The sequence below is a fragment of the Streptomyces sp. NPDC020489 genome (assembly GCF_044386545.1).
GTDB lineage: Bacteria > Actinomycetota > Actinomycetes > Streptomycetales > Streptomycetaceae > Streptomyces.
In genome coordinates, this window is the sequence record NZ_JBIRUZ010000004.1 from 340,196 (window position 1) to 735,364 (window position 395,169).

Annotated in this window: 384 protein-coding genes, 1 tRNA gene, 12 pseudogenes and 1 riboswitch (1 of these 398 running past the window's edge); of the genes and pseudogenes, 202 read left to right on the plus strand and 195 right to left on the minus strand. The window is 71.5% G+C overall.

Annotated features, from left to right (window positions below):
- From ACH41F_RS12055 to ACH41F_RS12065, 3 genes and pseudogenes are all read left to right on the plus strand, one after another.
- Positions 1–505: pseudogene (locus ACH41F_RS12055) on the plus strand (DUF317 domain-containing protein) (it extends 367 nt beyond the left edge of the window).
- 31 nt (positions 506–536) lie between these two features.
- Complete coding sequence (locus ACH41F_RS12060) at positions 537–1,019, plus strand: hypothetical protein (RefSeq protein WP_398834726.1); 483 nt, start codon at positions 537–539, stop codon at positions 1,017–1,019.
- 89 nt (positions 1,020–1,108) lie between these two features.
- Entirely contained in the window at positions 1,109–2,128 is a 1,020-nt protein-coding gene (locus tag ACH41F_RS12065) for a SpaA isopeptide-forming pilin-related protein (protein WP_398834729.1), read from the plus strand.
- 110 nt (positions 2,129–2,238) lie between these two features.
- Here the strand turns inward: ACH41F_RS12065 and ACH41F_RS12070 are convergent, their stop codons facing one another.
- The 7 genes from ACH41F_RS12070 to ACH41F_RS12100 form a co-directional block, all read right to left on the minus strand.
- On the minus strand, positions 2,239–2,601 hold the full coding sequence (locus ACH41F_RS12070) for a DUF6233 domain-containing protein (protein ID WP_398834731.1): 363 nt from the start codon (positions 2,599–2,601) through the stop codon (positions 2,239–2,241).
- A gap of 141 nt (positions 2,602–2,742) precedes the next feature.
- Positions 2,743–2,973, minus strand: coding sequence for a hypothetical protein (locus ACH41F_RS12075; protein WP_398834734.1), 231 nt, complete (start codon positions 2,971–2,973; stop codon positions 2,743–2,745).
- A gap of 123 nt (positions 2,974–3,096) precedes the next feature.
- On the minus strand, positions 3,097–4,623 hold the full coding sequence (locus ACH41F_RS12080) for a gamma-glutamyltransferase (RefSeq protein ID WP_398834737.1): 1,527 nt from the start codon (positions 4,621–4,623) through the stop codon (positions 3,097–3,099).
- Positions 4,624–5,056: 433 nt separating this feature from the next.
- A complete protein-coding gene (locus ACH41F_RS12085) occupies positions 5,057–7,081 on the minus strand; it encodes a DNA recombination protein RecN (RefSeq protein WP_398834740.1) in 2,025 nt (674 codons plus the stop codon).
- Positions 7,078–7,629, minus strand: coding sequence for an ABC-three component system middle component 2 (locus ACH41F_RS12090; RefSeq protein ID WP_398834743.1), 552 nt, complete (start codon positions 7,627–7,629; stop codon positions 7,078–7,080). Before ACH41F_RS12090 ends, ACH41F_RS12085 begins: the two co-directional genes overlap by 4 nt.
- Positions 7,630–7,700: 71 nt before the next feature.
- Positions 7,701–8,675 (minus strand): serine/threonine protein kinase, encoded by a 975-nt coding sequence (locus ACH41F_RS12095; RefSeq protein WP_398834746.1) that lies wholly within the window; start codon positions 8,673–8,675, stop codon positions 7,701–7,703.
- A 103-nt stretch (positions 8,676–8,778) separates the two neighbouring features.
- Complete coding sequence (locus tag ACH41F_RS12100; protein ID WP_398834748.1) at positions 8,779–9,066, minus strand: XdhC family protein; 288 nt, start codon at positions 9,064–9,066, stop codon at positions 8,779–8,781.
- Positions 9,067–9,383: 317 nt separating this feature from the next.
- Between ACH41F_RS12100 and ACH41F_RS12105 the strand changes: the two genes are divergently transcribed.
- The 3 genes from ACH41F_RS12105 (at position 9,384) to ACH41F_RS12115 (ending at position 10,967) form a co-directional block, all read left to right on the plus strand.
- Positions 9,384–9,737 (plus strand): DUF317 domain-containing protein, encoded by a 354-nt coding sequence (locus ACH41F_RS12105; protein ID WP_398834751.1) that lies wholly within the window; start codon positions 9,384–9,386, stop codon positions 9,735–9,737.
- A 102-nt stretch (positions 9,738–9,839) separates the two neighbouring features.
- Entirely contained in the window at positions 9,840–10,130 is a 291-nt protein-coding gene (locus ACH41F_RS12110) for a hypothetical protein (protein ID WP_358282823.1), read from the plus strand.
- Positions 10,131–10,145: 15 nt separating this feature from the next.
- Positions 10,146–10,967, plus strand: coding sequence for a DUF317 domain-containing protein (locus ACH41F_RS12115; protein ID WP_398834753.1), 822 nt, complete (start codon positions 10,146–10,148; stop codon positions 10,965–10,967).
- A gap of 688 nt (positions 10,968–11,655) precedes the next feature.
- Here the strand turns inward: ACH41F_RS12115 and ACH41F_RS12120 are convergent.
- The 10 genes from ACH41F_RS12120 to ACH41F_RS12165 all read right to left on the minus strand — a co-directional run bounded on the left by ACH41F_RS12120 (position 11,656) and on the right by ACH41F_RS12165 (position 20,189).
- Complete coding sequence (locus ACH41F_RS12120; RefSeq protein WP_398834756.1) at positions 11,656–12,351, minus strand: hypothetical protein; 696 nt, start codon at positions 12,349–12,351, stop codon at positions 11,656–11,658.
- 79 nt (positions 12,352–12,430) lie between these two features.
- Positions 12,431–12,874, minus strand: a complete 444-nt coding sequence (locus ACH41F_RS12125; protein WP_398834759.1) for a hypothetical protein — start codon at positions 12,872–12,874, stop codon at positions 12,431–12,433.
- Between the two features lie 431 nt (positions 12,875–13,305).
- Positions 13,306–15,048, minus strand: a complete 1,743-nt coding sequence (locus tag ACH41F_RS12130) for a relaxase/mobilization nuclease domain-containing protein (protein WP_398834762.1) — start codon at positions 15,046–15,048, stop codon at positions 13,306–13,308.
- Positions 15,045–15,671 carry a hypothetical protein gene (locus tag ACH41F_RS12135; RefSeq protein ID WP_358714617.1) on the minus strand — a complete coding sequence of 209 codons (627 nt, stop codon included), beginning with the start codon at positions 15,669–15,671 and terminating at the stop codon, positions 15,045–15,047. The genes ACH41F_RS12130 and ACH41F_RS12135 overlap by 4 nt, the downstream gene beginning before the upstream one ends.
- Positions 15,668–15,904, minus strand: coding sequence for a hypothetical protein (locus tag ACH41F_RS12140; RefSeq protein ID WP_358714616.1), 237 nt, complete (start codon positions 15,902–15,904; stop codon positions 15,668–15,670). The genes ACH41F_RS12135 and ACH41F_RS12140 overlap by 4 nt, the downstream gene beginning before the upstream one ends.
- A gap of 87 nt (positions 15,905–15,991) precedes the next feature.
- Positions 15,992–16,183, minus strand: a complete 192-nt coding sequence (locus ACH41F_RS12145; RefSeq protein WP_398834766.1) for a hypothetical protein — start codon at positions 16,181–16,183, stop codon at positions 15,992–15,994.
- On the minus strand, positions 16,180–17,766 hold the full coding sequence (locus tag ACH41F_RS12150) for a hypothetical protein (RefSeq protein WP_398834768.1): 1,587 nt from the start codon (positions 17,764–17,766) through the stop codon (positions 16,180–16,182). The genes ACH41F_RS12145 and ACH41F_RS12150 overlap by 4 nt, the downstream gene beginning before the upstream one ends.
- A complete protein-coding gene (locus ACH41F_RS12155) occupies positions 17,763–18,404 on the minus strand; it encodes a WhiB family transcriptional regulator (protein ID WP_358282808.1) in 642 nt (213 codons plus the stop codon). Before ACH41F_RS12155 ends, ACH41F_RS12150 begins: the two co-directional genes overlap by 4 nt.
- A gap of 161 nt (positions 18,405–18,565) precedes the next feature.
- Positions 18,566–19,282: a hypothetical protein gene (locus tag ACH41F_RS12160; RefSeq protein ID WP_398834770.1), complete on the minus strand. Its 717-nt coding sequence runs from the start codon at positions 19,280–19,282 to the stop codon at positions 18,566–18,568.
- 7 nt (positions 19,283–19,289) lie between these two features.
- The gene (locus tag ACH41F_RS12165; protein WP_398834773.1) at positions 19,290–20,189 is read right to left on the minus strand and encodes a helix-turn-helix domain-containing protein; all 900 of its coding nucleotides are present in this window, start codon (positions 20,187–20,189) and stop codon (positions 19,290–19,292) included.
- Positions 20,190–21,071: 882 nt separating this feature from the next.
- Here ACH41F_RS12165 and ACH41F_RS12170 point away from each other — a divergent pair.
- From ACH41F_RS12170 to ACH41F_RS12185, 4 genes are read left to right on the plus strand one after another with little or no spacing between them, the layout of a single operon-like run.
- On the plus strand, positions 21,072–21,512 hold the full coding sequence (locus ACH41F_RS12170) for an XRE family transcriptional regulator (RefSeq protein WP_329439300.1): 441 nt from the start codon (positions 21,072–21,074) through the stop codon (positions 21,510–21,512).
- Positions 21,513–21,548: 36 nt separating this feature from the next.
- A complete protein-coding gene (locus ACH41F_RS12175) occupies positions 21,549–22,061 on the plus strand; it encodes a hypothetical protein (RefSeq protein WP_304381289.1) in 513 nt (170 codons plus the stop codon).
- The gene (locus ACH41F_RS12180; RefSeq protein WP_398834776.1) at positions 22,058–23,266 is read left to right on the plus strand and encodes an MAB_1171c family putative transporter; all 1,209 of its coding nucleotides are present in this window, start codon (positions 22,058–22,060) and stop codon (positions 23,264–23,266) included. Before ACH41F_RS12175 ends, ACH41F_RS12180 begins: the two co-directional genes overlap by 4 nt.
- Positions 23,263–24,699, plus strand: coding sequence for an amidase family protein (locus ACH41F_RS12185; protein ID WP_398834779.1), 1,437 nt, complete (start codon positions 23,263–23,265; stop codon positions 24,697–24,699). The genes ACH41F_RS12180 and ACH41F_RS12185 overlap by 4 nt, the downstream gene beginning before the upstream one ends.
- Positions 24,700–24,953: 254 nt before the next feature.
- On the opposite strand, the gene trxA (ACH41F_RS12190) is transcribed toward ACH41F_RS12185, so the two are convergent.
- The 3 genes and pseudogenes from trxA (ACH41F_RS12190) to ACH41F_RS12200 all read right to left on the minus strand — a co-directional run bounded on the left by trxA (ACH41F_RS12190) (position 24,954) and on the right by ACH41F_RS12200 (position 26,763).
- Positions 24,954–25,340, minus strand: a complete 387-nt coding sequence (gene trxA, locus ACH41F_RS12190; RefSeq protein WP_398834781.1) for a thioredoxin — start codon at positions 25,338–25,340, stop codon at positions 24,954–24,956.
- 33 nt (positions 25,341–25,373) lie between these two features.
- Positions 25,374–26,353 (minus strand): annotated as a pseudogene (trxB, locus tag ACH41F_RS12195) (thioredoxin-disulfide reductase).
- A complete protein-coding gene (locus ACH41F_RS12200) occupies positions 26,350–26,763 on the minus strand; it encodes an arsenate reductase ArsC (RefSeq protein WP_220648960.1) in 414 nt (137 codons plus the stop codon). Before ACH41F_RS12200 ends, trxB begins: the two are co-directional and overlap by 4 nt.
- 92 nt (positions 26,764–26,855) lie before the next feature.
- Here ACH41F_RS12200 and ACH41F_RS12205 point away from each other — a divergent pair, with 92 nt between their 5' ends.
- From ACH41F_RS12205 to ACH41F_RS12220, 4 genes are read left to right on the plus strand one after another with little or no spacing between them, the layout of a single operon-like run.
- A complete protein-coding gene (locus ACH41F_RS12205; protein ID WP_220648961.1) occupies positions 26,856–27,164 on the plus strand; it encodes a helix-turn-helix transcriptional regulator in 309 nt (102 codons plus the stop codon).
- Positions 27,161–28,270 carry an ACR3 family arsenite efflux transporter gene (arsB, locus tag ACH41F_RS12210; protein WP_398834785.1) on the plus strand — a complete coding sequence of 370 codons (1,110 nt, stop codon included), beginning with the start codon at positions 27,161–27,163 and terminating at the stop codon, positions 28,268–28,270. Before ACH41F_RS12205 ends, arsB begins: the two co-directional genes overlap by 4 nt.
- Positions 28,270–28,521, plus strand: a complete 252-nt coding sequence (locus ACH41F_RS12215; RefSeq protein ID WP_398834788.1) for a DUF2180 family protein — start codon at positions 28,270–28,272, stop codon at positions 28,519–28,521. Before arsB ends, ACH41F_RS12215 begins: the two co-directional genes overlap by 1 nt.
- Positions 28,482–29,579, plus strand: a complete 1,098-nt coding sequence (locus ACH41F_RS12220) for an ArsO family NAD(P)H-dependent flavin-containing monooxygenase (protein ID WP_398834791.1) — start codon at positions 28,482–28,484, stop codon at positions 29,577–29,579. The genes ACH41F_RS12215 and ACH41F_RS12220 overlap by 40 nt, the downstream gene beginning before the upstream one ends.
- Before the next feature lie 137 nt (positions 29,580–29,716).
- On the opposite strand, the gene ACH41F_RS12225 is transcribed toward ACH41F_RS12220, so the two are convergent.
- Positions 29,717–30,094, minus strand: coding sequence for an ArsR/SmtB family transcription factor (locus ACH41F_RS12225; RefSeq protein WP_398834794.1), 378 nt, complete (start codon positions 30,092–30,094; stop codon positions 29,717–29,719).
- A gap of 49 nt (positions 30,095–30,143) precedes the next feature.
- Positions 30,144–31,199, minus strand: coding sequence for a flavin-containing monooxygenase (locus tag ACH41F_RS12230; protein WP_398835372.1), 1,056 nt, complete (start codon positions 31,197–31,199; stop codon positions 30,144–30,146).
- Between the two features lie 108 nt (positions 31,200–31,307).
- Here ACH41F_RS12230 and ACH41F_RS12235 point away from each other — a divergent pair, with 108 nt between their 5' ends.
- Genes ACH41F_RS12235 through ACH41F_RS12245 form a run of 3 tightly spaced genes read left to right on the plus strand, consistent with a single transcriptional unit; the run spans position 31,308 to position 34,414 of the window.
- Positions 31,308–32,675: an FAD-dependent oxidoreductase gene (locus ACH41F_RS12235; protein WP_398834797.1), complete on the plus strand. Its 1,368-nt coding sequence runs from the start codon at positions 31,308–31,310 to the stop codon at positions 32,673–32,675.
- 28 nt (positions 32,676–32,703) lie between these two features.
- Positions 32,704–33,168 (plus strand): ArsI/CadI family heavy metal resistance metalloenzyme, encoded by a 465-nt coding sequence (locus ACH41F_RS12240; protein WP_398834800.1) that lies wholly within the window; start codon positions 32,704–32,706, stop codon positions 33,166–33,168.
- 7 nt (positions 33,169–33,175) lie between these two features.
- Positions 33,176–34,414, plus strand: coding sequence for an MFS transporter (locus tag ACH41F_RS12245; protein ID WP_398834803.1), 1,239 nt, complete (start codon positions 33,176–33,178; stop codon positions 34,412–34,414).
- 171 nt (positions 34,415–34,585) lie between these two features.
- Here ACH41F_RS12245 and ACH41F_RS12250 read toward each other — a convergent pair whose 3' ends face one another.
- The 18 genes from ACH41F_RS12250 to ACH41F_RS12335 form a co-directional block, all read right to left on the minus strand.
- Complete coding sequence (locus ACH41F_RS12250; RefSeq protein ID WP_398834805.1) at positions 34,586–35,389, minus strand: 3-deoxy-manno-octulosonate cytidylyltransferase; 804 nt, start codon at positions 35,387–35,389, stop codon at positions 34,586–34,588.
- A 34-nt stretch (positions 35,390–35,423) separates the two neighbouring features.
- Positions 35,424–35,975 (minus strand): NUDIX domain-containing protein, encoded by a 552-nt coding sequence (locus ACH41F_RS12255; RefSeq protein ID WP_358714605.1) that lies wholly within the window; start codon positions 35,973–35,975, stop codon positions 35,424–35,426.
- A 5-nt stretch (positions 35,976–35,980) separates the two neighbouring features.
- Positions 35,981–37,102: an adenosylhomocysteinase gene (locus ACH41F_RS12260; RefSeq protein WP_358714604.1), complete on the minus strand. Its 1,122-nt coding sequence runs from the start codon at positions 37,100–37,102 to the stop codon at positions 35,981–35,983.
- 38 nt (positions 37,103–37,140) lie between these two features.
- Complete coding sequence (locus ACH41F_RS12265; RefSeq protein WP_398834809.1) at positions 37,141–38,139, minus strand: NAD-dependent epimerase/dehydratase family protein; 999 nt, start codon at positions 38,137–38,139, stop codon at positions 37,141–37,143.
- Positions 38,140–38,173: 34 nt separating this feature from the next.
- Positions 38,174–39,010 (minus strand): aminoglycoside phosphotransferase, encoded by an 837-nt coding sequence (locus ACH41F_RS12270; RefSeq protein WP_398834812.1) that lies wholly within the window; start codon positions 39,008–39,010, stop codon positions 38,174–38,176.
- Positions 39,007–39,663 (minus strand): histidine phosphatase family protein, encoded by a 657-nt coding sequence (locus tag ACH41F_RS12275; protein WP_398834815.1) that lies wholly within the window; start codon positions 39,661–39,663, stop codon positions 39,007–39,009. Before ACH41F_RS12275 ends, ACH41F_RS12270 begins: the two co-directional genes overlap by 4 nt.
- Complete coding sequence (locus tag ACH41F_RS12280) at positions 39,660–40,415, minus strand: phosphotransferase (RefSeq protein WP_398834817.1); 756 nt, start codon at positions 40,413–40,415, stop codon at positions 39,660–39,662. The genes ACH41F_RS12275 and ACH41F_RS12280 overlap by 4 nt, the downstream gene beginning before the upstream one ends.
- Positions 40,412–41,257, minus strand: a complete 846-nt coding sequence (locus tag ACH41F_RS12285; protein WP_398834820.1) for a class I SAM-dependent methyltransferase — start codon at positions 41,255–41,257, stop codon at positions 40,412–40,414. Before ACH41F_RS12285 ends, ACH41F_RS12280 begins: the two co-directional genes overlap by 4 nt.
- A 31-nt stretch (positions 41,258–41,288) precedes the next feature.
- Complete coding sequence (locus tag ACH41F_RS12290) at positions 41,289–41,801, minus strand: topology modulation protein (protein ID WP_398834823.1); 513 nt, start codon at positions 41,799–41,801, stop codon at positions 41,289–41,291.
- A gap of 96 nt (positions 41,802–41,897) precedes the next feature.
- Positions 41,898–42,950 (minus strand): hypothetical protein, encoded by a 1,053-nt coding sequence (locus tag ACH41F_RS12295; RefSeq protein ID WP_398834826.1) that lies wholly within the window; start codon positions 42,948–42,950, stop codon positions 41,898–41,900.
- Entirely contained in the window at positions 42,947–44,665 is a 1,719-nt protein-coding gene (locus tag ACH41F_RS12300) for a carbamoyltransferase (protein WP_398834828.1), read from the minus strand. The genes ACH41F_RS12295 and ACH41F_RS12300 overlap by 4 nt, the downstream gene beginning before the upstream one ends.
- Positions 44,666–44,673: 8 nt before the next feature.
- The gene (locus ACH41F_RS12305; protein ID WP_398834831.1) at positions 44,674–45,624 is read right to left on the minus strand and encodes a thymidylate synthase; all 951 of its coding nucleotides are present in this window, start codon (positions 45,622–45,624) and stop codon (positions 44,674–44,676) included.
- Complete coding sequence (locus ACH41F_RS12310; protein WP_398834835.1) at positions 45,621–47,444, minus strand: hypothetical protein; 1,824 nt, start codon at positions 47,442–47,444, stop codon at positions 45,621–45,623. The genes ACH41F_RS12305 and ACH41F_RS12310 overlap by 4 nt, the downstream gene beginning before the upstream one ends.
- Positions 47,445–47,470: 26 nt before the next feature.
- On the minus strand, positions 47,471–48,193 hold the full coding sequence (locus ACH41F_RS12315) for an HAD family hydrolase (protein ID WP_398834837.1): 723 nt from the start codon (positions 48,191–48,193) through the stop codon (positions 47,471–47,473).
- Between the two features lie 389 nt (positions 48,194–48,582).
- Entirely contained in the window at positions 48,583–49,188 is a 606-nt protein-coding gene (locus ACH41F_RS12320; RefSeq protein ID WP_398834840.1) for a class I SAM-dependent methyltransferase, read from the minus strand.
- Positions 49,185–49,439, minus strand: coding sequence for a hypothetical protein (locus tag ACH41F_RS12325; protein ID WP_358714592.1), 255 nt, complete (start codon positions 49,437–49,439; stop codon positions 49,185–49,187). Before ACH41F_RS12325 ends, ACH41F_RS12320 begins: the two co-directional genes overlap by 4 nt.
- A 130-nt stretch (positions 49,440–49,569) precedes the next feature.
- On the minus strand, positions 49,570–50,190 hold the full coding sequence (locus ACH41F_RS12330; protein WP_398834843.1) for a hypothetical protein: 621 nt from the start codon (positions 50,188–50,190) through the stop codon (positions 49,570–49,572).
- Positions 50,148–50,666: an ATP-binding protein gene (locus tag ACH41F_RS12335; RefSeq protein ID WP_398834846.1), complete on the minus strand. Its 519-nt coding sequence runs from the start codon at positions 50,664–50,666 to the stop codon at positions 50,148–50,150. The genes ACH41F_RS12330 and ACH41F_RS12335 overlap by 43 nt, the downstream gene beginning before the upstream one ends.
- Positions 50,667–50,794: 128 nt before the next feature.
- Here ACH41F_RS12335 and ACH41F_RS12340 point away from each other — a divergent pair, with 128 nt between their 5' ends.
- Positions 50,795–52,039, plus strand: a complete 1,245-nt coding sequence (locus ACH41F_RS12340; RefSeq protein ID WP_304381345.1) for a helix-turn-helix domain-containing protein — start codon at positions 50,795–50,797, stop codon at positions 52,037–52,039.
- Positions 52,040–52,088: 49 nt separating this feature from the next.
- Here ACH41F_RS12340 and cutA read toward each other — a convergent pair whose 3' ends face one another.
- On the minus strand, positions 52,089–52,415 hold the full coding sequence (gene cutA / locus ACH41F_RS12345) for a divalent-cation tolerance protein CutA (protein ID WP_053748156.1): 327 nt from the start codon (positions 52,413–52,415) through the stop codon (positions 52,089–52,091).
- A gap of 1,227 nt (positions 52,416–53,642) precedes the next feature.
- Between cutA and ACH41F_RS12350 the strand changes: the two genes are divergently transcribed.
- The 4 genes from ACH41F_RS12350 (at position 53,643) to ACH41F_RS12365 (ending at position 55,955) form a co-directional block, all read left to right on the plus strand.
- Positions 53,643–53,975, plus strand: a complete 333-nt coding sequence (locus ACH41F_RS12350) for a hypothetical protein (protein WP_398834851.1) — start codon at positions 53,643–53,645, stop codon at positions 53,973–53,975.
- A gap of 1 nt (position 53,976) precedes the next feature.
- On the plus strand, positions 53,977–54,963 hold the full coding sequence (locus ACH41F_RS12355) for a tyrosinase family protein (RefSeq protein WP_398834854.1): 987 nt from the start codon (positions 53,977–53,979) through the stop codon (positions 54,961–54,963).
- Positions 54,964–55,206: 243 nt separating this feature from the next.
- The gene (locus ACH41F_RS12360) at positions 55,207–55,788 is read left to right on the plus strand and encodes a class I SAM-dependent methyltransferase (RefSeq protein ID WP_398834857.1); all 582 of its coding nucleotides are present in this window, start codon (positions 55,207–55,209) and stop codon (positions 55,786–55,788) included.
- Between the two features lie 35 nt (positions 55,789–55,823).
- Positions 55,824–55,955, plus strand: coding sequence for a hypothetical protein (locus tag ACH41F_RS12365; protein WP_398834860.1), 132 nt, complete (start codon positions 55,824–55,826; stop codon positions 55,953–55,955).
- Between the two features lie 91 nt (positions 55,956–56,046).
- Here the strand turns inward: ACH41F_RS12365 and ACH41F_RS12370 are convergent, their stop codons facing one another.
- The 10 genes from ACH41F_RS12370 to ACH41F_RS12415 all read right to left on the minus strand — a co-directional run bounded on the left by ACH41F_RS12370 (position 56,047) and on the right by ACH41F_RS12415 (position 65,426).
- Positions 56,047–57,453: an NADH-quinone oxidoreductase subunit N gene (locus ACH41F_RS12370; protein WP_398834863.1), complete on the minus strand. Its 1,407-nt coding sequence runs from the start codon at positions 57,451–57,453 to the stop codon at positions 56,047–56,049.
- On the minus strand, positions 57,450–58,955 hold the full coding sequence (locus ACH41F_RS12375; RefSeq protein ID WP_398834865.1) for a NuoM family protein: 1,506 nt from the start codon (positions 58,953–58,955) through the stop codon (positions 57,450–57,452). The genes ACH41F_RS12370 and ACH41F_RS12375 overlap by 4 nt, the downstream gene beginning before the upstream one ends.
- A gap of 5 nt (positions 58,956–58,960) precedes the next feature.
- On the minus strand, positions 58,961–60,793 hold the full coding sequence (locus ACH41F_RS12380) for an NADH-quinone oxidoreductase subunit L (protein ID WP_398834868.1): 1,833 nt from the start codon (positions 60,791–60,793) through the stop codon (positions 58,961–58,963).
- Positions 60,790–61,095, minus strand: a complete 306-nt coding sequence (locus ACH41F_RS12385; protein WP_398834871.1) for an NADH-quinone oxidoreductase subunit NuoK — start codon at positions 61,093–61,095, stop codon at positions 60,790–60,792. Before ACH41F_RS12385 ends, ACH41F_RS12380 begins: the two co-directional genes overlap by 4 nt.
- Positions 61,092–61,652, minus strand: a complete 561-nt coding sequence (locus tag ACH41F_RS12390; protein WP_398834873.1) for an NADH-quinone oxidoreductase subunit J — start codon at positions 61,650–61,652, stop codon at positions 61,092–61,094. Before ACH41F_RS12390 ends, ACH41F_RS12385 begins: the two co-directional genes overlap by 4 nt.
- Positions 61,653–61,684: 32 nt before the next feature.
- Complete coding sequence (locus tag ACH41F_RS12395; RefSeq protein ID WP_398834876.1) at positions 61,685–62,629, minus strand: complex I subunit 1 family protein; 945 nt, start codon at positions 62,627–62,629, stop codon at positions 61,685–61,687.
- Entirely contained in the window at positions 62,622–63,839 is a 1,218-nt protein-coding gene (locus ACH41F_RS12400; RefSeq protein WP_398834879.1) for a hypothetical protein, read from the minus strand. Before ACH41F_RS12400 ends, ACH41F_RS12395 begins: the two co-directional genes overlap by 8 nt.
- Before the next feature lie 119 nt (positions 63,840–63,958).
- Entirely contained in the window at positions 63,959–64,315 is a 357-nt protein-coding gene (locus tag ACH41F_RS12405; RefSeq protein ID WP_398834882.1) for an NADH-quinone oxidoreductase subunit A, read from the minus strand.
- A gap of 174 nt (positions 64,316–64,489) precedes the next feature.
- The gene (locus ACH41F_RS12410; RefSeq protein ID WP_398834885.1) at positions 64,490–65,026 is read right to left on the minus strand and encodes a DUF4396 domain-containing protein; all 537 of its coding nucleotides are present in this window, start codon (positions 65,024–65,026) and stop codon (positions 64,490–64,492) included.
- Between the two features lie 196 nt (positions 65,027–65,222).
- Positions 65,223–65,426 (minus strand): hypothetical protein, encoded by a 204-nt coding sequence (locus ACH41F_RS12415; protein ID WP_398834888.1) that lies wholly within the window; start codon positions 65,424–65,426, stop codon positions 65,223–65,225.
- 185 nt (positions 65,427–65,611) lie between these two features.
- Between ACH41F_RS12415 and ACH41F_RS12420 the strand changes: the two genes are divergently transcribed.
- The gene (locus ACH41F_RS12420; RefSeq protein ID WP_398834890.1) at positions 65,612–65,929 is read left to right on the plus strand and encodes a metal-sensitive transcriptional regulator; all 318 of its coding nucleotides are present in this window, start codon (positions 65,612–65,614) and stop codon (positions 65,927–65,929) included.
- Positions 65,930–66,003: 74 nt separating this feature from the next.
- Here the strand turns inward: ACH41F_RS12420 and ACH41F_RS12425 are convergent, their stop codons facing one another.
- The 4 genes from ACH41F_RS12425 to ACH41F_RS12440 form a co-directional block, all read right to left on the minus strand.
- Complete coding sequence (locus tag ACH41F_RS12425; RefSeq protein ID WP_398834893.1) at positions 66,004–68,292, minus strand: heavy metal translocating P-type ATPase; 2,289 nt, start codon at positions 68,290–68,292, stop codon at positions 66,004–66,006.
- A 111-nt stretch (positions 68,293–68,403) separates the two neighbouring features.
- Entirely contained in the window at positions 68,404–68,697 is a 294-nt protein-coding gene (locus ACH41F_RS12430) for a heavy-metal-associated domain-containing protein (RefSeq protein WP_398834896.1), read from the minus strand.
- Positions 68,698–68,912: 215 nt separating this feature from the next.
- A riboswitch (cobalamin riboswitch) is annotated at positions 68,913–68,978 on the plus strand.
- A gap of 141 nt (positions 68,979–69,119) precedes the next feature.
- The gene (locus tag ACH41F_RS12435) at positions 69,120–69,536 is read right to left on the minus strand and encodes a cupredoxin domain-containing protein (RefSeq protein WP_358714570.1); all 417 of its coding nucleotides are present in this window, start codon (positions 69,534–69,536) and stop codon (positions 69,120–69,122) included.
- Between the two features lie 170 nt (positions 69,537–69,706).
- Positions 69,707–70,567: a DUF5134 domain-containing protein gene (locus tag ACH41F_RS12440; RefSeq protein ID WP_398834898.1), complete on the minus strand. Its 861-nt coding sequence runs from the start codon at positions 70,565–70,567 to the stop codon at positions 69,707–69,709.
- Positions 70,568–70,857: 290 nt separating this feature from the next.
- On the opposite strand from ACH41F_RS12440, the pseudogene ACH41F_RS12445 reads away from it, so the two are divergent.
- The 3 genes and pseudogenes from ACH41F_RS12445 to ACH41F_RS12455 form a co-directional block, all read left to right on the plus strand.
- A pseudogene (locus tag ACH41F_RS12445) lies at positions 70,858–71,253 on the plus strand (hypothetical protein); the annotation flags it as partial.
- A gap of 497 nt (positions 71,254–71,750) precedes the next feature.
- The gene (locus ACH41F_RS12450; protein ID WP_398834900.1) at positions 71,751–72,182 is read left to right on the plus strand and encodes a DUF6153 family protein; all 432 of its coding nucleotides are present in this window, start codon (positions 71,751–71,753) and stop codon (positions 72,180–72,182) included.
- 84 nt (positions 72,183–72,266) lie between these two features.
- Entirely contained in the window at positions 72,267–73,886 is a 1,620-nt protein-coding gene (locus ACH41F_RS12455; protein ID WP_398834902.1) for a multicopper oxidase family protein, read from the plus strand.
- 47 nt (positions 73,887–73,933) lie between these two features.
- Here ACH41F_RS12455 and ACH41F_RS12460 read toward each other — a convergent pair whose 3' ends face one another.
- The 3 genes from ACH41F_RS12460 to ACH41F_RS12470 all read right to left on the minus strand — a co-directional run bounded on the left by ACH41F_RS12460 (position 73,934) and on the right by ACH41F_RS12470 (position 75,637).
- The gene (locus ACH41F_RS12460) at positions 73,934–74,191 is read right to left on the minus strand and encodes a hypothetical protein (protein ID WP_398834905.1); all 258 of its coding nucleotides are present in this window, start codon (positions 74,189–74,191) and stop codon (positions 73,934–73,936) included.
- Positions 74,192–74,291: 100 nt separating this feature from the next.
- Positions 74,292–75,023, minus strand: a complete 732-nt coding sequence (locus ACH41F_RS12465; protein WP_398834907.1) for a hypothetical protein — start codon at positions 75,021–75,023, stop codon at positions 74,292–74,294.
- Between the two features lie 200 nt (positions 75,024–75,223).
- Positions 75,224–75,637, minus strand: coding sequence for a hypothetical protein (locus tag ACH41F_RS12470; protein ID WP_398834910.1), 414 nt, complete (start codon positions 75,635–75,637; stop codon positions 75,224–75,226).
- 217 nt (positions 75,638–75,854) lie between these two features.
- Here ACH41F_RS12470 and ACH41F_RS12475 point away from each other — a divergent pair, with 217 nt between their 5' ends.
- Positions 75,855–76,484 (plus strand): class I SAM-dependent methyltransferase, encoded by a 630-nt coding sequence (locus ACH41F_RS12475; RefSeq protein WP_398834913.1) that lies wholly within the window; start codon positions 75,855–75,857, stop codon positions 76,482–76,484.
- Between the two features lie 27 nt (positions 76,485–76,511).
- Entirely contained in the window at positions 76,512–77,141 is a 630-nt protein-coding gene (locus ACH41F_RS12480) for a DUF2218 domain-containing protein (RefSeq protein ID WP_398834915.1), read from the plus strand.
- Positions 77,142–77,202: 61 nt separating this feature from the next.
- Here ACH41F_RS12480 and ACH41F_RS12485 read toward each other — a convergent pair whose 3' ends face one another.
- From ACH41F_RS12485 to ACH41F_RS12495, 3 genes are all read right to left on the minus strand, one after another.
- Positions 77,203–78,015, minus strand: coding sequence for an aminoglycoside adenylyltransferase domain-containing protein (locus ACH41F_RS12485; protein ID WP_398834918.1), 813 nt, complete (start codon positions 78,013–78,015; stop codon positions 77,203–77,205).
- 51 nt (positions 78,016–78,066) lie between these two features.
- Positions 78,067–79,194 carry a HoxN/HupN/NixA family nickel/cobalt transporter gene (locus tag ACH41F_RS12490; RefSeq protein ID WP_398834921.1) on the minus strand — a complete coding sequence of 376 codons (1,128 nt, stop codon included), beginning with the start codon at positions 79,192–79,194 and terminating at the stop codon, positions 78,067–78,069.
- 140 nt (positions 79,195–79,334) lie between these two features.
- The gene (locus tag ACH41F_RS12495; RefSeq protein ID WP_398834924.1) at positions 79,335–79,985 is read right to left on the minus strand and encodes a TetR/AcrR family transcriptional regulator; all 651 of its coding nucleotides are present in this window, start codon (positions 79,983–79,985) and stop codon (positions 79,335–79,337) included.
- A 117-nt stretch (positions 79,986–80,102) separates the two neighbouring features.
- Here ACH41F_RS12495 and ACH41F_RS12500 point away from each other — a divergent pair, with 117 nt between their 5' ends.
- Positions 80,103–80,270 (plus strand): hypothetical protein, encoded by a 168-nt coding sequence (locus ACH41F_RS12500; protein WP_398834927.1) that lies wholly within the window; start codon positions 80,103–80,105, stop codon positions 80,268–80,270.
- Between the two features lie 484 nt (positions 80,271–80,754).
- Here the strand turns inward: ACH41F_RS12500 and ACH41F_RS12505 are convergent, their stop codons facing one another.
- The 4 genes from ACH41F_RS12505 to ACH41F_RS12520 all read right to left on the minus strand — a co-directional run bounded on the left by ACH41F_RS12505 (position 80,755) and on the right by ACH41F_RS12520 (position 84,177).
- On the minus strand, positions 80,755–81,681 hold the full coding sequence (locus tag ACH41F_RS12505) for a F510_1955 family glycosylhydrolase (RefSeq protein WP_398834929.1): 927 nt from the start codon (positions 81,679–81,681) through the stop codon (positions 80,755–80,757).
- A 32-nt stretch (positions 81,682–81,713) separates the two neighbouring features.
- On the minus strand, positions 81,714–82,739 hold the full coding sequence (locus ACH41F_RS12510; RefSeq protein ID WP_398834932.1) for an NlpC/P60 family protein: 1,026 nt from the start codon (positions 82,737–82,739) through the stop codon (positions 81,714–81,716).
- Between the two features lie 161 nt (positions 82,740–82,900).
- Positions 82,901–83,812 (minus strand): M56 family metallopeptidase, encoded by a 912-nt coding sequence (locus ACH41F_RS12515; protein ID WP_358714551.1) that lies wholly within the window; start codon positions 83,810–83,812, stop codon positions 82,901–82,903.
- Positions 83,809–84,177 (minus strand): BlaI/MecI/CopY family transcriptional regulator, encoded by a 369-nt coding sequence (locus ACH41F_RS12520; RefSeq protein WP_358714550.1) that lies wholly within the window; start codon positions 84,175–84,177, stop codon positions 83,809–83,811. The genes ACH41F_RS12515 and ACH41F_RS12520 overlap by 4 nt, the downstream gene beginning before the upstream one ends.
- 179 nt (positions 84,178–84,356) lie before the next feature.
- On the opposite strand from ACH41F_RS12520, the gene ACH41F_RS12525 reads away from it, so the two are divergent.
- From ACH41F_RS12525 to ACH41F_RS12550, 6 genes and pseudogenes are all read left to right on the plus strand, one after another.
- Positions 84,357–84,779 (plus strand): DUF6153 family protein, encoded by a 423-nt coding sequence (locus ACH41F_RS12525; protein ID WP_358714549.1) that lies wholly within the window; start codon positions 84,357–84,359, stop codon positions 84,777–84,779.
- An 87-nt stretch (positions 84,780–84,866) separates the two neighbouring features.
- A pseudogene (locus ACH41F_RS12530) lies at positions 84,867–85,502 on the plus strand (DUF305 domain-containing protein).
- Between the two features lie 224 nt (positions 85,503–85,726).
- Entirely contained in the window at positions 85,727–86,206 is a 480-nt protein-coding gene (locus tag ACH41F_RS12535) for a hypothetical protein (RefSeq protein WP_398834934.1), read from the plus strand.
- A 226-nt stretch (positions 86,207–86,432) separates the two neighbouring features.
- Entirely contained in the window at positions 86,433–86,783 is a 351-nt protein-coding gene (locus ACH41F_RS12540; RefSeq protein ID WP_398834937.1) for a hypothetical protein, read from the plus strand.
- A gap of 106 nt (positions 86,784–86,889) precedes the next feature.
- Positions 86,890–88,002, plus strand: coding sequence for a PLP-dependent cysteine synthase family protein (locus tag ACH41F_RS12545; RefSeq protein WP_398834940.1), 1,113 nt, complete (start codon positions 86,890–86,892; stop codon positions 88,000–88,002).
- The gene (locus tag ACH41F_RS12550; protein WP_398834943.1) at positions 87,999–89,297 is read left to right on the plus strand and encodes an MDR family MFS transporter; all 1,299 of its coding nucleotides are present in this window, start codon (positions 87,999–88,001) and stop codon (positions 89,295–89,297) included. Before ACH41F_RS12545 ends, ACH41F_RS12550 begins: the two co-directional genes overlap by 4 nt.
- Positions 89,298–89,617: 320 nt before the next feature.
- Here the strand turns inward: ACH41F_RS12550 and ACH41F_RS12555 are convergent.
- The 3 genes and pseudogenes from ACH41F_RS12555 to ACH41F_RS12565 form a co-directional block, all read right to left on the minus strand.
- Positions 89,618–90,400: pseudogene (locus ACH41F_RS12555) on the minus strand (sulfite exporter TauE/SafE family protein).
- A gap of 178 nt (positions 90,401–90,578) precedes the next feature.
- Positions 90,579–90,845 (minus strand): heavy-metal-associated domain-containing protein, encoded by a 267-nt coding sequence (locus ACH41F_RS12560; RefSeq protein WP_398834945.1) that lies wholly within the window; start codon positions 90,843–90,845, stop codon positions 90,579–90,581.
- A gap of 1 nt (position 90,846) precedes the next feature.
- Positions 90,847–92,001, minus strand: coding sequence for a sulfite exporter TauE/SafE family protein (locus ACH41F_RS12565; protein ID WP_398834947.1), 1,155 nt, complete (start codon positions 91,999–92,001; stop codon positions 90,847–90,849).
- Positions 92,002–92,635: 634 nt separating this feature from the next.
- Here ACH41F_RS12565 and ACH41F_RS12570 point away from each other — a divergent pair.
- The 9 genes and pseudogenes from ACH41F_RS12570 to ACH41F_RS12610 all read left to right on the plus strand — a co-directional run.
- Complete coding sequence (locus ACH41F_RS12570) at positions 92,636–92,773, plus strand: hypothetical protein (protein WP_398834950.1); 138 nt, start codon at positions 92,636–92,638, stop codon at positions 92,771–92,773.
- On the plus strand, positions 92,770–93,003 hold the full coding sequence (locus ACH41F_RS12575; protein ID WP_398834953.1) for a hypothetical protein: 234 nt from the start codon (positions 92,770–92,772) through the stop codon (positions 93,001–93,003). Before ACH41F_RS12570 ends, ACH41F_RS12575 begins: the two co-directional genes overlap by 4 nt.
- Positions 93,000–94,925 (plus strand): copper resistance CopC/CopD family protein, encoded by a 1,926-nt coding sequence (locus ACH41F_RS12580; protein WP_398834955.1) that lies wholly within the window; start codon positions 93,000–93,002, stop codon positions 94,923–94,925. The genes ACH41F_RS12575 and ACH41F_RS12580 overlap by 4 nt, the downstream gene beginning before the upstream one ends.
- Positions 94,926–94,979: 54 nt before the next feature.
- Positions 94,980–95,411 (plus strand): hypothetical protein, encoded by a 432-nt coding sequence (locus tag ACH41F_RS12585; RefSeq protein WP_398834958.1) that lies wholly within the window; start codon positions 94,980–94,982, stop codon positions 95,409–95,411.
- Positions 95,412–95,525: 114 nt separating this feature from the next.
- Entirely contained in the window at positions 95,526–96,179 is a 654-nt protein-coding gene (locus ACH41F_RS12590) for a DUF3105 domain-containing protein (protein WP_398834961.1), read from the plus strand.
- Positions 96,180–96,196: 17 nt separating this feature from the next.
- Positions 96,197–96,877, plus strand: coding sequence for a DUF305 domain-containing protein (locus ACH41F_RS12595; RefSeq protein ID WP_398835375.1), 681 nt, complete (start codon positions 96,197–96,199; stop codon positions 96,875–96,877).
- Between the two features lie 406 nt (positions 96,878–97,283).
- Complete coding sequence (locus ACH41F_RS12600) at positions 97,284–97,820, plus strand: DUF2182 domain-containing protein (protein WP_398834964.1); 537 nt, start codon at positions 97,284–97,286, stop codon at positions 97,818–97,820.
- Between the two features lie 325 nt (positions 97,821–98,145).
- Positions 98,146–98,458: pseudogene (locus ACH41F_RS12605) on the plus strand (transposase); the annotation flags it as partial.
- Between the two features lie 833 nt (positions 98,459–99,291).
- Positions 99,292–99,384: pseudogene (locus tag ACH41F_RS12610) on the plus strand (IS5/IS1182 family transposase); the annotation flags it as partial.
- A gap of 21 nt (positions 99,385–99,405) precedes the next feature.
- On the opposite strand, the gene ACH41F_RS12615 reads toward ACH41F_RS12610, so the two are convergent.
- A protein-coding gene (locus ACH41F_RS12615) for an IS5 family transposase (protein WP_398835377.1) occupies positions 99,406–100,334 on the minus strand; the annotation gives its coding sequence in 2 pieces (ribosomal slippage) (positions 99,406–99,903 and positions 99,906–100,334; 927 coding nt in all).
- A 113-nt stretch (positions 100,335–100,447) separates the two neighbouring features.
- Here ACH41F_RS12615 and ACH41F_RS12620 point away from each other — a divergent pair.
- Together ACH41F_RS12620 and ACH41F_RS12625 are read left to right on the plus strand one after the other, a co-directional pair.
- A complete protein-coding gene (locus tag ACH41F_RS12620; protein ID WP_398683590.1) occupies positions 100,448–101,113 on the plus strand; it encodes a nitroreductase in 666 nt (221 codons plus the stop codon).
- 64 nt (positions 101,114–101,177) lie between these two features.
- Positions 101,178–101,400: pseudogene (locus ACH41F_RS12625) on the plus strand (IS5/IS1182 family transposase); the annotation flags it as partial.
- Between the two features lie 527 nt (positions 101,401–101,927).
- Here ACH41F_RS12625 and ACH41F_RS12630 read toward each other — a convergent pair.
- The gene (locus ACH41F_RS12630; protein ID WP_398834967.1) at positions 101,928–102,587 is read right to left on the minus strand and encodes a TetR family transcriptional regulator; all 660 of its coding nucleotides are present in this window, start codon (positions 102,585–102,587) and stop codon (positions 101,928–101,930) included.
- Positions 102,588–102,645: 58 nt separating this feature from the next.
- Between ACH41F_RS12630 and ACH41F_RS12635 the strand changes: the two genes are divergently transcribed.
- The 5 genes from ACH41F_RS12635 (at position 102,646) to ACH41F_RS12655 (ending at position 106,960) form a co-directional block, all read left to right on the plus strand.
- The gene (locus ACH41F_RS12635) at positions 102,646–103,353 is read left to right on the plus strand and encodes a class II aldolase/adducin family protein (protein WP_391235075.1); all 708 of its coding nucleotides are present in this window, start codon (positions 102,646–102,648) and stop codon (positions 103,351–103,353) included.
- Positions 103,350–104,279, plus strand: coding sequence for a carbohydrate kinase family protein (locus ACH41F_RS12640; RefSeq protein ID WP_398834969.1), 930 nt, complete (start codon positions 103,350–103,352; stop codon positions 104,277–104,279). Before ACH41F_RS12635 ends, ACH41F_RS12640 begins: the two co-directional genes overlap by 4 nt.
- A 67-nt stretch (positions 104,280–104,346) precedes the next feature.
- Positions 104,347–105,030, plus strand: coding sequence for an NUDIX domain-containing protein (locus ACH41F_RS12645; RefSeq protein ID WP_398834971.1), 684 nt, complete (start codon positions 104,347–104,349; stop codon positions 105,028–105,030).
- A gap of 70 nt (positions 105,031–105,100) precedes the next feature.
- On the plus strand, positions 105,101–106,084 hold the full coding sequence (locus tag ACH41F_RS12650) for an aldo/keto reductase (RefSeq protein WP_391235069.1): 984 nt from the start codon (positions 105,101–105,103) through the stop codon (positions 106,082–106,084).
- Between the two features lie 72 nt (positions 106,085–106,156).
- On the plus strand, positions 106,157–106,960 hold the full coding sequence (locus ACH41F_RS12655) for a DUF427 domain-containing protein (RefSeq protein ID WP_391235067.1): 804 nt from the start codon (positions 106,157–106,159) through the stop codon (positions 106,958–106,960).
- Here the strand turns inward: ACH41F_RS12655 and ACH41F_RS12660 are convergent.
- Positions 106,950–107,735 carry a GntR family transcriptional regulator gene (locus ACH41F_RS12660; RefSeq protein WP_398834975.1) on the minus strand — a complete coding sequence of 262 codons (786 nt, stop codon included), beginning with the start codon at positions 107,733–107,735 and terminating at the stop codon, positions 106,950–106,952. The genes ACH41F_RS12655 and ACH41F_RS12660 overlap by 11 nt on opposite strands.
- Positions 107,736–107,781: 46 nt before the next feature.
- Entirely contained in the window at positions 107,782–108,015 is a 234-nt protein-coding gene (locus tag ACH41F_RS12665; protein WP_398834978.1) for a hypothetical protein, read from the minus strand.
- A gap of 273 nt (positions 108,016–108,288) precedes the next feature.
- Here ACH41F_RS12665 and ACH41F_RS12670 point away from each other — a divergent pair, with 273 nt between their 5' ends.
- From ACH41F_RS12670 to ACH41F_RS12690, 5 genes are read left to right on the plus strand one after another with little or no spacing between them, the layout of a single operon-like run.
- The gene (locus tag ACH41F_RS12670; RefSeq protein ID WP_391235063.1) at positions 108,289–109,308 is read left to right on the plus strand and encodes a substrate-binding domain-containing protein; all 1,020 of its coding nucleotides are present in this window, start codon (positions 108,289–108,291) and stop codon (positions 109,306–109,308) included.
- Positions 109,308–110,384: an ABC transporter permease gene (locus ACH41F_RS12675; RefSeq protein ID WP_391235061.1), complete on the plus strand. Its 1,077-nt coding sequence runs from the start codon at positions 109,308–109,310 to the stop codon at positions 110,382–110,384. The genes ACH41F_RS12670 and ACH41F_RS12675 overlap by 1 nt, the downstream gene beginning before the upstream one ends.
- Before the next feature lie 5 nt (positions 110,385–110,389).
- Positions 110,390–111,304, plus strand: coding sequence for an ATP-binding cassette domain-containing protein (locus ACH41F_RS12680; protein ID WP_398834981.1), 915 nt, complete (start codon positions 110,390–110,392; stop codon positions 111,302–111,304).
- On the plus strand, positions 111,301–112,200 hold the full coding sequence (locus tag ACH41F_RS12685; RefSeq protein WP_398834984.1) for a sugar phosphate isomerase/epimerase family protein: 900 nt from the start codon (positions 111,301–111,303) through the stop codon (positions 112,198–112,200). The genes ACH41F_RS12680 and ACH41F_RS12685 overlap by 4 nt, the downstream gene beginning before the upstream one ends.
- Positions 112,201–112,210: 10 nt before the next feature.
- A complete protein-coding gene (locus tag ACH41F_RS12690) occupies positions 112,211–113,227 on the plus strand; it encodes a Gfo/Idh/MocA family protein (RefSeq protein ID WP_398834987.1) in 1,017 nt (338 codons plus the stop codon).
- 65 nt (positions 113,228–113,292) lie between these two features.
- On the opposite strand, the gene ACH41F_RS12695 is transcribed toward ACH41F_RS12690, so the two are convergent.
- The 5 genes from ACH41F_RS12695 to ACH41F_RS12715 form a co-directional block, all read right to left on the minus strand.
- Positions 113,293–113,745 carry a GNAT family N-acetyltransferase gene (locus ACH41F_RS12695; RefSeq protein WP_398834990.1) on the minus strand — a complete coding sequence of 151 codons (453 nt, stop codon included), beginning with the start codon at positions 113,743–113,745 and terminating at the stop codon, positions 113,293–113,295.
- A gap of 97 nt (positions 113,746–113,842) precedes the next feature.
- Positions 113,843–114,865: a Gfo/Idh/MocA family protein gene (locus tag ACH41F_RS12700; protein WP_398834993.1), complete on the minus strand. Its 1,023-nt coding sequence runs from the start codon at positions 114,863–114,865 to the stop codon at positions 113,843–113,845.
- Positions 114,862–115,866: a Gfo/Idh/MocA family oxidoreductase gene (locus tag ACH41F_RS12705; protein WP_398834996.1), complete on the minus strand. Its 1,005-nt coding sequence runs from the start codon at positions 115,864–115,866 to the stop codon at positions 114,862–114,864. Before ACH41F_RS12705 ends, ACH41F_RS12700 begins: the two co-directional genes overlap by 4 nt.
- 105 nt (positions 115,867–115,971) lie before the next feature.
- Positions 115,972–116,748, minus strand: coding sequence for an oxidoreductase (locus ACH41F_RS12710; protein ID WP_391235047.1), 777 nt, complete (start codon positions 116,746–116,748; stop codon positions 115,972–115,974).
- 19 nt (positions 116,749–116,767) lie between these two features.
- Positions 116,768–117,934, minus strand: coding sequence for a phytanoyl-CoA dioxygenase family protein (locus tag ACH41F_RS12715; protein WP_398835000.1), 1,167 nt, complete (start codon positions 117,932–117,934; stop codon positions 116,768–116,770).
- A 107-nt stretch (positions 117,935–118,041) separates the two neighbouring features.
- On the opposite strand from ACH41F_RS12715, the gene ACH41F_RS12720 reads away from it, so the two are divergent.
- A complete protein-coding gene (locus tag ACH41F_RS12720; RefSeq protein WP_391235043.1) occupies positions 118,042–119,073 on the plus strand; it encodes a substrate-binding domain-containing protein in 1,032 nt (343 codons plus the stop codon).
- Here the strand turns inward: ACH41F_RS12720 and ACH41F_RS12725 are convergent.
- Together ACH41F_RS12725 and ACH41F_RS12730 are read right to left on the minus strand one after the other, a co-directional pair.
- Positions 119,063–120,214, minus strand: a complete 1,152-nt coding sequence (locus tag ACH41F_RS12725) for a Gfo/Idh/MocA family oxidoreductase (protein WP_391235041.1) — start codon at positions 120,212–120,214, stop codon at positions 119,063–119,065. The genes ACH41F_RS12720 and ACH41F_RS12725 overlap by 11 nt on opposite strands.
- Before the next feature lie 151 nt (positions 120,215–120,365).
- Positions 120,366–120,710 carry a cupin domain-containing protein gene (locus ACH41F_RS12730; protein WP_391235039.1) on the minus strand — a complete coding sequence of 115 codons (345 nt, stop codon included), beginning with the start codon at positions 120,708–120,710 and terminating at the stop codon, positions 120,366–120,368.
- 123 nt (positions 120,711–120,833) lie between these two features.
- Here ACH41F_RS12730 and ACH41F_RS12735 point away from each other — a divergent pair, with 123 nt between their 5' ends.
- The 9 genes from ACH41F_RS12735 to ACH41F_RS12775 all read left to right on the plus strand — a co-directional run bounded on the left by ACH41F_RS12735 (position 120,834) and on the right by ACH41F_RS12775 (position 129,341).
- Positions 120,834–121,346, plus strand: coding sequence for a hypothetical protein (locus ACH41F_RS12735; RefSeq protein ID WP_391235037.1), 513 nt, complete (start codon positions 120,834–120,836; stop codon positions 121,344–121,346).
- 155 nt (positions 121,347–121,501) lie between these two features.
- A complete protein-coding gene (locus ACH41F_RS12740) occupies positions 121,502–122,350 on the plus strand; it encodes a dioxygenase (protein WP_391235035.1) in 849 nt (282 codons plus the stop codon).
- Positions 122,347–123,414 (plus strand): iron-containing alcohol dehydrogenase, encoded by a 1,068-nt coding sequence (locus ACH41F_RS12745; protein WP_391235033.1) that lies wholly within the window; start codon positions 122,347–122,349, stop codon positions 123,412–123,414. The genes ACH41F_RS12740 and ACH41F_RS12745 overlap by 4 nt, the downstream gene beginning before the upstream one ends.
- A 132-nt stretch (positions 123,415–123,546) precedes the next feature.
- Positions 123,547–124,197 carry an FCD domain-containing protein gene (locus ACH41F_RS12750; RefSeq protein ID WP_391235031.1) on the plus strand — a complete coding sequence of 217 codons (651 nt, stop codon included), beginning with the start codon at positions 123,547–123,549 and terminating at the stop codon, positions 124,195–124,197.
- A 70-nt stretch (positions 124,198–124,267) separates the two neighbouring features.
- Positions 124,268–125,017 (plus strand): PIG-L family deacetylase, encoded by a 750-nt coding sequence (locus ACH41F_RS12755; protein ID WP_391235029.1) that lies wholly within the window; start codon positions 124,268–124,270, stop codon positions 125,015–125,017.
- 100 nt (positions 125,018–125,117) lie between these two features.
- Positions 125,118–125,831 carry a 4-carboxy-4-hydroxy-2-oxoadipate aldolase/oxaloacetate decarboxylase gene (locus ACH41F_RS12760; RefSeq protein WP_391235027.1) on the plus strand — a complete coding sequence of 238 codons (714 nt, stop codon included), beginning with the start codon at positions 125,118–125,120 and terminating at the stop codon, positions 125,829–125,831.
- Positions 125,832–125,854: 23 nt separating this feature from the next.
- Positions 125,855–126,913 (plus strand): 4-oxalomesaconate tautomerase, encoded by a 1,059-nt coding sequence (locus tag ACH41F_RS12765; RefSeq protein WP_391235629.1) that lies wholly within the window; start codon positions 125,855–125,857, stop codon positions 126,911–126,913.
- Positions 126,910–127,860 carry a VOC family protein gene (locus ACH41F_RS12770; protein WP_398835006.1) on the plus strand — a complete coding sequence of 317 codons (951 nt, stop codon included), beginning with the start codon at positions 126,910–126,912 and terminating at the stop codon, positions 127,858–127,860. The genes ACH41F_RS12765 and ACH41F_RS12770 overlap by 4 nt, the downstream gene beginning before the upstream one ends.
- 146 nt (positions 127,861–128,006) lie before the next feature.
- Positions 128,007–129,341, plus strand: a complete 1,335-nt coding sequence (locus ACH41F_RS12775; protein ID WP_391235023.1) for an MFS transporter — start codon at positions 128,007–128,009, stop codon at positions 129,339–129,341.
- Positions 129,342–129,416: 75 nt separating this feature from the next.
- On the opposite strand, the gene ACH41F_RS12780 is transcribed toward ACH41F_RS12775, so the two are convergent.
- Both ACH41F_RS12780 and ACH41F_RS12785 read right to left on the minus strand, forming a co-directional pair.
- Positions 129,417–130,160: an MBL fold metallo-hydrolase gene (locus tag ACH41F_RS12780; RefSeq protein ID WP_391235021.1), complete on the minus strand. Its 744-nt coding sequence runs from the start codon at positions 130,158–130,160 to the stop codon at positions 129,417–129,419.
- Positions 130,161–130,247: 87 nt separating this feature from the next.
- Positions 130,248–130,826, minus strand: a complete 579-nt coding sequence (locus ACH41F_RS12785; protein WP_391235019.1) for a TetR family transcriptional regulator — start codon at positions 130,824–130,826, stop codon at positions 130,248–130,250.
- Between the two features lie 175 nt (positions 130,827–131,001).
- On the opposite strand from ACH41F_RS12785, the pseudogene ACH41F_RS12790 reads away from it, so the two are divergent.
- From ACH41F_RS12790 to ACH41F_RS12830, 9 genes and pseudogenes are all read left to right on the plus strand, one after another.
- Positions 131,002–132,445, plus strand: a pseudogene (locus tag ACH41F_RS12790) (MFS transporter).
- 73 nt (positions 132,446–132,518) lie between these two features.
- Positions 132,519–132,592, plus strand: a tRNA-Pro gene (locus ACH41F_RS12795).
- A 344-nt stretch (positions 132,593–132,936) separates the two neighbouring features.
- A complete protein-coding gene (locus ACH41F_RS12800; protein ID WP_398835009.1) occupies positions 132,937–133,059 on the plus strand; it encodes a putative leader peptide in 123 nt (40 codons plus the stop codon).
- Between the two features lie 110 nt (positions 133,060–133,169).
- Positions 133,170–134,039 (plus strand): glutathione S-transferase C-terminal domain-containing protein, encoded by an 870-nt coding sequence (locus ACH41F_RS12805; RefSeq protein ID WP_398835012.1) that lies wholly within the window; start codon positions 133,170–133,172, stop codon positions 134,037–134,039.
- Positions 134,040–134,477: 438 nt separating this feature from the next.
- Positions 134,478–135,464, plus strand: a complete 987-nt coding sequence (locus tag ACH41F_RS12810) for an ABC transporter permease subunit (protein ID WP_391235011.1) — start codon at positions 134,478–134,480, stop codon at positions 135,462–135,464.
- On the plus strand, positions 135,461–136,246 hold the full coding sequence (locus ACH41F_RS12815; protein WP_398835015.1) for an amino acid ABC transporter ATP-binding protein: 786 nt from the start codon (positions 135,461–135,463) through the stop codon (positions 136,244–136,246). Before ACH41F_RS12810 ends, ACH41F_RS12815 begins: the two co-directional genes overlap by 4 nt.
- Before the next feature lie 63 nt (positions 136,247–136,309).
- Complete coding sequence (locus tag ACH41F_RS12820) at positions 136,310–137,332, plus strand: ABC transporter substrate-binding protein (RefSeq protein WP_398835018.1); 1,023 nt, start codon at positions 136,310–136,312, stop codon at positions 137,330–137,332.
- A gap of 83 nt (positions 137,333–137,415) precedes the next feature.
- Positions 137,416–138,663, plus strand: a complete 1,248-nt coding sequence (locus ACH41F_RS12825; RefSeq protein ID WP_391235006.1) for an LLM class flavin-dependent oxidoreductase — start codon at positions 137,416–137,418, stop codon at positions 138,661–138,663.
- Between the two features lie 25 nt (positions 138,664–138,688).
- Positions 138,689–140,065: an NtaA/DmoA family FMN-dependent monooxygenase gene (locus ACH41F_RS12830; RefSeq protein ID WP_398835020.1), complete on the plus strand. Its 1,377-nt coding sequence runs from the start codon at positions 138,689–138,691 to the stop codon at positions 140,063–140,065.
- Between the two features lie 81 nt (positions 140,066–140,146).
- Here ACH41F_RS12830 and ACH41F_RS12835 read toward each other — a convergent pair whose 3' ends face one another.
- Together ACH41F_RS12835 and ACH41F_RS12840 are read right to left on the minus strand one after the other, a co-directional pair.
- Entirely contained in the window at positions 140,147–140,395 is a 249-nt protein-coding gene (locus ACH41F_RS12835) for a hypothetical protein (RefSeq protein WP_398835023.1), read from the minus strand.
- Between the two features lie 185 nt (positions 140,396–140,580).
- Positions 140,581–141,666 carry a M12 family metallopeptidase gene (locus ACH41F_RS12840; protein ID WP_398835026.1) on the minus strand — a complete coding sequence of 362 codons (1,086 nt, stop codon included), beginning with the start codon at positions 141,664–141,666 and terminating at the stop codon, positions 140,581–140,583.
- A gap of 94 nt (positions 141,667–141,760) precedes the next feature.
- Between ACH41F_RS12840 and ACH41F_RS12845 the strand changes: the two genes are divergently transcribed.
- Positions 141,761–143,725 carry a LuxR C-terminal-related transcriptional regulator gene (locus tag ACH41F_RS12845; RefSeq protein WP_398835028.1) on the plus strand — a complete coding sequence of 655 codons (1,965 nt, stop codon included), beginning with the start codon at positions 141,761–141,763 and terminating at the stop codon, positions 143,723–143,725.
- Between the two features lie 196 nt (positions 143,726–143,921).
- Here the strand turns inward: ACH41F_RS12845 and ACH41F_RS12850 are convergent, their stop codons facing one another.
- A complete protein-coding gene (locus tag ACH41F_RS12850) occupies positions 143,922–146,486 on the minus strand; it encodes a CHAT domain-containing protein (RefSeq protein WP_391239003.1) in 2,565 nt (854 codons plus the stop codon).
- 148 nt (positions 146,487–146,634) lie between these two features.
- Here ACH41F_RS12850 and ACH41F_RS12855 point away from each other — a divergent pair, with 148 nt between their 5' ends.
- From ACH41F_RS12855 to ACH41F_RS12865, 3 genes are read left to right on the plus strand one after another with little or no spacing between them, the layout of a single operon-like run.
- Positions 146,635–148,053 carry a S8/S53 family peptidase gene (locus ACH41F_RS12855; protein ID WP_398835031.1) on the plus strand — a complete coding sequence of 473 codons (1,419 nt, stop codon included), beginning with the start codon at positions 146,635–146,637 and terminating at the stop codon, positions 148,051–148,053.
- A 59-nt stretch (positions 148,054–148,112) separates the two neighbouring features.
- Positions 148,113–148,688 (plus strand): sigma-70 family RNA polymerase sigma factor, encoded by a 576-nt coding sequence (locus ACH41F_RS12860; protein ID WP_391238969.1) that lies wholly within the window; start codon positions 148,113–148,115, stop codon positions 148,686–148,688.
- Positions 148,689–148,693: 5 nt separating this feature from the next.
- The gene (locus tag ACH41F_RS12865; protein WP_398835380.1) at positions 148,694–149,167 is read left to right on the plus strand and encodes a hypothetical protein; all 474 of its coding nucleotides are present in this window, start codon (positions 148,694–148,696) and stop codon (positions 149,165–149,167) included.
- A gap of 1 nt (position 149,168) precedes the next feature.
- Here ACH41F_RS12865 and ACH41F_RS12870 read toward each other — a convergent pair whose 3' ends face one another.
- From ACH41F_RS12870 to ACH41F_RS12895, 6 genes are all read right to left on the minus strand, one after another.
- The gene (locus ACH41F_RS12870; RefSeq protein ID WP_398835034.1) at positions 149,169–150,386 is read right to left on the minus strand and encodes a cytochrome P450; all 1,218 of its coding nucleotides are present in this window, start codon (positions 150,384–150,386) and stop codon (positions 149,169–149,171) included.
- 58 nt (positions 150,387–150,444) lie between these two features.
- Positions 150,445–151,224, minus strand: a complete 780-nt coding sequence (locus tag ACH41F_RS12875; protein ID WP_398835037.1) for an N-formylglutamate amidohydrolase — start codon at positions 151,222–151,224, stop codon at positions 150,445–150,447.
- Between the two features lie 186 nt (positions 151,225–151,410).
- Entirely contained in the window at positions 151,411–153,630 is a 2,220-nt protein-coding gene (locus tag ACH41F_RS12880; RefSeq protein ID WP_398835039.1) for an NADP-dependent isocitrate dehydrogenase, read from the minus strand.
- A 330-nt stretch (positions 153,631–153,960) separates the two neighbouring features.
- On the minus strand, positions 153,961–155,040 hold the full coding sequence (locus tag ACH41F_RS12885) for a mechanosensitive ion channel domain-containing protein (RefSeq protein WP_391239001.1): 1,080 nt from the start codon (positions 155,038–155,040) through the stop codon (positions 153,961–153,963).
- A 157-nt stretch (positions 155,041–155,197) separates the two neighbouring features.
- On the minus strand, positions 155,198–156,715 hold the full coding sequence (locus ACH41F_RS12890; protein ID WP_398835042.1) for an amino acid permease: 1,518 nt from the start codon (positions 156,713–156,715) through the stop codon (positions 155,198–155,200).
- Positions 156,716–156,741: 26 nt separating this feature from the next.
- Positions 156,742–157,719, minus strand: coding sequence for a hypothetical protein (locus tag ACH41F_RS12895; protein ID WP_398835045.1), 978 nt, complete (start codon positions 157,717–157,719; stop codon positions 156,742–156,744).
- 301 nt (positions 157,720–158,020) lie between these two features.
- Here ACH41F_RS12895 and ACH41F_RS12900 point away from each other — a divergent pair, with 301 nt between their 5' ends.
- The 3 genes and pseudogenes from ACH41F_RS12900 to ACH41F_RS12910 form a co-directional block, all read left to right on the plus strand.
- On the plus strand, positions 158,021–159,460 hold the full coding sequence (locus tag ACH41F_RS12900) for an FGGY family carbohydrate kinase (protein ID WP_398835047.1): 1,440 nt from the start codon (positions 158,021–158,023) through the stop codon (positions 159,458–159,460).
- On the plus strand, positions 159,457–160,875 hold the full coding sequence (locus ACH41F_RS12905) for an FAD-dependent oxidoreductase (protein WP_398835050.1): 1,419 nt from the start codon (positions 159,457–159,459) through the stop codon (positions 160,873–160,875). Before ACH41F_RS12900 ends, ACH41F_RS12905 begins: the two co-directional genes overlap by 4 nt.
- A 41-nt stretch (positions 160,876–160,916) precedes the next feature.
- A pseudogene (locus ACH41F_RS12910) lies at positions 160,917–161,819 on the plus strand (NAD(P)/FAD-dependent oxidoreductase); the annotation flags it as partial.
- Between the two features lie 37 nt (positions 161,820–161,856).
- Here the strand turns inward: ACH41F_RS12910 and ACH41F_RS12915 are convergent.
- Complete coding sequence (locus ACH41F_RS12915) at positions 161,857–162,774, minus strand: lysylphosphatidylglycerol synthase domain-containing protein (RefSeq protein WP_391238998.1); 918 nt, start codon at positions 162,772–162,774, stop codon at positions 161,857–161,859.
- 180 nt (positions 162,775–162,954) lie between these two features.
- Here ACH41F_RS12915 and ACH41F_RS12920 point away from each other — a divergent pair, with 180 nt between their 5' ends.
- The 5 genes from ACH41F_RS12920 (at position 162,955) to ACH41F_RS12940 (ending at position 170,202) form a co-directional block, all read left to right on the plus strand.
- Positions 162,955–164,844: an ABC transporter ATP-binding protein gene (locus ACH41F_RS12920; RefSeq protein ID WP_398835384.1), complete on the plus strand. Its 1,890-nt coding sequence runs from the start codon at positions 162,955–162,957 to the stop codon at positions 164,842–164,844.
- A 174-nt stretch (positions 164,845–165,018) separates the two neighbouring features.
- The gene (locus ACH41F_RS12925) at positions 165,019–168,882 is read left to right on the plus strand and encodes a glycoside hydrolase family 2 TIM barrel-domain containing protein (RefSeq protein WP_398835052.1); all 3,864 of its coding nucleotides are present in this window, start codon (positions 165,019–165,021) and stop codon (positions 168,880–168,882) included.
- Between the two features lie 101 nt (positions 168,883–168,983).
- Positions 168,984–169,226 carry a DUF5302 family protein gene (locus tag ACH41F_RS12930; protein WP_391238940.1) on the plus strand — a complete coding sequence of 81 codons (243 nt, stop codon included), beginning with the start codon at positions 168,984–168,986 and terminating at the stop codon, positions 169,224–169,226.
- Between the two features lie 180 nt (positions 169,227–169,406).
- The gene (gene panD / locus ACH41F_RS12935; RefSeq protein WP_398835056.1) at positions 169,407–169,826 is read left to right on the plus strand and encodes an aspartate 1-decarboxylase; all 420 of its coding nucleotides are present in this window, start codon (positions 169,407–169,409) and stop codon (positions 169,824–169,826) included.
- Between the two features lie 31 nt (positions 169,827–169,857).
- Entirely contained in the window at positions 169,858–170,202 is a 345-nt protein-coding gene (locus ACH41F_RS12940; protein ID WP_398835059.1) for a GNAT family N-acetyltransferase, read from the plus strand.
- Positions 170,203–170,580: 378 nt separating this feature from the next.
- Here the strand turns inward: ACH41F_RS12940 and gndA are convergent, their stop codons facing one another.
- The gene (gene gndA / locus ACH41F_RS12945; protein WP_391238934.1) at positions 170,581–172,020 is read right to left on the minus strand and encodes an NADP-dependent phosphogluconate dehydrogenase; all 1,440 of its coding nucleotides are present in this window, start codon (positions 172,018–172,020) and stop codon (positions 170,581–170,583) included.
- A gap of 278 nt (positions 172,021–172,298) precedes the next feature.
- Between gndA and ACH41F_RS12950 the strand changes: the two genes are divergently transcribed.
- A complete protein-coding gene (locus tag ACH41F_RS12950; RefSeq protein ID WP_391238931.1) occupies positions 172,299–173,417 on the plus strand; it encodes a transglycosylase family protein in 1,119 nt (372 codons plus the stop codon).
- A gap of 27 nt (positions 173,418–173,444) precedes the next feature.
- Here the strand turns inward: ACH41F_RS12950 and ACH41F_RS12955 are convergent, their stop codons facing one another.
- Positions 173,445–174,584 (minus strand): DMT family transporter, encoded by a 1,140-nt coding sequence (locus ACH41F_RS12955; protein ID WP_391238928.1) that lies wholly within the window; start codon positions 174,582–174,584, stop codon positions 173,445–173,447.
- 210 nt (positions 174,585–174,794) lie between these two features.
- On the opposite strand from ACH41F_RS12955, the gene ACH41F_RS12960 reads away from it, so the two are divergent.
- The 5 genes from ACH41F_RS12960 to ACH41F_RS12980 all read left to right on the plus strand — a co-directional run bounded on the left by ACH41F_RS12960 (position 174,795) and on the right by ACH41F_RS12980 (position 181,130).
- Positions 174,795–175,550: a (2Fe-2S)-binding protein gene (locus tag ACH41F_RS12960; protein WP_398835063.1), complete on the plus strand. Its 756-nt coding sequence runs from the start codon at positions 174,795–174,797 to the stop codon at positions 175,548–175,550.
- Between the two features lie 41 nt (positions 175,551–175,591).
- Positions 175,592–176,758, plus strand: a complete 1,167-nt coding sequence (glgA, locus tag ACH41F_RS12965; protein ID WP_398835385.1) for a glycogen synthase — start codon at positions 175,592–175,594, stop codon at positions 176,756–176,758.
- A gap of 74 nt (positions 176,759–176,832) precedes the next feature.
- Positions 176,833–178,053, plus strand: a complete 1,221-nt coding sequence (glgC, locus tag ACH41F_RS12970) for a glucose-1-phosphate adenylyltransferase (protein WP_398835065.1) — start codon at positions 176,833–176,835, stop codon at positions 178,051–178,053.
- Between the two features lie 148 nt (positions 178,054–178,201).
- Positions 178,202–179,521, plus strand: coding sequence for a wax ester/triacylglycerol synthase family O-acyltransferase (locus ACH41F_RS12975; protein ID WP_398835068.1), 1,320 nt, complete (start codon positions 178,202–178,204; stop codon positions 179,519–179,521).
- A gap of 103 nt (positions 179,522–179,624) precedes the next feature.
- Positions 179,625–181,130: an SDR family NAD(P)-dependent oxidoreductase gene (locus ACH41F_RS12980; protein WP_391238913.1), complete on the plus strand. Its 1,506-nt coding sequence runs from the start codon at positions 179,625–179,627 to the stop codon at positions 181,128–181,130.
- Positions 181,131–181,303: 173 nt separating this feature from the next.
- Here the strand turns inward: ACH41F_RS12980 and ACH41F_RS12985 are convergent, their stop codons facing one another.
- A complete protein-coding gene (locus ACH41F_RS12985; protein WP_391238910.1) occupies positions 181,304–182,110 on the minus strand; it encodes a glucose 1-dehydrogenase in 807 nt (268 codons plus the stop codon).
- A gap of 566 nt (positions 182,111–182,676) precedes the next feature.
- Between ACH41F_RS12985 and ACH41F_RS12990 the strand changes: the two genes are divergently transcribed.
- Positions 182,677–182,850: a hypothetical protein gene (locus tag ACH41F_RS12990; protein WP_107080540.1), complete on the plus strand. Its 174-nt coding sequence runs from the start codon at positions 182,677–182,679 to the stop codon at positions 182,848–182,850.
- A 46-nt stretch (positions 182,851–182,896) separates the two neighbouring features.
- Complete coding sequence (locus ACH41F_RS12995) at positions 182,897–183,379, plus strand: GNAT family N-acetyltransferase (RefSeq protein ID WP_391238908.1); 483 nt, start codon at positions 182,897–182,899, stop codon at positions 183,377–183,379.
- A 13-nt stretch (positions 183,380–183,392) separates the two neighbouring features.
- Here ACH41F_RS12995 and ACH41F_RS13000 read toward each other — a convergent pair whose 3' ends face one another.
- Together ACH41F_RS13000 and ACH41F_RS13005 are read right to left on the minus strand one after the other, a co-directional pair.
- The gene (locus ACH41F_RS13000) at positions 183,393–184,736 is read right to left on the minus strand and encodes an amidase family protein (protein WP_391238904.1); all 1,344 of its coding nucleotides are present in this window, start codon (positions 184,734–184,736) and stop codon (positions 183,393–183,395) included.
- A 281-nt stretch (positions 184,737–185,017) separates the two neighbouring features.
- Complete coding sequence (locus tag ACH41F_RS13005; RefSeq protein ID WP_391238902.1) at positions 185,018–185,788, minus strand: FCD domain-containing protein; 771 nt, start codon at positions 185,786–185,788, stop codon at positions 185,018–185,020.
- Between the two features lie 336 nt (positions 185,789–186,124).
- Here ACH41F_RS13005 and ACH41F_RS13010 point away from each other — a divergent pair, with 336 nt between their 5' ends.
- From ACH41F_RS13010 to ACH41F_RS13030, 5 genes are read left to right on the plus strand one after another with little or no spacing between them, the layout of a single operon-like run.
- Positions 186,125–187,465: an L-fuconate dehydratase gene (locus tag ACH41F_RS13010; RefSeq protein ID WP_398835073.1), complete on the plus strand. Its 1,341-nt coding sequence runs from the start codon at positions 186,125–186,127 to the stop codon at positions 187,463–187,465.
- Positions 187,462–188,217, plus strand: coding sequence for an SDR family NAD(P)-dependent oxidoreductase (locus ACH41F_RS13015; protein ID WP_398835076.1), 756 nt, complete (start codon positions 187,462–187,464; stop codon positions 188,215–188,217). Before ACH41F_RS13010 ends, ACH41F_RS13015 begins: the two co-directional genes overlap by 4 nt.
- A complete protein-coding gene (locus ACH41F_RS13020) occupies positions 188,214–189,155 on the plus strand; it encodes an aldo/keto reductase (RefSeq protein ID WP_398835079.1) in 942 nt (313 codons plus the stop codon). The genes ACH41F_RS13015 and ACH41F_RS13020 overlap by 4 nt, the downstream gene beginning before the upstream one ends.
- A complete protein-coding gene (locus tag ACH41F_RS13025; protein ID WP_398835082.1) occupies positions 189,152–189,466 on the plus strand; it encodes an L-rhamnose mutarotase in 315 nt (104 codons plus the stop codon). Before ACH41F_RS13020 ends, ACH41F_RS13025 begins: the two co-directional genes overlap by 4 nt.
- On the plus strand, positions 189,463–190,281 hold the full coding sequence (locus tag ACH41F_RS13030; RefSeq protein WP_398835084.1) for an amidohydrolase family protein: 819 nt from the start codon (positions 189,463–189,465) through the stop codon (positions 190,279–190,281). The genes ACH41F_RS13025 and ACH41F_RS13030 overlap by 4 nt, the downstream gene beginning before the upstream one ends.
- Here ACH41F_RS13030 and ACH41F_RS13035 read toward each other — a convergent pair.
- Entirely contained in the window at positions 190,269–191,693 is a 1,425-nt protein-coding gene (locus ACH41F_RS13035; RefSeq protein WP_398835086.1) for a lipase maturation factor family protein, read from the minus strand. The two genes, ACH41F_RS13030 and ACH41F_RS13035, sit on opposite strands and share 13 nt — an antisense overlap.
- An 81-nt stretch (positions 191,694–191,774) precedes the next feature.
- Here ACH41F_RS13035 and ACH41F_RS13040 point away from each other — a divergent pair, with 81 nt between their 5' ends.
- Genes ACH41F_RS13040 through ACH41F_RS13050 form a run of 3 tightly spaced genes read left to right on the plus strand, consistent with a single transcriptional unit; the run spans position 191,775 to position 196,060 of the window.
- Positions 191,775–193,031, plus strand: coding sequence for a DUF6777 domain-containing protein (locus tag ACH41F_RS13040; protein ID WP_398835088.1), 1,257 nt, complete (start codon positions 191,775–191,777; stop codon positions 193,029–193,031).
- Positions 193,032–193,089: 58 nt separating this feature from the next.
- Positions 193,090–195,165 carry a SpoIIE family protein phosphatase gene (locus tag ACH41F_RS13045; RefSeq protein ID WP_398835091.1) on the plus strand — a complete coding sequence of 692 codons (2,076 nt, stop codon included), beginning with the start codon at positions 193,090–193,092 and terminating at the stop codon, positions 195,163–195,165.
- Positions 195,166–195,196: 31 nt separating this feature from the next.
- The gene (locus ACH41F_RS13050) at positions 195,197–196,060 is read left to right on the plus strand and encodes an Fpg/Nei family DNA glycosylase (RefSeq protein ID WP_398835094.1); all 864 of its coding nucleotides are present in this window, start codon (positions 195,197–195,199) and stop codon (positions 196,058–196,060) included.
- On the opposite strand, the gene ACH41F_RS13055 is transcribed toward ACH41F_RS13050, so the two are convergent.
- The 4 genes from ACH41F_RS13055 to ACH41F_RS13070 form a co-directional block, all read right to left on the minus strand.
- A complete protein-coding gene (locus ACH41F_RS13055; RefSeq protein WP_391238873.1) occupies positions 196,053–196,919 on the minus strand; it encodes a hypothetical protein in 867 nt (288 codons plus the stop codon). The two genes, ACH41F_RS13050 and ACH41F_RS13055, sit on opposite strands and share 8 nt — an antisense overlap.
- Before the next feature lie 64 nt (positions 196,920–196,983).
- Positions 196,984–197,637 (minus strand): zf-HC2 domain-containing protein, encoded by a 654-nt coding sequence (locus ACH41F_RS13060; protein WP_391238870.1) that lies wholly within the window; start codon positions 197,635–197,637, stop codon positions 196,984–196,986.
- A 172-nt stretch (positions 197,638–197,809) separates the two neighbouring features.
- Complete coding sequence (locus ACH41F_RS13065; RefSeq protein WP_391238867.1) at positions 197,810–198,325, minus strand: hypothetical protein; 516 nt, start codon at positions 198,323–198,325, stop codon at positions 197,810–197,812.
- 177 nt (positions 198,326–198,502) lie between these two features.
- The gene (locus ACH41F_RS13070; protein ID WP_391238864.1) at positions 198,503–199,048 is read right to left on the minus strand and encodes a sigma-70 family RNA polymerase sigma factor; all 546 of its coding nucleotides are present in this window, start codon (positions 199,046–199,048) and stop codon (positions 198,503–198,505) included.
- A 203-nt stretch (positions 199,049–199,251) separates the two neighbouring features.
- Here ACH41F_RS13070 and ACH41F_RS13075 point away from each other — a divergent pair, with 203 nt between their 5' ends.
- Positions 199,252–200,409, plus strand: coding sequence for a CapA family protein (locus ACH41F_RS13075; RefSeq protein WP_398835098.1), 1,158 nt, complete (start codon positions 199,252–199,254; stop codon positions 200,407–200,409).
- A 75-nt stretch (positions 200,410–200,484) separates the two neighbouring features.
- Here the strand turns inward: ACH41F_RS13075 and ACH41F_RS13080 are convergent, their stop codons facing one another.
- Positions 200,485–200,958, minus strand: a complete 474-nt coding sequence (locus tag ACH41F_RS13080) for a MarR family transcriptional regulator (protein ID WP_391238858.1) — start codon at positions 200,956–200,958, stop codon at positions 200,485–200,487.
- 72 nt (positions 200,959–201,030) lie between these two features.
- On the opposite strand from ACH41F_RS13080, the gene ACH41F_RS13085 reads away from it, so the two are divergent.
- The gene (locus ACH41F_RS13085) at positions 201,031–201,849 is read left to right on the plus strand and encodes an alpha/beta fold hydrolase (protein ID WP_391238855.1); all 819 of its coding nucleotides are present in this window, start codon (positions 201,031–201,033) and stop codon (positions 201,847–201,849) included.
- A gap of 6 nt (positions 201,850–201,855) precedes the next feature.
- On the opposite strand, the gene ACH41F_RS13090 is transcribed toward ACH41F_RS13085, so the two are convergent.
- A complete protein-coding gene (locus tag ACH41F_RS13090) occupies positions 201,856–202,317 on the minus strand; it encodes a universal stress protein (protein ID WP_391238852.1) in 462 nt (153 codons plus the stop codon).
- 89 nt (positions 202,318–202,406) lie between these two features.
- Here ACH41F_RS13090 and lysX point away from each other — a divergent pair, with 89 nt between their 5' ends.
- The gene (gene lysX, locus ACH41F_RS13095; protein WP_398835102.1) at positions 202,407–205,685 is read left to right on the plus strand and encodes a bifunctional lysylphosphatidylglycerol synthetase/lysine--tRNA ligase LysX; all 3,279 of its coding nucleotides are present in this window, start codon (positions 202,407–202,409) and stop codon (positions 205,683–205,685) included.
- 88 nt (positions 205,686–205,773) lie between these two features.
- Entirely contained in the window at positions 205,774–206,622 is an 849-nt protein-coding gene (locus ACH41F_RS13100; protein ID WP_391238845.1) for a polysaccharide deacetylase family protein, read from the plus strand.
- A 31-nt stretch (positions 206,623–206,653) separates the two neighbouring features.
- On the opposite strand, the gene ACH41F_RS13105 is transcribed toward ACH41F_RS13100, so the two are convergent.
- The gene (locus ACH41F_RS13105; RefSeq protein ID WP_391238842.1) at positions 206,654–207,322 is read right to left on the minus strand and encodes a class F sortase; all 669 of its coding nucleotides are present in this window, start codon (positions 207,320–207,322) and stop codon (positions 206,654–206,656) included.
- Positions 207,323–207,654: 332 nt separating this feature from the next.
- Between ACH41F_RS13105 and ACH41F_RS13110 the strand changes: the two genes are divergently transcribed.
- Positions 207,655–208,167 carry a hypothetical protein gene (locus tag ACH41F_RS13110; RefSeq protein WP_391238839.1) on the plus strand — a complete coding sequence of 171 codons (513 nt, stop codon included), beginning with the start codon at positions 207,655–207,657 and terminating at the stop codon, positions 208,165–208,167.
- Positions 208,168–208,300: 133 nt separating this feature from the next.
- On the opposite strand, the gene ACH41F_RS13115 is transcribed toward ACH41F_RS13110, so the two are convergent.
- Positions 208,301–208,831, minus strand: coding sequence for a hypothetical protein (locus ACH41F_RS13115; RefSeq protein ID WP_391238836.1), 531 nt, complete (start codon positions 208,829–208,831; stop codon positions 208,301–208,303).
- Positions 208,832–209,030: 199 nt separating this feature from the next.
- Positions 209,031–209,795, minus strand: coding sequence for a DUF4239 domain-containing protein (locus tag ACH41F_RS13120; protein WP_391238833.1), 765 nt, complete (start codon positions 209,793–209,795; stop codon positions 209,031–209,033).
- A 287-nt stretch (positions 209,796–210,082) separates the two neighbouring features.
- Between ACH41F_RS13120 and ACH41F_RS13125 the strand changes: the two genes are divergently transcribed.
- The 5 genes from ACH41F_RS13125 to ACH41F_RS13145 all read left to right on the plus strand — a co-directional run bounded on the left by ACH41F_RS13125 (position 210,083) and on the right by ACH41F_RS13145 (position 215,229).
- On the plus strand, positions 210,083–210,394 hold the full coding sequence (locus tag ACH41F_RS13125; RefSeq protein WP_391238830.1) for a hypothetical protein: 312 nt from the start codon (positions 210,083–210,085) through the stop codon (positions 210,392–210,394).
- A 222-nt stretch (positions 210,395–210,616) separates the two neighbouring features.
- The gene (locus tag ACH41F_RS13130; RefSeq protein ID WP_391238827.1) at positions 210,617–211,567 is read left to right on the plus strand and encodes an SCO0930 family lipoprotein; all 951 of its coding nucleotides are present in this window, start codon (positions 210,617–210,619) and stop codon (positions 211,565–211,567) included.
- Positions 211,568–211,839: 272 nt separating this feature from the next.
- On the plus strand, positions 211,840–212,661 hold the full coding sequence (locus ACH41F_RS13135) for an SAM-dependent methyltransferase (protein WP_398835107.1): 822 nt from the start codon (positions 211,840–211,842) through the stop codon (positions 212,659–212,661).
- Entirely contained in the window at positions 212,658–214,793 is a 2,136-nt protein-coding gene (locus ACH41F_RS13140; protein ID WP_398835108.1) for a putative bifunctional diguanylate cyclase/phosphodiesterase, read from the plus strand. Before ACH41F_RS13135 ends, ACH41F_RS13140 begins: the two co-directional genes overlap by 4 nt.
- A gap of 49 nt (positions 214,794–214,842) precedes the next feature.
- Positions 214,843–215,229: a DUF4440 domain-containing protein gene (locus ACH41F_RS13145; protein WP_398835111.1), complete on the plus strand. Its 387-nt coding sequence runs from the start codon at positions 214,843–214,845 to the stop codon at positions 215,227–215,229.
- A 19-nt stretch (positions 215,230–215,248) separates the two neighbouring features.
- Here ACH41F_RS13145 and ACH41F_RS13150 read toward each other — a convergent pair whose 3' ends face one another.
- Positions 215,249–216,133, minus strand: a complete 885-nt coding sequence (locus ACH41F_RS13150) for a LysR family transcriptional regulator (RefSeq protein ID WP_398835112.1) — start codon at positions 216,131–216,133, stop codon at positions 215,249–215,251.
- A gap of 120 nt (positions 216,134–216,253) precedes the next feature.
- On the opposite strand from ACH41F_RS13150, the gene ACH41F_RS13155 reads away from it, so the two are divergent.
- From ACH41F_RS13155 to ACH41F_RS13180, 6 genes are all read left to right on the plus strand, one after another.
- The gene (locus ACH41F_RS13155; protein WP_391238991.1) at positions 216,254–216,925 is read left to right on the plus strand and encodes a succinate dehydrogenase; all 672 of its coding nucleotides are present in this window, start codon (positions 216,254–216,256) and stop codon (positions 216,923–216,925) included.
- Between the two features lie 2 nt (positions 216,926–216,927).
- A complete protein-coding gene (locus ACH41F_RS13160) occupies positions 216,928–218,877 on the plus strand; it encodes a fumarate reductase/succinate dehydrogenase flavoprotein subunit (protein ID WP_398835115.1) in 1,950 nt (649 codons plus the stop codon).
- A complete protein-coding gene (locus ACH41F_RS13165; protein WP_391238809.1) occupies positions 218,874–219,620 on the plus strand; it encodes a succinate dehydrogenase/fumarate reductase iron-sulfur subunit in 747 nt (248 codons plus the stop codon). The genes ACH41F_RS13160 and ACH41F_RS13165 overlap by 4 nt, the downstream gene beginning before the upstream one ends.
- A gap of 200 nt (positions 219,621–219,820) precedes the next feature.
- Positions 219,821–220,588 carry a GNAT family N-acyltransferase gene (locus tag ACH41F_RS13170; protein WP_391238806.1) on the plus strand — a complete coding sequence of 256 codons (768 nt, stop codon included), beginning with the start codon at positions 219,821–219,823 and terminating at the stop codon, positions 220,586–220,588.
- Complete coding sequence (locus tag ACH41F_RS13175; RefSeq protein ID WP_391238803.1) at positions 220,588–221,394, plus strand: 1-acyl-sn-glycerol-3-phosphate acyltransferase; 807 nt, start codon at positions 220,588–220,590, stop codon at positions 221,392–221,394. Before ACH41F_RS13170 ends, ACH41F_RS13175 begins: the two co-directional genes overlap by 1 nt.
- 223 nt (positions 221,395–221,617) lie before the next feature.
- On the plus strand, positions 221,618–222,166 hold the full coding sequence (locus ACH41F_RS13180; RefSeq protein WP_398835119.1) for a DUF1062 domain-containing protein: 549 nt from the start codon (positions 221,618–221,620) through the stop codon (positions 222,164–222,166).
- A 43-nt stretch (positions 222,167–222,209) separates the two neighbouring features.
- Here the strand turns inward: ACH41F_RS13180 and ACH41F_RS13185 are convergent, their stop codons facing one another.
- Genes ACH41F_RS13185 through rpmF form a run of 4 tightly spaced genes read right to left on the minus strand, consistent with a single transcriptional unit; the run spans position 222,210 to position 226,993 of the window.
- Positions 222,210–224,564: an ATP-binding cassette domain-containing protein gene (locus ACH41F_RS13185; protein WP_398835122.1), complete on the minus strand. Its 2,355-nt coding sequence runs from the start codon at positions 224,562–224,564 to the stop codon at positions 222,210–222,212.
- A gap of 10 nt (positions 224,565–224,574) precedes the next feature.
- Complete coding sequence (locus ACH41F_RS13190) at positions 224,575–225,573, minus strand: LLM class flavin-dependent oxidoreductase (protein WP_398835124.1); 999 nt, start codon at positions 225,571–225,573, stop codon at positions 224,575–224,577.
- Between the two features lie 49 nt (positions 225,574–225,622).
- Positions 225,623–226,816, minus strand: coding sequence for a GTP-binding protein (locus ACH41F_RS13195; RefSeq protein WP_398835125.1), 1,194 nt, complete (start codon positions 226,814–226,816; stop codon positions 225,623–225,625).
- A 6-nt stretch (positions 226,817–226,822) separates the two neighbouring features.
- Entirely contained in the window at positions 226,823–226,993 is a 171-nt protein-coding gene (gene rpmF, locus ACH41F_RS13200; protein ID WP_353691126.1) for a 50S ribosomal protein L32, read from the minus strand.
- Between the two features lie 116 nt (positions 226,994–227,109).
- On the opposite strand from rpmF, the gene ACH41F_RS13205 reads away from it, so the two are divergent.
- The gene (locus ACH41F_RS13205; RefSeq protein ID WP_398835129.1) at positions 227,110–227,601 is read left to right on the plus strand and encodes a hypothetical protein; all 492 of its coding nucleotides are present in this window, start codon (positions 227,110–227,112) and stop codon (positions 227,599–227,601) included.
- An 85-nt stretch (positions 227,602–227,686) separates the two neighbouring features.
- Here ACH41F_RS13205 and ACH41F_RS13210 read toward each other — a convergent pair whose 3' ends face one another.
- From ACH41F_RS13210 to egtA, 5 genes are read right to left on the minus strand one after another with little or no spacing between them, the layout of a single operon-like run.
- Positions 227,687–227,902, minus strand: coding sequence for a dodecin (locus ACH41F_RS13210; protein WP_391238779.1), 216 nt, complete (start codon positions 227,900–227,902; stop codon positions 227,687–227,689).
- 43 nt (positions 227,903–227,945) lie between these two features.
- Positions 227,946–228,908: an L-histidine N(alpha)-methyltransferase gene (gene egtD / locus ACH41F_RS13215; protein WP_391238776.1), complete on the minus strand. Its 963-nt coding sequence runs from the start codon at positions 228,906–228,908 to the stop codon at positions 227,946–227,948.
- Entirely contained in the window at positions 228,905–229,681 is a 777-nt protein-coding gene (gene egtC / locus ACH41F_RS13220; protein ID WP_398835132.1) for an ergothioneine biosynthesis protein EgtC, read from the minus strand. The genes egtD and egtC overlap by 4 nt, the downstream gene beginning before the upstream one ends.
- Entirely contained in the window at positions 229,681–230,991 is a 1,311-nt protein-coding gene (gene egtB, locus ACH41F_RS13225; RefSeq protein WP_391238771.1) for an ergothioneine biosynthesis protein EgtB, read from the minus strand. The genes egtC and egtB overlap by 1 nt, the downstream gene beginning before the upstream one ends.
- Entirely contained in the window at positions 230,988–232,277 is a 1,290-nt protein-coding gene (gene egtA / locus ACH41F_RS13230; protein WP_398835136.1) for an ergothioneine biosynthesis glutamate--cysteine ligase EgtA, read from the minus strand. The genes egtB and egtA overlap by 4 nt, the downstream gene beginning before the upstream one ends.
- A gap of 277 nt (positions 232,278–232,554) precedes the next feature.
- Here egtA and ACH41F_RS13235 point away from each other — a divergent pair, with 277 nt between their 5' ends.
- Positions 232,555–233,364: a TIGR02452 family protein gene (locus ACH41F_RS13235; protein WP_391238765.1), complete on the plus strand. Its 810-nt coding sequence runs from the start codon at positions 232,555–232,557 to the stop codon at positions 233,362–233,364.
- A gap of 25 nt (positions 233,365–233,389) precedes the next feature.
- Here the strand turns inward: ACH41F_RS13235 and ACH41F_RS13240 are convergent, their stop codons facing one another.
- From ACH41F_RS13240 to ACH41F_RS13255, 4 genes are all read right to left on the minus strand, one after another.
- Positions 233,390–233,836, minus strand: a complete 447-nt coding sequence (locus tag ACH41F_RS13240) for a type II toxin-antitoxin system PemK/MazF family toxin (RefSeq protein WP_391238762.1) — start codon at positions 233,834–233,836, stop codon at positions 233,390–233,392.
- 43 nt (positions 233,837–233,879) lie between these two features.
- Positions 233,880–235,361 carry an SPFH domain-containing protein gene (locus ACH41F_RS13245; protein ID WP_391238759.1) on the minus strand — a complete coding sequence of 494 codons (1,482 nt, stop codon included), beginning with the start codon at positions 235,359–235,361 and terminating at the stop codon, positions 233,880–233,882.
- 133 nt (positions 235,362–235,494) lie between these two features.
- Complete coding sequence (locus tag ACH41F_RS13250; RefSeq protein WP_391238756.1) at positions 235,495–235,713, minus strand: hypothetical protein; 219 nt, start codon at positions 235,711–235,713, stop codon at positions 235,495–235,497.
- 178 nt (positions 235,714–235,891) lie between these two features.
- The gene (locus ACH41F_RS13255; protein ID WP_398835140.1) at positions 235,892–237,319 is read right to left on the minus strand and encodes an amidase; all 1,428 of its coding nucleotides are present in this window, start codon (positions 237,317–237,319) and stop codon (positions 235,892–235,894) included.
- A gap of 290 nt (positions 237,320–237,609) precedes the next feature.
- On the opposite strand from ACH41F_RS13255, the gene ACH41F_RS13260 reads away from it, so the two are divergent.
- On the plus strand, positions 237,610–238,989 hold the full coding sequence (locus ACH41F_RS13260; RefSeq protein ID WP_391238750.1) for an AbfB domain-containing protein: 1,380 nt from the start codon (positions 237,610–237,612) through the stop codon (positions 238,987–238,989).
- Between the two features lie 10 nt (positions 238,990–238,999).
- Here ACH41F_RS13260 and ACH41F_RS13265 read toward each other — a convergent pair whose 3' ends face one another.
- The 3 genes from ACH41F_RS13265 to ACH41F_RS13275 are packed head-to-tail and all read right to left on the minus strand — an operon-like array spanning position 239,000 to position 242,449.
- A complete protein-coding gene (locus ACH41F_RS13265; protein WP_391238747.1) occupies positions 239,000–240,049 on the minus strand; it encodes a TolB family protein in 1,050 nt (349 codons plus the stop codon).
- Positions 240,049–241,569 (minus strand): MFS transporter, encoded by a 1,521-nt coding sequence (locus tag ACH41F_RS13270; RefSeq protein ID WP_398835143.1) that lies wholly within the window; start codon positions 241,567–241,569, stop codon positions 240,049–240,051. The genes ACH41F_RS13265 and ACH41F_RS13270 overlap by 1 nt, the downstream gene beginning before the upstream one ends.
- 25 nt (positions 241,570–241,594) lie before the next feature.
- Positions 241,595–242,449 (minus strand): glycosyltransferase, encoded by an 855-nt coding sequence (locus tag ACH41F_RS13275; protein ID WP_391238742.1) that lies wholly within the window; start codon positions 242,447–242,449, stop codon positions 241,595–241,597.
- A gap of 336 nt (positions 242,450–242,785) precedes the next feature.
- Between ACH41F_RS13275 and ACH41F_RS13280 the strand changes: the two genes are divergently transcribed.
- The 8 genes from ACH41F_RS13280 (at position 242,786) to ACH41F_RS13315 (ending at position 253,974) form a co-directional block, all read left to right on the plus strand.
- The gene (locus tag ACH41F_RS13280) at positions 242,786–244,135 is read left to right on the plus strand and encodes an exopolysaccharide biosynthesis polyprenyl glycosylphosphotransferase (protein WP_391238738.1); all 1,350 of its coding nucleotides are present in this window, start codon (positions 242,786–242,788) and stop codon (positions 244,133–244,135) included.
- Positions 244,136–244,158: 23 nt separating this feature from the next.
- On the plus strand, positions 244,159–245,214 hold the full coding sequence (locus ACH41F_RS13285; protein ID WP_391238736.1) for a Gfo/Idh/MocA family oxidoreductase: 1,056 nt from the start codon (positions 244,159–244,161) through the stop codon (positions 245,212–245,214).
- A 56-nt stretch (positions 245,215–245,270) separates the two neighbouring features.
- Positions 245,271–246,245: an NAD-dependent epimerase/dehydratase family protein gene (locus tag ACH41F_RS13290; RefSeq protein WP_398835146.1), complete on the plus strand. Its 975-nt coding sequence runs from the start codon at positions 245,271–245,273 to the stop codon at positions 246,243–246,245.
- The gene (locus tag ACH41F_RS13295; RefSeq protein WP_398835149.1) at positions 246,242–247,381 is read left to right on the plus strand and encodes a DegT/DnrJ/EryC1/StrS family aminotransferase; all 1,140 of its coding nucleotides are present in this window, start codon (positions 246,242–246,244) and stop codon (positions 247,379–247,381) included. Before ACH41F_RS13290 ends, ACH41F_RS13295 begins: the two co-directional genes overlap by 4 nt.
- The gene (locus ACH41F_RS13300) at positions 247,378–248,067 is read left to right on the plus strand and encodes an acetyltransferase (protein WP_398835152.1); all 690 of its coding nucleotides are present in this window, start codon (positions 247,378–247,380) and stop codon (positions 248,065–248,067) included. Before ACH41F_RS13295 ends, ACH41F_RS13300 begins: the two co-directional genes overlap by 4 nt.
- Positions 248,064–249,182 (plus strand): DegT/DnrJ/EryC1/StrS family aminotransferase, encoded by a 1,119-nt coding sequence (locus ACH41F_RS13305; RefSeq protein ID WP_398835155.1) that lies wholly within the window; start codon positions 248,064–248,066, stop codon positions 249,180–249,182. Before ACH41F_RS13300 ends, ACH41F_RS13305 begins: the two co-directional genes overlap by 4 nt.
- 68 nt (positions 249,183–249,250) lie before the next feature.
- Complete coding sequence (locus ACH41F_RS13310; RefSeq protein ID WP_398835157.1) at positions 249,251–252,853, plus strand: DUF4082 domain-containing protein; 3,603 nt, start codon at positions 249,251–249,253, stop codon at positions 252,851–252,853.
- Between the two features lie 74 nt (positions 252,854–252,927).
- Positions 252,928–253,974 carry a glycosyltransferase family 2 protein gene (locus ACH41F_RS13315; protein ID WP_398835160.1) on the plus strand — a complete coding sequence of 349 codons (1,047 nt, stop codon included), beginning with the start codon at positions 252,928–252,930 and terminating at the stop codon, positions 253,972–253,974.
- Positions 253,975–254,012: 38 nt separating this feature from the next.
- Here ACH41F_RS13315 and ACH41F_RS13320 read toward each other — a convergent pair whose 3' ends face one another.
- Positions 254,013–254,681 (minus strand): hypothetical protein, encoded by a 669-nt coding sequence (locus ACH41F_RS13320; RefSeq protein ID WP_398835163.1) that lies wholly within the window; start codon positions 254,679–254,681, stop codon positions 254,013–254,015.
- An 80-nt stretch (positions 254,682–254,761) separates the two neighbouring features.
- Between ACH41F_RS13320 and ACH41F_RS13325 the strand changes: the two genes are divergently transcribed.
- Together ACH41F_RS13325 and ACH41F_RS13330 are read left to right on the plus strand one after the other, a co-directional pair.
- The gene (locus tag ACH41F_RS13325) at positions 254,762–256,789 is read left to right on the plus strand and encodes an O-antigen ligase family protein (RefSeq protein ID WP_391238714.1); all 2,028 of its coding nucleotides are present in this window, start codon (positions 254,762–254,764) and stop codon (positions 256,787–256,789) included.
- Positions 256,786–257,685, plus strand: a complete 900-nt coding sequence (locus ACH41F_RS13330; RefSeq protein ID WP_398835166.1) for a glycosyltransferase family 2 protein — start codon at positions 256,786–256,788, stop codon at positions 257,683–257,685. The genes ACH41F_RS13325 and ACH41F_RS13330 overlap by 4 nt, the downstream gene beginning before the upstream one ends.
- Before the next feature lie 66 nt (positions 257,686–257,751).
- Here ACH41F_RS13330 and ACH41F_RS13335 read toward each other — a convergent pair whose 3' ends face one another.
- The 14 genes from ACH41F_RS13335 to ACH41F_RS13400 form a co-directional block, all read right to left on the minus strand.
- On the minus strand, positions 257,752–258,738 hold the full coding sequence (locus ACH41F_RS13335; RefSeq protein WP_398835169.1) for an SAM-dependent methyltransferase: 987 nt from the start codon (positions 258,736–258,738) through the stop codon (positions 257,752–257,754).
- Entirely contained in the window at positions 258,732–259,409 is a 678-nt protein-coding gene (locus ACH41F_RS13340) for a class I SAM-dependent methyltransferase (protein WP_391238706.1), read from the minus strand. The genes ACH41F_RS13335 and ACH41F_RS13340 overlap by 7 nt, the downstream gene beginning before the upstream one ends.
- 63 nt (positions 259,410–259,472) lie before the next feature.
- Complete coding sequence (locus ACH41F_RS13345) at positions 259,473–260,273, minus strand: glycosyltransferase family 2 protein (RefSeq protein WP_398835172.1); 801 nt, start codon at positions 260,271–260,273, stop codon at positions 259,473–259,475.
- Positions 260,270–261,364: a hypothetical protein gene (locus tag ACH41F_RS13350; protein WP_391238698.1), complete on the minus strand. Its 1,095-nt coding sequence runs from the start codon at positions 261,362–261,364 to the stop codon at positions 260,270–260,272. Before ACH41F_RS13350 ends, ACH41F_RS13345 begins: the two co-directional genes overlap by 4 nt.
- 5 nt (positions 261,365–261,369) lie before the next feature.
- Entirely contained in the window at positions 261,370–262,953 is a 1,584-nt protein-coding gene (locus ACH41F_RS13355) for an oligosaccharide flippase family protein (protein ID WP_398835175.1), read from the minus strand.
- Positions 262,916–263,785 (minus strand): chain length determinant protein, encoded by an 870-nt coding sequence (locus ACH41F_RS13360; RefSeq protein WP_391238693.1) that lies wholly within the window; start codon positions 263,783–263,785, stop codon positions 262,916–262,918. The genes ACH41F_RS13355 and ACH41F_RS13360 overlap by 38 nt, the downstream gene beginning before the upstream one ends.
- Before the next feature lie 51 nt (positions 263,786–263,836).
- A complete protein-coding gene (gene wecB, locus ACH41F_RS13365; RefSeq protein ID WP_398835178.1) occupies positions 263,837–264,970 on the minus strand; it encodes a non-hydrolyzing UDP-N-acetylglucosamine 2-epimerase in 1,134 nt (377 codons plus the stop codon).
- Between the two features lie 3 nt (positions 264,971–264,973).
- Entirely contained in the window at positions 264,974–266,233 is a 1,260-nt protein-coding gene (locus ACH41F_RS13370; protein ID WP_391238687.1) for a nucleotide sugar dehydrogenase, read from the minus strand.
- Entirely contained in the window at positions 266,233–267,003 is a 771-nt protein-coding gene (locus ACH41F_RS13375) for a WecB/TagA/CpsF family glycosyltransferase (RefSeq protein WP_391238684.1), read from the minus strand. Before ACH41F_RS13375 ends, ACH41F_RS13370 begins: the two co-directional genes overlap by 1 nt.
- Complete coding sequence (locus ACH41F_RS13380) at positions 267,000–268,172, minus strand: hypothetical protein (RefSeq protein WP_398835182.1); 1,173 nt, start codon at positions 268,170–268,172, stop codon at positions 267,000–267,002. Before ACH41F_RS13380 ends, ACH41F_RS13375 begins: the two co-directional genes overlap by 4 nt.
- A 262-nt stretch (positions 268,173–268,434) precedes the next feature.
- Positions 268,435–269,034: a DapH/DapD/GlmU-related protein gene (locus ACH41F_RS13385; protein WP_391238678.1), complete on the minus strand. Its 600-nt coding sequence runs from the start codon at positions 269,032–269,034 to the stop codon at positions 268,435–268,437.
- 116 nt (positions 269,035–269,150) lie between these two features.
- Positions 269,151–270,029, minus strand: a complete 879-nt coding sequence (locus tag ACH41F_RS13390; RefSeq protein ID WP_391238675.1) for a metal ABC transporter permease — start codon at positions 270,027–270,029, stop codon at positions 269,151–269,153.
- Complete coding sequence (locus ACH41F_RS13395; protein WP_391238673.1) at positions 270,026–270,877, minus strand: ATP-binding cassette domain-containing protein; 852 nt, start codon at positions 270,875–270,877, stop codon at positions 270,026–270,028. The genes ACH41F_RS13390 and ACH41F_RS13395 overlap by 4 nt, the downstream gene beginning before the upstream one ends.
- Positions 270,874–271,815, minus strand: a complete 942-nt coding sequence (locus tag ACH41F_RS13400) for a metal ABC transporter solute-binding protein, Zn/Mn family (protein WP_398835185.1) — start codon at positions 271,813–271,815, stop codon at positions 270,874–270,876. Before ACH41F_RS13400 ends, ACH41F_RS13395 begins: the two co-directional genes overlap by 4 nt.
- Before the next feature lie 246 nt (positions 271,816–272,061).
- Between ACH41F_RS13400 and ACH41F_RS13405 the strand changes: the two genes are divergently transcribed.
- Complete coding sequence (locus ACH41F_RS13405) at positions 272,062–273,189, plus strand: HoxN/HupN/NixA family nickel/cobalt transporter (protein WP_398835187.1); 1,128 nt, start codon at positions 272,062–272,064, stop codon at positions 273,187–273,189.
- A gap of 96 nt (positions 273,190–273,285) precedes the next feature.
- On the opposite strand, the gene ACH41F_RS13410 is transcribed toward ACH41F_RS13405, so the two are convergent.
- Positions 273,286–273,777, minus strand: coding sequence for a DUF1360 domain-containing protein (locus ACH41F_RS13410; protein WP_398835190.1), 492 nt, complete (start codon positions 273,775–273,777; stop codon positions 273,286–273,288).
- A gap of 335 nt (positions 273,778–274,112) precedes the next feature.
- Here ACH41F_RS13410 and ACH41F_RS13415 point away from each other — a divergent pair, with 335 nt between their 5' ends.
- A complete protein-coding gene (locus ACH41F_RS13415; RefSeq protein ID WP_391238662.1) occupies positions 274,113–275,003 on the plus strand; it encodes an SDR family oxidoreductase in 891 nt (296 codons plus the stop codon).
- A 94-nt stretch (positions 275,004–275,097) separates the two neighbouring features.
- On the opposite strand, the gene ACH41F_RS13420 is transcribed toward ACH41F_RS13415, so the two are convergent.
- From ACH41F_RS13420 to ctaD, 7 genes are all read right to left on the minus strand, one after another.
- Positions 275,098–275,550: a DUF6098 family protein gene (locus ACH41F_RS13420; protein ID WP_391238660.1), complete on the minus strand. Its 453-nt coding sequence runs from the start codon at positions 275,548–275,550 to the stop codon at positions 275,098–275,100.
- Positions 275,551–275,576: 26 nt separating this feature from the next.
- A complete protein-coding gene (locus ACH41F_RS13425) occupies positions 275,577–277,100 on the minus strand; it encodes an FAD-dependent oxidoreductase (RefSeq protein ID WP_391238657.1) in 1,524 nt (507 codons plus the stop codon).
- A gap of 64 nt (positions 277,101–277,164) precedes the next feature.
- On the minus strand, positions 277,165–277,734 hold the full coding sequence (locus tag ACH41F_RS13430) for a hemerythrin domain-containing protein (RefSeq protein ID WP_391238654.1): 570 nt from the start codon (positions 277,732–277,734) through the stop codon (positions 277,165–277,167).
- Position 277,735: 1 nt separating this feature from the next.
- On the minus strand, positions 277,736–278,938 hold the full coding sequence (locus ACH41F_RS13435; RefSeq protein ID WP_391238651.1) for a hypothetical protein: 1,203 nt from the start codon (positions 278,936–278,938) through the stop codon (positions 277,736–277,738).
- 335 nt (positions 278,939–279,273) lie between these two features.
- Positions 279,274–280,110 carry a cytochrome c oxidase assembly protein gene (locus tag ACH41F_RS13440; protein ID WP_398835195.1) on the minus strand — a complete coding sequence of 279 codons (837 nt, stop codon included), beginning with the start codon at positions 280,108–280,110 and terminating at the stop codon, positions 279,274–279,276.
- Entirely contained in the window at positions 280,107–280,583 is a 477-nt protein-coding gene (locus tag ACH41F_RS13445) for a DUF2243 domain-containing protein (protein WP_398835197.1), read from the minus strand. The genes ACH41F_RS13440 and ACH41F_RS13445 overlap by 4 nt, the downstream gene beginning before the upstream one ends.
- Before the next feature lie 152 nt (positions 280,584–280,735).
- Positions 280,736–282,448 carry a cytochrome c oxidase subunit I gene (ctaD, locus tag ACH41F_RS13450; RefSeq protein WP_391238642.1) on the minus strand — a complete coding sequence of 571 codons (1,713 nt, stop codon included), beginning with the start codon at positions 282,446–282,448 and terminating at the stop codon, positions 280,736–280,738.
- A 363-nt stretch (positions 282,449–282,811) separates the two neighbouring features.
- Here ctaD and ACH41F_RS13455 point away from each other — a divergent pair, with 363 nt between their 5' ends.
- Positions 282,812–283,495, plus strand: a complete 684-nt coding sequence (locus tag ACH41F_RS13455) for a HemK2/MTQ2 family protein methyltransferase (protein WP_398835200.1) — start codon at positions 282,812–282,814, stop codon at positions 283,493–283,495.
- A gap of 9 nt (positions 283,496–283,504) precedes the next feature.
- Here ACH41F_RS13455 and ACH41F_RS13460 read toward each other — a convergent pair whose 3' ends face one another.
- Both ACH41F_RS13460 and ACH41F_RS13465 read right to left on the minus strand, forming a co-directional pair.
- Entirely contained in the window at positions 283,505–284,680 is a 1,176-nt protein-coding gene (locus tag ACH41F_RS13460) for a zinc-dependent alcohol dehydrogenase (protein ID WP_398835203.1), read from the minus strand.
- Complete coding sequence (locus ACH41F_RS13465; protein WP_391238633.1) at positions 284,677–285,177, minus strand: hypothetical protein; 501 nt, start codon at positions 285,175–285,177, stop codon at positions 284,677–284,679. Before ACH41F_RS13465 ends, ACH41F_RS13460 begins: the two co-directional genes overlap by 4 nt.
- A gap of 390 nt (positions 285,178–285,567) precedes the next feature.
- Here ACH41F_RS13465 and ACH41F_RS13470 point away from each other — a divergent pair, with 390 nt between their 5' ends.
- The gene (locus ACH41F_RS13470; protein WP_391238630.1) at positions 285,568–285,870 is read left to right on the plus strand and encodes a hypothetical protein; all 303 of its coding nucleotides are present in this window, start codon (positions 285,568–285,570) and stop codon (positions 285,868–285,870) included.
- Between the two features lie 240 nt (positions 285,871–286,110).
- Here the strand turns inward: ACH41F_RS13470 and ACH41F_RS13475 are convergent, their stop codons facing one another.
- Positions 286,111–286,338: a DUF6480 family protein gene (locus ACH41F_RS13475; protein ID WP_391238627.1), complete on the minus strand. Its 228-nt coding sequence runs from the start codon at positions 286,336–286,338 to the stop codon at positions 286,111–286,113.
- A 172-nt stretch (positions 286,339–286,510) separates the two neighbouring features.
- Between ACH41F_RS13475 and ACH41F_RS13480 the strand changes: the two are divergent.
- From ACH41F_RS13480 to ACH41F_RS13490, 3 genes and pseudogenes are all read left to right on the plus strand, one after another.
- A pseudogene (locus ACH41F_RS13480) lies at positions 286,511–286,969 on the plus strand (SRPBCC family protein); the annotation flags it as partial.
- Between the two features lie 418 nt (positions 286,970–287,387).
- The gene (locus ACH41F_RS13485; protein WP_398835206.1) at positions 287,388–288,191 is read left to right on the plus strand and encodes an SGNH/GDSL hydrolase family protein; all 804 of its coding nucleotides are present in this window, start codon (positions 287,388–287,390) and stop codon (positions 288,189–288,191) included.
- Between the two features lie 18 nt (positions 288,192–288,209).
- The gene (locus tag ACH41F_RS13490; protein WP_391238621.1) at positions 288,210–288,782 is read left to right on the plus strand and encodes a helix-turn-helix transcriptional regulator; all 573 of its coding nucleotides are present in this window, start codon (positions 288,210–288,212) and stop codon (positions 288,780–288,782) included.
- Between the two features lie 59 nt (positions 288,783–288,841).
- On the opposite strand, the gene ACH41F_RS13495 is transcribed toward ACH41F_RS13490, so the two are convergent.
- A complete protein-coding gene (locus tag ACH41F_RS13495; RefSeq protein WP_391238618.1) occupies positions 288,842–290,032 on the minus strand; it encodes a CoA transferase in 1,191 nt (396 codons plus the stop codon).
- Between the two features lie 177 nt (positions 290,033–290,209).
- Here ACH41F_RS13495 and ACH41F_RS13500 point away from each other — a divergent pair, with 177 nt between their 5' ends.
- Both ACH41F_RS13500 and ACH41F_RS13505 read left to right on the plus strand, forming a co-directional pair.
- Positions 290,210–291,172, plus strand: coding sequence for a TerC/Alx family metal homeostasis membrane protein (locus ACH41F_RS13500; protein ID WP_391238615.1), 963 nt, complete (start codon positions 290,210–290,212; stop codon positions 291,170–291,172).
- A 189-nt stretch (positions 291,173–291,361) separates the two neighbouring features.
- Complete coding sequence (locus ACH41F_RS13505; RefSeq protein ID WP_391238612.1) at positions 291,362–292,243, plus strand: TIGR03560 family F420-dependent LLM class oxidoreductase; 882 nt, start codon at positions 291,362–291,364, stop codon at positions 292,241–292,243.
- Here ACH41F_RS13505 and ACH41F_RS13510 read toward each other — a convergent pair.
- Positions 292,219–292,500 carry a hypothetical protein gene (locus tag ACH41F_RS13510; RefSeq protein ID WP_391238609.1) on the minus strand — a complete coding sequence of 94 codons (282 nt, stop codon included), beginning with the start codon at positions 292,498–292,500 and terminating at the stop codon, positions 292,219–292,221. The genes ACH41F_RS13505 and ACH41F_RS13510 overlap by 25 nt on opposite strands.
- A 114-nt stretch (positions 292,501–292,614) precedes the next feature.
- Here ACH41F_RS13510 and ACH41F_RS13515 point away from each other — a divergent pair, with 114 nt between their 5' ends.
- Positions 292,615–293,520 carry a LysR substrate-binding domain-containing protein gene (locus tag ACH41F_RS13515; RefSeq protein ID WP_391238606.1) on the plus strand — a complete coding sequence of 302 codons (906 nt, stop codon included), beginning with the start codon at positions 292,615–292,617 and terminating at the stop codon, positions 293,518–293,520.
- A gap of 87 nt (positions 293,521–293,607) precedes the next feature.
- On the opposite strand, the gene ACH41F_RS13520 is transcribed toward ACH41F_RS13515, so the two are convergent.
- On the minus strand, positions 293,608–294,171 hold the full coding sequence (locus tag ACH41F_RS13520) for an NAD(P)H-dependent oxidoreductase (protein ID WP_391238603.1): 564 nt from the start codon (positions 294,169–294,171) through the stop codon (positions 293,608–293,610).
- Between the two features lie 99 nt (positions 294,172–294,270).
- Between ACH41F_RS13520 and ACH41F_RS13525 the strand changes: the two genes are divergently transcribed.
- From ACH41F_RS13525 to ACH41F_RS13535, 3 genes are read left to right on the plus strand one after another with little or no spacing between them, the layout of a single operon-like run.
- Entirely contained in the window at positions 294,271–294,951 is a 681-nt protein-coding gene (locus ACH41F_RS13525; protein WP_391238600.1) for a TetR family transcriptional regulator, read from the plus strand.
- Between the two features lie 27 nt (positions 294,952–294,978).
- Positions 294,979–296,025 (plus strand): LacI family DNA-binding transcriptional regulator, encoded by a 1,047-nt coding sequence (locus ACH41F_RS13530; RefSeq protein WP_398835210.1) that lies wholly within the window; start codon positions 294,979–294,981, stop codon positions 296,023–296,025.
- 39 nt (positions 296,026–296,064) lie between these two features.
- The gene (locus tag ACH41F_RS13535; protein WP_391238595.1) at positions 296,065–297,243 is read left to right on the plus strand and encodes a 4-hydroxybenzoate 3-monooxygenase; all 1,179 of its coding nucleotides are present in this window, start codon (positions 296,065–296,067) and stop codon (positions 297,241–297,243) included.
- A 25-nt stretch (positions 297,244–297,268) separates the two neighbouring features.
- On the opposite strand, the gene trxA (ACH41F_RS13540) is transcribed toward ACH41F_RS13535, so the two are convergent.
- Positions 297,269–297,655 (minus strand): thioredoxin, encoded by a 387-nt coding sequence (gene trxA / locus ACH41F_RS13540; protein WP_391238592.1) that lies wholly within the window; start codon positions 297,653–297,655, stop codon positions 297,269–297,271.
- A gap of 121 nt (positions 297,656–297,776) precedes the next feature.
- Between trxA (ACH41F_RS13540) and ACH41F_RS13545 the strand changes: the two genes are divergently transcribed.
- A complete protein-coding gene (locus tag ACH41F_RS13545; RefSeq protein WP_391238589.1) occupies positions 297,777–299,204 on the plus strand; it encodes an FAD-dependent oxidoreductase in 1,428 nt (475 codons plus the stop codon).
- A gap of 129 nt (positions 299,205–299,333) precedes the next feature.
- On the opposite strand, the gene ACH41F_RS13550 is transcribed toward ACH41F_RS13545, so the two are convergent.
- Positions 299,334–299,984 (minus strand): peptide deformylase, encoded by a 651-nt coding sequence (locus ACH41F_RS13550; RefSeq protein ID WP_391238586.1) that lies wholly within the window; start codon positions 299,982–299,984, stop codon positions 299,334–299,336.
- A gap of 139 nt (positions 299,985–300,123) precedes the next feature.
- Here ACH41F_RS13550 and ACH41F_RS13555 point away from each other — a divergent pair, with 139 nt between their 5' ends.
- Positions 300,124–301,521: a PepSY domain-containing protein gene (locus ACH41F_RS13555; protein WP_391238583.1), complete on the plus strand. Its 1,398-nt coding sequence runs from the start codon at positions 300,124–300,126 to the stop codon at positions 301,519–301,521.
- Between the two features lie 55 nt (positions 301,522–301,576).
- Here ACH41F_RS13555 and ACH41F_RS13560 read toward each other — a convergent pair whose 3' ends face one another.
- Genes ACH41F_RS13560 through ACH41F_RS13570 form a run of 3 tightly spaced genes read right to left on the minus strand, consistent with a single transcriptional unit; the run spans position 301,577 to position 302,951 of the window.
- The gene (locus tag ACH41F_RS13560; protein ID WP_398835214.1) at positions 301,577–301,930 is read right to left on the minus strand and encodes a tetratricopeptide repeat protein; all 354 of its coding nucleotides are present in this window, start codon (positions 301,928–301,930) and stop codon (positions 301,577–301,579) included.
- 50 nt (positions 301,931–301,980) lie between these two features.
- Complete coding sequence (locus tag ACH41F_RS13565; RefSeq protein ID WP_391238576.1) at positions 301,981–302,463, minus strand: MarR family transcriptional regulator; 483 nt, start codon at positions 302,461–302,463, stop codon at positions 301,981–301,983.
- On the minus strand, positions 302,460–302,951 hold the full coding sequence (locus ACH41F_RS13570; RefSeq protein ID WP_391238573.1) for a MarR family transcriptional regulator: 492 nt from the start codon (positions 302,949–302,951) through the stop codon (positions 302,460–302,462). The genes ACH41F_RS13565 and ACH41F_RS13570 overlap by 4 nt, the downstream gene beginning before the upstream one ends.
- A gap of 109 nt (positions 302,952–303,060) precedes the next feature.
- On the opposite strand from ACH41F_RS13570, the gene ACH41F_RS13575 reads away from it, so the two are divergent.
- The 4 genes from ACH41F_RS13575 to ACH41F_RS13590 all read left to right on the plus strand — a co-directional run bounded on the left by ACH41F_RS13575 (position 303,061) and on the right by ACH41F_RS13590 (position 306,390).
- Positions 303,061–304,026, plus strand: a complete 966-nt coding sequence (locus tag ACH41F_RS13575) for a pirin family protein (RefSeq protein ID WP_391238570.1) — start codon at positions 303,061–303,063, stop codon at positions 304,024–304,026.
- Positions 304,027–304,099: 73 nt separating this feature from the next.
- A complete protein-coding gene (locus ACH41F_RS13580; RefSeq protein ID WP_391238567.1) occupies positions 304,100–304,837 on the plus strand; it encodes a PAS domain-containing protein in 738 nt (245 codons plus the stop codon).
- Between the two features lie 75 nt (positions 304,838–304,912).
- The gene (locus ACH41F_RS13585; protein WP_391238564.1) at positions 304,913–305,890 is read left to right on the plus strand and encodes a pyridoxal-phosphate dependent enzyme; all 978 of its coding nucleotides are present in this window, start codon (positions 304,913–304,915) and stop codon (positions 305,888–305,890) included.
- A gap of 140 nt (positions 305,891–306,030) precedes the next feature.
- Positions 306,031–306,390: a cupin domain-containing protein gene (locus tag ACH41F_RS13590; RefSeq protein WP_391238561.1), complete on the plus strand. Its 360-nt coding sequence runs from the start codon at positions 306,031–306,033 to the stop codon at positions 306,388–306,390.
- 80 nt (positions 306,391–306,470) lie between these two features.
- Here the strand turns inward: ACH41F_RS13590 and ACH41F_RS13595 are convergent, their stop codons facing one another.
- Together ACH41F_RS13595 and ACH41F_RS13600 are read right to left on the minus strand one after the other, a co-directional pair.
- Positions 306,471–307,823 carry a VWA domain-containing protein gene (locus ACH41F_RS13595; RefSeq protein ID WP_391238558.1) on the minus strand — a complete coding sequence of 451 codons (1,353 nt, stop codon included), beginning with the start codon at positions 307,821–307,823 and terminating at the stop codon, positions 306,471–306,473.
- Positions 307,820–308,677, minus strand: coding sequence for an AAA family ATPase (locus tag ACH41F_RS13600; RefSeq protein WP_391238988.1), 858 nt, complete (start codon positions 308,675–308,677; stop codon positions 307,820–307,822). The genes ACH41F_RS13595 and ACH41F_RS13600 overlap by 4 nt, the downstream gene beginning before the upstream one ends.
- Positions 308,678–308,858: 181 nt before the next feature.
- On the opposite strand from ACH41F_RS13600, the gene ACH41F_RS13605 reads away from it, so the two are divergent.
- Positions 308,859–309,434, plus strand: a complete 576-nt coding sequence (locus ACH41F_RS13605; protein ID WP_391238555.1) for a dihydrofolate reductase family protein — start codon at positions 308,859–308,861, stop codon at positions 309,432–309,434.
- 85 nt (positions 309,435–309,519) lie between these two features.
- Here the strand turns inward: ACH41F_RS13605 and ACH41F_RS13610 are convergent, their stop codons facing one another.
- Positions 309,520–310,833 (minus strand): FtsX-like permease family protein, encoded by a 1,314-nt coding sequence (locus tag ACH41F_RS13610; RefSeq protein ID WP_398835221.1) that lies wholly within the window; start codon positions 310,831–310,833, stop codon positions 309,520–309,522.
- 3 nt (positions 310,834–310,836) lie between these two features.
- Complete coding sequence (locus ACH41F_RS13615) at positions 310,837–311,628, minus strand: ABC transporter ATP-binding protein (RefSeq protein ID WP_398835224.1); 792 nt, start codon at positions 311,626–311,628, stop codon at positions 310,837–310,839.
- A gap of 160 nt (positions 311,629–311,788) precedes the next feature.
- Between ACH41F_RS13615 and ACH41F_RS13620 the strand changes: the two genes are divergently transcribed.
- Genes ACH41F_RS13620 through ACH41F_RS13635 form a run of 4 tightly spaced genes read left to right on the plus strand, consistent with a single transcriptional unit; the run spans position 311,789 to position 314,700 of the window.
- Positions 311,789–312,469 (plus strand): ABC transporter permease, encoded by a 681-nt coding sequence (locus ACH41F_RS13620; protein ID WP_398835226.1) that lies wholly within the window; start codon positions 311,789–311,791, stop codon positions 312,467–312,469.
- On the plus strand, positions 312,466–313,137 hold the full coding sequence (locus tag ACH41F_RS13625) for an ABC transporter permease (RefSeq protein ID WP_398835229.1): 672 nt from the start codon (positions 312,466–312,468) through the stop codon (positions 313,135–313,137). The genes ACH41F_RS13620 and ACH41F_RS13625 overlap by 4 nt, the downstream gene beginning before the upstream one ends.
- Positions 313,134–314,069 carry a glycine betaine ABC transporter substrate-binding protein gene (locus ACH41F_RS13630; protein ID WP_391238540.1) on the plus strand — a complete coding sequence of 312 codons (936 nt, stop codon included), beginning with the start codon at positions 313,134–313,136 and terminating at the stop codon, positions 314,067–314,069. Before ACH41F_RS13625 ends, ACH41F_RS13630 begins: the two co-directional genes overlap by 4 nt.
- 37 nt (positions 314,070–314,106) lie before the next feature.
- Positions 314,107–314,700, plus strand: a complete 594-nt coding sequence (locus ACH41F_RS13635) for a hypothetical protein (RefSeq protein ID WP_391238537.1) — start codon at positions 314,107–314,109, stop codon at positions 314,698–314,700.
- A gap of 103 nt (positions 314,701–314,803) precedes the next feature.
- On the opposite strand, the gene ACH41F_RS13640 is transcribed toward ACH41F_RS13635, so the two are convergent.
- On the minus strand, positions 314,804–315,958 hold the full coding sequence (locus tag ACH41F_RS13640) for an ABC transporter ATP-binding protein (RefSeq protein WP_398835232.1): 1,155 nt from the start codon (positions 315,956–315,958) through the stop codon (positions 314,804–314,806).
- 1,342 nt (positions 315,959–317,300) lie between these two features.
- Between ACH41F_RS13640 and ACH41F_RS13645 the strand changes: the two genes are divergently transcribed.
- The 3 genes from ACH41F_RS13645 to ACH41F_RS13655 all read left to right on the plus strand — a co-directional run bounded on the left by ACH41F_RS13645 (position 317,301) and on the right by ACH41F_RS13655 (position 319,446).
- On the plus strand, positions 317,301–317,816 hold the full coding sequence (locus tag ACH41F_RS13645) for a peptidase inhibitor family I36 protein (RefSeq protein WP_391238531.1): 516 nt from the start codon (positions 317,301–317,303) through the stop codon (positions 317,814–317,816).
- Between the two features lie 437 nt (positions 317,817–318,253).
- Positions 318,254–318,841, plus strand: a complete 588-nt coding sequence (locus tag ACH41F_RS13650; protein ID WP_391238529.1) for a sigma-70 family RNA polymerase sigma factor — start codon at positions 318,254–318,256, stop codon at positions 318,839–318,841.
- A complete protein-coding gene (locus tag ACH41F_RS13655; protein ID WP_398835236.1) occupies positions 318,838–319,446 on the plus strand; it encodes a hypothetical protein in 609 nt (202 codons plus the stop codon). The genes ACH41F_RS13650 and ACH41F_RS13655 overlap by 4 nt, the downstream gene beginning before the upstream one ends.
- 36 nt (positions 319,447–319,482) lie before the next feature.
- Here the strand turns inward: ACH41F_RS13655 and ACH41F_RS13660 are convergent, their stop codons facing one another.
- The 6 genes from ACH41F_RS13660 to rhaI all read right to left on the minus strand — a co-directional run bounded on the left by ACH41F_RS13660 (position 319,483) and on the right by rhaI (position 327,257).
- Positions 319,483–320,139 (minus strand): lactate utilization protein C, encoded by a 657-nt coding sequence (locus ACH41F_RS13660; RefSeq protein ID WP_398835238.1) that lies wholly within the window; start codon positions 320,137–320,139, stop codon positions 319,483–319,485.
- A complete protein-coding gene (locus tag ACH41F_RS13665; RefSeq protein ID WP_398835240.1) occupies positions 320,136–321,614 on the minus strand; it encodes a LutB/LldF family L-lactate oxidation iron-sulfur protein in 1,479 nt (492 codons plus the stop codon). The genes ACH41F_RS13660 and ACH41F_RS13665 overlap by 4 nt, the downstream gene beginning before the upstream one ends.
- Positions 321,611–322,366 carry a heterodisulfide reductase-related iron-sulfur binding cluster gene (locus tag ACH41F_RS13670; protein ID WP_391238517.1) on the minus strand — a complete coding sequence of 252 codons (756 nt, stop codon included), beginning with the start codon at positions 322,364–322,366 and terminating at the stop codon, positions 321,611–321,613. The genes ACH41F_RS13665 and ACH41F_RS13670 overlap by 4 nt, the downstream gene beginning before the upstream one ends.
- A 105-nt stretch (positions 322,367–322,471) precedes the next feature.
- Positions 322,472–323,911, minus strand: coding sequence for a rhamnulokinase family protein (locus tag ACH41F_RS13675; protein WP_398835388.1), 1,440 nt, complete (start codon positions 323,909–323,911; stop codon positions 322,472–322,474).
- Between the two features lie 5 nt (positions 323,912–323,916).
- Positions 323,917–325,956 carry a bifunctional aldolase/short-chain dehydrogenase gene (locus tag ACH41F_RS13680; protein ID WP_391238511.1) on the minus strand — a complete coding sequence of 680 codons (2,040 nt, stop codon included), beginning with the start codon at positions 325,954–325,956 and terminating at the stop codon, positions 323,917–323,919.
- A gap of 140 nt (positions 325,957–326,096) precedes the next feature.
- A complete protein-coding gene (gene rhaI / locus ACH41F_RS13685) occupies positions 326,097–327,257 on the minus strand; it encodes an L-rhamnose isomerase (RefSeq protein WP_391238508.1) in 1,161 nt (386 codons plus the stop codon).
- Between the two features lie 295 nt (positions 327,258–327,552).
- Between rhaI and ACH41F_RS13690 the strand changes: the two genes are divergently transcribed.
- The 9 genes from ACH41F_RS13690 (at position 327,553) to ACH41F_RS13730 (ending at position 337,354) form a co-directional block, all read left to right on the plus strand.
- Positions 327,553–329,070: an ATP-binding cassette domain-containing protein gene (locus ACH41F_RS13690; RefSeq protein ID WP_391238506.1), complete on the plus strand. Its 1,518-nt coding sequence runs from the start codon at positions 327,553–327,555 to the stop codon at positions 329,068–329,070.
- On the plus strand, positions 329,067–330,107 hold the full coding sequence (locus ACH41F_RS13695; protein WP_398835245.1) for an ABC transporter permease: 1,041 nt from the start codon (positions 329,067–329,069) through the stop codon (positions 330,105–330,107). The genes ACH41F_RS13690 and ACH41F_RS13695 overlap by 4 nt, the downstream gene beginning before the upstream one ends.
- Entirely contained in the window at positions 330,100–331,074 is a 975-nt protein-coding gene (locus tag ACH41F_RS13700; RefSeq protein WP_398835248.1) for an ABC transporter permease, read from the plus strand. The genes ACH41F_RS13695 and ACH41F_RS13700 overlap by 8 nt, the downstream gene beginning before the upstream one ends.
- 99 nt (positions 331,075–331,173) lie before the next feature.
- Positions 331,174–332,253 carry a rhamnose ABC transporter substrate-binding protein gene (gene rhaS / locus ACH41F_RS13705; protein WP_398835250.1) on the plus strand — a complete coding sequence of 360 codons (1,080 nt, stop codon included), beginning with the start codon at positions 331,174–331,176 and terminating at the stop codon, positions 332,251–332,253.
- A 40-nt stretch (positions 332,254–332,293) separates the two neighbouring features.
- A complete protein-coding gene (locus tag ACH41F_RS13710) occupies positions 332,294–332,614 on the plus strand; it encodes an L-rhamnose mutarotase (protein ID WP_391238495.1) in 321 nt (106 codons plus the stop codon).
- A 31-nt stretch (positions 332,615–332,645) separates the two neighbouring features.
- Positions 332,646–334,070 carry a BNR-4 repeat-containing protein gene (locus ACH41F_RS13715; RefSeq protein ID WP_391238492.1) on the plus strand — a complete coding sequence of 475 codons (1,425 nt, stop codon included), beginning with the start codon at positions 332,646–332,648 and terminating at the stop codon, positions 334,068–334,070.
- A gap of 77 nt (positions 334,071–334,147) precedes the next feature.
- Positions 334,148–335,173 carry a substrate-binding domain-containing protein gene (locus ACH41F_RS13720; protein WP_391238489.1) on the plus strand — a complete coding sequence of 342 codons (1,026 nt, stop codon included), beginning with the start codon at positions 334,148–334,150 and terminating at the stop codon, positions 335,171–335,173.
- 103 nt (positions 335,174–335,276) lie between these two features.
- A complete protein-coding gene (locus tag ACH41F_RS13725) occupies positions 335,277–336,578 on the plus strand; it encodes an alpha/beta fold hydrolase (RefSeq protein WP_398835255.1) in 1,302 nt (433 codons plus the stop codon).
- A 32-nt stretch (positions 336,579–336,610) separates the two neighbouring features.
- The gene (locus ACH41F_RS13730; RefSeq protein WP_398835259.1) at positions 336,611–337,354 is read left to right on the plus strand and encodes a PIG-L deacetylase family protein; all 744 of its coding nucleotides are present in this window, start codon (positions 336,611–336,613) and stop codon (positions 337,352–337,354) included.
- 52 nt (positions 337,355–337,406) lie between these two features.
- Here ACH41F_RS13730 and ACH41F_RS13735 read toward each other — a convergent pair whose 3' ends face one another.
- Positions 337,407–337,607 (minus strand): DUF5999 family protein, encoded by a 201-nt coding sequence (locus ACH41F_RS13735; protein WP_391238480.1) that lies wholly within the window; start codon positions 337,605–337,607, stop codon positions 337,407–337,409.
- Positions 337,608–337,755: 148 nt separating this feature from the next.
- On the opposite strand from ACH41F_RS13735, the gene ACH41F_RS13740 reads away from it, so the two are divergent.
- Positions 337,756–338,583, plus strand: coding sequence for a pentapeptide repeat-containing protein (locus ACH41F_RS13740; RefSeq protein ID WP_398835262.1), 828 nt, complete (start codon positions 337,756–337,758; stop codon positions 338,581–338,583).
- A gap of 30 nt (positions 338,584–338,613) precedes the next feature.
- On the opposite strand, the gene ACH41F_RS13745 is transcribed toward ACH41F_RS13740, so the two are convergent.
- The gene (locus ACH41F_RS13745) at positions 338,614–340,137 is read right to left on the minus strand and encodes a cytochrome P450 (RefSeq protein ID WP_398835265.1); all 1,524 of its coding nucleotides are present in this window, start codon (positions 340,135–340,137) and stop codon (positions 338,614–338,616) included.
- Positions 340,138–340,244: 107 nt separating this feature from the next.
- Between ACH41F_RS13745 and ACH41F_RS13750 the strand changes: the two genes are divergently transcribed.
- Together ACH41F_RS13750 and ACH41F_RS13755 are read left to right on the plus strand one after the other, a co-directional pair.
- On the plus strand, positions 340,245–340,853 hold the full coding sequence (locus ACH41F_RS13750; protein WP_391238471.1) for a TetR family transcriptional regulator: 609 nt from the start codon (positions 340,245–340,247) through the stop codon (positions 340,851–340,853).
- Between the two features lie 119 nt (positions 340,854–340,972).
- Positions 340,973–341,710: a DUF2470 domain-containing protein gene (locus tag ACH41F_RS13755; RefSeq protein WP_391238469.1), complete on the plus strand. Its 738-nt coding sequence runs from the start codon at positions 340,973–340,975 to the stop codon at positions 341,708–341,710.
- Here the strand turns inward: ACH41F_RS13755 and ACH41F_RS13760 are convergent.
- Positions 341,678–342,877, minus strand: a complete 1,200-nt coding sequence (locus tag ACH41F_RS13760; RefSeq protein WP_391238466.1) for a beta-propeller fold lactonase family protein — start codon at positions 342,875–342,877, stop codon at positions 341,678–341,680. The two genes, ACH41F_RS13755 and ACH41F_RS13760, sit on opposite strands and share 33 nt — an antisense overlap.
- A gap of 107 nt (positions 342,878–342,984) precedes the next feature.
- Positions 342,985–344,223, minus strand: coding sequence for an aromatic acid exporter family protein (locus tag ACH41F_RS13765; RefSeq protein WP_398835269.1), 1,239 nt, complete (start codon positions 344,221–344,223; stop codon positions 342,985–342,987).
- Between the two features lie 118 nt (positions 344,224–344,341).
- Here ACH41F_RS13765 and ACH41F_RS13770 point away from each other — a divergent pair, with 118 nt between their 5' ends.
- Positions 344,342–344,944 (plus strand): TIGR03086 family metal-binding protein, encoded by a 603-nt coding sequence (locus ACH41F_RS13770; protein WP_398835271.1) that lies wholly within the window; start codon positions 344,342–344,344, stop codon positions 344,942–344,944.
- A gap of 179 nt (positions 344,945–345,123) precedes the next feature.
- On the opposite strand, the gene ACH41F_RS13775 is transcribed toward ACH41F_RS13770, so the two are convergent.
- A complete protein-coding gene (locus ACH41F_RS13775) occupies positions 345,124–345,618 on the minus strand; it encodes an FBP domain-containing protein (RefSeq protein ID WP_391238457.1) in 495 nt (164 codons plus the stop codon).
- A 260-nt stretch (positions 345,619–345,878) separates the two neighbouring features.
- Between ACH41F_RS13775 and ACH41F_RS13780 the strand changes: the two genes are divergently transcribed.
- From ACH41F_RS13780 to ACH41F_RS13795, 4 genes are all read left to right on the plus strand, one after another.
- Positions 345,879–346,034, plus strand: coding sequence for a hypothetical protein (locus tag ACH41F_RS13780; protein ID WP_398835274.1), 156 nt, complete (start codon positions 345,879–345,881; stop codon positions 346,032–346,034).
- Positions 346,035–346,068: 34 nt separating this feature from the next.
- A complete protein-coding gene (locus ACH41F_RS13785; RefSeq protein ID WP_398835276.1) occupies positions 346,069–347,028 on the plus strand; it encodes a phosphotransferase family protein in 960 nt (319 codons plus the stop codon).
- Between the two features lie 80 nt (positions 347,029–347,108).
- Positions 347,109–348,398, plus strand: a complete 1,290-nt coding sequence (locus ACH41F_RS13790) for an ROK family protein (protein WP_398835279.1) — start codon at positions 347,109–347,111, stop codon at positions 348,396–348,398.
- A gap of 103 nt (positions 348,399–348,501) precedes the next feature.
- Complete coding sequence (locus ACH41F_RS13795; RefSeq protein WP_391238449.1) at positions 348,502–348,771, plus strand: hypothetical protein; 270 nt, start codon at positions 348,502–348,504, stop codon at positions 348,769–348,771.
- 53 nt (positions 348,772–348,824) lie between these two features.
- Here ACH41F_RS13795 and ACH41F_RS13800 read toward each other — a convergent pair whose 3' ends face one another.
- Positions 348,825–349,838 (minus strand): SDR family oxidoreductase, encoded by a 1,014-nt coding sequence (locus tag ACH41F_RS13800; protein ID WP_398835283.1) that lies wholly within the window; start codon positions 349,836–349,838, stop codon positions 348,825–348,827.
- 107 nt (positions 349,839–349,945) lie between these two features.
- Between ACH41F_RS13800 and ACH41F_RS13805 the strand changes: the two genes are divergently transcribed.
- The 3 genes from ACH41F_RS13805 to ACH41F_RS13815 are packed head-to-tail and all read left to right on the plus strand — an operon-like array spanning position 349,946 to position 352,370.
- Positions 349,946–350,251, plus strand: coding sequence for a helix-turn-helix domain-containing protein (locus tag ACH41F_RS13805; RefSeq protein WP_398835286.1), 306 nt, complete (start codon positions 349,946–349,948; stop codon positions 350,249–350,251).
- A complete protein-coding gene (locus ACH41F_RS13810) occupies positions 350,248–351,936 on the plus strand; it encodes a helix-turn-helix domain-containing protein (RefSeq protein ID WP_398835289.1) in 1,689 nt (562 codons plus the stop codon). The genes ACH41F_RS13805 and ACH41F_RS13810 overlap by 4 nt, the downstream gene beginning before the upstream one ends.
- Positions 351,937–351,938: 2 nt before the next feature.
- Entirely contained in the window at positions 351,939–352,370 is a 432-nt protein-coding gene (locus tag ACH41F_RS13815) for a hypothetical protein (protein WP_391238438.1), read from the plus strand.
- 49 nt (positions 352,371–352,419) lie between these two features.
- On the opposite strand, the gene ACH41F_RS13820 is transcribed toward ACH41F_RS13815, so the two are convergent.
- From ACH41F_RS13820 to ACH41F_RS13830, 3 genes are all read right to left on the minus strand, one after another.
- On the minus strand, positions 352,420–353,382 hold the full coding sequence (locus tag ACH41F_RS13820) for an SDR family NAD(P)-dependent oxidoreductase (protein ID WP_398835292.1): 963 nt from the start codon (positions 353,380–353,382) through the stop codon (positions 352,420–352,422).
- A 330-nt stretch (positions 353,383–353,712) separates the two neighbouring features.
- Positions 353,713–354,387, minus strand: a complete 675-nt coding sequence (locus tag ACH41F_RS13825) for an HAD family hydrolase (RefSeq protein ID WP_398835294.1) — start codon at positions 354,385–354,387, stop codon at positions 353,713–353,715.
- Between the two features lie 47 nt (positions 354,388–354,434).
- Positions 354,435–355,475 (minus strand): PHP domain-containing protein, encoded by a 1,041-nt coding sequence (locus ACH41F_RS13830; protein WP_391238429.1) that lies wholly within the window; start codon positions 355,473–355,475, stop codon positions 354,435–354,437.
- A gap of 111 nt (positions 355,476–355,586) precedes the next feature.
- Between ACH41F_RS13830 and ACH41F_RS13835 the strand changes: the two genes are divergently transcribed.
- Together ACH41F_RS13835 and ACH41F_RS13840 are read left to right on the plus strand one after the other, a co-directional pair.
- On the plus strand, positions 355,587–355,823 hold the full coding sequence (locus ACH41F_RS13835; protein ID WP_391238426.1) for a hypothetical protein: 237 nt from the start codon (positions 355,587–355,589) through the stop codon (positions 355,821–355,823).
- Between the two features lie 68 nt (positions 355,824–355,891).
- Complete coding sequence (locus ACH41F_RS13840) at positions 355,892–356,662, plus strand: sulfite exporter TauE/SafE family protein (RefSeq protein WP_398835299.1); 771 nt, start codon at positions 355,892–355,894, stop codon at positions 356,660–356,662.
- 2 nt (positions 356,663–356,664) lie between these two features.
- Here ACH41F_RS13840 and ACH41F_RS13845 read toward each other — a convergent pair whose 3' ends face one another.
- Entirely contained in the window at positions 356,665–357,249 is a 585-nt protein-coding gene (locus ACH41F_RS13845; protein ID WP_391238421.1) for a VanZ family protein, read from the minus strand.
- 100 nt (positions 357,250–357,349) lie between these two features.
- Positions 357,350–358,012 (minus strand): DUF4230 domain-containing protein, encoded by a 663-nt coding sequence (locus ACH41F_RS13850; RefSeq protein ID WP_391238419.1) that lies wholly within the window; start codon positions 358,010–358,012, stop codon positions 357,350–357,352.
- Positions 358,013–358,155: 143 nt separating this feature from the next.
- Here ACH41F_RS13850 and ACH41F_RS13855 point away from each other — a divergent pair, with 143 nt between their 5' ends.
- Positions 358,156–359,346: a cytochrome P450 gene (locus ACH41F_RS13855; RefSeq protein WP_391238416.1), complete on the plus strand. Its 1,191-nt coding sequence runs from the start codon at positions 358,156–358,158 to the stop codon at positions 359,344–359,346.
- Positions 359,347–359,598: 252 nt separating this feature from the next.
- Positions 359,599–360,552, plus strand: coding sequence for a ribose-phosphate diphosphokinase (locus ACH41F_RS13860; RefSeq protein ID WP_391238413.1), 954 nt, complete (start codon positions 359,599–359,601; stop codon positions 360,550–360,552).
- Between the two features lie 43 nt (positions 360,553–360,595).
- Here ACH41F_RS13860 and ACH41F_RS13865 read toward each other — a convergent pair whose 3' ends face one another.
- Together ACH41F_RS13865 and ACH41F_RS13870 are read right to left on the minus strand one after the other, a co-directional pair.
- Entirely contained in the window at positions 360,596–360,976 is a 381-nt protein-coding gene (locus tag ACH41F_RS13865) for an anti-sigma factor antagonist (protein ID WP_398835304.1), read from the minus strand.
- Between the two features lie 230 nt (positions 360,977–361,206).
- Positions 361,207–361,644 (minus strand): MarR family transcriptional regulator, encoded by a 438-nt coding sequence (locus ACH41F_RS13870; RefSeq protein ID WP_391238408.1) that lies wholly within the window; start codon positions 361,642–361,644, stop codon positions 361,207–361,209.
- Positions 361,645–361,747: 103 nt separating this feature from the next.
- Between ACH41F_RS13870 and ACH41F_RS13875 the strand changes: the two genes are divergently transcribed.
- Together ACH41F_RS13875 and ACH41F_RS13880 are read left to right on the plus strand one after the other, a co-directional pair.
- On the plus strand, positions 361,748–363,202 hold the full coding sequence (locus ACH41F_RS13875) for an aldehyde dehydrogenase family protein (RefSeq protein ID WP_398835306.1): 1,455 nt from the start codon (positions 361,748–361,750) through the stop codon (positions 363,200–363,202).
- A gap of 77 nt (positions 363,203–363,279) precedes the next feature.
- Positions 363,280–364,386 (plus strand): NAD(P)-dependent alcohol dehydrogenase, encoded by a 1,107-nt coding sequence (locus ACH41F_RS13880; protein ID WP_398835307.1) that lies wholly within the window; start codon positions 363,280–363,282, stop codon positions 364,384–364,386.
- 9 nt (positions 364,387–364,395) lie between these two features.
- Here the strand turns inward: ACH41F_RS13880 and ACH41F_RS13885 are convergent, their stop codons facing one another.
- Positions 364,396–365,346 carry an NADP-dependent oxidoreductase gene (locus ACH41F_RS13885; RefSeq protein WP_398835310.1) on the minus strand — a complete coding sequence of 317 codons (951 nt, stop codon included), beginning with the start codon at positions 365,344–365,346 and terminating at the stop codon, positions 364,396–364,398.
- Between the two features lie 71 nt (positions 365,347–365,417).
- Here ACH41F_RS13885 and ACH41F_RS13890 point away from each other — a divergent pair, with 71 nt between their 5' ends.
- Positions 365,418–366,377, plus strand: a complete 960-nt coding sequence (locus ACH41F_RS13890) for a helix-turn-helix domain-containing protein (protein WP_391238399.1) — start codon at positions 365,418–365,420, stop codon at positions 366,375–366,377.
- Positions 366,378–366,718: 341 nt separating this feature from the next.
- Positions 366,719–367,579 (plus strand): hypothetical protein, encoded by an 861-nt coding sequence (locus ACH41F_RS13895; protein WP_391238396.1) that lies wholly within the window; start codon positions 366,719–366,721, stop codon positions 367,577–367,579.
- A 4-nt stretch (positions 367,580–367,583) separates the two neighbouring features.
- Here the strand turns inward: ACH41F_RS13895 and ACH41F_RS13900 are convergent, their stop codons facing one another.
- Together ACH41F_RS13900 and ACH41F_RS13905 are read right to left on the minus strand one after the other, a co-directional pair.
- Positions 367,584–368,147 (minus strand): TetR family transcriptional regulator, encoded by a 564-nt coding sequence (locus tag ACH41F_RS13900; RefSeq protein WP_391238393.1) that lies wholly within the window; start codon positions 368,145–368,147, stop codon positions 367,584–367,586.
- Entirely contained in the window at positions 368,144–368,506 is a 363-nt protein-coding gene (locus tag ACH41F_RS13905) for a DUF1304 family protein (RefSeq protein WP_391238391.1), read from the minus strand. The genes ACH41F_RS13900 and ACH41F_RS13905 overlap by 4 nt, the downstream gene beginning before the upstream one ends.
- An 88-nt stretch (positions 368,507–368,594) precedes the next feature.
- Between ACH41F_RS13905 and ACH41F_RS13910 the strand changes: the two genes are divergently transcribed.
- The 4 genes from ACH41F_RS13910 to ACH41F_RS13925 all read left to right on the plus strand — a co-directional run bounded on the left by ACH41F_RS13910 (position 368,595) and on the right by ACH41F_RS13925 (position 372,863).
- Positions 368,595–369,071, plus strand: coding sequence for a GNAT family N-acetyltransferase (locus ACH41F_RS13910; RefSeq protein WP_398835313.1), 477 nt, complete (start codon positions 368,595–368,597; stop codon positions 369,069–369,071).
- Positions 369,072–369,636: 565 nt separating this feature from the next.
- Positions 369,637–371,802 (plus strand): RNA polymerase recycling motor ATPase HelR, encoded by a 2,166-nt coding sequence (gene helR, locus ACH41F_RS13915; protein WP_398835316.1) that lies wholly within the window; start codon positions 369,637–369,639, stop codon positions 371,800–371,802.
- Positions 371,803–371,925: 123 nt separating this feature from the next.
- Complete coding sequence (locus ACH41F_RS13920; protein ID WP_398835318.1) at positions 371,926–372,390, plus strand: pyridoxamine 5'-phosphate oxidase family protein; 465 nt, start codon at positions 371,926–371,928, stop codon at positions 372,388–372,390.
- An 80-nt stretch (positions 372,391–372,470) separates the two neighbouring features.
- A complete protein-coding gene (locus ACH41F_RS13925; RefSeq protein ID WP_391238376.1) occupies positions 372,471–372,863 on the plus strand; it encodes a VOC family protein in 393 nt (130 codons plus the stop codon).
- Between the two features lie 95 nt (positions 372,864–372,958).
- Here ACH41F_RS13925 and ACH41F_RS13930 read toward each other — a convergent pair whose 3' ends face one another.
- Both ACH41F_RS13930 and ACH41F_RS13935 read right to left on the minus strand, forming a co-directional pair.
- Positions 372,959–373,261: a DUF4235 domain-containing protein gene (locus ACH41F_RS13930; protein WP_391238373.1), complete on the minus strand. Its 303-nt coding sequence runs from the start codon at positions 373,259–373,261 to the stop codon at positions 372,959–372,961.
- A gap of 20 nt (positions 373,262–373,281) precedes the next feature.
- A complete protein-coding gene (locus ACH41F_RS13935) occupies positions 373,282–374,289 on the minus strand; it encodes a glutathione S-transferase C-terminal domain-containing protein (protein WP_391238371.1) in 1,008 nt (335 codons plus the stop codon).
- 84 nt (positions 374,290–374,373) lie between these two features.
- Here ACH41F_RS13935 and ACH41F_RS13940 point away from each other — a divergent pair, with 84 nt between their 5' ends.
- Entirely contained in the window at positions 374,374–375,345 is a 972-nt protein-coding gene (locus ACH41F_RS13940) for a cation diffusion facilitator family transporter (RefSeq protein WP_391238368.1), read from the plus strand.
- A gap of 77 nt (positions 375,346–375,422) precedes the next feature.
- Here the strand turns inward: ACH41F_RS13940 and ACH41F_RS13945 are convergent, their stop codons facing one another.
- Positions 375,423–375,872, minus strand: coding sequence for a nitroreductase/quinone reductase family protein (locus ACH41F_RS13945; RefSeq protein ID WP_391238366.1), 450 nt, complete (start codon positions 375,870–375,872; stop codon positions 375,423–375,425).
- A gap of 172 nt (positions 375,873–376,044) precedes the next feature.
- Here ACH41F_RS13945 and ACH41F_RS13950 point away from each other — a divergent pair, with 172 nt between their 5' ends.
- The gene (locus tag ACH41F_RS13950) at positions 376,045–376,479 is read left to right on the plus strand and encodes a nuclear transport factor 2 family protein (protein ID WP_398835322.1); all 435 of its coding nucleotides are present in this window, start codon (positions 376,045–376,047) and stop codon (positions 376,477–376,479) included.
- Here the strand turns inward: ACH41F_RS13950 and ACH41F_RS13955 are convergent.
- The 3 genes from ACH41F_RS13955 to ACH41F_RS13965 all read right to left on the minus strand — a co-directional run bounded on the left by ACH41F_RS13955 (position 376,469) and on the right by ACH41F_RS13965 (position 378,121).
- Positions 376,469–376,615: a hypothetical protein gene (locus ACH41F_RS13955; RefSeq protein ID WP_398835325.1), complete on the minus strand. Its 147-nt coding sequence runs from the start codon at positions 376,613–376,615 to the stop codon at positions 376,469–376,471. The genes ACH41F_RS13950 and ACH41F_RS13955 overlap by 11 nt on opposite strands.
- A 63-nt stretch (positions 376,616–376,678) precedes the next feature.
- Positions 376,679–377,308, minus strand: coding sequence for a LysE family transporter (locus tag ACH41F_RS13960; protein WP_391238985.1), 630 nt, complete (start codon positions 377,306–377,308; stop codon positions 376,679–376,681).
- Positions 377,309–377,563: 255 nt separating this feature from the next.
- On the minus strand, positions 377,564–378,121 hold the full coding sequence (locus ACH41F_RS13965; protein ID WP_398835327.1) for a TetR/AcrR family transcriptional regulator: 558 nt from the start codon (positions 378,119–378,121) through the stop codon (positions 377,564–377,566).
- Between the two features lie 95 nt (positions 378,122–378,216).
- On the opposite strand from ACH41F_RS13965, the gene ACH41F_RS13970 reads away from it, so the two are divergent.
- The 3 genes from ACH41F_RS13970 to ACH41F_RS13980 all read left to right on the plus strand — a co-directional run bounded on the left by ACH41F_RS13970 (position 378,217) and on the right by ACH41F_RS13980 (position 380,267).
- Complete coding sequence (locus tag ACH41F_RS13970) at positions 378,217–378,675, plus strand: DUF1348 family protein (RefSeq protein ID WP_391238357.1); 459 nt, start codon at positions 378,217–378,219, stop codon at positions 378,673–378,675.
- A 9-nt stretch (positions 378,676–378,684) separates the two neighbouring features.
- Positions 378,685–379,197, plus strand: coding sequence for a flavoprotein (locus ACH41F_RS13975; RefSeq protein ID WP_398835331.1), 513 nt, complete (start codon positions 378,685–378,687; stop codon positions 379,195–379,197).
- Between the two features lie 101 nt (positions 379,198–379,298).
- Positions 379,299–380,267, plus strand: coding sequence for an aldo/keto reductase (locus ACH41F_RS13980; protein ID WP_391238352.1), 969 nt, complete (start codon positions 379,299–379,301; stop codon positions 380,265–380,267).
- A gap of 3 nt (positions 380,268–380,270) precedes the next feature.
- Here the strand turns inward: ACH41F_RS13980 and ACH41F_RS13985 are convergent, their stop codons facing one another.
- A complete protein-coding gene (locus tag ACH41F_RS13985; RefSeq protein WP_398835334.1) occupies positions 380,271–381,077 on the minus strand; it encodes a phytanoyl-CoA dioxygenase family protein in 807 nt (268 codons plus the stop codon).
- A gap of 63 nt (positions 381,078–381,140) precedes the next feature.
- On the opposite strand from ACH41F_RS13985, the gene ACH41F_RS13990 reads away from it, so the two are divergent.
- Complete coding sequence (locus ACH41F_RS13990) at positions 381,141–382,055, plus strand: helix-turn-helix domain-containing protein (protein WP_398835337.1); 915 nt, start codon at positions 381,141–381,143, stop codon at positions 382,053–382,055.
- A 352-nt stretch (positions 382,056–382,407) separates the two neighbouring features.
- Positions 382,408–384,207 carry an RICIN domain-containing protein gene (locus ACH41F_RS13995; protein WP_398835340.1) on the plus strand — a complete coding sequence of 600 codons (1,800 nt, stop codon included), beginning with the start codon at positions 382,408–382,410 and terminating at the stop codon, positions 384,205–384,207.
- 17 nt (positions 384,208–384,224) lie between these two features.
- Here the strand turns inward: ACH41F_RS13995 and ACH41F_RS14000 are convergent, their stop codons facing one another.
- The 3 genes from ACH41F_RS14000 to ACH41F_RS14010 all read right to left on the minus strand — a co-directional run bounded on the left by ACH41F_RS14000 (position 384,225) and on the right by ACH41F_RS14010 (position 388,737).
- On the minus strand, positions 384,225–385,481 hold the full coding sequence (locus ACH41F_RS14000; RefSeq protein ID WP_391238982.1) for an SLC13 family permease: 1,257 nt from the start codon (positions 385,479–385,481) through the stop codon (positions 384,225–384,227).
- A 75-nt stretch (positions 385,482–385,556) separates the two neighbouring features.
- On the minus strand, positions 385,557–386,198 hold the full coding sequence (locus ACH41F_RS14005) for a DUF4232 domain-containing protein (protein WP_391238341.1): 642 nt from the start codon (positions 386,196–386,198) through the stop codon (positions 385,557–385,559).
- Between the two features lie 157 nt (positions 386,199–386,355).
- Positions 386,356–388,737, minus strand: coding sequence for a SpoIIE family protein phosphatase (locus tag ACH41F_RS14010; protein WP_398835343.1), 2,382 nt, complete (start codon positions 388,735–388,737; stop codon positions 386,356–386,358).
- A gap of 382 nt (positions 388,738–389,119) precedes the next feature.
- Between ACH41F_RS14010 and ACH41F_RS14015 the strand changes: the two genes are divergently transcribed.
- The 4 genes from ACH41F_RS14015 to ACH41F_RS14030 all read left to right on the plus strand — a co-directional run bounded on the left by ACH41F_RS14015 (position 389,120) and on the right by ACH41F_RS14030 (position 394,387).
- Positions 389,120–391,363 (plus strand): glycoside hydrolase family 9 protein, encoded by a 2,244-nt coding sequence (locus ACH41F_RS14015; protein ID WP_398835345.1) that lies wholly within the window; start codon positions 389,120–389,122, stop codon positions 391,361–391,363.
- 228 nt (positions 391,364–391,591) lie between these two features.
- The gene (locus tag ACH41F_RS14020) at positions 391,592–391,837 is read left to right on the plus strand and encodes a hypothetical protein (RefSeq protein WP_391238333.1); all 246 of its coding nucleotides are present in this window, start codon (positions 391,592–391,594) and stop codon (positions 391,835–391,837) included.
- 3 nt (positions 391,838–391,840) lie between these two features.
- Positions 391,841–392,218 (plus strand): toxin Doc, encoded by a 378-nt coding sequence (locus ACH41F_RS14025; protein WP_391238331.1) that lies wholly within the window; start codon positions 391,841–391,843, stop codon positions 392,216–392,218.
- A gap of 567 nt (positions 392,219–392,785) precedes the next feature.
- A complete protein-coding gene (locus ACH41F_RS14030) occupies positions 392,786–394,387 on the plus strand; it encodes a ricin-type beta-trefoil lectin domain protein (protein WP_391238329.1) in 1,602 nt (533 codons plus the stop codon).
- Here ACH41F_RS14030 and ACH41F_RS14035 read toward each other — a convergent pair.
- Positions 394,384–395,085: pseudogene (locus ACH41F_RS14035) on the minus strand (2-hydroxyacid dehydrogenase); the annotation flags it as partial. The gene ACH41F_RS14030 and the pseudogene ACH41F_RS14035 overlap by 4 nt on opposite strands.
- Between the last annotated feature and the right edge of the window lie 84 nt (positions 395,086–395,169).

Genomic DNA, 395,169 nt, shown 5'->3' on the forward strand with positions numbered 1-395,169 from the left:
GGTCCCCGGCATCGACGAGCACGATCCCTTTCTCGCCGTCGTCCCGCTCCTGAAACAGGGCTGGGAGATCGACCGCCCGCGCTGGGGCGTGTTCGCGGTCCAGGCCCCGGACGGACTCGCCGGCATGGAGCTCACCACCGGCGACCTCGATCCGGAAGCGGAGCTGACGACGCGGGACGCCCGCTGGCAGCTGTGGGCGGGCAAGTCCATCGAACGGCCCATCTGGTACGCCACGGCCAGCACCGACACCCCGGTCGCCCTGCTCACCGCCGTCACCGAGTGCGTCGCCGATCCGGCTCCGCTGCCCCGGTGGCGCGAGGAGAGCTTCAGTTACATCAAGGGGATGGCCGAGCTCACCCCGATCCTTCCGCCAGGACCGCCGGCCCCCACCCCGCTCGACGTGCAGCGGGCCGTCGCATCCCGCCGCCCGGCCGCGCTCCCCGCTCCCAGCGTCCCGCGCTGGAGCACCACCAGCCGACCGGCCCTGCCCGGCCCACGCCGGTAAGACCAGCCCAACCCCCGACCGGAGACCCTTCTTGTCCCTGCAAGCCCCCGAGTTTTTCGCCGAGCTGTGCCTCCCCTTCCACGACCACACCGTCGTGGGCAACACCTACTTCGCCGCCCCCGTCCCCGGCGCACCGCTGCGGCTGCGAATCGATTTCACCGGCACCATCCACGCGGACACCTACGGCGGGCTGCGTGTGGCGGTCGTCCACCCGGACCGCGGCGAGATCGACGCGGTGGCGCTCAGCTTCGTAGACCACGGGACCTTCCACCGCCGGGACGAGGCCACCCGGCCGAACACCAAGCAGTACGGCACCTTCGACACGTACCGCCGCCCCGGCCGACCCCCGTGGGACGGGGCCGTCACCACCGGGCTGCGCGACTCTATCGAGCAGTACACCGCCGTCTGGTTCCCCGGCGCCTGGGCCGCGTCTGCGCCCAGGCGCACGGCTGGCCGTACACCGCGCAGCACTCCCGTCCCGCCGGCCACCCCCGTCGGGGCCCGCACCCGCTGAGCTATCCGACGTCCGCTCTGCCGCCAGCGACGCACACCGTCGGCCGCACTGGCTGACCTTCCCCTACTGATCAAGGAGTCCACTACCTCGTGCACGCACGTTTCGTCCGATCCGCCGTCGTCGCCGTCGCGGCGGCCGGCACCCTCACCTGGGCGCCAGCCGCGAGCGCCCAGCCCTCCGAAGCGACCCCCTTGGCCTCTGCCGCCCCCGCCGAGACACCGGCCCCGGACGCGGGCAGCGTCGAGATCACCGCGAAGGACACGGCCGGGGACGTGCTCCCCGGCGCTGCGTTCCTGCTGCTCGACTCCGCCGGCCAGGAAGCCGGACGCGGGAAGACCGACGCACAGGGAAAGCTGGCCTTCCCCGACCTTGAGCCGGGCGTCTACCGGCTCAAGGAGACGGCTTCCGGCAGCCCGCTCCACAAGGTCGTCGCCGACCAGGACGTCATCGTCACCCCGGGCGCGACCACACGGCTGACGATCACCGACCCGTTCAAGGCCGCCAAGGTTTTCCTGCAGGCCAAGGACGATAAGACCGGCAAGCTCCTGCCCGGCGCGACCGTGAACATCGGCACCGGTGACTCGACGCTGCTCACCCTGACCACCAGTTCCAAGGGCACGGCCTCCGGAGAACTACCGGTGTCGAGCCGGAAGACGCAGTTCTGGGTCAAGGAGATCAAGGCGCCCGCCGGCTACGACCTCTACAAGCCGTCCAAGACGTTCAGCGCAGGTCCCGGCGCCCCGGTGACCGTGACCGTCACCAACGCCAAGACCGCGACCGACCCGAAGCCCGACCCGTCGGACAAGCCCACCAGCACCCCGTCTACCCCTGCGGCCAAGCCGAGCAGCGGGACCGGCGGGGCCAGGCCGTCCGCGCCGGGCACTAGCACACCGGATGCCGACTCCTCGTCCACCGCAGCTGCGGCCCCGGCCGACGACTCCACGCCGAAGACGCCGGCGGGCTCTCTCGCCCACACCGGTGCCGACGCCACACCGTGGATCGCTGCAGGCGCGGGCCTCCTCGTCGCTGGCGGCGTCGTCACCCTGGTCGTCGCCCGCCGTCGTACGGCGGACGGATCCGAGCCCGACGACAGCGGCACGGCTAGCTAACCGAAGAGCAACCACCGCCATCAGGCCCCCGAGACGCACTCCCGGGGGCCTGTTCACGTCTTTCTACGCCGATCCGCTGGTCATACTTCGGCGTCAGCGGCGGCCCGCCGCTATCCGTGCCCCTGGCCGAGTTCGAGCGCTGGGACGAGCACGGCCGCCGCGTCGCAGTCGGTGCAGGCACGCGCCCCGTCCCGCATCAGCGCGTCCACGGCCTCCAGCGTGCCCAGTTCCGTCCCGCCGCCCGCAGCGTGACGGCACGTGGCGTCGTGCACAACGGTCCGGCCCCGGCGCTCGGGCGCGGGATGGACCACCCAACCAGGGGCCGCCCGTGGCAGGGGGCCGGGCAGACGCTGGGTAGGCACGCCGGAGAGATCCGCCTCTTCGATGGGCGTCAGCTGCCGATCGGTCACCCAGACCGTGTACTCGGCCGCCTCGACCCCGTCCGGGCGCGCGACCCAGGACGGGACGCCCACGAGGTAACGCCACGGGTGCGGACCGGGTACCTCCCGCCGCTCGTGGAGCCGGACCTGCACGGTCTGCCCGTCAGGAAGCGTCAGCGCTATCTCGGCCGGAAAGGATCTGGCTGTCCGGCGGCCACCGTGCGGGCTGGTCACCTACCTGGCCCCGGGTTCCAGCTCCCGCGCCGAGGAGCGCAGCGCTGCCCGCTGCCCGGTCCCGGCCTGCCGCCAGTAGGGGTGCCACCAGACCTGAATCGACAGCTCCAGCAGACGCCGCCGCAGGACGGTGGTCCGCTGCCGGTTGGCTGGGTCGGCAAGGCTCCAGTACGTCCGCTCCCATGCGCACTGCGCGGCAACCAGATCCTCGGGAAAAGCAGAGCAACGCATACCCACTATTGCATCATGTGTTCGATTTGTGGCGCATCCCTGCAGCTAGAGGGCGACTGCAGGAGCGGTGGGCTCCCCTCTGGCCGCGTCCTCGGCGCGGGCCGGCGGTTCCGAACAGGGCGACTAGGGGCGCGCTGGGGGCAGGTCGTAGCGGCTGACAGCCAGGTACGTCTCCGGCGTCGCCGCTTCGAGAAGCCCCTCGTCGCCCTCCAGGTCAAGTTCCGGCTCCTGGGGACGGCGCAGCAGGTCACTCCAGTCGCTCGTCGCCCCCCGCTCGTAGGCATCGCGGAGCAGGGGGCGAAGCCGTGGACGGGCTTCCTCCTGCTGCTCGCGGAAGATGCGGCGCTGGGTAAGTCGTTGTTCTTCCTGAGCTGCTTCGCTGAGATCTTGGGCGGCGGCCGGCTGGTCCTCGGCGCGCAGCCCTGGGGTACGCCGAGCGATGGCGAGATCTTCCTCGTGGAGTCGCTCGCAAGCGGCGAACAGCTTCCGGGACATGCCGAGGTGGACCTCGGTTCCGGGGATCCGGCAGGTGAGGAAGTCATCGAGGCCCATGGAGCGGATCCCGGCGCGCAGGGAGTGCTGGTCGGGGTGAGGCGCTGCTCCGCGGGCGTCGGCCCGCATGGCGAGAGTGAGGTCGGCGTCTTCCAGGGGCGTGGTCAGTCCGGAGCGCCGGTGGCGGGAAGCGCGGTCGGCGGGGACGGGCACTGTGCGCAACTGCGAGGCGGGAGCCGAGCGCAGCGCCAGGTAGGCGAGCATCTGGGCGCGGGCCGCGCCGATGAGCGCGTCGTCGCTGTCGCCTAGATGGTCTTCGAGATTGCCCGGGCCCAACGTGTCCTCGTCGTCGGCGTCGGCCCCGTCTGGAGTGAGCGGCGGCTGGCCGGGGTGCAGGTTGTGGTCGATGGTGAGGAAGAGGTCGTCTCCGGGCCGCACGGCCGCTCCGACCAGGACGGTGCGGTGCGCGTACGAGCCGAGGACCGTGCTGCCGGCTGCCAGTTGTGCCCACCCCTTGCGGAGCGTGTCGACGCCGACGTTGCCGCCCTTGGCCTCGATCAGCCAGTACCGGTCCTCCGTCTCGTGGCGCCCCCACAGGTCGGGCAGCGATTTCTTCGGGTCCTTGAAAGTTTCTCTCAGGGCGGGGATGGGGCCGCCGAGTTCGAGGTGCTTGGTCTGCCCCAGACCCAGCAGCGACCGGCAGGCCCACTCGGTCATCGTCATGCCCAGCCGGTAAGCGGCGGCGTTCTGGGCGCTGCGCTCGGTGCCGTACTCGTACACCGGGTTCAGGGTCAGGCGCCGGCCCTTGCTACCCGGTACGGGGTGTCGGGGCTCGACGGGGTGTGCGCCGAGGTAGGCGTACAGCGGAGAGACCCGGGCGACGAGTTCTCCGTGCGCGTAGCGCGGCTGGTTCTGCAGGTGCGGGGTGACGTCGCGGCCGACCTCGGTGGCTGCCTTGATGATCTCCCGCCACGTGGTGGTCGGTGCGTACCAGCCGTTAGTCGCTGGGAACCCGCCCGATCCGGCCCACGTCTCGTGCTTGGCCGTCCGCCACTGCCTCCTGGGCTTATCCGCAGGCCCGTCACGGAACAGAACCGGCACGTCGAAGCTGTCGGCATAGGTGAGCGGCGGCTCGTCGGGGACGTGTGCAGGGATCATGCGGATCACTCTGGCACGGGCCCGGATCGCTCCCAGCGCTGGGTACAGGGCGTTCAACTGATATGCGAGGGGGCGATCCGGCAGCCTGCGATGCCGCTTTCCCGGCGCTAGGGAGGCGAGAACTCGGCAGTTGTCCTTTGACAGCAAAGTTAGTCGTGTGCAGCCTGTTGACCTGGGCTGACTAGGTTCGATGTCAGCCAGTGGTGGCGTATCTGGGAGCTGACATCACTTCTCGCCTCTGCCGCCCTCTACCGCGCCATGGTCCGCCCACCCGCCCGAGCCCCGGCAGTCACTGATGCTGACCGACGCGCGGCTGTCGGGCTGACGTCAGAGTCGAGCCCGCGCTTCAACTGCTGAGTGAGTGATCCGCGACGTTGGGCCTTTGGGGGTCAGCCTGCTGCCGAGGAAAGGCCCCGTGTTTGGGAGGGGCGTTTCACGCGTCGGCTTCTGCTTCTTCGTCCGCACTGGTTTCGTCCTCGATCAGCCCGTACGGCGGACGGTCCTCGTTGCGGCTGTAGCGCACCACCACGCTGCTTTCCACCAGCGGCGGCGGGCTGTTGTCGGCGACGATGAGCTGCGCTCGGCTACCGCGCTCTGCGAGCCAGAGGGAGAGGTGGTGGTAGAAGTCGTCGATGGCGACGGCGTCCGCGATCACGGCATCAAGGGTGCCGCCGTGGCCGAGGTTTTTCTGAGGGCTGTCGATCATGAGGAATCCCGGGTGTGCGGCCCCTGCTTCGACGGCGATCTCGAAGACGGCCAGCTGCCAGGCCAGGGTCAGCAGAGTGCGGGCGCCGGAGGAGGCTTCCTGGTACGGCTCACCGCGTACGAAGGGGGTGAGGTCGGTCTTGATGAAGGGCGTACTGACCTTGGGGTAGCGCCAGGCTCGTAGGAGCTCGCCGTACCGGCCGCTGATCTTGGCAATGACCCGATCGCGGTCGTGGGAGGCGTCTCCGAGTCGTGCGAGTTCCTCGCGGAGACGGGCGATCTGGGCTTCGTGACGTTCCACGGCGTCTGCCCGTTTGGCAAGTCCTTCGCGGAGTTTGACCGCGCTCTCGGCCTGTTCGAGTTGGCGCAGGACCTGTTCGCGCCTTCGGTGGAGGTCGTCGCGGGCGGCGAGGAACGGTGAGACGGAGGGCGACGTCGCGGCGTCCAGCGCGGCGGCGGCTTCCTCTTCCCGGACGGCCGCCTCTTCCGCCCGGAGTTTGAGTGCGGCGAGCGAGGCGCCGAGCTCATCGATGTAGGTGGTGATCTCCTTGAGGCGGGCCTTGGTGGACCGGGTCTCAGCCGCGACGTCCACCCGGTTGTCCCCGGCCTGGCTGCTGGTGTCGACAGCGCCCAGGACCAACGTCCCATCCGCCGCTTGCAGTTCGTGGCGGCAGAGGCTGCAGCGTCCGTTGTCGGCGGTGGGGGGAGCCGGCAGCCGGTTCAGGCAGGCGGGGCAGGTGGTGACGCTCAGGGGGTCGAAGATCTGCTGTGCCTCGCCGAGCATGCCGAGCTTGAGGAGATCGTCGGCGTACTGTGCGCGGAGAGGCATCAGGCGTTGGAGCTGTGTTTCGCAGTCCCGCAGGACCGCTGCCGCCCGTTGCGAAGTCTGGGCCGCGTCCTTGTGCTGTTGGCGCAGCTGGGCCGCGAATTCCGTTCCCGCCTGCGCGCGGCGGTCCAACTCCGTGAGCTGGCCCGTGATGTCAGCCAGCTCCTGTTCGTGGACGGCAGGTGTGGGTTCACCGTCCAGTGCGGTGGGAGCCTGCTCCACGACAAAGGTACGGGCTGCTGCGAGTTCGGCTTTGGCGCGGTTGAGCCGGCCGCCGAGTTCCTGGATGCGCTGGCCGAGTTCGACGGCGCGGTCGTCGTGGACTCCGAAGGCGACGTCGACGACCTGCCGCAGTTTGTGCTTGCGCATGTAGTCGTTCTCGAACAGGAAGTTCTTGTCCGCGACGCGTTCGTTGGGCAGGAAGGCGAGCCACATCAAGTCGCGGAAGCTGAGCGGGTCCGTGCGGGATTCGCTGTTGGTGGGCGCTTCGCGTAGCTGGACGCCTTCCAGCTTGCAGTGACTCAGAAGAAGGGAGGACAGGCTCTCCGGTGCCCCGGGCGGGTCGATGGGCCTGCTCTCGGCCCTAGACGCGGGCCTGCTGTCGAGCGTTCCGCGGCGAACGAAGGCGACTTTCGAAGGCTCTCCGACCGACCGCTCGATCACGTGCGGCTCGCCGGAGAGCTCGACCTCCAAGAGGCATGAACGGACCCTTCGCAGCACCTCCTGGTGGCGGGGGTGCCGTTTCGCGCCGAGCCCATAGGCGATGAACTCCAGCACCGCTGTTTTGCCGGAGCTGAACGCCCCGGCGATGACGGAGAGGTTCCGTACCCGCTGTTCGGCGGTGAAATCGACATCGTAGGACCGCTCCATGCCGACCAGGCGCAGACGGCGGATCCGGATGCCGGGAAGCGGCTCCATGGTGATCATCCCTCCCAGGACGTTTCCAGCAACGGGCCTGGCCCCAGGACGCTCATGAGGGCAGCCGCAGGTCCGCCGGGTCCGTCCGGCCTGAGCCACCGTGCGGTCTGCTCGCGCAGCCTTCTGTCGCTGAGTTTGCGGAGCTGGCGGACGACGATGTCGGCAGCGGTAGCAAAGGAGGTGGCGTAGGTGGCGGTGAACTGCCCGCCGAGGTGCTGACCGACCTCTGTGATCGAGTAGGTGAGGGAGCCGTTGCGATTTCGGACCCGGCAGCACCCATAAGCCATCAGGAGCGCCAAGTCGTGCTGGATCCGTTCTCGCCGGCTCGTGAATCGCTGTGAAGAGGACGCGTAGGCAAGGACCTGCGGGTCGAATCCGGCCAGCCGGAGAAGGCTCGCGTCCCGGCCTTCGGAGGGAATCACGAGGAAGGGGTTCGCGGACAGGAAGTCGTAGTACCCGATGCGTTCCAGGGTCGCCCCGTTTGCGTCCTGCGCGGCGACGGCGTCAAGGAGCAGCAGCAGTTGAGCGAGACGGAAGGGTACCTCGTCCTCGGGCATCACAACCGGCCGGTCTGCTTGCACGGCATGCTCCTCATCTGTGGTCGAGCGGTACGGACGGATGCGAACCCTCAGTCGTCGGCATGGCCGCTCGCGATCTGCCGCCAGTGCGTGACCCACCCTGCCCGACGGTTGTCGACCAGCCGGTGGACCAGACCCCAGCTGTGCGTCACCTCCAGACGCAGCACTTTGGGCAGTTTGTCGTGCTCGCCGCGCACCTCGCGCCATACCCGGCCGTGCAGAGCGGCGAGGGTGCCCTCGGCCGAGCACTCGTTGAACTGCATCTCCCACACCCCGTGAAGGGTGGCGTCGGCAGAGCTCAGTGCGGCAACCTCAGCCGGTACGCCCTTGTGCGCGACTTCGCGCGCCACCAGGTCGGCGTTGAAGAACTGCCGTTTCGCCGAGTCCAGTTCGACGTGGCCGGCCTCGGTCATCTGGCGCACGAACAGAGCCGAGTCGAGCGCTGCCGCCTTGCCCTCCTCCACGTCCAGCACGAGGCGTATCTGCTCCTGGGAGGGGACGGCGGGCGCCGTGAAGGGTTCGTAATAGGCGCGGCGTACCTGGTCACCTTCGGGGCTCAGCAGCTTTCTCACGAGTTTGGTCTCGTCCCACAGCTCGATGACGAGGCCATGAGCCCTCTCCTGCCGCTTCTTCCAGCCGTCCCACCATTGGGCTGCCGGCCCGTCCATGCTGGAGGGGATGCACAGGATCCAGAGCGTGATGGTGTGACCGTTGGCCGCCGCGGCTTTCAGCCCGTTCGCGAGGGACTCGCGAATCTGCTGCGACTGGCTGGTTGTGGTTTTCGGCATGAAGTACTTGGACTGCCAGACAGTGATAGCGCCCCCGAGGTCACCGGCGAAAGCGTCGATTCCCCAGTCGCCTGGATTCGCGGCGATCATCCGGACGTTCGGATTGGTCGCACTGGCGAGCTGCGCGAGCATCTTCTCGAAGTCGGCCCGTGCCCCGTCCGCGCTTCCGGTCCGCAGTTCGTGCACTCCGAAATGGATGGGCGGAACACCAGCTGCCACCGGCATGGAGTTGTCCAAGCTGCACCCCCGCATCCCGCAGGCAAGCCGAACGAACCGCGTTCAGCGGGCTGTTCACCCTGCGCCACACACAGTAACGGCCGTCAGCGTACGTGTTACGGAATCATTCGATCAAGGTGCTTGCGGTCGGCAGTATCCCGGCAGTGGCACGGCGGATGGGGCCGGTATACAGAGACAGCGGCAGTCCACTCGCCCCGTTGGCGTGGGCGATGAACTCCGAGGTGACGGACACGGCCGTCACCTCGGGTGTACGTGTTCCCAGGTCGAGACCGATGGGGGAACGCAATGCGGCTAGTTGCTGTGCCTCGACATCGGTCTCCCGCAAGAGGCGCAGGCGCTCCTCATGGGTGCGGCGGGGCCGTACCGGAACCACGTCCTCGAACCTCGCCATCGCACAGTCCAACAGGGGTGGCCGCCGACGCCTGCCTGCGGCATCCACGCACGACAACTCGACGTATGGCACGGCCTCGTCCGTCCCAGCCGCTACGGCCATAAACGCCTCCAGCGTGCTCACCCCGCACGACTAGGTTCGCTGTCAAGGAAGCCGAAGCGGCTGGGTTCGCTGTCACACGACTCGATTGGATGACGAGGGACAGCAGTTCGCCGGGGGCAGACAGGAAAGATCGCGGAAAGACTGGCCAACGCGGGCGAGGGCATGTCAACGTAGACGACCTTGCAAGAAACCCCAGGTCAGAGAGGTGATTGCCCGTGACCGTAGCGCCCGGCGGCCCTGGTTTCTCCACCAACATCGAAGCCCTGCGGCTGCGCGAATGGCAGCTCGGCCCCGGCCAGCCCACGCTCGTCATGGACCAGTTCTCCGCGGAGGACTTCCACCTGATCGTGGACGACCGCGCGGACGTGCACGTCAGCTCGAAGGACGGCCGCTTCTACCTCGGCTGGTTCCCGCTCGGTCGCCCCGGCACCGACGGCGAGGGATGGACGATCGCCGTCACCGGCACGGCCAAGGTGCCCGGCTACCACCTGTCGTTCGACACCGAGACGCCGGCCGACATCGTCGCCGCCGCCGTGGCACGCGTGCTGGAGACGTCGCGTCGCGTATGACCGTGCAGAGCCCACCAGAAGCCCTCACTCGGAGGGCTGGCTTACTGCCGGCCGCGGGCCCGTTCCTTCTTTCCCGTTTCCCCTCACCCCAGGAGGCTGTTAGTGACGTCCCCGGAGATGACCGTCGGTGATCTCATCGACCTGTTGTCCGCCTGCGACCGGAGTGCTCCGGTCCGCCAGGCCATGAACCCCTTCTTTCCGATGGCACACCGCCTGGCGCAGGTCGTGCAGTCCGTGGACGAGACCGGCCGGACCGTCGTCTACCTCGCCGAAGGGCGGGACGAGGACGCACAACTCGGCCATCTGCCGCCCGAGGTCGCCGTCGACCTGACCTGGCAGGGCCCCGTCCAGGCACCCCCGCGCCGCCCCCGCCGCCGTGCCGGCGGCAACTAGACCCGCACCGAGCCCTTGGAGGCGCCCCTGTACCCCGACTTCCCGCTCGACCCGTCCACCCCGTGTGGCGGCCAGCCCGCGTTCTGGGTCGGTCCCCGGCATCTGGCCGGTGACGATGGGCGCCTCTACGACGCCATCGCCGACACGCTCTCCGGCCTCGGCTGGACGAGCCTGACGATCGTCCGCGGACGGCACGAGCCGGACGAGGCACCGGAGGACCGCCAGGTCCTGCGCAGCACCGTCCTGCACATCAGCCCCGACGCCCTCCGCTGGGCGCAGTGGAGTCTGGCGGACGAGCCGTTCCACCTGGGAGAACCGCCGATCGCCTGGCAGATCTCCGCCCGCGCGGACACGAGCAGCCCGCTCGCTCAGTGGTCGGCCTACTTCACCACCGACGTCCCCGGCGAGGCTGTGACCGACTTCCTCGTCGCGCTCGACGCCCGCGACCAGCCCGCCGTGCCGCTCGCCGGCCCCGAGCTGGTCCTCGACGCTGTCGCCGCCCACGGCTGGCTCCGCGACATCGACCAGCCCCAGGCGGCAGCAATGGACCCGACGTTCACCTCGCACATCAGCCTCGGGGAGGTGCCGCCCCTCATCCAGGACGCCGACCCGCTCGCGCTGACGACCGAGGCCGACGAGGCGGGACCGGCCGGATGGCAGGCATGGGCCGAGCCTGCGCTCGGCGCACCCTGCCTGTGGGCAGCCTCCTTCGGGGCCAGCGTCCCCCACGACCTCGTGGCAGCTTTCGCCGCCTCCCTCAGCTCGACCGCACCGGTCCTGCGTCGGGTGCTGCCCGAGGCCACCCAGGAGCGCCTCCTGCGCGCGCCAGCGATCTAACATCCCGCGCTCGGTTCCCGACGCACGCAGCCCGGCCCCTCCCAGTTGGAGGGCGCCGGGCTTTTTGCTTCCAGGGCCGTAAACGCCGGTGTGTACAACAGGCTGCGGCTCCCTGCCACTGCAGTCGGACAGTAGGCAGCGGCATGTCGGAACAGGTGGGCCGGCCCGGGGCGAGGCGTTGTCGCCGGGGGCCGGTCTTCGAGTTGCCACCCTTTGACGCGGCACGATGCAGGATGCGGCAATGCACCCCAGCCCCGGCGTCCTTGTTGCCGTCGCTCTCGTCGTCGCCGTGACGGTCGCGCTGAAGGTCGTTCACGCCGCAAGCGCACGGCTGCCCTCGCGGCCCAGTGGCAGGCATTCCAGCAGCACCGTAGTTCCGGGCAAGGACAACTTCTCCAGGTCATGCGGGTCTATCAGCACGGACGCCGTGGCTCGAAGGCCGTCGTGACCTGGTGCAACACCGGTCGGCAACAGGACGCCTGGTTCTTCCCGCAGGCGCGTACCTACTCGTCAATGCCTCCAGCGGCTATGGGCCTCACAGCCGCAACCCGGACGTGCTCTACGTGCAGCCCGGCCAGGTTCGAGCCTGGGTGCCCGGCCAAGCTCGCGCCGCTCAGCGCGTCGGTCAGTAACGCGCTGTTGCCCCCGACCACGGTGGTCGGAGGCAGCAGCATGGCGGGCGGGCAGGTCAGCTCGTTGCCGTGGCCTTGGCGAGGGCCTTGTCGAGGTGGCGGTCGACGAGGGCCGGGGAGCCGGAGACGATCAGCAGCAGGCTGCCGTCACGGATCGCGGTCTGCTTGACCACGGTGCTCCGTCCTCCGGTGGAGAACGTCAGGAGCTGGCTCCACTGCTCATCACCGAGGTCGTGGGGTGCGGGCAGCTTCTGCGAGGCCATGTCGATCGGGGTGCCGCCCGCGACGACCTGATAGGTCGGGCAGCCGGTCATGGCGTCGAAGATCCGGTCGATGCCGCCGGACAGCTTCTCCACGCTGTCGCTGTACAGCTCCTCGGAGACCTCCGAGGAGCTGCCGCCATAGGTGAAGGACGCCTTCGCCTTGTGCGGGAAGGTGAGGGTGCCGCCGGTCGCCGCGTCGCCGCCCAGCTCGCTCAGGGCCGGGCAACCGATGACGGTGACGTCGTCGTTCTGGGTGGGGCGCTCGGGCTTGCGCAGGTAGCCGCTACCGAGGTCGCTCTGGTCGAGCAGGCGCGTCTCCAGCGTGGCCGATGTGAGCGGAGCAGCCTGTTGGGTGGCGTCGGTCGGCTTCCCGGTTCGGGTGGAGGGTGCGGTGTCGGGCTTGGTGCTGGCGGCGTTGGTGGAGCAGGCGGGCACGGCGAGGAGAGCTGCGGTGATGCCGAGGGCGGTGGTGGCGACGCGAACGCGCATGACTGAACTGACCCCTTGGTGCTAGGCGACGGGTGGTCAGTGCGGGCCCGCGGGCCCGGTGGGGTCGTAGGAGTGGGGGTCAGTGCCCGAGGTGGCGCAGGCAGTCCTCGAACGTGGCGTGCGTCGCGTCCGCCGGCCCGAAGTTCCGGTTGAACCAGGCGGTGTCGAGGCGGGTCTCCTGCTGCTGGTGGCCGACCCGGCAGCGCAACCAGATCTGGTCGCGCGTGGAAAGGATGAGCCAGTCCCGGTACGCGCCACACTCGGCGCAGGCGACCATCTCACCGTCGAGGACGAGCGGCTGCTTCCACGGCATCATCTTGCCGTCGACCTGGTCGTGGCTGGGCACCCGCAGCTCCGGCGGAAGGAAGTCGTCCACCACGGTGGCCGGCTCGGTGTGCTCCGGCTCGGTCGGCGTCACCCCCAACCCGGGCGGAACCTGGTTCTGCAGCCGCGCCGACAGCTCGGCGAACTGTCGCTGCGCCTCACTGGGCTCCTTGGCGCGGCGGCGTATTCGGTGAAACACCCTGGCGTCCTCCTTCGCCTCGTCCTGCTCACTTCATGATCGTGCCCTCCACCCCTGGCGGTTTCAATTCACAAAGTCCACAGTCTCCTTCGGGCAGGTCATCAGGCAGTTCCTCGCCTCCCGAGGCCGGAGGATGGCGAGTCGGCCACGGCGCGTGTCTCCGGGCGGAAGAGTGACGTTGCCACGGTGTGCCCGAGCACATCTCGTCCTCTCCCACCGCCCAACTGTGCGGCGCCTAACGGCTCGACTCGCCGCACCTGCGCCATTCCCTTCCCTCCTGCGCGTGCTCCGGCGCTCGCACCCCACAGCGCGGGCCTGCACTCCGTCGGGGGCCGGTGTGGCGTATGGCCATGCTGTGGGTCGCGTGCGGGGCGGTGGTGGTGTCCCTGGTCTCGGTGGTGCGCTGATACCGCCCCGGCACTCGGCAGGGCTCACCGGGTCTTGCTCGATGTCTCCTCTCCGCTGTGGCGACGTCCGGGTGCGGAGGGTCTGGTCGTCGTCCTGTGTGTTGCGGACTGGACCCCAACGGAGCTGGTCTCGGGCAGGCTTGAGGCGTCGGCGGGCAGATCGGCCGTCCGCCGCATCCGCCACACCAGTACGTCGCTCACCGAGTCCGCGGTGTCGAGTTCACGACGCTCTACCGCGTCGGACAGAAGAGCGGCCGGATCGTGGCCGGCGGCTTCGGCTTCCGCGATGGTCGCCGCCAGTGCGTACCAGCCGGGCTCGGCAAGGATCTGCTCGGCCAGCCCCGGCAGCGCCTCGCGCAGCAGCACCGTCTGCCGCTGGAGTACCGGTCGGCTCAAACGTCGGCCTCGCTGGTAGAGCAGGCCGAGGGGCTGGACGGCGGCGGCCTGGTAGGCGGTGCGCAGGTGCTCGGCGGCCCGCGCGGCGGCCTCGGCCTGCTGGGCGTGCCCCTTCTTCGCGTGCCAGTGCGCGGCGGCGGTGATCAGGAAGAACAGCATGTCGATGGCCATCGCGGTGGTGGCACCGTCCTCGCCGCGGCCGAGGGCGGGACCGCCGTGGACGAGGTCGCGTGCGGCCTGCCGCAGCGCGCGATCGTGCCCGCGTACGGCGCGGACGTGGGAGCGTGAGGCCCGCTCGAAGGCCGTTGCTGCGTCGCGCAGTTCGCGGCGGGTGTGGGCGGCGGACGTCTTCGCGAGCGCGTCCAGGACCTCGCCGGCTGCGGCGATGTGGGCGGCGGCGACGGCGTCCTCGCCGTGCTGGACGACGAGCACGGCCTGCCACGCTGCCGACGCCGTCCCGCGACGGGCGGAGGCCGGAGCGCCTGGCCCCGTACGGATCGCTTCCTCCTGCCGGGCCGCCGGATCGTTCTGGGCGGCGCCGGACCAGCGCTCTCGGATGCGGGGTAGCGAGAGGTCGGGGGCGAGGCGTGCGCCGGGGTAGAACACTGGCTCGCCGTCCTTGTTCAGGTCGTCGGGCAGAGCGACCTTGTATCCGAGGAGATCTCCGGAGGGCGCGGCGCGCTTGCGGATCAGAAGGCCGGCGGCGGCAAGCCGGTCGAAGAACTCCTCGTCGTTCCTCGCACCGCTCACCGCGCGCCTTACGGTTTCGCGCAGTTCCTCGCGGGCGGTCCGCTCGCGGCCCTGGCGGTCGGCCTTGTGACGTTCGGCGCTGGTGGGCCGTTGGGCCGCTGTGCCGTCGCCGGGCGCGACCTTGCGGAGGCCGAGCTCCTTCTCGATGAGGCGGGCTTCAGCCTGGGCGCGGGCGCCGGAGCGATAGTCGTCGGGGCGGTGGCCGTCCTCGGTTACGAGGGTGGCGACGATGTGGATGTGGTCGTCCGCGTGTCGTACGGCCGCCCAGCGGCAGCCGGGCTGTCCCTCGCCGGGGTCGATGCCGGTGGCGGCGACGATACGGCGGGCTATGTCGGCCCACTCCTCGTCGGACAGGATCCGGTCTCCTGGATCGGCGCGGACAGAGGTGTGCCACACGTGCTTGGCCGGTCGGGCGTGCTCGGCGAGGGCCATCACGGGTTGGTCCAGGATCTGCTGGAGATCCTTGAGAGTGGCGTTGGGGTCGCGGCCGGGGTCGGGGGACATGCCGTCGAAGGAGGCGACGAGGTGGGGGTCGGTGTGATCCTCGTACTTGCCGGTCTCGTAGAGGTATTTAAGGAGGCCGATGGTCCGTGATCCCGACTCGTTCACGCTGGGGATCATGAGCCGTGGTGCTCGATCAGCCGGGCTGCGGCTTCGTGCGCGGTGTCGGCCGCACGCCGGACAGCGGAGATCGCCGCTTCGAGCTGGGGAGCGTCAGCACCGGAGTTGAGCGCCTTGACTGCCTGATTGAGGTTGCTGCCGGCCCAGCCGAGGCGGCGGCGGCTGTCGAACAGGGCTGTGATCACTTCGCGTTCGTCGGCGATCTCGGTGCTGGTGCGGTCGAGATCGCGGGCGGCGGCGAGCGCGGAGCGGGCGAGGAAGCCGGCGACGGACAGATTGCATCGGGCGGCGGCGGACTTGATCAGGGCGAGCTCGTCTTCGTTGAAACGTGTGGCGGGCTGGTGCAGGCGCTTCTTCTCGGGCGGTTGACGCGGGCGCTGACGGGCGCGAGGTGCGCGCTGTCGGCGTGCACGCGGTTCGGGCTGCTTCTCCTCCTGCCCCGGCTTCGATCCGCCCTCGGTCGAAGCCTCCAGGACCTGCGCCCCCCGGTGCAGGTCCTCTCCCGCCGCCTCGGGGGCGGGTTTGGCGGAAGCTATGCTTCCGCCCCAACTTGCTCGCCCCGAGATCGAGTTGGAGTTGCGAGCAGGTTCCGGGGTGGTGCCGTTTTGGGTGGGGTTCGTCATCGGATTTCGGGCCTCATGGTGCGGGTGTGGTGCTGGATGGTCGCGGCCAGCGCGACGACGTCGGCCGATCCCATGAGGACGCGGACGGGGCCGTCGGGCCGGTCCTGGACGAGCCACTGGCCGGTCGGTGCGAGGACGGCGGCGTGCAGGAGTCGCCGGCGGACCAGGACGTCCGCCCAGGCGCTGGCCTCGGCGGCAGTGGGCTCGGAAGAGCGAGGGGGACGCGAAATCACTTACGTGTCTCCTGAGCGGGGCGGTGGCCCGGCACGGAGCCGGGCCACCCGTTGCGGATAGGGGTGCTGAGCTGGGTCTTTGCCGGTTCAGCCGCACTCGGGGCAGCGCCCGACGTGGCTGTTGAGCGCCCGGGCCATCCGCTGCTTCATTGAGGCAGCCTGCTTTGCGCTGGACTTCGCCGCCGGCCTGCCTTCGTGCCGCTTGGAGTGGGCGAGCATGAAGCCGATCTCCCGCTCGTACTCCGCACGGACGGTGTCGAACTGGTGGCAGGTCTTCATCGGGCGGTGCTCCTTGTCTTCGTGGTGTCGTCGCTCCGCAGTTCCTGGAGGACGAGGCTCAGCCGGTCGTTCCGGCCGCCCTTCAGGCCCTCGCGGCGGAGGATCTCCCGCAGCTGGACCCGGGTGACGGACTCGTTGCCGTCCCGTTCGAGCAGGGCGGGGACGTGGGGGCGGACCTGCTGGACGAGCTGGTCTACCGACTGCTCCAGCTCGTGTGGCGGGCGCTGTGTCTGCGGGGTGCGGGACCGGCCGCGCTTGCCCTTGTTCTTCGTCCTGGTCTTCGTGGTCGTCTTCCGTCGGAGAGGGACCTTGTGTCCCCGGTCCCCGGTGGGTTCGGTCCCCGATTGGGTGGCGGTCGGTCCCCGGTCCCCGGTGGGTTCGGTCCCCGACTCGGTGGCGGTCGGTCCCCGATGCGAATCAGGGCCCTGAGCAGGTACTTCTCGCGCAGGAAGGTCGGTCCCCACGCTTCCGGCGTCTCCCGACGGGGCTTCCGAATCGGCGGGACCGGTCCCCGGGACCGCGTCCCTTTCTGGGGCCTCGATCCCCACGCCGGTCCCCGCGTCGTCGCCTTCGGTCCCCGCGCTTGACGACTCCGTCGAGTCCGCGATTTCGGGGACCGGTCCCCTCGGGTTGCACGGTCCCCGGTCCCCGCCCGACTCGTCGGGACCGGCTACGGGGACCGGCGCTTTCGAGGCCGGGTGCGAGGGGACCGTGGCTGCCGTGGCGGTGCTGTGCACCGGGGACCAGGGGGAGGGCAGCGGGACCGTAGCGAGCGCGAGGGCGTGCCGGCGGGCGGCGAGCTGGTCGAGCAGCTGCGCGCGCTGGCGGGCGTCGGTCCCGACCGAGGCCCTGCCGACCGCCTTCGACAGGCGCCGGGTGAGTCGACGGCCGCTCCGACTCCGCTGCTGCTCGGGTGTGCGCTCGGCGAGGCGGGCGGCGAGGGTGACCGCGCGGGCGGTGGCCCGGTCCCGGGTGATCTGCGCGGCGTCGCGGTCTCGCGCGGCGATGCCGAGTCGGGACAGGAGACGCTCGCGTGCCTCCCGGCCCAGGACGGCGATCAGTCCGTGGGAGGCGGCGCCCGGGGTGCGCAGGCGCAGCTCGATCCCCATCGCGAGGTGCCACAGCATTGCCGCCATGACCGGCCCGACGAAGGCCCGGACTGTGCCGCCGATAGGACCGCTCTCGGCGTAGGCAGGGATCACCTGCACTCCGGTGATCACCCAGACCAGGGTGCCCGGCAGACCAGGAGCACCCTGAGCGGCCAGGTTCTGACGTGCCATCAGCGCGGTCGCGAAGAGCGCGAGCTCGGCCGCGGCGAACATCCCGGCTCGTTCAGCGGTGCCGGCCATGTCGAGGTAGTCGGCGGCGAAGCGCCAGCTCGTGTCTGCGCTGTAGGCGGTGCAGCCGAGAGCGGCAAGGGCGGCGACCTTGACCGCCGGGCCGCCGAGACGTTTCTGCGGGCGGGTTCCGCGGCGCCGGAACGCCCAGGCGGTCAGCACCAGCACGAGAGCGGCGGGCAGGCCGGCGGCGAGGAGGAGAGGGAGGTCCGGAGCGGCGCTGAGGGCCAGGACGGGGTGGGTCATGCGGCCTTTCCGAGAGGGGCGGGCGCCGGAGTCGACGCTGCCGGGCGGGCCACCGGCTGCTGTGTGGCGGGTGCGGCGGGCGCGGGGCTGCCTGCTGCCGGAGTGGGCTTCTTCCGCTTCTTCTTGGGCCTCGGCACGCCGTAGGTGCGGTCGCGGTCGAACACCTTGTTGGCCGCCTGCCGGAGCAGGTCTCGGGCGTGCTTGTGGCTGATCTGCAGGGCGGCGGCGAGCCGGTCGGGCCGCCAGCCGCGCACGTAGGCGTGGTCGATGACGACCTGCCGCTCGGCCTCGGTCAGGTGCACGTCGCGTCCCCGGAAGAAGGCCGTCACGCGCCGGTAGTCGAGGCGCTGGGGCAGTCCGTCGTGCCAGGGACGCCGTTCGGCCTCGGTGAGGCCGCCCCAGATGCCCTCCTTGAGGACGTTCTCCAGGGCGTAGTCGAGGCAGTCGCGGCGTACCGGGCACCAGCCGCACAGCTCCTTCGCCTCAGCGATGGCCTCGTGGTCCCGGGGGAGGGGGAAGAAGACGGCGTCCGCGTCCTCGACATCCATGCCGTGGCACGCCCCGCGGGTGTGCCAACTGGTGTCTCCGATGCCGCGCAGGCCGGTGGCCGGCGCGTCGTGGGTGGTGATGTGGCGCAAGGCGATCTCCGGTGTGCTGCCGCGTCGGCCGGCAGGGGCGGTGCTGGGCGGATGCGGCGTCGGGTGCCAGCTGCGGCGCGGGGGCGTGCGCCGCAGCCGGGGCGGGACGGTGGTGTTGGGTGGCTGTGCACCGGATGGGATGCACGGGCCGGATGTGCCGGTCAGGCCATGGCGGGCTGCTGGACCTGCTCGGTCTGCTCGGTCTGCTGGGCGGCGGCGAGGTCGAGGCGGCCGGGATGCGGGGTGGCGCGCGGGGCAGTCCCGCGCGCTCCGCCGTCGGGGCCGATCCGGCGGCGACGACACGGCTCGCCGGGCTGGGCCAGGCACCACTCGCACCGGAAGCTCAGAGCGTCGGGCAGCCCTTGCGCGACGGCGGCCTCACGCGCTGCTCGGGCCGGCCGGTAGGGCGCGAGGGCGGCACGGGCTGCGGGCGGTATGCAGGAGCCGATCTCCCTCAGCCGGGACTCCAGCTTCGGGTCGATCCCGTCGCGACCGGTGGTGATCGCCCGAGCCTGTGCGGGCTGCGCAGTGCCGGCGGCGACGGCGCGGCGGGTGCCGACCAGCTCGGCGGTCCAGGCGGCCTGGTCGTCGGGGTCGACGGACGGTGTGGGGTCGGAGTGCCGGGCCAGGCGGTCGCGCCGGTAGCTCTCCCAGGGGCGGGCGACGTCCGCGGGCAGGATCTGGTACGGCGAGGTGCGGATGTGCTGGCGGGCGGCGACGCGGGCGTCCCAGCCGTGCGCGGTGGCCATCGGCACGTCGCCGAGCAGCTCGTGCCACTGGGCGAGCTGGTCGCGGGCCTCGCCCTGGTCGGTGCGGATGGTGCGGGGGTCGAGTCGGCCGATGTAGGCCAGCAGGGCGGCGATTTCGCGGCGGTCCACGGTGTGGCTACTCCGTTCCGGTCGGCTCGTCGAGGGCGGCGAGGAGGGCGGCGGTGTGGGCCTCGGCCCGCGTCATGCCGCCCGGCGCGGCGGGGCCCTTGCCGGGCACGGCGTAGAGGTTCGGGCGACCCGGGGCGTGCTCTCGGGTGACCCAGGAGCGCCAGTCGGCAGCCCAGGCATCCGCCGGCCTCGGCTTGAAGTCGGCACGGTGCGCACGCCACTTCGCGTCGGCTGCCTCCAGGCCCTGCTTGCCGAGGCGATCGAGGTGTCCCTGCTGGCGGGTCCAGGCGTGGGTGGCAGGGTCGACCTGCCACTCGGCAGCCGAGAGGACGGCAGCACCACCACTGCTGTACCTACGGTTCAAATCCGGTTCACTACGGTTCTGTGTGCCGGTTTCCGGTACATCGCTGTGCCGGTTTCCGGTACGTCGAGGTGCCGGTTTCCGTCGGGACCTGCCGGTTTCCGGTACTGCCGGTTTCCGGACCTGCGCGGGGGATTCCGGCACCTCACGCGGGCGGATTCCAAACCGGCGCAGAGCTGAGAGCCGGAGTTTCAGAGGGGCAGCGGGCTCGTCTGACGCCGTGTCGCTGTCCCCCTCGTCACCCTGCTGCTGCGCTCGCAGAGCCTGTGCGACCGCTACGGCGGCGAGAGGCAGGCGGTAGACCTTGCTGCGTTGAGGGCCGACGAGGTCGTCGAGCTGCTCCAGCTCACCGGCGTCGACCAGGCGGTCGATGGCCTCGCGCACCGTGGACACGGAAGCGCGCGTGCGCTTCGCCAGGCTGGACAGCGAGGCCCAGGAGACGCACTGGTCGTCGGCCACCCGGTCGGCGATCGACAGCAGGACCAGGCGCGCGGTTCCCCGGCTGGAGCTGTGCTCCCACACCCACTCGCGGGCTTCGCCGCTCATCGGCCGCTCCCGATGAGCGGGTGGGGCCGGCGGTGCGCCGGGGCCGGGATGGTGTGGTCCGGCTCGGGGCGCTGAAGTGCCGAGACTGAGGTGGCTGCCGCGCAGGCCAGGCGGAAGGGCCTTTTGTGCAGGGCAGGAGACATGCGATACTCCCCTTTGCAGTGTTGCCACGCTGGTGCGCCCCTGGAAGGACTCAGCGTGGTGATGGTGGGCAATCTCCGCCCTTGCCGGGGCGGACGTGCCACTTAGCGTTCGGCGTCCGGGAGTTACCGCTCTCGGGCGCCGTCGCTGTTTTACGGGACCTACTCGGTCCGGTCCGTGCTCGCGGGCTCCTCACGTCCGTCGTTGCGGGCGCGCTGCCCGGGGACGACGAACATACGCACGGAGCGGTGTCAAGATCCAGACTTGGTTCTTAAACTCTGTACTGATTGCAGAGAGTCACGGCGCGATCTACCGCCGGAGCCGCCTGTGGGGCTCCATGCGGGTCGCCCTCCGGCGTCGAGGAGCACCGTTGCCGCGGTTGCCCCGAACGCCGAGATGACGTCATTGTGTCCGGATTTAAGTGGGTGTCTGGTATTCCCTGCGACGGAAATGCGATGTGGACGAGGAGTTTCCACTGCCGCCTCCACGCTTTCCGGTCGAAGATCAAAATGCCTGTGCGCCAGACGTGGCGCATGCCGCTGGGCGAATGTGGCTCACGCCACGTCGCCCGGCGTGCTCCTGCCGATAAAACGGACAGGCCGACCTGAAACAGACGGGGCACGCCACGCAGAGACGTGCTGGCGAGGAAGAACTTTCCATACCCGGGATCGGCTCGTCAACTGGTGTTTATCGCGAGGTAGAGTGGCTGAAGTGACTACGGAGCCCGCCCAGGAAAGGATCATGAAAGAGCCGACCGAAGGCCAGGTGAACCCCAAGGGGCTCATGGACCGCCTAAACCGCCTGTTCGATACGGTGCACCCGCCCGATCGTGGCCCCTTCAGTAACGCTGAAGTGGCCGAACTGATGGAGAAGCGGGGCCTGGGCAAGCTGTCGGCCCAGTACCTGTGGCTGCTTCGGACGGGGCAGCGCGATAACCCGACGAAGCGTCACCTCGAAGCGCTCGCAGGGTTTTTCGGGGTGGATCCCGCTTATTGGTTCGACGATGCCGTCGCTGAAAAGACCGTGCAGGAGCTTGAGTTGCTCGCATTGCTTCGCGACGCGAAGATCAAGAACGTTCTTCTTCGCCTATCTGACGTCTCCGCGGACGGAAAAGATGCCGTCCTGGGGATCGTCGAGAGCGTCCGAAAATCCGAGGGGTTGCCGCCCTCAACTGGCGCGTAAAACGGCCTTAGTTCAGTAAGTGATCAAGGAAAAGTAATGTGGTCCGCACGTAGGCTGCGCCGGCCTGACCTTCTGGCCGAGCTGCAGCTCCCGCACGTCACCAATATCCGCGATCTCAGCGACGAGGTCTCCCGCCGTACCAGACGGAAGGTGGTCCTAGAGCCCCGCGAGCAGGCGCCCTCGGTGTGCGGGGCATGCGCCGTCACGGAGAGTGCCGTCCACGTGTTCTACGACCCGCGGACCAGCTCCCTGCACCAAGACCACATCATCGCCCACGAGTTCAGCCACCTCCTGCTCGGCCACCACGAGAACCGCCCGGCGTCCGCGCTGGCCCCGACCTTCATCACCAGCGTGGACCCGGCCACCGTGCAGATGATGCTGGGGCGCACCAAGTACGAGGAGGACGAGGAGCGGGACACCGAACTCCTCGCTTCGCTGCTCCAGCGCCGGATCATCGACCGGTGGCTGCGCAGCGACGAGTCCTCTGGAGACGAGGTGCAGGACCGGGTGACGCACACGCTGCTGCGCCGACGGGAGGCCCGGCCGTGAAGGACCTGCTCCATCCGATCAGCCTCGTCGTCGCCACGCTCGGCTTCCTCTGCCTCCTGCGGGACGTGCCGACCCGCCGCCGAGACCCCGCCTCCACCGCGCTGGCCGCCGTCTTCATGCTGTCAGGACTGTCGTTCCTGTTCTCCATCACACCGATGTGGAACTACCTCGACCGAGTCCTCGGCACCGTCAACCTCTCCGTGCCCCTCGCGCAAGGCTGCGTGGTCGCGCTCCTGGCCTGCCAGCAGGTGGTCCTCACGTACTGGGGCTCCCCGCCCGAAGTCGCCCGCCGGTGGAGTCGCCGGTGGATCGGAGCCGGCTTCGCGGTGATCGCCGGGCTGCTGGTGCTGTTCGCCCTGCTGACGCCCAGCGCGCCTCATCCGATCGACTTCACGCTCTACTACGCGCACGACGACTGGTACGCCGCGTACCTCACCCTGTACGTCTCGGCCTACACCATCGGGGAGCTGTTCCTGGCCCGCGCCTGTTGGCGCCTGGCCCGCCGCAGCACCCGCGGGTCTGTCCGTGTCGGCCTGCGCATCGTCGCCCTCGGGGCCACCGTCACCCTCGGATACAGCGCGGTCCGCATCGGCAACGTGATCGCCGGCGCCTTCGACACCTCCCTAGCAGACTGGGAGGGCTTCGCCTGGACCTGCGGCGATGTCGGCGCCATGCTCACGCTCATCGGCTGGCTCGTGCCCACCATCAGCGACCAGGCCCAGAGCGTCCAGTACCGGATCAAGCAGTACCGCAGCTACTACGGCCTGCGCCCCCTGTGGCTGGCCTTCTACAGCGAGGCACCCGAGATCGAGCTGCCGATCGACAGGGTCGACCCGGCCCAGAGGCGCCGCTTCCGCCGCATCTCGATCCGGCTCTACCGCCGAGCAGTCGAGATCCGGGACGGCCGGTTCGTGATCCGCCAGTACCTCGACGCCTCCGTCCGCGAGGCCAGCGAAGCCCGTCACCGGGCCCGAGGGCTTCACGGAAAGGATCTGTCCGCGGCTGTCACGGCGGACCAGATCCTCGCCGGAATCGCCGCCAGGGCCGCAGGCACCCGCCCGGAGCCCGACCAGCTCACCGAGTTCGCCGACTCCGGACGCCAAACCAGCCGGCCCATGGACGACATCGACGCTCTCCTCGACGTCGCTCGCCACCTGCCCCGCCAGCCCGCACGAGCCCCCCACCTTGAGCGAGTCTCCGCATGACGACCGACCTCACCCACCAGCCCGCCCACGTCCAGCTCCAGGCCCTGGACCGCCGCGAGATCTCCAGCCGCGAGCTGCTCGACCTCCACCTCGCCCGGATCGACGCCAGCCACGTCAACGCCGTTGTCACCCGCGACGACGACGCGGCCAGGAACGCCGCGCGAGCAGCAGACGAACGCCGCGCCCGCAACGAGAGCAGCGGGACCCTCGATGGCCTTCCCCTCACGATCAAGGACAGCTTCGAGACGGCCGGCCTGCGCACCACCAGCGGCGCCGAGGATCTGGCGGATCACGTCCCCGCACGCGACGCCGATGCGGTCGCCCGGCTTCGCCACCAAGGTGCCGTGATCATGGGCAAGACGAATACCCCGAAGTACTGCCAGGACCTGCACACCGACAACAGCCTGTTCGGTCGCACGCTCAACCCCCACGATCCTGAGCGCACCGTCGGCGGCTCCTCCGGCGGCCCCGCCGCCGCAGTCGCTGCCCACCTGACCCCCGCCGACCTTGGCAGCGACCTCGCCGGGTCACTGAGGCTTCCAGCTCACTACTGCGGCGTCTACGGCCTGCGCCCCACGCAAGGACTCGTCCCGGCTCGCGGCCACATCCCCCGCCCACCGGGATGGATCACGAGCAGCGACATGGTCACCCCGGGCCCCCTGGCACGCCACCCCCGCGACCTCGACCTGTTCCTCGACGCGCTGACGACACCGTCACCCGCCGAGAACAGCCCCTGGCTCGTGAGGCTGCCCACGGCGCGCTGCGCAGTCGGCCAGCTCCGCGTAGCGGTGTGGGCCGAGGACGCGAGCTGCCCCGTAGACCGTGAAACTGCCGATGCTCTCGCCGCCGTCGAGCAGGCACTGGCCTCCTCGGGCACGAACGTCCGCCGCACCACGGGACCGGTTGGCTTCGCTGGCTCTCTCCGCCTTTTCGAGCAGCTCCTCCATGCCACCGCGACGGCCGCCACCGACGACGAAGCTGGAGCGGCCGAACTCGCGGCGGCGCGTGACCTGCACGAGGATGACGCGAGCCCACGGGCCACCTTCCTCCGCCACCGAACGCAGACACACCGTGCCTGGCTCCGCGCCAGCGAGGAGCGCCTCCGGCTTCGGGAGACGTGGCACCGGTTCTTCGCCGACGCCGAACACGATGTCCTCATCACCCCCGCCGCGCCCACCGCGGCGATCCCGGCCGGCACCCGCGCTCTCAGGGTCGACGGCGTCGAGCGGAGCTTCTTCGACCAGACCGGCTGGGCCAACCTCACCAGCCACGTTGGTCTGCCCAGCCTGGTCATGCCTGTTGCGCGAAACGCGAGCGGTCTCCCGATCGGCGTGCAGCTCGTCGGTCCGGCGCACTCGGACCGGACCCTGCTCGCAATGGCCGAAGACCTGGGTTCGCTTCTCAGAGCGACTGCCGGGGGACTCGGCTTGTGATGATGCTGGCAGTCAAGGGTTTCCCTGTCACGTTGAAGTGTCTGGAATCTTTGAGTCGTGACAGCGGTACCTGGGAGGACGGGCAGCGAGTGCAGTGGGGCCTTCTGAACCGCGAACGCCGCGGCACCTGGTCCTGGTGCTCCATCATTACGACGGTCTGAACAAGGTGCGCGCGATTCTGCAGTCGTCGGTCGGAGCACTGGCGGCCCAGGCCCTCGACCGGGTGTAGCGGCACGGCACCACGGCTTCAGCCGTCATCTACCGCCGTACGCAGAGAAGGGCCGGCCCATCGAGGCGCCGGTCCCTCTTTGTGGCCACTCAGCCGAGGTAGTCGGCCAGTCACGCTCCAGCGCGGCCTTCGGCTTGGCGCCGACGATCGTCTGCACAACCTCGCCGCCCTTGTAGACGTTCATCGTCGGGATCGACATCACGCCGTACTTCACGGCGGTGTCCGGGTTCTCGTCGATGTTGAGCTTGACGATCTCGATGGCGTCGCCGTGCTCGGCCGCGATCGCCTCCAGGGAAGGGGTGAGCTGGCGGCACGGGCCGCACCAAGCCGCCCAGAAGTCGACGAGCACGGGCTTGTCGCTGCCCAGGACGTCCTGCTCGAAGGATTCGTCGGTGACGTTCTTGAGGGCCATGCGGGTCTCCTCGTAGGGGTGGGGCGGGTGCCGTCAGACGGCGGCGACGGCCGCAGCCGACTCGGGTGCGTCGGCGAGGGCGGCGAGGTACCGCTCAGCGTCCAGCGCCGCAGCGCAGCCGGAGCCGGCCGCGGTGATGGCCTGCCGGTAGGTGTGGTCGACGACGTCTCCCGCACCGAAGACGCCGGGGATGCTCGTGCGCGTCGACGGCGAGGCGACCTTCAGGTAGCCCTCGGAGTCGAGCTCCAGCTGGCCCTTGAAGAGCTCGGTGCGCGGGTCGTGGCCGATCGCGATGAACAGGCCGGTCACGTCCAGGTCGCGGGTCTTGCCGGTGAAGGCGTCGCGCAGCACGACGCCGGCGAGCTTGCCGCCCTTCTCCTTGATCTCGGCGATCTCGCTGTCGAAGGCGAAGGATATCTTGTCGTCGGCGAAGGCGCGGTTCTGCATGACCTGGGAGGCACGCAGGGTGGAGCGGCGATGGACGACGGTGACCGAGCGGGCAAAGCGGGTAAGGAAGGTGGCTTCCTCCATGGCGGTGTCGCCACCGCCGACGACCACGATGTCGCGGTCGCGGAAGAAGAAGCCGTCGCAGGTGGCGCACCAGGACACGCCCCGCCCGGACAGCTCGTCCTCCTTGGGCAGGCCGAGCTTGCGGTAGCCGGACCCGGTCGCGACGATCACGGCCTTCGCGCGGTGGACCGTGCCCGCGGTGTCCGTGACGGCCTTGATGTCCCCGGTCAGGTCGACCTCGACGATGTCGTCGTCGACCATCTCGGCGCCGAAGCGTTCGGCCTGGGCCCGCATGTTCTCCATGAGGACCGGGCCGTCGACGCCCTCGGGGAAACCGGGGAAGTTCTCGACCTCGGTGGTCGTGGTAAGGGCCCGCCGACGAAGATCGCGCCGCCGAAGACGAGCGGCTTGAGTTCGGCGCGGGCGGTGTAGAGGGCGGCGGTGTATCCGGCGGGGCCGGAGCCTATGACGATGACCTCGCGGACGTCCGTGCTCGTGCTCATGAAGTCGGCTCCGGCGCGATCTCCTTGATCAAGCCCTCGATGAGCACCTTGATCTCGTCCCGGATCGGACGCACGGCCTCGACACCCTGGCCCGCCGGGTCCTCCAGCTGCCAGTCCAGGTACCGCTTGCCCGGGAAGACCGGGCAGGTGTCGCCGCAGCCCATGGTGATGCAGACGTCAGACTCCTTCACCGCGTCCACGGTGAGCATCTTCGGCACCTCTGCGGAGATGTCGATGCCGACCTCGGCCATGGCCTCGACCGCGGCCGGGTTGACGCCGGCGCCCGGGTTAGAGCCGGCGGAACGGACCTCGACGCGGTCCCCGGCCAGGTGGGTCAGCCACGCGGCGGCCATCTGGGAACGGCCGGCGTTGTGGACACAGACGAAGAGCACGGAGGGCTTGTCGGACATCAGGAGGTCTCTCTTGTCTCACGACGGCATCAGGCGCAGATGACTTCAGCACCCGGTGGTGTCAGCCACCACTGATGTGAGAGTATCAGTCCATGATGACGTCAGTCGACACTGATCTGATGCGAGTCCTCGCCGACCCGCTCCGCCTCCAGATCGTCACCCTCCTCGCCAAGGAGACGCTCTGCTCCACGCACCTGATCGAAGAGACCGGTGCCAAGCAGACCAACGTCTCCAACCACCTGAGAGTGCTGCGCGAGGCCGGGGTGGTCGAGACAGAGCCGTGCGGCCGGTACACGTACTACCGGCTGCGCCCGGACGTCATCGCCCAGCTCGCAGGTCAGTTCGCCGACCTGGCCGAATCCGCTCGCAATGCCGCCGAGAACAAGAGGGCCTGCCCGTGACCCCCACCGAAACAGCCGCGACGACCGAGGAGTCCTCGGTCGTCGCGAAGCTGTCGACGCTCGACCGCTTTCTCGCCGTATGGATCCTGCTCGCCATGGCCCTCGGCCTCGGCCTGGGCAGGCTCATCCCCGGCTTGAACGACGCCCTCGCCAAGGTCGAGATCGGAGGCATCTCCCTGCCGATCGCCGTCGGGCTGCTGATCATGATGTATCCGGTCCTGGCCAAGGTCCGTTACGACAAGCTCGACGCCGTCACCGGCGACCGCAAGCTCATGGTCTCGTCGCTGGTCATCAACTGGATCGTCGGCCCGGCGGTGATGTTCGCACTGGCCTGGATCTTCCTGCCGGACCTGCCCGAGTACCGCACCGGCCTGATCATTGTCGGCCTCGCCCGCTGCATCGCCATGGTCATCATCTGGAATGACCTCGCCTGCGGCGACCGCGAGGCCGCGGCCGTCCTGGTCGCGCTGAACTCGGTCTTCCAGGTTCTGGCGTTCGGCCTGCTCGGCTGGTTCTACCTCGACATCCTGCCCGGCTGGCTCAACCTGGGCGACGGCGAGCACCTCGACATCTCCATGTGGAAGATCGCCCTGAACGTCGTCATCTTCCTTGGCATCCCGCTGCTGGCCGGGTTCCTCACCCGCCGCATCGGCGAGAAGAAGCTCGGCCAGGAGAAGTACGAGTCCAACTTCCTTCCGAAGATCGGCCCCTGGGCCCTGTACGGACTGCTCTTCACGATCGTCATCCTCTTCGCCCTGCAGGGGAAGACGATCACCTCGCAGCCCCTCGACGTGGCCCGCATCGCGCTGCCGCTGCTCGTGTACTTCGCGATCATGTGGTTCGGCACCTTCGCCCTCGGCAAGGTCATCGGCCTCGCCTACGACCGCACCGCCACCCTCGCCTTCACCGCGGCCGGCAACAACTTCGAGCTGGCCATCGCGGTCGCCATCGCCACCTTCGGCGTCACCTCCGGCCAGGCTCTGTCCGGCGTCGTCGGCCCGCTCGCCGAGGTCCCGGTCCTGGTAGCGCTGGTGTACGTCTCCCTGGCCTGGCGGCGGAAGTTCAGCGCCGCCCAGCAGCTCACACCGGCACGGCAGGAGGACTGATGCACTGCCTGGACTGCTACAGCGGTGGACGGCAGACGCCGGCGATAGGCGTCTGCCGCCAGTGTGGGGCAGCTGCCTGCGCCCAGCACGTCCAGATGGGGCAGCAGTCCCTGACCGGTACCAAGCCGATCAATCGCGCGGTTACCGTCGACCCGCCCGTACGACGGCTGTTGTGCCGGGCCTGTTCCGCGGCCCATCAGGCGTACGCCGATTGCTGCCCGCAGTCCGCCAACACCGCCCGGACCTCGTGACCGGCGGCGGCCGGACGCAGGTGGTGGTGATCGGCGGCGGCCAGGCCGGGCTCGCCGCCGGCTACCACCTGCGCCGCCTCGGTGTGGACTTCGTCATCCTCGACGCCCAGTCCACGCCGGGCGGTGCCTGGCGGCACGCCTGGGACTCCCTGCACCTGTTCTCCCCGGCCGCGTACTCCTCCCTGCCGGGTCGCCCGATGCCGCTACAGGCGGGGCAGACGTATCCGGACGCAGGCCACGTGGTCGACTACCTGACCGAGTACGAGCGGCGGTACGACCTTCCGGTGCACCGCCCCGTACGCGTCACCGGGGTCCACCGCGACGGCGCGTTCCTGCGGGTCGAGACGGACGTGGGCCTCTGGCGAGCCCGGGCCGTCATCAGCGCCACCGGCACCTGGTGGCGCCCCTTCCTCCCCGCCGTCCCCGGCCGGGCGGACTTCCGCGGGCGCCAGCTGCACACCGTCGACTACCGCAGCCCGCACGACTTCGCGGGACAGCGGATCGTCGTGGTCGGCGGCGGCAACTCCGGCGCGCAGATCGCCGCCGACCTGGCCTACGAGACGGAGTTGACCTGGGTGACCCAGCGTCCGCCCCGCTTCCTCGCCGACGACATCGACGGCCGAGCCCTCTTCGACGCGGCCACCGCCCGCCGCCGCGCTCTCGAAGAAGGCCGAACCGACACGGGAGGCGTTGCGTCACTGGGCGACATCGTCGCCGTGCCGCCTGTCCGGGAGGCTCGCGACGCCGGACGGCTGAAGGCGGCACCCATGTTCGTACGCCTCGACCGCGACGGAGTCGTCTGGGCCGACGGCACGCGCGCGCCGGCCGATGCGGTCATCTGGTGCACCGGCTTCCGCCCGGCACTCTCCCACCTGGCACCGCTGGGACTGCGCGGGATTCGCGGCCACATCGCCACCGAGGGGACGCGGGCCGTGGACGAGCCGCGGGTGCAGCTGCTCGGCTACGGCGACTGGACCGGCCCAGCCTCCGCCACCCTCATCGGCGTCGGGCGTCCTGCCCGCGAGGCCGCCCGCAACATCGCCGGGCTGCTCGCGTAGGACCCGACCGGCCCGAGGCCCCCCGGACCCAGCGGCAGCGGCTCGTGTGTCGGGCCGTCTGCAGGAACGGCCCCGCGTCGTCAGCGGAAGCGGACAATCACGTCGCTGGCGCTACGGGGGGCGCGGGCGTTCACGGTTCAGACCGCGGCCGGGGCGATGGTCAGCAGCTTGCCCATCGCGGCCAGCACCGACGGCTCGACCCGGTAGTAGACCCACGTGCCGCGCCGCTCGGAGGTGAGCAGCCCGGCCTCCTTGAGCTTCTTCAGGTGATGGGAAACGGTCGGCTGCGAGACGCCGACGTCGGAGATGTCGCACACGCACGCCTCACCGCCCTCGTGCGAGGCCACGGCGGAGAACAGTCGCAGTCGTACCGGGTCGCCGAGCGCCTTGAACATTCGCGCGGCAGTCTCGGCCTCCTCCGCCGTGAACGGGCGCTCGGTGAGCGGCGGGCAGCACGGCGCCGCAGCCTCGCTGGGGCCGGGGTCCAGCAGCGGCAGCAAGTTCGTATTCGACATGCATCTATGTTGACACATGTCGAACCAGTGGGGCGAGGGGCGGACGGCCTCAGGCGCGGGTCAGGTAGGCGGCGATGCGCTGCGCAGCCCGGGCGGCATCCCTGCCGACCCCGCGCAGGGAGTTCGACGACAGGCTGCGCTGCCACTCCAGCCCGACGTACGCCAACCCTGCGTGCGTCAGTGACATCCCCTCCCGGTGGCGAGGGTGCCCTGTGACATCGAGGGCGCCTAGCGGGGTGAGGTAGTTCAGGTCGGGTCGGTAGCCGGTGGCCAGCGCGATGGCGTCCACCTCCTCCGCGCTTCCGTCGGCCCAGGTGACCTTGGTGCCGTCGATCCCGGTGAACACCGGGCGCCGGTCCGGTCGTCCGGAGGTGACGGCGGCCCGGTAGCGGCCGTCGTCGATGACCAGCTGGGTCGGCGGCGCGGAAAGGAACCGGCCGGCCGGCAGAGTGTCGAGCCCGCTGTGGGCCAGCCACCAGTGCAGGTCCCGGCCCAAGATGCGCTGCCGGGCGAACCGCACCGGATGCCGCGCCGCGAGCGTCACCCGAGCTCGCTCGGCGAGCTCGGCGGCGATCTGCACCGCGGAGTTCCCGGCGCCGACGACCAAGACCCGTTGCCCGTCGAACGGCTCGGGCGCGCGGTAGTCGGCGGCGTGCAGCAAGGTTCCGGTGTAGGTATCTAGCCCCGGAAGGTCCGGCTGGTGGGGGTGGCCGAAGGTGCCGGTCGCCGCGATCACGGCGCGTGCCGCCAGCTGCCCGCCGCCCTCCAGGTCCAATGTGAACGCGCCGCCTTCGAGGCGGACTTCACGTACCCGGGTCCGGGTACGGATGTCGGCGTCCAGCTTGTCGGCGCAGCGCAGTAGATAGGCGACGACCTCGTCGCGGTGCGGGTAGCGGTCCGGGTCGCCGCCGAACGGCAGCCCGGGCAGGGAGCTGTACCGGGCCGGCGAGAAGAGGGTGAGGCTGTTGTAGTAGCGCGGCCACGAACCTGCCGCCCGCTCCGACGCCTCCAGTACCACCGGCTGAAGCCCCTGCCCGCGAAGGGCGTGCGCGGCGGCCAGCCCGGACTGGCCACCACCGATCACTGCGACATCGACCTGTTCCACGATCTCTACCCCCTGGATTTGATGAATGTCTATGTTGACGCTCATCAATACAGGTGCCATGCTGGGTCGCGCAAGCCATCGACGAATGTCGAAGCAAAGGGGAATCTTGTGAACGCGCCCACCACCGACCAGCTGCCCGTCGTGGTCGTCGGAGCCGGCCCGATCGGCCTGGCCGCCGCCGCCCGCCTCATCGAGCGCGGCCTCGAACCGCTCGTCCTGGAAGCCGGGCCGTCAGCCGGCACCTCCGTACGGGCCTGGTCGCACGTGCGGTTGTTCTCCCCCTGGGCTGAGGTCAGCGACCCGGCCGCGGAGAAGCTCCTTGCCCCGACTGGCTGGGTCCGTCCCGACGGCACCGCCTACCCCACCGGCGGCGACTGGGCCGAGCACTACTTGCAGCCGCTCGCCGACGTCCTCGGCGACAAGGTCCGCTACGGCGCCACAGTCACCGGGATCGCACGCGCGGGCCGTGACCGCATCGTCGACTCCGGCCGCGACGAGCAGCCCTTCACCGTCCACATCCAGCTCGCCGACGGCCGCGAGGAGCTTCTTGCCGCCCGCGCCGTCATCGACGCCTCCGGCACCTGGTCCACCCCCAGCCCGATGGGCGCCGACGGCCTGCCCGCCCTCGGCGAGAAGGCAGCCGCCGACCGCATCTCCTACCAGGTCCCCGACCTGGGCGACATGGCCGTACGCGCCCGGTACGCGGGCAAGCGCACCGCCGTGATCGGCTCCGGTGCCTCCGCCTTCACCGCCCTCGCCTACCTCGCCGACCTGGCCAAGGAGGAGGATGGGACCCACGCCGCGTGGATCCTGCGCCGCGGCATCGGCGCGAGCACCTACGGCGGTGGCGAGGCGGACGAGCTGCCCGCGCGCGGCGCGCTGGGCCTGCGCGCCAAGGCGGCCGTCGAGGCTGGCCACGCGAGCGCGGTTACCGGCTTCCGTACACAGGCTGTGGAACGTGACGGCGACCGGCTCGTCCTCGTCGCCGAGGACGGCCGCCGCCTTGACCCGGTCGACGAGGTCATCGTCCTGACCGGCTTCCGACCCGACCTGTCCTTCCTCTCCGAGCTCCGCCTCGGCCTCGACGAGCGTCTCCAGGCCCCCACCGCGCTGGCCCCGCTGATCGACCCGAACGTGCATTCCTGTGGCACGGTCTACCCGCACGGCGTGAACGAGCTCTCCCACCCGGAGAAGGGCGTCTACCTGGTGGGCATGAAGTCCTACGGCCGCGCGCCCACGTTCCTCGCAATGACCGGCTACGAACAGGTCCGCTCCATCACGGCGGCGATCGCCGGCGACCAGGAGGCCGCCGAGCGCGTCGAGCTGACCCTGCCGGAGACCGGTGTATGCGGCGGCGCGGGCCTGTTCGACGACCCCGACGCCGCCCAGAGCAGCGACGGCGGCGGATGCTGCGCCGCGCCCGCCACCCTCCAGATCGGCATCGGCGCCCCGGCAACCACCTCCGGCGGCTGCTGAACTCCCCACCCACCCCAGGAGGTTCGCCATGTCCCGCGTACAGCTCGCCCTCCGCGTCCCGGATCTCAACGCGTCCATCGCCTTCTACAGCAAGCTGTTCGGCACCGAACCCGCCAAACTCCGCGACGGCTACGCCAACTTCGCCATCACTGAACCCCCGCTCAAGCTCGTCCTCATCGAGGGCACCGCGGGTGAGGCGACCCGCATGGATCACCTCGGGGTGGAGGTCGAGACGACCGAGGCGGTCCACGCCGCCACCGCGCGCCTGGGCGACGCGGGCCTGGTCACCGACGTCGAGAACGACACCACCTGCTGCTACGCCCTCCAGGACAAGGTCTGGGTCCACGGCCCCGGCCAGGAGCCCTGGGAGGTGTACGTCGTCAAGGCCGACGCCGACTCCCTGGCCAAGCAGCAGGACAGCACCTGCTGCACCGGCCCGGCCGAGGCCGACACCGGCTCCAAGGAACCGGTCGCTGCGGGCGGCTGCTGCTGATCCGCCGATGACCAACCTCCACACCAGCGAGGCCGTGACCGGCGCGGGGGACCGGTCACGGCCTCGTGCCGCCCTGCCTACCCTCTGCGTCACCCAGATCACCAGCTGGGGAATCGTCTACTACGCGTTCCCCGTCCTGAACCCCGAGATCACGCAGGCGACAAACTGGCCGGCAGGAGCGACCACCGCGGCGTTCTCGCTCGGCCTGGTCATCTCCGCGCTCGCCGGTATCCGGGTGGGGAGGATGCTCGACCGGCGCGGTCCGCGAACCGTCATGACGGCAGGCTCAGCCCTTGGCGCCGCCAGCCTGCTTGTGGTGGCTACGGCCCCCAACCTGCCTATGTTCTTTGCCGGTTGGGCGCTGGCCGGAGTCGCGATGGCCGCCACGTTCTACCAGCCCGCGTTCGCCGCCCTCACTCGCTGGTGGGCCCCGGACCACGTCCGGGCCCTGACGATCGTCACCCTCGCCGGCGGTCTGGCCTCCACTGTCTTCGCACCCCTGACGGCCCTGCTCGCCGACCACCTGTCCTGGCGGCACACCTACCTCGTGCTGGCCGGGATCCTCACGGCAGTCACCATCCCCGCCCACGCCCTCGCGCTGCGAGCGCCCTGGCCGGACGCCCCGTCCAGTCCTGCGCACGCCGCCGCAGGCGCGGCCCCGGTGGTGCGCAGCCGACCGTTCCTGCTGCTTGCAGGCGTCTTCGCCCTGTCGTCCTTCGCGATGTACGCCGTCGTCGTCGCCCTCGTACCGCTCCTGCTGGAACGCGGGTACACCACCAGCCAGGCAGCATGGGCGCTCGGACTCGGTGGCGCCGGACAAACCCTCGGCCGCACCCTGTACGCCACTCTCGCCCGACGCACCGCCGTGGCCACGCGCACGACGACCCTGATCGCCGCCGGCGGCATCACCACCGTCGCCTTCGCCGCCGTACCCGGGCCATACGCCCTGCTCATTGTCGTGTCGCTCGCGGCGGGCATGGTCCGCGGCAACCTCACCCTGCTCCAAGCCACCGCCATCACCGACCGCTGGGGGGCCACTCACTACGGACGCCTCTCCGGTCTCCTCGCAGCGCCGGCAACCACCGCCGCAGCCCTGGCTCCCTTTGCCGGTGCCGTGCTCGCCGCGCCACTCGGCGGATACAGCCGCCTCTTCGTGCTCCTCGCCGTCACCTCCATGGCCACCGCAGTCACCGCGCCCTGGACTGCTCCTGCCAAAGACAACCCGTCCGGAGCGCCGCACCGCTGACAGACCCGCGCGGTGCCCGCCTGAGCCTTGCTCGTAACCCCAGGTGCCGCACCGTCCGGGCGCAGCGGGATGACGTTTCCCGGGGCGGGTTGGTCTTGGCAAGTGGAGTCCCGAAGGGTGTCCTGCGTGTGCGGCCGTCAGTTCATGCGGCGGAAGGAAGTCGTTCTCACCTCAAGGGCCGCCAGGCCGCCCCGTCGTGCCAGCGGTTAGGCATGCGTACTGGGCGAGGAGGCTCTCGGCTCGCGCTAGATCCTCAGGGGTGTCCACCGCTACGCCGTCGTCCAGGACAGGGACCATCTGCGCGGCGTGGCCGTGTTCGACGAAGCGCAGCATCTCCACTCCCTCGGCGCGCTCCAGGGGCCCTTGCGGGAGCTGTCGAAAGCGTTGGAGAGCTGGGCCGGTGAAGCCGTAGAGGCCCAGTTGGCGGAGGTACTTCGGTCGGTCGCCCTTCGGATAGGGAATGGGCTGGCGCGAGAACATCAGGGCCTCGCCTTGGGCCGAGACAACGACCTTGACGACGTTGTGGTCCAGGACGGCGCCGACGTCGACCAGTTCGGTGTACGCGTTCACGGCGAACGCGCCCGGCGGCAGGCACTCCAGGGCCTCGGAGGTGGCGTCGATGGCGGCCGGCGAGATGAACGGCTCGTCGCCCTGGACGTTGATGTACGCCTCGGCCGGCAGGCGCTCGGCGACCTCCGCGACGCGGTCGGTGCCGGTGAGGTGCTCTCCGGTACGGATGTACTCGATGCCCAGCTGGCGGCACGCCGCTTCGATGCGTTCGTCGTCGGTCGCCACGATGGCGCCGTCGAGACGTTTGGCCTCCAGGCAGCGCTGGTGGACGTGCCAGAGCAGCGGCTTGTCGCCGAGGCGAGCCAACGGTTTACCGGGAAAGCGCGAAGCGCCCCAGCGGCAGGGTATGACGGCGACGTGCCGGCGCGGTGTGGCGCCGGGATTTAGAGCTGTGGTGGCGGCCACGGCGTCCTCCTGGTGGTCGGGTAGGGGCGGGCCTTCAGGGCAGCAGGGCGAGCTTGGAGCGGACGGTGGGCGAGGCGGCGCTCGTGAACGGCCGCCATTCGTAGCCGTCGACCTCCTCTTCCTGGAGGGTCACCGCGTGCCCTGCGCCGAGAAGGAAGACCCAGCGGAAGTCCACGTGGTGGTGGGCCGGCTCGTCCTTCGAGGGGTTCGCGTCGATGGTGTGCACGTCGATGTCGAGGGGAACGTCCTCGAAGCCGGAGAGGGGAACGACGGCGCTGGGCGGGATGCCTGCCTCCTCGTGCAGTTCGCGCAGGGCGGCGTCGCGCAGGTGCCGGTCATCCGGTTCGTTGTGGCCGCCGGGCGCCAGCAGTTTCCCGGACGCCTTGTGCACGATGTGCAGCACGTGCCGGGCGCCGTTGATGACGATGGCGCTGCATGTCACGTGGGAGGGGAACGTCTTGCGGTTCGTGGGGTCATCTGCGGCGGCGAGCGCGGCGAACAGCAGGGTGAGGGAGTCGCGTTCGTCCGAGTGGCGGGCGAGGTACGCCTCGGCGACGGAGCGGATGTGGTCGACGGAGGGAGGCACTCGGGTCACCTTTCGAAGTGGTGGAGCCAGGTTCTGGCGATGGCGTCGCGGTCGGCCGCCGGCATCTCGTGCAGTCCGGGCTGGAAGCGGGTGTGGCTGAGCGCGGCAGTGGCGGCGAGTATCTCGGCCTGGACGAGATGGATGTACGCGCCGACGGCAGCGCCGTGCACGAAGTTGACGGCACCGCCGTCGGCGAGAACGTAGAAGTAGTGGCCGGTGACCTCGTATCGCGTCAGCTGAGCGCTGACTGGGGCGCGCTGGTAGAGCTCGTCGAGGCTGCCGAGTTCGAGCTCGTCCTCGGACGAGGTCACCGATCCGAGGTAGGCGCCATTGCGCAGGGCTGCGAAGTCGCCCTGCCGCAGGGCGAGGTTGCCGGTGGCGCACAGGACGAGTTCCGCGTCGCTTACGGCCTTGGCGGTGGAGGTGCTGGTGCGGAAGCCGAGGGAGTGCGCCTGAACTCGCTTGACCGGATCGCTGTCATACACGGTGACGCGCAGGTCCTGGGCGCGCAGGGTCTGGGCGATGGCGCGGCCGATCTTGCCGAAGCCGATGACGCAGGCGTTGCGGCTGGTGAGGATGTCCCCGCGGGCGCGGACGAGGGCTTCGGTGGAGAACACGATCGAGCGGCCGACGAGGTGGTCTTCGCAGTCCTTGAGCGGGGAGCGGGCCACCGAGACGACCGGGCACGGCAGTTTGTCGAGAGCGGCGTACCGCTGGTGTCCGTTCTCGGTGTCCTCGACGATGCCGAGGATGCGGCCGGAGAACTTGCCCACGAGTGTGTCGAGGCTTACCGCGAAGTAGCCGCCGATGTCCACCAGGACGACGTCCCGGCCGCCCGCTGTGTCCTCCAGGTAGTCCAGGGCCTGGGTGTTGTCGGTGAACCGTTCTCGGGTCAGGTCGTGGACGGGGAAGGTACGGCGGACGGCGTCGAGGGTCGGCTGGTGGATCGATCGGGGTTTCGGCAGCACGGAGCCGACCGTGGACACCGCGGTCATGGCCCGCAGGAACGCCGGCCGTTCGGGGAGCAGATGCGTGATGACGAGCGTCGTGATCGCGTCGCCGGCGGGGAACTGCGTCGTGATCTGCCGGAAAAAGGCGTCCAGCCGCGCTCGCTCGGGACTCTCCATTGCGTTTCCTCTCGGGCTCCGGGCTCCGGGCCGCGGGGTTACGCGGCTCGGCTGTAGTTGGGGACCTGGGCGGCCAGGGCCTGCATGTGGGCGCGCAGGCCGTTGTGGAGGTCGACTCGCGGCTGCCACCCGAGGACTTCTCGGGCACGGCTGGGGTCGGCGCGGGTTAGGAAGACGTCACCGCTGCGCGCGTGGTCCTGCTGGAGCTGGATGTCGCGGCCGGTGAGGCTGGTGGCAATGTTGATCACTTCCAGCAGCGATGCGTTCGACCCGCCGCCCACGTTGATCGCGCCCTGCGCTGTCGGCACGGTCGCGGCGGCGATCGTGGCGGCGACCACGTCATCGATGTAGGTGAAGTCGCGTCGCTGGTGACCGTCTCCGTACAGGCGAAGCGGCTGTCCGGTCAGAGCGGCCTGCAGGGCGCGGTGGGTGAACATGTCGGCGCGCTGGCGGGGGCCGTAGACGGTGAAGTACCGCAGGGCGACGACGCTGGGACCGGCGGGGCGCTCGGCGTAGGCGAGGCAGAGCTGTTCCTCGGCCAGTTTGGTCACGGCGTACGGGGAGGCCGGCTTCGGACGGTCGGCCTCGACACTCGCGCCGCCGTCGGTCGGCCCGTAGACGCTGGAGGAGGACGCAACGACCAGTCGCGGGACGCCGATGCGGGTGCAGGCTTCCAGGACCCGGTGGGTGGCCAGCACGTTAGACGCGAGGTAGTCGCTGAACTGCGGCCCCCAGGAGGGCCGTACGCCGGGAATGCCGGCGAGGTGGAAGACCGCGTCCGCGTCGATCAAGAGTGGGTCGATCGCGCAGTTGAGGAGGTCGGCGGTGATGTGGTGGTACCCCGGGATACCGCGCAGGGAGGCGAGGTTGGCGATGGCCGTGGCGTCGGCGGAGGGGTCGCGGCGGTCAACGCCGATGACGGTGGTGCCGGCTTGTACGAGGGCGTGTGCGAGGTGGGAGCCGATGAATCCGGCGGAGCCGGTCACCACAGCCCGGCGCGGGGCGGCGGTGGTCGGGTGCTGCTCGTGCTGCGGCACGGGAATCTCCAGGAAGGTGATCGAAGGGAGGAAGTCAGATGAGGCGGGACAGGACGGTTCGGCCGTGCGCGCTCAGGGCGAGGTCGTTCTCCTTGTGGCCCTTGACCAGGGCGGTGGTCGCCTCGATGGCGCCGAAGGACTCCAGAAGGCGCCACTCGGTGTCGGTCAGCGGGCGGCCGTACCCGTCGAGGAAGGCGGTTCGCAGGTGGGGCGCGGCCTGCCAGCGGCGGAATTCGAGCCGGGCGAAGTCGCGGACGCGGGCGTCGCGTCGCATGTGCTCGAAATCGCAGATGCCGAAGGCATCGCCGATCAGCCAGTTGCGCGGCTGGTAGTCGAGGTGGCAGATCGCGCTGTCCATGAGGCTGTTGCCCAGGATGGCCGCGTGGTGCTTCAGCAGGTTCCGCTCGGCCGTGTCGATGAGGCCGACGTGAGCGGCCCGGTCGATCCAGCTCTGGAGGCGTTCGGCGAGCGCGGCGCCGACGGCGTCGCCCTGGGGCATGGCGGTTGCCCGGTGGAGCTTGCCGAGGACGTGGCCGGCCTCGTGATGGGCCAGTTCCTCCTCGGGTGAGCCCGGGGCCGCGGTGTCCGCCCGATCGCCTGCGAGCGCGGTCAGCAGAAGGGTGCGGGTGGCGTCGTCACGGCCGACCAGCTTCGGCGCGTGGCCGGTCAGGTGGGTGCCCCATGTCCGGTAGGCGTGGAGTTCCCTCGCGTATCGGTCGGGCTCGGCGTGCTGTTTGGCGACGAAGTGCTGCCCGTCGTCGGCCACCACGCGCACGACCCGGGGAGGGAGCAGGGGGTCCGGTGCGATCTCGACGGCGCCGAGGAGATCGTGAGCCAGTTGGATCCGGGGGTCGTCCGATGTGGCGATCACGGGGTCGGCTCCGGTGTGAGGAGACTGAGGTGCTCGGTGTCGTTGTGCCGATCGAGCATCCAGCGGGTCTGGCCCAGGCGGTTGCGGTGGTGCTGCCAGCGAGTGATTGAGGCGTGGTTGTGCGTGAAGCCCGCCGGCGAGCCGATCGGGATGTCGAGGAGCAGGGTGTGCGCGGTGATCACCGTCTCTCCGTGGGCGGCGAACACAATGCGCTTCCCCTCGTTCTCCTCGATGAGCTGACTCAGGTTCTTGCTGGCGCGCTTCAGGTACCCGTTCCAGGTGTCGGAGCCAGCGGCCCAGGGAGTGTCGGGGTGCGCATGCGGGCCGCCGTTGGCGGCTGTCTTCACCGCATCCCAAGGTTTGCCGTCGGCATCGCCGTGCACGGGGCCGTCGAGCCGGTCGTCGAAGTGCAGCGGAATCTGGAGCGTCTGGGCGATGATCTCGCCGGTCTGGACGAGGCGAATCCGCGGGCCCGCGTAGACCATGTCGAAGGGCCTCTTCAGATGCTCGGTGGCCAAGCGGCGCGCGGCCTGTTCGGCCTGGGCGTACCCGAGGTTGGTCAGTCCGGTGCAGGTGCGCGGGCCCCCGACGAGGCCGTCGGCGTTGCACTGGGCCTGGCCGTGCCGTACGAATACGAGTTCTGTAGTGATCATGAGGTTCCTCGGAGGTGGGAGCGGAGAGGCCAGCGGTAGCCGTTGCGCCCGACGTACGGGGCGGTCAGGACGGCGTGCAGGGCCAGGAAGTCGTCGAGGCGTCCGCGGTTCGTTGCGTCGAGCCGGGAGCCGTAGCATCCGGCCGCCGTGTTGTACGCGAACAGCGCGGCGTTGACGGCTTGGCCCGTGAGTGGCCCGTACGACAGGTGGAGTGTCGCGATGAGCTTCGCGAGGTCGTATCCCATCGGGGCTAGGGACAGGTCGTCGGTGTCGACGGTGACGATGTCCCCGGCCGCGGTGATGATGAAGTTCCGGGGGTTGCTGTCCTTGTAGAAGGCGAGCGGTCCCTGCGCGGTCTCCTCCAGCAGGCCGAGCATCGCGTACAGGGCCGCCTTGTTCGGCAGGAAGCCCTGCTCGTGGCGTCGCCGGAGCGCGATCTCCCGCGGGCCGAGGTAGTCGTCGAACGGCGTTCCGTCGTTGAAGTGGTGCGGAGTGCCCAGCGATGCCGACTTCAGGTCGCTGCGCCATGCGGCACCGTGCGCGCGGCCCAGCAGTTCCGCCATGCGCGGCAGGTCGTCGGGGCGTACGGAGCGGCCCTCGACCCGCTCGAACGCCAGACTGGCCGGTCCGATCTCGTGAAGGGCCGGCTGCCGCAGCGGCTTCGCGTGCTCTTTGATCCATCGGTAGTGGCGGACAGCTCCCGCCGCGCGCTCCGGTGTCTCGTAGTGCTTGGTGAACGGTGGGAGGGTCATGCCGGCTCCTCCTTCGCCTGCGCGACGACGAAGGTGATGAGGGACCGAGTGGTCAGCGGCTGGTCCGGAAGGAATTCGTGCAAGGTCGCTGCCAGGGCCCCGGGGTTCCCGTACAGGCCGGGCGCAAGGTCGTACTTGGGGTTGGTGGCGAGGTACTGCGCGAGGTGGTCGTGGCCGTCGAAGGTGAAGGCGTGCTCCTCGTCCAGGGTGGCGATCACCTCGAGCGAGGAGGTGGCCAGGGCGGCGAGGTTGCCGCTGTGCGCGGCGGTGTAGAGGCTCTCGTGCTTCTCGGCCCGCGCATCGAGGCCGGCCGCAGCGACCAGCTGGTCCATCTCCCGGTAGCTGTCGAGTCCCTTTGTGACGAGTACGGCCAGGCCCCCGGGGGCCAGAACTTTCGCGATCTGCGCGATGACGTCGTTGGGCCGCGGCGAGTGGTAGAGGCAGAACGCGGCGACGGCGACATCGCACGACCCGGCGGGCAGCGGGAGGTCGTGGAAGTCCCCTTCGACGAATTCCGCCACGGTGTCGGGCAGTTCCTCGGAGCGTGCGCGGGCCTGGACGAGCAGGGCGGGGGCGGCATCCAGTCCGATGACGCGCCGGGGCCTCAGCTGCTCGACGATGGCCAGGGTGCTCGTGCCGCGACCGCAACCGATGTCGAGCACCATGCCGAGGCGGTCCGGATGCGCGTGGTGGGCCTGCACCAAGCTGACGATCGTCTCGGGCACGGGGCGGCCGGACGTCTTCGCGCGCATCAGGGCGCTGGTCCGTCCGGCCAGCCGGGAGGCGTGCCCGTACAGCTCCTGCCGGCGGGCGGGGTCCAGGAACGGGTTGGGCTCGTTCATGCCGCACCCCCGCTCCGGGGGCGCGGGCCGTTCAGGACTGCTCGGCGGCCACCTTCCGCAGCCAGCGGCGCGTCTGGCGCCGGTTGGCCAGCAGGACCACGTCGGCTCGGCCGGCGGCGTACTCCTCGATCTTCGCCATGACCCGGGGTCGCATCTTGCGGCGGTACGTGGCGATGTACTTGATCACGCCCCAGTGGATGCGGTTGTGTACGCCGTTGCCCTTGTGCCCTGCCCCGTGCCGGATCTGCCGGGAGAAGATCCCATACAGGGCCGCCACGGTCGACACGTCCATCAGGATCACCGTGTCGCAGGCTTCGAGCCGCACCGGCAGCGTCGAGTTGTAGTTGCCGTCGATCACCCACCGCGGCTTCGCGACCAGCTCGCGCTGCACCTCGGTGAACTTGTCCATGGGCAGCGCGTTCCACTCGTCGTCGTAGAACGCGGCGTCCAGGTGCGTCACCGGGGCGTCGAGGATCCTGCCCAGTTCGCGGGCCACGTGGGATTTGCCGCTGCCTCCGCAGCCGACGATGGCGACCTTCTTCATGGTGCTCCAGCGTAGAGAGGTTCGAGTGTGCGGCGGAGCCATCCCCCCGGACACGTTCGGATGATCCAGGCGTCAGGGCCTGTCGAGCGGACTCCATCAAGCAGCTCCCCGCTCGGTCGCCGTGGTCTGGACGAGCCCGTGCAGTGCGGATTCGAGGTTGTCGACCTGCTTGTTCAGGCCGAACAGGCGCAGGCGGTCCACGCACGCCGCGATCAAGTCGGCGTGCTGCTGGGTGCCGGCGATCTCGCGGAGGTATGACAGCCGCTCGATGACGTCTCGGCCGGAGCGCACGATCAGCTCCTCCGGTACGAACCGGTCCGCGAAGCGGACGTCCGCCGGGACTAAGGGCAGGCACCCGGCTAGCACGGCCTCGAAGATGCGCTGCGTCATCTGCCCGACGGCGGCGTACCGCTCGGGCAGCATGAGGACCGTAGCCAGAGACCGGCCATAGACGTCGGCGGCGGCTTCGAAGGGGATTCGGCCGACGAAGTGGACGTCCGGCCAGCGGTCGGTCTTCGTCCACTTCCCGGCGACCAGGTGCTCGACCCGGGCGGCGGCCGGGGCGAAGAAGCGGTCGAAGGGCTCGTCGCGGTCGTACTGGTTGCCCACGTAACCGAGCGCGAGGTCCCGCGGTCGCGCGGCGAGGGTGGCGGGGTCTGCCTGGGCGATGAAGTGGTCGGCGACGGGAAAGAGGAGGGAGCGCGCGCCCAGGGTCGGCGCGAGGGCAGCCTCGCAGACGAGGGTGTGGGCGGTACGCCGCCACACGCTCTCGGCCCGCAGGGTGCGGTCCTTGTCCCAGATCACGGTGGGCGTCCGGTGCCGCACGGTGTAGTGGTTGATGAGTTGGGCCTGGCGGTGCAGGTCGCAGGTGTGCCCCTCGGTCCCGCAGACCGTGGTGTTGCGGCCGGTGATCGCCCAGCGCCATTCCAGGAACAGGACGTCGATGCCCGGGGTGCCGTCGTCGAAGGTGTACGCGCCGCCGAGGTCGTCGCCGGCTTCGAGGCGGTCGCGGTCGGCCTGCAGGAAGACGATGTCGTGGCCGCGGGCGATGAGGGCGTCGATGAAAGGACGCCGGTGGCTGCGTCCCCCGTCCGGGGTATCGGTGACGCCGTTGCCGAGGAAGCCCCAAAGGCTGTATCCGATCCTCACTTGGTGATCCACCGCCCTTCGAGGAGCAGGGCGTCGAGTCCGGAGTTGGCCAGGCAGTCCAACGCCATCTCGGGCGTCCCGCAGATCGGCTTGCCCTTGACGTTGAGGGAGGTGTTGATCAGCACGGGCACGCCGGTACGGCGGCCGAAGGCGGTCAGGACCGCGTGCATGAACGGGTTCTGCGACCTGGTGACGGTCTGCAGACGGGAGGTGCCGTTGGCGTGCACGATGGCCGGCACGCGCTCGCGCGCCTTGTCCGTCACGCCGGAGGCCATGGACATGTACGGCGCCTGCTGGCCGAGCGTGAAGAACTCGCCGGCGCGCTCGGCCAGGACCATGGGAGCGAAGGGCCGGAAGGGTTCGCGGAATTTCACGGTGGCGTTCAGGCGTTCGACGACGCCGGGCTCCAGTGGGGAAGCGAGGATCGACCGATTGCCAAGGGCGCGCGGCCCGGCTTCGACGGCCCCCTGGAACAGGCCGACGATCGTGCCGTGGGCCAGCTGGTCGGCGAGGAACTCGGCAGTTTCGATGCCCAGGGTCTTCTGGCGAAGGCCGGGCCAGGGCGTGAGGTCGAGGGGCTGGTCCTCGTAGGAGGGGCCGAGGTAGCAACTGCGGGCGACGCCGGCCAGAGGGCGGGGGTTGCGTCCGCCGACATGTACGGCGAGGGCGGCGCCGATCGCGGTACCGGCGTCACCGGGCGCGGGTGGCACGAAGACCTCGTCGAAGATGCCGGCCTCGATGATCTTCCCGATGCTCACGCAGTTCGTGGCGACACCGCCTCCCACGCACAGGCGTCGGGAGCCGGTGAGCACGCGAGCGCGGCGGGCCAGGTGCACCATCACTTGCTCGGTCCGCTCCTGGAGGGCAGCCGCCAGGTCCCGGTGGAGGTCCGTGAGCGGCTCGCTCGGGTGCCGTTCGGGGCAGGTCTCGGCAACGAACTGCCGGGATGTCCTCGGGTATCCCGACGTGAGGGTGCGCGTGGGGAAGTAGCCGGGATTGATGCGGAAGCCCGTAGCCGTCGTGCGGACCGCCTGGGCGAACAGGTGGCGGAAGCGGGCAGGCTCCCCAAGGGCGGCCAGCGCCATGACGGTGCCTTCCTCGTCGCCCCGGCGCCAGCCCAAGTGCTCGGTGACGGCGCCGTAGACGTACCCCAGGGAGGCCGGGTCGTTGATCGCTTCCAGGGTCTGTGTGCGGGGGCGATGTGTGCCGTGGCCGCGGGCGATAGTGGTGGTCTGCCGCTCGCCGAGACTGTCGACCACCAGTACGGCGGCTTCGTCCCAGCCCGAGGCTGCGAAGGCGGTGAGCTGGTGGGCGCGGTGGTGCAGGATCGGCGCGACGCTGGCAGAGGGGAACTGCCGGCCGAGGATGCGCAGGCGCCGTTGGGTGCGCACGGCCACCTTGGCGAACCCGTGCGCTCGGGCCAGGCTTCGCTCGCGTATCGCTGGGGAGAGCGCCAGGCGCAGGGCGGCGGGCGCCTCGGCGAGGTAGCGGGCCGGCTGGAAGTTGTAGGCGACGGCGTTCACGTCGGCGGCGGTGAGTTTGGCCTGGCCGAGCAGCCACTCGATGGCCCGGGACGGGTAAAGCTTGGTGTGCTTCTGCTCGGAGAGGCGCTCCTCCTCCACGAAGCCGACCAGTTCGCCGTCCACGAGGAGGGCGGCCGACGAGTCGTGGGTGTACGAGCACAGGCCGAGGACGACCGAAGGCGTGCGCTTCATGGCGGCGGTCACCTCGCCCCGGCAGTCGCGGCGGGCTGGGTCGAGCGCCGCTTCAGTTCTCCGTACCAGGCGGTGACGGCCTGGCCGAGGGGACCGTCGATCTTGTCGGCCACCCGCCATGCCTGCTCGCGCTCACCGTCCTTCCACAGCCGGTAGCTGCGCAGCGTCTCGGCCATCGTGTCCCAGCCGGGGTGGCCGGTCACGTCGCGGGCCTCGACTTGGTCGAGTAGGGCGTCGAAGCCCGTCCACGGAGTTCGCAGCTCGGGCATGAGCGGGCTCGCCGTGAGTGAGGTCAGCAGCTCGGCCTGCTCGACGTGCTCGTCGTAGATGTGCAGCGAGCCGACATGCAGGTGGAATTGGCCCAGCTCCGCGTCGAGCCACCCGGCGACCAGCTCGTGCAGCACGGTGTAGAAGAACACGTCGTACGGCATGCCGATCCACACGTCCTGGCCGCGCATCATGGTCGCCATGTGCAGGCGGCCGTCGCGCAGGTGGAAGCGGAAGCCGAGGGTGCAGGGCACGTCCTTGTGCCCAGCGGCGTCCTGGGCCGGGTCGTAGAGCTGGATCAGGGCCCGCCGGGAGTCGGGGTCCTCCTTGAGGATCTCCACGACACGGGCCAGCTGGTCCACCTTGCCGCCCCAGTTCCGCATCCTGGGCCCGTACGCGCCGAGCAGTACGCCGTCGTCGGCGTACTGCCGCAGCCGCGCGTTGTAGTCGAAGATCCACGGGTCGTCGGAGCCGGAGAGGTGCCAGACGGTCTCGGCGACCGCGAAGGCCGGGTTCACGATCCGGGCCGGGGGAGCGTAGAGCAGGCGGGCGCGCGGCTGGGTGAGCAGCAGGTGGACGTCACGGACTTCCCGCGTGGCCATGCCCCGGGGGCTGACCTTCTCGCCGGACTTGGCCAGGGTGATGGCGCCGGAGAACAGCTCGGCCATGCTGTCGGCGGTGAGGTGTGTCATCGGGCAGAAACTCCTTCGCCCTGGGGCGACGCAGAGGTCGCGCCGAAGGCATCGTGGTGGACGTGGTCGGATGATCTGGCGCTGGCTTCGGCGCGCTGGGTGATGAGGCGAGCGACTTTGGCCGCGCTGTCGCCGCGCCACCGGCACACCGCGTCCATAGCCGTCTTCGGAACGGGCGTGCCCGGTTCACGCAGTGCGGAGAGCGCTTCGGCGACGTCAACGGCGTTGTGGCACCGGGTCGCCAGGCCGTGGCCGGATAGGTTCAGCGTGCGTTCGCCCGGCTTGCCGATTTCGAGGACCGGGACGTCGAGCAGCGCGGCCTCGATCCCGCACGTCGAGTACGCACTCGCCAGAGCGTCGGCCCCGGCAAGGCAGCCCCGCGCGCCGACCTGCGGGTCGGCCACGGCCACCAGCGGCCCTCCGTCCTGCTTCAGCAACGTGGCGAAGGCATCGGCGCCCTGCGCCGGGTGGGGAGCGATGACGAGACCCCAGTCGCCGTCCGCCGCACTCAAGCCGTCCAGGAGGAGGTCCGCCTGGGTCTTGAGGTGACCGGGGCTGAACGGCTGGCAGGCCCACACCGCGATCCGGGCAGGGGCGCGGCGGTTGCCCGGAGCCAGCACCTTCTCCAGGTACCGCCGCTGTGCCTCACGGCCGAGGGCGGCCAGCGCGTCGAAGCGAGGCTGTCCCAACACGTGCACCTCGCCCGCGGGGTGGCGGACCCACGCTCGGGCCAGGGGGAGGTCCCGTTCGCCCATGACGACGATGTCGCGGCTGTGAAGTGCCGGCCAGGCGACCGCCTCTGCCGTCCACGCTCCGTGCTGGACATGGACCGTGTTCGCGCCGTGACGCTCGGCCGCGTGCGCGGCCAATGCGCCCAGTGGGCTGGTGTCGTTGCTCAGGAGGACGGTGTGCGGCCGGGTCGCGGACAGGACACCGTCGAGCCAGCTCTCTGCCCGGAGGAGTGTCCGCCATGACGGCTGAGTGCACCCGCCGCTGGTTTCGAGGAGTACGGACAAGAGCCGTACGAGACGCGCGAGTTGGAGGCTAAAGCCCTTGACGCGGACGATGTGCTCGTCGTCGGGTAGATGCAGGCCCTCGGCAGTGCCGGAGAGGGTGAAGAGGTCGCTCGGCGCCGAGCGCAGGTCGATGCCCGACGGCGCCGGTGCGGAGCACCGCTCCGCAGGATCGGTGGCGAGATCGAGCAGCAGGTTCGTCCGTCCATCGCGCTCCAGCTCGACGAGAACCGGCATCAGGGTGGCTGCATGCCGAGATGTCCACGACAGCGCCACGACGTCTCGCTGCTGCAGGTCCACAGGGAGCGGGCTCGGTTCCGTGTTCGCCGTGCTGGAACGGGAGCGGTTGCGTAACTGGGCGGAGCGGGTCGGGTTGTGCGGAGCCGCTGCCCCGAGCAAATAGGCGATGCCAGACCACGTGACGGTGTACGCGAGGTACTCCCGCGAGCTGCTGGTACGAAGCCCGACGAGCCCCTCGTACGGGGCGAGGGCCAGGGGCCCCGGAGCCGACGCGAACGGCTCCCAGGCATCCAGGGCCAGCAGCTTGCGCAGGATCTCGGCCACGAAGCGCCGAACGGGAACGTGCTGGACGTGGAGCCAGCCAACGCCGCCCGGTGTGAAGGCGCGCGAGGATCCGTAAGGTTCCAAGGCGTCCATGACGTCCTCGACGAGGGCGCGCAGTTCCTGCCGGTCGACAGGGATGGTCTCTAGTTCCCGGGTGCGGATGTGGTCGGCCTTCGCGTGGTCCAGGGCGCCGCTGCCGACGAGAGCCCATCGGGGCTGGCCGACGAAGTCGGAGCGGGCCAAGCCCAGACCGCCGGTCGCACGGGTGCTCACACCAAACTCCCCTCGACGAACGGCGAGGCGGAAGTGAGCAGTTGCAGCAGTTCCTTCGGGGAGGCGACGATCTTGGGTGCGGGCGAGGTGGGCTGCCCGTATCCCCACCCGGCATGGACGTAGGCGACACGGGCGCGGGCCGCCGATTCCTGGTCGACCGCCATGTCCCCCACGTAGACAGCCGCGGCGGGGTCGACTCCGAGGTCGACCAACGCCAGGAGGATCGGGTCGGGGGCCGGCTTCGCCCGGCCCGGCCCAGCGGAGGTGCGGACGGTGGCGAAGGGGCATCCGAGGTGCGCGAGGAGCGGGGCGGCACGGTTGATGTGCTTCGACGTCACCACGCCCAGCCACCAGCCTGCGGCGACGAAGGCATGGAGCACGTCGACAACGCCGGTGAATTCGTGTGCGAGGTGTGCGACGGCGACGGATTCCGTCTCGTACGTCCGGCGGACTGCGTCGACGTCGGCGACGCCCAGCCGATGCATGATGTCGCCGAACTCGCGTCCCAGGTGACGCTCGTAGTCGGTGAACGGAAGGGTGATGCCGTGGGCCTCCTGCACCTTCCGCCATGCCTTCTGCATCACCGGACGGGTGTCGAGCAGGACGCCGTCGAGGTCGAGAAGAAGCGCACGCTGCGCGCGGCCAGCGTGCTGTCTCTCGCCAGCTGTGATCTCGGATGCGGCCGGAGCCGGTGTAGTAATCGGGGCGGGAACGGTCATGCTCGTTCTCCTCATCAGGGCGGCTATTGGCAGCAGGGCGGCGCGCGACTCAGAGGGCCGAGACCGGATCGAGTTCACACTCGGAGTACTGGCTGGGCCCGCCGGCCTTCTCGAACGGCGCATTGAGGCTCGTGGGTGGGTGGTGACGCGGGGCGACTCGCACTCCTCTGCCAGACCGTGTGGGCGACGGCTGCGGGCGAGGCGGGCGAGCACACGTCGGATACCGACTGGATCGAGGAAACCGCTGTTAGGCACCGTGACGGGACGATGAAATCGGTTCACTCACGGTTCACTCATCCACTCAACCGCAGCGGCTTTTCTCCCTCACTGGCTCGCCTTGAGGTAAGGAAATGCTGGGCCGACGAGTGGACGCCGGTGCCGACGAACGGTCACAAGGTCCGGTGGCGCGGGTTGGACAGGAACAGCGCGGTGTGTCTGCCGAGCCAGCAGCGGTTCTGTTCAGCCCAGCCGTTCTGGAGGTCCTGCACTTGTTCCTCGGTGAAACCGCGCTGCCAGGGCCTCTCGGCCGGTTCGCCCCCGCGCTCGGACCAGACACGAACAAGGACGTACAACTGCCCGCCAGAGCGCAACCAACGGCGAGCGTCGACCATGAAACGGGGGTGGTCGATGAACGGCAGGATGTTGCGGCAAACGATGAGGTCGAGCGAGCCGGGCTGCAGTCGAGGAGGGATTGCCCCCGCGTCGAAATCGTGCACACCGTAGTGCAGCCGACCGTTGACGCCTTGCCGATGCGCGGTCCGGATCGCGATCGGCGAGAAGTCCAGGCCCAGCACGTCGTAGCCCCAACGGGAGAGCTGTCGGCTGAAGCTGCCGATGCCGCAGCCGACGTCGAGTACGGATGCCCCGGCGTGCGGGTTGACGTGCTGGAGAAAGCGGTCGACCTCGGCGTCGGTCACGAGGCGGTCTACGGCCCGACCCTCGCTGTACCAGGCATCCCACTGGTCGGGACTGAGGCGATGCAACAGCGACTTCATGCTGCGTCCTGCGGGTCATCAGTCGAAGTCGCGGCCGCCCCGTTCCCCGAAGTCGGCAGGCGGGAGAGCCGGTGAAAGCGGGAGAGGTCGAAGCCGCCACCCTGCACCTCGCCGGCGGGGACGGCGAAGAGATCGATCCCGCCCTCGCTAGGCAGTTCCGGGGCGGCCTCCTGGATGGCGAGGAGGGCCTCGCCCTGCTCGCGGTGCGGCAGGAGCCGCGGCGCCCGGTCGGTGTGTCCTTCGAATGTCATGGTGGCCCCCTGATCAGGTGAAGTCGTAGGTGATGGCGAGCACGGCGAAGACGGCGGCGATGAGGAGGACCTGAGCGCTGATCTGTCTCCAGCCCCAGCCCTTCTCGTCCATCCAGCGCAGCGGACGCCTTCAAGTCGGCGTAGTGGGCTCCTCGGGGATCACGAGGTGTACGAACGCCTTGTACCGCTCGCCCAGATGCTTGATCACGGCGTGGTACTCGTCGTCATCGGAGCTGATGTTGTGCCGGTCGAGGACGATCACACCCTCTGCGAATCCGCCTCGGATCTGTCGCTCGACTTCCCTCCATCCAGGGCGCTGCCAGGGGGGCGTGTAGACGCTCCGGCCCGTGCGCGAGCCGGGGAAGTACGTCGTGGGCACGGGTACGGCAACATCGTGGAGCCGTGCTCCTATCGCGTAGCCGTGCTGCTCCGCCTCGGCATGGAGGGTGTTCCAGTCCTCGTCAGGGCTGGCCCCCGGACTCGGCACCAAGCTGTACGCCAGGACGCGAAGCTGTCGGTCGCTGCTTTGACGGTCGCGTTTTCCGACAGCCTCTCGATGGAAGTGCTGGCGGAGCTTACGGAGCTGCCCATTGCGCGACTGGCGCTCCAACGGGTCGGGACCACTGTGCCGCCCCCGGATCCGGCCAGCATTCGGCCAGCTGCCGGATGACTGCACCTCCAGACCCAGACCACGGTCGGCCACGGGGCTCAACACGTCGGATCCAAGGTTGGTTGCGCCGTGCGGCGACATGGGGGTGCCTCCGTAAGAGTGGGAATGACCGCATATGTAGTCCGGCCGCTGTCGGCCACGCCCCACCGATGTGACAGGTGTGCGACTAGAAGCAGCCCTCGCCCGCCCAGGTCGTTGGCACCTGCGCGTCGTCGCTTGGCAGGGGTGGTGCTTCCGTCCGTGACCTCGATCCGGAGCTGGTGGTTGCCGTACAGCACCCGCAGACCCACAGCCCCAGAGCCGTGACTGATCGCGTTGGTCACCAACTCTGAGACGACAAGCTGGGCGTCTTCTGCCGGGGCGTCCGGCAGGGCCCACTGCCTCAGCACGGCCGCCGTGGTGCCTCGTGCTTGAGCGACGTGAATACTCGCCGGCGCCATGACCATCTCGAAGGCACGGGATGCCAGTGGAGACACGGCCGGCGCGCTGCTGGCGGCGGTGGGGCCGCCGTCAGTCATCCCAGGTTGGGGAAGCGTTGCTGCCCGGTGCGTGGTCATGTGCCCATCGCACCGTGGTGTCGTGATCCGGAACAGGGGAAACCGGAGGGGGAAAACTTTGTCAAGGGGGGAAAACGAGGGGGGAGTTGGGGTCAGGATTGGATTCCCCACCGATAGAGGTCACACTCATGGCAGCAGATCCGTTCGCCGAACTACTCCGTCAGCTGCGCCGTAACGCGGACCGATCGCAGGATGAGCAGGCGGATGCGATCAACGCGGCCTCGGGCCGGGCGACGGTGACCCGCCGAGAGGTCAGTCGGTACGAGAACGGTGAGAACGTCCCTACGAACCACACACTTGGGCACATTGCTGTGGCCTGCGGCGTCCCGTTGGAGCCGCTCCTGCGGGAGGCCAAGGCCGCCCGAGCCAGGCGGAGGAAGAAGGACGACGCTGAAGGGGAGGACCTGGACGACGTGAAGCGCCGAACGCTGCTGGGAGGCGCCGTCGTCGGCGCTGCTGCCGCTGCCGAGCCTTGGGGCCGACTCGCCTACGCGCTCAGCAAGGGAGCCAGGATCGACTCCGAGTCCGCGTCTGTGCTCATCGATCACGCGGCCGAGTTGCATGTAGACGAGCTGAGTGAAAGCGCACGCAGTTTGCAGAACCGGGTCGAGTCTCACCTGGACGCGATCACCGCGGCCCTTCCCCGTGCTGGCGGCCACGAGCGAGCGCTGACTATCGCGGCAGGGGAAACCGCGGCCCTTGCCGGATGGGTCGCTTGGGACCTGGGGGAACACGACAAGGCTGCTGCCTATTACCGGGTGACCTCGGAGTGTGCGAAGGAGGCTGGGCACCCGCCCTTGCGCGCCCTGGCGCTTGGCTACGCGAGCTATGGTGCCGCTACCCCGGGTAAGGCGCTGGAGATGCTGTCACAGGCGGCTCAGGATGTGCGGGGGCATGGCAACGCGACCGCTGCGGCGTGGGCTTTGGGACGGTACGCGGAGGAAGCGGCTCAATCAGCTGACGAAGCCGGTGCTCTCCGGGCCTTGGAGCAGGCGAGATTCGCGTATGACTTCGCGGATCACACGAACGAGCAGGCGTGGGTCCGCTTCGTGACGCCGTACCGGATGGACTCACTGGCGCTTTCGGTATACGGCGAACTCAAGCGCCAAGAACTGACGGTCACAGCCGACTCCGCGGTCGAGCGCCTCGGTGAGGAACTGCCTGACTCTGGAGTGGTGGTCCTCGGTGACCTGGCGTCGGCACTTCTGCACGGCGGCGACGTAGACCGTGGGGTCTACGTCGCGCGCCAGTTCGCCGCAGCAGCGGAGTCAAAGCCGAACACCATGGGACGTCAGCGAGCGCAGAGCATCGCTGCCTGGCTCCCCGACACGGAGCGCGACCTGGCCGGCCATTTGCTGGCGTTCGCGTCGTGAGCCATCCGGCGAGCAGGCTCGGTGACGGTGAGACGCCGGGTGGCGTGCCCTACTGCGGGTGAGTCTCCTCGACCACCCAGGACAGGTACGCCTCCGATCCTCCGGTCACGGGCAGCGTGACCCACTGGGGGACGTCATACGGATGCTTCTCGTGCAGCCACGCCTCCAGTGCCGGGAGACGGTCCGTTGAAGTCATGTACGAGATCCGCCACTCCTGCGCCGTCTCGACCTTCCCCTTCCACCAGTAGAAGGCGGTGATAGGCGCATCGATGTGAACGCCCGCTGCCAGCTTGCTCTCGACCGCACCCCGAGCCAGCGCCTTCGCCTGATCCTCGTTGTCACTGGTCGTCTGCGCGATCACAATCTCGTGGGCCATGCATCTACCTCTCCAGCTCGGGTACCGCGACCCTACCCAGCCGTCCAGCGCATGCCGACGGGCGGTCGCTGCCGGGTGAGGGTGTGTGGGACTCACCCACCGACCTGGATCGCTCAGGCGGCAAGCGGCAGCCCGTCATCCCGGGCGGCGCGTCGCTTCGACACCACGGTGAAGGTCCTCTCGTCAACAGCGTCGCCGTCGGCGTAGGGGTGGTTCCAGTGAGTGCCCGGGGCACGGCAGCACGCAGCGAGTCCCCGGACGTTTCGGACGCGCCGTCGGTGTCCGCGACCGTCGGCAGCGATGTCGGATTTGAGCTGTGGGTGCAGCGTGGTTGGGAAGCCAGTGTTGGTGGCGGGGTGGCCACCGGTTGCCTTGTTGCTGTCGGTGGAACTGCTCGCGCACCGTCCCGGCCCTCGAGACGAGGGTGAGAGTGTTCGCGGTTCATCTACGCCGCCCAGCCAACGGAAGCGAGACGGTGGCGTGGCAAGGGGCCGAAACGAGATGGAGCAAGCTCGTCGAGAGAGTCGAGAGAAGGACGAGACACCGTCGGAGCGAGAGGCGGACGAGGACGGTCGAGAATCGGCAGGAGATGGCGAGGTCTTGCTGTCGGAGAGCAATCGGTCTCGGTCTGTTGGAACGACGGCGGAGGAAGTGATGTGGGAGCACTTCCAACGGCAGTTGGCCGCCGGGCGCGCTCCTACTGGTGCGGAGTTGGATCGGGTGGCGGGCACAAACAACTACGGCCGTGCGGTGCTGGCCCGCTGGCGGCGTACTGGCCGGATCCCGGGCACTGCGGACCGGACACATGTGAACGGAAGTCGCGGGCACTCGTGAGCGCGATCGCCGTTCAAGTCACCACGCTGAGCAGCCGACGGGTGGTGGGGCAACTGGGTGAGCGAAAATCCCGGTCCGTGCTTGCCATTCGGCCGCTGCGGCGCCCCCGCTGGTGGGCGGCGACGCGCGAGCTGCCCATGTCGGCGGGCGTGGGTGACCGCGCGGCCGTAATGGACACGTTCGACCAACAGCGATCCGTGGTGAACGGTCAGCCGGGTGCTACGAGGGATATGAAGACCTCCGTGTGGTGAAGGCCTGACGCCTCCACCACACGGAGGTCTCCGCTGTGATCACGTCCGGTAAGCGTTGACGACACTCGTGATCAAACACCTAGCGCGTGCGAAGGAAGGGTTCCGGAGGGATGGTGGGGAGAGGGGGAGATAGGAGACCGTCATGGGCCCTTCCTTCGACCCGGCGGAACTGACTGCCGCCGCCGAACCCGACAGGTTCGGCGGGTACCTGGCCGAGCTGCCCAAGCCACATATGCACCACGGACACGGTCCAGTGAAGAGTGTCCGGGAGACCGAGTACGAAGGGCATCGGATCGTGGTCACCACCACGTACGAGGTGACAGTTGACGGGAAACCGTTGAATGCTCAACTCGCAGTGGAGGACGACGGCACACTGTCCTGCCACGGGCTGCCCAACTATCAATTCACCTCCGCGTTGGACACCATTCGGGCGTTGATCGCGAACTACCCCGGACAGTTCGAGGGAGGTGCCTGAGATGGCCGTTGTCCGCAAGAACATCCTCAGCGACCAGGTATCGCGCGACGACTTCATCCGTGGCGTCGGTCTGTTGAAGCGGGAGGCGAGTTCTTTCAGCACCGGGCAATTCGGCATTCCCGGTCCCAGTGTCCCTGTCAGCACGTATGACCTGTTCGTGGTCTGGCACGGTCTGACGATGATGACGCCCATTCCGCCGGGCGGGGATCCACTGCGGCGGAACGCAGCCCACCGTGGGCCGATCTTCCTGCCGTGGCACCGGGTGATGCTTGCCGTCCTGGAGGCGAACCTCCAGCGGGTGCTGGGCAATCCCGGCTTCGCGCTGCCGTACTGGGATTGGGCGGCCGACGGGGACCTCGGCTCCCCGGTCAACGCGCAGATCTGGACGTACCTCGGCACGACCGGTACTCCGGTCCCCAATGGCCCGTTCCATCACGACCCGGCGGATCCGGGGAGCTTCACGGTGCGCATCGAAAGCGACCCCAGTGGGATGCTCGTCCAGACCGAGCGGGGCCTGAAGCGGGACTTCGGGCGGCCCTCCCCTGTCGGTTGGCCGATGCTGCCGACCAGCGCGGAGGTGAAGGACGCCCTCGACTTCGCGGCGGCCGGTCCCCACCCTGAGGACCGGTACGACACCGTCCCCTTCAATGTCACCTCGGAGGGCTTCCGTAACCGTGTCGAAGGCTTTCGACCGTCGGGCCAGCCCCATCTGCACAACCAGGTCCACCTGTGGGTCGGCGGCGACATGACGCCCGCCACCTCCCCCAATGACCCGGTGTTCTTCCTGAACCACTGCAACGAGGACCGCATCTGGGAGGGCTGGATGAACCGGTACGGCCGCGTCTACGCTCCCGACATGTCCTTCCCCGCGTCCATATACGAGGGCGAACGGATCGACGACCCGATCGTCTCCCCGCTCGGCTCCGGCGCTACGCCCAGGACGGTCATGGACATCTCCGCGGCGTACACGTACGACGTGTTGCCCTAGGGTCTCTCCGGCATAAGCTGCCGCGCCGACCGGAGGGACAGCCTCGACGCCGCCCTTAATCGAAGTCACGGCACGGCGTGACACGAGCGCGGTCTCCATCCTGGGGTGGACGAGGCTTGTCCACCCCAGGGCCGATCCGCCGTGTGCCACCGAACTGTTGGAATAGCCAGCGTGTCTGCTGTGACTGCGACGCTGCCCCGCATCTGGCCCAGCCCGGGTGGCAAACCCCTTCCGCCGACTGGCATGGCCGAGGTGTTCCGCGCGTTCGCCCATGATCTGGCGGCAGGCCGCCGCTCCTGGGACGTCGAGACCGCCCGCTTCATCGCCGGGCAGTTCGACGAACTGGCTTCGGAGTGGGACGCCACCCGTGCCACTGGGCGGGACGATCCGCTGCGCGACGCCCTGGACCGCGGCGGCCCCTTCCCGGGCGGCACCTGCCTCGAACTCGGCTCGGGAACAGGCCTGTTCACCCCGTTGCTCGGCACAGTCTTTCCGCGGGTGATCAGCGTGGATCTGGCGGAGCAGATGTTGCACCGGGCTGCCGGCCGTTCGCCGGTGCGGGTGCGTGCCGACGCAAGTGCGCTCCCTGCGGCCGATGCCCGGGTTGCGGTCATTGCCGCGATCGACATGCTCCTGTTCCCCGCTGAGGTCGTGCGTGTCCTCGCCCCGGACGGCGTGCTGTTGTGGATCAACCAGCTGGGCGAGGACGGGCCGCTGTATCTGCCTGCCGACGATGTCGCCGCCGCGCTACCCGGGCAGTGGCAGGCCGTCGAGGCTGACGCCGGCTGGGGCACTTGGGCCGTCCTGCGACGTCGGACGTTGTAACCGTCCGACGGCGTATACCCGCATCCCGGCCTGACATGGGTGCTGCGAACGCGCCTGGGGCGCGCACCCACATCGAAGACGACCTGACCGCCCGCCTGATCGTCGGCGGTGCGGACATGGTCCTGGGGTACCACGCCCCGCGAGACGCGCCAGGCGCCCGGATCTGAGAGCGACGGGCTGGAACTCGTTCCATAGGCAGGCGGGAGCCGTGGCTTGCGCCACTCGACTCCTGAAAACGGCCGACGGGCGATCACCGTGTCAAGGCGCGAGTGCCTCCAAGACGGGTCCACCTGCCAGGCCGAGTCCGAGTGAGATCGTCGTAGCGGCGTACGCGATGACGCGCGCCGCCCGGTCCCCGTCGACCGGCGGCGACGAGCCGCCGCGGGAGACCGCGGGCACGATCCAGCGCAGGTAGTAGAAGAGGGATGCGACAGTGTTGGCGGCGGCCAGCACGACGAGCCAGGCGTAGCCGCCGTCGAAAGCGGCGCTGAACGCTTCGAGTTTGCCGAGGAAGACGGCGGTGGGCGGGGTGCCGACCAGCCCCAGCAGGCAGATGACGAGGCTCGCGGCCAGCAGCGGGCGCTCTCTGGCGAGTCCCCGGTAGTCGTTCAGCGCGCGGGCGTGGGGGAGGGCGCAGACGATGGCGAAGGCGCCGAGGTTCGTGACGGCATACGCCGCGAGGTAGTACAGCAGCGCCTGTTGGGCAAGGTCGGATCGGCCCGCGACGGCGACCGGCATGAGCAGGTAGCCCACCTGGCTGATCGTCGAGTAGGCCAGCAGCCGCTTGACGTCCTGCTGGAAGAATGCGGCCAGATTGCCGAGCGTCATGGACGCGGCGGCGAGGACGGCGACAAGAGCCGCCCAGGGCAGTGTGCTGTCGGCGAGCACCGCGTCGCCGAGCCGGAACAGCGCGGCCAGCGCACCGATCTTCGGAATGGTGGTGAGGAGCGCGGCCACCGGTGGGCTGCTGCCCTGCACGGCGTCGGGGACCCAGAAGTGCGCGGGTACGCCGCCTGCTTTGAACAGCACACCGGCCAGCAGCCCGACTGACCCTGCTGCCACCAGTGCCTTGGGTGCGTCGCGGAACGCTTCGCCGAGCATGGGATATCCGGTGGCACGGCCGGTCGCGTACAGGACGGTGATCCCGGTCAGCATGAGTACGCCGAGCAGGGCGCCGATCACGTAGTACTTCAGGGCGGCTTCGGTGCCCGGGCCGTCCTTGCGGAAGCCCGCCAGGGTGTAGGAGGGGATGCTCGCCAGCAGGTATGCGGCGGCGAGCAGCAGCAGGTCCTGTGCCCCGGCCATCATCAGGGCGCCGACGGCGGCCAGTTGCACCAGCACGTAGAACTCGCTCTCCCGCGCGTCCCCTCGCAAGGGACGGAAGGAGACCCCGAGGACGAGGAGCGTGCCGGTGAGGACCACGATCCGGGATGTGCTCGTCACCGTGTCGACGGCGAAGGCGTCGCCGAAGACGGTCGCGGCGGGCTCGGTGGCGGCGACCGAAGCCGCGGCGATCCCGGCTACGCACGCGACGGCGGCCAGCAGCCCCACAGCCCACTGTCGGGCCCGCGGCAGCCAGGAACCGAGCAGCAGCCCGAGTACCGCGGAGGCGGCGAGCAGGACCTCGGGCAGGAGGTCGAGCGGGTTCTCGTTCATCTCGGTCATCGGGCGAGCAACTCCAGCACGGAGCGGGAGGCCGGCTCGATGACGTCGAGCAGGAAACGCGGGGCCACACCAAGGACGACGGCCAGGACGAGGAGCGGAACGACGGCCAGGCCCTCGTGCGTACGGATGTCGGGGAACACGCGTGGTGTGCCCGGGGCGTCCGGCAGTCGGAGCGGCCCCATGAGGACTTGCCTCAGCGCGCGCAGGAACAGCCCAGCGGTGAGCAGGATGCCCAGCACCGAGAGAGCCGTGGCCACCGGCCGTGGTCCGAGGCTTCCGGTGAAGATCTGGAACTCGGCGATGAAGCCGGAGAAGCCGGGCAGGCCGAGCGAGGCGAAGGCCGCGACGCCCGTCAGGGCCGCGAAGACCGGGGCCACGGCGGCGACTCCGGAGTAGGAGTCCATGTCGTAGGTCCGCCCGCGCTCGTACAGCACTCCGGCGAGGAGGAACAGCGCGCCGGTGAGCAGCCCGTGGCTGACCATCTGCGTGACCGCTCCGGTGACGGCGAGGGAGCGGGCCTGTTCGGAGGTGTCCGCCGTCGCGGCTGCGGCACCCACCGCGAGCACGATGTAGCCCATGTGGTTCACGGAGGTGTAGGCGACCATCCGCTTGAAGTCGGTCTGCGCGAGGGCGACCAGGGCACCGTGGAGGACCGAGACGACGCCGATGACCACGAGGACGAGGGCATAACGGCGCCAGGCCTCGGGGAGCATCGGCATGGCGATGCGGACGAAGCCGTACGTGCCCATCTTCAGCAGCACCCCGGCGAGGATGGCCGATCCGGCTGCGGGCGCCTCGACGTGGGCCGGTGGGAGCCACGTGTGGAACGGCACCGTCGGGGTCTTCACCGCCAGGCCGACCACCACGGCGAGCAGTACCAGACCGCCGTAGACGGAGCGTCCGGCGAGCGGGTTCTGTTCGGTCAGTTCGACCATGTCGAAGGTGTGGGGCGACGCGGCGAGGTAGAGGCCGATGAAGCCGAGCAGCAGGGCGAGTGAACCGATGAAGGTGTAGAGGAAGAACTTCAGGGCGGCGCGGGCGGCCTGCCGGTGGCCCCAGCCGGCGATGACGAAGTACATCGCCACGATGGACAGGTCGAAGAAGACGAAGAACAGGATCAGGTCCAGGGCTGCGAACAGGCCCAGGCAGGTGGTCTCCAGGAAGAGGAACAGCGCGGCGAACTCGCGGATACGGCGGTTCTCGCGCAGGGAGTACAGCGCGCAGGCGAGGAACAGCAGGCAGGTGAGGGCGAGCAGCGGCAGCGACAGCCCGTCCACGCCGACGTGGTAGCCGACACCCGCGCTGGGGATCCAACGGGCTCGCTCTTCGTACTGCATGCCGCCGTCGGTCTCGTATCCGGCCCACAGGGCGACGACGAGCACGAGTTCGGCGGCCGACACCGCCACCCAGACGGCGCGGAACACCGCCGGGGTCGTACGGCGGGGGAGGGCGAACAGCAGCAGCGCGACGGCCGTTGGCGCGAAGATGAGGGCGGTCAGCATGCGGGTCACCTCACGAGGACGAGCACGACGGCGAGGACGGTGAAGGCCGCGACGGCCTGGGCGAGATACTGGTGCAGCTGGCCGGTCTGCGGGCGGCGCGCCCAGCGGCCGAGCGCGCGGGTCCCGGCGGCGACCGACGCCACCGTGCCGTCGACGGCACGCTCCACGACGCCGTCCGTCCAGCGGGCGAACCGTACGGCGGCCGCGGCCGAACCGTCGACAGCCCGGTCCAGGACACGGTCGTCGAACGCGGCCGCAGCGCGCGCGAGCTCCATCACGGGGGTGACGAGGAGCAGATGGGCGGCGCGTTCCAGGCCCAGCCAGTCGGCGGTCATACGTTTCGTCAGAGGGCGCGTTCCCCAGGTCCAGGCGGCTGCGGCCGCGAGCAGCGCCAGAGCACCGGAGAGTGCCAACTCCCAGGTATGAGGGGTGGGCTGGCCGGGCACCGCGAGAACGCGCTCAACGCTGTCGAGCAGGGGAGGGAAGGCCAACGGGGTCAGGGCGAGACACGCCAGGGCCAGCAGAGCCAGAGGCGGTACGGCGCCGCCCGGGATGCGGCGGGCATCGGGGCGCGGCACGGCGGGCTGCCACACGTACCACAGGGCTTTGGCGCTGTAGACCGCCGACAAGACAGCAGCGGCCAGCCCTATGGCGTAGAGCCAAGGACTGGTCTCCAGGGCTCCCGCGAGCAGGACATCCTTGGCGGCCCACAGCGAGAGCGGCGGGATCCCGGCCAGGGAGAGCGCGGCCATGGTGAAGGCCACGCCGACCGGCCGACTGTGGCGGGCTGCACCGAGCAGCCCGGGAAGCTGCTGTGTACCCAGTGTCGTCAACCAGGCGCCCGCGCCGAGGAAGAGCAGACTCTTGGCCGCCGCGTGGGCGATGAGCTGCAGCGTGCCGCCAGAAGTCGCTCCGACCCCGGCGGCCAGGACCATGAAGCCGATCTGGGCGCAACTCGACGCGGCCAGCAGCTGCTTGAGGTCGGTCTGAGCCGAGGCTACGAGCCCGAGGCAGAGCGCGGTGGCGGCACCGGTCCACGCGACCAGGTCGTCGCCCCAGCCGGAGGCGTCCAGCAGCGGGCCGGTCCGCAGCAGCAGGTACGCCCCGGCGACGACCATCGTGGCCGAGTGCAGCAGCGCGGAGACCGGACTGGGGCCCTGCATGGCCTTCGACAGCCAGAAGCTGAAGGGCAGTTGGGCGGACTTGCCGAGGGCGGCGGCGATGATGCCCGCGGCGACGTACGACAGCCACGGCTCCTCCGCCTGCGCGAGGCCGTCCAGCGAGAGCGACGCGTCCTGGCCGCCCGCGAGGGCCGCGCCCGCCGCCAGATAGAGGCCGAGGTCCGCGGTACGGGTGGTGAGGAACGCGGTGTCGGCCGCGCTCGTACGGTCCGGATCCTGCCACCAGTAGCCGATCAGCGCCCACGAGGTGGCGCCCATGACCTCCCAGCCCATCAGCAGGACCGGAAGGGTCGCGGCCGTGACCGTGACGAGCATGCTCCCGGCGAACAGCAGCATCAGCCCGAAGAAGCGGGCCCGCGCCTCGCCCGCGCCGAACTCCGCGGCGCTGAAGAGGAGCACGGCGAGGGTGACAGCCGTGACCGTGACCACCAGCATCCCGGACAGGCCGTCCACGGCGAGCCGCATGGGCAGGCCGTCGAGGAGCGGAGCCTGCACGGCAGGGTGCCGAAATGCCGCCGCGACGGCGAGTCCCATAGCGGCGACAGCCACGGTGAGCGCGATACCGGGCGCCACGCGGTCGGCCTTGCGCCCGGCCGTCAGAAGCAGAAGCCCGGAGCCGAGCGGCAGGACGACCAGCGCCCACAGCAGGGCGCTCACTCCTTCAACTCCGCCGCCATGTCGGTCATGTCGACTTCCCGCGACCGGAACAGTGCGGTGACCACGGCGAACCCGATCGCCATCTCCAGGGCCATCGCCGTGACCGCGAGGACGATCAGCACCTGCCCGTCGGACGCCGCCGGCGCGATGTAGTGCCAGACCGCCGCGGCGGCCAGGATGACTCCGCCCATCATCAGTTCGAGGCCCATCATCAGCATCACGATCGACTGCTGGGTGAGCGCCCCGAACAGCCCCACGCTGAACAGGGCGGCGGCCAGCAGCAGAAACAGTTCCAGACTCACCGGCCGACACCGCCCCGTACGGGATCGTCCGCCCGCCGCGCCCGCAGGTCGTCGCCGAGCCGGTCGTACCGGCCTCGCCGGGTGGCCAGCACCACCGTGGCGACGATCGTCGCGAACAGCGCCAGGCCCAGGGTCATCATGGTCAGCATCTGCGGGCCCATGAGGGACATGCCGAGTTCCATGGTCGGATCCGCCGGCGCCTTGCCGCGCCGGTCGGACCAGGGCGCGAGCAGGATCCCGGCGGCCAGGAGCAGGAAGACGAGGCCGCAGACGGCGGCCGCGCCCTTCTTGTTGTGGATCATCGTCATCGGCATGAGCCCAGCCGGATTCATCATGTACATCACCATGAAAACGGCCATGATGGCCATCTCGATCGTCATCATCAGCACGATGACGATGCCCAGGTAGTCGAGCCCCAGCAGGACGACGAGCCCGCCCACACACAGCAGCGAGGTCAGCAGCGAGAACGTCGCCCGGGCCATGGAGTCGAAGCGGAAAACCATCACGCCGCTGACCACTGCGAGGATGGCCAGCACCCAGAACACCGCGACATCCATTTACGTACGACACCTCGCTCTCGTCATCGGATTCACCGGTTCAGGACTACGACGGCCACGACCAGCGCCTGCACGATGGCCAGCGGGGTCAACACAACCCAGGCCAGCTCCAGGTAGCGGTCCATGCGCAGAGTCGGCACCCTGCGCCGGGCCCACACCAGAAAGGCCAGGACGGCGGTCGTCTTGAGGACGGTCCACGCCCAACCCGGCAGCCACGGCCCATGCCCGCCGCCCAGGAAGAGCGGCACGCTGAACGCCGCCGCCACGACCAGCAGCAGCCACCGGCCGCCGAGGAAGAGCACGCGGTCGGCACCGGACAGTTCGGAAGCCGCGCCACCGGCGACATCGTGTCCGGCAGGCTGGTCGAACGGACCCCAGAACGCCATCGCCATCGCGCTGAGCAGATAGATCCCGAACGCCGCTGGCATCCACACCGCGAACCACAACCCGGCCTGGGCGTCGACGACTTCGCCCACGCGCAGCGACTCCGCGCCCAGCGCGGCTGTGGTGATCGCGAGCATGTGCGGCAGCTCGTACGCCAGCCCCTGCGCCAGGAACCGATACCCGCCAATGAGGGACAGCGTCGAGTTCGGTCCCCAGCCCGCCAGCCACACCGCTGCCCAGGCCAGCGCCTCCATCGCGTTGAACCAGACGATTCCGTCAGGCAGATCCGACACCGACCGGAACCCGAGCGGCAGGACTACGGCGGCCAGGACGGCTGCGACAGGAAGGAGAGCCGCTCCGATCCGGGCCAACGGCAAGTCGGACGCCCGTGTCCGCCGCGGCTGTTGCACGAGGTGACGCAGCACCTCGCGGCCAGGGCCCGTCGCGCGGACGGCCAGCTCACGCACGGATCCCGGTCGTCCGTTCCGCGCGCCGACCGAGAGCACGGCGTCGAGTCCGGCAGCGATCACGGCCACTGCCACCAGGAGAGCGGGCAGAACGAAGACCGCCCACAGGGGGGTGCGTTCAGCCATGCGCTGCCCCCGCCGCCGGAACGTGTGCGAGCTCGTCGAGGTCCGGGTCCAGGCTCGCGACGATGATCCGCGCGCACGCGAACTCGGCGCCCTCCAGCAGGCCGGGCAGAGCATCCAGCAACGCCTGCGACGGAGGCGCCGGGCCGTCGATCTGCCCGCGAGACCCGACGGCTTCCGCCCCATGCAGAAGGCCACTGTCGTCGCAGGCGGCCGCACTCCGTCCGACCGCGTCCAGCCACACGAGCATCCGGCTGTGCGCGTCCCCATCGGCGCGCAGGGCAGGGCCGGTGACCCCGAGATGCCGTGCGTGCTCGGCGGGTAGCGGTCCCAGCCCGGTGGTCATCCATCGCAGGGTGCGGGACCGTTCGGCCTTGCGGATCAAGGGACGTACAAGAGTGGACAGTTCAGTGGCGTCCGCTCTGGCCAGCGCGCGGTCCCGTACATGCCGGGCGCGGGCGGCCATGTCGGCCCACCCCGCCACCGCGAAGAACCTGCCCAAGCTGTCCAGGTGCGCCGCACACAGCCGTCGTGCCGCATCGCCGCGTGTCACGCGCTCGCCCGCGGCGGCGCGGAGCCACGGCTCGTTCCAGAAGGGCGGATGCGGTGAGGTGGGGACCAGCGGCTCGACGCCCGCCTGCTGGACGATGTCGCCCTGGAGGGTCAGCCGCAGGATCAGCCCGGCGGGCCAGTCGACGAGGCCAGGGCCGAGCGGTACGTGCAACTGGTCGAGCCTCAGCCCGTCCCTGTCATCGGCACGATCGGCCATGGGTAACCCGTGCACGACGCCGCCCATGTCGTGTCCGGCGTGACCGTGATGACCGCCGTCCATCTCGTGCCCGTTGTGTGACTCGTGGTCACCGTGGTCTGCGTGCCTTTCCGGGTTGTGGTGGTCACCATCGGCGCCATGTTGTGAGTGCCCGTGGGGCTGTTGGTGATGGTGGTGCTCACCGGTCTGAGCCGTCTTTGGTCCTCCGGCGGGTTCGCCCCTTCCCTGACCGCCGACCGGGGCGGCGACTGGACGCGGAGGTTCTCCGTGCCGGAGTTCGGCGAGCCCTCGATCGAGGGTCTCGGTGACCTGCTCGGTGGTGGTGAGCGGCACCCAGGACTTGGGGGCCGGCATGGCTTGCCACAGATTCGCGACCCAGTCGCTCTCCTCGGCGTCGCGATCGCCCACGATCACCAGCAGATCCGCTTCCGCGGGAACGGCCACGCAACGCCACCCACGCCGCGCCAACTCCGCCTCGACAGCGAGCCGTTCCCTCGTGGCACCGGGACACACCGTCAGCAGAACCGCCGGCCGGGTCATGGCCGTCCGTCTGAGCCTGCGCCTCAGCTCCATCGGAAGGCCCCCTCTCGCCAGGCGTATCCGACGCCCGCCAGCAGGATGCCCAGGAACAGGAACATCTCGACGACCGCGCTTGTGCCGACGGTCGAGACGACCTTCGTCCACGGATACATGAAGAGCATCTCCATGTCGAAGGCGAGGAAGACCATCGTGACGGGATACCAGCGCACGTGGAACCTGGAGAGGGGATGCTCCTGCGGTTCGAGCCCGCCGCTGAACGGTCCGGTGTGCAGCGGCTCGCGGACCGCCCTTACCGCGATGGCCAGGGCATGGAGCAGGGCGATGGCTGCGACGACCAGCACGAGGAGGGCCAGGACCGGTCGCCAGTCTGATGTCTGCATGCGGTCCCCTTCTTGACGCTCGCCGTCACACGGTTGCCACGCGAGGCAGCATGTCAGTCGGCCGCGCGGTTCGGAACGTACGACACCGGGGCTATTAGAGGGGGCGAGGTGAACGCGGTCTGGGCGCCCTGCTTCTTACAGGGTGCCCAGACCGCGCTCGGGTCGGGTCGGCTGTCAGTGGTACGCGTGGACGACGGCGTGGCCCTTGCCCCGGCCGATCATCCACTTGTTCACCGGCGTGGTGATCAGGAAGGCGACCGCGAACCCGCCCAGGAGGGCCGACCAGAACAATCCGTCGGAAAGGTGAGCATCCATCGCGCCCGGGGTGAGCGCGATGATGCCGTTGTCGACCAGCTCCATCACGGCGATCGAAACGGTGTCGGCGGCCAGCGCCACCTTGATCGCGGCCTTGAGGTCCAGGCCGGCCCGGCGGACCGCGAACAGCGTGAACGAGTAGCCGAACACGAACGCGAGCGTGATCGCGAGGACCATGGTCGGCGCGTTGCCCCAGCCCAGGGCGGTACCGATGACCATGCCGAGGATCTCGCCGATGGCGCACCCGGTCAGGCAGTGCAGCGTCGCCTTCGCCGCCATCACCCAGGACGCTCCCCCCTGACCGCCGTGGGACATCGCTTGGCCGGCGTGACCGTGGTGGCCCTCGTGGGTGGTGTGGTCGTGAGCGGTGCTGGTGTGGTGCGCGCTGTGGTCCATGAGTCTTCCTCCCCATACCTGTCCCTCGTGGCCATCCCCGAGCCACAGTCAGGAATGCTATACCCCCAGGGGGTATGGCGCCAGGGGTTTTTCGCCCCTACGGGTGACTGGTGGGCCGCGGTGCAGAGTGTGTCGGGCGATGGGCGGCGCAGCGGTCTGTGCTGCCGCCAGGGTCATGGGGCTGTCGGGCTCGGGCTCAGCTCCGAGCCCGGTGGTCCGCGTCGTTTTGCGCGGCGTGCGGTTCGGCGAACTCCCGGCGCAGCTCGTCCAGTCGTAGTTGGTACGCGACGGAATCGTTTCGGCGCATCGTGTGCGAGTCTCCACGCACCATGAACCACATCATCAGGCCCATGCCGAAAGGGCAGGCCAGGAGGAGCAGTGGATACAGGGGCAGAGGCACAGTGACCTTCTGGGGGTGATGGGTGGATGCGAGGCCGCGAGGGTTGAAGCCTACTAAGTAGATTAGATGGTAGAGCGTCCCGAGGGGCGCTCGTGGTGCGGGCGGTGAGCGGTGGTGTCCCCTGCCACCGTGAACGCTAGAGTCCGCCCTCCGCTCGGCCTCACCAGGTAATACCCTTGAAGGGTATGGACGAACTGGAGCAAGTCGAGGCCGAGCAGGCGGCGCCCGGGTACCACGACAACAAGGACGCCGTCCTCAAGCGGCTTCGCCGTGTCGAGGGCCAAGTGCGTGGCCTGCAGCGGCTGGTGCAGGAGGACGAGTACTGCATCGACGTACTCACCCAGGTCGCGGCCACGACCAAGGCCCTCCAGGCCGTAGCGATGCAGCTGCTTGAGGACCACCTGGCGCACTGCGTGCACGAGGCCATGGTTGCAGGAGGGGACGAGGCTCAGGACAAGGTTGCCGAGGCGATGCAGGCCATCGCCCGTTTGATGCGCACCTGACCCTGAACTGGCACAACACGGAAGGCGCCCGGCCTTCCGGCCGGGCGCCTCGTTCAACAGCGTTGTTCACGCACTCACTTGAAGGACCGCAGTCGCAGGCTGTTGGTCACCACGAACACCGACGAGAACGCCATCGCCGCGCCCGCGATCATCGGGTTGAGCATGCCGAAGGCGGCCAGCGGCAAGGCTGCGACGTTGTAGCCGAAGGCCCAGAAGAGGTTGCCCTTGATGGTGGCCAGGGTCCTGCGGGACAGGCGGATCGCGTCGGCGGCCACGCGGAGGTCGCCGCGTACGAGGGTCAGGTCGCCCGCCTCGATCGCCGCGTCCGTGCCGGTGCCCATGGCCAGGCCGAGGTCGGCGGTGGCGAGGGCGGCGGCGTCGTTGACACCGTCGCCGACCATCGCGACCGTACGGCCCTCGCCCTGGAGGCGCTTGACGACGTCGACCTTGTCCTGAGGCAGGACTTCGGCGATGACCTCGTCGATGCCGACGGCCTTCGCGACCGACTCGGCGACGAGCTGGTTGTCGCCGGTCAGCAGGACGGGCGTCAGGCCCAGCCTGCGCAGTTCGGCCACCGCTTCGGCGCTGGTCTCCTTGATGGCGTCGGCGACGGTGAGGACACCGCGCGCCTCGCCGTCCCAGGCGACGGCGACCGCCGTACGCCCCTCAGCCTCCGCGGCGGCCTTGGCCTCGGCCAGCTCCTGGGGGAGTTCGATGACCCACTCCTTGAGGAGCTTCTCCCGCCCGACGAGCACCGCGTGGCCGTCGACAACGCCCTGGACGCCGAGGCCGGCGACGTTCTCGAAGTTCTCCGGGACGGGAAGGCTTCCGGCCCGCGCGGTCGCGCCGACCGCGATGGCCTGGGCTATGGGGTGTTCGGAGGCGTGCTCCAACGCACCTGCCAGCCGCAGCAGTTCGTCCTTGTCCACGCCAGGGGCGACGTGTACGTCCTGGAGGGTCATGCGGCCGGTGGTGACCGTGCCGGTCTTGTCGAGGACGACGGTGTCGACGCGGCGGGTGGACTCCAGGACCTCGGGGCCCTTGATGAGGATGCCGAGCTGCGCCCCGCGCCCGGTGCCGACCATCAGCGCGGTCGGCGTGGCCAGGCCCAGCGCGCAGGGGCAGGCGATGATCAGGACGGCGATGGCGGCGGTGAAGGCGGACACCGTGTCGCCGGTGGCGCCGAGCCAGACTCCGAAGGTGGCCACCGCGATGAAGATGACGACCGGTACGAAGATCCCGGAGATCCGGTCGGCGAGGCGCTGCACCTCGGCCTTGCCGTTCTGTGCGTCCTCGACCAGCTTCGCCATCCGCGCGAGCTGGGTGTCCGTGCCGATGCGGGTCGCCTCGACGACGAGACGGCCGCCGGCGTTCACGGTTGCCCCTGTGACGGCGTCCCCGACGGTCACGTCCACCGGCACCGACTCGCCGGTCAGCATGGACGCGTCCACCGCCGACGCACCCTCGACGACGGTGCCGTCGGTCGCGATCTTCTCCCCGGGTCGTACGACGAAGCGGTCACCGACGGCCAACTGACCGACCGGGACGCGCACTTCCTTGCCACCGCGCAGCACCGCGACGTCCTTCGCGCCCAGTTCCATGAGTGCCCGCAGCGCCGCTCCCGACTTCCTCTTGGCGCGAGCCTCCAGATACCGGCCCGCGAGGATGAACGTCGTCACCCCGGCCGCGGCCTCCAGGTAGATGGAGGAGGAACCGTCCCCACGGGAGACGGTGAACTCGAAGCCGTGGCGCATGCCCGGCATCCCGGCGTGCCCCCAGAACAGCGCCCACACCGACCAGCCGAGCGCGGCGAGCGTGCCGATCGACACCAGCGTGTCCATGGTCGCGGCGCCGTGCCGCAGGTTCGTCCAGGCCGCCTTGTGGAACGGGAAGGCGCCCCAGACCACGACGGGAGCCGCAAGGGTCAGCGACAGCCACTGCCAGTTGTCGAACTGCAGCGCCGGAACCATCGCCATCAGTACGACGGGCACGGTGAGCACCAGCGAGATGTACAGGCGCTCGCGCAGGGACAACAGCTCGCCGTCTGCCGCCGGAGCGGCCTGCGCCTCGCCCTCCTCGGCCGCAGCGGAGGCGGGCGGGGGCGGCTCCTCGGCGGTATAGCCGGTCTTCTCGACGGTGGCGATGAGGTCGGCGACCTCGACACCTGCCGGGAACGAGACCTTCGCCTTCTCGGTGGCGTAGTTGACGGTCGCGGTGACGCCGTCCAAACGGTTGAGCTTCTTCTCGATGCGGGCGGCGCACGAGGCGCAGGTCATGCCGCCGATGGAGAGCTCGACCTCGGAGGCGGGCGCGGCCGCGGGTGCCGTGCCGGGTAGGGCCTTTTCGGGAGCCGTGCTGGTCATTGCGTATCTCCAGGGGGAGGCCGGGACGTACGGCGTCCGTATCAGCGGAGCGATACGTCCCGGCGCGGGAGGAATTCGCGTGTCCGGGCCCTGGTGGGCCCGGAGAGATCGTCAGGCGCGGCCGACGAGCTCGTAGCCGGCCTCGTCGACGGCGGCGCGGACGGCCGCCTCGTCGAGCGGGGCGGCGGAGGTGACGGTGACCTCGCCGGACGCGGCGACCGCCTTGACCGCGGTGACGCCGTCCAGCTTGGAGATCTCCTGGGAGACCGCGCCCTCGCAGTGGCCGCAGGTCATGCCGGAGACCTTGTAGACGGTGGTTACGCCGACGCCCTGGACGTCGACCGTGGCGTTGGAGCCGCAGGAACCGGAGCCGCAGCAGGAGCTGGCGTTCGTCTCTGTGGTCATGGCAACTTCCTCAGGGTGTGGATGCGTGGGTCGTTCCCCGGGAGGTGCGTGGTTCCCTGGCCCTCCCGAATACGTCAACACTATACCCCCTAGGGGTATTCCCGCCACCTGTGGTGCCGCTCACACGGCACTGCCCAGCCGGTCCAATGATCCGCTAACTTGCTTAGTAGCGTCCGACCTGCGGCGACAACTTCACATCGAGGCGACGGTGCGCAGGAACTCCGGTGAGAGTCCGGGACGGTGCCGCCACTGTGACCGAGGCTGCCCCGGGAGTCAGACACAGACCCGTCGTCCTCCTCGGGATGCGGGCGGCCCGCGCCCGGACGACGGCGAGCGTGCCCGCCGCAGCCGTGCCCGTCGACTGACGCATCGGCGGCGTGGCCTCGGCCGGTGCCCGTGCGCCGGCCGAGGTCCTCGGTGACTCAACGGACGATCAGCGTGCCCGTCATGTTCGGGTGGAGGGTGCAGTCGAAGGCGTAGCGGCCTGCCTCGGAGGGGGCGGTGAACGTCCCGGACTCTCCGCCGGCGATGTTCCCCGTGTCGAAGGCATCGCCATCGGTAGCTGTGACCGTGTGTGCGTCGGAGTCCTTGTTGACCACGGTGATCTTCTCGCCAGGTCCGACCTCGGGATTGGCCGGGCTGAACGCGAAGTTCTCCATCGTGATACGGAGCGCGCCCGCGGATTCGGGCGAGGAGGCCGGGGCGGACGAGGAAGTGGCGCTGGGAGAGGCCGGGGAAGGTTCGCTGTCCCCGTTGGAACAGGCGGTCGCGAGCAGCAGGGCGGCGACTGCTCCGAGGGCGAGGGGGACGGAACGCCGGCGGCGATGTGAAGGCGACATCGGATCGGGCCCTTCGTCCGGCGCCCGAGGGCGGCCTGGGTCGGGGACTACGAGTCCGAGCCCGCCCGGGCGCATGAATCGCTTGTGTCCATTCTCCGCCTCGGGCGTCGAGTGCCAAATGGCTTCCTGGAGGGCAGTGGCACCCTGTGCCGATCAGCGCCGGTCAGCCCTCACACGGCCATCATCAGCAGCATCGCGGACATGGTCCCGCCCATGCCGATGTGGGCCGCCAGCGCAGCCTCCGGCGCGGCCCCGAGTTTGCGGCGCCGTCCGTGGCCTGTCCGCTGTGCCGTACGGGCCCTGTCCCACACCGAGGTCGTCAGGGACGCCAGGAAGACCAAGACGGTGTCCGGCATGGCGAGCAGCCAGCGGCCCCAGCTGAACCGGGCCCCAGCGCCTCGGCCGATCTTGCGGGGGCTTCGAGCCCTGGCCCACACGGACGCCCCGATCGACAGTACGAAGTACACGGCGAGCGCCACGATCAGGAGCCGCCACATGGAGGAGGACCCGGAGGAGGCGCCGGTGTCGGCCGCGGCTTGCGTCATGCCGTGCATGTCCATCCCGTGCGCGGAGCTCATCCCCTCCATGGACTCCATGCCAGCCATTTCGTGGCTGTGCGCGGTGTTCGCCGTGCTCTCCATGCCCGGCATGTGCGCCATGGAGGAATGCCCCAGGGCGAGTACCGGGCCGGACGACGTACTCGTCATGGCGAGCGTCATGATCACCATGCCGGCGCTGCCGATGATGAGGTGCACCCAGTGACGGCCGTGCTTCCATCCGCTCTCGCGCGTGTGCTTGACCGCCATCGCCACGCCTACGAGAGAGAGGAGAGCGAACGCTCCCGACCACCACATGCCGTAGCCCGCGTACCAGGCGACCGTCGCTGGCAAGGCCATGGCGGCCATGCACATGCCCATGAGCAGGTCGCCGCCGGCCGCGAGCCGGACTGCGCCGCTGGTGGTCACCACGCGGACCGCGCTGACGGCGGCCACCAGGGCGGCGACCGCCGCGATGGCCCAACTGAGCGCCATGGTCCCCATATTCACCTTCCCGATCGTCTGAGCGCGGCCGGACTGCGATGCCGACGCAGCCTCGTTGCACAGAGCACTCGTGGGCGTCTCTTGTATTGTCAACTGCTAGTGCTCTTAGTACGTCCTGAGGTCGGGGAGCGTTCAGGAGCCGGTAAGAGTTCACGGCAGGCGATACGGACGTGCGGCGCTGTCGTTTGTCAGATCGCTGGAGCCGCCGAGACGACCTGCGGCGGAGACACACACGCCGACGCCACTGATCACGGCGGGCGACGAACCGGGGGATCACCGTCATGCGTCTGCCGTGCCCACGCCTGAGTGCCATCCGCAGGCCGCGCCTGCTGCCTCCCACCCGTGCGGGGCAGCGGCGGCTCGTGCAGACGCTGATGCTGCTGTGTGTGCTGGCGCTGCTGCCCGCGACGTGGAGGTACACGGCGTCGGACGACCGGCTGCACATGACGGCCGACGCTCCGCGCACCGAGGTCGCCGTGGTCTTCGGCGCGGGACGGATGTGAAACGCCATCGATGTTCCTGGCCAGCCGTCTCGACGCGGCGGCGAAGCTGTATCGCGAGGGTCGCGTCGAGGTGGTTCTGGTCACCGCGACAACAGCAGCCCTCGCAACGAGCCGCACGCCACTACCTCACCCATCAAGGCGCGCATCGTCAGCGACTACGCCAGCTTCGACACCTGCCTGTGTACGCGCCAACGGAACTGCACGCGGCGGCCGAGGCCGGCGCGAGCGGCTGCGCGATCCGGCGGGTGAGCCGTGGTGGGCGCTGTCCCATGAGCTCGTCTCCGTTACCTACAGTCTAAGTGTGTTCGTAGACGTCTCGTAGGCGGCCCGGGCTCCTCCCTCAAGTGATGGCTCGGACAGGGGAGGTTTCTTGTGTCAGGCTTATACGTGGCTACTAGCAAATTTCGTAGTCACGTGTCCCGGTTCGTCGCCGCCTTCTTGGCGGCGGGTGCGCTCCGGTCGTGCGCTCATGTGCGACCGGGCAAGGGGCGTGGCCGTGGGCGGTGCAACAGGAAGCAGCACGTGGTGCTGGCACCGCCCGCGGCCGCGTCTCCGGAACAGCCGCAAGATCCTCCCGGGGGTGACCTGGGCGGGTGGCATCGACCGAGGTATCGGGTACCCCTAGGGGGTAGGATGGCGACTCCGGTGATCGGTGAGGACGAGTGGAGCTCATGACGGCGCGAACGGCTCGTGGCGGCGGCATAGTCGTCCGCTGGGCATACGGGGTGTTCCTCACCCTGTGCGTCGCGCTGGCCGTGCTCGTCCACCACGAGACGTCCGCAATGGGCGTCTCATCCATGGCGAGCGCAACCCATGCCGTCAAGCCGGGCATGGCCCATGCCGCTCACGTGATGCCGGATGAGACGGCACCGTCAGTCTCGGACGGCTCCTCCCGCAGCGCCGACGACAACGGCGCGTGTGCCGCGCCCGGCATGCAGCACTGCGCCACGGCGAGCATCGACTCCGTACAGCTCGGCGTTCCCGCCCAGGTCGCGTTCGACCCGTTGGCGAACCTGAGTCAGGCCATGGCCGGACGTACACCCGGCGCCACGGTCGGCCGAGCCCCGCCAGATTTGTCCGTCCTCTCGCAACTGCGCATATAGGCCTCGCCGGACGGCGCGCGATGTGCCGTCCCTCCGCGACCACATCGGCAGTTTCGAAACATTCGAAGCAGAGGACACAAATCCATGAACAGCATCAACCGACGCTCTGTCCTGCTCGCCGGACTGGGAGTCGCCGGCGCGGGCGCGCTCGCCGCGTGCAGCGGCGGCTCCGGCTCCGGTGGCGGCAACGCACTCGTGAATCCTTCTGGCTCGGCGGTCGCCGCCGCCGAGAAGAAGCGCAAGGGCACCGGACGCCAGCAGAAGCTCACGCTGACCGCGGCGCCCGCCGTGATCGACCTGGGTGGCGGCGTCATGCCCAAGACCTGGGCGTTCGACGGCCGCACCCCCGGCAAGGAGGTCCGCCTCTCCGTCGGCGACACCCTGGTCGCCGAGCTGTCCAACCAGCTCCCGAACAAGACGACCACGTCGATCCACTGGCACGGCATCGCGCTGCGCAACGACATGGACGGCGTGCCGCCTGCCACTCAGACCGCCGTCCGGGCCGGCTCCACCTTCACCTACCGGTTCGTCGCCGACGCCCCGGGCACGTACTTCTTCCACCCGCACGTCGGCGTCCAGCTCGACCGCGGCCTGTACGCGCCGCTGATCGTCGAGGACCCGAAGGAGACCCTCGTTTACGACGACGAGTGGGTCGTCCTCCTCGACGACTGGGTCGACGGCGTCACCGGCACTCCCGACGAGGTCTTCGCCGAGCTCAAGCAGGGCATGGGCGGCATGGACATGGGGGAGAGCGCCAGCCCTAGCTCCAGCGGTATGGAGGGCCACGACATGGGGGACATGGGCGGGATGGACATGGGTGACTCCGCGTCCCCCTCGGCCTCCAGCTCGTCCGGCGGCATGTCCATGAAGTTCATGCTCATGGGCGCCGAGAGCGACCTGCTCGGCGGCGACGCCGGCGACGTGAAGTACCCGCACCACCTGATCAACGGCAGGGTGGCGGCCGACCCGGACGTCTACACCGGCAAGCCCGGCAAGAAGGTACGGCTGCGGATCATCAACGCGGGCGGGGACACCGCCTACCGAGTCGCCCTCGGCGACCACAAGCTCACCGTCACGCACGCCGACGGCTTCCCGGTCCGGCACCAGGAGGTGGACGCCCTGCTGGTCGGCATGGGTGAGCGGTACGACGTCCTCGTCACCTTGGGCGACGGGGTCTTCCCGCTCGTCGCGCTGGCCGAGGGCAAGAATGCGAACGGCCTCGCCCTTGTCCGCACGGGTTCGGGGAGCGCACCGAAGGCGACCGTCAGCCCGAAGGAACTCGACGGCATGATCATGAGTGCGTCCCAGCTGCGTGCCGCCGACGACGTACGCCTGAAGTCCGCCAAGACCGACGTCACACACCAGATCAAGCTGACCGGCGGCATGGACAAGTACAACTGGGCCATCAATGGCACGCCGTTCGACATGAACGACCCCGACGCGTACCCGATCCTCATCGAGGAGGGCCAGCGCGTCCGGCTCGACTTCGTCAACGACACCGACATGTGGCACCCGATGCACCTGCACGGGCACACGTACCAACTGGGCGACTCCGGGCCGCGCAAGGACACATCGATCGTGCTGCCCAAGAAGAAACTGTCCGTCTTCTTCGACGCCGACAACCCGGGCCAGTGGATGCTGCACTGCCACAACGCCTACCACGGCGAGGCCGGGATGATGGCGAACGTGGCCTACCGGGCCTGACGTCCGCGCGCCGTCCCCGGGCCTGTCCGGGGACGGCACGCGAGCGGTTACGGCGAGATGTCCCCCTCGCGGGAAGCGGGTTCGAAGGCTGATGCCGTCGGCTCTTCCCGCCTGCGCCGCCGTCTCTCCCGCCATGCCAGCTCCAATATCAGAGCCACGGCGAAGGCGATGGCCAGCACCGTCGCGATGAAACCGAAGGTGGAGACCCCCGACAGGAATCCGCTCTGGTCCTCCTTGGTGTCGGAGGCGACCTGAATGGCGCCGAGGGCGCTGCTCGGGGCGTAGGCGTCGGTGAATCCGGTCATATCCCCTCCGGTTCGCCCCCGTTGAAGGGGGTGCGACGCCTACGTTACCCGGCTAAAGCTAAGCTCCTTAGTAGATGGATGGTTCCGGTGTCGTTGACGGTCAGTGGCTGTGGCCGTCCTCCGCGTGACCGGATTCCTCCTCGGGGGGCACACTGGATTCCGGCGCCGAGGGCTCGGTGGCGGGTGCGGTGGACTCCTCCTCGGTGCTGTGCTCGTCCGCTTCCTCCTCCGTGCCGCCGCCGTGGCTGTGCCCGCTCTCGCCGGAGGTTTCGCCCAGTCCGTCCGCCACCGCCCGCAGGCCGAAGAAGCTGACGGCGGCCGTGAGGAGCACCGCCAGGCCCAGGGGGCCGAAGATGCGGCGCCAGGAGGACTCCGCGTCCTTGAGCACGAAGGCGATGAAGGAGACCGTTATCCCCAGGGGGACCAGCACGGCACCCCGGTCCGGGAAGTCCTCGAAGTGCTGTAGGCCGCCGCTGAGCATGCCGATGCCGAACGAGAGCATCAGCGAAGCCGCGATGATGAGGACCGCGCGTCGTAGGGCGGGGCGGTCGGTGGCGAGGAGGAACTCGTTGACCACCGTCGCGGCCAGGAAGACCAGCACCCCGACGACAGCGATCTTCGTGTACCGAGCCGGGTCCAGCGGGTGGTGCACCACGGCGCCGCTGATGAGGCCCGCGCCGACGAAGTACAGCACGTATCCGATGTAGCGGCCCGCGAGCGGTGCGGGCTTGCGGGCGCGGCGACGGCGGCCCCGACGGGTGGCCGCTCGACCGCCGCCGGGGTGCGGCTGCTGGGGTGCGGAGGAGGCGAGGTGGTCGGTGACGAGGGACAAGACAGGGCCTTTCAACGGCTCGGAGTCGAGGGAGGCGGAGCGGCAGCCGGGGCCGGGCAGGGATGCGCAACGCCGCGCGTTCGGCGTAGGCCGGAGGTGCGGTACGTGGCCGGCTTGCCGGTTCAGGGCGTACGAAGCCCTACGGGCCTGAAACAGGCACGGGCAGGCAGAGGCCCGGCAGCGAGATGAGCTCGCTCCGCCTAGATGCGCAATACGGAGGGTGCGCCGGGTGGCCTCGTGCCCGGGTCCGCCTCGACGGCGTGCATGCCGGAGCGGGGCAACAGGTGGCAGGGGTCGGTCACTTCGAGCGGCGACGTGCTGGGCGGAGGCACGTCGGGTGCCTCGCTCGGCTGGCTCGGCGCGCAATTGTGTGCCGACGTCGCGGATTCGCCGTCCTCCTGCGGGCCGTGATCGTGCCCGGCGGAAGACTCCGATTCGGCGGCGGGCAGCGACGCCGTGACGCCCGCATCGAGGTGCCCGGCGGCGCTTTCTCCGTGCAGGCCGTGGGAGAACAGCAGGCCGAACAGCAGCGCAGCGAGCCATAGAACACGGCTCACCCGTGAAGCCCGCGTGGGGGCTCCCGTCGGGGCTGCGGCCGTCCGTTCCGTGAGCACGGCGCGATCATAGTCAGTCCGGAAGAGGCGTGCGGCGCCGCCCGCTCGTGGGGTCCCGGGCCCGACGCACCCTGGCTTCGTAGTCATCGATGGATACGTGGCGCCGATATAGAGACACCATGCATTGACATAGACGGAGTGTCTCGATAAAGCTGGTGGCTGTCACGAGGATCCGGGCAACGCCCCGGACGCCAGACGCGACGGGAAGGACACCGGCATGGCCGGCTCACTCCGTTACCCCCACCCGCACCCAGGTTCCGCCGAGCCTCCAGAGCCCGACGACCTCTACGCCAGTCCACCGCCCTGGGACATAGGCCGACCGCAACGGGCGTTCCTCGCTCTCGCCTATGCGGGCGTGTTGCAGGGCCGGGTGCTGGACGTCGGCTGCGGGACCGGCGAGCACGTGCTCATGTGTGCCGGCCTAGGTCTGGACGCCACGGGCGTCGACCTCGCCTCCCGAGCCCTGCGCGCCGCCGAGGAGAAGGCGCGCGAGCGCGGCCGCTCGGCGAGGTTCCTCCGCTGGGACGCCCTGAAGCTGGCCGACCTCGAGGAGTCCTTCGACACCGTGCTCGACTGCGGGCTCTTCCACATCTTCGGTGGCGACGACCGCGCCGCCTACGTCGACAGTCTGCGGGCCGCGACGCGTCCGGGCGGCCGCTACCTCATGCTGTGCTTCAGTGACCGGCAGCCCGGCGAGTGGGGTCGTGTGCACAAGCTCACGCGGGACGAGATCGAGGTCTCGTTCGCCGACGGATGGCGTATCGACTCCATCGAACCCAGCACGATCGACATCACCACCGACCCGGACGGCATCCGGGCCTGGCTCGTCGCTCTCACCCGGATCTGACCCGGTGAGCAGCCCGAAGGGAATGCCATGCTGACCGCCGAGGCCCGCGTCGAGACCGACCGCGCGAGCCGCTACCTCGACCAACTCTGCCGCCACGCCCAGCAGATGGGGCAACGCCCCCACTATCGGCCACGCGCTCACGGCGGCGACACGCACAGGCCCCCCGAGGTGCACGATGTCGAATGGTCCGAAACCCAGGGGACCGTCCGCCTGAGCTTGGGCCAGTGGGCTCTGCGGGCCACGCCCGAGGCGCTGGTACTGCGCGTCGAGGCCGCCAACCAGGGCTACCTGCAACGGATGCAGGACCTCATCGCCGCACGCCTCGAAAAGATCGGCAGACGCGACCACCTCAGCGTGTCCTGGCAGCGATCTGAGGCAGGCGGAGTTCAGCCCGGCGAAGCCGACGAGACCGACGGATCACATCCGCAGCAGGCGCCACGGCGCGCCCGGCGCTGGCCCCTCAAGGCAGTCGGCGGCATCGTGGCACTGCTTGTAGTCGGGCATCTCGCACTGGGTGGATCCGTGCTGGCAGTCGCGCGGTGGTGGGGCTGGGGAGCCGGGGCCATCGTCCTGCTGGTCGTCGTCGTGAAGCTTTTCGGGCTGGGTGGCCTCGCCGCCCGGCACGGCCATCGGCGCAGGCGTAGGGAAAGGGTGTGAAGCGTAGGCGAGTGTGGCCGAAATTCAACATCGCGGATTACGCCGACATCCACTAATTTTCTTAGGAGTCGTGCGCGTTCTGCTGCGCGTCGCTGATGGCCATGTCGATGAACGCGAGTGCTTGGGAGCGGCGCTCGAAGGGGGTGCGGTACAGGGACTTCTCCGCGGCGCCGCACCTGACGCGCAGGCACTCCTCCACGATGCGGTGCCATTGGTCGTCGAACCGTGTGAGCGCGTACTCTCCGGCCCCTCGCTTGGACGTGATCCGGCCCGTGGTCAGGGTGTAGTGCAGGCGACTGACGCCGAGGACGCCCCAGGCAGGTCCCCAGCTGCCCAGGCATGCAAGGCCCAGCGGAGAAGGGAGCCGTGAGGCGCGTCGCCACCACGGCCGCCAGTAGTCGGCCAGGTTCCCGTGTGTCCACGTGGTGAGGTTGGAGCGGTCCGTGTGAACGGTCATGTCGCCCGGGAGCGGCCCGCGCAGGGCGAAGCCGTGGTCGGCCAGGGTGTGCCAGGTCACCGGGTGGCGGCCGCCGCGGGACGCGCGGCTGAACTTGCGCTTGTGGACGTGCGGGCCTGGCGCGGCCTGCAACGGGTCTGCGGCGAGCTGGTCCCAGGTGACGTACGAACCGTCGAAGTACGGGCGCGGATACGCGTCGGCCACGTGCGCGTGAACCCGTTCCAGGATCCTGAGCTCCCGGTCGTCCGGGGGAGCTGACGACACGGCCACGAAGTCGATGTCGCTGGCCCCGGGATGGAAGTCGTGCAATGCCACGGAGCCCACGAGATAGAGGCCTTGGATCAGCCCCGGCAGCTCTGTGTCGACGGCGTTCACATATGTCTGGACGGCCACGTAAACAGAAAGATCCAGGATCATAGGGGCAAATCCTGCACCCAAGTCGCGGTCTGCGCTACGGCGCTGAAACGATCAGTCTTCCGCGACTCGTGGCGCGAGTGCCCACTTCTGCTCGATGCGGCCGTATCGCCAGACGAGCAGCGCGGCGACCCATGTCACGACGAAGAGTCCTACGACGGCGTATCCGACGCTGTTGAGGTCGATGCCGCCGATCCAGTCCCAGAAGACGCCATGCAGGGAGAGCTTCTCCGCGGCGATCGACAGGAGTTCGACCGTGCCGATGAGGAGGGCGGCGGCAACCGAGAGACCGGTGATCGTGATGTTGTAGAAGACCTTGCGGACCGGGTTGGAGAAGGCCCAGGAGTACGCGAAGTTCATGAACGAGCCGTCGATCGTGTCGAGCAGGCTCATGCCGGCCGCGAACAGCACTGGCAGGCACAGGATCGCGTACCAGGGGATGCCGGACCCGGCCGCGCCCGCCGCGAGGAAAAGCAGCGAGACCTCGGTGGCGGTGTCGAAACCGAGGCCGAAGAGGAAGCCCAGCGGGTACATGTGCCAGGGCTTGCCCACGGCCCGGGTGGCGCGGCCCAGAACGCGGCTCATTAGCCCGCCGCCGGCGGTGAGCTGGGCCTCCAGGTCCGCCTCGGTGCGACGGCCGGAGCGCATCCGCCGGAACACCTTGAGGATGCCGATGAGAGCTACGAGGTTGAAGGCGGCGATGACGTAGAGGAAGACGCCGGAGACGGACGTGCCGACGAGGCCGAGCGTCTGATGCAGGCCTGATCCATCGTCCTGGACCGGCCCGGCGAGAGAGCGCACGCCGAGCGCGAAGAGCAGGGCGAGCAGGAAGACGACCGTCGAGTGGCCGAGGGAGAAGGAGAAGCCGACGGAGAGCGGGCGCTGCCCGTCGGAGATCAGCTTGCGGGTCGTGTTGTCGATCGCCGCGATGTGGTCCGCGTCGAAGGCGTGCCGCATACCCAGTACGTACGCCGTTACGCCGAGCCCGATGCCGAAGGCTCCCTGGCCGCCGCCGAGGTCGAAGTGCTGGGGGACGACGACGAGCAGCAGAGTGCCCCAGCCGATCACGTGCAGGGCGAGGATCGCGGCGGCCAGTCCGCCGGCCCGGGCCCATTCGCGAGGGGTGAGTGCTCCTCGTATGCGCCGGACGAGGCCGGGCTCGGGCTGGGTCGCAGCGGTCATGGTGAGGTCCTTGATTCAGGTGGTGCTTGAAGTCAGCTTCCATCCTCCATGGCATTCGATGCTCAGGTGCAAAAGGATTGCAATAACTCCAAACAGGCTGCGGCCGCGCAGGTGCTGAGCTGTGACAAGAGCCGCCGGACTCAGTGACCAGAGTGCCGTGCGCGATGGTCGTGGTGCACGTGATGACCCGTCGGCTTCCGGTCGTCCTGCGCGACGTGCGCGTCGCGCAGCCCGGACAGCGTGACCGTGACGAGGCGGTCGGCCGCCGCTTCGGACGGCAGGGCGGCAGCCGCTGTGAGGGAGTGGAGGCAGTACGTCGCGAGTTCGTCGGGTGTCACGTCGCTACGGAAGTCGCCGTTCTCCACGCCCTCGGCCAGCAGGTCCTGGACCATCCCGTGGAGCTGCTGCTGCGCTCGTACGACCCGCTCGTCCCGATGTAGGAACACCCCGAGTTCGGTGCCGTGATGCCCGCTGGACTCGCGCGAGATATGGGCGAACGCCCTCAGGACCGCCTCGAGTTGTGCGGCGGCTCCCTCGGTCTGGTCCCGGACCTCCGAGAGCAGGCCGAGGTGCTCGGTGATCTGACGGTCGTGCCAGGCGAGCAGGATCGCCTCGACGTCCGGGAAGTACTTGTACAGCGTGGCCCGCCCGATGCCGGCCTGCTCGGCGATCTGCGACATCGTCACGGACCGCACCCCGTGCTCGGCGGCCAGCTCCGCGGTGGTGTTCAGAATCGCGTCGCGCACCGCACGGCGATGCGCCTCGATCGTCTCGTTCCACAGCTTCGGCACTGGATCAGTGTACGTGGCGGCGATGTCGATACACCCTGCTTGACGTCGTAGACATCATGTCTCGTAAAATGCATGTCGCGAACAGTATGCCGACCGCTTCCAGTGAGGGACACGTACATGGCCGACTCGTCTTCTGCCGCCGACGCCGCCGATCACCGGCCCGATCCCGCGGCGCATCCCGGCATGCCGCGCTGGGCCAAGACGCTCGTGATCGGGGCCGGTGCCGCCCTCCTCGTGGCGCTCGTGCTCATGCACGCCCTCGGCGGCGGCATGGGTAACCACTGATCGCGATGGCCATGAACCCTCGTCTCCGCAAGATCGCGCTCACCGCGCACGTCACCTCGTCGGTCGGCTGGCTCGGTGCTGTCGCCGTCTTCCTCGCCCTCGCCGTCGCGGGTCTGACCAGCGAGAGTGCCCAGACCGTGCGCGGCGCCTATCTCGCGATGGAGCTGACCGGCTGGCTCGTCCTGGTCCCGTTGAGTCTCGCCTCGCTGCTCACCGGGCTCGTCCAGGCGCTGGGGACCTCGTGGGGGCTGTTCCGGCACTACTGGGTCCTGTTCAAGCTGCTGATCAACATCGTCGCCACCGTCCTGCTGCTCGTGCACATGCAGGTGATCGCCCAGGTCGCCGACGCCGCGGCCGCGTCCGACCTGTCCAGCGGTGATCACTTCGGGATGAGGGTCCAGCTGCTGGCCGATGCCGCCGCGGCTCTCCTGGTGCTGCTCGTGGCCGTGGCGCTCTCGGTGTTCAAGCCGAGGGGACTGACCCGCTACGGGTGGCGCAAGCAGCAGGAGTCGCGAGCGGGGGAGCGTTCGGAGGGACGGGACGACCAGGTGGCGAGGGGCGCGAGCTCGGTGAAGGTCCTTCCGCCGTCGACGGATTCGTACACGCCGTCCTGCGTCGCGGCGAGAACGTGCTCGGCGTCAACCGCGGTCAATGCCTGGGGCTGTCCGCCGGGCACGGTCGTGAGCTGCTTCCACGTCTTGCCGCCGTCCGCGCTGCCGCTCAGCTTCCCGGACGGGTCGATGCCGAACAGGGACTTCTCCGCGGGCCAGGACAGGAAGGCCTGAACCGGCTCGGCCCCCTTGCCGAAGGTGCGCCCGCCATCGGCGCTGGCCACAACACCGTCGGCCGTGGTGGCCAGCAGCCTGTCCCCGGCCGGGCTCACCGCGAGGTCGAGCGCCTCCAGCGTCGCCCGGTCCTCCCAGCTCTTCAGATCGCTGCTCACCCGGATGCGTCCGCCCTCGTATCCGTAGACGGTCCCCTTGGCCGAGTCCAGTGAATGGAAGTCGGCCTCCCCGGACAGCGAACGGGACGTCCATGTGCGACCCGCGTCCTTGGTCTCGATGAGGCCGACGTTCCCGGGCCGGTCGCTGCCCTCGGCGCCGTGCCCGCTGGCGACGAAGGTGTTCTCGCCGGTCACCGTGAACCCCATGAAGTCGTCTCGGCTGTCGCCGACCAGCTTCGGCTTCCCGCCCTTGGCCACGGTGTAGACGCCGGTGTGGGTGGCGACGTACACGCGTCCGTCGGCGGGATCGACGCCCAGACCGTGCACATGGGAGAGCGTCCCCGAAGAGTCCGAAGTGTCCGCCGCCGTGTCCGTGCCCGCGGAGCCGCCGCAGGCGGTGAGGGCCAGGGAAGCGAGCGAGGCGCCCACGACGGCGAGCAGCTTACGGACGGCCGGGCGTGCGGTCACTGAAGTTCCTTGAGTGATATGGGTGTTGGTGCTCAGGGCCGGGACGCGGCGAAGAACGGCATGGAGTCCAGCGGGACGATCTCGATGTTCTTGCCGGTGCGCGGCGCGTGGATGGCTTTGCCGTCGCCTACGTACATGCCGTTGTGCTGGTTGTCGTTGTACCAGTAGATGATGTCGCCCGGCTGCAGGTCCGACTTGGACACCTTGCGGCCCGCGTCGTACATCTGCTTGACGGTGCGCGGCAGGGACACGCCCGCCGAGCGCCAGGCGGCTCCCACGAGTCCTGAGCAGTCGTAGGAGTTGGGGCCGGTCGAACCCCACTCGTAGGGCTTGCCGAGCTGGGCGTACGCGAACTCGATGGCGGTCTTCGCCCGACCACTGGCCGGGCCGTTGTAGGAGGTCGGGGAGTTGCTGGCGCCCGAGGAGGCGTCGTCCTGCTCCTGGGCGGCCTCCATCCTGGCGCGTTGCTCGGCGGTCAGGCTGTTGAGGAGCTTGCGGGCCTTGGTGAGCTTGCCCTGGACCTCGTCCTTCTTCGCGGCGGCCTTGGCGCGCGTCTCCTCCAGGGACTTCAGACGCTTCTGGGCGTCCTCCCGCTCCTGGGTGAGCTCGCGCTGCTTGGCCTGCATCGCGCGCAGGGCGTCGGCCTGCCGGCTGCTTGTGCGGTCGAGCATCTCGGCATGGTCGAGGTAGTCGTCCGGGTCGCCGGACAGGAAGAGCTCCACGCTCGGGTCGATGCCGCCGCTGCGGTACTGCGCGGCCGCCAAGGGGCCTATCTTCTCCCGTAGTTCGTTGACCTCCTGCTGCTTGCGCGCCAGCCGGTCCCGCGCGGCGTCGACCTCGCCCTGCAGCTTCTTCTGCTTCTCGCTGATGGCGTTGTACTCCTCGGTGGGAGCCTCGGCCTCCTCGTAGAGCTTCTCGACCTGCTTGCGTACGTCGTCCACCGTGGGCTTGGGGGCTGCCTGGCTCTGCGTCGGCAGGAGGCTGACGGCGCCGGCGGCCATGCCGAGGGTGGCTATTCGGGCTCGGCTGGGTGGCTTCGGCCGACGGTGGGTTCCCATCGTGGGGTGAACTCCTCTGCGCGGTCTGTGTACCAGGCGACGGGCTCTGGCGGCCGTCGTACCGGCGCCAGGGCGCCGACCGGTCAAGCGCGTTAGAACTTAGTAGCTTCGTAGTTCGTATCGCAAGCGAGTCCGTGTCACAGGCGTCTCACACGAATCTGTCAGCCGAGCCCGGGCGGGCAGGCGACCAGCAGCGGCAGCAGCGGAACCGCCACGGCCAGGGCGGCGACGGAACCCCACAGGGCGGGGTGGGGTGCCTTGCGCGGGCCCAGGACTCGCTGCAGCCGGATGAGGACGGTGTGGCCACCCGCGGCGAACGCGCCCTTCGGGGTGCGGGCCGCGGCCATCTCGTACATGGCGGTGGCCAGCACCTCGTCGGAGTGACGGCGCAGGGCGCGGTCGTCCGCGATCATCTCCAGCAGCAGTGCCGTCTGCTCCCGGGCGTGGCGGGCCAGCGGGAGCCTGCGGAACACCGAGTGGAAGGCCTCCACGGCAGCCAGGACCAGGTGGTGGCGGCCCGCAATGTGAGCCTGCTCATGGTCCAATACGGCACCGAGCTGCTCCGGCGTCAGCTCGCGCACGGCCGCGTCGCTGACCACGACCCTGGGTCGGCGGCCGGGCAGGCAGTACGCGGCGGGGATGCCGTACGGCAGGACGGTGGCGCTCAGCCGGGCCGAGTGGCGGCCCACCAGGTCGAGCGTCTCCCGGTGTTCCGTTCGCGCCCGGCGGGCGCGCGTCACATGGAAGGCGAAACTGGCGGCCAGGGCGATCGCGATGGCGGCGGCCACACCGACGGCCAGCCGGTCCGCCACGCCGGGGTCGGGCCTGTCCGCACCCACATCGAGCCCGCAGGAGTGCAGCAGGCCCACCAGGCCCGCGTGCAGGTGTTCGGTCGGCATGGCGAGGTTGTACGCGGTCAGCGCGACCCCGATCGAGAACGAGACCGCGAGGGCGTGCCAGACGGCGACGGCCAGGGCGGGCGCCCGGTGCGGCCATCCCGCCCGCAGCATCACTCGCGGGGCGACGACACCCACCATGGCCGTGTAGACGACCAGGGCGGGGGCCGCGTTCACGGCTTCGCCTGTCGTCCGGCGTTCCGCAGGGCCTTGCGCAAGGCTGCCACCTCTTCCTCGGACATGTTCTCGACGAAGTGGACCAGCGCGGCCGGCCGGTCCTTGCTCTCTCCCAGGCCGTCCTCCATGAGCGCGGCGGCGTATGCCTCGCGGCTGCGGACCGGCGTGTAGAGCCAGGCGCGCTTCTGCTTGCCGCGCAGCAGCCAGCCCTTGGTGTACAGGATGTTGGTGACGGTCATCACCGTCGTGTACGCGACCGGGCGGGTCTTGTTTATGTCGTCGACGACCTCACGCACTGTGGCCGGACGGTTCCACGTCCAAAGGCGGTCCATGATCTCCGCCTCGAGATCCCCCAGCCGTCGCATGGGCCTGACTCCTTTTCCGCCACCGAATGCGCAAGCGAATACGCAAGGCCATAGTAGACGGCTGGTCTGCTCGGACTTCCTTGGCTGCGGACGCTCACCCGCCCGCCCTGCCGGCTTTGCGGCCATCTCGCGTACGCCCGAGATGCAAGAGATCAACGGCCTGTGCCTACGATGGCGCTGTGACACGCCCTGTACAGCTCGCCCCTCGACCGCAGTCGGTACTGCGGTCCTGTGGGCTGCTCGTGGGCGCACTGCTGCTGGGCCTGCTCGCCATGCACGGTCTCGGACCGGTGCCACAGGCCGCGACCGTTCACGGACACGACCGGACGGTCGCGGCCGCGGCCATGGGCATGGGCGCCACGGCGGCCAAGCCCACGACGTGCGATCACGGCGATGGCGACTGCCAGGGGCACGCGAAGCACGCGGATCCGACCTGCGCATCCGCATCGGTGACCGGGAGTCCCGGCGTGGTGCCCGCGCTGCTGCCCGACGTCGTGGCCTGCGCGGGAGCGCCGCTCACGCGCACCTCTCCGGACGGCAGCGGACCCGACGGCGGCAGGGCACCACCCTCACTCTCCGAACTCCAGCTCCTGCGGATCTAGAGCGACCCGCGTGACGCCGCATGCCCATCAGGGCGCGGCGCCGCGCATCGGCATGCCCTTCGCAGATCCGATCCCAGGAGTTCAACCATGACCGCACCCCGCAAGCTCATCCGCCGTACCGCCCTCGCCGCCACCGCGGGAGTGGCCGCCCTCGTGCTCGCCGCCTGTGGAGGCAGCGACGGCGGCCACGACATGGGCTCGATGGAGTCCGACTCCAGCCCGTCCGCATCGGCCTCGGCCAAGGCCGGCGCCCACAACGACGCCGACGTCGACTTCGCCACGGAGATGATCCAGCACCACCGTTAGGCCGTCGACATGGCCGAGCTGGCCGCCGACCGCGCCTCCTCGCAGGAAGTCAAGGACCTCGCCACGAAGATCAAGGGAGCGCAGGACCCGGAGATCAAGACGATGTCCGGCTGGCTCACCTCGTGGGGCGAGGAGGTCCCTGCCGACATGTCCGGCATGGAGGGCCACGACATGTCCTCCGGGATGCCCGGCATGATGAGCAGCGAGGACATGGACACGCTGGAGAAGGCCTCCGGCGCCGAGTTCGACAAAATGTTCCTCGAGATGATGGTCGAGCACCACGAGGGCGCCATCGAGATGGCCAAGAGCGAGAAGGCCGACGGCAAGTACGGCCCAGCGACGAAGCTCGCGGACGACGTCATCACGGCCCAGACCGCCGAGATCGAGCAGATGAACAAGATGCTCGGCAAGAGCTGACGCAGCGCCAAGAAACGGTGGGCCGTCGGGGCGAGACCCTGCCGGCCCACCGTCGTCGTGGCACCACGAGGCGCCGAGCCGACCGTTTGCAGTCGACGACAGTGCCCGTCCCTCCGGTTCGATTGGTTCCCCTGGGTGGCGGGCTCACCCGCAGATGGCTTGTTCACGCAGTGTTCCCGTCACTCGATACGCAAGGGGCTCCTGGGGCGGGTTAGGATCACGGCGTGATTACGGCCTGGTCGCTTTCCGGTGTGCAGCGGAGCCGCTCGACAGCGGCTCTGTGGCGCGTGCTGGGCCTGGGCCTGTTCCTCTTCGGTCTGCTGTATACGCACGCCGTCAGCCCCGACGCCACGGTGCGTCACCTTGCTTCCGGCGAAGGCGCCGCGGTGTCCGACGTTCATTTCGAGCCTGTCGCGGACCGCGAGAAGGTTGCGACTGCCACGTTGGCGGTGCGCGCGAGCGAGAGGCCCGACACTCCGTTGGGCGACCACCACGACGGTCACGGGCAGCACCACGCTGGTGGGGAGTGCGCCCTGGGGCAGCCTCCGCAGGGGCCCGACGTCGCCGTGCCCTGTCTGTCCGCGCTGGGCCCGGAGAGTGTTGACAACGGCGTGCCCCAGTCGGTGTGCGCCGGTCACGCCGCGGCCCGGGACATCGTGGCCCCGATAGCGCACGCGGCGGACTCCGCGGTTCTGCGTATCTAGGTCAGCGCCGTTCTGGCGTCTGACCTCCTCTGCCTGGCGTTCTTCTGTGCGGTGCGGGGATGGTCGACAACCCTTTCCACCACCCCCCCCACTGATCTCTGTCCCTGCCGTGATCCCTCCGGCCAGGGCAGCGCCGCGCGGAGGACCTGTGCCCCCCACCCCTGCAACCGTCACCATCCATGCCCCAAGGGCGCGTTCGCACCGGAAGAACCGTTTCATCCGGACCATGCTGTACGTCCTGCTGTTCGCGCTGCTGACGTGCCTCAGCGAGCAGCTCCATGCGGCGGAGCCGCCGTACGGTCACCTGGCCGCCGAGTCGAGTGACCCGTTGCCCCCGGACAGCTCCGAGGGCGAGATCCTCGACGTATCGGACACTCCCGATCGTTGCCATGACACCGGTTCCGGGCCGGTCGTGTTCTCGCAGTCCTCGGCTGGCGTCTCCTCGCCTGCGACCGCCGCTACGTCGCTGAACGACGCGGCGGACCGCGTCTCGCACGATCCCCGTGGTGCCGCGCGAAGACTCCCGCCGAGCGGGGGCCGGTCCGCTCTCACCTCCCTCTGCCAGTGGCGCATATAGGCGTCGCCCCGGCAGGTCGGCCCCGGCCGGACCGCCGCGCGCCGCGTATCCGCAGGCGCGCGAGATGAGCATCCGCACGCGTCCGCATCGAACGAGAGCGAAACTGATGCACTCTCTGACCACGAGTGGCTTCACCCCCGCCGGCTCCACCCTCCCTGGGCTGGTCGGCAACACCCCTGTTCTGCGCGTATCCCAGCCCTTCTCTTCACCCGACTGCGGCTTCTGGGCCAAGCTGGAGGGCTTCAACCCCGGCGGCATCAAGGACCGGCCCGCACTGCACATGGTTGAACGGGCCAGCGCCCGCGGTGACTTGAGCCCGGGGTGCCCGATCATCGAGTCGACCAGCGGCACCCTCGGCCTCGGGCTCGCCCTGGCCGGAATGGTCTACGGCCATCCCGTCACGCTGGTCACCGACCCGGGCCTCGAACCCTCCATGACCCGGCTGCTCACGGCCTACGGCGCCACCGTCGACGTGGTGCCCGAGCCACATCCCACGGGCGGATGGCAGCAGGCCCGCCGCGACCGAGTGGCCGAACTGCTGACGCGAACCCCCGGAGCCTGGTGCCCCGACCAGTACAGCAACCCGGACAACGTCTCCGCCTACACCCCGCTGGCCCTCGAACTCGCCTCGCAGCTGGGCCACATCGACGTCCTGGTCTGCAGCGTCGGGACAGGCGGCCACTCGGCCGGCATCTCGCGTGTCCTGCACCAGCTGTACCCCGGGATGCGACTGGTGGGCGTGGACACCGTCGGCTCGACCATCTTCGGCCAGCCCGCCCGACCCCGTCTCATGCGCGGCCTCGGCTCCAGCATCTACCCACGCAACGTCGCCTACGAGAACTTCAGCGAGGTGCACTGGGTGGCACCGGGCGAATCGGTCTGGGCCTGCAGGCGGTTGGCCGCCTCGCACTACGCCACGGGCGGCTGGAGCGTCGGTGCGGTCGCGCTCGTGGCCGGCTGGCTCGCCCGCACGACACCTGCGAGCACCCGCATCGTGGCGATCTTTCCCGACGGGCCCCAGCGGTATCTGGAGACGGTCTACGACGACGAATACTGCGCTAAGCAAGGGCTGTCGGGCGTCATTCCCGCGCCCGAACCCGAGATCGTCGGCCGTCCCGACGAGAAGGAGGTCATCCGCTGGACCCGCTGCACGAGGGTCGGTGATCCGCTCTCCCCGAGGGCCGAGGCGGCCGGTGCCGAAGGCGGGGCGGCGCGGTGAAGGCGACGCTCAGGCAGGTCCGCTCCTACGAGCGGAGCGTCCAGCTGCTCATGGTGAACCAGTTCACCATCAACCTCGGCTTCTACATGCTGATGCCGTATCTGGCCGCCCATCTGTCAGGCTCCCTCGGTCTGGCCAGCTGGCTGGTCGGACTCATCCTGGGTGTACGGAACTTCAGCCAGCAGGGCATGTTCCTCATCGGCGGCACGCTGGCGGATCGTTTCGGCTACAAGCCGCTGATCGTCGCGGGGTGCGTGCTGCGGACGGTGGGTTTCGCCACGCTCGGTCTGGTCGACTCGGTTCCCGCGCTGCTCGCCGCCTCGGCGGCCACGGGCTTCGCGGGGGCGTTGTTCAACCCGGCGGTGCGTGCCTATCTTGCGGCCGACGCGGGGGAGCGCAGGGTCGAGGCGTTCGCCCTCTTCAATGTCTTCTACCAGGCGGGCATCCTGCTTGGCCCGCTGGTGGGGATGTTGCTGACCGGCTTCGACTTCCGGATCACCTGCCTCGTCTCGGCAGCGGTCTTCGCGGTGCTGAGCGTCGTACAGATCCGCTCGTTGCCCGCTCGACGGGCGGACGACGCGTCGAACGCGAAGTCCGGCGGGCGGGAGCGTGTGCTGTCCCAGTGGGGCGGGATCCTGCGCAACCGCGCGTTCCTGCTCTTCTCGACGGCCATGATCGGCTCGTACGTCCTGTCCTTCCAGGTCTATCTGGCGCTGCCGCTGGAGGTACGACGCCTGGGCGGCGACGGCGAGTTCGGGACCGCGGCCGTCGCAGTACTGTTCGCGGCCTCGGGACTGGCCACGATCTTCGGCCAGACCCGGGTGACCGCATGGTGCAAGGAGCGGTTGGAGCCCGGACAGGCCCTGGTCTGGGGGCTGTTGAGCATGGGTGTGGCGTTCGTGCCACTGCTCGCGGCGACGGCCGTGCCCGTGCCCGACGAGGGGTTGGGGCGTCGGCTGCTCGCCGCCGTCCCGCCGACGCTGGCCGCGCTGCTGCTGGCCCTGGGCACGATGATCGCGTACCCCTTCGAGATGGACACGATCGTCCGACTGTCGGGCGACCGCCTCGTCGCCACGCACTACGGCCTCTACAACACCATCTGCGGCGTCGGCATCACCTTGGGCAACCTGCTCACTGGGGCGGCCCTCGACGCCGCGCGGTCGGCGGGCATGTCCGCGCTGCCCTGGCTGGCGCTGCTTGTGCTGGGGTTGGCATGTGCCGGATCCCTTTGCGGACTGCACCGGGCCGGCCGCCTGACGCAGGTGGCTCCTGAGCCGCAGTCGGCGACCGTCTGACCCGGAATCCGTGCTCGGGGCGAGGCGAGGGGCCTAACGCCGCTCGCCTCGCCCGCGACTGCTTTTGCGGTGCGGGCCCCTCTCGGCTCACCAGTCGTACTGCGGCGGGGCCACGATCGTCGGGTCCTTCGCCGTCTGGCGGTCGGAGGTCCGACGGATTCTCCCCGGTGGACCAGGGGCGGACATTGCCGTCGGCACCGCCGGCCCAGGGCTGGAGCGTGGCGCTCACGGTCGAGGCCGGGGCGTAGTCGTGAATGCTGTGGATGCTCGATGCCGACCACGCACAGGCCAGGCTGCCTCGGATCAGGGTCTCGCGGGGGTCAGCGCAATGACTGCACGGCGTAGAGCATGCCGAGGGCGGCGGCCAGGACGCCGAGCAGCAGGCGCAGGGCGGTCTCCGGGAGGCGGGGTTGGAGGTGTGCGCCGAGGTAGCCGCCAATGAGTCCGCCGAGCCCGCAGGACAGGCCGAGGTACTAGTCAGGGGCGATGTCGCCGGAGCCGGTGAGGGACAGCAGTGCGAAGGCTGCGGCGCCGACTACCGAGGTGGCGAAGGTGGAGGCGAGGGCGGCCGGGGCGACCTGGGCGACGGGCATGCCCCGGCCGACGAGGAGCGGGCCGAGGATCGAGCCGCCGCCGATCCCGTAGATCCCGCCGACGATCCCGACCACGAGGCTCAGCCCGGTGATGGTCCGGGCGGAGGGTTCCGCGGCCGGGGTGCGCCGGGATGGCCGGAGCGTGCGGGCGACAACCCACAGGCCCAGCGGCATCAGCAGACCGGCGACCAGGAGGCGGAAGACTGTGGCTCCGAGAACGGCGAAGACCCGCACCACGGCGCCGATGACCACGCCGGGCAGGGTGCCGGCCACCAGACGGCGGGTCAGCGGGCTGAGAAGCAGGCCCTCGCGGCGGTAGCGCAGCAGGGCGCCGGGACCGGCCACCACGTTGAACAGCAGGTTGGTGGGAGTGATCGCCGGGCTGGGCACGACGAGCACGCTCAGCTGCACGGGGAGTAGGAACACCGCACCCGAGACCCCCACGGGCGCGGTCACCACCGCTATCAGCAGGCCGACAGCCAGACCGGCCAGCCCTGTCGACCATGTCACGGTGCCATCCCCCAGATTTCGAACGTCCGCCCAGTATCGCCACCGCGCACGTGTGGCGGTCGCCACGGGTCCGGTGCCGGGCGAGGGCACGGTGTGTTGCGAGGCCGAGCGATGTGGCTTGACCTTGGAGCACGGCCTGACCGAACATGCCTGCCGGACAGCCGTCGGTGACGGTGTGTCAGTCCGCCAGACGTGCCTGGTAGTCGCCCGCCTCCTGTACTGCCTTGATCAGCAAGGCCGGGTCAACGGTCGACGCCTCCTCCAGCCGTACAACGCTGCGCCCCTTTCGTACGTCGGTGCTGGCCGAGCGCACGCCCGGGACTTCCTCCAACTCGTCGTCGATGAGCAGGCCGCAGCTGGCGCAGTGCATGCCCTCGATCAGGAGGACTATCTGCGGGCCGGTCTCCTTCTGCCGGCCCTTCTTCTCGCCGCCGAACAGCTTCATGTCACCCCTTCACGAAGTCGATGGTGCCCGTCTGCATGCCCATGGCACAGGAGAAGCGGAGTGTGCCGGGCTTGCGGGTGCCGAGGTCGATCTCGGTGTCGCCGTTGCGCTTGGCGATCTCCTGGACTCCAAGTTCGGGGATGGTGAAGGCACGGGCGCAGCCGCCGGAGTCCTTGCCGCGCAGCACGAGCGTGGTGGGTACGTCGGCCAGCGCAGTGAACTCGGTGGGGATATAGAAATCGGTGACCGTCAGAGTGACGATTTGCGTGCCGGACGCGTCCATGCGCACCGGGCCGCTGGTGACCGGCTTCTTCTTCCTGCTGTCCGGCGTCGTCTCGGCGGGATCTGTCGGCGAGCCTGCGGCGGCCGCATCCGGCGAGCGGTTCAGGTTGAAGGCCGCCCATCCACCGGCTTGGACTCCCGAGACCACCGTCCACGCGGCGACGGCGAGCACGACCACTCCGGTGAGCATCGCGAGCCGCCCGGATAGCGCCCGGCTGGTGCGGCGGAACAGGTAGCCGAGAGCGGCGAACAGCGGGGCGGTGCCGAGGACGAACCCGGCCATGACGGCGGCGCCCGCCAGCGGCGATCCGGAGGTGACCGCGATCAGTTCGACCGACAGCGTCACGCCGCACGGCACCAGCATCGTGGCCAGCCCGATGAGCGCCGGTGTGGCGGCCGACTCTGTTTTGGCGCTGCGCCGCAGCAGCCGCCCGAAGGAGGCCGGTGGGCGCGGTACCAGTCGGGCGACGGCCTTGATGCCGAACAAGTCGAGGGCGAAGAGCACCATCAGGATCCCGGCCGCGATGAGCATCACGGCCCGGGCACGGGGGCTGGGCTGAAGCGCATCGCCGAAGATGCCCAGCAGCGCGCCGAGCAGGGTGTGGGAGACGAGCTTGCCCGTGAGGAAGGCGCCGACCGGCACCAGTGCCTTCGGTTCCGCAGGCGGCTCAGTGGCCGGGGAAGGGCGACGGTCCTTGACGGCAACCCCGGAACCACGATGGGCCGTGGCTGGGGCGGGGGCCGACGCTGAGGACGGGCTGCGGCGGGTGACCGCGCCGGCCAGCAGACCGCCCTGCACGGCGGCGCAGGAGGCGCCCCCGGCGAGCAGACCGGTGCCGACGCTGGTGGCGAACAGAGCGAGAGTCGAGGCCATGCGTGAAGAACTCCGTGGTCGCGAGAGACGGCACGCGCGCATGGCGGCATGCCGAACGGAACGGGCGCGGAACCCGCCGAGCCGAGCCGAACGGTCCGGCGGTGCGCACGATCAGGTCCGGCTCACACACAGCCTGTGGAGATCGGGTCCCACACGGGATGCCGGAGAGGGCGGTGCCCGCTGGACGTCGGACAGTCCGGTGCGGTCCTGCCCGGCCGGAGATGGGGCATGCGCCGCGAACGCGGGCGGGGCACTCGACGGCCTGTGCTGGGCGGAGGGCTGGCAGTCCATGGTCATGGCGTCCATGGGGCATGAACAGTCGGCCCTCTCCTCGACGGCCGCTGTGTCGGACCGCGTCGGGGACGGCGGCGTCATCGGGGCCGTGGCGGTCATGTCCATCGGATCCATCGGAGCCGCCGTCGCGGGCTGGGCGAGCCCGGTGGTGCACAGGGCCAGGGCAAGCACGGTCAGCAGCCCGGCGAACCGCCGGGCCACGGACGGTCGCACAGGTGTCCTGGCCATGGCACGGGATGCTAGCCCGCACCGCTGCTCCGGCCCCGGCATTCCGCGGATCACAGGGCCGGCTGATACCCGGCGACCCAGGCGCGCAGCAACCCGTTCAGGCACGTGGCTCATGATGCGCCCCAAGCGCTGCGCGCAGAGTGCCCCCACCGCGGACCGCCAGGAACTGCTGCGCCTGCGCAAGGAGATCGACGCCCTGCGCAGCGAGCAGCGGCCCCAGGACTCCGCGCCGCAGGACCGTCCGTCATGACCGGCGTCTGGCTCCCGCTCGCCGCGACCGTGCTCGCCGCGGCCCTGACCTGGTGGTGCTGCGTACGCCCCATGGTCAACAACCGTGCCTGCCACGGCACCCGGGCAGACAAGAGTGACCCCGAGCTCCAGGAAGAGCTGCGGAGCGCCCGCAAGGAGCGCCAGCAGCTGCGCGAACAGACCACCCCGCCTGCCACCCCCACCAAGGCACCAGAGATCCTCGACAGGTGACCACCTCCGCACCAACGGTCCGGCGTTCCGCCGCCGCGATCGGCTCGCTCGTCGCGCTCGTCCTGGCCCTGCTGCTGGGCACCGCCGCCCCGGCCTCCGCGCACGCCACCCTGCTGTTCACCAGCCCGGCCGCGGACGCGACCGTCGCCGACTCCCCGAAAACGCTCGTCCTGGTCTTCGACCAGCCGGTCAGCCTGCGCGGAAGTTCTGTACGCCTGGAGCCCTCGGCTGACCTCGGCACTGCGGTGCTCAGCCGGGCCAACCAAGCGGTCACCGTTCCCCTCCGCACCACCCTGGCCGAGGGCGTGCACATGGTGGACTGGCAGGTCACCGCCCGTGACGGCGACATCATGACCGGCAGCTACCGCTTTGCCGTCGGTCCCCGCACCGTGGCTCTCGCCTCCGGCCAGACCACCGCGGCCAAGGAGGCCACCCCGACGACGATCCTGCGCTGGTTGCTGTTCGCGGCTCTCGCGGTCATGCTGGGCGAGCTCGCGGGCCGCCGCCTCGCCGCCCGCGCCCCCGCCCGGCGTCCTCGCTCCTGGGCCCTGCCCGTCGCACTCATCGGCACCGCCGCCGCGCTCGCCCTGGCTGCCCTGCAGCTCGGCGACGGATCGCTCTCCTCCCTCACCGGCACACGGCCCGGCGTCCTGTCCCTGATCGAGGTCGCGGGCTTCGCGCTCGCCGCGGTATCCGTGCTGGCCCGCCGCCGGGCCTGGGTGCCGCTCCCGCTCGCCGCCGTCCTGGTGGCCGAGGCGCTGCGTGCGCACCCGCAGGCGGAGCAGTCCCTGGCCGGTCCGCTGCTGACCTTCGTGCATCTCACGGCCGCCGCGCTGTGGGCCGGGACACTGCTGCACGTTCTGCGCACACTGGCAGCCTGGCGCGGCGAACACGCTCCCGTCCGTGCCCTGCTCCTCGTCTACGCCCGCCTCGCCGCCTGGCTGTTCGCCGCCGTCGCCGTCACCGGGCTGATCTCCACGCTGGTCCTCGTCCCGCTCGACGACCTCGCCACCACGACGTACGGGCAGGTCCTGCTCGTCAAGATCGCCCTGGTCGTGGTCGTCGCGGGTCTCGCCCTCGCCGCCCGCCGTCGCCTGGGCCGTGCTGGAACGGGATCGCCGCAGCGCCCGGCCCGCGCAGAGAACGGCCTACTTGCCGTTGTTCTCGCGTTCTCCGCCACGCTCACCGTGCTGTCCGTTCCGGCTGACGCCAACCGCTCCCTCCCGTTCGCGCCGCCGCTCGACGGCCCGGTGGTGCCCGCCGGCACCCGCGCCGGGGAGATCGGCATCAGTGCTCGGGCCGCGAGTGGCCGGCTCGTCATCGACCTGACCGCACCGCAGATCGGTGACGCCGAGCAGCAGTCGTACGGCCTGAAAGCCACCCTCGCCGACCCCCTCGGCAACCGCCGGGCACTGAGGCTCCGAGGCTGCGGTACCGGCTGCTTCTACACCCCGGTCTCCTGGCGCAAGGGCACCAGCCGCCTCACCCTGACCGCCTCCGCGGGCGAGGAATGGGCCGGCGGCCGGGCCGGCCTCGCCATCACCTGGCCGCCCCGCTCGGACCCCGGCCTGCTGCGCGACACCGTCGCCGCAATGGAGAAGACCCCCAGCTTCACGCTCCACGAACTGGTCACCAGCAACACCGCACTCGGCCTGGGCAACCTCAGGAAACTCCCGCTGACCGGCAAGGAGTTCCTCGCCTCGGAGCCGTACGGCAGCGGCACCGCACCCGTGATCACCCGCCTCCCGGACGAGAACGGCCACCGCCGACTCGCCCTCGCCTACCCCGCCGAGCACACTCAGCTCAACCTCACCCTCGACGAGGACGGCCGCATCCTCCACGAGGCCCTGACGGCTCCCAATCACTTGGTCACCCGCACCTTCGTCTACCCCAAGACAGGTGAGGACGGCCATGACCACTGAGGCGCCGAGCGGGGCTGGCAGCCTGACCACAGGCACCGCCTAAAATCACTGGTGATGGGGAGCCGGACACAGAACACGACCCGCGAAGCGTGGCAGACCACGCGGACCGCGGCGCTCTGGCCTGCTCTGGTGGTCCTGCTCGCCGCGCTGGTGGCGTGTCTGGGCTTCGCCGCGCACGCCGACAGCTCGCAGGCCGCCGCCTCGATGACGATGGTTTCGGCCCCAGCGATCCCGGCGGCCGCTCCGGCCGATCACCACGCGGCATCGGTCGCGCACCCAGCCGACTGCCCCGCCGGCGACGTGTGCTGCGTTCCAGCAGGCGACCGCGTACGGGCCGTGCTTGTCGCTCCGGCCCAGCCCCTGCACGCGATCCTGCCTCGCACGCCGGACCTCCCCAGCCAACCGGACACCACTGCGCGCTCCACCGAGCCGGTACTGACCGGTCGCGCTCCCGACCTGCACGTCCTCCAGGTGCAACGGACCTAGACGGATCTCACGGCGTCGCGCGCTCACCCGTACGGCCGACGACATCCGTCCATCCGCCCCTGCACCCACCGCCGCCGGACGACACCGTGCGGCGGGGACGAGGAACACACAGCCATGAGCAAGTCCAGCAAGAAGGCGGCCGCCGCATCCCGCCAGGCCCGTATCGAGGAGATGCGCCGCGCCGAGCGGGCCCGCGAGCGCCGCAACCGGATCATCACCATCACCCTCAGCACGGTCATCGTCGTCGGCCTCGTGGGCTGGGGCGCGTACTACATCAACAGCGCCAACGAGAAGGAGGAGCAGCAGGCCGCCGAGGCGAAGAAGCCCGTGAGCGGCGAGAAGACCTGGGACGCCAAGAAACTCGGCCGCAACCACGTCACCGGCACGGTCAAGTACCCGGTGAACCCGCCCGTCGGCGGCGACCACAACCAGGCCTGGATGACCTGCGACGGCACCGTCTACATCAAGGCCATAGCGAACGAGAACGCCGTTCACTCCCTGGAGCACGGCGCGGTCTGGGTCACGTACAACGACAAGGCCACCGACGCCGACATCAAGACCCTCGGCGACAAGGTGTCCAAGACGCCGTACACCTTGATGAGCCCGGACCAGGATCAGTCGGGGACGATCACGCTGTCGGCCTGGGGTCACCAGCTCAGCGTCAACAAGGCGTCCGACCCCAGGGTCGAGCAGTTCCTCACCAAGTACGTCCAGGGCGCGCAGACACCCGAGCCGGGCGCCGCCTGCACGGGCGGTCTGACCGCCTGATGACGGACACGACTGAGATGACACCGGACGTGACGGATCCCGAGAACGTGTCCACCCGCAGGCCCTTCCCGGGCGGGTGGGCCGCCATAGCCGCGGTGGCGGCCCTCGTCGCCCTCGGCCTCGTCCTGTGGTTCGTGGCCGCTCCTGGCGACGGGGACTCGTCCGATGTGCCCACCGCCGACTCCGCCGACGCCGGCTTCGCCCGCGACATGGCCGTTCACCACCAGCAGGCCGTCGAGATGTCCTTCGTCATCCGCGACAGCACCGACGACGAGGATGTACGCCGCCTTGCGTACGACATCGCGCAGACCCAGGCCAACCAGCGCGGCATGCTGCTGGGCTGGCTTGATCTGTGGGGCCTGCCCAAGACCTCTGCCGACGGCTACATGACCTGGGTGAAAGGCGGCCACAGCGGCCACTTGGGGCACCAGGCCGAGGACGGCTCCCTGATGCCGGGCATGTCCACCGACACCGAGATCGACCGACTCGGCAAGGCTGACGGCAAGGACGCCGAGATTCTCTACCTCCAACTGCTGACCGACCACCACATGGGTGGGGTCGACATGGCGCGTGCCTGCGCCCAGCAGTGCGAGGTGCCTCAGGCGCGCCAACTGGCCCAGGGCATGGTCGACGCCCAGCAGTCGGAGATGCAGCTCATGGCCGACATGCTCAAGGAGCGTAGCTCGGCACCCAGGTGACGGCACGGCCCACGAGCCTCCTTGCGCGCCGTCAGGTCCCGGTCGCCTGGTGAGGAGCGTACGGATCTGGTCCACGGACGGGACGGCGAGCCTGCAGGACAGACTCGCCGCCTCTCCAGGTCGGGCCTGTGGATCGACTCCGTTCACCAGGAGAGTGGGGGAGCCGTAAATTCCGAGACGTTCGGCGTCGTCGGCGTCGTCGGCCTCGTTCCAGGTCACCGGGGTCTCGGGGAGTTGCTTCAGGGTGCGGTCCAGCCGTCCGGGAGATGGCAGCGAGGACTGGTCGCCGCCGTGCGAGCCGCCCGCTGCCTTCCCAGTCCTCCAGTTTTGGGCCCTCCGATTCTGGACTCTGCTGGTTCTGATCACCGCTCTGGCGTGGCTGCGCCCTACCGCCCAGTCCCGTGACATGGGGATCGAGCCTGGCACGATGGGCTTGGCGCTCCCGCTGTTTCTGGCGCTGTGGGTGGTCATGCTGGCGGTGATGATGCTGCCGTCGCTCGCGCCCGTCGCCCTGACCTGGGTGCAGGCGATCAACCGCAGCACCGCGGGCCGCGTCCGCGCGCTGCGTATCACCGAGTTCGTCGGTGTCTACCTGCTTGCCTCGTCCGGGTTCGGGCTGCTCGCTTACGGGGCACTGGCCGTGACCGGACGCCTGGTCGACAGCCACCCGGGCGCGGGGCGCTGGAGCGGCGCGGGTGCGTTCCTGCTCGCGGGACTCCAGCAGTTCGGGCCCCTGAAACGGGTCTGCCTGCGACACTGCCGCAACCCGATGTTCCAGCTGCTGCGGTACGCGCGTTTCCGGCCCTGGGCGAAGGACCTACGGGTAGGCGCGCACCACGGGCTCTACTGCGTCGGCTGCTGCTGGGGCCTCGTGATCACCCTGATCCCGCTCGGCTTCGAACGTGGCCGCCAGGGCCGCGCTGGCGACGGTGATCTTCCTTGAGAAGCTGTGACGCGAGGGTTCCTGGCTCACTTGGGCGGTCGGTGTCGCTTTCATTATTCTGGCCGCACTCGCCCCGTTCCAGGACTGGCTGCTGCCCGGCCTGGAGTTGTCCGATCCGTCGGAACTCCAGATGCGGGGCCACGTGTGGTGAGCGAGGGCTGCTCGCCCAGCCACGTGGCCTCGGCAACTGAAGAATCCCGCGCTCGACACACAGGACGGCACCACGTAGTTCACCGCCACGCACGCGGCCGTGGCCCCGTCGACGTCACCCGAGACAATGAAGGAACCCTGATTGACCAGGGACAAGACCGTGCCGACGAGTAGTGCTGCTCACTCGGACACCGCCCAGCACGAGCTTCTGGCCTTCACCGCGTTTCCGAGTGAGATCTGGCGGCAGACGGTGCAACCCGCAAGAGCGGCCGAACAAGGAAATCCGCCGGCGCACCGACGTGGTCGGTATCTTCCCCGACCGCACCGCCCTGATCCGCCTGGTCGGCGCGGTGCTGGCCGAGCAGACCGACGAACGGACCGAGGCCCGCCGCTACATGGAACTCGACCTGCTGGCCAAGGCCTGCCTCCACCCGATCGAGTCAGAAACCGACGAGACCGACCTCCTGTCCACCGAACTCACCGCATAGCCTCAAGACGAGATCACCGAGTGGCCGTCAGTACACCACTCCAGCGGACGTGACCCTTGTAACACGGGATCGCCGGTTGGCCAAACCGGCGCTTCTCCTGATCATTGTCTGCGTTCGTTTAGGGATGCCCCGATCTCCTTGTCTGCGGCAGGGGCATCTTCAGCGCTTCGCTGTTGAGGTCACGTTTGCGTCATGCGGGTGCCTGGCCTGCGCGCGCAGAGGTGCGGGAGACGGTGCGGCGTCGGTCTGGGGACCAGGGTTGGGGACCAGTGCACGGTGCAGGCAGTCGTCTCGCAGCGTCGGTGGTGATGAAGCGCATGCAAGTGTGGCGGCTACCCCATACGTAGACTCAGCGATTCCCAGCTGTCCTACCACCGTGCGGCTCACCGAGTGCACGACATCAAATGGCGACTCGACAGCGAGAGCGGAATTCCTGACACCGAGACCTCCAGGGTGATCGCTCGCCTGGACGAAATGGCGACCTGGCAGCCTGCCGATCAGGAAGAGTGGTGTGCAGCAGTGATTCCTAGCAATGGCAGGAGATCATCCGCGAGCTCAGGCGGAGGTTCGCGAGATCTCACGCCGTGACCGGCTCTGTCGAACTGGCCACCTGACCCGGCGGCGGCCCTTGGACGTGCGTCACGGACGCCTCGCCGACGATGACGCGAGCCTCTCCTCTCCAACAAGGGAGAGGGTTTCGCGACGTTGACTTGGGGACCAGCTCTGGGGACCAGTGTTCGGTGCACGGATCTGCCTCGCAGCGTCGGCCGTGGTGAAGGTCAGCGAAAGAGGGGATGCACCCCAAGGTCGAAATCAGAGGGGGCGGTCAGTACCTGGTGCTGCGCGAGACAGACCCGGACTTTGTGCTGCTCGACGGGACCCTCGCCGAGCGCCTCCGGGTCGGCCACAGCAGCGCTGGCTACTCGGGCTAGGCAGTGTCCTGGCGATCACGAGCGGAGCCAGACGACGAGCGCGGCTGCGGTAACGGTTCCGAGGTAGACGTGGCCGCGCTTGTCGAACCTGGTTGCAACCGCGCGGAAGGTCTTCAGTTTGTTGATCGCCCGTTCGACGGTGTTGCGCTTCTTGTAGCGGTCCTTGTCGAAACCGGGCGGTCGGCCCCCGGAGCTGCCGTGTCGGATCCGGTTGGCTGCCTGGTCGGCTTTCTCCGGGATGACGTGCCGGATTCCGCGTCTGCGTAGGTAGCGGCGGGTTCGGCGGTTGCTGTAGCCCTTGTCGGCACTGACGCTGTCCGGCTTCGTACGTGGCCTGCCGCAGGCCAGCCGTGGCACGCAGATTCGGTCCATGACGGCCTCGAACTGGGTGCAGTCGGCGCACTGCCCAGGCGTGATGACCAGCGAGAGCACCCGGCAGCGGCCGTCCGCGCTCAGGTGGATCTTGGTGGTGAACCCGCCGCGCGACCGGCCGAGAGCCTCGCCTCCCTTACCACCTCCGCCGGCCGGTCGATCAGTTCCGCCCAAATCCGAGCGGCTCTGACCGCCTGGGCGGAGCCCCCTTTGATGGCGGGCGGCGGAGCGTGCCGGGCGCCGGCGGCGTGGTGGTGTGCACGCACGGACGTCGAGTCGACCGAGACGTCCCAGTCGATCTCGCCGGCCGCATCCGCCTCGGCCTGGATCCGCCGCAGGAGCATCTCCCACGTTCCGTCCGCCGACCAGCGGCGATGCCGCTCGTGCACCGTCTTCCAGGGCCCGTATCGCTCCGGCAGATCGCGCCAGTGCACGCCCGTGCGGATCCGGTACAGCACCCCGTTCACGACCTGGCGGTGGTCCCGCCACCTGCCACAACGCCCATTGCTGACCGGTAGGAGCGGCTCCAGCCGCTCCCATTGAGCATCCGTCAAGTCACCTCTGTCTCCCACGGTCCTATCAACGACTGGACTGATCGTCGGGACGTTTTTCAACCTCGGGCGATGCTCGGCATTGACGGCTGAATACGGTGGAGGGGCCCGGTTGAATGAGAGGACGCTAAGACGTGGATGTGTATGAGGCCGTGGACAGTCGCCGGGCCGTGCGGGCGTTCAGCGATGAGCCCGTGCCCAAGGAGGTACTCGAACGAGTGCTGACCGCAGCGACGCGGGCTCCGTCCAGCGGGAACCTCCAGCCGTGGCATCTGTACGTCGTGACCGGTGAACCCTTGGCGGAACTCAAGCGGACCGCGACAGCCAGGGCACGGGCGGGGGACCCCGGCGACGAGCGTGAGTACCCGATGTACCCGGACGGGCTGGCCTCGCCGTATCTGGACCGCTTTGCTGCTGCCGCCGCCCAGCGGTACGAATCGCTGGGGATCGAGCGCGACGACCCAGACCGGCCCAGAAAGATCGCCACCTTGAACTCGGAGGCGTTCGGGGCGCCGGCCGTCCTGTTCTGCTACCTCGACCGGACGATGGGGCCCGGACAGTGGGCTGACGCGGGGATGTACCTGCAGACGGTCATGCTGTTGTTGAGAGCCGAGGGGCTGCACAGCTGCCCCCAGGTGATGTGGACCGTGTACCGGGAGACTGTCAGCCGGGCAGTCGGAGCCGATGACGGACTCGTGCTGTTCTGCGGCGTCTCAGTGGGGTTCGAGAAGGAGGGCGTGCCGCAACTGCGCACCGGGCGGGCGGACATGACGGAAACGGTGAGCTTCATCGGAGTGTGACCGTTGGACGGCCGAGATCGACAGGACAGTTCCTAGTACCGTCGCCTCAGAGTGAACGTGCAGACCGGCTGGCACACTGCTGTGGATCTCACCTGCGCTGCCGGGACGCACTCACGTCCTGGGCCGGGCCCGTACCGATCGGGTCATCCGGATCTGCGAGCGACACAGTGCACCCGTCCCGGCCGGCGGCGCTTACCAGGGTGCCGACCAGCCCCGGGTCACCGTCGGCTTCAAACGACCTACCTGACGGCGAAGTGACTGCGCCTCAGGGCACCATCAACCGGGCAGGGAGGGCCTTTGTCAAGGGCTTGGGCAGTTTTTGGGGAAGAACGCCAGAGCGGGCTTTTCTGACATGACCCGGTGGGTGACTATCTGGGGCGTCGCCGTCCCGAAGGGGATGCCGCTTGCAGAGTCGTAGCCGATGAGTGTGCCCCAGAGCGAAGATGTTGGCCTAGGGGTAACGGTACCTGTGCGGCAGTGTCCGCGGCTGTCCAGCCGGTGGATTCTGGTCGTGGTGTCGGCACGTCTCACGGAGCGTCCGGCGGCAGAGTTATGACCGCGAGTGGGGACCAGTTGGGGACCACACGGCGTGCGCGATGGTGCACGAGGGAGCCTTCTACACACTTCCTGCGTCCTGGTTAAGTCTGCTATTTCCAGAAAATGCCGTCGACGCTCACTCCTGGGGGTCAAGGGGTCGCAGGTTCAAATCCTGTCGTCCCGACGGTGTGGACCAGCGGGTCTGTCGGAAACGGCAGGCCCGCTGGTCGTTTTGCGCCCCCGGACTCCCGGACTCCCGCCCGCCGCCCCCCTCTCGCTACCCCCTCCGATAGCGCCCCGCCACCTCCCCCAGGTACCCCCGCAGCATCACCTTCGCCTCGTCCAGCAGTGCCGCGTCCCCCGCTCGGTTCCGTCGGAATGCCTCCTGGGCCAGGGCGTCCGCGGCGAGCATCGCGGCGTGGCAGGTGCGGTCCAGGTCGTCGTCGTCCTCGGCGAGGTCGAGGGTGAGGAGGATGCGGCGGATGCCGTCGGCCATGCGGCGCTTGTGCTCGCGGTCGGCGGCGCGGGTCTGCTCGGTCAGGCCGCTGCCGAACCACAGGGCGCGGAAGCCGTGCTCGGTGCGGTAGATCGCAGCGAACGCGTCGATGAGGACGGCCACCGGGTCCGGCCAGCGCTCGGCGGCCGCCGCCCGGACCAGGTCGTCCATCGCCGCTTCCAGCTTGGCGAAGTACCCGGCCGCGAGGGCCTCGATGATGGCACCCCGGTCGGGCAGGTACTGGTACAGCGAGCCGACCGACACCCGCGCCTCGGCGGCGATCCGGGTCGTGGTGAGGGCCTCGACGCCCTCCTCGACCAGCACCCGCTCGGCGGACTCGAGGACCCGGGCGAGCCGGGCCTTGCTGCGGGCCTGCTGGGGAGTGCGGCGCAGGGAGGCGACCCCCGCCGCCCAGCCGGCGTCCGCGGTGGGCTCACCCACGTGACAACCTCCGAACGTGAACGTGACTTTGTTTCAGGTTTAGGTTACCGTCGCGCGCATGACCGACTCAAGCGCGGGCATGACCGACGCCCCTTCGGCGTGGCGCGAGGAACGGGCCGCGGTCGCCGACGCCTGCCGCCGGCTGGGCGCCGAGGGACTGCTCATCGGCACGGCCGGGAACGTGAGCGTACGCGTGGACGACCGGGTCGCGATCACCGCCACCGGCGCGGTCCTCGCCGAGCTCACCCCGGACCAGGTGACTGTCGTCGACCTCGACGGAGAGATCGTCTCCGGCACCCTGCGACCGACCTCGGAACTGGACCTGCACCTCGGTGTCTACCACCGCTACGGCACCGGCGCCGTCGTGCACACCCACGCGCCCATGGCCACCGCCCTCTCCCTCGTCCTCGACGAACTGCCCTGCATCCACTATCAGTTGCTGGCCCTCGGCGGCACCGTACGGGTAGCCCGGTACGCCACCTTCGGCACCCCCGAACTCGCCGAGTCGGTCCTGACCGCCCTGGAGGGCCGGGGCGGGGCGCTGATGGCCAACCACGGGGCCGTGACCCACGCGCCCACGCTCGACAAGGCGGTCGAACACGCCCTGCTGCTGGAGTGGGCCTGCGGGGTGTACCAGCACGCGGCGGCCCTCGGCACGCCCCGTGTCCTCGACGAGCAGCAGCAACTCGCGGTCATCGAGGCCGCCCTGGCCCGCGACTACGGCACCACGCAGTCCGTACCACCCGTTCAGGAGGGAAACAGATGAAGGTCGTCACGATGGGCGTGCACGTACTGGACGTGCTGGTGCGGCCGGTCGAGGCCATACCCGAGGGCCAGGGCGCCACCCTGGTCGAGGACATCCGCATGACCGCCGCCGGCACGGCCGCCGGCACCGCCCTCACCCTCGCCAAGCTCGGCGCGCGGGTGCGCACCGCCGGTGCGATCGGCACCGACCCGACCGGCGACCTGCTCCTGGGGTTGCTGGAGAAGGCCGGGATCGACACCGGGCTGATCGTCCGCCGCGTCGACACCTCCACCTCCGCGACCGTCCTGCCCATCCGCCCCAACGGCGACCGCCCCACCCTGCACCTCCTCGGCGCCAACATCACCTACGGCCTCGACGACGTCCCCTGGGACGCGGTCGCCGAGGCGACCCATCTCCACCTGGGCGGACCGGAGTTGATCGGTGCCGAGGTCGCCGCGCGGATCCTCGCGCACGCCAAGGAGCACGACGTCGTCACCTCCGTGGACCTCCTGGCCCCCGGCGAACTCGGCACCTTCGACCAGATCGAACCGCTGCTCCCGTACGTCGACCACCTGCTGCCCAACGACGACCAGGTCCTCGGGTTCAGCGGCGAGGCGGACCTCGTGGCCGGCGCGCAGAAGCTCGTCGCCGCCGGCGCCGGACTCGTGGCGGTCACCCGCGGCGCCGAGGGCGCGCTGCTCGTGACCGCCGAGGGCACCGAGTCGGTCCCCGCCTTCGACGTCGACGTCGTCGACACGACCGGCTGCGGCGACGCCTTCTCGGCCGGCTTCCTGCGCGGGATCAGCCTGAACCGTACGCCCCGTGAGGCGGCCGTCCTGGGGTGCGCGTCGGCGGCCCTGGTGGCGCAGGGGCTCGGCAGCGACCACGGGGACTTCGACCTCGCCGAGGCCGACGAGTTCTCCATGACCGGCAAGGTCCGCGGATGAGGTGACGGCGGTCGGGGTGATAGACAGCGGGCATGACCCACTCGCACTTCCGTCCGGCCGGCGACCGATGACCGCCGGCATCGACACCCCCGACCGCCGTGGCCGCACCGGCCTCGACCGCACCGGTCTCGACCTGACCGGCAACCCGCGCGTGAAGGTCCGCGAGGTGAGACTGCTCTCCAGCCACTGGTACGTCGAGCGCGCCACGACCTTCGACCTCCAGCGCGCCGACGGGACGTGGAGCACCCAGCAGCGCGAGACCCACGACCGCGGCAACGGCGCCACCATGCTGCTCTACGACACGGCACGCGAAACCGTCCTGCTCACCCGGCAGTTCCGCTTCCCGGTCTACGTCAACGGGCATCCCGACGGCATGCTGGTCGAGACCCCGGGCGGGCTGCTCGACGACGATGACGAGCACCCGGAGATCGCGGTGCGCCGCGAGGTGGTGGAGGAGACCGGGCACACCATCGGCGAGGTCCGGCACGTCTTCGACGTCTACATGAGCCCGGGGTCCGTGACCGAGCGGGTCAGTTTCTACGCCGCCGAGTACGGACCCTCGACCCGCACCCACGCGGGCGGCGGCCTCCACGAGGAGGGCGAGGACATCGAGATCCTCGAACTGCCCTTCCGCCGGGCCCTGGAGATGATCCGTGCCGGGGAGATCGCCGACGCCAAGACCATCATGCTGCTGCAATGGGCCGCGCTGGAGGGTCCGTTCGCGCCGCCGGGGTCAAGTCCCTTGCGTTGAAGCGCACTTCAAGAGGCAGACTCCCGTTCACGTGCCCCGAGCGTGGGCGCGTGAACGGGAGGGGACCACCATGAGGTACCGCACCATCGGCACCGATCCGGCCACCCGCCGAGAGGTCAGCGTGCTCGCCCTCGGCACGATGCTGTTCGGCTCGCGCACCGACGAGGAGACCGCCTTCGCCGTGCTCGACCGCTACGTCGAGGCGGGCGGCACCTTCCTCGACACCTCCGACAACTACGCCTTCTGGACCGACGGCGGCCAGGGCGGCCAGAGCGAGGAACTCCTCGGCCGCTGGCGGCGCAGCCGTGGCATCGGCGACGAGATCGTCATCGCCACCAAGCTCGGCGCCCGCCCGCTCGCCCCCGGGACGAGCTATGTCGACAACGCCGAGGGCCTGTCGGCGAAGGTGATCCGCGAGGCCGCCGGGCGCAGCCGGGAACGGCTCGGCGTGGAGAAGCTGGACCTGCTGTACGCGCACATCGAGGACCACGCCGTACCCCTGCGGGAGACCGTCGAGGGCTTCGCCGAACTCGTCGCCGAGGGCACGGTCGGACTGCTCGGCGTCAGCAACCACGCCGTGTGGCGCGTCGAGCGCGCCCGCGCGATCGCCGCCGCGGCCGGACTGCCGGGCTACGAGGTCCTCCAGTACGCCCACAGTCATCTGCGGCCCCGCTACGACGTCCCCGAGGACCTCTTCCCCGACGGCAGCCTCGGCCACGCCGGACCCGACCTGCTCGGCTATCTGCGCGAGGAGCCCGGCCTGACCCTGGTCGCCTACTCGCCCCTGCTCAAAGGTGCCTACACCCACCCCGACCGGCTCCCCGCCGACTTCGACCACCCGGGCACACCGGCCCGGCTGCGCGTCCTGCGCGAGGTGGCCCGGGAGACCGGCGCGACCGTCAACCAGGTGGTCCTGGCCTGGCAGATCGGTGGAGCGCTGCCGATCCTGCCGCTGGCCGGGGTGTCCTCGGTGGCGCAGCTGGAGGAGAACCTGGCCGCGGTCGACCTGGAGCTGACCGAGGAGCAGCGGGCCCGGCTGGACGCGGCGCACTGAACGCTCCCGCGGCAGAGGGGCGATGACCGATCCGTGGGCCTAGGCTCGTGAGAGAGCCGAAGGAGCCCGGCCATGACCTCACATCCGTGCGCACGCACCCTCCGTACCACCCCCGAAGGCCTCCTCTGGGAGCCCGGGGAGCGCTGGGTGCGCGGCTACAAGGGTGATGTCGCCGTCGTCGACAGCCGCCACCCCGTTCTCGTCTGGGAACCCGACGTCCCCGTGCCGGTGTACGCGTTTCCCCGGGACGAGGTCCGCACCGACCTGCTGCGCCCGGCCGGGAACCCGCGCACCGGCGCCCACACCGGCTCGCGGCTCTTCTACGACCTCGAGGTCGGCGGCGTGCTCGTGGAGAACGCGGCGTGGACCTTCCCCGCCGACGACCTCGCCGGGCACATCGCCTTCGAGTGGTTCCGGCGCTGGGACAGCGGCCTCGACCACTGGTACGAGGAGGAGGAAGAGATCTTCGTACACCCCCGTGACCCGCACAAACGGGTGGACGCCCTGCCCAGCAGCCGTCATGTGGTCGTCGAGGTCGCCGGGCGGGTCGTCGCCGACACCCGGCGTCCGGTGCTGCTCTTCGAGACCTCGCTGCCGACCCGGTACTACCTGCCCCGCGAGGACGTCCGCCTCGACCTGTTCGCGGCGACCGACCACCGCACCGGCTGCCCGTACAAGGGCACCGCCGAGTACTGGACCTGGCGCGGCGACGAGGACGTGCCCCGCGACGTGCTGTGGAGCTACCCGGAACCGCTGCCCGCGGTGGCCCCGATCCGGGGGCTCCTCGCCTTCTACAACGAGGCCGTCGACCTCACCGTGGACGGTGAGCGCCGCCCGCGGCCGGTGACGCCGTTCACCGCGGGCCTCAGGACCTGACCAGCAACTGGAAGTCGAACGCGTACCGGGACGCGCGGTAGATGTGCGTCCCGTACTCGACCGGCCGGCCGGTGTCGTCGTACGCCGTGCGTTGCATCGTCAGCAGGGCCGCGCCCGGCGGCTCGTCCAGACGCCTGGCCTCCTCGGTGGTGGCGCACCGGGCGCCTATGGTCTGGCGGGCGCTGTGCAGGGTGATGCCCGCCGAGCGCATCAGCCGGTACAGGCCCGTGGACTCCAGCCGGGCGGAGTCGAGTTCGAGCAGGGTAGCGGGCAGGTAGTTGCGGAGGATCGCCACGGGCTGGCCGTGCGTGGCGCGCAGCCGTTCCAGGACGATCACGTCGCCGCCCTCGGCGAGATGGAGGGCCGCGGCCACGTCGGCCGCGGCGGGGACGTGCTCGTGGCGCACCACCTGCGTGGTCGGCCCCTGTCCGGCCGCCTCCAGGTCGTCGTAGAGACTGCTCAGTTCCAGGCCGCGCTTGACCTGGCTGTGCACGACCTGCGTGCCGACGCCGCGCCGCCGGACGAGCAGGCCCTTGTCGACCAGGGACTGGATCGCCTGGCGGACGGTCGGCCGGGACAGGCCGAGGCGTACGGAGAGGTCGATCTCGTTGCCCAGGAGGTTTCCCGGGGCGAGCACCCCGTGCTCGATGGCCGCCTCCAGCTGCTGCGCCAGCTGGTAGTAGAGCGGCACCGGACTGCCCCGGTCCAGGGCGAAGTCCAGGGCGTCGAGCGCGGGGGCGGTTGCGGCACGTGAGGAGCCGCCGGTCTTCGCCATGGGACGTCCCTCCCTCGGATGCGGGTTCACAGGTGGCGGCGGTCGGTCACCTGACGGGTGGCGCGGGCCCTTGCGGGACCGGGGCGTGCTGGTCTCGGTCGGGCGCGGTGGCGGGGTGGCCGGGCCGGGCGGTCGCGGCCGAGACCTGGCCTGCCGAACCCTCGGGAAACTTTCCGAACTTCTGCACATCGCCCAGTGGCACGCCCGACCGGAGTGCGTAAAGATCGACTTCAATACGGCCGATCGTGAACAAGTCGAAGGGCTGGGATGAATCGGTCATAGGGACGCTCCTCGAGTCCCAGGGGGCCTGTCGCCTCCCAGGTGTAGGACCCGAGGGGTGACCCTGTCAATACTTTGTACTTACATTCGGACCTGATTGTGAAATGATGTCTTAACAAAGTATTGACACCAGGCTCGGGAAGGGATGGAATCCCGTCCCAGTACAACCGCCGTATTTGCGGCACGCGACTCGGACATGCCAAGATCCCGGGCCTCGGAATCCCCCGAGATCTCTTCTCCCTTTCCCCCGTAAGCACAGTGAGGTGCAGGAAAGATGGACCGCTCTTCTCACTCCCGTTCCCGTCGATTCGCCCCCGTGGTGGCGATCGCGGCGGCGGCAGCCCTGACCCTCGCCGGCTGTTCCAGCAGTTCCGGGGGCAAGAAGTCCGACGAGAGCGCGGACGGCGCCTCCGCGGGCAAGGCGAACACCCCGCGCATGACGGTCGCCCTGGTCACGCACCAGTCGCAGGGCGACACCTTCTGGGACATCGTCCGCAAGGGCGCCGAGGCCGCCGCCGCCAAGGACAACATCAAGCTCATCTACTCCAACGACCCGAGCGCGGGCGCCCAGGCCAACCTGGTGCAGAACGCCATCGACCAGAAGGTCGACGGCATCGCCGTCACCCTGGCCAAGCCGGACGCCATGAAGGACGTCATCGCCAAGGCGAAGGGGCAGAACATACCCGTCGTCGGCCTGAACTCCGGCGTCAGCGAGTGGCAGAAGCTCGGCCTGATGGAGTTCTTCGGGCAGGACGAGACCGTCGCCGGTGAGGCGCTCGGCAAGCGCCTGAACGAGGCCGGCGCCAAGAACGCCGTCTGTGTCATCCAGGAGCAGGGCAACATCGGCCTGACCCAGCGCTGCGACGGCGTCGACAAGACCTTCGACGGCAAGCTCCAGACCCTGAACGTCAACGGCACCGACATGCCGTCCGTGAAGTCGACGATCACCGCCAAGCTCAGCCAGGACAAGTCCATCGACTACGTCGTCACCCTCGGCGCGCCCTTCGCGCTGACCTCGGTGCAGTCGGTGGCCGACGCGGGCAGCAAGGCCAAGATCGCCACCTTCGACCTCAACAAGGACCTGACGGGTGCCATCAGCAAGGGCACCATCGAGTTCGCGGTCGACCAGCAGCCGTACCTCCAGGGCTACCTGGCGATCGACTCGCTGTGGCTGTACAAGAACAACGGCAACTACATGGGCGGCGGTGAGCAGCCGGTGCTGACCGGCCCGGCCTTCGTCGACAAGTCCAACGTCGACAAGGTGGCCGAGTTCGCCTCGAAGGGCACCCGGTGATGGGTATGACCCAGCACGCCGAGCCGGCGGTGACCACACCGCCGGCCCCCGGCCGGAAGGAGACCGACGGCCGGACCGCCCGACGCCCCCTGGCCCTGCGGCTGTTGGCCCGCCCGGAGATCGGTGTCTTCCTCGGTGCCGTGGCGGTGTGGGTGTTCTTCCTGATCTCCGCCCCGCCGGTGCGCGAGGGCAGCGCGATGGCGAACATCCTCTACCAGTCGTCCACCATCGGGATCATGGCCCTGCCGGTCGCGCTGCTGATGATCGGCGGCGAGTTCGACCTGTCGTCCGGCGTCGCGGTCATCACCTCGGCGCTCACCGCGAGCATGCTCGCCTACCAGCTCACGCTGAACGTGTGGGCGGGTGTCGTCGCCGCCCTCGTGGTGTCGCTCGCGATCGGGTTCCTCAACGGCTGGCTGGTGGTCAGGACCGGGCTGCCCAGCTTCCTGATCACCCTGGGCACCTTCCTGATCCTTCAGGGCGTGAACCTCGCGGTCACCAAGCTGGTCACCGGCAACGTCGCCACCGACGACATCAGCGACATGGACGGCTTCTCCGGCGCGAAGAAGGTCTTCGCCTCCTCCTTCGAGGTCGGCGGCGTCCAGATCAAGATCACCATCGTGTACTGGCTGGTCTTCGCGGCCCTGGCCACCTGGATGCTGCTGCGCACCAGGTACGGCAACTGGATCTTCGCCGTCGGCGGCAACAAGGACTCCGCCCGAGCCGTCGGTGTGCCCGTGACGTTCACGAAGATCTCGCTGTTCATGCTGGTCGGCCTCGGCGCCTGGTTCGTCGGCATGCACAACCTGTTCTCCTTCAACACCGTGCAGTCCGGCGAGGGCGTGGGCCAGGAGCTCATCTACATCTCCGCGGCCGTCATCGGCGGCTGCCTGCTGACCGGCGGCGCCGGCTCGGCGATCGGCCCGGTCTTCGGGGCGTTCATGTTCGGCATGGTCCAGCAGGGCATCGTCTACGCCGGCTGGAACCCGGACTGGTTCAAGGCCTTCCTCGGCGTGATGCTCCTCGGCGCCGTCATGATCAATCTGTGGGTCAGCCGCACGGCGACCCGGAGGTGACCGCAATGACTCCCACCAACGAAGCCGGCACCCACGGCGCCGTCCTCGCCGACGACGCCCCCGCCACCGACGGGGCCGTCGTCGAACTCCGCAACGCGGGCAAGGCGTACGGCAACATCCGTGCCCTGCACGGCGTGGACCTGAAGGTCTTCCCCAGCCAGGTCACCTGTGTCCTCGGCGACAACGGCGCCGGCAAGTCCACGCTGATCAAAATCATCTCCGGGCTGCACCAGCACACCGAGGGCGAGTTCCTCGTCGACGGCGCCCCGGTCCGCTTCAGCACCCCCCGCGAGGCTCTGGACAAGGGCATCGCCACCGTCTACCAGGACCTCGCCGTGGTCCCCCTGATGCCGGTCTGGCGCAACTTCTTCCTCGGCTCCGAGCTGACCAAGGGCCCCTGGCCCGTCCGCCGTCTGGACATCGAGCGGATGAAGAGGACGGCCGACGAGGAACTGCGCAACATGGGCATCGTCCTGGACGACATGGAACAGCCCATCGGCACCCTCTCCGGCGGCCAGCGCCAGTGCGTGGCCATCGCCCGTGCCGTCCACTTCGGCGCCCGTGTCCTCATCCTGGACGAACCCACCGCCGCCCTCGGCGTCAAGCAGTCCGGTGTGGTGCTCAAGTACATCGCCGCCGCCCGCGACCGCGGCCTCGGCGTCATCTTCATCACCCACAACCCGCACCACGCCTACATGGTCGGCGACCACTTCAGCGTGCTGCGCCTGGGCACCATGGAACTCAACGCCTCCCGCGAGGAGGTGAGCCTGGAGGAACTCACCAACCACATGGCCGGCGGCTCCGAACTCGCCGCCCTCAAGAACGAGTTGTCCCAGGTGCGCGGTGTCGACGTCGAGGGGCTCCCCGAGGCGCAGGACCTCAGGGCACCGGTCGCCACCACCAAGGACGACGCGTCGTGACCGCCCTGGACCGCATCCGGGTCGGCTCCGCCCCCGACTCCTGGGGCGTCTGGTTCCCCGACGACCCCCAGCAGGTCCCCTGGGAACGCTTCCTGGACGAGGTCGCCGAAGCGGGCTACTCCTGGATCGAGTTGGGCCCCTACGGCTACCTGCCCACCGACCCGGCCCGCCTCACGGACGAGGTGGACCGGCGCGGCCTGAAGGTGTCGGCCGGCACCGTCTTCACCGGGCTGCACCGCGGCCCCGCCGTGTGGGAGTCGACCTGGGAGCACGTCAGCCAGGTCGCCGCCCTCACCCAGGCCATGGGCGCCCGGCACCTCGTCGTCATCCCCTCCTTCTGGCGCGACGACAAGACCGCCGAACTCCTCGAACCGCCGGAGCTGACCCACGAGCAGTGGGCGTACCTGACCAAGGGCATGGAGCGGCTCGGCCACGAGGTGAAGGAGGCGTACGGGCTCGACATCGTCGTCCACCCGCACGCCGACACCCACATCGACACCGAGGACCACGTCGAGCGCTTCCTCGACTCGACCGACTCCGAGCTGGTCAACCTCTGCCTGGACACCGGGCACTACGCCTACTGCGGCGGCGACAGCGTCAAGCTGATCGAGACCTACGGCGAGCGCATCGGCTACCTCCACCTCAAGCAGGTCGACCCGGCGGTCCTCGCCGACGTCGTGGCGAACGAGGTGCCGTTCGGCCCGGCGGTGCAGCGCGGAGTGATGTGCGAACCGCCCTCCGGCGTACCGGAGTTGGAGCCGGTGCTGGTGGCGGCGCAGAAGCTCGGCGTGGAGCTGTTCGCCATCGTCGAGCAGGACATGTACCCGTGCGAGCCGGACAAGCCGCTGCCGATCGCCGTACGCACCCGCAGGTTCCTGAGGTCCTGCGGAGCCTGAGAGGACGGACATGGCCCAGCGTGCACCGCTCCGCGTCGCGGTCATCGGTACGGGGAAGATGGGCGCCGACCATGTGCGCCGCATCCAGGAGGTCGTCAGCGGGGCCCGGGTGAGCGCCGTCGTGGACGTCGACGCGGAGCGGGTCAAGGCCGTCGCGGCCCGCGTCGACGGCTGCACCGCGTACACCGACCCGGCGACGGCGCTGGCGGCGCGGGACGTCGACGCCGTACTCATCGCGTCGTCCGGTCCGGCCCACGAGGCGGCACTCCTCGCCGCCCTGGAGCGCGACCTGCCGGTGCTGTGCGAGAAGCCGCTCACCCCGGACCCGGCGTCGGCGCTGCGGGTCCTGGAAGCCGAGCGGGCGTTGGGGCACCGCCGTGTCCAGGTCGGCTTCATGCGGCGCTACGACGCCGAGTACAGGAAGCTCAAGTCCCTCCTGGAGACGGGCCAGTTGGGCCGCCCGCTGATGCTGCACAACCGGCATCGCAACGCGGCCAGCCCGCCCTTCTTCACCAGCGAGATGCTCGTCAGCGACTCGGTGGCGCACGAGACGGACGTGACCCGCTGGCTGCTCGGCCAGGAGATCACCGCCGTCACCGTGCTGCGGCCCCGGCCGACCGCGAGCGCGCCGGAGGGCCTCCAGGACCCGCAGTTCGTGGTGTTCGAGACGGACGGCGGCGCGGTCGTCGACGTCGAGATCTTCGTCAACTGCGGCTTCGGCTACCAGGTCCAGGCCGAGGTGGTCTGCGAACGCGGCACCGCGCGCGTCGGTGACGGCCACGCCCTGGTCACCAACATGGCGGGACGCTGGGGCGGCACCATCGCCCAGGACTTCCTCGACCGCTTCGCCGACGCCTACGACCGCGAGGTCCAGGCCTGGGTGGACGCCACCCGCCGGGGCGAGGTCACCGGGCCCAGCAGCTGGGACGGGTACGCGGCGGCCGCCGTGTGCGAGGCGGGGGTGCGGGCGCTGAACGACGGCGGTCGCGTGGAGGTGGAGCTGGTGGAACGGCCGCCGCTGTACTGACCCCGCCCCTCCGGCCGGACCGGGACCGGCGCGGACGAGCCGCGAGGGGCCGCGTGCCGGCACGCTCACGGGCTTGCGGGGAGAGCCCGGGTGAAGACGACCATCGGCTGACCCGGCCCGTGGTACGCGTCCTCGACGCGTGCGTCGAATCCGAGGCTGCGGTGGAAGGCGACCGAACCCTCGTTGGTGACCGACGTGATCGCCTTCAGACGGACCGCCCCCTGTCCGCGGGCGGCGTCGGTGAACGCGGCGTACAGATCGCGGCCGACACCGGTGCCGCGGGCGTCGGAGCGGGTGGCGATCAGATGGACGTACCCCGTGCCGTCCGGGGTGACGAAGCCGATGAGGTAGCCGCGGATGCCGTCCTCGGCACGGGCGACGGGACACGTCGAGCCGAACTCCTGGACCAGGGCGAGGAGATGGAGCGAGCGGAGGTCACGGTCGCCCCAGTAGAGCGAGTGGTCCGCCAGTACCTGGTGCAGATCGGTGACGTGGGCGGGAACGATGTGGACGGCCATGCGCCCGATCATGGCAGGCGGACGACCGGGGCGCGGCGCCGGACGTGGTGGCGGGCGGGCGACGGCACCCCCGGCCACCGCCCTGCCCTCTCTCCTCCTACCGGTTCACGACCGACCGCGGGCGGGGTTCGAACCCCGCCGCGCGGTAACTCGCGTCGATCAGCTCCATCGTCGCCACCGCGTCGTCCGCGTCCAGCGGGACCGGCGTGCCCTCACGCACCCGCGCCGCGAAGGCCTCCAGCTGGTAGGTGTACGACGACCGTGTGCCGAGCCGTTCGGTCCGCTCGCCGCCGGCCGTGCGCACCACGACCCGGTCGTCCAGGTGCGGCAGCACGAAGTTCGGCGCGCTCACCTCGCCGCGGCTGCCGGTGATCCGGATGCTCATCTCCAGGCCGTCGTACGCCATGTGACAGCGCGCGGCCCCCGTGGCACCGCCGGGAAACTCCAGCTCGGCGTCCAGCCACTCGTCGACGCCCGGCGCGCCCGCCCGCTCCCCGCCGCGCGCGGAGACCAGCCTCGGGGCGCCGCCCGCGAACGGGGCGAGCATGCGCAGCGCGTGCAGGCTGTAGCAGCCCAGGTCCATCACCGCGCCGCCGGCCAGCGGCAGCGACCAGCGCGGGTCGGTGTCCGGCGGGGCGGCGATCGCCACCAGGGCCTCCACCCGCCGCAGGTCACCGATCTCGCCGCTGCCGAGGATCTCGTGCAGGCGCCGGGTGACCGGGTGGAAGAGGTAGTGGAACGCCTCCATGAACACGGTCCCGGACTTCTCCGCCGCCGCCCGCACCTCGGCGGCCTCCTCGGCGTTGCTCGCCGACGGCTTCTCGCTCAGCACGTGCTTGCCCGCCGCGAGGGCGGCGAGGTTCCACGGCCCGTGCAGGCCGTTGGCGAGAGGGTTGTAGACGACGTCGACCTCGGGGTCGGCGAGCAGGTCCGCGTAGGAGCCCACGACCCGCTCCACGCCGTGCTCGGCCGCGAACGCCTCGGCACGGGACCTCTCGCGGGCGGCCACCGCGACCAGGCGGTGGCCGGTGGTCCGGGCCGGGGCGACGAGGGAGCTCGCGGTGATGCGCGCGGCTCCCAGTACTCCGATACGCAACTGTTCCCGGCCCGGCTCGCTCATGCCTGCCGTACCTCCTCGATGGTGACGGGGCGGTGCTCGTTGAGGGACAGTGTGCACGCCTCGGCGATCCAGCCCGCCTCCAGGGCGTCCTGGACCGTGCACGGCGAGGGCCGCCGACCCGCGACGACCTCGGTGAACGCGGTGAGTTCGGCGCGGTAGGCCTCGGTGAAGCGGTCCATGAAGAAGTCGTGCGGGGTGCCCGCGGGGAAGGTCACACCGGGCTCCACCGAGCGCAGCGGCAGCTTGTCCTCCAGACCCACCGCGATGGAGTCGGTGAAGCCGTGGATCTCCATCCGGACGTCGTAACCCCGGGCGTTGTGGCGGGAGTTGGAGATCACCGCGATGGTGCCGTCGTCCAGGGTGAGGAGCGCGCCGGTGGTGTCGGCGTCACCCGCGGCCCTGATGTAGTCGGCACCCCGGTTGCCGCCGACGGCGTACACCTCGACGACCTCGCGGCCGGTCACCCAGCGGATGATGTCGAAGTCGTGCACCGAGCAGTCCCGGAAGATGCCTCCGGAGGCGGCGACGTACGCGGCCGGCGGCGGCGCCGGGTCCAGGGTGGTGGACCGTACGGTGTGCAGCGTGCCCAGCTCCCCCGACTGCACGGCGGCCCGCGCGGCGACGAAACCGGCGTCGAAGCGGCGGTTGTAGCCGATCTGGATCGGCACGTCCTTGCCCTGGATCGCCCTGAGCACCTCGACGCCCTCGCTCATGTGCTTGGCGACGGGCTTCTCGCAGAAGACGGGGACGCCGGCCTCGACGCCGGCCAGGATCAGCGCGGGGTGCGCGTCGGTCGCGGCCGCGACGACGATGCCGTCCACGCCGGCGGCCAGCAGCGCCTCGGGCGAGTCCACGACCTCGCCCCCGAACTTCTCCGCGGCGGCCTTGGCGGCGTCCGCGAACGGGTCGGTGAGCACGAGCGACTCGACCGCGTCGAGTCCGGACAGGGTCTCGGCGTGGAAGGCGCCGATGCGGCCGAGGCCGAGGATTCCGATGCGCATGGGGGTGACTCCTTGAGACGGGGTTGCGCCCCGAAGGGGCGCGGGGAACTGCGCGACCAGCCACGGACAACCCGCAGCCGACCACCGACGAACCGTGGCAAATCCTTAGTCGAGACCCCCCAGCACGTTCTGGTCCCAGTCGATCACGGACCCCGTGACCACGCCCGACCGCTCCGACAGCAGCAGCACCACGAAGTCGGCGATCTCGTCCGGCTGGCCGAGCTTGCCCATCGGCAGCTTCGCCGCGGCCTGCTCCCGCCAGTCGTCCCCGGCGCCGTGGAACGCCTTCTGCGTGGCGTCCTCACCCTCGGTCGCCGTCCAGCCGATGTTCAGGCCGTTGATCCGCACCCGGTCCCACCGGTGGGCGTGCGCGGCGTTGCGGGTCAGGCCGATCAGACCGGCCTTCGCGGCGACATAAGGGGCGAGGAAGGGCTGCCCGCCGTGCGCCGAGGACGTGATGATGTTGACGATGGTGCCGGGCGCCTTGCGGCCCACCATGTCGGCGACCGCGGCCTGCATGGCGAAGAACGGCGCCTTGAGGTTGATCGCGATGTGCTGGTCGAACAGCTCGGGCGTGGTGTCCAGGAGCGTGCCCCGCGAGGTCAGCCCCGCCGAGTTCACCAGGCAGTCGATCCGGCCGTACGCGGCGACCACCTCGGCCACGGACGCCCTGGCCTGTCCGGCGTCCGCGAGGTCGGCGCGGACGAACATCGCCTTGCCGCCGGCGGCCGTCAGCTCGGCGACCAGCGCCTCGCCCGGTTCCGGCCGCCGCCCGGACACGGCCACCACCGCGCCCTCGCGCACCGCCGCCCGCGCGATCGCGGCGCCCACGCCCTGGCTGCCGCCATTGACGAGGACGATCCTGTCGTCGAGAAGTCCCATGGAACACAAGTCCTTTCGGCTAGCTCGTGCGCCGCTCGGCGCGCGCCCGCAGCTCGTCCCGCAGTGTCCGCGGTGTCCATCGCTCGCGCAGCGCCCTGCGGACCAGGTCCGCCTGCGAGGGCGGGGCGAGCCCGTCCACCGGCGGGTCGCTGTCGAGGTTGGTGGGGAAGGGGTAGCCCTCGGCACTGGCGGCGATCACGTTCTCCAGCCACTGCTCGTCGGCCCCCTCCGAGGCGCGCCGCAGCAGCACGGGGTAGACCGCGTTCGTCACCGTCTCCCGGTCCACGGTCTCCATCGCGCGCCCGAACGCCGAGGACACCTGGAGCAGGTTGGCCACCCGCCGTACGTCCGTGGTCCGGTTGGTCCCGGCGGCGTGCAGCACCGCCGGGTTGAAGAACGCGGCGTCGCCCTTGGCGAGCGGCAGCTGGACGTGGTTGTCCTTGAAGTACGCCGTGAACTCGGGCCGCCGCCACGCCAGATAGCCCGCCTCGAAGGTCTGCGAGTACGGCAGGTACAGCGTCGGCCCGGACTCCACCGGCATGTCGCAGTGGGCGACCGCGCCCTGGAGTGTGAGGACGGGGGAGAGGCGGTGGACGTGCGCGGGGTAGGCCGCGGCGGCGGCGTCGGAGAGGAACCCGAGGTGGTAGTCACGGTGCGCGCTCTGCGCGAGGCCGCCCGGGTTGACCACGTTGACCTGGGAGGTGACCTGGTAGCCGGGGCCGAGCCAGGCCTCGCTGACCAGGGCCAGGACCGGGTTCGCGTAGTAGTCGGCGAAGGCCGGGGGGTCGTAGAGGGCCGCCTTCTCCAGGGCGTTCCACAGGCGTTCGTTGTCGCCGGGCCGGGCGAAGTGGTCGCCGGCGGTGGCCCCCGCCGCCTTCTGCTCGCGGATCAGGGCCTCGAACACCTCGCTCGCCCGGTCCACGACACCCGGGTCGGGGAAGGCGCCCCGGAAGACCACGACCCCGGGTCCGTCGCTGAGGGCCCGTACGAGCTCCTCCTGGACCTCCCGGCGGTTCCCGGCGGCAGCGACGCGCGCGCTGTCGTACACCAGGACGTTCCGTTCCGCGGAGTCGGCGTAGGGGTAGTCGGCGGGGTCGGTGGTCCGCTCGACGAGGGTGCGCAGGACCCCGAGGTCGCAGTCCTGGTCGGACAGCCACGCACGGCGGTGTACGGAGGTGAAGGACATCGACGTCCTCTCGGTGACAGGGGCGACGCAGCGCTGTCATTCTTGTCAGTACAAACCCGTCGAACAACCGGCACGGGTCCATCAAAAACCCCTCAAGGAGCCGAGGCATGGGCCACCCCTTCCCGATCCGGGAGATCGCACGTCAGGCGGGTCTGAGCGAGGCCACCGTCGACCGCGTCCTGAACGGCAGGGGAGGGGTCCGCGAGAGCACCGCGCGAGAGGTCCGGCAGGCCATCGCCGACCTGGACCGCCAGCGCACCCAGGTCCGGCTCGTCGGCCGCACCTTCATGATCGACATCGTGATGCAGACCCCGGAGCGCTTCTCCACCGCCGTCCGAGCCGCCCTGGAGGCCGAACTGCCCGCCCTCCACCCGGCGGTCGTCCGCTCCCGCTTCCACTTCCGCGAGACCGGACCGGTCCAGGAACTGGTGAGAACCCTGGACCGGATAGCGCGGCGCGGCTCCCAGGGCGTCATCCTCAAGGCGCCGGACGTCCCCGAGGTCGCCGCCGCCGTCGGCCGTCTCGCCCAGGCCGGCATCCCCGTGGTCACCCTGGTCACCGACCTGCCCAGCACCCCGCGGCTCGCCTATGTCGGCATCGACAACCGGGCCGCCGGCGCGACCGCCGCCTACCTCATGGGCCAGTGGCTCGGCGACCGCCCCGGCAATGTGCTGACCAGCCTCAGCAGCGGCTTCTTCCGCAACGAGGAGGAGCGCGAGATGGGATTCCGCAGCGCCATGCGCGCCCGCCACCCGCACCGCGCCCTGGTGGAGATCGCGGAGGGGCAGGGCCTGGACGCCACCCAGTACGACCTCGTCCGGGCTGCCCTGGAACGCGATCCGCAGATCCGCGCGGTCTACTCGATCGGCGGCGGCAACATCGCCACCCTGCGGGCCTTCGCGGACCTCGGCCGCTCGTGCGCGGTGTTCATCGCGCACGACCTCGACCACGACAACGACCGGCTGCTGCGCGAGCGGCGGCTGTCCGCCGTCCTCCACCACGACCTGCGCCAGGACCTGCGCGAGGCCTGCCATCTCGTGATGCGCGAACACGGCGCGCTGCCGCCCGCGGGACCGACCCTGCCGTCCGCGATCCAGGTGGTCACGCCCTACAACATGCCGACGACGCTCACAGGTTGACCCAGGTGCCGCTCCGCGCCGACCGCGCCATCGCGTCGAGCACGACGGCACTGTGCACGGCGTCCGCGAGCGTCGCCCCGTACGAGGTGCCCTCCGCGATCGAGCGCAGGAAGCGATGGCACTCGATCACCTTCAGGTCGTCGTAGCCCATGGCGTTCGCGGCGCCCGGCTGGAACGCCCCGAACTCGCCGTCACCGGGGCCGACATGGACGGTGCTGACGGGCTGGTCCTGGTAGCTGGTGCCGAGGCTGACGCCCAACTCGTTCATCCTGCGGAAGTCCCAGAACACCGCGCCCTTCGTGCCGTGCACCTCGAAGCCGTAGTTGTTCTGCTCGCCGACCGAGACCCGGCATGCCTCCAGCACGCCGCGGGCGCCGGAGGCGAAGCGCAGCAGGCAGTTGACGTAGTCCTCGTTCTCGACCGGGCCCAACTCGCCGCCGGTGGCCCGGGAATGACCCGCGGTGGCCCCGGTCGGCCGGGCCCGCTCCGGCACGAAGATCGCGGAGTCTGCGGTGAGGGAGGCGATGTCGCCGAGCAGGTACCGGGCGAGGTCCGCGCCGTGCGAGGCGAGGTCGCCCAGCACTCCGCTGCCGCCCCGCTCCCTCTCGTACCGCCAGGTCAAGGCGCCCTCGGGGTGGGCCGCGTAGTCGCTGAAGAGCCGGACGCGGACATGCGTGACCGTGCCGATGGCGCCGGAGGCGATCAGCTCCCGGGCCTTCTCCACCGCGGGCGCGTTGCGGTAGTTGAAGCCGACCGCGCTGTGGACACCCGCCTTGCCCGCGGCGTCGGCGACCTCCCGCGCGTCCTCGGCGCCCAGGCCCACCGGCTTCTCGATCCAGATGTGCTTGCCGGCCTCCGCCATCGCGACACCGATCTCCCGGTGCAGGAAGTTGGGCGCGGTGATGCTGACGGCCTGGACGCGCGGATCGGCGGCCACCTCCCGCCAGTCGCGGCTCGTCGAGGCGAACCCGAACTGCGCGGCGGCCGCCTCGGCCCGGCCCGGCACCTCCTCGGCGACGGACACCAGCACGGGACGCAGGCCGAGTTGCGGATAGTGGTGCAGGACACGGGCGTACGCCTGGGTGTGCACCCGGCCCATCCAGCCGAACCCGACGACGGCCACCCCGAGCGAATCCACCATCACAGCCCCTTTTCGGACCGGTCCACGATCTGTCCAGGCCACCTTGGGCGGGGTTCCGACGGGTGTCAACCCTTTGACAGGACATACGGCCATGGAGGTCAGCGGCACCACGGCGCCTCCGGGCACGCCGGAGATCCACGGCCCTCGGCGCCTACAGGTTGATCGCGTACACCTTCCGCAGCGTCTCGTGCACCGTCCATGTCGTACGGTCGCCCTCGCGCAGGACGGCCATGTCGCCGGGCCCGACCTCCAGCGTCGGCCCGCCCTCGACCTCGACGGTCGCCGAGCCGCTGAGCACCACGAACAGCTCGTCCGCCTCGGTGTCGGTGACCACCCCGGGCGTGATCTGCCAGATCCCCCGGATCTGCTTGCCGTCCGCCGACTCCCAGACCACCTTCCCCCGCACCTCGGGTGTGCCGGAGACGATCTGCTCCGGGGCGAGGGGCTCGGGTTCGAGCTCGGCGTCGGGGACGTGGACAACGAAACTGTGGGTCATGAAAGGACCCTAACCACCGGGCGCCGGTCCTGGCCGTGGACAGGATGTGGGGTATCGGCCCAGGTGGGGGGACACTTCGTCGCGGACTGGCGAGGGGCCGGGACCCGGGTGATCGTGGAGGGCATGGCGGAGACCAGGGCTGCGGCGCCTGAGCGGCGCGGGCACGACACGCGCGAGAGTCTGGTGTTCGGCGGCGTCTACGGCGCGGTCCTGGCCTGCTCCATGGTCGCCGCGCTCACCCAGTACGGCCACACCGACCAGGAGAGCCGTCGCTACGACGCCGCGTGGCTGCTGGTCACGGCCTGCGCCTCCGCCCTCGCCCACGGCTACGCCCACTACATCGCGGAGCGCACCCCGCACCGCCGCGGCGACGCCCTGCGCACCCTCGCCGACGAGTGGCCCCTGGTCACGGCCGTCCTGCCCACGGTGTTCGTCCTGGCCGGCGCGGGGTGGGGCTGGTGGCCGGCGAAGGGCGTGGAGTACCCGGCGTTCGCCCTGAACATCACCCTGCTGTTCGCCCTGGGCGTCGGCACGGCCCGCTGGTCCCACCGCTCCTGGCCCTACGCGCTGCTGATCGGTGTCGTCGACGCGCTGCTCGGCGTGGGCGTGGTGGTGGCGAACGCGGTCATCAAGTGAGATTGGGTGGGGCCGGCGCTGCTCGGCGTGGGCGTGGTGTGGCGAACGCGGTCATCAAGTGAGACCGGGGCGGGGCCGGTGCTGCGGGCCCCTGGGCCGGAAGGTGTGCCCGGGCGTCCGGTTCGGGTGGCCGGTGGACCGGGGAAGGAGCGGACATGACCGACGTCACCGACGAGGCGATCCACAGCCTGCGCACCACCGCCGACCCCCGCCTCCGCGACCTGCTCACCTCCCTCGTCCGCCATCTGCACGCCTTCGCGCACGAGACCCGGCTGACCCGGGCCGAGTGGGAGGCCGCGGTCGACTTCCTCACCGCGACCGGGCAGACCTGCACGGACACCCGGCAGGAGTTCATCCTGCTGTCGGACGTCCTCGGACTGTCGATGCTGCTGGAGACGATCCACGGCGGGCACACGCCCGGAACCACCGAGTCGACGGTACGCGGCCCCTTCCATCTGACCGCCTCCCCGGCCCGTGCCCTCGGCGACACGATCGACCTCGTGGGCGGCGGCGAGCCGTGCGTGGTCAGCGGGCGGGTGCTGTCGGCCGACGGCACCCCGCTGCCGGGCGCGCACCTCGACGTCTGGCAGGCCGACGGCCACGGCTTCTACGACGTCCAGTGCCCGGACGTCCAGCCGCCGGGCAACGGGCGCGGTCTGTTCACGGCGGACACCGAGGGCGGATTCCGGTTCCGGACCTGTGTGCCGAGCTCGTACCCCATCCCCACGGACGGTCCCGTGGGCGACCTCCTGCGGGCCACCGGACGGCACCCCTACCGCCCCGCGCACATCCACTTCATCGCCTCGGCCGACGGACACCGGCCCGTCACCACGCACGTCTTCGTGGCCGGTGACCCCTACCTGGACTCCGACGCGGTGTTCGCCGTCAAGCAGAGCCTGGTGCGCGACTTCACCCCCGTAGACGACCCCCCGCTGGCCGAGGAGTTGGGTGTCCCGAACCCTTTCCGGCACGCGCGGATCGACCTCGTGCTGGAGCGGTCATGAAGGAGTTCGTCCACGAGTTCCCGGCCACGAGGGTCGTCCTGCGCCCCGGCGCCGCGACCACGGCGACCCCCGAGGAGGCCCGACGCCTCGGTCTGCGGCGGGTGGTGGTGGTCTGCGGCGCCCGTGGCGCGGCCACCGCGCGGACGGTCGCCGACGCCCTCGGACCGGCGTGCGCGGGACTGCACGCCGGAGCCCGGACGCACGTGCCCGTGGAGGTCGCCGAGCAGGCCGTCGCGGTGGCGCAGGACACCGGTGCCGACGGGTGCGTCGCGGTCGGCGGTGGGTCGGCCATCGGCCTCGGCAAGGCGATCGCCCTGCGCACCGGCCTGCCGCTGATCGCCGTACCCACCACGTACTCCGGCTCCGAGGCGACACCCGTCTGGGGCCTGACCGAGCAGGGCGCCAAACGCACCGGGCGCGACCCTGCGGTCCTGCCCCGCGCCGTCGTCTACGACCCCGAACTCACCCTCGCCCTGCCCGTACCGCTCTCCGTGACCAGCGGCGTCAACGCGATCGCGCACGGCGTCGAGGCGCTGTACGCCCCGGACGCCTCGCCGCTGATCGCGCTGATGGCCGAGGAGGGGGTACGGACGATGGCCCGCGCCCTGACCGACGTGGCCGCCGACCCGGCCTCCCCGGACGCCCGGGGCCGGGCGCTGTACGGCGCCTGGCTGTGCGGCTCCTGCCTCGGGGCCACCAGCATGGGCCTGCACCACAAGCTGTGCCACGTCCTCGGCGGCACCTTCGGGCTGCCCCACGCCGAGACCCACACCGTGGTGCTGCCCCACGTCCTCGCGTACAACGCGTCCGCGGCCCCGGACGCGGCGGCCACCGTGGCGCGCGCCCTGGACACGGACGACGCCCCGCGCGCCCTGTGGCGACTGGCCGCCGACCTCGGAGCGCCCCGCTCGCTCGCCGAACTCGGCCTGAAGGAGGCCGACTTGGCGGTGGCGGCCGCCGGTGCCACGGCCCAGCCCTACGCCAACCCGCGACCGGTCACGGCGGACGGAGTGCTCGCGCTGCTGCGGGCGGCGTACGAGGGCACGGCGCCTTCGCCGTCGTAGCCGGGCGGGCCGGACACGGACTGGGGCGGGCGGCCGAGTGTCTCGTCGCACCCGCAATATGGCGGACAAAATTGTTGACAATGTTGTCTGGCTAGATTTAGGTTCGACAGGCACTCACTCAGGGAGGGCGCGATGCCGAAAGAAGCCCGTCCGAGCACCGGGGAGCAGGCCAAGCAGCATGCGCTCGCGCAGCTGCGGCAGGCGATCCTGCACGGCGAGATGGCACCGGCGCAGCGGCTGGTGGAGAACGAGCTCGCCGAGCAGTTCGGTGTGACACGGGCCAGCATCCGGGCGGCACTCATCGATCTGGAGTCCCAGGGACTCGTGGAGCGGATCCGCAACCGTGGCTCACGGGTGCGGGTGGTGACCGTGGACGAAGCGGTCGCCATCACCGAGTGCCGCATGGTCCTCGAAGGGCTGTGCGCGGCGAAGGCGGCGGTCGCGGCGAGCGACGAGCAGCTGGTCCAGCTCACCGACCTCGGTACGGCCATGTCCAAGGCCGTCGCCGACGGTGAGCCGGTCACCTACTCCGAGCTCAACCACGACCTGCACGTCCGGATCCGGGAGTTCTCCGGCCAGGAGACCGCGCAGCAGCTGCTGGAGCGGCTCAACGCCCAACTGGTGCGGCACCGTTTCCAGTTGGCACTGCGACCGGGGCGCCCGCAGCAATCCCTGAACGAGCATCTGACCATGATCGAGGCGATCAGGGCCAGGGACCCGCAGGCGGCCGAGGCGGCCGTCCGTGCCCACCTCACCAGCGTGATCGAGGCGTTGCGCGACTGATCGAGACGTTGCGCGACTGATCGCGGTGGCGCGGGGCGGGCGCACACCTGTCACCGAGGAGATTTCTGCAATGACTGAGGCCAACGCGCCCGCCCGCCCACGATCGACACTCGTCGTCACCGCGCACGCCGGTGACTTCGTCTGGCGTGCGGGTGGTGCCATCGCCCTGGCCGCCTCCCGCGGCGAGAAGGTCACCATCGCCTGTCTGACCTTCGGCGAGCGCGGCGAGTCCGCCAAGGCCTGGCGCGAGGGCAGGAAACTGGAGGAGATCAAGGCGATGCGCCGGGACGAGGCCGAGCGGGCCGCCGCGACCCTCGGCGCCGACGTCCGCTTCTTCGACGCCGGCGACTACCCGCTGCTGGTCACCCCCGAACTGACGGACCGGCTCGTGGAGGTCTACCGCGACACCCAGCCCGACGTCGTGCTCACCCACCCCGCCGAGGACCCCTACAACGGCGACCATCCGGCCGCCCACCGCATGGCCCTGGAGGCCCGCGTCCTCGCGCAGGCCATCGGCTACCCCGCCCCCGGCGAGATCATCGGCGCCCCGCCGGTCTTCTACTTCGAGCCGCACCAGCCCGAGATGAGCGGCTTCAGGCCCGAGGTGCTCCTCGACATCACCGAGGTGTGGGACACCAAGCGCAAGGCCATGGAGTGCCTCGGCGCCCAGCAGCACCTGTGGGACTACTACACCGACCTCGCCGTCCGCCGTGGCGTCCAGCTCAAGCGCAACGCCGGCCCGAACCTGGGCCTCGCCCACCGGACCATGGCCGAGGCGTACATGCGCCCCTACCCACAGATCGCGAAGGAGCTGGCGTGAGCGAGACGAGGCGCAGGGGAGGCCGGGGGCCCGCGGAGCGAGACGGACGGGGCACCCGGCCGCGGCGGAGCCGCAGCGGAGCCCCGCAGAAGGAGGACGTATGAGCGGCGTGATCGTCACCGACCCGCCGAAGGCGGAGCTGAAGGACGTCGACGCGCTGGCCGGCCACGGTGTGGCGACGGTGAGCGAGGCCATGGGCCGCACCGGCTTGCTGGGGCCGGAGATCCGGCCCGTCCAGCAGGGCGTACGGGTCGCCGGCACCGCCGTCACCGTGCTCGGCTGGCCCGGCGACAACCTCATGATCCACGCCGCCGTCGAGCAGTGCGGCGAGGGCGACATCCTGGTCGTCACCACCACCTCCCCGTGCACGGACGGTCTGTTCGGCGAACTGTTCGCCACCGCGCTGAAACGGCGCGGGGTGCGCGGGGTCGTCATGAACACCGGCATCCGCGACACCCAGGAGCTGCGCGACATGGGCTTCGCCGCCTGGTCCCGCGCGGTCTCCTCACAGGGCACGGTCAAGGCCACCGGCGGCTCGGTCAACGTGCCGATCGCCATCGACGGCCAGGTGATCCGCCCCGGCGACGCGATCCTCGCCGACGACGACGGGGTCGTAATCGTCCCGCGTGAACGCGTCGCCGAGACGGTGCGCAGGTCCGAGGCGCGCGAGGCCAAGGAAGCCGCCACCCGCGCCGCCTTCCTTGACGGCCAACTCGGCCTGGACCGCTACGGGTTGCGGGACAGGCTCAAGGAACTCGGCGTCGAGTACCGGACGTTCGAGGAGTACACGGCGCACGAGGGAGAGCGGTCGTGACCGAGGAGGTGCCCTGTCTGCTGATGCGGGGCGGCACCTCCAAGGGCGCCTACTTCCTCGCCACTGATCTGCCCGCCGAACCGGCCCTGCGCGACGACCTGTTGCTGCGGATCATGGGCAGCCCGGACGAACGGCAGATCGACGGACTCGGTGGCGCGCACCCGCTCACCAGCAAGGTCGCCGTGGTGTCCCCGTCCGCCGACCCGCGGGCCGACGTCGACTACCTCTTCCTCCAAGTCGCCGTCGACAGGCCAGAGGTGAGTGACCGTCAGAACTGTGGGAACATCCTCGCCGGCGTCGGTCCGTTCGCCGTCGAGCGGGGACTGGTGCCGGCGGGGGAGGGGACGACCTCGGTGCGCATCCGCATGGTCAACACCGGCGACCACGCCACGGCGACCTTCCCCACCCCGGGCGGCCGGGTCGACTACACCGGCCACGCCGAGATCTCCGGGGTGCCGGGGACGGCCGCGCCCGTGGTGCTCGAGTTCCCGCCGGGCGCGGGGAACCTGCTGCCCACGGGGAGCGTGCGGGACGAGATCGACGGCGTGCCGGTGACCTGCGTGGACAACGGCATGCCGACCGTGCTGATCGCCGCCACCTCCCTGAAGGTCACCGGGTACGAGTCGCCCGGGGAGCTGGAGGAGGACCCGGCGCTGGCCGACCGGCTGCACCGGATCCGCCTCAGGGCCGGCCGGCTCATGGGCCTGGGCGACGTCTCCGGCACCACCGTGCCCAAGCTCACGCTCCTCGCCCCGCCCCGCGAGGGCGGCGCGGTCACCACGCGCACCTTCATCCCGGTGCGGTGCCACCCCTCGATCGGGGTGCTCGGTGCGGCCGGCGTGGCCGCCGTCCTGCGGATCGAAGGCGGCGTGGGGGCGGATCTGGCGGTGCTCACCCCTGGCAGCGACCGCGTCCGCCTGGAACATCCCACCGGTTTCCTGGACATCGAAAGCAGCCTCGGTACCACCCCCGACGGCCTCCCCCGCGCCCGCCGCACCGCCGTGGTGCGGACGGCCCGCAAGATCTTCGACGGCACCGTCTTCCCCAGGGCCGCCGCACTACCCCAAGGAGGTCACCGATGACTCCGCCGCTCGGCGACATCGCGCACATCGGTCACACCCAGCTGTTCACCCCTGACCTGGACGCCAGCGTCGCCTTCTTCACCGACTACCTGGGCCTGACGGTCAACGGCGAGGACGGCGACACCGTCTACCTGCGGACCTTCGACGACTACGAGCACCACAGCCTGGTCCTGACCGCCCGCGACCGGCCCGGCCCGGGCCGCCTCGCCCTGCGCACCTCCAGCGAGGAGGCCCTCCAACGCCGCGTCCGGGCCAACGAGGAGGCGGGCGGCACCGGGACGTGGGTCGAGGACGAACCGGGCCTGGGCAGGCTCTACGTGACCACCGACCCGGACGGCCATGAGCACGCCCTGTACTGGGAGAGCGCGCACTACCAGGCCCCCGAGGAGCTGAGACCCGCGCTGAAGAACCAGCCGCAGGCCAAGCCCAACAGGGGTGTCGGCGTACGGCGGTTGGACCACGTCAACTTCCTCGCCGCCGACGTGCTCGCCAACGCCGAGTTCCAGCAGACAGTGCTCGGCGCCCGGCCCACCGAGCAGATCCGGCTGGACGGCGGGAAGATCGCGGCGCGCTGGCTGACGTACACGAACAAGTCGTACGACGTCGTCTACACCTCCGACTGGACCGGCAGCGAAGGGCGGCTGCACCACATCGCGTTCGCGACCGACACCCGCGAGGACATCCTGCGGGCGGCCGATCTCGCCATCGACACCGGTGTGTTCATCGAGACGGGACCGCACAAGCACGCCATCCAGCAGACGTTCTTCCTGTACGTCTACGAGCCGGGCGGCAACCGGATCGAGCTGTGCAACCCGCTCACCCGGCTGGTGCTGGCGCCGGACTGGCCCCTGATCACCTGGACCGAGGAGGAGCGCCGGAAGGGGCAGGCCTGGGGCCTGAAGACCATCGAGTCGTTCCACACCCACGGGACGCCCCCGGTGGCCTGAGCCCCCTGAGCCGTGCGGGGAGCCATCCGCTGAGCCGCGGGGAGCCATCCGCCCCGCATTGTCGATGAGATTGTTGACAAAAACGTTGACTCTTGGCGGATGGCTCCTTAGCGTCTGGCGCACCACGCACGAGAGGTAACCCAACGATGTCTTCCTCCCCCTCCCCGGCCGCGTCCGCCCGCGGCAGCAGCCTGGCCCTCCTGGTCGTCGGTCTGTGCTGGCTGGCCGTCCTCTTCGACGGCCTCGACATGTTCATCTACGGCTCGGTGCTGCCGCACCTGCTGGAGACGAAGACCTTCGGCCTCACCGCCGACCAGGCCGGTGACCTCGGCTCCTACGCCACCTTCGGGATGCTGGTCGGCGCGCTGACCGCGGGAACCGTCGCCGACCGGATCGGCCGCAAGAAGCTGATGGTCGCCTGCGTGACGCTCTTCTCGCTGGCCTCCGGCCTCTGCGCCCTGGCGGACGGCGTCACGGTCTTCGGCCTCGGCCGGACCCTGGCCGGGGTCGGCCTCGGCGGTCTGCTGCCCACCGCGATCAGCATGGTCTCCGACTACGCCCCGCGCGGCCGCGCCGCCCTCGTCATCGGCCTCCTCATGACCGCCCACCACGCGGGCGGCATCCTCTCCGCCTACGTCGCCAAGTGGCTGATCGACCCCGTCGGTTGGCGTGCCGCCTTCTGGGTCTGCGTCCTCCCGCTGCTCTTCGCACCGGTGCTCGCCAAGTGCCTGCCCGAGAGCCTGAGCTTCCTCGTCACCAAGGGCCGCACCGAGGAGGCCCGCGCACTGGCCGAGCGGTACGACGTCGAGCTGCCGGCCGACAGGTCCGGGAAGAGGTCGGCCGCCGACCGCTTCGACGCCCTCGCCGGCCTGTTCCGCGGCGGCGAGTGGATCCAGACCCTGCTGTACTGGCTCGCCTCCTTCGGCGGACTCCTCCTGGTCTACGGCGTCGCCACCTGGCTGCCCACCCTGATGCGCGCCGAGGGCTACGAACTCGCCAACGCGCTGACCTTCGTCGTCGTGTTCAACCTCGGCGGCATCGTGGGCATGCTCGTCGCGGGCCGGGCCGCCGACCGCTTCGGCGCGCCGCGCATCTCGGCGATCTGGTTCGCGCTCACCGCGGCCGGGGTCTTCCTGCTCAGCGTCCACATGCCGATGGGCGTGACCACCGTGGTCGTCTTCCTCACCGGCGTCTTCCTCAACAGCGCCCAGACGATGATCTACGCGACGGTGTCCATCCGCTCCACCCCGGACAGCCGTGCCACCGCCGTCGGCTGGACCTCCGGCATGGGCCGCTTCGGTGCCGTGTTCGGCCCGTGGCTCGGCGGCCAGCTGCTCGCCGCGGGCAACGGCGACTTCGGCTTCACCGCCTTCGCCCTCGCGGGCCTGTCGTCGATGACCTTCATCGGCATCGCCGCCCTGCGCAGCTCCCGGCACACCGCGAAACCGGGCGCGGACCAGGAGCTGGTCGGCGCCCACTGACCTGTCCCCGAGGGGGCGAGGCCGGTCACCGTGGATGTGCAGACGCGGTGACCGGCTTCCTTGCCTTCTGTCCTCTCAGACGGCGGTCACGAGGTTCGGGACGGCCACGTCCACCGGGCCCGGGAAGGTCTCCGCCGCTGTCCGAACAGCCTCGTCGGGGTCCGTGCCGGGCCACAGATGGGTGAGCAACAGCCTGCGGGCGCCGGCCTGTCGGGCGTACCGGCCGGCCAGCAGCGCGGTCAGCAGAAACGGGGCGTCGCCGGGGGAGGGGACCTGGCGAAGGTAGGTCGCCTCGGACAGGAAGAGGTCCGCGCCCTCGGCGAGGCGCGGAACCTCGTCGCTCGGGCCGGTGTCGCCGGTATAGGCGAGCACGGCCCGCTCGGTGCTGATCCTCAGGCCCGCGTTGGGTACGAAGTGCGGCAGGAGCCGGGTGTCGACGGTGAAGGGGCCGATCTGCCACCGCCGGCCGGGGCGGAACTCGTGCAGGCGGTACGCGGCGGCGAGCATGCTCGGCTTGTCGAGCGCCAGGACGGCGTCGAGGGCGCCGTGCGGCGCGTACACCGGCAGCGCGGGGGGCGGAGCGTCGCTCAACCCCCGTGCCCGCAGCAGGGGGTTGAGGTCCGCGCAGTGGTCGGGGTGCCCGTGGCTGACCAGGACGGCGTCCACCGCGTCGACGTCGAGGTGGGCGAGCAGACGGGGCAGTGTGGCGTATCCGGGGTCGACAAGGAGGCGGAAACCCTCGTGCTCGACGACGTAGCCACTGCATGCCTGGGTGGCGGTGGGCCAGGCGCCGCAGCCGCCGAGAACGGTCAATCGCATGGCCCGGTAGCTTAGTTCGGGTCGATCCCGGCCCCTCTGCTCCCCGGTTCGGGAGATGTCCCGTCCCCAAGTGGCAGGAGGCAGCCGCTAGGGCCGGGTCCGGACGCCGTCCAGGGCGATCGACAGGACCCGCCTGCGCTGGGCCTCGTCGTCGAAGGCCGTCGCGGTGATGCCCGCGACCATGCGCAGCAGCTCGACGAAGTCCATGTCGGCGCGGGCCTCGCCGGCGCGCTGGGCGCGTTCGAAGAGCGGGCCGCCGGCGGCGTACAGGGAGTCGCGGCAGGCCGCGATGATCTCCGACTCCTCGTTGAGGGCCTCGCGGACGGCGCGCTTGGTGACCATGTAGCCCGCGAACCGGTCCAGCCAGGCGGTCAGGGCGTCCCAGGGCTCCCGGTCCGCGACCTCTTCGGCGACCCGCACCAGGGTGTTCACCTCGTCCGCGTACACGGTCTCGAAGAGGTGGCGCCGGGTGGGGAAGTTCCGGTACAGCGTGCCGATGCCGACGCCCGCCCGCCGTGCGATGTCCTCCAGCGAGGCCTCGGCGCCGTGCTCCGCGAAGGCCTCGCGGGCGGCGGCCAGGAGGGCGTCGTAGTTCCGGGCGGCGTCCTTCCGGGTCGGTCGGCGGGACGCGACGATCTCGCTGACGGGGAAGGACTGGGCGGTCACGACGTCTCCCTGGGGTCGAAATGGAGGCAAGCCTCCGTTCCGAGTTGAAGCGGAGGCACGCCTCCGATAGAGTGGAGGCGTGCCTCCACTTTATCAGTCGAGGCGTACCCCTGCCCTTTCCGCGACCGCTTCCCACGAGGCTCCGGCCGCACCCCAGTGCTCGGAGAGGCTCTCCATGCCCCGCACCTCCACCCGCCTCACCTTCGCGGTCCTCGCGACCGGTGCCGGCGTGTTCGCCATGCTGCAGTCGCTGATCGCGCCGGCCCTGCCGACCGTCCAGCACGCACTGCACACCTCCCAGTCCACCGCGACCTGGGTGATGACCGCGTATCTGCTGTCCGCCTCGGTCTTCACCCCGATCCTCGGCCGCGTCGGCGACCTGATCGGCAAGAAGCGCACCCTCGTCGCCGTCCTGGTCGTCGTGCTGGCCGGGTGTCTGCTCGCCGCCCTCGCGCCGACCATCGGCGTGCTGATCGTCGCCCGGGTCGTGCAGGGCATCGGCGGCGCCCTGCTCCCGCTCTCCTTCGGCATCGTCCGGGACGAGTTCGCCCCGTCCGAGGTGAGCGCCGGCATCAGCAACCTGTCCGCCGTGATCGCCGCCGGCGGCGGCGTCGGCATCGTCGCGGCCGGCCCCATCGTCTCCGCGCTCGACTACCGCTGGCTGTTCTGGATCCCCGTCGCCGTCGTCGCGCTCACCGTGCTCATCGCCCTGCGCTACGTCCCCGAGTCGCCCAACCGGGCCGAGGGCAAGGTCGGTTGGCTCGGTGCCGTGCTGCTGTCGGCGTGGCTGGTGGCCCTGCTGCTGCCGCTGAGCCGGGCGGCACAGTGGGGCTGGGGCTCGGCCCGCGTGATCGGCCTGTTCACCCTCGCCGCGGTCCTGTTCGCGCTGTGGCTCTTCGCGGAGGCCCGCTCCCGCTCGCCGCTGATCGACCTGCGCGTCATGCGGCTGCCCGCGGTGTGGACGACCAACACCGTCGCGCTGCTCTTCGGCGCGGGCATGTACGCCCTGTGGTCCTTCCTGCCCGCCTTCGTCCAGACACCGAGCTCGGCCGGATACGGTTTCGGCGCCGGCGTGACGGCCTCCGGACTGCTGATGCTGCCGATGCTGGTGGCGATGTTCTGCTCCGGCGTCCTCGGCGGCCGGTTGGAACCCGTGGTCGGCGCGAAGGCGCTGCTGGCGACCGGCGCCGCGCTCGGCGCCCTGGCCCTCGCGTTCCTCGCCCTCTGGCACGCCGCGCAGTGGCAGGTCGCCGTGGTCTCGGGCGTGTTCGGCCTCGGCATCGGACTGGCCTTCGCCTCGATGGCCAACCTGATCGTGGCCAGCGTCCCACCCGAGGACACGGGCGCCGCGACCGGCATGAACGCCAATATCCGCACCATCGGCGGCTCCATCGGCGCCGCCGTCACAAGCGTCCTGGTCACAGGGCGGCTCCAGCCCTCCGGCCTGCCCTACGGCTCCGGCTACACCCACGGCTTCACGCTGCTTCGCGGTCCTCTGCCTCGCCGCCGCCCTGGCCGCCCTGCTGGTGCCGGTCCGCCGGACCGCTCGCGTCACGGCCGCCGCACACGTCACGAACGCACCGTCGGACACCCCGAGCCCGACCGCCGTACGCGGCTGACGTCCGCCCCCGTCACGTCCATGGGGTAGGGTTTACCTGCGTGTTCCCGCGGTTCACCCGCGCGACGACGCACCGGGACGTGGCGCAGCTTGGTAGCGCACTTGACTGGGGGTCAAGGGGTCGCAGGTTCAAATCCTGTCGTCCCGACGGTGTGAAGGGTCCTCACGGACGGATGTCCGTGGGGGCCCTTCGTCGTTTCCTCAGGGCATCCCGAGCCGCTGCCGGTGGTGCGGCGGCGGCCCCGCGTTCGCCAGTACGGGGGCACGGGCGGCGTCGGCCGCGCAGGCCGGGTCGGGGGTGCCGCAGCAGGCCCGTGGGGGAGTCCGGCCGGGGCTCAGGCGCAGCGGCAGATGGGGGCGGGTGGCCGTGCGGGTGGCCGTGGAACACCTGCTTGACCAGGCCGGGGCGACCACCTCGTGGACGCCCTCTTGACGCCGCCCCGCGGGCGATCGACACTCCAGACGGGAATCCTAGTGAACAGGTAGGGAATGATGAGGCGTCTGGAGCCGGCCACCGGCCGAGTGAGCCGTACCTCGCGGCCGTCGCCCCTGCTGACCTCCCGCCGTCACATCGATCTCCAGCGCGTGTGCAGCGCGATGAGCCGCCTCGGCTGAGCCCGGCCCGCTCCGCGCCTCGCGCCCCGGTCCGCCCCGGGGCCCCGCCTGTCCTGGTCCGACGTCACTTCCGCCGCGTGAACGTCCGCGCGCCCATCCCGGGGAGATCCATGTCCGTCACACCGCTCGCCCCTGCCTCCGCCCCGCAGTCCACCGCCGCGTTCCGGGGCCGGATCGGCCAGGACGCGCGCAGCGGGCACTACGCCGTGCCGCGCCGCTACCGCCTGCACCTGTCGCCGTCCTGTCCGGACGGACTGCGCATCGCCGTCGTGCACGCCCTGCTCGGCCTCGACGACGCCTGCCCCGTGACGCTCCTGGACGCGGTCCCCGACTGCCCCGACGGCGGCCACTCCGCGCTGCGTCCGCTCTACGAGGCCAGCGCACACCATTACCGCGGCGCCGCCGTCGGACCGGTGCTCAGCGACGACTGGTCGGGGCGCATCGTCAGCACCCACGCCCCGGACATCTCCCGCGACCTGGCCCGGCACTTCGGCGCGGACCGCCCGGCCCTGTACCCGTGCGGCGCGGAGTCCGAGACCGAGGCGGTCGAGCGGCTGTGCGCGCAGGACATCGAGCGAGCCGCTCAGGAGGCGGGCTCCGCGGGCGCCGACCCGGACACACGCGCCGCGGCGCTCGAACGGCTCCTGGAGACCCTGGGCTCCCTGGACCGGTGGCTCGCCGGACGCACGTACCTGATCCGGGATCAGATCACCGCCGCGGACGTCGAGTTGTGGGTGACGCTGGTCCAGCTCGACACCGTGCACCGCCACCACCTGGACGCCTCGGCCGTGCAGCGGATCGCCGGCCACCCCGCCCTGTGGGCGTACGCCCGCCGGCTGGCCGCGCACCCGGCCTTCGGCCCGCAGCTGGACCTCGACGGCATCGCCCGCCGCCACCACGCCCGCTGTCGGGGCCTGGAGGCCGCGGGCTCCGCGGTGCAGATCCTCGACTGGGCGGCGCACTCCGGCCGCGCCCGCTGACGATCCACCTGATGGACCGGCGTTGACAGACGCCGGTTCAACTGGCTTCACTTACGGCATTCTTGGCCCCGAAGGGCCTTCGACACCCCGAGAACGGCGATGGTGACGGACATGTACGCAGCTCCCAGGACGGCCCCGCGCCGCGCCTCGAGCCGCGTCCTGCCGTACGCCCGTCTCCTCGTCGCCGACCGGACCGTCGACCTCCTGCGCGTGAACAGCGCACTGTGTACCGCACCGGGCCGCGCCCGCTGTCGGGGCTGACACCTTCCCACCGCAGCCCCTCGCGTTCCTGACGAACACCGCCCGAGCGGTGTGCCGTTGTCCGCCCAGCCCCCGGTTCCTGTGCGTCCCCGCGTGTCACGACCCGCCGCAGAACGGCCGTCGTGGCCGCGGCGTGAGCACCCGCGTCCGGGGGAACCAGACCTGCCGGAGCCCTCCATGAGCCAGCCCCCAGGCGTCGCCGTGTCCGTCACCGAGGCACCGCCGCCTGCACCCGACATACCGTCAAGACCTATGAAGGCCCAGCGTGTTCAGCCGCTGCGGCGCCCCGGACGCTGGATCGCCACTGCGGTCGTGCTGGTCCTCGCGGCCCAGTTCGTCCACGGCCTGGTGACCAACCCCTTCTACCAGTGGGACCGGTTCGGCTACTGGTTCCTGCGCCCGACGATCCTCGACGGCCTGCTCATCACCCTCGAAGTCACCGCCTACAGCGCCGTGCTGGGCCTCGTCGGCGGCATCGTCCTGGCCCTCGCCCGGCTCTCCAGGAGTCCGGTGCTGCGGGCGGTCAGCTGGACCTACATCTGGGCGCTGCGCTCGATCCCGCTCATCGTCATCCTGCTCTTCCTCTACAACTTCAGCGCCCTGTACCAGACGCTCAGCGTGGGCGTCCCGTTCGGCCCGGCCTTCTTCACCTTCGACGAGTCCCGGCTCGCCACCGACATGGTCGTCGCCGTCATCGGCCTGAGCCTGAACCAGGCCGCCTACGCGGCCGAGGTGGTCCGCGGCGGCATCCTCTCCGTCGACCAGGGGCAGCACGAGGCGGCCGCCGCGCTCGGACTGCCGAAGACCTACCAGTTCCGCCGGATCGTCCTCCCGCAGGCCCTGCGCTCCATCACCCCCAACTACGTCAACCAGCTCATCGACCTGGTCAAGGGCACCTCCCTGGTCTTCTACGTCTCCCTGCTCGACCTGTTCGGCACCGCGCAGACCATGGGCGCCACCTACCCCGGCGACATCGTGCCGCTGCTGCTGGTCGTGACCGTCTGGTACCTGATCCTGACCACCGTCGTCTCCGTCCTCCAGTTCTATGTCGAGCGGTACTTCGCCCGGGGCGCCACCCGCACCCTGCCGCCGACCCCGGCACAGCGGCTGCGCGCCGCGCTCACCGACTTCCGCGCCCGCGTCCGCAGGGAGGCCGCCGTATGACCACCGAGACGGTCTCGACCGTGCCCGCCGCCGTCGAGGTGCACGACGTGCACAAGTGGTACGGCGCCCACCGGGTCCTGGACGGCATCGACCTGACCGTGCGGCCCGGCGAGGTCACCGTGATCCTCGGCCCGTCCGGGTCCGGCAAGTCCACCCTGCTGCGGGTCATCAACCACCTGGAGAAGCCCGAGATCGGGTACGTCAGCGTCAACGGCGAGCTGATCGGCGTACGCCGGCAGGGCGGGCGTCTGAAGGAGCGACGCGAGCGGGCCATCCTGAGCCAGCGCGGACGCATCGGGTTCGTCTTCCAGAACTTCAACCTCTTCCCGCACCTGACCGTGCTGGACAACGTCGCCGCGGCCCCCGTCGCGACCGGCAGGCTCGACCGGGCCGGGGCCCGCGCACTCGCCGGTGAACTCCTGGAGCGGGTCGGTCTTGCCGACAAGGCGACCGCCTACCCGAGGCAGTTGTCTGGCGGGCAGCAGCAGCGCGTCGCCATCGCCCGGGCGCTCGCGCTGCGGCCCGGCGTCATCCTCTTCGACGAACCCACCTCCGCGCTCGACCCCGAACTCGTCGGCGAGGTCCTCGCCGTCATCAAGGACCTCGCCAAGAGCGGCACCACCCTGGTGATCGTCACTCACGAGATCGGCTTCGCCCGGGAGATCGCCGACCGGGTCGTCTTCATGGACGACGGCCGGATCGTCGAACAGGGCCCGCCGTCCGAGGTTCTGGACGCACCACGGCACGAGCGGACCCGGGACTTCCTCAGCAAGGTCCTGTGACCCCGGCAGGACCGCACGACCCCACTCACCGCACCATCCGCACCTCTCACGACTAGGACAGCCATGCCCATCCAGCACTCCCGCCGTACCCTGCTGCGCGGCCTCACCGCGGCCACCGCCGTCACCGCCCTCGCCGCCGGGCTCTCCGCCTGCGGAGGCGAGAGCGACGCCGCGACCACGACCGACGCCGCCGGCACGGTCACCGTGGGCCGGGTGTCCAACGGCGCCGCCACCGAGACCGACATCAAGGTCGCCGAGGTGAAGTCCATCAGCGCCCAACTCCCGGACGCCGTCAAGAAGAAGGGCATCCTGGTGATCGGCTCGGGCATCCTGCCCTCCGGCAGCCCGCCGCTCGGCTTCATCGGCAGCGACCAGAAGACGCTCACCGGCTCCGAGCCCGACCTCGCCAGACTCGTGGCCGCCGTTCTGGGGCTGAGAACCGAAGTCCGCACGTCCACCTGGGAGAACCTGTTCATCGGGATCGACAGCGGCAAGGTCGACGTCGGCTTCTCGAACATCACCGACACCGAGGAGCGCAAGCAGAAGTACGAGTTCGCCTCCTACCGCAAGGACGACCTCGCCCTGGAGGTGAAGAAGGACGACTCCTGGAACTTCGACGGCAACTACGAGAGCCTCGCCGGCAAGACCGTCTCCGTCAGCAACGGCACCAACCAGGAGAAGATCCTCCTCGAGTGGAAGGCCAAGCTCGCCAAGGAGGGCAAGAAGCCGCTCACCGTCAAGTACTTCCAGGAGAACAACAGCCTCTACCTGGCGCTGAACAGCGGCAAGATCGACGCCTACTTCGGCCCCAGCCCCAACCTCTCCTACCACGCCGCCAAGACCGCCAACACGCCCCAGGCGACCCGCATCGCGGGCCAGTTCTCCGGCGCCGGCGAGTCCCTCCAGGGGCTCATCGCCGCCACCGCCAAGAAGGGCAGCGGCCTCGCGAAGCCGGTCGCCGCCGCGATCAACCACCTGATCGAGAACGGCCAGTACGCGCAGTGGCTCAAGGCCTGGAACATCTCCGGCGACGCCGTCGCTGAATCGGAGGTCAACCCGCCCGGCCTGCCCCTCACCAACTCCTGATCTTCGGTCGCCGCCACCGAGCCCGGGGTGCCGCACACCCCGGGCCGGTGTCCCCGTACGGATCTCCTGGAAGGCACCCTCTCGTGTCCCCTTCTTCCACTCCCTCCGGCTCCTCCGGTTCTTCTGGTTCCGCTGATTCCCCCGCCCTGCACCTGGCCGTCGCGCTCGACGGCACCGGCTGGCACCCGGCCTCCTGGCGCGAGCCGGTGGCACGCCCCCACGAGCTGTTCACCGCGCGCTACTGGGCCGACCTGGTCACCGAGGCCGAGCGCGGGCTGCTCGACTTCGTCACCCTGGAGGACGGACTGGGCCTGCAGTCCTCGGCCTTCGACGGGCTGGACGGCCGCACCGACCAGGTCCGCGGCCGCCTGGACGCCGTGCTGATCGCGTCCCGGGTCGCGCCCCTCACCCGGCACATCGGCCTGGTGCCGACCGTGGTCGCCACCCACACCGAGCCGTTCCACATCTCCAAGGCGATCGCCACCCTCGACTACGTCAGTACCGGCCGCGCCGGACTGCGGGTCCAGATCGCGCCCCGCCCGGACGTGGCCGACCACTTCGGGCGCCGCACCCTCCCGCCGCTGAGCCTGGAGGAGTTGCGCAGCCCCGCCGGACAGGCACGCGTCAGCGACCTCTTCGACGAGGCCGCCGACTACGTCGAGGTCGTCCGCCGGCTCTGGGACAGCTGGGAGGACGACGCGGAGATCCGGGACGTCGCCACCGGCCGCTTCATCGACCGCGACAAGCTCCACTACATCGACTTCGAAGGCCGCCACTTCAGCGTCAAGGGCCCGTCCATCACCCCGCGCCCGCCGCAGGGCCAGCCCCTCGTCACCGCCCTCGCGCACCAGACCGTGCCCTACCGGCTGGTGGCCCGCCAGGCCGACATCGGGTTCGTCACCCCCTTCGACACCGACCAGGCCAGGGCCATCGTCGCCGAGATCCGCGCCGAGCAGGAGACGGCGGGCCGCGCCGACCAGCCCCTGCACATCTTCGGTGACCTGGTGGTCTTCCTCGACGACGACCCGGCCCAGGCAAGGGCCCGCAAGGAGCGCCTGGACGCCCTCGACGGCGCCGAACACACCAGCGACGCGCGGATCTTCACCGGAACCCCCGCCCAACTCGCCGACCTGCTCCAGGAGTTCCAGTCGGCTGGCCTGACCGGGTTCCGGCTGCGCCCCGCGGTCCTCGGCCACGACCTCCCGGCCGTCACCGAGGGCCTGGTCCCCGAACTCCAGCGCCGCGGCGCCTTCCGCACCGCCTACGAGGCCGGCACCCTGCGCGGCCTGCTGGGCCTGCCCCGCCCCGCCAACCGCTACGCCGCCGCCTGAGCAGCCGGAAGGACCGAGCATCACCATGACCAAGCCGCTGAAGCAGATCCATCTGGCCGCCCACTTCCCGGGCGTCAACAACACCACCGTGTGGAGCGACCCCGCGGCCGGCAGCCACATCGAGTTCAGCTCCTTCGTGCACTTCGCGCAGACCGCCGAACGCGCCAAGTTCGACTTCCTGTTCCTCGCCGAAGGGCTCCGCCTGCGGGAACAGGGCGGAAAGATCTACGACTTGGACGTCGTGGGCCGGCCCGACACCTTCACCGTCCTGTCCGCCCTCGCCGCCGTCACCGAGCACCTGGGCCTGACCGGCACCATCAACTCCACCTTCAACGAGCCCTACGAGGTGGCCCGCCAGTTTGCGAGCCTCGACCACCTCTCCGGCGGCCGCGCCGCGTGGAACGTCGTCACCTCCTGGGACGCCTTCACCGGCGAGAACTTCCGCCGCGGCGGCTTCCTCCCGCAGGAGGAGCGCTACTCCCGTGCCAAGGAGTTCCTCGCCACCGCGAACGAACTCTTCGACTCCTGGCAGGGCGACGAGATCCTCGCCGACCGGGCGACGGGACAGTTCCTGCGCGACGCCAAGGCCGGCTCGTTCGTCCACACGGGCCAACACTTCGACATCCACGGCCAGTTCGACGTCCCGCGTTCCCCGCAGGGCCGCCCGGTCATCTTCCAGGCGGGCGACTCCGACGAGGGCCGCGAGTTCGCCGCGTCGAGCGCCGACGCCATCTTCAGCCGGTACGCCACCCTGGAGGGCGGCCAGGCCTTCTACACGGACGTCAAGAGGCGCCTCGCCAAGTACGGCCGCCGACCGGACCAGTTGCTCATCCTGCCCGCGGCGTCCTTCGTCCTCGGCGACACCGACCAGGAGGCCGAGGAGATCGCCAAGGAGGTGCGCCGCCAACAGGTCAGCGGGGCCACCGCCCTCAAGCACCTGGAGTTCGTCTGGAACCGGGACCTGTCCTCCTACGACCCGGAGGGCCCGCTCCCCGACATCGACCCCGACGTCAGCGCGGACCACATCTCCAAGGGCCGCGCGCAGGTCCGCATGTACCGCGACCCGCTGGCCACCGCCCGTGAGTGGCGCGAGCTGGCCGAGGCCAACAACTGGTCCATCCGTGACCTCGTCATCGAGTCCGGCAACCGGCAGAACTTCGTCGGCTCCCCGGCGACGGTCGCGCGGACCATCAACGACTACGTCCAGGCCGACGCCAGCGACGGCTTCATCCTGGTCCCGCACCTCACCCCGACCGGCCTCGACGTCTTCGCCGACAAGGTCGTCCCGCTGCTCCAGGAACAGGGCGTGTTCCGCACCGAGTACGAGGGGCCGACACTGCGGGACCACCTCGGGCTCGCCCACCCGGACCAGTCACCGGCTGTGCAGCGGGCGGCGTCGTGAGGACCCCGCCCCCACGCTGACGGCGCACCGCCCGGACCCGGTGCCGGAGGGGGCTCGGGGCCGACTCCGGGCGGCCGCCCGCTACCCGATCACCCACAACGCGGCGCCCCAGCAGGCGGCGAGGAACACGGCAAGGGTCCCGGTCGCCATCGCGTTGCGTGTCCTGGCCGTCGCGGCGCAGGTCTCCCCGGCCTCCCGAAGCCTGCGCCCGACGCCGAGGAACACCGCACACGCCCCCGCGCACAGCCCCGCCGCGACCGGCAGCAGCCACAGGACCGTCATCAGGAGATCCCGCAACTCATCGCCCGACCCGGCGTCCGAAGCAAGCATGGGCGGATCCTAGGCCCTGCCGTCGCCGACCGCGAGGGGCGGCGCCGACGACTCCGACGTACTCCCGTACCGGGGAACGCCGTATGGCCGGCGATCGTCTCCCTCCCCCGAAGGTGACGATCGCCGGCCATCCCCCGGCGCCGGACAGTGGACCGGCATCGCCCGTGTGCGGCCTGTATGCGCTGTCACCAGCACATGACCGCGGTTTCCCCCGAACCCCACGCGGAGTACAGGCGCACACGGACGAAGTAGCGGCGACCCTTGACGAGTCGGGCCTTGACGGTGGCATTGTGCGGCGCTCCGCCGTCGTCGTGGCCGGCGAGGTAGCGGGGTTCCCCGTCCCGCTCCTCGAAGACCACCACGACGGTGTCTGCGTCGCCGAAGGTGCCCACGGTGTACTCGCGGGTCTCCGGCGGCTCGACGGTGAAGTCGGCCTGCTCGCCCGGTCCGAGACCGAGCGGAGCCGAACGGAACGGCACCAGCGCGGGCGGCCGCGAGGGGCCGGCCGACGGGTACCAGCGCAGGGCGTACTCCTTGTCCGAGGGCGAGAGTGTGCCGGGCGGGTTGAGACCCGCGCGATACTGCTCCGGCTCCAGGATCAGCCCCGCCGAGAACGGATACTCCATGATCGACTGCGGGTCCCAGGAGGAACCGTTGACCTCACGGACGTCCAGCTTGCGCAGGATGTTGACGTACGTCCGGTCCCGGGTCCAGTGGTTCGGCGGGCCCGCCAGATCGGCGTAGACGGCCTCCTCGTCCCAGTGGATCCCCGCGAACGGGTTCTGGTGCTCGTGGTGCATGCCGAGCGCGTGCCCGATCTCGTGCAGGGCTGTCCCGCGTTCCCCGGGCGCGGTCAGGTCCCAGCCGAAGTTCATGGTCCGCTCGTGCAGTCCGACCCGCAGCGCGTCCCTGCCCACGGTCGACCAGGAGCCGTCGCCGAGCTGGAACCCGACGCGCAGTTCCGCCTCGCCGCGGGTGGCGACCTCGGCGAAGGTGACGCCGATGCCCAGGTCCTGCCACTCCTGGAAGCACCCGCGCACGACGTCCTGCTGCTCCTTCGCAGCGACCCACGACACCCGCCGGGTCGCCCCGCTGCCCGGCACCGGGATCACCGAGGCGTCGGCCTCGCCGTCGAAGAAGTAGTAGTGCAGCACCGTGTTGTTGACCCACATCCGGCTTCCGCCGATGAGCGCACTGAGCCTCTCGGCGGCCAGTCCCGGGGTGAAGACGGGAGCCGGCTGCTGCGCGAGGGAGCAGTAGCGGGAGGTCATGCGACAAGAGTGCCGTCGGTGCGCCATGGGCGCCTGAGTCGGGGGCTACTCAAGTCCCCGTGTATCAAGGGTGAGTACTCGGGCTCTTGTTGTCGTGACGACTTTCGAACGCGCTGCGAAGACCCTGGAACTGCCCTGGCCGTTCACCGGCCGGGAGGACGAACTGGAGCTGATCCGGCGGTCCTCGGCCGCGGGCCACCACGGCATCGTGGTGACCGGCCCGGTGGGCTGCGGCAAGACCCGGCTCGTCACGGAGGCCGTCCGCGGCACCGACTGCGCCAGGGTCGCCGGGACCCCCGAGACCCGGCACCTCCCCTTCGCCGCGTTCGCCCACCTGCTGCCCGAGCCGGTCTCCCTGCACCGCGCCGTCCAACTGCTCTCCGCCGTACGGCTGTTGCTGGTCGACGACGCGCATCTGCTCGACGACGCCTCGGCGGCCCTCGTGCACCAGCTCGCGGTGCACGGCCGCACCCGGCTGCTGGTGGTGGCCGCGGACGACGTCCCCGTCCCGGGCGCGGTATCCCGACTGTGGACCGGTGAGCTGCTGCCCCGGCTCGTCCTGGAACCACTGCCGCACGAGGAGACGGCCCAGCTGCTGGCCGCGGTCGCCGGGGGCGCGCTGGAGCCGCTCACCGTGAACCGCCTGCACCGTCTGTGCCGGGGTGATCTGCGGCTGCTGCGGGACCTGCTCACCGCGGTGCGCGACGGCGGGCTGCTCCGGTGGCTGCCGGAGGCGGACGCGTGGGCGTGGCGGGGACCGGTGCCGGTGACGGCGACCGTGCGGGAGCGGGCGGGCGGTGTGTTGGACCGGCCGCGCCCCGAGGAGCGTGAGGTGCTCGAACTCCTTGCGTTCGCCGAGCCGTTGGCCCCGCACATGGACGACTTCGACCTGCGGGTCCTGGAGGACCTGGAGGCCGAGCGCCTGGTGCGTGTCGACGACCACGGTGCCGTACGCCTCGCCCACCCGCTGCACGGCCCCGTCCTGCGGGCGGCGGCCGGGCGCCTGCGGGCGCGACGGCTCGCGCGGGCCCCGGAGCAGTGCAAGGCGGCCTTGGAGGAGGAGGCGGCCGAGCTGTCGCGACGGATGGAGCGGGCCGACGTGACGAGGTCCTGCGCGCCCGTGGGGGAGTGGCTGGTGGCCGAGGGCGAGCCGGTGCCGGCCTGGTACGGGGCCGTGCGGGCGCGCTTCGCCCGGCTGCGGGGAGAGCTGCGGGAGGCGGCGGCCTGGGCGAGGGAGGGTCTGCGGGACGCTCCGGAGGACCCCTCCTGCCGTGCCGAACTCGCCCTGGCCGCACTGCAGTCCGGCGAGGTCACGGACGCCGCGGCGGACGCCGGACCCCATGCGGCGGCCTGGCACGCGGCCGCCCGGGGGGACCTCGACACCGCGCTCGAAGCGGTCGGCCGCACGTATGACGCCGTACGCCTGGGCACACCGGGCAGGTGGGCCGGCACGGGCGTGCCGGGGCTGCTCGACTCGGCGTCGGAGGAGCGCGGCGAGGAGGTCACGCGTGAGGGCGGGCCCGAGCGGACCGGGCCGTGGTGGGGCGACGACCGGCAGGCGTGCGATCCGCAGAGGTCCGGTCTCCACGCCGACGCGCCCGTGGACGAGTCGACCCCGGACCGGGCCGATGTGTTCGCCCTGCACGCCGACGCGCTCGCCCGTGGCGACGGGGCCGCCCTCGACCGGGTGGCCGAGCGGCTGGAGGAGCGCGGCTTCGTGCTCTTCGCCGCCGAGGCCCGCGCCCAGGCCGCGCACGCCCATCGCGACCCGAGCGCCGCGCGGACCTCACGCACCCGGGCGGTCGCGCTGGCCCGACGCTGCCAAGGCGCCCGGACCCCGGCCCTGTCCGGTCTCGTCCTCGGTGAACTCACCGCCCGCCAGCGGCAGATCGTCACCCTCGCGGCCGCCGGCCTCAGCAACCGGCAGATCGCCGAGAAGCTGACCCTGTCCATCCGCACCGTCGGCAACCACCTCTACAGCGCGTACGCCCGACTCGGCGCGGGCGGCCGGGGCGCACTGCCCTGGCTGGTGGAACTCCCCGACGCCCAACCGGCCTGAGCCGGCCCCATACCGGCGGTCTGACCCCCGTGATCGGGGGAGGGGTCAGGCCGCCCCCCCCGCACCAACGGCGCCCCGCCGGACCGGTGGCCCGACCGAGGCCCGGCTCCCGTCCGTCTCCCGCCGGGTCCACGTCCCGCCCAGGTCCGGTTCCCGCCCAGCCGAGGTCCGGCCCAGGTCCGTCTCCCGCCCGCCCTCACGCCGCCCCGAACGCCGAGAACGCCCAGCCCGTCGCCTGGTGTGTGGCGTCGCCCGGTAGGGCCGTCCGTGCGTCGCGGAGTGCCTCCGCGAGGGAGAGGCCGGCGTCGAGTCCCTTGTGCAGGGCGAGCATCAGCGGTACCACCGCGGTGTCGTTGACGGGGGCCGTGCACGCCACCACGCCCGCCGTGCCCAGGGGCAGCAGCGCGGTGACCAGGCCGAGCAGTTCGTCGGCGCCGACGGAGGCGAAGCGCGCGGTGTCGCAGCAGGACAGGATGATCCGGTAGGGGCTGCGGTCCAGGCGCTCGAAGTCGTGCACGATGAGCGGCCCGTCCGCCATCCGCAGCGACGAGAAGAGCGGGCTGTCGGCCCGGAAGGTGCCGTGCGCGGCGATGTGGGCGAGGGCGGCCCCGTCCAGCTCCTCCAGCACCCGCGGCACCCGCGCCTCGTCGTCCTCCAGCACCGTCGAACCGCCGTAGCGGTCCGCCAGTTCGGACACCTCCGCGCCCTCGGTGGCGAGCCCCGGCCCGCGCACCAGCACCTGGCGTCCCCCGGGCGGCGGCTCGGTCTCCCGCGCGCGCAGCCAGCCGCTCGCCGACGGCGACACGCTGAGCACCCGCTCCCGCAGTGCCGGCAGCAGCGCCCACGGCACCCGGTGCAGCCGGGCGGGAGGTACGACGACGACCGGCCCGGAGCCGAGCTGCGCCACCGCCGGACCGAGCAGCTGCTCCTGAAGCCGGCGCCCCGCCTCCAGCACCAGCGGAAGGCGCGCCTCCGCCCCGGGGTGGGCCAGCCGCCGCAACCCCGCCTGCACATGCTCGGCCTCGGTCTCCGCATCGGCGAGCCGACCGGCCTCGTACCGCCGCACCCGTCCCTGCCCGCACAGCAGCACCTGGACCCGCCCGTCCAGCACGACGAGTTCGACGAGCCGTACGTCGTCCCCCAGCCGCTCCAGCAGCCGCGTGGGGTCGAAGCGGGTGCCGTAGCCGGGCGCGTCCCCCCGGATGTGCAGGGTCCGGGAACGTATCTCCCGTTCCAGACGGCGCTGTTCGCGCTCCAGCGCCGGTATCGGGCGGCCCTCCATGCGGGCCTCCTCCGCGCGGGCGGCGATCTCGCGGAACGCGGTCAGGTCGCCCAGCAGGGTCGGGTCGGCGGGTGGCCGGGTGGGCGGCGTGGACAGCGCGGTGGCCCGCCAGCGCTCGCTCCACACCAGCAGCCGGCGCGGGCCGGAACCGAGACTCGCCCGCTGGGCCAGCGCGGCGAGTTCCGCGCCCTGCGCGGTGGCACGCGCCCGCAACTCCGCTGCCCCCAGCGTCATCCGGTGGTCGTCGAGCACGTCCAGGCCGCGCCGGCACGCCTCCAGCACGCCCCGCCCCGACCCGGCGGCCCGGGCCCTGAGCGCCTGTGCCGCCCACCCCGTCATACGGGCCAGCGGCGGACCGCTGCGCCGGCTGCGCGCGGCCACCGCCAGATGGCGTTCGGCGTCGGCCGTCCACCCCAGGTCGAGCGCGATCCGGCCCGCGAGCAGCGAGGCCTCCGGAGCCGCCGGCGCCCCGAACGCGGCCAGCCGCTCGGCCACGTCGGCCGCATCCGCGACCAGTCGCCCGGCGGCGCGCCCGGCGGCGACCCGTGCCTCGATCAGCACCAGCCGGGCGTGCGTCTCCCACCACGGGCGCCGCTGCCCGGCGAACAGCCGCACCGCCAGCGCGGCCCGCGCGATCGCGGTGTGCGGATCGCCCGCGAGCCGGGCCGCCCGCGCCGCGGCCAGCAGCAGCTCCGCCTTGCGTGTGGACTGCCCGCCGATGCGGTCCAGCACCCCGATCGCCGCGTCCGCCTCCGCCAGCGCCTCCGGGGCGAGCCCGGCGGCCATCAGCACCTCGCAGCGCCGGATGTAGAGCATGAAGGACGGCGTGCCGAGCTTGGCGTACCGCTCCTCGGCCTCGTCGAGCAGCCGGAGCGCCACCGGGACGTCCCCGGAGCGGAAGGCGGCCAGGCCCCGGCTCTCCACCACGTCCGCCTTGTCGTGGTCCTGGCCGGTGGTGTCCCACAGCGCCTCCGCGGCCGTGAAGTCGGCGTCCGCCCGCTCCACCGCCCCGAGCGCCAGATGCACGGTCGCCCGGAGCGTCAGCGCGCGTGCCGTCCAGATCACGTCGTCCGCCTGCCGCAGCACGGGGATCGCCCGGCGCACGTCCTCCAGCGCCTCCCGGTGCAGCCCCAGCACCCAGGAGGCGAAGGCCCGCCGGAACAGGACACGCGCGCGGGTGTGCCCGCTGCCGATCGCGACCCCGCGCTCCAGCGCGGCCAGGCCCTGCCGGGTGCGCCCCGCGTGCACCAACGCCACCCCGAGCGCGGCCAGTACATCGGCCTCCCGGTCCGCGGACTCCGCGCGCGCCGCCAGATCGCGGGCGCGCCGCAGATGCTCCAGCGCGATCCTCAAGTCCCCCCAGTCCCGCTGCCAGATGCCGATGACCTGGTGGGCGACGGAGGCGTGCAGCGGTGAGGGATCGGAGCCGAGTACCTCTTCCGCCCGCGCCAGCGCCTGGTTCGGGGCGGCGAACACCATGGGCAGCAGTTCGAGAACCGAGTCGCTTCTCGCCGTCACTCAACGGATGGTAGTCGTCCGGGTAGTGCGCCACACAGGTTTGGCGCTGTATCAATCAACGGCCCCGCGACTCTGACTGACGACCGCCGCCCCTGTGGGAGGACACGCCATGGCACCACAGCGATTCCACGAGCAGTTCGACCAGATCCAGCGTTCCATGCCCGATGTCGCCCTGGCCCTGGGGCCCGACGACTCGGCCGAGTTCATCTACGAGAAGGGGGTGGTCCTCGCCCGCGACGGCGAGGAGGCCCGGCTCGTCGAGGACACCGTGCGCGACCACTTCACCGCCGCGACCGGCCTGAGCGGCGACGAGGTGCGCCGGGCCGGCCCGGAGACCAACCGCTCCGGCATCACCCGCATCCAGGTCGGCGACCCCGGCCACGGCGACCGGCGCGCCGACCGGGCCGTCGCCAACGCCCTGCGGGTCATGCGCGAACCGGAGGGACGCGCCGGGCGCCGCCTGGTCAGCCGCAACCACGTGGTGACGATCGCCGTGAACTCCTGTCCCGGTGACGAGCCGGTGCCCGCCCCACTGAACCGGGGCACCAACCCGGCCCCGGCCGAGGCCGGACACGACGCGGACACCGCCGTGGACGTCCTGGTCATCGACAACGGCCTCACCCACGACTACTCCCTGGTCCCGCTGCTCTCCCACGTCCAGGGCGACCTGCACGGCACCGAGACCGACGAGCACGGCAACCTGATGCAGTACGTCGGCCACGGGACGTTCATCGCCGGGATCCTCGCGTCCGTCGCGCCCAACACCGACGTCACCGTGCGCAACACCCTCAACGACGCGGGTGCCATCCTCGAATCCGACTTCGGCGAGGCGCTGTTCGCCGCCGTCGACGAGGGCGGCTGGCCGGACATCATCAGCCTGTCCGCCGGCACCTCCAACGGCCGCACCGACGGTCTGCTGGGCGTCGACGCCTTCATGCGCGAACTGCGGCAGCAGCGCACCCTGTTGGTCGCCGCCGCCGGCAACAACGCCAGCGCCACGCCCTTCTGGCCCGCCGCCTACGCCTCCCTGCCCGAGTACGCCGGCTCCGTGCTGGCGATCGGCGCCCTGCGCACCGACGGCGACCACGGCGCCTGCTTCACCAACCACGGCTCCTGGGTCAGCGCCTACGCGCCCGGCGAGCGCCTCACCAGCACCCTCACCGGCTTCGACGCGCCGATCCCGTACGTCTACCAGCACTCCACGTACGACGCCTGCCGGTTCCACTTCACCTACCTGTGCACCTGCCAACACCCCCGTCACGCGGGCATATTGAGCGAGGACGGCAGCTCCTCGAAGCCGGACCAGGTGATGTTCGACGGGTTCGCGCACTGGAGCGGCACCTCCTTCGCCACCCCTGTCGCGGCCGGCATGGTGGCCGCGCTCATGACCGCCGACAAGGAGACCGACCCGCGCATCGCCCGCCAGCAACTGATCGCGAACAACACCGAGTTCGCGGAGGTGCGGGGGGCGCACGTCACCGCCCTCGTCCCGCCGACCTGGCGCCCGAGCACGGCTGTCCAGCGGTGAGGGCCGAACTCGCCCCCGTCACGGCGTACGATGACATGCCGTACACGAGGGGTGGGGCCGTGGACCGAGCAGATGTCGGCGCGTTGGTCCAGTCCGCCGTCGACGGCGACGCGGCGGCCTGGAAGGCGCTCGTGGAGGGGCTGAGCCCGCTGGTGTGGTCCGTCGTGCGCGCGCACCGGCTCTCCGACGCCGACGCGCACGAGGTGTACCAGACGGTGTGGTTCCGTTTCGCCCAGCATCTGGGCCGCATCCGGGAACCGCAGAAGGCCGGCTCCTGGCTCGCGAGCACCGCGCGCCACGAGAGCCTGAAGGTGCTCAAGAACCTCAGGCGGCTGACGCCCACCGACGATCCGCAGGTGCTCGACCGGGTCAGCGACGACCGTACGCCCGAGCAGTCGGTGCTCGACTCCGAGGAGGCGGCCGTGGAGAGCGAGCGCATCCGCCGGCTGTGGCAGGAGTTCGAGGAACTGGGCGATCGCTGCCGTCAGTTGCTGCGCATCCTGATGGCCTCGCCGCCGCCCAGCTACCAGGAGGTCTCCGCCGCCCTGGGCATCGCCGTGGGCAGTATCGGACCGCTGCGCCAGCGCTGTCTGCGCCGGCTGCGGGCACGTATGGAAGCGAGGGGGGCGGTGTGAGCACCATGAACGACGACTTCGACGAGGACGCGCGGGACGGCGAGGAGTTCGACGTCGGACCGCTGGAGGAGGAGCTCCGCCGGGCCGCCGCGATCCTCGACCCGGTGCCGAGCGGGCTGCGGCAACTCGCCGTGGCGGCCTTCGCGTTGCACGACCTGGACGCCCGGATCGCCGAGCTGACCTTCGACTCTGTGGTGGACGCCATCCCGGTGCGGGGAGCCACCGGCGTGCCGCGGATGCTGACCTTCCGCGCGGGCGAGGTCACCGTCGACGTGGAGGTGACCGGGCAGGAACTGCTCGGGCAGGTGCTGCCCCCGCAGCAGGCGCTGATCGAGGTGCTCAGCGGCCCGCAGGCGGGCGCCCCCCTGACCACCGACGACATGGGGCGGTTCAGCTACGACGAACCCCCCGTCGGACCCTTCGCGCTGAGGCTGCGGACCGACGAGGGGGCGATCGTCACCGACTGGCTGACCGTCTGAGTCAGTCCCAGGTCACGAGCAGCGACCGCGGCCCGCGGATCATCGTCCTGCGGCGCCAGGGAACCTGGTCGGCCGGGACCGCGAGCCGCAGTCCCGGCAGCCGGTCGAGCAGCGTGACGACCATGAGCTCGATCTGGAGGCGGGCCAGCATCGCGCCCGTGCAGTAGTGCGGGCCGTAGCCGAAGGACAGGTGCGGGTTGGGGTCCCGGTCCAGGTCGATGCGGTCCGGGTCGGGGAAGACGGCCGGATCGCGGTTGGCGGCCAGGTAGGACACGTACACCGGATCGCCCGCGCGGATGCGCAGCCCGCACATCTCGACGTCCTCCAGGGCGATCCGCGCCAGACCGACCGCGGTGCGGTGCGGGATGTAGCGCAGCAGCTCGTCCAAGGCGTTCGCGCGGGACTCGGGCTGATGGCGCAGCCGCTCCATCAACTCGGGCCGCGTCAGCAACAGGTACAGCGTCTGGCCGCAGTTGTGGGTGACGGCCTCGCCGCCGATCTGAAGGGGCGCGGCCAGCCCGACCGCCTCCTCCTCGGTGAGCTCACCCCGCCGCACCGCGGCGCCGATGAGCGCGTACACGTCGTCGCCCTCGCTGTCGGCACGCGCCCGCACCGTCGCGGCGATCCAGCCGAACAGGCCCTTCTTGGCCTCCGCGGCGGCCTCGGCACCGCCCTCGGTCGACACGATCCGCGCCGTCCAGGCGTGCACCTGCTCCCGGTCGGCGGCGGGCACCCCCATGACCTCGCTGATCAGGGCGATGGGGAAGGGTTCGAGGATCCGCTCGACGAGATCGGCGGGCGGCCCGTCCCGTACGACCCCGGCCACCAGCGGGTCGAGGATCTCCTGGGCGCGGGGCCGCAGCCGCTTCATCGCGCTCGCGGTGAACGCGCCGGCCACCGCCTGGCGCAGCCGGTTGTGCTCGGGCTGGTCGGCCCAGGCGGGGGAGCCGGGGCGGGGGGCGAAGTGCGGGGCGAGCCGGGTGACCTGGCGGTCCATCCCGGCGGTGCGGCTGAAGCGCGGATCGTTGGTGATCGCCCTGACGTCCTCGTGGCGGGTCGCCAGCCACGCCCAGCCCTCGCCGTGCGGCAATCGGATACGGGTCAGCGGGCCCTCCCGCATGAGGTCGGCGAGAACGGGGTCGAACTCCGTCCCGGCCAGGTCGAGTGCGGGCCAGTCCCGTACCGGCGGGCCGGTGAGCGTGGTGGTTTCCTCGGTCATGCCACCCACCCTCGCCGCGGCGCGGGCCTGTGTCGCGCGGGAGTGCTCCAGCCGGAGGTCAGCGGGAGACGGCGTCGACGAGCGCCGCGAGCGCCGTGGCGAGCCGCGCCAGCCCCGGCCCGGCGGGCCCGCCCGGCTCGCTCATATAGGTGTCCCGGCGGATCTCCACCATCAGCGCGGCGACCCGGGGGTCCCGTCCGTAAAACTCCAGGGGCACGTACGTCCCGCTGAACGGGCTGTCCACCCCGGTCCGCCCGAACGCCTCCCGGGCGCCGGCGAGCAGCGCGGGCGGGGTGTGGAAGGCGTCGGTGCCGAGGCAGACGGGCGGCCGCGGGCCGTCGCCGTGCAGCTCGTAGGGCAGCGGCCGGCTGGGATACGAGTGCACGTCGATGATCACGGCCCGTCCGACGGCGGCGAGCCGGTCGGCCACGGCCCGGGTCATGGCGTCGGCGTACGGCCGGAAGAACCGCGCGAGGAGCGGCTCCGGGTCGGTGTCCGCGGCCCGCAGCACCTCGCCGTGCGTGGTCCGCGTGTACACGGCTCCCATCCCGACCGCGAGCATCTCCTCCCGCTCGTCCGGAAACCGCTCGGGGTCGACGACCAGCCGGGACAGCCGGTTCACGAACCGCCACGGCACGACCTCCGCCCTGCCGGCCGCCGCCTCGGCGAGTTCGGAGGTGTGCGCGTCGACGATGTGGTCCGACTCCCGCTCCAGCGCCGTGTCGTCGAGCAGGATGCTCGCCCGCACGTCGGCCGGTATCTCCCGGGCCGAGTGCGGCACGTGGAGGATCACCGGGGAGGCGGCGGCGCCGGGCAGGACCTCGAAGGACGGCGTCATACGGCGGCTCCCGGGGCGTGGTCGGTGGCGTGCTGCATGATCACAGCATGCACGCACCCGAGGGGCGGCCGGCCGGGCGGGCGGTCCTTCAGGAGCCGCCGTGCGGGAGCCGCTCGGGCCTGCCGGGAACGGCGCCGCCCCGGCCGGGCAGGTGCCGACCGGGGCGGAGTCGCGTGCGGGGGTGCGTCAGCTCAGGGACGCCAGCGCCTCGTTCCACGTGGTCGAGGGACGCATGATCTTCGCGGCCTTGGCCGGGTCGGGCTGGTAGTAGCCGCCGATGTCGGCCGGGTTGCCCTGGACGGCGCCCAGCTCGTCGATGATCTTCTGCTCGTTCGCGGCGAGGGTCTCGGCGAGCGGCGCGAAGGCCTTGGCGAGGTCCGCGTCGTCGGTCTGCGACGCCAACTCCTGCGCCCAGTACAGGGACAGGTAGAAGTGGCTGCCGCGGTTGTCGATGCCGCCGACGCGACGGGTCGGGGACTTGTCCTCGTTGAGGAAGGTCGCCGTGGCGCGGTCGAGGGTGTCGGCGAGGACCTTGGCCTTGGGGTTGCCGGTGGCCGTCGCGCACTGCTCCAGGGACGGCACCAGCGCGAAGAACTCACCGAGGGAGTCCCAGCGCAGGTAGTTCTCCTTGACCAGCTGCTGGACGTGCTTCGGCGCGGAGCCGCCGGCGCCCGTCTCGAACAGGCCGCCGCCCGCCATCAGCGGGACGACCGACAGCATCTTGGCGCTGGTGCCCAGCTCCAGGATGGGGAAGAGGTCGGTGAGGTAGTCACGCAGGACGTTGCCGGTCACCGAGATCGTGTTCTCGCCGCGGCGGATGCGCTCCACGGACAGCTTCGTCGCCTCGACCGGGGCGAGGATGCGGATGTCCAGACCCTCGGTGTCGTGCTCCGGCAGGTACGCGTTGACCTTGGCGATCAGGTTGGCGTCGTGCGCGCGGGTCTCGTCCAGCCAGAACACGGCCGGGTCGCCGGTGGCGCGGGCGCGGGTGACGGCCAGCTTGACCCAGTCGCGGATCGGGGCGTCCTTGGTCTGGCAGGCGCGGAAGATGTCGCCCTCGGCGACCGGCTGCTCGATGAGGACGTTGCCGGCCTGGTCGACCAGGCGGACCGTGCCGGCCGCCTTGATCTCGAAGGTCTTGTCGTGGGAGCCGTACTCCTCGGCCTTCTGCGCCATGAGGCCGACGTTCGGGACCGAGCCCATGGTCGACGGGTCGTAGGCGCCGTTGGCGCGGCAGTCGTCGATCACGGCCTGGTAGACACCGGCGTACGAGGAGTCCGGCAGCACCGCGAGGGTGTCGGTCTCCTGGCCGTCCGGGCCCCACATGTGGCCGGAGGTGCGGATCATGGCCGGCATCGAGGCGTCGACGATGACGTCCGACGGCACGTGCAGGTTGGTGATGCCCTTGTCGGAGTCGACCATCGCCAGGGCGGGGCCCTCGGCGAGCTCGGCGTCGAAGGAGGCCTTGATCTCGGCGCCGTTCTCCAGGGACTCCAGGCCCTTGTAGATGCCGCCCAGACCGTCGTTCGGGGTCAGGCCGGCCGCGGCGAGCGCCGCACCGTGGCGCTCGAAGGTCTTCGGGAAGAACGCGCGCACCACGTGGCCGAAGATGATCGGGTCGGAGACCTTCATCATCGTGGCCTTCAGGTGCACGGAGAACAGCACGCCCTGCGCCTTGGCCTCGGCGATCTGCGCGGTGAGGAACTCCCGCAGCTGGGCCACGTGCAGCACGGACGCGTCGACGACCTCGCCCTCGAGGACGGGTACCGACTCGCGCAGGACCGTGGTGGTGCCGTCCTCGGCGACCAGTTCGATCCGCAGCGCGCCGGCCTCGGAGATCACGACGGACTTCTCGGTGGAGCGGAAGTCGTTCTGCCCCATGGTGGCGACGCTGGTCTTGGAGTCCGACGACCAGGCGCCCATGCGGTGCGGGTGGGTCTTGGCGTAGTTCTTGACCGAGGCGGGGGCACGGCGGTCGGAGTTGCCCTCACGCAGGACCGGGTTGACCGCGGAGCCCTTGACCTTGTCGTAGCGGGCCTGGATGTCCCGCTCCTCGTCGGTCTTGGGGTCGTCCGGGTAGTTCGGCAGCGCGTAGCCCTGGCTCTGCAGCTCGGCGACGGCGGCCTTGAGCTGGGGGATCGACGCCGAGATGTTCGGCAGCTTGATGATGTTGGCCTCGGGCGTCTTCGCCAGCTCGCCCAGCTCGTGCAGGGCGTCCGGGATGCGCTGGTCCTCGGTCAGGTACTCCGGGAACACCGCGATGATGCGGCCGGCCAGCGAGATGTCCCGCGTCTCCACGGCGACACCCGCCTGCGAGGCGTACGCCTGGACCACCGGCAGGAAGGAATACGTCGCCAGGGCCGGGGCCTCGTCAGTGTGCGTATAGATGATGGTCGAGTCAGTCACCGGGTGCTCCGCTCCACGTCTGCAACATTGCTCGACATCAAGATATCTCCTGTCCGTCCGAGGCTCGACAGCGGTCCGCGCACGCTGTCCGAGAACCCGCGCATCCGCTTATCTGTTCGAGGCATGTGATCTTGCGGTCATGGATGGTGATCACACGTCGGCCGACCGGCCGGACCCGGCCGGTCGGCCGCCCGAACGAAAGCGGACCATGAGGCATCGCACCAGGGCGACGGGCCCCGCCGCCTGACCGGCACCACGGCGCCCCCGGCACCCGCGGCCCCGCGCACCCGCCCGCCCGGCCCGGAGCCCCCCCGCAGGGCCGGTGAGCGGTCAGTCCACGCGCGCGGGGGACATCTCGCCCGCGTCGAACTCCGCACCCCGCTGCTGCGGGATCACCACGGCACCCTGCTGGAGCGCCACCGTGCGCGTCGGCGCGGGGATGCGGATGCCCTCCGCGCGGTAGCGCTTGTGCAGCCGCTTGATGAACTCGTGCTTGATGCGGAACTGGTCGCTGAACTCACCGACGCCCAGGATGACGGTGAAGCCGATCCGGGAGTCGCCGAAGGTGTGGAAGCGGACCAGCGGCTCGTGGTCGGGAACGGCGCCGGTGATCTCCGTCATGACCTCGGCGACGACCTCGATGGTCACCCGCTCGACGTGCTCCAGGTCGCTGTCGTAGGCGACGCCGACCTGGACCAGGATCGTCAACTGCTGCTCGGGGCGCATGAAGTTGGTCATGTTCGACTTCGCGAGCTCCCCGTTGGGGATCACGACCAGGTTGTTGGAGAGGGCGCGCACGGTCGTCTGACGCCAGTTGATGTCCTCGACATAGCCCTCCTCGCCGCTGCTCAGCCGGATGTAGTCGCCGGGCTGGACGGTCCGGGAGGCGAGGATGTGGATGCCCGCGAAGAGGTTGGCGAGGGTGTCCTGGAGGGCGAGCGCGACCGCCAGGCCACCGACGCCCAGGGCGGTGAGCATCGGCGCTATGGAGACGCCCAGGGTCTGGAGCACGACCAGGAAGCCGATCGCCAGGACCAGCACGCGCGTGATGTTCACGAAGATGGTGGCCGAGCCGGCGACGCCGGGGCGCGACTGGGTGACCGACCGCATCAGGCTCGCCACCAGCCGGGCCGCCGCCACCGTGACCACGAAGATCAGCAGCACGGTCAGGACCTGGTTGGTGGTGCGCTGGGTCGTCTTCGTCAGCGGCAGTGCCGCCGCGGCGACGGCGACGCCGCCCGCGATCGCCGCCGCGGGCACCACCGTCCGCAGCGCGGCCACGATGACGTCGTCACCGCCCCACTTGGTGCGATCGGCGTGCTTGCCCAGCCACTTGAGCAGGATGCGCAGCAGGAATGCGGCAACCAGGCCCGCGACCACGGCGATTCCGGGGACGACCAGGTCGTCCATGGTGAGATCCCGTTGAAATGCAGTCACATTGCCACCTGTTCGACATTGCTGGACGATCGTGCGCGTCGGACCTGGCTGGGCCGCAGCCGACGCGACCGCTCATCCTGCCGTATCCGGCACGGGAGTTCGTAGACGGCCCGGACGCCGACGCCCCTTCTCAGACGATTCCCTCGGCGAGCTCCGCCTGGTCACGGTCGGAGCCGTAGGCCGCCGCGGTGGGGGTCCCGTACGAGCGGCGGGCGGCGTACCACCACACCGTGGCCAGGACCAGGACGACGGCGAGGGCGACGGAGGCGTAGTTCATCGTGGCGACCGTCACCGGCGACACCTGCGGCAGACAGAACAGCACCGTGACGAACGCCACCCACACGACCGCGATCCAGCCGATCGGCCTGCTCCACCGGCCCAGGCTCCACGGACCCGGCTGGAAACGGTCGCCCGCGCGCAACCGCAACAGGATCGGGATGGCGTAGGCGGGGGTGATGCCGATGACATTGATCGCGGTGACCGCGGCGTACGCCGTCGCCGAGTACAGGGACGGCAGGGCGAGCAGGCAGGCCACCGCCACCGACAGCCACACGGCGGCGACCGGGGTCTGGGTGCGGACGCTGACCTTGCGCCACAGGGCCGAGCCGGGCAGCGCCCCGTCCCGGCTGAACGCGAACACCATGCGGCTGGCGGCGGCCACCTCGGCGTTGCCGCAGAACAGCTGGGCGACGATCACCACGACGAGCAGCGCGCTCGCCCCGTCCGTGCCGAGGCCGTCCAGCAGGATCTGCGCGGGCGGCACCCCGGTGTCGGTGGCCCGGGTGGCGTCGTAGTCCTGGATGGCGAAGGTCAGACCGGCGAGGAGCACGAAACCGGCTGTCCAGGAGACCCAGATGGAGCGGACGATGCCCTTCGCCGCCGACACCGAGGCGTTGGAGGTCTCCTCGGACAGGTGGGCGGAGGCGTCGTAGCCGGAGAAGGTGTACTGGGCGAGCAGCAGACCGATGGCCGCCACGTACAGCGAGTTGGACCAGCCGGTGTCGTTGACGAACTCGGTGAAGACGAAGGACGGGGACTGGTGGTGGTCGGGGACGATCGCCAGCGCGCCGACGATGAGCGCGACGCCGGCCAGGTGCCACCACACGCTGATCGAGTTCAACACGCTGACCAGACGCACCCCGAAGAGGTTCAGGACGGCGTGCAGCAGCAGGATCGCCACGAAGATCAGCATCGTCTTCTCCGGCGTCGGCTCGAACCCCCACTGGAGGTTGGCGAACGCGCCCGCGAACAGCGCCGCGCCGTAGTCGATGCCGGCGATGGCGCCCAGCAGGCCGAGCAGGTTCAGCCAGCCCGTGTACCAGCCCCAGCGCCGGCCGCCGAGCCGGTCGGCCATGTAGTACAGCGCGCCGGACGTCGGATAGGCGCTGGTGACCTCGGCGAGCGCCAGGCCCACGCACAGGACGAACAGGCCGACGCCGGCCCAGCCCCACAGCATCACCGCGGGGCCGCCGGTGCCCAGGCCGAAGCCGTACAGGGTCATGCAGCCGGACAGGATCGAGATCACCGAGAAGCTGATCGCGAAGTTGCCGAAGCCGCCCATGCGGCGGGCGAGGACCGGGCGGTAGCCCAGTTCGCGCAGGCGCCGCTCCTCGTCGTGCGCGGGGTGGCCGTCGGTGGTGCGGGACATGGTGAACCTCCGGGACGGGGGGACTCTCACGCGGCGCGGCAGCGCGCCCGGGCCTGGAGGAAGATCTCCACGGCCTGGGCGGTGTCGCCCTGATCGGGGGTGCGGTACGCCCAAGGAAGAGGCGTCCAGTACGGGCCGAGCGCCTCGAACACCCGGTCCGCGTCGGTGAACTGGAGGGCGCCCCACAGGGCGTGGGCGAGATGGTTGAGGTCCAGCGGGGACCGCTCGGCGGCGAAGGTCTGCTCGAACCAGGCGTACAGCGCGCGACGCGCCTCGCGGGTGGCGTCCTCGGCGACCCAGTGCAGGTCGAGGGCGGCGTCACGGCCGCCGGAGCGCCGGTAGCGCTCGACCCGGACGTACAGCGGCAGGACGTGGAGGGCGGAGCCCGGGGGAGCGGTGTCGGCGGCCCAGTGCGCGTAGCCGGCGGCCTCCGCCAGCCGTCCCGAGGTGCCGTGCTCGGAGAGGAACTGGAGCATCCGGTGGTGGGCCTCGCGGTTGTACGGGTCGCGCTTGTCGGCCTCGGCGAGCAGTCCCCACGGGCCCGGCGGCAGCATCGGCCCGGGCGGCGGCACCCGGTGCTCGGCCCGCTGCCGCTCGCGGTCGAGGCGGGCCAGCGCCAGCAGGCACACCCACGGGACGGGGTCGTCGGGGGAGGCCCGGGTCGCCGCGTGGCTCGCCTGCCAGGCCTCCCGCCACAGGTCGAGGGTGCGTAAGTGGTCCTCCCGGTGCGCCCGCAGGGCCCGTTCCACGGCGACCCGCGCGTGCATCACGGCGGCCGGGACGCTGTGCGGCTCCTCGTCGAGCCAGGCGCGCACCACGTCGGTGCCGGCCGCGGCGGTGGCGAGGACCTGGGTGCGCTGGGTCCACTGCCACCAGGCCGTGGTGTCGGCGAGCAGCCGGCGCATCGACATCCAGCGTCCGGTGCGTAACTCCTGGAGGGTGGCGCGCAGTGCGGTGTCGTGTCCCGCGGGGTCGTAGGCGGGTCGTGCTCCGTCTCTGGCCATCAGTCGCCGGCCCCGGGCAGCGGGTGGGTCCTGACGGCAGGGTGGAGTAACAACAGCCCTCCTCTGGGCGGCGGTCGAGAAGCTCGATTCGGTCGCGGCGGTCACTATAGAGGCGGAGGTTCCGCCTCTTCGGCGGTTTCCCGATCTTTTCGAACTCCTTTGCGCCCTCACCGAGTTGACCTGCACGAGTCGCGCTTGACGGCAGGTGGCGGACGGCGGCAGGCTGGCGCCCTGTGATCGCCGGGGGCCGCTGCGAGCGTCCGAGCAACGCCCCGGCGAGCCGTCCTTGGGGAGGGGCTCGATGACAGGTCCGGTGCTCGCCGTCGACCAGGGCACATCCGGCACCAAGGCCCTCGTCGTCTGCCCCGAACGCGGTGTCATCGGCAGCGGCTTCGCCGAGGTGCGCCCGCGCCATCTGCCCGGCGGCCTGGTCGACGTCGATCCCGAGGAGCTGTACACCTCGGTTCTGGACGCCGGTCACCGTGCCCTCGCCGAGGCCCGTGAGCCCGTCGTGGCGCTGGGCCTGGCCAACCAGGGCGAGACCGTGCTCGCCTGGAACCCGGACACCGGCCGCCCGCTCACCGAGGCCCTCGTCTGGCAGGACCGCCGCGCGGAGTCCGTCTGCGAGGAACTCGCCCCGCACGCCGACGAGTTGCGCGACCTCACTGGCCTCCCCCTGGACCCGTACTTCGCCGCGCCGAAAATGGCCTGGATACGCTGCCACCGCACCCGTGAGGGTCTCGTCACCACCACCGACGCCTGGCTCGTCCACCGCCTCACCGGCGCCCTCGTCACCGACGCGGCCACCGCCGGCCGCACCCAGCTCCTCGACCTCGACCGCGCCCGCTGGTCGCCCCGCGCCCTGGACCTGTACGGACTCGCCGACGAACGGCTTCCGACGGTCGTCGACAACGCCGAACGCATCGGCACCACCAAGGAGTTCGGGCCGGAGATCCCGCTCACCGGTCTCGCCGTCGACCAGCAGGCCGCCCTCATCGCCCAGCGCGTCACCGCGCCCGGCGACGCCAAGTGCACCTACGGCACCGGGGCGTTCCTGCTCGCCCCCACCGGCGACACTCCGAGCCGGGGAGACTCCGGACTGGTCAGCTGTGTGGCCTGGCGGCTCGCCGGGCACGCCCGTTACTGCCTCGACGGGCAGGTGTACACCGCCGCCTCCGCCGTGCGCTGGCTCACCGACCTCGGCGTGATCAGGGGCGCCGCCGACCTCGACGCGGTGGGCGCCACCGTGCCGGACAGCGGCGGCGTCACCTTCGTCCCCGCACTGGCCGGACTCGGCGCCCCCTGGTGGCGCGGGGACCTGAGGGGCTCGCTCACCGGGCTCGGCCTCGACACCGGCGCCGGCCATCTGGTGCGCGCCCTGTGCGAGGGCATCGCCGCCCAGGTCGCCGAACTCGCCGACGCCGCCGGTGCCGACCTGGGGGCGCCCTTGGAGACGCTGCGCGTGGACGGCGGCCTGACCCGCTCCGCCCTGCTCCTTCAGACCCAGGCCGACCTGCTCCAACGCCCCGTCGAGGTCTCCGCCCTGCCCGACGCCACCGCGCTCGGCGTCGGCGCGCTGGCCCGGCTCGGCGCCGACCCCGCACTCACGCTCGCCGACGCGATGCCCGACCGGAAGCCCGCCGCCGTGTACGAACCGCGGATCACCGCCGACCAGGCCGCCGAACGCCGGGGCGCCTTCCGTGCCGAAGTGACCGCCCTGCTCGACCGGGCCCCCGCATGACGGTCACCACGCACGGCCCCCTGCCGGACACGCGGTACGACGTGGCGGTCGTCGGCGCCGGGGTCGTCGGCTGCGGGATCGCCCGTGAACTCGCCCGGTACCCGCGGCTGCGGGTCGCCCTCGTCGAGGCGCAGGACGACGTCGGCCAGGGCACCTCGAAGGCCAACACCGCCATCCTGCACACCGGTTTCGACGCCCTGCCCGGCTCGCTGGAGGGCCGCCTCGTCCGCGAGGGGTACGGCCGGCTCACCTCGTTCGCCGCCGAGTCCGGCATCGCCGTCGAACGCGTCGGCGCCCTCCTGGTCGCCTGGGACGAGGAACAGCTCGCCGCCCTGCCCGGCCTCGCGCGGAAGGCGGAACGCAACGACCACCACGACACCCGGCTGCTCGGGAAGGCCGAACTGTACGCACGGGAGCCGCACTTGGGCCCCGGTGCGCTCGGCGCCCTGGAGGTCCCCGGCGAGAGTGTCATCGACCCCTGGACGACGACTCTGGCGTACGCGACCCAGGCGGTCCGGCACGGTGTGGACCTGCACCTCAACTGCCGTGTCGAACAAAAACTTTCGGGCACCAGCCGCGGAACCCTGCACGCCCGTTGGGTGATCAACGCCACCGGTCTCCACGCCGACGTCCTCGACCGGCGGGTCGGTCACGCCGACTTCACCGTCACCCCGCGTCGCGGCCAGCTCATCGTCTTCGACACGTTCGCCCGGTCCCTGGTCCGGCACATCCTGCTGCCCGTCCCGACCGCGCTCGGCAAGGGCGTCCTGGTGGCCCCCACCGTCTTCGGCAACGTCCTGCTCGGCCCCACCGCCGAGGACCTCGACGATCGGCACGCCACGCAGTCCACCGCCGAAGGCCTGTCCCTGCTGCGGGAGAAGGGCCGCCGCATCCTGCCCGCGCTGCTCGACGAGGAGGTCACGGCCGTCTACGCCGGGCTGCGCGCCGCCACCGAGCACGACGACTACCGCATTCGCGTCCACCCCGAGCGGTCCTACGCCACCGTGGGCGGCATCCGCTCCACGGGACTCACGGCCTCGCTCGCCATCGCCGCCCACGTCACGGCCCAACTGGCGGACCACGGGCTGGAGTTGGGCCCCTCCCGCGACCTGGACCCGGTCCGCATGCCCACCCTCGGCGAGGCCTTCCCGCGCCCCTACCAGCGCCCCGACCTCATCGCCGCCGACCCGGAGTACGGCACCCTGGTCTGCCACTGCGAACGCGTCTCCCGAGGCGAGATCCGCGACGCTCTCACCAGCACCGTCCCGCCGGGCAGCCTCGACGGACTGCGCCGCCGCACCCGCGCCCGGGCGGGTCGCTGCCAGGGCTTCCACTGCGGCGCCGCGGTCCGGGAGCTGTTCGCGCGCGCGGGACCCCGCACCGAGCCGAGCCGCCGCGAGGAGGCGGGCCGATGAGGCGCGAGGAGGCCGACCAGCACGCGCGAGGAGGCGGGCCCATGACCCGTGAGGTCGACGTGCTCGTCGTCGGCGCCGGGCCCGCGGGACTCGCGGCCGCCGCCCGCCTAGCCGTCGCCGGGGCCGGCCGGGTCGAGGTGCTGGACCGGGAGCGGCAGGCCGGGGGAGTGCCACGGCACTGCGCCCACGGTGGCTTCGGCACCTGGCTGCACCCGCTGACCGGCCCCGCGTACGCACGGCTGCTCACCGACGCCGCCGCGCGCACCGGCGCGGTCGTACGGACCGGAGTGACCGCCCTGGACTGGACGGGCCCCCGCGCCCTGGCCACGGTCGGCCCCGACGGCCCCGAGACCCTCACGGCACGGGCGGTGGTCCTCGCCACCGGCGCCCGCGAACGCCCCCGTGCCGCACGCCTGGTGCCGGGCACCCGGCCGGCCGGCGTCTACACCACCGGCGAGCTCCAGCAGGCCGTGCACCTGTACCGGCAGCGGATCGGCACCCGGGCGGTGATCGTCGGAGCGGAGCCCGTCTCCTACGCGGCCGCCGACACCGTACGGGCCGCCGGGGCCGAGGTCGTCGCCCTGGTCACCGAGGCGGACCGGGCCCGGGTCGCGCGGATCCGCGCGGCGGACGCCCGACTGCGCGGGCGCCTTCCCCTGCTCACCGGGACCGCCGTCACCGAACTCCTCGGCCACGGACGGCTGTCCGGCGTCCGCGTCCGCCACCGGGACGGGCGTACGACCGTCCTCGCCTGCGACACCGTCGTGTTCACCGGCGACTTCGTGCCCGAGCACGAGCTGGCGCGGCGCGGCGGCCTGACCCTCGCCCCCGAGACCTCACGGCCCGGGGTGTTCGCCGCCGGCGGGCTGCTGCACCCCGGGCAGGGCGCCCACGAGGCCGCCCGTGCCGGCGCGCGGGTGGCCGCCGCCGTCGAGCGGTTCCTGAACGACCCGTGCCGGACCGGTTCCCGGGCGCACGGGGTCAGATGACCTTCATCCGCACCAGGGCCCCGAGCGTCAACGCCCCCGGCAGCAGCGGAAGCCACACCGTGATGATCCGGTAGGCGAGCACCACGGCGGTGGCGACCGCCGCCGGACCGCCCGCCGCCACCAGCGCCACGACCAGCGCCGCCTCCACCGAACCGATCCCGCCCGGCGTGGGCACCAGCGCGACCGCGACCGTCGCCGCGAGATACGCCACCGCCATGTGCGGCGGCGGCACGGCCAGCCCCAACGCCTGCCCCACGGCGGCCAGTCCGGACGCCTGCAACGCGGGGAAGGCGAGCGCGCCGCCCCACAGGGCGAACGCCCGCGCGGGCCGGGAGTGCACCTCGCGTGCCTCGGCCAGCGCGGTGCGCAGGAACGAGGCCACAGTGGTGCGCACCCGCCGGACGAGGACGAGGACGGCCGCCGCCCCGAGCAGCACCAGACCGAGGGCGGGCAGCAGCGCGGAGACCGCGCCCTCGGGGAGGAGGGGACCGAGGCTCAGCGCGTCGGGGAACGCGACGAGCAACGCGGCCAGCAGCCCCAGCCGGCCGATCGACTCCGCCAGCAGGTACAGCGCCAGCGCCGCCGAGGAGCGGGCCAGCGGCAGTCCGCACACCGTCATGAAACGGAGGTTGACCGCGCTCGCGCCGAGACCGGTCGGCAGCAGGTGGTTGGCCGCGCCGGCGGCGAACTGGGTGGCCAGCAACCGCCCTTTGGGCAGCCCCTCGACCACCGCGCCCTGCCGGGTGCAGGCGGCCGCCACCCAGGTCAGACAGGTCGCGCAGACCGCGACCAGCAGCCACGGCCACTCGGCCGAGCGCAGATGACGAAAGCCCGCGGCCAGGACCGAGCGGTGCTCCACGGCCACGACCGTGACGAGCAGCAGCGGCAGCAGGCACAGGATCTGCCGGATCCTGCGGGCGGGAACGCGGCGGGGGCTCACGTCCGAAGAGGTTTTCCGCGCCGCGCCAACGTCGGGTTGCGGCAGGGCGGCGGGAGCATTGCGTACGGTCATCGGTTCCTTCGAGCGGGGGGACATCCACGGAGTGTTGACCTCAACAACGCTTGAGGTCCTACGTTCGCTCCCATGAGCATGGAAACCACAGCCTGGACACAGCTGCAGAGCGTGATGCGCGCCGAGCAGGAGACCCGCCCCCTCGCCCGCGCGACACTGCGCCGCATCGGCGCCTTCGCCCGGCCGCACCGCGCCCGCATCGCGAAGTTCGTGGCGCTCGGGGTGGCGACCGCGCTGCTCGCCGTCGCCACCCCGGTCCTCGCCGGACACGTGGTGGACGCGATCGTGACGGGCGACGACGAGGGCACCGTCGTACGCCTCGCCCTGCTCATCGCGCTCATCGCGGTGGCCGAGGCGGCCCTGGGCATCCTCGGACGACGGCTGTCGGCGACGCTCGGGGAAGGGCTCATCCTCGATCTGCGGACGGCTGTCTTCGATCATGTGCAGCGCATGCCGGTCGCGTTCTTCACACGCACACGTACGGGAGCGCTCGTCTCCCGACTCAACAACGACGTCATCGGCGCCCAGAGGGCGTTCAGCAACACCCTCTCCGGAGTCGTCAGCAACCTGGTCACCCTGCTGCTCACCCTCGCCGTGATGCTCACCCTCTCCTGGCAGATCACGCTCCTCGCGCTGGTCCTGCTCCCGGTGTTCGTGATCCCGGCCCGCCGCATGGGCACCCGCATGGCCCGGATGCAGCGGGAGGCCGCCGCGCTCAACGCGGCGATGCGCACCCGGATGACCGAGCGCTTCTCGGCGCCCGGCGCCACGCTGGTCAAGTTGTTCGGCCGCCCCGAGCAGGAGTCCGAGGAGTTCGCGGCCCGCGCCCGCCGGGTCGCCGACATCGGCGTGCGCACGGCCACCGCCCAGTCGGTGTTCATCACCGCCCTCACCCTGGTCTCCGCCCTCGCGCTGGCCCTGGTCTACGGCCTCGGCGGCTGGTTCGCGCTGCGCGGCACCCTGGAGCCCGGCGCGGTCGTCTCCCTCGCCCTGCTCCTGACCCGGCTCTACGCCCCGCTCACCTCCCTCGCCGGCGCCCGCGTCGAGGTGATGAGCGCCCTGGTCAGCTTCGAGCGGGTCTTCGAGGTGCTCGACCTCAGGCCCCTGATCGAGGAGAAGCCGGACGCGCGCGAGCTGCCCGAGGGTCCGGTCGCGGTGGAGTTCGACAACGTCCGCTTCGGCTACCCGGCCGCCGACAAGGTCTCCCTCGCCTCCCTGGAGGAGGTCGCGGCCCTGGACACCCGGGGCGGCGACGAGGTCCTCAAGGGCATCTCCTTCCGTGCGGAACCGGGCCGGACCGTCGCGCTCGTCGGCTCCTCCGGCGCCGGCAAGTCGACCATCGCCGCACTGCTCCCGCGCCTGTACGACGTCGACGAGGGCGCCGTGCGCGTCGGCGGCACCGACGTCCGTGACCTGACCGCCCGGTCGCTGCGCGCCACCGTGGGCATGGTCACCCAGGACGGCCACCTCTTCCACGACACCGTCCGCGCCAACCTGCTGCTGGCCCGCCCCGAGGCGACCGAGGCCGAACTCAGGGACGCCCTGCGCCGCTCCCGCCTCGAAGCCCTGGTCGACTCCCTGCCCGACGGCCTCGACACGGTCGTCGGCGAGCGCGGCTACCGGCTCTCCGGCGGTGAACGCCAGCGCATGACCATCGCCCGGCTGCTGCTGGCCCGTCAGCGCGTGGTCATCCTCGACGAGGCCACCGCCCATCTCGACAACACCTCGGAGGCGGCCGTCCAGGAGGCGCTCACCGAGGCCCTCGAAGGCCGCACCGCCGTGGTGATCGCCCACCGGCTGTCCACGGTCCGGGCCGCCGACCAGATCCTGGTGGTCGAGGCCGGGCAGATCGTCGAACGGGGCACGCACGAGGAGCTGTTGGCGGCAGCCGGCCGCTACGCCGAGCTGTACCGGACCCAGTTCGAGGAGCGGCCCGGCGACGTCGCGGAGGTCGAGGCGGTGGCATAGGACATCCCCACGCGGCACGTCAACCCCGCAGATTCACACAAAGACCGACAACATCATTGCCCCCACTCGGATCGACAACCTAGTGTGCGTTCGGTTTCCCAACAGCACCCCACAGGAACTGACGCACACTCACACAGCGCCCCACGCACTGTCGTTCCGAGGAAGGCCACGGTCATGCCGCACTTTCCCGTGATCCCCGTCAGCCGCCGCCGACTGCTGGAGGGCGGGGCCGCCGTCCTCGGCGCGCTCGCCCTGCCCGGCTCGCCCACCGCCGCCCACGCGGCCGACGAGCCGACCGCCACCCCGGAGTGGAACGGCAACATCGCCGTCTTCCGCCTGGGCTCCGAGCCGCCGCACACCACGCTCATGCCGTACGCCGACGTCGGACAGGCCCTGGCCGCCGACCGCACCCGCTCGCCGTACCGGCTCAGCCTGGACGGCACCTGGAAGTTCGCCTACGCCGACCGTCCCGACGACCGCGACCCCGACTTCCACCGCACCGACGTCGACGACAGCGACTGGGACACCATCCCGGTCCCCTCCGCCTGGCAACTGCACGGCTACGACCGCCCCATCTACATCAACATCACCTACCCCTGGTGGGGCCCCAACGGGCTCGGCGAGGAGGCGCAGCCCCCCGCCGCCCCCACCCGCCGCAACCCCGTCGGGCAGTACCGCCGCACCTTCACCGTCCCGCGCGACTGGTCGGGCCGGCGGACCTTCCTGCACTTCGAGGGCGTCAAGTCCGCCCACTACGTGTGGATCAACGGCACGCTGGTCGGCTACCACGAGGACTCCTACGACCCCGCCGAGTACGACATCACCGAGCACCTCAAGGCCGGCACCAACCAGATAGCGGTCGAGGTCTACCGCTACTCCGACGGCGACTGGCTGGAGGACCAGGACATGATCCGGCTGAGCGGCATCTTCCGCTCGGTCTACCTGTACTCCACCCCCGCCGTGCACCTGCGCGACTTCCGCCTCGACACCCCGCTCGGCGACGACTACCGGACGGCCGCCCTGGCGGTCACCGCCCATGTGCGGGACTACGGCGGGAAGGGCGCCGGACGCTACTCCGTCGAGACCCAGCTGTACGACCCGAGCGGGCACCCGGTGTGGTCCCGGCCCCTGGTGCGGACCGTCGCGCTCGGCTCCGGCGAGGAGGCCACCGTCGAGGCCGAGAGGGCCGTACCCCGCCCGCGGCTGTGGTCGGCCGAACACCCCGACCTCTACACGGCGGTGCTCCGGCTGCGCGACCCGGCGGGGAAGGTGATCGAGACCCTCTCCCACCGGGTGGGCCTGCGCGAGTTCGCGCTCCGGGACGGCCTGATGCGCATCAACGGCCGGCCGGTGTCCTTCCGCGGCACCAACCGCCACGAGATGCACCCGGTCCGCGGCTCCGCCCTCACCCGCGCGGACATGGTCGAGGACATCCGGATCATCAAGCGCCTCAACATCAACAGCGTCCGCACCTCGCACTACCCCAACAACCCGCAGTGGCTCGAACTCGCCGACGAGTACGGCCTGTACCTCGTCGACGAGACCAACCTGGAGACCCACGGCATCCGCGGCGAGTACCCCGGCGACCACGCCGACTGGACCGCGGCCTGCGTGGACCGCGCCCGGAACATGGTCCACCGCGACAAGAACCACGCCTCGGTGGTCATCTGGTCGCTCGGCAACGAGGCGGGCAGCGGCAGCACCTTCCACGCCATGTACGACTGGATCCGGTCCTACGACACCACCCGCGTCATCCAGTACGAGGGCGACGACCGCCCGGGCGTGAGCGACATCCGCTCCGAGATGTACGACAGCCCCTCCCGCGTCGAGGCCCGCGCGAAGGACACCACCGACACCCGGCCGTACGTGATGATCGAGTACTCGCACGGCATGGGGAACTCCAACGGCAACTTCAAGAAGTACTGGGACGTCGTGCGCCGCCACGACGTCCTCCAGGGCGGCTGGATCTGGGACTTCGTCGACCAGGCCCTCGCCTGGCCCACACCGACCCGCAAGCGGTTCACCGAGGCCGGGCCCGCCGCGCTCCAGGGCGAGATCCAGGCCGCCGGCGGCACCTTCACCCGCGCCGAGGGCCTCTCGGGCGGCACCGTCTTCGCCCGCGACCCGGGCCTGGACCTCACCGGCTCCCTCACCGTGGAGGCCTGGGTCACCCCGCACGTGACCGGCGGCCACCAGCCGATCCTCGCCAAGGGCGACACCCAGTACGCCCTGAAGCAGACGAACGGGAACCTGGAGTTCTTCATCCACGGCGGCGGCCAGTGGGTGAGCGCGAGCTGGACGCTGCCGGCCGACTGGACCGGACGCGAACACCATGTCGCGGGCGTCTTCGACGCGGACGCGGGCACCGTGACCCTCCACGTCGACGGCGCGGTCCGGGCCACCCGCACCACCACCCGGCGCCCGGAGAACAACACCGCCCCGCTGGCCCTGGCCACCGATGTCGACAACCCCACCCGGGAGTTCAGCGGCACCATCCGGCGGGCCCGCGTCCACGCCCGCGCGCTCGGCGCCGCCGAACTCGCCTCCGACGGACGCGAACCCGGCGACGAGGGCGTGCGGTTCTGGTTCGACGCGGCCACCGTGGACCTCTCCGAGCGGCGGCCCCGCGACAGGACCTTCTACGCCTACGGCGGCGACTGGGCCGACAACCCCAACGACGGGGCCTTCTCCGGCGACGGCATCGTCACCGCCGACCGCGGCCTCACCGGCAAGTCCGCCGAGGTCAAGCAGGTCTACCAGGCGATCAACGCCAGCTGGGCGGACGCCGGTTCGGGGAGGGTGACCCTCACCAACGAGTACCTCTTCACCCACCTCCGCGAGTTCGACGGACGGTGGCGGCTCGTCGCGGACGGCAAGGTCCTGCGGAGCGGGCAGCTCAGCCGCGCGCAGCTGGACGTGCCGCCCCTGTCGAGCAGGGGCGTCACGGTGCCCTTCAAGCTGCCGGCCCGCCCCGCCCCGGGCACCGAGTACTTCCTCCACCTCTCCTTCACCACCAGGGAGGCCACCCGATGGGCCAAGGCGGGCTTCGAGGTGGCCAAGCAGCAGCTCACCGTCGACGCGGGTGCCCCGGCCGTGACCCCGACGCCGTTGGCAGACGTCCCGGCCCTGCGCTTCGAGGACCGCGAGGCGTCGGTGACCGTCACCGGCAAGGGCTTCTCCGTCACCGTCGACAAGAAGAGCGGCCTCATCACCTCCTACCAGGCCTCCGGCAGCCGGCTGATCACCTCCGGTCCCGCGCCGAACTTCTGGCGGGCGCCCACCGACAACGACCGCGGCAACGGCCAGCACGTACGCAACCAGACCTGGCGCGACGCCGGCGCGAACCGCCGGGTCACCGGCGTCCGGGTGCGTGCCCTGCGGGACCGGGCCGTCGTGATCGAGATCAGCGGCACGCTGCCCACGACCACCGAGTCGACGTACACCACCACCTACACGGTCTTCGGCAACGCCGAGATCAAGGTCGACAACACCCTCCACCCGGGCGCCGCCTCCCTCCCGTACATCCCCGAGGTGGGCACCCTGCTGTTCCTGCCCGCCCGGCTGGAGAAGCTGCGCTACTACGGCCGGGGCCCGGAGGAGAACCACTGGGACCGTGCCGACGCCACCGACGTCGGCCTGTACTCCGGCACCGTCACCGGCCAGCGGACCTCCTATCTGCGGCCGCAGGAGAGCGGCAACAGGACAGGCGTCCGCTGGTTCGCCCTCACCGGCGGCGCCGGGCCCGGCCTGCTCGTCTCCGGTGAACCCCTGCTGGAGGTCAACGCCTCCCACTTCACCCCGGAGGACCTGTCGGTGGGCGTACGCCACGACTACCAGCTGGACCCGCGCGCCGAGGTGGTCCTCAGGCTGGCCCACCACCAGATGGGCGTCGGCGGCGACGACAGCTGGGGCGCCCACACCCACGACGAGTACAAGCTGTTCGCGAACCGCGACTACGCCTACACCTACCGGTTGCGGCCGCTGCCGGACCCGGGCAGGGCGATGGCGGCGCACCGCAGGCCCACCGGCCTGGAGTGAGGCGGCCCGACGGAACACCACGGTGGCGCCGATATCTGGCGCCCCGCACGGTGTCCGGCATGACAAGCTGTGCTTCCCCACCCCGAACCCAGGAGGCCACCATGACCGCAGAGCCCGCATCCCCGGAAGGTTCGGAGCCGGCCACCGCCGAGACGTCCTCTCTGGCGCCGGACGAGAACGGCACCTACGACCTCAAGCGCAAGTTCCGCGAAGCCCTGGACCGCAAGCGCGGTGTCCAGGCGGACGCCGCCGATGTCGCCGCCAACCCCGATGCGTCGAAGGTACGCGCGGCACACGGCCCGGCCTCGAGCCAGCGCTCCTTCCGGCGCAAGAGCGGCGGCTGAGCCGACCGGTCGACGTGGTCGACGGCCCGGGGGACGCGCCCGTCCCCCGGGCCGTTCGCATGCCTCAGCCGAGGAGGGTCAGAGGAAGTCGAGCTGATCCGTAGCCGAATGGTTGTACGCTTCCGCCACCGCCCTTGACCTGTCCCGCAGGCAGGGAGCAGACAGAACGGGAGCTTCCTCGTGTTTCGCACCATGTTCAAGAGCAAGATCCACCGCGCCACCGTCACCCAGGCCGACCTGCACTACGTGGGATCGGTGACCATCGACGCGGACCTCCTCGCCGCCGCCGACCTGCTGCCCGGCGAACTCGTGCACATCGTCGACATCACCAACGGCGCCCGCCTCGAGACGTACGTGATCGAGGGCGAGCGCGGCTCCGGCGTGATCGGCATCAACGGCGCCGCAGCCCATCTCGTCCACCCCGGCGATCTGGTGATCATCATCAGTTACGCTCAGGTGACCGATGCCGAGGCGCGGGCGCTCGAGCCGAGGGTCGTGCACGTGGACCACGACAACCGGATCGTGGCCCTGGGCGCCGACCCGTCGGAGCCCGTACCGGGTTCGGACCAGGAGCGCAGCCCGCAGGCCGTACCGGCCTGATGCCGAACCGCCTTCGACCAGGAGCGTGCCCATGAGCGACATCGAGATCCGCGACGACCGGGCGGCCGGCCGCCTGGAGGCACTCGGCGCCGGCGAAGTGGTCGGCCGCATCGAGTACTTCGTCCTGGAGTCGCCCGGGCGCGCCCTGGTCCCCGTCCACACGATCGTGGAACCGGCCCATGAGGGACAGGGCATCGCGGGCTCCCTGGCGCGCGAGCTCTACGCCCTGGCCGAGCGCGAGGGCGTCGTGGTGGCCCCGCTGTGTCCCTACGTCGTCAAGTGGGCCGAGCGCCACCCCGAGGAGGCTCCGTCCGTCGACCCCGAGCTGGTGCGGGCGGCGAAGGACTGGCTGCGGGCCCACCCCGAGCGCTCCTGACGTGTCATCCGGGTGACTGGCGCACCGGACGCCGGGTACGCGGGGGAGTAGTCCAGAGCCGACCTCTTCTCTGGCTGGAGGACACGATGACCAACCCGTTCCCGGACCCCGTTCACCCGGGCCCGACCCCCGGGCCCGTCCCGGAGCCCCCGCAGCCCCCGGCACCCACCCCGCCGCCGGGCCCGGGTCCGCAGCCGACCCCGGACCCCGTTCCGCCGACCCCGTCCCCCGTTCCGCCGGGCCCGGAGCCCGTACCCAGTCCGGAACCGGGCCCTCCGCTGAGTTGAGCCACCGGGTGCGGCTGAACGCCCCGGCAGGGGCGCGGGGATCTGCGCGGCAGGTCCCCGCTCGGCCGCACCCGTGTCGGCGCGAGAGTCCCTAGGCGTCGATCTCCGAGCGGTCCCCGCCCCACAGCGTGTGGAACGACCCCTCGCGGTCCACCCGCCGATAGGTGTGGGCCCCGAAGAAGTCCCGCTGACCCTGCGTCAGCGCCGCGGGCAGCCGCTCGGAGCGCAGCCCGTCGTAGTACGCCAGCGCCGCCGAGAACCCGGGCGTCGGCACCCCCTGCCGGGTCGCCGCGACGATCACCTCGCGCCAGTCGTCCTGGGCGTCGGCGATCTCGCGCGCGAACGTCTCGTCGGACAGCAGGCTCGGCAGGTCGGCCCGCGCGTCGTACGCGGCCCGGATCCGGTCCAGGAACGCGGCCCGGATGATGCACCCGCCGCGCCAGATCGCCGACACCGCACCGAGGTCGATGTCCCAGTCGTACTCCTCGCGCGCGGCCGCGATCTCGTGGAAGCCCTGCGTGTACGACACGATCTTCGAGGCGTACAGCGCCTGCTCGACCCGGTCGGCGAACGCCCCGGCCTCCGCCTCGCTCAGCGCCGTCGCCTTCGGTCCGGCGAGCCCCCGGGACGCGGCCCGCAGGTCCGCGTGGCCGGACAGGGACCGGGCGAAGACCGCCTCGGCGATGCCGGACACCGGGACGCCCAGGTCGAGGGCGATCTGCACGGTCCAGCGGCCGGTGCCCTTCTGCTCCGCCTGGTCCACGACCACGTCCACGAAGGGCTTGCCGGTCGCCGCGTCCACGTGGGACAGCACCTCGGCGGTGATCTCGATCAGGTAGGAGTCCAGGCGCCCGGTGTTCCAGGTCCGGAAGATCTCCGCGATCTGCGCGGGCGCGTACCCGGCGACGTCGCGGAGCAGCTGGTAGGCCTCGCCGATCAGCTGCATGTCGGCGTACTCGATGCCGTTGTGCACCATCTTCACGAAGTGTCCGGCGCCGTCGGCACCGACGTGCGTCACGCACGGCGCCCCGTCCGACGCCTTCGCCGAGATCTTCTCCAGCATCGGGCCGAGCGAGTCGTACGACTCCTTCGAGCCGCCCGGCATGATGCTCGGTCCGTTGAGCGCGCCTTCCTCGCCGCCGGAGATGCCGGTGCCGACGAAGTGGATGCCCTGCTCGCGCAGTTCACGCTCGCGGCGCCGGGTGTCGGCGAAGTGCGCGTTGCCACCGTCGATGATCATGTCGCCGGGCTCCAGGAGCGGGGCGAACTCCTGGATCACCGCGTCCGTCGGGTCGCCGGCCTTCACCATGATCACCAGTCGGCGGGGCCGCTCCAGCGCCGCCACGAACTCCTTGGCGGTCTCGGCCGCGATGAAGTCGCCCTCGCCGCCGAACTCCTCGATGAGGGCGCGGGTACGGGACGCCGTCCGGTTGTGCACCGCGACCGTGTATCCGTTGCGGGCGAAGTTCCGCGCCAGGTTGCTGCCCATGACCGCGAGGCCCGTGACGCCGATCTGCGCTGAAGTGCTCATTCGGTTGGCTCCTAGAGGATCCGTTATCGGTGGTGCCGGTCGTGCCAGTCAGTATCGCTCCACCGGCCGTCCTGACGTGCCGGTACGCCGGGCGCGTGTCCGGCCCGGTGACGTTCCGTGGGCAGATACGCGCGAGGAGGCCCGCTTGCCTCAACCGCGGTGCGGCGGAAGTCGATTCCCGGTCGTTCGACGCTCAGGGCGGCCGATAGCCGTCTTGTCATGGCCTGTTCGGGGCGCTTACTTTTGGCCCTCCTGACGAATGTCGAGGGGGAGCCCCCATGGCCGTACGCGGCCGGCACCGCCGGTATCAGCCGAACAGGATCAACCGCGCCTCACTCACCGTCACGGCGGGCGGCGCCGGAATGGCGATCCCGCTGATCGGCGCCGGTACGGCCCAGGCGGCCGACGTGGACACCTGGAACAAGGTCGCCGCCTGCGAGTCGACCAACAACTGGAGCATCAACACCGGCAACGGCTACTACGGCGGCCTGCAGTTCACCCAGTCCACCTGGGAGGCGTACGGCGGCACGCGATACGCGCCGCGCGCCGATCTGGCCACCAAGGACCAGCAGATCGCCGTGGCCGAGAAGGTGCTGGACGGACAGGGGCCGGGCGCCTGGCCGACGTGCTCGGTCAAGGCCGGCCTCACCCGCGGCGGCGACACCCCGGACATCCACCCCGCGTCCGCCAAGGCGTCCGTGGCGGACGTCCAGCCGCAGACCACGCCCCAGTCCCGGGCCGGCCGGGCCGAGATGTACACCGTGGTCCACGGCGACACCCTCTCCGGCATCGCCGACCGGCAGGACGTGAAGGGCGGCTGGCAGCGGCTCTACAGCGCCAACCGCAAGACCATCGGCGCCGATCCCGACCTCATCGTGCCGGGGCAGCGGCTCAGTCTGCGGGGCAAGGCGGCCACGCCGACCACCCAGACCTCGACCGGCTCCAGGTCGTCCGAGGAGAAGAAGACCTCCCGCGACAGCGGGCACAGCGCCCGCTCGCTCGTCGCCCCGGTCGACGCGCCCACCGGAACGCCGTACCACAAGGCGGGCTCGCTGTGGTCGAAGGGCTATCACACCGGCGTGGACTTCGCGGTCGCGACCGGCACGACCGTGAAGGCGGTCGCGGCGGGGCAGGTGGTCAGCTCCGGGTGGGCCGGCTCGTTCGGCTACCAGGTGGTGATCCGGCACGCGGACGGCCGGTACTCCCAGTACGCGCACCTGTCGGCGATCTCGGTGAAGAGCGGGCAGGGCGTCGGCGCCGGTCAGCGCATCGGCCGCTCGGGGTCCACGGGCAACAGCACGGGCCCGCATCTGCACTTCGAGGTGCGGACGGGGCCCGGGTTCGGCTCGGACATCGACCCGATCGCGTATCTGCGAGCGGGCGGCGTCCGGCTCTGAGGTTCTTCCAGTGCTCGGAACCTGCGGTCAGGATCTGACACGCATACGGTGCCGGTCGAGGACCGGGACGGGCACGTACGAGGCGCCGTAGAGCGGGCCGTACAGGTACACCGGGGAGTCGTCCGGGTCCCGGGGCGCGGCGTCCTGGGCCGGCTCCGGTGCCGGGACCAGGACCTCCTCGCGGACCGCGGACTGCTCGGGGAGGACGGCGAGCAGTTCCTCGGCGGTGGTGGTCCCGGCCAGACCCGCCAGCAGCTTCTCGGCGGTGACCGCGGCGGGCCCCGGCACGGACGCCTGAACCGGCGTCTGCACAGGCTCGGGCAGCGGCTGCGGTTCCGTGCGGGCGAGCCGCTCGGTCGTCAGCAGGATCAGTCCGCCCGTCGCCACCACACCGCAGCCCAGCGCGAGCAGGGTGCCGGTGGTGCCGTAGCGGAAGGTCTCACCGAACATCGTGATGCCGACCACGGCCGCCGCCACCGGGTTCACGACCGTGAGGGTGGCCAGCGGGGCCGCGAGACCGGCGCCGCGGTAGGAGGCCTGCGACAGCAGCACACCGGCCGTGGCCAGCACGCCGATCACCGCCAGGGAGGGCAGGTCCGCCGCCGTCACACCACCGGTCCAGTCGACCGCGACGGTCTTGGTGAAGACCGAGGACATGCCGAACGCGACACCGGACGCCGTCGCGAGCAGGATGCTGCGCACCGCCGGGTGCCGGTGGGCCGCCCGGCCCGCGATCATCAGCGCCACGACCGCGCCCGCGGTGACCGTCGCGACCGCCACCCGCTGGGTGGTGTCCAGCGACTGCGCGTCGGACGCGCCGACCAGGGAGAGCAGACCCGCCAGGCCCACGGTCGCCATGATCGCGCCCCGCCAGGCCGTCGCCCCCGCCTTGCGGCGCACGAACAGCGCCGCCATCGGCAGGGCGAAGACGATCGTCAGCGCGCCCAGCGGCTGGACCAGGCTCAGCGGGCCGTACGCCAGCGCCACCACGTGCAGCAGTCCGCCGAGGCCGTTCAGCGCCAGCGCCGCCCACCAGCTCGGCCGCCGCAGGGGCGCGAACTGCTGCTCGGGGGAGGACACCGCGACCTGCTCCTGGACGATCGCCCCACCGGCGTAGGCGACGGCGGAGACGAGCGACAGGAGCACGGACAACGCGAGGGCGCTCATGAGCTGCTCCTCTGCGTGAGGCAGGGGCGAAGGCCCCGGCGCGGCGAACGGTCGGCTTCCATGTGCAACACGATGCCGTGAAAAGCCATTCCCGTCGTCGTCCCTGAGCAGGCAATGGGTCCTACTGCCGATGGAGTACTACGGACGGTGGGTCCTCCCCAGGGTGCATGCCACCCTCCACAACCCTCCTGAGGGCCTCCCCTAGGGGCCTTGGTACTACTGCTCCTCGTGGACCTCGACGCCGACCTCACCGCGCTCCGCCCGCTCGGCGGCTTCTTTCTCCTACGCACGGGCGCAGGCCCGCGGGCGGCGCTGCCGACGCTCGCACAAGCGTACGCCGCGGAAAAAGAGGAGGTTTACGAACATGTCGTAACTTTCCGTGTCCGCAAGGTCGGCGCCGCCCTGCGTGCCCCCGAGCCCCGCGTCGCCGCCTCCGTCGCCCAGCAGGGGCTCGCGGCCCGGCTCTGGTCGATCGCGCTCGGCTGCGCGGTCCTGTACGGCCGGATGCCCGACCTGGACGCCCGGCTCCTGCGCTGGGACCCGGACGGCAGCGCCCCCGACGACCTCTGGCTCACCGAGGTCCGCCCGCGGCCCGGGGACGCGGCGCACCTCGCCCAGGTCGTGCTGGAGGGCCACCTCGAACCGCTCGCGGCGGCACTGCGCACCCGGTACCGGATCGCGCCGGGCCTGCTGCGCGGCAACGCGGCCTCCGCGCTGACCGGAGCCGCCCGGCAGCTGGAGAGCTGGGCGCGGGCCCACGGCCGTGCCGACGCCGTCGCCCGCACCCGCGCCCTGACCGCCGATCTCCTCGCCCACCCCCTGCTCGCCGGCACCGGGACCCTCACCGGAAGCGCCTTCCGGCGGCGCAGCTGCTGCCTCTACTACCGGGTGCCCGGCGGGGGCGTGTGCGGTGACTGCTGCTTCCCACGGCCCCCGCGGTCTTCCCCGGGCGCCGCATCCGGGTGACCATGAAGGACGACCAACCACTGAGAACAGGGGGGTTCCGGGTGCGAGTGGGCCTGCTGAGCCGGGAGTACCCGCCGGACGTGTACGGCGGCGCGGGTGTCCATGTGGAGTTTCTCGCCCGGGAGTTGAGATCCCTGATCGACCTCGACGTGCACTGCTGGGGCGAGGCCTCCGTGAAGGAACGCGCCTCGGGCGTGGTCCGCCACCGCCCCTGGCCCGCGCTCGACACCGCCAACGACGCGCTGCGCACCTTCTCCGTGGACCTCGCGATGACCGCCGGCCTGGAGGGCCGCGAGCTCGTGCACTCCCACACCTGGTACGCCAACCTCGCCGGCCACCTCGGCAAGCTGCTGTACGGCATCCCGCACGTGATGACCGCGCACTCGCTGGAGCCGCTGCGCCCCTGGAAGGCCGAGCAACTCGGCGGCGGGTACGCCCTGTCGAGCTGGGCCGAGCGCACCGCGATCGAGGCCGCCGACGCGGTGATCGCCGTCTCCGGCGCCATGCGCGAGGACATCCTCGGCTGCTATCCGTCCCTCGACCCGGCCCGGGTGCACGTCGTGCACAACGGCATCGACACCGCGCTCTACCGGCCCGACCACGGCACCGACGCCCTCACCCGCGTCGGCCTCGACCCGGACCGCCCCTTCGTGCTCTTCGTCGGCCGCATCACCCGGCAGAAGGGCGTTCCCCATCTGCTGCGCGCGGTACGGGACATCGACCCGGCCGCGCAGGTCGTGCTGTGCGCCGGAGCGCCGGACACCCCGGAGATCGACCGCGAGTTCCGCGAGCTCTTCCAGGAGTTGAGCGGCGTCCGCGAGGGCGTGCACTGGATCCCGCAGATGCTGCCGCGCCCGGACGTCATCCAACTCCTCACCCACGCGGCCGTGTTCGTCTGCCCCTCGGTGTACGAGCCGCTCGGCATCGTCAACCTGGAGGCCATGGCGTGCGGCACCCCCGTCGTCGCCTCCCGGATCGGCGGCATCCCCGAGGTCGTCGAGGACGGCGAGACGGGCCTGCTGGTCCCGGTGGACGACGACTTCGAGCCCGCGCTGGCCCGTGCGCTGGACTCCGTCCTCGGTGATCCGGAGGGCGCGCGGCGGATGGGCGAGGCCGGACGGCGGCGCGCGGTGGAGGAGTTCGGCTGGGACGCGGTGGCACGGCGGACCGTGCGGCTCTACGAGGAGATCCTCAAACAGGCTTGCTGAGAAGATCCTCAAACAGGCGTACCAAGGGCCCGCCGAGGGCAGGCATGGGTCAAACCAGGGTGAGGGGAGCGGCCATGCGGCGTGGCGGACCTTCGGTGCTCGGCATCGTGCTGGCGGGCGGAGAGGGCAAACGCCTGATGCCCCTGACCGCGGACCGCGCCAAACCAGCGGTCACCTTCGGAGGAACGTACCGCCTTGTCGACTTCGTGCTCTCCAACCTCGTCAACGCCGACATCCTGCGCATCTGCGTCCTGACGCAGTACAAGTCGCACTCGTTGGACCGGCACATCACCACCACCTGGCGGATGTCGAGCCTGCTCGGCAACTACGTCACGCCCGTCCCCGCCCAGCAGCGGCTCGGCCCGCGCTGGTTCCTCGGCAGCGCGGACGCCATCCTTCAGTCGCTGAACCTCGTGTACGACGAACGGCCCGAGTACGTCGTGGTGTTCGGCGCCGATCACGTCTACCGGATGGACCCGCGGCAGATGCTCGCCCAGCACATCGAGAGCGGCGCGGGGGTGACGGTGGCGGGGATCCGGGTGCCGCGCTCGGAGTCCTCGTCCTTCGGGGTGATCACGCCCGGTTCGGACGGGCTGACGGTGGACCGGTTCCTGGAGAAGCCCGCCGACCCGCCCGGGCTCGCGGACGACCCGGAGTGCGTGTTCGCCTCCATGGGCAACTACATCTTCACCACCAAGGCGCTCATCGAGGCGCTCCAGCGGGACGCCGAGGACCAGAGCTCCGTGCACGACATGGGCGGCTCGATCCTGCCCCAGCTCACCCAGCGCGGCGACGCCCAGCTGTACGACTTCAGCACCAACCACGTCCCCGGCGAGACCACGGGCGACCGCGGCTACTGGCGGGACGTCGGCACCCTCGACGCGTACTACGACGCCCATATGGACCTGATCGCCGAGCGTCCCGCGTTCAACCTCTACAACCGCCAGTGGCCCATCTACACCCACTCGGGCCAGCTGTCCCCGGCCCGTTTCAACGCGGGCGGCATCGCGAGCGAGTCCATCATCAGCGCGGGCTGCCTCATCCGGGGGCAGGTCACCCGGTCCGTGCTGTCGCCCGGCGTCCGGGTGGACCCGGGGGCGGTGGTGCAGGGCTCGATCCTGCACGACAACGTCCGGGTCGGGCGGGGCGCGGTGGTGCGCGGGGCCGTGCTCGACAAGAACGTCGAGGTCCCGCCGGGTGCGACGATCGGGGTGAACCCGGAGCGGGACGCGGAGCTGTACACGGTCTCCAAGGGCGGGGTGATCGCCCTCGGCAAGGGCCAGCAGGTGCCCTGAGCCGCACCGAGGAGCACCCCGTGACGGGCGGGGTGCCCGGGGTCGGACTTAATCTGCTGTTAACTGTGCGTAGCTTGATCGTACTTGACCGTAATCACCTGTGGGCGCTTGACTGCTTGCTCACCCGTCATCGACGCGAGGCAAGCCATTGACTTCCGACCTGCTCGCCCCCCTCGACCTGGCGTTCTGGAACATCGAGTCCCCCCGGCACCCCATGCACCTGGGCGCCCTCGGCGTCTTCTCGGCCCACTCGCCCGCCGCGGGCGCCCACGCGGCCGACCTGCTCGCGGCCCGGGCGGCGGCGGTGCCCGGGCTGCGGATGCGGATCCGGGACGTCTGGCAGCCGCTGGCCTTCGGAGGCGCGACCCGCGAGCCCGCCCCCGACTTCGACCCCCTGGACCACGTCCGGCTGCACCCGGCCACCGCCGACTTCCACGCCGTCGCCGGACGCCTCATGGAACGGCCGCTGGAGCGCGGCCGGCCGCCCTGGGAGGCCCATGTGCTGCCGGGGGAGGACGGCGGATCCTTCGCCGTGCTCTTCAAGTTCCACCACGCCCTCGCCGACGGCCTGCGCGCCCTGACCCTCGCGGCCGCGATCCTCGACCCGCTCGACCTGCCGGCCCGCCCGCCACGCCCCGAGGCGCCCGCGAAGGGCTTCCTCCCGGACGTGCGCAAGCTGCCGGACCTCGTCCGGGGCGCCGTCTCCGACGTCGGCCGCGCTCTCGACATCGGCGCCTCCGTCGCCCTGTCCACCCTCGCGGCCCGCTCCTCCTCCGCGCTGACCTGCGAGGCGAGCGGCACCCGCCGTACCGCCGGGGTCGTCGTCGACCTCGACGACGTGCACCGGGTGCGCAAGGTCCAGGGCGGCACCGTCAACGACGTCCTGATCGCGGTCGTCGCCGGCGCCCTGCGCAGCTGGCTGGACCAGCGCGGCGACGGCAGCGAGGGCGTCGCGCCCCGCGCCCTCATCCCGGTCTCCAGGCGCCGCCCGCGCACCGCGCACCCGCAGGGCAACCGGCTCTCCGGCTACCTGATGCCGCTCCCGGTCGACGACCCCGACCCGCTCGCCCGCCTGGGCATGGTCCGCACCGCCATGGACCGCAACAAGGACGCGGGCCCGCACCGGGGCGCCGGTGCCGTGGCCCTGCTCGCCGACCACGTCCCCGCCCTGGGCCACCGGCTCGGCGGACCGCTGGTCAGCCAGGCCGCCCGGCTCTGGTTCGACATCCTCGTCACCAGCGTGCCGCTGCCCAGCCTCGGCCTGAAGCTCGGAGGCAACCCGGTCACCGAGGTCTTCCCCTTCGCCCCGCTGGCCCACGGCCAGGCCCTCGCGGTCGCGATCTCGACCTACCGCGGACAGGTCCACTACGGCCTCGTCGCGGACGCCGAGGCGGTACCGGACCTGGACGTCCTGGCCCGAGCCGTCACCGCGGAGGTCGAGACGCTCATCACTGCCTGCGAGGCTTGACCCTCCCGGTTTTTGGAGGACGGGCCCGGCGCTCCGTAGAATTCCCGGTTCGAAAGCGGACGCGGTCGGCGCGCCGCACGGGGCAGCAGGGAACGGCAGCGCGATGACGGTGACAGAGGACGGCTCGGCGATCACGGGCGAAGCCGTGGACGGGATCGAGTACGGGCCCGGCATCGACCCCGAGCGGCTGGCCGTCTGCCTCAGCGTGCTCGACGAGCTCGAGAAGTTGGAGGTCGACCACCCCGACGCGATCGCCGTGCGCCGGGCCACCGCAGGCGTCTACCGTACCGTCAAGCAGCGCCGCCGCCAGGAGCGCCGGGCCGCCAAGACCGCCCACGACCGGGCGGTCACCGAAGCCACGGCGACCGGCTCGGCCCAGCGCATCGACGACGAGACCGAGGGCATCCTGCCCTCCTCGGTCACCGAGGAGGGGAAGATCGCGGGGATACTCCAGCGCCCCCGCTCCTGCTACACCTGCAAGACCCGGTACGTGGAGGTCGACTACTTCTACCACCAGCTCTGTCCGGAGTGCGCCACCCTGAACCGGGACAAGCGCGACGTCCGCGCCGACCTCACCGGCAAGCGCGCCCTGCTCACCGGCGGCCGCGCCAAGATCGGCATGTACATCGCGCTGCGGCTGCTGCGCGACGGCGCGCACACCACGATCACCACGCGCTTCCCCAAGGACGCCATCCGCCGCTTCAAGGCCATGGACGACTCCGCGGACTGGCTGCACCGCCTGGAGGTCGTCGGCATCGACCTGCGCGACCCGGCCCAGGCCGTGGCCCTCGCCGACCAGGTCGCCGAGGCGGGCCCGCTGGACATCCTGATCAACAACGCGACGCAGACCGTACGCCGGCTGCCCTCCGCCTACGCCGCGCTGGTCGAGGGCGAGAGCGCCCCGCTGCCCGCCGGTGAGCTGCCCGCCCACCATGTCATCGGCGCCTTCGGCTCCGGCGCCGTGGACGGCCTGGCCGCCCTGCCCGTCGGGATCTCCGGTCTGGACGCCCAGCAGGTGGCCGACCTCGCCCTGGTCGCGGGCAACGCCAGCGTCGCCCGGCACCTCGACGGGACCGCCATCGACGCGGGCGGTCTGGTCCCCGACGTCGTCGACACCAACACCTGGGTCCAGACCATCGAGCAGATCTCCCCGGTGGAGCTCCTCGAGACCCAGCTGTGCAACTACACGGCGCCGTTCATCCTCATCAGCAAGCTCCGCCCGGCGATGGCCGACGCGGCGAGGAAGGCGGCGAGCGGTCGCGCCTACGTGGTCAACGTCTCCGCCATGGAAGGCGTCTTCGGCCGTGGCTACAAGGGCGCGGGCCACCCCAACACCAACGCCGCCAAGGCGGCGATGAACATGGTCACGCGCACCAGCGCCCAGGAGATGTTCCAGACCGACGGCATCCTGATGACCTCGGTCGACACCGGCTGGATCACCGACGAGCGCCCCCACTACGACAAGCTGCGCCTGGCCGAGGAGGGTTTCCACGCCCCGCTCGACCTGGTGGACGGCGCGGCCCGCGTCTACGACCCCGTCGTGCGCGGCGAGGCGGGCGAGGACGTGTACGGCGTCTTCCTGAAGGACTACGCGCCGGGCAAGTGGTAGGCCGTTATTCGCTCGCGGGCCGGAGCGCCGGCGTTCTACCGTGACGGTGGAACGCCGGTGTGCCCGGTGCGATGGTCACGCGTTCTTCGTGGTTCGATCCCATACAGGCCCTCGCGGGCCTGCCGCCCTGTCGGAGGGCACCGCGTCACCGCCTTGATCTCGGGCACACCCGCTCAGCCGGTCTCCGGCGCCCGTGACCGGAGCCGCTCGTGCAGTGCGTACGTCCCGGAGGAGTGCGCGGCCCGCACTCTGGTCCCCCCGTCCACGAGCAGGTCCGCCCCGGTCACCCACTCGGCGGCGTCCGAGGCCAGCCAGACGACGGCCCGCGCCACGTCGGCCGGCTCCCCGATCCGCCCGAGCGGCAGCTCCGCCGCGAGGTCGTCCTCGCCCCGCTCCCATACGAAACGGGCCATCTCCGTGCGGACGAGGCCGGGGGAGACGGAGTTGACCCGCACCCGCGGGGCCAGTTCGCCCGCGAGCTGCCGGGTGAGATGGAGCAGGGCCGCCTTGCTGGTCCCGTAGGCACCGATCTGCGGGCCCACGTGGTCCGCGCCCTCCGTGCAGACGTTGACGATCGCACCGCCGTGCTCCCGCATCCACCCCCGCCACGCGCCCTGCACCAGCCGCAGTGGCGCCTCGACGTTGACGGCGAACGCGGTGCGCCAGGCGTCGGGATCGGCTTCCATGAGCGGACCGTAGGGCTGGTTGGTCGCCGCGTTGTTGACGAGGACGTCGAGCCGGCCGAAGGTGCGCAGGGCGAGCCGGACCACGTCGTCCAGGTGCGCGGGATCGGCCATGTCCCCCGCCACACCGAGCCCGCCGAGCGCCTCGGCGACCCGCCCCACCTCCGCGGTGTCCCGCGCGGTCACGCACACCAGCGCGCCCGCCGACGCCAGGTGCCCGGCCACCGCCCGCCCGATGCCGCGCGTACCGCCGGTGACGATCGCGGCTCTGCCCTGAAGTCCGTACGGCGCCGTCATCGCCGTACCGTCTCATGACGAACCGTCAGTAGACATACCTCGCGCGGGAGTTGCGGGCCCGTGCCTAGGGGCGGGCAGTAGGTCCCTCGGTGCCGGGAGGCGTCGGTCCTGTCCTTCCGCCGGGCAGGCGGTCGCCGTTCGTCGGCCGAGCGCGGCCGCCGTGCGTTTCGGCCAAGGGACGTGAACCGTGCGCTCGGGTCCTTCGAAGGGGCGGTCGCCCCTGTAGGCCGATCGGGTGACTTTTTCATGGGGCATCAGGTGGCAAAAGAGGGCATATCAGGAGACCGTCAACACGGGCGACTTGGGAAAGTTACCCCTTCTTTGCAGCCCCATCGAGCAGGCCTCCGCTCATTTGGTTAATCTGTAGCGGACGGACAGCAGTACGGGGTCCCACCCACACCCACGGTCCGTCCCGGGGCAAGTCGGTCATCACGGTTTGTCTCAGCCCCACCACCGGCGCCACCGCGTCCGAGCTGTTCTCGACTCAGACCCGAGCGGGCGTCCGGCGACCGATCGCACACTGACCGGTATGCCCCGAGGGTGACCCGACACATAAGGAGTGCGCGGTGACACCGGAGAAGACGAATCGCGATCAACGGCCCAAGGAACGCCCCGAACGTGCGGGCCGCCGGCCAGGACAGCTCGGCAGCCTCGACGTCTGGGCGCGTTCCGCCCCGATCCGTCTCGCGGGCTACGAGGACGACCTGGCCGAGCCGCACATCCTGCCCAGCGTGGACTGAAGCCCTCACTGATCGCCGTCGGCATGGGCGTGCCAGACTCACGCCCATGCTGATCAGAGAAGCCGCGGCCGGGGACTGGCCGCGGATCTGGCCTTTCTGGCACCGGATCGTCGCCGCGGGGGAGACGTACGCCTGGGACCCGGACACCTCCGAGGAGGCGGCCCGGGAGCTGTGGATGAGCCCGGCCAAGCGGGTGTACGTCGTCGAGGACGACAGCGGAGCCCTCGTCGCCTCCGCCTACACCACCCCCAACTACGGTGGCCCCGCCGCCCGCATCGCCAACGCGGGCTTCATGGTCGACCCCGACCACGCGGGCCGCGGCATCGGCCGCGCCCTCGCCGAGCACACCCTGGCCGCCGCGACGGCGGACGGATACCGCGGCATGGTCTTCAACGCCGTCGTGGAGACCAACCCCGCCGTCACGCTGTGGACGTCCCTCGGCTTCACGATCCTCGGGACGGTACCGTCCGCGTTCGAGCATCCGCGGGCCGGCCTGGTCGGGCTGCACGTCATGTACAAGGCGCTCTAGGTTCTGAGCGCCCTCAGTCCAGCGGAGCCGTCCGCTGCCAGGGACGCAGCCGCTCCAGTTGCCCGGCGAGTTCCAGCAGGTCTGCTTCCGAGCCCGGACGTCCCACGAGCTGTACGGCCGTGGGGGCGCCGGAGGGCAGGGAGCCGAAGGGGACGGACATGGCGGGCCAGCCGGTCAGGTTCCAGGGCGGGGTCAGGGGCGAGTAGTTGGTGTTGGCCAGGACGTTGCGGAGCCAGCCGCGCTCGTGCCACGGCTGCGACCGGGGGGAGCGGCGGGCCAGGGCCGGGGTGAGCAGGACGTCGTACTCCTCGAAGAACGGCTCCAGGCGGCGGCGCAGTTCCTCGCGGCTCCTGCCGGTGCTCACGCTCTTCACGAACCGGCGGCCCACCGCCGCGTGCACGCGCGTGCGGCGCGCCAGCCGTCGGGTGTCCAGGCCCTGCGCGTCCTGAGAGGTGCCCGCCGTCCAGTGGGCGAGGGAGGTGAGGCTCAGCGACAGCGGGTAGGGCGGGTCGGCGCGGCGGACCTGGTGGCCCGACTTCATCAGGACCTCTGCCGCCTGACGGGCGGCGGTCGTGTACGGCCCGGTGACGGCGATCCCGGCGATCGGGCTGCGCAGCGAGAGCGCGACCTTGCGCATGCCCGCCCGCTCCGGCCCGGTGAACTCCGCGTCCGCGAGGACGCCGAGCATCAGGCGGGCGTCCTCGACCGTCGTCGCGAGCGGGCCGTTCTCGGACATGCCGAACCAGTCGCCGTCGCTGACACCGGCCGGGACCACGCCGTGGCCCGGCTTGATGGTGACGAGGCCGCAGTTGGCCGCCGGGATGCGCAGCGAGCCCATGCCGTCGTTGCCGAGGGCGATCGGCACCAGTCCGGCGGCGACCGCGGCCGCGCTGCCGCCCGAGGAGCCGCCCGCCGTGCGGGTGGTGTCCCAGGGGTTGCGGGCCGTGCCGTGGACGCCCTCGGTCGTGCCGAAGACGCACAGTTCGGGCACGTTCGTCAGGCCCACCACCACCGCTCCCGCCGCCCGCAACCGGGCCACGGTGACATGGTCCTCGGTCGACGGCGTGTCCGGGGTGGCCGCCGAGCCGACGCGCTTGGACTCGCCGCGCACGGCGAGGTTGTCCTTGACGGCGATCGGCACTCCCGCGAGCGGCAGTTCGGCGAGATCGCCGCGCGCACCCACCTCGTCCGCCTCGGCGAGCGCCGCCTGCGTCCGTACCGTCCGGAAGGCCCCGACGCGGCCGTCGAGCCGCTCGATCCGGGCGAGGTGCTCGGCCACCACGTCGCGGGGCGTGGCCCGCTTCTCCCGCACGGCGGCGGCGATCTCGGCGGCGGTCCGGCCGATCCAGCTGGTCACGAGTGCTCCTCGGGGTGTACTGGCGAGTACGTAGGGAGAACTGTGCCTGCGCTCCGGCGCCACGTCGAGAGGGGGGAAGGGGGAACTCGGCTGGTGGTGGAGGGGCGCTGCGGGTGTGGCTGGGCGGTGGTGGAGGGGTGCTGCGGGTCTGGCTGGGCGGTGGCTGTGGGGTGCTGCGGGTCTGGTCGTCCGGTGGTGGAGGGGTGCGACGGGTCTGGTCGTCCGGTGGTGGACGGGTGCTGCGGGTCCAGCCGGGCGGTGGCGGAGGGGGCGCCGCCGGTCTAGGCGGCCGGTGGCGGCGGGGTGCTGTCGGTCTGGTCGGCCGGTTGGGCGCGGACGGCGTCCGTCCGCTCTGCCAGCCGGCTTCTGAGCCACTGCTCCACTTCGCCCACGTGCGCCGCCGCCGCGGCCCGGGCGGCCTCCGGGTCGCGGGCGAGCAGGGCCCGATGGATCGCGGCGTGCTCGCGGCGGGTGCGCTCGAAGGCGCCCTCCTCCTGGTAGCCGCGCCAGACCCGGGCGCGGAAGGTCCGGGAGGACAGGCCCTCGAGGATGGCCGCCATGGTGTCGTTCCCGGCGGCGGTGACGATCGCGCGGTGGAAGGCGAGGTCGTGGGCGAGGATCTCCTCGGGGTCGTCCGTGGCGTTCATCGCGGTCAGGTGCTTGCCCACCTCGGCCAGCTGGTCCGGGGTGATCCGTGCCGCGGCCATCGCCGTCGCCGTGGACTCCAGGATGCGCCGCACTTCGAGGAGTTCCACCAGACGCGGGCCCCGGGACAGGTCGGCGACCACACCGAACGTCTCCAGCAGGTCCCCGGCCTCCAACTGCGTGACGTAGATCCCCGATCCGTGCCGTGCCTCCAGGACGCCCAGCACGGTGAGCGCGCGGATCGCCTCCCGCATCGAGCTGCGGGAGATGCCCAGTTGGACCGCGAGATCCCGCTCGGTGGGCAGCCGCTGGCCAGGCTCCAGGCGGCCCTCGCCGATCATCGCCTTGATCTGCTCGATGGCGCGCTGGGGAACGCTGCCCTTCTGCGGGGCCGTCTCGTCGTCCACGCCGTTCCTCCACTCGACCGGGCCGGCGCGAACCTCACCGGGCCGGCCGGGCAGGTACCGGGCGGGCCCGGACGCTCACCGGGTGGCCGCAGTCTAGCGACGGATGTGGTCGGACCACTACGCGTCGAAGTCGGGGAAATTCGGCGCTGGAGGCTGTCCTTCCGGGGGAGTGGTCTGATAAGTATGCGGGCATCTGCTCGAACACGCTCACCGAGGAGCCGTCAGATGCCCGGCAGAACAGGGGGAAAGCGGTACAGGTCCCGGACAGTCGGCGTGGTCGCGGCGGCCGCCCAGGACTGACCCGCCCGCTCCCCGCTCCCGACCGAGAGGCCCTCCGTGTCACCGACGCCCGTGCGCATCACAGCCGTCGACACCTACGACATCCGTTTCCCGACCTCGCGCGAGCTGGACGGCTCCGACGCGATGAACCCCGACCCCGACTACTCCGCCGCGTACGTCGTCCTGCGCACCGACGCCGCAGACGGGCACGAGGGGCACGGTTTCAGCTTCACCATCGGGCGGGGCAACGAGGTCCAGGTGGCCGCCATCCACGCACTCAGGCACCACGTGCTCGGACGGTCCGTCGACGAGGTGTGCGCCGACCCGGCCATCCTCAACCGCGACCTGATCGGCGACAGCCAGCTGCGCTGGCTCGGCCCCGAGAAGGGCGTGATGCACATGGCGATCGGGGCCGTCATGAACGCCGTGTGGGACCTCGCGGCCAAGCGCGCCCACAAGCCGCTGTGGCGGCTGCTCGCGGACGCCGACCCCGAGTGGCTGGTCGCCCAGATCGACTTCCGCTACCTCACCGACGCCCTCACCCCCGAGGAGGCCCTGGAGATCCTCCGCAAGGGCCGGCAGGGCGCCGGGGACCGCGCGGCGAGGCTTCTGGAGCGCGGCTACCCCGCCTACACGACCTCCCCCGGCTGGCTCGGCTACAGCGACGACAAGCTCACCCGGCTCGCCACCCAGGCCGTGGCCGACGGCTTCCGCCAGATCAAGCTGAAGGTCGGCGCCGACCTGGAGGACGACGTACGGCGCTGCCGGGTCGCCCGCGCGGCCGTCGGCCCCGGCATCCGCGTCGCCATCGACGCCAACCAGCGCTGGGATGTCGCCGAAGCCGTCCGCTGGACCAAGGCCCTCGCCGAGTTCGACCCGTACTGGATCGAGGAGCCCACCAGCCCCGACGACGTTCTCGGCCACGCCGCGATCCGCGAGGCCGTCGCCCCGGTGAAGGTGGCCACCGGCGAACACGTCCAGAACCGGGTCGTCTTCAAACAGCTCCTCCAGGCCCGCGCCGTCGACATCGTCCAGATCGACGCGGCCCGCGTCGGCGGCGTCCACGAGAACCTCGCGATCCTGCTGCTCGCCGCCAAGTTCGGGGTGCCGGTCTGCCCGCACGCGGGCGGCGTCGGCCTGTGCGAACTCGTCCAGCACCTGTCGATGTTCGACTACGTGGCGGTCACCGGCACCACCGAGGACCGGGTCATCGAGTACGTCGACCATCTGCACGACCACTTCCTCGACCCGGTGGTGATCAGGGAAGGTCACTACACGGCACCCACCGCGCCGGGCTTCTCGGCCGCCATGCGGCCCGAGTCGATCGCGCGGTACACCTACCCGGACGGCGCGTTCTGGGCCGCGGACCTCTCCGAGACGAAGGGACAGGCGGTATGAGCGACTTCGAGGGTCTCAGGGCCCTGGTGACCGGAGGCGCCTCCGGCATCGGCCGGGCCACCGCGGAACTCCTGGCCGCGCGCGGCGCCCGGGTCGCCGTGCTCGACCTGGACCCGTCGTCGGTGCGCGAGCCGCTCCTGCCCTTCACGGCCGACGTCACCGACGACGCCTCGGTGCGCGAGGCGGTCGCCGCGGCCGTCGCCGCGCTCGGCGGACTGGACGTCCTGGTCAACAACGCGGGCATCGGCGCCCAGGGCACCGTCGAGGACAACGACGACGCCGAGTGGCACCGGGCATGGGACGTCAACGTCGTCGGCATGGTCCGCGTGGCCCGCGCCGCCCTCCCGCACCTGCGGGCCTCGGACCACGCCGCCATCGTCAACACCTGCTCCATCGCCGCCACCGCGGGCCTGCCGCACCGCGCCCTCTACAGCGCGACCAAGGGCGCCGTGTACTCCCTGACCCTCGCGATGGCCGCCGACCACGTCCGCGAGGGCATCCGCGTCAACTGCGTCAACCCCGGCACCGCCGACACCCCCTGGATCGGCCGCCTCCTCGACCAGACCCCCGACCCGGCCGCCGAACGGGCCGCCCTGGAGGCCCGCCAGCCCACCGGACGCCTGGTCCGCGCCGACGAGGTCGCCGGTGCCATCGCCTATCTGGCGAGCCCCCTGTCCGGCGCCACCACCGGCACCTCGCTGGCGGTGGACGGCGGCATACAGGGACTGCGGCTGCGCCCGGCGGGCCGATGAGCACCCCCCGCGGCCTCGGCTTCGGAGCCGCCGCCATCGCCGGCCTGTACACCGAGGTCACCGAGGAGCAGGCGGACGAGGCGGTGTCCGCCGCCTGGCAGCGCGGCATCCGCTACTACGACACCGCGCCCCACTACGGTCTCGGCCTGTCCGAACGCCGCCTCGGCGCGGCCCTGCGCGACCGGCCGCGCGAGGAGTACGTGATCTCCACGAAGGTCGGCCGCCGCCTGGAGCCGCACACCGGCGGCGGGGACGACCTGGCCCACGGCTTCGCCGTGCCCGCCACCCACCGCCGCGTCTGGGACTTCACCACCGACGGCGTACGCCGCACCCTGGAGGCCAGTCTGGAGCGGCTCGGCCTCGACCGCGTCGACCTCGTCTACCTGCACGACCCCGACGACCACGCCGAACAGGCCTTCCGGGAGGGTTACCCGGCGCTGGAGAAGCTCCGCTCGGAGGGTGTGGTCGGCGCGATCGGCGCCGGCATGAACCAGACCGCGATGCTCACCCGGTTCGTCCGCGACACCGACGTCGACGTGGTGCTGTGCGCCGGGCGCTACACGCTGCTCGACCAGAGCGCGCTGCGGGACCTGCTGCCCGCCGCCGTCGAGCGGGACGTGTCGGTGGTGATCGGCGGCGCCTTCAACTCGGGCCTGCTGGCCGACCCGAGGCCCGACGCGACGTACAACTACGCCCAGGCGCCCGCCGAGTTGCTGGACCGGGCCCTGCGCATGAAGGAGGTCGCCGAGCGGCACGGCATCTGTCTGCGGGCCGCCGCCCTGGCCTTCTGCGCGGCGCACCCCGCGGTCACGAGCGTCCTGGTGGGCGCCCGTTCGGCGGCCGAGGTCCAGGACTGCGCGGACCAGTTCGCGACCCCGGTGCCCGAGGCGTTCTGGCAGGAGCTGCACACGACGGGACTGCTGGAGGAACCTTCATGAGAATCGCCCTGCACACCAAGGTCCGCGCCGATCGCGTCACCGCCTACGAGGCGGCCCACCGTGAGGTACCGAAGGAACTGACGGACGCCATCCGCACGGCGGGCGCGTCCTCCTGGACGATCTGGCGGTCGGGCACCGACCTCTTCCACGTCCTGGAGTGCGAGGACTACGCCCGCCTCCTCGCCGAACTGGAGCGGCTCCCGGTCAACGTGGCCTGGCAGGCCCGCATGGCCGAGCTCCTCGACGTGGTGCACGACTACTCGGACGAGGGCGCGGCGGCGGGCCTGCCCGTGGTGTGGGAGCTGCCGTGACGGTCGACGCCCATCACCACGTCTGGGACCTGTCGGTCCGCGACCAGGACTGGATCCCCGAAGGCAGCCCGATCCGGCGGGACTTCACGGTGGCGGACCTGGCGCCCGAGGCGGCCGCCGCCGGGGTCGACCGGACGGTGCTCGTGCAGACGGTCACCGTCGCCGAGGAGACCCCGGAGTTCCTGGCCCTGGCCGCCGGCCACGACCTGGTCGCGGGTGTGGTCGGCTGGACCGACCTCACCCGCCCCGACGTGGCCGACGAACTGGCCCGGCTGCGCTCCCTGCCCGGCGGCCGCTTCCTCAAGGGCATCCGGCACCAGGTCCAGGGCGAGCCGGACCCGGAGTGGCTGCTGCGGCCGGACGTACGCCGCGGCCTCGCCGCCGTCGCCGCGGCGGGTCTGGTCTACGACCTCGTCGTCCTGCCGCACCAGTTGCCCGCATGCGCCGAGGTGGCCGCGGCGCTGCCCGAACTGACCTTCGTCCTGGACCACGTGGGCAAGCCGCCCATCGCCTCCGGCGCCCTCGACCCCTGGGCCGGCGACCTGCGCGCCCTCGCCGCGCGCCCCAACACGGTCGGCAAGCTCTCCGGCCTGGTCACCGAGGCCCACCCGGACGGCTGGACGGTCGAGGACCTGCGCCCGTACGCGGACGTCGCGCTGGCGGCCTTCGGCCCGGACCGGCTGATGTTCGGCTCGGACTGGCCCGTGTGCCTCCCGACGGCCACGTACGCCGAAGTGCTGGACGCCGCCCGTCGGTTGGTGGGCGAGGACCCCCGGATCTTCGAGACCACCGCCGCCCGCGTCTACGACCTGTGAGCCACCCCGGCCAGCCGGGTCGGCGGCAGGTACTCCCGGACGTACGTCCGCTTCCAGCACGCGCCCGTCTCCCGCAGCTCGCGCCAGGTCGTGTACCGGTAGCGGAACAGGCGGGCGCGGACGTACCGGGGTGGCGCGTCGGGCGGGAAGGGTGAGCGGCGCAGCAGCCTCAGCGTGGCGCGGTCGCCCTCCAGCAGCCGTTCCACGAAGGTGCCGAACCACGACCCGGCGTAGGACGGCGACAGCGCGGCGAACCACATCAGCCAGTCCAGGCGCAGGTGGTACGGGGCGAACTGGCGCGGCCAGCGCCGGGGATCACCGGGCTTGCCCCAAAACTCGTACTCCCGCCAGTCGGAGTCCTCGCGCGGCACCTCGTCGGCCGTGCCCTCGACGACCACCTCGTAACGGAGGCGGCTGACGCTGCCGAACGCCCCGTAGGTGTTGACCAGATGGAGCGGGTCGAAGGAGCGGTTCATGACCTGGCGCCGGGAGACCATGTTCGCGACCGGGTGGTAGCTGAGGTACCCGAGCAGCGCGCAGACGGCCAGCACCACGACCTCGTACCAGAGCGGGGTCTCGGGCACCCGGCGCGGCGGGTCGCCCGGGAGTTCCAGTGCCGAGACGGCGAGCACGATCGTGATCCAGTTCAGCCAGGAGAAGTTGCCCGACAGGACCAGCCACAGCTGGGTGACGATCATCAGCGACGCGGCGGCCGTGGCGATCGGCTGCGGGGTGAACAGCAGCACGGGGACGACGAGTTGGGTGACGTGGTTCGCGGCCGCCTCGACCCGGTGCAGGGGCCGCGGGAGATGGTGGAAGAACCAGCTCAGCGGGCCCGGCATCGGCTGTGTCTCGTGGTGGTGGTCCAGGCAGGTCAGCTTCCGCCAGCAGTCGTCGCCGCGCATCTTGATCAGCCCCGCGCCGAACTCCACCCGGAACAGGATCCAGCGCAGCAGGAACAGCACCAGGACCGGCGGCGCCACCTCGTCGTTGCCGAGGAACACCGCGAGGAATCCCACCTCCAGCAGCAGGGACTCCCAGCCGAAGCCGTACCAGGTCTGGCCCACGTTGACGATCGACAGGTACAGCGCCCACGGCACCAGCCACAGCAGCATGCCGCCCCACAGCGGCAGCCGCGCGTCCAGCCCTGCGAGCAGCGCCGCCGACACCGCGCAGCCGGTCCAGGCGCAGCCCGCGAAGAAGCGGTCCGAGTAGTGCAGCTGGAACAGGCTCGGCGCCGCCCTGAAGGGAACCCGCTCGACGTACCGGGGGACGGGCAGCAGACCCCGCGTGCCGAGCAGCGCGCGGAACTGGAGGGCCGCCGTCAGGAACGCGACCAGGTACACACCGGCCAGCGCCCGCTGGAGGACCAGCCGGCTCAGCCAGTAGTCGGGTGCGGTGAACCAGTCCACGGTCAGGTGCTCCTCCCCGCCATTGTCACGCCGGAAGCCGCGTCACGCTCCGTGTGCCGGGCGTCCGGTTGCGTGACCCGAGTGAGTGAAGCAGACCATGGTGGCGAACTGCTCGGCACGAGGCGGGAGAACACGGTGCGGGAGACCACGGTGCGTACGTTCACCGGGACCTTCGTCACGGCCTGCGCGCTCTCGGCGGCACTGATCGTCGCCGGCTGCGCCGGCCCCGACGGCGAGGGCACGGCAGCCGGCGGGGACGTCCTCCTGGAGCCGGTCGCCGCCCAGGGCCCCGACCCCTTCACCGACTCCACGGCGACCGCGACGGCCACCGCCGCGCCCGTCCCCCGAACGCAGCAACCGGCGCGCTCGGAGGTGCGGTCGATCTCCGGCGGCACACCCGGCCTCTACGGCGGCACGGTTCGCTCGGGCAGCTGCGAGGTGAACCGGCAGATCGGCGAGCTGACCGCGGACCGCGCCAAGGGCCGGGCCTTCGCGCAGGCGGCGGGCATCTCCCCGGGTTCGATCCCGGCCTACCTGCGCTCGCTGACCTCGGTCGTGCTGCGCGCCGACACCCGGGTCACCAACCACGGCTACCGGGACGGGCACGTCACCGGCTACCAGTCCGTCCTCCAGGCCGGCACCGCCGTCCTCGTCGACAACCGGGGCGTGCCCCGGGTCCGCTGCGCCTGCGGCAACCCGCTGGCGCCCGCGCGGGCCACGCACTCCGCAGGCACGAGCGGGCGGCCCTGGTCCGGCTACCGGGACGGGCAGGTCGTCGCGGTCGTTCCGGCGCCCACGGTGATCACCCACCTCACGATCATCGACGTCGTCGACAACACCTGGATCGAGCGGCGCTGCGGGCACGACACGCGGTACGACCACGTCGTACCGCCTCCGGCCCCGCTGCCGTCGACACCGCCCCCGACGCCGGACAGACCGGCACCGTCGAGTCCCTCGGCGACCGGCGTGAGCGCCTCCGGCATCAGCCCGGAAGGCACCGACAGCCCCTCCGCGACCAGCGAGAGCCCCGCAGCGGACCCCGCCACGCCCCACTGCGCGCCCCCGACCGTCACGGCCGCCCCCGGCGTCCCCACCCCCGGAGACCCCGTGAGCGAGGACCCCGCCTGCCCCGCCGTCACGGTCACCGCGACACCCTCGGACGGACCCACGGCCCGGGCCCCCTCGGACACCCCGGAAACGGGCTCCGACACCGGCCCCGACACCGTCCCGGACACCCCCGACGTGCCCGACGGCGGCGGTCTGATCCCGGACGCCCCCGACGAGGCGACGACCACCGGCAGCATCTTCGACAGCCCCACCGCCGTACTCGAGAGCTGACCTCCTCCGTCGGCACCCAGCAGTCGAAGAATCGGACAAATCCTGGCAAGGTGGCCCCATGGTTGATCGGGGAGCGAGCGCCCTGTCACTCCCGGACGACTGGCCCGCCCACCCGGACCCGATCCTGGCGCTCAACCGCATGGGCAGCTTCGACTGGGACCTGGACACCGGTCTGTTCCACATGGACGCCCAGGCCCACGAGGTGTTCGACCTGCGCCCCGACGAGTACGACGGCCACCCCGAGACCCTCGCCGTCCGGGTCCCGGCCCCCGAGGCCTACCGCCTGGACGGCCTGGTCTCCCAGGCCATGAAGGACGGCAGCGAGAACTACGGCACCTACTTCCGCATCCGCTGCCGCGACGGCTCACCGCGCTGGACCCACACCCAGGGCTACATCCGGCGCGACGAGACCGGCCGCCCGCGCCGGATCGTCGGCATCGTCCGGGACGCCACCCAGGAACTCGACGACCTCAGGACCCGCCGGGAACAGGCCGGCCAGGACGCCGCCCGCCAGGAGCAGACCAACGTCGTCCAGCTCACCACGGCCGCCCTCGCCCACGCCCGGACCGTCGACGACGTCATCGACGTCCTCAAGGACACCCACGGCCTGACCCACCTCGGTGCCACCAGCCTCGTCATGGGCCTGGTCGAGGCGGGCCGCATCAGGCTGATCGCGGAGGGCCCCGCGGGCAGCTTCGTCCCCGGCACCGACGTCACCCGCATCGACGAGCCGTACCCGATGAGCGAGGTCGTGCGCACCCTGACCCCGCGGTTCATCGAGTCGCCGGAGGAGTTCGCCGAGAGCTACCCGCTGCTGTGGCCGCACATCACCGGCCTCGACATCACCTCGGCGGCCTACCTCCCGCTGATCGCCCAGGCCCGGCCCATCGGCGCCATGGGCCTGCTCTACAGCGACCGGCGCGGCTTCTCGCCCGAGGACCGCAACGTCCTGGTCGCCCTCGGCTCCAGCATCGCCCAGAGCCTTCAGCGGGCCATGCTCTACGAGCAGGAGAAGGACCTCGCCACCGGTCTCCAGCAGGCCATGCTGCCGCGCACCATCCCCAGCGTGCGCGGCGCCGACGTCGCCGTCCGCTACCGCTCGGCGTCCCTGGGCCGGGACATCGGCGGCGACTGGTACGACCTCATCCCGCTGCCCGGCGGCCGGGTCGGCGCGGTCATCGGCGACGTCCAGGGCCACGACACCCACGCCGCCGCCGTCATGGGCCAGCTGCGGATCGTGCTGCGGGCCTACGCCGCCGAGGGCCACACCCCCGCCACCGTCATGGCACGCGCCTCCGTCTTCCTGCACGAACTCGACACCGACCGCTTCGCGACCTGCCTGTACGCCGAGGCCGACCTGGCCACCGGGGTCGTCCAGGTGGTCCGGGCCGGCCACATCGACCCGCTGGTGCGCCGGCCCGACGGGAGCTGCCGCCGGGTCTCCGTCGAGGGCGGGCTGCCGCTCGGGCTGTCGGCGGAGTTCGGGCGCCTGGAGTACCCCGTCGGCACCATCGAGCTCGACCCCGGCCACACCCTGCTGCTGTGCACCGACGGCCTGGTCGAGCAGCCCGGCGCCGACCTCGACGACGGCATGCGGACCCTCACCGCGCTCATCGCCTCCGGCCCCGCCGACGTCCGCGACCTCGCCGACCGCCTCATCGACGTGGCCGAGGAACGCGGCGGCGACGACGACGTGGCCCTGCTCCTGCTGCGCCGCCGGGGGCTGGACACCCCGCGCTCCGGCGGCCGGCTCCAGCAGCACGTCGCCTCCGGTGACCCGCAGGCGCTGACGGAGGCCCGGCACATGATCCGCGCCGCGGTGCGGTCCTGGGGCGCGGAGGAGCGGGCCGACGAGATCGAGCTGGTCGCCGACGAACTGATCACCAACGCCCTCATGCACACCGAGGGCGCGGCCATCGTCACCCTGCGGGTCCTGGCCGGCACCGACCGCCGGCTCCGCGTCGAGGTCGAGGACTCCTCCAGCGCGCTGCCCCGCCGCCGCGAGGCCGGGGAGTCCGGGGTCTCCGGGCGCGGCCTGCTCCTGGTCGACCTGCTCACCGACGTGTGGGGCGTGGAGGCGCGGGGCGGCGGCAAGTGCCTGTGGTGCGAGTTCAAGGTGCCCCGGCGGAGCTGAGCACAGCCGTCACCGGTGGCACTCTGGACGTATGCCGGAACTCCCCGAGGTCGAAGCGCTCAAGGACTTCCTCACCGACCACCTGGTCGGCCACGAGATCGTGCGGGTGCTGCCCGTGGCGATCAGCGTCCTGAAGACCTACGACCCGCCCGCGAGCGCCCTGGAGGGCCGCGAGGTCACCGCCGTGCACCGGCACGGCAAGTTCCTCGACCTCGTCACCGACGGCGGACCGCACCTGGTGACCCACCTGGCCCGGGCCGGCTGGCTGCACTGGAAGGACCGCCTCCCGGACGGCCCCCCGCGCCCCGGCAAGGGCCCCCTCGCCCTGCGGGTGGCCCTGGAGACGGGCGCCGGCTTCGACCTGACGGAGGCGGGCACGCAGAAGCGCCTCGCGGTGTACCTCGTGGCGGACCCGCAGGAGGTCCCCGGCGTGGCCCGGCTCGGCCCCGACCCGCTCGCTGACGACTTCGACGAGGCCCGCCTCGCGGAGCTGCTGGCCCCGGAGCGCCGGCAGCTCAAGGGCGCCCTGCGCGACCAGTCCCTGATCGCCGGGGTGGGCAACGCCTACAGCGACGAGATCCTGCATGTGGCGCGGATGTCCCCCTTCAAACTGGCCGCGTCGCTCACCCCGCAGGAGACGGCCCGGCTGTACGAGGCGCTGCGCACCACCCTGACCGAGGCGGTCGAGCGCTCCCGCGGACTGGCGGCCGGCCGGCTGAAGGCCGAGAAGAAGAGCGGCCTGCGGGTCCACGGCCGCACCGGCGAGCCCTGCCCGGTGTGCGGCGACACGGTCCGCGAGGTCTCCTTCAGCGACTCCTCCCTCCAGTACTGCCCGACCTGCCAGACGGGCGGCAGACCGCTCGCGGACCGCAGGATGTCCCGGCTCCTCAAGTAGCGCGGCGCGGCGAGGGCAGCGGCGCGCCGGTGAAGGCGTCCAGCAGCACCCGGTCGCCGAGCGCGCGCTTCAGCTTCACCGTCACCTTCTCCATGACCAGCTCGCTGGTGCAGGGGCCGTCGTCCGTCCCGGTGACCGACGCGGAGAGCACCACGCTGCCCGCGGTCTCCAGGACCCGCACCGCGGGCCCGTCGTCGCAGCCGCCGTGCCCGGCGAGGACGGTGACGGACCGGCCGTCCGCGTCGGCGCGGACCAACTGTTCGAGCGGCATCAGCCAGTCCGTGGGGCTCTCCCTCGCGGGTCCGATCGGCGGCTCGGGAAGCTCGGAGGGTTCCAGGGCGACCCGCCTGAGCGGGGTGTCGTAGCCCTTCAGCGTGAACAGCCAGGCGGGGACGGTGGCCGGGCCGCGGCTTGTGACCAGCGTGGCCGTGCCCAACGCGGCCTTGGTCACGGTCAGACGCGGCCCGTCGTGGCCGCCGCCGGCGACGCTGTCGTAGGCCTTCCTCGCGTCCATGAGCGGCAGGGTGAGGGAACCGCCGCCGCGCCACCGCACCGTGCCCTTCCCGGGGGAGTGGGTGGGCAGTTCGGTGTCGAGGACGATGTTCCGGGTGAGATACGCCTGCTTGTCGGCGTCGCTGCGGAAGGCGTTGTCGGGCAGCTGCACGACGTCGGCCATCGGGTAGTACCCGGCGCGCCACACCTCGGCCGCCCGGGAGCCGTCCCAGGCCTCGGCGACCTTGCGGGCGCGGGACTCGGAGCCGCGGGTCTGCGCGGGTGAGCCGGGTTCGTCGCCGCAGCCCGCGAGCAGCAGGGCGAGTGGGACCAGCAGGCCGATGGTGCGCGCGGCGCGTGTACGCATGTGTTCCCCCAGGACCGGACGGTTGTCGTTCCTGAGACGTGGGAACCCTCTCGCGCGTTCGGGCTCAGGCGGACTTCAGTGTCACCAGGCGTTCGCCGTCCAGGGTGCGGACCTCGTACCGGGCGATCTGGTCGGGGTGGTAGGACGAGGCGCCGTTCATGACGAGTGCACGGGCGTCATGGCGCGGGACGCCCCAGGTGGTGACCGTCTCCTCGGAGCCGTCGTGACCGACGACCACCAAACGACAGGTGCGGGGGCCCGCCCCGTCCTTCACCTTGAGCTCCACCTGGGTGCCCGAGGTCTCGTCCGCCGCGGTGACCTGGGCCCACACGCCGGAGCGTGGGTCGGTCGCCTCCATCCGGGAGCTGCCGTCACCGCCCCGGGCGGCCACGACCACGACGCCGGGCCCCGCCACCGCGAAGGCCACGGTCGCCGCCACGGCGCACAGGAACCGCCGGCGGCCGGCCCGGTGCCGTGTCCCGACCTCGGAGAGCAGCCGGTCCAGCATTCGGGGGCCGGGCTTGACCAGCGGGCTGACGAACTGCGGGGTGGAGCGCCGGTACAGCATCAACTGCCGGGTGATGGGGCCGAATTCGGTGACGGAAGCCGCGCACCGAGGGCACTCCATGAGGTGATCCTCGAAGCGGAAGGCATCCGCCTCGTCCAGCACGCCGAGCGCGTACGCGGCGACGTCGCGATGCCTCTCCTGGGACCTCATGCGGAATCCTCGTGCCGTTGGGTGGGGGTGGGGTCACTCCTTGCTCCCACCCGTACGCACCGGACCGCCGAATCACTCAAGCACCGCACAGAATCGCAACCAAGGGATTCGGAGCGGGCCGGAGCGAGGATTGGTCCCGTCCGAAAAAAAGTCCGGGGCCGTGCGTTCGTGGCTAGAACAGGTGAATCGCGAGGTGCCCCAGCGGCAGTCCGAGCTGCCAGGCCTTCGTCCACACCTGGGGTCCCTCGTCCTCCCCGGCGCCCGGTCCGCCGCCCGGTACCGCGTTGAGGTCGGGGGCCAGCAGCTCGGTCTCCTCCAGCCACTGCCAGGCCAGCTCGGCGAGGTCCAGGTCGGGGGAGGGGGCCCCGGACTCCCTCGCCTCGGCCGCGAGCACCGCCATGCGTTCGCGCACCCAGTCCTGCCAGGGCTGGTCGTACGCGGTCAGGGACAGCCAGGTCTCCAGCTGGGAGACGACCCGGATGCCGGAGAGCTCGCCGTCGGTGTCGGCCAGGAAGATGGTCAGCGCCAGCGCGTCGCGCCCGGCACGGAACTCGAAGGACGTCGGCGGCATCAGATCGCCGGTCCGCAGCAGCTCGTCGGCGATGTACTCGGCGTACAACCAGGCCATGGGAACGATGAGTTCGCCGCCCCCGGCGCCGTCCGTGCTCTCTTGACCTCTGTGCAGCATCCCTTCCTGCCTTCCTCCGGTGCGTGCGCGTCGCCCGTTGCCGGGCCGTGGGGGCCTGGCGCGGGATGCCCACCTGCCGCGCCGGGCCCCCGTCCGGGAACACGGATGAAGACAGCCGATTACTCAACCATGGTCGTCAGCAAGGCACTTTACGGAGCCTTTGCCGCACCGTGAGTTTCACCGCAGGTCGGCCGCGTATCCCGGAAGGACCCGGCGCAGGGCGCGCAGCGCGTAGTACGCGCGGGACTTCACGGTACCGGGCGGAATCCCGAGGGCCTGCGCGGCCTCCGCCACACTCGCCCCCTGGAAGTACACGAGCACCAGGACGTCACGGTGCTCCGGAGTGAGTGTCTTCACAGCCTCGCGTACGTCGATGCCCGCCGCCGCCCGCTCGGCGTGGTCCGCGCACACCCGCGCGTTCTCCAGGATGGCGTCCCCGACCTCGGGCGGACGCGCCTGCCGGGCCCGCCGCGCGTCGATGGCGAGCCGCCGTCCCACGGTCAGCAGCCAGGGCCGTACGGACTCGAAGTCGTCGGCGCGCAGCGCCTCGGGGTGCTGCCAGGCCCGTACGAGGGTCTCCTGCACCAGGTCCTCGGCGCGCTGCCGGTCCCCGTCGCACAGCCGGAGGAGCAGTGCGAAGAGGGGCCGGCCGTGCTCCCGCTGGAGTGCGGCGAGCTCGTGCTCGGCGGTCGTCGCGTTCGTGAGCGTGATTCCGGCCGTCATGGCCGTATGGCATCGCAGCGTGACCGTGAGGGACAGGCCATCTACCCGGATCTGCGGCGGACGGTCGATCGCGTCGACGAACGGTACGACGAACGGTTCCCTCCGCCTCGCCCATCGGGCGAATGAACGGGGCCGGGCCGTTTGCGGCTGTGCTCATCTTCGTACCTATTTGTAAGGAAATATGATCACAGAGGGGTGAGCCGATGATTGCACGCAGACGACAGGTGGCCCTGGCCCTCACAGCCCTCCTGGCCGCGGGCGCCGCCTGCCAGGCCCGGCACCAGGACCCTCCCGAACGCCCCGGCCACCCGGCCCCGTCCGCCGCAGGGCCGCGCGGCTTCACGCTCGTCGCCTCCGGCGACGTCCTCCCGCACAGCTCCGTCATCGAGCGCGCCCGCTTCGACGCGGGCGGCACCGGCTACGACTTCCGCCCCATGCTCGCCGGCGTCGAACCGGTCGTCTCCCGCGCCGATCTGGCGCTGTGTCACATGGAGACCGTCTACGGCGCCGACGGCGACTACACCGGATACCCCGCGTTCAAGTCCCCGCCCGAGGTCGCCAAGGGCCTCGCCGCGACCGGCTACGACGGCTGCTCCACCGCCTCCAACCACAGCCTCGACGACGGCGCCGACGGCATCCGCCGCACCCTCGACGCACTCGACCGCGAAGGGGTCGGGCACGCCGGCTCCGCGCGCACCGAGGCCGAGGCGGGCACGGTCACGATCCTGCGCGCGGGCACCGCGAAGGTCGCCCACCTCGCGTACACCTACGACACCAACGGCTACCCGCTGCCGCAGGGGCAGCCCTGGGCCGTCAACCTCATCGACGAGACCAAGATCCTCGCCGACGCCCGCGCCGCCCGGCAGGCCGGTGCCGACGTGGTCGTCGTATCCGTGCACTGGGGCACCGAATGGCAGGACGCCCCCGACGACCGGCAGCTGACCCTGGCCCGCTCGCTCACCGCGTCCCGCACCGCCGGGCGCCCCGACATCGACCTGATCCTCGGCACCCACGCCCACGTCCCGCAGGCGTACGAGAAGGTCAACGGGACCTGGGTGGTCTACGGCATGGGCGACCAGGTCGCGGGCGAGATGTTCAACCACGAGGGCGCCCAGGACCCGCGCGGCAACCAGTCCACGATCGGCCGTTTCACCTTCGCCGCGCCGACGAGGCCGGGCGGCCGCTGGGAGGTGAGGAAGGCCGAGTTCGTCCCGCAGCTGTTCGACGTCGACGCCGGCCGGGCGCTGAACCTCAACGAGGTGATCGCGGCGGGTGCCGAACTGACCGGCGTGCGCGACCGCATCCGTGAGGTCGTGCTCAGCCGGGGGGCGGCGAAGGACGGGCTGACGATGGGGCGTTAGGGGCTGTTGGGGAAGTGGCCTCTGCCGCGCGGCCGCCCTCCGGGCGGCGGGGCCACTTTCCCGACAGGCCCCGGGTCACTCCGCGTCGACGTGGTCGAAGGTGCGCAGCATCTCCTTCAGCACTCGGGTGCACGCCCGCAGTTCGGCCTCGGTCAGCTCGCCGCCGACCTGCCGGTTCAGGGCGTGCTCGCGGTCGAGGACCGCGGTGACGACGGCCTCGCCGTCGCCGGTGAGCCGGATCAGCGAGGAGCGCTGGTGCGCGGGGTTGGGCGCGGTCTCGGCCCAGCCCCGGGCCAGCGCGTCGTTGGTCATGCGCTGCACGAACTGCCGGGTCAGCGTCATGATCCGGGCCATCTGGGGAACCGTCATGGGCCCGTACCGGTGGAGCAGGACCAGCACGGAGCGCACGCCGACGGAGACCCCCTCGATCTCCTCGCCCTGCTCCAGCTTGCGCAGGCCGCGCCGGTAGAGCGCGCCGATCAGGTCGAACACCTCGCTGACGCGGTGGCCGAGTTCGTCGGGGGGCAGGGGCGCGTCGATGTCGTTCACCAGACCATCATGCACCGGCCCATCATGACAACCAGGTTGTCAAAGTATCGAGAAGATGACACCTTGGTTGTCATGACAGCTGCTTCGGAACTGAGCTATTTCACGTCCAGCGACGGCGACCTCGCCTACCGCGACATCGGTACGGGCGACCTCGTGGTCCTGCTCCACTCCGGTTACACCGACCACCGCGTCTTCGAGGCACAGATACCGGCCGTCGCCGCGGCCGGGTACCGGGTGGTCGCGGCCGACATCCGCGGCCACGGCTGGTCCGCCAACGCGAGCAAGCCCTTCCGCTGGGCCGACGACCTCGCGGGCCTGCTGCGACACCTCGACGCCGGCCCCGCGGTGCTGGTCGGTGTGTCGATGGGCGCGGCCGTCGCGAGCGACACGGTGATCGAGTACCCGGAGCTCGTCCGAGGGGTCGTCCTCGGCGGTGCCACGGTCAGCGAGTTCCAGTACTCGGATCCGCGCACCCTTCAGTTCGTGACCGAGTCCGCCCGCACCCTGAACGCCGGTGACATCGAGGGCTGGCTGAAGGTGTTCCGGGAGGCGGTGGCCGGCGTGAACCGCACGGTCGACGACGTCGACCCCACCATCCTGGAACGGGTCCAGGAGATGGCCCTGCACACCATCGCCAAACACACCCCGGGCGAGCACAACTGGCACGTCCCCATGACCGACACCTGGCCCCGGGTACCGAAGATCGACGTCCCGGTGCTCATGGTCAACGGTGCTCTCGACTCACCCGACCTGCTGGCCGACGCGGAGAGGTTCGCCCGTACCGTCCCCGACGGGCGCTCGGTACTCATCGAGGACACCTCGCACTACCCGACCATGGAGAAGCCCGAGCAGTTCAACGAGATCCTGCTCGACTTCCTCCGCACCCTCTGAACGGACCTACGGGACCACGGTCACCGGCCACCGTCCGGCCTTCACCAGTCGCACCGCGACCGAGCCGACGATCCGGTGCCCGGCCTGCTCGGAGGCGCCCACCACCACGGCGTCCGCCGTGAGTTCGTCCGCGGCCTTCACCAGACCGCTGTACGGGTCACCGCGGAACGTGTGGAACTCCCAGCGCACGTCGAATATCCCCTTCGTGCGCTCGGTCGCCTCCCGGATCTGCGCGACCAGGTCCTCGGCGATCTCATCCGTCGTCTCCGCCACCGGCGCCCCGAGGGCCGCGCCCGCCGCCATCACCGGCTGCACGTACACGACCGCGAGCAGCGCGTGCTGGCGGCGGGCCAGACCACCGGCGTACGCCGCCGCTCGGAGGGAGGAGTCGGAGCCGTCCACCCCGACCACGATGACCTTCGGTCCGTCCGTGCCCCGCTCGAACCGGTGCGCGTGCTGTTCCGTCACGGCAGGGAGGCTATCGGAACCCCCCGGTCCCACCCGTGGCCGGGCCCTCCCGACGGGCGGCGCGGCCCGGCTGTTCCTACAGTCGGAACATGAGTGCCACCGTCGAGGCCGGACCGGCCAAGGACACCGAGGGCCGACAGCACCGGCCCGACAGCGGCCTCCTCGGCAGGGTGCCGGAGGGCTTCGCGGCCTTCTTCGGCGCCCTCGGACTGCTGTGCCTGCTGCTCGCCCTGATCCCTCCGCTGCGCCGACTGCTCCGGCCCGTCGTCCGCCTCCTCGACCTGCTCATCGTCCCGGTCAGCGCCAACCTGGCCTACGCCGTCTTCCTCTTCCTCCTCGCCGGCGCCACCGCCGCCCGCAAGAAGGTCGCCTGGTGGCTGGTCGTGGTCTACCTGGGCCTGCTCGTCCTCGTCGACGCCCTGGGCGTGGCCGTCGGCCTCTACGCCGACTCCCTCCCCTCCCTCGTGGTGTGCGCTCTCGCGCTGGCCCTGCTCGTCGTCGCCCGCGGCGAGTTCTACGGCGCCTCCCGCCGCGCCGCCGTCCGCCGGGCCGTCCTCGTCCTGCTGGCCGGGCTCGCCCTCGGCATCCTCGTCGGCTGGGGCCTGCTGGAGTTCTTCCCCGGCACCCTGCCCCGCGGTCAGCGGCTGCTGTGGGCCGCCAACCGGGTCTGCGGCGGCCTGGTGTCCGCCCGCTCCTTCGACGGCGAACCACCCCGCCCCCTGTTCTTCCTCCTCGGCCTGTTCGGCGCGCTCGCCCTCCTCAACGCCGCCGCCACCCTCTTCCGCTCCCAGCGCATGGAAGCCGCCCTGCACGGCGACGAGGAGGCCCGGATCAGGGCCCTGCTGAAGGCCTACGGCGAGCACGACTCCCTCGGCTACTTCGCCACCCGGCGCGACAAAGCCGTCGTCTTCTCGCCCAGCGGCAAGGCCGCCGTCACCTACCGCGTCGAGGCCGGCGTCTGCCTCGCCAGCGGCGACCCCGTCGGCGACCGCGAGGCCTGGCCGCACGCCATCGACGCCTGGCTCGACGCGGCCCGCCGGCACGCCTGGGCCCCTGCCGCGATGGGCGCCTCCGAGGACGGCGCCACGGCCTACGCGCGCGCCGGACTCGGCGCCCTGCAACTCGGCGACGAGGCGATCCTGCACGTCGCCGACTTCGACCTCGGCGGACGCGACATGCGCGTCACCCGCCAGGCCGTGAACCGGGTCCGCCGCACCGGCGCCCACTGCCGCGTCCGCCGCCACAGCGCCCTCACCGACGCGGAGATGGAGGCGATCGTCGACAAGGCCGACGCCTGGCGGGACACCGAGACCGAACGCGGCTTCTCCATGGCCCTGGACCGCCTCGGCGACCCGGCCGACGGCGACTGCCTCCTCGTGGAGGCCCTCGACGAGGACGGCAGCCTCCTCGCCCTGCTGTCCTTCGTGCCCTGGGGCACCGACGGCGTCTCCCTGGACCTGATGCGCCGTGACCGCGGCGCACCCAACGGCGTCATGGAGTTCATGGTCGCCGAACTGTGCGCGGCGGCCCCCAAACTGGGCGTCCGCCGGATCTCCCTCAACTTCGCCGTCTTCCGCTCCGTCTTCGAGGAGGGCGCCCGCATCGGCGCCGGACCCGTGCTGCGCCTGTGGCGCCGCCTGCTGCTGTTCTTCTCCCGGTGGTGGCAACTGGAGGCCCTGTACCGCTCCAACGCCAAGTACCGCCCCACGTGGTACCCGCGCTTCATCTGCTACGGCGAGGCCGGCGCCCTCGCCCGCATCGGCCTCGCCTCCGGGATCGCCGAGGGCTTCGTCTCCGTACCCTCCCTGCGCAAACTCTGGGGAAAGGGGCACCCGAAGGCCGGACCGCGGCCGGCCACCACCGAAGGCCTGCCGCCGTTGTCGGTGCTCGGCCTCGACGGAGGGGACGGGGCCGGGTCCGCCGGCCCGGACGCGGGCCTGCCCGAGCAGGCCCGCATCCGGCACCGGACGCTGGACCGGCTGCGCGCCGAGGGCGTCGACCCCTACCCGGTCGGCGTCCCACCGCGCACCCACGCCCTCGCGGACGTCCGCGAGGGCGACGAGGTCACCGTCGCCGGCCGGGTCATGCGCGTGCGGGACTTCGGCGGCATCGTCTTCGTCACCCTGCGCGACTGGTCCGGCGACCACCAGCTCGCCCTCACCCGCGCCCTGTCGGGCACCGAACTGCCCCGCTTCACCGCCGACACCGACATCGGCGACCACATCACCGCGACGGGCACCGCGGGCACCAGCGACCAGGGCGAACCCACCGTCTTCGTCACCACCTGGCAGCTCACCGGCAAGTGCCTGCGCCCGCTCCCCGACAAACGCCGCGGCCTGAGCGACCCCGAGGCCAAGGTCCGCATGCGCTACCTCGACCTGGTCGCGAGCCCCGAGGCCCGCGACGTGGTCCGCGCCCGCTCCGCCGCCGTACAGGCCCTGCGCCAGGGCCTGCTGGAGCGCGGCTACCTCGAGGTCGAGACCCCGATGCTCCAGCAGATCCACGGCGGCGCCAACGCCCGCCCCTTCACCACCCACATCAACGCCTACGACCTCGACCTGTACCTGCGCATCGCCCCCGAGCTGTACCTGAAACGGCTGTGCGTCGGCGGCCTGGAGAAGGTCTTCGAGATGGGCCGCACCTTCCGCAACGAGGGCGTCTCCTACAAGCACAACCCCGAGTTCACGATGCTGGAGGCCTACCAGGCCTTCGCCGACTACGACGTGATGCTCGACCTGACCCGCGAACTGATCCAGGGCGCCGCCACCGCCGCCTTCGGCACGCCGGTCGCCCGCAAGGACGGCACCGAGTACGACATCTCCGGCCAGTGGCCCGTCAAGACGGTCCACGCCGCGATCTCCGAGGCTCTGGGCGAGGAGATCGACGCCGACACGGAACTGCTGCGGCTGCACCGGCACTGCGACCGCGCGGGCGTGCCGTACACCGCCGACGACACCCGCGGCGACGTCGTCCTGGAGATGTACGAGCGGCTGGTCGAGGAACGGACCCAGCTGCCCACCTTCTACAAGGACTTCCCCACCGACGTCTCCCCGCTCACCCGGCAGCACCGCACCGACCCGCGGCTCGCCGAGCGCTGGGACCTCGTCGCCTTCGGCACCGAACTCGGCACCGCCTACTCCGAGCTGACCGACCCCGTCGAGCAACGCCGCCGCCTCACCGCCCAGTCGCTGCTCGCCGCCGGGGGAGACCCCGAGGCGATGGAGCTCGACGAGGACTTCCTCGACGCCCTGGAGTACGCGATGCCGCCCACCGGAGGCCTCGGCATCGGCGTCGACCGGCTCGTCATGTTCCTCACCGGTCGCACCATCAGAGAGACGCTGCCGTTCCCCCTGGTGCGCCGCCGCTGACGGCGGCCCTGGGCCGGGCGGGTGTTTTCCTGCCGCCGCACCGGTCATGTCCTGGTGCGTCGGCCATGGTTCGGGCGACTGATGAGTCATGACGAAGGATCAGTTGCTCACCCGGCTGCTCTCGCGACGCCGGGCCCTGCTCGCGGGCGCCGCCGCTGTCGGGGCGGCCGGCACGGCCGCACTGTTCGCCGCGGGCACCGGCGACACCCCGGCGCGGCCCGTGCTCCCCGCCCCCGGCCCCCAGGCGCGCCGCCCGCTCCAGCCCTCCGCGTACCGGCTCCAGCCCCTGACCGGCTACGGCCCGCCGCGCACCGCCCCCCGCCGCACCCTGGTACGCCGCGAGCCGCTGCTGAAGGTCTCCGGACGCGGCCGCACCATGGTGCTGACCTTCGACGACGGACCCGACCCCCGCTACACCCCGCACATCCTGGACATCCTGGCGCACTACGACGTCCGCGCGATGTTCTTCGTGTGCGGGGAGATGGCGGTCGACAACAAGGACCTGCTGGAACGCATGGCCGACGAGGGCCACGTCGTCGGCAACCACACCTGGTCCCACCCCCTGCTCACCCGCCTGACCCGCGGCCGGATCCGCTCGGAGATGGAACGCACCTGCGACGTCATCGAGGAGGCGTACGGCGAACGCCCCCAGTGGTTCCGCGCGCCCTACGGGGCCTGGAACCGCGCCGCCTTCCAGCTCGGCGCCGAACTCGGCATGGAGCCCCTCGCCTGGACCGTCGACACCCTCGACTGGACCGCCCCCGCCGCCCGCACCATCGTCGGCCGGGTCGAGAACGGCGCCGCCCCCGGCGTCGTGGTGCTCTCGCACGACGCCGGGGGCGACCGCTCCCAGAGTGTCCGGGCGCTGCGCGACTATCTCCCGCAACTGCTGGACTCCGGCTACCACATCACCGTCCCTCGACGGCGCTACGTGTAAGGCAGGGCCCGCCCGCCCGGTCGGGGCACGCTCAGCGGACCTCGACCAGGCGGGCGAAGGCGACCACGTTCCCCGCGTAACCGCTCTGCTTGGAGAAACCGCCGCCACAGGTGATGACCCGCAGTTCGGCGGTGCCCTTGGAACCGTAGACGCGGTCGCCGGGGAAGTTGTCCTTCTCGAAGACCTCGATGCCGTAGATCTCGAACACGGCCGTCTTCCCGTCCTCGCGCCGCACCTCGACGCGGTTGCCCTTCTTCAGGGCCCCGAGCCCGTAGAACACGGCCGGACCCAACTTGTTGTCGACATGGCCCACGACGACGGCCGTGCCCTTCTCGCCGGGCGAGACGGCGCCGGTGAACCAACCGGCCAGGTTCGCGTCCTCCGGCGGCGGCGCGGCCACCCAGCCGTCGGTGTCCAGGCCGACGGGCATGACCGGCGCGTCCACCTGGATCGCCGGGATCCGCACCCGGTCCGGCAGGGAGTACGGCAGCGGCGTCACCGATCCGGCGAAGGTGCCGGGAACACGGCTGTCCGCCGCAGCGGCGGTCGCCGGCTGCGGCGGACCCACGTCGAACTCTCCCGAACCATTTCGAATGAGAGCGAGGCCGGTCAGCAGAACAAGCGCTATCACGCCCCAAGGAGCACGCTTTTTCCGCCGCTCCTCCTCCTCGGCCAGCTCGGCCAGCTCGGACGCAGACATTCGACTTCCCCTCTCGACGCGGCCGTCGCCCCGTCACTCGCGCATACGAGAACGCTAAGGACCGCGGACGGAACCGGCGACGCGACAAAGGCGAACGGGTGGTGCCCCCGCCCCGGGGTGCGCCATCCGAGTTGCCCTCGAAAGGAATTTTCTGACGGTCCGTGACCTGCGGCAATATCCGATTGTGTGCTTTTCGCTCGGCGTGTCCTCTCACCAGGACGGACCATTGCCGAAATGCGCCCGCGCGCAGGGCATCTGAGGGTCTTTCTGGGAGGCGTTTTCTCGCCGATCGACCGGGGACCGTTCCCGGGGCGCCTTCCGCGGAGGATCACATGCGTACTACCCGTGCCCTGGCGGCCTCTGCCGCCGCGGTCGCCGCCCTCGGACTCGCCGCCCCCGCCGCCGTAGCGCGCGACGGGATGCCGGGCGGTCCGGGCAGCGCCGTCAGCCCGAGCAACATCGTCGCCCTGCCCAGCGTCATCGCCCGCGGTGGTCAGCTGACCCTCACCGTCGACGGCTGCTCCGGCGGTGGCACCGCCACCTCGCCGGCGTTCACCGGTTCGGTGATCCTGACCCCTGGCAACCCGGCCAGGGGTACGGCCACCGTCAGCTCGACCGCCCGCCCGGGCCTGTACTCCATCACGGTCAATTGCACCGGCGCCCGGAACCCGCTCACCAGGAACGACGCCTTCACCGTCATCGGCGGTGTCCGCGGCGGTCTCGGTGGCAGCAGCTCGTCCGGCGCCACCCCGACCGACATGGCCATCGGTGGCGGGCTGGTCGCCGCGGCCGTCATCGGCGGCGGGCTGTTCTGGATGCGCCGCCGCTCCGAGAAGCAGTTCTGACCTCGCCCCTTCGGAAAGACACCCGCTCCGAAGAGACACCCTTCGGAAAAGACACCCCCTTCGGAAAGACACGCACAGGCCTTCGCCCCGGACCCTGGGAAGGGTTCCGGGGCGAAGGCCTGTGCGGGAGCGGTCAGCCGCCGTCCTCACCGGTGCGGCGGCGCGAGAAGTGGTACGCGGCGCCGACCGAACCCACGATGAGCGCGGCCCCGAGCCCGATCTCCTTGAGGTCGAACCCGGCGACGGTGCCGCCCTCACCGGCGTGCACGCCCCGGTTGTACGGGTACGGCTGGGGCGTGGGGTGGGTGCGGCCGGAGGCGATGGTCAGGTTGGTCGAACCGCTCACCCCGTCACAGGAGAACGTCACCTTGTAGGAGGCGCCCGGTTTCGCGTCCCAGTCGACGACGGCGATCGCGGAGGACCGGTTGCCCGGGATGCTGATCGTGTCGAACACCCCCGAGCTGACCGTCGCGGACCCGGTGCAGCCGCCGTGGTCACGGTCCAGTTGCAGGGTGACCTGGCCGCCCGCCGCGATGGTCGAGGGCAGGACGCTGAAACCGAACGGCGTGATGTTGTTGTCGCCCCTGGCGACCGCTGCCGGCGCGGCGAGGGCGAGGGCGCTGACGCCCAGCAGTGCGGCCGAGGCTACGCGTATCGCGCGCATGGTGAATCCTCCGGGTCCCCGAGGAGCGGCCGCGGACCTTTTCCGCCGGCGCCAGAAATGCACCTCGATGATCAAAACGCTAGGAAGGTGCGCACATGCGCGCGAACGCTGTGGGGCGAATGGGGCATGGACGTGGGCCGGTCGGGGGACGCCGACGGCGTGGCGGCGTCCCCCGACCGGCCCGTGGGGTGCGGGCGGGTCAGGGCCTGACGTCGGGGAAGAGGGTCACGAACGGCTCCGCCGACGCGGTGATGCCCCGGCTGTAGGGCGCGTCGAAGTCCCAGATCAGGAAGAGCAGGAAGGCGATCAGCGCGGAGAAGATCCCGGCGAGGATCAGCTCACGCGGAGTCCGCCGGATCTGGAGGGCCAGCACCATGCCGATGGTGACGACGGCCCCGCCGATCAGCCCGAACCAGACCACGCCCGGCATGGTCGCCCCCATCGAGTTGATACGGGCGTTGCGGGCCTGGTCGGCCGCGGCGACCTGGTCGACCAGGGGCTGGTAGGCCTGCGCCTGGAAGTCGGTCGCCGGTTCGTAGTCGGTGACGTCCTGACGGATCCGGGCGAGCAGGTCGGTGCCCCGCTGGGTGGCCCGGCCGTCGTCGGCCATGCTCTTCCACTCGGTGTGCACCACGTGTCCGACATAGGCGTTGACATCGCCCCGAATACGGTCACGGACGTCGGCCGGGTAGACCCGGACCCGCTCCGAGATCTCGTGCAGGGCGACCGCCTCCGTCTGGACGTGGTCCTGGGCGGCGCTGCGGCCCTCCCAGACGCCCGCGATGGCGAGGCCCAGGACGATGGCGTACACCACGCCGATCCACATCGTCATGTACTCGATGACGTCCGGGGTCTCGCTGGGGTCCTCGTCGTCGTCCGCAGCCTTGTGGCGGAAGACCGAGATGGCGACCACCACGGCACAGGCGGCCAGCATCGCGAGGGTGAGAACAAGCCATTCAGGCATGGGGTGCCTCCAGTGATCAGCGCGGACGCAGCGCGGCGACGGCCACCACTGCGGGCACCGTGATGAGCAGGACGAAGGTGAGCGGCGAGGTGCTGCCGCGACTCGGGCGCCGGGGCGCCGGTGCCTCGTACGCCGGGTAGTGCACGGGAGCCGCGGCGGGGGCGGGTGCCGGCTTGGCGGGGGGCGTGGGGCTGGGGGGCGGTGCCGGGACGGGCGGGGGCGTGGGCGCGGGAGCCGGTGGGGGCTGGGGCACCGCCGGTCGTGGCGCGGGGGGAGGTGGTGTGGGGGTGGGTGTCGGGGTCGGGGTGGGCTTCGGGGTCGGGGTCGGGGTGGGCTTCGGTTTCGGCGGCGGAGGGGGCGTCGGTGACGGTTCCGGCTCGCAGGTCGGCGTGGGGGTGGGTGTGGGGCTCGGGGTGGGTTTCGGGCAGGTCGGGGGCGTCGGCCAGGTGAGGCTTCCGGCCACCGCCACCGCCGTGATGCCGTCCGGCCCGATGGAGGCGGAGGCGCAGGCGTCGGCCGAGGCCGTGTCCGCCGGGACGCCAACGACCAGCCATGTCAGTGTCAAGAGCAACAACACCCGTATGGCCGGGGCGTATTGAGTCGGTTCGGGTCGCTGCACGACGGAGATCATGAACCCAGAACGCGTTCTCACGTGTCCGGGTACCGGGGGAATGCCCCGAACGAGTGATCGTCCCGCTACACAGGTTCTGAAAAGAAAAATGTGCCCGCGTTGAACACAACAGCCACTTCCGTCCGTACCCATGGACGTGCGGCGACGCAGTAGGGCGTCGCAACACCCGTACGATATTGGGGAGTTGACGATGAAGACCTCCTGGCGGAGCGCCTCACTCGTGGCAAGCGCTGCGGCGGTCCTGGCGCTGACGACGGGGTGCGGCCAGGAAGCGGCCCCGTCCGCGAGCAGCCAGAACGTGGGTGCGACGGCCGCGGCCGGCGACTACGGAAGCGCGGGCGCCGGCATCGGCTCCGGCATCGGCAACGCCACTGCGAGCCCCTCGGCCTCAGCGGGCGGCAGCCAGGTCGCCGGCGCGGGCAAGCTGGCCGTCGTCACCAATCCCGAGCTCGGCAAGGTGCTGACGGATGCCGGCGGGCTGACCCTGTACCGCTTCGACACGGACACCGCCGAGCCGCCGAAGTCCAACTGCGACGGCGACTGCGCGGCCACCTGGCCGCCGGTGCCCGCCGACGACGCCTCGGCCGGTGAGGGCATCGACAAGTCCCTGCTCGGCGAGGTGACCCGCTCCGACGGCAGCAAGCAGCTGACGATCGCGGGCTGGCCGGCGTACCGCTACGCGAAGGACGTCAACGCCGGGGACGTCAACGGCCAGGGTGTGGGCGGCAAGTGGTACGCGCTCGCCCCGACCGGCAAGAAGGCCTCGCTGAGCGAGCTGCCGGGGCTGTCCACCCGCCAGGACCCCAACCTGGGCGAGATCGTCGTCGACAAGAACGGCATGACGGTCTACCGCTTCATCAAGGACGTGGCCTGGCCGGACCCGATCTCGAAGTGCACCGGAGCCTGCCTCGAGAAGTGGCCCGCGGTCGCGCCCGTGGAGGCGAACGACACCAAGGGCGTCGAGAAGAAGGGCCTGATGAGCTTCACCCGGCCCGACGGGGTCAAGCAGCAGACCATCGACTGCTGGCCCATCTACACCTTCGCCCAGGACAAGGAGCCGGGTGACACCAACGGTCAGGGCGTCGGCGGCACCTGGTACGCCGTCTCGCCCGACGGAAAGCCGGTCGGCGCGAAGAAGTAGAGGTCAACTCCCCAGGGCCTGACCGCCCCACTCGTCCGGGCGCACCGGACGGCACGCATCGCGCACGACCCACCGGCCCGCCCTCCTGTGACCGCACACAGGGGGGCGGGCCGGTTTGCCGTGTTTCAGCGGGACTTGGGCAAGGTCGACCCGGCACGTGCCGCAGGCAGTGACCGGGAACGGACGGTCAATTTCCGGTTCCGCTCGCCCCTTTGGCAGGCGATCAGTAGCCTCAGCTCGAACACCGGATCGCCTACGCCTTGGAGAGATAGATGGAGCGTCCCGCCTGGGCCCCACGAAGCATCGACATCTCGGTGCCTAGCGTTTCGCGGATCTACGACTTCTACCTGGGCGGTTCGCACAACTTCGAGGTCGACCGGGAGGCGGCCCGCAAGGCGATGGAGTTCATGCCGGGGCTCCCCAAGATCATGCAGGCGAACCGGGCGTTCATGCGCCGAGCCGTGCGCTTCGCGGTGGATCAGGGCATCACCCAGTTCCTGGACGTCGGCTCCGGCATCCCGACCTTCGGCAACGTCCACGAGGTGGCCCAGTCCGCCAGTCCCGGCGCCCGGGTCGTCTACGTGGACCACGATCCGGTGGCCGTCGCGCACAGCGAGGCCGTCCTCGCGGACAATCCGGACGCGGGTGTCGTCGCGGCGGACCTCCGCAAGCCCCAGGAGATCCTCGCGAGCGCCGAAGTTCAGCAACTGATCGACCTGAACCGGCCGGTGGCCCTGCTTCTCGTTGCCATACTGCACTTCGTGGAAGACGAGGACGACCCCTACAGTGCGGTGGCCGAGCTGCGTGACGCGCTCGCGCCCGGCAGTCTGCTGGTGCTCACGCATGCCTCGTTCGAGGGAGTCCCGCTGCCGGCGGAGCGGGCCTCAGGCGCGGTGGACGTGTACAAGGACATCCGCAACCCGCTGATCATGCGCTCGCGTGACGAGATCGCGCGGTTCTTCGAGGGGTACGACATGGTGGAACCGGGACTGGTGCCGATGCCGCGCTGGCGGCCGGAGACGGAAGCCGGGGACCCCGACGACGAGGATCCCTGGGCCTTCTCCGGGTTCGCCGGCGTGGGGCGTACCGCGTGAGCGCCGAGCCGGACGGACCGGAGGACAGACTGCGCCGGTTCGCGACGATCTGGAGCCGGGCGGTGTTCCCGGTGACCACGACGTCCTCGACCCGCCCCGAGTTCGAGGCGCAACTCCTGCCGCTGGCCCGCCGGTTGAGCGAGGCGCTGCGGGCGAGGACCTTCGACGCGGACGTCGGCAGGTCGGTCGGCGGCGCGCTCGTCACGGTGCACTGCACCGACCCGGAGGCGCTCAGCCGGAGCCTGGACTGCGTCGACGCCTACCTGGTGCTTTACTGCGGCGGCGACGGCGACCAGCAGGACCTTCGGGTGCGTGCCTCGCGGCTCCAGCACGCCATGGCCGCCGGGTTCGCCGCGGCGCTGCGCGAGCGGACTCTGGCCGAGCAGGAGGCGATCTCCGCCGCCGCGCTCAAGGCCCAAGGGGTGGTGGCGCAGGCCCTGCACGCGAGCGAGGCCCGCTTCCGCGCGGTCTTCGAGGGCGCCGCCATAGGGATCGGCATGGCCGACCTCGACGGCAACATCCTCCAGGTCAACGAGGCGCTGCTGCGCATGTTCGGCCTCTCCGAGCCGATGATGCGGGGCCGCAACGTCCGGGAGTGGACGCACCCCGAGGACGCGCCCCAGACGTGGACCCTGTACGACGAACTCGTCCGCGGCGAGCGTGAGCACTACCACCTGGAGAAGGCGTTCTCCCGCCCCGACGGGACGGCGCTGTGGACCAACCTGACGGTCTCCCTGCTGCGGGACGCGGACGGCAACCCGCAGTACCAGCTGGCGCTGATGGAGGACACCACCGAGCGTCGGCTGCTCAACCTCCGGTTGCGTTACGAGGCCACGCACGACGCGCTCACGGGCCTGCCCAACCGGACCTTCTTCTTCGAGCGCCTGGAGAAGGCTCTCGGCGCGGGGGCGGGCCAGCGCTTCGGGCTGTGCTACCTCGACCTGGACGGTTTCAAGACCGTCAACGACAGCCTCGGTCACGCGGCCGGCGACCGGCTGCTCGTCGAGGTCGCCGACCGGCTCCAGTCGTGTGCGACGGCGCCCGGTGAGATGGTCGCCCGTCTGGGTGGTGACGAGTTCGTGGCGCTGACCACCGGGACCGACACCGAGCGGGAGGTCGACGAGCTCGCCTCACGGATCATGAACGCGCTGATCAACCCGATCAGTGTGGACGGCCGTGAGCTGACCGTGCGCGGCAGCATCGGCATCGTCGAGGGTCCGGCAGGGGAGCGCAGCGCGGCCGAGGTGCTGCGCAGCGCCGACATCACGATGTACCGGGCCAAGTCGGCCGGCGGCAACCGCTTCGAACTGGCGGACGCCGAGGCGGACGCGCGGGCCATCACCCGCCACGGCCTGACCACCGCCCTGCCGACGGCCCTGGACCGCGGCGAGTTCTTCATCGAGTACCAGCCGCTGGTCCACCTCGGTGACGGCAGCGTGCGCGGCGCCGAGGCGCTGGTGCGCTGGCTGCACCCGCAGCACGGCGTGCTCGGCCCCGACCGCTTCATCCCGCTCGCCGAGCACACCGGACTGATCGTCCCGCTGGGCCGCTGGGTCCTGGAGCACTCGGTCCGGCAGGCCCGCGCGTGGCGGGAACGGCACGCGGACGCGGGGCCCCTGCGGATCAACGTCAACCTCTCGCCGTGCCAGCTCACCCATCCCGGCCTGGTCCAGGACACGGTGGACATCCTGGAGCGCGCGGGTGTGGAGCCGGACGCGCTCTGCCTGGAGGTCACCGAGTCGGCCCTGATCGGCGCCGACGACGACCTGCTGAAGCCGCTGCGCCGGCTCGCCGAGATGGGCGTCGACATCGCCCTGGACGACTTCGGCACCGGCTACTCCAACCTCGCCAACCTGCGCCGGCTGCCGGTGAGCGTGTTGAAGCTGGACCGCTCCTTCACCCAGAGCATGCAGCAGTTCCCGGCGGACCCCGTCGACCTCAAGATCGTCGAGGGCATCGTCTCCCTCGCCCACAGCCTCGACCTCGCGGTCACGGTGGAGGGCGTGGAGACCGGCGCGCAGGCCGAGCAGCTGCGGATACTGGGCTGCGACACCGCCCAGGGCTGGTACTACGCCCGCCCGGGCCCGCCGGAGCGGCTGCACGAGCTGGCGTTGGTGGACGCGACGGGCTGAGCGCGGAACCCGGTGGCGGGGGCGGCGGGGCGTGCGGGAGGATGCGCGGATGACGCACGCTTCGGATGACGTGAACCAGGCGATCGCCGGCGAGCTGAGCCTCCTGGACCCCGCCGTCCGCGCCTCCCGCGCCCGCTTCGAGCCGCTGCTCGACCCCGAGTTCGTCGAGGTCGGCTCCTCCGGCCGGCGCTACACGTACGAGGAGATGCTGGCCTGGCTGCCCGAGCACCCGGGCGGCTCGCAGGTCGGGCCCCGCTACGAGCCGTCGGACATCACAGGCGTCGTCCTGGCCCCCGGGCTGGTGCACCTGACGTACGAGACGCGCTTCGAGGGCCTGCGGGCCCGTCGCAGCTCGCTGTGGCGCAAGGTGAGCGAGGAGACGGGCTGGCGGATGTACTACCACCAGGGCACCCCGGTGCCGTTGGACGTGACCTGAGCGCGGGGGAGCGGCCCGCTCACCGTTCGAGGAGCATCCGCTGCAACTCACGCGCCGCCCGTGGCGGGGCCACGTCGCTGCGGTGGGCCAGTGCGATCGTGCGGTGCAGTCCGGGGCGGGCGAGCGGGGTGACGCGCAGGCCGCGTCCCGATCTGGCGGCCACCATGCGCGGTACCACCGCCACGCCCAGCCCGGCCCGCACGAACCCCAGCACGGCGTCCATCTCGCCGCCCTCCACCGCGAGGTCGGGCTCGAACCCCTCCGCACGGCACGCGGCGACGGTCAGCTCCCGCAGGTCGTAGCCGTGCCGGAACATCACCATCCGTTCGCCCTCCAGGTCGGCGACGCGCACGCTGCGGTGCCCTCGGCCCGGCCTGGCTGCCTCCGGCGACGACACCACCACCAGGTCCTCCCGGAGCAGCTCCACCGTCGTCAGGGCCGGTGAGGGGGTCGGCAGCGGGAGGACGACCAGCGCGAGGTCGAGGGCGCCGCGGGCCAGTTCCCGCACGAGGTCGTGGGAGCCGCCCTCCTCGATCAGCAGGCGGATCCCGGGATAGCGGTCGTGGAAGGCGCGCAGCACGTCCGGCAGCAGGCCGGTGCACAGGCTGGGGGTCGCGCCCAGCCGCACCCGGCCGCTGCGCAACTGCGCCAGTTCCTGCACCTCGTGCCGCGCGGTGTCCGCGTCAGCGAGGATCCGCCGGGCCAGCGGCAGCAGCGCCTCGCCCGCGTCGGTGAGGGTGATGTTGCCCCGCGCCCGGAGGAAGAGATCCGCCCCGAGCTCCCGCTCCAGCGCCTTGATCTGCTGGGACAGGGAGGGCTGTGCGACATGGACCAGGTCGGCGGCCCGGGTGAAGTGCCGGGTCTCGGCGACCGCCACGAAGTACTGGAGCTGCTGGAACTGCATCCTCGTACGATAGCCGCTGCCTATCGAATCAAGCCGGACCATGTCTTGGACCGATCGGGCTGTCCGGCCCTAGCGTCTTGAGCCATGGCTCTGGCAACGCGGACGGACCGACGGCCGTCGATGGCGCGCACGGTGTGGGACAGCTCCGTCGGCAAGAAGACGGTGATGGCCCTCAGCGGCTTGATCATGCTGCTGTACCTGGCCGTCCACATGCTCGGCAACCTGAAGATCTTCTTCGGGCCCGGCGAGTTCAACCACTACGCGCACTGGCTGCGCACGCTCGGCGAGCCGTTCATGCACTACGAGTGGACGCTCTGGCTGATCCGCGTCGTCCTCGTCGTCGCGGTCGTCGCCCACGCCACCTGCGCCTACCAGCTCAGCCGCCGCGACCTCCGGGCCCGCCCGACGAAGTACGTGCACCGCAGGGCGCGGGCCAGTTACGCCACGCGCACCATGCGCTGGGGCGGTGTCATCCTCGGCCTGTTCATCGTCTGGCACCTCCTCGACCTGACGACCGGCACGGTCCACACGGGCGGCTTCGAGGAGGGCCGGCCCTACCAGAACGTGCTGGACACCTTCTCCACCTGGTACGGCAACGTCATCTACATCACCGCGGTGCTCGCGCTCGGTCTGCACGTCCGCCACGGCTTCTGGAGCGCCGCCCAGACCCTCGGCGCCGGCAGCCGTACCCGCGACCGCGCCCTGAAGGCCACGGCCGACGTCCTCGCACTGGTGCTCACGGCCGGCTTCCTCGCCGTGCCCGTGGGCGTCATGACCGGATTGGTGAGCTGAACATGAACGCATTCGCGGACTACCGGACCGGTGAGCCGCTGACGGACGGCAAGGCCCCCTCCGGCCCGGTCGAGGAGCGCTGGGACAAGCGGCGTTTCGAGGCGAAGCTGGTGAACCCCGCCAACCGCCGCAAGCACACGGTGATCGTCGTCGGCACGGGGCTGGCCGGTGGCTCGGCCGGCGCCACCCTCGCGGAACAGGGCTACCACGTCGTGCAGTTCTGCTTCCAGGACTCACCGCGGCGGGCCCACTCGATCGCCGCGCAGGGCGGGATCAACGCGGCGAAGAACTACCGCAACGACGGCGACTCGATCCACCGGCTGTTCTACGACACGGTCAAGGGCGGCGACTTCCGCGCCCGGGAGTCCAACGTGCACCGGCTCGCGCAGATCTCGGTGGAGATCATCGACCAGTGCGTGGCGCAGGGCGTGCCGTTCGCCCGGGAGTACGGCGGCCTGCTGGACACCCGCTCCTTCGGCGGCGTCCAGGTCGCCCGCACGTTCTACGCCCGCGGCCAGACGGGGCAGCAACTGCTGCTGGGCGCGTATCAGGCCCTGTCGCGGCAGATCGCCGCCGGGAACGTCGAGATGCATCCGCGCACCGAGATGCTCGACCTGATCGTCATCGACGGCCGGGCGCGCGGGATCGTGGCCCGCGACCTCGTCACCGGCCGGATCGACACCTACTTCGCGGACGCCGTCGTACTCGCCAGCGGTGGATACGGCAACGTCTTCTACCTGTCGACCAACGCGATGAACTCCAACGCCACCGCGGTGTGGCGAGCGCACCGGCGGGGCGCGTACTTCGCCAACCCATGCTTCACCCAGATCCATCCGACGTGCATTCCGCGCACCGGTGACCACCAGTCGAAGCTGACCCTGATGAGCGAGTCGCTGCGAAACGACGGACGCATCTGGGTGCCGAAGGCACAGGGTGACACCCGCCCGCCGAACAAGATCCCGGAGGAGGAGCGCGACTACTACCTGGAGCGCGTCTACCCCTCCTTCGGCAACCTCGTCCCGCGTGACATCGCCTCACGCGCCGCGAAGAACGTCTGCGACGAGGGGCGGGGCGTCGGGCCCGGTGGGCAGGGCGTCTATCTCGACTTCGCCGACGCCATCGAGCGGATGGGCCGCACGGCGGTGGAGGCCAAGTACGGCAACCTCTTCGACATGTACCAGCGGATCACCGACGAGGACCCGTACCAGGTGCCGATGCGGATCTACCCGGCGGTGCACTACACGATGGGCGGTCTCTGGGTCGACTACGACCTCCAGACCACCGTCCCCGGCCTGTTCGCGATCGGCGAGGCGAACTTCTCCGACCACGGGGCCAACCGGCTCGGTGCCTCCGCCCTCATGCAGGGGCTCGCGGACGGCTACTTCGTGCTCCCGGCCACCATCAACGACTACCTCGCGCGCCACCCCCACCAGGAGCCCGTCCCGGTCGAACACCCCGTGGTCCAGGAGGTGCTGGCCGAGACGGAGGACCGCCTCAACCTGCTCCTGGCGGTCGACGGCGACCGCACCCCGGACTCCTTCCACCGTGAAGTGGGCGAGCTGATGTGGGAGTTCTGCGGCATGGCCCGCACCGACTCCGGGCTGCGCAAGGCACTGGAACGCATCCCGCAGATCCGCGAGGAGTTCTGGCGCCGCATCAAGGTCCCCGGCACGGGCGAGGAGCTCAACCAGTCGCTGGAGAAGGCCAACCGCATCGTGGACTACCTCGAACTGGCCGAGCTGATGTGCCTGGACGCCCTGCATCGCGCCGAGTCCTGCGGCGGCCACTTCCGCGAGGAGTCCCAGACCCCGGACGGCGAGGCGGCCCGCAAGGACGACGAGTTCGCCTACGTGGCCGCCTGGGAGTTCACCGGCACCGGCGAGGCCCCCGTCCTGCACAGGGAAGACCTCGTCTTCGAGTACGTCCACCCCACCCAGCGGAGCTACGCATGAAGCTCACCCTGCGCGTCTGGCGGCAGAAGAACGCCGACGCCGACGGCGCGATGTCCACGTACGAGGTGGACGGCATCTCCTCGGACATGTCCTTCCTGGAGATGCTCGACACCCTCAACGAGGACCTCATCCTGCGCGGTGAGGACCCCGTCGCCTTCGACCACGACTGTCGTGAGGGCATCTGCGGCGCCTGCTCGCTCGTCATCAACGGCGACGCGCACGGCCCGGAGCGCACCACGACCTGCCAACTGCACATGCGGTCCTTCAAGGACGGCGACACCATCGACATCGAGCCGTGGCGGGCCTCGGCGTTCCCGGTGATCAAGGACCTCGTCGTCGACCGGTCCGCCCTCGACCGGATCATCCAGGCCGGCGGGTACATCACCGCCCCCACGGGCGCCGCCCCCGAGGCGCATGCCACACCGGTGCCGAAGCCGGACGCCGACCTCGCGTTCGAGCACGCCGAGTGCATCGGGTGCGGCGCGTGTGTGGCCGCCTGTCCCAACGGGGCGGCCATGCTGTTCACCTCGGCGAAGGTCAACCACCTGAACGTGCTGCCGCAGGGAGCGCCCGAGCGGGAGACACGGGTGCTGGACATGGTCGCGCGGATGGACGAGGAGGGCTTCGGCGGCTGCACGCTGACGGGGGAGTGCGCGACGGCCTGCCCGAAGGGCATCCCGCTGGTGTCCATCACCGGGATGAACAAGGAGTGGCTGCGGGCCACGCGGAAGGTGAAGCGGTAGCACGGCAGGGGGACTTGCCCAGGTGCGGCCGCGGGTCGCCCGTCGCGGTCACCGTTCCGTTCAGCAAGCTCACATCCCGGCTCTCGTACGCGGTCATGTACCGGCCAGACGGCATCGGAAGAACGGTTACGCGCAGGTTCCACACCCGGCCTGCCCGTTCTTCCGCTCAGGCCGTACCGGCCCGTGACCTGGAGTGAGCCATGACCGCCGTATCCGCCCTGGACTCCCCGCCCCTGTCCGCGCTCCCCACGCGGTACACCGTCACCCTCGCCCGCGACGAGTCCGACGTACGGGCCGCGCAGCGGCTCCGGCACGACGTGTTCGCCGGGGAGATGGGCGCCCGGCTGACCTCCCCGCAGCCGGGCCTCGACATCGACCCCTTCGACGCCCACTGCGACCACCTCCTCGTCACCGACACCACCACCGGGCAGGTCGTCGGCACCTACCGGCTGCTGCCGCCGGAGCGCGCCGCGCTCGCCGGACGGCTGTACTCCGAGGGCGAGTTCGACCTGTCCCGGCTCGACGGCCTGCGTCCCGGCCTGGTCGAGGTCGGCCGCTCCTGTGTGCACCCCGCTCACCGGGACGGCGCCGTCATCGGACTGATCTGGGCCGGCATCGCCCGTTACATGATCGACCGGGGCCACGAGTGGCTGGCCGGCTGCTGCTCCATCCCGCTCGCCGACGGCGGCACGCTGGCCACCGCCACCTGGGACCGGGTACGGGACAAGCACCTGGCGCCGCAGGAGTACCGGGTACGGCCGCTGCTGCCCTGGACCCCGGGGGAACCGGGAGGCACCCGCACCGAGCTGCCCGCCCTGCTGCGCGGCTACCTCCGCCTCGGCGCCTGGGTGTGCGGGGAGCCCGCGCACGACCCGGACTTCGGGGTCGCCGACCTGTACGTGCTGCTGTCGATGCGCCGGGTCGACCCGCGCTATCTGCGGCACTTCCTCTCCCTCGTACCGGCCTGATGGGCGGCTGGCTGCCCAGCGCGCCCTGCACCCCGGGGGCGTGCGTGGAACCGACCGGGCCCGGCGCGGCACTGCCGCGGGCCGTGCTGCGCCTGGTGGCGGTGACGGCCCTGGTCCTCGCCGGGGTCGTGCTGTCGCCGCTCGGCGGGCGGATCCCCGCCGGGCTGGTACGACGCTGGTGCCGGTGGATCGTGCGGGCCGCGGGGGTCCGGATCCGGGTCACCGGCACCACCGCGCCCACCGGCGGAGTGCTGCTGGTCGCCAACCACATCTCCTGGCTGGACGTCCCGCTGCTCGCCGCCGTACGCCCGGCCCGGATGCTCGCCAAGTCCGAGATCCGGCGGTGGCCGGTGGCGGGAGCGCTGGCCGGTCGAGGCGCCCTGTTCATCGACCGGGACCGGCTGCGGGCCCTGCCGGACACCGTCGCGCGGATCGCCCGCTCGCTCGGCGCGGGCGACGCCGTCGCGGTCTTCCCCGAGGGCAGCACCTGGTGCGGTCGCGCCCAGGGCACCTTCCGCCGGGCCGTGTTCCAGGCCGCCCTGGACGCGGACGTGCCCGTGCAGCCCGTGCGGCTGGGCTACCGGTGTGACGGGGGCACGGCCAGCACCGCGCCCGCGTTCGTCGGCGAGGACACCCTGCTCGCCTCGGTGTGGCGGGTGGTCTCGGCACGGGGACTGGTGGCCGAGGTGGAGGTCCGGGCCGTCATCCCGCCCGGCAGCCATCCCGACCGCCGCACCCTCGCCCGGGCCGCACAGCCGACGGCTTCGCCCCAACCCCACTGGGTCCACTCGGTGTTGGTCGCCTAGACGCGGTGCTCACGCGCCGCCGCACCGCCCGGTGGGGCCCGCCGAAAACCGGTTGATCGGCCCCGCACCGCGCCCCTATCGTCCTGCCTGCCCCAGTCGTCCGAGTCAGGATGTGCCGTTGTACACCGTGTGAGACACCCCGAGCGCTGAATCGTCGCGCGTCGCGCCCTGCGCGCCGCGCTCCTTCTTGCTGCGGACTTCTCACTGAAACCGGTGTATCCCTGTGCTCCATAGCTGGGTGGTCATGCCCACCTGCCTGCCCGTCGTTCGCCGCCGCTGTCACACCTGCGCCGCGGACCGCTTCCGGGCGAACGGCAGGATCCGTGTCAACGCCCACCACAAACGCCTCGACGTCTGGCTCCTCGTGCTCTGCTCCGGCTGCGGACGGACGGCGAAGCTCACCGTCCTGGAGCGGGTGAACGTGCGCTCCGTACGACCCGAGGTGCTGGACCTGCTGCACGCCAACGACCTCGCCCTGACCGCCGAGTTGCTGCAGGACCCGGTCGTGCGGCGCCGCAATCGCATCGCCCTCGACTGGGACGGCGCCTGGCGTCTGGACACCGGCGGCTCGGACCATCGGGACCGCGAGGTGATCGACGTCTCGGTGCGTTTCGCGGCCCGCGTCCCGGTCCGGCCGGTGCGTCTGATCGCCGAAGGGTGCGGTCTGCCGCGGGCCGAGGTCGAGCGGCTGATCGACGAGGGGAGGGTCGTCTCCGCGGTCCGGCTGGGCGGGAAGGTCTCCGACGACTTCACGTTCACGCTCAAGCGCTGACCGGCGTCGGCGGCTGAGCCGCTCGAGCGGGGGCGCCCTGGGGTCAGGCGTGGGACGAGGAGTGCGGGGGGCGGATCGCGGTGGCCAGATAGGCCGCCGTGGCGCTCCCCTCGGCCCGCGCCACCTCCCTGGGTGGCCCCGCCGCCACGATCCGCCCGCCCGCGTCCCCGCCGCCCGGACCGAGGTCGATCACCCAGTCCGCGCCCGCGACGACCGACATGTCGTGCTCGACCACGATGACGGTATGTCCGGCGTCGACGAGCCCGTGCAGCTGCCGCATCAGGACCTCGACGTCGGCCGGGTGGAGCCCGGTCGTCGGTTCGTCGAGGAGGTAGAGGGTGTGGCCGCGCCGTCCCCGCTGCAACTCACTGGCGAGCTTGATGCGTTGGGCCTCGCCGCCGGACAGTTCGGTGGCGGGCTGGCCCAGCCGCAGATAGCCGAGGCCGACGTCGAGGAGCGTCGCCAGGCTGCGGGCCACGGCCGGGGTGCCGGCGAAGAACTCCGCCGCGCTCTCCACGGTCAGGTCCAGCACCTGGGCGATGTTCCGCCCCCGGTAGGTCACGTCCAGCGTCTCGGGGTTGTAGCGGGCCCCGCCGCAGGCCGGGCAGGGAGCGTACGTGCTCGGCAGGAAGAGCAGCTCGACGCTGACGAACCCCTCGCCCTGACAGGTATCGCAGCGCCCGCCGGCCACGTTGAACGAGAACCGGCCCACACCGTAGCGGCGGGCGCGGGCCTCCTCGGTGGCCGCGAACTCCTTGCGTACGACGTCGAAGAGGCCGGTGTAGGTCGCCAGGTTGGAGCGCGGGGTGCGTCCGATCGGCCGCTGGTCGACGCAGACCAGCCGCCCCACGCCCGGCAGATCCTCGGTGATCTCGCCGATGAGCGTGGACTTCCCGGACCCCGACACACCGGTGACGGCCGTCAGGACACCCAGCGGGAACTCGGCCGTCACCCCGCGCAGGTTGTGCCGGGTGACCGGACCGGCCTTCAACTGGCCGCGAGGGGACCGCACTTCGCGTACGGGCGTGGGCCGGCGGTCGAAGAGGAAGCGGGCCGTCTCCGACTCCGTGTGCGAGGCCAGCTCCGCCACCGGTCCGCTGTAGAGCACCTCACCTCCGTGCTCCCCGGCGCCCGGACCCACGTCCACCAGCCAGTCCGCGCCGCGCACCACGTCCAGGTGGTGCTCCACGACGAACACCGAGTTGCCGGCTGCCTTCAGCCGCGCCAGCACGGTCAGGAGCGCCTCGGTGTCCGCCGGGTGCAGTCCGGCGGACGGCTCGTCGAGGACGTACACGACTCCGAACAGTCCTGAGCGCAACTGGGTGGCGAGACGCAGCCGTTGCAGTTCGCCGGCCGAGAGGGTGGGGGTGGCGCGGTCGAGGCTCAGGTAGCCGAGGCCGAGTTCGAGGACGGGAGCGATCCGGGAGGCGAGGTCGTCGGTGAGGACACGGGCGGTCTCGCCGTCGGCCACCAGGTGGTCCATGAGCTCCGTCAGCGGCAGCCGCGCGAGGTCGGCGATGGTCCGCCCGGCGAAGGTCACCGCCAGCGCCTCCGGGCGCAGCCGGCTGCCGCCGCAGGCCGGACAGGGCGCGCTGCTGAGGAACCGCTCCGCCTTCGCCCGCAGCGCCGGGCTCTTGGAGTCGGAGAAGGTCTTCATCACATACCGCCGGGCGCTCATGTACGTGCCCTGGTACGGCCGTTGGATGCGATCGGCGTCCCGCACCGGGTGCACGGTGACGACCGGCTGCTCGTCGGTGAACAGCACCCACTCCCGCTGCTCGGCGGGCAGCTCCCGCCAGGACCGGTCCACGTCGTACCCGAGCGCCTCCAGGATGTCCCGCAGGTTCTTGCCCTGCCAGGCGCCGGGCCACGCGGCGATCGCGCCCTCCCGGATCGACAGCGACGGATCGGGGACCAGCAACTCCTCGGTGGTGCCGTGGACCTGACCGAGGCCGTGGCACTCCGGGCAGGCCCCCGCCGCCGTGTTGGGGGAGAAGGCGTCCGAGTCGAGCCGCTCGGCCCCCGGCGGGTAGGTGCCGGCCCGGGAGAACAGCATCCGCAGGGAGTTCGAGAGGTTCGTGACCGTACCGACCGACGACCGCGACGTCGGTGCGGAACGCCGCTGCTGGAGCGACACGGCCGGCGGCAGCCCCGTGATCTCCCCGACCTTCGGCGCCCCCACCTGATGGATCAGCCGCCGGGCGTACGGCGCGACGGACTCGAAGTACCGCCGCTGCGCCTCCGCGTAGATCGTCCCGAACGCGAGCGACGACTTCCCGGACCCGGAGACCCCCGTGAACACGGCCAGCACATCCCGTGGAATGTCGACGTCCACCCCCTTGAGGTTGTGCTCCCGGGCGCCGCGGACTCGGACATAAGGGTCATGTGGGTGGTGCATGGACAGGACTCTAGTCGGAGGCGATCGCGGCCAGCCGCCGGTAGGAGTCCAGCAGCGCGTCACGGTCGTACGTGCTGGTGGTGACCAGGAGTTCCTGGGCGCCCGTCTCCTTCAGGACCGTCTCCAGCTCGTGGGCGACCTGGTCCTCGGTGCCCGCGATGTGGCCGGTGAGGCCAGACTCGTAGAAGCCGCGCTCCCTGGCGGCGAGGGGAAGGGCCTCCACGCGCTCGGCGGGGGGCAGGGGCGGGAAGGTGCCGTGGGTGCGGGAGTGAGCCATGGACCAGGCCTCCGGGATCAGGAGGCGGTGGGCCAGTTCCGGGGTCGCGGCGACCGCGACGGTGCCGGAGACGACGACGTACGGCTCGGCGGCCCAGGGGGAGGGGCGGAAGTGGGTGCGGTAGTGGTCGATGCCGCGCCGCATCTTCTCGCGGTTGCGGAGGTCGCCGATGACCATGGGCAGGCCGGCGTGGGCCGCGATCGCGGCGCCCTCGCCCATCGCCAGGACGAACGGCGGCACCGTCAGGCCCTCCGCGGGCCGGGCGTGCACGCCGGTCGGGGAGGTGCCGCGGAACCAGCCGAGCAGCTCGTCGAGCTGGGCGGCGAAGTCGTCGGCGTCGTCCTTGTCCCGGCCGAGCGCCTTGCGGACGCCGTCGGTGAAGCCGACCGAGCGGCCGAGACCCATGTCGATACGGCCGGGGAAGAGGGACTCCAGCACGCCGAACTGTTCCGCCACGACCAGCGGGCGGTGGTTCGGCAGCATCACGCCCCCCGTCCCCACGCGGATCGTCCGCGTCGCCGCGGCCACGGCTGCGGCCAGCACGGTGGGCGCGGAGCCGGCGACCCCGGGCACCCCGTGGTGCTCCGAGACCCAGAAACGGTGGTACCCGAGCGCCTCCGCCTGCTGCGCGAACCGCACGGTGTCACGCAGCGCCTCCGCGTTCGAGTGGCCCTCGCGGGTGCGGGAGCGGTCGAGGACGGAGAGGCGGACGGTGGCGAGCGGGGAAGTCACACCAGGTGCAACGCCGCGGGCGCCGTGACATTCCCGGCGCCACCCCGGGTCACCGCCCGGACACGGCGTGTTCGTGCTCGCAGGCGTCGTCGATGCCGTACGTGTCCCACGCCGGGAAGGGGTCCGGGAACGGTGCGCTCTCACCCGGTGACATCAGGCAGGCCGTGAGGGCCCTGTGCAGTTCCGCCGGGTTCAACCCCGTGCCGATGAAGACCAGTTCCTGCGCGTACGGGGCCTCCTCGTCGCGCGCGGCCGAGGGCTCGAAGCGGGCCACCGAGCCGGCCTGGGACCACAGGCCCGTGACGTGCGGGCGGCTGGCCAGGGTGAAGAAGCCCTTGGAGCGCAGGATGCGGCCGTAGGCGCCGCTGTCCATGCCGTCACTGACGAACGACCACAACCGGGCCGGGTGGAAGGGGAATTCGGAGCGGAAGACGGTGGAGGAGACGCCGTACTCCTCGGTCTCGGGGACATGCTCGCCGTTGAGTTCCTGGACCCATCCGGGTGCCTGCTGGGCGCGGTCCAGGTCGAACAGGCCGGTGCCGAGGACCTGGTGGAGGTCGACCCGGCCGTGGCGGGCCCCGACGATCCGGGCGACGGGGTTGAGGCGGCGCAGGGTGGCGTGCAGCCGGGCGGCGGCGTCCGCGTCGACCAGGTCGAGCTTGTTGAGCACGATCACGTCCGCGAACTCGACCTGGTCGACGAGCAGATCGCTGACCGTGCGCTCGTCGTCCTCGAAGGGGGCCAGGCCCCGCTCGGCGAGTTCGTCGCCGCTGTCCAGCTCGGGCAGGAAGTTGGCCGCGTCCACGACCGTGACCATCGTGTCCAGGGCCGCCACCTCCCCGAGCGTGGCCCCGTCGTCGCGGGCGAAGGCGAAGGTGGCCGCCACCGGCATCGGCTCGGAGATGCCGGAGGACTCGATGAGGAGGTGGTCGAAGCGGCCCTCGCGGGCCAGCCGGTCCACCTCCTGGAGCAGGTCGTCGCGGAGGGTGCAGCAGATGCAGCCGTTGGTCATCTCGACCAGGCGTTCCTCGGTCCGCGACAGCGCGGCCTCGCCGCCCCGCACCAGCGCGGCGTCGATGTTGACCTCGCTCATGTCGTTGACGATCACGGCCACCCGCAGGCCCTCGCGGCCCGCCAGGACATGGTTGAGCAACGTGGTCTTGCCCGCTCCGAGGAACCCGGACAGGACGGTGACCGGAAGCCGGTCGTGGGACGGGGGCAGGGCGTGGGGCGGGGACGGCATGCGGGCTCAGCCCTCGGGGCGCAGCAGGCCGCGCTCGTAGGCCTTCACCAGGTTCTGCGGCACGAGGTGACGCACGCCGTCGATCGTGACCGGCACCAGCGACGGCGTGGTCGCCTTCCACTGCGCGCGGCGGTGGCGGGTGTTGCTGCGGGACATCTTCCGCTTCGGAACAGCCATGACAGGACCTCCTCGGTGGGACGGCGAGCGAGCACCGAGGACGCTACATGAAAATGGATCCCATTAACAATTGCTCTGGACGGCATGCGATGGTGCCGGGTCCTAGGGTGGGGCGCGTGACCGACAGCAGAAAACGCCCGCTCGCCGTGTTCGACCTGGACAACACCCTCGCCGACACGGCCCACCGGCAGCGCTTCCTCGAGCGCTCGCCCCGCGACTGGGACGGCTTCTTCGCCGCCGCTCCCCAGGACCCGCCCCTTGCGCGGGGCATCGCCCTGGTCCTGGAGAGCGCCGAGGAGTGCGAGATCGTCTACCTCACCGGACGGCCCGAGCGCTGCCGCCGGGACACGCGGGAGTGGCTCGCCGCCCAGGGGCTGCCCGAGGGGGACGTCCACATGCGGCGCGACCAGGACCGCCGGCCCGCCCGGCGCACCAAGCTGGAGACCCTCCGCCGCCTCGCCCGCACCCGCGAGATCCGGGTGCTGGTGGACGACGACGAACTCGTCTGCGAGGACGCCGAACAGGCCGGTTTCACCGTCGTACGGGCGCGCTGGACCGCCCCCTCCGCCCCGCTGAAGGCCGCGCAGGAGCGGGAGGGGCGGACCTGAGGCGCCGGGGAGGGAACCGCGGCGCCCGGGAGGTGCCGCGGCGCCCAGGGCGGACTTGGGCGGCCCGCTCGGCCGGCCGGGCCCGTCAGTCCGACTCGTCCAGGCGGAAGCCGACCTTCAGCCCCACCTGCCAGTGCTGGACCTGTCCGTCCTCGATCTGACCCCGCACCTGGGTCACCTCGAACCAGTCGAGGTTCCTCAGGGTCTGCGAGGCCCGGCTGATGCCGTTGCGGATCGCCTGGTCGACGCCGTCGGGCGAGGTGCCCACGATCTCGGTCACCCGATAGGTGTGATTCGTCATGGGTCCACCGTGCCCCAGGTGACGGCGGAGCGCGAGACGTACGTCATCGCACCCTGCTCAACGACAGCGCGAACCGCCCCTGTTCGTCCGTCCACCAGTGGGACAACTCCAGCCCCGAGGCGGCCAGTTCGGCTCGCACGCCCTCCTTGCGGAACTTCGCCGACACCTCGGTGCGCAGCTCCTCGCCCGCCGCGAAGTCCACGGCGAGATCCAGGGCGGGGATCTTCACGGTCTGCGCGGTACGGGAGCGCAACCGCATCTCGATCCACTCGTTCTCCGCGTCCCAGAGCGCCACGTGGTCGAAGGCCCCGGGGTCGAAGTCGGCGCCCAGCTCGCGGTCGACGACCGTCAGGACGTTCTTGTTGAACTGGGCCGTCACCCCGGCCGCGTCGTCGTACGCCGGGACCAGCACGTTCTCGTCCTTGACGAGGTCGGTGCCGAGCAGCAGGGCGTCGCCCGGGGAGAGCAGGGCGCGGACGGAGGCGAAGAACTCCGCCCGTTCCGCCGGGAGCAGGTTGCCGATCGTGCCGCCCAGGAACGCCACCAGCCGGGGCCCCGGTGTCCCGGGCAGGGCGAGCTCGGCCGTGAAGTCGGCGATCAGGGCGTGGATCTCCAGCCCCGGCCGCTCCTCGGCCAGCGCCTGCCCGGCCTGGGTGAGGGCGCTCTCACTGACGTCCACGGGCACATAGGTGTGCAGCGCGGTGAGCGCGTCGATGAGGTGGCGCGTCTTCTCCGAGGAACCGGAGCCGAGTTCGACGAGGGTGCGGGCTCCGGTCGCCGCCGCGATCTCGCCGGCACGCGCGACGAGGATCTCCCGTTCCGCGCGGGTCGGGTAGTACTCGGGCAACTCGGTGATCCGGTCGAAGAGTTCGCTGCCGTGGGCGTCGTAGAACCACTTCGGCGGGAGGGTCTTGGGGCTGCGGGTCAGGCCTTTGAGGACGTCGGCGCGCAGGGCGGCGTCCGTGGCGTCCTCGGGCAGGGTGCGGGTGAGAAGGAACGGACTCAACGGCGGGGCTCCTTCAGTGGTTCCATGGACGGTTCCTTGAGGGGGGTCAGCAGGACGTCCGCGCCGCTCGCCGCGAGCAGTGTGCGGTCGGGGACCTCCCGCCAGCGCGGATCGTCGTCGTAGGGCTCGGAGGCGACCGCCGTGCCGTGCGGGCCGGTGCGGTACCACAGGGTGTCGCCCCAGGTGGTGGCGGCGATGGACGCCCCGTCGGTGAGCAGCAGGTTGAGCCGGGAGCCGGGGGCCGCCTCGGCGACCTCCAGGACCGTGTCCGCCAGCGCCTGCCCCAGCTCGTCGCCGGCCCGCAGCCGGGCGAGGACCAGGGCCCAGACGAACGCGGAGTCGTTGCGGGCCTCCATCGCCAGCAGGTCCGCGGCGGGCAGGGTCCGGGTCAGCGGCGCCAGGGAGCCGGGCCAGCCCTGGACGGCGCCGTTGTGGCTGAACAGCCACGGCCCGCTCGCGAACGGTGCCGCGGCGGCCTCGGCGTCCGCGCCCGCCAGGGTGGCGTCGCGGACCGCGGCCAGCAGCGCACCGGTCCGCACCACCCGGGCCAGGTCCGCGAAGGACTGGTCCGCCCAGATCGGTCCGGCGCGACGGTAGCGGGCCGGTACCGGGTCGCCCTCGGCGTACCAACCAACCCCGAAACCATCGGCGTTGACCGTGCCGTGCTTCTGGTGCCGGGGCGCCCACGACTGCCGGTACAGGCTGTGCGGCGGCTCCACGAGGAGCGCGCCGAGCGGTTCGGCGGTCCCCAGATAGGCCAGGTGACGGCACATCAGACGCCCTCCACGGACCGGGCGGTGCGGAAGCCGGAGAAGATCTGCCGCCGGATCGGGTAGTCCCAGTTGCGGAACGTGCCCCGGCAGGCCACCGCGTCCACGGCGAACGAACCGCCGCGCAGCACCTTGTACTCGGGGCCGAAGAACACGTCCGAGTACTCCTTGTACGGGAACGCCTCGAAGCCCGGGTAGGGCAGGAAGTCGCTCGCCGTCCACTCCCACACGTCACCGATCAACTGCCGTACACCGAGCGGGGACTCGCCCTCCGGGTAGCTGCCCGCCGGGGCCGGGCGCAGATGGCGCTGGCCGAGGTTGGCGTGCTCGGGCGCCGGGTCGGCGTCGCCCCACGGGTAGCGCATCGAGCGGCCGGTGGTGGGGTCGTGGCGGGCGGCCTTCTCCCACTCGGCCTCCGTGGGCAGCCGCCGCCCGGCCCAGCGGGCGTAGGCGTCGGCCTCGTACCAGCTCACGTGCACGACCGGCTCGTCGGGCGGGACGACCTCGGTGACCCCGAAGCGGCGGCGCAGCCACTGGTTGCCGTCCCGGCGCCAGAACAGCGGGGCGTCGATGCCGTGCTTGCGGATGTGGTCCCAGCCCGCCGGTGTCCACCACCGTTGCACCCGGTAGCCGCCGTCGTCGATGAACTCCTGGTACGCCTCGTTGGTGACCGGGGCCGTGTCGATGTGGAACGGCGCCACCTCCCGCCGGTGCGCCGGGCGTTCGTTGTCCAGCGCCCAGGGCTCGTCGGAGGTGCCCATCGTGAACGGCCCGCCGGGGACGAGGACTTCGGCCGGGCCGGTGTACAGCGGGGCCGGCTCCGGGTCGGGTGCGGTGAGGGCCTGCGGGCCCTTGCGAAGCTGATGGGTGATCAGCATCGTCTCGTCGTGCTGCTGTTCGTGCTGGGCGATCATCCCGAAGACGAAGCCCGCCTCCGTGAGCCGCGTGCCGTGGAAGGCGGTGGACTCCAGCACGTCCAGCACCCGGCCACGCACCTCCGCCGCGTACCGCCGGGCCTCGTCCGGCGGCAGCAGCGGCAGCTTCGGCCGCTCCGCGCGCGGGTGCTCGAAGGCGTCGTAGAGGCCGTCGATCTCGGGACGCATCGCCTCCCGCCCGGCGACGCCCCGCAGCAGCCAGATCTCCTCCTGGTTGCCGATGTGCGCCAGGTCCCACACCAGCGGGGACATCAGCGGTGAGTGCTGGGCGGTCAGGTCGGGGCCGTCCACGCAGTCGGTCAGCAAGGTCGTGCGGTCGCGCGCGGTGGTGAGGGTGTGCAGCGCCCGGACGCGGAGCGTCTCGGCGTCGTCGGTCATGAGAGGGAGTCCTTCCCGTGCAGCCGGTCCAGCAGATCGTCGGCGGGGCAGCGGCCCTTCAGGACGTACTGCTCCAGGTGGGCCGAGACGGCACCCGTGACCTCGGCGGTCGCGCCGAGCCGGGGCAGGGCGTCGAGAGCGGCCGTGAAGCACTGGGCGGCCACGTCCCGCAGTTCGGGGTCGCCGAGCCCGGTGCGGGCCGCGTCCAGCCACAGCGGGTTGTGCGGCGCGGGCAGCCCCAGTGCCCGCTCGGCCAGCGGCTTCACCGCGCGGTAGGCGATCTCGGCGGCCTCGGCGTCGTCGAAGAGCGCCGTGGTCACGGCGAGCGGCACGATCCAGCCGTCGTCGCCGGGCTGGGCGTCGATCATGCGCAGTTCGAGGTGACCGCGCGGTCTGACCGGCGGGAACAGCGTGGTGAGGTGGTAGTCGAGGTCCTCGCGGGTCGGCGGCCGGGGACGCGCGGAACGGGTCCACTCGCGGAAGGTCATGCCGTCCGGGACGTCCCAGGCGCGGTCGTCCCGGCGGATGCACATCACCGGGGCGTCCAGCACGTGCCGGGCCCAGGCCGCGCGCGGGTCCCCGTCGAGCGGGGGAGCGCCGGCGCGCTCGGCGCCGATCTCCATCCACAGCAGCTGCCGGGTGGAGGCCCAGCCGGTGGGCTCGCCGTCCGCGAGGGGCGAGTTGGCGAACGCCGCGACCAGGACCGGGCCCAACTGGTGGGCCAGCCACCAGCGCCGCCCGTGCCCGAGCGGGCCGGGCTCCTCGTGGCCGGCGTCCAGGGACACCTGCACGGAGGCGGAGGTGCACATCATGGCGCGGCCGGCCGGGCCCGTGCGGTCGAGACAGGTCTCCATCGCGTCGTAGCGGGGTTCGCGCAGATAGCGGCGGGGCGTGTGCCAGGGGTCGTTGCCGACGCCGACGAGGCCGAGACCGTGCCCGGCGAGCGTCGCGCGGACGGCGTCCAGATCGGCGGAGACGGTGCCCACGCACTCCATCAGGGAGGCGGCGGGCGGCGAGCTCAGTTCCAGCTGGCCGCCGGGCTCGACGGTGAGCGCCGAGCGCAGGGGCACGGTCCGCAGGGCGGCGTAGGCCGCCTCGAGTCGTTCGGGTGTGACGGGGAGCTGCGGCCGGCGCAGCTCGTGGACGAGCCATTCCACCTCGACCCCGACGGTGCGGGGCGGTCCGGTCTTGAAGCAGATGCCCCTGACCAGGGCCTCCACCTCGGCGGCGGACAGAGCGGTGCGCGGCTCCGTACAGTCGCCGCAGTCGGTTGCTGAATCGGACATGCCAGGATCCTCCTGAGATTCCACCATGCCGCCGGCCCGGACAAGGGTGGCCGGACCGGCATCGCTCGTCCCACCCAAAACCCTCGGAGCGAATCGCACAAGGGTGCACATCCCCGCATTAAGGACTGACGATCTCCGTTTCCTCTCCGTTGGCCCGGTGTTCCCGGGGCCCGGAAACTGCGTTGCACCGCATGACCAGCATCGCCCACGATGCCTGCATGAGCACGACGGGGGAGCGCGCGCGGCGCGCGGTCGAGGCGCCCACGGGGGTGGCGCCGTGAGCGCGCGCCTGCGGGGCATCGCACAGCAGACGGAGCAGATCGTCGAGGCGGGCCACTACCGCGCGGGTGACGGGCGCGAGGTGTCCCTCGCCGCGCGGATCGAGGCCGCACGGGCCGGCACGCGGATGTACGGGCCGGAGCCCGTGCCGGTGCCCGAGGTCCCTCCCGCGGACACGCTCGTCGAGGTCACCGGTGAGAGCAGCCTGGAGGCCGCGCGACGGCTCGGTGGCGTGCCGGCCGTACTGAACTTCGCCTCGGCCCGCAATCCGGGCGGCGGCTACCTCAACGGCGCCCAGGCCCAGGAGGAGGCCCTGTGCCGGGCCTCCGCCCTCTACGCCTGCGTCCGGGAGGTCCGGGCGTTCTACGACCACCACCGGGCCCACCGCGACCCGTTCTACACCGACCGGGTCATCCACTCACCGGCCGTGCCCGTCTTCCGCGACGACCGCGGCCGCCTTCTCGACGAGCCGTACGACGCCGGGTTCCTCACGGCCGCCGCGCCGAACGCGGGAGTCGTCCGGCGTACGGCGCCGGAGCGCGCGGCCGAGCTGCCGCGCGCCCTGGCGACACGCGCCGAGCGGGTGCTGGAGGTGGCCGTCGCCCAGGGCTACCGGCGGCTGGTGCTCGGCGCCTGGGGATGCGGGGTCTTCCAGAACGACCCGGCGCAGGTGGCGGGCGCGTTCCACGCTCTGCTGGGGCCGGGCGGACGGTTCGCGGCGGCCTTCGAGCACGTGGTGTTCGGGGTGCTGGACCGCACGCCCGGCACCGTGAACCGCGCCGCCTTCGAGAAGACCTTCCGGCGCTGAGACCACCCAGGGTCCAGCCGCAGCGTCAGGTCCAGCCGTAGCGCTCGTGCAGCCGCTGCCTGACCAGGTTGAACCGCATCCGGTCCAGGGCGCAGGCCTCCCGGCGCATACCGGCCTCGTGCAGCCGCAGGATCCGGTCGACGGCGACCCAGGAGTCCCGCCCGGTGCGGTCCCAGGGCCCACTGCCGATCGCCACCCACTCCCGGTCGCCGTCGTGCCGCCTGCTGGACAGCTGGACGGCGAGGAAGGTGCCGGCGGCCTCCCGGGCCACGACCAGCACGGGCCGGTCCTTGCCGCGCCCGTCGTTCTCCTCGTAGGGCACCCAGGTCCACACGATCTCACCGGGGTCGGGGTCGCCGTCGTGCGCGGGGGAGTACTCGGTGCGCACCCGGCCCACCTCGCGGGGGTCGGCCTCGGTGGTGGCGGAGCGGCCCGAGCGGCCGGGAACGTTCTCATCGGTAGACGCAGTCACGGGGGCACCTTAGAGGCTGCCCCCGTGACGGTCGGACCAGGGCCTACTGGTCGTCCACCGGCACCTTCCGGGCCGGCGGTGCCGCGTTCCCGTTGAGGGCCGACGTCCCCGCCGGGGGCTGCCCGTCCTGGTTCATGGACGCCAGCAGCTGACGGGCCAGGCCCAGACCGGTGCCGCCCATCGTGAGCGCCTTGGCGAGCATGTCCGCCACGCCGTCGGCACCGTTGAGGACCACCATGTTGTCGACGTTGCCGAACGCGGACGCGCCCGCGCGGACGATCTCCGGCCAGTTCTCGGCGAGTTGCTGGGCGACCACCGCCTCCTGGTTCTGGGCGAGCGCGGCGGCCCGCGCCTTGATGGCCTCCGCCTCGGCGAGTCCCTCGGCCTTCGTCGCCTCGGCCTGCGCAAGCCCCCTGGCCTGGGCCGCGGCGGCCTCGGCCTCACCGGTGGCCCGGGTCGCCGCCGCCATGGCCGTACCGCGCGCCTTGGTCGCCTCGGCCTCGGCGCCCGCGGCCGTCTTGACCCGGGTCGCCTCGGCCGCCGCCGCCAGTTCCGTCTCCTTCGCCTTGGCCTGCGCCGCCGAGATCCGGGCGTCGCGCTCGGCCTCGGCGAGCGTCCGCTTCTCGTACGCCCTCGCGTCCGCGGGTTTGCGTACGTCCGCCTGGAGCTGCTGCTCGGTGCGCTGCGCCTCCAGTTCGGCGACCCGGGTCATCTGCACGACGACCTCCTGCCGGGCGGCGGCGTCGGCGAGCGGTCCCGCCTGCTGGGCCTTGGCGGCGGCCTTGTCGCGCTCCGCCTGGTAGCCGGCCTGGAGGATCTCGCTGTCCCGGGTGGCCTCGGCCATCCGCGCGAACGACTGCTGCTCGGCCTCGGTGGCCAGCCGGTTCGCCTCCGCCTGGGCGATCCGCGCGTCCCGCTGGACGGCGGCCGCGTGTGGCATCGCCAGGTTCTGGATGTAACCGGTCGGGTCCTCGATCTCGTGGATCTGGAGCGAGTCCACGATCAGGCCCAGCTTCTCCATCTCCGTCCCGCACGCGGCCCGCGTCTGCCCGGTCAGCTTCTCCCGGTCACGGATCATGTCCTCGACCGTCAACCCGCCCACGATGGACCGCAGATGACCGGCGAACACGTTGTGCACCCGCTCCGACATCAGCTTCTGCTGGTCCAGGAAACGCCGTGCCGCGTTGGCGATCGAAACGAAGTCGTCGCCCACCTTGAAGATGACCACGCCCCGCACCTTCAGCGGAATGCCCTGGTGCGTCACGCAGTCCACGTGCAGCTCGGTCTCGTTGAGGTCCAGCGACAGCTTGCGCACCGCCTGCACGCCGGGCAGCACCAACGTGCCGCGCCCCGTGACGATCCTGAAGCCCATGCCCTCCTCGAGGCCCTCGGTCCTGTGCTTGGAACCGGAGATGATGAGCGCCTCGTTGGGCTCGGCCACCCGCCACATCATCTTGAACACACCGATCAGCGCGAGGAACGCGGCTACCGCGACCCCCGCGACGACGCCGACGACCATCGGCATTCGCCCCCTTTGGATGGTGCCCTCTCGGCACCGAACGAAGGGAGTGTGCGCCTCGGCGGCGCCCGGGTACAGGCTCTTGCCGTTCCTTGTCACAACCTTGACGCGGAACGCCCTCACCTGCGGTTGAGCACGCTCAACTGTCGTACGCGGACTGGACGTAGACCGTTCTCGGGGCCTGGTACTCCACCACCATCACCACCGTGCCCCGCTCGATGCGGTCGGTGCCGGTGGCCGGGTAGGCGAGGAAGTGCTCGGCGCCACCGCGCACGCGGACGATCACCTCACCGACGAGCCCGGGCCCGACCGTTCCGGTGACCCGTCCCATGAGCCCGACCATCGGCGCATCGTCCATGGGCACAGGGTAAGGGGCGAACACCGTCACACGGCCGCCGCGTTGTGCGGTGCACGTCGTCAGGTGGCCGGGGTGTCCGTCGTGTTGTGCGGTGCACGTCGTCAGGTAGCCGGGGAGTGCGTCCTGTTGTGCGGTGCACGTCGTCACGTGGCCGGGGAGTCCGTCGCGTTGTGCGTCGTCACGCGGCCGGGAGTCCGTCGCGATCCGCGGCCACCGGCGGCCACGCCTCGTGCCAGCGCAGCTCCGCCTCCAGCTGCGCGGCCAGCGACAGCAGCAGTGGCTCGCTGTTGGCCGGGCCGAGCAACTGCGCCCCGACGGGGAGCCCTTCGCCGACCAGACCGGCGGGGACGTTGACACCGGGCCAGCCGAGCACGTTCCACGGCCAGGCGTAGGGACAGGCCGCGATCATGGCCCGGTCGGTGGCGAACCCCCCGAGGCCGAGCAGGGCGCCGATACGGGGCGGGGGCGCGGCGGTGGTGGGGGCGAGGACCACGTCGTACGAGGTGAAGAAGGCTCCGATACGGCGGTGCAGGACCGCCTCCGCGCGCCGTGCCGCCCGCAGTGGCGCCCCGCCGAGCAGGCGTCCGAGCCGGGCGGCGTCCCGGGTGCGCCGGTCGAGCAGGGCCGGGAAGGGCGCCTCGCCGACCCGTTCCGCGATGCCGGCCGTGGCGCGCGGGACGAAGGTGAGCCCGATCTGCCCGTAGGGCGGGTCCGCCTCCTCGACGGTGTGCCCCAAGGCGGCCAGTTTCTCGGCGAGTTCGACGACCTTCGCCCGTACCGCCGGTTGCAGGCGGGCGGGCACCGCGGTGAACGGCGGTTTCAGGGCGAGTGCGATGCGCAGCCGGCCGGGGTCGCGCCCGACGGCCTCGGCGGCGTTCACGACGGGCGGCCGGTGCGGGTCGAGGGCGTGGTTGCCGCTCGCCGCGTCCAGCAGGAGGGCCGCGTCCGCGACCGTGCGGGCCAGGGTGCCGTTGACGGTGATGCCCTGGAAGGACTCGCCGCGCGGCCAGGTGGAGACGCGGCCGCGCTGCGGCTTGATCCCGACGAGATGGGTCCAGGAGGCGGGGATGCGCACCGATCCGGCGCCGTCGGAGCCGAGCGCCGCCGGGACCAGTCCGGCGGCGACGGCGGCCGCCGAGCCTCCCGAGGAGCCGCCCGGGGTGTGCTCCGTGCTCCAGGGGTTGCGGGTCGCGCCGAAGGCGGGGCCCTCGGTGAACGGCCACTGCCCGAACTCGCAGGTGTTGGTCTTGCCGACGACGACGGCCCCGGCCGCGCGCAACCGCCGTACCGCTTCCCCGTCCTCGGTCACCGCCGGGAACTCGCCCTGGCAGCCGAACGCGGTGGGTTCCCCCGCCACGTCCATGTCGTCCTTGACGGCGACCGGCACCCCGAGCAGCGGGGCGCGCGCCCCGGCGGCCAGTCGCTCGTCCGCCGCGTCGGCCTCGGCGAGCGCCGCCTCGGCGCGGACGATCCGGAAGGCGTTGAGGGTGGGTTGGGTCGCGTCGATCCGTGCCAGTGCCTCTTCCACGAGGGCCCGGGACGTCACCTCCCCGGCGGCCAGGGCGCGGGCGGACTCCGCGAGGCCTGCGGCACGGTCGAGCGCCATGGGAACTCCTCGTCTCCGGTGGTCTTCGGTTGTCTTCGGTCGTCCTGGGTCGTTTCCGGGGGTGCGTGGCCTACCGAACGGTAACCTCGGGAAGCGGTTGCCCGGAACGCCTCCGGCCGGACCGGTTCACGGCTGCCGGGGCTCTTCGGATCTCGCGCTCACCTGGCTCTTCGGGTCCTGCGCAAACCATTGACGCGATTCCGTCCCACCCCTACCTTCTGATCGACTTTCCGAACTGAGTTCGGTATTTCGGACGCGAGAGCCGCGTTGTGCCCGAGGGAGAGCCGCCCGTGACCACACGACCCCCCAAGCCGTCCCGTCGTACCCTGCTGCGCGCGATGGCGGCCCTGCCCGCCTCGGCCGTCCTGCTCGGTGAGCTCCCCGGCGCCGCCCACGCCGCCGCCCCGCCCAGCGGCTCCGCGACCCGGTACACGATCGTGCCGTTCCTCAACAGCGACGACGGCACGGTCAACGTCTACCAGTCGGACGACGCCCTCGACTTCCGGCTGGTGAAGTCCTCCGCGTACACCCCGCCGGCCAACCGCATCCGCGACGCCAGCATCTTCAAGCACACCAACGGCTACTACTACCTCACCTACACCACCCACACCTGGCAGGACGTCAGCACCACCATCGGCTTCGCCCGCAGCACCGACCGGGTCAACTGGACCTTCCTGTACGACTACACCGTCCCGCTCGCCAATCTCTCGCGGGCCTGGGCGCCGGAGTGGTTCGTCGACAGCGACGGCAGCGTCAACGTCATCGTGTCCTGCTCGACCACCGACGACGAGTGGATCTTCACCCCGTACCTGTTGAGGGCGACGAACTCCGGTCTGACCGCCTGGAGTTCGCCGGTGGCCCTGGCGGGCATCGGCAAGAACCACATCGACACGTTCATCGTGAAGATCGGTTCGACGTACCACGCGTTCACCAAGAACGAGACGACCAAGTACATCGAGTACGGCACCGCGACCAGCCTCGCCGGCCCCTACACCATCACCAGGACCGGCAACTGGGCCGGCTGGGGCAGCTACCGGGAGGGCCCGGCGCTGGTGCAGCTCGACAACGGCGCCTGGCGGCTGTTCTTCGACGGCTACGGGGACGGGAACTACTACTACAGCGACAGCTACGACACCTTCGCCACCTGGTCCGCCCCCGCGGCCCTGCCCGTCGTCTCCGGTACGGCCCGCCACTTCACGGTCGTCAAGGAGACGGTGTCCGGCGGCCCGGCCCTGGCGAAGAACGTCACGCGCTCCTTCCGGTCGGGCAACTACTCCACCCGCTACTGGCAGTCGCAGTCCTCCCTGCTCAACCTGCCGGTGGTGACCAGCTCCAGCACCTCGGCCGAGAAGGCGGCGTCGACCTTCACGGTCGTGGCAGGCCTCGCGGACGCGGGCGGGTACTCGTTCCGGGACTCGGCCGGGAACTACCTGCGCCACTGGGACTTCCGCGCCCGCTTCGACCCGAACGACGGCACCTCGACCTTCGCCAAGGACGCCACCTTCGTCGCCCGCACCGGCTCGGCGAGCGGCTCGATCAGGTTCGAGTCGTACAACTACCCCGGGTACTACCTGCGCCACTACAACTACCAGCTGCGGGTGGAGCGTTCGAACGGCACGGACCTCTTCCGGCAGGACAGCTCCTTCGTGCCGGTGACCGCCTGGGCCTGAGCCGGAGGGGCTACAGCGGCGCCGGTGACGAGGCGCCGGCGATGAGCAGTCGGGGCGTGCCCGTGCCGTCGGCGGGCACGCTCCACAGGTCGCTGCTGCCGACCTTGCCGTCGGCGGGCAGGGCGTAGGCCACGGTGTCGTCGTCCAGCCAGGTGGCCTGGTCGTCGACGCTGTGGCGCTCGGCCAGCGGCGTCTGCTTCAGGGTTTCGAGGTCCAGGACGTACTCGCGCCACAGCGCGGCGTTCGACAGGACCCGCTTCTTGAAGACGACCCGGGTCTCGTCGGGCGACAGCGACGGGCACTCCACGTTCTCCGCCAGGGTGGTCACCGTCCGCCGGGAGAGCGAACCGCGCACCAGGTAGGTCTTGTTGGCGGTGTTGAGGGTGGCGTAGAAGGTGTCGTCGTCCTTGGCGAAGGTCACACCCCAGAAGTTGACGTCCGCCGCGCGGTAGGACGTGCCGTCCTTGACGACCGAGAACGTCTCCAGGCTGGGCGTCAGCTTCATGGTGCGGGTGTCCAGGACCGAGGTCCGGGTGGAGAAGTACGCGGAGGCGTAGGACTCGCCGGAGACGAAGACCGTCCAGGCGACGAAGCGGCCGCTGGGGGAGACCCGGGCGCGGCTCGGGGTGCCGGCGAGCGCGTAGGTGTGCCGGGTGTTCAGGTCGGCGTCCAGCAGCAGGGCACGGTTGTTCTGCTTGAGGACGCCGGTGTCGGACTGGAGGCAGACGCCGGTGCCGGCCGCCGCGTAGAAGCGCGCGCACTTCAGGTCCGAGGCGGTGCGTCCGCTCCTCGGCTCGTCCGACGGCACCGCGGCGACGGCCGTGCGGTGCGGGCCGGGAGCGGCGTTGACGAACATCAGCCGGTTCTTCTGACCCAGCGTCAACTTGCCGTCGCTCACCGCGGGGCCGCCCGCCTGTGGCCGGTTCTTCTGGTCCGCGCGGTCGGCGGCGTGCAGCACCATGCCGGTGGCCACGCCGGCGAGCAGCAGGACCGCCGTGACGAGAACGATCAGGCGGCGGCGCAGCGATGTCATCTGGTTCCTCGTGGCTGTCGTGGTCATCATGTCCCGCCCCCTCGCGGGCTCGGCCTCAGCATCAGGCCCGCGAGGGCGACGCAGCACAGCAGTCCGACCGCCGAGCCGGCCAGCGCCGGTCCGTCGCCCCACACCGTCCAGGCCGCGCCGAACGCCAGGGAGCAGCAGAAACGGGCCAGCGCCTGGCTGGTGCCGACGATGGCGAGACCGCTGGCCCGCAGGTGCTCCGGCACGGTGGCGGCCAGCGCGGCGGGGAGCACCCCGTCGGTCGCGGCGTAGAAGAGCCCGTGCAGGCCGAGGACGGCGAAGGGCAGGGCGGGGGTGGCCGGGGCCCACAGCAGGAGGGCGTAGGCGGTGAGCAGCGCCGCGTGCCCCGCGAGGAACACGGTGTACCGCCCGATCCGGTCGGCGAGCGCGCCCAGCGGCACGGCCAGCAGCAGGAACACCACGGCGGTACCGAGCGGCAGCAGCGGGAACCAGCCCTCGTCGAGGCTCGCGCGCCGCTGGAGGAGCAGGTAGACGAAGGCGTCGCTGACGGTGGTCAGGCCCAGCAGGGCGGCGCACCCGGCCAGGGCCCGCAGCCGGGGGAGACGCAGCAGCGCCAGCGCCTCCCGCATCCGCACGGGCGGTGCGCCGGCGGTCGGCCGCCCCGGGTCCTCGGAGCCCGCGGACCCCGGTGCCGCACTCCGCGCGGGCGGCGGTGTGCCGCCCGCCGACCCCAGGTCCCTGGCGCCCGCGGATCCCGGCGCCGCGCTCCGCACGGGCGGTGCGCCATCCGCCGACCCCAGGTCCCTGGCGCCCGCGGCCCGCGGTGCCGCACTCCGCACGCGCGGCGTGCCGCCCGCCGACCCCGGGTCACCGGCGCCCGCCGCCCCCGGGCCCCCGGCGCCCGCGAATCCCGGTGCCGCACTCTGGCGTCGGCCGGGGACGAACAGCACCAGCACCACCACGCCGAGCACCGCGACGCACGCGCTGACGCCGAAGACGGCGTCGTAGCCGTCGGCCGCCGCGCTCAGGATGAGGAACGCGGCCAGGGGGCCGAGCATCGCGCCGGTGGTGTCCATCGCCCGGTGCACGCCGAAGGCGCGGCCCTGCCTCTCGGGTGGTGTGGACAGGGAGATCAGCGCGTCGCGCGGGGCGGTGCGCAGGCCCTTGCCGGTCCGGTCCAGGGCGAGGACGGTCCCGAGGGCGCCGATGCTGCTCGCCAGCAGGAGCAGCGGTTTGCACAGGGCGGACAGGCCGTAGCCGAGCCCGGCGATCAGCTTGTGGTTGCGCACCCGGTCCGCGAGGTGGCCGCCGGTGAGCTGCACCAGCGCGCTGACGCCGTTGTAGACGCCGTCGAGGGCGCCGAAGCCGAGCGGGCTGAAGCCGAGGGTGGTGACGAGGTAGAGCGGCAGGACGGCGGTGACCATCTCCGAGGAGATGTCGGTGATCAGGCTGACCGTGCCCAGCACGAGCACGACCGGGGCGACCCGGGGCCGCGGGCCGCGTCTTCGGTCCCGCTCGGGCTCCGCCCCGGCGGGCGCCGCGCGGTCGGTGAGGTACATGTCCGGAACTCCAGGTGCGGTGCGTTCAGTTCTGCCGGCTGCTCTCGTCCCGCAGCCAGGTGCCGAAGTCCTGTGCCGCGACGGCCTTCGCCGCCTTGCGCCGGGCGACGACGGCCGCGGCGACGAAGACCACGACGCTGCCGAGGAGCCCGGGCTGGGCGCGCAGCAGGGCGGTGAGATCCGCCTTGCTGGTGCGGGCCGTGGCCTCCTGAGGTCCCTGGTGCTGCTCGACCTGGGCGGTGGAGACCGCGGCCCTGATCCGACGCCTGATCAGATCCGGCCAGGTGCGTGGCGGGTGGACCACGACGCGGGCCGACTCGACCACCCGCCGCTCCTCGGGGCCGAACGCGAGCGACGCCGCCAGGTCGTCCGCCATCAGCGGCGGCAGCGCGGTGATCCGGGCGTGCCCGGCCTTCGAGACCGCGATGACACCTCGGCCGAACAACCCCGCGCGCACCGCAGGGAGTTGCTGCCAGACCCGGTAGTAGGACCGCACCCGCCACGCGCAGGCGTCCAGCGGGATGTGCCGTTCCGGCGCGGTGGCGAGGATGCCGGAACCGGCGTCCTCCAGGGGCTCGGTGAGGGCGCGGACGTCGGCGTGCGTGATCACCACGTCGGCGTCCACGTAGACGCGCGGAAAGCCCCGGGCGTGCTCGTCCCCCGTCCGCAGGGCGGCGTGCTTGGAAGGGGTGGGTATCTCCACCACCCGTACCCCCGGGCCCCGTTCGGCCGCGACGCGCGCGGTGTCGTCCGTGCAGCCGTTGCAGACGACCACGATGTCGGTCCCGTCAGCGCGGGATTCGGAATCGGCCAGAAGTGCGTCGAGGAGCCGGCCGATGACTTGCGCTTCGTTGTGGGCCGGGATCACGATGCTCGTCACCTGGGCAGTATGCAGTCGATGTCGCCAACGCGATGTGTGTTTCGTCCAACTGTTCCCGTGACTGTGTTCGGTGGTCTAGATTGATGGCCGCCGAGCGGGTTTGGGTGGGGATCGCTAGGCACTGGCCAACATGCAGGGGACATGGGGCGGTTGGGGAACCGCTGAGGCTTCTATCTTTCATCAGCCGTTGTGCCGGGGGCGCATCGGTGTTCGGTCAGGGGTAACCGCGCACGTGGTGGGGGGCGCATGACCATTGAGGTCACGCATGAGCAGCTGGTTGTGGACCGTCGAACCTCTCAAGGCCGTCGAAGACCGTGGGAACAGAAGTACCGGTTAGTGCTCCTGGTCACGGACGGCGTCGCCGCCACGGTCGCGGCGTTCGTGATCCACGCGGTCTACGGCCGCTGGGCGGTGGCCCTGGTACTGCCCCCGACCTGGATCATCGCCATGATCGTCCACCGGTCCTACGACCGCAGCGCCTTGGGGCTGGGGACCGAGGAGTACCGACGGGTGCTCCGGGGGGCCGTCGCGCTGCCCGCGCTGGCGGCGGTCGCGCACTGGTCGTTCACCCGTGATGCGGGTCTTTTCCATGACATGACCATGGCCGCGCTACCGGCCGCGTCGATCGCCCTGGTCGCCCGGTACGCCCTGCGCCGCCGACTGCACCGCCGCTGGGCCCGCGCCCGCGGGCAGAGCGCGACACTCCTGGTCGGGCCGTCACGCGGCATCGTGGACCTGGTCGCCGTACTGCGGCGGGGCGGCGTGCAGGAGCTGCGGGCCGCCGGGGTGTGCCTGAGCGACCCGCAGAACGCGGCCGAGATCCGCCGCCTCGGGCTCCCCGTCCTCGGCGGGGTCGACACCATGGACGACGTCATCCGCGCCCTGGGCATCGGCACCGTGGTGGCGCTGCCCGCGCCCGAGTTCGACGCCTCCGTGCTGCGCCGGATGTCCTGGACGGCCGCCGTGCAGGGCGTCGACTTCCTGCTGGCGCCGGTCCTGGCCGACGTCTCCGCCTCGCGCCTCGCGGTACGGCCCACCGGCGGGGTGCCGCTGGTGCGCGTCAAGGCGCCGAACCTCTCCCCGGCCGCCCGGCTGCCCAAGGAACTCGTGGACCGCACGCTCGCGGCCGTGCTCCTGCTGCTCCTCGCCCTGCCCATGCTGATGATCGCCCTGATCGTCCGGCTGGACAGCTCCGGCCCCGCCCTCTTCCGCCAGCAGCGGGTGGGCCGGTTCGGCGACCACTTCACCATGCTGAAGTTCCGCACGATGCGACCCGACTCCGAGTCTCTGCGGGCCGAGTTGGAGCACCTCAACCAGAACAGCGACGGACTGCTGTTCAAGGTGAAGGGAGACCCGAGGATCACCCGGGTCGGCTCCTTCCTGCGCCGCACCTCGCTCGACGAACTGCCGCAGCTGCTCAACGTGCTCGGCGGACACATGTCGCTGGTCGGCCCGCGCCCGTCCCTGCCCGAGGAGGTGGAGGCGTACGCGCCGGAGGTCAAACGGCGGCTGCTCGTCAAGCCCGGCCTCACCGGGCTGTGGCAGGTGAGCGGCCGCTCCGACCTGCCCTGGGACGAGGCGGTCCGGCTCGACCTCGGATACGTGGACAACTGGTCGATGGGACTGGACCTGTCGATCCTGGCGCGCACCGGTTCCGCCGTGGTGCGCGGAACGGGGGCCTACTGATGGACCGACGGAAGAGGACTCAAGTGACGCCTGCCACCGAGCCGTTGGGGGTCGCCGTCGTCGGGGCGGGCTACTGGGGCCCCAACCTCGTCCGCAACTTCCAGGCCAGCGACCGCTTCCGGCTGCGCTGGCTGTGCGACCTCGACGTGGAGCGGGCCCAGCGGGTCCTCGGCGGCTACTCGACCGTCCAGCCCACCGCCGACTACGCCGCCGTCCTCGCCGACCCGGCCGTCGACGCGGTCGCCGTGGCCACGCCCGCCGGCACCCACCTCGACATCGCCCTGGCCGCGTTGCGCGCCGGCAAGCACGTCCTGGTGGAGAAACCTCTCGCCGCGACCTACGCCGACGGGCAGCGCCTGGTGGCCGAGGCGGAGGAGCGCGGGCTGACCCTGATGTGCGACCACACCTACTGCTACACGCCCGCCGTGGGCCGGATCAGGGACATGGTCCACTCGGGCGAACTCGGCGAGATCCACTTCGTCGACTCGGTCCGGATCAACCTCGGGCTCGTCCAGAAGGACGTCGACGTCCTGTGGGACCTGGCCCCGCACGACCTGTCCATCCTGGACTTCATCCTCCCCGCGGGCGTCGAACCGGTCGCCGTCGCCGCCCACGGAGCCGACCCGATCGGCGCCGGACAGGCCTGCGTCGCCTATCTGACGCTGACGCTCAACACCGGGGCCATCGCCCACGTGCACGTCAACTGGCTGTCGCCGACCAAGGTGCGCACCACCATGGTGGGCGGTTCCAAGCGCACCCTGCTCTGGGACGACCTCAACCCGCTGCAACGGGTGTCGGTCTACGACCGGGGCGTGGACATGGCCGCACCGCAGGAGATCGGTGTGGACGAGCGCCGGGAGATGCTCATCTCGTACCGCTCCGGCGACATGGTCGCGCCCGCGATCGGCGAGAAGGAAGCGCTGCGCAGCATGGTCGACGAGTTCGCCGCGGCCGTCGGCGAGAAGAGGCCGCCGCTGACCGACGGACGGGCGGGCCTGAGAGTACTGGACATCCTCGAGGCGGCGTCCCGGAGTCTCGAGTTCAAGGGCGCGGTCGTCGGCCTGCGCGCCGGGCGTTGACACCGTCAGGCCCGGCCGCACGGCAGCACGGGCAACTCATTGAGAGGGCACAGCAGTTGAGCAGCGTACGTGGCAAGAAGATCCTGGTCACCGGGGGAGCGGGCACCATCGGCTCCCACCTGGTCGACCTGCTGGCCGAGGGCGGCGCCCGCGAGATCGTCGTACTCGACAACTTCGTGCGCGGACGCCGGGCCAACCTCGCGAAGGCCCTGCCCAGCGGCGTGGTGGAGGTCGTCGAGGGCGACATCCGGGACGTCGACACCGTCAAGAAGGTCACCGAGGGCGCCGACCTGGTGTTCCACCTCGCCGCGATCCGCATCACCCAGTGCGCCGAGGAGCCCCGGCTCGCCAACGAGGTGCTGGTCGACGGCACCTTCAACGTGCTGGAGGCGGCGGCCGCGGCCGGCGTCGGCAAGGTGATCGCCTCCTCCTCGGCGTCCGTCTACGGCATGGCCGAGGTCTTCCCGACCACCGAACGCCACCACGCCTACAACAACGACACCTTCTACGGCGCCGCCAAGGCCTTCAACGAGGGCATGCTGCGCAGCTTCCACGCCATGTACGGCCTCGACTACGTGGCGCTGCGCTACTTCAACGTCTACGGCCCCCGGATGGACATCCACGGCCTCTACACCGAGGTGCTCATCCGCTGGATGGAGCGCATCGAGGCGGGCGAGCCGCCGCTGATCCTCGGCGACGGCACCCAGACCATGGACTTCGTCGACGTGCGCGACATCGCCAGGGCCAACGTCCTGGCCGTCGAGTCGGACGTCACCGACGAGGTGTTCAACATCGCCAGCGGAACCGAGACCTCCCTGCGCGACCTCGCCGACGGACTGCTGGTGGCCATGGGCGCCGAGGGACTGGAGCCCGTGCACGGGCCCGCCCGCTCGGTGAACTCGGTGGTGCGCCGGCTCGCCGACACCACCCATGCGGCCGAACGGCTCGGCTTCACCGCGGAGATCGACCTGCGCACGGGCCTGAAGGACCTGGTCCAGTGGTGGCGCGCCGAGCGGGAGGCCGCCCGGTGACGACCGACCGCATCCCGGTGATGATCCCCTGGCTCGGCGCGGAGGAGGCCCAGGCCGCCTCCGAGGCGGTGCTGTCCGGCTGGGTCGCCCAAGGACCCCGGGTCGCCGCCTTCGAGCGGACCTTCGCCGAGCGGGTGGGCGCCGAGCACGCCGTCGCGGTCAGCTCCTGCACCACCGCCCTGCACCTGGCGCTCGTCGCCCTCGGACTGGGCCCCGGGGACGAGGTCGTGGTGCCCTCGCTGTCGTTCATCGCCACCGCCAACGCCGTACGGTACGTCGGTGCCGAGCCGGCCTTCGCCGACGTGGACCTCGCCACCGGCAACCTCACCCCGGCCACGATCGACGCGGCCCGCACCCCGCGCACCCGGGCCGTCCTCGCCGTCCACCAGGGCGGCGTACCGGCCGACGTGCACGCCCTGCGCGCCGCCTGCGCCGAGTGGGACCTGCCGCTGGTCGAGGACGCGGCCTGCGCCATCGGCTCGACCGTCGGCGGCAAGCCCGTGGGGCACGGCGCGCTGCTCGCCGCCTGGTCCTTCCACCCCCGCAAGCTCGTCACCACCGGCGAGGGCGGCATGGTCACCACCGACGACGCCGAGTGGGCCACCCGGCTGCGCCGGCTGCGCGAGCACGGCATGAACGCCTCCGCGGCGGAGCGGCACGCGAGCAACCAGCCCGTTCTGGAACGGTACCTGGAGGTCGGCTTCAACTACCGGATGACCGACATCCAGGCCGCCGTCGGACTGGTCCAGCTCGGCAAGCTCGACGCGATGATCGCCCGCCGCCGCGAACTCGCCGCGCGCTACGACGCGTTGCTGCGTGACGTCCCGGGCCTCACCCCGGTGGCGGATCCCGCGCACGGGCAGAGCAACTTCCAGTCGTACTGGGTCCTGCTCGCCGAGGACTTCCCCGTCGGCCGGGACGCCCTGCTCGCCGCGCTCGCCGATGCCGGGGTCTCCGCCCGCCGCGGGATCATGGCCGCGCACCTCGAACCCGCCTACGCGGACCACCCGAGCAGGCCGCTGCCGGTCACCGAGCGGATCAGCGGCGCCTCGCTGATCCTGCCGCTGTTCCACACGATGACCGAGGCCCAGCAGGACCGTGTCGTCGCCGCCCTGCGCGAACAGGCGCGCGGATGACCGGACTTGTCATCGTCGGGGCGGGCGGGTTCGCCCGGGAGACCGCGCAGGCCGTGGTGGACGCGGGCGAGTTCGACCTGCTCGGACACCTCGACGACAACGCGGAGCTGCACGGGACCGAGGTGGACGGCGTGCCCGTCCTCGGCGGCTGCGACCTGGTCCACGACCTGCCCGGGGCCCTCGCGGTGATCTGCGTCGGCAACCCGCGGGACTACGCGGCCCGGGCCCGCCTGGTCCGCCGCCTCGGCCTGCCCGCGGAGCGCTACGCGACCGTGGTCCACCCGACGGCGGCGGTCTCGGCGACCTCGCGGATCGGGCCCGGCTCGGTGCTCCTCGCACACTGCGTGCTGACCGCCGCCGTGCGGGTGGGCGCGCATGTCGCGGTGATGCCGCACGTCGTCCTCACCCACGACGACGTGGTCGAGGACCACGCCACCCTCACCTCGGGCGTCCGCCTGGGCGGGGGCGTCCGCCTGGAGCGGGGCGCCTATGTCGGCTCCGGCGCCCTGGTCCGGGAAGGCACCACGATCGGCGCCTGGTCGCAGATCGGCATGGGGAGCAGCGTGCTCGGCGACGTACCGCCGGGCGAGGTCTGGGTGGGGAGCCCGGCCCGACGGCTGCGGGAGGCGGGCACGCCCGCGCTGGACGAACTCGCGACACCGACAGTGGGGGGACCACTCAGATGAACCGGATACCGCTGGTGGACCTCAAGGCGGCCCATGAGGAGGTCGCCGACGAGGTACGGGCCGGATTCGACCGGGTGCTGGCCGACACCGCGTTCGTCGGCGGCGACGAGGTCCGCGGCTTCGAGCGCGAGTACGCCGACTTCGGCGGGGTCGCGCACTGCGTGGGCGTCGCCAACGGCACCGACGCCCTCGAACTCGCACTGCGCGCACGCGGGGTCGGGCCCGGCGACGAGGTCGTCGTGCCCGCCAACACCTTCATCGCCACCGCGGGCGCGGTCGCCCGGACCGGCGCACGACCGGTCCTCGCCGACTGCCGGCCCGACAGCCACCTGCTCGACCCGCAGGCGGCACTGGACGCGGTCGGACCCGCCACCCGCGCGGTCGTCCCGGTGCACCTGTACGGGCAGATGGCCGACATCGCCGCCCTCTCGGGCCACCTGCCCGAGCGGGTCCGGATCGTCGAGGACGCCGCCCAGTGCCAGGGCGCGAGCCGCGACGGCCGCACCCCGGGCAGCGGCCAGATCGCCTCCACCAGCTTCTACCCGGGCAAGAACCTGGGCGCCTACGGCGACGCGGGCGCCGTGCTGACCGACGACGAGGACGCGGCCGCGCTGACCCGGGCGATCGGCAACCACGGCGGTGTCGCCAAGTACCGCCACGACGTCCCCGGCTTCAACAGCCGACTGGACGGGCTCCAGGCCGTCGTCCTGCGGGCGAAGCTGGCCCGGCTGGCGGACGGCAACGCGGCACGGCGCGCGGCCGCCGCCCGCTACGACACCCTGCTCGCCGACCTGGCGGCCACCGGACGCGTCGTGCTCCCGGTGACCGAACCCGGCAACGTCCACGTCTGGCACCTCTACGTCGTCCAGGTCGCCGACGCGGACCGCGACGACGTCGTCGGCAAGCTCAACGCCGAGGGCATCGGCGCCGGGGTGCACTACCCCGCACCGGTCCACCTCACCCCGGCCTACCGCCATCTCGGGTACGCCCGGGGCGACTTCCCGCACGCCGAACGCGCGGCGGACCGGATCCTGTCGCTCCCGCTCTACCCGCAGATCACCCCCGACCAGCAGCAGCGCGTCGTGGACACGCTCACCCACGCCCTGCGCGCCTGACCTTCACGGTCCCACGCTCCACCCCGACTTCACGGGGCGCTCCTGCACAGCACCGCTGAGAGGTACACATGAACAGATGGAGCAGACGGCTCCGGGGCGGGCGCCTCGCCGTCGTCGCGGCAATGGTATGGGCGGTGCTCCCGCAGGTGGGGACGGCCCAGGCGGCGTCCGACCCGTGCGGGTCCGGCTCGAACCCGATCGTCTGCGAGAACTCCAAGGCGGGCAGCCCCATGTCCGACTGGTACTCGCCCAACTCCTACGGTGACATCAAGGGGTTCACCACCAAGGAGAGCGTCCAGGCGGGCGACACCGTCCAGTTCAAGATCCAGTCGAAGACCCCGTACCAGATCCAGATCTACCGGCTCGGCTGGTACGGCGGCGACGGCGCCCGCCAGATCTCCACCGCCGCCCAGGCGGCCGTGACCTACCCGGCGAACTACACCAACAACCCCGCCAGTTGCAGCACCAAGGCGGCCACCGGGCTGGTCGACTGCGGCAACTGGCCGGTGACCGCGACCTGGACGGTACCCGGCGACGCCGTCTCCGGCCTCTACATCGCGAACCTGACGCAAACGGACGGCGACGGCCTGATGCCGTACCCGTTCGTCGTCCGCAAGGACGCCAGCACCTCCGACATCGTCGTGCAGACCAGCGACCAGACCTGGCAGGCGTACAACGACTACGGCGGCCAGGACCTGTACGGTGGCGCCGGACCCGCGCCCGACGGCCGGGCCTACGAGGTCAGCTACAACCGGCCGTTGGACATCGGCGGCGACAACGGCATCTACGGATCCGAGTTCATGATGCTGTCCTGGCTGGAACGCAACGGCTACGACGTCAGCTACCTCTCCGGCGTGGACGTGTCGAACAACGGCGCCACCCTGCTGAAGAAACACAAGGTGTACCTGTCCTCCGGGCACGACGAGTACTGGACTCAGAGCCAGTACAGCAACGTCCTGGCGGCCCGCAAGGCCGGTGTCCGGCAGGCGTTCTTCAGCGGCAACGAGGTGTTCTGGAAGACCCGTCTGACCCCGAGCATCGACGGCACCAACAGCTCCAGCCGCACCATGGTCTGCTACAAGATGACCAAGATGGTGCAGAACAACGGCGTCGCCGATCCCAGCGGCGAGTGGACCGGCACCTGGATGGACCCCAAGAGCACCGAGTACGGCCAGTCCTACCAGCCGCCGAACATCCTCACCGGCTCCATGTTCACCGTGAACGGCTACCGCGCCGACGCCATCACCGTGCCCGGCTCGTACGGCAAGAACCGGCTCTGGCGCAACACCTCCGTCGCGAACCTCACCTCGGCCCAGACCGCGACCTTCCCGGCCGGCACCCTCGGCTACGAGTGGGACAGCGACCTCGACAACAGCACCCGCCCCGCCGGAGCGATCCACCTGTCCTCCACGACGGTCGACATCGACGACGGCAAGCTCCGGCTCGACTGGGGCAACATGTACGGCAACGGCACCGCCACGCACAACCTCGTGGAGTTCCGCGACCAGGACTCCGGGGCCCTGGTGTTCGGGGCCGGCACCGTGCAGTGGTCGTGGGGCCTGACCAACCTGCCGACGTACGACCCCGACGACGTGGTCGTCACCGAGGACGTCCGGATGCAGCAGGCGACCGTGAACGTCCTCGCCGACATGGGAGTCCAGCCGCTGACCCGGCAGAGCAACCTCGTCGCCGCCACCGCCTCCACCGACTCCACGGGCCCGGCCATCACCGTCTCCAGCCCGGCGGGCGGAGCCACCGTCCCGGCGCTCAAGCCGGTCACCATCAAGGGCACCGCCGCCGACTCGGGCGGGGGAGTGGTGGCCCGCGTGGAGATCTCCACCGACGGCGGGACGACCTGGAAGGCCGCCACCGGCCTGACGTCCTGGAGCTACAGCTGGACCCCGACGGCACCCGGCGCGGCCTCCCTCAAGGTCCGCGCGGTCGACGACAGCGTCAACATCGGCGCCGTCACCACCATCCCGATCACCGTCGGGCCGCAGGCCTGCCCCTGCACCATCTGGCCGGCCACGGCCGTCCCCGGCACCGTCAACGCGGGTGACGGCGGACCGCTGGAGATCGGCGTCAAGATCCGTACCACGGCGGCCGGTTCGATCACCGGCGTGCGCTTCTACAAGTCGCCCGCCAACACCGGCACCCACACCGGCAGCCTGTGGAGCGCCTCCGGCACCCGCCTGGCCACCGGCACCTTCACCAACGAGACCGCCTCCGGCTGGCAGCAGCTGAACTTCGCCACCCCGGTCAGCGTCAAGGCCAACACCACCTACGTCGCCTCGTACTTCGCCCCCAACGGCGGATACTCCTACGACGCCGGCTACTTCTCGGGCAGCGACGCGGGCCTCGCCCCGCTCACCGCCCTGAAGTCCGGCACCGACGGCGGCAACGGCGTCTACCGCTACACCTCCACCAGCGCCTTCCCGTCCTCGCAGTCCAGCGGCAGCAACTACTGGGTCGACGTGGTCCTGGACACCTCCACCGCCAGCACGACCCCGCCCACCGTCACCACCACCACCCCGAAGTCCGGGGCGACCGGGGTGTCGATCACGGCACCGGTGACCGCCGACTTCAGCGCGGCCATCGACGCCGACAACCTGACGTTCACCCTGAAACGACCGGACGGCACCAGCGTGCCGGGCGCCAGGACCCTGCCCGCGGCGAACGAGGTCACCTTCACCCCGTCGTCGCAGCTGGAGCTCAACACCACCTACACCGCCTCCGTCCAGGCCTCCGACGTCTGGGGCAACGCGATGGCGAACCCGGTGACCTGGTCCTTCACCACCAGCTCCACCCCGCCTCCGGTCACCTGCCCGTGCTCGCTGTGGAAGCCCTCCACCGTGCCGGCCACCACCGCGGTCATCGGCGACCCCAACTCCGTCGAGCTGGGCACCCGGTTCACCTCCTCCGCGAACGGCTGGATCACCGGCGTCACCTTCTACAAGGGCGCCACCAACACCGGCACCCACACCGGCAGCCTGTGGGCGGACGACGGCACACTGCTCGCCACCGGGACCTTCACCGCCGAATCGGCGTCCGGCTGGCAGCAGATGACCTTCGCGACACCGGTGGCCGTCACCGCGGGCACCGCGTACGTGGCCTCCTACCACGCGCCGAACGGCAACTACGCGGTGGACGGCGGCTACTTCGCCTCGGCCCACCAGTCGTATCCGCTGACCGCCACCGCCGACACCACCGCCCACCACAACGGGCTCTACAAGTACGGTGCCACCACGGCCTTCCCCACCGGTTCCTACGGCTCCGCCAACTACTGGGTGGGCCCGCTGTTCACCGCCGACAACCCCAGCGCCGCACAGGCGCCGGGGACCTCGGAGGTGGCCTCGTCCACGGTGGAGTCCACCGCGGACCAGGACAGCCCGCTGGTGATGACCGTGCCCGCCTCGGCCAAGCCGTCCTCGGTCGAGGCGAGCCTGACCGTCCTGCCGGGCGCCAAGGCGGAACAGGCCAGGAAGCTCAAGGCCGACGCCGTCGCCTCCTACGACCGGGCCACCCACAAGGTGACCGTCCACCTCACCACCCCGCTGCCGGACGGCACCAGGTTCCGGGTCACGGTGACGGCCAGGGACGGCAAGCAGCACGAGATCACGTCCCGTAGCTGGACCCTGACCAGCAAGTCCGTCCGCACGAAGAAGAACTGACCGACCAGAACCCACCGGGGGTGGCCCGCGCCGGGCACGGCGCGGACCACCCCCGGGGATTGGCTTCCCCACCGATGAGCACCGTCAGTGTTGTCATCCCCTGCTACAAGTACGGCCACTTCCTGGCCGACTGCGTCAGCAGCGTCCTGGACGAGCAGGACGGCGTAGACGTCCGGGTCCTCATCATCGACGACGCCTCGCCCGACGACTCGGCGGAGACCGCCCGCAAGCTGGCGGCCTCCGACCCGCGCATCGACGTCCACGTCCACCCGGTCAACAAGGGCCACATCGCCACCTACAACGAGGGCCTGCTGGAATGGGCCGACGGCGACTACGTGGCCCTGCTCTCGGCCGACGACCGACTGGTGCCCGGCGCCCTGGTCCGGGCCGCCGCCCTGCTGGACGCCCACCCCGAGGCCGGGTTCGCCTACGGACACCCCCTGCGCTTCCAGCACGGCGGACCCCTGCCGACCGCCCGCACCCGCAGCACCGGCACCACCGTCTACCCCGGGCACTGGTGGCTGGAGCGCCGCTTCCGCGAGGGCACCGGCTGCATCACCTCGCCCGAGGTAGTCGTCCGCACCAGCCTGCAACGCGAGGTGGGGGGCTACGACCCGGCCCTTCCGCACGCCGGCGACATCGAGATGTGGATGCGGCTCGCCGCACACGCCGACGTCGGCTACATCCGTGGCGCCGACCAGGCCTTCTACCGCGTCCACGGCAACAACATGTCCACCACCGACTTCGGCGGCCAGCTCGACGACCTGCGCCAGCGCCTGGTGGCCTTCGACTCGGTGCTCGCCAAGTGCGCCGACCGGCTGCCGCACGCCGACCGCCTCGCCGAACAGGTCCACACCCGGCTCGCCCGCTACGCGCTGCGCCGCGCCTACCGCGCCTACGACCGGGGCCGCACGGCCGTCGTACCGGTCGAGGAGTGCGTGGCCTTCGCCGCGGAGTGCCTGCCGGGGTACGCGGCGCTGCCGGAGTACCGGGCGCTGCGCCTGAGACGGCGGATCGGCCCGAAAGCCATGCCCTACCTCCAGCCGCTGGTGTGGTCGGCCGTGGCCGAGCGCGGCCGGGAGTGGCTGTGGTGGGAGTCCTGGAAGCGCCGCGGGATCTGATGCACATGCCCCACTGGTACGAGACCGCGCGCGGTCGCTCAGCCCCCGACCGGGACCCGTTCGGCGCGGGGGAGTCGCTCCGGCTCCCCCAGGGCCCTGCGGCGGCGCAGCGCGAACTGGTCGACCCACAGCGCGCCCAGGATCCCGGCGGTCGCCCCGAGCAGCGCGACACCCGCCAGCGCGCGGCTCTTGGTGCCCTGCACCAGGGCGGCGCTCGGGGCGACCAGGACCGACGCGCTGATCCGCGACCCGGCCGCGACGCCCTGCGCGTCCTGGACCTCGGCCACATGCCGCGCGTACACCTCGATGACCTGCCCGACCGCCGTGTCGGCCGCCACCGCGGAACCCCGGCGCGCCTGCACCTGCACAGACGGGATCAGATAGCGCGGGGTCGCGCTGGTGCCGCTGTTGCGCGGGATCAGCTGGTAGCCGCCGTGGACACCGGCCGCCTCCAACTCCGCGTGCCCGGCGGGCGACTGGAGCTGCTGGATCACCCCGTACGACAGCGTGGCCAGCGGGGGCTGGAGGTTGGTCAGCTGGTTCGGCTGGTTGCCCGTCACCGGCGGTTTGAGGACGACCACGGCCGAACTCAGGTACTCGGGGGCGGGCCGCAGCACCGGGTAGGCTCCGGCGGCCGTCAGCACGAGCGCGAGCAGCAGGACGTACCAGCGGCGGAGCAGCGCTTCGGCGACGTCACGAGGCGACACAGGCAATCCTTCCGTCGCCACCGATCCTCGCAGGCACCGGGACGAGTCACCACCGAATCGGCAAACCGGGGGGAGTGGGCATGAGCCTCGGCGACCTCCTGGCGATCATGCGCAGGCGCTGGTACTTCATGGTGCCGCTGACCCTGCTGAGCCTTCTCGCGGGCGGCTACTTCTACCGGACCGTCCCCGTGTCCTACGAGTCCCAGAGCTCGGTGACGCTGCTCGACTCCACCGCCATCGCGGAGTTGGCGCCGACCTTCGGCAACCCCCTGTCGAACGCGGGCGGTTCACTGGTCGTGACCGCCGACGTGCTGATCAGGACGCTCCAGTCGGGCGACTCGGCGAAGGAACTGCACTCCCGGGGCGTCACCGACCGCTACACCGTCGGGTTCGCCCCGGACGCCGACAGCCCGCTGCTCACCCTGAGCGTCACCGGCACCGACCAGAAGAAGGTGCTCCACGAGACCACCGTCCTCACCGACTTCGCCGGCGAGCAGCTCAAGGCCCTCCAGGCCGCCTCCAAGGTGCCGAAGACGTACGTGGTGCAGACCGCGCCCGTCGTCCTGCCGCAGACCCCGGTCTCGGAGCCCAAGAGCCGCTATCAGAGCATCGCGGCGGTCGTCATCGTCGGGCTCGTCAGCGCGTTCCTGCTGTCCATCCTCGCCGAGGGCGTCGCGGTGGTCCGCCGCCGGGGCCGGGCCCCGGCCGGATACCTGCCCCGCCGCCACCGCCGGCGTTCCCCCGACCGGGCCCCCAAGGGCCTGCTGGTGCGCAGGCTCGACGCCACGACCGTCCTCACCGGCTATCTGGCGCTGGCCTTCTTCGTACCCTCGAACCTCACGCTGCCCGCGCTGGGCGGCGTCGGTACCCCGGCCAATGTCTTCGCCCTGCTCGGCCTGCTGTGGTACCTGGCGACCTGGCTCGGCGGCCGGATCGTCCCCGCGAAGGGCACCCGGCTGCCACGCGTGGTGATGTGCCTGCTCGCGGCGGCGGTGCTCCTGTCGTATCTCGCGAACGCGACCCGCGACAGCACCCACGCGGAGATCCTCGGGGCCGACCGCGGGCTCATCGGGCTCGGGGTGTGGATCGCGCTGGTGGTGCTGGCCTCGGCCGGCATCCAGGAGCGCGCCCGGCTGGAGACGCTGATGCGCCGCCTGGTCGTCCTCGGCACGGTGGTCGCCCTCATCGGCTACTACGACTTCTTCGCCGCGACCAACATCGCCGACTCCATCCACGTCCCCGGCCTCCAGTCGAGCTCCGCCGGGATCAGCGCCATGGACCGCGGCTCGTTCACCCGGCCGCGCTCGACCACCGCCCATCCCCTGGAGTTCGGCGGCATGCTGGCCATCCTCGTCCCCTTCGCCGTCCACCAGGCGTTCGACCCGGTGCGACGCCACGCGGGCGCCCTGCGCCGCTGGGCGCCGGTCGCCGTCATGGCGGGCGCGCTGCCGCTGACGGTGTCCCGGACGTCCATCATCGGCGCCCTCATCGTGATCCTGGTGATGGTGCCCCGCTGGAAGCCGCAGCGCCGCTGGGCCGCCATCGGACTGATCGTGGGCTCGGTCGCCGGGTTCAAGGTCATCATCCCCGGGCTGATCGGCACCATCACCAACCTCTTCGCCAGCTTCCTGGCGGGCTCCGACAGCAGCACCCAGGCGCGCACCGTGAAGTACAGCGCCATCGTCCCCTACCTCGAGGAACACCCCTGGTTCGGGCGCGGGTTCGGCACCTTCACCCCCGACCTGTACTTCTTCACGGACAACCAGTACATGCTGACCCTGGCCGAGATGGGCGTCCTGGGGCTGGTCGCGCTGCTCGCCCTGTTCGTCACCGGCATCCACACCGGCGGCGCCGTCCGCCGACTCGCCCGCAACGACTCGGACCGCGAGCTGGGCCAGGCGTTCCTCGCCTCGGCCCTGGTCGCCCTGGTCATCAGCGCCACCTTCGACGCGCTGAGCTTCCCCATGTACGCCGGGATGTTCTTCCTGGTCCTGGGCGCCGGCGGCAGCTACCTCGGCTTCATCCGCCGCGAGGCGGCCGAGGCGGCGGCGCCCGTGACCGGTGCGGAGCCCGAAGCCCGCGTCCCCGAACTCGTGGAGTCCCGATGAGCACCGTCGCCGTCATCGTCGTCACCTGGAACAGCGCGTCGGTGCTCCCCGGGTTCCTCGCCGCGCTGCCCGAGGGCATGGCAGGCCTCGACTGGCGGCTCGTCGTCGCCGACAACGACTCCGCCGACGACACCGTGGAGGTGCTGCGGACTCTGGCCCCCGAGGCCACGGTCGTCTCGACCGGGCGCAACGCCGGGTACGCGGCCGGGGTCAACGCGGCGATCTCCGCCGCCGGGGAGTACGGGTCCGTTTTGATCTGCAACCCGGACATCCGGATGCGGCAGGGCTGCGCCAAACGGCTCGTCGACAGCCTCGGGCAGGGCGTCGGCATCGCCGTCCCCCTCCTCTACGAGGACGGCGCGGACACGCCCCACCACTCCCTGCGCCGTGAGTCGACCGTGCTGCGGGCGCTCGGCGAGGCCGTCATCGGCAACCGCCGGGCCGGTCGCTTCCCGGCGCTGAGCGAACTGGTCACCGACCCCGACGCCTACCGTCGGCCCACCCGCGCGGACTGGGCGACCGGTGCGCTCATGGCCGTCTCGGGGGAGTGCCTGGCGGACTGCGGCCCCTGGGACGAGTCCTTCTTCCTGTACTCGGAGGAGACCGAGTTCTGCCTGCGGGCACGGGACCTGGGCCACGCGACCCGACTGGAGCCGGCGGCCGAGGCGGTGCACCTGGGCGGCGAGTCCCAGGTGTCGCCCCGGCTGTGGTCCCTGCTGACCCTCAACAGGGTCCGCCTGTACGGGCGCAGGCACGGCGCCCTCGCCACGGCGGCCTTCCGCGGCGCGGTCCTGCTCCGGGAGACCTCCCGCGCGGCGCTGGGCCGCAAGGCGAGCCGAGCGGCGGTCGGCGCTCTGGTCAGGCCGGGAGCCCTGCGAAAGACACCCGGCCCATGACGCGCGCCCGAAGGGCCGCGGGGAGCCGCGCGACCAGCCCCCACGACCCCGCAGCCGCCCGGCGACCTAACCCGGTGCCCCCACCGGGCGGCACACCATCGCGACGAAGTCGTGCCCGATCTCCGGCAGCGCCGCGTCCTCGATGGCGAAGCACCGCTCCAGCAGCTCCAGTGTCTCCGGCTCGCCGTCCCGGAAGTTGTGCGCGATCCCGGAGAACGCGATGTGCAACACCGTCCCCCCGTAGGGGCGTTCCTCGACCACCTCGAAGTGCCGCCGCAGCCCCGGCAGCAAGGAGGCCGCGTCGACCGCCTCGGAGGGGTCGTCCAGCACCATGGACATCCGGCTCGGCCGCACCACGCGCCGCTTGACCCGCCCGTCCGCCAGCCGGCGCCGCTCCTCCGGCAGCTGGGCCAACAGCGCGTTGGCGGCTTCCAGTTGCCCGTCGGTCCACTGGAAGCGCGTGGGCCCGACGAACTCGTCGATCACGAACAGGCCGGCCGGTGCGATGAGTTGGGACAGTCGGGGCAGCGTCTCGGCGAGGTGGTCGAAGTGGTGCAGGGACTGAAGGCCCAGCAGGACGTCGAAGCGCTCCCCGTTGCTGGTCATCCGGTTGACGTCGGTGACCCGGAAGCGCAGCACGTCGGCGAGGCCCGCCTCCTCGGCGGACCGGGTGGCGAAGTCGATGCGCTGCTGCGCCACGTCCACGCCCTCCAGCAGACCGAACGCGCCGGTCCTCGCCCAGAGCAGCTCGTTGCCGCCGGTGCCGCACCCCAGGGACAGGCCGCGCAGGTCGGTGCGCGGCGCGAAGTGCCGGGCGGCGACGTACTCGGGGAAGGACGTCTCCGCGTCGCCGGTCATCAGCAGGTTCCACCGCTTGATCACCGAGGGGATCGCCCACCACTCGGTCAGCGAGGGGTCGACCCGGGACCAGTGCTGGACCACCCGGGCCCCGCCGCGCACCCGCAACTTGGCGAGCACGGGGTCGAGTTCGAGCTTGCGGACCTTGCGCAGCAGCCGGTCGGCGTCATGTCGGTTGACCAGGTTGTTCAGCATCCCCGCTCCGTTCTCACGGCGATCAGCGACTTGGTCGCGCCGAGCACCCGCTCGCTGAGGATCACCGAACGCGGGAACAGGTAGCGCATCTCGGCGCGGGTCAGGAGCTCGATGTTGATCACGGCGTCCATCGCCGACTCCGGGCTGTCGGGGCGGCTGTGGACGAGCGGCCAGTGCCGCACCAGACGGGCCCGGGCGGCGAGCGGCAGGAACTGGAAGCCGGGCGCCACGAAGTGCGGCTCGACGGGGAAGTAGCGGTACGGCGTCTGGATCCAGTGCAGCGGCGCCAGTTGCTCCACGGCGGCGACGAACTGCCGGCGCCGGCTGTGACCGCCCACGTGCTCGATGGTCGAGTTGGAGAACACCAGGTCGTAGCCGCCCTGATCGCTGAGCCGGGCGGCGACCTCGGGGTCGGTGACGTCGGCGTTCGCCGCGGTGATCCAGTCGGGCAGTTCGGCCGGGTGCGCCTCCAGGTTGATCAGGTGGACGTGCTTGGCGCGCACCGGGGCCCGCAGCCACATCTCGGCCGTTCCGCCCAGGTCGAGGACGCTCATGTTCTCGATGCCGGGGAAGCAGCGCCTGAACCGTTCCCAGCGGGCGATGCGGAGCCGTTCGCCGAGCGAGCCCGGTGCGTCGACGAACTTGTTTCTCAGGGCGCGGGATCGGGGCACGGGATCAACCACCTGTGGTCGTGAGTGAGGAGCGGGACGGGCGGGCCGGCTTCCACCGGTCTGTCACCAGCGGGTGTAGAAGCTGGCCGGATTCATCAGGTACCGGACGGTCGGGTACGGCACATGCCGCACCCGGTGCCTGCGGGCGTACCGCCGGATCAGCTCCCAGTCCTCCCGGGGCATCACCTCCGGGGTCCGGCGCAGGCGGCTGAAGCGCAGGGCACGGGTACGGCGGGCGACGAAGGCGTTGGTGTCCAGGAAGGACTCGCGGGCGGCCCGGCGCCGGTCGTAGGGCACGGAGAGGACGTCATGGTCCGTTCCGTCCGGCAGGACGCGGCGCAGCGCCGTGTAGACGCCGTCGGGGCCGCCGGGGGACTCGAGTACCTCCAGGGCGCGGGCGAGATGGTCCGGCTCCCACAGGTTGTCGTCGTCCAGGAACGCGACGTAGCGGGAGCGGGTCAGGCGGATGCCGACGTTGCGGACGACCCCGGCGGTGCCGGTGTTGGCGGCCAGGGAGACGGCGAACAGCCGTGGGTCGTCGGGGAGTTCGGGCAGGCCCGCGCCGTCGTCGACGACCATGACCACCTGGTCGGTGACGCTCTGGGACAGCGCCGAGCCGACCGCGGCCAGGAGCGCCTCGGGGCGCCGGTGGGTGGCGATCACCGTGGCGACCAGCGCGGAGGGCGGGGCGGGCAGGCCGGCGGCCAGGCGGCGGGTCTCGGCGTCCTCGGTCCGGCGCAGCCGCACCGCCGAGGGCGCCAGCAGGATCTTGTTCCGCGCCTCGAAGAGCACCAGCCAGCCGAACACCGCCTTCAGCAGCGTCCAGGGCGCCCGCGCCGTCCGGCGCGCCACGGTCCCGCTCACGCGGCGGGCTCCGGGGTGACCAGACGGCCGTCGGAGAGGCGGTTGTTGCGCCACACGTTCCCGGCGCCCTTGTCGTTCCAGTGCGCGACCACGCCGTAGCCGCCGGAGTTCGGGTGGTACTCCGTGGAGAAGATGTTGTCCGTCACCCTGATCCCGGTGGCGCCGGTGCTGCCGCCGTAGAGCGCGTAGGCGCCACCGGCGATCCAGTTGCGGTCGACGGTGACGTTGCGGACCACTCCGGTGTCCGCGAACAGGCCGATGCTCCCCGAGGCGCCCTGCTTGAGGCTGGTCTCGTTCAGGAGGGTGTTGTGGCGGATGATCAGGTGTCCGGTGTTGCCGCCGCCGCTGATCACCGCGTTGGTGTGCTGCCACTCGCCGCCCAGGTTGACGAACGGGGCGATGTCGTGGACGTAGTTGTCGTGCAGGTTGCCCTGCCCCATCGACAGGGCGTCGCCGAACACCGAGACGTCGCACCAGCCGACCTCGATGGAGCTGCCGCCCATGTTCGACACGGCGTAGTCGACGCCGCCGTTGTCCGGGCCCTTGCCGGGGACGGCGGTGATGGTGGTGTGCAGGACCTTCAGGCCGCTGAAGCCGGGGCGCAGGTTGATGCCCCACCAGCTGTCCGAGGTGATCCGGGAGTCGATGACGGTGACGTCGTCGGCGTAGATGTCGAGCGAGCCCTTGAGGTCCCAGCCGCGGATCACCGTGCCGCTTTTGCGGATGGCGAGGTAGCCGGTGTTGTGCGGGGTGAGCTTGGTCCGGTGGCCGGTGGTGTCGGCGTCGGGGAAGCCGCAGGCGCCGGGGGAGGGGCAGTCGGCCTTGGAGCGGGCCGTGGGCGTGCCGGTGGCACCGCTCGGCGCGGCCGGCTTGGAGGGCTGGACCGTCGGGGTCGGTGAGGTGGGGGTGGGCCGGCCCGTGGTCTCGCCGGCCGTGGACGGGGCGGTGGGGCCGGGTCCGGCCGAGGACGGGCTCGGCGAGCGGGGCGGGGAGGCCGACGTGTCCGCGCCCGAGCAGGACACGCCCAGCACCGCCAGTAAGACGGCGAGCAGGGGCCCCGCGAGTGCGTGACGGCTGGGACGCCGTGACATTGCGTTCACCTCATGTCCTGTCGGGTGGACCGGACCGGTGTGGACGAGCGGTGCCGGCCCCGCCGGGGACGGCCGCCGCGCTCGACGCCGCGCAGGAAGTCGCGGCTGGGCAGTACGCACACCGTGTAGCCGGCCAGAGCGATCGTGCTGAGGGCGAGAAGGGCGAGACGGCTGTCACCGAACCGGGGCTGAAGGACCAGGATGATCGCCGCCATCACGGCCCCGCCCAGGAACGGCCAGGCACAGGCCCTGGCGATCCGGCCGACGCCGATGCCGCCACGGCCCAGCGCGACCAGGAACACCGGCACCACCAGCCCGCCGGCGACCAGGACATGGGCCTGCGAGACGCCCACGATGCCGTTCAGGCGGGCGGCGGCCAGGAGCACCGGGACCAGCGCGACCAGCCACAGGCCCTGCACCAGGAACAGGGCGCGGCGCTGTCCGACCGCGACCAGGCAGTCGTAGGCGAGTTCGGAGCCGATGCGGATCAGGCCGAGGGCCATCAGCCAGGGCAGCGCGGCGGCGGCCGGGCCCCACCGGTCGCCGTAGATCAGCTCGATGACGGGCAGCGCGAGACCGCCCAGCAGGACGCAGAGCGGGACGGTGAGGGTGACCAGCAGACCGAGGGCGCGGCTGAAGCCCTGGGCGAGCGCCTGGGGCGACTCGGCGAGGCGGGAGAAGCCGGCGAAGGAGACCCGGCGGGCGGCCTCGGAGATGATCCGCACGGGCCAGCCGGAGATGTTGAAGGCGAGCACGTAGAACCCCAGCGAGACATTGCCCAGCGTCGCGCCCACCACCATGGTGTCGACGTTGATCACCGCGAGGGCCAGCATGCTCGCGCCCGCGAGGGGAAGGCCGAACCGCAGCAGCGCGCGGGCCTGTTCGGGGTCCCAGCCGTACTTCAGGGTGCCCGGGGCGGCCAGCGCGCAGCCGACGAGCGTCACGACGTTGCCCGCGACGGCCCCCCAGGCGAAGCTCATCGCGCCGTGGCCCTGGAAGGCGAGCAGCAGCGTCATCGAGGTGCCGACCACGAAGTTGAGCCCGTCGATGGCCATCCGCTTTCCCTGGGCGAACTCACGGGTGAGGAAGTGCCCGGGGACCTGGGCGATGCCGTCGATCAGCACGCACAGGCACATCACCCGCAGGACGTTCGCGGCGTCCGGCGAGCCGAGCAGCCCGGCCATCGTCGGGGCCGCCGCGAACAGGGCCGCGTACAGCAGGCCGCTGGAGAGGGTGCTGAGCGTCAGGACGGTCGGCGCGAAGCGGCGGGCGTCGCCCTCCCAGCGCACGATGGCCAGACCCACGCCCAGTTCGTTCGCCGACAGCAGGACCAGCAGCACGGTCTGGGCGACGCCGTACACGCCCCATTCCGCGGGGCCCAGGGCGAAGCGCGCCAGCACGATGCCGGTGGCGAAGTTGCCCAGGCGCATGACGACGGTGTTGATCAGGCTCCAGCGGGCCGCCGAACGGACCTTGCCGCCCAGGGTGGGAGCGGCGGCGGGAGCGGGGGCCTCGCGTGCGGGAGCGACCGGAGCGGGGGCGCCGCCCGTCTCACCGGTCCCGCTGCCCGGAGCGCGGGTGGTGTCCATGGGTCGACTCCTCGTCGAGCGGCTCGGCGGCGGACGCCACGGCCATGGCGGGCCGTGGCGCTTCGGGCTCGGCGGCCGGAGCGTCCTCGCGGGACCGCGTCCAGCTGGGCGGGCGCCGGATGGCGAGCGTCTCCTCCACCACCGTCTCCCCGGCCGGGGCAGCGGTGGCGGGGACGGGCGCCTGCGTGTCCGTGTCCGACTGCGCCCCCGGCTCCGTCCGCGGCTCGGCCGCGGGCCGCCTCTTGCGTGCCTCGACGTAGAAGACGGCGATCATGGCGAGGACGAAGCCTCCGCCGCCCGCCATGATCATGTACTCGAGCCGTGTCTTGGTCTGCGCCACCGGGGTCTGCGGGGAGACGATCGTCGTCATGCGGATCATGGCGTTCTCGGCGACCGACTGCTGTTCCTGGAACTCCCGCAGCCGCTCCTTGGCGTACGCCGTCAGGATGCGGTCCGAGGACAGCGTGGCCTTCTTGTCGGTGCCGGTGACGGTCAGCCAGAGCAGCGGCCCCTGCGCGTTGTCGGCGAGCTTGGCCTCGAAGGTGCCGGTCGCGCCCCGGGACTTGAGCTCCCGGACCGAGACGTCGGAGTTGAGGTTGCGGGCCAGGCTGTCGGCCATGCCGGTGAGCGAGGTCTGGGTGCTCAGATAGGGGTTGCCGTCATAAGCGACCGTCGCCTTCTGGGAGTTGAGGAGAACGACCGTGCTCTGCGACTGGTAGGTCACCGGGACCACCAGGACCACGGCGAAGGTCAGGCCCGCGGCCAGCAAGAGCCCGGGCAGCAGGACGTACCACCGCCTGCGCATGACCCGGAAGATCTCAGCGAGATCCATGACGGTCCCCCCTAGCGACCAGATGTTCGACGAACGTATGTGGCGTGCGGATCATATGGGGAGTGGTCGGCCGGCGGGTCTGGGCTGGTCGGTCGGTCTGGGCCGGGTGCTCGCGGTCCCCCCTTCCAGCAGCACCTCGGCGATGCGCTCACTGGCCCGGCCGTCCCAGAGTTCGGGGCGACGCGGCGCGGGAGGGGCGTCCAGCACGCGGTGCGCGGTGGACACGATGCGCGCCGGGTCCCGGCCCGCGAGCACGTTGGTGCCCTGCTCGACGGTGACGGGCCGCTCGGTGTTGTCCCGCAGCGTCACACACGGCACGCCCAGCGCGGTCGTCTCCTCCTGGACCCCGCCCGAGTCGGTCAGGACGACACGGGCGGAGTCCTCCAGGGCGATGAAATCCAGGTATCCGGCGGGCGGTACGAGGGTGACGCCGCCGGGCGCGCCGATCTCGGCCAGCCGCTCGGCCGCGCGCGGGTGCACGGGCAGGACGAGCGGGCAGCGCTCGGCGATCTCGCCCAGCGCCTTCAGGAGCCCGGTGAGCACCGCGGGGTCGTCGACGTTGGCGGGCCGGTGCAGGGTGACCAGGCCGAACTCGCCCCGGGTCAGGCCGAGTCGGGTGAGGACGTCGGAGGCGCGCGCCCGCTCCAGGTTGGCCAGCAGGGTGTCGATCATGACGTTGCCGACCAGGTGGATCTGGTCCTCCCGGTACCCCTCCGCGCGCAGGTTGTCGGCGGCGTCGGGGGAGGGGGCCAGCAGATAGTCGCTGACCCGGTCGGTCGCGACGCGGTTGACCTCCTCCGGCATGCCCCAGTCGCGGCTGCGCAGACCCGCCTCGACATGGGCGAGCAGTGGTCCGGCCTTGGCGGTGACCAGGGCACAGGCCAGCGTGGAGTTGATGTCGCCGACCACGACCACGAGGTCGGGCGCCACCTCCGCGAGGAGCGGCTCGAAGGCGGTCATCACCCGGCCGGTCTGCTCGGCGTGGCTGCCGGAGCCGACGCCGAGGAAGCGGTCGGGCGGCCGGATGCCGAGGTCGGCGAAGAACACGTCGTTCATCGCCGGGTCGTAGTGCTGCCCGGTGTGGACGAGGACCACTTCGGCGCCTCGGCGCTCCAGTGCGTCCATCACCGGTTTGATCTTCATGTAGTTGGGGCGGGCCCCGGCGACGCAGACGATGCGCGGCATGGTTCAGAGCACCTCGATCGTGGGCCCCGACGGCAGCCGGCGGCGGCAGTCCAGGACCAGGGGGGCGTGTTCGGCGACGAGTTCGTAGTCGAAGCTGTCGTGGTCGGTGAGCAGGACCACCAGATCGGCGGAGGACAGCTCCTGCGCGGTCGGCTCCACCCGCACCAGCCGGGTGTCCACCGGCAGGCTCTCGACCACGTGCGGGTCCGCCGCCCTGACCTGGGCCCCGCTGTCGAGCAGCAGGTGGGAGATGCGCAGCGCGGGCGACTCCCGGGCGTCGCCGGTGTTCTTCTTGTACGCCAGGCCCAGCAGCAGGATGCGCGAGCCGTTCACCGAACGGCGCATGCGGTTGAACAGGTCGCTGACGCGGCGTGCCACGTACTCCGGCATGTGGTTGTTGATGTCGTTGGCCAGCTCCACGAACCGGAAGCTCTGGCCGAGTTCGCGCTGCACCCGCCAGGACAGGTACGAGGGGTCGATCGGCAGGCAGTGGCCGCCGACACCCGGTCCTGGTGTGAACTTCATGAAGCCGAAGGGCTTGCTGGAGGCGGCCTCGATGGCCTGCCAGACGTCGATGTCCAGGTGGTGGGCGAACATCGCGATCTCGTTGACCAGCGCGATGTTCACATGCCGGAAGGTGTTCTCCAGGAGCTTGGCGAGCTCGGCCTCCTTGGGGGAGCTCACCGGCACGGTGGTGTCGACGAGTTCGCCGTAGAAGTCCTGCACGGCCTTCAGGGACGCCGCGTCGACACCGGAGACGACCTTCGGGGTCTCCTTGAAGCCCCAGACGGCGTTCCCGGGGTCGATGCGCTCCGGGCTGTAGCCGAGGTGGAAGTCGGTGCCCGCGGTCAGGCCGGAGCCGTCCTCCAGGATCGGGGCGAACAGTTCCTGCGTGGTGCCGGGGTAGGTGGTCGACTCCAGCACCACGGTGGCCCCGGGCCGCAGGTAGCGAGCGAGGGTGATCGCCGACTCCCTGATGTAGCGCAGGTCGGGGGTGCCCTCGTGCAGCGGGGTCGGGACGGTCACGACGGCCACGTCGAACCCCCCGCAGTCACGGGCCGAGTCGCTCGGCCGGTACGTGCCGTTGTCCAGCGCCGCCCGGATCCGCTCGGAGGAGACGTCCTCCACGAAGGACTCGCCCGCGGCCAGGCTCTTGATCCGCCGGGTGTCGACGTCGTAGCCGATCACCTCGTGCCCGACCTCGGCGGCGCGGACGGCCAGCGGCAGTCCGACGTATCCCTGTCCCACCACGACGACACGCATCAGTGACTCCTGTTCGCGGAAGCGGCCTGCGGGGTGGGCCGGAGGAACTCGCGTGCCGTCATCACAAGGAAGGCGGCGTTGGTGGTCAGGTAGCGGCGGCCCAGGCGGCGCGGCTCCTGGAGCGCGCGGTAGAGCCACTCCAGGCCCATGCGCTGCCAGGCGGCGGGGGCCCGCTTGGTGACCCCGGCGAGGATGTCGAAGGAGCCGCCGACGCCGTGCACCACCCGGGCGCCGGTGCGCGCGCCGTAGGCCGCGGTGAAGATCTCCTTCTTCGGCGAGGTCATGCCGAGGAAGAGCATCTGGGCACCGCTGCGGGCGATCGCGTCCGCGACGGCCTCCTGCTGGGAGTCGTCGAAGTAGCCGTGGCGGCTGCCGGCCACCTTCAGACCGGGGAAGCGGTCGGCCACCCGGCGTTCCATCTCGGCCAGCACCTCCTGCCGCGCGCCGAGGAAGTACACCGACATGCCCGCCGACTCGGCCTCCGCCAGCAGGCGCAGGAACAGGTCGATCCCGGCCACCCGTTCGGGCAGCGGGGCGCGCAGCACCCGGCCGGCCCAGACCACGGCCTGCCCGTCGGCGACCACGAGATCGCAGCCGGACACGGCCTCGGCGAGCCGCGGGTCGCGCCGCATGTTCACCAGCTTCGCGGCGTTGACCACGCCGATCTCCAACTGGCGCCCGTCGCGCACCGCGTCGAGGCAGTGCCGTACGGTCTCGTCCATGGTCAGCGGGTCCAGTTCGACCCCGAACAGCGTCTGACGCTCTCTCATATCCGGCCCCCCTGCCAGGCGTGGAGCATCCAGCCGAACTCGTACGGGCGGCACTCGCGGTCCACGGACAGCGGACGGTAGACCCGGTCCAGCGGCTTGAGTCGCAGGCTCGGGACGAGGCGGGTGCCCAGGCCCCGGGCGGCGCGTACGGCCTTCTTCGGGTCGCCCCGGTAGACCTTGCGCCAGGTGGCGCCGAGCTCGTCGAGGATCAACGGCTCGCGGTGCTCGGGGTGTTCGGCCAGTTCCGGCACCTCCGTCATCCAGCGCAGCCCCTTGCGGATCGCGGCGCCGAAATCGCTGCCGCCCGCGTCGGTGAGGTCGAACAGGGCGGTCGGCGCCATCGCGTGCTGGTGGACGCTGTAGACGGGGTAGCCCTCCAAGACCCCGCCGGTACGCGCGTCGTAGTGCCACCACCACTGCCCGCCCGCGCCCTGGAGCTCGCAGATGCGCGCCGCGCATGCCTCGGACGCGGCCAGCGCCTCCAGGTCGCCGCCCTGGTCGTCGCTGGCGTGGGCGCGGGCCAGGGCCTGGAGCGGGTACGTCTGGTCGGCGAAGCAGCTCACATGCGCCCGGTACCAGGGCACCAACCCGGGTCCGGTGGCGTGCGGGAAGAGCGGGCTGGCGCCGATCCGGGCGCGCAGAAGGCGGTCGCGAGCTGCGCTGAAACGTCTCTCCACGTCGACCGTGCCGCGCGCCGCCGCAAGGGCGGACAGCACCCACGCGGCCTCGACGGTGTACTGCGGCCGCCCCTCCACGTCGAGGGCCTCGACACGGGCGAGGGCGTCGGACAGCTTGGGGTGTCCGGTCTCGGCGGCGGCCCAGGCGATCAGCGCCGCGTCCCCGAGGTTGGCCACCGCGGGCAGCGACTCGATCAGCAGACCGGTGAACTCCTGGGCGGTGCGCCCCGCGAGCACCGCGCGCTGGCGGTCCTCGGGGAGGAACTCCACCCCCAGTGCGGTGATGGCCGCGTAGCGGGTGCTGGTGCCGCGCCGCTCCAACGTCCAGGAACCGTCCGGGGCTTTGCGCCCGGCCATGGTGAAGGAGAAGGCCTCACCACCCGGGAGCAGCATCTGCGGAAGCCCCGACTCGGCCACCGACAACAGCCGTTGGGCCAGCGAGAGCAGCGGCGGTTCGTCTCGGCCTAGGGCCGCCAGGCGTGTGTCGGTCATCTTCTGGGCACACCAACCCCCCTGTGGGTCCTGTTTTCGCGCAGACTGGTGATCGCCGCGGCGCTCGAGGCCGTGCGGCGCAAAAGTGCAGACGTCAGGCGCAGGAGTGGTCTTGGCTCCTGGCAGCAGGCATAGGTGTCCCCACCCCGTAACCCCCCCTGGGCACTACCGGTTCGTGTGCTCATTGTGCTGTGTCTGCACAGACCGCACACACGTTATGGCTATAGATGTTCGAGGATTTACGTTTTTAGGAAAACGGCCCTCACACGCGGGGAACCAGTTCGCCGTCCTTCTCCTCGTACGACTCACCCGTCTCGGGGCACTCCCAGGTGCCCGGTGCGCCCTCCCGCTCCACCAGCCGTACGCCGGCCCGGCCGACCCAGCCGATCCGGCGCGCCGGCACCCCGGCCACGAGGGCGAAGTCGGGCACGTCCCGGGTGACCACGGCGCCCGCCGCGACGAGCGCCCAGCGGCCGATGCGGACGGGGGCCACGCACACGGCACGGGCCCCGATCGAGGCGCCCTCCGCCACCACGACGGCCACGGCCTCCCAGTCGTCGCCACGCTTCAACTTGCCCTGGGTGTCGACGGATCGGGGGAAGTGGTCATTGGTGAAGACCGCCGCGGGGCCGACGAAGACACCGTCCGCGAGGACCGCGGGTTCATAGACCAGCGCGTAGTTCTGGAGCTTGACGTTGTCGCCGATACGCACGCCGGGACCGACGTACGCGCCCCGGCCCACGATGCATCCGCTGCCCAGCCGGGCGTCCTCCCGGATCTGGGCCAGGTCCCAGACCGTGGTGCCGTCGCCGAGCGTGGCCGTCTCGTCGACCTGGGCGGTCGGCTGGATCCTGGAGCTCATCAGGCTGAACCTTTCCGACAACAGGAGAGTGCCGTGACGGGATCACCATACGTACGCCCCGCTCGTGGGCGAAGGGATTCCGGTGGGGTCGGCCGATCTTCGCCGGTGCCCGATCCCTAGGCGGCCGCGGCCGTCCCCCGAACTCCCCAGCGCCGTACGCGTCGACGGCCCGCCATCCGGCACACGACGTAGATCGTGAACGAGACCGTGGTGACATACGGACTGATCGGGATGGAGCTGCCGAGCGCGAGCAGGATGCCGCCCTCGACGGAGAGCACGGCGAAGAGCACGCTGAGCGCCGGGAGCAGCACCGGGGACGCCGTGACGCGGGCGGCGGCCGCGGCCGGGGTGACGACGAGGCTCAGGACCAGCAGCGCCCCGACCACCTGGACCGACAGGGCGACCGCCAGCCCCAGCGCGAGCATGAACGCGAACGACAGGCCCCGCACCGGCACTCCGCGGGCCTCGGCGACGTCCGGGTCGGCGCTGGCGAAGGACAGCGGCCGCCACATGACCGCCAGCGCGACCACGACCAGCGCCGACGTGCCCAGCAGCCACGCCATCTGCGGGGTGTCGACTGCGACGATCTGCCCGGTCAGCAGGCCGAACTTGTTGGCCGCCCGGCCCTTGTAGAGCGCGAGGAAGAGCACGCCCAAGCCGAGACCGAACGGCATGATGATGCCGATCACCGAGTTGCGGTCCCGGGCCCGCGCCCCCAGCACCCCGATCGTGCCCGCCGCGAGCAGCGAGCCGACGATCGAACCCGCCACGACGTCGGCACCCAGCAGCAGCGCCGCCGACGCCCCCGCGAACGACAACTCGCTGATGCCGTGCACCGCGAAGGGCAGGTCGCGCATCATGACGAAGACCCCGGCGAGGCCGCCGACCAGGCCCAGCGCGGCCCCCGCGACGAGCGAGTTGCGGACCAGGGCGAGGAGTTCGCCGTAGTGGTCGAAGCTGAAGATCTGCTGCCAGACCCCCGTCGCGAACGTCATGTGCGCACTTCCTCGGTGGGGGAGGGGTGATGGGGTGGTGCGGCCGTCTCGTCCGGGGCGCCGACGACCACGACCCGGCCCCGCACGCGCACGACGTCGACCGGCGTCCCGTAGAGCTCCGACAGGGACGCGGAGGTCAGCACCTCCTCGGGCGGGCCGACCCGGTGACCTGCCCGGGCCAGGTACAGCACGCGGTCCGCCAGGCCCAGCACCGGGTTGATCTCGTGGGTCACGAAGACCACGGCCGTGCCGTGCGAACGGCGCCGGGCGTCGACCAGTTCGGTGACGGCCCGCTGGTGGTGCAGGTCCAGCGAGAGCAGTGGTTCGTCGCACAGCAGGAGCCGCGGGTCGGTCGCCAACGCCTGCCCGATGCGCACGCGTTGGCGCTCGCCACCGGACAGCAGGCCGAGCGGCACGTCCGCGTACGCCGACGCCCCGACCGCCTGGAGGATCTCCGCCACCCGCCGCCGGGCGGCCTCGGTGCGCAGGCGCGGCCCGAAGCGGTGCCCGTCGATGCCGAAGCGCACCAGGTCGCGGGCGCGCAGGCGGGACTGGGCCGCCGACTCCGCCTGCTGGGGCACGTATCCGATCTCCCGCGCGGCCTCCCGCGGCGGGCGGCCCAGCACGGTCAGGGTCCCGGCGGACAGCGGCCGGCGACCCAGCAGGGCTCGTACGAAGCTGGTCTTGCCGGCCCCGTTCGGGCCGAGCACGGCCAGGAACTCCCCGGGGCGCACGTCCAGTTCGAGGTCCTGCCAGACGACCCGGTCGCCGTACGACAGCGCGGCCCCGCGCAGGCTGACGACCGGGGTGCCGCCGCCCTGGGCCGGGATCCGGGCCGGGCCGCTCACGTGTCCAGCGCGCCGGCGAGCGCGTCGACGTTGGAGGTCATCCAGCCGAGGTAGTCCTTGCCGCTGGGCAGGGTCTCGGTCACCGGTACGACGGGGATGCCGGCCGCCTTGGCCGCGGCCTCGGCCTTCTCGGTCTGCGGGCCGGAGGTCTGCTCGTTGTAGACCAGCGCCTCGACCTTCTTGCCGGAGAACAGCGCCAGCGCGGCCTGGAGGACCTTGGGGGAGACGTCGCTGCCCTCCTCGATCGCCTCGCTGAACTCCTCGGGGGTGGCGTTCCGCAGACCGCTCGCCTTGATCATGTACAGGGGCACCGGTTCGGTGATGGCCACCGCCTCGCCGGCGTGTTCCTTCTTGATCCGCGCCTCCTTCGCCTCCAGCGGCTGGAGCCGGGCCTTGAAGGTCTCGGCGTTGGCGGTGAAGGTGGCGGCGTCGTCCGGGTCGGCCTTGCCGAGGGCGGCGGCGATACTGTCGGCGATCTTGGCGACGGCCCGGAAGTCGTACCAGACGTGCTCGTTGAGTTCGCCGCCCTTCGGGGCGGTCCTGCCGGAGACCTTGACCGCGTCGACCACCTCGGCGGAGGAGTTGCCGCTCTTGAGCATGCGGTCGACGAAGTCGTCGTAGCCGCCGCCGTTCTCGACGACGACCTTCGCCTTCGACAGGGCCAGCTGGTTCTGGGTGTTGGCCTCGTAGGAGTGCGGGTCCTGGTCGGGGTCGCTGATGATCGAGGTGACGTCGACCTTGGTCCCGCCGATCCGGCCGACGATGTCGCCGTAGACGTTGGTGGAGGCCACGACCGATATCGCGGACGCGGCGGCCGGGCTCTGCGCGGCACTCGTGCCGTCGGCGGAGTCCGAGGAGCCGCCGCAGCCCGCGAGCAGGGCAGCCAGCGAGGCGCCGGTGATCGAGGCGGCGAGGCGCCGGGACGGGGGCGTGGACATGGATCCTCCGCGTAGGGGTGGAACAGAAAGGGGGAGAGGGGACGCCCGCCACGCTAGATGAAAATGAATGTCAGAAGTGGGTTCGCGTCCGTTCCATGTGAAAACCATTGCCAATACTTGACAGAGGGGCTGGTCGAAGCGTGACGGGGGCTTTACCGCTGGGTGGTTGTACCTGCAATCCGTTCGCAGAAGCCTGGTCGTGCGGCTGAGAACGGCCGCTCATCGACCAGTAAGGCCCGCATCTCCATGATCACCGCTCACCGTGTCCGCAGCGCCATGACCCGGAAGGAGTGGGCGAGCCTCGGCGGGATGGCCGCGTTCATCCTGGCGCTGCACGTCGTTGGCTGGTTCACGCTGGTCGTGATCGTCGCGCCGGAGCACTACAGCCTCGGTGCGAAGAGCTTCGGGGTCGGTATCGGGGTCACCGCCTACACCCTCGGGATGCGGCACGCGTTCGACGCCGACCACATCGCCGCGATCGACAACACCACCCGCAAGCTGATGAGCGAGGGCAAGCGGCCGCTGTCGGTCGGCTTCTGGTTCTCCCTCGGACACTCCAGCATCGTCTTCGTGCTCGCGTTCCTGCTGTCCCTCGGGGTCAAGGCGCTGGCAGGTCCGGTCGCGGACGACGACTCCACGCTGCACGGCGTCACCGGCTGGATCGGCACCACCGTCTCCGGGGCCTTCCTGTACCTCATCGCGATCATCAACATGGTGATCATGGCCGGTATCTGGAAGGTCTTCCGGCAGATGCGCACGGGCCACTTCGACGAGGCCGCGCTGGAGGAGCAGCTCGACAACCGGGGCTTCATGAACCGGCTGCTGGGGCGGCTGATGAAGTCGATCACCGAGCCGTGGCAGATGTACCCCCTGGGCCTGCTGTTCGGCCTCGGCTTCGACACGGCGACCGAGATCGCGCTGCTGGTGCTCGCCGGCTCGGGCGCGGCCTCCGGGCTGCCGTGGTACGCGATCCTGTGCCTGCCGGTCCTGTTCGCGGCCGGGATGTCCCTGCTGGACACCATCGACGGCTCGTTCATGAACTTCGCCTACGGCTGGGCGTTCTCCAAGCCGGTCCGCAAGGTCTACTACAACCTCACCGTCACCGGTCTCTCGGTCGCCGTCGCCCTCCTCATCGGCACGGTCGAACTCCTCGGTCTGATCGCCGACCAGGCCCACCTGCACGGCCCGTTCTGGGACCGGGTCTCCGGCCTCGACCTCAACATCGTCGGCTACGTCGTCGTAGGCCTGTTCGTCGTCACCTGGGCGGTGGCCCTGCTGATCTGGAAGGTCGGCCGGATCGAGGAGAAGTGGACCCGGGCGCTCGCCCCGCCCGCGGGTGCCGAGCCCGAGGGCGCGAGGGCGGCGGGTCGATGACCGCCGGTCACGGGCGCTGGGCCGCGCTGCCACCCAGGGAGGGCCCGCTCCCGATTGGACCCCGGCCTGCAAAAGCCTCCGGTCGCACCGCCCGAGTCACCCCTCGGCGGACTCCTGGGTCCAGCTCCACGCGTAGTGGAGCCAGTCCGCCATCGTGACGGCGCCGAGGCCCGCGCTCACCACCCGCGTCGCCCGGGGGACGGCGACGTAACAGCACATCAGGGCGCCCCCCACCCACACCGCGCTGCAGAACGGGCAGGACACCAGGTCACCGATCGCGTGGCGCGCGCCGTGGCCCCGGGCCTCGTCCATGACCTCGCCGCCCGGGCCCTGGGACCGGCGGCGGGTGAAGGGGGCGCGCAGCGGACTGAGGACCTTGTCCCGGGTCAGCAGCCGGGACGCCTTGAACGTCGCCGCGCCCAGCAGGGCGACGTCGGCGAGCGGCACGCGGGCGGGCAGCCGCACCCCACGACGACGGGCCACCGCCGCGAACGCCGCGACCCCGGCGGTGAAGGTGCCGGCGAGCACCGCGTAACCCGTGAGGGGCGTGTCGCCCTGCTCGTCGTAGCGAGCGACGTCGGTCGTCATGAGGTCTCCTTGCACAGCGCGATGGTCCTTGTCCCGGCCGGCCCCGGGTTCCCCCGCCGGTCGCGGTGACACGCGCCGCGCGTCCCGTTCGCTCGACCGGGCCGCCTCGCACATCTGCACCCCCGGACGCGGCTGCTGGGTCCTGTGCGTACCCGGGCAGGCTCAGGGCCGTGGGCCCTGGATGCCGCGTTCTGCACTCGTCCGCCGGGAGTGGTGATGACGGGCCGGTCAGGCCCCGCCAGGAGCGCTGATCTCGGTCCGGACCTCGACTTTTCGGTCGTCGCACGCGGGGAACCCGGCCTGTGCACACCCGCTCCCGTGATCAGGAGACCGACGTGACCGATTCGCAGCACGACCGGCAGAACCCGGTGACCCGGCACCCGCGCCCCGACTTCCCGTCGCAGGAGCAGCAGCACCCCGGCTGGACCGGGCCGATGGACCCGCCGCCGGATCACGGGGAGGAGAGCTACCGGGGCAGCGGGCGACTGGAGGGCCGCGCGACCGTCATCACGGGCGGCGACTCCGGCATCGGACGGGCGGTGGCGCTGGCCTTCGCCCGGGAGGGCGCCGATGTCCTCTTCACCCACCTCCCGGAAGAGGCGGACGACGCGCGGGAGACGGCGCGGCTCGTCGAGGACGCCGGCCGCAAGGCCGTCGCCGTCCCCTGCGACATCCGTGACGAGGAGGCGTGCCGGGCGCTGATCGAACGCGCGGTCGCGGAGTTCGGGCGCATCGACGTCCTGGTGAACAACGCGGCCTACCAGATGTCGCAGCCGGACGGCATCGAGGCGATCTCGACCGAGCAGTTCGACCGCGTGATGCGCACCAACCTCTACGGCATGTTCTGGCTGACGAAGTTCGCCGTGCCGCACATCCCCGCGGGCGGCAGCGTCATCAACTCGACCTCGGTGCAGGCCTACCAGCCCAGTCCGCACCTGCTGGACTACGCGACGACGAAGGGCGCGATCGTCACCTTCACCCAGGGGCTGGCCCAGATGCTCGCCGAGCGCGGCATCCGCGTCAACGCGGTCGCGCCGGGGCCGGTGTGGACACCGCTGATCCCCGCGACGATGCCCGACACCGCGGAGTTCGGCAAGCAGAGCCCGCTGGGCCGGCCGGCGCAGCCCGCCGAACTCGCCCCGGCCTACGTGTTCCTGGCCTCCCAGGACGCCGGCTTCGTCACGGCGGAGATCCTCAACGTGACGGGCGGCACGCCGCTGCCGTAGGCGAGGTGAGAGACGCGCCACGGCGACGGGTGCGCGGTCCTGGAAGGGCACCGCACACCCGGCGCTCGCGTCAAGAGTTCCAGGGGTGGACGGCTCACGGTTGGTGGCGTCGCATCGTGCCCCAGGGCCCCGCCTGTCCGATCACCGCGGCCACCGCCTCCTCGATGACCTTCTCGTCGATCCAGCCGATCGGCTCCACGTCCTGGACCAACGGCTCGTTGTCGGGCCCGCGCCCCTTCTCACGGCCGCGCAGCACGTAGGGGCGCACCCCCTCGCCCTTCTCCCGGGGCAGGTGGGAGTAGTCGTACAGCCGCCGGGCCACCCACAGGTCGACCGGGCGCCCTTCCCACCAGGACTCGACGGCGAGCGGGTTGGCCGACAGCCCGGACATGCGGACGCCCGTCAGGCCGTCGCGGCTCTCGCTCAGCTCCCGGTCGGCCTCGGGGCCACGCGACCAGCGCACATAGAGGCGGGGGCAGCGCTCCACCAGTTCCGCCAGCTCGTCGAGGGTCCGCAGAACCGGCAGCCGCTCGGGGGACCTCTTCACGTCTTCACTTCCGTCCCGTGCGGGCGTCAGATGTCCCGCTTCTCCAACGGCCGCACGGCCGGTCCCTGGACGATCTCCCCGTCGGGGGTGAACCGGGACCCGTGGCACGGGCACTCCCAGGCGCGTTCCGCGGCGTTGAAGGCGACCAGACAGCCCAGGTGCGTACAGCGCGCCGAGACGGCGTGCAGTTCGCCCTCCTCGTCGCGGTACACGGCACAGCGGTGTCCGTCGACCCGTACGACGGCGCCGTCCCCGCGCTCGATGTCGTCGACCGAGCCCCCGGCCGCCGTCAGACGGTCCCCGACGAAGTGCCGGGCGACCTTGGCCTGGTTCTTGAGGAAGGCGGGGGCCTCACCGACGACGGTGCGGATGCGCCGGGGGTCGTACAGGTCGCTCCAGGCCGACTTCTCGCCGGTGATCAGCCGCTGGAGGAGGCGGCCGGCCATGATGCCGCCGCTCATTCCCCAGCCGCCGAAGCCGGTGGCCACGTAGGTGTGCCGGCTGCCCGCGTGCAGCGGGCCGACGAGCGGCACGGAGTCCGTGGAGTCGTTGTCCTGGGTGGCCCAGCGGTGGGTGAAGTCGAGGTCGCCGAAGTGCTCGCCCGCCCAGCCGGCGAGCCGGTCGAACCTGGCCTCCACGTCGGCGGTGCCGGGGGTGAAGTGCTCACCGGTGACGATCAGCAGCCGCCGGCCGTCGTCGTAGGGGGCGGTGCGCACCGAGCGGGTGCCCTGCTCGGTGGTGATGAACATGCCGTGCGGATCGAGGGCGGCCGGGATCGGCGCGGTCAGGACGAGTTCCCGGCGCGGCGAGAGGCGGGTGAACAGCATCGCCCGGTCGAAGATGGGGTAGTGCGTGGCGACCACGACGTCATGGGCCCGCACCCGGGCTCCGCCTTCGGTCAGCAGGGTGCAGGGCTCGCCCTCCTTCAGATCCACGACCCGGGTCCGTTCATGGATGATCCCGCCCTGCCGGACCAGGTCCTCGGCGAGGGCGAGGAGGTACTTGCGCGGATGGAACTGTGCCTGCTCCGCCACCCGGACGGCGCCCGCGACGGGGAACGGCAGCCCGGTCTCCGTCACGTACTCGGCGGGCAGCCCCGCCTCCCGCGCGGCCTCGGCCTCGTCCTTCAGCTCCTGCGTCGCCGACGGCTCCTGGACGTAGGTGTAGGACGCCGTGTCCTCCCAGTCGCAGTCGACGCCGAGCAGCCCCGCCACCTCGGCGGCGTGCCGGACGGCGTCCGTCTGGGACTGTGCGTACAGCTTCGCGGCCTCGGGCCCGCGTGAGCGCCGTAGCCGCGCGTAGACGAGGGTGTGCAGAACGCTCAGTTTGGCGGTCGTGTGGCCGGTGACGCCGGCCGCGATGCGGTCCGCCTCCAGCACGGCCACCCGCCGGCCGGCCCGCGCCAGTTCCCAGGCGGTGCTCAGACCGGCGATACCGCCACCGACGACCGCGACGTCGACCGCGAGATCGGCGTCGAGGGGCTGGTGGAGGGGCCCGGGGGGTGCGGTCTCGATCCAGTACGACTGGTGATCACCTGCGAGTGCGCTCATGGGGGCCGGGTTCCCCCGAGCGGTCCCCATGAAGCACTCGTCACCCCAGGTTGTGCCGTACGGGTCAGCCGTCCTTGCCCTGCGCCTTGCGGACCGCGTCCCGGGTGTGGTCGACCAGGGCCGTGAGCGGGCCGAGGGTGAGGTTCCTGGCCGCGGACTCGGTACCCGGGTGGGGGTGGGTCGGGGCCACCGCCTCGGCCGCCCGGATCGCGGCGGCCATGGAGGCGAGACGGGCCGTGTCCGCGTGACGGCGGATGTGGATGAACTCGTAGCGTTCCTCGGCGCGGGCGTGCCGCATCACGTCCGTGCGCAGGGTCTGGAGCTCGGGCAGGAACTTCGGGTCGTCGGGGTCCGTCCCGTCCAGCCGCGACAGCAGCTCCTTCGCCTCTCGTTCCTCGGTCAGCCGGTCGTCGACGATCCGTTCCCCGTCCGGGACCGAGACGCGGGTGAAGGGGTGGACGACCTCCTCCTCGGCGGTCTCGTGCACGGCGAGCAGCCGTACCAGGGAACGGAAGGCGGCCCGGCGCTCGTCCCCGGCGGTCCGCTCGACCTCGTCGAAGAGATTGCGGATGTCACCGTGCTGGCGCATGAGCAGAGCGACGACGTCGGCGCCGCTCGCCGCGATCCCGGCCATGTCAGCTCCTCTCCCGCGAGGCGACGTCGGGGTGCTCGCCCTCCGACTCGATGCGGTACTCGCGGCCGAACATCTCCCGGTGCTGGGCCATCACCCGCTCGCTGGGCGGCTCCTCGCCGCCGTGGATCTGCTCCTGCAGCCTCTCGAACCGCTCGTGGGCGTCCCGGACATAGCCGGTGCCGAGGGTCGTCAGATCCATCTGGGTGTCCAGCAGACCCCGGACGAACTGCTTGTTCTCCTCGAAGGTGAGCACGTTCGGCAGTTCCGGGGCGAGGATCTCCTGAGGCTCGCGTCCGTCATGACGGCGCATCAGGTCGCAGGCGATCCGCAGGTGTTCGAGCTCCATGTTCAGGTGCAGCTCCCAGACGGCCTTCACCTTGGGGTCGGGCTCCTGCTCCATGAACGAGTGGTAGAGGTAGCACTCGTTGTACTCGTGGGTGACGAGCTGCTCCCACCACGTCTCACCCGGGTCGACCAGCGACTCGTAGTGGGTGACGTGCTCCTCCTCGATCAGCCCGATCTCCTGGTAGAGCTGCCGGGCGATCGGCTCCATGTACTGCGGGCCGACGTTCATGTAGAAGTTCATGGTCTGCTGCTCGGCCGCCATGATCGTCAGCGCGTGCAGCCGGGAGAGCGGGTTGACCGTCGAACGGTCGTACGGCTCGCGGACGTTGTCGGCGGGGTGCCGGTGGTGGAACTTGGTCGGCCGTCCCGGCATCACCTCCGTGAGGCCCTCGACGATCGACTCGGCCTTGCGGTGCTCGATCATCTCGTAGAGGTTGGCGTAGCGGTACAGGTGGTCGAAGTCCTCCAGGACGCCGAACTCGTACGCCTGCTTCAGGTACGGGTCGGGCTCGTGGCGGGCGATCCAGCCGGTGAGGTCGACCGCGACCTGCTCGTAGGAGATGGTCGTCTCCAGGACCGAGGCGAGGCCGGGCAGCAGCCAGTTGACGACCTTCTGCTGCTGGTGCTCGATGTAACGGACCTCCGCCAGCTGCCGCTTGACGTCCGGGTCGGGACAGTGGCGGGCGAACTGGTGGCTGAAGAGGATCGCCTCGACCTCGATGCCGTTCATCGCGATGATGCGGCACTTGGTGTACGGGTCGCCGTGGTCGGGGTCGACGGGTTCGACGTCCAGCTCGCGCCAGTTGCGCAGCTGTCGGTCCAGGGGGATGCCTTGGTGGTCGAGCGGGTTGAAGCCCATGAGGGTCTCCTCGCTGGGGGCCGGTTCCGGCTCGGCGCCAAGTACCCGGGCCCGTCGGGGGCAACCTGTCGGGGCGGCGGGCAGAGGGCGGAACCGGCCAGAGGGGGCGCACTCCTCGCGCTCGCCCGCCCGGGGCCGACCGCCGGTGACGACGGTCGATGCCCGAGCGCCTCCTCCCGCTGCCCGACGGCCGTCGTTCCGGTGCCCCCGGCGACCGACGCCTCCCTCCCGAACACGCCGTCGAGGCAGGGGAGTTGCCCGAAGGTGAGGCCGGGGCGGGCGCGGTTCGGGCGCCCGTCGGACGATGGCCGGATCGGTGCCGCCCCGGCACGTGGTCACGGGACGGTGGCTCGGGTGGCAGTCTTCCGCGACGGTCGCCGGGTGTCCCCGCCGCGCCCGCGCGGAGCACGGCGGGACCCGTACCAGCTCAGCCCCAGCACCACGGCGAGGGCGAGCTCCATGGCATCGCCGCCGTAGTACATCCATCGAGCGCCGCTGTGCAGGTCGGAGGGGGCGAAGGCGGTGCCGGGCGGCGGCAGCGCGTACAGGGTCCTGGCCAGGACGCCGTGCGCGGCACCGGCGGCCAGCAGGCTCGCGGCGCGCACGCCGAGACTCCAGCGGCGGCGCACCGGGTCGAGCTGGCACACCGCGGCGGTGAACAGCAGACCGGCGGCGACCATGTGCACCTGCATCACCCCGTGCAGCGGTGGCCGGTTCGTCAGAGCCGCGAACAGGTCGGTGCGGTACAGCAGCCACAGGCTCCCGACGTCCACCACAGCCGCCACCGGCGGGCACAGGAGCAGGCCGACCGGGCGGGAGTGTGCGAGGACCAGCAGGCCACGGCGCGGACGACCGGGCGGCAGGGCGCGCAGGGCGAGGGTGAGGGGACGGGCCAGGACCACCAGCAGCGGGACCGCCATGCCGAGGACCAGATGCCGCAGCACGTGCTGGGTGAACGGGCCGCCCGGCGGTGTCGCCGACACGGCCCAGACCGCGGCGAGGCCCCCGACGGTGAACGACACGTCCCGCCCGAACGGCCAGACGTCCCCGCGCCGCCGCAGGCGCCGGGCGACCACCGCGTAGGCGAGCACCAGCAGCGTGGCCGCGGCGGTCACTGGCGCGGCCGTGCCGGGGCCCGCGACCGGGTCCGGATGGACGTGGGCCAGCGTCATTTCGCCGGTCCGGGCCCGTCGACGCCGGGTCGCCGTCCCGCGCGCACCGCCAGGACCACGCCGACGAGGAGCAGGATCAGCCCGGCGATGTTCCACGCCCAGTCGTACGCCGTGACGTCCACGCCGTAGCGGATCTGGTGCAGGCGCAGCAGCTTGTGGTCCACGATGCCGTCGAAGAGCTGGAAGGCGCCGAGGCCCAGGAACACACCGGCGCGCGCGTGGGCCGGGGCCAGGGCGCCGCGGCGGCGCAGATCGGCGAAGAGGAACAGGCCGGCGACCAGGGCCAGCAGCTCTGCCGTGTGCAGCAGCCCGTCGGACAGCAGGCCGACGCCGCTGGTGGAACGGTCGTAGAAGTGGTGCCAGCCCAGGATCTGGTGGAAGACGATCTCGTCGACCGCGGCCATGAGCGCCGCCCCGATCAGCGCGCACACGGCCATCGACCGACGGGCCTCGGAGCGGGCCGGTTCATCCATGGGGCCGATCTCCCGTCGTAGGCAGGGGGCGGGGCTCGCACGTCGTCATGGGAGCCTGCGCCCGGTCGTCACGCTGGATGTCGGACCGCCGCCCCGCGAGGAGGCCACAGCCGCCGGCCGTGCTCACGCGCCGGCGCGCCAAGCCGCGTGCCTCACCCCTGTTCGCCCTCGTGGCCCCCGGCGTCCAGGACGTCGCGCTTGCCGGTCTGTTCCTTCGGGTCGTGCCGCACGATCTCGGGATGGTGCAGGTCGAAGGCGGGCGACTCGGAGCGGATGCGGGGCAGGGTGTTGAAGTTGTGGCGCGGGGGAGGGCAGGAGGTGGCCCACTCCAGTGAACGGCCGTACCCCCAGGGGTCGTCGACCTCGACCCGTTCCCCCCGGTGCGCGGTCTTCCACACGTTGTAGAGGAACGGCAGCGTGGACAGCCCGAGGAGGAACGCGCCGATGGAGGAAGCGGTGTTGAGGGCGGTGAAGCCGTCGGCGTCCAGATAGTCGGCGTAGCGGCGGGGCATGCCCTCGGCGCCGAGCCAGTGCTGGATGAGGAACGTGGTGTGGAAGCCGACGAACAGCGTCCAGAAGTGGATCTTCTCCAGGCGGTGGTCGAGCATGGTGCCGGTCATCTTCGGCCACCAGAAGCTGAATCCGCCGAACATGGCGAAGACGATCGTGCCGAACAGCACGTAGTGGAAGTGCGCCACCACGAAGTAGGTGTCGTGGACGTGGAAGTCCATCGGCGGGGAGGCCAGGATGATGCCGGTCAGCCCGCCGAAGAGGAACGTGACGAGGAAGCCGGTCGCCCACAGCATCGGTGGTTCGAAGGAGATCGAGCCCTTCCACATGGTGCCGATCCAGTTGAAGAACTTCACGCCCGTCGGCACCGCGATCAAAAAGCTCATGAAGGAGAAGAACGGCAGCAGCACGGCCCCGGTGGCGAACATGTGGTGGGCCCACACCGTCACGGACAGACCGGTGATGGCGATGGTGGCGCCGATCAGCCCGATGTAACCGAAGATCGGTTTACGGGCGAACACCGGGATGATCTCGCTGATCACCCCGAAGAACGGCAGGGCGAGGATGTAGACCTCGGGATGGCCGAAGAACCAGAACAGGTGCTGCCACAGGATCGGTCCGCCGTTCTCGGCGTTGAAGACCTGCGAGCCGAACCGGCGGTCCGCCTCCAGCGCGAGCAGCGCCGCCGCCAGCACGGGGAAGGCCAGCAGCACCAGCACCGAGGTGAGCAGCACGTTCCACGTGAAGATCGGCATGCGGAACATGGTCATACCGGGGGCGCGCATGCAGATGATGGTGGTGATGAAGTTGACCGCGCCGAGGATCGTCCCGAACCCGGCCAGCGCCAGCCCCATGATCCACAGGTCCCCGCCGATGTATCCGCTGCGGACGGGACCGCTGAGCGGGGTGTAGGCGGTCCAGCCGAAGTCGGCGGCGCCCTGCGGCGTGAGGAAGCTGCTGAGCACGATCAGACCGCCGAACAGGAACAGCCAGTACGAGAACATGTTCAGCCGCGGGAAGGCGACGTCCGGGGAACCGATCTGCAACGGCATGATCGCGTTGGCGAACCCGGCGAAGGTCGGGGTGGCGAACAGCAGCAGCATGATCGTGCCGTGCATCGTGAACGACTGGTTGTACTGCTCGTTGGACAGCAGTTGCAGGCCCGGCCGGGCCAGTTCCGCCCTGATGAGCATCGCCAGCGCCCCGCCGATGAGGAAGAAGCCGAACGACGTGATCAGGTAGAGGTGGCCGATCTTCTTGTGGTCGGTGGTGGTCAGCCAGGAAACGATCACTTGGCCCTTGTTGCGGCGCCCCGCCGCCGGGACCGGGGCCAGGGGTTCCGTACGTGTCGCCATGGGTGTCCTCGCTCGGAAGCGGTCGGTGCGCAGACGGTCACGCGGGCGGATGAGACACCGGTGATTGCCGCTCTCCCGGCCCCTCGGTTGCGCAGCGTGTAACCAGTCCGACGGGAGCTATGCCTGCCGATATGTCACCGTATCCGCGCCGCGCCCCGCGCGGGAGCCACGGCGGCCGACACGGCGGGTCGTGGCCGCTCCGCAGCGCCGCCACCCACACGCCGATGTCCCTCCCCACGCCACCACGGACCCGGAAATCCCAGGTCACGGCCGTGAAGGAGGGTGCTGTGAATGGATCACCGCAGCCGGGGCACCCAGAGTGACGGCAGAAACAGCTGTTGGGGGAGACGAACGGAGATGCCCATGGTGGCGGAGACGCTGATGCCGGCGCCGCCGGCGCGGTTGCTGACCCCGCCGGGCGTGTACGCCCCGCAGTGGGACACCGGGCTGCTGATGCAGGCACTGGGCCGGGAGGACATCGACGACGCGACCGAGGTGCTGGACCTCGGGACCGGCAGCGGCGCCGTCGCCGTGCACGCGGCCCGGCTGGGTGCCCGGGTGACCGCCGTGGACGTCTCCCGGCTGGCCGTGGTCACCGCGCGCGTCAACGCGCTGCTGGCCGGCCGGCGGGTCCGCGTCCTGCGCGGCGACCTGACGACGGCCGTCGCGGGACGGTCGTACGACCTGGTGGTCAGCAATCCGCCCTACGTGCCCTCGCCCGTCGACCGGCTGCCCCGTCGGGGCGCGGCGCGGGCCTGGGATGCGGGCGCCGACGGCCGGGTCTTCGTGGACCGGATCTGCGCGGCGGCTCCCACCATGCTGCGTCCGGGAGGGGTGCTGCTGATCGTGCACTCCGGCCTGTGCGGGACCGACGAGACACTGCGCCGGCTGACGGAGCGGGGGCTGAGCGCCTCGGTCGCCGAGCGCGCGGTCGTGCCGTACGGCCCCGTGCTGCGGTCCCGGCGGTCGTGGCTGGTGCGGCAGGGTCTGGTCGACGCGGACGACGACCGGGAGGAACTGGTGGTCGTCCGCGCCGTACGGCCGTGACGCGACCGCTCACTCCTGCGGCAGGAGCACCGCCCGCACGCAGCCGTCGCTCTTGTCCTGGAACATCCGGTAGCCGCGCGGTCCCTCGGACAGCGGCATCGGGTGGGTGGCCAGGTGGGAGGTACTGATCTCACCGGCCGCCATGCGGTCCAGGAGCATCGGGATGTACCGCTGGCCGTGCTGCTGGCCCATGCGGAACGTCAGCCCCTTGTTCATCGCCGCGCCGAACGGGAACTTGTCGAGGACGCCGCCGAACACGCCGAGGACCGACACCGTGCCGCCCTTGCGGCAGGCGTGAATGGCCTCACGCAGCGCCACCGAGCGGTCCGTCTGGAGCCGCAGGCCCTGCTTGACCCGGTCGTACAGGTACTGCGGACCCTTCTTGTGGGCCTCCATGCCCACGGCCTCGATGCACACGTCGGGACCGCGGCCGCCGGTCAGCTCGCGCAGCGCGGGGCCCACGTCGACGTCGGTGTAGTCGAGGGTCGTGGCCCCGCAGTGGCGTTCCGCCTGCTCCAGCCGCTCCGGGACCCGGTCGATCACCACCACCCGATGGGCACCCAGCAGAGCCGAGGCCCGCGCCGCCATCTGGCCGACGCCGCCCGCGCCCCACACGGCCACCACGTCACCGGGCCGTACCCCGCCGAGCTCCGCGCCCATCCACCCGGTCGGCACCGCGTCCGAGGCGAACACCGCCTCCTCGTCCGCCAGTCCGTCCGGGACCGTGAAGGCGCCGTGGTCGGCGAAGGGGACGCGGACGTACTCCGCGTGGCTGCCCGCGAAGCCACCCATGGCGTGCGAGTAGCCCAGGATGCCGGCGGTCGGGCTGCCGTAGGCGGTCTCGGTGAAGGCGGGCTGGGGGTTGGAGTTGTCGCACAGCGCCCACCAGCCCTCCTCGCACTGACGGCAGCGGCCGCAGCCGAGGATGGAACAGACCACCACCCGGTCACCGGGGCGGTGTTGGTGCACGCCCGGCCCGGTCTCGACGATCTCGCCGACGAACTCGTGGCCCATGATGTCGCCGGCGCGCATGGCCGGGATGTATCCGTTGAGCAGATGGAGGTCGGAGCCGCAGACCGAACTGGCGGTGACCTTCACGATCGCGTCCTGGTCGTTGAGGATCGTCGGATCCGGGACGTTCTGCACGTCCAGCTTCCCGACCCCGGTCCAGCACAGCGCCTTCACAGCAGGCCCTCCTTCCGGGCCCGGCGGGAGGCCCGGGCCAGCGGGATGCCACCCGGCCTGCGCTTCCCGGTGGGTTGCCCCTCGGTGCGCAGCACCTCATTGGTCTCGGTGAGCTGCTTGAACTCCCGCAGCGCCTCGCGGATCCGCTCGTCCGTCGACGCGCCCGCCTCGCTCTCCATCCCCTCGACGTCGTCCCGTGCCCCGGTGCGCCGGGCGGCGATCTCGGTACCGCGCCCTCCCGGCGCGTCCGCGGCCCTGATCTCCACGTGGTCGCCCAGACCGTCCAGCGGCGGCGGGAGCTTGCCGTCCGGCATCAGCTCGGGGCGCGGCCGCCCCACGGTGATCACATGCCAGCGCCCTTCCTCGGCCTTCTCGGCGCCACCGCTCGCCCGGCCCTTCGCACGGGCCACGGCCACGGAGCCGCCCGCGGCCACGACGGCCCCGGCCGCCCACAGACCGAGGGCGCGCTTCCCCCGGGTGTCACTCTTCCTTCGCATGTCCTTCACTCCTTCTTCCGACAGCGGCGCGCGAGTGCCCCCCGCCCGACCGCGAAAACCCCGCCGCGCAGGCTGCGCGGCAGGGGGCCGACCCGGCCGTATGGCGTATTCGCCCAGGTCAGAGACTTGTGCGTCGGGTCACTTCAGCGGCGTGCACTTCCGGCCGTAGTGGCGGCCGCCCACCCGACCCAGCGGCACCCTCGCCCCCGCCCCTCGCCCGACCCGGCCCGCTGGGCCACACGGGCCCCTGCCGTCACGCCTGTCTCCGGCCGACGAGCGACCCGGTCGCCGTGCCGGTGCCGGAGCGGGCGTTCCCCCGTCGGTCCGCCGGGTACGCGTGCGGCCGTCCGGCGACCGTCGGACGGAATCCATCCAGAAGGCAGACACGTCATGACCGCAGCCTCGTCCCCCGGGTATCCGGAATCCGGCGGCGCCCGGGACACCTTCAGCGCGCCACGCACGCGGACCGAGACCAAGCCCGCCTTCAAGACCACCGAACTCTTCGTCTACGCGGCATCCGTGATCGCGGTCCTCATCGCCTCCCTCGCGGTCGGCGACGGCTCCGACGGCGTGGACCGCTTCCCCGCCGACCAGGCATGGCTGTACGTCACCCTGCTGAGCATCGGCTACCTGATCAGCCGCGGGCTGGCCAAGAGCGGATCGCACGAACCCACGGACAGCTCACGCCACTGACCGACGTGACGGCTGACGGATCGCGGGACGCGGGCGGCGGCACCCGGCGAGGTGCCCCGCCCGCTGCGTGATCCCGTGGGGCCTGGGCCGACAGGGGCGCGCCGCCGTGACGGGCCGCAGCACCTCCCCGTGCCCGGTCCTTAGCTCGAGTGGGGGCGCCGCGTCGGGTCCTCAGCCGCTCCGAGTGGGGCCGCCGCGTCCGGTCCTCAGCCGCCCCGAGCCGGTGGCCCGGGTGCGTTCTCAGGCGATCAGCTCCACGATCATGGCGATCAACCCGATCGCCACGAGTACGACCATCACCATGATCACGGTGATGGGCATCGCCCCCCACCCCTTGCGCAGCTCGGGAGGCTCCGGATGGGAGATGCCGGAGATGCCCGACTCCCCGGGCGGGGTCTCGCCGGGTGGCACGCCTGCACCGGGTTGGAGTCCCGGACTCTGCCGCGGCTCCGGATCGGGACTGGTCATGACGCACGCTCCTTTCCTCGAACCGGGAACGGCCGTCGCCGGACCGAGTACCCGGACGCGCCCATCCCCACCAAGGGGCCCGTCGAACGAGGTGTTCTTCACATCTTCAGGGGTCTTGACCCCGCTCCGCCGGGTACCCGGCGGCCACCACAAGCAGTGAGGAGGACGACTGATGAGCACCGTCAAGGAATCGGTGGACGTCGAGGTCCCCGTCCACACCGCCTACAACCAGTGGACTCAGTTCGAGGAGTTCCCGCGCTTCATGGAAGGCGTCGAGGAGGTGCGGCAGGTCGACGACAAGCACAACCACTGGACCACCAAGATCGGTGGTGTGCGCCGGGAGTTCGACACCGAGATCGTCGACCAGCTGCCGGACGACCGCATCACCTGGCGGGTCGTCGAGGGCGACGTCAAGCAGCGCGGCACCGTGCGGTTCCAGCGGCTGGACGACACGCACACGCGCGTGGAACTGACGATGGACGTCGAGCCCAGCGGTCTCGCCGAGAAGGGCGCCGACATGCTCGGGGTGCTCGACCGTCGGGTCAAGGGCGACATGCGCCGCTTCAAGGAGTACATCGAGCAGCGGGGCGGCGAGTCGGGCGCCTGGCGCGGCCGCATCCGCCCCGACGAGGCCGGCGGCCTCGGCGGCACCCCTGGTAGCGGTGGCATCGGGGGCACGGGCAGCACGGGTGGCTTCGGCGGCCCGGGCAGCACGGGTGGCACGGGCGGCTTCGGCGGGCCGGGCGGCACCGGTGGCCCGGGCGGCACGCCGCTCGTCTGAGACGTTCGAGCACGCCAGGGACAAAAACGCCCCGGGCGGATCCGCACACCAGCGGTCCGCCCGGGGCGGCTCGCGTTCAGGGACGCGACAGGGCCCTCCGATGGTCGGCGCCCCAGGCCCGCGGCGCCCTGAGCATTTGAAAGTCGACAAGTCGCTTACGTCAATGGCGTGACGATCGCCGTGATGTTCCGCGCCATTACATTTCGCGCCGTGACGCTATACTCAACAAAGTGAGTAGGTGACTCCTTGGGTAAGTGAGGCAGCGGTCATGGCGCAGAACGGTCCCCTGAGATACGTCGCCCTCGGCGACAGCCAGACCGAGGGCTGCGGTGACGGCGACGACGTGCAGGGACTTCGCGGCTGGGCCGACCGGCTCGCCGAGCAACTCGCCCGGGACACCCCGGAAGTGCTCTACGCCAACCTCGCCGTCCGGGGCCGTCTCGCCGGACAGGTGCGGGCCGAACAGCTCGCGCCCGCCCTGGCGTTGGAGCCTCACCTCGCCACCGTCGTCGCCGGCGTCAACGACCTGCTGCGACCGGGCTTCGACGCCGACGAGGTGGCCGGACATCTGGAGGCGATGTTCGCCGCGCTCACCGCGCGGGGCACGCGAGTGGCCACGATGACCTTCCCGGACGTGGCCCGCATCACCCCGCTGGCGCGACCACTGCGCCCCCGGGTGCTCGCCCTCAACGACCGCATTCGCCGGGCGGCGGCACGGCACGCCGTCGTGGTCGCCGAGTTCTCCCACCACCCGGTCGCGACCGACCCGCGCCTGTGGAGCCCGGACCGGCTGCACTCCAACCCGCTCGGCCACGCCCGGATCGCCGCCGCGGTCGCCGACGCCCTCGCGCTGCCGGGCGGCGACGGCAGCTGGTCCCTGCCTCTGCCCGCCGACCGGCAAACCGCCTCAGGGCTGCGCGCGATCGGCGACGAGCTGCGGTGGGTCGGTTCCTTCCTCGGCCCCTGGCTCCTGCGACGGGTCCGAGGCCGGTCCTCCGGCGACGATCGGCAGGCCAAGCGCCCCGAACTGCTCCCGGTGCTCCTGCCCGCCGGTACCTCTCACCTTGAGTAATCAATTAGGTTGGGGCCCATGGCTCTGCGCAACGCGGTGATGGCCGCCCTGCTGGAGGGCGAGGCCTCCGGATACGACCTCGCCAAGGGCTTCGAGGCCTCCGTCGCCAACTTCTGGATGGCCACCCCGCAGCAGCTCTACCGCGAACTGGAGCGCATGGAGGCCGACGGTCTCGTCTCCGCCCGCGTCGTCCAGCAGGAGCGCCGCCCCAACAAACGCCTGTTCTCCCTCACCGAGGCCGGCCTGGAGGTCCTGCGCGACTACATCACCGAGGCGCCCGCGAAACCGACGGCCATCCGGGACGAGCTGATGGTCAAGGTCCAGTCCGTCGACATCGGTGACATCGACGCCGTACGCACCGCGATCGTCGAACGGGTGGAGCGGTCCACCGCCAAGCTGGCCCGCTACGAACGGATGCGGGAGCGCATGCTGGCCGGCCGCACCGAGGACGAGTACGTCGCCGAGGCCGAGCGCATCGGCCCCTACCTCACCCTCCTCGGCGGCATGGCCTTCGAACGGTCCAACCTCCAGTGGGGCGAGACCGCCCTGAAGAGGCTCGCCCAGCGAGCGCGCACCGCCGACGAGACCTGACACCACCGGCCGCTGCGCCGCAGCCGTACGCCGCGCCGTACGAGTAGTGCACCCCGCGATCAGACGACGCCGTCGGCGCGGAGCGCCTGGATGTCGTCGCGGCTGCGGCCGAGTGCGGTGAGGATCGCGTCGGTGTGCTCACCGACCGCCGGTACGGGGTCCATGCGCGCGGGCAGACCCGCGAGGTCGGCCGGCGGCAGCAGGGCCTCCACGGTGCCGCCCGGCACGCCCACCTCGCGCCAGCGGCCCCGGGCGGCCAGCACGGGATGGTCGAGGAACGCGGCGACGTCGTTGACCCCGGCGCAGGCGATGCCCATCGCCTCCAGGTCCTGGAGGATCTCGGCGGCGTCGGAGCGGGCGCAGCGCTCGGCGACGAGGGCGTTCACCTCGTCGCGGTGGGCGACCCGGTCGGGGCCGGTGGCGAAGCGCGGGTCGTCGGTGAGCCCGGCGTCGCCGAGGAACCGCGCGCACAGCACGGCCCATTCGCGTTCGTTCTGGATGGAGAACAGCACGTCGTGGCCGTCGGCGGCGGTGAAGGCGCCGTAGGGCGCGATGGTGGCGTGCTGGGTCCCCAGACGTGGGGGCTGACTGCCGCCGTAGCGCGTGTAGTTGGCGGGCTGGCCCATCCACTCGGCCAGCGCCTCGAACAGGGAGACCTCCACCGGGTGGGCCCTGCCGGTGGTGGCGCGTGTGTAGAGGGCGGTGAGGACTCCGCTGTAGGCGTACATCCCGGCGGCGATGTCGGCGACGGAGATCCCGACCCGGGCGGTCTCCTCGGGGGTGCCGGTCAGTGACACCAGGCCGGTCTGGCACTGCACCAGCAGGTCGTACGACTTGCGGTCGGCCCATGGCCCGTCGGTGCCGTAGCCGGAGATGGTGCAGGGGATGAGCCGGGGCCGGTGTTCGATGAGCGCCGCGGTGCCGAGGCCGAGGCGGTCGGCCGCGCCGGGGGCGAGGTTCTGCACGAAGACGTCGGCGCCGTCGAGGAGTTGGTGCAGGATCTCCAGGCCGCGCGGGTCCTTGAGGTCCAGGGTGAGGGATTCCTTGGAGCGGTTCAGCCAGACGAAATAGCTGGAGTGACCGTGCACCGTGGTGTCGTACCGGCGCGCGAAGTCCCCGCCGCCCGGTCGCTCCACCTTGATGACACGGGCGCCGAGGTCGGCCAGCTGCCGGGTGGCGTAGGGAGCGGCCACCGCCTGCTCCAGGCTGACGACCGTGATCCCGGACAGGGGTGACTGAGGGACGCTCATACGGCCTATTCGTACGGCCCCATCAACGGGCTCGTCAAAGTGATCCCGGTCATTCGTACGCGCCGCGTGCTCGAGGGTGCCCTTGCCATGTCATCACGCTTTGTTCACCTCCCGTAGGTGGAAGGATGTCAGGACATGAGAGAACGCTGTGAGGCCCACCAGTACCAGGAGTAACAAGTGAACGTGTCCCTGTCCGTCTGGCTGCTGACGGTGGCCGCGCTGTGCGCGCTCGTCGCCGTCGACTTCTTCATCGGCCGTAAGCCCCACGACGTGTCGATCAAGGAAGCCGGCATCTGGACGGCCGTCTGGGTCGTGCTGGCTTGTCTCTTCGGCATCGGCCTGCTGGTCTTCGGCGGCGCGAAGCCGGGCGGCGAGTTCTTCGCCGGGTTCATCACCGAGAAGTCGCTGAGCGTGGACAACCTCTTCGTCTTCGTGCTGATCATGGCGAAGTTCTCGGTGCCCTCCCAGTACCAGCAGCGCGTGCTGATGGTCGGCGTCCTGATGGCCTTGGTGCTGCGCGCCGCCTTCATCGCGGCCGGCGCGGCGATCATCTCCACGTTCTCCTGGGTCTTCTACCTCTTCGGCGCCTTCCTGATCTGGACCGCCTGGAAGCTCGTCCAGGACGCCCGCAAGGGGAGCCACGAGGAGGAGTACGAGGAGAACAAGCTGCTGAAGATGGTCGAGCGGCGCTTCGGCGTGGCCGACCGCTACCACGGCACCAAGCTGTGGATCGAGGAGAACGGCAAGCGGGTCATGACCCCGATGCTGGTCGTGATGCTGGCGATCGGCTCCACCGACGTCCTCTTCGCGCTCGACTCGATCCCCGCCATCTACGGCCTCACCGAGGACCCGTACATCGTCTTCACGGCGAACGCGTTCGCGCTGATGGGCCTGCGTCAGCTGTACTTCCTCATCGGCGGCCTGCTGGAGCGGCTGGTCCACCTCAGCTACGGCCTGTCGATCATCCTCGGCTTCATCGGCGTCAAGCTGGTGCTGCACGCGCTGCACGAGTCCGGCGTCCACGTGCCGGAGATCAGCATCCCGTTCTCGCTGGGCTTCATCGTGCTGGTCCTCGCCGTCACCACGTTCACGAGCCTGCGGGCCTCCAAGAGGCAGCGGGAGGCGGAGCGGGCCGCCTAGCGGACCGTACGACGGCGGTACGGGCTCGCGCGGCGGCGATCGAATCCGGGGCCCGTACGGCGGTGGTCCGGGGCTCGCGCGGAGGCGTCTGATGTCGCGCGGTGTGCGCGGTGGCGCCTCTTGACTTCGAGAGCACTCGAAGTTCTAGCGTCGCCAGGGTCGATGAGGCCCTGGTGAACGGAGACGACCATGCGCGTGGGCGTACACATCAACCGGTTCGACCACCCCGGAGGGGGCCCCGCGCTCGCCGCCGAGCTCGGCGCCGCGGGCGCCGCCGCCGAAGCCGCCGGGCTCGGCTGGCTGTCGGTCATGGACCACTACTTCCAGATGGAGTTCAACGACCGGGCCGAGGACCCCATGCTGGAGGCCTACACGACCCTCGGCTATCTCGCCGGCCGCACTTCGACGGTCCAACTCGGCGCCCTGGTCACCGGCGTGACCTACCGTCACCCCGGACTGCTCGCCAAGATCGCCACCACGCTCGACGTGCTGTCCGGCGGCCGGGCCACCCTCGGGATCGGTGCCGCCTGGTACGACCGGGAGCACGCGGGCCTCGGGGTGCCGTTCCCGCCGGTCGCGGAACGCTTCGAGCGGCTGGAGGAGGCCCTGCGGATCTGCCTGCAGATGTGGGACCCGGACGACGACGGCCCGTTCGAGGGCACGCACTACCGGCTCGCCGAGACCCTCTGCGTCCCGGCGCCGGTCAGCGATCCGCGCCCCGAGATCATGATCGGCGGTGGCGGCGAGAAGAAGACGCTGCGCCTCGTCGCCCGGTACGGCGACGCGTGCAACCTCTTCACCACCACTCCCGAGGAGGTCGCGCACAAGCTGGACGTCCTGCGCGGCCACTGCGACACCGAGGGCCGCGACTACGACACGATCCGCAAGACGGTCGCCTACTCCGGGGAACCGCTCGCCACGGGCGACCTCGACGCCTTCACGAAGGACATCACCGGGTACGCCGAACTCGGCATCGACACCGTGATCCTGTCCCCGCGCACGGGTGAGCCGGCGCGGTTCATCGAGCGGTTCGCGGCCCCGGCGGTTCAGCGGCTGGCGGAACTGGGCTGAGGGGCGGCGGGCCCGCTGCGGGAGACGATCCGCGTCCCGCGGTCGTCGACCACGCGGACCTGGAGCGAACCGCAGCCGCAGCGGGTCCACACCGTGCGACCCGCCGCGGTGGCGTGCCGGGACACCACCTGGAAGGGCTCGGCGCCGTCCGGCCACCCGCAGTGCGGGCAGACGGTCCCGGTCGTCCCAGGGGTGCCGGTGGTTCCGGACGCCTCAGGTGCGCCGGTCCGGCCGGTCGGGCTGGTCGGGCTGGTCATCGGAACTCCTCACAGGTCGTGGCTGGTTGACCGTCGCGACACCACCAGGGTGCGCCGCCGTCACCGTGCACGTCCAGGTTGACTTTCCGGACCTCACCTTGAAGCGTGGGCTTCATGATTGACCTCCGTCGGCTTCACGTCCTGCGCGCGGTCGCGCACTACGGCACGGTGACCGCGGCCGCCCGCGCCCTGCACTTCACCCCGTCCGCCGCCTCGCAGCAGATCCGTCAGCTCGCCCGCGACCTCGACGTGACCCTCCTCGAACCTCAGGGCCGGGGTGTCCGTCTCACCCCGGCCGCCGAGACCCTGCTCGCGCACGCCGACGCCATCCAGGCCCGCTGGGAACAGGCCGAGCTGGACCTGCGCGCCGAACAGGGCGCCCCCGCGGGGCCGTTGCGGGTCTGCGGGTACCCGGTGGCGATCTCGGTGCTGCTGGCGCCGATGGCCGTCCGGCTGCAGGAACGGCATCCGCGCCTGGCCGTGCACGTCCGGGAGGCGGACGTGCCGACGAGCTTCGACCTGCTCTTCGAGGGCGAGGCGGACCTCGCCATCGTGGAGGCCACCCCGCACAACCCGCCGCTGAACGACGCCCGCTTCGACCAACAGCCGCTTCTGAACGACCCGTTCGACCTGGTCGTCCCCGCCGGTCACCCGCTGGCCGGCAGGAAGCGCGTCGACCTCTCGGACGCGGCGCACGAGGACTGGATCGCCCCCATGCCGGACAGCCCCTGCCACACGCACATCGTGTCCGCCTGCGGGGAGGCCGGGTTCAGCCCCAGCGTGGTCCACCAGGCCGTGGACTGGAACGTCACCGCCCAACTCGTCGCCCACCGGCTCGGCGTCGCGCTCATCCCGCGGCTGGCCCAGCTCACCCCGGACCTGCCCATCACCCGCGTGGCGTGCACGGGCGACCCGCACCGCAAGCTGCTCACCTGCACGCGCCGCGGGGGACGGGAACGCCCCGCCGTCGAGGCCGCGTTGACGGAACTGCGGGAGCTGGCGCCGGGCGCGGTGGCCTGAACGGGACGTCGTGGCGTCTGGGCCGTCTCGGGACAGACGGAAGGGGCCGGAGCTCCATGAGCTCCGGCCCCTCACCGTGAGGTGCGGTCAGGCGGCGACGGTCTCGCCGGCGTGGCCGTGCAGACGGGTGATGACCTCGGTGAGCTGCTCGGCGACCTCGGCGTCGTCGGCCGGGTGGGTCTCGGCGAAGCGGACCACGGAGCCGGGGATGGAGAGCTTGACGTCCTCCAGGACCGTGGCACCGGCGATGCCGAGCGACTTGCGGGTCTCGTCCTGGGCCCAGACGCCACCGAACTGGCCGAAGGCGGTACCGACCACGGCGGCCGGCTTGCCGGCGAAGGCCCCGGCGCCGTACGGGCGCGACAGCCAGTCGATGGCGTTCTTCAGGACGGCCGGGATGGTGCCGTTGTACTCGGGGGAGAAGAACAGGAAGCCGTCGGCGGCCTGGGCGGCGGCACGCAGCTTGGCGGCCGCGGGCGGGACGCTGCCCTCGACGTCGATGTCCTCGTTGTAGAACGGGATGTCGGCCAGGCCCTCGTAGACCTCGACCGTCGCACCCTCGGGGGCGAACTTGACGGCCGCCTCGGCCAGCTGGCGGTTGTGCGAACCGGCGCGAAGGCTGCCGACGAGCGCAAGGATGCGAACAGACATGCGAACTCCAAGATGCTGAAACACTGCCGTCATGTATCCGGACCGAAGTCCGTTTACGTTCTATCACCCTAACCGGACCGCGGTCCAGTTTCATTCCGGATGCTTTACGCTGTCTTCATGCCCGCCTCTCTGCCGCCCTTTCCCAGGCCTCAGGACCCCTCGGGCGAGGCCGAACTGGTGCAGCTCGGCCCGTCCGGTGACGAGCCCTGCCTGCGCGCCGACGCCGCGCGCAACCGGGCCCGGCTGCTGGAGGCCGCCGCCCGACTGATCGCCGAGCACGGCGCCGCCGGGGTCACCATGGAGGCCGTGGCCGCCGCGGCCCAGGTCGGCAAGGGCACCGTCTTCCGCCGCTTCGGCGACCGCACCGGTCTGCTGATGGCGCTCCTCGACCACTCGGCGAGAAAGCTCCAGGAGGACTTCCTCGCCGGCCCGCCGCCCCTGGGCCCCGGGGCGCCGCCGCTGGAGCGGCTGCGGGCGTTCGGCGTGGCGGTGCTGTACCGCTCGGACGAACAGCTGGACCTCCAGCTCGCCGCCGTGCCGGAGCCCACCCGCCGCTTCTCCCATCCCTCGCAGCGCGCGCTCACCCTGCACGTCACGGTCCTGCTGCGCCAGATCGTGCCGGACGCCGACTGCGAACTGCTGGCGCGATCCCTGCTCGGATACCTCGACCCCGCCCTGATCCACCATCTGACCAGGGAGTGCGGGATGCCGATGAAACGGCTGGAGGACGGCTGGATCGATCTGGTGGCCCGCGTGACGGGCACCGCGGCGACCCACTGAGAGGCGGCTCACACAGGCTCTGCAAAGATGCGTGACGTCATGGTGCAGATACCGAAAACGCCCGCCCCCGCGTCGCCCGCACCGCGCTCCGTGCCCACGAGCGCCGATGTGGCCCGGCTGGCCGGCGTCTCGCGCGCGACCGTCTCCTACGTCCTCAACAACACCAGTGCCGTCCGCATCAGCGAGCCCACCCGCCGCCGGGTCCACGAGGCCGCCAAGGAGCTGGGGTACGTGCCGCACGCGGCCGCCCGCAGCCTGCGCGCCGGACACAGCCGCCTGGTCCTGATGCCCGCCCCGACCGTCCCCGTCGGTCAGCTCTACGGACAGTTCATCAACGAACTCCATTGGGCCCTCAGCCGCCTCGACTACACCGTCGTCCAGCACGGCAGCGTCGGACTCCAGGGCGACGAGGCCGCCCGCGCCTGGGCCGAACTGCGCCCGGTCGCCGTCCTGGTGCCCGGCGCCGGGCTCGGTCCCGACGGCGTCGCGATCCTCAAGCGCTCCGGCGCCCGGGCCGTCGTCACCCTCGGCCCCGAGACCGTCGAGGGCGCCCACGCCCTGCTCATGGACCACGAGGCCGTCGGCCACCGCGCCGCCACCCACCTCTACGAGCGCGGCCGACGCCGCATCGGCGTGGTGGTCCCCGAGGAGGCGGGCCTGGAGGCCTTCTCCCTGCCCCGCCTGGCGGGCGTACGCAACGCCCTCGACGGCACCGACGCCACCGTCACCCGCCTCCCCCTGGCCTGCACCGAGGAGGCCGGTGCCCAACTCGCCGCCCGCTGGCGCGCACTCGGCCTCGACGCCGTGTTCGCGTACAACGACGAGTACGCGATGCTGCTGCTGCGGGCCCTCCAGGACCAGGGGATCGACGTGCCGGGCGACACGGCGCTGATCGGCGCCGACGACCTGATGCTGGGCCGCCTCCTGCGGCCCCGGCTGAGCACGGTCCACCTGGAACTGCCCTCCGGCCGCGACCTCGCCGAGCTCGTCGACCGGGCGGTGCGCGACCCCGGCGCCGCTCCCGAGACGCACAAGGTCCTCGCGGCCACGGTGGTGCCCCGCGACTCCAGCTGAGAGCCTGTGCCCCAGGCTGTCACCCAGGGGAGGCGTGCGATGCGCACGACGGTCGGCATCATCGGCGGCGGCCCCGCCGGACTGCTCCTGGCCCGTCTGCTGCACCGCGCGGGCATCGCCTGCGTCGTGCTGGAGGCGAGGACCCGGGAGTACGTCGAACAGCGCCAGCGCGCCGGAATGCTGGAGCAGGGCACGGTCGACGCCCTGCGCGCCTGCGGCGCGGCCCGGCGTCTGGACGCGGAGGGGCTGGTCCACCAGGGCATCGAACTGCGCTTCGACCGGGAACGGCACCACATCGACTTCCCGGCCCTCACCGGCGGCCGCACCGTCACGATCTACGCCCAGACCGAGATCGTCAAAGACCTCGTCGCCCTCCAACTCGCCGAGGGTCCACCGCTGTTGTTCGAGGCCGAGGCGCTCGCCGTCGAGAGGCCGGAGTCGGACACGCCCCTCGTGCGGTTCGTGCACGAAGGGAGCGAGCAGACGCTGAGCTGCGACTGGGTGGTGGGCTGCGACGGCTTCCACGGCATCTCCCGCGCCGCCGTCCCGGCCGGGATCAGCCGGACGTACGCGCACGACTATCCGTACTCCTGGCTCGGGATCCTCGCCGATGTCGCCCCGTCCTGCGACGAGTTGATCTACGCCCGTGGCGAGCGGGGCTTCGCCCTGCACAGCATGCGCTCGCCCCGGGTGTCGCGGCTGTACCTCCAGGTCCCCAACGGCACCGATCCCGACGACTGGCCGGACGACCGTGTCTGGGACGAACTCGCCGCCCGCTTCGCCATCGACGGCGACTGGACCCTCGGCCGCGGGCCGATCACCGCCAAGTCCGTGACCCCGATGCGCAGTCACGTCCACGAACCCATGCGCCACGGCCGGCTCCTGCTCGCCGGCGACGCCGCCCACATCGTCCCGCCGACCGGCGCCAAGGGCCTCAACCTCGCCGTGTCCGACGTCTGCCTCCTCGGCCGTGCCTTCGCCGAACTGCACCGCACCGGCTCCGAACGGCTCCTGGACACCTACCCGCGGGCGAGCCTCGCCCGCGTCTGGCAGGCCACCCGGTTCTCGTACGACATGACGACCATGCTGCACACCCGGCCCGACGCCGACGCGTTCGAGCACCGCCTCCAGCTCGCCCGGCTCCGCCGGATCACCGCGTCCCGGCACGCCGCCGCCGAACTGGCCGCGAACTACACGGGACTTCCCCTGGAGTGGTGAGCCCGCCGGGCCACGTCCCCTGCGCCTACTGGCCGTCCTGCTCGGAGTTGGCCTGCTGCTCGGCGACCGACTTGCGGACCTCGTCCATGTCCAGGTTCCGGGCCTGCCCGATGACGTCGGCCAGCGCCGCCTCCGGCAGCGCGCCCGGCTGCGCGAACACCGCCACCCGGTCACGGACGATCATCAGCGTGGGGATCGACTGGATGCCGAAAGCGGCGGCCAGTTCCGGCTGCGCCTCGGTGTCGACCTTGCCGAAGACCAGGTCGGGGTTCTCCTCGGCGGCCTTGTCGTAGACGGGCGCGAACTGACGGCACGGCCCGCACCAGGACGCCCAGAAGTCGATCAGGACGAAGTCGTTGTCCGTGACCGTCTGGTCGAAGTTCTCCTTGGTGAGCTCCACGGTCTTGCTCATGGCGTGAATCCCTCTTCCTGATGTCGGGGCGAAGCCGTCGGCACAAACACGGCGGACCGAGTGGGTATTCCGCGCGCGTACCCATGTGGCCCGAGCGCACACCACCCAGCAGACTGACCCCATGACGGAAACGGAATCCACTGTGTACAGCACCTACGACGTCGTGGTGCTCGGTGCCGGGCCCGTGGGGGAGAACGTCGCCGACCGCACCCGTGCGGCCGGTCTCTCCACCGCGGTCGTGGAGAGCGAGCTGGTCGGCGGCGAGTGCTCCTACTGGGCCTGCATGCCCAGCAAGGCCCTGCTGCGCCCGGTGATCGCCCAGGCCGACGCCCGCCGCCTGCCCGGCCTCGCACCCGCGGTACAAGGCCCCCTCGACGCGGCCGCGGTCCTCGCCCGCCGGGACGAGTTCACCTCCCACTGGAAGGACGACGGCCAGGTCCGGTGGATCGAGGGCGTCGGCGCCGACCTCTACCGCGGCCACGGCCGCCTCACCGGCCCGCGCACGGTCACCGTGGGCGACAAGGTCCTCACCGCCCGGCACGCCGTCGCCGTCTGCACCGGCACCCGCGCCGTCCTGCCCGATCTGCCAGGACTCGACACGGTCAAGCCCTGGACCAGCAGGGAGGCCACCAGCGCCAAGGCCGCGCCCGGCCGTCTGGTCGTCGTCGGCGGCGGCGTGGTCGCCACCGAGATGGCCACCGCCTGGCAGGCCCTGGGCTCCCGGGTCACCCTCCTGGTCCGCGGCAAGGGCCTGCTCAACCGCATGGAACCCTTCGTCGGCGAGCTGATCCACGAGGCCCTCACCGAGGCGGGCGCCGACGTGCGCACCGGCACCTCGGTGGAGTCGGTGACCCGCGAGAACGGCACCGTGGTGGTCGTCACCGACGCGGGGGAGCGCATCGAGGCCGACGAGATCCTCTTCGCCACGGGCCGCGCCCCGCGCACCGACGACATCGGCCTGGACACCGTCGGCATCGAACCGGGCTCCTGGCTGGACGTCGACGACAGCCTCCGCGTGACCGGCAGCGACTGGCTCTACGCGGTCGGCGACGTCAACCACCGCGCCCTCCTGACCCACCAGGGCAAGTACCAGGCCCGGATCGCGGGCGCCGCCATCGCCGCCCGCGCCTCCGGCACCCCCCTGCTGGAGACCGACCCCTGGGGCGCCCACGCCGCGACCGCCGACCACTCGGCGGTCCCGCAGGTCGTCTTCACCGACCCGGAGGCGGCCTCCGTCGGCCTCTCCCTGGCCGAGGCCGAACAGGCGGGCCACCGGGTCCGCGCCGTCGACTACGACCTCGCGAACGTGGCCGGCGCGAGCCTGTACGGCGACGGCTACCGCGGCCGCGCCCGCATGGTCGTCGACCTGGAGCGCGAGATCCTTCTCGGGGTCACGTTCGTCGGCCCGGGGGTGGGGGAGCTGATCCACTCCGCCACCGTCGCCGTCGCCGGAGAGGTCCCGATCAGCAGGCTCTGGCACGCCGTGCCGTCCTATCCGACGATCAGCGAGGTGTGGCTGCGGCTGCTGGAGAGCTACCGGGACAACTGACGCACGCGGGCACGAGGAACTCCAGGTGGTTCCTCGTGCCACGGGTCCTGCTCGGACTCCGGGCGCGGCGCCGTCACGCGACGCGGTCGCCGGGGAGGCAGGGGAGGCGCCGGTGTCGTCGCCTTCCCGCTACTGCCCCGGCAGTTCGAAGCCCAGGGACTCGGCGGCCCTCTCGGGCGTCGGCTGCGCCCAGCGCTCCGCCACCGCCTGACTCGACGACAGCGACCGCAGTTCCGCACGGTCGAGGTAGAGCGTGCCGTCGAGATGGTCGGTCTCGTGCTGCACGATCCGCGCCGGCCAGCCGGAGAACACCTCGTCCACGGCCCGCCCGTGCTCGTCCTCGCACCGCAGCCGCACCTCGGCGTGCCGCGCCACGACCGCCTGCCAGCCCGGCACGCTCAGACAGCCCTCGAAGAACGCGGCACGCGCGGCACCGACGGGCTCGTACACCGGATTGACCAGCACCCGGAACGGCAACGGCACCCGGCCGCGCGCCAAGCGGATCTCCTCCGGCACCGGCGCCGGGTCCTCGATCACCGCGATCCGCAGGGGGACACCGACCTGCGGCGCGGCCAGACCCACGCCCGGTGCCGCGTGCATGGTGACGCGCAGGGCCTCGACGAACCGGGCCAGCAGCGCCGCGTCCAGCTGTCCTTCGTACGGCTCGGTGCCGCGCCGCAGCACCGGCTCGCCGGCCGCGACGATCGGCAGCGGTCCCCCGGCCGCGAGGAGTTCCTCGACCAGTTCCGCAAGGGGCGTGTGATGACGGGGAGTTGCCATCGCGTCAGGATGCCATGCACCCCGCTCCGCCCCCGTGTGACGCAGGCCACTTCCCGCGCCGGGAACTCGGCGGCCTCCTCGCCCGACTACTGGACCGGTACCGCCGAGAACCGTCCCCTGCCCCGGAGAAGAACCGCCGATGACCTCCGCTCTCACGACGACCACGGACGAGCCCCCGAAGGCCGCCGATCCGAAGCCGTCACGCGGCAGTTGGGCGCCACTGCGCCCCCTGGTGCTGCGCCTGCACTTCTACGCCGGGCTGTTCGTCGCGCCGTTCCTGCTCGTGGCCGCCTGCACCGGACTGCTGTACGCCGCCTCCTTCCAGGCCGAGAAGATCCTCTACGCCGACGAGATGACCGTCTCGGAGGTCGGCGACGCCAAGTTGCCCATCTCCCAGCAGGTCGACGCCGCCCGCGAGGCCCACCCGGAGGGCACCGTCGCCGCCGTCCGGCCCTCCCCGCAGGCCGACGCGACCACCCGGGTCCTGCTCTCCGGCGTCGAGGGCGTCGACGCCGACCACACGCTCGCCGTCTTCGTCGACCCCTACACCGCCAAGGTGGAGGGTGCCCTGGAGCAGTACGGCTCCTCCGGTGCGCTGCCGCTGCGCACCTGGATCTCGGAGCTGCACCGCAATCTGCACCTCGGCGAGACCGGGCGCCTCTACAGCGAGTTCGCCGCGAGCTGGCTGTGGGTGATAGCGAGCGCCGGCCTGGTGCTGTGGTTCACCCGCCGCCGGGCCCGACGCAAGCTGCGCGGCACCAGCGGTCGACGCCGCACCCTCGGCCTGCACGGCGCGGTCGGCGCGTGGGCAGCCGCCGGGTTCCTCTTCCTGTCGGTGACGGGTCTGACCTGGTCCACCTACGCCGGCGCCAACATCGACGTCCTGCGCACCGAGCTGGGCCAGTCGACCCCGTCGGTCTCCGCCGCCGCGGGCGGCGACCACTCCGGGCACGGGACGTCCGCCGCGACGGGGGACGCCGAGCACGGCGTCGGCCTCGACAAGGTGCTCGCGGCGGCCCGGGCCGAGGGGCTCGGCGACCCGGTCGAGATCGTCCCGCCCGCGGACGCCTCGTCGACGTACGTCGTGAAGCAGGTGCAGCGCAGCTGGCCGGAGAAGCAGGACGCGGCGGCGATCGACCCCACCACCGGGGAGGTCACGGACGTGCTTCGGTTCGCCGACTACCCGGTCCTCGCCAAGTTGACCCGCTGGGGCATCGACCTGCACACCGGCACCCTCTTCGGGCTGGTCAACCAGATCGCCCTGATGCTGCTCGCGCTCTCCCTGATCCTGCTGATCGTGTGGGGTTACCGGATGTGGTGGCAGCGCGGCCGCGGCTCCGCCTTCGGCCGCCCGATCCCGCGCGGGGCCTGGCAGAAGGTGCCGGCGCCGATCCTGCTGCCGTGCGTGGCGGCCGTCGCCGCCCTCGGCTACTACGTCCCGCTGCTCGGCATCCCGCTGGCCGCGTTCCTCGTCCTGGACGTGGTCCTCGGCGAGATCGACCACCGCAGGGGCAGGCGCTCCGCCGCGGCGGTCTGACCGTACGACGACAGGGGCCCGGTTCCGTCACGGAACCGGGCCCCTGTCGTGGTGCTCAGCGCTCGTCGAGGTCGAAGTCGCCCGCGAGTGCGGAGGCGAGGCGCAGGTGTGGCTCGGCCTCCTCGCCGCGGCCCTGGCGTTCCAGGGTGCGGCCCAGCATCAGACGCGCGTACTGCTCCACCGGGTCGCGCTCCACGATGAGGCGCAACTGGGTCTCGGCGCGCCGCAGTTGGGCGGAGTGGTAGTAGGAGCGGGCCAGCAGCAGCCGCGGTCCGGTCTGCTCCGGCACCTCCTCGACCAGCCCGTCCAGGACACGCGCCGCGGCGGTGTAGTCCTTGGCGTCGAAGAACATCAGCGCGCGCTCCCAGCGCTCCGCCGGCGTTCCGTGGTCGTAGTACGTCGTCTCCACTCGTGACCTCCTTCGCCGCCGTCAACGGGGGAAGGTTGTTCAATATTCCACTACTCGCTGGGGGGTGTGGCGGTGACGGCCGCCGAGTCGGTGAGGGCGGCCAGTTCGGCGTCGGCCCGCTCGGTGATCAGGGTCAGCACCCGTCCGGCCGTGGCCAGGTCCTCCGCCGGGATGCCGGCGTAGACACGGGCCGTGATCGGGGCGGCCTCGGTGGTCGTCCGGTCGTACAGCTCACGTCCGGCCCGCGTCATCCGGACCAGGGCCGGCTCCTCGGCGGCCAGGAGCCCCGCGGCGATCAACTCGTCGACCACGCCGTGCGCCTCGGCGGCGTCGATCTTCAACGAGCCGACCACGCTGCCCACGAGCTCGTCCCGCCGGATCGGGCCGTCGGCGACGGCGACCGGCCGGAGGGTGACGGACTGCTGGAACGTCACACCGTGGCGGGCCAACACCCGTTCGAGGACCGCGCGGGCGGCGTAGTGGGCCAGGGCTATGGTCCGGGGGTTGAGCAGGGGTGCGGTGGTGGTGGTCATGGCTGCTCCTTGTCGGACTCGCCGGCGTCGGCGAGCGGGTCGAGAGGTGCGTCGAGCAGGGCCGCGAGTTCCCGGCTGAACTCCCGGGTGCGGGGGCTGTCGAGACCGCCGAGCGGTGCCAGCAACTGCTCCAGCAGCCCCTGGACGACCTGAATGGCCCGCCGGGTCGAGACGCGGCCCCCCTCGGTGAGGGCCAGCTGCACGGCACGGGGGTCGCGCGGATCCCGGGAGCGCTCCAGAAGGCCCGCGGCCTCCAGTGACCGGGCCAGCTTGGAGACGTAGAGCGGCTCGAGTCCGGTGTGGTCGGCGAGGCGGCGCTGGCTGGGGCGCTCACCGTCGCGCTGCATGCCGTACAGGGACGCCACCAGCGAGTACTGCGCGTGGGTGAGGCCCAGCGGGGCCAGTGCGCGGTCCACCGCGGTGCGCCATTTCATCGACAGCCGCCACACCAGGAAGCCGGGTGTGGCCTTCTCGGAACCCTTGCTCATGCCAGATACAGTACATGGCTACCATATACATGGCTACCATTTTCTGGCTTCCCGGACGGCCACGGGGACGGACTGACGGGATCTCACCGGCAGGGCTAGGTTGGGCGCCATGAGCAATCTTGATCGCGAGCCGGCTCCCGCCCTGTGCGGCGGCCGCGGCTTCGTGGTGGCGGAACCCGTGCGCGAACTCCTCAGCCCTCGCACCGTCAGACTCGGCGAAGCCACCGAGGTCCGCCGACTGCTGCCCAACCTGGGGCGGCGGATGGTCGGCGCGTGGTGCTTCGTCGACCACTACGGGCCCGACGACATCGCCGACGAGCCCGGCATGCAAGTGCCGCCGCACCCGCACATGGGCCTGCAGACGGTCAGCTGGCTGCACCAGGGCGAGGTGCTGCACCGCGACTCGACCGGCAGCCTCCAGACCATCCGCCCGCGCGAGCTGGGTCTGATGACCTCCGGGCGGGCCATCAGCCACTCCGAGGAGAGCCCGAAGTCGCACGCCCGCTTCCTGCACGGCGCCCAGCTGTGGGTCGCCCTTCCCGACCGCCACCGCCACACCGATCCGCACTTCGAGCACCACGCCGAGCTGCCGCTCGTCACCGCGCCCGGTGTCACCGCCACGCTGATTCTCGGCCACCTCGACGGAGCGACCTCACCCGGCACCGCGTACACCCCGATCGTCGGCGCCGACCTGACCCTCACCGACGGCGCGGACGTGCGCCTCCCCCTGGAGCCGGACTTCGAGTACGCCGTGCTGTCCATGTCCGGCGAGGCCCATGTGGACGGCGTCCCGGTGCTGCCCGGCTCCATGCTGTACCTCGGCTGCGGCCGTGCCGAACTCCCGCTGCGCGCCGCGTCGGACGCCTCGCTGATGCTCCTGGGCGGTGAGCCCTTCGAGGAGGAGCTGATCATGTTCTGGAACTGGATCGGACGGTCCCAGGAGGAGATCGAGCAGGCCCGCAGCGACTGGATGACCGGAACCCGCTTCGGTGAGGTGAAGGGCTACGACGGGGCGCCCTTGCCGGCTCCGGAGCTGCCGCCGTTGCCCTTGAAGCCGCGGGGGCGGACGCGTTAGACAGCGCGTCTAGACTCTGGACCGCTAGTCCAGATACCCTGGTGGCCGGGAAGGCGAGCGGGGAGGGTGCGGCATGTCGTCCGGGCGGGATCTGGAAGCGGAGCGGGACGCGATCGTCGCCGCGTTGACGCCGGTCGTGGACGGGCTGGTGGCGACGTTCGGCCCCGTGTGCGAGGTGGTCCTGCATGACTACCGGGACCCCGAGAACTCCGTCGTCGCCCTCGCCGGATCGGTGACCGGGCGCGCGGTCGGCGGGGCGATGAGCGAGATCGGCCTGCGGATCGTCGCCCGCGGGGACGAGGCGGCCGACGAGCTCAACTACCTCACGCGCACCGGGACCGGGAAGACGGTCAAGTCCTCCACCATGGTGCTGCGGGACTCCACCGGCGCGGTCTTCGGCGCCCTGTGCGTCAACCTCGACGTCACCGCCGCGAGCGAGGCGCACGCCCTGCTCGGTGCGTTGGCCGGGATCGCCGCCGCCCCCGCCGAACTGCCGGTGACCACCTTCGGCGACGACATCGACTCGGTCGTCGACGTCATCCTCGACACCCACCGCCATCAGCCGTGGGGCGCCCTCGACCGCGCCGGGCGCCTGGAACTGTTCCGCAGCCTCGACGACCGCGGCGTCTTCGCCGTGCGCCGAGCCGTCGAGCAGGTCGCCGCCCGCCTCGGCATCTCCCGCGCCTCCGCCTACCACTACCTCTCCCGGTCCCGCGCCACGACCGAGGACCCGTCCGATGACTCGAACGCGCCCACCGGCGCGGACACCCCCCTGGACAGGGCCGCGGCCGCGGACGCCCACGCCGAGTGACAACCGCCGAACGCGGGCGCCTGTGGCGACCACCGAGGCACGCATCCGATGCCGACCCCCGACGGAGGAACCCCAGTGAGGACCCCGACCCCGCCCGTCACCCTCGACGACGTCCGCGACGCGGCCCAGCGGCTCAAGGGAGTCGCGCACCGCACGCCCGTGCTCCGCTCCCGCACCCTAGATGCCCGCGTCGGCGCCGAGGTGCTCCTGAAGTGCGAGAACTTCCAACGCATGGGCGCCTTCAAGTTCCGCGGCGCCTACCACGCGGCCTCCCGGCTCACTCCCGGACAGCTGGCCCGGGGCATCGTCGCGTACTCCTCCGGCAACCATGCCCAGGCCGTCGCCCTGGCCGCCCGTGAACTCGGCAGCACCGCGGTGATCGTCATGCCCGAGGACGCCCCGCGCTCCAAGCGGGAGGCGACCGCCGGTTACGGCGCCGAAATCGTGACGTACGACCGCTACACCGGCGACCGGGTGGCGCTCGCCGAAGCCCTGGCCGCCGAGCGGGGGCTCGCCCTCATCCCGCCCTACGAGCATCCGCACGTCATGGCGGGACAGGGCACCGCCGCGCTCGAACTCCTGGAGGACGTCGGCGAGTTGGACGCGCTGCTGGCGCCGGTGGGCGGTGGCGGGCTGATCGCCGGGAGCGCCACGGTCGCCAAGGGGCTGTACCCCGGCATCCGGATCGTCGGGGTCGAGCCCCAGGCCGGGGACGACACCAAGCGGTCCTTGGAGGCCGGTCGGCGCGTGACCGTCCCGGTGCCGCGCACCATCGCCGACGGCCAGGCGCTGCCCACGCCCGGTGAGCTGACCTTCTCCGTGAACCGGCGGCTCGTCGACGCGATCGCGCTGGTCACCGACGACGAGATCCGGGACGCGATGCGGTTCGTCTTCGAGCATCTGAAGATCGTCGTCGAGCCGAGCGGCGCGACCCCGCTGGCAGCCCTGCTGTCCGGCCGGGTGGGGGAGTTGTCGGGACGGGTCGGCGTGATCGTCTCCGGCGGCAACGTCGACGCCGCGCGCTTCGCCGAGCTCTGCGGGGAGCGCCCCTGAGCCGGGGGTCCGTCGAATGGCGGCGCCGGGTGGCCGGGCGGACGATGGAGTGGTAGGGGCCGACCGCTGACGGCGGTGCGCAGGGCCGCCGGGAGGCCGGGCCCCGGGTCGCGGTCGGCGCGGCCGGAAGGGAGTGCGTCATGTTGGAAGTGAAGACGCTCGACAAGCCGGACGAGCGGCGTGATTTCCCTCGCGGCCACCTGGAAGCCGTCCACATGACGGAGCTCGACTTCGCCGTGGGGACGATGGAGCCGGGCTGGCGCTGGTCCGAGTCCGTGGGCCCGCTCGCGGGCACCGACAGCTGCCAGATGCACCACAACGGCTACATCGTGCAGGGCCGCATGCACATCCGCATGGACGACGGCGGCGAGGCCGAGGTGGGACCGGGCGACGTCTTCGTCGCCTCGCCGGGACATGACGCCTGGGTGGTGGGGGACGAGCAGGTCGTCCTCTACGACTTCCAGGGACAGACGGCGAGGGAGTTCGCGAAGCCCGACTGATCCGCTCGCCACTCGCGCCTGCTCGGCTGCGGCCGGCTCGGTTGTCGTCACCGCGTCCACACGCCGGTGTGCGGCGCCCCTCAGATCGGCAGCAGCCGTCCCACCAGCGCGCCCAACTGCCGGACGTTGCGGCACTCGTGCATCTCCACGAGGCCGGCGTACTCCGGCGCCGCGGAGTCCCCGGTGCCCCACTGGGCGCGCTGCTCGGGGTTCAACCAGTAGACACGGCGGGCCCGTTCGGAGATCTGCCGGACGGCCGCGAGGTTCGGGTCGCTCATGTTCGTACGGGCGTCGCCGAGGACGAACACGGTGGTGCGCGGGCCGACCGCGTCGGCGTAGCGCTCCGCGAACTCGCCCAGCGCCACGCCGTAGTCGCTGCTGCCGTGCCAGCCCGTGAGCTCCGCCTGCGACTGTATGCGGGCGCCGAGTCCGGCCGCGTCGGCGGCACCGTGCGCCAGCAGGTGCGTGACCTCGTCGACGCGGTTGACGAAGGCGAACACGCGGACCTTGCTGAACTGGTCGTGCAGTGCCTGCACCAGCAGCATCGTGAAGTCGGAGAAGCCGGACACCGAGCCCGACACGTCGCACAGCAACACCAGTTCGGGCCGGACGGGGCGGCGCCTGCGGAGCACCGGCCGCATCGGCACCCCGCCGGTCGACAACGAGCCGCGCAGGGTCCGCCGTAGATCGATCGTGCCCCGGGTGGCGCGGCGGCGACGGGCCGCCAGCCGGGTGGCCAGCTTGCGGGCCAGCGGCTGCACCGTCCTGCGCAGCTCCGCCAGCTGGTCCTTGCCCGCGAACAGGAAGTCCACCCTGTCGGCCGTCGGCGCCACCGCGCGCCGGGCGATCTCGTCCCGGCCGCGCCGCTCGGCGACCCGGCGCCGCGCCTCACCGGCCACCAGGGCGCGGAAGGTCTCGATCCGGCGGCGGATCTCGTCGTCCAGCAGCCGGTCCGCGAACCCCGAACTCCCGCCCCGCGCACGGACGTCGGCGCGGACCCGGGCGAGCAGCGTCTGCGGTCGGACGCGGTCGAGGGTCTGGTACGACGACCAGCCGTCCGAGGCGGGCGAGGAGCCGTAGCCGCCGAAACCGTCGACGGCCTCGACCGCCAGCCGGGCCAGCAGCGCCTCGTCGCCCGCGGCCAGGGCCGCCGCGAGCCGGTCCCGCAGCTCGTCACGGTCGGCGGGACCGGCCTCGGGTGCGCCGACGCCGCGCGGGAAGTACAGGTCGAAGACCGGGTCGAACACCCGCCGTTGGGCGGTGCCGTGCAGCAGCGTCGCCGCCAGGCCCTCGCGCAGCAGCTCCCGGTCCGCGAGACCGAGAACCTCGACCGCCTGGGCCGCGTCCACGGTCTCGCCGGTGCCGACCCGGACGCCGTGGGCGCGCAGCGCGGCGACGAGCGAGGTGAGCCGCTCGGCGACGGACGTGCTCACAGGGCGTCCAGGTCGAGTTTCGCGGCGGCCTTGAGGATGTCGTCCTGGTGCTTGAGGAGCACCCCCAGGGTGTCGCGCACCACGCTCTCGTCGAGGGTGTCGGCGCCGAGCGCGAGGAGGGTGTGCGCCCAGTCGACGGTCTCCGCGACCGAGGGGACCTTGCGCAGGTCCATCGCGCGCAACGCGCCCACCACCCGGACCACCGACGCGGCGAGCGCGGCGTCGAGCCCGGGCACCTTCAGCGCGACGATCCGGCGCTCCAACTCCTCCTCGGGGAAGCCGATGTGGAGGAACAGGCAGCGGCGGCGCAGGGCTTCGGACAGCTCGCGGCTGGCGTTGGAGGTGAGGACGACGAAGGGGCGGCGGGTGGCGGTGATCGTGCCGAGTTCGGGCACCGTGACCTGGAAGTCGCTCAGCACCTCCAGGAGCAGGCCCTCCACCTCGACGTCGGCCTTGTCGGTCTCGTCGATCAGCAGGACCTTCGGGTCGTCGCCCCGGATGGCCGTCAGCAGCGGGCGGGGGAGCAGGAACTCCTCGCTGAAGATGTCGGTGCGCGTCTCGTCCCATGTCTCGTCGCGGCCCGCGCTGATGCGCAGCAGTTGCTTGGCGTGGTTCCACTCGTACAGCGCCCGCGACTCGTCGACGCCCTCATAGCACTGAAGGCGCACCAGCTCGGCCCCGGCGACCTGCGCGACGGCCTTGGCCAGCTCCGTCTTGCCGACCCCGGCGGGGCCCTCCACCAGCAGGGGCTTGCCGAGCCGGGCGGCCAGGAAGACGGTCGTGGCCACGGCGGGCGAGGCGAGGTAACCGGTCGCGGCGAGGCGCGTGGAGACGTCGTCGACGGAAGTGAACAACAGGGCCTCCAGCAGCGGGATCGGCACGGACGGTCCACCTATCTAAGCGCTTGTTCAGCGCTCCTGTCACCCCGCATCCGACCCGCGCCGCCTCGCGAAAGGCCTCGATCCCGGGGAGTCGCGATGAGTTGCGGGGTGCCCGGCGGTCATAGTGGCGAACCCGGCACCGAGGAGGACCCGCATGCGCAGCGTGACCTATTCGATGAGCATCTCGCTCGACGGCTACATCGTCGGACCGGACGGCGGCTTCGACTGGGGAGGTCCCGACGACGAGGTCTTCCGGTCCCACATCGACGAGATCCGCGGCGTCGGCGTCTACCTGCTCGGACGACGGCTGTACGAGACGATGCTGTACTGGGAGACCGCCGAGCAGGACCCCTCGCTCGACGAGGCGCAGCTCGAATGGGCCGCGCTCTGGAACGCACTGCCCAAGGTGGTGTACTCCACCACTCTCTCGGACGTGCGCGGCAACGCCCGCCTGGCGACCGGCAGCCTCGCGGAGGAGATCGAGCGGCTGCGAGCCGAGCCGGGGGAGGGCGACATCGCGGTCGGCGGGGCCACCCTCGCCGCCCAAGCGGCCGCGGCGGACCTGATCGACGAGTACCGGCCGAGGATCTACCCCGTGCTGGTCGGCGGCGGCATCCCGTTCTTCCCCGGGGGCGAACGGCGGGTGGACCTCGAACGCGTCGAGACCCGGGCCTTCCGTTCGAGGGTGGTCTACCTCCGCTACCGCGTGGCGCGCCCCTCCGCCTCCTGAGCGCGGCCCTCCGCCCCCTGAGAACGACAGGGGCGGCCGCTGAACGGCCGCCCCTCCTCGCACATCCCGCTGGTCAGGCCGCTCGTCAGGAGGCGAGCGCCACCGCGTCCGTCGCCGGGGTGCGCAGCACCTTCCGTGCCGTCGCCAGACTCGTCCCCAGCGTCACCACGGCGGCCACCGACACCACCGCGAGCCAGACGCCGAAGGCCTGTTCCGGCAGCACGGCATCGGTGCGGACCACGGTGAACGGGACGACGCCCGCCAGCGCGGCGACGGTCCCGAAGAACACCCCGGTGACCGTCAGGACCAGCGTCTCGGCCCAGACCACCCCGAGCACCTGGCCCGGCGTCGCCCCGGCCAACCGCTGCTGCCCGAACTCCCGACTGCGGTAACTGGTCGCCGCGTACAGCGAGTTGACCAGCATCACGCACACGAACACCACGATGATCCCGACGACCGTGAAGTTCAGCGTCTCCAGGTTCTTGGCGTCGACCGACTTCACCAGTCCCGAGGCCTCGACGGCGTCGCTCTCCACGGTCTGCACGGTGAGCGTCACCGTCGACACCGCCGTGAACAGGATCAGCGACATCAGGATCCCGGCGAGCTCCCCGGCCCGCTCCCGCAGATTGCGCACGGCCAGCCACCCCGCCGCTCCCGACAACGGCAGCCGGTCGAGCACCCCGCGAAGCAACCGCGGCGCCAGCGACGCGAACCCCACCGACAGCAGGATCGCCCCGTACGCCGGCGGCGCCATCAGCGCCTCGTCGGTGGCGGAGAAGGCGAAGGTGGAGCAGGCCGACACGGCGCCGGCCACCAGAGCGGCGTACGTCAGGAACCGTCGCGCCCGGCCGTCTCGTCGCGGAGCGCCACGCGTCACCCGCCGCAGCGCGAGGAACGCGGCGCCCACCGACGCCGACAGCGTGATGGCGAGACCCGACATCAGCGCGATCGGGCCGAAGACGTGACTGACCGTGTCCGCCACCTGGCCGCTGTCGTGGAACACCCCCAGCAGCGCCCGCCCGCCGAGCACCGCCGGGCCGACGGCCAGCGCCACACCGGCCAGCGCGACGACCAGCGCCTCACCGACCACCATCCGTTTGAGCTGCGCCGGCGTCGCCCCCGAGCAGCGCAGCAGCTCCAGTTCGCCGGCCCGCCGGCGCACGTTCACCGTGAGGGTGGAGGCCACGGCGAAGAACACCAGCAACGAGCCGTACCCGCCGACCACGCTCGCCGCCGTCGTCAGCGTGCCCGCGCTCACCGAGTCGACGCCGCCGCGCCCGGCCGTGTCGTGCAGGGAGTTGAACGTCATGATGATCGCCGCGCCGAGGAAGGCCGACAGCAGCGTCGCGAGGAACTGTCCGGGCCGGCGCCGGATCGACCGCAGGGCCAGTACGAGCATCGCTCACACCCCCGCCGTCAGGTCGTCGCCGAGGTGGGCGAGGCGCTCGGCGACCGCGTCCGCGGTGGGCGCGGTCATGCCGCCGGCCAGCCGGCCGTCGGCGAGGAACAGCACCGAGTCGGCCCAGGCGGCGGCCACCGGGTCGTGCGTCACCATCACCACGGTCCGCCCGTGCACCCGGACCGCCTCCTGGAGCAGCCGCAGCACCTCACGGGCGCTACGGGTGTCCAGGGCGCCCGTCGGTTCGTCCGCGAAGATCACCCGCGGTTCGGTGACCAGGGCGCGGGCGATCGCCACCCGCTGGCGCTGACCGCCGGACAGCTGGTCGGGGCGGTGGCCGAGCCGGTCGCCGAGGCCGACCTGGGTGAGGATCTCCCGGGCCCGCCCCCGGTCGACGCGCTGCCCGGCGAGCTTCAGCGGCAGCACCGTGTTCTGCGCGACGGTGAGCGTCTCCAGCAGGTTGTACTGCTGGAACACGAACCCGATCCGGCCCCGCCGGAACCTCGTCAGCTCGGTCTCACCACCGCCGGTCAGCTCGGTGCCGTCCACGGCGACGATCCCGCTGTCGGGCCGGTCGAGCCCGGCCGCGCACTGGAGCAGCGTCGACTTGCCGGAGCCCGAGGGCCCCATGACCGCCGTGAAGGTGGCGCGCGGCAGGCTGAACGTCACCCCGTCCAGGGCGGTCACCGCGCTGTCGGCACTGCCGTAGGTCTTGGAGACCTTCACCAGCCGCAGTGCCTCGGCGGCGGGGCCCGTGTCGTGCGTACGTCGCGAACGGGTGCGAAACACCGTCATCACCTCTTCGTCGGCACTCCCTGTGCCATGACAGCGACGGTACGGAGACGGCGGGACGAGCACATGGGCCCCAGAACCCGTATCGGCAGGTGTACCCAGCGACACCCCGTACGGGTCACCCCAGCGCGCCGCCCCCCGCGGCGGCCGGTGCAATGGAGGCGTGACCGCCCCACCGGACGACTGCCTCGCACGCAACGAGTGGATCTGCGGCGCGTACCTGAGTACCCGCCGGCAGATCCTGTGGGACGCGGTCCTCCAGCATCTGCAACTGACCTCGCTCTCGGTGCTCATCGGCCTCGTCATCGCCCTGCCGCTCGCCGTGCTGGCGCGCCGCTGGGGCTGGGCGGCCGGCCCCGTCCTCGCCCTCACGACGGTCCTCTACACGATCCCGTCGCTCGCGATGTTCTCCCTGCTCCTGCCCGTGTACGGGCTCTCCGCGGCCCTGGTCGTCGCCGGACTCGTCCTGTACTCGCTCACGCTGCTGGTGCGCAACATCCTCGCCGGGCTGCGGGCCGTCCCCGAGGACACCCGGCAGGCCGCCCGCGGCATGGGCTACGGCCCCGTCCGCCTGCTGCTCACCGTCGAACTGCCCCTCGCCCTGCCCGCCGCGATGGCCGGCCTGCGCATCGCCACGGTCTCCGCGGTGTCCCTGGTGACGGTCGGCGCGATCGTCGGCTTCGGCGGACTCGGCAACCTCATCTACGCGGGCATGAACACCTACTTCAAGGCGCAGGTCCTCACGGCCTCCGTGCTGTGCGTCGTGATCGCCGTGGTGGCCGACGTCCTGCTCCTGGGCGTGCAGCGGCTGCTCACCCCGTGGACGAGGTCGGGCCGCGGATGACCACCCTCACCGACGCCTGGGACTGGCTCGCCGACCCCGCCCACTGGGCGGGCGACGACGGCATCTGGCACCGGCTGCTCCAGCACCTCCTGCTCACCGTCGTCTGCCTGGTCGTCAGCTGTCTGATCGCCCTCCCCGTGGCGCTCGCCCTCGGCCACCTGGGCAAGGGCGGCGCCCTGGCGGTCAACATCTCCAACATCGGCCGGGCGGTCCCCACCTTCGCCGTCCTGGTCCTGCTGCTGCTCACCCCGGTCGGGGACTGGGGGGAGGGCCCGACGATCGTCGCCCTGGTGCTGTTCGCCGTACCGCCGCTGCTCACCAACGCCTACGTCGGCGTGCGCGAGGTGGACCGCGGCGTCGTGCAGGCGGCCCGGGGCATGGGGATGACCGGGCGGCAGACGCTGCTCCGCGTGGAACTGCCGCTGGCGCTGCCCATGGTGCTCAACGGGGTGCGGATCGCCGCCGTCCAGCTCGTCGCGACGGCGACCATCGCCGCGCTCGCGGGCGGCGGCGGACTGGGCCGCATCATCACGGCCGGCTTCAACCTCGCCAGTACGCCCCAGGTGGTGGCCGGAGCGGTGCTCGTCGCCGCGTTCGCGCTGCTCGTCGAGGGTGTCTTCGAGATCGCCGAGCGGCTGGCGCCCCACTGGGCGAGGGGCACGCGATGAGGCGACGCCTGAGTGTGCTCCTCGCGCTGGTGCTGACGGGATGTGCGACGGGTCCGTCCCTGGAGAACCAGGGCGCGGTCACCGCGGCGCCCGGCGACAGCCACCAACTGACCGTCGGATCAGCCGGGTTCACCGAGAGCGACCTGCTCGCCCAGATGTACGCGCTGCTGCTGGACCAGGCCGGCTACCAGACCTCGCTGCTCACCGTCGCCAACCGCGAACTGTACGAACCCGCCCTGGAGTCCGGCCAGATCGACGTCGTGCCCGAGTACGCGGCGACCTTCGCCGACTGGCTCAACGCCAAGACCGCCGGAGCCGACGCGCCCCCGGTCGGCTCGCCCGACCTCGACGCCACGATGAAGGCGCTGCGCCGACTGGCCACCCCGCGCGGCCTCACGGTGCTGGACCCGGGCCGCGCCGTGGACCAGAACGCCTTCGCGGTCAGCGCCTCGTACGCCCGCGAGCACGACCTCAAGACCCTCAGCGACCTCGGCGCCTCCGGCCTGAAGGTACGGCTGGCCGCGGGTGACGAGTGCGTCCGACGCCCGTACTGCGCACCGGGGTTGAGGAAGACCTACGGCATCGACGTCACCGGCGTCGACCCCAAGGGGGTCGGCACCACCCAGGCCAAACGGGCGGTCCAGAGCGGCCGTGACCAGATGGTGCTCACCACCACGACCGACGCCACCCTGAGCGACTTCGGCCTGGTCCTCCTCACCGACGACAAGCACCTCCAGAACGCCGACTACGTCGTCCCCGTCGTCAACCGCTCCCGCGCCGGTGGCGAGGGGGTCACCAAGGCGCTCGGCAAGCTCAACGACGTCCTGACGACGGCCGATCTGGCGTCGATGAACCAACAGGTCGACAGCTGGCGGAGGTTGGCGAAGGACGTGGCGCGGACCTACCTGGAGGACAAGGGCCTGCTGACGTGAGGAGGGCGTTGTCAGTGGGGGGTTGTAGGTTCCGGGCATGGGGATCTACCTGACGAGCATCGGTGCCGAGGAGTGGTTCGACGAGGGGGAGGACGCCGACGAGGAGGAGGACGCCGGGTTCGGCGCCGTCGCCTCGGGGCTGAACGAGGAGCTGCGGCGGCGCGGGCTGCCGCCGTACGAGTCGGTGCCCCCGGAGAGCGACGACCTGGCCTTCTCGGAGAAGCTCAGCCCTCCCATGGACGGCTTCGTCGCGCTGTGCGGGGCGCACCTGACGCGCGAGGAGGAGGAACGGCTCTGCGGCTGGTCGGTGCTGGTGCCGGTCTCCCTCGACGAGGAGATACACCTGCCGATCGGCTCCGCCTACACGGACGAGACCGTGATCGCGGGAGCGCCCCAGGTACTCGCCCTCGCCCAGCGGCTGGCCTGGGCGATCGGGCTGCCGCCCGTGCTGCCGGTGGAGAGCCCGCATCTGGGTCTGACCCGATGGCTGCTCGACGGCTCGGCGCGAGAGACCGCCGCCGCCCGGCCCGGCCCGTGGGCCGATGACCTGGACGCGGCGTTCTACGTGGGGCTCTATCTGCGCGCCGCCCAGTACTCCCTGCGTCACGGCTGCCCCATCGTCTACAGCTGAGGTGACCGCAGGGTGGGCAGGCAGGGGGGAGGGCGGGAAGGCAGGGGTAAGGCGCGCAGGCGGGGGCAGGGCGCGCAGCGGGGTGCAGGGTGTCCCGGCCGGCCTATGCGTCTGCCACAGATTCGAACCGCACCTGGTCCCGGGGCACCCCCAGCGCGTCCGCGTCCACGGAGCGCCGTAGTGCCTCGTGGAGCTTCGCCGGGGTCAGGACGCCCAGGAAGCGGGCCCCGTCGAGTACCGCGACCCAGCCCGCGTCGTGCTGGAGCATCACACCGAAGGCCTGCTTCAGGGGGGCGCCCACCGGCACCCAGGCGTTCATCCGGTGGGTGCGGTCGCCGACCGTGCCGCCCGCGCCGAGGTCCTCCACGCCGACCCAGCCGTGGAGTTCCCCGGCGTCGTCCAGGACCACCGCCCAGCGCGCCCCCTCCGCACCGAGCCGCACCGCAGCGGCGGCGGTCTCCTCGTCCAGGCGGGCCAGCGGCGGCTGCTCCAGGTCGTCGGCCTCGATGTCGGTGACCGACAGCCGCTTCAGCCCACGGTCGGCGCCGACGAACTCCGCCACGTACGGCGTCGCGGGTGCCCCGAGGACCGTCCCGGGCGTGTCGAACTGCTCGATCCGCCCCTGCCCGTACACGGCGATGCGGTCACCCAGCCGCACCGCCTCCTCGATGTCGTGCGTGACCAGCAGCACCGTCTTGCGCACCGCGGCCTGCATCCGCAGGAACTCGTCCTGCAACTGCTCGCGCACCACCGGGTCGACCGCCCCGAACGGCTCGTCCATCAGCAGCACCGGCGGATCGGCGGCCAGCGCCCGGGCCACGCCGACCCGCTGGCGCTGTCCGCCGGACAACTGGTCGGGATAGCGCGGCCCGTACCGCTTCGGATCCAGGCCCACCAGGTCGAGCAGTTCGGCCGCGCGCGCCCGGGCCTTCGCCTTCTTCCAGCCCACCAGCGCCGGCACGGTCGCCGTGTTGTCGAGAATCGTGCGGTGCGGGAAGAGCCCGACCTGCTGGATGACGTAACCGATCCGCCGTCGCAGCCGCACGGGGTCGACGTCCGCGATGTCGTCGCCGTTCACGAGGATCCGGCCCGAGGTCGGCTCGATCAGCCGGTTGACCATCATCATGGTGGTCGTCTTGCCGCAGCCGGAGGGGCCCACGAGTGTGACGAGCTCACCCTCGGACACCTCGAAACTCAGGTCGTCCACGGCCGTCGTTCCGTCCGGATACCGCTTGCTGACCTGCTCGAACCGGATCATGTCCACACGCTAACGGCGTGTGCCGCACGGCGCCTTCCCACGAGGTCCCCCTGGCTGGCCGGTACGACGCGGGGGCTAACGGGGCGGTGGGTGCCGGTGGTGCCGGCGGTTCTGGAGAGGCCGCCCCCGCCGGGCGCCCGCACCCCGGTCGGCCGCCCTGCTCAGCAGCGACGGCGGCACCGGCTGGGACGGGCGAAGTGGATCACCATGACTGGCATAGCACCGAACAGTCAGGCCGCGCCCCTACTGCTTCCTGGGAGAAGCCACGGTGGTCGATGTTCCAAAGCTCGGGGAACCTCAGGGGCGCGGGAGACCTGCCCTTGGCGGGGTGCGGACCGTCACGGCTGCCGACCAGCCCACTTTCGGTCATCCCGCCTGAATCCGAACTCCATCAACCATCCGTTCTTCACCTGAAGGCCGCAGCGACCGCACGGAATCTGGATGAACGGGTGTCCAGAGCAAATGTTGCTGTTTTACGCCACCTTGTTGATCTTCTCTTGCGTATCTCAGTACCCGCCTGTCTACAGTGATCCCGCTCGCCCTCGAACGCGGCTGACCACCGCTCGAACAAGGGGGCGCGTATCACGGCGACGGGGGGAGCCGCTTTGCGTCATCATGTTGACGCTCCCCGCCGAAAACGGAGGGGTTGTTGATGGCTGACCAAATGGTGTTGCAGGCGCGGCAATTCGTCGACGCGACGTACGGCAGCCGGACCAGTCCTTAGTGAAACTGCCGGTCACCGGCTCGGGGGACTTCTCCATGGGGGCCTCTCTTCTGGCCTCGTCCGGTGATAAGTCGCCCATGGGCCACGACCTGCCTGGTCAGTGCCGGCGCCCGCTGGGATTCCGGCCGAAGGGCTTGGCGCTCGCTGACGTGATAGGGCTGCCCAGCGTCGTCGTGATCCCCGTTCACCAGTGAAGGGCCCCATGGCAAGCGGGGCTCGACGTCCCGGATTCCTGTTGACCGCCCAGCACGCCGATCCGACCGCTGCCGGCGGCCCGCCGACCACCGGTGCGCCCCTGGACGGCAGCGTCAGAGACCTGGCGGCACGCTATCGCCGGGCCGGCGGAGCCCCGGATGAGTACGGCATCAAGCACGCGAAGAAATTCCACCATTACGACACCACCAGGGAGAACTCCTCTTGCGACCGAGACTCGTTACGTCCACCCTCATAGCCGCAGCTTCTGCTGGAGCCCTTCTGCTGGGCACTGCCCCGCTGGCACAGGCGGAGGGACCCACCGCGGAGCCGTCGGCCACGGCAACTCAGGATCCGACCGCAGAACCGACTGCGGAGCCGACCGCGGAGCCGACAGGCGAGCCGTCTGCCGACCCGGTGAACCCGGTGATCGCCGAGTATGACGGGAAGAAGATCAACCTCGCCGAGTCATGGGAAGGCGCCAGTATCTGTACGGAACTTCCCAACGGCGAAGTCCACTGCTACGACTCCAACGAGGAATCCCTGGCGGACCCAGAACTTCCGGCCCAGGTCCGTAAGGAAAGCCTCAGAGCCGCCACCGATCTGGCCACTGACCCGCACGACAAATGCGCCGCCGACTACTGGTGCCTCTTTCAGGACGCCAACTACGGCGGGAGGCGCCTGCAGTTCTCGAGCAGCGGCAAGAAGGACCTCGGCGACTACGGATTCCGCGACAAGCTCAGCTCGGTCTTCTACTGGGTCGGCCGCTGGTCGATCAACTACGGAACCGCGACGATCTGGGACTCGCGGTCCTGGCCGCTGCACGACCGGGAGCGTGACCTCATCCCGCCGCACGGCTGGGCGAACTTCAAGAACATGGACTACCCGGGTGGCGGCAACTGGAACGACAAGGTCGACGTCTTCCAGGTCAAGCGTGCCTGACACCCGGCAAGGAGCGTGAACACATCGCACTGAAGCCCTTTCATCCTGGGTTGCAGGGGTGGAGCGGGCTGGTCAGCGAGATGTGTGACGTGGCAGAGCCCCTCGTTGTCGGCGTGGTGATCTCACTCATCACAGAGGCGACCGAGGGGCTCTGTCGCAGACCCGTAGACCCGCAGATCCGCAGGACCGGCCCGGGCTTTTCTCCAGGCTGCCTCCTGGGAAGCGAACCGCGGCTGGACGCTCGCCGTGAACCTCGCCGGTGATCTCGACGCCCGGGTCCGGCTGCTGACCCCGCACGACGACGGGGACCTGGTGGAGCCGCGCCCAAGACCCCGCCGAGACGACCCGAGCCTGAATCGGTCAGAGGCTGTAAGAGATCCGGCCCGGCCGTACATCTCCCGGTTGACGGCCGTTGATGGCCGGACCATGGAGGTGCTGTGAGACGACGACGAACAACCGCCCGGGAGCACGGTGACCCGGCCGAGCACGGGGCCCTCGAGGCGCTCTACATGGCTCATGCTGATCGGGTCCTGGCGTACCTGCTGCACCGTACGGACCGGGAGACAGCCCAGGACATCCTGTCGGAGACGTTCGTACTGGCCTGGCGCAAGTCCGGGTCCGTACCCGACGATGCCCTGCCGTGGCTGCTCGCCTCGGCTCGGCGGCTGCTCGCCAACCGCGTGCGGTCCGACCAACGGCACCGCGCGCTGACCGAGCACCTGGCGGTGATGGCCGACGGGATGGGTGCCGCGGAGATCGCGGACACGATAGGGACGCGTGCCGAGGTGGCCGCCGCGCTGTCGGCGCTTTCCGAACAGGACCGGGAGGTGCTCGTGCTGAGCGGCTGGTACGGCCTGACGGCCAAGCAGGCGGCCGTGGTCGCGGGCTGCACGGCCACCGCCTTCGCTGTGCGCCTGCACCGGGCGCGCAAACGGTTCAGGGCAGCGCTGCTCCGTGCAGGCCACGCACGGCCCGTCCATCACGCGATGTCCCGCCCCCACTTCGTCCAACGGGAGTCAGCATGAAGCAGAGCGTCACCCAGCACAGCCAGGCGGCCGACCTCGCCGCCGTCCGCGCTCTGCGGCCCACCGCCGACGGCACCGAAGGCTGGGCGGCTTCGGAGGACGGCCAGGCCGTCCTGCGGGGGATCCTGCTACGCACCCAGCAGCCGCGTGCCACGGCCGGTTCTGGGAGGCGGCGGCACATGTTCGTGGCGGGTGCGGTCACGGCCGCACTCCTCGGGGGCGCCGCCACGGCAGCCGTGGCCACATTCGGGCCGTGGGACGAGGACGGCCGCAATGTCATGTGCGCTCGCACGCTGTCGCCCGAGGCGGACCTGAGCCAACTGCCGCTCAAAGCCATGAAGGATTTCGATCCGCAGGACGCGGCGCGTGCCTGCGCGGCGTCCTGGGATCGGATGTGGAACCAGCCCGCCCAAGGTCCACGGACCCCCAAGCCGACCCGGTTCGCGGCGTGCTTCTTCCCCAACGCGCAGCCTGACAGCGGCGAATCCTCGGCCACCGACGACGAGGGGGCACTCGGCGGGCCGGTGGTCTACCCGGCGGACGGCTACCCCACGAAGAAGGCAACCTGCGCGGCCATCGGCTCCAGGCCCGTGGCCGGCGGCTGACCGAACCAGAAGCTCGTCTTCGGACGGCGTCACGCCCTACCGACTGCCCTCCGCGCTCGACTCAGCGCCCACCAGGACCACCTCCAGGGTGCGTGGACCGTGCACCCCCTCGACCCGGTCCAGCTCGATGTCGCTGGTCGCCGAAGGACCAGAGATCCATGTCAACGGGCGGGCCGGGTCGAGGCGTTCGAGCGCCTGGGGGACGGAGGAGACGACCTGCTCCGGGACCCGTACGACACAGATGTGGTGGTCGGGCACGAGGGTGATACGGCGGCGGCCCTGGTCGGGTGAGCCGTCGAGCACGATCGTGCCGGTCTCCGCGATCGCCACCGCGCACGCCGTGACCACGCTGTCGATCCGGTCCAGTTCGTGCGGGGTGCTCTCCGCCCGGTCCGGCACCTGGTCGGCCTCAGCCTCGGCGAGCCACGACGGCTGAAGGCCCGGCGGCACGAGCACCGACCGCGCGCCCCGGGCGGCCAGCATCCCGGCGATCGTCGGGGCGAGGTCGGCGGCGGTGCAGCGGTGCACGATCGCCCGGTAGTCGGCGAGGTTCTCGGCCAGCAGGTCGGTGGTCTCCTCGACGGTACGGTCGCCGTGCTCCCGCAGATAGGCGCGCTCGATCGGGGTGTCCTCGCCGGGCACGTCGGCCAGTGCGCGCCGCACCCGGCCCAGAATCCGTTCCCTGCTGTTCACTGGGCCCCGTCCTTTCCGCCGTTGGTGCGCTGCCACCAGTCCCGGAACGGCTCCGCCGGCAGCGGCGGCAGGTCCCGGGTGCCGCTCCACGCCTTTCCCGGCCCCGGCAGCCTGCGCGGATGCAGCCGCCGGGTGCGCGAGGCGAGCCGCTGACCGGCGCGCAGGGCGCCGGGGCGGGCGAACGCCCAGCCGGCCGCCCGCATGGCCGCACGCTCGGCGGCGTGCCCCTTGGCCGGCTTGAGCACGACCTTGTTGCCCTCCCGGGTCACCGGCCCGCCCTCCACGACCCGCTCGCGCAGGTGCACCAGCACCTCGGGGATGTCGATGGCGACCGGGCACACCTCGTAACAGGCCCCGCACAAGGAGGACGCGTACGGCAGGGAGGCGTCGATCTCGCTTGCCGTGCCCCGGAGTTGGGGGCTGAGGATGGCGCCGATCGGGCCGGGGTAGACCGAGCCGTAGGCGTGGCCGCCGGCCCGCTCGTAGACCGGGCAGACGTTCAGGCACGCCGAGCAGCGGATGCAGCGCAGGGCCTGGCGGCCGACCTCGTCGGCGAGGGTGTCGGTGCGGCCGTTGTCGAGCAGGACCAGATGGAAGGCGCGCGGCCCGTCCTCGTCCGTGGTGCCGGTCCAGGTCGACGTGTACGGGTTCATGCGCTCGGCCGTGGAGGAGCGGGGGAGCGTCTGGAGGAAGACCTCCAGGTCCCGCCAGGTCGGCAGGATCTTCTCGATGCCGACGACGGAGATCAGGGTCTCGGGCAGGGTCAGGCACATCCGCCCGTTGCCCTCGGACTCCACGACCACCAGGGTGCCGGTCTCGGCGATCATGAAGTTGGCGCCGGAGACGCCGACCTTGGCGCGCAGGAACTTCTCGCGCAGGTGCAGGCGCGCGGCCTCGGCCAGTTCGGCGGGGGTGTCCGTCAGTCCCTCGGGGGCGGGGCGGCCCCACTCGCTCATCTCCCGTTCGAAGATGTCCCGGATCTCGCCCCGGTTGCGGTGGATCGCCGGGACCAGGATGTGCGAGGGCCGGTCCTTGCCCAACTGCACGATGAGTTCGGCGAGATCGGTCTCGTAGGCGCGGATCCCGGCCTCCTCCAGCGTCTCGTTGAGCCCGATCTCCTGTGTGGCCATCGACTTGACCTTGACGACCTCCGACTCGCCCGTCCGGCGGACCAGTTCGGTGACGATCCGGTTGGCCTCGTCGGCGTCGGCGGCCCAGTGGACGATGCCGCCCGCCGCCGTCACCGACTCCTCCAACTGCACCAGGTAGCGGTCGAGATGACGGAGTGTGTGGTCCTTGATCCGCTTGCCGGCCTCGCGCAGCTCCGCCCAGTCGGAGACCTCGGCGACGGCCTTCTCGCGCTTGGCGCGGATGGTGTGTGTGGCGTGGCGCAGATTCCCGCGCAGGGTCTCGTCGGCCACCGCCTCGTGCGCGGCCTTCGGGAAGGCCGGCATCCCTACGAACGTCCCGCTCATACGGCCGGCTCCTCCTCCGTGCTCGCCAGGATCTCCGCGATGTGCACCGGCCGCATGCCGGTGCTCAGCCGGGCCATGGTGCCGCCGATGTGCATCAGACAGGAGTTGTCGGCGGCGCACAGCACCTCGGCGCCGGTCGACTCGGCGTTGCGCACCTTGTCCGCGCCCATCGCCGCCGAGACGTCGGCGTTCTTCAGGGCGAAGGTGCCGCCGAACCCGCAGCACTCCTCCGCCCCCGGCAGCTCGACCAGTTCCAGCCCCTTGACGGCCCGCAGCAGCCGCAGCGGCCGCTCGCCGAGTCCCAGGCCGCGCAGTCCGTGACAGGTCGGGTGATAGGTCACCTTGTGCGGGTACCAGGCGCCGACATCCGTGACCCCGAGGACGTCCACCAGGAACTCGGTCAGCTCGTACGTCTTCGGGACCACGGGCGCCAGCGTGGCCGCGAGGCCGTCCCCCCGCCCCTCGGCCCGGGCCCGCTCACCCATCCGCGGATACAGCTCCCGCACCATCGCCCCGCAGGACCCGGACGGCGTGACGATGGCCTCGTACTCCCCGAAGACATCGGAGAAGTGCCGGGCCATCGGCTCGGCCTCATGGCGGTAGCCGGTGTTGTAGTGCGCCTGCCCGCAGCAGGTCTGGGCCATCGGGAAGTCGACCTCGACGCCCAGTCTGGTCAGCAGTTTCACCACGGCGCGCCCGGTGTCCGGATAGAGCGTGTCGTTGACGCAGGTCAGGAACAGGGCGACACGCATCGCGGCTCCTCGTGTTCGGTCATCGGATGGGTGTGGGGGCCCCTCCCACACGCGTTCAGCGTAGTGGGGGAGCTGTGGGGCGGAGAGGAGCGGGGGAGTCCCCGCTCACCGGTCGGTGAGCCGGGCCTCCGCCTCGCGCCACGGCGCGGTGTCCCCCCGGGGTTCGTACCGGGTCAACGGCTGGGTGCGGGTGAGGAGTTCGCGCGCGCCGGCCAGGTCACCGACGAGCCCGTGCGTACGGGCCTGTACGAGGACGTTCCCGAGGGCTGCCGCCTCCGTCGGGCCCGCCACCACCGGCAGCCCGCAGGCGTCGGCGGTCAGCTGGCACAGCAGCGCGTTGCGGGTGCCGCCCCCGACGACGTGCACCACGTCGACGGGACGGTCGGCGAGCCGTTGCGCGTCGGTGACGGCCCTGCGGTGGGCGAGGGCCAGCGAGTCGAGGATGCACCGCGTGATCTCGCCGGGCGAGACGGGCACCGGCTGCCCCGAGCCGCGGCACGCCTCGGCGATCCGCTCCGGCATCCGCCCCGGCGCGAGGAACGCCGCGTCCCCCGCGTCCACCACCGACCGCAGCGCCGGAGCCTTCGCCGCGTCCCGCAGCAGCGCCCCCAACTCCGGTTCGCCCCAAGCCCGTACGCACTCCTGGAGCAGCCAGAGCCCCATGATGTTGCGCAGGTACCGGACCGTGCCGTCCAGCCCCAGCTCATTGGTGAAGTTGGCCGCCCGGCTCTCCTCCGTCAGCACCGGCGCGTCCAGTTCCAGCCCGGCCAGCGACCAGGTGCCGGTGCAGATGTACGCGAACCGCTCACCGTGGGCGGCGGGAACGGCTGCCACCGCGGACGCCGTGTCGTGCGAACCGACCGCCGTCACCGGCACGGGCCCGGTGAGCCCGGTCTCCTCCAGCACCTCCGGCCGCAGCACACCGGCCCGGTCACCGGGCCGGCGCAGCGGCGCGAAGAGGTCCAGGTCGATCCCGAGCCGCGCGGCGATGTCGTACGACCACCCGCGCGTGCGCGGATCGATCAGCTGGGTCGTCGAGGCGTTGGTGAGCTCGGTGCCCTGCTCGCCGGTGAGCCAGTACGTCAGGAGGTCGGGGATGAGCAAGAGCCTGTGGGCATGGGCCAGTTGAGCCGACGAGCGGGCGGCGGTGAGCTGGTACAGGGTGTTGAAGGGCGCGTACTGCAACCCCGTGGCCCCGTACAGCTCCTCGGCGGGCACGGTCGCCCACACCTTCTCGGCGATGCCCTCGGTGCGGGCGTCCCGGTAGTGCACCGGGTTGCCGAGCAGCGCCCCGTCCGCGTCGAGGAGGCCGTAGTCCACGGCCCAGCTGTCGATGCCGACCGAGTCGACCTGCCCGGCCGCGCGCAGACCGTCCAGGACACCGGCGTACAGCGCGAGGATGTCCCAGCGCAGTCCCTCGGGGGTGCGCACCGGCCGGTTGGCGAAGCGGTGCGCCTCGGTCAGCTCCAGGCTGTCCGGGCCGACGCGGCCGACCATGACCCGTCCGCTGGACGCGCCGAGGTCGACCGCGGCGTACGACATCACGCCCGTCACCGCAGGAAGGCGGCCGCGACGCCGGCGTCGACCGGGATGTGCAGACCGGTGGTGTGGGTCAACTCCCCGCCGGTCAGGGCGAAGACGGCGTTGGCCACGTGGTCGGGCAGCACCTCGCGCTTGAGGATGGTCCGCTGCGCGTAGAACTCGCCCAGCTTCTCCTCCTCCACCCCGTACACGGCGGCGCGCTGGGCGCCCCAGCCGGCCGCGAAGATCCCCGAGCCGCGCACCACGCCGTCCGGGTTGACCCCGTTGACGCGGATGCCGTGCTCGCCGAGTTCGGCGGCGAGCAGGCGGACCTGGTGGGCCTGGTCGGCCTTGGTCGCGGAGTAGGCGATGTTGTTGGGGCCCGCGAACACGGCGTTCTTGGAGGCGATGTAGACGACGTCGCCGCCCAGTCCCTGCGCGATCATCACCCGGGCGGCCTCGCGCGAGACGAGGAAGGAGCCCCGGGCCATGATGTCGTGCTGGAGGTCCCAGTCCTTGGCGGAGGTCTCGAGCAGCGGCTTGGAGATGGAGATCCCGGCGTTGTTCACGACGAGGTCCACTCCGCCGAAGGCGAGCACGGCGGCCTTGAAGGCCTCCGTGATCTGCTCCTCCGACGTCACGTCCACGGTCACCGCGACGGCCTTGTCGGGTCCGCCGAGCTCCTCGGCGACCGCGGCGGCGTTGTCGCCGTCGAGGTCGGCGACCACGACACAGGCGCCCTCGGCGACGAGCCGGTGCGCGATCGCCTTGCCGATCCCGCTGCCCGCACCCGTGACCAGCGCGACCCGCGTGGCGAGCGGCTTGGGCTTCGGCATCCGCTGGAGCTTGGCCTCCTCCAGGGACCAGTACTCGATGCGGAACTTCTCGGACTCCTCGATCGGCGCGTAGGTGGAGACGGCCTCCGCCCCGCGCATCACGTTGATGGCGTTGACGTAGAACTCGCCGGCCACCCGCGCGGTCTGCTTGTCCTTGCCGAAGGAGAACATGCCCACGCCCGGGATCAGCACGATCGCCGGGTCGGCGCCGCGCATCGCCGGGGAGTCGGGCAGCGCGTGCCGCCGGTAGTAGGCGGCGTACTCCTCGCGGTACGCGGCGTGCAGCTCCTTCAGCCGGGCGACGGCCTCCTCCAGCGGCGCGGCCGGCGGCAGGTCGAGGACGAGCGGCGCGACCTTGGTGCGCAGGAAGTGGTCGGGGCAGGAGGTGCCGAGCGCGGCGAGCCGGGGGTGCTCGGCGGCGGCCAGGAAGTCGAGTACGACCTCGGAGTCGGTGAAGTGTCCGACCTGCGGCCTGTCCTGGGAGGCGAGGGCGCGGACATGCGGCGCGAGCGCGGCGGCCCGTTCCCTGCGCTCGGCCTCGGGCAGGGCTCCGTAGCCCTCGATGACCGGCCCGAAGGGCTCGTCCTTGCCGCGCTCCTGGAGGAACCTCTCGGCGGTCCGGATGATGTGCAGCGAGTTGCGCTCGCACTCCTCGGCGGTGTCGCCCCAGGCGGTGATGCCGTGACCGCCGAGCACACACCCGATGGCCTGCGGGTTCGCGGCCTTGATCGCGGCGATGTCCAGCCCCAGCTGGAATCCCGGCCGGCGCCACGGCACCCAGGCGACCGTGTCGCCGAAACACTCGGCGGTCAGCTTCTCCCCGTCCGCGGCGCAGGCGAGCGCGATCCCGGAGTCCGGGTGCAGATGGTCCACGTGCGCGGCCTCGACCAGGCCGTGCATGGCGGTGTCGATGGAGGGCGCCGCGCCTCCCTTGCCGTGCAGGCAGTAGTCGAACGCGGCGACCATCTCGTCCTCGCGCTCGACACCGGGGTAGACGTCGACGAGCGCCCGCATCCGGTCCAGCCGCAGCACGGCCAGCCCGGCCTCGGTCAGGGTGCCCAGGTCACCCCCGGATCCCTTCACCCACATCAGCTCCACCTCACCCCCGGTGACGGGATCGGTGTCGACGCCTTTCGCGGACGCGTTGCCCCCGGCGTAGTTGGTGTTACGAGGATCGGAGCCCAGCCGGTGGGACCGGGCGAGGAGAGCGGCGGCTTCGGGATGGATGGCCATGATCTTGCAGTCCTTCTTGGAGAGAGGGGGGAGTGCACTTGCTCAGGGGCGCGGGGCCGTATCAATGTGCGGCTCCGCCGCGTGGGCGCGACCAGCCACATCCGGCCCGCACCCGCGACGAAACAGAACCCGGCAGACGCTTACGCGCCCCAACCGGCCTGCTCACCACCAACACGCTCAGCAACGATCTTCTCGGCCCACCCAGACCGCCGATACGCACCCATGGGGTCGGGGTCCAACCCCATCTCCTCCCGCACCTCACGCAGCAGCGGCCGCACGTCGGTGTTGTACGCGTCCATCACGACGGCATTCGCACCGAGGACGTCACCAGAGGCCTGCGCCTCGGCCAGAGCGACGCCGTCGACCAGCAGCGCCTTCGCCGTCGCCTCCTGCACATTCATCACCGAACGGATGATCGCCGGAATCTTCGCCTCGATGTTGTGGCACTGATCGAGCATGAACGCCACGTCGGGCGTGAACCCGCCCCCGCGCACCACCTCGTACATGATCCGGAACAGCTGGAACGGGTCAGCCGCACCCACCATGAGGTCGTCATCCGCGTAGAACCGGGAGTTGAAGTCGAACCCGCCGAGCTTCCCCTCCCGCAGCAGCGTCGCGACGATGAACTCGATGTTGGTCCCGGGAGCGTGGTGGCCGGTGTCGACCACGACCTGCGCCTTCGGGCCCAGCTTCAGACAGTGCGCGTACGCCGTGCCCCAGTCCGGGACGTCGGTCGTGTAGAAGGCGGGCTCGAAGAACTTGTACTCCAGCAGCATCCGCTGGCCGTCCCCGAGCCGCTCGTAGACCTCGGCCAGTCCCTCGGCCAGCCGGTCCTGCCGCGAGCGGATGTCGTCCTGCCCGGGATAGTTCGTACCGTCCGCGAACCACAGCTTCAGGTCGGTGGAACCCGTGGCGTCCATGATGTCGACGCACTCCAGCAGGTGGTCGACCGCCTTGCGCCGCACCGCGGCCTCGGGGTGGCAGATGCTGCCGAGCCTGTAGGCGTCGTCCTGGAAGGTGTTGGAGTTGATCGCGCCGAGCTGCACGCCACGGTCCTCGGCGTGCTTGGCCAGCGCGGCGTAGTCGTCGACCTTGTCCCAGGGGATGTGCAGGGCGACGGTCGGCGCCACGCCGGTGAAGGCGTGCACCTGGGCCGCGTCGTCCAGCTTCTCCTGCGGGGTGCGCGGGACGCCCTGTTGCGCGAACACCTTGAAGCGCGTTCCCGAGTTCCCGTACGCCCACGACGGCGTCTCGACTGCCTGGGTCTTGAGCGCGGCCTTCACCGCGGCGAGCTCGGTCACTTCAGGGCTCCTGTGACGTCGGGTCGGAAGGCTTCTGAAAGGTTCCAAGAACGCGTTCCGAGAAAACTTCGGTGTGAAACGATTCAAGACGGGAAGCTATGAGCCGCTTCGAGGGGTGTCAACCCCTGCGACCAAGCCTGTTGCTCGTGACTCGGCCGTGACCTACCGACATCGAAATATTTTCGACACGAACCCATTGACGTGACATGGGCTGCGTGCCTAACGTCCCGGCAACCAAGTTGAAACCTTTCACGACGCCGTGAGGCAGGCCCCGGGCGTCGTCGAGGAGCCCCTCATGACCCACCCGTCCGAAACGGGTCCTTCCCCGGTGCTGGCGCTCAAGGACATCTCGAAGTCCTTCGGTGCCGTGCGCGCCCTGCGGGACGTGTCCCTGGAGCTGTTCCCCGGCGAGGTGCACGCCCTTGCCGGCGAGAACGGCGCGGGCAAGTCGACCCTCATCAAGACCCTCGCGGGAGTGCACCGGCCCGACGCGGGCCAGGTGCTGCTCGACGGCGCGCCCGTCGTCTTCCACGGCCCCGGCGACGCCCGCGACGCCGGTATCGCCGTCATCTACCAGGAGCCCACGCTCTTCCCCGACCTGTCGATCGCCGAGAACATCTTCATGGGCCGCCAGCCCCGCAGGGCCCTCGGCCGGATCGACCACAAGGCCACCCACGCGGCCACCGCCGCCCTGATGCAGCGGCTCGGCGTCGAACTCGACCCCGACCGCCCGGCACGCGGACTGTCCATCGCGGACCAGCAGATCGTCGAGATCGCCAAGGCGCTCTCCTTCGAGGCCCGCGTCCTGATCATGGACGAGCCGACCGCCGCCCTGACCGGCAGCGAGGTCGCCCGCCTCTTCAAGGTCGTGCGCACCCTGCGCGAACAGGGCGCCGCGGTGCTGTTCATCTCCCACCGCCTGGAGGAGATCTTCCAGATCTGCCAACGGGTCACCACCCTGCGCGACGGCGCCTGGATCTCCAGCGAGCCGATCGACGGCATGACCGAGGACGACCTCGTGCGCCGCATGGTCGGCCGCGACCTCGAAGAGCTCTACCCCAAGCAGGACGTCGAGGCCGGCGAGGTGGCCCTGAGCGTGCGCCGGCTGACCCGGGAGGGGGTCTTCACGGACGTCTCCTTCGACGTCCGGCGCGGTGAGATCGTCGGTCTCGCCGGACTCGTCGGCGCCGGGCGCACCGAGGTCGCCCGGGCGGTCTTCGGCATCGACCGCTGGGACGCGGGCGAGGTCGAACTGGACGGCAGGCGGCTCACCAACGGGGCGCCGTCGGTGGCGATGGCCTCGGGGCTCGCCCTGGTCCCCGAGGACCGGCGCGCCCAGGGCCTGGTGATGGACATGTCCATCGAGCGCAACATCGGCCTCACCGGACTGCGGACGACCGTGAAGGCGGGACTGATGGACCGCGGCGCCGAGCGCAGCCGGTCCCTCGACTGGGCGGTCAGGCTTCAGGTGAAGTACGCCCGCATCGCCGACACCGTCAACACCCTGTCGGGCGGCAACCAGCAGAAGGTCGTCCTCGCCAAGTGGCTGGCCACCGGCCCCAAGGTGCTGATCGTCGACGAGCCCACCCGCGGCATCGACGTCGGAACCAAGGCCGAGGTGCACCGCCTGCTGAGCGAACTGGCCGCCGACGGTGTGGCCGTCCTGATGATCTCCTCCGACCTGCCCGAGATCCTCGGCATGGCCGACCGCGTGCTGGTGATGCACGAGGGCCGCCTCACCGCCGAGATCCCGCGCTCCGAAGCCACCGAGGAAACCGTGATGGCCGCAGCCACGGGGAGGGCCGCCGCATGACGGTCATCAGCCCCGACAAGACCCCCGTCGCCGAGGTGCCCAGGTCGAGCGGCACCCGGCTGGTGGACCGCGTCTTCAAGATGCGCGAACTCGCCATCCTGGTCGTCTTCCTGGTGATGATCGCCGTCACCCAGGCCGGCAACAGCGAGTTCCTCTCCGAGCAGGGCATCAAGGACCTCCTGCTGAACGCGACGATCCTGGTCCTGGTCGCCACCGGCCAGTCCCTCGTCGTCATCACCCGCAACGTCGACCTGTCGGTCGGGTCGACGCTCGGCATCAGCGCCTTCGCCGCCGGAACCTACCTCCAGGGCGGCGGCAACCCGGTCATGGCGATCGCGCTCGCCGTGCTGATGGGCATCGGCTTCGGGCTCCTGAACGGCCTGCTCGTCAGCCTCGGTCAGGTCCCCGCGCTCGTCGTCACCCTGGGCACGCTCTACATCATCCGCGGCATCGACTCCATCTGGGTCGGCTCCCGCCAGATCACCGCGGCCGGACTGCCCGACGGGTTCATCGACTTCGGCTCCGGCGGCATCTCCGCCGTGCCCTACCTCGCGCTCATCGCGCTGGCGGTGCTGGTGGCCACCGCGTACTACCTCAAGCACTTCGGCAGCGGCCGCGAGCTGTACGCCCTCGGCTCCAACCCGGAGGCCGCCCGGCTCGCCGGCATCCCGGTCCGCAAGCGGATCCTCGCCGCGTACACCTTCTGCGGGGCCCTCGCCGGACTCGCCGGCGCGATGTACCTCGCCCGCTTCGGCAACGTGGACTCCGGGACCGGCAACGGCTACGAACTCACCGTCGTCAGCGCCGTCGTGGTCGGCGGTGTCGTCTTCACCGGCGGCTCCGGAAGCGTCTACGGCGCGGCCCTCGGCGCCCTGCTGCTGACCTCCATCAACAGTGTGCTGCCCGCCCTCGGCGTCAGCTCCGTGTGGGTGCTCGCCATCAACGGCATCCTGCTCATCCTCGCCATCGCGGTCGACCGGGTCGTCGCGCTGCGCGTGGCCTCGGCCCTGAAGAAGAGGAACGCCCGCCATGCCTGAGTCCCTCAGCCGCGCGATCCGGTGGGACACGATCGTCGGCGCCGTCCTGATCGTCGTGCTCCTGCTGTCCTTCGGAAGGGTCGACGGTTTCGGAAACGCGTTCAACCTGTCGTTCCTGATCGGCGGCACTCTTCCGATCGCTCTGATCGCCCTGCCGATGACCCTTCTGGTCGTCTCGGGCGAGATCGACCTCTCGGTCGCCTCCACCGCCGGTCTCTCCGGTGCCGTGATGGGCGCCCTGTGGAACCAGGGCATGACGATCGAGACGATCATCCCGATCTGCCTGGCGCTCGGAGTGGTCTGCGGACTGATCAACGGTCTGCTCGTCACCCGGCTCGGGCTGCCCTCCCTCGCCGTCACCATCGGCACCCTCGCCGCCTACCGGGGCATCGCACAGATCGTGCTCGGCTCCGACGCGGTGACCGACTTCCCCACCCAGTACCTGGACTTCGCGTCCGGGCGCATCGGGGACTCGTTCGTCCCGCGGGCCTTCCCGGTCTTCCTCGTGCTGCTCGTGATCGCCGTGGTCGTCCTGCACGCCACGCCGTTCGGGCGCGCCACGTTCGCGATCGGCGCGAGCGAGGAGGCCGCGCGGTTCGCCGGCATCCGGGTCAAGCGGCAGAAGCTGATCCTGTTCACGGTGACCGGGCTGATGGCCTCGTTCACCGGGATCTTCTGGGCGCTGCACTACGCGTCCGCCCGGTACGACAACGCGACGGGGCTCGAACTGTCCGTCATCGCGGCGGTGTTGCTCGGCGGCATCGACTTCGACGGAGGGAAGGGGACGCTGGGCGGCGCGATCGCGGGCGTGTTCCTGCTCGGCACGCTCCAGAACGTGATGAGCCTCCAGGACGTGTCGGCTCAGTCGCAGATCCTCGTCACGGGCGTCCTGCTGGTGCTGTCGGTGCTCGGGCCGCGCGTCGCCAGGCAGATCGTAGTGGCCAGGGCGCAAAGGCTCACGTCGTAGGCCGTCTTGAAGCTGCCGGCCCGTTGTGGCTGGTCGCGCAGTTCCCCGCGCCCCTTGGGGGCGCGTCCACTTCACCCTCGGATCAAAGGACTCCACGCCATGCGCAAGACATCTCTCCGCCGTAGCTGCGCGGCCCTCGCCGCCGGAACCTCGCTCGCCCTGGCGCTCACCGCCTGCGGCGGCACCACCAAGAAGGACGTCGAGAAGGAGGGCGCCTCCGCGGCCTCCGCCGGCAAGGCCGACCCCAACGCGGCCACCAAGAAGGGCCTGACCGTCGGCTTCCTGCCCAAGCAGGTCAACAACCCGTACTTCACCTCCGCGGACAAGGGCGGCGAGGCGGCCCTGAAGGAGCTGGGCTCCAACTACAAGGAGGTCGGCCCGTCCAACGCCACCGACACCGCGGGCCAGGTGAGTTACGTCAACACCCTCACCCAGCAGCAGGTCGACGCGATGGCCGTCTCCGCGCAGGACCCGGGCGCCCTGTGCACCGCGACCAAGCAGGCCATGAAGAACGACATCAAGGTCGTCACCTACGACTCCGACACCAAGCCGGACTGCCGCAACGCCTTCGTCTCTCAGGCCTCCGCCGAGGACCTCGGCCGCACCGAGGTGCAGCTGCTCGCCGAACAGATCGACTACAAGGGCGAGATCGCGATCCTGTCCGCCGCGCAGACCGCGACGAACCAGAACACCTGGATCGACTTCATGAAGGACGAGCTGAAGGACCCCAAGTACAAGGACGTCAAGCTCGTCAAGGTCGCCTACGGCAACGACGACGCCCAGCAGTCCTTCCAGCAGACCCAGGGCCTGCTCCAGGAGTACCCGAACCTGAAGGGGATCATCTCCCCGACCACGGTCGGCATCAAGGCGGCCGCCCAGTACCTGTCCGGTTCCAAGTACAAGGGCAAGGTCAAGCTGACCGGCCTCGGCACCCCCAACGACATGCGCAAGTACGTCAAGAACGGCACCGTCGAGGCGTTCGAGCTGTGGGACCCGGCGAAGCTCGGCGCGCTGGCCGCCCAGACGGCCGTGGCGCTGGTCTCGGGCCAGATCACCGGCAAGGAGGGCGAGACCTTCAAGGCCGGCGGCACCACCTACACCATCGGCAAGGACGGCGTGATCAACCTCGGCAAGCCGACCGTGTTCGACGCCAAGAACATCGACCAGTTCAACTTCTGATCTCCCCCGAACTGATCTCCCCCCGAAGGAGCGGTACTTCATGCAGCGCGTCTGCTTCCTGCTCAAGGTCCGTCAGGACAAGCTCGCCGAGTACCGCGAACGGCACGCAGCGGTGTGGCCGGAGATGCTCGACGCTCTCTCGGCCACCGGCTGGCACAACTACTCGCTCTTCCTGCGCGACGACGGCCTGCTCGTCGGCTACCTGGAGACCGAGGACTTCGCAGCCGCGCAGGCCGGCATGGCGGCCACCGAGGTCAACGCCCGCTGGCAGGCGGAGATGGCGCCGTTCTTCGAGTCGCTGGACGGCGCCCGCCCCGACGAGGCCATGAAACCGCTCACCGAAGTGTTCCACCTCGCCTGACGCCCCGTCAGCACTCTCAGGAGCCGCATCCATGAAGAGACGTACTCTGCTCGGCGCCGCCCTCGCCGGCGCCGTGGTGACCCCCGCCCTCGCCTCCGGTACCGCCCGCGCCGCCGACCCCGGCCCCTCCGTCACCCGCACGGGCACGACCACGCTCGACAGCCAGGCCGTGTTCTTCGTGTCCTACGACGGCCTGGTCAACAACAACTCGTTCCAGAAGAACGGCCTGTTGACCTACAAGGGCTACCAGTACGCCGTCTGGTACACCGCCGACAAGAACGCCGTCGTCGGCCGCCGCGTCCTGGGCGGCAGCACCTGGTCGACGGTCAAGGTCGGGCACACCCTCAAGGCCAGTGACTCGCACAACGTCATCTCCATGGGCGTCTCCAAGGTCGACGGCCGCCTCCACCTCAACATGGACTCCCACAGCGACGGCTTCACCTACGTCAAGTCGCAGGCGGGCCTGATGGACAACCCCGCCGGACTGAGCTGGACGGCCGGCCGCTTCGGCGCACCCCAGTCCACGCTGGACGGCCTCACCCTGACCTCGCAGTTCACCTACCCGCAGTTCATCTCCACCCCCGACGGCAAGCTCCAGCTCAGCTACCGGGCCGGGATATCCGGCAACGGCCGCAACGCCCTCGCGGAGTACGGGGGTTCGACCTGGACCAACCTCGGGGAGTGGTCCAGCTCCACCGGCACCTACACCAGCGAGCACGGCTCCTCGACGGCCCGCAACATGTACTTGCACGGCATCGACTACGACCGCAATGGCCGGCTGCACTCCTTCTTCACCTGGCGTGAGCAGAACGGCGCCGTGATGTGCTCCTCCGGCGGCATCACCAACCACGACACCGGCTACGTCTACTCCGACGACCGCGGCCGCACCTGGCGCAACAACGCCGGCACCGTCGTCGGCACCACCGGCGGCTCCGACAAGGTCGCCGTCACCGACTCCGGCCTGGTCATCGACGCGCTGAACCCGGACCACTCCCTGATGAACCAGGAGAGCCAGTTCACCGACTCCGCCGGCCTGCCGCACGCCATCATCAGCTACGTCCCCGGCCGCTTCGGCCAGTGCACCACCAACTATGTCTCGGACCGCACCGCCAACGGCCGCGCCTTCCACGTCCGCAAGAACTCCTCCGGCGCCTGGCTGAAGACCGAGATCCCCGTCGTGCTCGGCTCCAGCCAGCGCACCAAGTTGATCCTGGACCGGTACGACAACGCCTACGCGATCTTCCCGTTCGGCCGGATCGCCGCGGCGTCCAAGGCGTCCGGCCACACCGACTGGAAGATCCTCTTCGACGGCAGCGGCCTCAACGCCTTCGGCGAGGTCGTGATCGACGAGACGCGCGTCGCGCAGGACAACGTCCTGTCCTTCATGTACCAGGAGAAGTCCAGCGGGACGACGCCGTCCGCACTGCGTGTCGTCGACTTCGCGCTCCCCGCCTGACGCGTCGTGACGGGGCGGTGTGCCGGTAATGTGAAGGCCTGCCCGCCGCCCCTCGTTCCCCTGGAGGTTCCAGCCCGATGGCCCAGTCGGTGGGTATCAAGGACGTCGCCCGTGCCGCCGGAGTCTCGGTGGGCACGGTGTCGAACGTGATCAACCGCCCGGACTCCGTCGCCACCGAGACCCGGGCCCGGGTCCAGTCCGCGATCGACCGGCTCGGCTACGTCCGCAGCGAGTCCGCGCGCCAACTGCGCGCGGGCCGCAGCCGGATCATGGGGCTGCTCGTCCTCGACATGGGCAACCCGTTCTTCGTGGACGTCGCGCGCGGCGCCGAGCGGGCCGCCCGGGACGCAGGGCTCGGCGTGATGGTCTGCAACAGCGCGCAGAGCCCCGGCGAGGAGGCCGAGTACCTCTCCCTCTTCGCCGAGCAGCGGGTCCGGGGCGTGCTGCTCACCCCCGCCGACGCGACCGGCCGCAACATCGACACCTTCCGGCGCCACGGCATCCCCTTCGTCCTCGTCGACCGGGTCGCCGAGGGCACCACGGAGTGCTCGGTCTCCGTCGACGACGTGGCCGGCGGCGCCCTCGCCGTGCGCCACCTCATCGACGCCGGACACCGCACCATCGCCTACGTCAGCGGTCCGCCCGGCTTCAACCAGGTGCGCGACCGCCGCACCGGCGCCCTCAACGCGCTCGCCGAGGCCGGGCTCGCCCCCGAGGTGCTGCGCGAACTGCCCACCGAGCGCCTCGACGTCGCCGCCGGCCGGGACGCCGGTGCCCGCCTCCTCGGCCTCGCCGACCGCCCCACCGCCGTCTTCTGCGCCAATGACCTCCTCGCCCTCGGCGTCCTCCAGGCCATGTACGCGGCCGGGATAAACGTCCCCGACGACCTCGCCATCGTCGGCTACGACGACATCGAGTTCGCCGCCGCCGCGGCCGTCCCCCTCACCTCGGTCCGCCAGCCCGCCGTCACCATGGGCGCCCTCGCCGCCGAACTGCTGTTGGAGGAGACCGAGGCGGAGACCGCTCCGCGCCGGCACGAGCACCGCCGGGTCGTCCTCCAGCCGGAACTGGTCGTACGCCGTTCCAGCCTGTCCGCCCGCTGACCCACGGTTCAGTACGACTTCATGATCCCGGGGATCGGACCTCGGACGGACATGTGCTGAACTGGGACGCACCCACCCCTGTCCGCCCGTCCCGGGAGCCCTGTTGACCGCGACCTACCGCCAGCCCGGCGTCGTCCTCACCGACCGCCGCTTCACCGTGCCCCTCGACCACGACGACCCCACCGGGGAGACGATCGAGCTCTACGCCCGTGAGGTGGTCGCCGGCGACAGGGCACGGCAGGACCTGCCCTGGCTGGTCTACCTCCAGGGCGGCCCCGGCTTCGGCGCGAACCGCTTCGTCGGCACACCCGGCTGGCTCGGCCGCGCCCTGAAGGAGTACCGCGTCCTGCTCCTGGACCAGCGCGGCACCGGCCACTCCACTCCCGCCAACCGGCAGACCCTCCCGCTGCGCGGCGGCCCCGCCGCGCAGGCCGACTACCTCACCCGCTTCCGCGCCGACTCGATCGTCCGCGACTGCGAGGCGATCCGCCCCGCGGTCACCGGCGGCGCCCCCTGGACCGTCCTCGGCCAGAGCTTCGGCGGCTTCTGCGCGGTCGCCTACCTCTCCACCGCCCCCGAGGGCCTCAGCGCCGCCGTGATCACCGGCGGTCTGCCCTCCCTCGACGCGCACGCCGACGACGTCTACCGCGCCGCCTACCCGCGCATCGAGCGCAAGGTCGCCGCGCACTACGCCCGCTACCCGCAGGACGTCGAGCGGGCCCGCCGGATCGCCGAGCACCTGCACAACCGCGAGGTCGTCCTGCCCAACGGCTACCGCCTCACCGTCGAGGCCTTCCAGTCCCTCGGCATCCTCCTCGGCACCGGCGACGGCAGCCACCGCCTGCACTTCCTCCTGGAGGACGCCTTCGTGCGCACCCCGCACGGCACGGCCCTGTCCGACGCGTTCCAGGAACAGGTCCAGACCCTCCTGTCGTACGCCGGCCACCCCCTCTACGCCCTCGTCCACGAGGCGATCTACGCACAGGACGACCGCCCCACCGCCTGGTCGGCCGAGCGGGTCCGCGCCGAGTTCCCGCAGTTCGACGCCGCCAAGACGCTCGCGGGCGACGGGCCGGTGCAGTTCACCGGCGAGTCCATCCACCCCTGGATGTTCGAGACCGACCCGGCGCTGCGCCCGCTGCGCGAGACCGCCGAACTCCTCGCCGCCCGCACCGACTGGACCCCCCTCTACGACGCCGCCCGCCTCGCCGCCAACGAGGTACCGGTCGCCGCGGCCGTCTACCACGACGACATGTACGTCGACACCGCCCACTCCCTGCGGACCGCCCGGGCCGTCCGCGGCCTACGCACCTGGGTGACCGACGAGTTCGAGCACGACGGCGTCCGGGCGGGCGGCCCGCGCGTCCTGGACCGGCTGCTGGCCCTCACCCGCGACGAGGCGTGATCCGGGGGGACAACAGGCCTTAGTCTGCGGGCATGACCGATCCGACGATCACTCAGCTCCAGCCGATGCCCGAGGACTGGCAGCGCGCCCTCGCCGTCGTGGCCCACCCGGACGACCTGGAGTACGGCTGCTCGGCGGCGATCGCCGCCTGGACCGACGCCGGCCGTGAGGTGTCCTACGTCCTCGCGACCCGCGGCGAGGCCGGCATCGACACCCTGGACCCCGCCCGGTGCGGACCGCTGCGCGAGCGGGAGCAGCGGGCCAGCGCGGCGGTCGTGGGGGTGTCGACGGTGGAGTTCCTCGACCACGAGGACGGTGTGGTCGAGTACGGCGTCGGCCTGCGCCGCGACATCGCCGCCGCGATCCGCCGCCACCGCCCCGAGCTGGTCATCACCCTCAACCACCGCGACACCTGGGGCGGCGTCGCCTGGAACACCCCGGACCACGTGGCGGTGGGCCGCGCGACCCTGGACGCGGCCGCCGACGCCGGGAACCGCTGGATCTTCCCGGAGCTGGGGGAGCGGGGCCTGGAACCCTGGAACGGCGTCCGCTGGGTCGCCGTCGCGGGTTCGTCGACCCCCACCCACGCGGCCGACGCCTCCGCCGGTCTGGAGCGCGCGGTGCGCTCACTGCTCGAACACCGCACGTACATCGAGGCGTTGACGGACCAGGACCCGGAGACGTACGCCCGTGACTTCCTCACCGGCAACGCCGCGGCGGTGGGGGAGCGGTTCGGCGGGAAACCGGCCGTCGCCTTCGAACTCTTCGGCCGGTAGCGGCCGGTAGCGGGACTTCCACTCCGCGCGGCTGTTCCCCCGGCGGAACGGGTCAGGCGGCGGCGACCAGCGGGCCGAGCGGACGGTGCGGGCTCACCGCGCGCCCGTCCGGGAGGAGTTCACCGGTGTCGTCGAAGAGGATGGTGCCGTTGCACAGCAGGTGCCAGCCCTGCTCGGGGTGGGACGACACGATGACCGCGGCGTGGTGGTCCGCGCTGTCGGCGGTGGGGCACGCGGGCTGGTGGCTGCACATGAAGGCTCTCCAGGTCTGGTCGGGGCGCTGCTCCTGTTTTCCGTCGGCCTGCCCCCTCAGTGGTAGCCGACTTCTTTCTCCTCCGTATGTGGAGACCCGCACAGCCCGGAAAATTCACCGGTGAGGTCGGTTTCGTATCCTGGACACCATGCAAGATCACATAGCCGGTGCCGCCGACCTGCGCGGCGACTGCGCGAGCTGTTTCGGATTGTGCTGCGTCGCCCTGCCGTTCGCGGCCTCGGCGGACTTCGCGCGTGACAAGCCGGCCGGTACCCCCTGTGCCAACCTCCAGGAGGACCACCGCTGCGGCATCCACGCCCGGCTGCGGCAGCGGGGATACAACGGCTGCACGGTCTACGACTGCTTCGGCGCCGGGCAGAAGGTCTCCCAGGTCACCTTCGGCGGCCAGGACTGGCGTACGGGCCCCCGTGAGCGGGCCCGCGAGATGTTCGACCTGTTCCCGGTGGTCCGGCAGTTGCACGAACTGCTCTGGTACCTCACCGAGGCCCTCACCCTGCCCGCGGCCCGCCCGGTCCACGCCGACCTGCGCCGCATGCTGGAGCGGACGGAGGCACTCACGCGCCGGACCCCGGCCGAGCTCGCCGCGCTGGACGTCCCCGCGCACCGGCAGGAGGTCAACGTCCTGTTGCTGCGGACCAGCGAACTGGTCCGCGCGGGCACCCGGGGCAAGAAGAAGGACCGTCGGGGCGCCGATCTCGTGGGCGCCCGCCTCAAGGGCGCCGACCTGCGCGACGCCAACCTGCGCGGCGCTTGTCTCATCGCCGCCGACCTCACCGGTGCCGACCTGCGCGGCGCGGACCTGATCGGCGCCGACCTGCGCGACACCGACCTCACCGACGCCGATCTGACCGGCGCCTTCTTCCTGACCCAGCCGCAGCTGAACGCGGCCCGGGGCAGCGCGGGCACCCGGCTGCCGGGGTCCCTGACGCGCCCGGGCCACTGGACGGGCCCCTGAGCCGGACTCCGGAGCCGCCCCGCACCAGGTTCAGCCACCGCCCCCGCGCACCGGGCACCCCGACTCCGAGGCCACCGCCCCCTCCCCGGCCCCCGGCGCGGGTACCGGCGCGGACACCTGTCGGCGGGACAGGTGCAGCCGCAACCCCTCCGGCATCAGCGTCAGCCGTTCCGTCACCCGGAGCCGGTAGGCCGGATCGGCCCGGAACTCGTAGCGGCGCAGCAGCAGGCCGAGGACCAGGGTGGCCTCGTGCAGGGCGAACTGCCGGCCGATGCAGGCCCGCGCGCCGGTCCCGAACGGCTTGAAGGTGTGCGGGGCACGGGTGCGGACCGCCTTGGGGTCGAAGCGGTCCGGGTCGAAGCGCTCGGCGTCGGCGCCCCACACCTCGGGGTCGCGGTGCAGCATCGGGGTGAGGACCAGCGTCCACGCGCCCCGCCGCATCGGGTGCTCCCCGGCGAGCACCGTGTCCTCGGTCGCCTCCCGGGCGAAGGCGGGCGCCGTCGGCCACAGCCGCAGCGATTCGTCCAGCACCCGGCGCACATAGCGCAGCTTGGCCACCTGGTCGTAGCCCGGCACCGGCGCGTCGCCCCAGACCCGGTCCACCTCCGCACGCGCGCGTGCCGCGATGTCGGGGTGCCGGGCGAGGTAGTGCAGGGCGAAGGAGAGCGCGCCCGAGGTCGTCTCGTGGCCGGCCACCAGGAAGGTGATGACCTGGCGGCGGACGTTCTGCGCGGACAGCCGTTCCCCGGTCCCGGGACGGGCCGTCTCCAGCATCCGGTCGAGGAGATCGCCGTGCCCGCCGTTGCCGCGGCCCTCGCGCCGGACCCGGACCAGCTCGTCGACCGTGCGGTTCAGACACGCGATGTCGGCCTCGTTGCGCCGCGCGGCCTTGCGCAACAGCCATGGCCAGGGCACCGAGTTCAGCCGCTGCGCGTAGGTGAGCGTGCCGACCATCGCGGTGATGAAGGGATGCGGGCGGTCCCGCTCGAAGGAACCGAAGTCATGACCGAACCCGGTCCGCGCGATCGTCTCCAGGGTCAGCTTGGTCATGTCCCCGGGCACGTCGACCGCGCGCCCCGCGGCGAGTTCGCGGTCCCAGTGGTCCGTGAGCCGCTCGGCCACGGCCAGCATCATCGGGTGGTAGCCCTCCATCGCCTCCCGGCTGAAGCCCGGCGCCAGCACGTCGTGGGCCAGCTGCCAGTTCGGCTCGTGGTTGTACGCCGTGAACAGGCCGTCGCCGGCGACGGGCCGCAGGTTGGCGACGCCGAGGCCGACGTGCTTGGCGAAGCGGGTCTCGTCGGCGAGGTCGGCCGCGAGCCGGCCGCCCCCGACGAACACGAACTCCCGGTCGAAGGCCTTGCGCCGGAAGATCGGCCCCAGCATGCGGCCGAACCGGAGGGAGTCCTGGAGCGGGGTGGCCCGGTCGACCCCGAGCACGTCCCCCAGCAGGGGGAGGCGGCGCGGCGGGTGCGGGATGCGGTGCAGCTCGGGCCAGCCCTGCTCGGCGCTGCGGAACCCCTTCGGCAGTCCGTCCGCGGGCATCGTCTCCGCCATGCCGCCATCTCCCTTGCTCCACCTGCGAGTTGCGCGTGTTGTACGTGGGTTCAATAGCGTGCCCAGTCTGATCCCGTTGTTGAACCGACGTCAAGTAAAGTGCGGGCATGGCCGCCGAGCAGGGAGCACGCACACGCCGTCGACTCAGCACCGGGGAGCGCCGTGAGCAACTCCTCGCCGTCGGCGCTCGGCTGTTCTCGGAGAGCCCGTACGACGATGTGTGGATCGAGCGCGTCGCCGAGATCGCCGGGGTCTCGCGCGGGCTGCTGTACCACTACTTCCCGACCAAGCGGGACTTCTTCGCGGCGGTCGTCGAGCGTGAGAGCGCCCGGATGCTGCGGATGACCGCGGCCGTCCCCGGGGTCCCGGTGCGCGAGCAACTGGCCGCCGGGCTGGACACGTTCTTGGAGTACGTGGAGGTCCACGCGCACGGTTTCCGTGCCTTCCACCGGGCCGACGCGGCGGGGGACCAGGCCGTGCGCGAGGTCTACCGGCGTTCGCTCGCCGCGCAGGAACGCCAGATCCTCGCGGCGCTGGCCGCGGACCCGGAGTTCGGTGCCGTCTCCGAGGCGCGGCCCGACGTCGAACTGGCCGTACGCGGCTGGCTGGCCTTCACCACCGCGGTCTGCCTGGAGTGGCTGCGCGGATCAGGGCACACGCGCGAGCAGGTGCGCGACCTGTGCACCCGGGCTCTGTGGGGCGTCATCGCCCCCTGAGCGCGCCCGCATCGAAAGCTCCGCAAGAGACCGTACGCACCCGCAATAGATGGGGGTGATGGTTGGCGTACACTCGGATCTCCGATAGGTTAGGCAAGGCTTACCTAAGGAGGTCTGGGATGGGTGCTGGGACGGTTGACAGCCAGGGCTGGGCGGCCGCGCCTGCCGCGGCGGAGCAGGCGCGCTCGCTGCTCGCCACCGCGTGGTCCTGCGCGGTGACCGCGGACGGCGGACGCGAGGAGTTCGTCGGCGCGCACACCGTGACCGGCGACGGCCGGGTGCTGCTGGACGTGCCGGAGGACAGTGCCCTGCTCGCGGCCGCGATCTGCGCGCCCCGCGGGGAGCCGTCCGCCGTACTGGAGTTCGCGGACGTCTCGCCGGTCCCCGTGCGCCACCGTGTCCGCGCCCGGCTCTGGCTCGCCGGCTGGTTCGTCCCCGAGGACGGCAAACTGGCGTTCCAGGCCACCCGCGTGGTGCTGCGCCGGGCGTCGGGTGCCGTAGTCGTCGACCTCGACGAGTACGCCGCCGCCGTACCCGACCCGCTGGCCACCGCCGAGGCGCGGCTGCTGACCCACCTCGCCGACTGCCACGCCGACGCGGTCGAGCGGCTCACCCGGCTCGTGGAGCCCGACAGCCTGCACGGAGCGGTGAAGGTCCAGCCGGTCGCCGTCGACCGCCACGGACTGACCCTGCGGATCGAGCGCACCCGCGCCCACGGCGACGTACGCCTGCCCTTCCACCGGCCGGCCGACGACGTCGCGCAGCTCACCGAGCGGATGCACGTCCTGCTCGGGCAGGCGGCTGCCGCGGCCTGCCCGCGTGCCCTACAGCGGCAGCGCGCAGACGGCGACGGGTGAGGCGAACGGCTCGCCCGCGCGCCGCAGTCGGCCGCTGTCCGGGTCGACGTGGAACACGCTCACGGTGCTGGAGCGCTGGTTCGCCGCGAACAGCAGGGCCCCGTCCGGCGAGAAGGCGATCTGCCGGGGGAAGTCCCCGTCCACCGGCACGGTGTCGAGCAGCCGGAGCCGGGCGCCGGACGCTTCCACCGCGTACCGGGTGAGGCTGTTGTCGCCGCGGTTGGCGAGATAGGCGAACGCTCCGTTCGACGTCACCAGCAGCTGCGCGGGGTAGTTGGTGCCCGACCCCGTGCCCGTGGGCCGGGTCTCACCGATGGTGAGGCGGCCGGTCCGTGCGTCGTAGGCGCACACGGCGACGGTGTTGTCGAGCTCGTCGGCCAGGTAGGCGTACCGGCCCCCGGGGTGGAAGGTCAGATGGCGCGGTCCGGCGCCCGGCCGGGTCCGCGCCCGCGCGACCTCGGTCAGCTTCCCGGTCCGCTCGTCGAGCCGGTAGCTGTAGACGGTGTCGGTCCCCAGGTCCACCGCGAGCACATGGCCGCCGTCGGGACTCGTGACGATCTGGTGGGCGTGCGGACCGTCCTGACCGGGGCCCGGGGCGGGAGTGGAGTGGGTGACGAGGTCGGCGCGCTCGCCGATCGCCCCCGAGGCGTCGAGGGGGTGCACGGCCACGCTGCCGGAGCCGTAGTGGGCGCTCAGCAGCCACCGCCCGCCCGGATGCACCGACAGATGGCAGGGTGCGGCGCCGCCGGTGGCGCGGCTGCCCAGCACCTCGCGGTCGGAGAGCCGTACGGCGGTCACGGCGCCCTGGTCCCGCTCGTTGACCGCGTAGAGCGTGTCACCGTTCGGATGCAGGGCGAGGTACGAGGGGTCGCGGACGCCCTCGATCGTCTTCGCCCCCTTCACCTCGCCGGTCACCGGGTCGTACGTCGCGACGCCGATGCCCGAGCCGCCGCCCTCGACGGAGGTGTACGTGCCGAGGTACAGGGGGCGGGGGCCGGCCGGTGTCGCTGACGCGCCCGGAGTGCTCGCCCGCGGGGCGCGGGCGGCCGGGGTCGTCGCGGGTGCCGACGCCCGGGGGCCGGGCGTGTCGCCGCAGCCCGCCGCCGCGACCGCCGTCCCCGCGAGGGCGCCGACGAATCGACGCCTGCTCCAGTCGCCCCTGCCCATGCACACACCTCGAGTGGTCGGTTGCCTCGGCCGCCCCCACCCTGACGCGGACCACCCCGCCCGTGCAAACGGCCGCACAGGTCACGCTCGACCGGACAGGGGCCGCGTCACCTGGGACGACGGGCGAGAGCGGGACGGCGGCTCCTGCGCAGCCGTTCCTGCACGCGGGTCAACCGCGGCATCCGCTCGCGCTGCTCCCGTGAGGTGCGGTCCAGCTCCTCCAGGAGCCGGCGCGAGCGATGCTCGGTGTCCAGCTCGTCCAGGATCCGGTTGACCTCGGTCAGCACGGCGCCGTGCAACTGCCACTGGCGGACGTCGCGCTGGACCTCCTCCAGGAGCAGCTGGGCGAGCTTGTCGCGGGTGGCCGAGGCCTGCCGCAGCTGGGAGGCGAGCCGTTCCTCGGCGGACTCGGCGCTCAGTGTGACGTCCGTGGTGACCAGGACCGCGAAGCTCACCACCGCGTCGGCGATCTCCGACAGCAACTGCTCCACGGCGGCGCCCGCCTGCGGCGCGAACAACGGCTCGGACTCGCGTTCCTTGGCGAGGTCGGTCAGGGTGCGCGCGAGCACCCGCAGCACGACCGTGCAGATCTCCAGCGTGTCCAGACCGGTCCGCAGCACCACCCGGTGCAGCAGGCCCTCCTTCACGCGCGGGTTGAGTCGCAGGCTGTCCTCGGCCTGCTTCAGGGCCCCGTCCACCTCGACGATGTCGTGGTCCAGACGGCGCGCCTCGTACAGCCGCTCGGTGGCGCGCTCGACGGGCGTGCGGCCCGCGGCCTCCTCGCCCATGCTCAGCATCAGCTGGCGTACCCGGCGCGCCAGCCCCTCGATCGACTCGCCCGCCTCGTCCACCCACACCGGCGGCGCGAGCAGCAGGTTGCAGGCGAGCCCGACGACCGCGCCGATCAGCGTCTCCAGCACCCGCGCCCAGGCGGTGTCGCCGACGGTGGTGACGCCGAGGACCAGCATCGCGCTGATCGCCACCTCGGGGACGTACTCGTCGACCCTGACCAGACGCCCGACCGCCAGCGCGGCCAGGATCAGCAGGCCGAGACTCCACCAGGTCAGGCCGACCAGCAGGCTGAAGGCGATGGCGACGAGGACGCCGGTCACCACGGCGTTGACCCGGCGGATGCCGTTGGTGAGCGTGGCGTAGAGGGTGACCTGGACGACCAGGAGCGCGGTCAGGGGCGCGGTGAGCGGGGCCGCCTCGGGACTGAGCCGGAGCGCGATGACGTAGGCGACCGTCGCCGCGGCCGCCGACCGCAGCGTCTGCACGACCACCGGGTCCCGGCGCCGTTTCACCCAGCGCATCAGGAACGCCGTCCACTCACGTACATCTCGCATCCTCAGGCTGTCCCTCTTCCACAGTCGCATCTTTTTCAAGCATTGCGGACCGTAACTGTCCGCAATACCGCCTAAATTGTTAGCACAAACCCGTCGACGGCATGTGGGGAGAGCAGTGATGGCGGACACCCGGGGGCTCGAGGTTCTGATGGCGGCGCACGGCTATGTGCGCGAGGTGGTGGCGGCGGTCCCGCCGTCGGCGTGGGGCGCGCCGACGCCGTGTTCCGAGTGGACCGCGCGGCAGGTTCTCAATCATGCCCGCATCGACCAGCAGGGATACGGCCTGGCGATCACCGGTGGCCGTCCGGACTCCGACCCCTTCGACCCGGCCGACGCGCTCGCGGCTGACCCGTCGGCGGAGCTGGAGGAGGTGCTGCGCATGGTCGAGGGCGCGTACCGGGCCCTGCCCGCCGACGCGACCGAGGTGCCGACACCGCTCGGGCCGCTCCCGCCGCACCTCGCCGCCGGGGCGGCGGCCATGGACGCGGCCGTGCACGCCTGGGACATCGCCGTGGCGACCGGCCAGGACCGGCCGCTGACGGAGGAGCTCGCCGAGGGGATCTGGCCGGTCGCGGAACACCTGGTGGACCACCTCCGCGACTCCTACCGGGTGTTCGCACCGGCTCTCGAGGTGCCGGCCGGCTCCGGCAGGGCCGACGCGCTGCTCGCCTTCCTGGGCCGCGACCCGCAGTGGCGGCCGGGGGCCTCGCGCACGGTGTGACCGAGGGCGCCCGGACGCCGCCGTTCCCGGGGGCAGGTCCGGGCACCCCGCGCGGGTCGCGGCGGGCGCCTACCGGGTGCCTGCCGGGCCCGTGCTGCCGCCCGCCGAGGCGCGCGCCGCCCGTGAGCGGCCGGAGCGGCGCGTGAACCGCGGCAAGAGCGTGCTCGCCGCGGACCGGCTCACGCGTCCAGCTTGTCGAGGAAGGCGGACAGGTTGCCCGTGGTCCGTGCGACCTGCTCCGCCACGCTGAGACTCTCCTCGATCCGCAGCGTGCTCTGGGGGCTCTTCTTGCCGCGGACGTAGAGCGAGCAGGCCAGGTCGGTGCAGATGTACAGGCCGACCGAGTTGCCCTCGCGCCCCGCCGCACCGGCCTTGCGGGCCGTCATCAGCGAGACACCGCCTCCCGGATGCGTCGTCAGGCACAGCGAGCACATGCTGCGGTGCAGGAAGCCGCGGTGCGCGGAGGTCAGGCGCATCGACAGCCCGACGAGCCGCCCTCGATGCTCGGTGACGAGATACGTCCGGTCGGGTGCTCCGGGATCTCGCCAGCCGAAGAAGTCCAGGTCGTCCCACGGACGTTCGTCGAGGTCGTGCGGTACGGCCACCCGCTTGGCCTCGCCCTTCGAGCAGTTGACGAAGGACGCGCGGATGTCGCGCTCGGTGAGTGATCTCATGGGAACCTCCTGGGGGCGCCATGCTACAGCCGAAAGCTGAAGGTGAAAAAACTAGTGCCTCTAGGTTCGAGAGGGTAGGTGGCTCCCGGGGCGAGGGGCCAGCGAATTTCGTCCACGGGGCGGAGGGCGGTCAGGCCCGCCTTCAGCGGGCCCCGCGGGATGCCGGCACCGCGTCGCCGCCGAGGTCCGGGACCTGCTCGTCGCCGGGTCCGGGCGTACGTCCCGCGGCGACGGGGCGCGGACGGCGCCGGGTGCGCCGGGTGCGCGGAGTGCGGACGGCGCCGGGTGCCCGGGGTGCGTTCCGTACCCTGTACCGGAAGCACACGGCGGACGCCGACGCGGCGACCGCCGAGAAGCGGCGCGACGCCCTGATCGCGGAGGGCCGGTGCGTCGAGGACGTGCACGCGGCCGGCTGACCGGAGCGCGGCGCAGGGGAGGGGTGGGCGTACGGTGGTGGACTCCTGGGCGAGGGCCCGGCACATCCTGGAGGAGGCGGGCCTGCCCCCCGAACGCCTCACCCGTGTGCGCCCGTTGACCGGCGGCACCTACAACACGGTCGAGGAACTCGTCCTCGACGACGGCACCCGGCATGTGCTGAAGGTGCCGCCCGCGCCGAGCGTCCCCGGGCTGCGGCACGAGCGCCGACTCCTCGTGTCCGAGGCGGAGTTCTACCGCGGCGCCGCCGAGGCCGAGGTGCCGGCGCCCCGGGTCGTCGTCCTCGGGCGGGACCTGCTGATGACGGCCGTCCCCGGAGACCCGTGGGACGGCCGGTTCACGGGCTCCGAACAGGCCCGTCTGCGCGAGGAGTTGGGCCGCCAGGTGGCTCGGCTGCACCGCGTGCGGGGGACCGCGTTCGGCTACCCCTCCGGTGCCCTCGGCCCGCTCGTCCCCGACTGGCGGACCGCGTTCACCGGGATGCTCGACGCGGTCCTGGACGACGCCCGCGACTACGGCGCCCAACTGCCCCGCCCCGTCGACGAGGTGGCCGCCGCCCTTGCGCCCGGCCACTTCGCGCTGGAGGAGGTGACCGTCCCGCGCCTCGTCCACTTCGACCTGTGGAACGGCAACATCCTGGTGGAACGCGTGGCGGGACAGCCCCGGATCGGCGGACTGATCGACGGCGAGCGCATGTTCTGGGGCGACCCCCTCGCCGACTTCGTCTCCCTCGCGCTGCTCGGCGACATCAGGACCGACGAGGCGTTCCTCGCCGGATACCGGCGAGCGGGCGGCCGGGCGGACTTCGACGTCCCGGCCCGGCTGCGCTACGCGCTCTACCGCGCCTACCTCTACCTGATCATGCTCACCGAGACCGTCCCGCGCGAGATGGACGAGGAGCAGCGCCGGTGGCGACAGGAAGCGGTTGCGCCGCAGTTGGAGGCCGCGCTGGCCGAGATCGCGGAACTCTCATAGTTCACATCGTGAATTAAGGGCTTTGGAAAGTGTCCCCGCGGGGGTATGTTGCAGGTCGGACAGGGTTCGAAGGGGGCCATATGGCGGGGCGGAACGGGCGCACGGTGCGGGATCTGCGGCGGGCCAACCGTACGGCCGTGCTGCAAAGGCTGTACTTCGACGGCCCTCTCAGCCGCTTCGAGCTCGGCCCGGCGACCGGCCTCAGCTCCGGATCTGTCAGCAACGTCGTCGCCGACCTGGTCGCCGACGGCCTGCTGGAGGAGGCCGGCAGCGTCGACTCCGACGGCGGCCGGCCGCGCACCCTGCTGAGAGTGGCGCCCGGCAGCGGACACATGATCGGCGTGGACGTCGGCGAGACCCGGGTGCGCGTCGAGCTGTTCGACCTGACCCTCACCGAACTCGCCCGCGCGGAACGCCCGTTGACCGAGCGCCGGTACGACGTCGAGGGCATCGTCGAGCACATCCGCGACGGGGTCGCCGAGGTGCTCGCCGCCTCCGGTACCGCTCCCGAGAAGCTCCTCGGCGTCGGCATCGGCGTCCCCGGCATCGTCGAGCACACCCCGGACCGGGGCGCCGTGGTCCACGGGCAGACCATCGGCTGGGACGCCGTCCCGCTGGAGGCCCTGCTCCGCTCCAGCTCCCCGCTGCCGGACACCGTCCGCTACTTCATCGACAACGGCGCCAAGACCCTCGGCCAGGCCGAGATGTGGTTCGGCGGCGGCCGCGGGGCGCACAACGCGGTCGTCGTCCTCTTCGGCTCCGGCGTCGGCGCCTGCCTGGTCACGCCCGAGGTGGAGAACGGCCGGGCGGTCGAATGGGGGCATCTGACGGTACGGGTCCGGGGGCGCCGCTGCCGCTGCGGTGCGCTCGGCTGCCTGGAGGCGTACGCGGGCGCCGAGTCGCTCCTGGACCGCTGGCGCGAGGCGGGCGGCCGGCCGGCCGAGGGCACCGACGAGGAGACCGCGCTGACCGCGATGCTGGCCGCCGCCTACCCCACCGACGACCGAGCGGCCGACCCGGTGGCGCTGTCCGTGCTGGAGGAGACCGCCGAGTACCTGGGCGCCGGGCTGTCCGACCTGATCAACCTCTTCCAGCCCGAGCGCATCCTCATCGGCGGCTGGGCCGGTCTCCAGCTCGGCACCCGCTTCCTGCCCGCCGTACGCCGCCACGCCGCCTCCTACGCCCTGAGGCACCCCGCCGAGAAGGTCACCATCGACCTCGGCAGGCTCGGCCCCGACGCGGTCACGGTGGGCGCCGCGATCCTGCCCCTGGCCGACTTCTTCGGCCGCGGCGGCCGTCGCCCCGAGCCCGCGCCCGAGGGCCCTCACCCGGCCTGGCGCACGGCCCTGGAGGAGCGGGCCCCGCACTGAGGGTTTCGCCTAGGGGTTTCACCGGTGGGGGCAGAGGTACTCGCGTGTCGCCCGTACGGCTGAGTCCGTACGGCAAGTTCACACGACGAGAAGGGAGGACGCCATGGCCGACCACCACCGCATAGGCCCCGACGGCGAGCCCGTACCGCGGGACATGCCGGACCAGGTGGCAGGTGAGGGCGAGGACCCCTGGGAGGCGACTCCCGACGAGGCCGCCGCCGACCAGGGCGACGCCGACAACGGTGACGCGGAGAAGGACCAGTCCGACACCGACGTCCCCGACACCGACGAGGCGGGCACCGGCCGCCAGGGCGCCCCGCGCTCAGGGAACGTCCAGTCCGAGCACCCGGTGCCGGACGAGCCCACCGGCTGACCGTCCCGGCGCGGACGCCGGTGCCGTCCTCGGACGGCACCGGCGTCGTGCTGTCAGCCCACCTTGCGCCCCCGCAGGGGTTCCGTGTCGGCCCCGGCGCCCTGCTGGAGGCCCTTCAGGAACTCCTCCAGCACCTCATGGGCCGTGTGGTCCGGCCGCCAGCGCAACTCCGTGCGGGCACGGGTGCAGTCCATGAGCGGCAGCCGCAGCACCGCGTCGAAGAGATGCGGCGAGGCGGGCAGCAGATGCAGCCCCCAGGCGGCGGCGACCGCCGAGCGGACCGCGCCGCGGGGCATCCGGACCCGGCGGGCGCCCAGCGTCTCACCGAGGAGTTCGGCGTCGACCGGCGGTTCGGCCGCCAGGTTGAAGGCTCCGCGCACATCGGAGTGGATCGCGAGCCGGTACGCCTTCGCCGCGTCGTCCGTGTGCAGTGCCTGCACCCGCAGCCCCGGGATGTCGGGCAGGAACGGCAGCAGCTCCGGGCGGGCCAGCGAGCCCGGCAGGAACCGGCCGCCGAAGATCCGGCGCTGCTCGCTCGCCGACTCCCGCTTGAACAGGAACGCCGGCCGCATCCGCACCACCCGCACCTCGGGATGGTCCCGCTCGAACGTGTCCAGGGCCCGTTCCAGATACGCCTTCTCCCGGCAGTACGCGGCGTCCGGCCAGCCGTGCGTCGGCCACGACTCGTCCACGGCCGCGTCCTTCGGGCCCGGCGAGTACGCGCCGACCGACGAGGCGTGCACCAGCGCCGGCACCCCGGCCGCCGCCACCGCCTCGAACACCCGGATCGAACCGAGGACGTTCGTCCGCCAGGTCGTCGCCGGGTCGTGCGTCGGCTGGAACGCCCAGGCCAGATGCACCACCGCGTCCGCGCCCGCGAACTCCTTCGCCAGATCGGTCCGCTCGGACGCCAGGTCCACCGCCGACCACTCCGTCTTCCGGGGCGACCAGTCAGGGATCCGCCGCGCCAGCCCCAGCACGGAGTCGACCTCCGGATCCTCCGACAGCAGACGCACCACACTCGTGCCCACGTTGCCGGTCGCGCCCGTCACCACAATCCTGCTCACCTTCGGCTCCTCTCGGGCATGCCGCTTCGACGGGAACGCCCCGAGTACCCGGGCCACGGCATGCGACGCCGCGATTGCGCCCACGGCATGGTTCATACGGTTGACGCATGAGGCCAGGTAGGGTGGATGGGGTGGGACTGTCCTTGGGAGAACGTGTGAGGTCTTCGGTCGCCGCGTTGATGCACGCGACGGGTGAGTCACAGGCGGACGTCGCCGTCGCCCTCGGGGTGAGCCAGGCGCAGGTGAGCCGCCGTCAGTCCGGCAGCGCCGCCTGGAGCCTGGCCGACTGCGACGCGCTCGCCACGCACTTCGGCATCGACGTGCTGGACCTGCTCGCCGGACCTACCCGGGCGTGCGAGACCCTGCCCGCGCGCCGGCGCCGTACCCAGGGATCCGCGGCGGTGACCCGATGACCGGCTTCGAGGCGATCGACGCGCTGCTGGCCGCCGCCCGCCAGGAGGTGCCGTTGCCGCCCGCCGACGTGCGACGCGAACTGCGGGAGGGGCTGCGGCTCTCCCGCGCCCAGGTGGCCCAGGCCCTCGGCGTGAGTCCGTCCACCGTCGGCGGGTGGGAGACGGGACGGGACCCGGCCGGGGAGGTGCGCGAGAAGTACGCGTACTTCCTGGAGGGGGCCCGTACCAAGCTCGCGGCGCAGGCGGCCCTCGACACCCCCGCCGCCGAGGACGACCCCGACGACGCCAGGGAAACGGAGTCCGGGGCCGCCGGTCCCGACGCGGGCGAGTCCGACGAGGTCGAGGCCCTCGCCGCGCCCCGGCCGTGCGTGCTGTGCGGCGCTCCGGCCCACCATCAGGTCGCCGGGTTCCCCCAGCACCTCGACCCGGCCGACTGCGGTACGACGGACTCGGCGGCACCTGATCCGACCGAACACGCCCCCGCGGCGGAGCCGGACCCCGGGCAGGCCGAGGGCGCCCGGCCGACGCCAGCGGAGGCCGGCCGTGCCGAGAGCCCCCGGTCCGCCTCCCCGGAGCGCCACCGTGCCGAGCACGAGGCCGAGGCCCTTCCCGGGCGGGCCGCCGCCGGGCGCCGCGCCCCCGTCCGGACGCGTGCCGACCGTGCCGCCGAGCCCGTGCGGGTCGTCCCGGTCGGCCGTCGTCTCCAGACCGCCGCCACGCAGGAGACCGACCTGATCGGGACCGCGGTGGCCGCGGCCCTGGAGAAGCACGACGGTGATCTGGAGGCGGCGACCGCGGCCCTGGTCAAACGGGCGATCCCGGACGCCATGGCGCTGCTGGACGAGACCCGCAAGGGCGGCCGCTACGACGTCGTGGCGCACCCCTGGATCCCGGACATCCTGCGCAAGCAGACCGCCCGCGGCGCCGACCGGATCTGGGAGGCCCGCCCCAAGTGGGCCCGTGCCGAGCTCCCGCCCGGCGCCCACGAGGTGACCGCCCTCGACATCAACGGCGCGTATCTGTCGGCGCTCAAGACCCACCTGCCGATCGGCCAGTTGGAGCACTCCACCGGCTTCGACCACGACCGCCGCAGGGCCGGCGTCCATCTGATCACCCCGCCCGAGTGGGACCACGAGGACCACCTGCCCAACCCGATCGGCAACCGCGACGAACCCGGCCCCCTCTGGGTCACCGAACCGACCCTGCGCCTGCTGCTGCGCCTGTCGGGTCCGAGGTACGGGCTGTGTGACCCGCCGCAGATCCACGAGTCGTTCACCTCGGGCGCGACCGAGAGCCTGCTGGAGAAGTTCCGTGTCGCGCTGAAGGACGCCCGGGACCGGGCGATCGCCGAGGACGACGAGGTGACGCTGGAGTACGTGAAGGCGATGTACTCCAAGTTCGTCTCCACCATGGGGGAGTCGAACTACAACCGGGAGCTCTACCGCCCCGACTGGATGCACCTGATCCGCTCCCAGGCCTTCGCCAACCTCTGGATGAAGGCGTACAAGGCGCACGAGGAGGGCCTGATGGTCGTCCGCGCCATGGGTACCGACGAGTTGCACGTCGTCGGCGACTGGCGACGGGTCTTCCCCGAGGGCCGGGGCGTGTCCGAGGTGAAGGTCAAGGACACGTACACCGTCGGCGAGGACCTCGACCCCGCTGCCGCGGGCGAGGACGACGACTGACGGTGAGCGTGGTCGTCGAGTTCTTCACGGCACCGGACGACAGGACGGCGGCCCGCGCCCTGCGGACCGGGCCGGAACCCGCGAGCGCGTCGCTCCGCGCGGGGAACTTCGACGTGGAGGAGGCGGTGGTCGAGTGGGAGTGCCTGCTCGCCGGCGGCGACTTCGCGGACCTGGTGGCGGCCGGCGAACCCCGTGCCATCGCCGAGGACGACACGGGGTGTCTGGTGTTCGCGCTCTCGCCGCGGCTGTGCGCCGCGCTCGCCGGGGCCGAGGCGCCCCGGCTCCGTGACCTCGCCCGGTCGTGGGTCGCGCGGCGAGCCGAGGACGGCGAGGTCATCGCCGCGGAGATCGCCCACGGCATCGTGACCGCTCTGGCCGCGCTCGCCGACGCCTCGCAACGCCGGAGGACGGGTGTCTACTGCCGGGTGGCCTGAGGGCGGCCCGCTGCCGGGGAGCGTGCTGGCGGGTGCCGTGCGGGCCGGTTCAGCCCGCGAACGCGTCGACGCCCGTCAGTTCCGCCGACAGCGTCCACAGCCGGGCCGCCTGCTCCGGGTCCGTCGCCCAGTCGCGGACGCCGCCGGACTGGTCGCCGTCGACAGCGGGCTCGGCGATGTCGCAGTCCTCCAGGTAGACGCCGCCGAGACCGTCCAGTTGGGGCGAGGTCGCCGCCCACACCTGGGTGGCCGCGCCCTGCTGCGGGGTCTTGAAGGCCTGCGGGTCGACGAGGTTGCCGTCCTCGTCGATCCAGCCGCGCTCCCGCATCTCGGCCTGGGCGAGGTGGCGTTGCAGCGGGGTGAGGATGCCGCCGGGGTGCAGGGCGAAGGCGCGCACACCGGCGTCCCGGCCGAGCCTGTCCAGGTGGACGGCGAACAGCACGTTGGCGGTCTTGGCCTGTCCGTAGGCCTGCCACTTGTCGTAGCCCCGCTCCCACTGGACGTCGTCCCAGCGCATCCCCGAGAAGTGGTGGGCGCGGGACGAGACCGACACGACACGGGCGCCGCCGGGGGCGATCGCCGGCCACAGCCGGTTGACCAGCGCGAAGTGCCCGAGGTGGTTGGTGGCGAACTGCGCCTCCCAGCCGGGCCCGACCCGGGTCTCGGGGCAGGCCATGATCCCCGCGTTGTCGATCATGAAGTCGATCGGGCGGCCACCGGCGAGGAACCGCTCGGCGAAGCCGCGCACGCTGTCGAGGTCGCCGAGGTCCAGTTCGTCCACCTCGACGCCGTCGAGGTCCGCCACGGCCTCCTGGGCCACGGCGACACGGCGAGCCGGTACGACCACCCGGGCGCCCGCCTTGGTGAGCGCACGCGTGGTCTCCAGGCCGAGTCCCGAGTAGCCGCCGGTGACGACGGCGAGCTTCCCGGTGAGGTCGAGGCCGGCGAGGACGTCGTCGGCGGTGCTGCGGGCGTCGAAGCCCGATCCGATCTTGTGCTGTGCAGTGCTCATGTCCAGGAACGCTACGAATTGGAGTGCTCTCGAAGTCAAGCCCGCGCCCGTTCGCCTGCGGATCCCTCGCACCACTGAGCCTCTTCGTGCCGGTCCGGGGCAGAAAAAGAGCCCCGACCGGACGGGGGAATCACGGTCGGGGCGGTCCTGAGGTGGGTGCGGACGGCGGTCGCCTCTCGGCGAAAGGCTCCACAGGACTTCAGCCGAACGATCGTCCCTGTGGGCAAAAGGTGAGGCCCGGGGACACTGTCCCGTCCGCACCCACGTGTGGTTCAACGGGGAACCACTTCTCCGTGTTCCCCGTCCTGTCGCGTTATGACGTGAGCTGCGTCACCGCTCGGACGCCAGCCGCGCGAACGGACTGTCCGCGAGGGACGCGAGCAGTTGTGCCGGATCGTCATAGATCGCCTCGGCGCCCGCCTCCACGAGGTCGGCGCGCGGGATGCCGCCGCACAGCACGCCCACGCAGCGCACCCCGGCCCGGCTGCCCGCCTTCATGTCCCACACGGTGTCGCCGACGAACACCGCCCGCTCGGCCGGCACGCCCGCCAGTTCCAGGGCGTGCTCGACGGGTTCCGGGGCGGGCTTGCCCTCGGAGACGTCGTCGGCGCTCGCGGTGGCGGTGATGGCGTCGTCCGCGTCGATCGCGCGGCGCAGCGCGGACAGTTCCGCGCCGCCCGCCGAGGTCGCCAGGACCACCGTCCAGCCCTGGCCGTCCAGGCGCCGCAGCAGCCGCCCGGCGTCCCGCAGCGCGGGCAGCCGGTCGAAGTACTGGCCGTACAGGGTCGTGTGGGCGGCGCTCAGTTCCGCGGCCTCCTCCTTGGCCCGTTCCTCGCCGATCAGGTGGGCGACGAGATCCTCCGAGCCGAGCCCCACGGCGCGGTGGACGGCGTGCATCGGGACCTGGTGACCCGCTTGGCGCAACGCCTCCCACCAGGTCGTCACATGGAGGTGATTGGTGTCGACCAGGGTTCCGTCGACGTCGAACACGGCCGCGCGTTCCATGGGCCCGTCCTCCTCGTTCACCGGTGCGTCGCAGTGCGTGTACCACGTCAGGAGCCGATCACTCCGGACGGCACCCGCCCCTCCCTCGTCCAGTCCAGCAGCTGGTCCAGGGTCCAGGTCGTGACCACGCGCTCGGCGGGCACCCCGCACTCCTCGGCCCGGGCGCAGCCGAGGATCTGCCAGTCGAGCTGGCCGGGCGCGTGCGCGTCGGTGTCGACGGAGAACAGGGTGCCCGCCGCCACGGCCCTGCGCAGCAGCCGGCGGGGCGGGTCGAGCCGCTCGGGCCGGCTGTTGATCTCCACGGCCGTGCCGGACTCGGCGCAGGCGGCGAACACCTCGTCGGCGTCGAACTGCGATTCGGGCCGCCCGCGGCCGGTGACCAGTCGTCCGGTGCAGTGCCCGAGGATGTCGGCGTGCGGGTTGCGCACGGCGGCCACCATGCGGCGGGTCATCGAGCGGGCGTCCATGCGCAGCTTGGAGTGCACGGAGACGACCACGACGTCGAGCCGTTCGAGGAGTTCCTCCTCCTGGTCGAGCGAGCCGTCGTCGAGGATGTCGCACTCGATGCCGGTGAGCAGCCGGAAGGGAGCCCAGGTGGTGTTCAGCTCCGCCACCACGTCCAGCTGCTCGCGCAGCCGTTCGGGGGACAGGCCGCGGGCCACGGTCAGCCGGGGGGAGTGGTCGGTCAGGACCGTCCACTCGTGGCCGAGCTCCGCCGCGGTGCGCCCCATCTCCTCGATCGGGCTGCCCCCGTCGGACCAGTCGGAGTGCACGTGGCAGTCGCCGCGCAGCAGTGCCCGCAGCTGCTGCCCGCCCTCGACGGGCGGTCCGGCGGGGGCCTCGCGCTCCAGCTTCTCCAGATAGCCGGGGACCTCTCCGGCCAGGGCCTCCAGCACCACGTTCGCCGTCTTCGGGCCGACCCCCTTGAGCGACTCCAGCGTCCCGGCCTCCGCGCGTTCGCGCACCTCCTCCGCGGGCAGTGCCGACAGCACCCGGGCGGCCGTACGGAAGGCGCGCACGCGGTACGTCGGTGCCAGGGACCGCTCCAGCAGGAAAGCGATCCGGTCCAGTGCCTGCACGGGGTCCATCGCCACCTCCTCCTCCAGGGTTCCCCCGCCGGGCGGGGCTCGCACGGCGAGCAGAGAAGGTGGTTTGCCCTCTCGTGTCCCTCTTGCGCAATGCGCTCTACGCTCTATTGCATGACCGAAAGCGCGAGCCCGTACATCTCCCGTCCGCGGATCATGGTGCTCGGGGTGCAGCCCGCGACACCGCCCTTCCGGATCGTGGAGATCGACGGAGAAGTGGTCGGTGAGGCGAGAGACCTCACCGACGTCCTGGCGGCCGCCGCCGCGTGGGGCATCACGATCCACGACCTCGACGACCCGGACGTGGTGCGCTGGGTCGGCGGGGACAAGTTCACCTGGACCCGGCACTAGACCCGTCCCGGCGGGGCGCGCGGGACCCTTCGGCCGGTGCCGAAGCGTCCGGTTCCTAGGCTCCCCCCATGGAAGGTCTCGGAGAGCTGTTCGCCGTCCTGGCCGCGGGCCTGGGCGCCGGCGCCGTCAACGCCGCCGTCGGATCGGGAACGCTGATCAGCTTTCCGGTGCTGCTCGCGGTCGGACTGCCGCCGGTCACCGCCACGGTCTCCAACGCGCTCGGCCTGATCCCCGGCTCGATCGGCGCGGCGATCGGCTACCGGCGCGAACTGGCGGGCCAGCGCGGACGTGTCCTGACCTGGGGCGCCGGCGCGGTCGTCGGTGCCCTGACCGGCGCCATGCTCCTGCTGGTGCTGCCCGCCAAGGCGTTCGAGGCGATCGTGCCGGTCCTGGTGGGCCTCGCGCTCGTCCTGGTCGTCCTCCAGCCCCTGATCGCCCGGAGGCTGCGCGCACGCCGGGCCCGCACGGGCCGTCGCGTGCCCGCCGACGGCGGCCCGCCGCTCCTGGTCGGCCTGACGCTGGCCAGCGTCTACGGCGGCTACTTCTCCGCCGCCCAGGGGATCATCTACGTGGCTCTGATGGGCCTGCGCCTCGACGACGACCTCCAGCGCCTGAACGCCGTCAAGAACGTCCTGGTCGCCGTCGTGAACACGGTCGCCGTGCTGTTCTTCCTCGTCGTCGCCGACTTCGACTGGACGGCGGTCGCGCTGCTCGCGGCCGGTTCCGCGGTGGGTGGCCGGGCCGGAGCCGCGACAGGCCGCCGTCTCCACCCGGCGGTCCTGCGCGGACTCGTCGTCGTGGCGGGTACGGCGGCCATCGTGCAGTTGGCGGTCCGCTGACCTCAGCGGTGCACCGCCCGGCTCAGCCGGCGCCCGATCAGGAGGTAGCCGATCAGCGCCCCGGTGGTGTTGAGGATGACGTCGTCGATGTCGAAGGCCCGCCCGGTGATCAGCGCCCCTTGCGCGAACTCCACCAGCAGCATCACCACGGCCGTCAGCAGGAGCACCCGCAGGAGACCGCGGGTCCGCGGCGCCAGCACCGGGACCAGGATGCCGAAGGGGATGCCCAGCACCACGTTGCCGCCGACCTGCTTGACGGCGTCCCGCAGTTCGGGCTGGTCGAGGTAGGCGCGCAGGGAGCGCCCCGGATGCAGATTGGTGTGGGTCAGTGCCTCCGACGCGGGCGAGGGCTCCAGGGTGAGCCGGGCCAGCACGACGGCGAAGGCCACCATGAAGGCGAACGCCACCGTCATCCCGAACAGTCGGCGCAGAAAGGCCAGCGGGCCGCGCTTCTTCTCCGGAGCGGCCCCGGACCCGTCGGCCCTGGACGGGTCCGGCTCGGTCTTCGGGGGGTCGGGATCGGGCGGACCGGACTTGGTGGCGCGCAGGCGAAACGCCGCACGTGGACGTAGGGCTGCACGGTCCATGCGGTCCTCCAGTCGTTAACTTCCTTGAGTCGTACGCCGGTTACCCGCGAACCGGCCGAGAATGCGGCCGCGCCCCCGGCGGGCCGGGGGCACACTCCGGTCAGGTCCCGAACGTGACGCTCACCTCCTTGAAGCCCAGGGAGCGCAGCAGGCCTTCGAGCATGTCGGTGGTGTTGGCCTCGGCACGCTTGGTCAGCCCGCTGTCCTTGGCCGCGTCGCCGATGTGCTTCACCGCGAGCTTCTGCACGGCCTGTTCGCCGTTGGGGTTGTCGGAGAACAGGTCGCCCAGCCGGTCGAGCAGACCGCGCTGCTTGGACACCGCGTAGGAGCGTTCGGCGTCCAGGGCGGGCTTGCCGAGCCGCGCGTGCGGCAGGTGCAGCGTGGCGGTCGTACGGTCCTCGTTGACCGTCACGTCGTCCTCGCCGACCTTGCCGAGGTCGACATACGCGTCGACGGTGCCGGCCCCGACGTACAGGGTGCGGGTGCCGCGGATCGCGTCGGGCAGGTACTCGGCGTCCTTCTCCAGGTCGACCACGACCTGGAAATTGCCGGAAGCGGCGTCGTAGCGGCTGAGGTCCTGGATGGACTGCAGGAGTGCGGGACCCGAGCGGTCGTGGGTCTCGGTGCCGAACAGGTCCTTGAGCCCCGGGAGCAGGCTCAGCCGGATGCCGGCGAAGAACACGACGAGCACCAGTACGACGGCGCTCACCAACTTCGCCCAGCCGGGCATGCGCTTGGACACGCGCCTGATGGGAGTCGTCATGCGACGGCCCTCCTTCCTTCCGTTCGCATGCCCTCCAAAGCCCCTGTCAGACCGGAGCGTTGGCCGATTGCCACCGCTGACGGAGGTACGGACGGCGCACTAGCGTGGACTGCCTCAGAGAACCGGCGCTTCTGGAGAACCGGATGAGTCCAGACAGCACGTCCCGGCCCCTTCGCCCCATGCACCGCATCAGCCTCCCCGAGCACGGCCCGCCCCGGCTCGGCACCCTCGCGACCGGCACCCCGGTGTGGCTCGTGACCCGGTACGCCGAGGTGCGGCAGGTTCTCATGGACCCCCGGTTCGACCGGAGTTCGCTGCACGCGCCGAACGCCCCGCCGCTGCTCGTCGTACCGAACCTGCTGGACGACCCCAATGGCCTGATCAACCAGGACGGCCCCGCCCACCAGATGTTGCGCGGCACCGTGCAGCGGGCGTTCACCCCCCGGGCCGTCGCCCGCTGGCGGCCCTGGGTCGGTTCGGTGGTCGCCGCGCTCCTGGACGACTTCGCCGCGCGCCCGCGGCCGGCCGACATCGTCGAGGGGTTCACCCGGCCCCTGCCCGTGTCGGTGATCTGCCGGCTGATGGGGCTCGACCACGTGGACCGCGAGCGGATCAGGCACTGGGCGGACCACGCCCTGTCCGGCGGTGCGCACCCGGCGGAGCAGGTGGTCACGGCGATGACGGAGTTCGGCGCGTTCGCCGCCGAGCTGGTCGCCGAGCGGCGCAAGGAGCCGGGCGAGGACCTGGTGAGCGGACTGGTCGCGGCCGGCGGCGAACTGGGCATCGACGAAAGGCGGTTGATCACCCTGGTCTGCGGGCTGGTGGTGGCCGGACACGAGACCACCATGACCGCGCTCGGCAACGCCGTCGTCTACCTCCTCACCGACGGCCGGGACGACTGGCCGCTGCTCGCCCGCGACGAGGACTCCGCCGCGGTCGCGGCCGAACAGCTGCTGCGCACCGTCCCGCTCAGCGAGGGCAGGGTGCTGCCCGGTCTGATCCGGCGCGCGGTCGAGGACGTCGAGGTCGGCGGGGTGCTGATCCCCGCGGGCAGCGTGGTCGCCCTCCAGACCAACGCGGCGGGCCGCGACCCCGACGTGTTCCCGCCGGGCCCGCCCGACCTGTCCGCGCCCCTTCCCGCGCCGAGCATCACCTTCGGCGCCGGGCCCCACCACTGCCTCGGCGCCTGGCTCGCCCGACTGGAGCTCGAACTCGCCCTGCACCAGCTCGCCGTCCGCCTGCCCGGACTGCGGGCCGAGTTCACGCCGGAGACGATCGAATGGCGGGTGGGCCAGATGACCCGCAGCCCCCTGCACCTGCCGGTGTCCTGGTGACAACACGCCCTGGCCGAGCCGGAGTTCACGACGTCCACGCGGCGCGAGCCCGTGCGCGCGGTCCCTTGCTCGGCGGTGGGCCCTCGCCCGCGCCGGGTCGGTGACTCACGGTGATCATCGGGCCCCCGCTCCCGCCGGTCCCGGCGCCGGGACCGCGCCGAGACGGCGGTGGCTGCCCGGTGGGCGCGGCGACCGGGTTCGCGGTCAGTAGCATGAGGCCGCAGCCCGAGATGATCATCCAAGGAGCGGATCGTGCGAGACATCGCCGTGTTCAGTGGCAGTGCCCACCCTGAGCTGGCGGCGGAGGTCTGCGCGCATCTCGGCGTGCCCCTCAGCCCGACCAGGCTCAGCCGGTTCGCCAACGACTGTCTGGAGGTGCAGCTTCAGGCGAACTGCCGGGAGCGGGACGTCTTCCTCGTCCAGCCGCTGGTCAAGCCGGTCCAGGAGCACCTCGTGGAGCTGCTGCTGATGTGCGACGCGGCCCGCGGCGCCTCCGCCCAGCGGATCACCGTCGTCATGCCGCACTACTCCTACGCCCGCTCCGACAAGAAGGACGCCCCGCGCATCTCGCTGGGCGGACGGCTCGTCGCCGACCTGATGGTGGCGGCCGGCGCGAGCCGGGTCCTCGCCATGACGCTGCACTCGCCGCAGGTGCACGGCTTCTTCTCGGTGCCCGTCGACCATCTGCACGCGCTGCGCGAACTCGCCGCGCACTTCCAGCAGTACGACCTGTCCCGGACCACCGTCGTCTCCCCGGACCTCGGCAACGCCAAGGAGGCCGCCGCGTTCGCCCGGCTCATCGGTGCGCAGGTGGCCGCCGGTGCCAAGCAGCGGTTCGCCGACGACCGGGTCAGCATCAGCGATGTCATCGGCGAGGTCACCGACCGCGATGTGATCGTGCTGGATGACGAGATCGCCAAGGGCAGCACCGTCCTCGAACTCCTGGACCGCCTCAGGGAGCTGAGGCCGCGCTCGATCCGGGTCGCCTGTACGCACGGACTGTTCGCGGCCGGCGCGCTCAAGCGGATCGGGGAGCAGCCCGACGTCCTGGAGATCGTCTGCACCAACACCGTGCCGGTGAGCGAGGAGGAGCGCACCGACAAGCTGCGGATCCTGTCCATCGCCCCGGCGCTCGCCGAGGCCGTGCGGCGCATCCACAACGGTGAGTCCGTCAGCGCCCTGTTCGACGCGCCGCCGCACGCGTAGGCAGGGAGCTCAGCCGGCATCGACGAGCAGGAGGGTCGGTGGGTCACAGCGAGCCGGACGTGGCCTCGGACTGCCCCAGGACCGCGTCCAGTGTCGCGTGCGCGGGCAGCAGCCGGTTCAGTCCGGTGACCCGCATGATGCGCAGGGCGAGAGGGTCGACGCAGACCAGGTGCAACTGTCCGCCGCGGTCGAGCACCCGGCTGCGGGCGCGGTACAGCAGGCGCAGCCCGGAGCAGTCGAAGAACTCGACCTGCCGCAGGTCGATCACCACACGGGAGCCGTGCTGCCCGGTCACCCGGTCCAGATACGGGACGATCTCCAGCGCCGCCGCGATGTCGATCTCGCCGCGGAACTCCAGCACCGTGTGACCCCGGTCCTGGTGTATCCGCAGATGTCGACTGGGCGGCGCGGTTTTCTGCTGCACGACGACATCGCCTCCAACCAGCTCAGCAGACGGCGGCTTCGCAGGTCACCGGGGGCTGGGGTGACGTCGTGCGGCGAGATTACGAGCGCGGCCGTTTCCTCGGGGCCCCAGTGAGCGCAAAAACGTTCCTCGCTCTGCAAGTTACCCTCGTTGGAGTGAAGTTGAGCATGTTCGATTGACATATGTCTCTGAATTACGGGCCCGTGTCGTGACGGGTGTCCGGGCCGGTCTCAGGACAGGGCGTGCCAGGCCCGGGACAGCGCCTGGCGGAACTGCTCCGTCTGGTGGGCCGTGAGGTCCCGGACCATCCGCTCCTCCAGTTCGCGGACCGGCCCCGCGCACTGCGCGAGCAGCTCCCGGCCGGCGTCGGTCAACAGGATCAGCAGCTCGCGGCGATTGCGCGGATTGCGCTCCCGGCGCACCAGGCCCCGGTTCTCCAGTGACCGCAGGAGATCGGCGATGGACTGGGCGGTGACGAAGGAGTCGCGGGCCAGCTGGGCCGCCGAGAGTCCGTCGTGCCGCTCCAGGACCGTCAGGGCCGTGTACTGCAACGCCGTGATCCCGGACGGCCTGACCAGCTCGTCCAGGCGGGAACGGACGACGAGTTCGACTTGTTTGACCATGTAGAGCAGTGACGGGGGCGCCTTGGTCGCCTGGGAGTCGAGCATGGGTTCAGCGTAGAGCATTGACAGGAATCCTGTCCGTAATGACACTTCGGACCAACAGGAATCCTGTTACTTGAAATCTTGGCGATGGAGCTGAGGAGTGGCGATGACCCCCTTCGAGATCGAACCCGGACGGCTCTTCATCGGGGGCCAGTGGCGCGAGGCTGCCGACGGGGCGCGCACCGAGGTGGTCGACCCGTCCCGGGGCACTGTCGTGACCACGGTCGCGGAGGCCGGCGCCGCCGACGTGGACGCGGCCGTCACGGCGGCACGGTACGCCTTCGACGACGGCTCCTGGTCCGCGCTGAGCGGCCGGGAGCGCGGCCGGGTCCTGCACCGCGTCGCCGAGCTGATCCGCGAGAACGCCGAGGACATCGCCCGGCTGGAGAGCCTCGACGTCGGCAAGCCGATCACGCTGGCGCACGCCGTGGACGTGACGAACGCGGCCAACGACTACGAGCACTTCGCCGCCCTCGCCCACACCCTGCACGGGGCGAACCGCGACACCCCCCTGAACGCCCTCGCCTACACCCGGCGCGAGCCCCTCGGAGTGGTCGCCGCGATCACGCCCTTCAACTTCCCGCTGATCCTCGCCGGTTCGAAGATCGCCCCGGCGCTCGCGGCGGGCAACACGGTCGTGCACAAACCCGCCGACGAGACCCCGCTCAGCGCGCTGTACATGGCCAGGCTGTTCCAGCGGGCGGGCGTCCCCGACGGCGTGGTCAACGTCGTCACCGGCGCCGGCCCGGTCGCGGGCGAGGCGCTGCTGCGGCACACCGGCGTCGACAAGATCGCCTTCACCGGCTCCACCGCGGTCGGCCGGCGCGCCGCGAGCGTCGCCGGCGAGGCCCTCACGCCGGTCACCATGGAACTCGGCGGCAACGCGGCCCACATCGTCTTCGAGGACGCCGACCTGGAGAAGGCCGTCGGGGCGATCATCAAGGCCTTCGTCTTCAACTCCGGCCAGTTCTGCATGGGCGGCCCGCGCCTGCTGGTGGCCCGCTCGGTCCACGCCACCCTGCTGGGCATCCTGCAACAGGCCGTGCCCGGCGTGCCGCTCGGCGACCCGCGACGGCCGGAGACCGTCGTCGGACCGATGGCGGGGGAGAAGCACCTGAAGAAGGTCGAGGAGTACGTCGAACTGGCCCGCAAGGAGGGCGGCCGTATCGTCTGCGGCGGCGAACGGCTCGACCTGGACGGCGGCTACTACTACAAGCCCACCGTCATCGCCGACCTGCCGAACGACTCCCGGGTGATCCAGGAGGAGATCTTCGGCCCGGTCCTGACCGTGCAGCCCTTCGACTCCGAGGAGGAGGCGATCCGGCTCGCCAACTCCACGCCGTACGGCCTGGCTTCGGGCGTCCAGACGAGCAACCTGGCCCGCGCCCACCGCATCGCCGACAAGCTCCAGGCGGGCATCGTCTGGGTCAACGACTGGGCGATGCTCGACCCCGCCGTGCCCTTCGGCGGTGTCAAGGACTCCGGGTTCGGCCGCGAGTACGGCCCCGAGGCCCTCGCCTCCTACACCAGGACCAAGTCCGTCGTCGTCTCGCTCGACTGACCGCACCCCGCCCCGGCTCGGCCGAACGCGCCCGAAAGCGAAGCCGAACGCGCCTACAAGCAAAGGAAGTTCCCGCGATGCCCATCCCCACCCGCGCCGCCGTCGTCGAGTCCGGCGGGGCGCCGTTCACCCTCGCCGACGTCCAGCTCGACGAACCCGGCCCCCACGAGGCCGTCGTCCGGATGGTGGCCGCCGGCCTGTGCCACACGGACCTCGGTGTGGCGAGCGGCGGACTGCCCTTCCCGCTGCCCGGAGTCCTCGGCCACGAAGGCGCCGGTGTCGTCGAGACGGTCGGTTCGGCCGTCACCGGTGTCGCGCCGGGCGACCACGTCGTGCTGTCCTTCACGTCGTGCGGCGCGTGCGGCAACTGCCGCGGCGGCCACCCGGCGTACTGCGCCACCTGGCTGCCGTTGAACCTCATCGGCGGCCGCCGGGCCGACGGCAGCAGCACCATCAGCCGGGACGGCGAGGAACTGGGCGGCCACTTCTTCGGCCAGTCGTCCTTCGCCGAGAAGGCGCTGGTCGACGAGCGCAGCCTCGTCAACGTCGACCCCGAGGTGCCGCTCGCGTCCCTCGCCCCGCTCGGCTGCGGTGTGCAGACCGGTGTCGGCGCCGTGTGGAACGTGCTCAGGCCCCGCACCGGTGCCACCGTCGTCGTCCTCGGCGCCGGAGCGGTCGGCCTGTCCGCGGTGATGGCCGCCGCCCTCACCCCGGCCACCACGATCGTCGCCGTCGACCGCGTCGCCGAACGCCTGTCCCTGGCAACGGAGTTGGGTGCCACCCACACCGTCGACGCCGGTGAGCGCGACCTCGGTGAGGCCCTCGCCGAGATCACCGGCGGCCGTGGTGCGGACGGCGTCGTGGAGACCACCGGCAACGTCGGCGTGCTGCGCCGGGGCGTCGACGCGCTCGGCGCCCGCGGCACGCTGGTCGTCGTCGGCGCCCCGCCGTTCGGCACCGAGGTCTCCCTCGACGTCAACGGGTTGCTCGGCGGCAAGCGGATCGTCGGGCTCACGCTCGGCGACGCCGAGACCCAGTCCTTCATCCCCGCCCTGGTCGACCTGGTCAAGGCGGGCCGGCTGCCGCTGCACCGCCTGGTCAGCGCCTATCCGTTCGCGGACATCGACCAGGCGGTGCGGGACATGGGCACGGGCAAGGCGATCAAGCCCGTGCTCACCTTCTGACCTCCTGGGTCAGTCCGTCAGCAGGACCAGCTTCCCGGTGGTCCGGCCGGTGTCACCGAGCGCATGGGCCTCGGCGGCATCGGCCAGCGGGAAGGTGCCGGCGATCGCGGGGCGCAGCTTCCCCGCCTCCACCAGCTCCGCGATCGCCTTCATCCCGCTGTGGGAGGCGTCCACCAGCATGCGCAGCGCCCTCACACCGAGCCGTTCGGCCTCCTCGAAGAACTCCGAGGACCCGACCGGCAGGATCGACACCACGATCCCGCCCGGCCGCAGCACCCGCAGCGAGCGCACGGACGTGTCGTCGCCGAGGGTGTCCAGGACGACGTCGACGTCCTTGACGGCGTCGGTGAAGTCCGTCTCCCGGTAGTCGATCGCCTCGTCCACACCGATCCCGCGCAGGAACTCGTGCTTGCCCGCGCTCGCCGTGCCGATCACGTAGGCGCCCCGCGCCTTGGCGATCTGCACCGCCACGTGCCCGACCCCGCCGGCCGCCGCGTGGATCAGCACCCGCTGCCCCGGCTGCACGTCGGCGTACTCCACCAGCGCCTGCCACGCGGTCAGCGAGACCAGCGGCAGCGCGCCCGCCTCGGTGTGGTCGATCGAGGCCGGCTTGTGCACGAAGGTGCGCGCCGGGGCCGTCACGTACTCGGCGTGCGAGCCGTGGCCGTACGGGTAGGACAGCATGCCGAAGACCTCGTCCCCGGGCTGGAACCGGGCGACGCCGATGCCGACGGCCTCGACCACACCGGAGACGTCCCAGCCGAGGACGAAGGGCGGCTGACCCAGGAAGCCGCCGGTGGCGCGGTGCTTCCAGTCGGTGGGGTTGACCCCGGCCGCCCGTACCCGGACCAGTACCTCGTTGGCGCGCGGCTCGGGCCGCTCCGCCTCGGTCTCCTTCAGGACCTCGGGGCCGCCGAGGACGTTCTGGCTGATGACTCGCATGGTGTTCACAGTGCTCATGGTGATCCAGCGTGCCGGGCTCCGCCCCCCCGGAAAATGGCATGATTGCCAACCTTCGATAGAATCGTGCCATGCGTGAGAAACGGCGGGTCGAGCGAGTCGTGGTCCTGGCACTGGAGGGCGTCTACCCCTTCGAGCTGGGCATCCCCAGCCGGATCTTCGGCGCCGCCGACGGGCACTACGAAGTCCTGACGTGCAGCGTCGACGGCCGACCGGTGCGCAGCAACGCGGACTTCACGATCGGGGTCCAGTACGGACCGGAGATCCTCGCCACGGCCGACACCGTGGTCGTCGCCTCCATGACTCCGGCGCACATCCCCGCCGAGCTGCCGGCCGAACTCGCCGCCGCTCTCGCGCTGATCCGCCCGGACGCCCGGATCGTGTCGATCTGCACGGCCGCCTTCGTCCTCGCCGCGGCGGGCCTGCTCGACGGCCGCAGGGCCACCACGCACTGGCAGGTCACCGACGCTTTCCGGCGCCTGTATCCCCAGGTCGACCTGGACCCGGACGTCCTGTTCGTCCACGACGGCCGCATCCTCACCTCCGCCGGCGCGGCCTCCGGCGTGGACGTGTGCCTGCACATCGTCCGCACCGACCACGGCAGCGAGCTGGCCAACGCGGTGGCCCGGCGCTGTGTCGTGCCGCCCTTCCGGGACGGCGGCCAGGCCCAGTACATCGAGCAGCCGGTCCCGCAGAGCGGCGCCGCGAGCACCGCCGCCACCCGCGCCTGGGCTCTGGAGCGCCTCGCCGAGCCCCTCGCGCTGACCGACCTCGCCGCCCACGCCCGGATGAGCCTGCGCACCTTCGCCCGCCGCTTCCACGACGAGGTGGGCCTGAGCCCCGGCCGCTGGCTGATCCAGCAGCGCGTGGCCCGTGCCCGCCATCTGCTGGAGTCCAGCGACCTCTCGGTGGACCAGATCGCCGGCGAGGTCGGCTTCGCCACCGGCGCCTCCCTGCGCCAGCACCTGCACGCGGCGATCGGCGTGTCCCCGCAGGCCTACCGACGCACCTTCCAGGCGGCCGCACGCTGAGCCGGCCGCCGCCGGGGTGGGCCGTCCGGCGGAACTCCCGGACGGCCGTGCGCTGAAACGGCCACTGCCCGCGCGAGCCGTCCGGCGGATCTGCCAGGAGACCGCGGGCCGATCCGGGCACTGCCCGCTCCAGCCGTCTGGCGATCTGTCGGGAGACGGCGGGCCGAACCGGGCACTGCCCGCGCGAGCCGTCCGGCGATCTGCCAGGAGACCGCGCGCCGAGCCGGTCGTCTCCGCTCCGTCCGCCGGCGGACCTCCATCCCGTCCCGCGCCGGACCGAACGTTTTCCGCACCCCGCGCGTCGGAGGTGCGTGACGGTGGTCGGTGAGGCAGGGGTGGGGATGCGCGGAGGCCGGGCGGTGGCGCTGTCGGCGCTGATGGCGGTGGCGGCCGTGGGCTGCGGCACCGGGACCGGGGAGGACGTGGTCGTCGAGGGCACGGCACCGCCGACGCCCTACAGCGGGCCGCTGTACATCCCCGGCAAGGCCTGGGACGAGGAGAAGGACGACCGGTCCGCACTCGTCGACACCGGCGCCGCGGCCCGGGCCCTGGAGTGCGACTGGGAGATCTACGCGGCCGGTGGCGGCGAGCGGTGGAGCGAGGGCGACGGGGGCGAGACGCCCGAGGAGGGACTGGAGGCGTACTTCGAGATCGAGCAGCCCGAGGTGCCGCACGCCGGTTACCGCGTGGAGCGGGCGGAGGGCGGCCGTGTCCTGTTCTCCCTCGACGTCGACGGCCGGACCAAGGTGGCCGTGATCGTCGCCAAGGACCGTGCGCACCGGCCTGGTTGGGGCCCGGAGACCAGCGCCTCCTGCGACCCGGCCGAATTCCCGGCGAGCTTCACCGACGCCAAGGAGTACGAGGTCTGGACCGACCGCGCCGGCAAGCGGGTGCCGGTCAGCATCGTCAGCAGCTCGGTCGGCCCCGCCCACTGCGACTGGCAGGACGCGCACTTCCTGAGCACGGGCGAGGGCAGGGACGGCAGGCACTACGCCCGCGACCCGAAGGGAGTCCTCGGCGACGACATGCTCGAGGCCCCCTACGACGGTGGCGTCACCCTGCCCGCCGATGCCGAGGACACCGGATACCGGCTGGGGGACCGGCAGTTGTGGTTCACGGCCGACAAGGAGACGGCGTACGTGCGCACGTCCGACGGCGTGGAGGCCTGGCCGCGGGTCAAGGAGGGCTGGGGGTGCGCCTGAGCCGTCAGCGGCTGGCGTGCAGGGCGACCAGCAACTGCCAGACCTGGTCGGCGATGTCACCGGGACCGCCGTCCAGCAGTCCGTGCAGCCAGTCGGCCAGCACACCGGCGAACGTGGCGGCGACCGCGGAGGCGACCAGGGGGGCGTCGGCGGCACCCGCCAGTTCGCGCTCCCGCAGGCTGTAGGCCCGCAGATCCCGGTGCAGGACCCGACCCAGCGGGCCACCGCCACCCGGACTCAACAGGGCCCGGTACAGCGCCGCGTGGGGAGCGAGCGAGGCGAAGAACTCCGGCAGGGCGGGCGGCGCGTGCACCGGGTCGGGCCGCCCGCGCCAGGCGTGCAGCGCCTCCACGGCCTCGCGTACGACGTCCGCGCAGGCGTCGACCGCGAGCGCCTCCAGACCGTCGTAGTGGACGTAGAACGTGGCCCGTCCGACTCCCGCCCGCCGTACCAGCGCGGCCACGCCGACCTCCCCCAGCGGGCGTTCGGAGCACTCCACGAGCAGGGCCTCGCGCAGCCGCGCACGGGTGCGCGCCGCACGAGGGTCCTCCGGCGCGGCGCGGGTCACCGGGCCAGCAGGACCGCGCCCAGGGCGAGCGCACCGGGGAGGGCCTGAGCGGCGAGGATGCGGACGTTGGCGGTGACCGCGCCGTACACGCCCGCGACGATCACGCAGGACAGGAAGAACACCTGGGCGCGGAAGCCCGTCGGGTCGGCGGCGATCAGACCCCAGACCAGGCCGGCGGCGAGGAAGCCGTTGTAGAGGCCCTGGTTGGCCGCCATCGCCGCGGTGGCCCTGGCCATCTCCCGGTCGAAGCCGTGGAAGGACATCCCCGGCTTCTTCTGCCACAGGAACATCTCCATCACCAGGATGTACACGTGCAGCGCGGCCACCAGGCCCACCAGCACGTTCGCGACCGTTTCCATGCTCTCCCTCGGTTCCCTCTTCGTGGACAGGTGTCCACTATAGCTGGACAGGTGTCCATGAGGTCGACGTCGGCGTTAGCCTTCTGGGATGACTGATCAGGATGTGATCGTGCGGCGGGCCCGCATCGAGGACATACCGGGACTCGTCGCCTCCAGTGCGAGCCTCTTCGCCGAGGACGGCGGCACCCGGGACGCGACCCTCAACGTCGACTGGCCACGCAAGCACGGGGAGGCGGCGTTCACGGCCGCGCTCGAGGACCCGGCGCGCCTGGTCCTCGTCGTGGATCAGGGGACGCGTGTGGTGGGACATCTGACGGGGGCGGTGACGAGGCCCACGGAGCGGCGGCTGGTCACATCGGCGACCCTGCTCAGCATGTACGTCCGTCCCGAGCACCGGCGAGCCCGGGCCGGGACGGCGCTGGTGGGGGAGTTCCTCGCCTGGGCCCGCCGGGAGGGCGCCGAGGAGGTCGAGGTGACGGCGTACTCGGCCAACACCGACGCGATCCGCTTCTACGAACGGAACGGCTTCACTCCGCAGACGGTGACGCTGCGGCAGACGCTCTGAAGCGGCGCGGAAGGAGAAGCGGCACAGAAGAGGGGCCAAAAAAGAAAGGGCAAGAGGAGTACTCACTCCCTTGCCATGTTCAATGTATAGCGCACCCAGGGGCTTGCGGCAAGGCCCCCACCGTGGCGCACAATCTCCGGCCTAGGCCAGGAACCAGGCAGAACGGGGAGCCACGACGTGCGGGTGTCGTTGTCGACGGACGGGTCGCGCGGGGACGTCCAGCCGCTCGCGGGACTCGCGGTGCCGACGTGTGCGCCCGGCGTCCGGGACGTCGCCGCCGTGCACAGGTGGCCGACCGCGGTATCGGTGCCGCAGTGGACGGCCCAGCGCCGATCTCCGGGTCCTCCCGGCCGTCCTCGCCCCCGAGACCCGGGCCCGTGCCCGGGACCTCGCCGACACCGTGCGCACCGACGGCGTGACTCGGGGCGCCGGGCTGTTGCTTGACATCATCGACCCGGACGGGCCGCCGGTGTCCGTGTGAACCACGCGGGAGCCGCGAGCCCGTCCCCCGCACCCCTGCCATGTCCCCCATGGCCGCACCCCACCTCACAGCGGAGCTGATTACTTGAACACCCTGCCCACCAGCGCCTTCGACCTCCCCGAGCGCCTCTCCGCCAAGGCCGACCCGGCGTTGATCGCCGACGACGAGCGGCACTTCCAGGCGCTCGCGGAGTGTCTGGAGCAGTCGATCGCAGAGGTGTCCGAGCAGCTCGACGCCGCCCGCAGGGCACCCGGCGGCATGGGCCGGCACGCGATGGACCGCGACACCGAGATCCACCGGCTGACCGCGCGTCTGCGCACTCTGCGCCGCTTCGGTCTCGACCTGTGCCTCGGCCACATGGTCGGCGCCGACGGCTCCGAGCCCCTCTACATCGGGCGGCTCGGCCTCACCGACAGCTCGGGCCGCCGACTGCTGGTCGACTGGCGCTCACCCGCGGCCGAGCCGTTCTTCGGCGCCACCCACGGCAACCCGATGGGGTTGGCCAGCCGTCGCCGCTACCGCTGGGCCGGCGGCCGGATCAGCGACTACTGGGACGAGGTGTTCACCGCCGACGGCCTCGAACACCGCGCCGCGCTCGACGACCAGTCCGCCTTCATCGCCAGCCTCGGCACCAACCGCTCACCCCGTATGCGGGACGTCCTCGGCACCATCCAGGCCGACCAGGACGCCATCATCCGCGCCGGATCACGCGGCGCCCTCGTCGTCGACGGCGGCCCGGGCACCGGCAAGACCGTCGTCGCCCTGCACCGCTCCGCCTACCTCCTGCACTCCGACCCCCGCCTCGGTCACCGACGCGGCGGCGTGCTCTTCGTCGGCCCGCACCGGCCCTATCTGTCGTACGTCTCCGACGTCCTGCCCAGCCTCGGCGAGGAGGGCGTGCAGACCTGCATCGTGCGGGACCTCGTCGCCGAAGGGGCCACCGCCGGGATCGAGGCCGATCCGGAGGTGGCCCGGCTGAAGTCGTCCGCGCGGCTGGTGGGGGCGATCGATAAGGCCGTCAGGTTCTACGAGGAGCCGCCCGCCAAGGGCATGACGGTCACGACCCACTGGTCCGACATCCCGCTGAGCGCCGACGAGTGGGCGGTGGCGTTCGACGCGGCGGAACCCGGCACCGCGCACAACGAGGCGCGCGACCAGGTCTGGGAGGAACTGCTCACCATCCTGATGGACAAGCACGAGGGCGACGTGTCGCCCGACCTGCTCCGCAAGTCGCTGCGGCAGAACAGGGAGCTGCGCACCGCTTTCAACCGCGCCTGGCCGCTGCTCGAAGCGACCGACCTCGTCGGAGACCTGTGGACGGTCCCCGCCTACCTGCGGATGTGCGCTCCCTGGCTCACCCCCGACGAGGTGCGCACGCTCCAGCGGGCGGAGGCCCAGGCCTGGACGGTGTCCGACCTGCCGTTCCTGGACGCGGCCCGGCAGCGGCTCGGGGACCCGGAGACGGCCCGGCGCCAGGTCCGGCACAAGACCGCCCTCGCCGCCCAGCGGGAGCAGATGACCCGGGTCGTCGACACCCTGATCGAGGCCGTCTCCAACTCGGGCGCCGACGGGGACGACGGCGAGGGCCTGGTGACGATGTTGCGGGGCGAGGACGCCAAGGTCAGCCTGGTCGACGAGTCCGAACTGGTCACCGCCGACCCGGACCTGCTGGCCGGCCCGTTCGCGCACGTCGTCGTCGACGAGGCCCAGGAACTGACCGACGCCGAGTGGCAGATGCTGCTGCTGCGCTGCCCGTCGCGGAGTTTCACCATCGTCGGGGACCGCGCCCAGGCCCGGCACGGGTTCACCGAGTCGTGGCGGGAGCGGCTGGAGCGGGTCGGGTTCGACCGGATCGAGCTGACGTCCCTGAGCATCAACTACCGGACGCCGGAGGAGATCATGGCCGAGGCCGAGCCGGTGATCCGGGCCGTGCTCCCGGACGCCAACGTGCCGACCTCCATCCGCAGCGGTGGTGTCCCGGTACGCCACGGATCGGTCGCCGAGCTGGAGTCCGTCCTCGACACCTGGCTCGCCGAGAACACCGACGGGACCGCCTGTGTCATCGGGGACCCCGCGTTCCGAGACGGTGCGCGCGTGCGCTCGCTCACCCCGGAGCTGTCGAAGGGCCTGGAGTTCGACCTGGTCGTCCTGGTGGACCCCGAGAAGTTCGGCGAGGGCATCGAGGGCGCGGTCGAACACTACGTGGCGATGACGCGGGCCACCCGCCAACTCGTCGTGCTCACCAGCTGACGCCGGCCCCCGCGCCCTCACCCCGAGGGCGCGGGCCGCGTCGTCCCTGGCCGGCAACGCCGGTGTCCACGCGCCACAATGACCGCGTCCGTCAACACCGTCCCGCCAGGAGGCCGTCCACCGATGACCCAGCCACCCGCCCGCTCCGCCGAGCAGCGCAAGCAGGACACCTTGAAGCGTCTGGAGCACGACGAGGACGTGTGGGTGGCCACCGCGGACGCCGACGGGGGAGTGCCGTTCCTCGTCCCCCTGTCCTTCCTCTGGGACGGCTCGACCCTGCTGCTGTCCACCCCGGCCGGCAGTCCGACCGGCCGGAACCTGAAGGCGACCGGCCGCACCCGCCTCGGCCTCGGTCCCACCCGGGACGTCGTGATGATCGACGGCATCGTCGAGACGTACACGCCCGCCGAACTGGGCGCGGAGGAGGCCGACCGCTTCGCCGCCGCCACCGGCTTCGAACCGCGTGAACTCGCCACGCCCTACCTGTACTTCCGGGTCCGGCCGACCCGCGTACAGGCTTGGCGGGAGGCCAACGAACTCGCCGGGCGGGAACTGATGCGCGACGGCGAGTGGTTGGTCGCCGACTGAACCGGGCGGTTCGGGATATCCGCAAGGTACAGGGTGGCGGCCGCAGGAGCGCCCCGCGCCCCGGACCGTTCGGAGGAGACATGGCACTGGTGAAAGCGGGCTTCGTCGTGCTCGACTGCGCCGAGCCGGAGAAGCTCGCCGCGTTCTACGTGGAGCTGCTGGAGGGGGAGCAGACCGACGCGAGCGCCAACCGCGTGGAGATCCTCGGCGCCGAGGGAACCCGGCTGGCGTTCCGCCGGGACATGAACGCCACGCCGCCGAGCTGGCCACGCCCCGAGAACTCCCTCCAGGCCCACCTCGACTTTCTCGTGGAGGACCTGGACGAGGTGGAGCGCAAGGTCATCGGACTCGGTGGGCGCCCGCTGGAGACGAAGGACGTCTCGGGCCCGTTCGAGGAGCGCGGGTACGCCGACCCGGCCGGCCACTCCTTCACCGTGCGCTGCGCCTCTTCCACGGCGCCCAAGCAGGGCTGACGGCGCCCAAACAGGGCTGAGACACACACGAGCGGGCCGGCGGAATTTCTTCCGCCGGCCCGCTCGCTGTCCGTCCGCAGGGACGGGCGGTCCGGTCAGTCCCGGCCGCCGCTGTCGTCGGTCGGCCAGACCCCCGTGGACCGTTCGATGGCCTTCGCGCCCGTGCGGTCCACGGCGCTGCGCACGACCGCGAAGATGGCGCCCTGCACGGCCGCGGCGATCAGGATCTCCGCCCAGCCGCGATCCCGGTCCAGCGCGTCGGGCGCGTCGTCCTCGTGCCGGACCACCTTCCACGTCTTCTGGAACGCGAGCCCCGCCAGCCAACCGCTCGACCAGCCCAGCAGGAACCCGACGGGCTTGTAGGCGAGGGGAAGCTTGAGCTTCTTCTTCTTGGCCATGTATCTCTCTCCTTCGTTGCTTACCGCGGTCCCTGTGCGGGGACGCGTTCGTCGGCGGGCGGCGGCCCCGGAGGTGTCCCGTCGCCGAACGGCCGGCCGCCCAGCTCCTCACGGTGGTGCGCGCTCAGCCAGCCCGCCAGGTCCGGTCCGAGCGGCACGATGCCGGTCGGGTTGATGCCGGAGTGCACCTGGTAGTAGTGGCGTTTGATGTGGTCGAAGTCGACCGTGTCACCGAAGCCGGGCGTCTGATAGAGGTCGCGGGCGTACCCCCACAGCACCTGGTTCTCCGTCAGCTTCCAGCGGTTGCACTTGAAGTGGCCGTGGTAGACGGCGTCGAAGCGGACCAGGGTGGTGAACAGCCGGATGTCCGCCTCGGTGATCGTCTCGCCGACCAGATAGCGCTGCCGGGCCAGCCTGGGCGTCAGCAGCTCCAGGCGCCGGAAGACGCCCGCGCACGCTTCCTCGTACTCCTTCTGCTCGGTGGCGAAACCCGCCCGGTACACGCCGTTGTTGACGTCCTCGTAGACGTCCGCCATCACCGAGTCGATCTCGTCGCGCAGCGGCTCGGGATACAGGTCCGGTGCGCCGTCCCGGTGCAGGGCCGTCCACTCGGTGGCGAGGTCCAGGGTGAGCTGCTGGTAGTCGTTGGTGACCAGCTCACCGCTGGGCACGTCCACGAGCGCGGGCACGCTGACCCCACCCGGGTGACCGGGTTCACGCCGTTCGTAGGCCTCGCTGAGGTAGCGGATGCCGAGGACCGGGTCGCGGCCGTCCGGGTCGAGGGTGAAGCGCCAGCTGCGGTCGTCCTGGATCGGGTCGGCGACGGCCAGCGACAGGGCGTCCTCCAGCCCGAGCAGCCGCCTGGACACCAGGGCGCGGCTCGCCCACGGGCAGGCCCGGCTGACGACCAGCCGGTAGCGGCCGGCCTCCACCGGCCAGCCGTCGCGGCCGTCCGCGGTGACACGGTCGGCGAAATGGGCCTTGGACCGCTGGAACGTCTTGTGCCCGTACGCGCGGTTGCCCTCCATGCTGCCTCCTGTCCTCAAGTGCCCTGCACACCGCGTTCCCAGATTTCGGCGTGTGAGCCTTCTTGGCCGGGGCAGTCGGCGGAGGTGAGCGGGACAGACAACGAGAACACGGCGGATCGACGTACACGCATCACCGTGCTGGTGGCTCTGGCGGCCAACCTGGTGATCGCGGTGGCCAAGGCGGTAGGAGGGCTCCTCGCCCACTCGCCGGCGCTGCTGTCGGAGGCGGCCCACTCCGTCGCCGACAGCCTCAACGAGGTCTTCCTCCTGGCCGCGCTGCGCCGCAGCAGGCGCCCCGCAGACGGACGCCATCCCTTCGGCTACGGCAAGGAGCGCTACTTCTGGTCCCTGCTCGCCGCCGTCGGGATCTTCGTCATGGGTGGCTGCTTCTCCTTCTTCCAGGGGCTCGAGGCCCTCAGGGGCGGCGCGGAGGAGGAGCTCAGCGGCTATGTCGCGGGTCTGGTCGTGCTGGGCGTCGCCCTCGTCGCCGAGGGCGCGTCGCTGGTGCGGGCGCTCTACCAGATGCGCCGGCAGGGCGGCACCGGTGAGGGTCTGCGCGACCCGGCGCTGCGTACGGTGATCGCCGAGGACGGCACGGCGGTGCTCGGTGTGACCCTCGCCATGATCGGCATGGCCCTGCACATGGTCACCGGGCAGGTCGTGTGGGAGGCGTCCGCGTCCCTGGCGATCGGGGTGCTCCTGGTCCTCGTCGCCTACCGGCTGGGCCGTGAGGCACGCGACCAGCTGATCGGCGCGGCGGCCGACCCCGAGACCAGCGGGCGGATCCGGGCGCTGCTGGCGGCGCAGCCCGAGATCGACAGCGTGGAGGCGCTGTTCACGATGCAGACGGGGTTGAAGTCGTGCCTGGTGGCGGCCCGGGTCGATCTGGTGCCGGGCCTCGACAGCGAACGGGTGGAGGAGGTCGCCGTCCGGATCAAGCGGTCGGTCGCCGGCACGTTCCCCGAGGCGGACCAGATCTTCCTGGACATCACCGACCGGCCTGCCGGCGAGGCAGCGGAAAGCCCCGCCGCGACGGGGGAACGCGGCGGGGCCTGAGCCTCAGGTGCCCGGCACACAGGGCTTCATGCGTCCCCGGCCGAGAATTTTTTCCTGGCCGGGGACGCGATGCCGTGTCAGTGCTTGTCGACCGGTTCGAGCACGAAGACGGGGATCTCCCGGTCGGTCTTCTCCTGGTACTCCGCGTAGGCCGGATAGGCCGCCACCGCACGCTCCCACCAGGCGGCCTTCTCCTCGCCGGTGACCTCACGGGCGGTCATGTCCCACTTGTCAGGCCCGTCCTGGAGTTCCACCCGGGGGTCGGCCTTGACGTTGTGGTACCAGACCGGGTGCTTCGGCGCCCCGCCCAGCGAGGCGACAGCGGCGTACCGGCCGTCGTGCTCGACCCGCATCAGCGGCGTCTTGCGGAGCTTGCCGCTCTTGGCACCCCGGGTGGTCAGGAGGATGACGGGCATCCCCGTGTCCAGCAGAGTGGTCCCCTCGGTGCCGCCGGAGCTCTCGTACAGCTCCACCTGCTCGCGCACCCACTCCGTCGGACTCGGCTCGTACTCGCCCTCAAGTGGCATGGAATCCGTCCCATCGTCGTCGTACGGCTTGCTGACACCGTCCTACAACACCGGCGCGTGCAGGATTCATCCGTTCCGCGGCCCGGATCCGGACGGGCCATGACCTCGGAGGTAATCGCCCCGGCGGCCCCGCCGGGACACAGTGGAACCCGGCCGAGGGAAAGGACCCACGATGACCACCACAGCCGCCGCGACCACCCGTGCCGTGACCGAGGAACTGCTCCGGCGCATCGGCGAGGGCGACCCGGAGCGGATCGCCGAGCTGTACGCCGACCGGGCCGACTGGAAGCTGAACTGGCCGGAGGACGAGCACGACCGCCCCGCCACCCCCTGGATCCGGCACCGCTCGACCCGGGCCGACGCCGCCGCGCACTACCGCGAACTGGCCGCCCATCACGTCCCCGGGCAGGCGGACACCCGGATCGAGCGCGTCCTCGTCGACGGCGCCGACGCGGTGGTCCTCGGCGAGATCCGGCAGACCGCGCAGGCGACCGGGCGTCCCTATCGCGCCAGGTTCGCCCTGCACCTGACCGTCGAGGACGGCAGAATCGTCCGCCACCACGTCTACGAGGACTCCCTCGCGGTCGCCCGCGCCTTCACGCCGTGATCCGTACGGCCGGGGCCGTGTCGCCGACCAGACCGCAGGTGACACCGGCGGCACGTCGTCCGCACGGCCACGGGGGCGTGGCGCCGACCAGAGACCTCGTCCGTATCGGTGCGGCGAGGGCCGCGACGCCGTTCATGCGACATCCGTACGGCAGGTCCCGCTCGCCCCGACCACGTCGTCGCGTACGGGCCCGCCCTGATCACCCCGGCCACATCATGCGTACCGCCAGGACCGTGATCACGGCGCTGGACAGCACGGCCGTCACCAGGCGCCCGCGTCGGCCGGTCAGCACGCGGCCGAGCAGCGCCCCGCCTCCGGCCAGCAGCACCTGCCAGCTCGCGGAGGCGAGGAAGGCCGCCCCGACGAACACGCCCTGCTCCAACGGCTGGACCGGGTCGGTGGCGCGGGTGCCGAGGACCAGGGCCGCGAAGTAGATCACGGTGGTCGGGTTGAGCAGGGTGATCCCGAGCAGCGCCAGATAGGCCCGGGCGGGGCTCGGCGGCGGCGGGTCGGCGCGTGCGGCGAGCCGGCGGGCACGGTACCGGCGTACGGCCGTGACCGCGCCGTGTGCCGCCAGCGCGAGCAGCACCACGGCGGAGGCCCAGCGCAGGGGTCCGAGCACGGGGCGCAGCGCGGCGGCGAGGGCGGAGCCCCCGAGCGTGGCCGCCAGGGCGTAGAGCCCGTCGGCGGTGGCGACGCCCAGAGCGGCGCAGACACCCGTCCGCAGGGACGTGCGGGCGGTCAGGGAGACGAGGTAGGTCGCGACCGCCCCGACGGGTACGGCGATGCCGTATCCGGCGAGCAGCCCCGCGACGAGCGCGGCGGTCACGAGGTGGGAGGCGTCGGTCCCCACGGTCGGCCGGACTGCTGCTGGAACCGCGCCGGACGGACGGCGGCGGTCAGCGGCAGGGGCGAGACGAAGGTAGGCATGGCCGGATTGTGGGGGCGGCCGGTCGGGGCCGACAACCGAATTACGCCGGCAACCGCACCCGGGGGCGACGACCGACGCCCGAGCCCCGGGGTCGCCGGGCCTCGCGTCGTGCTGTCGGTCTTCGGCCGGATCGGCGACCAGCGTCACGCCCCGTCACGGTCGGGAGGCGGCCACCAGTGCCTTCGCCGCCTCCCGTGCCTCCGCCGCGGGTCGGGTGCTGCCGGTGATGCCCGCGGTGACCATGGCGCCCTCGGCCAGCAGGTACAGCTGTCCGGTGAGGGCGTTCGGCAGCCCCGCGGCAGCCACGAGGCCGTCGAGGTAGGCCCTGAACGCCCGCTTGTGCGACCGGACTTGAGTGGCGACCCGGTCCGAGGTCGCGCCGAGCTCGCCGTAGGAATTGATCCACGCGCAGCCGCGGAAGCCGTCCTCGGCGAACCACCCCTCCAGCCAGTCGAAGACGGTGAGCAGCCGCTGTACGGGATCCGTGTTCCGCTCCACGTGCTCCGCGAGCCGCCCCCGCCAGCGGACGTCGCGCCGTTCCAGGTAGGCCTCCACCAACTGCTCCTTCGCCGGGAAGAGTTGGTAGAGCCGCTTGAGCGACACCCCGGACGCGCCGCGAATGTCGTCCATGCCCACGGACTGGACGCCGCGGCCGTAGAACAGCTCCTCGGCGGCGTCCAGTGCCCGTTCCCGGGCGGTGTCGCTGTCCATGGCGGGGTCACTCCTTGACGCGAGAACGTGCGTTCTCCTACCGTAGCAGCCAGCCGGAGAACAAGCGTTCTCCCTTGCCGGCCCTGGAGGTTGCCGTGACCGACCGTCCACCCCTGCCGCCGTTCACCCGTGAGAGCGCGGCCCGGAAGGTGCAGGCCGCCGAGGACGCCTGGAACACCCGCGACCCGTCCACGGTGGCGCTCGCCTACTCCGAGAACTCGGTCTGGCGCAACCGCGACACCTTCGTCACCGGCCGCGGGGAGATCGTCGAGTTCCTCACCGCGAAATGGGCGCGCGAACGCGAGTACGCCCTGCGCAAGGACCTGTGGGCCTTCGACGGCAACCGCATCGCCGTCCGCTTCCAGTACGAGTGCCAGGACACCGACGGCCGGTGGTGGCGCAGTTACGGCAACGAGCTCTGGGAGTTCGACGAGCACGGCCTGATGAGCCGGCGCGAGGCCAGCATCAACGACGTACCCATCGAGGAGAAGGACCGCCGCATCCACGGCCCCCGCCCCGAGGCCGAGCGCGGAGCCTCCTTCCCCCTTCAGTAGGGTCACCGGATGACCGAACAGGCCGACAAGCCCTTCCTCTACGTCGTCGTCTGCGCCGCCGGTGTCGCAGCGGGCGTCGGCGAACTCGTCACCGCCGCCCGGAAGCGGGGCTGGGAGGTCGGGGTCATCGCCACTCCCGTCGCGATGAACGGCTTCTTCGACACCGCCGACGTCGAGGCCCGGTGCGGACGCCCGATCCGCTCCGCCTGGCGCACCCCCGCCGACCCGCGCCCCTTCCCGCCGCCGGACGCGGTGGTGGCCGCCCCCGTCACCTTCAACACCGTCAACAAGTGGGCGGCCGGACTCGCCGACACCCTCGCCGTCGCCACCCTGTGCGAGGCGCCCGGCCTCGGTGTGCCGGTCGCCGCCCTGCCCTGCGTGGCCGACGCGCTCGCCGCCCACCCCGCCTACCAGGACAGCCTGACCCGCCTGCGCGGGATGGGCGTCCGCCTCGGCCCCGCGTACACGGGGGAGGCGGGGGAGGAGTTCGGGTGGGAGCGGGCGTGGGAGCTGCTGGGCTGAGCCGGCGCGGGCGCGTGGGCCCGGGGTGACAGCAGCGGCCCGTGCGCAGGTCGAGGTCGTACGCTCCCCTGGTAACCATCCGGAAGGCGGGAGCAGCAACGATGCAGTACGTGAAGCTCGGTTCGACCGGCCTGGACGTGTCGCGGATCTGCCTGGGGTGCATGACCTACGGGCTGCCCGACCGCGGGGTGCACGAGTGGACCCTGGACGAGGAGGCGTCGCGGCCGTTGATCCGGCAGGCGCTGGACGCCGGGATCAACTTCTTCGACACGGCGAACGTCTACTCCGACGGCACCAGCGAGGAGATCGTCGGCAAGGCGCTGCGGGACTTCGCCCACCGCGACGAGATCGTCCTGGCGACCAAGGTGAACGGCCGGATGCGGTCCGGGCCGAACGCCGCCGGACTGTCCCGCAAGGCGATCATGGCGGAGATCGACCACAGCCTGAGCCGCCTGGGCACCGACTACGTCGACCTCTACCAGATCCACCGCTTCGACCCGCACACCCCGGTCGAGGAGACCATGGAGGCCCTGCACGACCTGGTCAAGGCGGGCAAGGTCCGTTATCTCGGGGCGAGTTCGATGTACGCCTGGCAGTTCTCCAAGATGCAGTACACGGCGGAGCGGCACGGCTGGACCCCGTTCGTCTCGATGCAGAACCACTACAACCTCCTCTACCGCGAGGAGGAGCGCGAGATGCTGCCGCTGTGCGCGGACCAGGGCGTCGCGACGCTGCCGTGGAGCCCGCTCGCGCGGGGCCGGCTGACCCGCGACTGGGGCACGGTCACCGACCGCAGCGCCCAGGACGACTTCGGCGGCCGGCTGTACCTGGAGAGCGACCGCACCATCGTCGAGGCGGTCACCCGCATCGCGCAGGACAGGGGCGTGCCGCGGGCCCAGGTGGCCCTCGCCTGGCTGCTCCAGCGGGAGACCGTGGCGGCGCCGATCGTGGGCGCCGCCAAGCCGCACCACATCGAGGACGCGGTGGCCGCGGTGGAACTGCGGCTCAGCGACAAGGAGATCGAGGAACTGGAGCAGCCGTACACGGCCCGCCCGATCGCGGGGCACTGACGCTCAGTGCGGTCCGTGCGGCGCGAACTCCGTGCCGCACGGACCGGCTCCCTCGCTCTCGGCGAGCGCCACGCGCTCCCCGCGCATGGACACCGTCCGGTAGTACGCCCCGATCCGCTCGGCCGACCGGCCCACGTAGTGCCCGATGAACGACCGCCGGAACCGCGCCCGGCTCCGGTTCGGCTGCGACCCGTGCACCAGGCTGCCGTTGAAGAACAGGACGTCCCCGGGCGCCATGTCCACGGGCACCGCGGCCAGCCCCGCCGGCGGCGGCACGTACTCCCGGGCGAACGACACCCCCTCGTCCGCCTCCTCGGGGCAGAACAACTCCATCCGATGCGTGCCCGGCACGACCTCCAGGCCCCCGTTCTCCCGGTCGATCGTGTCGCAGGCCACCCATGCCGCCACGCACGTCCCCGGCTCGACCCGCAGATAGAAGTTGTCCTGGTGCAGCGCCTGCCCCCGGGCGCCCGGCGGCTTGAAGTAGAACATGCTCTGCGCGGCCAGCACCTCCTCCTCCAGCAGCACCTCCAGCACCTCGCGCAGCCGGGTGGCGAGCAGGACCTCCCGGGCGAGCGGGTTGATCTCGTGCGGCTGCATCACGCGCGGGTACACGCCGAGCGGATCGGTCCCGCCCCGCGGCTCGAAGTGCCCCGGCACCGCCCCCGCCGCGTGCAGCGCCGCGAACTGAGCGCACAGCCGGTCGATCTCGTCGGGGGCGAACAGGCCCCGCAGGACCGTGAACCCGTCCTCCCGGAACCGCCGCAGCCCGGCCTCGGTCAGGGTGGGTGTGCTGTCTGTGACGGTCATGCGTCCACTCCTCGGTCCGGTGTCCTCGGCGTGTCACGCTAGGCAGCCCTGCCCCCCAGGAGGATGCCCGTGACCGCTGACGGACTGCCTGAGCCTGCTGCGCCCGGCGACCCCGGGCCGCCGCCCGGCCTGGTGGTGGTCGGCCGTTTCGACGAGACGCCGGGATACGACGTCAACCGACCGCAGGGCTCGGCCAGTTGGCTGTTCACCTGGACCACGGCGGGCCAGGGGCGGCTGCGGCAGGGCGCGAGCACCACCCGGGCCGCGGCGGGGGACCTGGTCGTGCTCGCGCCGGGTGTCTCCCACGGCTACGGCGTGCCGCCGGGCGCGCGGCACTGGCGGTTCTGGTGGGCGCACTGCCAGGCCCGGCCGTCGTGGCTGCCCTGGCTGCACCCGTACGACACCGGCGACGGCCTCTACGTCGTCCCCGCGGGGCCGGCCACCGCGCACGACCGGGTCCACGACGCGTTCGACCGCATGCTCGCCGACGCGCGCACGCCGGGTGCGGCGGGCCCCCGGACCGGCCCGGACGACCGGATCGCGGTGGCGCACGACAGCGCCGCCCGCGAACTCGCCCTGTGCGCGCTGGAGGAGGTGGTGCTGCTGACGACCGCCGTCGCGCGGCGACCGGCACCCCGCCCCGGCCTCGACGACCGCGTGTGCCGGGCCCAGGAACTCCTGGAGGCCGACCCGGGTGCCCCGCACACCGTCGACTCGCTCGCCGCGCACGTCTCGCTCTCGCCCTCCCGGCTGGCCCATCTGTTCACCCGCCAGACCGGCCGGTCCCCGATGCGGGCCCTGCGCGAGGCGCGGCTGCGGCACGCCGCACGCCTCCTCGAAGGTACCGATCTGTCCGTGGAACGCGTCGCGGCGGCCTCGGGTTTCGTGAGCCCCTACCATTTCCACCGCGTCTTCCGGGAGCGATTCGGTATGACGCCCGGCGCGTACCGGACCGGCGGCCCAATGGTTGGGACGTGACGTGCGTAGACCGGCCGTGTGCAGGGTAGGGCCGCCGTTCAATGGTTGGGGCCGAGGCCTGGTGAAACTCGTTCCCAATAACTGTGCCGATAACGGGTCCTGGACTGGATCCAGGTATTGACGAGACGTCAATATGGACCGCTGCTCACACAATGCGCGCAACGGAATGATCTCTTGTTACATTGCGCTGACCTGTGCAAAGGTTAAGCCTTGTCGGCGCGCAGACAATTAGGTCCCCGCGCGCCTCTGACCGCTCCCGCACGTCCCCCACGCTTCACAAGAGCCGTCGTCGTCGGGACCGCATACCCCTTGGTATGGACTTGCTTCGTATGCCCCCGAGAGGAATGCAGCCGTGAATGCCGATGCCACGGACGAACAACTCAGCGCCGAGCTGAAGAAGTGGACCGGAGCCACGCCCGCCCTCCATCCCGTCGGCGAACTCCTCGACCGGCACTGGGAAGCGGCCTTCACCTATGCCCGACTGTGCACGGACGGAACACGCTCCGCCGGAATGCTCACGACCGCGGCATTCACCCGGCTCTTCGGTGAAACGCTGCGCCAGAACGGGCCGACCGCCGCGTGGCGCCCCCAACTGCTCGTCACCGTGCGCCGCATAGCCGCGGAATGGGACAACGACCGCAGGCAGGAACAGCTCCACCCCGAACTGCGCTCCGGAACCGGCGCCGGTGACCGGGCCGCGGCCCGCCTGCTGCCGAGCGCGGAGCGGCGCCTGCTGTCCGGTGCCTTCCAGCGACTGCCCCAGTCCGCCCGCTGCCTGCTCTGGCACAGCGAGGTCGAGGCCGAACCGCTGAGCTCACCCGCTGCCCTGCTGGGCCTGGACGAGGAGGACGCCGGCGTCGAACTGCGCCGGGCCCGCGAGCGGTTGCGCGACGAGTGCCTGCACGTCCACCGCGAACTCGCCCCGGAACAGGAGTGCCGCTCCTACGCCAGGATGCTGGACGTCACCTACCGCCGCGGCGGCGTCGACGTCGACCCCGACCTGCGGGCTCACCTGGACCGCTGCAAGCACTGCCGGGACACCGCCGACCAACTGCTCCAGTTCGGCGCCGCCCTGGGCGTCGCCCTCGCCGAGGCCGTCCTGGGCTGGGGCGGACGCGCCTACGCGGAGTCCCGCAGCGCTCCCCGGGAGGAGCCCGCCGCGCAGACGCCCGCGCCCCCGACACCCGCCGCCGTCCCGGGCGAGGCCTTCTTCGACGAGGCCCCGGCCGCCCGCCGGGACCGTCCCTCGCGCACGGACCGCAAGGCCGCCCGCCGGGCTGCCGCCCGGCGCCGCAACCTCGCCGCGGCCGTCCTCACCCTCAGCGGCCTGGTCGTCCTCCCGCTGGTCATGTGGTCGGTCCACGACGGCGGCGACGACACCGCCGACGCCGGCGGCGCCAGCGCCTCCGAGACGCCCGGCTCCCAGGCCGGCAGGTCCACGTCCGGCTCCTCCTGGGTCGGCTCCGGCAAGGACGCCCAGGGCCCGCTGCGCGGCCGGCTGCACAACGTCGACTCCGGGCTCTGCGTCGGCCTCGACGGCGCGAAGACCGTCAAGGACGCGGAGGCCGAGGTCACCACGTGCTCCTCGAAGCCCGACCAGCAGTGGACGTACGAGACCGACGGCGCCCTGCGCAGCGTCGCGGACCCCGGCCTGTGCCTGGACTCCCGCCTGGGCTACTCGGTGCGGCTGAGCCCGTGCGACGGCGGTTCCGCCTCCGACGCCAAGCACATCCGCTACGACTTCACCCTCCAGGGCAACCTGGTGCCGCGCTGGAACCAGGACCTGGCCCTCACTCCCGCGGCCACCGACGGCACCGGCGCCCTGGTCCTCAAGAGCCGCACCGACACCGCCGTCCAGCGCTGGGTGTTCGACACCTCCAGGACCGACCTCCAGATGGAGGCGGTGAAGTGGGAGGCGCGGACCGACACCGTCAAGAAGGCACCCGTCGCCACCCCCTCACCCACGCCCACCCCCACGAAGAAGGCGTCGCCGACCCCCACCCCGAGCCCGACGACCGCCTCGCCGACCCCCACGAGCCCGTATCCCACCGGCGCGCCCCCCTGCTACCCGTACCCGAACGCGTACGACTGCTACGGCGGCGGCCCGTACGGCAACGGATACCGCTACGGGGGATACGGCAGCCCGCGCTGACCGCTCGGCCGCCCCGCTCAGGCCCCGACGAGCTGAAGCGACGCCCACAGCGCCAGGGTGGCCGGGACGAGCGCGGCGGGTACGGCGAGCAGCCCGAGCCGGGTGAACTCGCCGAGCCCGACATCGTGCCCGTGCCGCTGCACGATCCGCCGCCACAGCAGGGTGGCCAGTGATCCGGCGTACGTCAGGTTCGGGCCGATGTTCACCCCGATCAACACCGCGAGCACGGCGCCCGGACCTGCGGCGGCGGTGAGCGGCAGCAGCACCAGCACCGCGGGAAGGTTGTTGATCAGGTTGGCCAGGACGGCCGCCAGCACGGCGATGCCGAGCAGCGCCACCAGTCCCGAGCCGTCCGGGAGCACGTGTCGCAGCGCGTCGGCGAGCCCGTTGTCGACGACCGCGCGCACGACGACGCCGAGCGCCAGCACGAAGGCCAGGAACCCCGGGGCGGCGGACCGCACCACCGTCAGCGGGGTCGCCCGGCGGCGCACGAGCGCGCGCCCCGCCAGGACCAGCGCCCCCACCAGGGCCACCCAGGCGGGCTCGACACCGACCGCGGAGGCCACCACGAACCCGGCCAGCGTGCAGCCCACGGTGACGAGGGCGAACACCGGCAGCTCAGGGGTCTCGGCGGACTCGGTCGTGGTCACGGCGGCCTTCAGGTCGTCCGCGAAGAAGCGCCGGAACAGCAGGTACTCGGCGCCGATCGCGACCAGCCACGGCAGCGCCATCAGCGCCGCGAACCGGGTGAAGCTCAGCCCGCTCGCCTCGAACGCCAGCAGGTTGGTGAGGTTGGACACCGGCAGCAGCAGCGACGCCGTGTTCGACAGATGCGCGCAGGCGTACAGATGCGGCTTGGCCCGGACGCCGCTACGGGCCGCGGTGGCCAGCACCACCGGGGTCAGCAGCACCACCGTCGCGTCGAGGCTGAGCACCGCCGTGATCGCCGAGGCCAGCACGAACACGGCGGTCAGCAGCCGGGTGGGGCGCCCCGCGGAGCGGCGCGCCATCCACGCCCCGCAGGCCCGGAACAGCCCCTCGACGTCGCAGAAGTGCGCGAGCACCAGGACCGCGGCGAGGAAGCCGACCACCGGTGCCAGCCGCTCGACCTCCGCCCACGCATGATCGGGGGAGATCGCCCCCGTCGCGATCACGAGACCGGCCGCCGGGACCGCGAGCACCGCCTCCGGCAGGCCCTTGGGGCGGACGACGGCCCAGCCGAGGACGGCGACGAGCAGGACGATGGACAGCGTTTCGGCGAGCGGGGTGTTCAGGGGGGTTCCTTCGGGGCGTGGTCGTGCGGTGCCCCGACATGAAAACAGGACAAGGTAAGAAGGCTGTGTACCGGGTCAGGCGCCCGGCCCCCGGCGGAACAGCGTGATCGAGACCGTGGACTCGTTGCCGGACACCGGTACCTCCCCGGCCGACCACGCCACCTTCAGCGGGTCGCGCTCGTCCGGCGGGGTCACCAGCAGTGCCTCCGGGTTGGCGGTGCGGGCCCCGCTGACCTGCGGGTTGGCGAACGTGATCCCCGACCAGGCGTGCTGTCCGGGCGCCAGTGTCACGGTGGTCGCCGTGCCCGGGGTGCGCCGCGGGTCCGGTCCGAGCCGGTGGCCGGAGGCGTCGACGAACGCGGCACCCGGGTAGCCGTGGAGGGTGCAGGTACGGGACGAGGTGTTCGTCACGATCACGGGGAAGTTCTTCTGGCCCGCCCCCGGGTCGTCGCGGCCGAGCGTGGCCTCCAGCTCGGAGGTGTGGCAGCGGGTGGCGGCGGGTGCGCTGGAGGCAGGGGCGGCGGGGGTGGACGTCCCGGCCGTGGCGGTCGGCTCCGCCGAGTGCGTCGCCGTCGTGCTCTCAGCGGTGGTCGGCGCCACCGTGCCGGGCGGGGTCCGCGGGGCGGACGCGGGGTCGCCGCTGTCGCCGCAGCCGGACAGCAGGGCCAGCAGTGCGGCCGTGCTCACCAGCAGGGCCGACCCGTGATGGTTCGCCATGACTCTCCCCCTCCGCTCCTCGTATGACGCGGGGTGCCCCGGCCTGAAGGTGTGATGCGGGCGCGGCGGGAAAAGCCCGCGCCGGTCAGCCGCCGACCCGGGCTCAGCAGGTGTGGGACGTCCGGGGGGCCGCGGTCCTGGCTGAAGAGGCGTGCGCTCAGTCCTCGTTCTCGAGCAGGCCGATCTCGGCCCAGATCGTCTTGCCCTCGGTGGTGTGCCGGCTGCCCCAGCGCTGGGTGAGCTGGGCGACCAGGAGCAGTCCCCGGCCGCCCTCGTCCCAGGTCTTGGCGCGGCGCAGATGCGGGGCCGTGTGGCTGGTGTCGGAGACCTCGCAGATCAGCGTGGTCGCGTCATGGATCAGCCGGAGCCGGATGGGGTGGGCGCCGTACCGGATGGCGTTGGTGACGAGCTCGCTCACCACCAGCTCCGCCGTGAACGACGCCTCAAGCAGCTCCCAGGTGCCGAGCTGGTCGACGACCTGCTTGCGGATCGGACCGACGAGCGCGGGATCGGCGGGGATGTGCCAGGTCGCGACCTGGGTGGCGGGCAGTCCACGGGTGCGGGCCAGCAGCAGGGCCACGTCGTCGGCGCAGCCGCCCGCCGGGAGCAGGGTGTGCAGGACCCGGTCGCAGACTTCCTCCAGGGACTCGGAGTGCGTCGACAGTGCCTCGCGCAGCAGCGCGTGACCGGCGTCCGCGTCCCGGTCCCGGGACTCGATCAGGCCGTCGGTGAAGAGCGCCAGCACCGTGCCCTCGCGCAGCGACAGCTCGGTGGACTCGAAGGGCAGCCCGCCCACGCCCAGCGGGGGACCGGAGGGCAGGTCGACCAGCTCGGGAACGCCGCCCGGGGCGATCATCACCGGCGCGGGATGTCCGGCGCGGGCCAGTGTGCAGCGCCGCGACACCGGGTCGTACACCGCGTACAGGCAGGTGGCGCCGACCTCGCCGGGGCTGCCCTCGCCCCCGGACTCGGCGGACAGGCGGACCACGAGGTCGTCGAGGTGGGTGAGGAGTTCGTCGGGGGCGAGGTCGATGTCGGCGAGGGTGCGCACGGCGGTGCGCAGCCGGCCCATGGTGGCCGAGGCCTGGATGCCGTGCCCGACGACGTCCCCGACGACCATCGCGACGCGCATCCCGGACAGCTGGATCACGTCGAACCAGTCGCCGCCCACCCCGGCCCGCGCGGCGGGCAGATACCGCGAGGCCGCGTCCGCGGCGGCGGTGCGGGGCAGCGTGCGGGGGAGCAGGCTGCGCTGGAGGGCGAGGGCGGTCTCCCGCTCCCGGGAGAAGCGGCGGGCGTTGTCGATGCAGACGGCGGCGCGGGTCGTGACCTCCTCGGCCAGCAGCACGTCGTCCGCCGTGAACGGGTCGGGGCGCCGGAACCGGGTCAGCACCGCCACCCCGAGGGTGAGCCCGCGGGCCTGGATCGGCACCGACATCGTCGCGTGGATGCCGTACTCCTGGACGCGCTCGCTGCGCGCCTGGTCCCAGGACAGCCACTGGTCCAGCTCGCCCGAGGCCAGCGTGGCGACGATGGTGCGGCCCGCGACCAGCGAGTCGGCCTGCGGCGAGGTGGCCGGATAGGTCTCCAGCTGCCCGGGTTTGGCGACGGCCTCGGGGCTGCCGGGGTTCACCGACTGGTGGGCGGCGCGGCGCAGTCCGACCGGCGCGGTGAGCACGGAGGGCGGGTCGCCGTTCTCCTGCGGGTCCAGCAGGTCGACGCTGACGAAGTCGGCCAGCGCGGGGACGCAGACGTCCGCGAGTTCCTGGGCCGTCCGGGTGACGTCGAGGGTGGTGCCGATGCGTACGCTCGCCTCGTTGACCAGCTGAAGCCGCTCGCGGGCCAGGTAGTTCTCGGTGAAGTCGTGCGCCGCCAGGCACACCCCCCGCACCCGCCCCGCGTCGTCGGTGACGGGGGCCATCCGGGCGAGCCACGCGTGCGCCCGCTCCTCGCCGCCGGTGCGCATGTACGTCTGGACGTCCTGCGCCCGGCCCGAGGTGAGCACCCGCAGCAGATGGCCCTCCAGCTCCGTGCTCTGCTCCTTGCCACCGATCTCCGACAGCCGAAGGCCCCGGATGCGCTCCTCGGGCAGTCCGATCACCTCGGCCATCGCCTCGTTGACCCGGCTCAGCCGCAGCCGCTCGTCGTAGACGGCGACGGCACAGGGGGACTGGACGAGGGCCGCGGCGAGCGGGTCGTCCGCGGGGCGGGGGCCGCCGGCCTCCAGGGGGGTGACGACGAGCCAGTGACCGGGGGCGCCGTCCTGCGAGCGCCGGTGGTGGGCGAGCAGCCAGACGCGGACGGTGCCGCCGTCGCGGTGGCGGAGGGTGACGGTGCCGTCCCAGCGGGGGCCGCGGGGCCGGAAGGCCGTCTCCGGATCCTCGCTGACCAGCAGATCCGTGGCCGGTTTCCCCACCACCGCCGCGGCCGGGTGGCCGAGCAGGCGCTCCGCGCCGCCGTTCCACTCGCGGACCGTGCCGAGGTCGTCGATGACAGCCCGTGCCGTCGCGGCATCGTCGAACGGGTAGTCCGGGCTCATCGTCGCCACTCCATCGCGGACACTCACAGTGAACAGGCGCGTCACTTGCGTTCCAAGCCTAGTCCGTCAGGCTCGCGCGCGGACGAGAACCCCCGCGCATCCTGCGGGGCACGGTCAAGAGGGGGGCATCCGGCCGTCGCGACCGGCGAGGCGGCGGTGCGCGCACGCGCCCTGGACGGCCCGGTGTGGTGCGGCGTCAGAATCGGGCGCGACCGGCCACGACGGCGCCGCAGCCGAAAGGCGCCCCAAACGGCGCAACTGGCGGAGCGTTACGTCCGGACCGTTGACGCGGTGTCATGCCCGCAGCAAACATGGCCGTCGACCGTCTTTTGGGAGCGCTCCCATGCGTGCGTCTCCCTCAGCTCAGCGAGGAGCCCCGGACGTGAAAAAACGCAGAACCGCCCTGTTGTCCCTGACGGCCCTGCTGGGAGCGGCGCTCGTCGCCTCTCCCATGCCTCCGGCCGCCGCCGAGGAGGTCGAACAGCTCAAGAACGGCACCTTCGACACCACCACCGAGCCGTGGTGGGCGAGCAGCAACGTCACCACGAGCCTGTCCGACGGGCAGCTGTGCGCGAACGTGCCGGGGGGCACGGCCAACCGCTGGGACGCCGCTGTCGGCCAGAACGACGTCACCCTGGTCAAGGGGGAGTCGTACAAGTTCAGCTTCAAGGCGAACGGTTCACCCGCCGGGCATGTCGTCCGCGCGATCGTGGGGCTCCAAGTGGCGCCGTACGACACCTACTTCGAGGTGAGCCCGCAGGTCAGCGTCTCGGGTGACTCCTACGCGTACACCTTCACCTCACCCGTCGACGCCACCCAGGCGCAGGTCGGCTTCCAACTCGGCGGCAGCGACGAGGCCTGGCGGTTCTGCGTGGACGACGCCTCCCTGCTCGGCGGGGTGCCGCCGGAGGTGTACGAGCCGGACACCGGGCCCCGGGTGCGCGTCAACCAGGTCGCCTATCTGCCCTCGGGGCCGAAGAACGCGACGCTCGTGACGGACGCGACCACGAAGCTGCCCTGGCAGTTGAAGAACGCCTCGGGCACCGTGGTCGCCCATGGTTCCACCACACCGCGCGGCACCGACGCGTCCTCCGCGCAGAACGTCCACTCCATCGACTTCAGCGCCTACAAGAAGCCGGGCAAGGGCCTCACCCTGGTCGCCGACGGCGAGACCAGCCGCCCCTTCGACATCGGCGCCGGCGCCTACGAGCGGCTGCGCACGGACGCGGCGAAGTACTACTACACCCAGCGCAGCGGCATCGCGATCCGCGACGACCTGCGCCCGGGCTACGGCCGCGCCGCCGGACACGTCGACGTCGCGCCCAACCAGGGCGACGGGAACGTGCCCTGCCAGCCCGGCGTCTGCGACTACACCCTCGACGTCACCGGCGGCTGGTACGACGCCGGCGACCACGGCAAGTACGTCGTCAACGGCGGCATCTCGACCTGGGAGCTGCTGAGCACGTACGAACGCTCGCTGCACGCCCGCACCGGTGAGCCCGCCAAGCTCGGCGACGGCACCCTCGCGATCCCGGAGAGCGGCAACCACGTGCCGGACATCCTCGACGAGGCCCGCTGGGAGCTGGAGTTCCTGCTGAAGATGCAGGTGCCGAACGGGCAGCCGCTGGCCGGGATGGCCCATCACAAGGTCCACGACGAGGCGTGGACGGGCCTGCCCCTGATGCCGAGCGACGACCCGCAGAAGCGGGAACTGCATCCGGCGAACACCGCGGCGACCCTGAACCTGGCGGCCACGGCCGCGCAGGCGGCCCGCCTGTACCGGCCCTACGACAAGGCGTTCGCGGCCAGGTCCCTCGCCGCCGCCCGCAAGGCCTTCACCGCCGCACTCGCACACCCGGACATCTACGCCGACCCCAACGACGGCACCGGCGGCGGCGCCTACCCCGACAGCGACGTGACCGACGAGTTCTACTGGGCGGCGGCCGAGCTGTACCTCACGACCGGGGAGAAGGGCTACGCCGACCGCGTCCTCGCCTCACCCGTGCACACCGCCGACATCTTCGGACCCACCGGCTACGACTGGGCCCGGACCGCCGCGGCGGCCCGCCTGGACCTGGCCACCGTGCCCAGCAAGCTGCCCGGCCGGGACAAGGTGCGCCAGTCGGTCGTCAAGGGCGCCGACCGCTACCTGGCCACGCTGAAGGCACACCCCTACGGCATGCCGTACGCCCCCGCCGACAACCTCTACGACTGGGGCTCCAACCACCAGATCCTGCACAACGCGATCGTCATCGCGACCGGGTACGACATCACGGGCGGCACCAAGTACCGTGACGGCGCCGTGCAGTCCATGGACTACCTCTTCGGCCGCAACGCGCTGAACATGTCGTACGTGACGGGCTACGGCGAGGTCAACTCGCACAACCAGCACGCCCGTTGGTACGCCCACCAGCTCGACCCGAGCCAGCCGAACCCGCCGCGGGGAACCCTGGCCGGCGGCCCGAACTCGAGCATCCAGGACCCCCTTGCGCAGAGCAAACTCCAGGGCTGCGTCGGTCAGTTCTGCTACATCGACGACATCCAGTCCTGGTCGACCAACGAGCACACCATCAACTGGAACTCCGCCCTGACCCGGATGGCCTCCTTCGTGGCGGACCAGAGCTAGGCCGGAGGATCCCCGGCGTCCCGGCAGACGCCTGAACACTCGCGCGACCCCCGGCCCCGCCTCATCAGGCGGGGCCGGGGGTCGCGCTGTCGCGGGCGACCGGAGCCGGGCGCGAAGGAGGTGTCGGCAGGGGGGCCGGGCCGCGGCCCGGTACCCGGCGGTACCCCGGAGCAGGCGCTCTGAGCAGGTGGTATTTACGCGAAAGTACCTCGGAGGTACCGTGAAGGCATGCCAGCCCTCAACGTGGAGTTCAGTGACCGTGAGCTGGAGGACCTGCGGCAGATCGCCAAGGAGCGCGGGACGTCGATGAAGGCCCTCGTCCGGGACGCGGCCGCGGCCGACATCGCGCGCCATCGCGCGCTCAAGGAGGGCGCGGAGGCCTTCCGCCGGTTCTTCGCGTCCCACGCCGACGAGTTCGCCGCGGCCTTCCCCGAGGACGAACCGGCCGGCAAGGGCGCGGGGCGGGTCGCCTGACCGATGGCTCCCGTCGTCCACATCGACGTGCCCTGGCTGCTCCAGCGTCACGAAGAAGTCCTGCCCGAGCAGCCCACGATCAACGACTTCTCCGCCCTGGTGGCGGCCGTCGCGCGCCATCGGGTGGACCCGCCGCGCCTGGGCGTCGACTCGGACCCGGCCTGGCGGGCCGCCGCCCTGCTGCACACCCTCGCGCTGCTCAAGCCGCTGCCCGCGGCCAACGCCCGTTTCGCCTGTGCGACGGCCGTGGCGTACATGTTCGTCAGCGGCGCGGGCATCGACCCGCCCTACGGCGCCCTCGTCGACCTCGCCCGTGACCTGATGTCCGGCAAGGCCGACGTCTACGGGGCGGCCGACCGGCTGCGCTCCTGGCAGATATAGGGACCGGCACAGGCTTCTCGACCCTGGCAGATACAGGGACCGGCACAGGCTTCTCGGCGCACGGGGCAGGTCTCGCGCCTCGGCCGACCCGGCCCCGCCCTCGGGGCCGCCGACCGAGGGCGGGAGGATCGGGGTCGGCGGCCGTACGGCGCGGGAGAGTCGCCGTCTCCGCGCGTGGCCTCCGAGGGGCCGTTACCAGTGCACCACGAGCCAGTGCGGGCCGGCAGCGTGCGCGTCGCCCCGGCTCGTGCGCGGGTTTCACACGGGGCGCCTGAAATGTCGAACGCCGTGGCAGGCGACCTGGGCGTCGACTGTTTCCGACTATCTCTCGATGAAACAGATGTTGCCCTGGTGCCTTGTTGGTCATGACTCCGTTGTGCAAGGGTGAACTACCCGTGCGGGGGGTAATGGCCGGGTCTTCTTTCGTTCGGTGGGGAACCCGGACGAAAGAGTCACGGGCGAATTCTCGCTCCCCGCGCCTCGCCATAAAGGTATGCACCAATCCCCGAGCCTTTTCGGCGAGCAGAACTTTTGAGAACCACCTGCGCGTGGGAAGGAAACCGCTCAGTGCCCACCCCCCACCCCCCTCGCCCCCCTTACCCGCCGCCCGGCGGTGTTCCGGGGGAATCCGACGACGACCTCGCCTCCCTGCTCAGGGGGCGTCCGGACGGCGAGGCGGCCCAGGCGGCCGCGCTGTTGATGGCGCGGCACTGGCAGCCGGTCCACGAATACGCCGTCATCTGCCTCGCGGCCCGCACGGACGTCGCCTCCATGGTGACCGCCGCCGCCTTCCACCAGGTCCTCGACCGGCTCGCGCTCGGCGAACCGGCCACCGCCCTGCGCCCCAGGCTGCTGGTGCGGGCCCGCGACATCGTCCGCGAGTGGTCCGCCGAGGACCGAATATCCGCTGTGCTGCCGGATCTCGGGAAACCGGCCGGCGGCCGCGGTATGCGTACGGCGAAGTCCATGACGCCGGAAAACCGGAAACTCGCCGAGCGCTCATTCCAGGCGCTGCCCGGACTCGCCCGGTGTCTGCTGTGGCACACCGAGGTCGAGGCCGAGTCCATTGCGGCCCCCGCGGGTCTGCTGGGCATGGACATCGACACCGCGTCGGCCGCTCTCGAACAGGCGCGGGAAAAATTCCGCGAAGGTTGCGTACACGCCCATCGAGAACTCGCGCCCACCAAGGACTGCCGGTTCTACAACCGCCTCCTCGACGTCCCGATACGCCGGGGCGGAGCCCTGTTGCCGGATGTGCAGCAGCATCTGACGGGGTGCCGCTACTGCCGTTACGCCGCCGAGCAACTGGGCCATTTCGAGGGCGGCCTCGGGGCGCTGCTCGCGGAGTCGGTGCTCGGCTGGGGTGCCGGCCGCTACCTCGACTCGCGGCCCGGCCGCACCGAGCCCGGCCCGCGCGGCCGCGGCGCCGCCCGGCACGGCGGCGGACGCCGGAGCCTGCTGTCCCGAATCCCCGGCCCCGGCCGACGCTCCCCGGACGGGCCGCGGGCCTCACGGGTGCTGCTCACCGGGGTGGGGCTGGCGTCCGTCGGGCTGATCGCCAGTGTGCTGGCGGCGAACGTCTGGTCGGACGACGACGGCACCGAACCGGCCGCTTCCACCAGCGCCTCCGGGGGCCGTGAATCCGCGTCCGGCGGCGTGTCCAGCTCCCCGCCCGACACCGCCCGACTGCCCACGGTGCCCCGCCAGTCCAGGCTGCGCAACGTCGGCGCGGACCTCTGCCTCGACGTCCGCGGCGAGGTGAAGAAGGGCGCCGCCACCGAGCTGGAGACCTGCTCGGACGCGGCGAGTCAGAAGTGGACGTACGAGGCCGACGGGCGCCTGCGCAGCGCCGCCGACCCCGACCTCTGCCTCGACTCGCACGTGGACGCGGGTGTGGTCATCCTCGGCGCCTGCGCCGACGAGAAGAGCAGGCGCGCCGCCGACGTGCGCTACGACATCACCGTGCCGGGCGAGTTGCTGACCCGCTGGGACGACCAGCTCGCCCTGACCTCCACCACCGGGGCGGCGGACGCCGACATCGTCGTCAAGGTGCGGGACGGTTCCGACGGACAGCGCTGGGTGACCGACTCCGTGGTGCCCAGCGCCGGCGCGCTCTCCGTCCCGGGGTCCGGCGCCCCCTCCGCCCGGGCGGTCGGGGGGCCCGTCTAGCCGACGACGTCGCGGGGCGGTTCGCCCGCCAGGTGCGCGGTCACGTTCTGGACCGCGGCCAGGGCGATCCGCACCAGCGTCTCCCGGGTGACGCCGCCGACGTGCGGTGACAGCACCACGTTGGGGGCGCGCAGCAACCGCAGGGCCGGGGTGGGTGGTTCGGGGTCGAAGACGTCGAGGCCCGCACCGGCCAGGGCGCCCTTCTCCAGGGCGTCGGCGAGGGCGTCCTGGTCGATCAGGGCGCCCCGCGCGGTGTTGATCACGAACGCGGTCGGCTTCAGGAGCGCGAGCCGGCCGGCGTCGAGGAGATGCCGGGTCTCCTCGGTCAAGGGCGCGTGCAGGGAGACGTAGTCGGAGGTGCGCAGCAGGTCGTCGAGCGGCACATGCCGGGCGCCGCCCAGCCCCGCCTCGGTCTCCTCGGGCAGCCGGCGCCGCCCGGCGTAGACGACGTCCATGTCGAACGCCACCGCACGCCGGGCCACTTGGCGCCCGATCTGCCCGAGACCCACGATGCCGAGCGTCTTGCCGGACAGCTCGGTCAGCGAGTGCTGGAGCCGGGGCAGCGCCCAGTCGGCCTCGACGAGGGCGGTGTGCGCCGGGACCAGCCGCTTGGCGAGCGCCAGCATGAGGGCGAAGGTCTGCTCCGCCACGTTCTGCGCCTCGGCACCGCTGGAACCGATGGTGCACACCCTAGGGCCTGTTGTGAAAGTGGCCTCTGCCGCGCGACGCCCGGCACGCACTCTCGCCGCACCGCCCGAAAGCCCGAGTACGCCCAGTACGAG

Excerpts from the sequence above, each read along its gene's own strand:
- ACH41F_RS12075 (WP_398834734.1), bottom strand. The coding sequence starts at position 2,973 with ATGCGTTGCTCTGCTTTTCCCGAGGATCTGGTTGCCGCGCAGTGCGCA.
- ACH41F_RS12080 (WP_398834737.1), bottom strand. The coding sequence starts at position 4,623 with ATGATCCCTGCACACGTCCCCGACGAGCCGCCGCTCACCTATGCCGAC.
- ACH41F_RS12085 (WP_398834740.1), bottom strand. The coding sequence starts at position 7,081 with ATGATCACCATGGAGCCGCTTCCCGGCATCCGGATCCGCCGTCTGCGC.
- ACH41F_RS12090 (WP_398834743.1), bottom strand. The coding sequence starts at position 7,629 with ATGCCCGAGGACGAGGTACCCTTCCGTCTCGCTCAACTGCTGCTGCTC.
- ACH41F_RS12100 (WP_398834748.1), bottom strand. The coding sequence starts at position 9,066 with ATGGCGAGGTTCGAGGACGTGGTTCCGGTACGGCCCCGCCGCACCCAT.
- ACH41F_RS12120 (WP_398834756.1), bottom strand. The coding sequence starts at position 12,351 with ATGCGCGTTCGCGTCGCCACCACCGCCCTCGGCATCACCGCAGCTCTC.
- ACH41F_RS12130 (WP_398834762.1), bottom strand. The coding sequence starts at position 15,048 with ATGATCCCCAGCGTGAACGAGTCGGGATCACGGACCATCGGCCTCCTT.
- ACH41F_RS12135 (WP_358714617.1), bottom strand. The coding sequence starts at position 15,671 with ATGACGAACCCCACCCAAAACGGCACCACCCCGGAACCTGCTCGCAAC.
- ACH41F_RS12145 (WP_398834766.1), bottom strand. The coding sequence starts at position 16,183 with ATGAAGACCTGCCACCAGTTCGACACCGTCCGTGCGGAGTACGAGCGG.
- ACH41F_RS12150 (WP_398834768.1), bottom strand. The coding sequence starts at position 17,766 with ATGACCCACCCCGTCCTGGCCCTCAGCGCCGCTCCGGACCTCCCTCTC.
- ACH41F_RS12165 (WP_398834773.1), bottom strand. The coding sequence starts at position 20,189 with ATGAGCGGCGAAGCCCGCGAGTGGGTGTGGGAGCACAGCTCCAGCCGG.
- ACH41F_RS12170 (WP_329439300.1), top strand. The coding sequence starts at position 21,072 with ATGAAAGAGCCGACCGAAGGCCAGGTGAACCCCAAGGGGCTCATGGAC.
- ACH41F_RS12175 (WP_304381289.1), top strand. The coding sequence starts at position 21,549 with ATGTGGTCCGCACGTAGGCTGCGCCGGCCTGACCTTCTGGCCGAGCTG.
- ACH41F_RS12185 (WP_398834779.1), top strand. The coding sequence starts at position 23,263 with ATGACGACCGACCTCACCCACCAGCCCGCCCACGTCCAGCTCCAGGCC.
- trxA (WP_398834781.1), bottom strand. The coding sequence starts at position 25,340 with ATGGCCCTCAAGAACGTCACCGACGAATCCTTCGAGCAGGACGTCCTG.
- ACH41F_RS12200 (WP_220648960.1), bottom strand. The coding sequence starts at position 26,763 with ATGTCCGACAAGCCCTCCGTGCTCTTCGTCTGTGTCCACAACGCCGGC.
- ACH41F_RS12205 (WP_220648961.1), top strand. The coding sequence starts at position 26,856 with ATGATGACGTCAGTCGACACTGATCTGATGCGAGTCCTCGCCGACCCG.
- ACH41F_RS12215 (WP_398834788.1), top strand. The coding sequence starts at position 28,270 with ATGCACTGCCTGGACTGCTACAGCGGTGGACGGCAGACGCCGGCGATA.
- ACH41F_RS12225 (WP_398834794.1), bottom strand. The coding sequence starts at position 30,094 with ATGTCGAATACGAACTTGCTGCCGCTGCTGGACCCCGGCCCCAGCGAG.
- ACH41F_RS12240 (WP_398834800.1), top strand. The coding sequence starts at position 32,704 with ATGTCCCGCGTACAGCTCGCCCTCCGCGTCCCGGATCTCAACGCGTCC.
- ACH41F_RS12245 (WP_398834803.1), top strand. The coding sequence starts at position 33,176 with ATGACCAACCTCCACACCAGCGAGGCCGTGACCGGCGCGGGGGACCGG.
- ACH41F_RS12260 (WP_358714604.1), bottom strand. The coding sequence starts at position 37,102 with ATGGAGAGTCCCGAGCGAGCGCGGCTGGACGCCTTTTTCCGGCAGATC.
- ACH41F_RS12275 (WP_398834815.1), bottom strand. The coding sequence starts at position 39,663 with ATGATCACTACAGAACTCGTATTCGTACGGCACGGCCAGGCCCAGTGC.
- ACH41F_RS12280 (WP_398834817.1), bottom strand. The coding sequence starts at position 40,415 with ATGACCCTCCCACCGTTCACCAAGCACTACGAGACACCGGAGCGCGCG.
- ACH41F_RS12285 (WP_398834820.1), bottom strand. The coding sequence starts at position 41,257 with ATGAACGAGCCCAACCCGTTCCTGGACCCCGCCCGCCGGCAGGAGCTG.
- ACH41F_RS12290 (WP_398834823.1), bottom strand. The coding sequence starts at position 41,801 with ATGAAGAAGGTCGCCATCGTCGGCTGCGGAGGCAGCGGCAAATCCCAC.
- ACH41F_RS12300 (WP_398834828.1), bottom strand. The coding sequence starts at position 44,665 with ATGAAGCGCACGCCTTCGGTCGTCCTCGGCCTGTGCTCGTACACCCAC.
- ACH41F_RS12305 (WP_398834831.1), bottom strand. The coding sequence starts at position 45,624 with ATGACACACCTCACCGCCGACAGCATGGCCGAGCTGTTCTCCGGCGCC.
- ACH41F_RS12315 (WP_398834837.1), bottom strand. The coding sequence starts at position 48,193 with ATGACCGTTCCCGCCCCGATTACTACACCGGCTCCGGCCGCATCCGAG.
- ACH41F_RS12320 (WP_398834840.1), bottom strand. The coding sequence starts at position 49,188 with ATGAAGTCGCTGTTGCATCGCCTCAGTCCCGACCAGTGGGATGCCTGG.
- ACH41F_RS12325 (WP_358714592.1), bottom strand. The coding sequence starts at position 49,439 with ATGACATTCGAAGGACACACCGACCGGGCGCCGCGGCTCCTGCCGCAC.
- ACH41F_RS12330 (WP_398834843.1), bottom strand. The coding sequence starts at position 50,190 with ATGTCGCCGCACGGCGCAACCAACCTTGGATCCGACGTGTTGAGCCCC.
- ACH41F_RS12335 (WP_398834846.1), bottom strand. The coding sequence starts at position 50,666 with ATGACCACGCACCGGGCAGCAACGCTTCCCCAACCTGGGATGACTGAC.
- ACH41F_RS12340 (WP_304381345.1), top strand. The coding sequence starts at position 50,795 with ATGGCAGCAGATCCGTTCGCCGAACTACTCCGTCAGCTGCGCCGTAAC.
- cutA (WP_053748156.1), bottom strand. The coding sequence starts at position 52,415 with ATGGCCCACGAGATTGTGATCGCGCAGACGACCAGTGACAACGAGGAT.
- ACH41F_RS12350 (WP_398834851.1), top strand. The coding sequence starts at position 53,643 with ATGGGCCCTTCCTTCGACCCGGCGGAACTGACTGCCGCCGCCGAACCC.
- ACH41F_RS12355 (WP_398834854.1), top strand. The coding sequence starts at position 53,977 with ATGGCCGTTGTCCGCAAGAACATCCTCAGCGACCAGGTATCGCGCGAC.
- ACH41F_RS12360 (WP_398834857.1), top strand. The coding sequence starts at position 55,207 with ATGGCCGAGGTGTTCCGCGCGTTCGCCCATGATCTGGCGGCAGGCCGC.
- ACH41F_RS12365 (WP_398834860.1), top strand. The coding sequence starts at position 55,824 with ATGGGTGCTGCGAACGCGCCTGGGGCGCGCACCCACATCGAAGACGAC.
- ACH41F_RS12370 (WP_398834863.1), bottom strand. The coding sequence starts at position 57,453 with ATGACCGAGATGAACGAGAACCCGCTCGACCTCCTGCCCGAGGTCCTG.
- ACH41F_RS12375 (WP_398834865.1), bottom strand. The coding sequence starts at position 58,955 with ATGCTGACCGCCCTCATCTTCGCGCCAACGGCCGTCGCGCTGCTGCTG.
- ACH41F_RS12390 (WP_398834873.1), bottom strand. The coding sequence starts at position 61,652 with ATGGATGTCGCGGTGTTCTGGGTGCTGGCCATCCTCGCAGTGGTCAGC.
- ACH41F_RS12395 (WP_398834876.1), bottom strand. The coding sequence starts at position 62,629 with ATGGCTGAACGCACCCCCCTGTGGGCGGTCTTCGTTCTGCCCGCTCTC.
- ACH41F_RS12405 (WP_398834882.1), bottom strand. The coding sequence starts at position 64,315 with ATGCAGACATCAGACTGGCGACCGGTCCTGGCCCTCCTCGTGCTGGTC.
- ACH41F_RS12410 (WP_398834885.1), bottom strand. The coding sequence starts at position 65,026 with ATGGACCACAGCGCGCACCACACCAGCACCGCTCACGACCACACCACC.
- ACH41F_RS12420 (WP_398834890.1), top strand. The coding sequence starts at position 65,612 with ATGGACGAACTGGAGCAAGTCGAGGCCGAGCAGGCGGCGCCCGGGTAC.
- ACH41F_RS12425 (WP_398834893.1), bottom strand. The coding sequence starts at position 68,292 with ATGACCAGCACGGCTCCCGAAAAGGCCCTACCCGGCACGGCACCCGCG.
- ACH41F_RS12430 (WP_398834896.1), bottom strand. The coding sequence starts at position 68,697 with ATGACCACAGAGACGAACGCCAGCTCCTGCTGCGGCTCCGGTTCCTGC.
- ACH41F_RS12435 (WP_358714570.1), bottom strand. The coding sequence starts at position 69,536 with ATGTCGCCTTCACATCGCCGCCGGCGTTCCGTCCCCCTCGCCCTCGGA.
- ACH41F_RS12440 (WP_398834898.1), bottom strand. The coding sequence starts at position 70,567 with ATGGCGCTCAGTTGGGCCATCGCGGCGGTCGCCGCCCTGGTGGCCGCC.
- ACH41F_RS12450 (WP_398834900.1), top strand. The coding sequence starts at position 71,751 with ATGACGGCGCGAACGGCTCGTGGCGGCGGCATAGTCGTCCGCTGGGCA.
- ACH41F_RS12455 (WP_398834902.1), top strand. The coding sequence starts at position 72,267 with ATGAACAGCATCAACCGACGCTCTGTCCTGCTCGCCGGACTGGGAGTC.
- ACH41F_RS12460 (WP_398834905.1), bottom strand. The coding sequence starts at position 74,191 with ATGACCGGATTCACCGACGCCTACGCCCCGAGCAGCGCCCTCGGCGCC.
- ACH41F_RS12475 (WP_398834913.1), top strand. The coding sequence starts at position 75,855 with ATGGCCGGCTCACTCCGTTACCCCCACCCGCACCCAGGTTCCGCCGAG.
- ACH41F_RS12480 (WP_398834915.1), top strand. The coding sequence starts at position 76,512 with ATGCTGACCGCCGAGGCCCGCGTCGAGACCGACCGCGCGAGCCGCTAC.
- ACH41F_RS12485 (WP_398834918.1), bottom strand. The coding sequence starts at position 78,015 with ATGATCCTGGATCTTTCTGTTTACGTGGCCGTCCAGACATATGTGAAC.
- ACH41F_RS12490 (WP_398834921.1), bottom strand. The coding sequence starts at position 79,194 with ATGACCGCTGCGACCCAGCCCGAGCCCGGCCTCGTCCGGCGCATACGA.
- ACH41F_RS12500 (WP_398834927.1), top strand. The coding sequence starts at position 80,103 with ATGGCCGACTCGTCTTCTGCCGCCGACGCCGCCGATCACCGGCCCGAT.
- ACH41F_RS12510 (WP_398834932.1), bottom strand. The coding sequence starts at position 82,739 with ATGGGAACCCACCGTCGGCCGAAGCCACCCAGCCGAGCCCGAATAGCC.
- ACH41F_RS12520 (WP_358714550.1), bottom strand. The coding sequence starts at position 84,177 with ATGCGACGGCTGGGGGATCTCGAGGCGGAGATCATGGACCGCCTTTGG.
- ACH41F_RS12540 (WP_398834937.1), top strand. The coding sequence starts at position 86,433 with ATGCTGTACGTCCTGCTGTTCGCGCTGCTGACGTGCCTCAGCGAGCAG.
- ACH41F_RS12545 (WP_398834940.1), top strand. The coding sequence starts at position 86,890 with ATGCACTCTCTGACCACGAGTGGCTTCACCCCCGCCGGCTCCACCCTC.
- ACH41F_RS12560 (WP_398834945.1), bottom strand. The coding sequence starts at position 90,845 with ATGAAGCTGTTCGGCGGCGAGAAGAAGGGCCGGCAGAAGGAGACCGGC.
- ACH41F_RS12565 (WP_398834947.1), bottom strand. The coding sequence starts at position 92,001 with ATGGCCTCGACTCTCGCTCTGTTCGCCACCAGCGTCGGCACCGGTCTG.
- ACH41F_RS12570 (WP_398834950.1), top strand. The coding sequence starts at position 92,636 with ATGATGCGCCCCAAGCGCTGCGCGCAGAGTGCCCCCACCGCGGACCGC.
- ACH41F_RS12575 (WP_398834953.1), top strand. The coding sequence starts at position 92,770 with ATGACCGGCGTCTGGCTCCCGCTCGCCGCGACCGTGCTCGCCGCGGCC.
- ACH41F_RS12585 (WP_398834958.1), top strand. The coding sequence starts at position 94,980 with ATGGGGAGCCGGACACAGAACACGACCCGCGAAGCGTGGCAGACCACG.
- ACH41F_RS12590 (WP_398834961.1), top strand. The coding sequence starts at position 95,526 with ATGAGCAAGTCCAGCAAGAAGGCGGCCGCCGCATCCCGCCAGGCCCGT.
- ACH41F_RS12595 (WP_398835375.1), top strand. The coding sequence starts at position 96,197 with ATGACACCGGACGTGACGGATCCCGAGAACGTGTCCACCCGCAGGCCC.
- ACH41F_RS12600 (WP_398834964.1), top strand. The coding sequence starts at position 97,284 with ATGGGGATCGAGCCTGGCACGATGGGCTTGGCGCTCCCGCTGTTTCTG.
- ACH41F_RS12635 (WP_391235075.1), top strand. The coding sequence starts at position 102,646 with ATGACCGACTCAAGCGCGGGCATGACCGACGCCCCTTCGGCGTGGCGC.
- ACH41F_RS12640 (WP_398834969.1), top strand. The coding sequence starts at position 103,350 with ATGAAGGTCGTCACGATGGGCGTGCACGTACTGGACGTGCTGGTGCGG.
- ACH41F_RS12645 (WP_398834971.1), top strand. The coding sequence starts at position 104,347 with ATGACCGCCGGCATCGACACCCCCGACCGCCGTGGCCGCACCGGCCTC.
- ACH41F_RS12650 (WP_391235069.1), top strand. The coding sequence starts at position 105,101 with ATGAGGTACCGCACCATCGGCACCGATCCGGCCACCCGCCGAGAGGTC.
- ACH41F_RS12655 (WP_391235067.1), top strand. The coding sequence starts at position 106,157 with ATGACCTCACATCCGTGCGCACGCACCCTCCGTACCACCCCCGAAGGC.
- ACH41F_RS12660 (WP_398834975.1), bottom strand. The coding sequence starts at position 107,735 with ATGGCGAAGACCGGCGGCTCCTCACGTGCCGCAACCGCCCCCGCGCTC.
- ACH41F_RS12665 (WP_398834978.1), bottom strand. The coding sequence starts at position 108,015 with ATGACCGATTCATCCCAGCCCTTCGACTTGTTCACGATCGGCCGTATT.
- ACH41F_RS12670 (WP_391235063.1), top strand. The coding sequence starts at position 108,289 with ATGGACCGCTCTTCTCACTCCCGTTCCCGTCGATTCGCCCCCGTGGTG.
- ACH41F_RS12675 (WP_391235061.1), top strand. The coding sequence starts at position 109,308 with ATGGGTATGACCCAGCACGCCGAGCCGGCGGTGACCACACCGCCGGCC.
- ACH41F_RS12680 (WP_398834981.1), top strand. The coding sequence starts at position 110,390 with ATGACTCCCACCAACGAAGCCGGCACCCACGGCGCCGTCCTCGCCGAC.
- ACH41F_RS12690 (WP_398834987.1), top strand. The coding sequence starts at position 112,211 with ATGGCCCAGCGTGCACCGCTCCGCGTCGCGGTCATCGGTACGGGGAAG.
- ACH41F_RS12695 (WP_398834990.1), bottom strand. The coding sequence starts at position 113,745 with ATGGCCGTCCACATCGTTCCCGCCCACGTCACCGATCTGCACCAGGTA.
- ACH41F_RS12700 (WP_398834993.1), bottom strand. The coding sequence starts at position 114,865 with ATGAGCGAGCCGGGCCGGGAACAGTTGCGTATCGGAGTACTGGGAGCC.
- ACH41F_RS12705 (WP_398834996.1), bottom strand. The coding sequence starts at position 115,866 with ATGCGCATCGGAATCCTCGGCCTCGGCCGCATCGGCGCCTTCCACGCC.
- ACH41F_RS12710 (WP_391235047.1), bottom strand. The coding sequence starts at position 116,748 with ATGGGACTTCTCGACGACAGGATCGTCCTCGTCAATGGCGGCAGCCAG.
- ACH41F_RS12715 (WP_398835000.1), bottom strand. The coding sequence starts at position 117,934 with ATGTCCTTCACCTCCGTACACCGCCGTGCGTGGCTGTCCGACCAGGAC.
- ACH41F_RS12720 (WP_391235043.1), top strand. The coding sequence starts at position 118,042 with ATGGGCCACCCCTTCCCGATCCGGGAGATCGCACGTCAGGCGGGTCTG.
- ACH41F_RS12725 (WP_391235041.1), bottom strand. The coding sequence starts at position 120,214 with ATGGTGGATTCGCTCGGGGTGGCCGTCGTCGGGTTCGGCTGGATGGGC.
- ACH41F_RS12730 (WP_391235039.1), bottom strand. The coding sequence starts at position 120,710 with ATGACCCACAGTTTCGTTGTCCACGTCCCCGACGCCGAGCTCGAACCC.
- ACH41F_RS12735 (WP_391235037.1), top strand. The coding sequence starts at position 120,834 with ATGGCGGAGACCAGGGCTGCGGCGCCTGAGCGGCGCGGGCACGACACG.
- ACH41F_RS12740 (WP_391235035.1), top strand. The coding sequence starts at position 121,502 with ATGACCGACGTCACCGACGAGGCGATCCACAGCCTGCGCACCACCGCC.
- ACH41F_RS12745 (WP_391235033.1), top strand. The coding sequence starts at position 122,347 with ATGAAGGAGTTCGTCCACGAGTTCCCGGCCACGAGGGTCGTCCTGCGC.
- ACH41F_RS12750 (WP_391235031.1), top strand. The coding sequence starts at position 123,547 with ATGCCGAAAGAAGCCCGTCCGAGCACCGGGGAGCAGGCCAAGCAGCAT.
- ACH41F_RS12755 (WP_391235029.1), top strand. The coding sequence starts at position 124,268 with ATGACTGAGGCCAACGCGCCCGCCCGCCCACGATCGACACTCGTCGTC.
- ACH41F_RS12760 (WP_391235027.1), top strand. The coding sequence starts at position 125,118 with ATGAGCGGCGTGATCGTCACCGACCCGCCGAAGGCGGAGCTGAAGGAC.
- ACH41F_RS12765 (WP_391235629.1), top strand. The coding sequence starts at position 125,855 with ATGCGGGGCGGCACCTCCAAGGGCGCCTACTTCCTCGCCACTGATCTG.
- ACH41F_RS12770 (WP_398835006.1), top strand. The coding sequence starts at position 126,910 with ATGACTCCGCCGCTCGGCGACATCGCGCACATCGGTCACACCCAGCTG.
- ACH41F_RS12775 (WP_391235023.1), top strand. The coding sequence starts at position 128,007 with ATGTCTTCCTCCCCCTCCCCGGCCGCGTCCGCCCGCGGCAGCAGCCTG.
- ACH41F_RS12780 (WP_391235021.1), bottom strand. The coding sequence starts at position 130,160 with ATGCGATTGACCGTTCTCGGCGGCTGCGGCGCCTGGCCCACCGCCACC.
- ACH41F_RS12800 (WP_398835009.1), top strand. The coding sequence starts at position 132,937 with ATGAGGCGTCTGGAGCCGGCCACCGGCCGAGTGAGCCGTACCTCGCGG.
- ACH41F_RS12805 (WP_398835012.1), top strand. The coding sequence starts at position 133,170 with ATGTCCGTCACACCGCTCGCCCCTGCCTCCGCCCCGCAGTCCACCGCC.
- ACH41F_RS12810 (WP_391235011.1), top strand. The coding sequence starts at position 134,478 with ATGAGCCAGCCCCCAGGCGTCGCCGTGTCCGTCACCGAGGCACCGCCG.
- ACH41F_RS12815 (WP_398835015.1), top strand. The coding sequence starts at position 135,461 with ATGACCACCGAGACGGTCTCGACCGTGCCCGCCGCCGTCGAGGTGCAC.
- ACH41F_RS12820 (WP_398835018.1), top strand. The coding sequence starts at position 136,310 with ATGCCCATCCAGCACTCCCGCCGTACCCTGCTGCGCGGCCTCACCGCG.
- ACH41F_RS12830 (WP_398835020.1), top strand. The coding sequence starts at position 138,689 with ATGACCAAGCCGCTGAAGCAGATCCATCTGGCCGCCCACTTCCCGGGC.
- ACH41F_RS12835 (WP_398835023.1), bottom strand. The coding sequence starts at position 140,395 with ATGCTTGCTTCGGACGCCGGGTCGGGCGATGAGTTGCGGGATCTCCTG.
- ACH41F_RS12840 (WP_398835026.1), bottom strand. The coding sequence starts at position 141,666 with ATGACCTCCCGCTACTGCTCCCTCGCGCAGCAGCCGGCTCCCGTCTTC.
- ACH41F_RS12850 (WP_391239003.1), bottom strand. The coding sequence starts at position 146,486 with ATGGTGTTCGCCGCCCCGAACCAGGCGCTGGCGCGGGCGGAAGAGGTA.
- ACH41F_RS12855 (WP_398835031.1), top strand. The coding sequence starts at position 146,635 with ATGGCACCACAGCGATTCCACGAGCAGTTCGACCAGATCCAGCGTTCC.
- ACH41F_RS12865 (WP_398835380.1), top strand. The coding sequence starts at position 148,694 with ATGAACGACGACTTCGACGAGGACGCGCGGGACGGCGAGGAGTTCGAC.
- ACH41F_RS12870 (WP_398835034.1), bottom strand. The coding sequence starts at position 150,386 with ATGACCGAGGAAACCACCACGCTCACCGGCCCGCCGGTACGGGACTGG.
- ACH41F_RS12875 (WP_398835037.1), bottom strand. The coding sequence starts at position 151,224 with ATGACGCCGTCCTTCGAGGTCCTGCCCGGCGCCGCCGCCTCCCCGGTG.
- ACH41F_RS12885 (WP_391239001.1), bottom strand. The coding sequence starts at position 155,040 with ATGGACGACCTGGTCGTCCCCGGAATCGCCGTGGTCGCGGGCCTGGTT.
- ACH41F_RS12890 (WP_398835042.1), bottom strand. The coding sequence starts at position 156,715 with ATGTCCCGCACCACCGACGGCCACCCCGCGCACGACGAGGAGCGGCGC.
- ACH41F_RS12895 (WP_398835045.1), bottom strand. The coding sequence starts at position 157,719 with ATGGCCAGAGACGGAGCACGACCCGCCTACGACCCCGCGGGACACGAC.
- ACH41F_RS12900 (WP_398835047.1), top strand. The coding sequence starts at position 158,021 with ATGACAGGTCCGGTGCTCGCCGTCGACCAGGGCACATCCGGCACCAAG.
- ACH41F_RS12905 (WP_398835050.1), top strand. The coding sequence starts at position 159,457 with ATGACGGTCACCACGCACGGCCCCCTGCCGGACACGCGGTACGACGTG.
- ACH41F_RS12920 (WP_398835384.1), top strand. The coding sequence starts at position 162,955 with ATGGAAACCACAGCCTGGACACAGCTGCAGAGCGTGATGCGCGCCGAG.
- ACH41F_RS12925 (WP_398835052.1), top strand. The coding sequence starts at position 165,019 with ATGCCGCACTTTCCCGTGATCCCCGTCAGCCGCCGCCGACTGCTGGAG.
- ACH41F_RS12930 (WP_391238940.1), top strand. The coding sequence starts at position 168,984 with ATGACCGCAGAGCCCGCATCCCCGGAAGGTTCGGAGCCGGCCACCGCC.
- ACH41F_RS12940 (WP_398835059.1), top strand. The coding sequence starts at position 169,858 with ATGAGCGACATCGAGATCCGCGACGACCGGGCGGCCGGCCGCCTGGAG.
- gndA (WP_391238934.1), bottom strand. The coding sequence starts at position 172,020 with ATGAGCACTTCAGCGCAGATCGGCGTCACGGGCCTCGCGGTCATGGGC.
- ACH41F_RS12950 (WP_391238931.1), top strand. The coding sequence starts at position 172,299 with ATGGCCGTACGCGGCCGGCACCGCCGGTATCAGCCGAACAGGATCAAC.
- ACH41F_RS12955 (WP_391238928.1), bottom strand. The coding sequence starts at position 174,584 with ATGAGCGCCCTCGCGTTGTCCGTGCTCCTGTCGCTCGTCTCCGCCGTC.
- glgC (WP_398835065.1), top strand. The coding sequence starts at position 176,833 with ATGCGGCGTGGCGGACCTTCGGTGCTCGGCATCGTGCTGGCGGGCGGA.
- ACH41F_RS12980 (WP_391238913.1), top strand. The coding sequence starts at position 179,625 with ATGACGGTGACAGAGGACGGCTCGGCGATCACGGGCGAAGCCGTGGAC.
- ACH41F_RS12985 (WP_391238910.1), bottom strand. The coding sequence starts at position 182,110 with ATGACGGCGCCGTACGGACTTCAGGGCAGAGCCGCGATCGTCACCGGC.
- ACH41F_RS12995 (WP_391238908.1), top strand. The coding sequence starts at position 182,897 with ATGCTGATCAGAGAAGCCGCGGCCGGGGACTGGCCGCGGATCTGGCCT.
- ACH41F_RS13015 (WP_398835076.1), top strand. The coding sequence starts at position 187,462 with ATGAGCGACTTCGAGGGTCTCAGGGCCCTGGTGACCGGAGGCGCCTCC.
- ACH41F_RS13020 (WP_398835079.1), top strand. The coding sequence starts at position 188,214 with ATGAGCACCCCCCGCGGCCTCGGCTTCGGAGCCGCCGCCATCGCCGGC.
- ACH41F_RS13025 (WP_398835082.1), top strand. The coding sequence starts at position 189,152 with ATGAGAATCGCCCTGCACACCAAGGTCCGCGCCGATCGCGTCACCGCC.
- ACH41F_RS13045 (WP_398835091.1), top strand. The coding sequence starts at position 193,090 with ATGGTTGATCGGGGAGCGAGCGCCCTGTCACTCCCGGACGACTGGCCC.
- ACH41F_RS13050 (WP_398835094.1), top strand. The coding sequence starts at position 195,197 with ATGCCGGAACTCCCCGAGGTCGAAGCGCTCAAGGACTTCCTCACCGAC.
- ACH41F_RS13055 (WP_391238873.1), bottom strand. The coding sequence starts at position 196,919 with ATGCGTACACGCGCCGCGCGCACCATCGGCCTGCTGGTCCCACTCGCC.
- ACH41F_RS13060 (WP_391238870.1), bottom strand. The coding sequence starts at position 197,637 with ATGAGGTCCCAGGAGAGGCATCGCGACGTCGCCGCGTACGCGCTCGGC.
- ACH41F_RS13065 (WP_391238867.1), bottom strand. The coding sequence starts at position 198,325 with ATGCTGCACAGAGGTCAAGAGAGCACGGACGGCGCCGGGGGCGGCGAA.
- ACH41F_RS13070 (WP_391238864.1), bottom strand. The coding sequence starts at position 199,048 with ATGACGGCCGGAATCACGCTCACGAACGCGACGACCGCCGAGCACGAG.
- ACH41F_RS13075 (WP_398835098.1), top strand. The coding sequence starts at position 199,252 with ATGATTGCACGCAGACGACAGGTGGCCCTGGCCCTCACAGCCCTCCTG.
- ACH41F_RS13085 (WP_391238855.1), top strand. The coding sequence starts at position 201,031 with ATGACAGCTGCTTCGGAACTGAGCTATTTCACGTCCAGCGACGGCGAC.
- lysX (WP_398835102.1), top strand. The coding sequence starts at position 202,407 with ATGAGTGCCACCGTCGAGGCCGGACCGGCCAAGGACACCGAGGGCCGA.
- ACH41F_RS13100 (WP_391238845.1), top strand. The coding sequence starts at position 205,774 with ATGACGAAGGATCAGTTGCTCACCCGGCTGCTCTCGCGACGCCGGGCC.
- ACH41F_RS13105 (WP_391238842.1), bottom strand. The coding sequence starts at position 207,322 with ATGTCTGCGTCCGAGCTGGCCGAGCTGGCCGAGGAGGAGGAGCGGCGG.
- ACH41F_RS13110 (WP_391238839.1), top strand. The coding sequence starts at position 207,655 with ATGCGTACTACCCGTGCCCTGGCGGCCTCTGCCGCCGCGGTCGCCGCC.
- ACH41F_RS13115 (WP_391238836.1), bottom strand. The coding sequence starts at position 208,831 with ATGCGCGCGATACGCGTAGCCTCGGCCGCACTGCTGGGCGTCAGCGCC.
- ACH41F_RS13120 (WP_391238833.1), bottom strand. The coding sequence starts at position 209,795 with ATGCCTGAATGGCTTGTTCTCACCCTCGCGATGCTGGCCGCCTGTGCC.
- ACH41F_RS13130 (WP_391238827.1), top strand. The coding sequence starts at position 210,617 with ATGAAGACCTCCTGGCGGAGCGCCTCACTCGTGGCAAGCGCTGCGGCG.
- ACH41F_RS13135 (WP_398835107.1), top strand. The coding sequence starts at position 211,840 with ATGGAGCGTCCCGCCTGGGCCCCACGAAGCATCGACATCTCGGTGCCT.
- ACH41F_RS13145 (WP_398835111.1), top strand. The coding sequence starts at position 214,843 with ATGACGCACGCTTCGGATGACGTGAACCAGGCGATCGCCGGCGAGCTG.
- ACH41F_RS13150 (WP_398835112.1), bottom strand. The coding sequence starts at position 216,133 with ATGCAGTTCCAGCAGCTCCAGTACTTCGTGGCGGTCGCCGAGACCCGG.
- ACH41F_RS13155 (WP_391238991.1), top strand. The coding sequence starts at position 216,254 with ATGGCGCGCACGGTGTGGGACAGCTCCGTCGGCAAGAAGACGGTGATG.
- ACH41F_RS13160 (WP_398835115.1), top strand. The coding sequence starts at position 216,928 with ATGAACGCATTCGCGGACTACCGGACCGGTGAGCCGCTGACGGACGGC.
- ACH41F_RS13165 (WP_391238809.1), top strand. The coding sequence starts at position 218,874 with ATGAAGCTCACCCTGCGCGTCTGGCGGCAGAAGAACGCCGACGCCGAC.
- ACH41F_RS13170 (WP_391238806.1), top strand. The coding sequence starts at position 219,821 with ATGACCGCCGTATCCGCCCTGGACTCCCCGCCCCTGTCCGCGCTCCCC.
- ACH41F_RS13175 (WP_391238803.1), top strand. The coding sequence starts at position 220,588 with ATGGGCGGCTGGCTGCCCAGCGCGCCCTGCACCCCGGGGGCGTGCGTG.
- ACH41F_RS13185 (WP_398835122.1), bottom strand. The coding sequence starts at position 224,564 with ATGCACCACCCACATGACCCTTATGTCCGAGTCCGCGGCGCCCGGGAG.
- ACH41F_RS13195 (WP_398835125.1), bottom strand. The coding sequence starts at position 226,816 with ATGCCGTCCCCGCCCCACGCCCTGCCCCCGTCCCACGACCGGCTTCCG.
- rpmF (WP_353691126.1), bottom strand. The coding sequence starts at position 226,993 with ATGGCTGTTCCGAAGCGGAAGATGTCCCGCAGCAACACCCGCCACCGC.
- ACH41F_RS13210 (WP_391238779.1), bottom strand. The coding sequence starts at position 227,902 with ATGACGAATCACACCTATCGGGTGACCGAGATCGTGGGCACCTCGCCC.
- egtC (WP_398835132.1), bottom strand. The coding sequence starts at position 229,681 with ATGTGCCGTCACCTGGCCTATCTGGGGACCGCCGAACCGCTCGGCGCG.
- egtB (WP_391238771.1), bottom strand. The coding sequence starts at position 230,991 with ATGACCGACGACGCCGAGACGCTCCGCGTCCGGGCGCTGCACACCCTC.
- egtA (WP_398835136.1), bottom strand. The coding sequence starts at position 232,277 with ATGTCCGATTCAGCAACCGACTGCGGCGACTGTACGGAGCCGCGCACC.
- ACH41F_RS13245 (WP_391238759.1), bottom strand. The coding sequence starts at position 235,361 with ATGCCGATGGTCGTCGGCGTCGTCGCGGGGGTCGCGGTAGCCGCGTTC.
- ACH41F_RS13250 (WP_391238756.1), bottom strand. The coding sequence starts at position 235,713 with ATGGACGATGCGCCGATGGTCGGGCTCATGGGACGGGTCACCGGAACG.
- ACH41F_RS13255 (WP_398835140.1), bottom strand. The coding sequence starts at position 237,319 with ATGGCGCTCGACCGTGCCGCAGGCCTCGCGGAGTCCGCCCGCGCCCTG.
- ACH41F_RS13265 (WP_391238747.1), bottom strand. The coding sequence starts at position 240,049 with ATGACCACGACAGCCACGAGGAACCAGATGACATCGCTGCGCCGCCGC.
- ACH41F_RS13270 (WP_398835143.1), bottom strand. The coding sequence starts at position 241,569 with ATGTACCTCACCGACCGCGCGGCGCCCGCCGGGGCGGAGCCCGAGCGG.
- ACH41F_RS13300 (WP_398835152.1), top strand. The coding sequence starts at position 247,378 with ATGACCGGACTTGTCATCGTCGGGGCGGGCGGGTTCGCCCGGGAGACC.
- ACH41F_RS13305 (WP_398835155.1), top strand. The coding sequence starts at position 248,064 with ATGAACCGGATACCGCTGGTGGACCTCAAGGCGGCCCATGAGGAGGTC.
- ACH41F_RS13310 (WP_398835157.1), top strand. The coding sequence starts at position 249,251 with ATGAACAGATGGAGCAGACGGCTCCGGGGCGGGCGCCTCGCCGTCGTC.
- ACH41F_RS13315 (WP_398835160.1), top strand. The coding sequence starts at position 252,928 with ATGAGCACCGTCAGTGTTGTCATCCCCTGCTACAAGTACGGCCACTTC.
- ACH41F_RS13325 (WP_391238714.1), top strand. The coding sequence starts at position 254,762 with ATGAGCCTCGGCGACCTCCTGGCGATCATGCGCAGGCGCTGGTACTTC.
- ACH41F_RS13330 (WP_398835166.1), top strand. The coding sequence starts at position 256,786 with ATGAGCACCGTCGCCGTCATCGTCGTCACCTGGAACAGCGCGTCGGTG.
- ACH41F_RS13335 (WP_398835169.1), bottom strand. The coding sequence starts at position 258,738 with ATGCTGAACAACCTGGTCAACCGACATGACGCCGACCGGCTGCTGCGC.
- ACH41F_RS13350 (WP_391238698.1), bottom strand. The coding sequence starts at position 261,364 with ATGTCACGGCGTCCCAGCCGTCACGCACTCGCGGGGCCCCTGCTCGCC.
- ACH41F_RS13355 (WP_398835175.1), bottom strand. The coding sequence starts at position 262,953 with ATGGACACCACCCGCGCTCCGGGCAGCGGGACCGGTGAGACGGGCGGC.
- ACH41F_RS13360 (WP_391238693.1), bottom strand. The coding sequence starts at position 263,785 with ATGGATCTCGCTGAGATCTTCCGGGTCATGCGCAGGCGGTGGTACGTC.
- wecB (WP_398835178.1), bottom strand. The coding sequence starts at position 264,970 with ATGCCGCGCATCGTCTGCGTCGCCGGGGCCCGCCCCAACTACATGAAG.
- ACH41F_RS13370 (WP_391238687.1), bottom strand. The coding sequence starts at position 266,233 with ATGCGTGTCGTCGTGGTGGGACAGGGATACGTCGGACTGCCGCTGGCC.
- ACH41F_RS13375 (WP_391238684.1), bottom strand. The coding sequence starts at position 267,003 with ATGAGAGAGCGTCAGACGCTGTTCGGGGTCGAACTGGACCCGCTGACC.
- ACH41F_RS13380 (WP_398835182.1), bottom strand. The coding sequence starts at position 268,172 with ATGACCGACACACGCCTGGCGGCCCTAGGCCGAGACGAACCGCCGCTG.
- ACH41F_RS13385 (WP_391238678.1), bottom strand. The coding sequence starts at position 269,034 with ATGAGCTCCAGGATCCAGCCGACCGCCCAGGTCGACGAGACGGCCACG.
- ACH41F_RS13390 (WP_391238675.1), bottom strand. The coding sequence starts at position 270,029 with ATGACGTTCGCGACGGGGGTCTGGCAGCAGATCTTCAGCTTCGACCAC.
- ACH41F_RS13400 (WP_398835185.1), bottom strand. The coding sequence starts at position 271,815 with ATGTCCACGCCCCCGTCCCGGCGCCTCGCCGCCTCGATCACCGGCGCC.
- ACH41F_RS13405 (WP_398835187.1), top strand. The coding sequence starts at position 272,062 with ATGATCACCGCTCACCGTGTCCGCAGCGCCATGACCCGGAAGGAGTGG.
- ACH41F_RS13410 (WP_398835190.1), bottom strand. The coding sequence starts at position 273,777 with ATGACGACCGACGTCGCTCGCTACGACGAGCAGGGCGACACGCCCCTC.
- ACH41F_RS13425 (WP_391238657.1), bottom strand. The coding sequence starts at position 277,100 with ATGAGCGCACTCGCAGGTGATCACCAGTCGTACTGGATCGAGACCGCA.
- ACH41F_RS13430 (WP_391238654.1), bottom strand. The coding sequence starts at position 277,734 with ATGGCCGGGATCGCGGCGAGCGGCGCCGACGTCGTCGCTCTGCTCATG.
- ACH41F_RS13435 (WP_391238651.1), bottom strand. The coding sequence starts at position 278,938 with ATGGGCTTCAACCCGCTCGACCACCAAGGCATCCCCCTGGACCGACAG.
- ACH41F_RS13440 (WP_398835195.1), bottom strand. The coding sequence starts at position 280,110 with ATGACGCTGGCCCACGTCCATCCGGACCCGGTCGCGGGCCCCGGCACG.
- ACH41F_RS13445 (WP_398835197.1), bottom strand. The coding sequence starts at position 280,583 with ATGGATGAACCGGCCCGCTCCGAGGCCCGTCGGTCGATGGCCGTGTGC.
- ctaD (WP_391238642.1), bottom strand. The coding sequence starts at position 282,448 with ATGGCGACACGTACGGAACCCCTGGCCCCGGTCCCGGCGGCGGGGCGC.
- ACH41F_RS13455 (WP_398835200.1), top strand. The coding sequence starts at position 282,812 with ATGGTGGCGGAGACGCTGATGCCGGCGCCGCCGGCGCGGTTGCTGACC.
- ACH41F_RS13465 (WP_391238633.1), bottom strand. The coding sequence starts at position 285,177 with ATGCGAAGGAAGAGTGACACCCGGGGGAAGCGCGCCCTCGGTCTGTGG.
- ACH41F_RS13470 (WP_391238630.1), top strand. The coding sequence starts at position 285,568 with ATGACCGCAGCCTCGTCCCCCGGGTATCCGGAATCCGGCGGCGCCCGG.
- ACH41F_RS13475 (WP_391238627.1), bottom strand. The coding sequence starts at position 286,338 with ATGACCAGTCCCGATCCGGAGCCGCGGCAGAGTCCGGGACTCCAACCC.
- ACH41F_RS13485 (WP_398835206.1), top strand. The coding sequence starts at position 287,388 with ATGGCGCAGAACGGTCCCCTGAGATACGTCGCCCTCGGCGACAGCCAG.
- ACH41F_RS13490 (WP_391238621.1), top strand. The coding sequence starts at position 288,210 with ATGGCTCTGCGCAACGCGGTGATGGCCGCCCTGCTGGAGGGCGAGGCC.
- ACH41F_RS13495 (WP_391238618.1), bottom strand. The coding sequence starts at position 290,032 with ATGAGCGTCCCTCAGTCACCCCTGTCCGGGATCACGGTCGTCAGCCTG.
- ACH41F_RS13505 (WP_391238612.1), top strand. The coding sequence starts at position 291,362 with ATGCGCGTGGGCGTACACATCAACCGGTTCGACCACCCCGGAGGGGGC.
- ACH41F_RS13510 (WP_391238609.1), bottom strand. The coding sequence starts at position 292,500 with ATGACCAGCCCGACCAGCCCGACCGGCCGGACCGGCGCACCTGAGGCG.
- ACH41F_RS13515 (WP_391238606.1), top strand. The coding sequence starts at position 292,615 with ATGATTGACCTCCGTCGGCTTCACGTCCTGCGCGCGGTCGCGCACTAC.
- ACH41F_RS13520 (WP_391238603.1), bottom strand. The coding sequence starts at position 294,171 with ATGTCTGTTCGCATCCTTGCGCTCGTCGGCAGCCTTCGCGCCGGTTCG.
- ACH41F_RS13525 (WP_391238600.1), top strand. The coding sequence starts at position 294,271 with ATGCTTTACGCTGTCTTCATGCCCGCCTCTCTGCCGCCCTTTCCCAGG.
- ACH41F_RS13530 (WP_398835210.1), top strand. The coding sequence starts at position 294,979 with ATGCGTGACGTCATGGTGCAGATACCGAAAACGCCCGCCCCCGCGTCG.
- ACH41F_RS13535 (WP_391238595.1), top strand. The coding sequence starts at position 296,065 with ATGCGCACGACGGTCGGCATCATCGGCGGCGGCCCCGCCGGACTGCTC.
- trxA (WP_391238592.1), bottom strand. The coding sequence starts at position 297,655 with ATGAGCAAGACCGTGGAGCTCACCAAGGAGAACTTCGACCAGACGGTC.
- ACH41F_RS13545 (WP_391238589.1), top strand. The coding sequence starts at position 297,777 with ATGACGGAAACGGAATCCACTGTGTACAGCACCTACGACGTCGTGGTG.
- ACH41F_RS13550 (WP_391238586.1), bottom strand. The coding sequence starts at position 299,984 with ATGGCAACTCCCCGTCATCACACGCCCCTTGCGGAACTGGTCGAGGAA.
- ACH41F_RS13555 (WP_391238583.1), top strand. The coding sequence starts at position 300,124 with ATGACCTCCGCTCTCACGACGACCACGGACGAGCCCCCGAAGGCCGCC.
- ACH41F_RS13565 (WP_391238576.1), bottom strand. The coding sequence starts at position 302,463 with ATGACCACCACCACCGCACCCCTGCTCAACCCCCGGACCATAGCCCTG.
- ACH41F_RS13570 (WP_391238573.1), bottom strand. The coding sequence starts at position 302,951 with ATGAGCAAGGGTTCCGAGAAGGCCACACCCGGCTTCCTGGTGTGGCGG.
- ACH41F_RS13575 (WP_391238570.1), top strand. The coding sequence starts at position 303,061 with ATGAGCAATCTTGATCGCGAGCCGGCTCCCGCCCTGTGCGGCGGCCGC.
- ACH41F_RS13580 (WP_391238567.1), top strand. The coding sequence starts at position 304,100 with ATGTCGTCCGGGCGGGATCTGGAAGCGGAGCGGGACGCGATCGTCGCC.
- ACH41F_RS13590 (WP_391238561.1), top strand. The coding sequence starts at position 306,031 with ATGTTGGAAGTGAAGACGCTCGACAAGCCGGACGAGCGGCGTGATTTC.
- ACH41F_RS13605 (WP_391238555.1), top strand. The coding sequence starts at position 308,859 with ATGCGCAGCGTGACCTATTCGATGAGCATCTCGCTCGACGGCTACATC.
- ACH41F_RS13610 (WP_398835221.1), bottom strand. The coding sequence starts at position 310,833 with ATGCTCGTACTGGCCCTGCGGTCGATCCGGCGCCGGCCCGGACAGTTC.
- ACH41F_RS13615 (WP_398835224.1), bottom strand. The coding sequence starts at position 311,628 with ATGACGGTGTTTCGCACCCGTTCGCGACGTACGCACGACACGGGCCCC.
- ACH41F_RS13625 (WP_398835229.1), top strand. The coding sequence starts at position 312,466 with ATGACCACCCTCACCGACGCCTGGGACTGGCTCGCCGACCCCGCCCAC.
- ACH41F_RS13630 (WP_391238540.1), top strand. The coding sequence starts at position 313,134 with ATGAGGCGACGCCTGAGTGTGCTCCTCGCGCTGGTGCTGACGGGATGT.
- ACH41F_RS13635 (WP_391238537.1), top strand. The coding sequence starts at position 314,107 with ATGGGGATCTACCTGACGAGCATCGGTGCCGAGGAGTGGTTCGACGAG.
- ACH41F_RS13640 (WP_398835232.1), bottom strand. The coding sequence starts at position 315,958 with ATGATCCGGTTCGAGCAGGTCAGCAAGCGGTATCCGGACGGAACGACG.
- ACH41F_RS13655 (WP_398835236.1), top strand. The coding sequence starts at position 318,838 with ATGAAGCAGAGCGTCACCCAGCACAGCCAGGCGGCCGACCTCGCCGCC.
- ACH41F_RS13665 (WP_398835240.1), bottom strand. The coding sequence starts at position 321,614 with ATGAGCGGGACGTTCGTAGGGATGCCGGCCTTCCCGAAGGCCGCGCAC.
- ACH41F_RS13670 (WP_391238517.1), bottom strand. The coding sequence starts at position 322,366 with ATGCGTGTCGCCCTGTTCCTGACCTGCGTCAACGACACGCTCTATCCG.
- ACH41F_RS13680 (WP_391238511.1), bottom strand. The coding sequence starts at position 325,956 with ATGGCCATCCATCCCGAAGCCGCCGCTCTCCTCGCCCGGTCCCACCGG.
- ACH41F_RS13690 (WP_391238506.1), top strand. The coding sequence starts at position 327,553 with ATGACCCACCCGTCCGAAACGGGTCCTTCCCCGGTGCTGGCGCTCAAG.
- ACH41F_RS13695 (WP_398835245.1), top strand. The coding sequence starts at position 329,067 with ATGACGGTCATCAGCCCCGACAAGACCCCCGTCGCCGAGGTGCCCAGG.
- ACH41F_RS13700 (WP_398835248.1), top strand. The coding sequence starts at position 330,100 with ATGCCTGAGTCCCTCAGCCGCGCGATCCGGTGGGACACGATCGTCGGC.
- rhaS (WP_398835250.1), top strand. The coding sequence starts at position 331,174 with ATGCGCAAGACATCTCTCCGCCGTAGCTGCGCGGCCCTCGCCGCCGGA.
- ACH41F_RS13710 (WP_391238495.1), top strand. The coding sequence starts at position 332,294 with ATGCAGCGCGTCTGCTTCCTGCTCAAGGTCCGTCAGGACAAGCTCGCC.
- ACH41F_RS13715 (WP_391238492.1), top strand. The coding sequence starts at position 332,646 with ATGAAGAGACGTACTCTGCTCGGCGCCGCCCTCGCCGGCGCCGTGGTG.
- ACH41F_RS13720 (WP_391238489.1), top strand. The coding sequence starts at position 334,148 with ATGGCCCAGTCGGTGGGTATCAAGGACGTCGCCCGTGCCGCCGGAGTC.
- ACH41F_RS13730 (WP_398835259.1), top strand. The coding sequence starts at position 336,611 with ATGACCGATCCGACGATCACTCAGCTCCAGCCGATGCCCGAGGACTGG.
- ACH41F_RS13735 (WP_391238480.1), bottom strand. The coding sequence starts at position 337,607 with ATGTGCAGCCACCAGCCCGCGTGCCCCACCGCCGACAGCGCGGACCAC.
- ACH41F_RS13740 (WP_398835262.1), top strand. The coding sequence starts at position 337,756 with ATGCAAGATCACATAGCCGGTGCCGCCGACCTGCGCGGCGACTGCGCG.
- ACH41F_RS13745 (WP_398835265.1), bottom strand. The coding sequence starts at position 340,137 with ATGGCGGAGACGATGCCCGCGGACGGACTGCCGAAGGGGTTCCGCAGC.
- ACH41F_RS13750 (WP_391238471.1), top strand. The coding sequence starts at position 340,245 with ATGGCCGCCGAGCAGGGAGCACGCACACGCCGTCGACTCAGCACCGGG.
- ACH41F_RS13755 (WP_391238469.1), top strand. The coding sequence starts at position 340,973 with ATGGGTGCTGGGACGGTTGACAGCCAGGGCTGGGCGGCCGCGCCTGCC.
- ACH41F_RS13760 (WP_391238466.1), bottom strand. The coding sequence starts at position 342,877 with ATGGGCAGGGGCGACTGGAGCAGGCGTCGATTCGTCGGCGCCCTCGCG.
- ACH41F_RS13765 (WP_398835269.1), bottom strand. The coding sequence starts at position 344,223 with ATGCGAGATGTACGTGAGTGGACGGCGTTCCTGATGCGCTGGGTGAAA.
- ACH41F_RS13770 (WP_398835271.1), top strand. The coding sequence starts at position 344,342 with ATGGCGGACACCCGGGGGCTCGAGGTTCTGATGGCGGCGCACGGCTAT.
- ACH41F_RS13775 (WP_391238457.1), bottom strand. The coding sequence starts at position 345,618 with ATGAGATCACTCACCGAGCGCGACATCCGCGCGTCCTTCGTCAACTGC.
- ACH41F_RS13790 (WP_398835279.1), top strand. The coding sequence starts at position 347,109 with ATGGCGGGGCGGAACGGGCGCACGGTGCGGGATCTGCGGCGGGCCAAC.
- ACH41F_RS13795 (WP_391238449.1), top strand. The coding sequence starts at position 348,502 with ATGGCCGACCACCACCGCATAGGCCCCGACGGCGAGCCCGTACCGCGG.
- ACH41F_RS13805 (WP_398835286.1), top strand. The coding sequence starts at position 349,946 with ATGAGGCCAGGTAGGGTGGATGGGGTGGGACTGTCCTTGGGAGAACGT.
- ACH41F_RS13810 (WP_398835289.1), top strand. The coding sequence starts at position 350,248 with ATGACCGGCTTCGAGGCGATCGACGCGCTGCTGGCCGCCGCCCGCCAG.
- ACH41F_RS13820 (WP_398835292.1), bottom strand. The coding sequence starts at position 353,382 with ATGAGCACTGCACAGCACAAGATCGGATCGGGCTTCGACGCCCGCAGC.
- ACH41F_RS13825 (WP_398835294.1), bottom strand. The coding sequence starts at position 354,387 with ATGGAACGCGCGGCCGTGTTCGACGTCGACGGAACCCTGGTCGACACC.
- ACH41F_RS13830 (WP_391238429.1), bottom strand. The coding sequence starts at position 355,475 with ATGGACCCCGTGCAGGCACTGGACCGGATCGCTTTCCTGCTGGAGCGG.
- ACH41F_RS13835 (WP_391238426.1), top strand. The coding sequence starts at position 355,587 with ATGACCGAAAGCGCGAGCCCGTACATCTCCCGTCCGCGGATCATGGTG.
- ACH41F_RS13840 (WP_398835299.1), top strand. The coding sequence starts at position 355,892 with ATGGAAGGTCTCGGAGAGCTGTTCGCCGTCCTGGCCGCGGGCCTGGGC.
- ACH41F_RS13845 (WP_391238421.1), bottom strand. The coding sequence starts at position 357,249 with ATGGACCGTGCAGCCCTACGTCCACGTGCGGCGTTTCGCCTGCGCGCC.
- ACH41F_RS13850 (WP_391238419.1), bottom strand. The coding sequence starts at position 358,012 with ATGACGACTCCCATCAGGCGCGTGTCCAAGCGCATGCCCGGCTGGGCG.
- ACH41F_RS13855 (WP_391238416.1), top strand. The coding sequence starts at position 358,156 with ATGAGTCCAGACAGCACGTCCCGGCCCCTTCGCCCCATGCACCGCATC.
- ACH41F_RS13870 (WP_391238408.1), bottom strand. The coding sequence starts at position 361,644 with ATGCTCGACTCCCAGGCGACCAAGGCGCCCCCGTCACTGCTCTACATG.
- ACH41F_RS13875 (WP_398835306.1), top strand. The coding sequence starts at position 361,748 with ATGACCCCCTTCGAGATCGAACCCGGACGGCTCTTCATCGGGGGCCAG.
- ACH41F_RS13880 (WP_398835307.1), top strand. The coding sequence starts at position 363,280 with ATGCCCATCCCCACCCGCGCCGCCGTCGTCGAGTCCGGCGGGGCGCCG.
- ACH41F_RS13885 (WP_398835310.1), bottom strand. The coding sequence starts at position 365,346 with ATGAGCACTGTGAACACCATGCGAGTCATCAGCCAGAACGTCCTCGGC.
- ACH41F_RS13890 (WP_391238399.1), top strand. The coding sequence starts at position 365,418 with ATGCGTGAGAAACGGCGGGTCGAGCGAGTCGTGGTCCTGGCACTGGAG.
- ACH41F_RS13895 (WP_391238396.1), top strand. The coding sequence starts at position 366,719 with ATGCGCGGAGGCCGGGCGGTGGCGCTGTCGGCGCTGATGGCGGTGGCG.
- ACH41F_RS13905 (WP_391238391.1), bottom strand. The coding sequence starts at position 368,506 with ATGGAAACGGTCGCGAACGTGCTGGTGGGCCTGGTGGCCGCGCTGCAC.
- ACH41F_RS13910 (WP_398835313.1), top strand. The coding sequence starts at position 368,595 with ATGACTGATCAGGATGTGATCGTGCGGCGGGCCCGCATCGAGGACATA.
- ACH41F_RS13920 (WP_398835318.1), top strand. The coding sequence starts at position 371,926 with ATGACCCAGCCACCCGCCCGCTCCGCCGAGCAGCGCAAGCAGGACACC.
- ACH41F_RS13925 (WP_391238376.1), top strand. The coding sequence starts at position 372,471 with ATGGCACTGGTGAAAGCGGGCTTCGTCGTGCTCGACTGCGCCGAGCCG.
- ACH41F_RS13930 (WP_391238373.1), bottom strand. The coding sequence starts at position 373,261 with ATGGCCAAGAAGAAGAAGCTCAAGCTTCCCCTCGCCTACAAGCCCGTC.
- ACH41F_RS13935 (WP_391238371.1), bottom strand. The coding sequence starts at position 374,289 with ATGGAGGGCAACCGCGCGTACGGGCACAAGACGTTCCAGCGGTCCAAG.
- ACH41F_RS13945 (WP_391238366.1), bottom strand. The coding sequence starts at position 375,872 with ATGCCACTTGAGGGCGAGTACGAGCCGAGTCCGACGGAGTGGGTGCGC.
- ACH41F_RS13950 (WP_398835322.1), top strand. The coding sequence starts at position 376,045 with ATGACCACCACAGCCGCCGCGACCACCCGTGCCGTGACCGAGGAACTG.
- ACH41F_RS13955 (WP_398835325.1), bottom strand. The coding sequence starts at position 376,615 with ATGAACGGCGTCGCGGCCCTCGCCGCACCGATACGGACGAGGTCTCTG.
- ACH41F_RS13965 (WP_398835327.1), bottom strand. The coding sequence starts at position 378,121 with ATGGACAGCGACACCGCCCGGGAACGGGCACTGGACGCCGCCGAGGAG.
- ACH41F_RS13975 (WP_398835331.1), top strand. The coding sequence starts at position 378,685 with ATGACCGAACAGGCCGACAAGCCCTTCCTCTACGTCGTCGTCTGCGCC.
- ACH41F_RS13980 (WP_391238352.1), top strand. The coding sequence starts at position 379,299 with ATGCAGTACGTGAAGCTCGGTTCGACCGGCCTGGACGTGTCGCGGATC.
- ACH41F_RS13985 (WP_398835334.1), bottom strand. The coding sequence starts at position 381,077 with ATGACCGTCACAGACAGCACACCCACCCTGACCGAGGCCGGGCTGCGG.
- ACH41F_RS13990 (WP_398835337.1), top strand. The coding sequence starts at position 381,141 with ATGCCCGTGACCGCTGACGGACTGCCTGAGCCTGCTGCGCCCGGCGAC.
- ACH41F_RS14005 (WP_391238341.1), bottom strand. The coding sequence starts at position 386,198 with ATGGCGAACCATCACGGGTCGGCCCTGCTGGTGAGCACGGCCGCACTG.
- ACH41F_RS14010 (WP_398835343.1), bottom strand. The coding sequence starts at position 388,737 with ATGAGCCCGGACTACCCGTTCGACGATGCCGCGACGGCACGGGCTGTC.
- ACH41F_RS14020 (WP_391238333.1), top strand. The coding sequence starts at position 391,592 with ATGCCAGCCCTCAACGTGGAGTTCAGTGACCGTGAGCTGGAGGACCTG.
- ACH41F_RS14025 (WP_391238331.1), top strand. The coding sequence starts at position 391,841 with ATGGCTCCCGTCGTCCACATCGACGTGCCCTGGCTGCTCCAGCGTCAC.